Annotated in this window: 409 protein-coding genes, 3 tRNA genes, 3 rRNA genes, 1 other RNA gene and 2 riboswitches (2 of these 418 only partly in view); of the genes, 267 read left to right on the top strand and 149 right to left on the bottom strand. The window is 53.7% G+C overall.

The annotated features are described in order from the left end of the window. Together rbsK and rbsR are read left to right on the top strand one after the other, a co-directional pair. Positions 1–454, top strand: partial view of a ribokinase gene (rbsK, locus tag LQ901_RS13355; protein WP_039046380.1) — the 3' portion only. 488 nt of this gene lie to the left of the window's left edge; the window shows 454 of its 942 coding nt (coding positions 489–942); its start codon lies off the left edge, out of view; the stop codon is at positions 452–454. Positions 455–456: 2 nt separating this feature from the next. Continuing rightward, positions 457–1,464: a ribose operon transcriptional repressor RbsR gene (rbsR, locus tag LQ901_RS13350; RefSeq protein ID WP_039046381.1), complete on the top strand. Its 1,008-nt coding sequence runs from the start codon at positions 457–459 to the stop codon at positions 1,462–1,464. A gap of 111 nt (positions 1,465–1,575) precedes the next feature. On the opposite strand, the gene bcsC is transcribed toward rbsR, so the two are convergent. The 6 genes from bcsC to LQ901_RS13320 form a co-directional block, all read right to left on the bottom strand. Continuing rightward, positions 1,576–5,130 carry a cellulose synthase complex outer membrane protein BcsC gene (gene bcsC / locus LQ901_RS13345; protein WP_233672318.1) on the bottom strand — a complete coding sequence of 1,185 codons (3,555 nt, stop codon included), beginning with the start codon at positions 5,128–5,130 and terminating at the stop codon, positions 1,576–1,578. Next, positions 5,118–6,236 (bottom strand): cellulose synthase complex periplasmic endoglucanase BcsZ, encoded by a 1,119-nt coding sequence (gene bcsZ / locus LQ901_RS13340; protein ID WP_152136785.1) that lies wholly within the window; start codon positions 6,234–6,236, stop codon positions 5,118–5,120. The genes bcsC and bcsZ overlap by 13 nt, the downstream gene beginning before the upstream one ends. Before the next feature lie 15 nt (positions 6,237–6,251). Beyond that, the gene (bcsB, locus tag LQ901_RS13335; protein WP_230405890.1) at positions 6,252–8,600 is read right to left on the bottom strand and encodes a cellulose biosynthesis cyclic di-GMP-binding regulatory protein BcsB; all 2,349 of its coding nucleotides are present in this window, start codon (positions 8,598–8,600) and stop codon (positions 6,252–6,254) included. Further along, positions 8,597–11,227 carry a UDP-forming cellulose synthase catalytic subunit gene (gene bcsA / locus LQ901_RS13330; protein WP_064977044.1) on the bottom strand — a complete coding sequence of 877 codons (2,631 nt, stop codon included), beginning with the start codon at positions 11,225–11,227 and terminating at the stop codon, positions 8,597–8,599. The genes bcsB and bcsA overlap by 4 nt, the downstream gene beginning before the upstream one ends. Then, positions 11,224–11,994, bottom strand: a complete 771-nt coding sequence (bcsQ, locus tag LQ901_RS13325) for a cellulose biosynthesis protein BcsQ (RefSeq protein ID WP_010862937.1) — start codon at positions 11,992–11,994, stop codon at positions 11,224–11,226. Before bcsQ ends, bcsA begins: the two co-directional genes overlap by 4 nt. A 249-nt stretch (positions 11,995–12,243) precedes the next feature. Next, positions 12,244–12,441 (bottom strand): hypothetical protein, encoded by a 198-nt coding sequence (locus LQ901_RS13320; RefSeq protein ID WP_010862936.1) that lies wholly within the window; start codon positions 12,439–12,441, stop codon positions 12,244–12,246. Between the two features lie 317 nt (positions 12,442–12,758). On the opposite strand from LQ901_RS13320, the gene bcsE reads away from it, so the two are divergent. The 3 genes from bcsE to bcsG are packed head-to-tail and all read left to right on the top strand — an operon-like array spanning position 12,759 to position 16,279. After that, positions 12,759–14,348 carry a cellulose biosynthesis protein BcsE gene (bcsE, locus tag LQ901_RS13315; protein ID WP_010862935.1) on the top strand — a complete coding sequence of 530 codons (1,590 nt, stop codon included), beginning with the start codon at positions 12,759–12,761 and terminating at the stop codon, positions 14,346–14,348. Then, positions 14,348–14,536 (top strand): cellulose biosynthesis protein BcsF, encoded by a 189-nt coding sequence (bcsF, locus tag LQ901_RS13310; RefSeq protein ID WP_010862934.1) that lies wholly within the window; start codon positions 14,348–14,350, stop codon positions 14,534–14,536. The genes bcsE and bcsF overlap by 1 nt, the downstream gene beginning before the upstream one ends. Positions 14,537–14,581: 45 nt before the next feature. Beyond that, entirely contained in the window at positions 14,582–16,279 is a 1,698-nt protein-coding gene (gene bcsG / locus LQ901_RS13305; protein ID WP_010862933.1) for a cellulose biosynthesis protein BcsG, read from the top strand. 125 nt (positions 16,280–16,404) lie between these two features. Here the strand turns inward: bcsG and LQ901_RS13300 are convergent, their stop codons facing one another. Continuing rightward, entirely contained in the window at positions 16,405–17,304 is a 900-nt protein-coding gene (locus LQ901_RS13300; protein ID WP_233672317.1) for a LysR family transcriptional regulator, read from the bottom strand. A gap of 103 nt (positions 17,305–17,407) precedes the next feature. On the opposite strand from LQ901_RS13300, the gene LQ901_RS13295 reads away from it, so the two are divergent. Further along, complete coding sequence (locus LQ901_RS13295; protein ID WP_064977047.1) at positions 17,408–18,010, top strand: short chain dehydrogenase; 603 nt, start codon at positions 17,408–17,410, stop codon at positions 18,008–18,010. A 20-nt stretch (positions 18,011–18,030) separates the two neighbouring features. On the opposite strand, the gene mdtD is transcribed toward LQ901_RS13295, so the two are convergent. Together mdtD and yegD are read right to left on the bottom strand one after the other, a co-directional pair. Further along, entirely contained in the window at positions 18,031–19,437 is a 1,407-nt protein-coding gene (mdtD, locus tag LQ901_RS13290) for a multidrug transporter subunit MdtD (RefSeq protein WP_047707378.1), read from the bottom strand. 337 nt (positions 19,438–19,774) lie between these two features. Beyond that, a complete protein-coding gene (yegD, locus tag LQ901_RS13285; RefSeq protein WP_064977048.1) occupies positions 19,775–21,130 on the bottom strand; it encodes a molecular chaperone in 1,356 nt (451 codons plus the stop codon). A gap of 283 nt (positions 21,131–21,413) precedes the next feature. Between yegD and fabV the strand changes: the two genes are divergently transcribed. Next, a complete protein-coding gene (gene fabV, locus LQ901_RS13280; RefSeq protein ID WP_064977049.1) occupies positions 21,414–22,574 on the top strand; it encodes an enoyl-ACP reductase FabV in 1,161 nt (386 codons plus the stop codon). A 132-nt stretch (positions 22,575–22,706) separates the two neighbouring features. On the opposite strand, the gene LQ901_RS13275 is transcribed toward fabV, so the two are convergent. The 3 genes from LQ901_RS13275 to mobA form a co-directional block, all read right to left on the bottom strand. Continuing rightward, complete coding sequence (locus LQ901_RS13275; protein WP_010862927.1) at positions 22,707–23,393, bottom strand: FadR/GntR family transcriptional regulator; 687 nt, start codon at positions 23,391–23,393, stop codon at positions 22,707–22,709. A gap of 111 nt (positions 23,394–23,504) precedes the next feature. Beyond that, positions 23,505–24,032 (bottom strand): molybdopterin-guanine dinucleotide biosynthesis protein MobB, encoded by a 528-nt coding sequence (mobB, locus tag LQ901_RS13270; protein ID WP_010862926.1) that lies wholly within the window; start codon positions 24,030–24,032, stop codon positions 23,505–23,507. Further along, complete coding sequence (gene mobA / locus LQ901_RS13265) at positions 24,029–24,619, bottom strand: molybdenum cofactor guanylyltransferase MobA (protein ID WP_064977050.1); 591 nt, start codon at positions 24,617–24,619, stop codon at positions 24,029–24,031. The genes mobB and mobA overlap by 4 nt, the downstream gene beginning before the upstream one ends. A gap of 236 nt (positions 24,620–24,855) precedes the next feature. Between mobA and LQ901_RS13260 the strand changes: the two genes are divergently transcribed. The 5 genes from LQ901_RS13260 to LQ901_RS13240 all read left to right on the top strand — a co-directional run bounded on the left by LQ901_RS13260 (position 24,856) and on the right by LQ901_RS13240 (position 29,603). Continuing rightward, complete coding sequence (locus LQ901_RS13260) at positions 24,856–25,125, top strand: YihD family protein (RefSeq protein WP_010862924.1); 270 nt, start codon at positions 24,856–24,858, stop codon at positions 25,123–25,125. A gap of 312 nt (positions 25,126–25,437) precedes the next feature. Beyond that, positions 25,438–26,877, top strand: a complete 1,440-nt coding sequence (gene ccoG, locus LQ901_RS13255) for a cytochrome c oxidase accessory protein CcoG (protein WP_064977051.1) — start codon at positions 25,438–25,440, stop codon at positions 26,875–26,877. 165 nt (positions 26,878–27,042) lie between these two features. Further along, positions 27,043–28,035, top strand: a complete 993-nt coding sequence (locus LQ901_RS13250) for a serine/threonine protein kinase (protein ID WP_152135440.1) — start codon at positions 27,043–27,045, stop codon at positions 28,033–28,035. Between the two features lie 124 nt (positions 28,036–28,159). Then, the gene (gene dsbA / locus LQ901_RS13245) at positions 28,160–28,783 is read left to right on the top strand and encodes a thiol:disulfide interchange protein DsbA (protein WP_152135439.1); all 624 of its coding nucleotides are present in this window, start codon (positions 28,160–28,162) and stop codon (positions 28,781–28,783) included. A gap of 190 nt (positions 28,784–28,973) precedes the next feature. Then, entirely contained in the window at positions 28,974–29,603 is a 630-nt protein-coding gene (locus tag LQ901_RS13240; protein ID WP_036769310.1) for a DsbA family protein, read from the top strand. A gap of 146 nt (positions 29,604–29,749) precedes the next feature. On the opposite strand, the gene hdfR is transcribed toward LQ901_RS13240, so the two are convergent. After that, on the bottom strand, positions 29,750–30,592 hold the full coding sequence (hdfR, locus tag LQ901_RS13235; protein ID WP_064977053.1) for an HTH-type transcriptional regulator HdfR: 843 nt from the start codon (positions 30,590–30,592) through the stop codon (positions 29,750–29,752). Positions 30,593–30,715: 123 nt separating this feature from the next. On the opposite strand from hdfR, the gene LQ901_RS13230 reads away from it, so the two are divergent. Continuing rightward, positions 30,716–31,054, top strand: a complete 339-nt coding sequence (locus LQ901_RS13230) for a DUF413 domain-containing protein (protein ID WP_010862918.1) — start codon at positions 30,716–30,718, stop codon at positions 31,052–31,054. Positions 31,055–31,103: 49 nt separating this feature from the next. On the opposite strand, the gene LQ901_RS13225 is transcribed toward LQ901_RS13230, so the two are convergent. Next, on the bottom strand, positions 31,104–32,654 hold the full coding sequence (locus LQ901_RS13225; protein WP_152136790.1) for a YifB family Mg chelatase-like AAA ATPase: 1,551 nt from the start codon (positions 32,652–32,654) through the stop codon (positions 31,104–31,106). 505 nt (positions 32,655–33,159) lie between these two features. Here LQ901_RS13225 and ilvG point away from each other — a divergent pair. The 5 genes from ilvG to ilvA all read left to right on the top strand — a co-directional run bounded on the left by ilvG (position 33,160) and on the right by ilvA (position 39,681). After that, positions 33,160–34,836: an acetolactate synthase 2 catalytic subunit gene (ilvG, locus tag LQ901_RS13220; RefSeq protein WP_152136791.1), complete on the top strand. Its 1,677-nt coding sequence runs from the start codon at positions 33,160–33,162 to the stop codon at positions 34,834–34,836. Further along, positions 34,836–35,159 carry an acetolactate synthase 2 small subunit gene (ilvM, locus tag LQ901_RS13215; RefSeq protein WP_230405891.1) on the top strand — a complete coding sequence of 108 codons (324 nt, stop codon included), beginning with the start codon at positions 34,836–34,838 and terminating at the stop codon, positions 35,157–35,159. The genes ilvG and ilvM overlap by 1 nt, the downstream gene beginning before the upstream one ends. A gap of 25 nt (positions 35,160–35,184) precedes the next feature. Further along, positions 35,185–36,114, top strand: a complete 930-nt coding sequence (locus LQ901_RS13210) for a branched-chain amino acid transaminase (protein WP_167550108.1) — start codon at positions 35,185–35,187, stop codon at positions 36,112–36,114. A 165-nt stretch (positions 36,115–36,279) separates the two neighbouring features. Then, entirely contained in the window at positions 36,280–38,130 is a 1,851-nt protein-coding gene (gene ilvD, locus LQ901_RS13205) for a dihydroxy-acid dehydratase (RefSeq protein ID WP_152138275.1), read from the top strand. Between the two features lie 3 nt (positions 38,131–38,133). After that, the gene (ilvA, locus tag LQ901_RS13200) at positions 38,134–39,681 is read left to right on the top strand and encodes a threonine ammonia-lyase, biosynthetic (RefSeq protein WP_233672316.1); all 1,548 of its coding nucleotides are present in this window, start codon (positions 38,134–38,136) and stop codon (positions 39,679–39,681) included. Between the two features lie 127 nt (positions 39,682–39,808). Here ilvA and ilvY read toward each other — a convergent pair whose 3' ends face one another. Continuing rightward, positions 39,809–40,696: an HTH-type transcriptional activator IlvY gene (gene ilvY / locus LQ901_RS13195; RefSeq protein ID WP_010862910.1), complete on the bottom strand. Its 888-nt coding sequence runs from the start codon at positions 40,694–40,696 to the stop codon at positions 39,809–39,811. 312 nt (positions 40,697–41,008) lie between these two features. Between ilvY and ilvC the strand changes: the two genes are divergently transcribed. Beyond that, entirely contained in the window at positions 41,009–42,487 is a 1,479-nt protein-coding gene (gene ilvC / locus LQ901_RS13190; protein WP_233672315.1) for a ketol-acid reductoisomerase, read from the top strand. A gap of 236 nt (positions 42,488–42,723) precedes the next feature. Beyond that, a riboswitch (FMN riboswitch) is annotated at positions 42,724–42,885 on the top strand. A 249-nt stretch (positions 42,886–43,134) separates the two neighbouring features. Next, complete coding sequence (ribB, locus tag LQ901_RS13185; RefSeq protein WP_010862908.1) at positions 43,135–43,785, top strand: 3,4-dihydroxy-2-butanone-4-phosphate synthase; 651 nt, start codon at positions 43,135–43,137, stop codon at positions 43,783–43,785. Between the two features lie 103 nt (positions 43,786–43,888). Here ribB and LQ901_RS13180 read toward each other — a convergent pair whose 3' ends face one another. From LQ901_RS13180 to LQ901_RS13155, 6 genes are all read right to left on the bottom strand, one after another. Continuing rightward, complete coding sequence (locus LQ901_RS13180) at positions 43,889–46,831, bottom strand: HD domain-containing phosphohydrolase (RefSeq protein WP_152135435.1); 2,943 nt, start codon at positions 46,829–46,831, stop codon at positions 43,889–43,891. 259 nt (positions 46,832–47,090) lie between these two features. After that, complete coding sequence (zupT, locus tag LQ901_RS13175; protein WP_010862906.1) at positions 47,091–47,894, bottom strand: zinc transporter ZupT; 804 nt, start codon at positions 47,892–47,894, stop codon at positions 47,091–47,093. A 271-nt stretch (positions 47,895–48,165) separates the two neighbouring features. Next, positions 48,166–48,438 (bottom strand): accessory factor UbiK family protein, encoded by a 273-nt coding sequence (locus LQ901_RS13170; protein ID WP_010862905.1) that lies wholly within the window; start codon positions 48,436–48,438, stop codon positions 48,166–48,168. A gap of 342 nt (positions 48,439–48,780) precedes the next feature. Beyond that, positions 48,781–51,903, bottom strand: a complete 3,123-nt coding sequence (locus LQ901_RS13165) for a multidrug efflux RND transporter permease subunit (protein WP_010862904.1) — start codon at positions 51,901–51,903, stop codon at positions 48,781–48,783. Positions 51,904–51,921: 18 nt separating this feature from the next. Then, positions 51,922–53,028, bottom strand: a complete 1,107-nt coding sequence (locus LQ901_RS13160) for an efflux RND transporter periplasmic adaptor subunit (protein WP_010862903.1) — start codon at positions 53,026–53,028, stop codon at positions 51,922–51,924. Positions 53,029–53,069: 41 nt separating this feature from the next. Continuing rightward, positions 53,070–53,648: a TetR/AcrR family transcriptional regulator gene (locus tag LQ901_RS13155; protein ID WP_010862902.1), complete on the bottom strand. Its 579-nt coding sequence runs from the start codon at positions 53,646–53,648 to the stop codon at positions 53,070–53,072. A gap of 258 nt (positions 53,649–53,906) precedes the next feature. Between LQ901_RS13155 and rep the strand changes: the two genes are divergently transcribed. Continuing rightward, the gene (rep, locus tag LQ901_RS13150) at positions 53,907–55,937 is read left to right on the top strand and encodes a DNA helicase Rep (RefSeq protein WP_010862901.1); all 2,031 of its coding nucleotides are present in this window, start codon (positions 53,907–53,909) and stop codon (positions 55,935–55,937) included. 153 nt (positions 55,938–56,090) lie between these two features. Here rep and rfaH read toward each other — a convergent pair whose 3' ends face one another. Together rfaH and LQ901_RS13140 are read right to left on the bottom strand one after the other, a co-directional pair. Further along, positions 56,091–56,567 carry a transcription/translation regulatory transformer protein RfaH gene (rfaH, locus tag LQ901_RS13145; RefSeq protein WP_152135434.1) on the bottom strand — a complete coding sequence of 159 codons (477 nt, stop codon included), beginning with the start codon at positions 56,565–56,567 and terminating at the stop codon, positions 56,091–56,093. Between the two features lie 285 nt (positions 56,568–56,852). Continuing rightward, a complete protein-coding gene (locus LQ901_RS13140) occupies positions 56,853–57,293 on the bottom strand; it encodes a cytochrome c5 family protein (RefSeq protein ID WP_218572292.1) in 441 nt (146 codons plus the stop codon). 550 nt (positions 57,294–57,843) lie between these two features. Here LQ901_RS13140 and LQ901_RS13135 point away from each other — a divergent pair. The 19 genes from LQ901_RS13135 (at position 57,844) to aqpZ (LQ901_RS13045) (ending at position 79,248) form a co-directional block, all read left to right on the top strand. Next, entirely contained in the window at positions 57,844–58,932 is a 1,089-nt protein-coding gene (locus LQ901_RS13135) for an LPS O-antigen chain length determinant protein WzzB (RefSeq protein WP_152135433.1), read from the top strand. A gap of 22 nt (positions 58,933–58,954) precedes the next feature. Further along, the gene (locus LQ901_RS13130; RefSeq protein WP_152135432.1) at positions 58,955–59,995 is read left to right on the top strand and encodes a Gfo/Idh/MocA family protein; all 1,041 of its coding nucleotides are present in this window, start codon (positions 58,955–58,957) and stop codon (positions 59,993–59,995) included. 21 nt (positions 59,996–60,016) lie between these two features. Then, positions 60,017–61,291, top strand: coding sequence for a Vi polysaccharide biosynthesis UDP-N-acetylglucosamine C-6 dehydrogenase TviB (gene tviB / locus LQ901_RS13125; RefSeq protein ID WP_152135431.1), 1,275 nt, complete (start codon positions 60,017–60,019; stop codon positions 61,289–61,291). An 81-nt stretch (positions 61,292–61,372) separates the two neighbouring features. Beyond that, on the top strand, positions 61,373–61,948 hold the full coding sequence (gene wbpD, locus LQ901_RS13120) for a UDP-2-acetamido-3-amino-2,3-dideoxy-D-glucuronate N-acetyltransferase (protein WP_152135430.1): 576 nt from the start codon (positions 61,373–61,375) through the stop codon (positions 61,946–61,948). A 23-nt stretch (positions 61,949–61,971) separates the two neighbouring features. Beyond that, entirely contained in the window at positions 61,972–63,048 is a 1,077-nt protein-coding gene (locus LQ901_RS13115; RefSeq protein WP_152135429.1) for a DegT/DnrJ/EryC1/StrS aminotransferase family protein, read from the top strand. 4 nt (positions 63,049–63,052) lie between these two features. Beyond that, positions 63,053–64,243, top strand: coding sequence for a hypothetical protein (locus LQ901_RS13110; protein WP_152135428.1), 1,191 nt, complete (start codon positions 63,053–63,055; stop codon positions 64,241–64,243). Next, the gene (locus LQ901_RS16920) at positions 64,240–66,087 is read left to right on the top strand and encodes an acyltransferase family protein (protein WP_218572293.1); all 1,848 of its coding nucleotides are present in this window, start codon (positions 64,240–64,242) and stop codon (positions 66,085–66,087) included. The genes LQ901_RS13110 and LQ901_RS16920 overlap by 4 nt, the downstream gene beginning before the upstream one ends. 187 nt (positions 66,088–66,274) lie before the next feature. Next, the gene (locus tag LQ901_RS13100; RefSeq protein ID WP_152135427.1) at positions 66,275–67,492 is read left to right on the top strand and encodes a lipopolysaccharide biosynthesis protein; all 1,218 of its coding nucleotides are present in this window, start codon (positions 66,275–66,277) and stop codon (positions 67,490–67,492) included. Positions 67,493–67,494: 2 nt separating this feature from the next. Next, a complete protein-coding gene (locus LQ901_RS13095) occupies positions 67,495–68,787 on the top strand; it encodes an O-antigen polymerase (RefSeq protein ID WP_152136792.1) in 1,293 nt (430 codons plus the stop codon). After that, entirely contained in the window at positions 68,777–69,412 is a 636-nt protein-coding gene (gene hisH / locus LQ901_RS13090; RefSeq protein ID WP_230405893.1) for an imidazole glycerol phosphate synthase subunit HisH, read from the top strand. The genes LQ901_RS13095 and hisH overlap by 11 nt, the downstream gene beginning before the upstream one ends. Continuing rightward, complete coding sequence (locus tag LQ901_RS13085; RefSeq protein WP_152136793.1) at positions 69,406–70,170, top strand: AglZ/HisF2 family acetamidino modification protein; 765 nt, start codon at positions 69,406–69,408, stop codon at positions 70,168–70,170. The genes hisH and LQ901_RS13085 overlap by 7 nt, the downstream gene beginning before the upstream one ends. Positions 70,171–70,176: 6 nt before the next feature. Then, positions 70,177–71,322, top strand: a complete 1,146-nt coding sequence (locus tag LQ901_RS13080; protein WP_152136794.1) for an N-acetyl sugar amidotransferase — start codon at positions 70,177–70,179, stop codon at positions 71,320–71,322. Further along, positions 71,303–72,418 (top strand): glycosyltransferase family 4 protein, encoded by a 1,116-nt coding sequence (locus tag LQ901_RS13075; RefSeq protein WP_152136795.1) that lies wholly within the window; start codon positions 71,303–71,305, stop codon positions 72,416–72,418. The genes LQ901_RS13080 and LQ901_RS13075 overlap by 20 nt, the downstream gene beginning before the upstream one ends. Positions 72,419–72,429: 11 nt before the next feature. Beyond that, the gene (gene wecB / locus LQ901_RS13070) at positions 72,430–73,491 is read left to right on the top strand and encodes a non-hydrolyzing UDP-N-acetylglucosamine 2-epimerase (protein ID WP_152136796.1); all 1,062 of its coding nucleotides are present in this window, start codon (positions 72,430–72,432) and stop codon (positions 73,489–73,491) included. Between the two features lie 28 nt (positions 73,492–73,519). Continuing rightward, a complete protein-coding gene (locus tag LQ901_RS13065) occupies positions 73,520–74,734 on the top strand; it encodes a glycosyltransferase family 4 protein (RefSeq protein ID WP_152136797.1) in 1,215 nt (404 codons plus the stop codon). Between the two features lies 1 nt (position 74,735). Continuing rightward, positions 74,736–75,887, top strand: a complete 1,152-nt coding sequence (locus tag LQ901_RS13060; protein WP_152135420.1) for a DegT/DnrJ/EryC1/StrS aminotransferase family protein — start codon at positions 74,736–74,738, stop codon at positions 75,885–75,887. A 16-nt stretch (positions 75,888–75,903) separates the two neighbouring features. After that, positions 75,904–76,494, top strand: coding sequence for a sugar transferase (locus LQ901_RS13055; protein ID WP_152135419.1), 591 nt, complete (start codon positions 75,904–75,906; stop codon positions 76,492–76,494). Between the two features lie 14 nt (positions 76,495–76,508). After that, on the top strand, positions 76,509–78,428 hold the full coding sequence (locus LQ901_RS13050) for a nucleoside-diphosphate sugar epimerase/dehydratase (protein WP_152135418.1): 1,920 nt from the start codon (positions 76,509–76,511) through the stop codon (positions 78,426–78,428). A 118-nt stretch (positions 78,429–78,546) separates the two neighbouring features. After that, positions 78,547–79,248, top strand: coding sequence for an aquaporin Z (aqpZ, locus tag LQ901_RS13045; RefSeq protein ID WP_010862878.1), 702 nt, complete (start codon positions 78,547–78,549; stop codon positions 79,246–79,248). A 312-nt stretch (positions 79,249–79,560) separates the two neighbouring features. On the opposite strand, the gene potE is transcribed toward aqpZ (LQ901_RS13045), so the two are convergent. Further along, positions 79,561–80,928 (bottom strand): putrescine-ornithine antiporter, encoded by a 1,368-nt coding sequence (gene potE, locus LQ901_RS13040; protein WP_010862877.1) that lies wholly within the window; start codon positions 80,926–80,928, stop codon positions 79,561–79,563. Between the two features lie 1,147 nt (positions 80,929–82,075). Here potE and aqpZ (LQ901_RS13035) point away from each other — a divergent pair. The 4 genes from aqpZ (LQ901_RS13035) to LQ901_RS13020 all read left to right on the top strand — a co-directional run bounded on the left by aqpZ (LQ901_RS13035) (position 82,076) and on the right by LQ901_RS13020 (position 88,417). Further along, positions 82,076–82,777 (top strand): aquaporin Z, encoded by a 702-nt coding sequence (gene aqpZ / locus LQ901_RS13035; RefSeq protein ID WP_152136798.1) that lies wholly within the window; start codon positions 82,076–82,078, stop codon positions 82,775–82,777. A 156-nt stretch (positions 82,778–82,933) separates the two neighbouring features. Continuing rightward, positions 82,934–83,485 carry a dTDP-4-dehydrorhamnose 3,5-epimerase gene (gene rfbC / locus LQ901_RS13030; protein WP_047709232.1) on the top strand — a complete coding sequence of 184 codons (552 nt, stop codon included), beginning with the start codon at positions 82,934–82,936 and terminating at the stop codon, positions 83,483–83,485. After that, positions 83,470–84,429, top strand: a complete 960-nt coding sequence (gene rfbD, locus LQ901_RS13025; RefSeq protein ID WP_152135416.1) for a dTDP-4-dehydrorhamnose reductase — start codon at positions 83,470–83,472, stop codon at positions 84,427–84,429. Before rfbC ends, rfbD begins: the two co-directional genes overlap by 16 nt. 172 nt (positions 84,430–84,601) lie before the next feature. Beyond that, positions 84,602–88,417 (top strand): DEAD/DEAH box helicase, encoded by a 3,816-nt coding sequence (locus tag LQ901_RS13020; RefSeq protein WP_178088304.1) that lies wholly within the window; start codon positions 84,602–84,604, stop codon positions 88,415–88,417. Between the two features lie 414 nt (positions 88,418–88,831). Here the strand turns inward: LQ901_RS13020 and LQ901_RS16780 are convergent, their stop codons facing one another. Beyond that, positions 88,832–88,960 (bottom strand): hypothetical protein, encoded by a 129-nt coding sequence (locus LQ901_RS16780; protein ID WP_255359295.1) that lies wholly within the window; start codon positions 88,958–88,960, stop codon positions 88,832–88,834. A gap of 317 nt (positions 88,961–89,277) precedes the next feature. Between LQ901_RS16780 and LQ901_RS13015 the strand changes: the two genes are divergently transcribed. Next, on the top strand, positions 89,278–90,618 hold the full coding sequence (locus LQ901_RS13015) for a GGDEF domain-containing protein (RefSeq protein WP_010862871.1): 1,341 nt from the start codon (positions 89,278–89,280) through the stop codon (positions 90,616–90,618). 14 nt (positions 90,619–90,632) lie between these two features. Here LQ901_RS13015 and asnC read toward each other — a convergent pair whose 3' ends face one another. Beyond that, complete coding sequence (gene asnC / locus LQ901_RS13010; RefSeq protein ID WP_010862870.1) at positions 90,633–91,094, bottom strand: transcriptional regulator AsnC; 462 nt, start codon at positions 91,092–91,094, stop codon at positions 90,633–90,635. Between the two features lie 181 nt (positions 91,095–91,275). On the opposite strand from asnC, the gene asnA reads away from it, so the two are divergent. After that, complete coding sequence (gene asnA, locus LQ901_RS13005; RefSeq protein WP_039046425.1) at positions 91,276–92,268, top strand: aspartate--ammonia ligase; 993 nt, start codon at positions 91,276–91,278, stop codon at positions 92,266–92,268. A gap of 260 nt (positions 92,269–92,528) precedes the next feature. Here the strand turns inward: asnA and gstA are convergent, their stop codons facing one another. Then, positions 92,529–93,134: a glutathione transferase GstA gene (gstA, locus tag LQ901_RS13000; protein ID WP_039046426.1), complete on the bottom strand. Its 606-nt coding sequence runs from the start codon at positions 93,132–93,134 to the stop codon at positions 92,529–92,531. 181 nt (positions 93,135–93,315) lie between these two features. Here gstA and LQ901_RS12995 point away from each other — a divergent pair. Then, positions 93,316–93,392: transfer RNA gene (locus LQ901_RS12995), tRNA-Pro, on the top strand. 393 nt (positions 93,393–93,785) lie between these two features. Further along, positions 93,786–95,078, top strand: coding sequence for a GGDEF domain-containing protein (locus tag LQ901_RS12990; protein ID WP_010862867.1), 1,293 nt, complete (start codon positions 93,786–93,788; stop codon positions 95,076–95,078). Positions 95,079–95,161: 83 nt separating this feature from the next. Here the strand turns inward: LQ901_RS12990 and cydX are convergent, their stop codons facing one another. Genes cydX through LQ901_RS12975 form a run of 3 tightly spaced genes read right to left on the bottom strand, consistent with a single transcriptional unit; the run spans position 95,162 to position 98,044 of the window. Beyond that, positions 95,162–95,275, bottom strand: coding sequence for a cytochrome bd-I oxidase subunit CydX (gene cydX, locus LQ901_RS12985; protein WP_010862866.1), 114 nt, complete (start codon positions 95,273–95,275; stop codon positions 95,162–95,164). 60 nt (positions 95,276–95,335) lie between these two features. After that, the gene (gene cydB, locus LQ901_RS12980) at positions 95,336–96,472 is read right to left on the bottom strand and encodes a cytochrome d ubiquinol oxidase subunit II (protein ID WP_233672314.1); all 1,137 of its coding nucleotides are present in this window, start codon (positions 96,470–96,472) and stop codon (positions 95,336–95,338) included. Positions 96,473–96,484: 12 nt separating this feature from the next. Continuing rightward, on the bottom strand, positions 96,485–98,044 hold the full coding sequence (locus tag LQ901_RS12975; RefSeq protein WP_039046428.1) for a cytochrome ubiquinol oxidase subunit I: 1,560 nt from the start codon (positions 98,042–98,044) through the stop codon (positions 96,485–96,487). Positions 98,045–98,528: 484 nt separating this feature from the next. Between LQ901_RS12975 and LQ901_RS12970 the strand changes: the two genes are divergently transcribed. The 5 genes from LQ901_RS12970 (at position 98,529) to LQ901_RS12950 (ending at position 106,378) form a co-directional block, all read left to right on the top strand. Continuing rightward, on the top strand, positions 98,529–99,908 hold the full coding sequence (locus LQ901_RS12970; protein ID WP_010862863.1) for a DASS family sodium-coupled anion symporter: 1,380 nt from the start codon (positions 98,529–98,531) through the stop codon (positions 99,906–99,908). A gap of 323 nt (positions 99,909–100,231) precedes the next feature. Further along, positions 100,232–101,608 carry a DASS family sodium-coupled anion symporter gene (locus LQ901_RS12965; protein ID WP_010862862.1) on the top strand — a complete coding sequence of 459 codons (1,377 nt, stop codon included), beginning with the start codon at positions 100,232–100,234 and terminating at the stop codon, positions 101,606–101,608. Positions 101,609–101,680: 72 nt separating this feature from the next. Further along, entirely contained in the window at positions 101,681–102,751 is a 1,071-nt protein-coding gene (locus LQ901_RS12960; RefSeq protein WP_233672313.1) for an FUSC family protein, read from the top strand. A 104-nt stretch (positions 102,752–102,855) separates the two neighbouring features. Beyond that, complete coding sequence (locus LQ901_RS12955; protein ID WP_178088301.1) at positions 102,856–103,413, top strand: OmpA family protein; 558 nt, start codon at positions 102,856–102,858, stop codon at positions 103,411–103,413. A 133-nt stretch (positions 103,414–103,546) separates the two neighbouring features. Further along, complete coding sequence (locus LQ901_RS12950) at positions 103,547–106,378, top strand: pitrilysin family protein (protein ID WP_233672312.1); 2,832 nt, start codon at positions 103,547–103,549, stop codon at positions 106,376–106,378. A 64-nt stretch (positions 106,379–106,442) separates the two neighbouring features. Here LQ901_RS12950 and LQ901_RS12945 read toward each other — a convergent pair whose 3' ends face one another. Continuing rightward, positions 106,443–106,913, bottom strand: coding sequence for a thioesterase family protein (locus tag LQ901_RS12945; protein WP_039046430.1), 471 nt, complete (start codon positions 106,911–106,913; stop codon positions 106,443–106,445). Between the two features lie 292 nt (positions 106,914–107,205). Here LQ901_RS12945 and pldA point away from each other — a divergent pair, with 292 nt between their 5' ends. Continuing rightward, on the top strand, positions 107,206–108,177 hold the full coding sequence (gene pldA, locus LQ901_RS12940) for a phospholipase A (protein WP_010862857.1): 972 nt from the start codon (positions 107,206–107,208) through the stop codon (positions 108,175–108,177). Between the two features lie 168 nt (positions 108,178–108,345). Next, positions 108,346–110,166 (top strand): ATP-dependent DNA helicase RecQ, encoded by a 1,821-nt coding sequence (recQ, locus tag LQ901_RS12935; protein ID WP_010862856.1) that lies wholly within the window; start codon positions 108,346–108,348, stop codon positions 110,164–110,166. A gap of 146 nt (positions 110,167–110,312) precedes the next feature. Here recQ and LQ901_RS12930 read toward each other — a convergent pair whose 3' ends face one another. The 5 genes from LQ901_RS12930 to LQ901_RS12910 form a co-directional block, all read right to left on the bottom strand. Then, positions 110,313–111,002: a pirin family protein gene (locus LQ901_RS12930; protein ID WP_010862855.1), complete on the bottom strand. Its 690-nt coding sequence runs from the start codon at positions 111,000–111,002 to the stop codon at positions 110,313–110,315. Positions 111,003–111,307: 305 nt separating this feature from the next. After that, positions 111,308–112,957, bottom strand: a complete 1,650-nt coding sequence (locus LQ901_RS12925) for a methyl-accepting chemotaxis protein (RefSeq protein ID WP_064977082.1) — start codon at positions 112,955–112,957, stop codon at positions 111,308–111,310. Positions 112,958–113,434: 477 nt separating this feature from the next. Next, positions 113,435–115,081, bottom strand: a complete 1,647-nt coding sequence (locus LQ901_RS12920; RefSeq protein ID WP_152135406.1) for a methyl-accepting chemotaxis protein — start codon at positions 115,079–115,081, stop codon at positions 113,435–113,437. Between the two features lie 502 nt (positions 115,082–115,583). Then, entirely contained in the window at positions 115,584–117,233 is a 1,650-nt protein-coding gene (locus LQ901_RS12915; protein ID WP_178088300.1) for a methyl-accepting chemotaxis protein, read from the bottom strand. A gap of 371 nt (positions 117,234–117,604) precedes the next feature. Then, the gene (locus LQ901_RS12910; RefSeq protein WP_010862851.1) at positions 117,605–119,251 is read right to left on the bottom strand and encodes a methyl-accepting chemotaxis protein; all 1,647 of its coding nucleotides are present in this window, start codon (positions 119,249–119,251) and stop codon (positions 117,605–117,607) included. A gap of 230 nt (positions 119,252–119,481) precedes the next feature. Between LQ901_RS12910 and LQ901_RS12905 the strand changes: the two genes are divergently transcribed. Next, positions 119,482–119,757: a DUF3630 family protein gene (locus tag LQ901_RS12905; RefSeq protein WP_233672311.1), complete on the top strand. Its 276-nt coding sequence runs from the start codon at positions 119,482–119,484 to the stop codon at positions 119,755–119,757. 133 nt (positions 119,758–119,890) lie between these two features. Continuing rightward, complete coding sequence (locus LQ901_RS12900) at positions 119,891–120,550, top strand: 7-cyano-7-deazaguanine/7-aminomethyl-7-deazaguanine transporter (RefSeq protein ID WP_010862849.1); 660 nt, start codon at positions 119,891–119,893, stop codon at positions 120,548–120,550. 86 nt (positions 120,551–120,636) lie between these two features. Here LQ901_RS12900 and LQ901_RS12895 read toward each other — a convergent pair whose 3' ends face one another. The 4 genes from LQ901_RS12895 to glpA all read right to left on the bottom strand — a co-directional run bounded on the left by LQ901_RS12895 (position 120,637) and on the right by glpA (position 125,677). Next, complete coding sequence (locus LQ901_RS12895) at positions 120,637–121,137, bottom strand: hypothetical protein (protein ID WP_010862848.1); 501 nt, start codon at positions 121,135–121,137, stop codon at positions 120,637–120,639. 387 nt (positions 121,138–121,524) lie between these two features. Further along, positions 121,525–122,724 (bottom strand): anaerobic glycerol-3-phosphate dehydrogenase subunit GlpC, encoded by a 1,200-nt coding sequence (gene glpC, locus LQ901_RS12890; protein ID WP_010862847.1) that lies wholly within the window; start codon positions 122,722–122,724, stop codon positions 121,525–121,527. After that, positions 122,721–124,004 carry a glycerol-3-phosphate dehydrogenase subunit GlpB gene (glpB, locus tag LQ901_RS12885; RefSeq protein ID WP_039046436.1) on the bottom strand — a complete coding sequence of 428 codons (1,284 nt, stop codon included), beginning with the start codon at positions 124,002–124,004 and terminating at the stop codon, positions 122,721–122,723. Before glpB ends, glpC begins: the two co-directional genes overlap by 4 nt. Continuing rightward, positions 124,001–125,677, bottom strand: a complete 1,677-nt coding sequence (glpA, locus tag LQ901_RS12880; protein WP_064977088.1) for an anaerobic glycerol-3-phosphate dehydrogenase subunit A — start codon at positions 125,675–125,677, stop codon at positions 124,001–124,003. Before glpA ends, glpB begins: the two co-directional genes overlap by 4 nt. 507 nt (positions 125,678–126,184) lie before the next feature. On the opposite strand from glpA, the gene glpT reads away from it, so the two are divergent. Together glpT and glpQ are read left to right on the top strand one after the other, a co-directional pair. Next, positions 126,185–127,531: a glycerol-3-phosphate transporter gene (glpT, locus tag LQ901_RS12875; RefSeq protein ID WP_064977089.1), complete on the top strand. Its 1,347-nt coding sequence runs from the start codon at positions 126,185–126,187 to the stop codon at positions 127,529–127,531. Between the two features lie 162 nt (positions 127,532–127,693). Next, positions 127,694–128,776, top strand: coding sequence for a glycerophosphodiester phosphodiesterase (gene glpQ / locus LQ901_RS12870; protein ID WP_010862843.1), 1,083 nt, complete (start codon positions 127,694–127,696; stop codon positions 128,774–128,776). A 144-nt stretch (positions 128,777–128,920) separates the two neighbouring features. Here glpQ and crcB read toward each other — a convergent pair whose 3' ends face one another. From crcB to LQ901_RS12850, 4 genes are all read right to left on the bottom strand, one after another. Beyond that, complete coding sequence (gene crcB / locus LQ901_RS12865; protein WP_010862842.1) at positions 128,921–129,319, bottom strand: fluoride efflux transporter CrcB; 399 nt, start codon at positions 129,317–129,319, stop codon at positions 128,921–128,923. A 222-nt stretch (positions 129,320–129,541) separates the two neighbouring features. Beyond that, positions 129,542–129,608, bottom strand: a riboswitch (Fluoride riboswitch). A 35-nt stretch (positions 129,609–129,643) separates the two neighbouring features. Continuing rightward, a complete protein-coding gene (yigL, locus tag LQ901_RS12860) occupies positions 129,644–130,441 on the bottom strand; it encodes a sugar/pyridoxal phosphate phosphatase YigL (protein ID WP_010862841.1) in 798 nt (265 codons plus the stop codon). A gap of 235 nt (positions 130,442–130,676) precedes the next feature. Next, entirely contained in the window at positions 130,677–131,696 is a 1,020-nt protein-coding gene (pldB, locus tag LQ901_RS12855; protein WP_178026471.1) for a lysophospholipase L2, read from the bottom strand. A 187-nt stretch (positions 131,697–131,883) separates the two neighbouring features. Further along, positions 131,884–132,441 carry a hypothetical protein gene (locus tag LQ901_RS12850; protein ID WP_133240570.1) on the bottom strand — a complete coding sequence of 186 codons (558 nt, stop codon included), beginning with the start codon at positions 132,439–132,441 and terminating at the stop codon, positions 131,884–131,886. Positions 132,442–132,862: 421 nt separating this feature from the next. Between LQ901_RS12850 and LQ901_RS12845 the strand changes: the two genes are divergently transcribed. Then, entirely contained in the window at positions 132,863–133,210 is a 348-nt protein-coding gene (locus tag LQ901_RS12845; protein ID WP_233672310.1) for a hypothetical protein, read from the top strand. 77 nt (positions 133,211–133,287) lie between these two features. On the opposite strand, the gene asd is transcribed toward LQ901_RS12845, so the two are convergent. Next, positions 133,288–134,400, bottom strand: a complete 1,113-nt coding sequence (asd, locus tag LQ901_RS12840; RefSeq protein ID WP_115148950.1) for an aspartate-semialdehyde dehydrogenase — start codon at positions 134,398–134,400, stop codon at positions 133,288–133,290. A gap of 305 nt (positions 134,401–134,705) precedes the next feature. Between asd and LQ901_RS12835 the strand changes: the two genes are divergently transcribed. Then, the gene (locus tag LQ901_RS12835) at positions 134,706–135,314 is read left to right on the top strand and encodes a YhgN family NAAT transporter (protein ID WP_010862836.1); all 609 of its coding nucleotides are present in this window, start codon (positions 134,706–134,708) and stop codon (positions 135,312–135,314) included. Positions 135,315–135,471: 157 nt separating this feature from the next. Here LQ901_RS12835 and LQ901_RS12830 read toward each other — a convergent pair whose 3' ends face one another. Next, entirely contained in the window at positions 135,472–135,789 is a 318-nt protein-coding gene (locus tag LQ901_RS12830; protein ID WP_233672309.1) for a DUF1145 domain-containing protein, read from the bottom strand. Next, positions 135,779–136,399, bottom strand: coding sequence for a 16S rRNA (guanine(966)-N(2))-methyltransferase (gene rsmD / locus LQ901_RS12825; RefSeq protein WP_036768684.1), 621 nt, complete (start codon positions 136,397–136,399; stop codon positions 135,779–135,781). The genes LQ901_RS12830 and rsmD overlap by 11 nt, the downstream gene beginning before the upstream one ends. Positions 136,400–136,482: 83 nt before the next feature. On the opposite strand from rsmD, the gene ftsY reads away from it, so the two are divergent. The 4 genes from ftsY (at position 136,483) to rpoH (ending at position 141,061) form a co-directional block, all read left to right on the top strand. After that, entirely contained in the window at positions 136,483–138,261 is a 1,779-nt protein-coding gene (ftsY, locus tag LQ901_RS12820) for a signal recognition particle-docking protein FtsY (RefSeq protein ID WP_233672308.1), read from the top strand. 3 nt (positions 138,262–138,264) lie between these two features. After that, positions 138,265–138,930, top strand: coding sequence for a cell division ATP-binding protein FtsE (ftsE, locus tag LQ901_RS12815; RefSeq protein WP_010862831.1), 666 nt, complete (start codon positions 138,265–138,267; stop codon positions 138,928–138,930). Further along, entirely contained in the window at positions 138,923–139,888 is a 966-nt protein-coding gene (gene ftsX / locus LQ901_RS12810) for a permease-like cell division protein FtsX (protein WP_225624445.1), read from the top strand. The genes ftsE and ftsX overlap by 8 nt, the downstream gene beginning before the upstream one ends. A gap of 321 nt (positions 139,889–140,209) precedes the next feature. Next, entirely contained in the window at positions 140,210–141,061 is an 852-nt protein-coding gene (rpoH, locus tag LQ901_RS12805) for an RNA polymerase sigma factor RpoH (RefSeq protein ID WP_039045956.1), read from the top strand. Between the two features lie 150 nt (positions 141,062–141,211). Here rpoH and panM read toward each other — a convergent pair whose 3' ends face one another. Further along, positions 141,212–141,610 (bottom strand): aspartate 1-decarboxylase autocleavage activator PanM, encoded by a 399-nt coding sequence (panM, locus tag LQ901_RS12800; protein ID WP_039045957.1) that lies wholly within the window; start codon positions 141,608–141,610, stop codon positions 141,212–141,214. A gap of 537 nt (positions 141,611–142,147) precedes the next feature. Here panM and LQ901_RS12795 point away from each other — a divergent pair. The 5 genes from LQ901_RS12795 (at position 142,148) to LQ901_RS12775 (ending at position 147,242) form a co-directional block, all read left to right on the top strand. Then, on the top strand, positions 142,148–143,269 hold the full coding sequence (locus tag LQ901_RS12795) for a branched-chain amino acid ABC transporter substrate-binding protein (protein ID WP_152135401.1): 1,122 nt from the start codon (positions 142,148–142,150) through the stop codon (positions 143,267–143,269). Between the two features lie 165 nt (positions 143,270–143,434). Further along, entirely contained in the window at positions 143,435–144,355 is a 921-nt protein-coding gene (gene livH, locus LQ901_RS12790) for a high-affinity branched-chain amino acid ABC transporter permease LivH (protein ID WP_039045958.1), read from the top strand. After that, on the top strand, positions 144,355–145,665 hold the full coding sequence (locus tag LQ901_RS12785) for a high-affinity branched-chain amino acid ABC transporter permease LivM (RefSeq protein ID WP_047707147.1): 1,311 nt from the start codon (positions 144,355–144,357) through the stop codon (positions 145,663–145,665). Before livH ends, LQ901_RS12785 begins: the two co-directional genes overlap by 1 nt. Then, entirely contained in the window at positions 145,662–146,426 is a 765-nt protein-coding gene (livG, locus tag LQ901_RS12780; protein WP_064977093.1) for a high-affinity branched-chain amino acid ABC transporter ATP-binding protein LivG, read from the top strand. Before LQ901_RS12785 ends, livG begins: the two co-directional genes overlap by 4 nt. A gap of 114 nt (positions 146,427–146,540) precedes the next feature. Further along, positions 146,541–147,242 carry an ATP-binding cassette domain-containing protein gene (locus tag LQ901_RS12775; protein ID WP_039045960.1) on the top strand — a complete coding sequence of 234 codons (702 nt, stop codon included), beginning with the start codon at positions 146,541–146,543 and terminating at the stop codon, positions 147,240–147,242. A gap of 131 nt (positions 147,243–147,373) precedes the next feature. Here the strand turns inward: LQ901_RS12775 and LQ901_RS12770 are convergent, their stop codons facing one another. Continuing rightward, positions 147,374–148,114, bottom strand: coding sequence for a YoaK family protein (locus tag LQ901_RS12770; protein ID WP_039045961.1), 741 nt, complete (start codon positions 148,112–148,114; stop codon positions 147,374–147,376). 393 nt (positions 148,115–148,507) lie between these two features. Between LQ901_RS12770 and glpE the strand changes: the two genes are divergently transcribed. The 4 genes from glpE (at position 148,508) to glpD (ending at position 152,503) form a co-directional block, all read left to right on the top strand. Next, a complete protein-coding gene (glpE, locus tag LQ901_RS12765) occupies positions 148,508–148,840 on the top strand; it encodes a thiosulfate sulfurtransferase GlpE (RefSeq protein WP_010862821.1) in 333 nt (110 codons plus the stop codon). A gap of 36 nt (positions 148,841–148,876) precedes the next feature. Continuing rightward, positions 148,877–149,716, top strand: a complete 840-nt coding sequence (gene glpG, locus LQ901_RS12760; RefSeq protein ID WP_039045962.1) for a rhomboid family intramembrane serine protease GlpG — start codon at positions 148,877–148,879, stop codon at positions 149,714–149,716. A gap of 60 nt (positions 149,717–149,776) precedes the next feature. Further along, entirely contained in the window at positions 149,777–150,535 is a 759-nt protein-coding gene (locus tag LQ901_RS12755) for a DeoR/GlpR family transcriptional regulator (protein WP_010862819.1), read from the top strand. A gap of 459 nt (positions 150,536–150,994) precedes the next feature. Beyond that, positions 150,995–152,503, top strand: a complete 1,509-nt coding sequence (gene glpD / locus LQ901_RS12750) for a glycerol-3-phosphate dehydrogenase (protein WP_064977094.1) — start codon at positions 150,995–150,997, stop codon at positions 152,501–152,503. A 222-nt stretch (positions 152,504–152,725) separates the two neighbouring features. Here glpD and LQ901_RS12745 read toward each other — a convergent pair whose 3' ends face one another. Beyond that, positions 152,726–153,148: a flagellar basal body-associated FliL family protein gene (locus LQ901_RS12745; protein ID WP_010862817.1), complete on the bottom strand. Its 423-nt coding sequence runs from the start codon at positions 153,146–153,148 to the stop codon at positions 152,726–152,728. 116 nt (positions 153,149–153,264) lie between these two features. Here LQ901_RS12745 and LQ901_RS12740 point away from each other — a divergent pair, with 116 nt between their 5' ends. Next, positions 153,265–153,858, top strand: coding sequence for a chorismate lyase (locus LQ901_RS12740; protein WP_064977095.1), 594 nt, complete (start codon positions 153,265–153,267; stop codon positions 153,856–153,858). After that, entirely contained in the window at positions 153,852–154,712 is an 861-nt protein-coding gene (gene ubiA / locus LQ901_RS12735) for a 4-hydroxybenzoate octaprenyltransferase (protein ID WP_010862815.1), read from the top strand. The genes LQ901_RS12740 and ubiA overlap by 7 nt, the downstream gene beginning before the upstream one ends. A 178-nt stretch (positions 154,713–154,890) precedes the next feature. On the opposite strand, the gene plsB is transcribed toward ubiA, so the two are convergent. Next, entirely contained in the window at positions 154,891–157,332 is a 2,442-nt protein-coding gene (gene plsB / locus LQ901_RS12730) for a glycerol-3-phosphate 1-O-acyltransferase PlsB (RefSeq protein WP_233672307.1), read from the bottom strand. A gap of 209 nt (positions 157,333–157,541) precedes the next feature. Between plsB and LQ901_RS12725 the strand changes: the two genes are divergently transcribed. The 3 genes from LQ901_RS12725 to dinF all read left to right on the top strand — a co-directional run bounded on the left by LQ901_RS12725 (position 157,542) and on the right by dinF (position 160,156). Then, a complete protein-coding gene (locus tag LQ901_RS12725) occupies positions 157,542–157,901 on the top strand; it encodes a diacylglycerol kinase (protein WP_010862813.1) in 360 nt (119 codons plus the stop codon). 72 nt (positions 157,902–157,973) lie between these two features. Further along, positions 157,974–158,600 (top strand): transcriptional repressor LexA, encoded by a 627-nt coding sequence (lexA, locus tag LQ901_RS12720; protein WP_010862812.1) that lies wholly within the window; start codon positions 157,974–157,976, stop codon positions 158,598–158,600. 221 nt (positions 158,601–158,821) lie between these two features. After that, positions 158,822–160,156, top strand: coding sequence for an MATE family efflux transporter DinF (gene dinF / locus LQ901_RS12715; RefSeq protein ID WP_256855455.1), 1,335 nt, complete (start codon positions 158,822–158,824; stop codon positions 160,154–160,156). Between the two features lie 80 nt (positions 160,157–160,236). Here the strand turns inward: dinF and nfuA are convergent, their stop codons facing one another. Beyond that, positions 160,237–160,815 (bottom strand): Fe-S biogenesis protein NfuA, encoded by a 579-nt coding sequence (nfuA, locus tag LQ901_RS12710; protein WP_010862810.1) that lies wholly within the window; start codon positions 160,813–160,815, stop codon positions 160,237–160,239. A gap of 72 nt (positions 160,816–160,887) precedes the next feature. After that, positions 160,888–161,625: a hypothetical protein gene (locus tag LQ901_RS12705; RefSeq protein WP_072038632.1), complete on the bottom strand. Its 738-nt coding sequence runs from the start codon at positions 161,623–161,625 to the stop codon at positions 160,888–160,890. A 78-nt stretch (positions 161,626–161,703) separates the two neighbouring features. Between LQ901_RS12705 and bioH the strand changes: the two genes are divergently transcribed. Both bioH and LQ901_RS12695 read left to right on the top strand, forming a co-directional pair. Continuing rightward, positions 161,704–162,483 (top strand): pimeloyl-ACP methyl ester esterase BioH, encoded by a 780-nt coding sequence (bioH, locus tag LQ901_RS12700; protein WP_233672306.1) that lies wholly within the window; start codon positions 161,704–161,706, stop codon positions 162,481–162,483. A gap of 29 nt (positions 162,484–162,512) precedes the next feature. Further along, complete coding sequence (locus LQ901_RS12695) at positions 162,513–162,947, top strand: hypothetical protein (protein WP_139800018.1); 435 nt, start codon at positions 162,513–162,515, stop codon at positions 162,945–162,947. A 122-nt stretch (positions 162,948–163,069) separates the two neighbouring features. On the opposite strand, the gene envZ is transcribed toward LQ901_RS12695, so the two are convergent. From envZ to greB, 3 genes are all read right to left on the bottom strand, one after another. Then, complete coding sequence (gene envZ, locus LQ901_RS12690; protein WP_010862806.1) at positions 163,070–164,440, bottom strand: two-component system sensor histidine kinase EnvZ; 1,371 nt, start codon at positions 164,438–164,440, stop codon at positions 163,070–163,072. Then, positions 164,440–165,159, bottom strand: coding sequence for a two-component system response regulator OmpR (ompR, locus tag LQ901_RS12685; protein ID WP_010862805.1), 720 nt, complete (start codon positions 165,157–165,159; stop codon positions 164,440–164,442). Before ompR ends, envZ begins: the two co-directional genes overlap by 1 nt. Before the next feature lie 160 nt (positions 165,160–165,319). After that, positions 165,320–165,802 (bottom strand): transcription elongation factor GreB, encoded by a 483-nt coding sequence (greB, locus tag LQ901_RS12680; protein ID WP_010862804.1) that lies wholly within the window; start codon positions 165,800–165,802, stop codon positions 165,320–165,322. Between the two features lie 154 nt (positions 165,803–165,956). On the opposite strand from greB, the gene LQ901_RS12675 reads away from it, so the two are divergent. Continuing rightward, the gene (locus tag LQ901_RS12675; RefSeq protein WP_233672305.1) at positions 165,957–168,323 is read left to right on the top strand and encodes a Tex family protein; all 2,367 of its coding nucleotides are present in this window, start codon (positions 165,957–165,959) and stop codon (positions 168,321–168,323) included. Between the two features lie 538 nt (positions 168,324–168,861). On the opposite strand, the gene pckA is transcribed toward LQ901_RS12675, so the two are convergent. The 3 genes from pckA to hslR all read right to left on the bottom strand — a co-directional run bounded on the left by pckA (position 168,862) and on the right by hslR (position 171,966). Next, entirely contained in the window at positions 168,862–170,490 is a 1,629-nt protein-coding gene (pckA, locus tag LQ901_RS12670) for a phosphoenolpyruvate carboxykinase (ATP) (RefSeq protein ID WP_233672304.1), read from the bottom strand. 148 nt (positions 170,491–170,638) lie between these two features. Beyond that, entirely contained in the window at positions 170,639–171,520 is an 882-nt protein-coding gene (gene hslO / locus LQ901_RS12665; protein WP_152135395.1) for an Hsp33 family molecular chaperone HslO, read from the bottom strand. Positions 171,521–171,549: 29 nt separating this feature from the next. After that, a complete protein-coding gene (hslR, locus tag LQ901_RS12660; RefSeq protein WP_010862799.1) occupies positions 171,550–171,966 on the bottom strand; it encodes a ribosome-associated heat shock protein Hsp15 in 417 nt (138 codons plus the stop codon). 455 nt (positions 171,967–172,421) lie between these two features. On the opposite strand from hslR, the gene gspC reads away from it, so the two are divergent. From gspC to gspM, 11 genes are read left to right on the top strand one after another with little or no spacing between them, the layout of a single operon-like run. Further along, positions 172,422–173,288 carry a type II secretion system protein GspC gene (gene gspC, locus LQ901_RS12655; protein ID WP_233672303.1) on the top strand — a complete coding sequence of 289 codons (867 nt, stop codon included), beginning with the start codon at positions 172,422–172,424 and terminating at the stop codon, positions 173,286–173,288. Positions 173,289–173,319: 31 nt separating this feature from the next. Continuing rightward, positions 173,320–175,371: a type II secretion system secretin GspD gene (gene gspD, locus LQ901_RS12650; RefSeq protein ID WP_152135393.1), complete on the top strand. Its 2,052-nt coding sequence runs from the start codon at positions 173,320–173,322 to the stop codon at positions 175,369–175,371. A 29-nt stretch (positions 175,372–175,400) separates the two neighbouring features. Then, positions 175,401–176,942, top strand: a complete 1,542-nt coding sequence (gspE, locus tag LQ901_RS12645) for a type II secretion system ATPase GspE (protein WP_152135470.1) — start codon at positions 175,401–175,403, stop codon at positions 176,940–176,942. Further along, positions 176,939–178,162 (top strand): type II secretion system inner membrane protein GspF, encoded by a 1,224-nt coding sequence (gspF, locus tag LQ901_RS12640; protein ID WP_152135392.1) that lies wholly within the window; start codon positions 176,939–176,941, stop codon positions 178,160–178,162. The genes gspE and gspF overlap by 4 nt, the downstream gene beginning before the upstream one ends. Before the next feature lie 50 nt (positions 178,163–178,212). Continuing rightward, entirely contained in the window at positions 178,213–178,671 is a 459-nt protein-coding gene (gene gspG, locus LQ901_RS12635) for a type II secretion system major pseudopilin GspG (protein ID WP_010862794.1), read from the top strand. Beyond that, positions 178,672–179,244: a type II secretion system minor pseudopilin GspH gene (gene gspH / locus LQ901_RS12630; RefSeq protein ID WP_233672302.1), complete on the top strand. Its 573-nt coding sequence runs from the start codon at positions 178,672–178,674 to the stop codon at positions 179,242–179,244. It begins immediately after the preceding gene. Further along, a complete protein-coding gene (gene gspI, locus LQ901_RS12625) occupies positions 179,241–179,681 on the top strand; it encodes a type II secretion system minor pseudopilin GspI (RefSeq protein WP_233672301.1) in 441 nt (146 codons plus the stop codon). The genes gspH and gspI overlap by 4 nt, the downstream gene beginning before the upstream one ends. Next, positions 179,678–180,400, top strand: a complete 723-nt coding sequence (gene gspJ, locus LQ901_RS12620; protein ID WP_233672300.1) for a type II secretion system minor pseudopilin GspJ — start codon at positions 179,678–179,680, stop codon at positions 180,398–180,400. The genes gspI and gspJ overlap by 4 nt, the downstream gene beginning before the upstream one ends. After that, positions 180,397–181,425, top strand: coding sequence for a type II secretion system minor pseudopilin GspK (gene gspK, locus LQ901_RS12615; protein ID WP_233672299.1), 1,029 nt, complete (start codon positions 180,397–180,399; stop codon positions 181,423–181,425). The genes gspJ and gspK overlap by 4 nt, the downstream gene beginning before the upstream one ends. After that, the gene (gspL, locus tag LQ901_RS12610) at positions 181,422–182,954 is read left to right on the top strand and encodes a type II secretion system protein GspL (RefSeq protein ID WP_233672298.1); all 1,533 of its coding nucleotides are present in this window, start codon (positions 181,422–181,424) and stop codon (positions 182,952–182,954) included. The genes gspK and gspL overlap by 4 nt, the downstream gene beginning before the upstream one ends. Before the next feature lie 49 nt (positions 182,955–183,003). Next, positions 183,004–183,513, top strand: a complete 510-nt coding sequence (gene gspM / locus LQ901_RS12605; RefSeq protein ID WP_010862787.1) for a type II secretion system protein GspM — start codon at positions 183,004–183,006, stop codon at positions 183,511–183,513. Positions 183,514–183,561: 48 nt separating this feature from the next. On the opposite strand, the gene yrfG is transcribed toward gspM, so the two are convergent. Continuing rightward, a complete protein-coding gene (gene yrfG / locus LQ901_RS12600) occupies positions 183,562–184,242 on the bottom strand; it encodes a GMP/IMP nucleotidase (RefSeq protein ID WP_047707130.1) in 681 nt (226 codons plus the stop codon). A 120-nt stretch (positions 184,243–184,362) separates the two neighbouring features. Here yrfG and nudE point away from each other — a divergent pair, with 120 nt between their 5' ends. The 3 genes from nudE (at position 184,363) to LQ901_RS12585 (ending at position 186,799) form a co-directional block, all read left to right on the top strand. Next, the gene (gene nudE / locus LQ901_RS12595) at positions 184,363–184,944 is read left to right on the top strand and encodes an ADP compounds hydrolase NudE (protein WP_233672297.1); all 582 of its coding nucleotides are present in this window, start codon (positions 184,363–184,365) and stop codon (positions 184,942–184,944) included. Between the two features lie 26 nt (positions 184,945–184,970). Then, on the top strand, positions 184,971–185,783 hold the full coding sequence (gene cysQ, locus LQ901_RS12590; protein WP_233672296.1) for a 3'(2'),5'-bisphosphate nucleotidase CysQ: 813 nt from the start codon (positions 184,971–184,973) through the stop codon (positions 185,781–185,783). 89 nt (positions 185,784–185,872) lie between these two features. Continuing rightward, complete coding sequence (locus tag LQ901_RS12585) at positions 185,873–186,799, top strand: patatin family protein (protein WP_010862783.1); 927 nt, start codon at positions 185,873–185,875, stop codon at positions 186,797–186,799. A gap of 139 nt (positions 186,800–186,938) precedes the next feature. Here LQ901_RS12585 and mrcA read toward each other — a convergent pair whose 3' ends face one another. Then, positions 186,939–189,503, bottom strand: a complete 2,565-nt coding sequence (gene mrcA, locus LQ901_RS12580) for a peptidoglycan glycosyltransferase/peptidoglycan DD-transpeptidase MrcA (protein WP_064977109.1) — start codon at positions 189,501–189,503, stop codon at positions 186,939–186,941. Positions 189,504–189,724: 221 nt separating this feature from the next. Here mrcA and pilM point away from each other — a divergent pair, with 221 nt between their 5' ends. From pilM to LQ901_RS12495, 17 genes are all read left to right on the top strand, one after another. Beyond that, positions 189,725–190,681: a type IV pilus biogenesis protein PilM gene (pilM, locus tag LQ901_RS12575; protein ID WP_084977960.1), complete on the top strand. Its 957-nt coding sequence runs from the start codon at positions 189,725–189,727 to the stop codon at positions 190,679–190,681. Beyond that, positions 190,681–191,250, top strand: a complete 570-nt coding sequence (locus LQ901_RS12570; RefSeq protein ID WP_152135384.1) for a PilN domain-containing protein — start codon at positions 190,681–190,683, stop codon at positions 191,248–191,250. The genes pilM and LQ901_RS12570 overlap by 1 nt, the downstream gene beginning before the upstream one ends. Further along, positions 191,247–191,852 (top strand): type 4a pilus biogenesis protein PilO, encoded by a 606-nt coding sequence (locus LQ901_RS12565; RefSeq protein WP_052181238.1) that lies wholly within the window; start codon positions 191,247–191,249, stop codon positions 191,850–191,852. Before LQ901_RS12570 ends, LQ901_RS12565 begins: the two co-directional genes overlap by 4 nt. Next, positions 191,849–192,400 (top strand): pilus assembly protein PilP, encoded by a 552-nt coding sequence (locus LQ901_RS12560; RefSeq protein WP_152109168.1) that lies wholly within the window; start codon positions 191,849–191,851, stop codon positions 192,398–192,400. Before LQ901_RS12565 ends, LQ901_RS12560 begins: the two co-directional genes overlap by 4 nt. A gap of 29 nt (positions 192,401–192,429) precedes the next feature. Beyond that, entirely contained in the window at positions 192,430–194,496 is a 2,067-nt protein-coding gene (locus LQ901_RS12555) for a type IV pilus secretin PilQ (RefSeq protein ID WP_010862777.1), read from the top strand. Positions 194,497–194,708: 212 nt separating this feature from the next. Next, positions 194,709–195,230: a shikimate kinase AroK gene (gene aroK / locus LQ901_RS12550; RefSeq protein WP_010862776.1), complete on the top strand. Its 522-nt coding sequence runs from the start codon at positions 194,709–194,711 to the stop codon at positions 195,228–195,230. A gap of 22 nt (positions 195,231–195,252) precedes the next feature. Further along, positions 195,253–196,338 (top strand): 3-dehydroquinate synthase, encoded by a 1,086-nt coding sequence (gene aroB / locus LQ901_RS12545; RefSeq protein ID WP_233672295.1) that lies wholly within the window; start codon positions 195,253–195,255, stop codon positions 196,336–196,338. Positions 196,339–196,348: 10 nt separating this feature from the next. Next, the gene (locus LQ901_RS12540; protein WP_233672294.1) at positions 196,349–198,031 is read left to right on the top strand and encodes an SPOR domain-containing protein; all 1,683 of its coding nucleotides are present in this window, start codon (positions 196,349–196,351) and stop codon (positions 198,029–198,031) included. Between the two features lie 74 nt (positions 198,032–198,105). Further along, entirely contained in the window at positions 198,106–198,939 is an 834-nt protein-coding gene (gene dam / locus LQ901_RS12535) for an adenine-specific DNA-methyltransferase (protein ID WP_010862771.1), read from the top strand. 67 nt (positions 198,940–199,006) lie between these two features. After that, entirely contained in the window at positions 199,007–199,678 is a 672-nt protein-coding gene (gene rpe / locus LQ901_RS12530; RefSeq protein WP_233672293.1) for a ribulose-phosphate 3-epimerase, read from the top strand. Then, on the top strand, positions 199,675–200,361 hold the full coding sequence (locus LQ901_RS12525; RefSeq protein WP_010862769.1) for a phosphoglycolate phosphatase: 687 nt from the start codon (positions 199,675–199,677) through the stop codon (positions 200,359–200,361). The genes rpe and LQ901_RS12525 overlap by 4 nt, the downstream gene beginning before the upstream one ends. Before the next feature lie 61 nt (positions 200,362–200,422). Continuing rightward, positions 200,423–201,445 (top strand): tryptophan--tRNA ligase, encoded by a 1,023-nt coding sequence (gene trpS / locus LQ901_RS12520; RefSeq protein ID WP_039045979.1) that lies wholly within the window; start codon positions 200,423–200,425, stop codon positions 201,443–201,445. Positions 201,446–202,307: 862 nt separating this feature from the next. Next, positions 202,308–203,939 carry an AAA family ATPase gene (locus tag LQ901_RS12515; protein ID WP_230403017.1) on the top strand — a complete coding sequence of 544 codons (1,632 nt, stop codon included), beginning with the start codon at positions 202,308–202,310 and terminating at the stop codon, positions 203,937–203,939. Then, positions 203,926–205,395 carry a VWA domain-containing protein gene (locus tag LQ901_RS12510; protein ID WP_233672292.1) on the top strand — a complete coding sequence of 490 codons (1,470 nt, stop codon included), beginning with the start codon at positions 203,926–203,928 and terminating at the stop codon, positions 205,393–205,395. The genes LQ901_RS12515 and LQ901_RS12510 overlap by 14 nt, the downstream gene beginning before the upstream one ends. A gap of 138 nt (positions 205,396–205,533) precedes the next feature. Then, positions 205,534–205,881: a YegP family protein gene (locus LQ901_RS12505; RefSeq protein WP_036769217.1), complete on the top strand. Its 348-nt coding sequence runs from the start codon at positions 205,534–205,536 to the stop codon at positions 205,879–205,881. 304 nt (positions 205,882–206,185) lie between these two features. Next, positions 206,186–206,791, top strand: coding sequence for a LysE family translocator (locus LQ901_RS12500; protein WP_084977966.1), 606 nt, complete (start codon positions 206,186–206,188; stop codon positions 206,789–206,791). Between the two features lie 387 nt (positions 206,792–207,178). Next, positions 207,179–208,753, top strand: coding sequence for a PAS domain-containing methyl-accepting chemotaxis protein (locus tag LQ901_RS12495; RefSeq protein WP_010862763.1), 1,575 nt, complete (start codon positions 207,179–207,181; stop codon positions 208,751–208,753). Positions 208,754–208,857: 104 nt separating this feature from the next. On the opposite strand, the gene tsgA is transcribed toward LQ901_RS12495, so the two are convergent. Further along, on the bottom strand, positions 208,858–210,036 hold the full coding sequence (gene tsgA / locus LQ901_RS12490; protein WP_233672291.1) for an MFS transporter TsgA: 1,179 nt from the start codon (positions 210,034–210,036) through the stop codon (positions 208,858–208,860). A 333-nt stretch (positions 210,037–210,369) separates the two neighbouring features. On the opposite strand from tsgA, the gene LQ901_RS12485 reads away from it, so the two are divergent. The 7 genes from LQ901_RS12485 (at position 210,370) to LQ901_RS12455 (ending at position 216,924) form a co-directional block, all read left to right on the top strand. Further along, positions 210,370–210,699 carry a glycine zipper family protein gene (locus tag LQ901_RS12485; RefSeq protein ID WP_081632834.1) on the top strand — a complete coding sequence of 110 codons (330 nt, stop codon included), beginning with the start codon at positions 210,370–210,372 and terminating at the stop codon, positions 210,697–210,699. Positions 210,700–210,732: 33 nt separating this feature from the next. Next, positions 210,733–211,059 carry a YmgD family protein gene (locus tag LQ901_RS12480; protein ID WP_233672290.1) on the top strand — a complete coding sequence of 109 codons (327 nt, stop codon included), beginning with the start codon at positions 210,733–210,735 and terminating at the stop codon, positions 211,057–211,059. 338 nt (positions 211,060–211,397) lie between these two features. Beyond that, positions 211,398–211,973 carry an aminodeoxychorismate synthase component II gene (locus tag LQ901_RS12475; RefSeq protein ID WP_047707105.1) on the top strand — a complete coding sequence of 192 codons (576 nt, stop codon included), beginning with the start codon at positions 211,398–211,400 and terminating at the stop codon, positions 211,971–211,973. A gap of 261 nt (positions 211,974–212,234) precedes the next feature. Then, a complete protein-coding gene (locus tag LQ901_RS12470; protein WP_255698411.1) occupies positions 212,235–213,545 on the top strand; it encodes an aspartate aminotransferase family protein in 1,311 nt (436 codons plus the stop codon). A 9-nt stretch (positions 213,546–213,554) separates the two neighbouring features. Continuing rightward, a complete protein-coding gene (gene astA, locus LQ901_RS12465) occupies positions 213,555–214,574 on the top strand; it encodes an arginine N-succinyltransferase (RefSeq protein ID WP_064977125.1) in 1,020 nt (339 codons plus the stop codon). A 30-nt stretch (positions 214,575–214,604) separates the two neighbouring features. Beyond that, the gene (gene astD / locus LQ901_RS12460; protein WP_233672289.1) at positions 214,605–216,068 is read left to right on the top strand and encodes a succinylglutamate-semialdehyde dehydrogenase; all 1,464 of its coding nucleotides are present in this window, start codon (positions 214,605–214,607) and stop codon (positions 216,066–216,068) included. A gap of 19 nt (positions 216,069–216,087) precedes the next feature. After that, complete coding sequence (locus LQ901_RS12455; protein WP_233672288.1) at positions 216,088–216,924, top strand: DUF1338 domain-containing protein; 837 nt, start codon at positions 216,088–216,090, stop codon at positions 216,922–216,924. Positions 216,925–217,002: 78 nt separating this feature from the next. Here LQ901_RS12455 and LQ901_RS12450 read toward each other — a convergent pair whose 3' ends face one another. From LQ901_RS12450 to LQ901_RS12425, 6 genes are all read right to left on the bottom strand, one after another. Continuing rightward, on the bottom strand, positions 217,003–219,057 hold the full coding sequence (locus LQ901_RS12450; protein ID WP_064977128.1) for an FUSC family membrane protein: 2,055 nt from the start codon (positions 219,055–219,057) through the stop codon (positions 217,003–217,005). 102 nt (positions 219,058–219,159) lie between these two features. Further along, positions 219,160–219,792 carry a cAMP-activated global transcriptional regulator CRP gene (gene crp, locus LQ901_RS12445; RefSeq protein WP_010862753.1) on the bottom strand — a complete coding sequence of 211 codons (633 nt, stop codon included), beginning with the start codon at positions 219,790–219,792 and terminating at the stop codon, positions 219,160–219,162. Positions 219,793–220,096: 304 nt separating this feature from the next. Further along, positions 220,097–220,978 (bottom strand): phosphoribulokinase, encoded by an 882-nt coding sequence (locus LQ901_RS12440; RefSeq protein WP_010862752.1) that lies wholly within the window; start codon positions 220,976–220,978, stop codon positions 220,097–220,099. Positions 220,979–221,019: 41 nt separating this feature from the next. Next, positions 221,020–221,238, bottom strand: coding sequence for a YheU family protein (locus LQ901_RS12435; RefSeq protein ID WP_010862751.1), 219 nt, complete (start codon positions 221,236–221,238; stop codon positions 221,020–221,022). A 63-nt stretch (positions 221,239–221,301) separates the two neighbouring features. Next, positions 221,302–222,309: a hydrolase gene (locus LQ901_RS12430; protein ID WP_233672287.1), complete on the bottom strand. Its 1,008-nt coding sequence runs from the start codon at positions 222,307–222,309 to the stop codon at positions 221,302–221,304. A 211-nt stretch (positions 222,310–222,520) separates the two neighbouring features. Beyond that, positions 222,521–224,452: an ABC transporter ATP-binding protein gene (locus LQ901_RS12425; protein WP_064977129.1), complete on the bottom strand. Its 1,932-nt coding sequence runs from the start codon at positions 224,450–224,452 to the stop codon at positions 222,521–222,523. Between the two features lie 117 nt (positions 224,453–224,569). On the opposite strand from LQ901_RS12425, the gene kefG reads away from it, so the two are divergent. The 4 genes from kefG to slyD all read left to right on the top strand — a co-directional run bounded on the left by kefG (position 224,570) and on the right by slyD (position 227,858). Continuing rightward, positions 224,570–225,166 carry a glutathione-regulated potassium-efflux system ancillary protein KefG gene (kefG, locus tag LQ901_RS12420; protein WP_010862748.1) on the top strand — a complete coding sequence of 199 codons (597 nt, stop codon included), beginning with the start codon at positions 224,570–224,572 and terminating at the stop codon, positions 225,164–225,166. Continuing rightward, positions 225,159–226,970 (top strand): glutathione-regulated potassium-efflux system protein KefB, encoded by a 1,812-nt coding sequence (gene kefB / locus LQ901_RS12415; protein WP_010862747.1) that lies wholly within the window; start codon positions 225,159–225,161, stop codon positions 226,968–226,970. Before kefG ends, kefB begins: the two co-directional genes overlap by 8 nt. Beyond that, the gene (locus tag LQ901_RS12410; RefSeq protein ID WP_010862746.1) at positions 226,963–227,163 is read left to right on the top strand and encodes a YheV family putative zinc ribbon protein; all 201 of its coding nucleotides are present in this window, start codon (positions 226,963–226,965) and stop codon (positions 227,161–227,163) included. Before kefB ends, LQ901_RS12410 begins: the two co-directional genes overlap by 8 nt. A gap of 86 nt (positions 227,164–227,249) precedes the next feature. Then, entirely contained in the window at positions 227,250–227,858 is a 609-nt protein-coding gene (gene slyD / locus LQ901_RS12405) for a peptidylprolyl isomerase (RefSeq protein ID WP_010862745.1), read from the top strand. A 193-nt stretch (positions 227,859–228,051) separates the two neighbouring features. Here slyD and LQ901_RS12400 read toward each other — a convergent pair whose 3' ends face one another. Continuing rightward, a complete protein-coding gene (locus LQ901_RS12400; RefSeq protein ID WP_010862744.1) occupies positions 228,052–228,273 on the bottom strand; it encodes a SlyX family protein in 222 nt (73 codons plus the stop codon). A gap of 287 nt (positions 228,274–228,560) precedes the next feature. Between LQ901_RS12400 and fkpA the strand changes: the two genes are divergently transcribed. From fkpA to rplQ, 37 genes are all read left to right on the top strand, one after another. Then, positions 228,561–229,337, top strand: a complete 777-nt coding sequence (fkpA, locus tag LQ901_RS12395) for an FKBP-type peptidyl-prolyl cis-trans isomerase (protein WP_010862743.1) — start codon at positions 228,561–228,563, stop codon at positions 229,335–229,337. 131 nt (positions 229,338–229,468) lie between these two features. Beyond that, entirely contained in the window at positions 229,469–230,191 is a 723-nt protein-coding gene (locus LQ901_RS12390; protein ID WP_010862742.1) for a transcriptional regulator, read from the top strand. Further along, entirely contained in the window at positions 230,166–230,588 is a 423-nt protein-coding gene (tusD, locus tag LQ901_RS12385) for a sulfurtransferase complex subunit TusD (protein ID WP_064978402.1), read from the top strand. The genes LQ901_RS12390 and tusD overlap by 26 nt, the downstream gene beginning before the upstream one ends. 22 nt (positions 230,589–230,610) lie before the next feature. After that, positions 230,611–230,970 (top strand): sulfurtransferase complex subunit TusC, encoded by a 360-nt coding sequence (tusC, locus tag LQ901_RS12380; RefSeq protein WP_064977132.1) that lies wholly within the window; start codon positions 230,611–230,613, stop codon positions 230,968–230,970. Between the two features lie 115 nt (positions 230,971–231,085). Next, a complete protein-coding gene (gene tusB / locus LQ901_RS12375; protein WP_152136818.1) occupies positions 231,086–231,376 on the top strand; it encodes a sulfurtransferase complex subunit TusB in 291 nt (96 codons plus the stop codon). A 198-nt stretch (positions 231,377–231,574) separates the two neighbouring features. Beyond that, positions 231,575–231,949, top strand: a complete 375-nt coding sequence (gene rpsL, locus LQ901_RS12370; RefSeq protein WP_010862737.1) for a 30S ribosomal protein S12 — start codon at positions 231,575–231,577, stop codon at positions 231,947–231,949. Positions 231,950–232,040: 91 nt separating this feature from the next. After that, a complete protein-coding gene (gene rpsG / locus LQ901_RS12365) occupies positions 232,041–232,511 on the top strand; it encodes a 30S ribosomal protein S7 (protein ID WP_010862736.1) in 471 nt (156 codons plus the stop codon). An 84-nt stretch (positions 232,512–232,595) separates the two neighbouring features. Beyond that, the gene (gene fusA, locus LQ901_RS12360; protein ID WP_010862735.1) at positions 232,596–234,710 is read left to right on the top strand and encodes an elongation factor G; all 2,115 of its coding nucleotides are present in this window, start codon (positions 232,596–232,598) and stop codon (positions 234,708–234,710) included. Between the two features lie 81 nt (positions 234,711–234,791). Further along, positions 234,792–235,976, top strand: coding sequence for an elongation factor Tu (gene tuf, locus LQ901_RS12355; protein WP_064977134.1), 1,185 nt, complete (start codon positions 234,792–234,794; stop codon positions 235,974–235,976). 328 nt (positions 235,977–236,304) lie between these two features. Next, on the top strand, positions 236,305–236,616 hold the full coding sequence (gene rpsJ / locus LQ901_RS12350; RefSeq protein ID WP_001181005.1) for a 30S ribosomal protein S10: 312 nt from the start codon (positions 236,305–236,307) through the stop codon (positions 236,614–236,616). Positions 236,617–236,647: 31 nt separating this feature from the next. Beyond that, positions 236,648–237,277, top strand: coding sequence for a 50S ribosomal protein L3 (rplC, locus tag LQ901_RS12345; protein ID WP_010862732.1), 630 nt, complete (start codon positions 236,648–236,650; stop codon positions 237,275–237,277). An 18-nt stretch (positions 237,278–237,295) separates the two neighbouring features. After that, positions 237,296–237,901 (top strand): 50S ribosomal protein L4, encoded by a 606-nt coding sequence (gene rplD / locus LQ901_RS12340; protein WP_010862731.1) that lies wholly within the window; start codon positions 237,296–237,298, stop codon positions 237,899–237,901. Further along, a complete protein-coding gene (gene rplW / locus LQ901_RS12335; RefSeq protein WP_010862730.1) occupies positions 237,898–238,200 on the top strand; it encodes a 50S ribosomal protein L23 in 303 nt (100 codons plus the stop codon). Before rplD ends, rplW begins: the two co-directional genes overlap by 4 nt. A 19-nt stretch (positions 238,201–238,219) precedes the next feature. Beyond that, positions 238,220–239,038 (top strand): 50S ribosomal protein L2, encoded by an 819-nt coding sequence (gene rplB, locus LQ901_RS12330; protein WP_010862729.1) that lies wholly within the window; start codon positions 238,220–238,222, stop codon positions 239,036–239,038. Between the two features lie 24 nt (positions 239,039–239,062). After that, positions 239,063–239,341, top strand: coding sequence for a 30S ribosomal protein S19 (gene rpsS / locus LQ901_RS12325; RefSeq protein WP_010862728.1), 279 nt, complete (start codon positions 239,063–239,065; stop codon positions 239,339–239,341). 10 nt (positions 239,342–239,351) lie between these two features. Further along, positions 239,352–239,684, top strand: a complete 333-nt coding sequence (gene rplV / locus LQ901_RS12320; protein ID WP_010862727.1) for a 50S ribosomal protein L22 — start codon at positions 239,352–239,354, stop codon at positions 239,682–239,684. A 17-nt stretch (positions 239,685–239,701) separates the two neighbouring features. Continuing rightward, a complete protein-coding gene (gene rpsC, locus LQ901_RS12315) occupies positions 239,702–240,403 on the top strand; it encodes a 30S ribosomal protein S3 (RefSeq protein ID WP_010862726.1) in 702 nt (233 codons plus the stop codon). Positions 240,404–240,414: 11 nt separating this feature from the next. Next, on the top strand, positions 240,415–240,825 hold the full coding sequence (gene rplP, locus LQ901_RS12310; RefSeq protein ID WP_010862725.1) for a 50S ribosomal protein L16: 411 nt from the start codon (positions 240,415–240,417) through the stop codon (positions 240,823–240,825). Next, a complete protein-coding gene (rpmC, locus tag LQ901_RS12305) occupies positions 240,825–241,016 on the top strand; it encodes a 50S ribosomal protein L29 (RefSeq protein WP_010862724.1) in 192 nt (63 codons plus the stop codon). The genes rplP and rpmC overlap by 1 nt, the downstream gene beginning before the upstream one ends. After that, positions 241,016–241,270, top strand: a complete 255-nt coding sequence (rpsQ, locus tag LQ901_RS12300) for a 30S ribosomal protein S17 (protein ID WP_010862723.1) — start codon at positions 241,016–241,018, stop codon at positions 241,268–241,270. The genes rpmC and rpsQ overlap by 1 nt, the downstream gene beginning before the upstream one ends. 205 nt (positions 241,271–241,475) lie before the next feature. After that, positions 241,476–241,847: a 50S ribosomal protein L14 gene (gene rplN / locus LQ901_RS12295; protein WP_010862722.1), complete on the top strand. Its 372-nt coding sequence runs from the start codon at positions 241,476–241,478 to the stop codon at positions 241,845–241,847. Positions 241,848–241,858: 11 nt separating this feature from the next. Next, positions 241,859–242,173, top strand: coding sequence for a 50S ribosomal protein L24 (gene rplX / locus LQ901_RS12290; RefSeq protein WP_010862721.1), 315 nt, complete (start codon positions 241,859–241,861; stop codon positions 242,171–242,173). 15 nt (positions 242,174–242,188) lie between these two features. Next, the gene (rplE, locus tag LQ901_RS12285; protein ID WP_010862720.1) at positions 242,189–242,728 is read left to right on the top strand and encodes a 50S ribosomal protein L5; all 540 of its coding nucleotides are present in this window, start codon (positions 242,189–242,191) and stop codon (positions 242,726–242,728) included. A gap of 12 nt (positions 242,729–242,740) precedes the next feature. Continuing rightward, complete coding sequence (gene rpsN, locus LQ901_RS12280; protein ID WP_010862719.1) at positions 242,741–243,046, top strand: 30S ribosomal protein S14; 306 nt, start codon at positions 242,741–242,743, stop codon at positions 243,044–243,046. Between the two features lie 34 nt (positions 243,047–243,080). Then, the gene (rpsH, locus tag LQ901_RS12275; protein ID WP_010862718.1) at positions 243,081–243,473 is read left to right on the top strand and encodes a 30S ribosomal protein S8; all 393 of its coding nucleotides are present in this window, start codon (positions 243,081–243,083) and stop codon (positions 243,471–243,473) included. A 17-nt stretch (positions 243,474–243,490) separates the two neighbouring features. Then, complete coding sequence (gene rplF / locus LQ901_RS12270) at positions 243,491–244,024, top strand: 50S ribosomal protein L6 (RefSeq protein ID WP_010862717.1); 534 nt, start codon at positions 243,491–243,493, stop codon at positions 244,022–244,024. A 9-nt stretch (positions 244,025–244,033) separates the two neighbouring features. Continuing rightward, complete coding sequence (gene rplR / locus LQ901_RS12265) at positions 244,034–244,387, top strand: 50S ribosomal protein L18 (RefSeq protein ID WP_010862716.1); 354 nt, start codon at positions 244,034–244,036, stop codon at positions 244,385–244,387. Positions 244,388–244,401: 14 nt separating this feature from the next. After that, positions 244,402–244,902 (top strand): 30S ribosomal protein S5, encoded by a 501-nt coding sequence (gene rpsE / locus LQ901_RS12260; RefSeq protein ID WP_010862715.1) that lies wholly within the window; start codon positions 244,402–244,404, stop codon positions 244,900–244,902. A 5-nt stretch (positions 244,903–244,907) separates the two neighbouring features. Next, positions 244,908–245,087: a 50S ribosomal protein L30 gene (gene rpmD / locus LQ901_RS12255; protein ID WP_010862714.1), complete on the top strand. Its 180-nt coding sequence runs from the start codon at positions 244,908–244,910 to the stop codon at positions 245,085–245,087. Between the two features lie 3 nt (positions 245,088–245,090). Next, entirely contained in the window at positions 245,091–245,525 is a 435-nt protein-coding gene (gene rplO / locus LQ901_RS12250) for a 50S ribosomal protein L15 (protein ID WP_010862713.1), read from the top strand. A gap of 7 nt (positions 245,526–245,532) precedes the next feature. Next, a complete protein-coding gene (secY, locus tag LQ901_RS12245; RefSeq protein ID WP_010862712.1) occupies positions 245,533–246,858 on the top strand; it encodes a preprotein translocase subunit SecY in 1,326 nt (441 codons plus the stop codon). Positions 246,859–246,894: 36 nt separating this feature from the next. Beyond that, complete coding sequence (rpmJ, locus tag LQ901_RS12240) at positions 246,895–247,008, top strand: 50S ribosomal protein L36 (protein WP_010862711.1); 114 nt, start codon at positions 246,895–246,897, stop codon at positions 247,006–247,008. 145 nt (positions 247,009–247,153) lie between these two features. Next, positions 247,154–247,510 carry a 30S ribosomal protein S13 gene (gene rpsM / locus LQ901_RS12235; RefSeq protein WP_010862710.1) on the top strand — a complete coding sequence of 119 codons (357 nt, stop codon included), beginning with the start codon at positions 247,154–247,156 and terminating at the stop codon, positions 247,508–247,510. A 13-nt stretch (positions 247,511–247,523) separates the two neighbouring features. Beyond that, the gene (rpsK, locus tag LQ901_RS12230) at positions 247,524–247,913 is read left to right on the top strand and encodes a 30S ribosomal protein S11 (protein WP_010862709.1); all 390 of its coding nucleotides are present in this window, start codon (positions 247,524–247,526) and stop codon (positions 247,911–247,913) included. A 32-nt stretch (positions 247,914–247,945) separates the two neighbouring features. Next, complete coding sequence (rpsD, locus tag LQ901_RS12225) at positions 247,946–248,566, top strand: 30S ribosomal protein S4 (RefSeq protein WP_010862708.1); 621 nt, start codon at positions 247,946–247,948, stop codon at positions 248,564–248,566. A gap of 25 nt (positions 248,567–248,591) precedes the next feature. Then, the gene (gene rpoA, locus LQ901_RS12220) at positions 248,592–249,581 is read left to right on the top strand and encodes a DNA-directed RNA polymerase subunit alpha (RefSeq protein WP_010862707.1); all 990 of its coding nucleotides are present in this window, start codon (positions 248,592–248,594) and stop codon (positions 249,579–249,581) included. A 40-nt stretch (positions 249,582–249,621) separates the two neighbouring features. Further along, positions 249,622–250,005 (top strand): 50S ribosomal protein L17, encoded by a 384-nt coding sequence (rplQ, locus tag LQ901_RS12215; protein ID WP_010862706.1) that lies wholly within the window; start codon positions 249,622–249,624, stop codon positions 250,003–250,005. Positions 250,006–250,104: 99 nt separating this feature from the next. Here the strand turns inward: rplQ and mscL are convergent, their stop codons facing one another. The 5 genes from mscL to def form a co-directional block, all read right to left on the bottom strand. Next, positions 250,105–250,515, bottom strand: coding sequence for a large-conductance mechanosensitive channel protein MscL (mscL, locus tag LQ901_RS12210; protein ID WP_064977135.1), 411 nt, complete (start codon positions 250,513–250,515; stop codon positions 250,105–250,107). A 184-nt stretch (positions 250,516–250,699) separates the two neighbouring features. Further along, positions 250,700–252,076 (bottom strand): Trk system potassium transporter TrkA, encoded by a 1,377-nt coding sequence (gene trkA, locus LQ901_RS12205; protein ID WP_233672286.1) that lies wholly within the window; start codon positions 252,074–252,076, stop codon positions 250,700–250,702. A 29-nt stretch (positions 252,077–252,105) separates the two neighbouring features. After that, complete coding sequence (gene rsmB / locus LQ901_RS12200; RefSeq protein ID WP_064978403.1) at positions 252,106–253,395, bottom strand: 16S rRNA (cytosine(967)-C(5))-methyltransferase RsmB; 1,290 nt, start codon at positions 253,393–253,395, stop codon at positions 252,106–252,108. 41 nt (positions 253,396–253,436) lie between these two features. After that, the gene (gene fmt, locus LQ901_RS12195) at positions 253,437–254,384 is read right to left on the bottom strand and encodes a methionyl-tRNA formyltransferase (protein ID WP_233672285.1); all 948 of its coding nucleotides are present in this window, start codon (positions 254,382–254,384) and stop codon (positions 253,437–253,439) included. A gap of 12 nt (positions 254,385–254,396) precedes the next feature. Continuing rightward, the gene (gene def / locus LQ901_RS12190) at positions 254,397–254,909 is read right to left on the bottom strand and encodes a peptide deformylase (protein WP_010862701.1); all 513 of its coding nucleotides are present in this window, start codon (positions 254,907–254,909) and stop codon (positions 254,397–254,399) included. Positions 254,910–255,024: 115 nt separating this feature from the next. On the opposite strand from def, the gene LQ901_RS12185 reads away from it, so the two are divergent. The 7 genes from LQ901_RS12185 to LQ901_RS12155 are packed head-to-tail and all read left to right on the top strand — an operon-like array spanning position 255,025 to position 259,906. Further along, positions 255,025–256,095 (top strand): LysM peptidoglycan-binding domain-containing protein, encoded by a 1,071-nt coding sequence (locus LQ901_RS12185; protein ID WP_010862700.1) that lies wholly within the window; start codon positions 255,025–255,027, stop codon positions 256,093–256,095. Beyond that, complete coding sequence (gene dprA, locus LQ901_RS12180; protein ID WP_064977137.1) at positions 256,079–257,209, top strand: DNA-processing protein DprA; 1,131 nt, start codon at positions 256,079–256,081, stop codon at positions 257,207–257,209. The genes LQ901_RS12185 and dprA overlap by 17 nt, the downstream gene beginning before the upstream one ends. After that, positions 257,181–257,657 (top strand): DUF494 family protein, encoded by a 477-nt coding sequence (locus LQ901_RS12175; protein WP_010862698.1) that lies wholly within the window; start codon positions 257,181–257,183, stop codon positions 257,655–257,657. Before dprA ends, LQ901_RS12175 begins: the two co-directional genes overlap by 29 nt. A gap of 2 nt (positions 257,658–257,659) precedes the next feature. Further along, positions 257,660–258,202, top strand: coding sequence for a topoisomerase DNA-binding C4 zinc finger domain-containing protein (locus LQ901_RS12170; RefSeq protein WP_233672284.1), 543 nt, complete (start codon positions 257,660–257,662; stop codon positions 258,200–258,202). Between the two features lie 16 nt (positions 258,203–258,218). Continuing rightward, positions 258,219–258,773, top strand: a complete 555-nt coding sequence (locus tag LQ901_RS12165; RefSeq protein ID WP_233672283.1) for a Sua5/YciO/YrdC/YwlC family protein — start codon at positions 258,219–258,221, stop codon at positions 258,771–258,773. A gap of 51 nt (positions 258,774–258,824) precedes the next feature. After that, on the top strand, positions 258,825–259,643 hold the full coding sequence (aroE, locus tag LQ901_RS12160; protein WP_233672282.1) for a shikimate dehydrogenase: 819 nt from the start codon (positions 258,825–258,827) through the stop codon (positions 259,641–259,643). Between the two features lie 2 nt (positions 259,644–259,645). Continuing rightward, positions 259,646–259,906 carry a DUF1488 domain-containing protein gene (locus LQ901_RS12155; RefSeq protein ID WP_039045909.1) on the top strand — a complete coding sequence of 87 codons (261 nt, stop codon included), beginning with the start codon at positions 259,646–259,648 and terminating at the stop codon, positions 259,904–259,906. Between the two features lie 11 nt (positions 259,907–259,917). Here the strand turns inward: LQ901_RS12155 and LQ901_RS12150 are convergent, their stop codons facing one another. Next, the gene (locus LQ901_RS12150) at positions 259,918–260,460 is read right to left on the bottom strand and encodes a gamma carbonic anhydrase family protein (RefSeq protein ID WP_010862693.1); all 543 of its coding nucleotides are present in this window, start codon (positions 260,458–260,460) and stop codon (positions 259,918–259,920) included. A 504-nt stretch (positions 260,461–260,964) separates the two neighbouring features. Between LQ901_RS12150 and LQ901_RS12145 the strand changes: the two genes are divergently transcribed. The 5 genes from LQ901_RS12145 to rrf all read left to right on the top strand — a co-directional run bounded on the left by LQ901_RS12145 (position 260,965) and on the right by rrf (position 266,126). After that, positions 260,965–262,506, top strand: a 16S ribosomal RNA gene (locus tag LQ901_RS12145). A 74-nt stretch (positions 262,507–262,580) separates the two neighbouring features. Beyond that, positions 262,581–262,657, top strand: a tRNA-Ile gene (locus LQ901_RS12140). A gap of 37 nt (positions 262,658–262,694) precedes the next feature. Next, a tRNA-Ala gene (locus LQ901_RS12135) sits at positions 262,695–262,770 on the top strand. Positions 262,771–262,965: 195 nt separating this feature from the next. Beyond that, positions 262,966–265,869: ribosomal RNA gene (locus LQ901_RS12130) — 23S ribosomal RNA — on the top strand. A gap of 141 nt (positions 265,870–266,010) precedes the next feature. Further along, a 5S ribosomal RNA gene (rrf, locus tag LQ901_RS12125) occupies positions 266,011–266,126 on the top strand. The 16S, 23S and 5S rRNA genes sit together here with 2 tRNA genes alongside, the layout of an rRNA operon. Positions 266,127–266,877: 751 nt before the next feature. Here the strand turns inward: rrf and fis are convergent. After that, positions 266,878–267,174 (bottom strand): DNA-binding transcriptional regulator Fis, encoded by a 297-nt coding sequence (gene fis, locus LQ901_RS12120; RefSeq protein WP_010862690.1) that lies wholly within the window; start codon positions 267,172–267,174, stop codon positions 266,878–266,880. A 24-nt stretch (positions 267,175–267,198) separates the two neighbouring features. Further along, the gene (gene dusB / locus LQ901_RS12115; RefSeq protein ID WP_010862689.1) at positions 267,199–268,164 is read right to left on the bottom strand and encodes a tRNA dihydrouridine synthase DusB; all 966 of its coding nucleotides are present in this window, start codon (positions 268,162–268,164) and stop codon (positions 267,199–267,201) included. A 254-nt stretch (positions 268,165–268,418) separates the two neighbouring features. Between dusB and LQ901_RS12110 the strand changes: the two genes are divergently transcribed. The 4 genes from LQ901_RS12110 to LQ901_RS12095 are packed head-to-tail and all read left to right on the top strand — an operon-like array spanning position 268,419 to position 273,188. Then, the gene (locus LQ901_RS12110) at positions 268,419–269,834 is read left to right on the top strand and encodes a TolC family protein (protein ID WP_167550111.1); all 1,416 of its coding nucleotides are present in this window, start codon (positions 268,419–268,421) and stop codon (positions 269,832–269,834) included. 17 nt (positions 269,835–269,851) lie between these two features. Further along, positions 269,852–270,835, top strand: a complete 984-nt coding sequence (locus LQ901_RS12105) for an HlyD family secretion protein (protein WP_036768664.1) — start codon at positions 269,852–269,854, stop codon at positions 270,833–270,835. Further along, positions 270,832–271,998 carry an ABC transporter permease gene (locus LQ901_RS12100; RefSeq protein ID WP_082935445.1) on the top strand — a complete coding sequence of 389 codons (1,167 nt, stop codon included), beginning with the start codon at positions 270,832–270,834 and terminating at the stop codon, positions 271,996–271,998. The genes LQ901_RS12105 and LQ901_RS12100 overlap by 4 nt, the downstream gene beginning before the upstream one ends. Continuing rightward, positions 271,995–273,188: an ABC transporter permease gene (locus LQ901_RS12095; protein WP_064977142.1), complete on the top strand. Its 1,194-nt coding sequence runs from the start codon at positions 271,995–271,997 to the stop codon at positions 273,186–273,188. The genes LQ901_RS12100 and LQ901_RS12095 overlap by 4 nt, the downstream gene beginning before the upstream one ends. 181 nt (positions 273,189–273,369) lie before the next feature. On the opposite strand, the gene prmA is transcribed toward LQ901_RS12095, so the two are convergent. The 7 genes from prmA to LQ901_RS12060 form a co-directional block, all read right to left on the bottom strand. Beyond that, positions 273,370–274,251 carry a 50S ribosomal protein L11 methyltransferase gene (gene prmA, locus LQ901_RS12090; RefSeq protein ID WP_047708710.1) on the bottom strand — a complete coding sequence of 294 codons (882 nt, stop codon included), beginning with the start codon at positions 274,249–274,251 and terminating at the stop codon, positions 273,370–273,372. A gap of 91 nt (positions 274,252–274,342) precedes the next feature. Next, on the bottom strand, positions 274,343–275,809 hold the full coding sequence (panF, locus tag LQ901_RS12085) for a sodium/pantothenate symporter (RefSeq protein WP_039046474.1): 1,467 nt from the start codon (positions 275,807–275,809) through the stop codon (positions 274,343–274,345). Continuing rightward, complete coding sequence (locus LQ901_RS12080; protein WP_010862682.1) at positions 275,799–276,044, bottom strand: YhdT family protein; 246 nt, start codon at positions 276,042–276,044, stop codon at positions 275,799–275,801. Before LQ901_RS12080 ends, panF begins: the two co-directional genes overlap by 11 nt. 116 nt (positions 276,045–276,160) lie before the next feature. Then, on the bottom strand, positions 276,161–277,504 hold the full coding sequence (gene accC, locus LQ901_RS12075; RefSeq protein WP_039046475.1) for an acetyl-CoA carboxylase biotin carboxylase subunit: 1,344 nt from the start codon (positions 277,502–277,504) through the stop codon (positions 276,161–276,163). Between the two features lie 12 nt (positions 277,505–277,516). Next, positions 277,517–277,972: an acetyl-CoA carboxylase biotin carboxyl carrier protein gene (gene accB, locus LQ901_RS12070; protein ID WP_047708707.1), complete on the bottom strand. Its 456-nt coding sequence runs from the start codon at positions 277,970–277,972 to the stop codon at positions 277,517–277,519. Between the two features lie 27 nt (positions 277,973–277,999). Beyond that, positions 278,000–278,443, bottom strand: coding sequence for a type II 3-dehydroquinate dehydratase (aroQ, locus tag LQ901_RS12065; protein ID WP_010862678.1), 444 nt, complete (start codon positions 278,441–278,443; stop codon positions 278,000–278,002). A 770-nt stretch (positions 278,444–279,213) separates the two neighbouring features. Beyond that, positions 279,214–280,212, bottom strand: a complete 999-nt coding sequence (locus LQ901_RS12060) for an MDR family oxidoreductase (protein WP_064977143.1) — start codon at positions 280,210–280,212, stop codon at positions 279,214–279,216. A gap of 527 nt (positions 280,213–280,739) precedes the next feature. Between LQ901_RS12060 and csrD the strand changes: the two genes are divergently transcribed. From csrD to tldD, 9 genes are all read left to right on the top strand, one after another. Next, on the top strand, positions 280,740–282,677 hold the full coding sequence (gene csrD / locus LQ901_RS12055; RefSeq protein WP_047708703.1) for an RNase E specificity factor CsrD: 1,938 nt from the start codon (positions 280,740–280,742) through the stop codon (positions 282,675–282,677). A gap of 206 nt (positions 282,678–282,883) precedes the next feature. Then, complete coding sequence (gene mreB / locus LQ901_RS12050; RefSeq protein WP_010862674.1) at positions 282,884–283,927, top strand: rod shape-determining protein MreB; 1,044 nt, start codon at positions 282,884–282,886, stop codon at positions 283,925–283,927. 65 nt (positions 283,928–283,992) lie between these two features. After that, positions 283,993–285,117, top strand: a complete 1,125-nt coding sequence (mreC, locus tag LQ901_RS12045) for a rod shape-determining protein MreC (protein WP_039046478.1) — start codon at positions 283,993–283,995, stop codon at positions 285,115–285,117. Continuing rightward, on the top strand, positions 285,114–285,602 hold the full coding sequence (mreD, locus tag LQ901_RS12040; RefSeq protein ID WP_010862672.1) for a rod shape-determining protein MreD: 489 nt from the start codon (positions 285,114–285,116) through the stop codon (positions 285,600–285,602). The genes mreC and mreD overlap by 4 nt, the downstream gene beginning before the upstream one ends. An 8-nt stretch (positions 285,603–285,610) precedes the next feature. Next, positions 285,611–286,174, top strand: a complete 564-nt coding sequence (locus LQ901_RS12035) for a nucleoside triphosphate pyrophosphatase (RefSeq protein ID WP_152136733.1) — start codon at positions 285,611–285,613, stop codon at positions 286,172–286,174. Positions 286,175–286,219: 45 nt separating this feature from the next. Next, the gene (rng, locus tag LQ901_RS12030; protein ID WP_010862670.1) at positions 286,220–287,689 is read left to right on the top strand and encodes a ribonuclease G; all 1,470 of its coding nucleotides are present in this window, start codon (positions 286,220–286,222) and stop codon (positions 287,687–287,689) included. Between the two features lie 11 nt (positions 287,690–287,700). Continuing rightward, a complete protein-coding gene (locus tag LQ901_RS12025) occupies positions 287,701–291,546 on the top strand; it encodes a YhdP family protein (RefSeq protein WP_178090324.1) in 3,846 nt (1,281 codons plus the stop codon). Then, positions 291,546–292,382: a carbon-nitrogen hydrolase family protein gene (locus LQ901_RS12020; RefSeq protein WP_152136735.1), complete on the top strand. Its 837-nt coding sequence runs from the start codon at positions 291,546–291,548 to the stop codon at positions 292,380–292,382. The genes LQ901_RS12025 and LQ901_RS12020 overlap by 1 nt, the downstream gene beginning before the upstream one ends. A 45-nt stretch (positions 292,383–292,427) precedes the next feature. Then, positions 292,428–293,873, top strand: a complete 1,446-nt coding sequence (gene tldD, locus LQ901_RS12015) for a metalloprotease TldD (RefSeq protein WP_064977147.1) — start codon at positions 292,428–292,430, stop codon at positions 293,871–293,873. 109 nt (positions 293,874–293,982) lie between these two features. Here the strand turns inward: tldD and yjgA are convergent, their stop codons facing one another. Beyond that, positions 293,983–294,534 carry a ribosome biogenesis factor YjgA gene (yjgA, locus tag LQ901_RS12010; protein ID WP_010862666.1) on the bottom strand — a complete coding sequence of 184 codons (552 nt, stop codon included), beginning with the start codon at positions 294,532–294,534 and terminating at the stop codon, positions 293,983–293,985. A gap of 131 nt (positions 294,535–294,665) precedes the next feature. On the opposite strand from yjgA, the gene pmbA reads away from it, so the two are divergent. The 3 genes from pmbA (at position 294,666) to LQ901_RS11995 (ending at position 297,277) form a co-directional block, all read left to right on the top strand. Continuing rightward, positions 294,666–296,006 carry a metalloprotease PmbA gene (gene pmbA, locus LQ901_RS12005; RefSeq protein WP_115149006.1) on the top strand — a complete coding sequence of 447 codons (1,341 nt, stop codon included), beginning with the start codon at positions 294,666–294,668 and terminating at the stop codon, positions 296,004–296,006. Between the two features lie 326 nt (positions 296,007–296,332). Further along, positions 296,333–296,746 (top strand): cytochrome b562, encoded by a 414-nt coding sequence (locus tag LQ901_RS12000; RefSeq protein WP_010862664.1) that lies wholly within the window; start codon positions 296,333–296,335, stop codon positions 296,744–296,746. 3 nt (positions 296,747–296,749) lie between these two features. Next, a complete protein-coding gene (locus LQ901_RS11995) occupies positions 296,750–297,277 on the top strand; it encodes a cytochrome b/b6 domain-containing protein (RefSeq protein ID WP_052181424.1) in 528 nt (175 codons plus the stop codon). A gap of 190 nt (positions 297,278–297,467) precedes the next feature. Here the strand turns inward: LQ901_RS11995 and rapZ are convergent, their stop codons facing one another. The 9 genes from rapZ to kdsD form a co-directional block, all read right to left on the bottom strand. Then, a complete protein-coding gene (gene rapZ, locus LQ901_RS11990) occupies positions 297,468–298,340 on the bottom strand; it encodes an RNase adapter RapZ (protein WP_010862662.1) in 873 nt (290 codons plus the stop codon). Positions 298,341–298,353: 13 nt separating this feature from the next. Beyond that, complete coding sequence (gene ptsN, locus LQ901_RS11985) at positions 298,354–298,800, bottom strand: PTS IIA-like nitrogen regulatory protein PtsN (RefSeq protein ID WP_010862661.1); 447 nt, start codon at positions 298,798–298,800, stop codon at positions 298,354–298,356. A 2-nt stretch (positions 298,801–298,802) separates the two neighbouring features. Next, on the bottom strand, positions 298,803–299,090 hold the full coding sequence (gene hpf / locus LQ901_RS11980; protein ID WP_039046483.1) for a ribosome hibernation promoting factor: 288 nt from the start codon (positions 299,088–299,090) through the stop codon (positions 298,803–298,805). Positions 299,091–299,115: 25 nt separating this feature from the next. Beyond that, positions 299,116–300,615, bottom strand: coding sequence for an RNA polymerase factor sigma-54 (gene rpoN / locus LQ901_RS11975; RefSeq protein ID WP_064977151.1), 1,500 nt, complete (start codon positions 300,613–300,615; stop codon positions 299,116–299,118). Positions 300,616–300,680: 65 nt separating this feature from the next. Continuing rightward, entirely contained in the window at positions 300,681–301,406 is a 726-nt protein-coding gene (gene lptB / locus LQ901_RS11970) for an LPS export ABC transporter ATP-binding protein (protein WP_010862658.1), read from the bottom strand. Further along, entirely contained in the window at positions 301,407–301,931 is a 525-nt protein-coding gene (lptA, locus tag LQ901_RS11965) for a lipopolysaccharide ABC transporter substrate-binding protein LptA (protein WP_010862657.1), read from the bottom strand. It abuts the gene before it with no gap. Next, positions 301,912–302,469, bottom strand: coding sequence for an LPS export ABC transporter periplasmic protein LptC (lptC, locus tag LQ901_RS11960; protein ID WP_047708692.1), 558 nt, complete (start codon positions 302,467–302,469; stop codon positions 301,912–301,914). Before lptC ends, lptA begins: the two co-directional genes overlap by 20 nt. Beyond that, a complete protein-coding gene (kdsC, locus tag LQ901_RS11955) occupies positions 302,466–303,017 on the bottom strand; it encodes a 3-deoxy-manno-octulosonate-8-phosphatase KdsC (RefSeq protein ID WP_233672281.1) in 552 nt (183 codons plus the stop codon). Before kdsC ends, lptC begins: the two co-directional genes overlap by 4 nt. Further along, positions 303,017–304,000, bottom strand: coding sequence for an arabinose-5-phosphate isomerase KdsD (gene kdsD, locus LQ901_RS11950; protein ID WP_106911418.1), 984 nt, complete (start codon positions 303,998–304,000; stop codon positions 303,017–303,019). The genes kdsC and kdsD overlap by 1 nt, the downstream gene beginning before the upstream one ends. Positions 304,001–304,281: 281 nt before the next feature. On the opposite strand from kdsD, the gene mlaF reads away from it, so the two are divergent. Genes mlaF through murA form a run of 7 tightly spaced genes read left to right on the top strand, consistent with a single transcriptional unit; the run spans position 304,282 to position 308,916 of the window. Continuing rightward, a complete protein-coding gene (mlaF, locus tag LQ901_RS11945; protein WP_010862653.1) occupies positions 304,282–305,085 on the top strand; it encodes a phospholipid ABC transporter ATP-binding protein MlaF in 804 nt (267 codons plus the stop codon). Further along, complete coding sequence (mlaE, locus tag LQ901_RS11940) at positions 305,085–305,867, top strand: lipid asymmetry maintenance ABC transporter permease subunit MlaE (protein ID WP_064977152.1); 783 nt, start codon at positions 305,085–305,087, stop codon at positions 305,865–305,867. The genes mlaF and mlaE overlap by 1 nt, the downstream gene beginning before the upstream one ends. A gap of 5 nt (positions 305,868–305,872) precedes the next feature. Then, positions 305,873–306,382, top strand: coding sequence for an outer membrane lipid asymmetry maintenance protein MlaD (mlaD, locus tag LQ901_RS11935; protein ID WP_233672280.1), 510 nt, complete (start codon positions 305,873–305,875; stop codon positions 306,380–306,382). A 33-nt stretch (positions 306,383–306,415) separates the two neighbouring features. Continuing rightward, positions 306,416–307,039, top strand: a complete 624-nt coding sequence (gene mlaC, locus LQ901_RS11930) for a phospholipid-binding protein MlaC (protein ID WP_010862650.1) — start codon at positions 306,416–306,418, stop codon at positions 307,037–307,039. Between the two features lie 10 nt (positions 307,040–307,049). Then, positions 307,050–307,367: a lipid asymmetry maintenance protein MlaB gene (locus tag LQ901_RS11925; RefSeq protein ID WP_010862649.1), complete on the top strand. Its 318-nt coding sequence runs from the start codon at positions 307,050–307,052 to the stop codon at positions 307,365–307,367. A 9-nt stretch (positions 307,368–307,376) separates the two neighbouring features. After that, complete coding sequence (gene ibaG / locus LQ901_RS11920; RefSeq protein ID WP_010862648.1) at positions 307,377–307,634, top strand: BolA family iron metabolism protein IbaG; 258 nt, start codon at positions 307,377–307,379, stop codon at positions 307,632–307,634. A gap of 19 nt (positions 307,635–307,653) precedes the next feature. Then, a complete protein-coding gene (gene murA / locus LQ901_RS11915; RefSeq protein ID WP_010862647.1) occupies positions 307,654–308,916 on the top strand; it encodes a UDP-N-acetylglucosamine 1-carboxyvinyltransferase in 1,263 nt (420 codons plus the stop codon). Positions 308,917–309,050: 134 nt separating this feature from the next. Here the strand turns inward: murA and degS are convergent, their stop codons facing one another. The 3 genes from degS to zapG form a co-directional block, all read right to left on the bottom strand. After that, positions 309,051–310,115 carry an outer membrane-stress sensor serine endopeptidase DegS gene (gene degS, locus LQ901_RS11910; RefSeq protein ID WP_047708688.1) on the bottom strand — a complete coding sequence of 355 codons (1,065 nt, stop codon included), beginning with the start codon at positions 310,113–310,115 and terminating at the stop codon, positions 309,051–309,053. 75 nt (positions 310,116–310,190) lie between these two features. Next, positions 310,191–311,555, bottom strand: a complete 1,365-nt coding sequence (locus tag LQ901_RS11905; protein WP_064977154.1) for a Do family serine endopeptidase — start codon at positions 311,553–311,555, stop codon at positions 310,191–310,193. A gap of 79 nt (positions 311,556–311,634) precedes the next feature. Beyond that, positions 311,635–312,027, bottom strand: a complete 393-nt coding sequence (zapG, locus tag LQ901_RS11900; protein ID WP_152136737.1) for a Z-ring associated protein ZapG — start codon at positions 312,025–312,027, stop codon at positions 311,635–311,637. 158 nt (positions 312,028–312,185) lie between these two features. Between zapG and zapE the strand changes: the two genes are divergently transcribed. From zapE to sspB, 8 genes are all read left to right on the top strand, one after another. Then, positions 312,186–313,328, top strand: coding sequence for a cell division protein ZapE (gene zapE / locus LQ901_RS11895; RefSeq protein ID WP_064977156.1), 1,143 nt, complete (start codon positions 312,186–312,188; stop codon positions 313,326–313,328). A gap of 204 nt (positions 313,329–313,532) precedes the next feature. Next, positions 313,533–313,961, top strand: coding sequence for a 50S ribosomal protein L13 (rplM, locus tag LQ901_RS11890; protein ID WP_010862642.1), 429 nt, complete (start codon positions 313,533–313,535; stop codon positions 313,959–313,961). 15 nt (positions 313,962–313,976) lie between these two features. Then, a complete protein-coding gene (gene rpsI, locus LQ901_RS11885; RefSeq protein ID WP_010862641.1) occupies positions 313,977–314,369 on the top strand; it encodes a 30S ribosomal protein S9 in 393 nt (130 codons plus the stop codon). A gap of 262 nt (positions 314,370–314,631) precedes the next feature. Further along, complete coding sequence (gene petA / locus LQ901_RS11880) at positions 314,632–315,228, top strand: ubiquinol-cytochrome c reductase iron-sulfur subunit (protein ID WP_152136142.1); 597 nt, start codon at positions 314,632–314,634, stop codon at positions 315,226–315,228. Beyond that, positions 315,229–316,443: a cytochrome bc complex cytochrome b subunit gene (locus LQ901_RS11875; protein WP_010862639.1), complete on the top strand. Its 1,215-nt coding sequence runs from the start codon at positions 315,229–315,231 to the stop codon at positions 316,441–316,443. It begins immediately after the preceding gene. Next, positions 316,440–317,180 carry a cytochrome c1 gene (locus LQ901_RS11870; protein WP_152136141.1) on the top strand — a complete coding sequence of 247 codons (741 nt, stop codon included), beginning with the start codon at positions 316,440–316,442 and terminating at the stop codon, positions 317,178–317,180. Before LQ901_RS11875 ends, LQ901_RS11870 begins: the two co-directional genes overlap by 4 nt. A 98-nt stretch (positions 317,181–317,278) precedes the next feature. Beyond that, on the top strand, positions 317,279–317,920 hold the full coding sequence (gene sspA / locus LQ901_RS11865) for a stringent starvation protein SspA (protein ID WP_010862637.1): 642 nt from the start codon (positions 317,279–317,281) through the stop codon (positions 317,918–317,920). 3 nt (positions 317,921–317,923) lie between these two features. Continuing rightward, positions 317,924–318,418, top strand: a complete 495-nt coding sequence (gene sspB / locus LQ901_RS11860) for a ClpXP protease specificity-enhancing factor (protein WP_010862636.1) — start codon at positions 317,924–317,926, stop codon at positions 318,416–318,418. A 194-nt stretch (positions 318,419–318,612) separates the two neighbouring features. Here the strand turns inward: sspB and dolP are convergent, their stop codons facing one another. From dolP to LQ901_RS11840, 4 genes are read right to left on the bottom strand one after another with little or no spacing between them, the layout of a single operon-like run. Continuing rightward, the gene (dolP, locus tag LQ901_RS11855) at positions 318,613–319,188 is read right to left on the bottom strand and encodes a division/outer membrane stress-associated lipid-binding lipoprotein (RefSeq protein WP_010862635.1); all 576 of its coding nucleotides are present in this window, start codon (positions 319,186–319,188) and stop codon (positions 318,613–318,615) included. Between the two features lie 27 nt (positions 319,189–319,215). Then, positions 319,216–319,806 carry a DnaA initiator-associating protein DiaA gene (diaA, locus tag LQ901_RS11850; protein WP_010862634.1) on the bottom strand — a complete coding sequence of 197 codons (591 nt, stop codon included), beginning with the start codon at positions 319,804–319,806 and terminating at the stop codon, positions 319,216–319,218. Positions 319,807–319,814: 8 nt separating this feature from the next. Further along, positions 319,815–320,180 carry a YraN family protein gene (locus LQ901_RS11845; protein WP_152136140.1) on the bottom strand — a complete coding sequence of 122 codons (366 nt, stop codon included), beginning with the start codon at positions 320,178–320,180 and terminating at the stop codon, positions 319,815–319,817. Continuing rightward, positions 320,177–322,114, bottom strand: coding sequence for a penicillin-binding protein activator (locus LQ901_RS11840; protein ID WP_084977220.1), 1,938 nt, complete (start codon positions 322,112–322,114; stop codon positions 320,177–320,179). Before LQ901_RS11840 ends, LQ901_RS11845 begins: the two co-directional genes overlap by 4 nt. Before the next feature lie 64 nt (positions 322,115–322,178). Between LQ901_RS11840 and rsmI the strand changes: the two genes are divergently transcribed. From rsmI to lpxC, 18 genes are all read left to right on the top strand, one after another. Further along, positions 322,179–323,045 (top strand): 16S rRNA (cytidine(1402)-2'-O)-methyltransferase, encoded by an 867-nt coding sequence (rsmI, locus tag LQ901_RS11835; protein WP_152136139.1) that lies wholly within the window; start codon positions 322,179–322,181, stop codon positions 323,043–323,045. Positions 323,046–323,099: 54 nt separating this feature from the next. Continuing rightward, an RNA gene (gene rnpB, locus LQ901_RS11830) (RNase P RNA component class A) lies at positions 323,100–323,476 on the top strand. Between the two features lie 247 nt (positions 323,477–323,723). Beyond that, entirely contained in the window at positions 323,724–324,182 is a 459-nt protein-coding gene (gene mraZ, locus LQ901_RS11825) for a division/cell wall cluster transcriptional repressor MraZ (protein WP_010862629.1), read from the top strand. A 2-nt stretch (positions 324,183–324,184) separates the two neighbouring features. Beyond that, on the top strand, positions 324,185–325,123 hold the full coding sequence (rsmH, locus tag LQ901_RS11820) for a 16S rRNA (cytosine(1402)-N(4))-methyltransferase RsmH (protein ID WP_064977158.1): 939 nt from the start codon (positions 324,185–324,187) through the stop codon (positions 325,121–325,123). Continuing rightward, on the top strand, positions 325,123–325,437 hold the full coding sequence (gene ftsL, locus LQ901_RS11815; protein WP_010862627.1) for a cell division protein FtsL: 315 nt from the start codon (positions 325,123–325,125) through the stop codon (positions 325,435–325,437). The genes rsmH and ftsL overlap by 1 nt, the downstream gene beginning before the upstream one ends. Continuing rightward, on the top strand, positions 325,437–327,203 hold the full coding sequence (gene ftsI / locus LQ901_RS11810; protein WP_039046498.1) for a peptidoglycan glycosyltransferase FtsI: 1,767 nt from the start codon (positions 325,437–325,439) through the stop codon (positions 327,201–327,203). The genes ftsL and ftsI overlap by 1 nt, the downstream gene beginning before the upstream one ends. Further along, entirely contained in the window at positions 327,190–328,677 is a 1,488-nt protein-coding gene (gene murE, locus LQ901_RS11805; protein ID WP_233672279.1) for a UDP-N-acetylmuramoyl-L-alanyl-D-glutamate--2,6-diaminopimelate ligase, read from the top strand. The genes ftsI and murE overlap by 14 nt, the downstream gene beginning before the upstream one ends. Beyond that, entirely contained in the window at positions 328,674–330,050 is a 1,377-nt protein-coding gene (gene murF, locus LQ901_RS11800) for a UDP-N-acetylmuramoyl-tripeptide--D-alanyl-D-alanine ligase (protein ID WP_064977160.1), read from the top strand. The genes murE and murF overlap by 4 nt, the downstream gene beginning before the upstream one ends. Further along, positions 330,044–331,126 (top strand): phospho-N-acetylmuramoyl-pentapeptide-transferase, encoded by a 1,083-nt coding sequence (gene mraY / locus LQ901_RS11795; RefSeq protein WP_233672278.1) that lies wholly within the window; start codon positions 330,044–330,046, stop codon positions 331,124–331,126. The genes murF and mraY overlap by 7 nt, the downstream gene beginning before the upstream one ends. Before the next feature lie 12 nt (positions 331,127–331,138). Then, positions 331,139–332,449: a UDP-N-acetylmuramoyl-L-alanine--D-glutamate ligase gene (murD, locus tag LQ901_RS11790; protein WP_233672277.1), complete on the top strand. Its 1,311-nt coding sequence runs from the start codon at positions 331,139–331,141 to the stop codon at positions 332,447–332,449. Next, positions 332,446–333,642 carry a cell division protein FtsW gene (gene ftsW / locus LQ901_RS11785; protein WP_010862621.1) on the top strand — a complete coding sequence of 399 codons (1,197 nt, stop codon included), beginning with the start codon at positions 332,446–332,448 and terminating at the stop codon, positions 333,640–333,642. Before murD ends, ftsW begins: the two co-directional genes overlap by 4 nt. Next, positions 333,639–334,706 carry an undecaprenyldiphospho-muramoylpentapeptide beta-N-acetylglucosaminyltransferase gene (gene murG, locus LQ901_RS11780; RefSeq protein ID WP_233672276.1) on the top strand — a complete coding sequence of 356 codons (1,068 nt, stop codon included), beginning with the start codon at positions 333,639–333,641 and terminating at the stop codon, positions 334,704–334,706. The genes ftsW and murG overlap by 4 nt, the downstream gene beginning before the upstream one ends. 8 nt (positions 334,707–334,714) lie before the next feature. Continuing rightward, a complete protein-coding gene (murC, locus tag LQ901_RS11775; protein ID WP_233672396.1) occupies positions 334,715–336,175 on the top strand; it encodes a UDP-N-acetylmuramate--L-alanine ligase in 1,461 nt (486 codons plus the stop codon). Continuing rightward, positions 336,168–337,079: a D-alanine--D-alanine ligase gene (locus LQ901_RS11770; RefSeq protein ID WP_233672275.1), complete on the top strand. Its 912-nt coding sequence runs from the start codon at positions 336,168–336,170 to the stop codon at positions 337,077–337,079. The genes murC and LQ901_RS11770 overlap by 8 nt, the downstream gene beginning before the upstream one ends. Position 337,080: 1 nt before the next feature. After that, the gene (locus LQ901_RS11765; RefSeq protein WP_010862617.1) at positions 337,081–337,929 is read left to right on the top strand and encodes a cell division protein FtsQ/DivIB; all 849 of its coding nucleotides are present in this window, start codon (positions 337,081–337,083) and stop codon (positions 337,927–337,929) included. A gap of 3 nt (positions 337,930–337,932) precedes the next feature. Beyond that, the gene (gene ftsA / locus LQ901_RS11760; protein ID WP_010862616.1) at positions 337,933–339,189 is read left to right on the top strand and encodes a cell division protein FtsA; all 1,257 of its coding nucleotides are present in this window, start codon (positions 337,933–337,935) and stop codon (positions 339,187–339,189) included. Positions 339,190–339,228: 39 nt separating this feature from the next. After that, positions 339,229–340,398 (top strand): cell division protein FtsZ, encoded by a 1,170-nt coding sequence (gene ftsZ / locus LQ901_RS11755; protein WP_010862615.1) that lies wholly within the window; start codon positions 339,229–339,231, stop codon positions 340,396–340,398. Between the two features lie 149 nt (positions 340,399–340,547). Next, positions 340,548–341,465 carry a UDP-3-O-acyl-N-acetylglucosamine deacetylase gene (gene lpxC, locus LQ901_RS11750; RefSeq protein ID WP_010862614.1) on the top strand — a complete coding sequence of 306 codons (918 nt, stop codon included), beginning with the start codon at positions 340,548–340,550 and terminating at the stop codon, positions 341,463–341,465. A gap of 112 nt (positions 341,466–341,577) precedes the next feature. Here lpxC and LQ901_RS11745 read toward each other — a convergent pair whose 3' ends face one another. After that, positions 341,578–342,066: a DUF721 domain-containing protein gene (locus LQ901_RS11745; protein WP_152106028.1), complete on the bottom strand. Its 489-nt coding sequence runs from the start codon at positions 342,064–342,066 to the stop codon at positions 341,578–341,580. 85 nt (positions 342,067–342,151) lie between these two features. On the opposite strand from LQ901_RS11745, the gene LQ901_RS11740 reads away from it, so the two are divergent. From LQ901_RS11740 to mutT, 3 genes are all read left to right on the top strand, one after another. Then, the gene (locus LQ901_RS11740) at positions 342,152–342,742 is read left to right on the top strand and encodes a hypothetical protein (RefSeq protein ID WP_152136134.1); all 591 of its coding nucleotides are present in this window, start codon (positions 342,152–342,154) and stop codon (positions 342,740–342,742) included. 109 nt (positions 342,743–342,851) lie between these two features. Further along, the gene (gene secA / locus LQ901_RS11735) at positions 342,852–345,560 is read left to right on the top strand and encodes a preprotein translocase subunit SecA (RefSeq protein ID WP_010862611.1); all 2,709 of its coding nucleotides are present in this window, start codon (positions 342,852–342,854) and stop codon (positions 345,558–345,560) included. A gap of 113 nt (positions 345,561–345,673) precedes the next feature. Beyond that, positions 345,674–346,108, top strand: coding sequence for an 8-oxo-dGTP diphosphatase MutT (gene mutT / locus LQ901_RS11730; protein ID WP_010862610.1), 435 nt, complete (start codon positions 345,674–345,676; stop codon positions 346,106–346,108). An 80-nt stretch (positions 346,109–346,188) separates the two neighbouring features. Here mutT and yacG read toward each other — a convergent pair whose 3' ends face one another. The 4 genes from yacG to LQ901_RS11710 all read right to left on the bottom strand — a co-directional run bounded on the left by yacG (position 346,189) and on the right by LQ901_RS11710 (position 349,144). Then, positions 346,189–346,380: a DNA gyrase inhibitor YacG gene (gene yacG / locus LQ901_RS11725; RefSeq protein WP_039046505.1), complete on the bottom strand. Its 192-nt coding sequence runs from the start codon at positions 346,378–346,380 to the stop codon at positions 346,189–346,191. A 184-nt stretch (positions 346,381–346,564) separates the two neighbouring features. After that, a complete protein-coding gene (zapD, locus tag LQ901_RS11720) occupies positions 346,565–347,317 on the bottom strand; it encodes a cell division protein ZapD (protein WP_064977165.1) in 753 nt (250 codons plus the stop codon). Between the two features lie 380 nt (positions 347,318–347,697). Next, a complete protein-coding gene (coaE, locus tag LQ901_RS11715; RefSeq protein WP_152136133.1) occupies positions 347,698–348,306 on the bottom strand; it encodes a dephospho-CoA kinase in 609 nt (202 codons plus the stop codon). A gap of 1 nt (position 348,307) precedes the next feature. Then, positions 348,308–349,144 carry an A24 family peptidase gene (locus tag LQ901_RS11710; protein WP_233672274.1) on the bottom strand — a complete coding sequence of 279 codons (837 nt, stop codon included), beginning with the start codon at positions 349,142–349,144 and terminating at the stop codon, positions 348,308–348,310. A 287-nt stretch (positions 349,145–349,431) separates the two neighbouring features. On the opposite strand from LQ901_RS11710, the gene LQ901_RS11705 reads away from it, so the two are divergent. Then, positions 349,432–350,472: a GMP reductase gene (locus tag LQ901_RS11705; protein ID WP_233672273.1), complete on the top strand. Its 1,041-nt coding sequence runs from the start codon at positions 349,432–349,434 to the stop codon at positions 350,470–350,472. Between the two features lie 267 nt (positions 350,473–350,739). Continuing rightward, positions 350,740–351,294, top strand: coding sequence for a YbhB/YbcL family Raf kinase inhibitor-like protein (locus tag LQ901_RS11700; protein WP_207541928.1), 555 nt, complete (start codon positions 350,740–350,742; stop codon positions 351,292–351,294). A gap of 74 nt (positions 351,295–351,368) precedes the next feature. Here LQ901_RS11700 and LQ901_RS11695 read toward each other — a convergent pair whose 3' ends face one another. The 4 genes from LQ901_RS11695 to nadC form a co-directional block, all read right to left on the bottom strand. Next, positions 351,369–352,604: a type II secretion system F family protein gene (locus LQ901_RS11695; protein ID WP_064977168.1), complete on the bottom strand. Its 1,236-nt coding sequence runs from the start codon at positions 352,602–352,604 to the stop codon at positions 351,369–351,371. Between the two features lies 1 nt (position 352,605). Next, positions 352,606–354,111 (bottom strand): type IV-A pilus assembly ATPase PilB, encoded by a 1,506-nt coding sequence (pilB, locus tag LQ901_RS11690; RefSeq protein WP_233672272.1) that lies wholly within the window; start codon positions 354,109–354,111, stop codon positions 352,606–352,608. A 55-nt stretch (positions 354,112–354,166) separates the two neighbouring features. Then, complete coding sequence (locus tag LQ901_RS11685; RefSeq protein WP_115150269.1) at positions 354,167–354,601, bottom strand: pilin; 435 nt, start codon at positions 354,599–354,601, stop codon at positions 354,167–354,169. 771 nt (positions 354,602–355,372) lie between these two features. After that, positions 355,373–356,299: a carboxylating nicotinate-nucleotide diphosphorylase gene (gene nadC, locus LQ901_RS11675; RefSeq protein ID WP_233672271.1), complete on the bottom strand. Its 927-nt coding sequence runs from the start codon at positions 356,297–356,299 to the stop codon at positions 355,373–355,375. Positions 356,300–356,747: 448 nt separating this feature from the next. Between nadC and ampD the strand changes: the two genes are divergently transcribed. The 6 genes from ampD to lpdA all read left to right on the top strand — a co-directional run bounded on the left by ampD (position 356,748) and on the right by lpdA (position 366,147). Beyond that, the gene (gene ampD, locus LQ901_RS11670) at positions 356,748–357,353 is read left to right on the top strand and encodes a 1,6-anhydro-N-acetylmuramyl-L-alanine amidase AmpD (protein ID WP_233672270.1); all 606 of its coding nucleotides are present in this window, start codon (positions 356,748–356,750) and stop codon (positions 357,351–357,353) included. Positions 357,354–357,553: 200 nt separating this feature from the next. Next, entirely contained in the window at positions 357,554–358,396 is an 843-nt protein-coding gene (gene ampE / locus LQ901_RS11665) for a beta-lactamase regulator AmpE (protein WP_010862598.1), read from the top strand. A 688-nt stretch (positions 358,397–359,084) separates the two neighbouring features. Continuing rightward, positions 359,085–359,849, top strand: coding sequence for a pyruvate dehydrogenase complex transcriptional repressor PdhR (pdhR, locus tag LQ901_RS11660; RefSeq protein ID WP_010862597.1), 765 nt, complete (start codon positions 359,085–359,087; stop codon positions 359,847–359,849). A gap of 129 nt (positions 359,850–359,978) precedes the next feature. Continuing rightward, positions 359,979–362,636 (top strand): pyruvate dehydrogenase (acetyl-transferring), homodimeric type, encoded by a 2,658-nt coding sequence (gene aceE, locus LQ901_RS11655; RefSeq protein WP_233672269.1) that lies wholly within the window; start codon positions 359,979–359,981, stop codon positions 362,634–362,636. 12 nt (positions 362,637–362,648) lie between these two features. Next, on the top strand, positions 362,649–364,550 hold the full coding sequence (gene aceF, locus LQ901_RS11650) for a pyruvate dehydrogenase complex dihydrolipoyllysine-residue acetyltransferase (RefSeq protein ID WP_152136128.1): 1,902 nt from the start codon (positions 362,649–362,651) through the stop codon (positions 364,548–364,550). Between the two features lie 172 nt (positions 364,551–364,722). Then, positions 364,723–366,147 carry a dihydrolipoyl dehydrogenase gene (lpdA, locus tag LQ901_RS11645; protein ID WP_010862594.1) on the top strand — a complete coding sequence of 475 codons (1,425 nt, stop codon included), beginning with the start codon at positions 364,723–364,725 and terminating at the stop codon, positions 366,145–366,147. Positions 366,148–366,500: 353 nt separating this feature from the next. Here lpdA and LQ901_RS11640 read toward each other — a convergent pair whose 3' ends face one another. The 6 genes from LQ901_RS11640 to nudF all read right to left on the bottom strand — a co-directional run bounded on the left by LQ901_RS11640 (position 366,501) and on the right by nudF (position 375,367). Continuing rightward, positions 366,501–368,429: a methyl-accepting chemotaxis protein gene (locus tag LQ901_RS11640; RefSeq protein WP_106911392.1), complete on the bottom strand. Its 1,929-nt coding sequence runs from the start codon at positions 368,427–368,429 to the stop codon at positions 366,501–366,503. A gap of 286 nt (positions 368,430–368,715) precedes the next feature. Next, entirely contained in the window at positions 368,716–371,016 is a 2,301-nt protein-coding gene (gene parC, locus LQ901_RS11635; RefSeq protein ID WP_152106041.1) for a DNA topoisomerase IV subunit A, read from the bottom strand. 22 nt (positions 371,017–371,038) lie between these two features. Next, positions 371,039–372,928, bottom strand: a complete 1,890-nt coding sequence (gene parE / locus LQ901_RS11630) for a DNA topoisomerase IV subunit B (RefSeq protein ID WP_039046518.1) — start codon at positions 372,926–372,928, stop codon at positions 371,039–371,041. Positions 372,929–372,985: 57 nt separating this feature from the next. Then, positions 372,986–373,573, bottom strand: a complete 588-nt coding sequence (gene yqiA / locus LQ901_RS11625) for an esterase YqiA (protein ID WP_152136126.1) — start codon at positions 373,571–373,573, stop codon at positions 372,986–372,988. Further along, on the bottom strand, positions 373,573–374,412 hold the full coding sequence (gene cpdA, locus LQ901_RS11620) for a 3',5'-cyclic-AMP phosphodiesterase (protein ID WP_064977175.1): 840 nt from the start codon (positions 374,410–374,412) through the stop codon (positions 373,573–373,575). Before cpdA ends, yqiA begins: the two co-directional genes overlap by 1 nt. A 298-nt stretch (positions 374,413–374,710) precedes the next feature. Beyond that, a complete protein-coding gene (nudF, locus tag LQ901_RS11615; RefSeq protein WP_052181361.1) occupies positions 374,711–375,367 on the bottom strand; it encodes an ADP-ribose diphosphatase in 657 nt (218 codons plus the stop codon). A gap of 227 nt (positions 375,368–375,594) precedes the next feature. Between nudF and tolC the strand changes: the two genes are divergently transcribed. The 10 genes from tolC to hpt all read left to right on the top strand — a co-directional run bounded on the left by tolC (position 375,595) and on the right by hpt (position 392,086). Further along, positions 375,595–376,932: an outer membrane channel protein TolC gene (gene tolC, locus LQ901_RS11610; RefSeq protein WP_052181360.1), complete on the top strand. Its 1,338-nt coding sequence runs from the start codon at positions 375,595–375,597 to the stop codon at positions 376,930–376,932. 373 nt (positions 376,933–377,305) lie between these two features. Continuing rightward, the gene (locus LQ901_RS11605) at positions 377,306–379,570 is read left to right on the top strand and encodes a patatin-like phospholipase family protein (protein WP_178090325.1); all 2,265 of its coding nucleotides are present in this window, start codon (positions 377,306–377,308) and stop codon (positions 379,568–379,570) included. Between the two features lie 242 nt (positions 379,571–379,812). Beyond that, entirely contained in the window at positions 379,813–382,410 is a 2,598-nt protein-coding gene (acnB, locus tag LQ901_RS11600; protein WP_152136744.1) for a bifunctional aconitate hydratase 2/2-methylisocitrate dehydratase, read from the top strand. Between the two features lie 333 nt (positions 382,411–382,743). Then, the gene (locus LQ901_RS11595; protein ID WP_152106044.1) at positions 382,744–383,106 is read left to right on the top strand and encodes a YacL family protein; all 363 of its coding nucleotides are present in this window, start codon (positions 382,744–382,746) and stop codon (positions 383,104–383,106) included. Between the two features lie 471 nt (positions 383,107–383,577). Continuing rightward, a complete protein-coding gene (cueO, locus tag LQ901_RS11590) occupies positions 383,578–385,314 on the top strand; it encodes a multicopper oxidase CueO (protein ID WP_152136746.1) in 1,737 nt (578 codons plus the stop codon). 261 nt (positions 385,315–385,575) lie between these two features. Beyond that, on the top strand, positions 385,576–386,595 hold the full coding sequence (locus LQ901_RS11585) for a Fe(3+) ABC transporter substrate-binding protein (RefSeq protein ID WP_152136747.1): 1,020 nt from the start codon (positions 385,576–385,578) through the stop codon (positions 386,593–386,595). 119 nt (positions 386,596–386,714) lie between these two features. Beyond that, positions 386,715–388,346: an iron ABC transporter permease gene (locus tag LQ901_RS11580; RefSeq protein WP_039046745.1), complete on the top strand. Its 1,632-nt coding sequence runs from the start codon at positions 386,715–386,717 to the stop codon at positions 388,344–388,346. 1 nt (position 388,347) lies between these two features. Further along, positions 388,348–389,382, top strand: coding sequence for an ABC transporter ATP-binding protein (locus LQ901_RS11575; RefSeq protein WP_233672268.1), 1,035 nt, complete (start codon positions 388,348–388,350; stop codon positions 389,380–389,382). A gap of 791 nt (positions 389,383–390,173) precedes the next feature. After that, the gene (ompA, locus tag LQ901_RS11570; RefSeq protein WP_039046747.1) at positions 390,174–391,244 is read left to right on the top strand and encodes a porin OmpA; all 1,071 of its coding nucleotides are present in this window, start codon (positions 390,174–390,176) and stop codon (positions 391,242–391,244) included. Positions 391,245–391,555: 311 nt separating this feature from the next. After that, complete coding sequence (gene hpt / locus LQ901_RS11565) at positions 391,556–392,086, top strand: hypoxanthine phosphoribosyltransferase (RefSeq protein ID WP_010862577.1); 531 nt, start codon at positions 391,556–391,558, stop codon at positions 392,084–392,086. A 110-nt stretch (positions 392,087–392,196) separates the two neighbouring features. Here the strand turns inward: hpt and can are convergent, their stop codons facing one another. Further along, a complete protein-coding gene (gene can, locus LQ901_RS11560) occupies positions 392,197–392,871 on the bottom strand; it encodes a carbonate dehydratase (protein ID WP_010862576.1) in 675 nt (224 codons plus the stop codon). A 128-nt stretch (positions 392,872–392,999) separates the two neighbouring features. Between can and LQ901_RS11555 the strand changes: the two genes are divergently transcribed. Next, the gene (locus LQ901_RS11555) at positions 393,000–393,965 is read left to right on the top strand and encodes an ABC transporter ATP-binding protein (RefSeq protein WP_152136122.1); all 966 of its coding nucleotides are present in this window, start codon (positions 393,000–393,002) and stop codon (positions 393,963–393,965) included. After that, positions 393,962–394,732, top strand: a complete 771-nt coding sequence (locus LQ901_RS11550) for an ABC transporter permease (protein ID WP_039045939.1) — start codon at positions 393,962–393,964, stop codon at positions 394,730–394,732. The genes LQ901_RS11555 and LQ901_RS11550 overlap by 4 nt, the downstream gene beginning before the upstream one ends. 156 nt (positions 394,733–394,888) lie before the next feature. Here LQ901_RS11550 and LQ901_RS11545 read toward each other — a convergent pair whose 3' ends face one another. The 7 genes from LQ901_RS11545 to gluQRS form a co-directional block, all read right to left on the bottom strand. Beyond that, complete coding sequence (locus tag LQ901_RS11545; RefSeq protein WP_233672267.1) at positions 394,889–396,331, bottom strand: diguanylate cyclase; 1,443 nt, start codon at positions 396,329–396,331, stop codon at positions 394,889–394,891. A gap of 406 nt (positions 396,332–396,737) precedes the next feature. Beyond that, the gene (gene panD / locus LQ901_RS11540; protein ID WP_010862571.1) at positions 396,738–397,118 is read right to left on the bottom strand and encodes an aspartate 1-decarboxylase; all 381 of its coding nucleotides are present in this window, start codon (positions 397,116–397,118) and stop codon (positions 396,738–396,740) included. Positions 397,119–397,266: 148 nt separating this feature from the next. Continuing rightward, complete coding sequence (gene panC, locus LQ901_RS11535) at positions 397,267–398,121, bottom strand: pantoate--beta-alanine ligase (protein WP_152113347.1); 855 nt, start codon at positions 398,119–398,121, stop codon at positions 397,267–397,269. A 91-nt stretch (positions 398,122–398,212) separates the two neighbouring features. Beyond that, positions 398,213–399,007 (bottom strand): 3-methyl-2-oxobutanoate hydroxymethyltransferase, encoded by a 795-nt coding sequence (gene panB, locus LQ901_RS11530; RefSeq protein WP_010862569.1) that lies wholly within the window; start codon positions 399,005–399,007, stop codon positions 398,213–398,215. A gap of 89 nt (positions 399,008–399,096) precedes the next feature. Next, complete coding sequence (gene folK / locus LQ901_RS11525) at positions 399,097–399,585, bottom strand: 2-amino-4-hydroxy-6-hydroxymethyldihydropteridine diphosphokinase (protein ID WP_233672266.1); 489 nt, start codon at positions 399,583–399,585, stop codon at positions 399,097–399,099. Further along, positions 399,582–401,012, bottom strand: a complete 1,431-nt coding sequence (gene pcnB / locus LQ901_RS11520; RefSeq protein WP_233672395.1) for a polynucleotide adenylyltransferase PcnB — start codon at positions 401,010–401,012, stop codon at positions 399,582–399,584. Before pcnB ends, folK (LQ901_RS11525) begins: the two co-directional genes overlap by 4 nt. A 249-nt stretch (positions 401,013–401,261) precedes the next feature. Continuing rightward, a complete protein-coding gene (gluQRS, locus tag LQ901_RS11515; protein ID WP_233672265.1) occupies positions 401,262–402,149 on the bottom strand; it encodes a tRNA glutamyl-Q(34) synthetase GluQRS in 888 nt (295 codons plus the stop codon). A gap of 10 nt (positions 402,150–402,159) precedes the next feature. Between gluQRS and LQ901_RS16775 the strand changes: the two genes are divergently transcribed. Continuing rightward, the gene (locus LQ901_RS16775; protein WP_255698384.1) at positions 402,160–402,282 is read left to right on the top strand and encodes a hypothetical protein; all 123 of its coding nucleotides are present in this window, start codon (positions 402,160–402,162) and stop codon (positions 402,280–402,282) included. 78 nt (positions 402,283–402,360) lie between these two features. Here LQ901_RS16775 and dksA read toward each other — a convergent pair whose 3' ends face one another. The 3 genes from dksA to thpR all read right to left on the bottom strand — a co-directional run bounded on the left by dksA (position 402,361) and on the right by thpR (position 404,183). Further along, a complete protein-coding gene (gene dksA / locus LQ901_RS11510; RefSeq protein ID WP_010862565.1) occupies positions 402,361–402,813 on the bottom strand; it encodes an RNA polymerase-binding protein DksA in 453 nt (150 codons plus the stop codon). Positions 402,814–402,943: 130 nt separating this feature from the next. Continuing rightward, a complete protein-coding gene (gene sfsA, locus LQ901_RS11505) occupies positions 402,944–403,648 on the bottom strand; it encodes a DNA/RNA nuclease SfsA (RefSeq protein ID WP_152136119.1) in 705 nt (234 codons plus the stop codon). After that, entirely contained in the window at positions 403,638–404,183 is a 546-nt protein-coding gene (thpR, locus tag LQ901_RS11500) for an RNA 2',3'-cyclic phosphodiesterase (protein WP_010862563.1), read from the bottom strand. Before thpR ends, sfsA begins: the two co-directional genes overlap by 11 nt. 190 nt (positions 404,184–404,373) lie before the next feature. Between thpR and hrpB the strand changes: the two genes are divergently transcribed. Beyond that, complete coding sequence (hrpB, locus tag LQ901_RS11495) at positions 404,374–406,839, top strand: ATP-dependent helicase HrpB (RefSeq protein WP_230406989.1); 2,466 nt, start codon at positions 404,374–404,376, stop codon at positions 406,837–406,839. A gap of 275 nt (positions 406,840–407,114) precedes the next feature. Continuing rightward, positions 407,115–409,628, top strand: coding sequence for a bifunctional glycosyl transferase/transpeptidase (gene mrcB, locus LQ901_RS11490; protein WP_084977259.1), 2,514 nt, complete (start codon positions 407,115–407,117; stop codon positions 409,626–409,628). 124 nt (positions 409,629–409,752) lie between these two features. Here the strand turns inward: mrcB and hemL are convergent, their stop codons facing one another. Continuing rightward, positions 409,753–411,039: a glutamate-1-semialdehyde 2,1-aminomutase gene (gene hemL / locus LQ901_RS11485; RefSeq protein ID WP_047708752.1), complete on the bottom strand. Its 1,287-nt coding sequence runs from the start codon at positions 411,037–411,039 to the stop codon at positions 409,753–409,755. A 238-nt stretch (positions 411,040–411,277) separates the two neighbouring features. Between hemL and clcA the strand changes: the two genes are divergently transcribed. From clcA to tyrS, 3 genes are all read left to right on the top strand, one after another. Then, positions 411,278–412,747, top strand: coding sequence for a H(+)/Cl(-) exchange transporter ClcA (gene clcA / locus LQ901_RS11480; protein WP_084977261.1), 1,470 nt, complete (start codon positions 411,278–411,280; stop codon positions 412,745–412,747). A gap of 105 nt (positions 412,748–412,852) precedes the next feature. Further along, positions 412,853–413,197 carry an iron-sulfur cluster insertion protein ErpA gene (gene erpA / locus LQ901_RS11475; protein ID WP_010862558.1) on the top strand — a complete coding sequence of 115 codons (345 nt, stop codon included), beginning with the start codon at positions 412,853–412,855 and terminating at the stop codon, positions 413,195–413,197. Positions 413,198–413,412: 215 nt separating this feature from the next. Beyond that, positions 413,413–414,615, top strand: coding sequence for a tyrosine--tRNA ligase (tyrS, locus tag LQ901_RS11470; RefSeq protein WP_039045931.1), 1,203 nt, complete (start codon positions 413,413–413,415; stop codon positions 414,613–414,615). A 153-nt stretch (positions 414,616–414,768) separates the two neighbouring features. On the opposite strand, the gene rpoD is transcribed toward tyrS, so the two are convergent. The 3 genes from rpoD to rpsU form a co-directional block, all read right to left on the bottom strand. Then, positions 414,769–416,616, bottom strand: coding sequence for an RNA polymerase sigma factor RpoD (gene rpoD / locus LQ901_RS11465; protein ID WP_010862556.1), 1,848 nt, complete (start codon positions 416,614–416,616; stop codon positions 414,769–414,771). Positions 416,617–416,712: 96 nt separating this feature from the next. Then, positions 416,713–418,470, bottom strand: coding sequence for a DNA primase (dnaG, locus tag LQ901_RS11460; RefSeq protein WP_233672264.1), 1,758 nt, complete (start codon positions 418,468–418,470; stop codon positions 416,713–416,715). 260 nt (positions 418,471–418,730) lie between these two features. Further along, positions 418,731–418,946 (bottom strand): 30S ribosomal protein S21, encoded by a 216-nt coding sequence (gene rpsU, locus LQ901_RS11455; RefSeq protein WP_010862554.1) that lies wholly within the window; start codon positions 418,944–418,946, stop codon positions 418,731–418,733. 183 nt (positions 418,947–419,129) lie between these two features. Between rpsU and tsaD the strand changes: the two genes are divergently transcribed. Then, entirely contained in the window at positions 419,130–420,149 is a 1,020-nt protein-coding gene (gene tsaD / locus LQ901_RS11450; protein WP_039045929.1) for a tRNA (adenosine(37)-N6)-threonylcarbamoyltransferase complex transferase subunit TsaD, read from the top strand. A gap of 251 nt (positions 420,150–420,400) precedes the next feature. Here the strand turns inward: tsaD and plsY are convergent, their stop codons facing one another. After that, positions 420,401–421,015, bottom strand: a complete 615-nt coding sequence (gene plsY / locus LQ901_RS11445) for a glycerol-3-phosphate 1-O-acyltransferase PlsY (protein ID WP_010862551.1) — start codon at positions 421,013–421,015, stop codon at positions 420,401–420,403. A 124-nt stretch (positions 421,016–421,139) separates the two neighbouring features. Here plsY and folB point away from each other — a divergent pair, with 124 nt between their 5' ends. The 3 genes from folB (at position 421,140) to bacA (ending at position 422,984) form a co-directional block, all read left to right on the top strand. After that, positions 421,140–421,496 (top strand): bifunctional dihydroneopterin aldolase/7,8-dihydroneopterin epimerase, encoded by a 357-nt coding sequence (gene folB / locus LQ901_RS11440; RefSeq protein WP_010862550.1) that lies wholly within the window; start codon positions 421,140–421,142, stop codon positions 421,494–421,496. After that, positions 421,496–422,050 carry a 2-amino-4-hydroxy-6-hydroxymethyldihydropteridine diphosphokinase gene (gene folK, locus LQ901_RS11435; protein ID WP_064977191.1) on the top strand — a complete coding sequence of 185 codons (555 nt, stop codon included), beginning with the start codon at positions 421,496–421,498 and terminating at the stop codon, positions 422,048–422,050. The genes folB and folK (LQ901_RS11435) overlap by 1 nt, the downstream gene beginning before the upstream one ends. A gap of 127 nt (positions 422,051–422,177) precedes the next feature. Next, positions 422,178–422,984 (top strand): undecaprenyl-diphosphate phosphatase, encoded by an 807-nt coding sequence (gene bacA, locus LQ901_RS11430; RefSeq protein WP_010862548.1) that lies wholly within the window; start codon positions 422,178–422,180, stop codon positions 422,982–422,984. A gap of 95 nt (positions 422,985–423,079) precedes the next feature. On the opposite strand, the gene LQ901_RS11425 is transcribed toward bacA, so the two are convergent. After that, positions 423,080–424,315: a multifunctional CCA addition/repair protein gene (locus LQ901_RS11425; protein ID WP_152136117.1), complete on the bottom strand. Its 1,236-nt coding sequence runs from the start codon at positions 424,313–424,315 to the stop codon at positions 423,080–423,082. A gap of 181 nt (positions 424,316–424,496) precedes the next feature. Here LQ901_RS11425 and LQ901_RS11420 point away from each other — a divergent pair, with 181 nt between their 5' ends. Then, positions 424,497–426,311 carry an ExeA family protein gene (locus LQ901_RS11420; RefSeq protein ID WP_152136754.1) on the top strand — a complete coding sequence of 605 codons (1,815 nt, stop codon included), beginning with the start codon at positions 424,497–424,499 and terminating at the stop codon, positions 426,309–426,311. After that, on the top strand, positions 426,311–427,411 hold the full coding sequence (locus tag LQ901_RS11415; RefSeq protein ID WP_152136115.1) for a general secretion pathway protein GspB: 1,101 nt from the start codon (positions 426,311–426,313) through the stop codon (positions 427,409–427,411). Before LQ901_RS11420 ends, LQ901_RS11415 begins: the two co-directional genes overlap by 1 nt. Before the next feature lie 178 nt (positions 427,412–427,589). Here LQ901_RS11415 and LQ901_RS11410 read toward each other — a convergent pair whose 3' ends face one another. The 3 genes from LQ901_RS11410 to LQ901_RS11400 form a co-directional block, all read right to left on the bottom strand. Continuing rightward, positions 427,590–428,210: a TIGR04211 family SH3 domain-containing protein gene (locus tag LQ901_RS11410; protein ID WP_152136114.1), complete on the bottom strand. Its 621-nt coding sequence runs from the start codon at positions 428,208–428,210 to the stop codon at positions 427,590–427,592. A 173-nt stretch (positions 428,211–428,383) separates the two neighbouring features. After that, complete coding sequence (locus LQ901_RS11405) at positions 428,384–429,649, bottom strand: inorganic phosphate transporter (protein WP_010862543.1); 1,266 nt, start codon at positions 429,647–429,649, stop codon at positions 428,384–428,386. A gap of 23 nt (positions 429,650–429,672) precedes the next feature. Next, complete coding sequence (locus LQ901_RS11400) at positions 429,673–430,353, bottom strand: TIGR00153 family protein (protein WP_010862542.1); 681 nt, start codon at positions 430,351–430,353, stop codon at positions 429,673–429,675. Positions 430,354–430,524: 171 nt separating this feature from the next. Between LQ901_RS11400 and LQ901_RS11395 the strand changes: the two genes are divergently transcribed. Further along, positions 430,525–432,057 carry an inorganic triphosphatase gene (locus LQ901_RS11395; RefSeq protein ID WP_233672263.1) on the top strand — a complete coding sequence of 511 codons (1,533 nt, stop codon included), beginning with the start codon at positions 430,525–430,527 and terminating at the stop codon, positions 432,055–432,057. A gap of 23 nt (positions 432,058–432,080) precedes the next feature. On the opposite strand, the gene LQ901_RS11390 is transcribed toward LQ901_RS11395, so the two are convergent. Continuing rightward, positions 432,081–432,305 carry a YbdD/YjiX family protein gene (locus LQ901_RS11390; RefSeq protein ID WP_052181438.1) on the bottom strand — a complete coding sequence of 75 codons (225 nt, stop codon included), beginning with the start codon at positions 432,303–432,305 and terminating at the stop codon, positions 432,081–432,083. Between the two features lie 119 nt (positions 432,306–432,424). Continuing rightward, a complete protein-coding gene (locus tag LQ901_RS11385; protein ID WP_152136756.1) occupies positions 432,425–434,482 on the bottom strand; it encodes a carbon starvation CstA family protein in 2,058 nt (685 codons plus the stop codon). 462 nt (positions 434,483–434,944) lie between these two features. Between LQ901_RS11385 and LQ901_RS11380 the strand changes: the two genes are divergently transcribed. Continuing rightward, a complete protein-coding gene (locus LQ901_RS11380) occupies positions 434,945–436,465 on the top strand; it encodes a methyl-accepting chemotaxis protein (RefSeq protein ID WP_233672262.1) in 1,521 nt (506 codons plus the stop codon). 201 nt (positions 436,466–436,666) lie between these two features. Continuing rightward, positions 436,667–439,594 carry a bifunctional [glutamate--ammonia ligase]-adenylyl-L-tyrosine phosphorylase/[glutamate--ammonia-ligase] adenylyltransferase gene (glnE, locus tag LQ901_RS11375; RefSeq protein ID WP_233672261.1) on the top strand — a complete coding sequence of 976 codons (2,928 nt, stop codon included), beginning with the start codon at positions 436,667–436,669 and terminating at the stop codon, positions 439,592–439,594. 160 nt (positions 439,595–439,754) lie between these two features. Here the strand turns inward: glnE and LQ901_RS11370 are convergent, their stop codons facing one another. Then, on the bottom strand, positions 439,755–440,672 hold the full coding sequence (locus tag LQ901_RS11370; RefSeq protein ID WP_010862536.1) for a Kdo(2)-lipid IV(A) acyltransferase: 918 nt from the start codon (positions 440,670–440,672) through the stop codon (positions 439,755–439,757). Positions 440,673–440,799: 127 nt separating this feature from the next. Here LQ901_RS11370 and hldE point away from each other — a divergent pair, with 127 nt between their 5' ends. Both hldE and yjeH read left to right on the top strand, forming a co-directional pair. Continuing rightward, positions 440,800–442,230, top strand: coding sequence for a bifunctional D-glycero-beta-D-manno-heptose-7-phosphate kinase/D-glycero-beta-D-manno-heptose 1-phosphate adenylyltransferase HldE (hldE, locus tag LQ901_RS11365; RefSeq protein WP_152136757.1), 1,431 nt, complete (start codon positions 440,800–440,802; stop codon positions 442,228–442,230). 163 nt (positions 442,231–442,393) lie between these two features. Then, positions 442,394–443,653, top strand: a complete 1,260-nt coding sequence (gene yjeH, locus LQ901_RS11360) for an L-methionine/branched-chain amino acid transporter (protein ID WP_152136758.1) — start codon at positions 442,394–442,396, stop codon at positions 443,651–443,653. Positions 443,654–443,711: 58 nt separating this feature from the next. Here the strand turns inward: yjeH and LQ901_RS11355 are convergent, their stop codons facing one another. Next, positions 443,712–444,602 carry a LysR family transcriptional regulator gene (locus tag LQ901_RS11355; RefSeq protein WP_010862533.1) on the bottom strand — a complete coding sequence of 297 codons (891 nt, stop codon included), beginning with the start codon at positions 444,600–444,602 and terminating at the stop codon, positions 443,712–443,714. 735 nt (positions 444,603–445,337) lie between these two features. On the opposite strand from LQ901_RS11355, the gene LQ901_RS11350 reads away from it, so the two are divergent. Together LQ901_RS11350 and ftsP are read left to right on the top strand one after the other, a co-directional pair. Beyond that, positions 445,338–446,078: a 1-acylglycerol-3-phosphate O-acyltransferase gene (locus tag LQ901_RS11350; protein WP_152136759.1), complete on the top strand. Its 741-nt coding sequence runs from the start codon at positions 445,338–445,340 to the stop codon at positions 446,076–446,078. A gap of 132 nt (positions 446,079–446,210) precedes the next feature. Continuing rightward, the gene (gene ftsP, locus LQ901_RS11345) at positions 446,211–447,632 is read left to right on the top strand and encodes a cell division protein FtsP (RefSeq protein WP_152136760.1); all 1,422 of its coding nucleotides are present in this window, start codon (positions 446,211–446,213) and stop codon (positions 447,630–447,632) included. Positions 447,633–447,745: 113 nt separating this feature from the next. Here the strand turns inward: ftsP and LQ901_RS11340 are convergent, their stop codons facing one another. The 5 genes from LQ901_RS11340 to argF all read right to left on the bottom strand — a co-directional run bounded on the left by LQ901_RS11340 (position 447,746) and on the right by argF (position 452,775). Next, positions 447,746–449,365 carry a methyl-accepting chemotaxis protein gene (locus LQ901_RS11340; RefSeq protein ID WP_152136110.1) on the bottom strand — a complete coding sequence of 540 codons (1,620 nt, stop codon included), beginning with the start codon at positions 449,363–449,365 and terminating at the stop codon, positions 447,746–447,748. Between the two features lie 153 nt (positions 449,366–449,518). Further along, on the bottom strand, positions 449,519–449,908 hold the full coding sequence (gene ridA, locus LQ901_RS11335) for a 2-iminobutanoate/2-iminopropanoate deaminase (RefSeq protein ID WP_010862529.1): 390 nt from the start codon (positions 449,906–449,908) through the stop codon (positions 449,519–449,521). A gap of 133 nt (positions 449,909–450,041) precedes the next feature. Continuing rightward, positions 450,042–450,506: an aspartate carbamoyltransferase regulatory subunit gene (gene pyrI, locus LQ901_RS11330; RefSeq protein WP_010862528.1), complete on the bottom strand. Its 465-nt coding sequence runs from the start codon at positions 450,504–450,506 to the stop codon at positions 450,042–450,044. A gap of 10 nt (positions 450,507–450,516) precedes the next feature. Beyond that, complete coding sequence (gene pyrB / locus LQ901_RS11325) at positions 450,517–451,455, bottom strand: aspartate carbamoyltransferase (RefSeq protein WP_010862527.1); 939 nt, start codon at positions 451,453–451,455, stop codon at positions 450,517–450,519. Between the two features lie 315 nt (positions 451,456–451,770). Beyond that, positions 451,771–452,775: an ornithine carbamoyltransferase gene (gene argF, locus LQ901_RS11320; protein WP_010862526.1), complete on the bottom strand. Its 1,005-nt coding sequence runs from the start codon at positions 452,773–452,775 to the stop codon at positions 451,771–451,773. Positions 452,776–452,961: 186 nt separating this feature from the next. Here argF and rraB point away from each other — a divergent pair, with 186 nt between their 5' ends. Further along, positions 452,962–453,393, top strand: a complete 432-nt coding sequence (gene rraB, locus LQ901_RS11315; RefSeq protein WP_010862525.1) for a ribonuclease E inhibitor RraB — start codon at positions 452,962–452,964, stop codon at positions 453,391–453,393. 213 nt (positions 453,394–453,606) lie between these two features. Here rraB and LQ901_RS11310 read toward each other — a convergent pair whose 3' ends face one another. From LQ901_RS11310 to pepA, 3 genes are all read right to left on the bottom strand, one after another. Then, the gene (locus tag LQ901_RS11310; protein WP_047708791.1) at positions 453,607–456,462 is read right to left on the bottom strand and encodes a valine--tRNA ligase; all 2,856 of its coding nucleotides are present in this window, start codon (positions 456,460–456,462) and stop codon (positions 453,607–453,609) included. Positions 456,463–456,475: 13 nt separating this feature from the next. Continuing rightward, the gene (locus tag LQ901_RS11305) at positions 456,476–456,946 is read right to left on the bottom strand and encodes a DNA polymerase III subunit chi (protein WP_036769146.1); all 471 of its coding nucleotides are present in this window, start codon (positions 456,944–456,946) and stop codon (positions 456,476–456,478) included. Between the two features lie 70 nt (positions 456,947–457,016). Beyond that, entirely contained in the window at positions 457,017–458,525 is a 1,509-nt protein-coding gene (pepA, locus tag LQ901_RS11300; RefSeq protein WP_010862522.1) for a leucyl aminopeptidase, read from the bottom strand. A 249-nt stretch (positions 458,526–458,774) separates the two neighbouring features. On the opposite strand from pepA, the gene lptF reads away from it, so the two are divergent. Together lptF and lptG are read left to right on the top strand one after the other, a co-directional pair. Further along, positions 458,775–459,875, top strand: a complete 1,101-nt coding sequence (lptF, locus tag LQ901_RS11295; RefSeq protein ID WP_152113386.1) for an LPS export ABC transporter permease LptF — start codon at positions 458,775–458,777, stop codon at positions 459,873–459,875. After that, the gene (gene lptG / locus LQ901_RS11290; RefSeq protein ID WP_010862520.1) at positions 459,872–460,939 is read left to right on the top strand and encodes an LPS export ABC transporter permease LptG; all 1,068 of its coding nucleotides are present in this window, start codon (positions 459,872–459,874) and stop codon (positions 460,937–460,939) included. Before lptF ends, lptG begins: the two co-directional genes overlap by 4 nt. A gap of 80 nt (positions 460,940–461,019) precedes the next feature. Here lptG and LQ901_RS11285 read toward each other — a convergent pair whose 3' ends face one another. Then, positions 461,020–461,373, bottom strand: partial view of an RDD family protein gene (locus LQ901_RS11285; RefSeq protein ID WP_082935452.1) — the 3' portion only. Its footprint extends 156 nt past the window's final position; only the last 354 of its 510 coding nucleotides appear in the window; its start codon lies beyond the right edge, outside the window; it ends in the stop codon at positions 461,020–461,022.

The raw sequence follows: 461,373 nt of genomic DNA, 5'->3' as shown, positions 1-461,373 counted from the left end.
TTTAAACCCCGCGCCGGCCCATGCGCTGCCAGATAGCCTGTTGGCGCAGGTGGATATCATTACTCCGAACGAAACCGAAGCCGAATGCTTGACCGGCATCAAGATTGATTCGGATGCCGATGCGGCGCGCGCCGCTGCCATGCTGCACGGCAAAGGGATCCGTACCGTACTGATCACCTTAGGCGCGCGTGGGGTGTGGTTTAGCGAGCAAGATAATGCGGGCGTGCTGATCCCCGGATTCCGCGTGCAGGCGCTGGATACCACCGCCGCCGGCGATACCTTTAATGCCGCGTTTGTGACTGCCATGCTGGAGCAAAAACCGCTGGCCGCTGCGATCCGTTTTGCCCATGCGGCCGCCGCGCTGTCGGTGACCCGTTTTGGCGCCCAGCCTTCGATCCCGTGGCGCAATGAAACCGATTACTTCTTGCAACAGCAACCGACTACGGCGCTGTAATTATGGCGACCATGAAGGATGTTGCCCGTCTGGCGGGCGTTTCAACCTCCACCGTCTCGCATGTGATTAATAACAGTCGCTTTGTGAGTGATGAGATCCGTGCGCGGATCATGGCGGCGGTGGAAACGTTGAATTATTCCCCGTCGGCACTGGCGCGCAGCCTGAAGGTCAATCAAACCCGCACCATCGGGATGCTGGTGACCACCAGTAATAACCCGTTTTTTGCCGAAGTAGTCCGTGGCGTCGAGCAGACTTGCTACGAGCGCGGCTACAATCTGGTGCTGTGCAATACCGCCGGCGATCCAAAGCGGATGAGCCACAGTCTGGATATGCTGCTGCAAAAGCGGGTCGATGGCTTGCTGATGATGTGCAGCGAATCGCGGGTGGATGTCTCGGATGTGTTTCGTCGCCATCCGGCCATTCCAATGGTGGTGATGGATTGGGGTCCGCTCGGTATCGCCGCCGATTTGATTCAGGATAACTCCGAATACGGTGGCTATCTGGCCACCCGCTACCTGCTCGCGCAGGGCCATCGCCGGATTGGCATTATCACTGGGCCTTTGGATAAGCAGCCATCACAAGGGCGCTTACAGGGTTATCGCCGTGCGCTGCAAGAAGCCGGTGTTACCGAATCGGCGCAGTATTTGGCCGAGGGCGATTTTGATTTCGATGGCGGCATCAAGGGCATGCGGCAGTTGCTGGCCTGTGAGCCACGTCCGACCGCGGTGTTTGCCGGTAACGATGTGATGGCGGTGGGCGCTTATCAGGTGTTGCATCAGGCGGGATTACGTATTCCGCAGGACATGTCGGTACTCGGTTACGATGATATTGAGCTGGCTCGTTATTTGGCCCCAGCGCTGTCGACCATACATCAACCGAAAGAAGATTTGGGGCAATTGGCGGTCGATACCTTGCTGGCGCGCATTGATGATCGCAGTAAACCGGCGGACATCTTGTTGCTGGAGCCGAGTTTGGTGATCCGCGAGTCGGTAGCCGCGCTCAGCGAATAACCGCATGGCGCTTCCGCTGCGTTAAACCAATCAGATTTACCACAAGAAGGCCATCCTTTGGGATGGCCTTCTTGTTTTTTCGCGTCTGGCGCTCGTCGCTAAATCAGTGCATTAGTCAAAGTCAGCGTATGGCACCAGCGGCTCCGGTGGCAATAACAGATCGCCACTCCAACCATCAAAGCTGTAACGCAGATAGACCAGCGCATGGTTTGGCGTGTAGGTATCGGATTTTTCCAGATCAAACGCCGCACCGACAAACCAGTTGGGGGTCAGGCGATGCTCTACCAGCATACGGGCACGATAGCCAAAACCCGGCTCGCCACCGGGGCCGTAAATGGGATTGATAAACGTGTCGCCACTGCGATTGACCGCCTCTTGCTGTAAATCAGGGCGGTTCGGGTAGTAAGGCCCACCGTCGGATTTCGGCCATGAGTAGCCGACCGAGGCTTCCATATGTAACGACCAATCTTGCCAGCGCTGACTGTAGCTGACCGGCAGCGACAGTGACACATAACGCTGCGGACTGTAGTAACCGCCTTGGCCGAAGGTATAACCGCTCAAGTCTTTGTCGAACGTCCAATACATGGCGTTGGTGCCGACCCGCAGTCGCCGATGCGGCTCATCAATCACACGATGGTAGACGCCGCCCATCACGCGCAGCCGCGTGTTGTCCTCGACATTCTCGCCGGTCAGTTGATGATATTGCAGGCTGCTCCACGCGCCATAGGCTCCGCCTTGGTCGGCGCTCAAGCCCAGTTTGACCCCGGTTGCGCGCACGCCGCCCCAGACCTCGCCTGTATTTGGATCGACCGTGCCGGCATAGGCTAACAGCGAGTTACTCAGTGGTCGACGTGATAGCACGGCGGACCAGCCCAATTTGCCCAAATCGCCTTCGGTACGGATGCCTCCGACCCAGTCTGTGACCTCAAAGCCCAGCGGGGTTACCCCCAGATCGCCTTCCCAGCGCTCGCCGCGCCAGCCGACCGCTAATGCAGTGCCATTGGCGGTCTGTTGTTCAGAGCCATATTGGCAATTTGGTGTGCACAGCAAGGCGCTGCCAAAATCGGAGGCATCGCGCAGATTGCTTAAATCAATCCGTCCGGCATCCATATGCACTTGATCGACGCGGAAAAACAGGCGGCCGTCTTGCAGCGGAATAGCGGTTTCCAGCATTACGTTGCCGGCTGTCAGATCGGAGGTACCGGCAGTGCCGTTACTGCCCCAGCGATCGTATTCAAGCGTAACGGTGGGGTCTTGTTGGCGATACAGGCTCTCGGCATCGCTGCGGATACTGCGTTGCAGCCAATCATCCTGGGCATTGACGCGCGTTTGTTGGGTGTACGCCACATCATCCTGCCCGTCACCCAGCTTGGCGAGCTGCATGGCGCGACGGTAATCTTGTTTGGCTTGTTGCGGATTGCCGGTTTGCCGCTCTAAACGGGCGGCATCGCGGAATAGGCGGGGATCGCTGGCCTGCGCGGTCAGCAGTGGTCGCAGTTGCGTTTTGGCTTTTTCCGGCTCGCCCAGCTCAGCCCATAATACCGCGCGGCGGCGTTGTAACTCTGGGGTTTGGGCGGTACCTCGTGCCGGCTCGGCTTCAAACTGGGTCAGGGCGGTTCGCGCTTGGGTGGTTTTCCCTTGAGCAAGATCCAGCTCAATCAGGCTCAGGCGTGCATCGGCATTTTGCGGCTCCAGTAGCAGCGCCTGCGCATAATAGCGGCGTGCGCTGTCCCATTGACCGGCTTGCTGCGCCCAATCGCCCAACGTCAGTGGGATTGCGGCCTGAGTTGGATAGGTTTTTTGCTGCATCTGTAGATAGGCGATCGCGGTTTTGTCTTGGCCGCGGTTTTTCATCGCCCGAGCATTATCCATCACCGCACCGAACTCCAGCCGCGCCGCCAGCTCTTGCATGCGGTTATCCCACTGTTTTTCTGGGATGCTGCGCAGCTGACGCACTGCCGCTTGCTCTTGGCCTTGGCCGGCTAAAAACAGGCTATATGCGTAGATCAGATCCGGGTTGCGTGGCGTGCGTTTCAACAAGGGGGCAAAGGTTGCCTCCGGTTGAGGCTGTCCGAGTTGGGCGCGTAATTTGGCTAAGCGGTAAGTGAGCCAAATATCATCTGGGCGGATTTTCTGTGCCCGCGCCAGTTTGCTTTCGGCTTGTGCCAGCTGATTTTGTCCCGATAAGGTTTCGGCTTCTTGCTGTAGCGTTTCTGCTTGCTGTTGCAGTTTTTCGGCCTCTTTTTGCAACCGATCGGCTTCAATTTGCTGCAAATCACTGGCAAATAGCTTGCGCTGCGCCGGCGAGAGGCCCGCGATCAAGGCTTTAGCTTGTTGTGGATTTTTCTCCAGCTGCAGATTGATGCGCTTACGTAAAGCGCTGTCATTATCTGGGAAGCGGCGCTGAATCTCTTGGTAGGCGCGATCGGCCTCAGTAATTTGTCCGCGTTTGGCGGCCAGATCGGCCAAGCCAAGGCTGGCATACGGGTCATTCGGCTCAATCGGCAGTGCCGTACGATAGGCTTGTTCGGCTTGCGCCCATTGACCTTTTTCCAGCGCCTGATCGCCGGTTTGGATTAGACCCCAATAACGGGCGGTATTGATCAGCGCAGTCCATTTGGCCGCATCGTCGGCGGAGGGGTCATTTTTCTGCGCTTGTTCAAACAAGGCCAACGCTTCGCTATGCCGGCTTTGACGCAGACGTAACCGACCCAACTCGCCCAGTAACTCCGGATCATTTGGGTAGCCTTGCAGCGCGCGGCGCAGCTCTTGCTCTATTTGCGCATAATCTTGGCTGTTAGCCGCCATCTTTTGGTTGGCGCGCTGTTTGGCCTGAAAGGCGGGATTACTGAGCGTGGCCTGTAAGGTTTGGTAAGCGCTGTGCGCTTCGGCGCTGGCATTCGGGTAGAGCTGTAAATAGCGCTGCCACAAGGCGGCGGTTTGGTTGCTCACCGGCAGGCGTTGCAGTTGATCGTACCAAAGTTGGCCTGCATTGTTACGCTCTTGCGCATCATTACTAAGGCGCGTGAGCAGCGCAAAACCGGCTTCGGAGTCGGCTTGCTCGCTAAACAGCTGGCGTGCATAGGCCAGAGCCAGTTGGCCGTTGTCTGGATTTTGGCGGCTGAGCTTGGCAATCGCTTGGCGTGCTTGTGCTTGGCTGTCGGGAAGCTGGCTTTTGACTTGCCAGTATTCGAGCGCCAATTGCGGGGTGGGGAATGCGCCGCCGAGTAGTTTATCGTACAGCTCAATGGCTTGCTGATAACGACCGGCACGGGCAAACAAGCGCGCCTGTTGTAACTGCGCTTTGCCTTGCGGCTGCACCAGCGCGTAGGCGCGTTGCGATTGTAGATAGGCCTCAGATTGTGGCGCCAGTGCGCGTAAACGCTCTAACGTTGTGGCGGCTTGCTCCGTTTGGTTTTGGCGCAGTTCAAAGCGCAGCTGCGCGGCTAAGACCTCGGGATTATTAGGCGCAATTTTGCGCAGTCGTTCGAGAGCGTCTTGAACCAGATCGTCGCGGTTAGTCGCTTCTCCCAAGGCTACCTGACTGAGCAGCCACTGGGTCGGCGAGGCAGCTTGCTGCGCCGCCAGTACCGGTGGGCTGGTCAGTAGCGCTGGCGTCAACGAGACGGCCAGCAGGGAGTAAAGCAGCGGTTTTATTCCTGACATGAAGAACTACCTTGTAAAATCAATTCTCCTTGCGGGGAGAAACGATAACGTCCGTCCAGCCATCCCTGTCCGAACAGTGTTAAGACCGTATTGTAATAGGCATCCGCAGCGGGAGGCTGTTGCTCCACCCGCTGTTGCTGGCGCTGTAAAGCGCTTGGATCAGATTGCCGACTCAGCAGGGGCAGCAATGCCGCGGAAAAGCCGACCGGACCGTCACCATTAACCTGCAAGGTGCGGGTATTGATGCTTTCTGGCGGCAAGGGATGCTGCTGCAGATAGTCCGCCATCGGGGCAAAGTGCTGTTGTAAGGCCTGCGCCTGCGGGTTTTGCGGGTCGAGCATCCCCACCCACAGATAGACCCGAATGGCATCATAGCTGCCAGTCCAGCCACTGCCGCTTTTCTCTTGCCAGGCACCGGCGGTGGTCCAATTAATCCAGTTGGGGGCAAAGCCGCGCGGCGCACTTTCTTGCAGTAAACGCTGGGTGGCGGTACGCATTGCTGGCCACACTTGATGCGGATACTGCGCGGCTAAACGGTCGATGATAAAGGGGGGCAGATAGCTGGGGTTTAGCGTCCAGCTGTCATCGTGGTGAAAACCATGGGCGCCCGGTAGTAGCATTGGGCCAAGCTGGGGCAACGTCGCCACTTCGTGGCGGATAATCTGCTGCAACAGCAGGGCACTGCGGCTTTGGTAGTCGCGAATTTTCCACAGCCGTCCGGCTTCGCTTAAGGTATACGCAATCCACAGATCCGAGTCCGCCGCCGAGTTGCTGTCCAGCACCTCGCCTTGGCCGGTTTTGTTTAAGCCCCATAACCATGCGGGTAGATGGCTGGCCAGATCGCCGCGCGCCAGATGGGTTTCGGTCCAGCGCAACAGACGGCGAAAAGTGGGCTGATCGCCCGCCACCAAGGCAAAGAACAGCGCGTACGATTGCCCTTCGGAGGTGGTGATCAGGCGCGGGTCACTGCGATCAATGACCCGCCCTTGCGGGTCAATGAAGTTGCGCTTGAACGCTTCCCATGCCGGCCATGTGCAGCTGGCACGGACGCTCGTACTGCTGAGCAGTAACATCAGCAGCAGTGCCGCAGTGCGTCGGTATCTCATGGCCGTGCCTGCTCCTTATTTGTGCTGGTCATCCAAACGACGACGGGTCACCCAGCGCATGGTATTCCACAGGGCGATACTCACCAGCACCACCGCGACGGCCGCGATCAGCGCCAGTAACAACGGGTAGGAGGAGAGGTGATACCACACCAGCATCCACCATGGCAGTTGACCGACGTAGTACAACTCGCCAACCCGCTCGCTGTTAATTTGCCCATCTCGGAAGACCACCACCGAGCCGCTCATGGCACTGACTTTACCCGAATCATTCAGCCCTTGCGTGATCAGCGCCAGATTTTCGCTGTTGGACGCCAGCATCGCCACCACGCTGCGCTGGGTGCCAAACGGCGACTCAAAACCGATCATCGCCGCGATATTACCTTCTGAGCGAGTATCCACTCGGCTGGCCGCCTTCACATTCGGGTTCGGCTCTTTGGCTGGCGTGGGGTTGATTTCTCGTACCTGACGCAGCGGTTGGTTAAGCCAAGCGCGGGTTTGTTCAATCAGACCACTGTGATCTTTTTGCAGTAATGGATCGCCGGACGCCAACTGACCAATCAGCAAGAGATCTTTATTGGCTTCTTTGGCTTGCTGCCAGTCATCGGTGATGCTGACTTGCACCGCCGGATAACCGGTCGAGGCGCCCATCTTACCCATCACACTGAGCAGTAATCCCAGTTCGGATGGGGTGGGTTGGGCTGGCATCAACACCAGCGTCTGTGACAAGTCGGCCAAGCGCGTAAACGGATAGCCAACATTGGCAAAGGCGCGTAAATCCGGCATGGCGATATAGTGGTGATAGCCACTGAAATCGATGGTGGAACTTGGCTCAATCGCCGCATGCACATTGGGCGTGATGTTGGTGACGCACATGCCCTGTGGGCCGCCATTGGTGTAGGAGCCAAAGGCAAAATCAAAGCGCAGTTGGTTACGTGAACCAATTTTCAGGGCGGGGATCAGCACATCGCTATCACGGCTGAACATATCCGTCAGAATAGGCAAGCGTAGGCGCTCGGAGCTGCCGCCTTGGCCAGAGTCACGCAGTAAAAACGCCTGCACGAACTGATCATTGATGCTGACGTTTAGCCGTGAGCTATCCATGGTGACCGGTGGCGTGTAGCGGTATTGCAAGTTAAGCGGAATACCGGGGCTGCGCCACGTAAACAGATCTGGCGGCACATTCATGGTCAGGGTGATGGGGTTTGGCGTCAGTCCGGAGACCTGCAACTGCTGCGGATAATCCATCAGCTCGCTGAACGGAATGGGGCGGTCGGTACGCACCCAGTTCGGGGCGTCATACGGCTGGCGTGGCAGCAGGGTTTTCACCTCCGTAATGGTGGTGGACTGACCCCGCAGTAAGGTGGTGCCAAGAGAAATGCCTTGTGCGGCAGTAAGCAGATCGGCGTCATCACGACCGAGTACCAGCAGCAGTTTGATATACGGTTTTTGTGGATGGCTGATGATTTCCACGGTCGGCGCTTCAACCGGCGGGTAATCGCGCAGGAAATCCGGACGCTGACTGTTGGTGGCAAACACAATCGCATTTTGCTCTGGCAACTGATTCAGGCTGACGGGGAAGGTCTGTCCGCGCCATTTAGACTGTGCGCCAAACCACGAGGCCAAGGCGGACGCCGCTTGTTGGGTGACAGTGGACGGCATGCTGGCAAACACAAACGGTAATTGCAGCGGGTTGACATCGCGGGCGTCAAAAAACGGCTCAGGGAACAGTGATAAATCATTGCTCAGTGCCACAGTTTGCACGTTCAGATCCAAGCGACTTTTCCGGCTCAAATCCGCCCACAGCACATTGTTGAGCGGGTCTTCGCACGGCGCATTGTAATGGCCGATCAGCTCAAAACGAACGGTGTTGAAATCTTTGATAAAGCGTGGATTGAGGCTGACCACATGGTCCACCTCTTTACCCATCTGCTCTTGCTGAATGGGGATCACCTGCATCAGCTCATCGTTCATGTACACCTTAATCTGCGACATGATCGGTAGCATGGCCGGTGACGGAGTAAAAATCAGATGTAACTTGGCATCTGTCACTATCTGATCGCTGCGTACGCCAAAATCCATTTGAATGGTTTTAAGCGCATTACGCAGTTCAAGGATCCCGCTTGGCAACAGCTGATTAAAGCTCAGGCTCAAGTTCGTCACCGGCGCCTGCTCGCTATTTTCGCTGCTGTTTGGGCTATTAGCGTTGGCCGCACTTGGCGTGGCCGTGGTGGCCTGCGGGGTGCCGGAAGTCGATACGGCCGGCGCCGGCGTATCACCAATGTATTCTTGCGCTGCGCACAGCTCAGGGAGCCCCCCGATCATAGCGAGCGCCAGCAACAGGGTATTACGTGAGAGTGCCATCATAATTCAGCTTCTTGCTTAGAGTTAACGGGATCCGCCACCAGTGTCATTGCCGGCGTTCTGGGTATAAATGAGCTAAACCATTCCGTCAGCCATACCGTCAGACGGATCAGCCAAGCGATCGCCCGTGGTGCTTGCTTGGCCATTTGTTTGTACCCGCGCAGCCCTACCGCGAAGATATCTTGGATACTGCGCATCGGTTGATCTTGCTGATAGCTTTCTTGCCACATCGCCCAAGTGTCGGCACGGGCAAAGGTGCATTGCACAAAGTTAATGTGTGACTGCAAATCCATGTGTTCGAGCTGGATCCCGACAAAGTTATTGCGCTGGTTACACACCTTGGCGCGGAACATAAACTCTTGCGTACCGCGTTTGAGCATCAAGGTCATCGGCTCATTGCTATCAAAGGCTTGCGGATGATCCAATTCCAGTCCCACCCCGCCATCAGAGTAATCCACCATCATGCAAGGAAAGGCGTGCCCGGTTTTGCGATACAGCACTGCCGGCAAGCGGATCTGCACGCGGTGCGTTTTCCGCACCTGTTTCACCTCTGAGGCCACCGCCACAGCGCCGCCTAATAACAGCAGGTTATACAAGGTCCACAGCAAACTGATCACCACGGTTATCGCTTCATCGGCGGGGCCCCAAATCAGGCGATAGCCAGCAAACAGTACGCCGAGGAAATTCAGCATAGCGAGCACTAAAAATGGCTTGGAGATATCCCAATCAAAATATTGCTCGTCGATCAGACCGCCTTTGGCGGTAACGTTAAAGGAGCCTTTGCGGGGGTTGAACAACGCCACCGTGGTTGGGCGAGCGATATACCACGACAGCACGGTTTCGTAGATCTCACTCCAAAACGAGTAGCGGTATTTTCCTTGGATCCGCGAGTTGGTCATGCTGGCGTGCGTCATGTGTGGGATTACGTACAGCATAATCATCACCGCTGGGGCATAGATGATGTAAGAGTGGAAAATCAAAAACGCCAACGGGGCGGTCAGGTACACCAACCGCGGGACTCCGGACAAAAAGTGCAGCATGGCATTGGTGTAGCACAAGCGCTGTGCCCAAGATAATCCTTTTCCAAACAATGGGTTATCGAGGCGAAAGATCTGCACCATACCACGCGCCCAGCGGATCCGTTGGCCGACGTGCGCCGATAAACTTTCGGTCGCCAGCCCTGCCGCTTGGGGAATGCGAATGTAGGCCGAGCGATAACCGTGGCGATGCAGTCGCAAAGAGGTGTGCGCATCTTCGGTCACGGTTTCGACAGCAAAGCCGCCAATCTCCTCCAACGCGGTGCGACGCAACACGGCGCAGGAGCCACAGAAGAAGGTCGCATCCCAAGTGTCATTACCGTCTTGCACCAAGCCGTAGAACAGGGTGTTCTCGTTCGGGGTTTTGCGGAAGTTGCCCAAGTTACGCTCAAACGGATCGGGCGAGAAAAAGTGATGCGGAGTTTGCATCATCGCCATATGCGGGTCTTTGACGAACCAGCCGAGCGTCATCTGCAAGAATGAGCGGGTCGGGATGTGGTCGCAGTCAAACACGGTGACGAATTCGCCATGGGTTTTCTTCAGTGCCGCATTCAGGTTACCGGCTTTGGCGTGGAAATTGTTATCCCGGATCAGGTAGTGGACGCCCACTTCTCTGGCAAAGTCAGCCAGATAGCTACGCCGGCCATCATCCAGAATATAGATGTTGAGCTTCTCTTGCGGCCAATCTAGGCCCAGTGCGGCGTAGACCGTCGGGCGGATCACCGACAAATCTTCGTTATAGGTGGGGATGTAGATATCCACGCTCGGCCACAGCTTCGGATCTGACGGCAGCGGATAGGGGCTGCGGTGCAGTGGCCAGATAGTCTGGAAATAGCCCAGCATCAGCACCAGCCAAGAGTAGGTTTCGGCTGCCAGCAGGCCAAGACCGAAGCTTAAATCCAGTGGGCTGTCCCAGTTCAAGGTTTGGGTATAGCGCCACCACAGGTAGCGACAGGAGATCACCACCGACAGCACAATCATCATCATGCTGGGAAAACGCCCCGGGACATTGCGGATCAGCAGAGCCAGCACCCACAAAATCACCACAAAGGTCAGCTGAGCCAGCATGCCGAACGGCTCGGTGATACACAAAATAGCCAAGACCAGCGCCAGCACTAAGATGCCCCACTGCCAGAGTGCGGCCAATTTACTGCGTGCTTGGTGCCAAGGGCCGGTTTGCGTCATCGGCTGCACCCACGGGTGGCTGTGAAATGGAAAGGTATTCAGGGCGTGATACAGGCGCTGACGTCCACGGCGCAGCAGGGCAAACAGGCGCGCTGATGCCGCGCTCAGGCGCAGGGTGGCTGCAGGGCGCGCACTACGCGCACCGCGCAGCAGTAACCACAGGGTTTGCAGCAGTAGGCGTAACGGATCGGCAAAGCGGTAGCTGCGTTGCAGCTGCGGATACAGTTGCCGCCGATTTTGTCGCAGCCAGCACCAGGCGGGGGCTTCTAAACGCAGCACACACCACAGCAGTAACCACCCGGCGGTAATCAGTAGCGCGGGGATCGCCCGCCAATGGCGGTGGGTGCGCTGATAATAGTCACGAATAGCGGCCGCAGGGCCGGGTTGCAGGAGCAGATGGCCACTCATGATCCCTGCTCCACTCTTTTTTTGCACCAAGTCGCTAGCGACAGAAAATCCTGAGCGGCCAGCGATTGCGGAGCAAAGTCGGTGATCAGCTGTTTGGTGGCTAGCGCTTCGCGGATCGCTTCATCTTGGTGGATAGCGCCCGGTACCAGCTTATTGCCTAAGGTGGTCTGCCACAGTTGCCAGATATCGCGCGACAGCTGGGGATAGGTATGGTGACGATTGACGAGCCAATAGTGATGATCCAGCGCCGCGGCGTCAGGCGTCACCTGCTGTTGCGTAAGCATCTCGGCTGGATGGGCGGCGCTATACATCAGTGCATGGCAGGCGGGATCCGCTTCGGTGACATGTAGCCATAAATCGGCGATGTCGTGCGCTTGCTGGGCAAAGGTGAGCGGATAGCGCGGAATATCGAGAATGATCCAAGTGCGCCGATCCAGCGCCAGACTGCTTACCGCCTGTTGTAGCCAAGTGGAGGGCAGCGTATCTAATGCTGCAAAGTTTGTGGGCCGACCAAATGGCAGTAGCAACAGATTCGGGTAGCCGGTGGCAAATGCCGCCTGATACCAAGGACGTTGCTCGGTGATAGCTTGCGCCCAACCGGTATTGATATGAAAACCTAATCCGACATGCTGACCCAGCAGATTATGCGGGCTTAAATCCCACAGTAATACCGGATAGTCCATTGCTTGCAGGGTGGCAGCCAGCCCTGCGGCGACGGTGGTTGTCCCGCATCCTCCACGGATCCCCTGAATAGCAATGACTGGCATGATTAACCGTTCCTTTTGCTAAATTGTATTGGCTGACTGTTTTTTTATTCTGCTGTGTTGTGGTTATATTGGTTTTTTATTTCTTTATTTTTATTTGCGTCGCGTTTTATCGCTGTGTCTCGTGAAATGTTATTCGTCTAAAATCGCATTATTTCTAAATGTATGTAACTTTGGGGGGCAACTAATTTTTTGGTTATAAGGGTTCGTCTTTGAAGAATAATTTATTACATCACGTTGGTATTAATACTTTCAGGCTGCAGCGGTATGTTCTGTATCTGGTTCTTTTGGCGTAACCAAACTTTGCGCCAACAGAGGCCAGCGATCGGTAATACCTTTAATCGCTTCTAAGTCTTTGACTTCGAGGTACTGTAACTGACTGATATGGTAGCAGTTAAGCAGGTTAGTTACGTCCTCACCGGTAGTGCTGTTCGTCAGATTCGTTTGCATCACTCATTCCTCAGACGCTGCCGGCACGCGAAAATCTATACACTGAAAGACTTTCTCGATAACACGGAGTGGTTAACGTCAACGGATAACCGCGAGTGGTTTAGGAAAAAAGAATTAAATCACTCCTCTTTCTATACTTTAGACAGAGATAACAAATACGCGATAACAAAATCAAATTTTGTAGCAGATTACCGTTATGTTCCTGTTATTACTGTTATGTTTATCATCATACGGTGAAAAATAAAACGCACATCTTTAAGACGACGTGTTCTATTATTATAGCACAGCCTAAACGCCATCATTGAGGGGCTAATAGAATGAGGAATAAGTTTCAGTTAGCCATTGACGCTTTGCCCGTGCATTTTACTCAGTTACGCGAGGGTGGCATTTATTGGCTGACGGTGGATGATGAAGCGGTCGCCGATCTGTTGCTGGTTTCCTTTATTCAAGGGTTGTTGCCGGATAGCCGTTATTTTCTCACCTCTTCACTGCCGATGACGGAGGCCTTACAGAGTGCGTTGCACCACCCGCAGGTGCGGGGTGAACTGTTTGCGTTGACCCAAGATCCACAAGGTGAGTGGCTACGTCGTTTACCGGCTGAGATGGAGTGGTTTGGTATCAGTAAAGCGGCGGATTTGCTGGTGGTACGTTACCGCTGTGATGGCTTGGAAAAAGACTCAGACGCGCAAGCGGCCCAGTTACTGCGCTTGGATCGTGCGCTGCAACAGTTTACGCATTGGGCCGAGCAGCAGGAACTGGCGGTATTGGTGATCGGCTCTGGTGCGCACAGCAGTCAGCAGCGCCAGTGGCTCAACCGAGGCAATAACTGGCTCAGTGGTTGTGTGCATTTGAGTCGTCAAGGCGAGCTGGTGGATTACGATCTGGCATATTGGCGCAACGAGATGGGCGTTACGTCCGGTATGCGTTTGATGCTATTGCAGCGGGATACGCAGCTGGTGCTGCATACCGAGCGGGGTAGCCTGAGCAGTGCCTCTTTGGCCGATGATGATGTGGTGTTGGCGATGCAAGAGGTGTTAGCCAATACCATCGCGCCGTCAGCACATTGGAAGCTGTTTCCCGACCGGCCACGTTTGATGGAGGCGGCGCTACAGGCAGTAAAAGCCACGGTGATTTTTGCGATCACGGAAAGCAGTCAAACCGAAGCGCTGGCCCGCGATATTTACCAGTTACGCACTGAGCGCGGTGCACGCTTGAAGATTGTGGTGCGTGAAGCGGCTAACTGCTTGCGTAATTTGGATGATCGGCTGTTTTTGAGTGCCGGAGCCAATATGGTGATGCCGTTTGCTTGTCATGTTTCACGTTTCATCGGTTTGCTGCAGATGGTGCAGGGGCAAGTTTATCCGCACATGATCCGGCCAGAGATTGATAGCTTGCTGGCGGCATCGCAGCCACAACGGCTGAAAGGATACCTGCCTGCGGCGGAATTTATTCGGCTACTGCAAGATGAAATGCGCCGTAGTTTGACCAGTGAAACGCGCGGGCTGATGTTAATTCTGACACCGGCCATGAGCTTGAGCATGACCGATGCCTTAGCCCAGTGTGAAATGCGCCGACAAGGCGATGTGCTGACCGTTGCCGATAATCATATCTATGTCTTTTTCTTTGCCTGTCGGCCCAATGATGCTGAGCGGGCGTTGCAAAATGCCTTTTATCTGCCGGTGAATACCTTATTTACCGAGTCGCAAGTGTTGTCGGTGCGCGAAGAGATACAAGAGGCGCTGGCTCGTTTGCAACAATTGCCGGAGCAGCCCGATTTTACCGCCGAGCTGACCGCGCGGGCGGGTGTGCGCGATCCGCAATTACAATCCAGTAAGGTAGAGATGACTGCGCTGGAGCGCAATCATGCTGCCGTGAAGCCCATAACCTTACCGATTAAGGCCATATAATGGATTTAGTGTCGTTCAGTCAGGTCACTTTGATCACGGCGATCATTGCCGGTCTGCTGGGGTTTTATCTGCGCCCGATTTGGCAAGTTGCCCAGCGGGTATTGCGCCATATGGTGCGGCGCCCTCGTTATAACAAGCGCCTGATGACGTTACGACCGTCTAGTTCACGTACTCCGACAGATCAGTAACCTGTCGGGGCAACTAAGGCTCACCGTGATTATCAAGGGATGACCATGAGCGATGTGACTCTCTCTCCGTTACCCCCAGCGCTGCGACATTGGCGCGGGCTCGGATTATGGAATTTCTACTTTATTACCAAGCTGGTGCTGTTCTGGCAGGGCTTGATCAACTTTCATCCGCTGTACAACTTGGCGCTGGCGGCATGGTTATTGTTCCCTGTGGCACCGCTGTGGCTGCATCGTGGGCGTCAGTTACTGGCCTTACCGTTTGCGGTGGCGCTGTTCTATTACGATTCGTGGTTGCCGCCCTTTAACCGCTTATTGGCACAATCGTCGGCGGTAGAGTCGTTCTCGACCGATTATATGCTGGAGCTGGCCGGGCGGTTTATTAACTGGAACTGGCTGGCCGGAGGCTTGACGCTGCTGGTGGTCTACCTGTTTTTAAGTCAGTTCATCCGTTTTTCGCTGCTGATCTTTAGCACTTTGGCGGTACTAACCCTGTGGCCGTATTTGCAGCCGTGGTGGAGCGTTGAAAAACCGCAACTGCAAGCACAGGCGGAGCAGGTTAGCCGCGGTGTCGATAAAGCGGTGAATCGCGCCGATAGTGATATCCGCAGTGCCGAGCAGGCGCTGGCGGCCACAGGCGCCCCGCCGAGTGATGAGGTACTTAATCGCACGCTGAGTGAGTTTTACCAGCAGCAAAGCCAACTGTTCACCAATTTCCCTGCTGCAGAGGCGCTTCAAGCGCCGTTTGATGTGTTGATCTTGAATATCTGCTCGCTGAGTTGGTCAGATATGCAGGCGGTTGGGTTGATGGAGCATCCATTATGGCAATCGATGGATGTGGTGTTTGATGAGTTCAACTCCGCCTCGACCTACAGTGGGCCAGCGATGATCCGTTTGCTGCGCGCTAGCTGTGGTCAGCAGACCAATGCTGATCTGTTCGCGCAGGCTGATCCACGTTGTTACCTGTTTGATAATCTGCAGAAAATTGGGTTTAGCGAAGCTTGGGCGATGAACCATGATGGGCATTTTGGTGATTTTGTTGCCGAAGCGCGGAAATTTGGTGGATTGGCGACGGAGCCTATGTCCTTGACCAATATGTCGCCGGTGATGACTTCATTTGATGGGTCACCAATCTATCGCGATTTGACGGTGTTGGATAACTGGTGGCAGCAGCGTCTGCAGTCAGATAAACCGCGCGAGGTGCTGTATTACAACACCATCACCTTGCACGATGGCAATCGCACCATCGATAACCGCGGCCAAACCAGCCGCGCCGACTATAAGCAGAACCTGACCCGTCTGTTTGATGATCTGCAAGCCTTTATCCAGAAGCTGGAGCAATCCGGTCGACCGGTGATGGTGGTGATTGTGCCTGAGCATGGTGCCGCCTTGACCGGTGATCTGATGCAGATATCGGGAATGCGGGAAATCCCGAGCCCATCGATTGTGCATGTCCCTGTCGGGGTTAAGTTAGTGAATGCCAAATCGCGCGTCAGCCAATCGCCGATGCACGTGACGCAGCCCTCCAGTTATCTGGCCATTTCGCAGCTGGTGGCTGATTTAGCCAATGGCCAAGCGTTCAGTCAGGACAACGTGGATGTGCGTGCTTTGGTGCAAGCATTGCCGCAGACGGTGCCTGTGGTGGCTGCGAACGAAGGCAGTGTGATGTTGCGTTATCAGGGCAAAGAGTACCTGACGTTGGATCGCAAAACCTGGACCCTCTATCCGCAGCAACCGAGCCGTTAAGCTCATTGGTTTCTGCTAGGGGTCAACTCGGGTTTAATAAGACGCCCGTGTGTTTTTCCACCAGAAAGTGGCAGAACACACGGGCGTTTGTTTATCTTTCCTCTGCGTTTCGGCAGCGCTAGCGCTTAGAGCAAATATTGCGGGTGAGCCTGAAACCATTGCTGCAGAATTTCGCTGAAAATCTGAATTTTTCGCGGCACATTGGGCTGCGCCACATGCAGTAAATACAGCGGATGTACACTGGTCTGCCAATCATCGAGTAGAGTGACCAGCTCGCCACGTTGTAGAGCTGGCGCGGCAATCAGGAGCGGACATTTAGCGATCCCGACATCGGCCATCGCCAATTGCAGCAAACTGCTGTACTGATTGGCGCGTAAACGGCCGTTCAACGTCAGGCTCACCGCCTGTGCACCTTGGCGAAAATGCCATTGCTCCCAAGCAGGATTATCACCTTGTAAGAAACAGTGCTCGGGCGGCAGTTGCTGTGGGCTGGCCGGTCGGCCATAACGCGTGAGCCAGCGCGGGCTGACCACGACCACATCGCGTAAGTGCCCAAGTAAGCGCGCACTGAGGTTCGCTGGCGGCGAAGGGGTCGCGCGTAGCGCGATGTCGTGTTCTTCGGCGATTAGGTCTAACGGTCGGTTAGTAAAATTCAGTGCCACCGTGACCTGCGGACAGCGCGTGGTAAATGCTTGCATGACCGGTCCAATCAACTGATCGCCCAGGCTGGCTGGGCAGGTAAAACGTAAATGGCCGCTCTCTTCCTGCGTCAGTGCCGTGATCTCCTGCTCGGCCGCACGTAAATCGGCAAAAATCTGCTCGGCCTGTTGGTATAGCTGATGTCCGGCCTCGGTGAGATGCTGGCGACGTGTTGTGCGCTGCAGCAAACGTGTCTGCAGTGCACGCTCGAGGGCGCTGACATGCCGGCTTAGCATCCCTTTACTGCAGTCATAACTCTCGGCGGCAGCCGAAAATCCACCGGCCTGTACCACGCGATAAAAACTTTGCAGATGGGTCAGATCCATCTATTGGTGCTCCTAGGGAAACAATGCGTTCATTGTAGTCGCTTTTTCTTTATGGGCAGCGGTCTAGACTGAAAGGACACCCATTGTGGAGGCGGGAGTGAATATGAAGGTAGTGATTATTGGCGCCAGTGGCACCATCGGCCGTGCAGTACAGCAATTATTGCTGCAACAGCAGCATGAGGTGATCGGCGTGCGCCATCAAGGCGGCGAGTGGACGGTGGATATGACCGATGCGGACAGTATTGCGCAGTTGTTTGCGAGGGTCGGTCACTTTGATGCCTTGGTGGTGGCCAGTGGCGCGGTGGCGTTTAATAGCTTAAGCGCCATGAGTACGGCCGAGTGGCAGGTCGGCTTGAACAGTAAATTACTTGGCCAAATTCACCTGACGCAGGCGGCGCTGCCGTGGCTCAATGAAGGGGGCTCAATTACGCTGATCAGCGGCATTTTAAGCTCGGAGCCGATTGCCGGTGGGATCAGCGCGAGTGTGGTCAATGGTGCGGTGGAGCATTTTGTGCGGGCGGCCGCCTGTGAAATGCCGCGCCGGATCCGGATTAATGCTGTTAGCCCGAGCGTGGTGACCGAGTCGTTGGCGCAATATGGCGCCTTCTTCCCTGGCTTTGAGGCGGTGGATGCGGCGCGCGTGGCCAAGGCGTATTACAAAGCCTTGGCCGGCATTCAAAACGGCCAGATTTTTCGGGTGGAGTAACTCTGTGCTGAACGAAGCGTTTACTCTTCCATCACGTTAATGACCGGCTCTTGGCGACGGTGCATATTGGCACCGTCGTCTTTTTTCAGCAGTAAGAAGACCAAGCCAGACAGCAAGGTGATCAGCGCCACCGTCAGATAGGTGTGGTGGAAGGCCGATTGCAGTGACAGACCGCTGTCTTTAAATAACGAGAGGATAGACGCGCCACTGGCAATACCGAAACTGATGGCCAGTTGCTGCGCCACGCTGAGAACGGCGTTGCCGCTACTGGCGTTCTGATCGGACAGATTACTCAGCGCCAAGGTATTCATCGAAGTCAGTTGTACTGACATCAGCATCCCGAACAGGAACAGCACCGGCATCAATAGCCACAGCGCGTGATGTTCATGATAGAACGAGAGTGCGGCGATACAAGCGGCAATCAGCAAGGTGCTGAGCAGCAGCGTGCGGCGGTAACTAAACCGGCGCAGCAAACGGGTGATAAACGGCTTGGACAAGATAGCGGCCAGCGCAATCGGCGCCATCATCCAACCGGAGACTTCGGCGCTGTAACCGAGGCTGACTTGCAGCATCAGGGGCAGCAAAAAGGGGATCCCGCCAGTGCCGAGACGGGAAAACAGGTTACCGCAAATCCCGATACTAAAGGTGCGGATCCGGAACAGCTTCAAATCAATCAGTGGCGTAGCGTAGCGTTTAGCATGGCCAATATAGCCGAGCAGCAGCAGCAGCCCCGTGGCGCTGGTCAGGTAGGCTTGCCAGCGTGCATGGCTGCGCTCACCCAGCATCTCTAATCCCAACGTGATCAGCACTAGCCCCAGACCAAACAGTAAAAAGCCGCGCCAGTCCATGCGATGCGTTTGCATGGTGACATTCGGCATGTGGCGGTTGGCATACCATAAGCCGACCAGACCTATCGGCAGGTTAATCAGGAAAATCCAGTGCCACGAGGTGTAGGTGACCAGCCAGCCGCCGAGCAGTGGGCCGAGCACCGGGCCGATGAGCCCCGGCATGGTGACAAAATTGAGCACCGGTAGCAGTTGATCGCGTGGGTAGGCGCGGATCAGCGCTAAACGCGCGACTGGCATCATCATGGCGCCGCCGATCCCTTGGAAAATTCGTGAGGCGATCAGCATGCTGAGATTGGCTGACATGGCGCAGCTTAATGAACCCAGCGTGAACAGCACCACTGCAATTTGGAATACCCGTTTGGTGCCGAAGCGATCGGCCATCCAGCCACTGAGTGGGATCAGCAGAGCCACGGTCAGGGTATAACTGATGATGGCCGATTGCATGGCAATCGGTGAGCGCTGCAAGCTGGCCGCCATGGCGGGCAGGGCGGTGTTGAGGATAGTGGCGTCGAGCGTCTGCATGAAAAGCGCCATTGCCGCAATCCACGGTAATCCTGCCATACTTCTGGGGGCTGTCATGCCGAATCCTCATTCTTCCACTGCTTAACAGCAGAATTAGACCGGATTTTGGTCAAAAGAGAAAGGGCGAATGTGCTTTGCAGGGAAAGTTGGCATTTTCTGCCACTTGAGGAATGTCGGTGCGCGATCCTGTCAGCACACCGGTTATCCCGCGTTAAGCGGTAACCAGCGTGCGAATCACGCAGTCAGCATATTCAGTGCGAAGTGTGTATACCTTCCTACTTGAAGCTGCAGCGGTGTTGGCTACGTTCGTTCACCCCAATCACATAGTTTGCCTATGTTCATGGGATTCACTCACTTGCCGCCTACCTGCAACTTCTCGTTGTTTGGGTATATGTTAGCCGCGAAACAGAATATTGGCCCAACGGGTAAGACCGGCGGTGACCGAGCCAAAATCATCACCACTGACCAGCGGGATGCCCGGTAACTGCTGTTGCAACAACGCGCGCAGCAGTGGCGAGCGAGCGCTGCCTCCGGTTAAATACACCACATCCGGCATACCGCCGCCGCAGGTTAACGCTTCATGGACCAGCTCGCTGATTTTTTGCAGCGGTTGGCTGATGGCCTCTTCCAGATCGCTCACCTGCAGTTCGCAGGCGAGCGCTGGAGCGATAAAGTCTAAGTTAGCCTGACAGCTTGCTTGCTGCGACAGTGCAATTTTGCTCTCTTCGGCGCAGCGCACCAGACGGTAACCGAGACGCTGACGATAAACTTTGAGCAGACGCTCGAATACCGCCGGCTCGGCGGCATCATGCAGCAAATTACGCAGCACCTGACCGTTGGCACTGCCATAAAAGTCGGCCTGTGCGGGCACATTGTTGATGGCGATGGCGTTCCAGAACGGTAAGGTCGGCAAGGCAATACCGTTACTTAAGTTGCCTCCCAGCCCCAGATGCGGCATCAGGCGATGAAAGGCCAAGGCGATATCCAGATCGTTACCGCCAATGCGGCAACCGCTGTGACCGAGCAGGCTTTGCTGGCGATCGGCGCGTGGATGCCACTGCGGCCCCATCAGCAGCAGTGAGCAGTCGGTGGTTCCGCCGCCGATATCCGCCACCAGCACGCGCTGTTCGTGCTGTAAGGTGGCTTCAAAGTCCAGTCCGGCGGCGACCGGTTCAAACTGAAACTCGACCCGCTGCCAACCGGCGCGGCGCGCGGCGCGCAGCAAAATCCCTTCCGCTTGCTGGTTGGCTTGCTCGCCACCGGTGCCTTGGAAGTTTACCGGTCGGCCAATCACCACCTCGGTCAGCGATTGCTGTAGCTGTTGCTCGGCTTGCTGGCGGATGTGATACATCATGGCGCACACCAAATCCTCAAACAGCGCCACTTGTAGCGGTTTTAAGCCGTTGGCACCGAGAAACGATTTGGGGGATTTTACGAAATAGACTTCGTCTGGCTCGCGCATGTATTGGCTCAGCGCCTGCTGACCAAAGCTTAAGCAACCCGGCGTAACCTGAATATCTTCTTCGCGATTACTGCTGATGGCCGAGCGCAGCAATTGGGTGCTGGCCGGGCCATCTGCCGGCACTTGCCAGTGGCGGTACAGATACTCACTGACCGCTTCGCGACTCGGCGCGCACAGCATCGACGGCAAATAAGGCGAGTCATTTTCCAGTGTCAGTAGCCGTGGGCCGTGCTCGGTCATATACCCCATGGAACAGTTGGCGGTACCATAGTCAAATCCGATATACATCTAGCCTACTCCTGACAGCGGGAAAAAAGGGGGCAGACTGTAGCGCACTTTGCCGCGTACGCCAAGGTGCTTGCGCCTAACCAAGCGTGCGCCCTTGAGGTGAAAAAAGCAGCAGAACATGCTATTGCTAACGCTAGGCATACGGTGTTGGGTGAGCCGTTCATCAGGAGCCACATTAACGTAGTCATCAGTAGCAATGCCATCGGCATCAACGATGCGTCGTGCTGCGCACGAGGGCAAGAGTGCCCCTGCGTGACGTGACGCTGCGGCAAAGAGAGGCAACATGATCGAACCAAGCATTCAGGGCGTGATTGCCCGTAACAGCCATCCGGCCGGGTGTGCTGCGTTTTTGCGCAGTTGGGCCGCCCGCTGTACGGCTCCGAACTCAAACTCGGCCTTATCGGCTGGCCCGCGTGTGTTAGTGCTGGGCGCATCATCGGGTTACGGTTTAGCACTGCGCACGGTGTTGCTGCAAGAATATGCCGCGCGCACCTTAGGCGTGGCTTATGAGCGTGGGCCATCGGGGCAGTACAGCGGCTCGGCCGGTTGGCATTTAAGTGCCGCGTTTGCCGAGTTGGCTGCTGAGCAAGGTTTGCCGGGTGAGACGTTGATGCTGGATGCATTTGCGCCGGCCAGTCGGCAGACGGTGATTGAGACTATCCGGCGTGATTTTGGTCAGGTGGATCTGGTGGTGTACAGCTTGGCCGCCGGTCAGCGCACGGTAGATGGGCGTAAAGTGCGTTCGGCCATCAAACCGGCGGGCGCGCCTTATCAAGGCTATCAGCTGGATCTGGCGACCGATAAACTGCAACCGGTAACTCTTGAGCCGGCCAGCAGCCAAGAGATGGCGGATACCGTGACCGTGATGGGCGGTGAGGATTGGCAGCAGTGGATGACGGCGTTGCAAGAGGCTGGCGTGTTGGCCCCCGGCGCACGTAGCGTGGCCTTTTCCTATATTGGCCCAGCCAGTACATGGCCGTTATACCGTGATGGCACCTTAGGGCAGGCGAAAGCGGATTTGCATCAGCGGGCGCAGCAGATTAATGCCCAATTACAAACGCTGGATGGCGGCGCGTGGGTGGTCGTAGCGAAAGCCTTGGTCACCAAAGCCAGTATCTTTATCCCGGGGATGGCGCCGTATTTGATGGCCCTGTATGCGGTGATGAAAGAGCAAGGCGTGCATGAGGATTGTTTGGATCAAATGCAGCGCTTATGTCACAGCCAACTATTTGCCGAGCAGGTACATACCGACAGTGACCAGCTGATTCGCCTCGATGACTGGGAGTTGGCTGAGCCTGTACAGCAGGCGGTCGATGCGCGTTTAGCCTTGTTAAATCCCGATAATTTCATGCAGTACGGCGATTATCAGGGCGTAAAACAGGAATTTTTGGCGATGAATGGATTTGGCATCGCGGGGGTAGATTATTCTGACGAAGGTGCTTAACTGCGCGAGCTAAGCTGAAGATTGGTGCGCTACCCCCAAGTCGACACTTGGTTCGGTAGCGCATCATCTATACGGTGCAAAAACGCGATACAAAACGTGCGCACTAACCAGAGTAGTGCGGCAGCGTTTTACTTATTCGTCGTGCTCGATCAGCGCGGTAACCGCCGCGGAGGCTGCATCGGGATCCGAACGCAAAATGGCATCGATAATGGCCTGATGACGCTCCAGTTTGACCACCGAGTCACGGGTCACGGTACGGAAATAAACCTGGAATACTGCTTTGAACAGGTTACCGAACGGCGTCAGGAACGGGTTGCCACTGGCAAAATAGATCATCTGGTGGAATTGGGTATCCACTTCAATCCAACGATCTTTATCAAAGCACTCGTCCAGCGCGCGCATTTCGCCCATCAGCAACGAGAGCTGATGACGGTCTTCCGGTGACGCATATTGCGCGGCCATCGCTGCCGCTTTTGGCTCCAGCATAATCCGCAGTAGCTGAAAGTCGTCGACCAATTTTTGCTTGTCGTCCTGCTCTGCCCACCAGGTCAGGAGATCCTGATCCAGGAAGTTCCAGTTACGACGAGGCATGACCCGGGTTCCGATCCGCGGGCGTGGTAACAACATGCCTTTTGCGGCCAGCATTTTCACAGCCTCACGGACTGCGGTACGGCTTACCCCGTACATTTCACCTAATTCCATTTCGCCCGGCAAAATTGCGCCGGGGGCGATTTGACCTGCCAAAATCTGACGTCCGATACTTTCTGCCAACTGATATGACAGATTACGCTGGGCCGCTTTTTGATGGTGGTGATTCATTTGTCCTCCCAACCGAATGCGGTGGTGTTGTTATAAGAGCCGCCGGCCCATTGTTCGACGGTAATTTTATCTATATTAGTAGGATGAAACATTATGAAATAGTGCGAAATACTATGAAATGGAGTGCTTATTTTGTAACAGCCAGCGGGCGATAAAATCGACAAACTGCTGTGGCTGATTCAGATCCAGTTGCGGTACCGAGACCGGCTGTGGCTCATCAGAGCCGAGCGCAATCACCTGCGCATCCAGCAAACTGGCCAGCGGACGGTTTACCTCCTGTCGGTAAAGAGCGATTTTGGGGATCGGTTCGTGTTTAAAGCCTTCGACCAACACCAGATCGGTGCGCGTGGGGTCTAACTGACGGCACAGAAAGTCCAAACTGGCCGCGGGCTCGCGCTCGGGCGGCGTTTCGGTCATCAAAGCCCAGCGTTGATCGCACACCACAATGGTTTGTTCCGCACCGGCTTTACGCAGCTCGAAGCTGTCTTTGCCGGGGGTGTCGACATCCACATCGTGGTGGGTGTGCTTGATGAGTGCTGGACGGATCCCCTGTTGGCGTAGCAGAGGCAGCAGCGCTTTGAGCAAGGTGGTTTTCCCGCTGCCGCTGTAACCCACAATTCCCAAGATCGGCAACGTCATTCCAACTTCTCCAATTCAGACTCTATCATCATACAATTATAGGGCGTATTTACGTTAACGAAAGCCGCCGCCTGATCGGAAAAGTCAACTGTTACCGCATGTTGCTGCTGGAAGAAGGCCATCAACCGGCGCTCACCTTGTTGCAAACTGGCACTGATAGCCGGCAGCAAGCGCTGGTGTAACAGCGCAAACACCGGATGTGCTCGCTCACCATCGTGGGCAATGGCACAACTGGCATCCCCTATCTGCTGGGCGAAGCGCGCGACCAGATCGCGTGGCAAAAGTGGGCTATCACAGGGCACACAGACCACATACTCTGTCGTACAGTGTTGTAAGGCGGTGAGCATACCGGCCAAGGGGCCAGGAAAATCAGGGGTGCTATCGGGATAAACAGGAAAACCACTTTCTGCATAACTATGCAAATTGCGATTGGCGATAATGTGTAGGCTGCTGACCTGCGGTTGCAGGCGTTGCACGGCATACCAGTATAAAGGATGACCGGCGACCTGACGTAATCCCTTATCGTCGCCGTCCATGCGTGTAGCTCGGCCTCCGGCCAGAATGGCACCGCTAATCACTGTGTTCACTGCCACCTTCTTTGCTCGCTGAATTCCGGCTTCATTTTAGCGCTGCTTTCCAGAATTGAAATATTCAGATACATAATAATTGCATTATCTTTAGCTGCATATAGCGGCAGTTTCACTGCAGAAAGTTGCATTTTAGCCCCAGATCTTGTGCTGTGACGGTAAACCCTGCTATTTTTCAGGGATAATAATGCACATACGGCACCCCAGGGTGCGGGAAAACAGAAGGTAAACCTGCAATGAAATGCCATCGCGTAAATGAATTGATTGAACTGCTGCATCCGGCCTGGCAAAAAGAGCCCGATCTGAACCTGATTGCCTTTTTACAAAAACTGGCGCAGGAAGCGGGTTTTACCGGTGATTTCAACGATCTGACCGATGATGTGTTGATCTATCACCTGAAAATGCGTGAGGCCGATAAAGCCGCGCCAATCCCAGGTCTGGCCAAAGATTACGAAGATGACTTCAAAACCGCGCTGCTGCGTGCACGTGGGATCATCAAAGACTGATCGCAGGCGAGCGCCCCGCTTGGCCGTGGGTTAGCGTAACGCAAATCAATGCAAAACGTCACGTATAGCGCGTGGCGTTTTTTTATGGCCAAAATATGGTTTGCTGGTGATGAGTGCGTCTCGGTAGCCCTTTTTGCCTTGATGTAAGCAAAGTGATAATAAAAAGTTGCGTTATGTGGGGCGCAGCTGCGTTATACTGGGCGCGAATTTGTGGAGTATTAGCGCAGGTATCGATTCAGGCGGAACCCAGCCGAACGAGGGAAGCATCTGCGCCTAGCCAGCCGGTGGCGGAGCAAGCGAGGGAGAGCGGGAATGCAGCCAGATCCGCAGCAAAAATCGACCATTCCGGTCAAGAATGTCAACACGGATATTAACACCTCGGACAGTCCTTCTGGGTTGAAGTATTTTGACCCGAGTCAGCGCCTGTATGTTCGCGCCGTCAGCGGAACTTATCAGCGTCTACGTCGTTACGGTGGTTGGGTGTTGATGCTGCTGTTTTTCCTGCTGCCGTGGTTACCTTACCAAGGGCGACAAGCGATTTTGCTGGATGTGGAGCAGCAACAGTTTCACTTTTTTGCCACCACCTTGTTTCCACAAGATCTCACCTTGCTGGCTTGGTTACTGATCATTGCCGCTTTTGCCCTGTTTTTTATTACCACCTTTTTAGGCCGCGTCTGGTGCGGGTATTTGTGCCCGCAAACGGTGTGGACGTTCATTTTTATCTGGTTTGAAGAGCGTTTTGAAGGCACTGCCAACCAGCGTCGAGCATTGGATAAAGCCCCGCGTAGCGCCAATAAAATTCTGCGTAAAACCGCCACGCATCTGTGCTGGCTGGGGTTTTCCCTGCTGACGGCATTGGCGTTTGTCAGCTACTTTGTGCCAGCGAAAGCACTGTACAGCGAATTTTTCCGCGCCGCCTCTGGCGGGTGGACGGTCTTTTGGGTGCTGTTTTTTACCGCCTGCACTTACGCCAATGCCGGTTGGATGCGTTCTATCATGTGTACGCACATGTGCCCGTACGCCCGTTTTCAATCAGCGATGTTCGATCGCGATACCTTTATCGTGGCCTACGACAGCGCGCGCGGAGAGCCGCGTGGGCCGCGGCGGCGCAAAGTTGATCCGGCGAGCTTAGGCCTAGGCGCCTGTATCGATTGCGATCTGTGCGTGCAGGTATGCCCGACCGGCATCGATATTCGCCAAGGCTTGCAGTATGAGTGCATCAACTGCGGGGCGTGTATCGATGCCTGCGATCAAACCATGCAGCAGATGGGCTATGCACCGGGACTAATCAGCTATACCACCGAGCACAAGCTGGCCGGCCACAAAACCCGCTTACTGCGACCGAAACTGCTGGGCTATGGGTTGGTACTGGTGGTGATGATCGGGCTCTTTAGTGCCAATTTACTGCGCTTACAACCGGCCAATTTAGAGGTGCTGCGCGATCGTAATCAGCTGTATCGCATTAACAACGAAGGCGCGATTGAAAATACCTTTATCCTCAAGCTGCAAAATAAAACCCAGCAACCGGTGACGTACCAGTTAGCGGTGCAAGGGCTGCCGACTGATGTGCAGTGGTTGGGGCCACAGAAAGTGCAAGTGGCGCCTGGTGAGGTGGATACCATTCCGCTGACGTTGGCCGTACCTGAAGGCGCGGCGTTATCTGCGGTGCAGCCGATCCGCTTTAGTGCTACTGCCGTCAACGGCAACGGCGCCGCAGTGAGTGCGGAGAGTCGCTTTTTTAGCGAGCGTTAATTTGGGTACTCAATAGCACTTAACTGGTGTGAAGTGCCGCGTCTTATAGCAGGGCAGCGCGGGATAGGCGCAATTGGCAATTGATCAATGAATGTTGCCGCCTGCGCTGCGCCGGCTGATTCTGCTATGCTGTGCTCTACTTGATGATGATGGTACAGGCCGACCATGACTGAGCACAGCAGCGCATTTGCTTTTCAAACACTCTCTCCCGATCTGATTATGGATGCCCTAGAGGCGGTCGGGATCCGTGTCGATTCCGGTTTGTTGGCTCTTAACAGCTATGAAAACCGCGTGTACCAGTTACTGGATGAAGACCGGCGCCGGTACGTGGTGAAATTTTATCGTCCACAGCGCTGGAGTGCGGCGCAGATCCGCGAAGAGCATGCGTTTGCCTGTGAGCTGGCCGCCGCCGAGATCCCGGTGGTAGCGCCACTGACCCTGCAAGGCGATACCCTGCATCAGCACGAGGGTTTTTGGTTTGCGGTATTCCCGAGTGTCGGCGGACGCCAGTATGAAGTGGACAATCTGGAGCAGCTGGAGTGGGTGGGGCGCTTTATGGGCCGTCTGCACCAGCAGGGGCAAAAGCAGCTGTTTAACGCCCGGCCGACGCTGGGGCTGGATGAATACCTGTATCAGCCGCGCGATTTTTTACAACAATCCGATTTTATTCCGGCCGAATTACGTCCGGTGTTCTTTGCCGATCTGAATATGCTGATCAACGAAATCGAGCAGCACTGGTATAGCGATTGGCAGCCACTGCGCCTGCACGGTGATTGTCATCCGGGCAATATTTTGTGGCGCGATGGCCCGCTGTTTGTCGATTTGGATGACGCGCGCAATGGCCCAGCGGTGCAGGATTTATGGATGTTGCTTAACGGTGAGCGGCATGAGCGTTTGATGCAGCTGGATATTCTGCTGGAAAGTTATGGCGAATTTTGTGATTTTACTGCGCGGGAATTGCAACTGATCGAGCCTTTGCGTGGTCTGAGGATGGTGCATTACATGGCGTGGCTGGCTCGGCGCTGGGAAGACCCAGCATTTCCGCGCAGCTTTCCATGGTTTGCTGAGCCGCGTTATTGGGAGCAGCAGATCTTGGCCTGTAAAGAGCAGATCGCCGCGTTGCGCGAACCGCCATTGCAATTGATGCCAATGTATTAAGGCGCGTTTCTTGCGCGCTTCAACCGGCATCGTTTGGGTTTAGAGAGAGGCGTGGGTGGCAACCCGTGTGGGTCTGCCTAGCACCATCAGCGTGTTTTTATTGTTTATTTTAAAGGATGTGGAAATGAAGAAGATTTGGCTGACGTTAGCGGGATTGTTGCTGGCGACTCAAGTGGCTGCCGCCGAGTTTACTGAGGGTAAACAGTATGTGGCTTTGGAGCGTCCGGCTACTGCCAGACCGGAAGCCATTGAGTTTTTCTCCTTCTACTGCCCAGCGTGTTTTGCGTTTGAAAATACGTTCCATATTCCGCAGATGATCCGCTCTGAAATGCCGACAGATGGCCAGTTCAAGCAATACCACGTTGATTTTCTGGGCCCATTGGGTAAAGACCTGAGCCAAGCGTGGGCGGTGGCCAATGTGTTGGGTGTGGAGCAGAAAGTAGCACCGGTGCTGTTTGAAGGGATCCAGAAAACCCGTAGCATCAAAACGCCAGCCGATATCCGCGCCGCGTTTGAAAAAATCGGTGTGAAAGGTGATGAGTATGATGCCGCGCTGAGCAGCTTCATGGTGAGCTCGTTTGTCGCGCAGCAGGCCAAAGCAGCGCAGGACTTCCAAGTAGAAGGCGTGCCATCTATCTACATTAACGGCAAATTCCGCATCGAACCTCGCGGTTTTGACGCGAAAAACAATGATCAATTTGTGCAGCAGTACGGCGCGTTAGTTAAATTCCTGCTGCTACAAAAGTAAGTTTGAGCGTCTGGTTGCCGTGGTAACCGAGCACAATCGTAAAGCGCGTCCAGCACTCGTGGTGGGCGCGTTTTTCTTTACATAACTTTTCTTATCTCGCCCTTGCTGGCGCCAGTCCGCCCCCGTAAAGTACTTTCCGTGATTCATATCCTTTGTTGTGGGAGTGTAAATAATGAAGATGAAAGTAGGGATGCTGGTGGCAACGTTATTATTGGCGGCTCCCGCATTCAGCCCAGCACTGCAGGCTGCGGAATTCACCGATGGCAAGCAGTACACCACCTTTGATAAACCGGCCACCGCCAAGCCACAAGCACTAGAGTTTTTCTCGTTTTATTGTCCGCATTGTTACGCGTTTGAGTATGATTATGGCCTGCCGGCTAAGATCGAATCAGCGCTGCCAAAAGACGGTGAATTTATCCAATATCACGTCGATTTTTTAGGGCCGTTAGGGCCGGATTTGACCCGCGCGTGGGCGGTGGCGATGGCGCTGGGGGTAGAAAAGCAGATCCAACCGGTGCTGTTTAACGGGATCCAGAAAACCCGCACCATCAACAGCGTGGCCGATATCCGCAATGCCTTTTTGCAAATCGGGGTAAGTGCACAAGAGTATGACTCGGCGCTGAACAGTTTCATGGTCAACGCGCTGGTCGCCAAGCAACAGCAAGCGGCGCAAGCCTATGAGCTGCGCGGTGTGCCGACCGTGATCATTGATGGCAAATACCAGATTAACATGGGCGGCTTGCCGGCGGATTCTACCGAGCAGTTTATCCAAAGCTACGATGGCGTAGTGAAATTCCTGCTGCAACAGCCGCGCGCCTAAGCTCTGCTATGTAAAAACCGCAATGTAAAAACAGCGATGTAAACGCAAGGGCGTTGGTCAGTGACTCGCGCGGAGGGTGAGAGGCGTGGTCTGTGTCTCACCCTCGAGCTGTTTTCGGCGCTGTTGTGTGCAGTCTATGTTAGCCCTCAGATCAATGAGGGAAACACTGGCGTTTGCAGCAATTCCCGTAGGCGCGCATCGTGTGGGCTATTGGCTGGCCACAGTGCATGCAGGGTAAAGACTTGCGGTGGGAAATCGGCTTGTACACGCCACTGCGCCGGTAGTTGGCTTGCCGCCAGCTGATCGGGGATAAAGGCACAGCCCGGCTGATGATGCAGATGCTGCAAGGTTTGCAGCAACGACTCGCTTTGTAGCCGAGGTGGATGATCCGGCGCAAACCACACCGCTTGTTGCTGGATAAACGCGTTGCCCCAGTCGATGCGGCAATATTGCTCAGGTCGCAGCCGTACCCCACTCGGCAGGTTAGTGCCTAATTGTAACCGGATTTCACCGCAGGCGAGGGCGTTAATCTCTTCGCTGCGCGGCAGATCGAGGCTGAAGGCCAAATCACACTCTTGTTCGGCTAACTGACGGCTCACGGAGCGGGAGCTGCTGATCAGGGTGCGCAGCGGCTGCTGTGGGTGTTGTTCGCTGAGCCGGCCCAGCCAGTCGGTCAATCCCGCTTCCCACAGGCAGGCCGGCGCACTGAGGCGCAGCGGCTGGCCTTGCTGCGGCGATTCGGTCACTTCCTGCCGAGCCTGTTGCCAGGTTTGCAGCAGGGTGCGGGCATACGGCACCAAGCGCTCGCCTGCCGCGGTGAGCTGGATGTTATGGCGATGACGATTGAATAACACCACCCCCAACTGACTCTCTAGCTGGCGGATCCGAAAGCTCACGGCGGACTGGGTCAGGTACAGGGATTCAGCGGCTTTACCGAAGTGCCGGGTTTTACTCACGGCAATAAAGGTTTTCAGTAATTCGGTATCCACGTCCCATCTCCAAAAAAACTCATCATAACGATAAAAATATTTTGTTTTACAGCGGCGTCAAGCCTCACTAATACTCCGCGCCATAAACCACACGACCATGATACTTTAGGAGCGTGTCTCATTATGGCGGAAAGCTTTGTAACAACACGTCGCTTCTTCGATAATAAGCATTATCCGCGTGGTTTCGCCCGTCATGGCGATTTCACCATCAAGGAAGCACAGATTCTCGAGCGTCTGGGTGCCGCTTTCGATGAGCTGGACTCTGGCAAGCGCCAGCCGGCCACGGAAGAAGAGCAACTGTTCGTGGCGGTATGCCACGGCGAGCGTTCAGCAGCAACGGAAAATGAAAAGGTTTGGATCAAGTACCGTGACAATACGCGGCGTCCGAAGCGTTTTCATACCCTGTCTGGCGGTAAGCCGCAGGCCGATGCAGCGGAAGACTACACCGACAGCGATGAGTAAAACAACCGGCGCCTGATGGCGCCGTTTTTTTTGCCGTACATTGGCGCACTTACTCTGGCTCTGGCGTCGATTGGCCATTGGCGACGCGGCCAAGGTGCTGTAAGACGCGATCCATGGCGCGATAGCCGAGGGCTTCGGCCAGATGCTGGCGCTGCAAATGCGGCTCGGCGGCCAAATCAGCCAGTGTGCGCGCCACTTTCAAGATCCGGTGATAGGCACGCACCGACAATCCGAGTCGACACAAGGTTTGCTCTAAAAACAGCGCATCTTGGCTGTTTAAATGGCAATCTTGCTCCACTTCACGGCTACCCAGTTCGGCATTGAGTTTACCACGCCGCGCCAGTTGCCGCTCGCGACAGCGCAGGATGCGCTCTCGAACCTCGGCACTGCTCTCGCCGCGCTGCGGCGTCCCACTCAAACTGCCTTGTGGCAGCAGTGGCACTTCAATCGATAAATCAAACCTATCTAAAAACGGGCCGGATAAACGGCTTAAATAGCGCAGCACTTGTTGCGGTGAGCTGCGGTTATGCGTGCCTTGATAGTGGCCGCTTGGGCTGGGGTTCATGGCGGCAATCAGCTGAAAACGAGCGGGAAAACGCACTTTGGCTTGGGCGCGCGAGATAATGATCTCCCCGGATTCCAACGGCTCGCGCAGCGCATCGAGCACCTTGCGATCAAATTCCGGTAATTCATCCAAAAACAAAATCCCGTTATGGGCTAGCGAGATCTCACCCGGGCGCGGCAGGCTACCGCCACCGACCAAGGCCGCTTGCGAGGCGCTGTGGTGCGGGGCGCGAAACGGGCGCTGTTTCCAGTTACCGGCATGAATGTCTTGGTGCACTAACGAGCCAATCGCGGCAGTTTCCAGCGCTTGCGCGTCACTGAGCGGCGGTAACAAGTCACGCAGTCGGCTAGCGAGCATGGTTTTGCCGGTGCCCGGCGGGCCAAGTAGCAGCAAATTGTGTTGGCCGGCGGCGGCAATCTCCAACGCCCGTTTGGCTTGCTGTTGACCTATGATGTCCTGCAAATCGGCGCTAGATGGCGTTAGCGTGGCACTGGCTGCAAGTGGCGTTTGATGCGCTAGCGGCTGTTTGCCGTTTAAGTGCGCGCAGACTTGCGCCAGATTTTCCGCTACCAACGGTGCGGCATTGCCCACTAATCCCGCTTGAGTGGCATTGGCAGCCGGTAAAATCAGCTGTCGGCCGGCGCTATGGGCGGCCATCACCGCTGGGATCACGCCAGTAACGGCGCGCAATTCACCGGAGAGCGCTAACTCGCCAGTAAATTCATAGCGAGCCAGCGCACGGTCATCAATTTGCCCTGAGGCGGCCAGAATGCCGAGGGCGATCGGCAAGTCGAAACGGCCACCTTCCTTGGGCAGATCGGCGGGTGCCAAGTTAACGGTAATGCGCCGAGCGGGGAATTCCAGCCCGCTATTGAGCAGCGCACTGCGCACCCGATCGCGCGCCTCTTTGACCGAGGTTTCGGCCAGACCAACCAGCGTCAGCCCCGGCAAACCGGCGCTGATATGCACCTCGATGGTAACTGCCGGTGCCTGCACGCCGATGCTGGCGCGGCAGTGAATAATGGCCAGTGACATAGCGGTGGAGTGTTCCTTGTGATGAGCGCCTACGAGGGCAAAAAAAGAGCTTCATTTTTACCCTTAAAAATCAGTTTGTTATTCAGGCGCTTTTTAGATGCGCGAAGATTTTCGCAAAAATAAGTTGTCAAAAACTGAACAGCTGTGATACCTCTTTAATTGTGCAAAGCATGACCGGGCTCTCATTGCCGGAGGCGTGGTCAGCAGACAAACACAACAACTAAACACTATAAATCCGGGAAAGAATTCGACTTATGCAGTCTATCCGTGCCGTGCTAACCCTAATTATCGTCAACGTGGTGATTATTATCTCACCGCGCGGGGTCGCACTTGGCAAACGGCAGACTGACTAACAGACAGGCAAGCCGGAAAACGAGAAGCCCCCGCACCGAAAGGTCCGGGGGCTTTTTCGTACAGGAATACCGGTGGCCATATTCACAAGGAGTACAGAGCATGAGTGACACGCCAAGCATCCGTACCCGCCATGAGCAGATGAGGTAAAGCCATGACGGGATCGCAGCGAACGGGAGCCCAATGGGTGGTAGAGGCCTTGCGAGCGCAAGGGGTGGAGACAGTGTTCGGTTATCCGGGCGGTGCGATTATGCCGGTGTATGACGCCCTGTATGATGGCGGCGTCGAGCACCTGCTATGCCGTCATGAGCAAGGAGCGGCGATGGCGGCGATCGGTTATGCCCGGGCGAGCGGTCGCGTTGGGGTCTGTATCGCCACGTCTGGCCCGGGTGCCACCAATTTGATCACCGGTTTGGCCGATGCGTTGCTGGATTCGGTGCCGGTGGTGGCGATCACCGGTCAAGTGGCCAGCCCACTGATTGGCACCGATGCCTTTCAGGAAGTGGATGTGCTCGGTCTTTCTTTGGCTTGTACCAAGCACAGTTTTTTAGTGCGTCGTCCTGAGGAGCTGACCTCGGTACTGGCCGAAGCCTTCCGCGTGGCCAGCAGTGGCCGTCCGGGGCCGGTGTTGGTCGATATTCCCAAAGATATTCAACTGATGGCTATTCGTCCGCAGCCGTTGGCAGTGGCTGATGTGCCGCAGCCTAGTTGCCCGCCATCGGCACTGGCGCAGGCCCAGCAGTTGCTGCAAGCCGCGCAGCGCCCGATGCTGTATGTCGGTGGTGGCGTGGCCTTGGCCGGCGCGAGCGCGCAGCTGAACGCCTTACTGCGCCACAGCGCCATGCCGTCGGTGGCGACTCTGAAAGGCTTGGGCGCGGTCGATCCGCACCATCCCTACTACTTAGGCATGCTTGGCATGCACGGCAGTAAAGCGGCCAATCTGGCGGTGCAGCAGTGCGATTTGCTGCTGGTGGTCGGGGCACGTTTTGATGACCGGGTGACCGGCAAGTTGGACACCTTTGCCCCTGACGCCAAGGTGATCCATCTGGATATCGACAGCGCCGAATTTGGCAAATTGCGCCGTCCCGATGTGGCATTACACGGCGATCTGCGGGCGTTACTGCCAGCCCTCAGTGCGGCACTGACCGCGCCGCTTAGCATCGCGCCGTGGTTGGCGCAGATTGATGCGCTCAATGCCGAGCATGCGTGGGATTATGCCGCGGCAGAGCACGGTGAGCGCATTGATGCTCCGGCGCTGCTGCGCACGCTGTCACAGCGCCGTCCGCGCACCAGCGTGGTGACCACCGATGTGGGCCAACACCAGATGTGGGTCGCTCAACATATGCAGTTTACTTCTCCGCACGATCTGCTGACCTCCGCCGGTCTGGGCACGATGGGCTTTGGGTTACCGGCAGCGGTGGGCGCGCAGATGGCGCGGCCACAAGATTGCGTGATCTGCGTTTCCGGCGATGGCTCGTTCATGATGAACGTGCAAGAGCTCGGCACCCTTAAGCGCCGGCGTCTGCCGGTAAAAATCGTACTGCTGGATAACCAGCGCCTGGGCATGGTGCGGCAGTGGCAATCGCTGTTTTTTGCTGGCCGCTTCAGCGAAACCGATTTATCGGATAACCCCGATTTCCTGACGTTAGCATCGGCGTTTGGCATCCCAGGTCAGCAAATCTGGCGCCAAGATCAAGTGGCCGATGCGCTGGAAACCATGCTGGCAAGCCCAGGCCCTTATCTGCTGCATGTACGGATTAACGAACAGGACAACGTCTGGCCACTGGTTCCACCGGGCGCCGGAAATGACACTATGCTGGAGGCGCTGTGATGACATCCCCAATTAGCCATACCCAGGCAAACCACAATGCGATGCACACGTTGGTGGTCGATGCGCGTTTTTGTCCGGAAGTGGCCGAGCGTGTATTACGTGTAACACGGCATCGCGGTTTTCAGGTCTGGGCCATGAATATGGTGCTGGCAGACGCCGCGGATCGTGTCAATATTGAGCTTACGGTCTGCAGTGAGCGGCCGGTGGAGCAGTTATCCGCCCAGCTGGGTAAATTGATTGATGTCGCCAGTGTCTGTCTGCGGGCTGTACAGTCTGACAGTAACGGTATGTTGGCCGCCCCCCACCCGATGATCCGTGCCTGAAGCACGGCCAAGCGACAAGGATGAAATGATGAGCAAGAAAGCAGATTTTATTTGGTTTAACGGTGAGATGGTGCCTTGGGCTGAGGCCAAAGTACACGTATTGTCCCACGCTATGCACTATGGCACGTCGGTGTTTGAGGGGATCCGCTGCTACAACACGCCAAAAGGCCCGGTGGTCTTCCGTCACCGTGAGCACATGCAGCGCCTGCTGGACTCCGCCAAAATCTACCGTTTCCCGATCCCTTATTCGTTAGAGCAGCTGATGGAGGCATGCCGCGCCACCTTGCGCGACAACCATCTGGAGAGTGCCTACATTCGTCCGTTGGCCTTTATCGGTGATGTGGGATTAGGGGTCAATCCACCACCGGGCTATCAGTGTGACTTGATCATCGCCGCTTTCCCGTGGGGCGCCTATCTGGGCGAAGAAGCGCTGCAACAAGGGGTGGATGCGATGGTGTCGTCGTGGAATCGCGCTGCACCCAACACCATTCCGACCGCGGCCAAAGCTGGCGGTAACTATCTGTCTTCCTTGCTGGTGGGTAGCGAAGCGCGCCGTCACGGTTACGCCGAAGGCATTGCGCTGGATGTGCGCGGCTATGTTTCGGAAGGGGCGGGTGAGAACCTGTTTGTGATTAAAAACAACGTGATTTACACCCCGCCATCGACTTGCGCCTCACTGCCGGGGATCACTCGCGATGCGATCACCACCTTGGCGCGCGATCTGGGCTACGAAGTACGCGAAGAAGTGATTGCCCGCGAAGCACTGTATCTGGCCGATGAAGTGTTTATGACCGGCACCGCCGCGGAAATCACCCCGGTGCGCAGCATTGATGGTATCGAAGTCGGTATTGGCCGCCGCGGTCCTGTGACCGAGCGTTTGCAACAGGCGTTCTTCGGGCTGTTCAGTGGCGAAACCGAAGACAAGTGGGGCTGGTTGGATCCGGTGAATCCGTAAGTCTGACTATTTGTACACGCAGATCGGCACGAGTAACAGCATAAGCTTTGCGGCGGCCTGATGGCCGTCGTGATACTGCAGTCGATGCAGTAGATACAGTGCCGTCGATACCGTTTTTCTACGGCGCGCGCGAAGCGCCGCCGTCTCAACACAGGGATGATTTTCATGGCGAAGTACCGCTCCGCAACCACCACGCATGGCCGTAATATGGCGGGCGCACGCGCACTGTGGCGTGCCACCGGCATGCAAGAAAGTGATTTTGGTAAGCCGATTATTGCGGTGGTGAACTCCTTTACCCAGTTTGTGCCGGGCCATGTGCACCTGCGTGATTTAGGCGCGTTGGTTGCTGGTGAAATTGAAGCGGCGGGCGGGGTCGCCAAAGAGTTCAACACCATCGCGGTGGATGATGGGATCGCCATGGGCCACGGCGGTATGTTGTATTCCCTGCCATCGCGAGAGTTAATTGCCGATTCGGTCGAGTATATGGTGAACGCCCACTGCGCCGATGCCATGGTGTGTATCTCCAACTGCGACAAAATCACCCCCGGAATGCTGATGGCTGCGCTGCGTCTCAATATCCCGGTGATCTTTGTCTCCGGCGGCCCGATGGAAGCCGGTAAAACCAAACTCTCGGATCAAATCATCAAGCTGGATCTGGTCGATGCCATGATCCAAGGCGCCGATCCCAAGGTTTCCGATGAACAAAGCCAACAGGTCGAGCGCTCGGCCTGTCCAACCTGCGGCTCTTGCTCGGGCATGTTTACCGCCAACTCCATGAACTGCCTGACCGAAGCCTTAGGCTTGAGCTTACCCGGCAACGGTTCACTGTTGGCGACCCACGCCGATCGCCGTGAGCTGTTCGTGCAAGCTGGCCAGCGCATTGTGAGTTTGACTAAGCAATATTATGAACAGGACGATGCGCGCGTACTGCCACGTAGCATTGCCAGTAAGGCGGCGTTTGAAAACGCCATGGTGCTGGATATCGCCATGGGCGGCTCTACCAACACCGTATTGCACCTGTTAGCGGCGGCGCAGGAAGCGGAGGTCGATTTTGGTATGGATGATATCGACCGCTTATCACGCCAAGTGCCGCACCTGTGTAAAGTCGCGCCAAGCACCCAGAAATATCACATGGAAGACGTCCACCGCGCGGGTGGCGTGATGGGGATTCTTGGTGAACTTGACCGTGCTGGTTTGCTCAATCGCGAAGTGCGCAATGTGCTGCAACTGAATTTAACCGATACGCTGGCGCGCTACGACATCATGCAAACGGACGATCCGGCGGTGCGCGAGATGTTCCGCGCTGGCCCAGCCGGTATTCGCACCACGCGCGCCTTTTCCCAAGCCTGCCGCTGGCCAACGCTGGATGACGATCGCGAGCAGGGCTGTATCCGCCGCCGCGAACATGCGTACAGCCAAGATGGCGGGTTGGCGGTGTTGTCCGGCAATCTGGCGCAAAACGGCTGCATCGTCAAAACCGCTGGGGTAGAGGCGGAGAATTTACTGTTCCGTGGTCCGGCGCGGGTATTTGAAAGCCAAGATAGCGCGGTGGAGGCGATTTTGGGCGGTCAGATCAACGCCGGTGATGTGGTGCTGATCCGCTACGAAGGGCCAAAGGGCGGACCGGGAATGCAAGAGATGCTGTACCCAACCAGTTACCTCAAATCGATGGGATTGGGCAAAGCGTGCGCCCTGATCACCGATGGCCGTTTTTCGGGCGGCACATCTGGGTTGTCGATTGGTCACGTGTCGCCAGAAGCGGCCAGCGGTGGGGTGATTGCGCTGGTGGAAGAAGGCGATCTGATTGCCATTGATATCCCACAGCGCAGCATCGTGCTGGAAGTGGATGAGGCAACGTTGGCCGCCCGAGCTGCGGCCATGCAGGCGCGCGGTAAGCTGGCGTGGAAGCCGGTCGATCGTCAGCGTCCAGTATCACTGGCGCTGCGCGCCTACGCCAGCTTGGCCACCAGTGCCGATCGCGGCGCGGTGCGCGATCGCAGCAAGCTAGAGGAGTAACCCATGTCGCAAGCGGATTTTCTCAGCGCGCAGCCACAAGCGTTAGAGTACCTACGCGCGGTGGTGCAAGCGCCGGTGTATGAGGTTGCGCAGGTTACCCCGTTGCAGGCGATGGATAAGCTCTCGGCGCGCCTCGGTAACTGTGTGCTGGTCAAACGCGAAGATCGCCAGCCGGTGCACAGCTTTAAGCTGCGTGGGGCGCACGCCATGATTGCCACGTTGTCGCCAGCACAAAAAGCCGCTGGGGTGGTCGCCGCCTCGGCCGGTAACCATGCCCAAGGGGTAGCGCTGTCCGCCAGTCGCCAAGGCTTGAAAGCCTTGATTGTGATGCCGCGAACTACCCCAGATATCAAGGTGGAGGCAGTGCGCGGTTTTGGCGCTGAGGTATTGCTGCACGGCGATAACTTCGATGAAGCCAAGGCCAAGGCGATTGCCTTGGCGCACGAACAAGGGCTGACCTTTATCCCTCCGTTTGACCATCCGGCGGTGATCGCCGGGCAAGGCACGTTGGCGCTGGAGTTATTACAGCAAGACGTGCATCTGGATCGGGTGTTTGTGCCGGTCGGTGGTGGCGGTTTGGCGGCGGGTATGGCGGTGGTTATCAAGCAGTTGATGCCGCAAGTCAAAGTGATCGGCGTTGAATCGGAAGACGCTGCCTGTTTGCAGGCGGCATTAGAAGCCGGTGCGCCGGTGGATCTGGCGCGAGTTGGTATGTTTGCCGATGGCGTGGCGGTGAAGCGCATCGGCGACGAAACCTTCCGCCTGTGTCAGCACTATCTGGATGACGTGGTGACGGTGGATAACGATGCCATCTGTGCGGCGATGAAAGATTTGTTTGACGATGTGCGCGCAGTTTCTGAGCCTTCTGGCGCCTTATCGCTGGCCGGACTAAAAAAATATGTCCAGCTGCACGGCATCCAAGGTGAGCGGTTGGCGCATGTGTTGTCTGGCGCCAACCTCAATTTCCATGGTCTGCGTTATGTTTCCGAGCGCTGTGAGCTGGGCGAGCAACGCGAAGCCTTGCTGGCGGTGACTATTCCTGAGCGCAAAGGCAGCTTCCTGCAATTTTGTCAGTTGCTGGGCGGGCGTTCGGTCACCGAGTTTAACTACCGCTATGCCGATCCGGACAACGCCAGCATTCTGGTCGGGGTGCGCTTGACCCGTGGCATCAGTGAGCGGCAAGAGATTGTCAGCGAGCTGCGCGCGGGGGGCTATGACACCCTTGATTTATCCGATGACGAGCTGGCCAAACTGCATGTGCGTTACATGGTGGGTGGCCGTCCGGCGCAGGCCTTGAGTGAGCGGTTGTACAGCGTGGAGTTTCCTGAGTGTCCGGGGGCGTTGCTGCGCTTTTTGCAGATGCTGGGTACGCGCTGGAATATCACCTTATTCCATTATCGTAACCACGGCGCCGATTACGGTCGGGTACTGGCCGCCTTTGCCTTGCCGCCAGATGAGCAGTCAGCGTTTGACCGTCATCTGCAAGAGCTCGGTTATGTGGCCCATGATGAGACCGATAACCCGGCGTTTCGTTATTTTCTTGCCCGTTAACGGCGTTATTGCGCACTTAACCACCAAAATTGCCACTCAGAGCCATCCCTATTAGGGATGGCTTTTATTTTTGCTGTGGTGCGGTTGGGGTTTTCTTATGATCAGTGGTACGCGAGGCGGATGGGGATTATGGCGCGCTGACCGTATCCCAAAACGCGGCTAATAGCGGCTCATGTAAGCGTTTTTTCTGCGCGCAGACCCCCAGATCAAACGGCACAAAATCCAGCGATTCCACTTCCAATTTGGCCACCCGATCACGTACCGGGCTGTTTTCCACCACCACGGTGGGAATGGCGGCCACCCCACAACCGAGCGCCACCATCGACACTATGGCTTCATGGCCGGCGACGGTCGCATATATGTGCGGATGTGTGACATGTCGGCGGCGCAGCCACTGTTCGATACGTCGCCGCGCTGGGCCGTGCTCCGGCAAGATAAACGGCACCTGTGCCCACGGCACCGGCTGTTGTAAGACTTGTTGGCGCACCTGACAGGCCATGGCGGGGATCACCAGCGCCAGCGGAATTTCGCCAAGCGAGACAAACGCCGCCGAGGCCGGTAGCGGCTCGGGGCGGGCGGCGATCGCCAAATCTGCCGCATCTTGCAACACGCGCCCCACCGCATCGGCCGCATCGCCGGTGCTGAGTTTGATCTCCACTTTCGGGTAACGCAGGCGAAAGCGGTCCAAAATGGCCGGCAAGTGGCTGTAGGCGGCGGTCACCGAGCAAAACAGACGCAGCTCCCCTTGCAGATCATCGGCTTGTGGGCGCAGCTGATGTTGTAGCTGCTGCCAATTGAGCAAGGTCTGCTCGGCAAAGTGGCGCAGCTGACGGCCGGCATCGGTCAGGGTGACGCTGCGGTTATCGCGCACAAACAACGGTTGCCCGGCTTCCTCTTCTAAGCGCTGAATTTGGCGCGATAAGGTGGAGGGGCTGACATGGCAAGCTTGGGCGCTGCGGCCAAAATGGCAGCTGTCGGCCAGATGCAAAAACAGTTTCAAATCACGCAGTTCCATCTGCCACTCTCCATAGGATTAGCGCTGTAGGCCGCGCAGGGAGCGCGGGTATTGGCCGCATCCATTACGTTGCAAATAATGCAATACCATATTCGGAATATATCAATTTAAGCAACGACAATCTTCGCCTAGTATCAGATTAACGCCACCGATTGCTTACGCAGGCTTTACATCGTTAACCCTGCGGCAACAGCCATCGGCGCCGGTCACAGTGGCCGGAGAATGGAATTGATGCTTACCCGAAAGCCTTAGCGCGGCGCTGCTTGCCGACCTACATGCAGTGCCACGGACCTGAATCACGGAGAGTTTGTCATGGCTAACTATTTTAATACCTTGAATTTACGCCAGCAGCTGGCGCAACTGGGCAAATGCCGCTTTATGGCGCGCGATGAGTTTGCGGCCGGTGCCGAGTACCTGAAAGGCAAGAAAGTGGTGATTGTTGGCTGTGGCGCCCAAGGTCTGAATCAAGGCCTGAATATGCGCGATTCGGGTTTAGAGGTGGCGTATGCGCTGCGTGATGAAGCGATTGCGGAGCGCCGAGCGTCGTGGAAAAAAGCCACCGACAACGGTTTTGTGGTCGGCACCTATGCAGAGCTGATCCCGCAAGCCGATCTGGTGGTGAACCTGACCCCAGACAAACAGCACTCCGCGGTGGTGCAAACGGTAATGCCATTGATGAAGCAAGGCGCGGCCTTAGGTTACTCGCACGGCTTTAACATCGTGGAAGTGGGCGAGCAGATCCGTAAAGACATCACCGTGGTGATGGTGGCGCCGAAGTGCCCGGGTACTGAAGTGCGCGAAGAGTACAAACGCGGTTTTGGTGTGCCGACCCTGATTGCGGTGCACCCAGAAAACGATCCACAGCGCGAAGGCTTGGCGATTGCCAAAGCGTGGGCGGTGGCGACCGGTGGCGATCGCGCCGGGGTGCTGGAGTCCTCTTTTGTCGCCGAAGTGAAATCTGACCTGATGGGCGAGCAGACCATTTTGTGCGGCATGCTGCAGGCCGGTTCGTTATTGTGCTATGACCAGCTGGTGGCGGAAGGTACCGATCCGGCTTATGCCGGTAAGTTGGTCCAGTTCGGTTGGGAAACCATTACCGAAGCACTCAAGCAAGGCGGCATCACCTTGATGCTGGATCGTCTGTCGAATCCGGCCAAACTGCGCGCTTTTGCGCTGTCTGAGCAGATTAAGCAGATTTTGCGTCCGCTGTTTGAAAAACACATGGATGACATCATCAGCGGCGAGTTCTCTGCCGGCATGATGGCCGATTGGGCCGAAGATGATGTCAAACTGCTGACCTGGCGCGCCGAAACCGGTGACAGTGCATTTGAAAATGCGCCGGTCTATAGCGGTAAGATTGAAGAGCAAACCTACTTTGACCAAGGCACCGTGATGGTGGCGATGGTTAAAGCTGGGGTGGAATTGGCGTTTGAGACCATGGTGGCGTCCGGTATTTATCCAGAGTCAGCATACTATGAATCACTGCACGAGTTACCGCTGATTGCCAACACCATTGCCCGTAAGCGTCTGTATGAGATGAATGTGGTGATCTCCGATACCGCAGAATACGGTAACTACCTGTTTGCCAATGCCGCAGTGCCATTGCTGCGTGATCAGCTGATGCCAACGTTGCAACCAGGCGATCTGGGTCAGCCAGTGCCTGCCGCAGGAGTGGATAACGCCGCGCTGCGCGTGGTCAATGAAGCGATTCGTAACCACCCGATTGAGGTGATTGGTCAGATTCTGCGCGGTTATATGACCGACATGAAGAAAATCAGCGTGGCCGGTTAAGCGGCGCCCTGCACCATAACGTTTTCCGCTAAATCACATTAAGCAAACTGTTGCCCGGCTTTGGCCGGGCTTTTTTATACCCGTTCTACTTGCCGCTTACCTGCAATGACACGTGGTTTGGGTTTGTGCCGCTGATGAGGTGTGTTACTGGTTGCGGCCCCTTTTTTTCGTGATCGAACCCGCTTCTTGCGGCCAAGTGATTGCCGCCGCGCAGGCTTGGCGTTATGCTCGGGAGGTTAAATTCTCAGGGCGGGGTGTAAGTCCCCACCGGCGGTATCTGTCTTATGTCAGCGGCATAACGGCAGCAGCCCGCGAGCGCCTGCCATACCTTGGTAGGGTCAGCAGATCCGGTGAGAAGCCGGGGCCGACGGTTATAGTCCGGATAGAAGAGAGTGACGACACGCAACTACACTGCCGATGGCAGCTGGTTGTTATTGTCTGGTGATCGGCCAATCGGCTGCGCTTACTGGTCTGTATTTGGCTTTTGCTGTCGAATTGTGATGGTGAGAGGTGAAATACCGTGGTGGGCGGGCGGTAGATCGCGGGCGCCGTTTGGCGGTGCGCGTAGGGTCGATAACCTGTAACTCCCTCTTGTTGTGCCCTGATTCTGGTAATCCATAGTATTTGCATGAAGGACGTTTTTTACCATGAATCAGTCACTGCTTAGTGCTTTTGGCTCCCCGATTGAACGCGTTGAACAAGGTTTAGCGGCACTGCGTGCTGGCCGTGGTGTATTGGTGCTGGATGATGAAGATCGCGAGAACGAAGGCGATCTGATTTTTGCTGCCGAAACCATTACGCCAGAGCAAATGGCGCTTACGATTCGTCATGGCAGCGGCATTGTGTGCCTGTGTATCACCGAAGCGCGTCGCCGCCAGCTGGAGCTGCCGATGATGGTGGAAGTGAACTCTAGCCAGAATCAAACCGCCTTTACCGTGACCATTGAAGCGGCGCACGGTGTCACCACTGGCGTTTCAGCGCAAGATCGCGTGACCACGATTCGCGCGGCGATTGCTGATGATGCGCGTCCGTCAGATATTCATCGTCCAGGACACGTGTTTCCACTGCGCGCCCAAGATGGCGGCGTGTTGGCGCGTCGCGGTCATACCGAAGCGACTATCGATCTGATGCGTCTGGCCGGCTTTAAGCCGTATGGCGTTTTGTGTGAGCTGACCAACGATGATGGCAGCATGGCGCGCACGCCTGAGGTAATTGAATTTGCCCGCCAGCATCAGATGCCGGTACTGACCATCGAAGATCTGGTGGCTTACCGCGAAGCGTATCCATTTGCGGAGTAAAGCTTGGGCTTGGGGTTTGGGCGGGCCTGTTTGAGTCATCGCCTCGATAAAGGCCGGCATGTTGCCGGCCTTGTGCTGTTCGGTTTACCGGTGTCAGATGCGATTAGGCTGCATCATTGGCAGTCGGCATAAAGCGCTGAATATCCACCTCATCAATTTGCTCTGGGCGCATGTAACGGCGTGCGTACTCGTACCAAATCCCGCTACTGAGGAACAGGGCAAACAGCTGTGGATCCAGATGCTGACCTTGCACCATATTAGCCATAATACCGAGTGATTCACTCAAGGTTTTCCCTTTCTTATACGGTCTATCCACCGCGGTTAAGGCTTCAAACACATCGGCAATCGCCATCATGCGCGCGGTCAGGCTCATTTGCTCGCCGGTTAGGCGGCATGGATAGCCTTTACCATCCATGCGCTCATGGTGTCCGCCAGCAATTTCCGGTACATGCGACATGTTGCGCGGGAAGGGCAGGGTTTTCAGCATCACGATGGTTTGCACGATGTGCTCATTGATTTTGTAGCGCTCCTCATCGGTCAGCGTGCCACGGCGAACACTCAGGTTATACAGTTCACCACGGTTGTATAGGTAATGCGGCGCTTGCATATTAAAGCCATAGCCTTGTGGTAGCTGATCGCGCGCTTCGCGTGGGAACAGATGATCATCGCGGTCGGCCAGTAACGGCTCCCAAACCGGCAGTGTTGGCGCTGGGGTGCGATTTTTGCGTTGCAACTCTTCGTGGGATACGCCAATTCGGTCATCCAGCGTGCGCAGCCAGCGGCGCTCTGCTATCTGTTGCAGGCGCTGTAAATGCTCTTCCGACATAAACTCACCACCGATATTGCAGGTAGCGATAAAGCGAAAATCCTCATCCAATTGCACGATAGTAGTTTGGTATTGCTGCTCGACGGATGATGGGTCGAGGCCCTGTAATTGCTGCTCCAACGCGTGGATTTTGGCATCACGCTTCAGCACTTCAATGCGCATTCGGATCTCGTGCAGCCGATCGTAGATGGTCTCCAGCTTCGTGGCTTTATCCACCACAAATTCTGGTGTGGTGACTTTGCCGCAGTCATGCAGCCAACTGGCGATGTGCAGCTCTTCACGCTCATCGGCACTTAAGCTGAACTCGGCAAATGGGCCGGTTTTGGCTTCGACCGCCGCTTCGGCCAGCATTTCGGTCAGCTCTGGGACGCGCTGACAGTGGCCGCCGGTGTAGGCGCTCTTGGCATCAATGGCTCCTGCCATCAGCTGGATAAAGGCATCCAACAGGTTTTTTTGCTCTTGTAACAGACGCTGGGTTTCCACCGTCACCGACAGGTTACCGGCTAAGGCTTCCACCAGTTTGAGTTTAGCCGGTTCAATATGTTGATCGGCACTGAATGGGTTGACCAGTACCAGCAAGCCAATCAGTTGATCATTGCGATTGCGCATCGCGACCAGCACCGACTCCAACGGCCCAAGAGCTTTACTGAGCGCCAGCAGCTCCGGCGTGCTATCGGCTGAAATCTGATGCTGGTGCAGCATCGCGCCTTGTAAGGCTTGTTGCAGTAAGGCACTGGTGGTGTGGTTCAGGTGAATCGGCGGCAAGGCGCTGGCATCAAGCCGCTCTTCGCGCCATTGCCACAGGGCGGGGGTCAGGGTGGTGCAATCACGGTCGGGTAGGTAAATCACCCCGCCGGCCATGCCGACCAGATGGGTGGTTTCTTGCATTAAGCCGGCCAGCAAGGTAGTGAAGTTGCGCTCGGCGGCCAACGAGTTACCAATGCGCAAGAATTGCTGGATGGTGCTGCGCATCTTGTTCATGGTTTGTGCCAGCTCATCGATTTCCAGCACGATGGAGTTCACCGGTTTTTGGGTATCGAAGCTAAAGCGGCGAATTTGCTCGGCATTTTGTCGCAGCTGATTCAGTGGCTTGGCAATGCGGTAGGCAATCCACCACGTGATTGGCACCGAGGCCAGCAGAACCAGACAGGCAATCAGCGTGGATTGATTGCGCGTTTCGATCGCGCTGGCCAGCATCACATCGGCGGGGGTGGCAATGGCTAAACGGAACATTCCATGCGCGTTGTTGATTGGCAATAACGAGCCGAACCACGGTTGCTCGCGGTAGGTGAAGGTCAGATGCTGCTCTTGCTCACGCGGGAGATCTTGGCTCAGGCTCAAGAGCTCGGATAACGGTGGATTGGGGAAGGTCTCGACCGAGGCCATGCTGATTTGGCGCTCCGCATTCATGCGGATCACTTCCCGTGGGTCAAGGCTGGCGATGATAGTGTCTTGCGGGCTAATCAGCGCCATTTTACTGCCCGCTGGCAGCTTTTGGGCGCGCAATAAATCACTGAAGGTGCGCAGTGAAATATCGATCCCAATCACCGCGTGCTGATTTTTGGCGCGTCGGCTGAGGGTGGTACCGATTTCCCTTGATGAGGCAAACACATACATCGGTGACATGATTTGCTGATCCGTGTTCACGCTGGCTTGATACCAACCTCGCTCACGTGGATCGTACAGGTACTCGGGTTTATCGTCGTTACGCAGCAGATTGAGCTGGTCATCAAAATAGAGAAAGTTACGCCGAACTTGGCTCGGGTCTTGTTCGTTGTGATCGATGCTTTGCACTAACCAATCGGCATTGTGCGGAGCTTGCCAGTTGGCGCGATTAAGCGGAGTTAGGCGGCGCATCAGCAGCATATCGCCATCGGCATAACCGGCGTATACCGAGTTGGCGTAGGGGCTACTGCGTAAAATTTCGCGCAGGCGTGGCAGCGAGTCAAAACGCTGCTCTAGCGTCTGGTAGGTGGTGATCGGCATGGTGGTCAGCAGATTGACCGCAATCCCCATGGTTTGTGTACTCAGATCCAGCTCGGCGGCGGCATTATTCCCAATGTAGCCGTATTGGGTCCGGGCATTGTCGATATTGAGCTGGTTAGCGCGCCAGTAATTAAAGCCAATCAGCAGTGCGCCGACTAAGAACATCAGCAAGCTGAACAGGGTCGCAATCTGAATTTGCAGCGGGAAGCGCCGGTTACGCCAGAACGAGGTCATAGTTATCCGCCCTGATAATGATGCATCTGGTGGTCATGATAGCGGGTCGGCTTGCGGCAAGGTTGCTTGCGATGCCGGTCTTATTAAAAGAAATGTAGTCATAAATGGCCACTTGCGCCGCTTCTTTTTTAGCTGGCGCCGCGGGTGGCGAGCAGATAATAGCAAGTTATGAACGAATAATACTGAGGAGTATGTCAATGGCAGCCCAATGGCTGCCATGAGGAAGGGGATTTGGCTAGATTGTGGACGGTTTAACGGCTTACAGCAGGGCCAAACTAAATCCCATCACCGCCATACCACACAGAACGCCGTGGCTCGGGTTGGCTTCTGGTGCCAGATCTTTGGCCAGTGGCATCAGCTCATCCACGGATAATGCCACCATGATCCCCGCCACTGCCGCCATAATCAGCGCCATCAACACTGGCGAGATGATCGGGCCCAGCACTAAGGCGGCCAGCAAGCCACCGGCAATTTCGGCAATTCCGGATAAACCGGCCCAGAAAATTGCTTGGCGCTTAGAGCCGGTTGCGGCGTAGACCGGTGCGGCCACCGCCAGACCTTCTGGAATATTGTGAATCGCCACGGCCAGCGCGATCCCTAATCCTAGCTCCAAGTTGCTGCTGGCGGTGATGTAGGTGGCAATGCCTTCAGGGAAGTTGTGCAAGCTAATGCCGAGCGTCAGCAGCATAGCGGTGCGGCGCAGTTTTTTATCGGACATCACGCCTTGTTTGGCCGATGACAGCATCAGGTCATGGGCATGGTCGTGCGGCAACATACGGTCTAAGGCAAAGTAACCGAGCAGACCAGCAATAAAGGCCGCGTAACCGGCCAGCGCCGAGACACCGGGCGTGGTTAACGCCGCGGGCAGCATTTCCATCAGCGCAATCAGCAGCATGATCCCGGCGGCAAAACCCAAGGCAAAGCTTAATACGCGGTTCGAGGGTTTGCGACCAATCACCCCAGCCAGTGCACCGACAAACGTCGCGCCACCGGCCAGCAGTGTCAGTACCAAGGGGACTGTCTGGACGGAGGTAAACAGAGCGGGGAGAGTCAGTGTAGTCATCGGCGCGCCTCATGCTGCAATTGATACTTATTATCATTTATTGCAGTGTAGCGGGATTGCTGTTGAAAAGACAACCGGTGTGAAGAATAAAACTGATAGTTAAAACCGATTAATCGGGGGAATGGCAAGACAATAGCACCTCGATGAGGCGACGCTGGATAGCAGCCTACGGTAAATCGAGCTGATTTACCGTATGGCTGCGCGCGATGACAACGGCACTGTAACCGTAACGCAGAGCTACGCAGTGCGTGGGAGCTGCGTTAGGATTGTGTTAGTCGCGTGGCTCGGCTGGGGTCTCGCCGGCTTGACGCGCTTCCAGCTCAGTCAGACGGGCTTCCAGCTGCATCAGTTTTTCGCGGGTGCGCAGCAACACTTGGGTCTGCACATCAAATTCTTCGCGGTTAACCACATCCAGCTTGGCCAGTTGGGCTTGCAGAATTTGGCGGATCTTTTTCTCGGCTTCCTCGCCGAAATCGCGGATCCCCTTGGGCATAGATTCATGCACCTGACGGGCAATCTGCTCGATTTTTTTCGGATCAATCATCGTCATTCCTCCTGAGATAGGCTTCTATTGTACGGTAACTGAGGTGCGATAGGTAATGACTGCGCGCCATGGCAGTGATGATTCGCACGCTTTCGCAGGTTGCTTTGCGCAATCGCGCAAGATGGGGAGTAAGTGTCGCGGCGGTGGGTATAGAAGGATAGGTCTGCGGGAGAGAAGCGAAAAAACGACGGCCGAAAAAAAAGCCATCTTCTTATGAAGATGGCTTTAACGCATGACTCACAGGCTGCGCTGTCAGACCGTGCATCTCTGATGCATAGCAAGAAGTGATGAGTTAATCATCGACAACGCCCGTGGCCGCCGGCATAGACGGCCAGTGGGTGATTATTCCTGCGTACGGTTTTCGCGGTGGGCGGCACGCGCCTCATCCACACGCTGCAGTTTTTCCAGATCTTTATCTTCCACGAACACCGGCAGCGGTTTGTGCTGGCTTGCCAGGAAGGTGTAGATCACCGGCAGAACGAACAGGGTGAACAGCGTACCGATCGCCAGACCGGCCACGATTACGATCGCCATACTGAAACGCGCCGCAGCACCAGGACCGGCCGCATACAGCAGAGGGATCAGACCGGCAATCATCGCCGCGGTGGTCATCAGGATTGGACGCATCCGCACTTCGGCGGCCGCCATCACCGCATCCATCCGGTTGCGGCCATGCATCAACTGCTCTTCTTTGGCCACTTCACAGATCAGAATACCGTGCTTGGTAATCAGACCGATCAAGGTGATAAGGCCAACCTGCGAGTAGATGTTCATGGTGGCAAAGCCCCATGCCAAGGCCACCAAGGCACCACACACCGCCAACGGTACGGAAACCAGAATGACCAGCGGGTCTCGCACGGATTCAAACTGGATGGACAGTACCAAGAAGATCACCGCCAGAGCCAGACCAAAGGTACCCATCAGTGCATTACCTTCGGTAACGAACTGGCGTGATTCACCCATAAAGTTATAGCTATAACCTTGTGGCATGCTTTCGCTGGCTTGTGCTTCGATCCAGTTTACGGCGTCACCCATGGTCACACCCGGAGCCAGAACCGCACTCAAAGTGGCGGAGTTCATCTGGTTAAAGTGTGGCAGTGATGGTGGCGCTGAGGTCACGGTGATTTTCACCAAGTTGCTCAGGGGTACCGACTCACCGTCAGAGGCTTTCACATACAGCTGGTTCAGCAGATCCGGGTTCAGACGGTACTTACGCTCCATCTGTGGGATCACCTGATACGAACGGCCATACAGGTCGATACGGTTGATATAACCACCGGCCAGCATAGTGGACAGGGCATTACCGATATCCTGCATGGTCACGCCATAGGCACCGGCTTTATCCTTATCGATCTTGATGTTCAGGTTGGCGGAGTTGTAGTTCAGATCCATAGAGGAATACACGAACATACCGTTATGCTGAATTTTGCCCAGCATATCCGACGCAATCTGGAACAGGCTTTCAAAGCTGTTCGGCGTGGTGATCACGAACTGGAATGGCAGACCGCTGGATGCACCCGGCAGGGATGGCATCTGGAACGCGGTAATCGACATTGCCGGTACGTCTTTCACCAACTTGGTCACCCGGTTAGCAATTTCTTGCTGGCTGGCCGAGCGATCACTCCATGGCACCAAGGTCGCCAGACCCAGCGCTTGGTTGCTGGTTGGGATCCCGGAGAACAGCTGTGAGTATTGCACCTCAGGCTGCTCGGACAGGATTTTGTTTACCGGTGCCATGCTTTGCTGGATGAAGTCCAGGTTGGCATTCGATGGCGCGGTACCCATCAGCATCACGACGCCGTTATCTTCGTTCGGCGCCAGTTCACTTGGGATGAACTTGAACAACACCGGCAGCGAGATAAACACCAATACGGCAAACGCAATCACCACACTGCGGTGCTGCATGATAGCGCGTAGCGCATTCATGTAGCGGGCAGTCAGGTTTTCCAGCAGATGGTGAACGGTTTCCTCGAATTTGCTTGGCTTGTCATTGGCCTTCAGTACGTGCGCACACATCATCGGCGACAAGGTCAACGCAACGATACCCGACACAAATACTGCACCAGCCAACGTCAGGGCAAACTCTTTAAACAGAGAACCGGTCAAGCCACCCATCAGGGCAATTGGTGCATATACCGCACCCAGCGTCAGGGTCATCGAGATAACCGGCACCGCAATCTCACGAGTACCGATGATGGCGGCGCGGAACGGGGATTCGCCTTCCTTAATATGCCGGTCGACGTTTTCCAAGACCACGATGGCGTCATCCACCACCAGACCGATTGCCAGTACCATCGCCAGCAGCGTCATCAGGTTCAAGGTAAACCCGAACAGCTGCATCATCATGGCCACACCAATCAGTGACAGCGGGATGGTGACCACTGGGATCAGTACCGCACGCAGCGAGCCCAAGAACAAGGTGATCACCACCAGTACGATCACACCAGCTTCCACGATGGTTTTCACCACTTCGTGGATAGAGTCGTTAATCGCAATGGTGGAGTCGTACATGACGCGCATCTTGATGGTGCTCGGCATGTTACGTTCCATGTCCGGCAGCAGCTTCAGCACATCTTGCGCTACGGTGATCGGGTTGGCCGATGGTGCACCGTTAATCGCCAGTACTACCGCTTCTTTACCGTTGGCGCTCGCGCGGTACAAGTCAGAGCTCTTGTCCATGGTGACTTTCGCAATGTCCGACAGACGAATAACTTGTCCATCGTTGTTGCTGATCACCAAGTTTTGCATCGACTTAACGTCATTGACCTGAGTATCGGCGTTGCCGTTGTAATACACGAAGTAACCGTTGGACTGACCAGCGGCAGACTGGTAGTTGTTCGCAGACAGAACGCGGGCTAAATCACTACCGGTAATACCGAAGGCTGCCATCTTGGCTGGGTTTGGCCAGACACGCATGGCGTAATCCGAGCCCCCGTACAGGTCAACCTTGGCTACCCCGTTAACGGTGAACAGCATGGGTTTCACCACGCGGTTCAGGTAGTCGGTGATCTGACTGGAGTTGATGGCATCACTGGTAAAGCCGATATACAAAATACCGGTACTGGAGCCGGTGGAACTGGTAATGGTCGGATCCTGTGCCTCTTTTGGCATCTGGGATCGTACCGAGTTCACCTTGGCCAGAATATCGGCCATCGCCGCATCCGGATTGGTATTCAGCTTCATGTAAACGGTAATCACCGATGACCCCATCAAACTGCTGGAGGTCATGAAATCGATGTTATCCGCTTGCGCAATCGCCTGTTCCAACGGGGTGGTGATAAAACCTTGGATCAGGTCAGAACTGGCCCCGAAGTAGCTGGTGCTGACCGTGATCACGGTATTCGTCATTTCCGGATACTGACGCACCTGCATTTTAATGAGAGCTTGCAGGCCGAGCAGGGCGATCAGAAAACTGATCGACGCTGCCAGTACCGGCCTGCGGATAAATATGTCGGTAAAACGCATGCTTCCTTTTCTCCCGGATTAGAGCATCGGCGGCTGCGCTGGAACAACCAGCGGATCATCGTTCACAACATGCACTTTGCTGTCGTTACTCAGACGAACCTGACCGGTGGTCACCAGACGTTCACCGGCTTGCAACCCGTCCAGAATATGGACGCTGTCGCCGCGACGATCGCCGGCCTTCACCGTCAGCTGTGCGGCACGCAGTACGCCATCCTTTTCTTTCAGTACGTATACGGTTTCCCCGTACAGCGTGAAAGCAACCGCAGTCTGTGGGATCACGATCTGATCTTTCAGCGTTGGCAGAATGATTTTGGCTTGGGCAAACATACCGGAGCGCAGACGGCCGTCGTTGTTCGGGATGTCAGCTTGCACTTCAATCAGACCACTTTGTGCGGTAACTGCTGGCTCAATGGCGGTGATTTGGCCGCTAAATGGCACTTTTGGATAGGCGTCCACGTAGATATCGATCGGCTGACCGGTATGGATACGGGAAATTTCGGTCTGCGGTACGGTGAAACGCAGTTTCATCACCGACACATCTTCCAGACGCACAATGTTGGTGCCTGGCTGCAGATATTGACCGAGGTTAACATTACGGATCCCGACGATACCGCTGAACGGCGCGCGGATTTTGTAGTGAGCGATGGTCGCTTTCAGGCTGTCAATCTGAGCCAGCAGAGACTCATAGTTCGCTTTGGCCTCATCCAAGTTGGACTTCGACACGAACTTGGTCTTGGACAGCTCTAAATAACGCTGGTAAGTCGCACGTACCGCTGGCAGCTTAGCTTGTGACGCCTGCAGGTTAGCCACTTCCACACTGTCATCCAGCTGCACCAAAACCTGACCGGCTTGCACCTTGTCACCGGACTGGAAGTTAATCTGCTTGATCAGACCTGCTGTCTGGGTGGAGACGTTCACCCCTTGATTCGGATCGATAAAACCGATCGCTTCAATGGTTGGGGTCCAGTCGGTCGCTTTGACGTCAACCGCAGTCACCGGATAATCCGGCTCCGGACGATTGGCCAAAGCATTGGCAATCATGTGTTGTTTGAATATGTTAAAGCCAATGACGCTGCCCAGCAGCACGATCACCAGCAGTAACATCCCTGCGACCCATTTTTTCATCTTTTTTGATGCTCCGTATTAAAATACCGCTCAAGTTTGTTTTATTCGTTATCCGCTGCCGTCTGGCAGATAGACCGCCAGCTGGCCTGAATCGTGCGCTCTAGCATCGCATCATCCAGCTCGATGCCTGTAGCGTGTAACCGCTTGAAGAGGGAATAGGCCGTTTCCAGGCTTAAGGTCGACAGCACCTGCCTCGGTAAATCGAGAATTTGCTGGCTGGCTATCCCCTCTTCCAATAAGGCAAACCAGACCGCGTAGCGTTGCAGCTGCTCTTCCCACGCCGGTTGAGAAAAACCGGGTACGTTATCATACTGCTGCTGATTGTTGATTTGGTCCGGATATTGGTTACAAAAATTCCAGATATTTAACCATAACTGCCGATAACGGGCGAACAGTGAGCCACTGGTCGCCACATTGGCGCAGATCTTTTCGGCAATCCGATCCCGGATGGTGTTGCACAGTTGCACCAGCAAGTCTTCTTTGTCTTTAAAGTGACAATAAATGGTGCCGGTGGCTATTCCCGCTTCACGGGCTACTTTGTGCATCGACAACCCTTGAAACCCATGGGTTGCCAGGACCACCTCGGTGGCTTGCAAAATCTGTTGTCGAGTATCCAGCATCGTCCGCCAGCGTTATGATTTGTTACAGTTAAGGGAATCACTGAATGATCGTTCAGTGGCGATATTGTAAGCGTAATTTTGCGAGCTGCCAAACAAAACTGCATGCCTTGATATTGCAATTTGTGCGATCGCGGTCTGCCGAACGTGGTCGTTAGTTATAGCCTTTCATCCCCATCGGGGTGGTTTTTTGTTAGAATCGCCGACCGACTAAGAATAAGTTGGACTACGTTTGCAGCAGTTACGCGGAGAGCCGGAAAAATGCGTTTAAATCCCCGTCAGCAGGAAGCAGTTGAATTTGTCAGCGGACCCTGTCTGGTGCTGGCTGGCGCCGGCTCGGGAAAAACCCGCGTAATTACTAACAAAATTGCCCATCTGATCCGCGGATGCGGTTATCAGGCGCGCCACATTGTGGCGGTGACCTTTACCAACAAAGCCGCACGCGAGATGAAAGAGCGGGTAGCGCAGACGCTCGGTCGTGGTGAAACCAAAGGCTTGTTGGTATCCACCTTCCACTCTCTGGGCTTGGAAATCTTAAAGCGCGAATACAAGGCGCTGGGGCTGAAAGCCGGTTTTTCGCTGTTTGACGATCAAGACCAAATGGCGTTGCTCAAAGAGCTGACCGAAGACAGCCTCAAAGGTGATAAAGACCTCCTCAGCCAGCTGGTGCAAAAAATCTCCGGCTGGAAAAATGACATGATCTTGCCCGAGCAGGCCAAAGTGCGCGCCAAAGGTGAGCGCGATATCTTGTTTGCCCTGTGTTATGAGCAGTATGCACGCCAGCTACGCGCCTGCAATGTGCTGGATTTTGATGATCTGATTTTGCTGCCAACCTTATTATTGCGCACCCAAGAAGAGGTGCGAGAGCGTTGGCAAAATCGCATTCGCTATTTATTGGTGGATGAGTATCAAGATACCAACACCAGCCAGTACGAGCTGGTGAAATTGCTGGTCGGCGCGCGCGCCCGTTTCACCGTGGTAGGGGATGATGATCAGTCGATTTACTCATGGCGCGGTGCGCGTCCGCAGAATTTAACCTTACTGCGCCAAGATTTTCCGGCGTTGAAAGTGATCAAGCTAGAGCAGAACTACCGCTCCTCGCAGCGGATATTAAAATCGGCCAACATCCTGATTGCCAACAACCCGCATGAGTTTGAAAAACAGCTGTTCTCCGAGCTCGGCCCCGGTGAGATGCTGCGTGTGCTGCAGGCTAACAACGAAGAGCATGAGGCAGAGCGCGTGGTGGGTGAGATTATCGCACACCGTTTCTTGAACAAGACCCAATATAAAGACTACGCCATTTTGTACCGCGGTAATCACCAGTCGCGCACGCTGGAAAAGATGCTGATGCAAAACCGCATTCCGTACAAGATCTCTGGCGGCACCTCCTTCTTTGCCCGCGCTGAAATCAAAGACATCATGGCCTACTTGCGCCTGCTGATTAATCCTGATGATGACACTGCGTTCCTGCGCGTCGTGAATACCCCACGGCGTGAAATCGGTCCAGTGACCTTGGAAAAGCTCGGTACATGGGCGCACAGTCGTGGCAATAGCCTGTTTGCCGCCAGCTTTGATTTGGGATTGGAGCAGCATTTGCAGGGGCGTGGGCTGGAGGCTCTGCGGCAGTTTACGCGTTGGATCACCGAGATTGCCGATCGCGCCCAGCGTGGCGATCCGGTCGCCGCGCTGCGTGATTTGGTGCATGGCATCCATTATGAAAGCTGGCTCTACGAGACCTCCGCCAGTCCGAAAGCCGCTGAGATGCGCATGCGCAACGTCTCTACCCTGTTTGGCTGGGTGACCGAGATGCTGGAAGGGAAAGACGGCGAGGAGCCGATGACCATCAATCAGGTGGTGCAACGCCTCACCTTGCGCGACATGTTGGAGCGCGGCGAAGATGACGCCGAAGCTGATCAAGTGCAGTTAATGACGCTACACGCCTCGAAAGGACTGGAGTTTCCGCATGTCTTTTTAATTGGGATGGAAGAGGGGATCTTGCCGCACCAGACCAGTTTGGATGAAGACAATGTGGAAGAAGAACGCCGTTTGGCATATGTCGGGATCACCCGCGCCCAGAAGACCTTGACCTTTACCCTATGTAAAGAGCGCCGTCAGTACGGTGAGTTGTTGCGCCCAGAGCCGAGTCGCTTCTTGCACGAACTGCCACAAGATGATTTAGAGTGGGAAGTGCGCAAGGCGCCAGTCAGCGCCGAACAGCGTCAGCAGCGTGGCCGCCAAGGGGTGGCCGGATTACGCGAGATGTTGGCGCAGGCGAAAAAACGGCCAGAGTGATCTGGCTGCTATGGGCTTAGTGTTTACGCATATAAGTGTCTACTCATATAAGCGACTACAGAGATAAGTGCCTAAGTATTTAGGCGCTTATAAATGCGGAAGACACTCGCAACGGGCGTGCTCACTATGACATTGAAATGCCGGAACGCTGGATTATTTGACTCGGTGACGGGACGCCAACAGACGGTGATCTTGCAGTAATTGCAAAAAGCGGAGTGCACGAACTTCTCCATTGCTTTCACGCTCGATATCCACCAAGGCCTGTTGTAAGGCGGTACACATCGGCTGACTACAGACTTTACCTTCTTCCGGTAGTGCAACCAGCGGGTTGTAACGTCGCGCTAAATCGATCAGCACCTCATCCGGCACTCTCGCCAACGTTTCGCCAAAACGCACCAACCGCGCCACGCCGCGCGTAGCCTGCACTCGCGTGACACTCAACTGATCGGGATTAAAGTGCACAAACAGGTAATTGGCAAACAGCGCTTCGGCCTCTTCCTGCCATTGACCTCGACGCTGTTTTTTTACCGTCAGCATCGGACAAAAATAGCGGATATTTTGCAACTCCAAATGTTGCGCCGCCCGACTTTGCTGTCCGCGTTTACAATAAAGAAGATACCAAGCGTCCATAGATAGTTTTGTGATGAAAATAATGACTGCAGTATGCCACAGAGTGGATAGCCGGTCAGTCTTTGGGTGTGATGTAACAGTCAGTTTAATTAACGAGGTGCTGCACAAAGTATCGCTTGTGCAAAATACCGCCGGTGAATCGTCAGCTAGAGCCAGTTAAGTCAGAGTCATTTAGTGCAAACAATCATGATAGACATATAAAGGAGGCACCGAGGCCTCCTTTTATCTATTTACCCTATCTGCGCGGAATTGTTCTTTATATGCTGATAAACCGCGTCGTGCAGCTTATAACTCGCTGGTCATGTATTCGATCGCAGCTTTGATTTCATCATCACTACAATCGGTACAGGTTCCGCGTGCTGGCATCTGATTTAAACCGGCGATGGCATGTTTTTGCAGGGTATCGATACCTTGCTTCAGGCGTGGTGCCCACTGCGCAGCATCACGAAATTTTGGTGCGCCTAAGGCTCCGCTGCCATGACAGGCGATACAGGCGCCGTTATACACCTGCTCACCGGTACGCGGCCCGCTAGGTTTTGCGGTAGACGCAGTATCAGCTAGATACACCCCGCCGACCGGTTTGATGCGTTCGCTAATCGCATCATCCGACATATCCGCTGCGGCAGCCCAACAGGATACGCCGAGCAGCAGGGAGGTCAGCAGAGTTAACGCCGCCTGGCGAGGCTTAGCGCAGATAGACTTGGCACGCACAAAGACAGTGTTCACAGATTTTCTCCCTAAATAACCAGCGGCATCCTTTTATCCTGCTTTCATTCTTAATCGGTCTGAGCAGGGCTGTGAACCGCAGCGGTTGAATATTGACCACTCGGTTGTGTTGCCAGATTATAAGCTAATCGTAAATAAATTGAAGCAATTGCGCGGAGTTCTTTTTCGCAAGGCCGCTAGCGTGCGACAGCTTATACAGCCCAGCCTCACAGAATTTACAAACATAATGTTGTCTTTTGGCCGGCAGATTTGGCCTTACACAGGCATTGCTTTATAATCTGTACTCCAAATTCTGCGGGCTATCTGCCGGTTTGCAACAGGGAGGTGGGAGGCGTATCTTGGCGTCTCGGCCGGATCACAGGTTTTCTTCCCTCCTTATATTCTTTCCGTGTTGCATGCTGTCGCAGCAATGTCTTCATATTTTGCAGCGCTTTAGGAGCTGAAACCTAAGGGCGGTAGCGTGTTTGTTTGCATTCTACAGGCAAACAAAGTCTTACCTATTTTGCTGCTTATTTTATTTAACTCATTGATCGATAATGGACTAGCATCTATGTCAAAAGCAACCGAGCCGCAACAGACTCCCTACTTACTGCCGCAGGGCGCGTACCCTGTGTATATGCCAAAAGCTAATGATGAAATTGACTTGTTTGAGTTGATGGCAACGTTGTGGAAAAAGAAAGGGGTAATTTTACTGGTCACGTTTTTGACTACGACGATGGCTGCAGGTTATGCGTTTACCGCAAAAGAGCAGTGGACATCAGAAGCGATTGTTACTGTACCGAGTGCTGCGGCGGTGAGTAACTTATATGCAGGTTACCGTTTGTTAAGTCAAGACGATAAAGTCGTTCCTATTTCTGATATACAAAACTCGGTGTTCAAACGTTTTTTGGATGACAGTGCTTCTTACGATAATTTAGCTCGTTACTTGGCAGAGACAGCTTATTTTAAAGAGCTAGTGTCAGGTAAAACAGAAAAAGAAAAGATCCAACTACTGGATAATTGGGTTAAACAGATCACTATTCAGCCAGTGGATATAAATGTTGTAGACAAGGTGAGAGTGACTTTACCCGCAGACAATGCGTCTCAAGCACAGCAATTATTACGTCAATATCTGGTGCAAAGTAGCCAGCAGGCAGTACAACAAAGTTATGCTGATTTAGAACAACAAATCGCAGCCCAAAAAGCAAGCCTAGCCGATGCCATGATGGCATCCAGAAGCGTGGCTGAAGTGAGGCGTCAGACGGAAATTGCGGATATAGAATCTTCGCTCTTGATCGCAGAAAAAGCGGGAATTACAAAGCCAGAACTATCAGCAGGCATGGAGCTAAAACAAAATAATTTATTCTTACTCGGTAGTGGTCCGTTGTCAGCTATGTTACAAGGCATCAAGACACAGCCGTTAGTACTAAGCGATAAATACTATGAACAGCAAACGAATTTGTACAGTCTAGAAAAATACCAACCAAATAGTGAACAAGTCTTAGCTTTTAGTTATTTGAAAGCAGCATCAGACCCGGTGACGAAAGATAAACCTAAAAAAGCACTGATTTTGGTGTTGGGGGCGTTGCTGGGCGGTATATTTGGTATTGTTAGTGCATTTCTTATCAATGCTATCGAACAAAGAAAATTACATGGTTAATCGATAAATTAGTGAGTGTATTATGATTAAGGGTAGAAAGATAAAAATTGCCATCGTTGGTTGTGGCAGAATCTCCAAAAACCATTTTGGCTCCATTGAACAATTAGAAAATGAGTTTGAACTGGTTGCTGTTTGCGATAATAACCATTCAGTTCTTCAAGCGCATAAAGAGCAGTATAAAGTTCCCGGTTATTTATCATTAGACGAATTATTAGAAAAAGAAGCAGTCGATATAATTAGCTTATGTACACCAAGTGGATTGCATTCTAGGCAAGCAATTCGTGCCGCAAAATCGGGTGTACATGTCATTTCAGAAAAACCTATGGCAACCAAATGGGATGATGGGCTGGCTATGCTAAAAGCCTGTGATGATGCTGGTGTTCGACTTTTCGTGGTAAAACAAAACCGCAGAAATTCTACTTTACGACTACTAAAGCGAGCCGTATCAGAAAAGCGTTTTGGCAAGATCCATATGGTTCATGTCAATGTGTTTTGGACTAGGCCACAGGAGTATTATGACCGTGCAGCATGGTCTGGTACTTGGGATATGGATGGCGGAGCATTCATGAATCAAGCTACCCATTATGTTGACCTATTACATTGGTTGATTGGCCCGGTAGAAAAAGTGCATGCGATAACATCAACTCATCGAGATATTGATGTTGAAGATACTGGTGTAGTAAATATCAAGTGGCGTAATGGTGCGGTTGGGTCAATGGCCGTTACTATGTGCACTTACCCAAAAAATTATGAAGGCTCTATCACTATTTTAGGTGAGAAAGGTACTGTAAGAGTGGGTGGCGTTGCTGTCAATGAGATTCAAGATTGGATCTTTGACGAAGAAAAAGACTATGACAGCCAGATAACTGATGCCAATTATCAAACCACATCTGTATATGGGTTTGGCCATCCTCCATACTTTAAAAATGTGGCGGACGTATTAAGAGGAAAAGCTGAGCCTGAAACCGATGGACGTGAAGGCTTGAAATCTCTTGAGCTTCTCATTGCGACATATCGTTCTGCGCGCGATGGTAAAGAAATGGGTCTACCTCTTAATCTGTAATTAAAAAACTTGGATTTTAAAATGAATATCTCCGATTTAAAAATTGGTATCATTGGACTTGGTTATGTGGGTTTACCGTTAGCGGTAGAATTTGGAAAACACTTTCCTACAGTGGGTTTTGATATCAAGACAGAACGAGTTGCTGAACTGCGGGATGGTAAGGATTCGACTTTAGAATGTTCAAGTGAAGAGTTGGTTAGCGCACATTTTCTTGAATATACCAGCAATCTTGATGATATTAAACAATGTAACTTTTACATCGTCACAGTACCAACGCCGATTACTGATGAAAAAACGCCGGATTTAACGCCTCTACGCAAAGCTTCTGAGGGTCTGGCTAAAGTTATCAAGCGCGGCGACATTGTTGTGTTTGAATCAACCGTTTATCCAGGGGCTACAGAAGAAGTTTGCTTACCTATCATTGAAAAGTTATCAGGGCTTGTTTATAACAAAGACTTTTTTGCTGGTTACAGTCCTGAGCGTATTAACCCAGGTGATAAGGTAAATAGACTAACAACGATAATGAAGATTACTTCAGGCTCTACTCCTGAGGTTGCTGATATAGTTGATCATGTGTACAAAAAAATTATTACCGCGGGTACGCACAAGGCTTCATCTATCCGCGTAGCTGAAGCAGCAAAAGTGATCGAGAATACTCAGCGAGACTTAAATATTGCAGTCATCAATGAGTTTGCAAAAATATTTAACAAATTAGGCATTGATACCGAAGAGGTGCTTAAAGCTGCAGGCACTAAATGGAATTTCCTCCACTTCAAACCTGGTTTAGTTGGCGGTCACTGTATTAGTGTTGACCCATACTATTTGACTCATAAAGCACAAGAGGTAGGCTATCGACCAGAAGTGATTCTTGCAGGAAGAAGAATTAATGATGGTATGGGCGAGTATGTAGCCACTCAATTGGTGAAGAAATTATCTAGCAAGAAGATCCATATTGATGAGGCCAGAGTGTTAGTCATGGGGTTCACTTTTAAAGGTGACTGTCCTGATGTGAGAAATACTAAAATCATTGATATTATTCATGAGCTAAAAGAGTTCAACATGCATGTTGATGTGTTTGATGAGTGGGCATGCAAGAAAGATGTAAGACATGAGTATGGAATTGAGTTGATCGATTCGCTAGAAGAGAATACTTACGATGCAATTATTCTTGCTGTTGACCATAGCTCAACAAAGAATATGGGGGCATCAGCTATTCGCAAATTAGGTAAAGCGCAACATGTTATTTATGACGTGAAGTATGTGCTTCCTCTTGGTGAGTCAGATATTCGTCTGTGATTTTAAGTTAAACTTAACCTTTCTGACTAAGTTATAATTGGCAGAAAGGTTAATGTATTTAGAATGGTCAGGAATTATATAATGAATTATTACAGGCACGAGTCAGCTATTATTGACGATGGAGCGGACATTGGCGATGGTTGTCGAATCTGGCATTTTGCGCATGTTTGTAGCGGAGCAGTCATTGGCCGAGGTACATCGTTAGGCCAAAATGTATTTGTGGGCAACAAAGTCACGATTGGCGATCATTGTAAGATTCAAAATAACGTCTCAGTGTATGACAACGTGCATTTAGAGGAAGGCGTATTTTGTGGGCCAAGCATGGTATTTACCAATGTGTATAACCCGCGCTCACTAATTGAGCGTAAAGATCAGTATCGTGATACCTGGGTGAAAAAAGGTGCCACCCTAGGTGCTAACTGTACTATCGTGTGTGGAGTTACTATTGGTGAATATGCTTTTATTGGCGCGGGTGCAGTAATAAATAAAGATGTGCCTGCCTATGCTCTTATGGTAGGTGTGCCAGCTAAGCAAATTGGCTGGATGAGTGAATTTGGTGAACAGCTAGATTTACCTGTTGAAGGCCAAGCTAAAGCGATTTGCCATCATACTGGCGCAATATATCAGCTTAATGGTAAGCAATTACAGAAAGTTTAATTTCTCTTAAGTTCGGGGTTAAAATGCAATTTATTGATTTGGCAGCACAACAGGCTAGAATAAAGAATAAAATTGATGCAGCAATTCAAAAGGTATTACTGCATGGGGCGTATATTTTAGGTCCGGAGGTTGCTGAGCTAGAACAAAAGTTAGCTGACTTTACCGGAGCAAAGTATTGTATTAGCGTTGCCAATGGTACCGATGCACTACAAATAGCTCAAATGGCATTAGGTATTGGCCCTGGCGATGAGGTTATTACTCCGGGGTTTACCTATATAGCTACTGCAGAAACCGTAGCTTTACTTGGGGCAAAACCAGTGTATGTGGATGTTTGCCCAAAAACGTATAATTTAGACCCGGCTAAGTTAGAAGCTGCCATTACACCAAACACGAAAGCGATTATTCCTGTAAGTTTATATGGACAATGTGCAGATTTTGATGCAATTAACGCTATTGCTGCAAAACATGGTATTCCTGTAATTGAGGATGCGGCTCAGAGTTTCGGGGCGAGTTATAAAGGGAAAAAGTCTTGTAATTTAAGTACTATTGCATGTACGAGTTTTTTCCCAACCAAACCGCTGGGGTGTTATGGTGACGGTGGTGCTATTTTCACTAACGATGATGAATTGGCCCTTGTCATGCGCCAAATTGCCCGTCACGGACAAGATCGTCGTTATCATCATATTCGTGTGGGTGTCAATAGCCGGCTAGATACATTGCAAGCAGCTATTTTATTGCCGAAGCTTGAAATATTGGATGAAGAAATAGAACTGAGAAATCAAGTTGCCGATACTTATACTCGACTATTGAATGAGACTGGAACTAACACTACTCCATATATTAAAGATTATAATATATCTGCTTGGGCTCAATACACTATTCGTGTAAAAAACAGAGAACATGTTCAGAATAAGCTGAAAGACTCAGGTATTCCTACCGCTGTGCATTATCCAACTCCTTTGAATAAACAACCTGCCGTTGCTGATAGTAGCATTGATTTGCCAATAGGTGATGAAATTGCTCAAGAGGTCATGAGTCTACCTATGCATCCTTACATGAGTCGTGAGGAACTGGAGAAAATAGTTATTTCCATTAAGTAATATGATGACAAAAAATATTAATAATAGAATTGTCTGTGTTATCGTTTTTTTGATTACCTCTATTTTACTCTTTGCCATATTGAGTGGCAAAGAGTCAATTAAATATAAAACCGTATTGTTATCAAAAAATGGCAACTTTCTTTTTTACAATAACCCGGTTGGAGTTAAATATAAGGCTGGGTTTCTTGTATCTTATTTAAAACGAAATGGAGATGTTATACTGAAGTACATTGAAAATGGCAAGGTAATAAAAAAAATTGTTGTACATAGCTATAATGACATCATAAATAGTAATGTAGAAGGAGCCGATGATCATGCTGCCCCTGCAGTTATTTATGACAGTTTTAGAAATAGAGTGATGGTAGCAACCGCATATCATGGTCATCCTATGTATATTTATGTGGTTGATATAGATAAGGCTCTTGTTAGTCTTTTTTCAGAATGGAATGGATATTATACATATCCGAGATTTATCAAGTATGGGACTAATATAATTCTTACAGCAAGAAATCAAAATAAAAATTATGAAGGTGATTTTGTATATAGAAGTTCAAGTGATGGATTTAAAAATGAGCATGTCATAGCTCATTCAGGTAAAAATAGTGTTATATATGCCGGAACTCCAGACATAAAAAAAGATGACTTATATTTCACTTATTCAACACATAGCTATCTAGAGAAAAGGCTGATAGGGTTGAATATTTCTAGATACAATCTTAAGAATAATGAGACTATCAGTACTTGTGATTTATCACAGTATCTTGATAAAAATTATTTCTCTAATCGCCCGACAGGGTTGAAAATTGTAGGGAATGAGATTTTTTTTGGGACATCATACTTTTTATCACCAGTCTCCTATTCGTCAGCGGAAAGTGAAAATTATTCAGGGGTAAATACAGTGAAAGTATTTAAGGGGCGGCTGAATGATTGCGAGTCTATACATGTATTACATGTTAATGAAAATGTATCGATGCCTTATTATGATGTTGATGTGGCAATAAATAATAAAGGTAAGTATTTGTATTTTGACCAAGGGGAAGTAGTGTCAAATGATAGCTATTATGGATGTTTTAATCAAAATAATATGATGTATCCAAATTATGTAGATAATGTTGGCGTTTTTTATGCTACTATGAATGAAAGATATAGCATTCGGAACTTTAATAATTCTATTTATGGTTGTGTTAAGCAGTGAGCCACGCGATAAGTTTTAGACCTGACATTCAGGGGCTGAGAGCTATAGCAGTACTATCAGTGATAATTTTTCATTTAAACCCTGCTTGGTTACCGGGAGGGTTTATTGGTGTTGATATTTTTTTTGTGATATCCGGATTTTTAATTACAGGTATATTGTTACATAAAAAATCAGTTGCTGGCTCTAATCTTGTAGAGATATTAAAGTACTTTTATGTTAGCCGTTTTAAGCGAATTATACCAGTATACTTAGCTATGCTAATTGTTGTAGCAACAGTTTCAGCGGTAATGTTTATTCCCCAAGACTTTAGCGTCTTTACAAAAAGCTTGGAAAAGGCTATATGGCTAGATAGTAACAATTACTTTTCTAGTTTTGGCGATTACTTTGCACCTGCCAATTATGAACAGCCACTATTGCATACATGGTCATTGGCGGTAGAGATTCAGTTCTATTTATTGGCCCCACTTTTTATCTTGCTGCTTCCAGGGAATATATTGAGATGGGTACTTATAGGATTTGGATTAAGTTTAATTGCGCTGGCAGAATATCGGATGCGTGTGTGGGGAATAACGCAATCTACGTATTATAGTCTATATGCCAGATTACCAGAGTTCTTCTTGGGTTGTCTCGCCGCTCTATACATTAAAGATGTATCACTAGATAGCCGAATATCTTTTTATCTAAGTAAATTCGGTGCTATCTTAATCATTTTTTCCGCTATAGTTCAACCATTGTTGGGGCCATTTCCCGGAGTTCTTGCTTTATTGCCCGCTTTTGGCTCTGTATTATTACTTACTTACTCAGCACAAGGATGGATTGGTAACGTGCTTAGGCATAAAGCTTTAGTATGGATCGGAGCTTTGTCGTATTCACTTTACCTCTGGCATTGGCCAATTTTGGCTTTTATACGTTATTATACAGGATCTGAAATACTCAATTTTAATTATGCCCTGTTGTTTTTAATATTAACATTTACATTCTCTATTGTTTCTTATTATTCTATTGAGAACCATTTTAGAAAGGAGGTCTTTAACATAAAGGCTGGGTTTATTTTAATTTTAGTGGCGTGTTTTCTATTTTTACAAGTTGATAGAGTTAATGCGTTATTCACAAAAGAGAAATTGCCAAATAAATATCTTCAATATGCTGACTTGAATGCAATATGTCATGGGAAAATTGTTGGTGATTGTTTGCGCGGTGATATTAATAGCGATAAAGAAATTCTAGTTTTAGGCGATTCACATGCGGCTATGCTTAATGAGTTTTTTAAATACCTTGGCATGGAGTTAGGCGTAAAATTTAGAGTTATTACCGCAAGTAGTTGTGTTACCATCCCAGGGTTCGATTATCAGCGATTACCTGAGTGGGCTCAAAAATCGTGTTTAGATCAAATTCACAGTGCAGAAGAGTATATAAAAAATGCGAAGTTGATCTTTATTGCTGGTGCTTGGGATTACCAATTTAAAAGTAAAGCATTCTTGAGCTCAATGAATGATTTTTTATCTAAGGCTGACAAAGAAAACAAAAAAATTATTCTCATGGCTCAAGTTCCTCTTTTAAATTTAAATCCAATTCGGAGTCTTCGTTTTTATGATTTAGCGTTACCTATTAAGACAAGCATAAATAATAAATATATTCTAGCGAATGATACTTTGACGGCAATGACTAAAAATAAACATCACGTTAAGGTGTTTAATCTGTCTGGACAGAAGTTTTTTTCATGGGCGCCAATGTACAATGGTCAGTTAATTTACTTTGATAATAATCATCTAAATATGGTTGGTGCAAGACTATATGCTGAATATGCAGAGGATATTTTTAAGAAAGTAATAAGTGGTGATTAGAGTGATTTTTTATTGTGTTTGGTATACAAACACTGATTATTTGTCATGGTCTTGTTAATCCTCATATTCTAATATTATAGAGAGAGAGCTGGGCTGTGTGACGAATTGTTTTTCTATGAGCCCTTAAGCTTAAAAGTATCAATCTAATTTTAGAATTATATTCGTATGTGGATTTTGAAGGTGTGTGGTGAGAGCTTATTGGACGCAAGTGAGTGTTGTTTTTTCTGGCGCTTTAATGGCGCAGGTAATTCCTATATTTGGGACTTTATTTATCACAAGATTATACTCACCTAGTGAGTTTGGTGTTTATTCTTTGTGGTTATCAGTGGCCTCCACATTATCAGTGTTTTTGACTTTACGTTTTGAGGGGGCTTTAGCAATAGAAAATGAAGGTGATGAAAGACAGATCGCAATCGTTGGGATTTTAGTGAGTTCTTTGGTTTGTAGCCTCACTTTGATTGCAGTATTAGTTTTTATAAATGCTATACATTTAAATTTCCTATTTAAATATTCACGTGTGTTTTTATGGACTGTAATTCCTGGATCTTTTCTTTTAGCATTAAATACGGTTTGGCAAATTTGGCTCGCGGTTGATGGAGAATATAATAAGTTAAATGTAATTAGACTTTTCTCTGCCTCGCTTATCGTAATATTTCAAATATTGATGGGCATTACTATCCCTAACTCAAATTCACTTTTAATTAGTCATATTTCTGGACTGTTTATATCGTTTGTTATCCTTCTTAAAATAAAGCCTCTGAGTACAAAGGTTGATAAAGCATATTGGTATAAGGTGCGTTATTTTTTTTATAAGCGCAAGAAGTTCCCGATTTATTCACTACCCGCTGACTTTATAAATACATTTTCTTCTCAATTACCAGTATTAATAGTAACGAGTAGATTTGGCGCTGAGATTGGAGGCATCCTCGCACTAACTATGCGGATCCTTGGTGCTCCAATAGGCATTTTAGGAAAGGCTGTATTGGATGTATTTAGGCGCCATGCTGCAATGGAATATAGTCAAACAGGAAGTTGCAAAAAGATCTATCTTAAAACAATGAATATATTAAGTATAGGTGCGTTCTTCTTTGTATTAGGTGTTGTTTTTTTTGCTGAGAAATTTTTTACTCTTGCCTTTGGTCATGAATGGACTCTTGCGGGAACTTTTGCAATTTGGTTGTTGCCAATGTTTGGGCTACGATTTATTGCTAGTCCGCTTAGTTATACTCTATATATCACTGAGAAACTGCATATGGATTTGATCTGGCAAACTATTCTTTTTGTAGTTACCTTTATCCCTATTTATTATTTCTCTGGTTACGAGAATGCTATTGTATATTATGGGGTTAGCTATTCTGTAATGTATGTTTTTTATTTGATTATAACGTATCGAGCGGCTGGTTAAAGATGATTATATCTAAGAGGGGAAAAGTAATAACATCATTAATATTGATATTTTTTGGTGTTGTCTATTTATATGTATTCCTGCTTCAACCAGAAAACTCATATTTTGGATATAAAAAAATCAGCTTTGATGTTCGATATTTTCTGTGGGTTTTTATTTTTGGTGGGTTAACTCTTTTCTATGTGCCGAAGACATATGATCGGCCATCGTCATTTTTTGTTCTATTGCAAATCTTGCTCTGTGTAATGCCATTTGTGATACTTCCAGTTATTTACGGTGGAGATGTATGGGATTGGCAAAGTGTATTAATATATTTCGTTATATTTTTACCTATAGTAATTGTCACTTCAGTTAGCAGGGTTAAAGTTAATAAAACGCTAATATTTAATTTGAACTTGAAATTAAATTCAAAGTCAATGTTTTTTATTGTTTCGTTGTTTTGCCTATTTGTTATACTCCTCGCACTTTCCAATGCACCGTCCTCTGCTGGATTTAGTTTTGCTACATCTTATGTGAGACGATTAGAGGGGCGTGATTGTTATCCTGCTGGTAGCTTTATTGCTTATTCTATCTCAATAGTAATGAATGGATTGGCTCCTTTGTTGGCTTTTTGGGCTGGGTGTTATAGAGAAAAGTTTAAAGTCTTAATCCCAATAATTATTTGGTTATCTTTCTATTATCTGATTGGCATTAAATTTCCATTGTTTATGATAGTTCTATCGTATTTTTTTGGAGAGTTTTGTATGCGAGGTGAAAGTTTTCGTATCATTAATTTATTGATGGTTTCTTTACTTGCTTTGGTTTTTTTATCGTTTATAGAAAGTGTTTTTTCTGAATATTCATATGTTGCTGATTATCTTTTGCGGAGACCATTTACTCTCCCTTCATTTATTATATCAGCATTTCAACACTTTATAAGTGACGCATATAATCATAACGATTGGTTTTTATTTTCTGGTTATACAGGTGTTGGAGATGTTACTTTTTATGTCGGCGAGCATTTCTTAGGGCATGCTGGCATGAATGCAAATACAAATGCATTTCTTGTAGCATTAGCATCTGGAGGCGTGATTAAGTATGTAGTCACATGCTTAATTGTTTCTGTTTATTTCAAAGTTATTGATGAAGTTTACTTAAAACATAAAAAAAAATCCATGTTGTTTTGTGGATTTATCTACTCCCTGCTCTTAATGGAGCAGAGTGCTACAACAATATTTCTTTCGTCAGGCATTATGTTTGTATTTATTTTGTCCCTAATAACATCAGAGAATCGAGGTGCATATTTTGACAATTAAAATAATTGATTATGGCATGGGTAATTGTGGTTCAATCAAGAATATGCTACGTCATCTTGGTGTTGATTCTCACATAGTTTGTGACCCAGATGAAATGATAGATGCCTCGGCAATTATTCTTCCTGGCGTAGGCTCCTACGATCACGGGGTAAAGCATATTGCTCCATTTAAGACTATTTTAGAGAAAAAGGTTCTGCATGAGGGGACTCCTTTTTTAGGGATTTGCTTGGGAATGCAATTATTGCTTGAACGTAGTGAAGAAGGAAAACTTGCAGGCTTAGGTTGGATTAAGGGAGAAGTAAAGCGTTTTGATTTTGCATCGCTGAGAAGTGATGAGGGGAAGCTTGTTGTACCACATATGGGCTGGAACGAAGTTGTCCCTATGGGATCATCAAAGTTGATGTATCCTATGGATCAGAATTTAAATGACAGATTTTATTTTGTACACTCATATCACGCTATCCAGGTTCCAAAAGAGAATCAGATGGCACTTTGTAGTTATGGTTATGATTTTGTTTGTGCTATACAAGATAAAAATATCTATGGTGTGCAATTTCATCCGGAGAAAAGCCATAAATTTGGCAAGCACTTTTTCAAACAGTTTATAGAGTTATTCCAATGTTAAGGACGCGAGTTATTCCTGTTTTGCTGTTGCAGAATGGCGGCTTAGTTAAAGGTGAAAAATTCAAAAAACACAAATACGTGGGTGACCCTATTAATGCGGTGCGTATTTTTAATGAGAAAGAAGTGGATGAGTTAGCTTTTATTGATATATCTGTTGGCATCAATGGTAATGAACCAGACTATACATTGATAGAAGATATGGCATCAGAGGCTTTTATGCCAATTGCCTATGGTGGAGGTATTAAACGTCTTGATCAGGTTGAGAAGTTATTTCTCCTTGGTGTTGAAAAAGTAATTATAAACAGTGAATTCCATAATAATCCCGAGTTAGTTAAAGAATGTAGTAAGATCGCTGGTGCTCAAAGTATTGTCGTTGCGATTGACGTAAAAAAAAACCTGTTTGGTCGCTATGAAGTTTATACGCATAATGGCACTCACAAGACTGGTGTTTGCCCAGTCGAATATGCAAAAAAAGCACAGTTATATGGTGCGGGTGAAATTGTATTAACATCGATTGATCGTGAAGGCTCAGCTCAGGGACTGGATCTTGATTTAATTAAAAAGGTCACTGCAGCTGTGGAAATACCTGTGATTGTGCAAGGTGGTGTTGGTCATTTACAGCACATCAAACAGGCCGTCAAATATGCCGGTGCCTCTGCAGTTGCTGTGGGGTCTTTCTTTACTTTTCATGGTAAGCATAAAGCGGTATTACTGACTTATCCTGCTTATCAAGAACTCGAAAATTTATTTTTAGATTGAGGTTGTATGGTTGATTGTAATTACCAAATGTGTACTCGCTGTGTAATGGACACAACAGATTCTGAAATCACATTCGATGAGTTTGGCGTCTGTAATCATTGCCATGAATTCGATAATGTAACTAGTAAGCGCTGGTTTCCTAACGATGAAGGGAAAGCCAAATTAAATAAGATCTTCAATAAGATAAAGTCAGAACGTAAAGACTATGAGTACGACTGTATACTTGGCTTAAGTGGTGGTCTGGATAGTGCGTATCTTGCATTGGTAATGAAAGAGTACGGAATGCGGCCATTGGTTGTTCATGTCGATGCTGGCTGGAATAGTGAATTGGCTGTCTATAACATTGAAAAAATTGTTAAGTACTGTGGCTACGATTTGCATACCCATGTTATGAATTGGCCTGAAATACGCGATTTACAGTTAGCATACTTGAAAGCTGGTGTTGCGAATCAGGATGTTGTCCAAGATCATGCATTTTTTGCATCACTTTATCATTTTGCTGTCGATAAAAAAATTGACTATGTTATTAGTGGTGGCAATATCGCAACTGAAGCTGTTTTTCCTCAGAGTTGGCATCATGCGGCAATGGATGCTGTTAACCTTAAAGCGATTCATAAAAGGTTTGGTAAGCTGCCATTGAAAGATTATAAGGTGATCAACTTCTTACAGTATTATTTGTACTATCCTTTTATTAAAAAGATGAAGGCAGTACGGCCGCTTAATTATATGCCGTATTCAAAAGAGGTGGCTCTTGCGGAGTTGCAAGAAAAAGTAGGTTACAAACCTTATGGGCGAAAACATGGTGAGTCACGTTTCACCAAGTTTTTTCAGAATCACTATTTACCAACTAAATTTAATATGGATAAGCGTAAACCACACTTATCGAGTATGGTTTTATCCGGATTAATGACACGTGAGCAAGCAATAGATGAGTTAGCAAAACCACTCTATGATGAAAACGATCTTCGAGAGGATAAGCATTATATTGCTAAGAAGCTTGGTATTACTGTTGAACAGCTTGATGAATATGTTTCTTCACCTGGTCACGACTATTCAGAGTATCCCAACTGGGATTCTCGTTATGCATTTATGAAGCGTGTTCAATCTATTGTATCTAAGGTTGTAGGTCGTAATGTCACAAACTACTCGTAAAGTCGTTCACCTCACTTCCGTCCATACTCGCTTTGATACTCGCATTTTCCTCAAGGAATGCATTTCTCTTGCTAACAATGGCTATCCTATTTCTCTAGTCGTTGCTGACGGCGAGGGTGATGAAACTAAACATAATGTTTCTATCTATGATGTAGGTGCTTCCAAAGGCCGTTTAGATCGCATTCGTAATGCTCCTGGTCGTGTATTGGCTAAAGCGTTAGAGTTGGATGCAGATATTTATCAGCTGCATGATCCTGAATTGCTTCCTATTGGTGTCAAACTTAAAAAGTATGGCAAGGTGGTGATTTTTGATGCTCATGAAGATGTACCTAAGCAGTTGTTGGGTAAGCCGTACTTGAACAAGCCTGCCAAGTGGTTGCTGTCAAAAATTTTTGCCGTGTATGAGCGCATGGCTAGTCGTAAGTTGGATGCAGTGATTACGGCTACCCCTTATATCCGTGACAAATTCATCGCGATGGGTGTGCGTTCGGTAGATATCAACAACTATCCACTATTAGGTGAACTTTCCACAGGTGAGGTAGATTGGTCGCAGAAGAAATCACAGGTGGCGTATGTTGGTGGGCTTGGGCGAATTCGTGGCATACATGAAATGGTTCAAGCAATGGAGTTAACTATATCTGATGTCCATTTGGCAATGGGTGGGAGTTTTTCAGAAAGTAGTTTTGAACAAGCAGTTAAAGACGAAGCCGGATGGACTAAAACAGATCATCTTGGGTGGTTGGATCGTGCAGGAGTTAAACAAGTATTGAATGACTCCATTGCTGGCTTGGTTACTTTGCATCCAGTGATCAATTATCTCGATTCTTTGCCGGTTAAAATGTTTGAGTATATGGCTACTGGGTTGCCGGTTATTGCTTCGAACTTTCCTTTCTGGAAAGAAATTATTGAAGGGGATCAGTGTGGCTTGTGTGTTGACCCACTTGCTCCTCAAGCGATAGCAGAAGCGATTGACTACCTAGTTACTCATCCTATTGAGGCAGAGCAAATGGGTCGTAATGGTCAGAAAGCCGTGCAGGAAAAATACAACTGGGGTATTGAAGAACAGAAATTACTCCATTTTTACCAATCATTATAAGAAGTTATTTTATGCAAAGAATTCTCACTATAATTGGTGCACGCCCGCAATTTATCAAAGCCAGTGTTGTATCGAGAGCTATCGCTCAAACCTATGGCATTGAAGAAATTATGCTGCATACCGGTCAGCATTTTGATGCCAACATGTCGGATATCTTCTTTAATCAGTTGAATATTCCTCGCCCTGATATACAACTCGATATCCACGGTGGCAGCCACGGTGAAATGACCGGACGTATGCTGAAAGAAATTGAGCTTGCCTTGCTAACACACAAGCCAGATCGTGTCTTGGTTTATGGCGATACTAACTCAACACTAGCAGGCGCGCTTGCAGCTGCCAAGTTGCATATACCCGTGGCTCACGTTGAGGCAGGTTTGCGCAGCTTTAATATGCAGATGCCGGAAGAGATTAATCGTATCCTCACTGATCAAGTGAGTGATTTACTCTTTTGCCCAACTGATACTGCAGTAAAAAACCTACAAAATGAAGGCTTTGCAAACAAGCCAGTACAGGTGTTGCAAGTCGGTGACGTGATGCAGGATGCGGCGATTCTTTTTGCTGAAAAAGCCTCAGCCCCTGAGGGTAACTTACCTGATCAGTTTATTCTCGCAACCCTTCATCGGGCTGAAAATACTGATAACCCACAGCGTCTTGCCGCTATTGTTGCCGCCTTAAATGAACTACATTCAAGCCTTTCGTCCGTAGTGCTTCCTCTGCACCCTCGGACGCGTAAACTGATCGCAGAGCAGGGACTTGAATTGAATGTTCATCTAATAGATCCAGTCGGTTATTTTGAAATGGTCTGGCTATTAGATCACTGCCAGTTGGTGCTGACAGATAGCGGCGGTGTGCAGAAAGAAGCGTATTTCTTTGGCAAGGCCTGCGTAACTATGCGGGATCAAACCGAGTGGCGAGAGTTAGTTGAGTGTGGATTTAACGCATTAGTTGGAGCACAAGAAATTGCAATTATTGAAGCTGTTAAGTCAAATCTCGACAGGAAGATAGCTGATAATAGCGATCTCTATGGTGGTGGTAAGGCAGCTGAAAGAATAGTCGATAGGTTAGTGCGGTGATTGTCGTTTAAGATATGGTGTTGATCTTGTGAATATATTATATATTAACCATTATGCAGGAAGCCCTAAGCATGGGATGGAGTATAGACCCTATTATATGTCAAGGGAGTGGATAAAAGCAGGTAATAGAGTAAGGATTGTTGCTTCTGCATACTCCCATGTTAGAAGTGTTCAGCCGAATATTAATGGGTTAGAGAATGTTGATGGCGTTGAATACTATTGGGTTCCTGCTACCAAGTACTTTGAAAATGGAGTGCGGCGAGTATTAAATATCTTTTCTTTTTTATTTGTTTTTTTTGTACGTCTTAAATCTATTTTAAATGATTTTAAACCAGATGTAGTTATAGCATCGAGCACGTACCCTTTAGATATTTATTTGTCGCGCTTCATAGCAAAAAAATATAGTGCAAAGCTGATATTTGAAGTCCATGACTTATGGCCGTTATCTCCTATTGAATTGGGGGGGATGAGTAAAGATCATCCATTCATTAGGTTGTGTCAGCATGCGGAAAATTTTGCCTATAAACATGCGGATAGTGTTGTGTCAATGCTTCCCGTTGTTCACGAGCATATGGAGAAACATGGTCTTGATTTGAATAGGTTAACGGTCATACCAAATGGAGTTTCGTTGGTAGAGTGGGATTATAAAAAAAGCCTATTACGAGATGACATTAGAGAGTTTATTCTTAGCTCTAAGAACAATGGATATAGAATTTTGTGTTATGCGGGAGCTCATGGATTACCTAATGGTTTGGATTATTTGATTGATGCTGCAACGTTGGTATCAGATGAAAAAATAAGGATAATACTTGTTGGTGATGGATTAGACAAAGCCAGATTAGTTAATAAAGTTAAGAGCGGTGGTGTGGATAATGTGTTCTTCTTTCCTCCCATACCTAAAAATCAGATTCCTACATTGTTAGACTTGATTGATATTGCTTATATTGGTCTTCAATATCAACCTTTATTTCGATTTGGGATTAGCCCAAATAAAATGATGGATTATATGATGGCTGGGAAGCCTATAATAAGTGCAATAGATGCCGGAAACAATCCTGTGAAGGATGCTAATTGCGGGGTGTCTGTGTCTCCTGACCCTAATGCTATCGCAGATGGTATAGTTAAGTTGTTGAAATTGAGTAAAGCGGAATTGATGATTCTTGGTGCCAATGGGCATGATTATGTAACAAAGAATCACTCATACGATATTCTTGGTGATAAATTCATAAAGGTTATGAAATAGCATGAAATTCTTACCGTTTGCGCTACCTGAAATCGGTGATGATGAAATTTCAGAAGTGATTGATTCTTTACGCTCTGGTTGGATTACGACAGGACCTAAGACTAAGCAATTTGAGCAAGAATTTTCTAATTACTTGGGGGGGCAAGTTCAGTCATTAGCGGTTAACTCTGCTACGTCGGGCTTGCATTTAGCTCTTGAAGCTGTTGGCGTAAAGCCTGGAGACCAAGTTATTGTCCCATCATATACATTCACTGCTACTGCCGAGATTGTCAGGTATCTTGGCGCTGATCCTGTAATTGTTGATGTAGATCGTAAAACATTTAATATATCAGTTGATGCCATTGAGAAGGCTATTACTAATAAAACCAAGGCGATTATTCCAGTACACTTCGCTGGATTAGCTTGTGACATGGATTCAATCTTATCAATTGCTAAAAAATATGACCTAAAGGTTGTCGAGGATGCCGCTCATGCATTTCCTACAACATATAAAGGAAGTAAGATAGGAACGCTTGATTCAGATGCTACGGTTTTTAGTTTCTACGCCAATAAAACTATGACAACCGGCGAAGGCGGAATGGTTGTTTCAAAAAATAAAGATATAATTGAGCGTTGTAAGGTAATGCGCTTACATGGAATCAGTCGTGACGCTTTTGACCGGTACCAGTCTAAAACTCCTTCTTGGTTTTATGAGGTTGTAGCTCCAGGATTTAAATACAATATGCCTGATATCTGTGCGGCAATCGGTATTCATCAACTTAGAAAGATCGATGATTTTCAGAAAAAACGTCAACGAATGGCAAAAATTTACGATGATGCGTTAAAAGAATTGCCACTTGAATTGCCTGAATGGCCTACTAATGCTAATGATATTCATGCTTGGCATCTATATCCTATCCGCTTAAAACCTGATTCGGCTATTAATCGTGATGATTTTATTAAGAAGTTATCAGATCTTGGAATTGGTTGTTCTGTTCATTTTATACCGTTGCATAAGCAACCGGTTTGGCGTGATACATATAATTTGAACGCCAGTGACTTTCCAGTTTCTGAGGAGTGTTATTTAAATGAAATATCTATTCCTCTTTATACTAAAATGACGGTTCAAGATCAGTTATTCGTTATCGAATCGATTAGAAAACTATTTATTTAATGGTATTTCATATTAAATGAAGCGTGTTTTTGATGTTATCGTGGCAGGTTTAGGCCTGCTTTTTCTCTTCCCTGTTTTTATCATTGTGTCAATGTTAATTGTCGCTGATTCTAAAGGGAGTGTTTTTTTTAGGCAGCATAGAGTTGGGAGATTTGGGAAAGATTTTAGAATACATAAATTTAGAACGATGTTTATCGATTCAGAAAAAAAAGGACGAATAACAGTTGGTCAAGATGCTCGGGTAACCAGAGTTGGATGGTATTTACGGAAGTACAAAATTGATGAGCTGCCTCAATTGATAGATGTTCTTTCTGGAACAATGAGTTTGGTTGGCCCAAGACCGGAAGTTAGGGAGTTTATTGATGAGTATCCTGATGATATAAGGGAAAAAGTTTTATCGGTTAGGCCAGGGATAACTGATTTAGCATCTATAGAAATGGTAGATGAAAATGAGATTTTGTCTAGTTATGATGACCCTCGTAGGGCTTATATAGATATCATTCTTCCAATCAAGCAAAGATATTATTTAGATTATGTTGCTAACAATTCGGTAAAGTATGATTGTGTGATAATTTGGAAAACTATTATTAAGATTTTGTCGCGATAATAAGGTAGTGTAGGATGATTGATAGAATATTGGAGCTGCCAAGAGTTGTTAAGGGAGGTATCATCATCTGCATTGATGTAGTTATGGTGATGTTCTCATTTTGGTTGTCTTATTGGTTGAGGCTTGATGAGCAAACGGCTTTTTTTAGTGCACCAATGTGGTTTGCTGCAGCTATTCTTACCATATTTACCGTGTTTATATTTATCAGGATTGGGCTTTATCGGGCAGTCTTACGGTATGTTAGTGCAAAGATAATGTTGCTAATATCAGTTGGTATTTTGGCCTCAACGTTATCTCTTGTTGTTATATCATTTTCGCTATCCATAATGTTGCCGCGCACTGTTGTCGGAATTTATTTTTTGGTTTTACTTTTACTGACATCAGGCTCTAGATTGTTTTTTAGAATGATACTTAACTATGGAGTTAAGGGTAGTGCGCCTGTTTTGATTTATGGCGCAGGTGAATCTGGCCGACAATTATTGCCAGCATTAATGCAGGCAAAAGAATATTTTCCTGTGGCATTTGTGGATGATAATCCTCGCTTGCATAAGGCTGTCATTCATGGTGTAACAGTTTATCCCTCGGATAAACTGAGTTACCTAGTAGATCGCTATGGTATAAAGAAAATTCTTTTGGCGATGCCGAGCGTCAGTAAGTCACAAAGGCAGAAAGTGATTACTCGTTTAGAGCATCTACCGTGTGAAGTTCTCTCTATTCCGGGCATGGTCGATTTAGTCGAAGGTCGAGCACAAATCAGTAATCTAAAAAAAGTATCGATTGATGACTTGCTAGGCCGTGATCCAGTTGCTCCTGATGCCAAATTGATGGCGGAGAACATTACTGGGAAAGCAGTTATGGTCACAGGGGCGGGAGGCTCGATCGGCTCTGAGCTTTGTCGTCAAATTGTTCGATATAAGCCGGCCAAACTGGTTCTATTTGAGCTGTCTGAATATGCCCTCTACGTCATTGAGAAAGAGCTCTCGACGCTGTGTGATAAAGAAGGTTTGGATGTTCCAGTGATTCCGCTATTGGGCTCGGTGCAGCGTCAGAATCGCTTACAGATGGTGATGAAATCCTTTGGTATTCAAACGGTTTATCATGCGGCCGCTTATAAACATGTTCCTTTGGTTGAGCACAATGTGGTGGAAGGGGTGCGTAATAATGTGTTTGGTACCTTGTATTGCGCTGAGTCAGCGATCGAAAGTGGCGTTGAAACCTTTGTGTTGATTTCCACCGATAAAGCGGTGCGGCCGACCAACACTATGGGGACAACCAAGCGCCTGGCTGAGTTGGTATTGCAGGCGTTGTCTGCACGGCAAAGCAAAACCCGCTTTTGTATGGTGCGATTTGGTAATGTGCTGGGCTCCTCAGGCTCAGTCGTACCATTGTTTGAAAAGCAGATTGCCCAAGGTGGGCCAGTTACCCTGACTCATCGTGACATTATTCGCTATTTCATGACAATTCCGGAAGCATCACAGTTGGTGATCCAAGCGGGAGCGATGGGGCATGGTGGCGATGTCTTTGTCTTAGACATGGGCGATCCGGTCAAGATTTATGACTTAGCTAAGCGCATGATCCGCTTAAGTGGCTTGAGTGTCAGGGATGACAAAAATCCAGATGGCGATATTGCCATTGAAGTGACGGGATTGCGCCCAGGTGAGAAACTGTATGAAGAATTACTGATTGGTGATTCAGTTCAAGGTACCTCGCATCCACGAATCATGACGGCCAACGAAGTGATGCTGCCGTGGCAGGAGCTATCGTTCTTACTTAAAGAACTGGATCAAGCTTGTCATGACTTTGATCATGAGCGAATTCGTAGCTTGTTGTTACAAGCACCAGCGGCATTCAATCCAACTGATGATATTTGTGATCTGGTTTGGCAGCAGAAAAAATCGCTGTTATCACAAGCGAGCAATGTCATTCGCCTGTGATTGCTTAGATTTAACCTTTCACACCAATTCTTCACCTCTCTTACAAATCCCCGCTAGGCGGTACATCGTGACCGCCTTTACCCTGATGCCTGCTCTTTAACAAACAGGACATCAGTGTATGTTTAAACCTTTTAGCGCCGAATTTTTCGGTACTTTCTGGCTGGTTCTGGGTGGCTGTGGTAGCGCCTTGATCTCTGCTGCTTTCCCTCAGTTAGGCATTGGCTTTTTGGGCGTGGCGTTGGCTTTTGGTTTGACGGTAGTCACCATGGCTTATGCGGTCGGGCATATCTCCGGAGCGCATTTTAATCCCGCGGTGACCTTGGGTCTGTGGGCCGGTGGACGCTTCCCTGCAGCGCGCGTGTTACCTTACATCATCGCTCAGGTTATCGGCGGTATTGCCGCTGCGGCAGTGCTGTATGGTATCGCCAGCGGTAAGGCTGGGTTTGATGCGACAACCAGCGGCTTTGCAGCTAACGGCTATGGCATTCACTCACCAGGCGGTTATGCGTTAAGCGCCTGTATGCTGAGCGAGTTTGTCCTCAGTGCTTTTTTTGTCATCGTGATCCACGGGGCGACAGAAAAACGCGCTCCTGCGGGCTTTGCGCCACTGGCGATTGGTCTGACGCTGACCATAATCCATCTGGTGAGCATCCCTGTCACCAATACCTCAGTTAACCCAGCGCGCAGTATCGCGGCGGCGGTTTTCCAAGGTACTTGGGCATTAGATCAGTTGTGGATGTTTTGCCTGATCCCATCATTAGGCGGAATTGCCGGTGGTCTGATTTACCGCGCATTGCTGGCGCGTCCGGCTGAAGCATAAAACTGAGATAATCATTTAAAGAGGAAAGGTGTTGGAGTGATCCGGCGCCTTTCCTTTTTTTATGGCTTTTTTTGGGGATAGGTCAGGGGATATTGGTCAGATACAGAATGGATGTGTCAGTCGGCAACCTAGACATCGACACAAAAAAAGGCGGCATAAATGCCGCCTGAATTGGCTACAGAATATCGTATAAACGATGTCTGTGATCACAAAGATAAAATAGCATCAACAAAAAAACGGCAATTCGGTGTGTGTTACGAAGCCATGCAGACGGCACTTAAATGGACGGTAACTGCATGGCTTTTTTTTAGCTTATTTGAACGGGTAAGTAATATAACCGCGTTCCATTTTTTCTTGTTTTACATCGTAATCGCTTGGTACGTCATTCGCAGCGATGAAGCCGTAGAAGATGTAACCCAGCAGAGTCAGGATAGAGCCGTAGAACACGGCAGTCTGACCACAAGCGTACACACCGTAGATACTGTAGATGGCAGCGAAAGCACCCACTACCGCACCAATCTTCCATTGGCTGGCACTGACGTGGTTTTTACGCAGCATAACAAACAGACCAGTTTGAGACAGTACGTATGGCACCATGTTGATGAACACAGACAGGTTCAGCAGGGTGTTGAACTGTTGTACGGTGTTCGGCGAAATACTCATGGTTGCCAGCAGCAACTCCAGCACCAGCATGATCAGCATACCGGCGATAGGTGCGTTGTATTTGTTCATTTTGCCGAAGATGCTTGGGAACAGCTTCATTTGTGCTGCCGCCCAAGATACTTGCGCGTTAGTGAACTGCCAAGCCAGCAGAGAACCGATACAGGCGATGATGGCCAGAGCACAAATCACTTGGCCCACAAACGGTGTGAACATCATGCTGAATACTAGACCGAACGGCGCACTGGATTTCGCCAGTTCAGCGTTAGGCACGATACCCTGAATTACGGTAGTTGAAGCGATGTACACGATAGCCACGGAAACGGTCGCCAGCATAACGGCCAGTGGTACGGTTTTTTCTGGGTTACGAACGGCGCCGGAGTTAGCACCTGCAGTTTCAATCCCCAAGAAGGCCCACAGAGTCAGAGCGATACCGGAAGAGATCCCGTCCATAGTGCCAACGTGGTGTGGGTTCCAGCCGGCGGCGAACAGTTCCGGTTTGAACCAGAACCAACCGATGATGGACAGACCTACCACAGGAATGATGATCCCCCATACAGTTACGCTGGAAATACCACCGGTGTATTTAGGACCCCAGAAGTTAGCTACCATGGTCAACACCAGAACGCCCACGACACCCCAGAAGGCGTGTACTGCAGATTCAGATAACCATGGGAAGAAAGGTTTCATGTAGCCAACCGCAGATACGGCAATCGCCACCGCACTGATGACCAAGCAAATATAATAGGTATAAGACGCGATGAAGAAGGAGGACTTACCGTGCGCTTCTTGTGAGTAGGCAGACATACCGCCATCACGGTGACAGAACATACCGCATTTTGCGTAAGTGTAAGCGATACACAGCGCACCCACGGTAGTGACCAGCCAGGAGAGCATGGTAATACCACCTGTACCGGCGAGGTTAGCCGGCAGCATGATAATACCGGAGCCCATCATGTTTACTGTTACCAGTACAGTGAGGCCCATAAGCCCCATTTTGTTATCATCTGAAGATGCCATAAAATTTATCTCTTTATTCGATAAACTTAATATTTATTCATCCAAAGTCACTAAAATGTGCACAAGATGTGCATAACTGAGGATGAGGAACCCTTATTTGTTGCTGCAGCGAAAACCCACACCAAGGATGTTAATAAATGAGATAACGGCGCAGGAATAATACCGTCATTGCATTTATGTTTTTGCTGAGAATAAGGCCATTAATGTTGATGCGTGAATAAACATTTCTGGCTCGATATACATCCCGGATATGAGTTGGTTTATTTTTTAACACAGCTGCATAGGGAAGAAAATAAAGGTCGAGAAAATCGGATTGTGCCTTGTGTCGCGTAATTATTTATGAATTTATGAATAATCAGTAATCCTGACGAAAAGTCGTTATTGTATGTGATCATCTTTAAATGTAATTTCACGCAACCAGATGTTTCTTTCCTTGCGCCGCCAGCGCTTTGTTTTATGTGTTGAAATAATCTTTTCTGTAACTGCGCGTAATTTATCCTTTCCTCTCTTTATTTTGTGTATTTCGTTGTACATAAGTGGTGTTTATTTATGCATGCCATTTATTGATGGTTTATTGCTGCGTACTGAATGAAGTGTAACTTGGTAGAAAAAGAAGGCTGAATGTTTATTGCCTCCTGTTTCAAGTTATGACAATGAATGCTCTATTTGTACAGTTAACTTTACGTCATTTGATAATGTCATTTACTGTGCCAGCGTAATTTTATTAATGGCGTGCTGTCGGAGAATTTGGTTTTCGGCGCCTTAATAAAATATTCCGCGATCAATATCACAAATAGCATTTTCATTAGGAAATTAAATATCAATTTTCTGCGGATAGGCTGGGCGCACTATTGAGCGATAAAACGCTGTGAAAATAGCGATTGGCAGCATTGCGTTGCCTGTATTTATCTCGTTTGCCGGATTTTTATGCATTTGAGTGCGCAGCCGCCGTGGCGCCCATACATGCTCTATCTTTTACTGTGGGGTCTCACATATTCCACCGTTATTACATGTGATGGCTATTACTCGTTGTGCTGGCGTGTTGGCGAGCGGATGCAGAGCGTGGCAGGTAGAGCCGGTCGACGAGTGGCGTTGGTGGATATGGGCCTAGAGGGGTTGACTCAATGCTTATTTAAGAGGGATGGCGATGAAAAAACCGTTAACGGCAGAGTTCTTCGGAACATTCTGGTTGGTCTTTGGGGGTTGTGGGAGCGCAATTTTGGCGGCTGCGTTTCCCGAATTAGGAATAGGATTTTTGGGGGTGGCATTCGCGTTTGGTTTGACCGTTGTCACCATGGCTTATGCGGTGGGCCATATTTCCGGTGGCCATTTTAACCCCGCAGTGACGATCGGCCTGTGTGCCGGAGGGCGTTTTCCGGCCTCTCGGGTATTGCCGTATATCATTGTGCAAATCGCAGGCGGCATAGCGGCCGCGGCAGTGCTGTATGTGATTGCTAGCGGTAAGGCCGGCTTTGATGCCACCACCAGTGGTTTTGCTGCTAATGGCTATGGTGAGCACTCCCCAGGTGGCTATACCTTAGCCGCCGCCATGACGGTTGAGTTTGTGCTGACGCTGTTTTTCCTGTTAGTGATCCACGGCTCAACTGATAAACGCGCACCGGCGGGATTTGCGCCATTGGCGATTGGCTTGGCGCTGACCTTGATCCACTTGATTAGCGTGCCGGTGACTAACACTTCGGTTAACCCTGCGCGCAGTATTGGCGTCGCGCTGTTCCAAGGAACATGGGCGCTGGAGCAGTTATGGGTCTTTTGCTTAATCCCAGTAGTAGGTGGGATTGCCGGCGGCGTGCTGTACCGGCTCTTACTGGAAACGCCTGACGGGAAATAACAGCGCGCGGAGTGCGGTGAGAGTGATATTTGGTTGTATCTTTCCCAAACGAGCTATCCAAGACAAGCCATGCAGTGAACGATTGCATGGCTTTTTCTTTTATACTGGTAAGCGTTAGATGCCAATGCACTGTTATTCGTATGCTTGGAGTACCGCATGCAAGTTAAGCCCGGCCGATTATCCGGTCTATTCCATATCTATCCGCAGGTCTACCGCGATGAGCGCGGTTATTTTCTGGAAGTGTTCGAAAAGCGCCGTTATCAGACGTTACTGGGGATCACTGACGAATTTGTGCAGGATAATCGTTCCTATTCGGCAGCCGGCGTGATCCGTGGTCTGCATTTTCAACAACACTATCCGCAAGGAAAATTGATCCGGGTGGTCAGTGGCGCAGTGTTTGATGTGGCGGTGGATTTGCGCGCCGATTCGGCAACCTTTGGCCAGTGGGAGAGTGTGGTGCTGTCGGCCGATGATCAGGCGCAGCTTTGGATCCCGCCGGGCTTTGCGCATGGCTTTGCCGTACTTTCGCCGCAGGGGGCGGAAGTGGAATACAAATGCACGGGCTATTATCACGCTGGCGATGAACGCTGTTTGCGCTGGGATGATCCGGCGTTACAGATCCCGTGGCCCGTTGAAACGCCAATCTTATCGGAAAAAGACCAACAGGGTCTGACGCTGGAGGCGTTACGCGCATGCGGGTGTTGCTGACCGGAAAAAATGGCCAGCTTGGGCAGGTACTTTGCGCTGCCGCTCCTGCTGAATGGGAGCTGTTGGCCTGCGATCGGCAAACGTTGGATATTACCCATCCTGAGCAAGTACAGCAGTGTGTCCGGCAGTGGCGACCGGATCTGATCATCAATGCTGCCGCTTTTACGCAGGTGGATGCAGCCGAGAGTGCGCAGCACGCCGCGTGGCAGGCCAATGTGGCGGGGCCGGCCCTGTTGGCGCGTGCCGCTCGTGACGTTGGCGCGACTTTACTGCATTTTTCGACCGACTATGTGTTTGCTGGCCAAAACGCAGTAAGCCTCGAGTTGGCAAATGACGTGGCCGAGGTATTTAACGAAACTGATACCCCGCAGCCCATCAATTATTACGGTTACAGTAAATGGCAGGGTGAGCTGCAGGTGCTAGATATCTTGCCGCAGGCTAGGGTGATTCGCACCGCGTGGTTATTCAGCCCATGTGGCCGTAATTTTGTGCGCACGATGCTGCATCTGGCGCTACGTCAGCCGGTTCTGCGCATCGTTAATGATCAACGAGGTTGTCCGACTAGCGCATTGCAGTTAGCCCGCTTTCTGCCCGCACTGACAGCGCCGTCTTTGCCGGGGGGGATTTATCATCTGGCCGGCTCGCCCACGGTCAGTTGGTTTGAATTTGCCGAAGCAATTTTTTGCTGTGCGCTGGCATGTGGCTGGCCGGCTGCGCGTTTACCTCGAATTGAGCCCATAGCATCAGCTGCGTTTGCTCAAGCAGCGCCGAGACCGTCCAGTAGCATATTGTGTAGCGAGCGCTCGCGGGCGGCGCTGTGTGCTCAATTACCGGCAGAGGACGCTGCCTCACTGACATTGGATTGGCGTCTGTCTCTGCCTGAGGTAGTACGCACCTTGCTGCGTAGCGATCCTGAACTGCAAGCGGTCTGTGCCTCGAGTTGATGGCCCACATCATGGATGTGAGGCAAGTTGAGCACACGTGATACCGCCTAATGGCTCGTCATTCCCTTTCTTTTATTATGGTTTTTGACACTGCACCAATAGCAACACTTGAACCGAACCGGCTATCTGAGGCATCCTGATGAGTGTTTTTGGCGTAACCTCAGGATGTCGGATGTCTTTATTACTTCACCCTTTGCATATTGAAGTGCTGTGTCAGCTGTCGGCCAGTTTCAGTTTACCGGTCGCGGCGTTGGCCCAACGGGTGGAGTCGCATTTTCCCTGGCTGCCCTCATCGTTACTGGAAGACGTGCTGACCGCCTTGCAGCAAGCCGAGCTGTTGGAGTGCGAAGGCAGCGAGTCAGAGCGCCACTATCTGTTAAGCCCGAACGGGGGGTGGGCGCTGCTGCGTTTATTGCAACGCGGTGAGCTGACTCTCGCCCGTTTACCCAGCAGTAACGATCCCTTGATGCAAGCGTGGCAGGCACTATTGCAGGCCGCACTCACCCCAGCGGCGGCATTGCCGTTATGTGATGCCGATAGCGGCTATTGGCTCGATATGCTGGCGGATGCCGAGTGGTTGTGGGCTGGTATTGGCTATCTTCCCGCGGAGTGGATCGCACCGTTTGCGCGTTATGCCTTGTTGCGCCAGATCCGCACCCAGTGTGAGCCGAATTTTTGGCAGCAGGCGCAAGCTGTGCTGGATACGCAGGGGTTAACGGCCTTGTATCAAGGCTGGACCGGGTGTGCGTTTTTATGTTCAGCCGGCACGTTACCGGCCAACCATTGGCTGCATCGCATTGCCCGCAGTGCGCCAGCCCAGCGCCAGTTGCCATCCGAGCAAGAGTTGCCGGTGGATGCGGTCTTCTCTCGTCTACTGGCGGCGCTATTGCTGCCAGCAGAGCGCGGTACTGCCGCTTTGACCCAGATCCAGCAACAGCTGCGAGCGGTAGAAAATTGGCCGGCGGCACACTACTGCGCGCGCCTGTTGGCCGCCGATGCCGACAGTGCTGACCGTCTGCTGGAGCTGCAGGGAGAGGAGCCACCACGCTGGGGCGATCTGCTCTTGTTTGCGCTGCGTGCCGTGCAGCAAGGCGCAGGCCCTGATGAACAGCGCCGCCAGCGCAGCGTGTTTGCCCATATCATGCGTTATCCGCCGCGCGCACCACTGATTGCGTTAACTCAAGCCTTATTACGGGCGTTGGCCGGAGAGCCGGCGACCTATTCACTCTTCAATTCACTGTTCCCTGACGGTTTACGTCGTCCGGTGGCGCCGGTGCCGGAGTTGTCTGAACCGACATTAGCGGACGAGATGGCCACCAATAGCAGCGCCGATGAGCGGGTGGTGTGGATCTTAGCGCCGAAAACCAAGCAGCTGACTGCGCGCATTCAAAAACGTGGCAAGAAGGGTTGGACCAAAGGGCGACAGGTCAGCATCTACAATCTGCGCTTAGAAGCCGAGCGTTTGCTGGATGAAGACGACCTGCGCGTCTATCGCGCCACTAACCCGCAAGAGCACTATTTTTATCGTGATGTGCTGGTGGATGAGCCGCTGCTGCAAGCGCTGAGTCGACATCCTCGGGTCTTATTGCCGGAGGGCGAGCGCCTGATTTTGTTGCCGCTGCAGCCTTTGGTGCGTTTGTTACCCGCGCAAGAAGGCGACGGAGTGCGTTGCCTGCTCAATCCGCGTTTGGCGGTGGAAGCCGGAACGCTGCGCCAAGTGGCGGCTACGGTATGGCAGTTTTATCAGTTGCCGGCGCCGTTAGTGCCGTTGTTGCGCTCATTGCAGCGCACCCCGAGTGATTTACCGCCGAGCGCGGTGGCATCCTTGCAGACATTGATTACCCGCTGGCCGCAGCAACCGTGGTACAGCGAGCATCCGCAATTACAGGGCAATGTGCAGGTCTCCGAGTGGTTGCCGACCCCATATCTGTGGCTGAACTGGAGCGGCGATACGCTGGAAATCCAGCTGACTACCCAGCCAGAGCAAGAGTGGCCGCATCCGCTTCCGCCTGGGCAAGGTGAAGCGTGGATCATGGATCCGCAAGATCATCTGCATTGGCTACGTCGTGATCTGGCGGCCGAACTGGCGCAAGCGCAGGTTTGGCAGCAGTTGTTCGCGACCGGTCAGCATAGCCATGGCGGCAGTGGCGAGCCGCCAACGCGCTGGCGCTGGCAAGGGGCCGAAGCAATTGCCATGTTGCACACTTTGCAGTCATGCCCAGAGCGGCACAGTGCGCGTTTGCTGTGGCACAAGGAAAGTCCGCGTGCCTATCGGGTCGATACCGACGATCTTAAGTTACGGGTCAATGACCGTGAGCAGTGGTTTGCCCTCGACGGTGAGCTGCAGCTGGAAGAGCTGAAACTGGCCTCACTGGATCAGCTACTGCGCCATGAGCCGCAAGCCTATATCACCTTGGATGACGGGCAAATTTTGTTGCTGACTGCTCGTTTGCAGCAGCAGTTGGCAACCTTGCGCCATTTGGTGGCGGCGGATCAAAGCTTTACCCAACAACTGGCCTTCCCGTTGCAGCAGTTACTGCAGCAGCAAGCGGTGCCGGGCGATCCACACTGGCAGGCGTTGACCGAACGCTGGCAGCAGCCGGTGGCGATTGCGCCAGATTTATTAGCGCCGCTGCGCGCCTATCAATGCGAAGGGGTACGCTGGTTGGCGCACCTGAGCGAACACGGCTTTGGCGCTTGTCTGGCCGATGACATGGGCCTTGGTAAAACGGTGCAGGCGCTAACGTTGCTGCGTTTACGGCGGCAACAAGGTCCAGCGCTGGTGGTGGTGCCGAAATCGGTCTTGCACAACTGGGCCTGCGAAGTGCAGCGCTTCGCCCCTGAGCTGGTGTTGCATGATGTGGAGCAAAGCGAAGATCGCCAGCAGCTGATTGCCAACGCGGGCGCTGGGGAAGTGATTATCATCAGTTATGGCTTGCTGGCGCGTTGTGCCAGTTGGCTCAGTGCGCGTGATTGGGCCACCGTGATTCTGGATGAAGCCCAGCAGATTAAAAACGCCAATACCCAGCGTGCGCGCTCGCTGTTCCGTTTGCGCGCGCAAGCGCGGATTGCCCTCAGTGGCACGCCCGTGGAAAACGACTTAACCGAACTGTGGAGTCTGTTCGCTTTTATTAACCCTGGGCTACTCGGCAGCAAAGCACAGTTTATGCGCCAATATGCTTCGGCCGTGCGTGACAGCGATAGCTTGCAACGTCTGCGCGCGCTGGTTTCGCCGTTTATTTTACGCCGCACTAAGCGTCAGGTGCTGACCGAACTGCCGGAGAAAACAGAAATCACCCACAGCGTAAGCTTAAGTGAGCAAGAGCGGGCGCTGTATGAACAGGCGCGTAATCAGACCTTACGGGAGCTGGCGGCAGAGCCTGAGCGTGGCGCGGGGATGACCTTGCTTTCTGGGCTGACGCGTTTGCGACAAATTTGCTGCCATCCGCAACTGTCATTCCCTGATTACCAAGGCAGTGCCAGTAAGCTGGAGGAAACCCTGTTGCTGGTGGAGGAAGCGCTGGCCGGCCAGCATCGGGTCCTGATTTTCAGCCAGTTCGTTGGTTTGCTGACGTTACTGCGCCATGAGTTAGAGGCGCGCGGCTTGGGGTACAGTTATCTGGATGGACGCAGTTCATCCACCGCCCGTCAGCAAGCGGTGGCCGATTTCAAACAAGGGAAGCACCCGTTATTCCTGATCAGCTTGAAAGCTGGCGGTACCGGTTTGAACCTGACCGAGGCCGATACGGTGATCCATCTGGATCCGTGGTGGAATCCGGCGGTCGAAGATCAGGCCAGCGATCGGGCGCACCGTATGGGGCAAACCCAGCCAGTCACGGTGTATCGCTTGGTCGCAGAAGATACGATCGAAGAGAAAATTGTTGCGCTGCACGCCGAAAAACGCGAGTTGGCAGACAAGGTGCTCAGTGGTCAGTCACAAGTTGATAAGCTCGATAGCGAGTTGTTGTATCAGCTGTTGACGGAATAGTTAGCCAATAAACTTGCCACGCAAGGAGGCGTGGTGATGCGGATGTCGCGCATGTACGTTGAGTGTAAGAATTGTCGTGTAAGTATCGTGTGGGTATTGGCATGCGGCAGGAAAGCAGGAAGCCAAGAAAAATAACGCAGAAAAAGAAAAGGAGGTTACTGTTACGTCCTATGTAACCTCAGAGAAACCTATCCCTGTACCGGCTTCTGTCCGGTGATGGTCAAATCCGGTTGCGGCACGCAATACTTCTGGCGTGATAGTGCAAACCGGTTACTTACAGGCGCATGCCTGCTCGTGATGACGTCTTGCTTGCCCTGATCGGGCATAACATCTGATGCTATTTTTTGCTGTGTTGCTGTGTTGCTGTGTTGCTGTGTTGCTGTGTTGCTGTGTAATGTCGACCAGACGCTGAGATTACAGCGCTTGAGCATTACGGATGTGCCAGTAAGCACGGGCTTTGCTAAATGCACGAGATACCAGAGCGATAGTGGCTTGTTGCTTCTGAGTACGGATAGCGCGTTGACGGATAATAGACAGTGTCATGATGATGCTCCTTTGTGTGATTCGCCTCTCGTTTCGGCTTAAAAACATCCTAGCTGAAACGTTACAGCCTTGCAAGAGTGTGATCGCATTAACACTAAAAAAATTTTGCGCTGTACTTTTGTCAGACCAAGGGAAAACGGTTTGGGTGTGCAAGGGCAGAAGGGGCGGTGGATTTATGTCATACTAAAACACGATAGGCTGTCATCAGCCCGGCTGATAATGCATGGCCGCGAAAACAGCGGGTGCATGATGACCGCTCACGGTGGTGTGGCGCTTGCCGCTCACCGTCGTGCCAACACTAACCGTGTGATATTAGGATGAACGATAAAAAACGCCTGCTCTGGTTGAGCTACAGTTTTGTACTGATCAGCCTGCTGGTCACGCTATTCTTTTTTTTGCATGCCCAGAGTCGCTATCTGCAGTATAAAACGTTACTGCTCAATGAAATCAACGCGGTGTTTCTCGACAGTTACGCCCAGTTGCGTAACCTCTATGTGGCTTATAACAATGTGCCGTTCTTACCGGCCAATGAGCTGCTCATGCGCAATAAGCAGTTTGCGCACATCAAATTTATCCCGCTACCGAATGCTGACTTACAAACATTACGGGCGCCAGATATCTTTGCCAATTTGCAGCAAATTAAGCAAAACCTCGATTTTATTACCCATAACCATTTGGCCACCTTGGGGTTGATCCAGTATGCGCGGGACTATGTGATCGTCACGCCTTATCGTCCGTACCATGATTTGCTGTTTTCGCGCCAAGCCGATCAAGCACTGCAGCAGATGAGTCGCATCGATCCTACTTGGCAACAGCGGCCGTACGATGCCGGTGATTTTCGCGGTTGTCGGGTGTATATCACCACGCCTTATCGGGAAAATTACTCGGGATTAAAATTGGTCAGCATGCTGATGCCGCTGTATACCGAGGGCAAGCTACAAGCGGTGGCGATTGCTGATATTCGGTCGATGATTTTCCGCCATATTACCGCCAGCTTTAACCAGCAGCACAACACCCAATTTTTTCTCAATGATGCCAATACGCCGGACAGTTTTTTGCTCCCGTGCTCGCAGCAGCGCATCAATATTGCTTACAGCAAGCTGTCGTTATTGTCGGCCAGTGATTTGCTGATTGCGCTCGCCAGCGCCAGCACGTTGGTGCTGCTGCTGGCATGGGTGCTGCGGGTGAAAAATAAAATTTATCGCGATGAGCTGACGGGGCTGCATAATCGTTATTACGTCAACGATCACCTGCGCCGCTTACCCAGTGGCTTTAGCGTGTTGGTGCTAGATGTGGACAACTTCAAGCAGGTCAATGATCGACATGGGCATGCAATTGGCGATCAGGTACTGCAGACCATTGCGCAGGTGCTGCAAAACCTCACCCGTGATGATGATATTGTCGCGCGTTGGGGCGGTGAGGAGTTTTTACTGCTGCTGATGACCGATCGCGAAGATACGGTACGCCATCGTGCCGAATTGATCCGGCGCACCATTGCCGATGAGTCGGCGCTGACCGGCTTGCCGGTTACGGTGTCGATCGGGGTGTGTATCGCGCGGGCGCAGGCGTTTGAGACCGCCTTTAAACTGGCCGATGACTGCTTGTATGAGTCCAAGCGTAATGGCAAAAATCAGGTCACGGTCAGCCATTTATTCTGACCGTGCCCTGCAGCTTATGGGCGAACGTCACGCAAGATCGGATTTTGCAGGGAAATTAGGGTTTCGGTGGACTGGATCTCATCGATATTTTGAATTTTGTTCACCAGCACATGCTGCAATTCATCAATCGAGCGGGTCATCACTTTGATGAAGATGCTGTAATTACCGGTGGTGTAGTAGGCTTCCACCACCTCTTCCAGCTCGCGCAGTTTATCCAGCGCGGAGGGGTAATCTTTGGCGCTCTTCAAATTGATGCCGATAAAGCAGCACACGTCATAACCGAGGCGCTTGGCGCTGACCTGCACGCGGGTGCCCTCGATAATGCCGGCTTGTTTCATCTTCTCGACGCGCACGTGGATCGTCCCGGCGCTGACGGCAAAGCGTTTGCCCAATTCGGCGTAAGGAGTACGCGCATTTTCCATCAGCGCGCTCAAAATCGATTTATCCAGATTATCGATCCGATAATTCTCGTGCATTTTTTATCCCTGATATTGGTTAATCATTAATATACAGCAGCATATTTTGTTGATATCTGTATGGCAAGGCTATTTTTATTGATGATTATTGAATTTGCTGTGCGTTTTATTGAAGAATCATCTACAGAGATGACGGGTTACCGTCGATAAGATTAAACAAGAATGTACGGGGCCTTGCACGATGAACAAGTCATTTATCCAACGTCAGCAGCAAATCAGTTTTGTGAAAGATTTCTTCTCCCGCCAGCTGGCCCATCAGTTAGGTCTGGTGGAAGTGCAGGGCCCGATTTTAAGTCAGGTGGGCGACGGTATTCAGGATAACCTGTCCGGTAGCGAGCAAGCGGTGCAGGTGAAGGTTAAAACTTTGCCGCAGGCGCAGTTTGAAGTGGTGCACTCGCTGGCCAAGTGGAAGCGTCACACGCTGGGCCGTTACGGTTTTGCCGCTGGTGAAGGGCTGTATACCCACATGAAAGCGCTGCGTCCGGACGAAGATCGTCTGTCGGCTATCCACTCGGTGTATGTGGATCAGTGGGATTGGGAGCGCGTGATGGCTGACGGTGAGCGCACTCCAGCCTATCTGCAGCAGACGGTTCGCAAGATTTATCAGGCCATCTGCCTGACTGAAAAAGCGGTGTGCGCCGAGTATGGTTTGACGCCGTTCCTGCCTGCTGACATTCATTTCATGCACAGCGAGCAATTACTGCAGCGCTACCCAACTTTGAGCGCCAAAGAGCGTGAGCGTGCGATTGCTAAAGAGCTGGGCGCCGTGTTCCTGATGGGTATTGGCGGCACCTTGTCTGACGGTCAGGCCCATGATTGCCGCGCCCCTGATTACGATGATTGGAGCTCGGCGGGTGTGGATGGCTTGGCCGGTTTGAACGGTGACATTCTGGTGTGGAACCCGGTGCTGGATGATGTGCTGGAGCTGTCATCGATGGGTATTCGTGTCGATGCTGACGCTCTGCGTCGTCAGGTAGCACTGACTGGGGATGAGGATCGCTTGCAACAAGCGTGGCACCAGAGTCTGCTGGCCGGTCATATGCCACAGACCATCGGTGGCGGGATTGGGCAATCACGTCTGACCATGCTGCTGCTGCAACGTCCGCACATTGGTCAGGTACAGTGTGGCGTGTGGGCGCCAGAGCTGCATCAGCAAATCGAAGGTCTGCTGTAAGTTCGCGTGAGTTTGCACAAGTTCGGCCGTCGGTAACGTTCGGTGTTGTACGGTGCGAAGGCTTCGGTGGAAGTGGAAAAGTAAGCAATGACGCGGTCAGTAAACAAGAGATCGCGGCAAAAGTTGTTGGGTAATGGGTAATTTTATCGCTGCTAGACAGGCGATCGGGAAACCCACCGTAGTGAGCCGTTCACTGCGGTGGGTCTTTTTTTGCCTGTCGTTCAGGGCGTTGGGCGTAAGCGCCACATCGATCTCCGGTGTTACAGCAAGCCTTCAGCCTGTAAGGTGGCTTGTACCGCAGGGCGCGCCTGAATACGGCTTAAGTACGCTTGTACTTGCGGGTAGGGCGCGAGATCGATATGCAGCCACTTGGCCCAGCCTAAAATGGTGAACAGGTAGGCGTCGGCAATGCTAAAGGCATCGCCACACGCGTACGGCGCGTCAGTCAGTTGCTGATTGAGGCCCTCAAGCTGACCGGCGATCCGCTGTAAGACCTGCTGGCGATAATCTGCCGGCATGGCAGGATTAAACAGGCCGCCCCAGCCTTTATGCAGCTCGGTGGCGATAAAGTTCAGCACTTCCAGTAGATGGTAGTGAGCGCGGGTGCCGGGCGCGGGCTGCAATCCGGCCTCTGGGCATTGATCGGCTAAGTACTGCACAATGGCTACCCCTTCGGTCAAGATGCTGCCGTCATCCAGTTGCAGGGTCGGCACCTGTCCTTTGGGGTTGATGAGGCGAAAATCGCTGCCGTGTTCGGTTTGCTTGGTTTTCAGGTCCACTTTTTCTAGGGTGTGGGCCAAACCTAACTCGTTAAGCACGATATGTGGAGAGAGCGAGCAGGCGCCCGGGGTGTAAAACAGTTTCATGTGACAGCTCCTTACGTGAGCGAACCGGTCGGGTTGATGGCCGGTGCGCGTCCAAAATGGCGGGTGGTGCCGGTAAATCACACAAAAAGAACAATAATGCAGCGAACGCGCGCTGGCTAGCGGAAAAAGTGCGAGAAAGTGATTGACGACCGGCGGGCAGGTGATTAATATGCGCGGCATTCGGTGAGTAGCGCAGTCCGGTAGCGCAACTGGTTTGGGACCAGTGGGTCGGAGGTTCGAATCCTCTCTCACCGACCAGAATTCTTGAAAACCCAGCCTTATGGCTGGGTTTTTTGCATTGGTGTTTTTGTATTGTTTTTTTGTATTGGAGTTTTGGCCCCTATCCTTCCTCGGTCTCATTGTTCTTTTCTCTTGGGCTTCCTGCCTGTTCGTTTTTCTTCCTGCCGCTATCTGGCATCTCTTCTCATGGCTAGATTTTAGGTTTCGGTGCGGAATGGTGATTCTGATGCAGTGCATCGGTTGCCATATACCTATCTTGTTTGTAGGCTTTTCTCGACAGATAACCCCAATAATCAGACATATAACTGCGTGTTTGTTCCATTTAATCCTTTTTAAGCAATGCTAAACTTCGCTGTCGTAGATCTAATTTATAAAAAGAACATACCAAGAGTAATGAGAGAGCGCTGGTTAATGGTGTGGCAGAATGCCGCGGCCAAGTTTTTTACTGCCCTGTTGCTGCTGACAGTTGCGGCGGTGGCGTTATACCCGGTGTTTGCCCATCGGGTGATCCGCATTGATGGCTTGAGTGCCGACAGTGTTGAACCGATAGATGATCGGGTGCGCGGTGGCACTTCTGAAGCGGTGGTGACGGTAGACAAAAATGGCCGGATTAATCTTGATTGTCAGCTAACCAAAGCGTACCGCTGGCCGTATTGTGAGGCATCACTGCTGGTGGCGGAGCCGGAGTCAGGGTTGGATTTGTCTAAGTTTGAGCGGATCCGCATTGCGCTGCGCTCGTCTGGTGAAGAGCCGCAGTTCTGGCGTTTGTACCTGCGTAATTACGATCCGGCCTATTCGCGCTGCGATGAGCCATTATCGCATAAGGTTAACGAGCTGATTGTGCGTCCTGCCGATACCGGCAATATGGTGGATGTACCGATGAGTGCGTTTCAGGTCGCCAGCTGGTGGATCAACGATTTTAAAGTGCCGGTACAACAAGCGTTGCCGCAATTTGATCGGGTCTTTCAGCTGGAGTTTGCCTCTAGCGAGGTGATGCCGGCTGGTGAGCATCGCTTGCAGGTGGATTATGTGGAGTTTCACGGCAAGTGGATTTCGCAAGAGCATTATTATCTGCTGATCATCGCGGTGTGGGTAGTGAGCATGCTGACCTATTTGTCGCTGATGCACGTGCAGATGCGCGCTCAGCTGCGCAGTGCTCGCCAGCGCCAGCAGCAGCTGTCAGAGCTGAACCTGATGCTGAAGCTGCGTAATGAAGAGGTGGAGTATCAGGCCAAATACGATCCGCTGACTGGGGCATTGAATCGCTACGGCGCACGCGCCTTGATGCTGGATATGTGGCGGCCGACCAAGGCCGAAACGGAAGGCGCGATGATTTTGCTGGATATCGACCACTTCAAGCGCATCAATGACACCTATGGCCATTTGGTCGGGGATGAAGTGTTGCAGCATCTGGCGCATCGTTGTCGCAGTCTAATCCCCGCCAATTGCCGTTTGGTGCGTTGGGGCGGAGAAGAGTTTATGTTGCTGTGCCCTGATATGACCTTGTACCGCGCGCAATATGTGGCTGAGCAGTTGCGCAGTGAGTTTGAGCAGACGATTTGGCCGCTCAATATTGCGGTGACCGCCTCGTTTGGGGTGGTGGAGTTGGGCGTGGGTGAGAATATGGCTGATACCATCTGCCGCGCCGATGTCGCCTTGTATCAGGCCAAGCAAAACGGGCGCAATTGTGTCTGCTTGGGCTAGCGCCGCGGCATGATGCACCACGTGATGCATAAAAAGCCCCGCCGATAGGTGGGGCTTTTTAGTGGGCGGATGTCCGTGGTGATTTACTGCGCCTGCGGCGGCTCAGGCGGTAGGTGGGTATTTTCCAACCAGACACCGAGGATGATTGCGCAGGCACAGGCCAGTAAAATGGCCAAAAACCATGCCAGATACCACATATTTGGCTACCTCTTCAGATGGTGTGGAGCGCGGCGGTTAATGCCAGCGCTCCCACGCGTTTAATACAGTTGATGATCATGTTGCTCGATGAAGTCAGCATGTAAGCGACCGAACATCTTGTAGTAGCACCATCCGGTGTACAGCAGCACGATCGGCAAGAAAATCGCCACGATAATCAGCATGATCTCCAGCGTTTCATGGCTGGATGTGCCATCCCACAAGGTCAGACTGGCGACCGGATTGAGGCTCGATGGCATCACAAACGGGAACAGGGTAAATCCCGCCGTGAGGATCACCCCAGCCTGAGTCAGCGAGGCGGTCAAAAAGGCCCAGCCAGACCAGCGGCGCGCACTGGTGAGCAAGGTCAGCAGCGACATCACGACCGCCAGTAGCGGGAAGACCAACATCCACGGATGCGTGATAAAGTTATTGGCCCACGCCCCCGGCATCACCGCGACGCTTTTCAGCAGCGGGTTAGACGGGCCATTGGGGTCTGCATGCAACAGCAGATAGCCCGGGATCCCCTCCATCAACCAGTAACCGGCCAGCAAGAAGCAGCACAGTAGCAGCCAGCCACTGCTGCGCGTGATCATGCGCGCACGCAGGTGCAGCACGCCGCCAGTTTTGAGCTGCAAATAGCAGCTGCCTTGCAGCAAGATCATGCACAGGCTGAGCAGGCCACACAGCAGGGAAAACGGATTGAGCAGCGCCCAAAAGGTGCCTTGGTAGCTGATATGCAGATTGTTATCTAAGGTAAACGGCACCCCTTGCAGCAGGTTACCGAACACCACACCGAACAGTATGGCCGGTACCGCGCTGCCGATAAACAGACCCCAATCCCACAGGTTACGCCAGCGGGCATCGGCAATTTTGCCGCGATAATCAAAGGCCAGCGGCCGGAAAAACAGGGCGCTGAGCAAGATGATCATGGCAGCATAAAAACCGGAGAACGCTGCGGCGTACACCAAAGGCCACGCGGCAAACAGCGCGCCGCCAGCTAAGATCAGCCATACCTGATTGCCTTCCCAGTGTGGGCCGACGCTGTTGAGTAAAATGCGTTTTTCGGTATCGTTAGCGGCAATAAATGGCAGCAGCGTACCGACCCCCATATCAAAGCCGTCGCTGACGGCAAAACCAATTAAGATCACGCCGATGATCAGCCACCAGATCAGGCGCAGAGTCTCGTAATCAAACATAGTCATCTCTCCTTAGGCCTGTGGACGGCTGGCTTGCTCCAGCGCATAGCGACCGGTGTGCAAACTGCTGGGGCCCAAGCGGGCGTATTTGATCATCAGGTAGACTTCAGCGATGAGGAACAGGGTGTACAGACCGCAAATCAACAAGATCGAGAACCATAACTGGCCGGCGGTTAACGCTGAGTTAGCGGCGGCAGTGGGTAAGACATCTTGAATCGCCCATGGTTGACGGCCAAATTCGGTCATGAACCAACCGGCCTCGATGCTAAACCACGGCAGCGGCAAGCTGTACAGACAAACGCGCAGTAGCCGTGGGGAGTCGGCCACTTTGCCGCGTACGGTTTGGATAATCGCCGCCAGCATCACCAACGCAATCAACATGCCGCAGCCAATCATGATGCGGAAACTCCAGAACACCGGAGCCACTTCGGGGATGCTGCCTTTCATGGCTGCTTGGTACTGTTCTGTGGTGACGTGTGTCATATCTGGCGCATACTGTTTCAGCAGCAGGCCAAAGCCCAAATCGGCTTTCACTTTGTCGAACGCGGCTTGGGTTTGTGCGTTGTTTTGGCCTTGATTGATTTGCTGGAGCAGTAAATAGGCTTCGCGGCCGCGCTCTAAGCGTGGCAAGGTCTCGTTCATCAGTGGAACCAGCCCAGGCACCGGTTTATCTAACGAGTGGGTGGCTAAAATCCCTAATAAGGCTGGGATCTTGATGGCAAAATCATTTTTTTGTGCGTCTTGGTTCGGCCAAGCGACTAAGTGAAACGGTGCCGGTGCTGGTGAGGTTTGCCATTCGCCTTCCATTGCTGCCAGTTTTACCGGCTGCACTTTGGCCACTTCAAACGCTGAGCTGTCACCCAGTTGAATCGCACCGAGGATCGACAGCATGCCAAAGCAGGCCGCGACCGAAAACGAGCGCAAGGCAAAGCCGCGATCACGACCGCGCAGCAGGTAATAGGCGCTGATCGCCATCACGAACATCGCGCCGGCCACATAACCGGCGGTGACGGTATGGACAAATTTGACCTGACTGACTGGGTTAAACACCAGATCGCTAAAACTGACCATCTCCATGCGCATGGTCTGGAAGTTGAAGCTGGCACCGGTGGGATACTGCATCCAGCCGTTGGCGTTTAAGATCCACAGCGCCGAGATATTGGAGCCGAAGGCCACCAACCAGGTGGCGAGCAGGTGCTGGTATTTATTCAGCCGCTCCCAGCCAAAGAAAAACATGCCGACAAAGGTGGATTCGAGGAAGAAGGCCATCAGGGCTTCCATCGCCAGCGGCGCGCCGAAAATATCCCCCACATAGTGTGAGTAATATGACCAGTTGGTCCCGAATTGGAACTCCATGGTCAGGCCGGTGGCGACACCAAGCGCAAAGTTAATCCCGAACAGCTTGCCCCAGAACTGGGTCATATCGCGGTAGACGGTTTTGCCGGTGACCACATACAAGCTTTCCATGATCACCAGCAAAAACGACAACCCGAGGGTTAAGGGTACAAATATAAAGTGATAGAGCGCGGTCAGGGCAAACTGTAGCCGCGATAGATCAACAACATCCCACATGTTGACTCCTTTCAGAACACCTGCCTGTGACACGCATAAACGTGACAAGCCATCAATGAGAACGCAAAACAGCGAGCGGGGCGCTAACCAGTTGGGCGTTACCCAGTACCGGCTCACTGATGCGCAATCACTGGCAACAGGCGTCCCTTGCGGTAGGGTAGAGCGTTGGCGGAGAAAACATAGTGTCGGGATACCGCTTGCGGTTGTTATTAACGGGTTGTTTCTTTTTTGGGTAAACGCTCATAGGTACTACAAAATGCTACCTACTAATTTAGTGGCGCGATTTCTGCTGTCTTTTAGTGGAAAAGGTCGCCTAACTATTCGTTTCAGCTCTCATCATTGGCATTAAAGTGAATAGTTAACGTTTAAATCAATTTATCCATTGTTGTGTTGCGGTTATCGTTTGGTGAAATTGATGCGCCTCGGAGGTTGTGTCTGTTGCTTAACTGCGGGGTTATTGATCCCCAACAAGAAAGGATGATTTATGAGCGAGCTGTCTGTCTCTCCTTCACCCGCGTCTGGTGGTATCAGTCGTAGCAGTGTGATTTTGGCAGCGGATATTCTGCTGCTGGGATTGCTGTTGGCGTTTTTACCGTTTGAGCCGGCGGCCAACAAAGGGTTGGCGCTGATGATTTTTATCGGTGTGCTGTGGCTGACCGAAGCCTTGCACGTCACCCTGACCGCGCTGCTGGTGCCGATTATGGCGGTGGTGCTGGGGCTGCTGGAAGCGCCTAAAGCGCTGTCGATGTTTGCTGATCCGATTATTTTCCTGTTCTTCGGCGGTTTTGCCTTGGCCACTGCGCTGCACATTCAGGGCATTGACCGTCTGCTGGCCAATCAGCTGCTGCTGGCGGCACGCGGCCGAATGGGCGTGGCGGTAATGATGCTGTTTGGGGTGTCGGCGGGGTTGTCAATGTGGATCAGTAACACTGCCACGGCCGCCATGATGCTGCCACTGGCCCTGGGGGTACTGGCACAGCTCGATAGCGAAAAAGACCACCGTACCTTCGTGTTTGTGCTGCTCGGCATTGCTTATAGCTGCAGTATTGGCGGCTTGGGCACCTTGGTGGGTAGCCCACCAAACGCGATCGCAGCGGCCCAATTAGGCTTAGATTTTGCCGGTTGGATGAAATTCGGGATCCCAGTGATGCTGGTCACCATGCCGCTGATGATTGGGCTACTTTATCTGCTGCTGCGCCCGAACTTACGCCATACCTTTAAGGTGGAAGTGGAAACCTTGAGTTGGACGCGCCCGCGTCTGCTGGCTCTGGCGATTTTTGCCCTGACCGTGGTGTGCTGGATTTTCAGTACCCAGATCAGTGCTGCGCTGGGGGGCGTGAAGCAGTTTGACTCGCTGGTGGCGTTAAGTGCCGCAGTGTTGATTGGTGCCTGTGGGGTGGCTAATTGGCAGCAGATCCAGAAAAACACCGAGTGGGGCGTGCTGATGCTGTTTGGTGGCGGCCTGACCTTGAGTGCGGTGTTAAAAGAGTCAGGGGCTAGCGTGGTGATGGCCAATGGCATGGCCGATCTGTTTGGCGCCGGTCACTGGTTCATCATCATTCTGGCGGTGGCCGCGTTTATCATCTTCCTGACCGAATTTACCTCCAACACCGCCAGTGCGGCGCTGTTAGTACCGGTATTTGCGACTGTGGCTGAAGCGCTCGGCATGCCGTCGGCCCTGCTGACGCTGGTGATCGGCATGGGGGCGTCGTGCGCCTTTATGTTGCCGGTGGCCACTCCGCCCAACGCGATTGTGTTTGGTACGGGGCAAATTCGCCAAAGCGAGATGGTGCGCGTGGGGATTTGGCTTAACTTGCTGTGCGTCGGTATCGTGACGCTGTTTGCTTGGTTTGTGTGGCGTTAAGCGCCTCTGCCATGCGCTTTAGGCGCTAAGCCGCATCCTGTCACTACGGCAACAATTGCAAACACGGCAACCTCGCGGCTGGAATTTAACCCGCGGGGTTTAAAACAGCCGAATGTTAGAAATGGCTATGCTTGCATAGCCATATTCTTTTTAAGGTCTAAAACGCTTCAGCTCTCAGATTGATAATATGTAGCATATTTGACTAGTTGTCCTCTGGCTGAATGTTTTTATTTGGTTATCTTTGTGTGAAATCAAGGTGTGTTTGTGGGTGACCCTACATGCATACCGGCCGCAGGTCGTATTTTCACAGGGAGTTTTACCATATGGCCGATGTTCCTCTCACTCCGGCGCTGGGCGCAGGTGTTAGCCGCAATGGCGTCATTATCCTGCTGGATATGGCGCTGTTTGCTTTATTACTCAACGTATTACCGTTTAGCCCCGATGCCAACAAAGGCTTGGCGCTGATGGTCTTTATCGGCGTGCTGTGGCTGACCGAAGCACTGCATGTCACCTTAACCGCGCTGCTGGTGCCGCTGGTTGCTGTCGGCCTTGGCTTGTTGGATGCGCCTAAAGCGCTCTCTTCGTTTGCCGATCCGATTATTTTCCTGTTCTTCGGCGGCTTTGCGCTGGCGACCGCGCTGCATATTCAAGGTCTAGATCGCCTGATCGCCAATCGTCTGATGGTACTGGCGCGCGGCAAGATGTCGACCGCGGTGCTGCTGCTGTTTGGGGTTACCGCAGCGCTTTCGATGTGGATCAGTAACACCGCCACTGCGGCGATGATGCTGCCACTGGCGCTGGGGATCCTGAGCAAATTGGATAAGGAAAAAGACAGCCGTACTTTCGTATTCGTGCTGCTGGGGGTGGCTTATAGCGCCAGTATCGGCGGTCTGGGTACCTTGGTAGGCAGCCCACCAAACGCGATCGCCGCAGCTCAATTGGGATTGGATTTTGCCGGTTGGATGAAGTTTGGTCTGCCAGTGATGCTGGTGACCATGCCGGTGATGATGGCGGTGCTGTATCTGGTACTGCGCCCGAACCTCAAGCATGTGGTCAGCATCGAAACGGAAACTATGGTGTGGACACCGTCGCGCATGATCACCTTGAGCATCTTTGCGGTGACGGTAGTGTGCTGGATCTTCAGTAGCCAAATCAGTGCAGCACTCGGTGGGATCAAGCAATTTGACTCACTGGTGGCGTTAAGTGCCGCGGTGCTGATTGGTGCAACCGGCGTGGCCAATTGGCAGCAAATTCAGAAAAACACCGAGTGGGGTGTGCTGATGCTGTTCGGTGGCGGTCTGACCTTAAGTGCGGTGCTGAAAGACTCAGGTGCCAGCTTGGTGATGGCCAACGGCATGGCGGATATCTTCGGTGCCAGCCACTGGTTCATCATTATCTTAGCCGTGGCCGCGTTTATCATCTTCCTGACCGAATTTACCTCGAATACCGCCAGTGCGGCGCTGCTGGTACCGGTGTTTGCGACCGTGGCTGAGGCCTTAGGCATGCCGCCGTTGCTGCTGACCTTGGTGATCGGGATGGGCGCATCGTTTGCCTTCATGCTGCCAGTGGCCACACCGCCGAATGCGATTGTGTTTGGTACCGGTTTGGTGCGCCAACGCGACATGATCCGCGTGGGTTGGTGGCTGAACTTAGTGTGCATTCTGGTTATCAGTTTGTTCGCTTGGTTTGTGTGGCTGTAATCACATTTTTCTGTTCTCATGCAAGGAGCCTGCTAAAATGCAGGCTCTCTTTTTTGCTGCGTGGTTCTTCCCGTGCGTTTAGTTGATCGCGAATTTATCTTTCGCCACTATCGAGCCTATCATGCGCTGCGTGTCGGTTCGGCCTTCCTGCTGACCTTAATCCTGTTGCATTACGCGCCGCTCGGCCATAGCCCGTGGGTACTGGTCACCCTGTTGGTGGTGATGAGTAACATTCCCTACATGGGGGGGGTGTGGCAAAAGGGCTGGCACCGCATTCTTGGCACCTTGATTGGTGCTGCCGCCGGTCTGATTAGCATCAAAATGCAGTTGATTGCACCGTGGGCGGCATGGGCGTGGATGAGTCTGGTGGCAACGGCCTGTGGCTATTATGGCCTCGGCAAACGCCCGTATGTGGCGATGCTGTGTGGGATCACGTTGGCCATGATTGGCTGGGGCGGAATGGCCGGTGAGCAAGAAGCCTTATGGCGTGCCGCCGATGTGTTGATCGGCACCGTGCTGGCGATCTTCTTTAGCAGTATCTTCCCGCAGCACGCGTCACGCCGCTGGCAATTACTGCTGAGCGATAACCTCAAAGCGATGGCGCAACTGTATCAAGTGCACCGCTCGGAAGCGCTGTTACAGTCACTCGACAGCGAACAAGCCATTAAAACCATCTATAACCGCCATCTTTCGATGCGGCCTCTGTTGGCTCCAGCCTCGCGCGAGCACTTCTTGCCGCTGGAAACCCTCAACGAAATTCAAAACTTGCTGCGTCTGATGCTCAGTACCTTAGAGCTGCTGGTCGGCACCCACCAAGCTTATTCTGATGCGCAAATCCATTGGGAATTGCCGAAACTGAAAGCCGAACAAATGCAGCTGGCGCGGGCGATGAACGCGCAGGCGATGCGTTTGCGCGGTCAAGATGCATCGCGCCCGGATAGCGGCATGTTCGAAACCTTTGTCCAAGCTGGCGTGGTACCGCTGCGCGAAGCCGGGCGTTTGCCACTCAGTCCGTTTGGTTATCTGTGGCTCAATCGGGAGCTGGCGCGTCAATTTACCCGTTTACAGGGTTTATTGCTGCAGGCCGAGCCGCCGCGTAAGCGGGGTGCGAAAATGCCCACCACCGAGACCGACAGCGAGTAAACGCGTGGTATAGCCTACGGTCGTGGCATTGCGTATTGGGTACTTTCGCTCGCATAATAGACAGATGCGGATAATCACCGCGCGGTTGGATGCAGGAGAAGGATATGATGCCATTGCTACGAACTGGGTCACGCAGATGGTGGTTGGGCTGTGTCATGAGCACCTTGGTGGCGCTACCGGTGAGCCGCGCGCTGGCGGATGTTCCGGTGCTGTTTCAGGTCCACGAGGAAGTGATCTCACGCGGTTATCAGATGCCGATTGCTGGCCCCTATCCGGCGCAGGTGATCCCCGCGGATTGCGAGCAGTATTTGCAACATAACCAGTTTGATGTGCTGGGGGTCGATCCGGTGCATTTTGCCTTTAATCGCAGCGAGCTTAATCCGCGCGATCAGGCGATCGTGCGCTGTGTGGCGCGCGTGATGCAGCAAAGCGATCTGCGTGTGGGCTTGGTCGGGCATACCGACAGCATAGGCAGCGCCGCCTTTAACCAAGGCCTTGGCATGCGTCGTTCGCAATCGACCGCCCGCAGTTTGCTGAATAACAGTGCGCCCGCATCGCAAATTGGCCCACTGCGCAGTGCTGGGGAAAGTGAGCCGGTCGCCACCAACAGCACCGCCGCTGGACGTGCGCAGAACCGACGTGTTCAGTTTGTCATTGAGTAAGTGGCGCGCGGGTCATTACGCGCGTATCACTGCTTAATTACTAACGCAGAGTATTACTTATATTGTTATCGCCAAGCTTGTGATGGCTGCTCGTGTGTGGGTCGCCATCGGCTGATTATCAGGATGAGAAAACATGGTACAGGGATATGTAAGGCGCCACCTTGCGCGTGGTATGGCGCGCGTGATGGCGTGGCTGGCGGTGGCGCTGATGCTGGTGGCCACGCAGGTGGCGGCCGAGGCGTTGCAACCGGATCCGGCTTGGCTGGAAGGGCGACTGGACAACGGCCTGCATTGGCAGATCTTAAATACCCCACAGCGGCCGAACGATCGCATCGAGTTGCGCTTGCTGGTGCGTACCGGCTCGCTACAAGAGCGCCCTGAGCAGGCCGGTTATGCCCATTTCCTTGAACACATGGCCTTTAACGGCACCGCCCGTTTCCCTGAGCAAGCCATTCGCGATCTCTGGCAGCAAGCTGGGTTGACCTTTGGCGATGACCTCAATGCCTCCACTGAATATGACAACACCCTGTACCGCATCAGTTTACCGGCCGATAAGCCGCAGTTGCTGACATCGGCCCTGACTTGGCTCAGTGATGTGGCGGGCGGCCTAAGTTTGCAGCCGGCGCAAGTGTCGGCGGAGCGCGGGGTAATTTTGGGCGAGAGCCTGACCCGCGATAAGAATCAACGTTCGGCTCATCAGCAGTGGTGGGATTACCAAATCAAAGGCTCCGCGCTGGCCAAGCACGATCCGATTGGTGAAGCCGAGGTGATCAACAGTGCTACCCGTGAGCGTCTACAGGCTTTTTACCGTCAGTGGTACACCCCAGATGCGATGACGCTTTTGATCAGCGGCAATGTGGATGCGCGCAAGGTCAGTAGCGAAGTGGCGCAGTTGTTTGCCCCTCTGCAGGGCAAGCGTAGCGTGGCTGTGCCGCCGGCCGTACTGCCGCCACTGGCGGCCAGCCCACTGCAAATCAGCGCGCACAAGCAATTGAACAACCAACTGCTGTTGGTGTGGGACAGCGCGTGGCAGCCGCCACAAGACAGTGCCGCGTTAGATGCGTTGTGGCTGGGGGATTTTGTGCGCGGCTTGATCCGCCAGCGTCTGAGCGATGCCATCAGTCAGCACGGCAGTCAGCCGATCAGTTTAACCTTGGGCTGCAGTGTGCGTTATGCGCGCGAGTCGTGCGCACTGAGCGTGGAAAGCGATGCCGAGCAGCGGCAAAAGTGGTTGCAATTTGTGGCCACCGAGTTGGCTCGCTTGCGTCAGCACGGGGTGTTACCTAGCGAGCTGACCTTAGCGCATCGCTTGGCCAATGACGATCTCAACCGCTTTTACGAGCAATACGCCCGCATGACCAGCGGCGATTTTATTAATCAGCGTCTGTTTGCTCTCGAATCGGGGGCGCCAGATCTGGGACCGGAGCAGTATCGCCGTTTACGCGCCACCTTCTTGCAAAACTTAAGTTTAGAGCGGGTGAATCAAGAGCTGCAGCGCCAGCTGGCGATCGAGCCGGTCTTGGTGCTGATGCAACCGCACAGTGAAGCGGCGCAATCCGCTGATAGCCTGATGCAGGCCTGGCGCTTTTTGTCCGCACAGCCGCAAGCGCCGTTGAGTCGCAGCGAGTCTGGTGCCGCCGCCGCGCAGCAAATGCTGGCTACGCCAGCACAGATCGGCCAAATCACCGAACAGCAAAGCTGGCCGCAGTGGAAACTGAGTCGCGCGTTGCTGAGTAACGGCTTATCGGTGCTGGTCCGCCAAGACCCGCAAGCTAAAGACCGCATTTATTTGCGTTTACGCTCGCGTGGCGGTGTGCGTTCACTGCCGGTGGAGCTGCTGCCTGCCAGTCAATTGCTCGGCGTGTGGGGCGCGCACGGTGTTGGGCCGTTGGATCGCACCCAAACGCAGCAGTTTATGGATGTGAACCGTTTGGACATGTGGCCACTGCTCACCCTCAGCCAGCATGGGTTGGGCGGTTCGTCGGATGTTGAACATCTCGATGCTTGGTTGGCGATGGCGCGCCAGAGCTTACTGGCGCCGAAGCTGGATAATCAGGTGCTGGACGATGTGCGCACTCAGCAAGCCAGTCAGTTGACCCAGTATCTGGCCACCGCGCAAGGGCGTTTTAATCAGGCGCTGGATCAGCATCTGTTCCCGCATAACCGCTATGCCGAGTTACCAACGCCAGCGCAGCTCAAGCAAGTTTCACTGAAACAGCTGCAGGCGCTGCACCAGATCTTTATCTCGACGATGCAAGATGCCGAGCTGGTCGTGGTGGGGGATGTGGATCCGGCCAAGGTGTTTGCGCTGGCCGCGCGTTATTTAGGCGGCATTGATTTGGGCGGTGAGCCGGAGTGGGCGCGTTATCCGTTCTTATTGCGCCAGAGTAAACCGCTGCTGCGGCAAGACAACCCAGAAGATCGCACTTTGGTTATCGAGTCGCGCTTGTCAGTGCCGGCGATGCAAGATGATTTAGCCCACCGCTTGGCGCACGACATGCTGCTGCGTATTTTGCAGCAACGTCTGGAGAATCAACTGCGCGAAGCCTTGGGGCTTACTTATGGTGTGGCGGTAGACATGGATTATCCCAGCACCGACATGCAGCTGAATCTGCTACAAATCCGGGTGCTGGTGGCACCGGATAAGCAAGAAGACGCGCAAGAGGCGATAGCCGAGCAGCTGGCTTTGCTGCTGGATAAAGGGATCAGCGAACAAGAGTTCACGCAGGCGCGCGGCCAAGTGGCGACCTCGTTGCAAGATATCTGGCGGCAACCTGCTGCTACGGTGGAGCTGCTCAGTCAGTACCGCTTAGCCGGTTATCCGTTAGAGGAGGTGATGGACGTCAATCAGGTACTCAATGGCATTACCGAGCAGACGGTGCGCGATCTGATGCTGCATTACCTGCGTGCGCCGGGCCAGCTAAGTGCGGTGTTCGCGCCGCCGGTGGCCGCCAAGTCAAAATGATCATGCGCCTGAGCGCAGAGAGAGAAGACCGGTAGGGGCGAGCAGGCTCTCGCCCCTGCGGGCATCATCCCACCAGATAGGTGCCGGTCCCGAACGCGATATGGGTGCCGTGCTCGTTGTGCAGCTCCATACGGGTGACCGCCACTTTGTTACCGGCGCGGATCAGGTGGCCGGTAGCGATCAGCATCTGGCCACGGCCGGGGCGCAGGTAGTCGATACGCAAATCGATGGTACCGACTTTACCGAGGCGCTCGGCCAGCAGCGCCTCGGTCAGCTGCTCACCTTGGGTCAAGGCGGAGGTGGCGGCTAAGATGCCGCCGACCACATCCAAAATGGCGGCGGTTACGCCGCCGTGCAAGATCCGGTGGTGCGGATTGCCAATCAGCTCATCGCGCATCGGGACGCGGATCTCAACTAAATCTGCATCATTTTGTGTCAGCTGCATATCCAGCAGGCGGTTAAAGGGCATGTCCTGCATGAAGATCTGGCCGATAAAATCCCGCGCTTGAGCCACAGAAAGGTAGGGGGATGGCATACAGGCTCCTTATCCATAAGCGGTAATCGCCATTAATGTGATTAAACTGTTGCGTTAGTGTTTTTACTTTAAATCAGCGCTGATGAAAAAACACGCACAATGCGTCAGGCCGCCCACACTTTTTGCGACACATTTTTGCTCACACAAAAGTGCTTGATATTGCTAACAGCGGCAGCGGATTCCTTGTTAGGATGCGCGCACAATAAGCAGATACCTACCGGCAACCTGACCGCGGACAGGGCCGGCAACAAGCTCAATAAAGGCAGAAGGCAGAACCTAAAGAGGAGTAATTATGTCAGGTATGCGGGGATGGCTGAGTGCAGGACTGGTACTGAGCAGTGCGTTAGGCAGTGCCAGTGTGCTGGCTCAGGAAACGGATTTAGACGCTGGCACAGCGGTGCCGGCCAGTGAAGCAACGGCGAGTGAGTCAGCAACGAGCGCGGCGAGTCGGCCCAATTATGCCGGTCGGATTGCAAATTTGCTGGAGCGCCATGACACGCCATTTTTGCTGATCCCGTATGACACCAATTACATCCTGTACACTTATACCGATCGTCTCAACAAAGACATGTATGCCAACCGTGGCTACGATGCGGACGACCTGCGTAAAGACAACATCAAATTCCAGCTCAGCTTTGCCTTCCCGATTTGGCGGGGCGCGTTTGGTCATAACTCGGTGATTGCCGCGGCCTATACCCAAAAATCGGTCTGGCAAGCGACGAATTTCTCGATTTCCGCACCGTTCTTGGAAACCAACTACGAGCCGCGCATCTTTACCGCGTGGAGCACCGATTACAATCTGGCCGGCTGGAGCTTTAAAGAGCTGGAGTTCGGTTTCGTGCACCAGTCGAATGGTCGTGGCTACGATTATTTCGATGAGCAGGACGAAAAGCGCGACACCTCACGCAGCTGGAACCGCATTTATGCGCGCGTCATGGCGCAGCGCGGTAACTGGATGGTTGATTTAGAGCCGTGGGTGCGGGTGGACTCGGATAAAAACGATGACAACCCCGATATCGTCGATTACCTCGGCCACTATCGTCTACAAGTGGGCTATAAAGCCGGCGACAGCGTTTACAGCATGGAAGGGCGCTACAACTGGGATTCCGACAAAGGCAGCGTACAGCTAGGCTGGAGCTATCCACTGACGCCAAGCGTGCGCTTCTACACCCAGCTGTTCACCGGTTACGGTCAAACCATGATTGATTACAACTACCGCCAGACCTCGTTCGGGATTGGCGTGATGTTGAATGACATCATGTAAGTGGGTCAGCGTAACAAGCCTCACTCACTGGCTTGCCGACGTTACTGCATGCCGTATATCCGGTGCGTCGGCGGCGCGCAATGTGCTCACGCCGCGATCAGATAGCGACAAACGGCGGCAGTGTTTTTACAATACCGCCTTTGTGTTCTCTTGAGATAGGATGGCGGCGTGTCAGTGGCGGAAGTTTCTCCAGCTCCTTCAGCGGCCGCGCAGGTTCTGCGCGACGTGTTCGGTTATCAGTCGTTCCGGCCTGGGCAGGCGGCGATCATCGAACGGGCGCTGCACGGCCGTGACAATCTGGTCATCATGCCGACCGGTGGCGGTAAATCGCTGTGTTATCAGGTGCCGGCGCTGTTATTGCCCGGTCTGACCTTGGTGATTTCTCCGCTCATCTCGCTGATGAAAGATCAGGTCGACCAATTGCGCGCCAATGGCGTGGCTGCCGCCTGTCTGAATTCCACCTTAAGCCGCGAAGAGCAACTGCAAGTGATGCAAGATGCGCGTAGCGGCGTGCTCAAATTGCTGTATGTCTCGCCGGAGCGCTTGTTAACCGGTGGCTTGCAACAGCAGTTGGCGCAGTGGCCGCTCTCGTTATTGGCGGTGGATGAGGCGCACTGTATCTCGCAGTGGGGACACGATTTTCGCCCAGAATACCGTGCACTCGGCGAGATCAAACAGCGTTTCCCACAGCTGCCTGTGATGGCGCTGACTGCCACAGCCGATGACACCACCCGCCAAGATATCGTGCGCCATCTGGCGCTCACCGATTACGATCTGCATCTGGGCAGCTTTGACCGTCCCAATATTCGCTACACGCTGGTGGAAAAATTTAAACCGGCCGAGCAGCTGCTGCGCTATGTGCAAGAGCAGCGCGGCAAAAGCGGCATTATCTACTGTAATAGCCGCACCAAGGTGGAAGACACCGCCCAGCGTCTGAAAGCCCGTGGCTTGAGCGCTGCGGCGTATCACGCCGGATTAACTACCGAGCGGCGCAGTGATGTGCAAGAAGCTTTTCAGCGCGATGATTTACAGATAGTGGTCGCCACGGTGGCGTTCGGCATGGGGATCAACAAGCCGAACGTGCGATTTGTGGTGCACTTTGATATTCCGCGCAACATCGAGTCCTACTATCAAGAAACGGGCCGTGCTGGCCGTGATGGTTTGCCGGCCGAAGCAGTATTGTTCTTCGACCCGGCGGATATGGTGTGGCTGCGCCGGATGCTGGAAGAAAAAGAGCCCGGGCCGGTGCGGGATGTGGAAACCCACAAGCTCAATGCCATGGGCGCATTTGCCGAGGCGCAAACGTGCCGCCGTCTGGTGCTGCTCAACTATTTTGGCGAGAGCCGCCAAGAGCCGTGCGGTAACTGCGATATCTGCCTTGATCCGCCCAAGCGTTATGATGGCTTGGAGGATGCGCAAAAGGCGCTGTCGTGCATTTATCGGGTCGGTCAGCGCTTTGGTTTGGGCTACGTGGTGGAAGTGCTGCGCGGGGCGCAGAGTCAGCGGATCCGCGATCATGGCCATGACAAGCTTTCGGTATACGGAGTCGGGCGCGACCATAGCCATGAACATTGGGTCAGTGTGCTGCGCCAACTGATCCACTTAGGTTTTGTCACCCAGAATATCGCTCTGCACTCCGCCTTACAGCTGACCGAAGCGGCCAGACCGTTGCTGCGCGGGGAAGTCAGTTTGCAATTGGCGCAGCCACGCGTCACCTTAGGCAAACTGCGTAGCAGCGCCAAGACACTGTTGAGCCATTATGATCGTCAACTGTTTGCCAAGCTGCGTAAGCTGCGCAAATCCATCGCTGATGAAGAAGGGATCCCGCCGTATGTGGTGTTTAACGATGCCACTTTGCAGGAGATGGCGGAGCAAATGCCCACTACCGCACGCGACATGTTGAGCGTTAACGGTGTTGGCCAGCGTAAACTGGAGCGCTTTGGCTCACCGTTCTTGCACCTGATCCGCGAGCATATTGATACCGAATAGTAATAATCGAATTGTGTGCTCTCGATGCAGGTAGACATAAAAAAGCCAAGCATCATGCTTGGCTTTTAAGAGCATAGCTCGACGGTTACAGGCATGCCGGTCGAGCAACGCCATCGAATTAGTGCTCGCTAATCCGCGTCCGCGTATTAAGGCAAATCAAACAGCAGGAATTCGCTGTCACTGTCGGCGCTGATGTGCAGCAGATTTTCTTCCCACAGCGCTAACCCATCACTGTTTTCCAACTGCTCACCATTGACGGTTAAGCTACCACTGACCAGTTGCAGCCATAAACGGCGATTATCCAACAGCGTGTAAGTCGCTTGCTCACCTTGCTGGAGCATCCAGCGCCACAGCTGCATGTCTTGAAACACCTGCAATGAGCCATCGCGCGCATCCGGTGACAAGATCAATTGCGGCCCTGATTGTGGCTCAAAACGGCGCTGGGCATAGCGCGGCTCCAGCCCTTTTTGCTGCGGCAGGATCCAGATCTGGAACAGGTGCAGCAGTTCATCATTGCTCGGGTTGTATTCGGAGTGGCGAATACCGGTCCCCGCGCTCATGATTTGGAATTCCCCCGCTTGCACCTCAGTGGCATTGCCCATGCTGTCTTTATGGGCGACGCGACCTTGGCGGACGTAGGTCAGAATTTCCATGTCTTTGTGCGGGTGAGTCGGAAAGCCGCAGCCTTCATCAATAAAATCTTCGTTAATCACCCGCAGGGCCGAAAAGCCCATGTAGCTGGGGTCAAAGTAATCAGCAAAAGAGAAGCTGTGCCAGGTATCTAGCCAGCCGTGATTGGCATGACCGCGTTGCTCGCTTTTTCTCAGATGTAACATACACACCTCCCGGACTTGATGGGATCAGTGTAGTCCGCTGCAGCATGAAAAAAAGCGCAAAAAACGCACAAAACCTTTCGATTATTACGAATATTCGAATTTTACGCCTCGCCGAGCCAAGCGCGCATCCATGCTGGGAAACCTTTCCGTGCCAGGGACCGTACGCGAGGTAAAAAGGGGATGGCGGGTAACGGCAGAGATAAAAAAGGCCACCCAGTATGCCTGGATGGCCTGTTGCTCTATTGCGCGCTATTTACTTAGCGTCCCGCTCTGGGTGTGGTACCGCCCTGAGAGGATGCCGAGGCTTACAGGGCGAAGCGATTGGTCATCTGCTGCAGATGTACCGCTAACTGGCTCAGCTCAGCACAAGCTTGCGCCGTTTGGTTAGCGCCTTGCGCCACTTCATCCGAGGCATTGTGAATATTCACGATGCTGCGGTTCAGCTCTTCGGTCACCGAGTTTTGCTCTTCGGTGGCGCTGGCAATCTGGGTGTTCATGTCGGAAATCCGGATCACCGCCTGATTGATCTGCTCGATAGTGGCACCGGCATTGCGCGCCTGCTCAACGCTGGTTTGCATCTGCTGACGGCTGATCTGCATTGCTTGACCGGCTTCGGCAGCCCGTGATTGCAGCACTTCGATGATCTTGTTGATTTCAGCAGTTGAGTCTTGGGTGCGCTGCGCCAAGGTACGCACTTCATCGGCGACCACTGCAAAGCCACGACCTTGCTCACCGGCACGCGCAGCTTCAATAGCGGCGTTCAGCGCCAGCAAGTTGGTTTGGTCAGCAATGTTGCGGATCACGTCCAACACCACGCTGATGCTGGCACTGTCTTGCTCCAGTTGCTGTACCACTTGGCCAGAATGTTCGATTTCTTGCGCCACCGCTTCAATGCTGTGGATCGCGCTGTGCACCACTTTGCTACCAGAGCCAGAAGACTCGGAGGCATCGTGCGCCGCTGAGGCGGCATCGGTGGTGTTACGGGACACTTCCATCACGGTGGATTGCATCTCGTTCATCGCCGTTGCCAGCTGCGACACTTCGCTTTGCTGCTGCTGCATACCGTGTGACGACTGCTCGGCAATCGCGCTCACTTCTTCCACCGCAGTGCTCAGCTGCGATACTGAGGAGGTGATTTCGTTCACCAGCTGGTGCAGACCTTCTTTCATCTGGCGAATCGCTTTGGCTAACTGACCGATTTCATCGTTGGCCATTTTGCCGGAGTCCAGATAGTCACACAGTGCGCCACGTGCCAAGTTACCGCCAGCAATCTGTTTGGCTTGATCAACCAGCAACAGCAGTGGATCGCGAATTTGACGCGTCAGGATGTTAGCGAAAACCACCACCAGAACAATCGCCACCGCGATGCAGATGAAGATGCTCAGTTTGGCTGAACTAAACACATTTTCCGCCATCTGACGGCCTTCAACCGCATAGGCTTGGTTGATGTTCATCAGCTCGGTGGTTTGGGTATTCAGCTTCTGATAAGCAGGGATCCCTTGGGTCAGGAAGAAGTGGCGTGCTTGTTGAACCTCGCCACGGTTTAACATATCCATCACCTGACGGTGCAGACCCAGATAGGCCAACCATTCATTTTTAATGTTGTTATAGGTCTGACGTTCGTGGTCACTGTAGACCAGCGGGCCATATTCGGTCAGCGCACCATCAACTTGAGACGGCAGATTTTGCAGCACTCGCTGATATTCGGCATTGCGGCTTGGATCGTCATTGACCAAGAACATGCCCAATTCATAGCGGCGGAAATTACCCACTTCATCACTGATTCGGGCTGCCACGCGGATACTTGGCATGACATTGTCAGTCAAATCCAGTGATTCAGCATTCAGCCGAGTGAACTGCAGTAAGGAAAACAGGCCGATACCGATAATCAGCAGACATAACAGCGAGAACGCCGCAGTCAGCTTTTTGCCGATGGAAAGATGCTTAAATAACATATCACTATTCTCGTTTAGCAGAGGTGAGCGATCAGAAAGAGGTTCCGTAACGGTCGGAGAGAACCTCCGGCCGGTGCGATAAAAGATACGTTTATCCTTGTATACCGATTAGTAGCGGCCGCTGGCGGACAGAATTAAGCCAAAAGATATAAATAAATATGTCATTCTCGACACACTTTCGGACGAATAGTCACTAATGCATTGATTTATAATAGAAATGAATAAAAGTGTAATGGTAAAAATTTCTTTCCGTATACCTTGCACTATTATTGGTATCGTGGATTACATGACGAGTGGTTTTTTATTGGCGGCGGGTTATTGATGGCAGAGAAGTACGCTTTTTGCTGCCTAGGTATCTAGAGTGTACTGTGGGTTTGGTCATTCGATGCGATTAACACATCGCCATCAATAAAGCGCGGGTTGCCCAATGAAGGGCAACCCGCGCTTAATCACCGTTAACGTATCGGGAGTGCGTGCTTACACGGCAAAGCGGTTAGTCACTTGCTGCAAGTGAATCGCCAGTTGGCTGAGTTCGGCACAGGCTTGCGCAGTTTGGTTAGCGCCTTGCGCCACTTCATCGGAGGCATTGTGAATGGTCACAATGCTGCGATTGAGTTCATCGGTCACTGAGCTTTGCTGCTCGGTGGCACTGGCAATCTGCGTGTTCATATCAGAAATGCGCACCACCGCTTGGTTAATTTGCTCGATGGTAGCACCGGCATTGCGCGCTTGCTCAACACTGGTGTGCATTTGTTGACGGCTTACCTGCATCGCTTGACCCGCTTCGGCGGCACGCGATTGCAGCACCTCGATAATCTTATGGATCTCGGCGGTGGAATCTTGGGTGCGCTGTGCCAGTGTGCGCACTTCATCGGCCACCACGGCAAAGCCGCGACCTTGTTCACCGGCACGCGCAGCTTCAATGGCGGCGTTCAGCGCCAGCAAGTTGGTTTGGTCGGCAATATTGCGGATCACATCCAGCACCACGCTGATGCTGGCACTGTCTTGCTCCAGTTGCTGCACCACTTGGCCGGAGTGCTCGATTTCACCGGCTACACGCTCGATACTGCCGATGGCATCCTGTACCACTTTGCTGCCGGAGTCCGAGGCATCAGAGGCTTGCTGGGCGGCGCTGGCGGCATCGGTGGTATTGCGCGACACTTCCTGTACGGTGGATTGCATCTCGTTCATCGCCGTGGCCAGCTGCGAAACCTCTGATTGCTGCTGTTGCATACCGTGTGACGATTGCTCGGCAATGGCGCTCACTTCTTCCACCGCGGTGCTGAGCTGGGAAACCGAGGAGGAAATCTCGCTCACCAAACCACTCAAATTGTCTTTCATCTCGCGAATGGCAAAGGCCAACTGACCGATTTCATCTTGTGATGCTTTGCCGGCGTCGAGGAAATTACACAGCGCACCACGCTGCAAATCACCGCGGGCAATTTGATGGGCTTGTTCCAAAATCACTAATAATGGATCGCGGATCTGACGGGTTAACACTGTCGCCAGTAATATCACCAGGCCGATGGCCACCAATAGCGCAATGCCGACGTTCAGTTTTACCATCGAATAAATAGAAAGTGCAGAGGTGCGATTTTCCACACTGTAATCACGGTTAATTTTCATCAAGTTGGCGATTAAATCATCCAGCTCAAAAATGGTCGAACTACCGGAGGTCAATAATATTTGCTTGGCTTGATTGGTATCGCCTGCATGCAATGCGGAAATAAACTGATTGTGGATGTTCAGATATTGCGCCCATTTATTGGTGACGCGCTGATAAGCCTCTTGATCATCGGCACCTGATACATAGCTGGCGTATTTTTGCAACTCATTACTGGCATCTTGTTTCAGCTCCAGCAATTTATTCAGATACTCTTGACGGTTTGCGTCATTAATAACCAGTAAATAGCCCAGTTCGTAACGACGAAAGTCGCTAATCAGGATCGATGCTTCTGACACTAGCATCAGACTAGGTACTGTATTATCAGTCACTTCCAACGTTTCGGCGTTCATGCGTTGAAACAGTGTCAGTGATAAGCCCCCAATCCCGATAATAATCAGACAGAGCAAGGAAAAGGATAAGAACAGCTTTTTACCGATATTTAAGTCACGTAATGACATTGATTGCTCCAGCATAACGGCAGTGATATCGCATCAGAAATTGAATTTAACCGCATGCTCCATTGCTAGTTTCAAACATGATGCGTCAGGTCTATTTTCGATAATGTATTCAGAGAGAATCTATCGGATAGAAAAAAAGAATATTAAATGTGATCTGTGTCATTGGGATAAAAAACAGCCAAATATGCAGTGATTGGCAATTAAACCGCACGCAATGCAAAAAATAACGTTGTCGACTAAATTGTGCGACAAATATAAATATATCTCACTGTCATATTTACTTTGTTTTGTGTTTTTGCCGTGGCGATGGATTTATTGTGCGATATTCAATTAACTATCTGGTTCGATGTGCTTAATTAAGTGATTGTGGTGGTGTTTATGTCTAACTTTAACCTGTGACTTGATATAAGTGGTTATATCGAGAAATGTATCTGGCCGGCAGCGCTGGCTTGGATAGCCAGCGCCACGGTGTAGAGATGCGTGCTAAAGTGAAGAGCGCGCCTTATAGACTAAATCGAGCGATCGTGTGCTGTAGATTGTTCGCCAGTTGATTGAGCTCACCACAGGCCTGCGCGGTCTGGTTGGCACCTTGTGCCACCTCATCAGAGGCATTGTGGATGTTAACAATGCTGCGGTTGAGCTCATCGGTCACGGAGTTTTGCTGCTCGGTGGCGCTGGCAATTTGGGTATTCATATCGGAAATGCGTATCACCGCATCATTAATTTGTTCAATGGTGGCGCCGGCGTTGCGCGCTTGCTCGACACTGGTATGCATTTGTTGACGACTTAACTGCATGGCTTGACCAGCTTCTGCGGCACGTGATTGCAGTACCTCGATAATTTTGTTGATCTCAGCGGTCGAGTCTTGGGTGCGCTGTGCCAGCGTGCGTACTTCATCGGCTACCACGGCAAAACCACGCCCTTGTTCGCCAGCCCGCGCTGCCTCAATGGCCGCATTCAGTGCCAGTAAGTTAGTTTGATCGGCAATATTGCGGATCACATCCAGAACCATGCTGATGCTGGCGCTGTCTTGCTCCAGTTGATGCACCACTTGACCTGAGTGTTCAATTTCACTGGCGACCCGCTCAATACTGCCAATGGCATCTTGCACCACTTTGCTTCCACTGCCAGAGGAGGCCGAGGCCACTTGCGCTGCGGATGCCGCTTCGGTGGTGTTACGTGACACTTCTTGCACCGTGGATTGCATCTCGTTCATGGCGGTGGCCAATTGTGATACTTCCGACTGTTGCTGCTGCATGCCGTGCGCCGATTGTTCGGCGATAGCACTCACTTCCTCGACGGCAGCACTGAGTTGCGATACCGAGGAGGTGATTTCATTGACCAGAGTATACAGCCCCTCTTTCATCTGCCGGATCGCCAGCGCCAGTTGCCCCGTTTCATCGCGAGAGAGTTTACCGGAGTCGATATAGTCGCACAGCGCAGAGCGGCCAAGCTGCCCGTTAGCAATCAGGCGAGCCTGACTTACTAGCAGCAACAGTGGATCGCGGATTTGCCGCGTCAGCAGGGTGGCAAAGAACACCACCATGACCACGGAGAGCGCAATGCTGATAGCAATACTGACTTTCGAGGCACTGAAGATATTGTCTACATCTTGGCGTGCATTGTTGGCAAAGGTCTGATTAATATTGATTAAATCTTGTACGTGTGCGGTGAGTTGTCTGAATAGGCTGCGGCTTTGGTCGACCAAAATATAACGCGCTTGCTGCAAATCACCGCGCTCGATAGCGTCCATCATCTGACGATGCAGACCTTGATAGGCTAACCACTCATTTTTGATGTTGTTATAGATCTGGCGCTCCTGCTCGCTTTCCAGCAACGGCGCAAATTGGGCAATGGCATCATCAATTTGGGCGGGAATGGCGTCTAACAGCTTCTGATAGTCAGCCTTCATGGTTGGGTTATCGTAGACCACGATGATCCCCATTTCATTACGGCGCAATCGGCTGATGTGGCTATCGATAGTGGCCGCCTGAGTGATGCTCGGGATCACCTGTTCGGCCAGATGCTGTGAACCACCGTTTAAGCGGCTGAATTGCAACAGCGAGAACAGGCCGATGCCGATGATTAACAAACACAATAAAGAAAATGCGGAGGTCAGCTTTTTGCCGATGGAAAGGTGCTTCAATAACATACCATTATTCTCATTTAGCAAGTTTAAGCGGTCAGGAATAAGGCGCCGCAACGACAACATCCCAATGGTGCAACTTAATATATGTATCTTTTTGTATATATTTATTAATAACGGCTGCAACTGGGCAAAATTAAAGCAAAAAAGAAAATTTAGTGTGACAATTCGGCGTATATACCGTTGCGTTTAGATTAACTGATTGATTTTAAATGAATGATAAATAGACAGTGCCAGAGAGGAAAAAGAATAAAAAAGTGGTATTGGGGGAAGGAAAAAGCGAAGGGATATATCACTGGCCGCCATATTCTCAATGACGGTCAGTGTAAGCAGTATCTTATACGCCGACTGATGTCGGCGCGATATGAAGGGGGAATTTATACCGCGAAACGATTGGTGACCTGTTGCAGGTGAATGGCCAGCTGGCTCAGCTCCGCGCAGGCTTGCGCAGTCTGATTCGCGCCTTGCGCCACTTCATCGGAAGCATTGTGGATAGTGACAATGCTGCGATTGAGCTCATCGGTCACCGAGTTCTGCTGCTCGGTGGCGCTGGCAATTTGGGTATTCATATCCGAAATACGTACCACTGCGTGGTTAATTTGGGCGATGGTGGCCCCAGCATTGCGCGCTTGCTCGACACTGGTGTGCATCTGCTGGCGACTGATCTGCATCGCTTGACCGGCTTCAGCGGCGCGTGATTGCAGCACTTCGATGATCTTGTTGATCTCCGCGGTCGAGTCTTGGGTGCGCTGTGCCAGCGTGCGGACTTCATCGGCCACCACGGCAAAGCCGCGACCTTGCTCACCAGCGCGCGCCGCTTCAATCGCTGCGTTCAGTGCCAGCAGGTTAGTTTGGTCGGCAATGTTGCGGATCACATCCAGCACTACACTGATGCTGGCACTGTCTTGTTCCAGCTGCTGAACCACTTGGCCGGAGTGTTCGATTTCACTGGCGACACGTTCGATACTGCCAATCGCATCCTGCACCACTTTACTGCCGGAATCTGAGGCATTGGAGGCTTGATGGGCGGCACTGGCGGCATCGGTAGTATTGCGGGAGACTTCTTGCACGGTGGATTGCATCTCGTTCATTGCCGTGGCCAGCTGCGAGACTTCCGATTGCTGCTGTTGCATGCCATGAGAAGATTGTTCGGCAATGGCACTCACTTCTTCTACCGCAGTGCTGAGCTGAGAAACGGAGGAGGAGATTTCATTGACCAGATGTCCCAAGCCTTCTTTCATATCGCGAATAGCAAAGGCGACTTGGCCAATCTCATCGCGTGCCGCTTGGCCAGATGCCAGATAATCACACAGCACGCCGCGTTGCAGGTTACCGTTAGAGATTTGTTTGGCTTGATCTAGGATAGTCAGGAGAGGGTCGCGAATTTGGCGGGTTAGAACGCGGGCTAATACAGTAACGAGCGCAATGGCAATCAGAATACTGATGGAGACATACAGCTGCACCGAGGAGTAAATTTGTACAGCTTTGGTGCGACTTTCATTGGCGTATTGTTTATTAATTTTGATCAGTGCATTGATGGAATTATTTAGCTCGGAAAATTGTGTCATGCCCTGATTGAGTAAAATCTGCTCAGCTTGCGCTAAATTACCATTTTGCAGATTATTCATTACGTCCTGATTGATATCTAGATAGCGCTGCCACTGAATTTTTACGTTCTGAAACATCTGCTTATCTTCCGCACTGAACGCATACGGTGCGTATTTTTCCAGCTCGGAGTCCACTTGTGCACGCAGTGCGTTAATTTTATCGAAGTATTGGTTTTTTTGGGGATTATCTAATACGAGTTGATAACCTAATTGGTAACGGCGAAAGCTGCTAACGGCTTCACTGGTTTGAGAAACGATCATGATGCCGGGAACGATATTATCGGTTACGTCCAACGTCTGTTCATTCATGCGGCTAAACAAAGTGAGTGATAAAGCACCAATACCGATAATAACCAAGCCGAGTAGCGAGAAAGATAAAAACAGCTTTTTACCAATATTCAGGTCACGGAATGACATTTTTGTCTCCAGGAGAAAGCCTACGCCGCCACGACGGGGCGTTAAAAAACCATAACACAAGGTGATTTGTGCTGGAGGTATAGCGTAATAGCAGAACAGATATATCGGACAAATGTCCGAAAAATTTAATTTCTTCGACTATTTATTGCGGATTCATGAATAATCTGCTGATGTTTATATTGTCGCTTAACGCATAATTCACAGCCGTAATTGGAAATTTTTGAATCGATATGGAAAATTACTCAATAACTATTCCCGTGCCGGGGCTCAATTTTGATAATTTCGCCGAGCGGGCGCAGCCGGTGATTTCTCGGTTGGAGCTGCAGGTATTAGAGCGTCAATGTGATGCCGATTTGCACACTTGGCGGGTTGAATTTGAGGGTACCTCTTTGCTGCTGCGTGGCGATCATTATACCGAGTGCTTGTGGCTAGAAGCGCAGAATGAAGAGGGCGGCGACGTCTTAGCCTTTTTGGCGCAGATCCTCGCGGATGAGCGCACGTTTTGAGCTGACAAGCCCAGATGAGACGGTTATAATTTCACCTTACGCCTGTGGCTGCGTGCCGATAAACGCAGCGAATCAACAGGCTGGGTATGTATTTGGGTTCCCTCACCCCAACCAACAAAAAGGTGCACAATCAATGTCATCCTTCTCTCCTGCCCAGCAGCGTAATGCGCTGATCTGGCTGGTGCTGTTCCACGTATTTATCATTGCCTCCAGTAACTATCTGGTGCAATTGCCGATCTCCATTTTTGGTTTTCATACCACGTGGGGCGCGTTCTCATTCCCGTTTATCTTCTTGGCGACTGACCTGACGGTGCGGATTTATGGTGCCTCGTTGGCGCGGCGGATTATTCTGGCGGTCATGGCGCCTGCGCTGCTGATCTCGTATGTGGTGTCGGTACTGTTTTTTAACGGCGAATTTCAGGGCTTCAATGCGCTGGGCGATTTCAACTTGTTTGTCGCACGTATTGCGGTGGCCAGCTTTATGGCCTATTTGCTCGGCCAGATCTTGGATATCAATGTCTTTAACCGTCTGCGCCAGATGAAGGCGTGGTGGGTGGCACCAACGGCCTCGACGCTGTTTGGCAATGTTAGCGATACGGTCTCATTCTTCTTTATCGCCTTTTACAAAAGTCCCGATCCGTTCATGGCGCAGCACTGGGTGGAAATTGCCACTGTGGATTACTGCTTTAAGCTCATCATCAGCTTGGGGCTGTTCTTGCCTGCTTACGGGGTATTGTTGAATGTGCTGCTCAAACGCCTGACGCGTACCGAGCAGACCACCGCGCTGGCCTGATGGGTTAAGTCAGCAAGCGATAAAAAGAACGGGCAGCTGAGGGGCTGCCCGTTTTTATTTGGCTTTTGTAGATGCTGCGCGCTTGCTTATTGATTTAAGTATTGCAGCAGTTCGCTTTCCAGCACGCCGCGTGATACGCACACGGGGGTGACGGATGGCGCGGCGATCCGGCTGCCATCGCTATCGATGTAGTCGACGCGGCTGGTGCCTTTTAGGTTCACGTTGGCCGCGCTCTTATCCCCATTGGGGGTGATGATCAGATTCAGCTTCACATCTGGGTTGGCAATTGCCACTTTGCTACCACCGTTACCGCAATCCAGATATTTGAGGCCATCCACATAGTCTGCTTGGGTGACTGACAGCAAACCGGCGGCGCGATCTTGGTTGGTGGCGGCCAGATTGTGCTCTTTCAGCCAACGCTCGGCACGCGCCCAAGTCAGATCATAGGGCTTAGCTATCTCGCCATTGCTGGTGATCGCAACGGGAGTGGGTGGGGTGTATTGATAGTCCGCTGATTGCTGAGGCTGATTGCTGGCACATCCTGCCAGAACGACAGACATCACCGCCATTGCCGCATACTTTTTCATTACCATTCCTTGTATCACTGGTTTGGATATTTTGTTGTTATGAGAGGCTGGCTACCGGGCACTGAAGCGAAAACCGGCAGCGTAGTGCGCGGCATTTTACTGCTTTTGTAAGGCAAATCACGCAGATTTTACTGCCGACATTAAAAAAGATGATTTGCAGGGAAAAGGCCGGTTTTAGCAGAGAAAAAACGCTGTTTGGCACAGAAAAAGGGAATACAGAGCAAAAAGAGCCGGACCCGGAAAGGGCAGTGGTGTCCGGCCTCAGACAGGTAACTATGACCTAAGCACACAAGGATAAGTCCCAGCCGCAGAGCGGCTGGGGGGATGACACGGTTTACTTACACCAACGCGCTTGACCCGACTTGATCAGGCAAGGGCGCGTTAGCATTACGCCAACGCCTGCGCCAGCACAGTGATGGGGTGTTCGCAGCGTTTGCTGGTCGACATCTCAATCTGCCATTTACAGGTTTCGCAATCGGAGACCACAAAATCGACCCCGCTTTCCTCAATTTGACGGAACAGCGGCGCGCCGATGGCTTGCGAGGTATCGTAGTTCTCGCTCTTGAAGCCGTAGGTACCGGCGATCCCGCAGCACTGCGAGTCGAGCATGATGAGCTCGAGACCCGGAATGCGTTGTAGCAGATCCAGCGTATACGGTACCCAGCCCATTTTTTCCATATGACAAGGCGTGTGGTACGCCACGCGCAGCGGGGTGTGCTTGAGCTTAAGCTCACGCCCAGCACTCAGCTCACGGTATAAAAAGCGGGTCACCAGATCGATATGGCTGCGCACCTTGCTGTTATCTACTCCCAGAATATGCGGATACTCATCGCGCAGGGTAAACGTACAGGTAGACGAGGTAGCAATCACCGGCAGACCTTTTTCGGTTACCGCGGTTTCTAAATGGCGCACGTTGAAGGCGGCCTGCTTTTTCGCTTTGTCGGTAAAACCGTTGGCAATCAGTGGCACACCACAGCATTTTTCCCGATCCAGCAACTGCACACCAATTCCCATGGCGTTAAACACACGGATTAAATCTTTGCCCAGCTGTGGGTGGTTGTAGTTGACGTAGCAGCCGTGGAAATAGGCCACTTGTTCAGCAAACTGCTTTTGGCTGTCGGCGTGCTTGCGATACCAGTTACGGAAAGTGCCGTGTGAGTATTTCGGCAGTTCACGACGATGGTCGACCTTCAGCGCCGTATCCAGCAATTTACGCACCGGCTTTAAACCGGTGGTCAGGTTAACGATCGGCGCGAACGGGGTCGACAGCGTCCCCATCAGATCGGTGTGACTTAAAATCGCATCGCGCAGAGTTGGTTTTTTATGGCTGTACTGAGCGCGTGCGCGCTGGATGATGTCACCGATTTTCACATCCGACGGACACCCGACTTCGCAGCGCTTGCAGTTGGTGCAGTATTTCAGCGCGTCATCGTACAGCGCCGGATCTTTGAGGCGCAGACGTTCGCCATCCGGCCCCGCTTGTTTTGGCCCCGGATAGGCCGGATTGACTTTGGCCACCGGACACAAGGTGGTACAGGCGGTACATTTAATGCAGCTTTCAAAGCTCGAGTCGTGTGTCTGGCTCATGCGGTTTCCTCCTGCTGTTGCAGGATCTGTTCAGCGACATGCAGGGCGGTCGTCACCGAGACTCCCGCGCCGCAGCCTTGATAAATCGGATCATAGCCACCTAGCACTGCGCCGATGGCATACACATTGTGCAGCGTTTGGCCGTCTTTACGCACCCGCAGGCGGTTATCGACGCTGACACCAAACTGTAAGAATGGCTGGCTGGTCAGGAAGCGCTCTTCGCTCCACTCGGCGCGTGGGCCGGTTTCAATCACATCCAGCCCGAAAACCGGCTCACGGATCCGATCAAACTCTGCCACCAGACCATTACTGAAAAAGCTGCCGCTGGCCAGCACCACATCGCGCGCCTCGACCGGAATTTCTTCATGGTTGCGGGTATACAGGGCGGTCACACGCTGATTTTCGATGCGGGCGGACTGCACCTGATCGCCATTCATAAACAGGCCACCGAGCTGCTGGAAGCGGCGCTTGAGGGCTTGTTGTAAGCGGATCCCCAGCACCGATGGTGGCAGGGTTGGCAGTTCCAGCAGTTGCAGGCCGGTGAGGCGCTCTAATTCGCTACGCAGGCGGGTGTTCTCTAATCCTAATACCGCCGGCAGGATCACGGTCGTGGCACCTTGCGCGGCGCGTTTTAGCTCGGCGGCCAATGGCGCTAAGTCGGTCAGCTGTTCCAGTACGCGCGCCACGTTAACCGAGCGAAACTCACTGGGATTACGACGCAGCTGATCCAGCTGTGGTAGGGTCAACTGGCCGGTTAGGATCTGGCAGCCCTGATAGGCCGGGTATTGTTGCAAGGTGGCGGCCGCCATTTCCGGTTGGAAATCATGGAAGCCTTCGATACCAATCAGCGCTAAGGCTCCGCTTTGCGCCGGCAGCGGCAGGGGTTGTACCGGTACACTCAGTGGGGATAACCACGTTGGACGCAAACTGCCGAGCGGGGTCATGCGCAGATGGTTGTGCTGAGCCTCGCCTTGCATCTCGATATTGCTGGCTTGCAGCAGCTGCATAAAGTGCGCGACATGGCGCGTCATGGCGGCGCTGCCCATGCGGGTATACGGATGCTGCGGCGCTTGGGTGGTCAGCTGATCGAGCGCTTGCAGTGGCGCGGCCACCGCCGTGCCATCCGGCAGGCGACTGAGCAGATCCAGTGAGCCGGATGAGAAATTCAGCGCACACTGACCGGCGCTGATAATGGTGCAGCGCTGACCGCTGGCGGCCAGCTGAATACCGCAGGTCAGGCCGGCCAAACCGGCTCCGATGATGGCAACATCAAACTTCATTGCGGCTCTCCCTGTGGCAGTGTGTTGCTGTGTGGCGATTCGGTGTCAGGCAGGCTAGGTGGAATGTCATCGAGTCCACACAGACCTTGATACACCCAGCTGGTAAATTCAGATTCGCGCAGCGCATCGCCCCACGCAATCGGGCGGATCCCTTTCCAGCGCTCTTCGAGGAAGCTTTGCAGCTGGGCGGTGGATTGCTGCGCGGTGGTGGCCTTGAAACGGGCCATGGCACCGGCGGCGCGACAGGCGCACAGTTCCCCCTGACAAGGGCCCATGCCGACCCGTGTCCGACGACGCAGGTCAATTAAGTTATTCACCTTCAGCTCGTTAACGGCATAGCGCACTTCGGCGGCGGTCACCGCTTCACATTCGCACACCAGTGAGCTGTCGGTGCGATCTTCGGCAGCAAAGCGTGGTGCGCGATCGCCGTGGCGGTACACTGCCGAGCCGCGTAGTGGCGCTGGTAGGCTGAACAGTTTGGCGTGGGTATCTTCGGTGCGCTCTTCTGAGCCCGGTAATGGTTTTTCGGCCGTGGTACAGGTGGCGCTGTGATTGAGTTTTCGGCACACCAGATCCGAGGCCCATTCGGCCATCAAACGGTAGGTCATCAGCTTGCCGCCGGTGATGGTGACAAAGCCTTCCAAACCATCGCGCTCGGCGTGATCCAGCAGCACAATACCGCGGCTGACGTTACGACCGGACGGATCATTGTCGCTAGCAACCAGCGGACGCACCCCGGCATAGGCGCGCAGAATACGAGTACGGCCCATCACTGGGGCCAGTTTTTCCCCTTCGCGGATCAGAATATCCACTTCTTCTGGCGTTACGCGCATATCGTCGATGCGATCATATGGCACGCGGCTGGAAGTGGTGCCAATTAAGGAGATGGTATCGCCCGGTACCAAAATATCGGCATCGGCCGGTTTACGGCAGCGGTTGATCACGCGGTTATTGATGCGATGCCCCATGATCAACAGCGCACCTTTGGCCGGGAACATGCGAATGCTCAGATCCGCGTATTCGGCAATGCGCTGACCCCAGATCCCGCCGGCGTTCACCACGATCGCCGCATACACTTCCACCACCTGATGCGTTTGATGGTTGAAAGCGCGCACGCCAATCACGCGATCGCCTTCGCGGATCAGCCCGACCACTTCGCAATAAGTCAGCACCTGAGTGCCGTTTTCCCGCGCATCCAGCATGTTGGCGGCGGTCAGACGAAACGGGTCGACGGTGCCATCCGGTACGGTCACTGCACCGAGCAGCGCTGGGTTCACCGACGGCTCTAAGCGGATCGCCTCTTGCGGCGAAATTGCTTTGGCATCAATGCCTGCGGTTTGGCAGGCGCGGATAAAGCCGTCCTGAAACGCCAAGTCATCTTCTGGCAGGGTGATAAACAGGCCGCCAGTCGGTTCGATACAGTGGCGAGCAATCTTCTTTAAGATCTTGTTTTCACTGATACATTCACGGGCCGATTCTTCGTCAGTCACCGCATAACGGGCACCACTGTGCAGCAGGCCGTGGTTACGTCCGGTCGCGCCGGTAGCAATGTCATCGCGCTCTAACAGAACGCAGCGCAGGCCGCGCAGGGCACAGTCGCGGGCGACACCAGCACCGGTGGCGCCGCCGCCGATAATCGCGACATCAGTTTCGATTCGGGTTGCGCTATTCATAGGGTCAGGGTTCTCGCAGGTCAGCGGTTTGGCAACGAGGTACGCCGGTGCGACTGCGGGTAATTAGAAGAGGAAAGTCAGTCGCATGCAGGCGTTCAGTTCATGCGCGGAGTATCGCAATTTCGCCGTTTGAAATGTTTGATATAGACCATAAATGAGCAAAAACGAAATCAAAATGAGCGTTAATTAATGCTAATTTGTGATTTCAATCACCATTTGTCACATTTATATACAGTGTAAATCATGCCAATGCGCGGATGAAAATGGCGCGAACGAAAAAGATATGTTCGTAACTGATTTATTTTAAACGAAAAATTAATAATAAATATGACGAATTGTGTTTTGACTCACACCATTTACGAAACATAGTCACTATTATTGCGCTCGTTTACGAACTGCCAATAGGGTCACCTCTGTTCCTTTTACGGCATTCGCCGCGTAATCGTTTTCGGTTTCGCAAACCCATTACTACAAAATAACAGCCACAGACATATCGAGGATCCGAATATGTTGAGTATTTTCCGTCCTGCGGCGCATCGTGCCCGACTGCCGGAAGTGCAGATCGATAGCACGTATAAGCGTCTGCGCTGGCAGATCTTTGCCGGTATTTTCTTCGGCTATGCCGGTTATTATCTCGTCCGTAAAAACTTCTCACTGGCCATGCCGTATCTGGTGGAACAAGGGTTCTCGCGTGGGGATCTGGGTTTTGCTATGTCCGGTGTGGCTATCGCCTACGGCCTGTCTAAGTTCCTGATGGGTGCGGTATCTGACCGCTCCAACCCGCGGGTGTTCCTGACCGCGGGTTTGCTGCTGTCGGCGGCGATTTTCTTCATCATGGGCTTTATGCCATGGGCCACGTCCAGCATCGCCATCATGTTTGTCCTGCTGTTCTTAAATGGCTGGGTACAAGGCATGGGTTGGCCTCCTTGCGGCCGTACTATGGTGCACTGGTGGTCACAGAAAGAGCGTGGCGGCATCGTGTCCATCTGGAACTGTGCCCACAACGTGGGTGGCGGCATGATTGGTCCACTGTTCATTCTGGGCATGGGCTGGTTCAATGATTGGCGCTCAGCGTTCTATGTACCGGCTGCGGCGGCGGTGGGGGTGGCAATTTTCGCTTACCTGACCATGCGTGATACACCACAGTCTTGTGGTTTGCCGCCAATCGAAGAGTACAAGGATGACTATCCAGAAGATTACAGCGCCAAGAACGAAGTGGAGCTGACGGCTAAAGAGATCTTCACCAAGTACATTCTGCCGAACAAACTGCTGTGGTATATCGCCTTTGCTAACGTATTCGTCTATCTGCTGCGCTATGGCGTACTGGACTGGGCGCCGACTTATCTGAAAGAAGTGAAGCACTTCTCAGTGGATAAATCCTCATGGGCTTACTTCTTCTACGAGTGGGCGGGGATCCCGGGCACCTTGGTGTGTGGTTGGATGTCGGACAAAGTGTTCAAAGGTAACCGTGGTGCCACCGGCGTGTTCTTCATGGTACTGGTTGCGCTGGCGACTACTGTGTACTGGCTGAACCCACCAGGTAACCCAATGGTGGATATGGCGTCTCTGGTGGCGATCGGCTTCCTGATTTACGGCCCAGTGATGCTGATTGGTCTGCATGCGCTGGAGCTGGCTCCGAAGAAAGCGGCAGGTACCGCGGCGGGCTTTACCGGCCTGTTCGGTTACCTCGGTGGCTCAGTTGCGGCGAACGCCGTGGTGGGTTACACCGTAGACCACTTTGGTTGGGATGGCGGCTTCATGTTGCTGATCGGCTCTTGTGTGGCGGCGGTGATCTTGCTGGCGCTGACCATGATCCATCACAACAAAGCACAAGAAGAGAAGGCGAACGCTTAAGCGAGCCTAATCGGATAGTGGTGCAAATGCACCGCATTGAGCAATCAGTAACAATACGGCGGATTGTGACAGCAATCCGCCGAATAAAAATAAAACTGCAATAAAAATAACATGTTACATCTTTACCTTACCCTACACTGATAAAACCAAAGAGCGATAATGATGAACAAGACTCTGCTTGCACTGATGACCAGTGCCGTATTGGTGGCACCGGTATTTGCCCAGACCGGGGATAAAATTGTCGTCGCGCACCGTGGTGCCAGTGGTTATTTGCCGGAGCATACCCTGCCGGCTAAAGCCATGGCGCATGCGATGGGTGCCGATTATTTGGAGCAAGATGTGGTGATGACTAAGGACAATCAGCTGATCGTCCTGCATGACCATTATCTGGATCGCGTGACTGACGTGGCCAAGAAATTCCCAGGCCGTGCGCGCGCCGATGGCCGTTACTACGCCATTGATTTCACCTTGCCGGAAATTCGCCAACTTTCGTTTACCGAAGAGTTTGTGCTGGATAAAGATGGCAAGATGAGCCAGAAATTCCCGAATCGTTTCCCAATGTGGAAGAGCGATTTTCGCATTCATACGCTGGCCGAAGAGATCGAAATGATCCAAGGCATGAACCACTCCACCGGTAAAAACGTGGGGATTTATGTCGAGACCAAAGCGCCGTGGTTCCATAAAACCGAAGGCAAAGACATCTCCGTGGCGGTACTGGAAACCCTGAAAAAGTACGGCTACACCAAGAAAGATGACAAAGTTTTCCTGCAAAGCTTTGACGCGCCAGATCTGCAGCGGGTACACGATGAGCTGCTGCCGAAGATGGGGATGGATATCAAGCTGGTACAGCTGATCACCCTGACCGATGACAAAGAAACCATGGTCATCAACAAAGATGGCACCCTGACCAACTACAGCTACGACTGGATGTTCGAGCCGGGCGCGATGGCCAAGATTGCCAAGTATGCTGATGGCGTCGGCCCATGGTATCCGATGGTGGTAGAAGAGAGCTCCACCCCGGGCAACATCAAGACCACCATCATGGTCAAAGAAGCCCATGCCAACGGTCTGGTGGTGCATCCGTACACCTTCCGTCAAGACGCCGGTAAGGTACCGCCGTATGCTAAGAACCTGACGGATATGCTGGATATCTTCTACAACACCGCCGATGTCGATGGCGTGTTCACCGACTTCCCAGACGTTGCGGTAGAGTTCTTGCGTAACCAGAAAGCCGCCGCCAAATAAGCGCGGTCAGTGAATCTGGCGCCCCCTCCAGATTCACTGTTTCACTGACGAAGCCTCTGACATTGCTTCATGCAAAAAGCCACTCATGGTGCCGCTGATGGTATCGGGTGGCTTTTTTATTTGGGGGCTCCCGATGCCAGTGACTTACTGCGGCCACAACAAGCGGGTTAGGCTCATACCGGCCACGGTCATCAGCAGCGAGCCGCCTAAGTGCAAGGTGATCCCACCGAGTACCCACAGGGTATGGCCTTTTTGCAGCGAGGTGATCATCTCGGCGGAAAAGCTGGAGAAGGTGGTGAGGCCACCGAGAAAACCGGTGATGATAAACAGGCGCAAATGCGGTGATAGATGCGGCATACGCAAAAAGACTTCCACCGCAATCCCAATCAAAAATCCACCGAGCAGGTTCACCAGCAGGGTACCGGGTGGCAGATGGGGTAAGAGGGTATTGAGCTTGCTGCTGACCCACCAGCGCAAAGAGGCACCAAAAGCGGCGCCGCCACTGACGGCAAGCAACGAGCTGAGTAGGGATGTTTCGGACATACTGGCGATCCTGAACGTCATGCCGGCAATCCTGCCGGCGTAAATAACCACGCCGAGTGCACATTCGGCGTTAGCTACGCACGAATAATGCACACTGGCGACAATCACTCCCGATTGCAACAGGGGTCGACAGGGTGACGTAAGCCGAGTCTTGCGAACCGATTTTCGCGCAATTCGCTCAGGGATAACATGCACATGCCCGCCTTCCTGTTACAGATCAGGAATCTAGCAGGCATCATCAGACGGGAAACCCGACGGTTAAGGGAGGAATGCCATCTCCACGATGGCATTCAGTGTATACCGGGGTTTAGCGTGGAAACAAGATCAGGCGATAAACATGCGGCGCAGATAGTGCGCGACGGCCTCATCGGCATTATCGCCAATCACTTCTGCATCCGGCAGGGCATCTTTCAGGCGCTGATGCGCGTTTTGCATCACGCAGCCTTTGCCGACCATGCTCAGCATCTCTAAGTCATTCATGCCATCGCCAAACGCGATGCAGTCCGCCAGCGTCATCCCTTTGAGGGGCAGCACTTGCTCCAGCGCATGGCCTTTTGACACGCCGCCGGCCATCACTTCCAAGCACTCTGGCAGTGAGAAGCTGACATTGACCTTGTCGCCAAAGCGGGCGTTGATCGCCTCTTCCATCGGCAGCAGGGTTTCATGCGCGCCCAGATAAAAGACCTTGGCTACGCCATCACAATCGACCAGCTGCATGTTGCTGATATTGCAATGGAAGCCGGTTTCATCGTGGAATTCGGCCAGCCAATCGACTTCCCGATCGATGTGCCATTCGTCTTCACGGTAGACGTTGGTGATGATGTCAGGGTGATTGTGGGCCAGCGTCATCAGATCATGGGCAATTTCCGGCGCCAGATCGTGTTTGAACACCAGATCACCGGCGGTATTGTGTACCCGAGCACCATTGGAGGTCACCATGTAAGCATCAATCCCCAGATTTTCGCGGATCTTCGCCACATCTACGTGATGGCGACCGGTGGCGAAAATAAAGCGGATCCCTTGCTCGGTTAACATACGCAGGGTATCGGCGGTAAAAGGGGAGACCCGGTGATCCGGTGTCAGCAGGGTTCCGTCCAGATCGGAGGCTACAACTCGGTACATAAATCACACACTCTGATAGCAGAAAGGAGAAAGCACAGTATACCTGCTGCACGCAGCCAGTCTGTTAATCTGACAAATTTCATCCTGTAAGGTGATCTGGCTCACCAAAAGCCATGACATCCCGTTAGGTGAGAATGTTGGTGTGTGCAGGGTTAAGAGATAAACGACGTGCCGCTTATCGACACGTCGTCAGTAGCCTACCGTTTTGCTCTGTTGAGGCGCGAGTCAGCCTACATCAGTAGCGCGCAAAAAAGGCCAAAATTTGGCGCAAGGCTTGGGTGCGCAGCGGGTCTTGCTCAAACAGCAGCTCGTGGCGCGCGCCATCAATCACGTATGGCTGATTGCCTTCGCACGGGTGACCCGCCTGTGCCATCGCGGTACAAAAACGTCGGTGCGCCTCGTTATCGACCACCGAATCTTGGCCGCCTTGTAGCAGCAGCAGTGGGGTGGTCAGCTCGGGGGCGTGGGTGATGGCATCTTCACCGGCCTGCATCCCTTCGCGGATCCAGTGCAAGGTTGGGCCACCGAGTTGCACGTTCGGATTGGCGGCATACAGCTCACGGAACCACTGATAACGCGGCTCACTGTGGGTCAGATCGTTATTGGCAAACGGCGTGGCTTTGTACGGCCCGGTGCCTGGCGCATAACTTTCTGCCCAGCTATCTACCCATTCGGCCACACCGGTAATGCTGCGCGTTAGCCAGTGCGGCAGTGGTAAGGCGATCCCCAGCATCGGGGCGGACAGTGCCGCGGCAGTAAAATCTTGTGGATAGGTTTCCAGATAACCGGCTGAGACTGCGCCGCCCATCGAGTGCGCCAGCAAGAAGGCTTGTTGGTAGCCTTGCCCAGCAATCAGGGTTTGATAGACCTGTTTCATGTCGCGCTGATAGTCGGAGAAATCGGCCACATAGCCTTTATGCCTATCTGGGAGCATTCGGCCCGACAGCCCTTGGCCGCGATGATCGAACATCACCACATCATAGCCTTGCTGGAACAGATCGTAGGCCAGCTCCTGATACTTGAGGAAACTCTCCAGTCGTCCGTTGACCACCATGATCACCTGCTGGTGCTGCGGTGAGTGAAAACGGATGGTTTGTAGCGGCAGGCCATCGGTGCTGGTCAGGGTCTGTTGTTGCCCTTGCTGCCAAAACGGTGTCACCTGTTGCTGCATAAACTCGGGGTAGTTCGCTTCACGCGGCGCCGGCGAAAAGGATGATGGCTCGGCGACCGGCGCGGCCTGTAATACTGCGCTCATGATAAGAGATCCCAGATAAACTAAATGGCGTTTCATGTGGCATGACTCCCAGCTCGGAGAGCATGATGATAACAGAAGGCGCTCAGAGTAGTAGACGGTGCGCACTGCCGCAGCCCAATTCTACCCGTCGACCCGCTTACGGGCGGCGTAACGCGAACAGGGTACCGCGCCGGCGGTTCGGCGTCGGTCAGCGCTCGATGCGCAAAGAGGAGGACTCAAAGTCCGATTGCAGCGTCATGCTAGCCTGATTGGCGGTTTGCATTAGCTCGCGCAGCGCCATGGTATCCGGTAAATGTGCGTCTTTCAGCCAACCGGCATTGCCTCGCAGGGTAAATTGAATTCTGGGCGCATCCAATTGGCCGCTGACTTCCCCGTTGGCATGTAAACTGATTTCATCGAAGGTGCACACCGCTGTCACCGTTTGGCAGTGGACGATCCGAATCCGGTTATCCAGCGCCGATTGCTCGAGGGCGTTGACCTGATACAGCTGATCTTCAATCACAATGGCCACTTGCTGAAATGGGTAGTGCTCTTGTTGCCAGACTCCCAGCTCGCCTCCTGATTCAAAACTGCTGGCATTGGGGTCGAAGAAAATGGTGGCGTTGAAAGTGGCTCCGCGCGGATGGTTGAGGAACGGGGTGGCTAAGGTGCCTTTAAAGTCGAGGCTGGCGGCGCCTGCCGGGAGCAGCGCACTCAGACAGTAAAGAACCAGAGCAGAAAAATAACGGCATCTGGTCATTGGCATGCGGTTCACTCTCACAGTCAGTAGGGACACAGTGAACGCGGAATAGGAATGACGGCCCAACGCATACTGCGCGTTGGCTTGGTTGTCACTCTTCTTCGGCGTCACAGAGGGTTATCGTTGTGATTTTTCTATTGATTGTAACAAAGGGCTGCTCTGCAGACCGAACAAACAGCCTGTAACGTTACCTCGCTCTCAAATTGAAAATGTTAATGAATTGTTTTCAGGCTGCGCGATGCGTTTCATCATCTTTTCTCGCACCGCTTTCTCGTATGGCTTGGGATGTCGCGGCCACGGGATAACCGTTGCACAGCAGCTTACAAATCAGTCACACTAGAGAAAAATCGGTGCGCTTAACGTGGGAAGCTGAGTGGCTTAGTTGCGCCGTTCGCCGCGTTAGCAGTCAGGCAACAAGGAGGATGGCATGGGACAAATAGATCGGGTAGTCAAAGCCACCCGGCGTCTGGAGCGCTTGCTGCGCCAGCATTTTCATGCCGAAGGACGCGGATTACATGAGTTGATCACCTCATGCGACGATCGCTTACCGGAAGCGGCGGCGCGTAAATTGCGTTTTATCGCCACGGTGCGTAATCGCTTGATGCATGAAGATGGCTATCGCTTGGAGGATGAGCGCGATTTTTTCGGCGCGTGTCGCGAATGTGAGCAGTTACTTACTCCGCGCGCGCCACGGTTGATGTGGCTGCTGGCAGCCATTTTGGTGCTCGGCGTCACCTTGCTGTTTTTGCTGTTAGGCTGGTTTTGGCCGGTGTAACCGTCCGGCGTACAGCCAGTACCGGACGGTATTGCGTGCATCGGTTGCAGCGATGACTGCGGTCGTGCTTAGGTGCTTTAGGCGCTTAGCAGCAGACGCAGCATGCGGCGTAGCGGCTCGGCCGCGCCCCACAGCAGCTGGTCACCCACGGTGAAGGCCGACAGATAATCAGGCCCCATATTCAGCTTACGCAGACGGCCTACCGGTACTGACAGAGTGCCGGTCACGCAGGCTGGCGTTAGCTCTTGCATGGTGATTTCACGCTGGTTCGGGATCACTTTGACCCAATCATTGTGGGTCGCCAACAGCTGTTCGATGCTGGTTAAGCTGACATCACGCTTGAGCTTCAAGGTGAAGGCTTGGCTGTGGCAGCGCAGCGCGCCAACACGTACACACAGGCCATCGACCGGAATCGGTTGGCCGTCGATGCCCAAAATCTTGTTGGTTTCCGCCTGACCTTTCCACTCTTCACGGCTCTGGCCGTTATCCAGTTGTTTGTCGATCCACGGGATCAAACTGCCGGCCAGCGGCACGCCAAAGTTATCCACCGGCAGACTGCCATCACGGGTTTTGGCGGTAACTTTGCGTTCGATATCCAAAATGGCGGAGGCCGGATCGGCCAGTTCGCTGGCCACGGTCTGTTGCAGCATGCCCATTTGGGTCAGCAGCTCACGCATGTGGCGTGCACCACCGCCAGAGGCGGCTTGATAGGTGGCCACCGACACCCACTCCACCAGATCTTCAGCAAACAGGCCACCGAGCGCCATCAGCATCAAACTCACGGTACAGTTACCGCCGACAAAGGTCTTGATGCCTTGCTCCAGACCGCGCTGGATCACTTGCTGGTTGACTGGGTCGAGAATGATGATGGCTTCGTCTTGCATGCGCAGGCTAGAGGCCGCATCAATCCAGTACCCCTGCCAGCCGCTGGCGCGTAATTTCGGGTAGATCTCGTTGGTGTAATCACCGCCTTGGCAGGTGATAATAATGTCCAGCGCCCGCAGGGCATCCAGATCATAGGCATCTTGCAGCACGCCCGTTTTCCCGCCGACCATCGGCGCCGCTTGACCGGCTTGCGAGGTGGTGAAAAACACCGGGTTAATCAGAGCGAAATCCTGTTCTTCCTGCATGCGCTGCATCAGCACGGAGCCGACCATGCCACGCCATCCAACGAGTCCTACATTTTTCATCACGCGATCATCCTAAGCTGAGTGAGTGAAAGTCCGAAAATGTGCCGGCCGTATTGCCGGAGCACCTCTTTCACCTTACCGATTGCATAAGCCGGTGCAACCCCTGAAGGCGGCTTTTTACCGCTTTCAATTAATAACACAAAGAAAGTGGGATTTATCCGCTATTTATTGCTGGGAAAATGTGCATTTAAGCCATAAATGACCGGTTAAAGCCATGCGCGCTGCCCCTTGCATATGGAGCTTTACCACGGCCACTGGGTATACTTGCCGTTTGACTACACGGCCAACAGGCAGGAAAAGGCACGATGGAAATGATGTCAGCAGCGGTGCTGTTGTTTCTGATTATGGATCCTTTGGGAAATTTACCGGTATTTATGTCGGTATTGCGGCATTTGGAGCCAAAACGTAGACGTTTTGTCTTGTTGCGCGAGCTGCTGATTGCGTTGCTGGTGATGATGCTGTTCTTGTTTGCTGGCGATCACCTGCTGTCATTCCTGAATGTCCGCGAAGAAACCGTGTCGATTTCCGGCGGTATTATTCTGTTCTTGATTGCGATCCGTATGATTTTCCCTAAGCCCGGTGGCGTGACCGGATTAAAGCCGGGTGAAGAGCCGTTTTTGGTGCCGTTGGCGATCCCGCTGGTGGCTGGTCCGTCAGTGTTGGCGGCTTTGCTGCTGCTGGCAAAGCAGCATCCGGGGGAAAACATGACCTTGGTGCTGGCGCTGTTGCTTTCGTGGGGCTTGAGCGTGCTGATTTTGCTGTCGTCAGAAGTGCTGAATCGCTGGCTGGGAACCAAAGGCTTGGATGCGATGGAGCGTCTGATGGGGCTGATCTTGGTGATGATCTCCACCCAAATGTTCCTCGACGGCATTGCGCGCTATTTCCACTTGCCGCTGCCGGGTGTGAACCGCTAAGGCCGCGCTGACAAGGTACGTTATCCGGCTCTAAGTGATTCGAGATAGAGTCGATTGCAGGATGACGCCCTACGGCGTCATCCATCCCAGCCATTCTCACTGATGCTTAGCTTTGGCTCTGCGCTTGTTTGCTAAACTGTCTTACTATGGTGCTCGGCTATTGTTGCTGGCGCGGTAGCGTTGCGTCAGAAGGCGCTGCGCTTGGTCTAGCATCTTGCTCCAAACGGCGACGCAGTGGGATCAGCTCCAGTACCCCAAACAGCATCACGCGCAGACTGCCCGCACGTCCCAGCGGACGGCTTTTCCCCAGCAGGGTGCGCGCCAACAGCAATTGCAGCGTATGCATCACCAAGGTCAGCCCCAGCAGCAGATACAGCAGAGCGCTCAGGGTTTTCGGTGACAGCGAGTGCACCAGATTAGTCAGCAGCAGCCCCCACACTACCAGCATCAAGGCGCGCCCGAGATTAAGCCACATCGTCAGCCTCCGCAGGTGCCTCTTCCGTGCCACGAATATACAAGCGATAGGCCACTTGGCCGGCAGTTTTCTCGCGGTGTAAGCGCCAGTTGTGCGGCACGGGCAGGTCGCCGGCCTCTAATTCGGCCTCGACATAGATATAAGCCCCTGCGCTGAGCCAATTATTTTGCTCTAACAGGCGACAGCAATCGTGCAGCATGCCACGGCGAAAAGGCGGATCGATAAACACTACATCAAACGGCTGCCCCGGTTGAGCCAGATACTGCAGACTGTCGGTCTGAATCACCTTGGCTTGCTCGGATTTCAATAATTGCACGTTTTTTCGCAGCTGTTCGGCTACATTGCGCTCATATTCCAGCATAATGACTTCACTGGCATAGCGGGACAGCGCTTCTAACCCCAGCGCTCCGCTACCGGTAAAGCAATCGAGGCAGCGCGCCCCATGCAGCACCGGCGCCAGCCAGTTAAAGACGGTTTCCCGTACCCTGTCGGTGGTTGGGCGCAGGCCCGGACTGTCTGGGACGGGCAGTTTGCGTCCACGCCACTGTCCGCTGATAATCCGGATTTGACCGGTAGGATTTTTTGCTGTTGTCGGAGATCGTCTAGCCATACAATTTTTTGACCGCCAGGAAAGTGGTAAACTACGGGGTTCATTCAAGATTACATTCTAATTGCGCAGGGTCGTATTGCGAAATGACTAAAGAAAAGAAACGTGGATTTTGGTCGTGGCTGGGATTGGGCCGTAATAAAGAGCAGGAGTCTGTCGACGAACAGGCCACTGCGGATACGTCTGCTTCCCCAACCGAGGCCGTGACCTCGCCAGTCGAAGACCATCAAGCTCAGGCCCCTGCGCAGTCGTCGGCTGATTCGTCTGTGGCCGCTGCGGTGGTTGCAGAAAGCGCGGCTAACGCGCCGGCGCCAGTTGACAGTCAGCCTGTGGTGGCTACGCCTGTTACTGAACAGCCTGAACAGCCTGAACAGCCTGAACAGCCTGAACAGCCTGAACAGCCTGAACAGCCTGAACAGCCTCATGTTGAGCCGGAAGCCGATACTACGCCAGCGCCGCTGGCGGCAGAGGTGAGTGAACCGGTTGTCACTCACGCGCCAGAAATGGTTAGTGAGCCGGTTGCTGCTGTGATTGAGAGCGTTACTCTGCCTGCAGAGCCAGAGCCAGAGCCAGAGCCAGAGCCAGAGCCAGAGCCAGAGCCAGAGCCAGAGCCAGAGCCAGAGCCAGAGCCAGAGCCAGAGCCAGAGCCAGAGCCAGAGCCAGAGCCAGAGCCAGAGCCAGAGCCAGAGCCAGAGCCAGAGCCAGAGCCAGAGCCAGAGCCAGAGCCAGAGCCAGAGCCAGAGCCAGAGCCAGAGCCAGAAATTCCGCCGGTTGTGGCCGCGGTCGCGCCGGCACACACTGCAGAAGCAGAAGCAGAAGCAGAAGCAGAAGCAGAAGCAGAAGCAGAAGCAGAAGCAGAAGCAGAAGCAGAAGCAGAAGCAGAAGCAGAAGCAGAAGCAGAAGCAGAAGCAGACGAGCAGCCGCAAGAGCAAGAAAAGCCAACCAAAGAGGGCTTCTTTGCGCGCTTGAAGCGTAGCCTGCTGAAAACCAAACAGAATATCGGTACCGGCTTCTTTGGCCTGTTCCGTGGCAAGAAAATTGATGATGACCTGTTTGAAGAGCTGGAAGAGCAACTGCTGATTGCCGATGTTGGGGTGAGCACCACTTCGAAAATTATCGGTAATCTGACCCAGCATGCCAGTCGCAAACAGCTGCGTGACGCCGAAGCTCTGTACGGGCTGCTGAAAGAAGAGATGTCCGACATCCTGACGCCGGTCGAAGCGCCGTTGCAGGTGGAAGGCCATACGCCGTACGTGATCCTGATGGTGGGCGTGAACGGTGTGGGTAAAACCACCACCATCGGTAAGTTGGCGCGTCAGTTCCAGTCGGAAGGCAAATCGGTGATGTTGGCGGCGGGGGATACCTTCCGTGCCGCGGCAGTTGAGCAGCTGCAAGTGTGGGGCCAGCGTAACAAGATCCCGGTGATTGCCCAGCATACCGGTGCTGATTCTGCTTCGGTTATCTATGACGCTATTCAGGCGGCCAAAGCGCGCGGCGTGGATGTGCTGATCGCTGATACTGCCGGCCGTTTGCAGAATAAGAGTCACCTGATGGAAGAGCTGAAGAAGATCGTCCGGGTGATGAAGAAGATTGATGAGAATGCGCCGCATGAAATCATGCTGACGCTGGATGCCGGTACCGGTCAGAACGCGATTAGCCAAGCCAAGTTGTTCCAAGAAGCGGTTGGCTTAACCGGTATCACCCTGACCAAACTGGATGGCACCGCCAAAGGCGGCGTGATCTTTGCGATTGCCGATCAGTTTGGCATCCCAATCCGTTATATCGGGGTGGGTGAAGGCATCGAAGATTTGCGTCCGTTCCATGCCAAAGACTTTATCGAGGCACTGTTTGCCCGGGAGGAGTAAAGGATGATCCGTTTCCAGCAGGTCAGTAAAGCCTATCTTGGCGGCCGTCAGGCATTGCAGGGGGTCTCGTTCCACCTGCAACCCGGCGAGATGGCATTTTTAACCGGACATTCCGGGGCGGGGAAAAGTACCCTGCTCAAGCTGATCTGCGGGATCGAACGGCCAAGCGACGGCCAGATCTGGTTTGACGGCCATGAAATTTCGCACCTCAAACACCGTGAGGTGCCGTTCTTGCGCCGTCATATCGGCATGATCTTCCAAGATCACCGTCTGCTGATGGATCGTACCATCTACGAAAACGTCGCTTTACCGCTGGTGATCACCGGCAACAGTGCCGATGAGATTAAGCGTCGCGTGTCTGCGGCGCTGGATAAAGTCGGGCTGCTGGATAAAGCGCGCTGCCTGCCGATCCAGCTTTCGGGCGGTGAGCAGCAGCGGGTGGGGATTGCCCGCGCCGTGGTGAACAAGCCGGCGCTGCTGCTGGCCGACGAACCGACTGGTAATTTGGACGACGCCTTGTCGGCCAGCATTTTGCGGCTGTTTGAAGAGTTCAATCGGGTCGGCGTGACGGTGTTGATGGCTACTCACGATACCCAGCTGATTGCCAGCAAGCCGTATCGCCTGCTGACCTTGGAACAGGGACGACTGAAGGAGACACCTCGTGGCTAAAGCAGCACTGAAGAAAAGCTCAGATCCGCGTCCAACTCGCAGCCGTGGCAGTTTGCGCGAACAGTGGCGACATGCCTGGCACAACTGTCTGCAAGATTTACTGCTGCAGCCGGTGGCGACGTTTCTGACGGTTCTGGTGATCGCCATTGCGCTGACCTTGCCCGGAGTGTGTTACCTGGGCTGGAAAAATGCCTCGTTAGCCGCTGACCAGTGGTATCCGGAGCCGGAAATTACCGTGTACCTGCAAAAGACGCTGACCGACCCACAAGCGCAAGCGGTGGCCGATCAGCTGCGTCAATTGCCGGGTGCCAGCAAGCTGACCTATTTATCACGCGCCGATAGCCTCAATGAGTTTCGTCAGTGGTCTGGTTTTAGTGACGCACTGGATATGCTCAATGACAACCCGCTACCGGCCGTCGCCATCATTCGGCCACAAGGCGAGTTTGCCAGCGAGCCGGGCTTGAGCACCTTGCGCGATAAGCTGGCGGCGCAACAAGGGGTCAGTGAAGCCAAATTGGATAACACCTGGCTGGATCGCTTGACTGCTTTGACCGAGCTGGTGGCACAAGCGGCGCTGTGGATGGCCACGTTGATGCTGTGCGCGGTATTTTTAATCATCGGTAACAGTGTGCGTCTGAATATTTTCAATCGCCGCGACAGTATTGAAGTGATGAAGCTGATTGGGGCGACTGATGGCTTTATTCTGCGTCCGTTTTTATACGGTGGCGCACTACTCGGGTTGGCCGGTGGGCTGCTGGCGTGGCTGCTGGACAGCATTATCATCTGGCGCTTGCAGTTGCAGGTCGACAAAGTGATGCAGGTGTTTGGCACCAGCTTTACCCTGCGCGGGCCGGGGCTGGAAGAGGTGCTGTTGCTGCTGATTGTCTCGGGCATGATTGGCTGGTGCGCCGCATGGTTAGCGACCGTGCGCCATTTACGCGAGTTTGCGCCTAAGTAAAAAAACTGTTTCGCCTTTGGGAACTCGTAAGCGATTGCGCAGTCCAATAAAAGGTCTGTTTTGCGGCCAGCATCACGCTGGCAGCGCAACAAAAGCGTATCGGTGACAGATACACTTGGTTAAGATTCACCCTTTGCCCTCTGGGTAAAGTGCGCTACATTACTGACGGTCGATAGCCACAGCATGTCTGTCCTATCGGCCGCGTTTTTAGGCAGTCTGATTGCCGTAGGTTTAGGTTCATATCCGACTGTTTGAGGACTTTGCCCTTAGCGGCAGTCCGCCTAGCAATACCTGTAATACCGATCTCAACGAGAGGACTTAATGACACAAGATATGCAATCCATGACCCTGGTTCCGCAAGGCAGTCTGGAAAGTTACATCCGGAACGCCAACGCTTTTCCAATGCTGAGTGCAGAGGAAGAGAAGGAGCTGGCCGAGCGGCTGCATTATCATGGTGATATTCAGGCCGCGAAAAAGTTGATCCTGTCGCACCTGCGCTTCGTTATTCACGTAGCCCGCAATTATGCCGGTTACGGTCTGCCGCAGGCGGATTTGATTCAGGAAGGCAACATCGGCCTGATGAAAGCCGTGCGCCGCTTTAACCCTGAGGTCGGGGTTCGGTTGGTCTCCTTTGCTGTGCACTGGATCAAAGCTGAAATTCACGAATATGTGCTGCGTAACTGGCGCATCGTGAAAGTCGCCACCACCAAAGCACAGCGTAAGCTGTTCTTTAACCTGCGTAAAACTAAGCAACGCCTCGGCTGGTTCAATTTTGATGAAGTCGACATGGTGGCCCGTGAACTTGGGGTTACGGCGGAAGATGTGCGTGAAATGGAATCGCGCATGGCGGCGCAGGATATGGCGTTCGATTTAGGGCCGGAAGATGAAAGCCGCGAGACACCGCAGGCACCGGTACTCTATTTGGAAGATAAATCGTCAGATTTTGCCAACGGGATCGAAGAAGATAACTGGGAATCTCACGCCGCCGACAAACTGGCCGATGCGATGAGTCTGCTGGATGAGCGTAGCCAGCACATTATTCGAGCACGTTGGTTAGATGAACCGAAAGCGACCTTGCAGGAGCTGGCGGATCACTATCAAGTGTCTGCCGAGCGCGTGCGCCAACTGGAAAAAAACGCCCTGAAAAAACTCAAAGGGGCGATCGAAGTTTAATATCCCGCGTTTAATATCGTGCGTAGAGTCACTGCGCGACCTGAATAGAAAAAGCCGGCAGATTGCCGGCTTTTTGCTGTCGGTTGGACGGGCTCAGTTAATCGCGAGCACGCTGTTTTATCGCGCCAATCCCATCATCACGATGGCTAGTTAAGCCGTCATCGGACACCAGCTGTTGGCATCACGGGCTTGCCATCCGCAGGCATGCAAAAACGCCGTCAGCTCGGTAGGGGCTTCGGCGGTACGCACATCCATTTCCCACACGCTGATTTCCGGCACTAACAGCGGCGTTTGCTCCAGCAGATAGCGCCCCACGCCACGGCGGCGGGTGACTGGGCGCACCTGTAATTGCTGGATCTGACCGCGATGACCATCGCGGGTGACCCACAATCCGGCCAGTAGATGATCGTTAAAACGCGCCACCAGCAAAATCTCGGCATTGGCCAAGCGCTGCTGCAGCTGGGTGGCACTTTGTTGTGGCCAAATTTTCAGTAAATCGGCCATCTCTGCGGCGCTCGGCTGCGCCAGCCGTTCAATTGTCAGTTTCATCTCTTACATCCTGTCAGTGACTGAGCCGTTGCCTACTGGGCAGTTATCGTGCGCCAGTGTACTCCAGAGCGGCTGGGGGATCAGCTGTAAAAAATATGCCACACATTGTAAATAAAAGGTTACTTATTGCTGCGGCTTATGCCGCGTGCCACAAAAAGTCTGAAATATGTGACTGGCTCGCGTCAGCTGGCTATGCAATTCGGTTCCCCGCGTGATCAGGGAAAAAATAAACCTCGGTTGTCGACACTTTTTCTGTGCCGATAAATGTCCTGATTGGTTGGATTTTCCTGAAATGAAACGAGTGTTTGTTTTTTGAGCGTGGAGAAAACATCTGGATTTTTGCTTGCGCTACAGACAAAACGAAATCTTATGCTGCAGGTTCTGGGGTTGAGTGGCGAATAAATGCGCTTGTATCGCAACTCACAGTGATGTTAAAAGGTTGTGTGTCGGGCTGTGATTTTACGTATGCCGTGCGTTATCGGCCTGTCATCGCAGAAGAACAGGAAGTCCTTAGAATAATTACAGGCAGGAATCATCATGGTAATCAATAAATGGAATAAAACCGCTGGGTTTATCGCGCTCAGCAGTGCCCTGGCCCTGTACTCAGCTGCCAGCATGGCCGGAGAAGTCAAAATCGGGATTGCCGGTCCGATTTCCGGTCCAGTAGCCCAGTACGGTGATATGCAATTTACCGGAGGCCGGATCGCCGCCGAATTGCTCAATCAGACCGGTGGGATCAACGGCGACAAGATTGTCGCGGTGGAATATGACGATGCCTGTGATCCTAAGCAAGCGGTCGCGGTAGCCAACAAAGTGGTGAATGACGGCGTGAAGTTTGTCATCGGACACCTGTGCTCGGCCTCGACCCAACCGGCGTCTGATGTGTATCAGGATGAAGGAGTACTGATGGTCACGCCGGCCTCTACCAGCCCGGAGATCACGGCGCAAGGCTATGATCTGGTGCTGCGCACCATTGGTCTGGATTCTGACCAAGGTCCAACCGCTGCCAAATACATCATCAACCAGGTTAAACCGCAGCGCGTGGCGGTGATCCACGACAAACAGCAGTATGGCGAAGGCATTGCCACCAGCGTGAAAAAAGGGCTGGAAGGCGCGGGGATCCCGGTTGTGGCCTTTGAAGGTGTGACCTCTGGCGACAAAGATTTCTCTGCCTTGCTGGCCAAACTCAAGCAGCAAAATGTCGATTTTGTTTACTACGGCGGTTACCACCCAGAGCTGGGGCTGTTACTGCGCCAAGCGCAAGCGGCAGGTCTGAAAGCGCGCTTTATGGGTCCAGAAGGGGTGGGTAACAAGGAGATCTCCAGCATTGCCGGCCCGGCTTCCGAAGGGTTGCTGGTAACGTTGCCGAAGAAATACGACCAAGACCCAGCGAACCAGCCGATTGTTGACGCGCTGAAGGCCAAGAAGTGGGACAGCACCGGCCCGTTCGTGTGGACGACCTATGCTGCGATGCAAGCGATCAGTGAAGGCATCAAACGTGCCGGTAGCACAGAGCCTGAAGCGGTGGCTAAAGCGCTGCGCAGTGCGCCAGTGAATACCGTGATGGGCCCGCTGACGTGGGATGAAAAAGGCGACCTGAAAGGCTTCGAGTTCGGGGTGTTTGAGTGGCACGCAGACGGCACCTCTAGTGCGAAATAAAGGGTGATATCCGTTGGCAGTCACCCGTGCGGGTGACTGCCCGTGTCAGCGGCCCGTATAGGCGGGCGGCGGCGAACAGGGAACAAGTTCCGCAAAACGACAATACCGATCGGTGTTTAGCATGGCGAGTGGCCATGTACTGAGCGGAAAGATAAGGAACGTCGTATGTCCGAGCAATTTTTCTATTTTGTACAACAGCTGCTGAACGGCCTGACCATCGGCAGTACCTATGCCTTGATCGCCATCGGGTACACCATGGTGTACGGCATCATCGGCATGATCAACTTTGCCCATGGTGAGGTGTACATGATTGGCAGCTATATCGCTTTTTTGGTGATTGGCTTGCTGATGATGTTAGGGATTGACTCCAGTGTGCTGCTGATTGGCGCCGCCTTCTTGGTGGCGATCGTGATCACCAGCGCCTACGGCTGGAGTATCGAGCGGGTCGCCTACCGACCGGTGCGCCATTCCAAACGTTTGATCGCGCTCATTTCGGCTATCGGGATGTCGATTTTCCTGCAAAACTATGTCCGTCTGGCGCAAGGCTCGCGTAGCCTGACTATCCCGCATCTGCTACCGGGCAATTGGGAGCTGGGTGGTAGCGGCCAGATGACCCTCAGTTACATGCAAGTGCTGATCTGGGTCGTCACCTTGGTCAGTATGTTAGCCCTCAGTCAGTTTATCCGTCACTCGCGCATGGGGCGAGCTTGCCGCGCCTGCGCGGAAGACATCAAGATGACCAACTTGCTCGGTATCGATACCAATCAGGTGATTGCGCTGACCTTTGTTATTGGCGCGGCGATGGCGGCGGTGGCCGGTGTGCTGCTGGGCACCTACTACGGGGTCGTCAACCCGTATGTCGGCTTTATGGCTGGGCTGAAAGCCTTTACCGCGGCGGTGTTGGGCGGCATTGGCAGTATTCCGGGCGCCATGCTGGGTGGTTTGCTGCTCGGCGTGGTGGAAGCGTTGACCGCCGGTTATATCAGCACCGAATACAAAGATGTGATGGCGTTTGCGTTACTGATCAGCGTGTTGCTGTTTATGCCGAGCGGCATTTTAGGGCGGCCTGAAGTGGAGAAGGTGTAATGAAACGGACGTTCATGCATGCACTGTTATCGGCCGGCATGTTAGTGGTGCTGACTTTTATGCTGATGGGCCTGCGCCTGACCAACGAAGGTGGGCAAGTGATCGTCAGTGGCGCGGAGCCGGCGCAAGTGCGCTGGATTTTTCTCGGTGCGGCGCTGGTTTTTGTGGTGCAGTTACTGCGCCCGTGGTTGAGCGGCTATTGGCAGCGAGCCAAGCAGCGCCTGCCGGTGGTGGAGTTACCGGCGCTGGATCTGAGCCGGCATCCGCAACGTTCACGCTTTTGGTTGCTGCTGGTGTTGGGGCTGGCGCTGCTGTTCCCATTTTTGGTGTCACGTAGCGCCGTGGATATCGCCACTTTAACCTTGATTTACGTGATGCTGGGCTTAGGCCTGAACGTGGTGGTGGGATTGGCGGGCTTACTCGATCTGGGGTATGTCGGTTTTTACGCGGTGGGCGCCTATAGCTACGCTTTGCTGAACAGCTATCTGGGTTTTAGCTTCTGGGAAGCCTTGCCGATTGCCGGTTTGCTGGCGGCACTGTTTGGTTTTTTGCTGGGATTTCCGGTGCTGCGGTTACGCGGTGATTATCTGGCGATTGTGACACTCGGCTTTGGCGAGATCATCCGGATTTTGCTGCTGAACTTAACGGAGATCACCGGCGGCCCGAATGGGATCGGCCAGATCCCGAAGCCTACTTTGTTCGGTTTGGAGTTTAACCGCACGGTAAAAGATGGCGGCTGGGAGACGTTCCATCAGTTTTTTGGCTTGCCTTACAGCGGTGACAGCAAAGTGATCTTCTTGTATCTGATGGCGCTGTTGCTGGTGTTGCTGACGTTGCTGGTGGTGTATCGCTTACTGCGTATGCCGTTGGGGCGGGCGTGGGAAGCGCTGCGCGAAGATGAGATTGCTTGCCGTTCTCTGGGGCTGAATCCCACCATTATCAAACTGACTGCCTTTACCATTGGTGCCACCTTTGCCGGTTTTGCGGGCAGTTTTTTTGCCGCGCGGCAAGGCTTTATCAGTCCGGAGTCCTTCACCTTTATCGAGTCGGCCATCATTTTGGCGATTGTGGTGTTAGGTGGCATGGGCTCCCAAGTGGGGGTGATTTTGGCTGCGGTGGTGATGACCGTATTGCCAGAGTTAGCGCGTCAGTTTGATGAGTACCGGATGCTGCTGTTTGGATTGATGATGGTGCTGATGATGGTGTGGCGACCACAAGGCTTATTGCCGATGCAGCGTCCGCATCTGTCACTGCCCGATTCTCCCGAAGAGCCGCAGGCGGCGTCGCGCGCAGTAGGAGAGCAAGCATGAGTGCATTATTACAAGTCACGGATTTGAGCATGCGCTTTGGTGGCCTGCTGGCGGTGAACGGCGTGGCCTTGGAGCTGCATCCCGGTGAGATTATCTCGGTCATCGGCCCAAACGGGGCCGGTAAGACCACCATCTTTAACTGTTTGACCGGTTTTTATCGCCCCTCTGGTGGGCAGATTTTACTGCAAGGAACGCCGATTCAACATTTGCCGGGGCATCAAATTGCCCGCTTGGGCGTGGTGCGCACTTTCCAGCACGTGCGGCTGTTTAAAGAGATGACGGCGGTGGAAAACCTGTTGGTGGCGCAGCATCGTCATCTGCATACCGGTTTATTCGGCGGCCTGTTTAAAACCCGTGCCTTTCGCGCGGCGGAAGCGCAGGCGCTGGCCACGGCTGAATATTGGCTGCAAAAAATCGGCCTGACGGAGCATGCTAACCGCATGGCCGGTAATCTGGCTTATGGCCAGCAGCGTTTGCTGGAGATTGCCCGCTGTATGGTGACGCGGCCAAAAGTGTTGATGCTGGATGAGCCGGCGGCCGGTTTAAACCCGAAAGAGACCGAAGCGCTGGATGCCTTGATCCTCGATTTGCGCGCGAACCATGATGTGGCGATTTTGTTGATTGAGCACGACATGAAGTTGGTGATGGGGATCTCCGATCGCATCTATGTGGTCAATCAGGGCACCCCGCTGGCAAGCGGCACCCCTGCGCAGATCCGGCATCATCCAGATGTGATCCGCGCCTATCTGGGGGAAGCATGATGCGGCGAGGAGAGCAAAAACCGCGCCTCACGCAGTGCACATGGTTAAACTGTGAGCCAAGAAGTGCGCCGAGAAGAATGCTAAGAAGAACAAAAAGCCCCACAAGGAGGATGTATGCTGGAGCTGCGTAATGTCTGTGCCCATTATGGAAAGATCCAAGCCCTGCACGATATCAGTATGCACATCAATCAAGGCGAGATTGTGAGCCTGATTGGCGCCAATGGTGCGGGAAAAACCACGCTGTTGGGCGCAATTTGTGGCGAGCCTGCGGCCAGTGGTGGCCAAATTTTGCTGGAAGGCACCGATATCAGTGGCTGGCCGACCGCGCAAATCATGCGTTCGTCCTTGGCGATTGTGCCGGAAGGACGGCGGGTATTTGCGCGGCTTACGGTGGAAGAGAATTTGGCGATGGGCGGCTTTTATACGGCCAAAGAGGATTACCGGCGGATTTTGGCTCACGTATACGAGCTGTTCCCGCGTTTGTATGAGCGGCGCGAACAACGTGCGGGCACCATGTCCGGCGGTGAGCAGCAAATGTTGGCGATTGGGCGTGCGCTGATGGCTAAACCGCGGCTGTTATTGCTCGATGAGCCCTCGTTAGGTCTGGCACCGATTATCATCCAGCAGATTTTCAGCATTATCGAGCAGCTGCGCCGCGAAGGGATGACTATCTTCTTGGTAGAGCAAAATGCCAATCAGGCGCTCAAGTTATCCGATCGCGGTTATGTGCTGGAAAATGGGCATGTGGTACTCAGCGGCACTGGCGCGGAATTGCTGGCGAACCCGGCCGTGTGTGAAGCTTATCTGGGGGCGTGAGGCCATCGGCGCGAAGAGATATCTATCGGTTCAAAGAGATACAGCGTATTTAGAAAGAAAAAAGCCGTCGCATTGCGACGGCTTTGTTGTCTGTTTTTTATCTGCTTTTATGTCTCGGCGCCGTATCCCAGTTAAGGTAAATCACGCTGCGCCACATCGGTATCTGAACGGTGACGGTTGATGTGGGCGAAGGTGTATTCCTTGTAGCTTAAAAACAGCATCAAGGCACACGGTAAAATCAGGCACAAGAAACGGTCTTGGGCAAAGCCATAGGCGGCCACAGTAATCCCCAAAATGAAACTGACCACTGACCAGAACAGACTCCACAGCAAGGCTTGCTCTTCGCGTCGGCTTTGGCCGCAATAAGGCTCGCTGGTGGCAAAAAACTCGGTCAGACGGATGGTCAGCTGGATCAAATTCCCAGTCGCGGTCGCGGTACCAATGCGATGACGCAGCATCAAGCGCGAAATCGCACAGTGGATCCCCATGGCTGTCACCCCCAGCAAGCTGGTCAGCAAGAGCCAGAAATTATCGCTGTCCGGCTCGGCCTTGAGAGTGTGGCCGCAAATCATAAATAAAAACAGCAATACGGTTTCCGCCATATACCAGCGCGCTTTATAAAAAATACTGTGCTGATTTTGGCGGGTGAAACTGTAGGTCACCACCGCCATCGCCAGCATAAAGCAAACTACTGCGCTGACGGCCAGCCACAAGGTGGTTGCCAATGGGGCGCTGGCGACGATCAAGCTCTGGATAATACTGGATGTGAACAGACCGCTTAAGCCGATAAAACCGACGGTATCGATATAACCGGCAATCCACGACAACAGCACGGGCTCTAGCAGGAAGGGTTCCTTACGGGGGAATTCCATAGAAGCACCTCGATACTCCGTATGCAAGGGATGACATGACCGACAACGCGGTCGTCACCAATAATTGGGATTAACAAACCACTGTGGTACCCGCTCTACGTGAAGCTGCTTGAACTGTGCCGCCTGTGATTATACGAACAGTAGTTTTACACAGTAACTTTACGTAGCGAGGGTAATGCGTAGTGTTCAGGCTAGCGGGAGTGACCCAATAGCGCTGTGATTACATTAGCGTTTTTCACATGTACAAGGGTTAAAACTTGTAATCATTCTTGAGAGTCCACACAGTTCATCGGGTTGGTGCTAAGCCCGAATCCGGTACAATGCGGCGATAGCGGATAATCCTATTTGCTCCGGCCAAACGTTGGCCGTCGGTGGTGGTTTACAGAGGTGAGCATGACGCAATTTCAGTTTATTTCGGTCGAACAGGCGCTACAAAAGTTGCAGGCTGAGCAGGCGGTTTTGGTCGATATTCGCGATCCACAAAGTTTTGCCGCTGCCCATGCGCCACAGGCATTTCACCTGACCAATCAATCCTTGCTACCTTTTATGCAACAGACTGATTTTGCGATGCCGGTGATTGTGATGTGTTATCACGGCAACAGCAGTCAGGGCGCAGCACAATATCTTGTTAATCAGGGCTTTGATGAGGTATACAGTCTCAATGGCGGCTTTGAAGCCTGGCGTAAAGTGGCGCCAGTGGTGAGCGATCCGCTTCAGCCAGAATAACCGGACGTCGTTCCGGTTTGTTACGGGAACGTCTTTATGCTGTTTTTAATTCATCTGCCTAACCCGCGTCTGGCGCAGGCTTACATTGATTATATGGCCACGCGCGGCGTGCGCATTGAGCTGCGTCCAGAGCCGGAAGGGTATGCTCTGTATGTGCTCGATCCGGCGCAGGAAAGTCTAGCGCAGCAGGAGCTGGCGGCTTTCTTGCACAATCCGGATGCTCCGCAGTATCAAGATGCCAGCTGGCAGCGTGCTGATACCGCCACCGCTAGCCGCTTTCACTATCCGGCATTCTCTTATCTGCAGGCGCTGAAAGTGGGGGCGGGGCCTTTTACGCTGGCCATCATGCTGGTGTGCGTGTTGGTGTACGTGGCCGGGTGGCTGGTAGGTGAGCCGACGGTGTTTAGCTGGCTCGGCTTTGCCCGCACACCGGAGCAATACTGGCAATTATGGCGTTTGTTCACTCACGCTTTTTTACATTTTTCCTTGCTGCATATCAGCTTTAACTTGTTGTGGTGGTGGGATCTGGGCGGCCCGTTAGAGAAAAAACTGGGCTCCGGTAAGTTGGTGCAGCTATTCATGTTTTCGGCCTTGCTGTCGGGCGTGGGGCAAGCGTGGGTCAGCGGTGTGTACTTTGGTGGTTTGTCAGGCGTGGTGTATGCGCTGGTCGGTTACCTGTGGGTCAGTGGCGAGCGCGCGCCGGAGCGCGGCGTCAGTATTCCGCGTCCGCTGGTGGCCTTTATGCTGGTCTGGCTGGTACTAGGATGGTTTAATCTGTTCGGCTTATCCGTGGCCAATACGGCGCATATCATCGGATTACTGAGCGGCTGCGCGCTGGCATTCTGGGATTGCCATGCATACCGCCGTGCACATTAAAATCAGAACCGCACGGTTTCTTATAAAAAGATAAACGCAAACAAACGCGTAGGAGAGCAGGTGAAACAGACGCAAAGACACGAAGCGATCGTGGAGTTGGTGCGCGAACACGGCTATGTGAGCACCGAAGATCTGGTGGCGCACTTTTCTGTCAGCCCCCAGACTATCCGTCGCGATTTAAATGATTTGGCGGCCAGCAATGTGATCCGCCGCCATCACGGTGGTGCGGCGTTGCCGTCCAGCTCGGTGAATACCGCTTATCATGACCGCAAAGGGATGTGTTCAGAGGAAAAATCTCGTATTGCGCAAGCGGTGGCTGAGTTGATCCCCGATGGGGCGACTTTGTTTATTGATATCGGTACCACCCCTGAAGCGGTGGCGCATGCTCTGCTAAATCACCGCGATCTGCGCATCGTCACCAATAACCTGAATGTCGCGACATTGCTGACCGGCAAAGAAGATTTCAAAGTGATTTTGGCCGGTGGTGAAGTGCGTAACCGTGATGGCGGGATTGTCGGCGAAGCGACGCTCGATTTTATCTCTCAGTTCCGTTTGGATTTTGGCATTCTGGGGATCTCCGGCATTGATCTGGATGGCTCGCTGCTGGAGTTCGACTATCACGAAGTGCGCACCAAAAATGCCATTATTGCCAACTCGCGCTGCGTGATCTTGGTGACTGACCACTCCAAATTTGGCCGCAGTGCGATGGTCAATCTGGGCGGAATTGATAAAGTCGATTACCTGTTTACCGATCAAGTGCCGCCTCCGCAGCTGAAAAAAGTGCTCGATGACAGTGATGTGAATCTGGTGCTTTGCTAACGAACACTTTCCTTTACGAACATTTTTAATCTGTTCTCTCAATCCGGCTCCTTCGGGCCGGATTTTTTATTTCTGCGCGACTCGCAGTCTCCCTACGTTTAGGTGCATTGCTTAGGCTCATTGCTTAAGCACATGGCCAACGATCAAACTCGGCGGCTAAGTTGGAGAATAAATTCCCCTGTACGCGCTGCGCGCTATCTCGCTGTTCAGATTACACTTATTGGATAGGCGGTCACGAAATTACGCGTCATAACTAGGTACCGCGCTGCTGAATCGTGCCCCGCCTGACGTTACTGCATAGCAGAGGATAGCGGCATAGTTGCGGTTTAATGCCGTCAGTGAAAAACCCTTATCTTTATACGGTTGTTTTGTTTTTGTTATCTTATTGCTGCGCGCGATATTTTCGCATACACTCATTTTTGCGTGATAACGAACATTTGAGGCTGTGGTATGAGTGCAATGGAAATCAACGATCTGATGGTAGTCGGCGGTGGGATTAATGGCGCCGGTATTGCGGCGGATGCAGCAGGACGCGGCTTATCGGTGGTGTTATGCGAGGCGGCAGATCTGGCCGGTGCCACGTCGTCAGCCAGCTCTAAGTTGATCCATGGCGGCCTGCGCTATCTGGAGCACTACGAGTTTCGTTTGGTGGGCGAAGCGCTGGCCGAGCGCGAAGTGCTGCTGAAAATGGCTCCGCATCTGGCATTTCCGATGCGTTTTCGTCTGCCGCACCAGCCTCATTTGCGTCCGGCGTGGATGATCCGCGCGGGCCTGTTTTTATATGACCATCTGGGCAAGCGCACCACGCTGCCGGGCAGCTGCGGTATTCGTTTTGCGGCGCAAGATGGTTTGCAGCCCGATTTACGGCGCGGTTTTGAATATTCCGACTGCTGGGTGGATGATGCGCGTCTGGTGGTGGCTAATGCCCGTCAGGTGGTGGAAAAAGGCGGTCAGGTGCTGACCCGCACCGCGGTTGTGAGCGCGAAGCGTGAGAATGGCTTGTGGCGGGTGGAGACTGAGCAACGCGGTCCGCACGCCAGTGGTGAACGCCGCGTGTGGTGGGCGCGTGCACTGGTGAATGCTACCGGCCCGTGGGTAAAACAGTTCTTTGATGACAGCTTGCAGGCGGCCTCCCCGCGCAATATTCGGTTGATTAAAGGCAGCCACATCGTGGTGCCACGGGTGAATAGCGGCCCACAGGCTTATATCCTGCAAAACGAAGACCACCGGATTGTGTTTGTGATCCCGTGGCTGGATAAATTCTCGATCATTGGTACCACTGATGTGGAATACCACGGCGATCCACGCGCGGTGCAGATTGATGAAAGCGAAATCGACTACCTGCTCGGGGTCTATAACCGCCATTTCAGCGCGCCACTGCGCCGTGAGGATGTGCGCTGGCATTATGCCGGTGTACGTCCGTTGTGTGATGATGAGTCCGATTCACCGCAAGCAGTGACCCGTGATTACACGCTGGAATTGGCCGATTGGTCGGGCAAAGCGCCGTTGCTATCGGTGTTTGGCGGCAAGCTGACCACTTATCGTAAGCTGGCACAAGCGGCGATGCACCGGTTACAGCCGTACTTCCCAGAGATGGGGCCTGATTGGACGGCGCAGAGTGTATTGCCTGGTGGTGAGATGGGCATGGATCGTCGTCAGTATAGCGAAGCCTTGTGTCGCGATTATCCGTGGTTACCGGCTGACATGGCGTATCGCTATGCTTGCACCTATGGGGCGCGTAGCCGCCAGATTTTGCGTGGCGCGGAGTCATTGGAAGAGTTGGGGCAGCATTTTGGCCATGATCTGTATCAGGCCGAGATCCGTTACCTGCAAACGCAAGAGTGGGCGCAGACGGCAGAAGATATATTGTGGCGCCGTACCAAGCTGGGGATGTTCCTGACCGGTGAAGAGCAAGCGTACTTGGCCGAGTGGCTGGATAAGCAGGGCAAACTGTCTGCGGTGGCCTGAGCATAAGCGCCTAAGCATAAGCTTCTAAACATAAGTTTCTAAGCATAGCCTCTTATCTGTTCTTAGGCATTGGCGAAGTCCAAAAGAACGCCTGTGCCATGCGATAAGACTGCGCAAACAGGGTACACCAACGGGCGATGGCATTTTGCGCGATCGCCCGTTTTTATGTCAGCGCTTTACTGAGTGCAGATGTTATTAGTGCTAACCCGTGCGCAGCACGTCTTACTGATAGATATAGGTGGTAAACAGCACATCGAGCACCGGCTTTTCGCCCAGCTCTTTTTGCAGCAGCGCATTGACCTTCTCTAGACAGGCTTTGCGTGTTGCTTCCCGCAGATTCAGCGATTTAACCTGATTTTCATCCTGTGCACTCAAAATCCAGATCAGCGCATCACGGATTTGCGGCTCGTGCAGTGCTACCTTGTCTTTGGCCGCTTGATTGGCCACCATCAGACTGACGCTGACCCGTAAAAAGCCCAGTTGGCTACCGTTGGTCTGGTAGTTGGTCACAATATCATCGCCAAGTGGCAGATATTGGTAGGGAGAGGCCTGCGCCACCGCCGACTCTTCAGCGGCTTGTACCAGAGCCGGACCGAGCAACAAAGCAAAGCATAACGCGCGGATAATCTGAGCGGATTTGAACATGGCGTAACCTATCTGTGTACATCTGTTAACGGAAATCGTACCGTTAGCTGATAGAATAATGAAAAATAAAACGGCCGTCTTTGTGGCAGGCCGCTTAATCACGCACGACGATAATCATGAGTTTGCTGGCCACCACCTTTTCCCCTTGGGCGCGGGGTAATGCGCTAGAGGCAACATGGCAGTCTGCCGATCCGCATGCCCTCACACCGCAGCAGGCGGACTGGGTGCTGCATAACGGATCGATGACGCAGCATTTACGCCGTCATTGCCAACAATTGCAGGTTAAAATCGGCTTTCAGGGCATCGTCACTCTGGATCAGTTAGCGGCCGCCGAGCAGATTCCTTTACCGCCCGGCGAGTGCTCGCTCTGGTTGCGGGAAGTGATTTTGTGTGGCGATGGCGAGCCGTGGATTTATGCGCGCACCTTGATCCCATTATCGATGCTTGAGCATCAGGGGATGGATTTGCGGGCGATCGGTGAAACACCGATTGGCGAGTTGCTGTTTCGGGCGCCAGGGATTGAGCGCCGGGAATTACAGCACAGTTGGGTCTGCTTGCCTTTGGCGGTGGCTCAAGCGTTATCGTTATCTGCGCGCTCGCCGTTGTTGGCGCGCCGTTCCTCGTTGTGCCACGGGCCGCAGTATTTATCGGTGACGGAGGTTTTCTTACCGTCGGCACCGGTTTATCAAAGGGAGAGAAGCTCATGCTGAGGGAGAAACTGAGCGCTTACTGGCGTCTGATGCGAATGGACCGGCCGATCGGCACCTTATTGCTGCTGTGGCCGACCTTGTGGGCTTTATGGCTGGCCGCGCAAGGACAGCCGAACTGGCCAGTCTTGCTGGTGTTTGTGCTGGGCGTGGTGGTGATGCGCGCTGCCGGTTGTGTCATCAATGATTATGCCGATCGTCACTTTGATGGTCATGTGAAACGCACCGCGAACCGTCCGTTACCGAGTGGCGATGTGCGTCCGTCTGAAGCGCGCTGGCTGTTTGTGGCGCTGGTCGCTCTGGCGTTTGTCTTGGTCTTAACCCTGAATAGCCTGACCATCGTGCTCTCGTTGGTGGCGCTGGCATTGGCGGCGGTCTATCCGTTTATGAAGCGGTTTACCCACCTGCCACAGCTGGTGCTGGGGGTGGCATTTGGCTGGTCAATTCCGATGGCGTTTGCCGCGCAGATGAATCTGCTGCCCCTGAGTTGCTGGTTGCTGCTGCTGGCGAACATCTGCTGGACGGTGGCGTACGACACCCAATATGCGATGGTCGATCGGGATGATGATTTGCGCATTGGCATCAAATCCACTGCTATCTTGTTTGGCCGTTTTGATAAGTTGATTATCGGCTTGCTGCAGCTGGCGACCTTGTTATTGCTGGTCTTGGTTGGCGTTTTAAGTCAGCTGGGCAGCTTGTATTACTGGTCACTGTTGGCCTGTGCGGCGCTGTTTGTCTATCAGCAGCAGTTGCTTAAAGAGCGCGAGCGCGATGCCTGTTTTCAGGCCTTTTTGAATAATAACTATGTGGGGATGGTGCTGTTTTGCGGCATCGCCTCAAGTTATCTGCTGCATTGAGTCGGTTATCTTTGCCTCTTCGACGAGTGCCTTGAACTAAAAAAACAGAGCAAGCGCTCGGTGAGCGATATAAAAAAGGACGTCCCTTGGGACGTCCTTTTTTGTGGTGGCGAGATGGCCGAGTCATGGCCTCGTTAGGCCACTCGGTCACGCCACACTAGGCCAACACCCTGCGAGCTTATTCCGCCGCAGGCGTACTCAGACGCACACTGACAGCGCTGTCGATCGTCAGGCGCACTTCTGGCGATAACTGTGGGCTGAGCAGCGCATGCAGCGCGGCGACTTTATCGGTCACCACCTGCTGCTCGTTATCGATGCAGCCCAAGGTTTGCAGCGTGTTGACCAGCGCCGCAAACACCGCCTTGTCAAAGAACTCCGGCGCATTGATGCCGTGCAGTACTGACAGACGCTGTGCAATCAGCTGGCTTTCGCTTTCCAGCGCTTCGCGACTGATGTTGTGGTCAGTGTTTAGCAGTGCCAGCGTGATGGCGTAGCGTTGCAGTGCTTCACGCACTCCTGCAGCCAGCAGTTGCAGTGGACGGATGCGCGCGTTGTTAAGCAGCAATTCATCGCCATCGGCACAAATCAGTTGCTGGCGCAGCAGCTCGGCAATGATCTGCTCGGTCAGTGCTGGCAGCTCGGCGGCGTCATAGCGCATGAACAGCTCCGCTTGGATCAGCGAATACAAGCCGCTGACAGTGTTGTGAATGCGCTCGCGCGTCACGCGCTGCTGGCAAATCACCACACTGGCTACCAAGGCTGGCAACATCAGCATGTGCTGAATGTTGTTGCGATAATAGGTCATCAGCACCGCTTGTTTGCGATCCAGCAGCATGATGTCACCTAAGCTGTCGTGCTCGACTTGCAGCTTATCCAGCGTCATCACATGTGCCAGCATCTCTTCTGGCGTCTGATTCGGTACGGTACATTCGCTGGAGTACGGCACGTTTTTCAGCAGTTGCTGGTAGCACTCCAGCTGCTCTAACAGCTGCGCCCGCGTCAATGCACGCTGACGCGACGCCAGCAGCGCGGTGGCGGTCAAGTTCAGGGCATTGGCAGCGGCAGCGTTGTTGATATGCACCATGATCTGGTGGGCGATATCATTGACCGTTGGGGCCAGCCATTGAGGCCGTTGTGGTTCAATCGGATCGATTGCATCGCGCCACTGCGGCACGTTCTGGTTCAGGTACGGCACCAACGGGATTGGCTCACCGAAGTTCACATAACCTTGACCCAAATTGCGCAGTTTGCGCAGGGTGCGAATCACCTGCAGCAGGTTCTCTTTTTCCTTGGCCGCCCCGCGCAGTTCATTGGCATAGGTGCCGACTTCCATCACGTGCTCGTAACCGATATACACCGGCACGATCGAGATGGGGCGCTGCAAACCGCGCAGCATGGCTTGCAGGGTCATACTCAAGGTGCCGGTCTTCGGCTCCAGCAGACGACCGGTGCGCGAACGGCCACCTTCAATAAAGTATTCCACCGAATAACCGCGTGCAAAAAGCTCCGCCATATATTCACGAAATACCGTAGAATACAGTCTGTTGCCTTTGAAACTGCGGCGAATGAAAAAGGCACCGCCGCGGCGGAAAATTGGCCCAGCAGGGAAGAAGTTCAAGTTGATCCCAGCGGCAATGTGCGGCGGAACCAAACCTTGGTGATAGAGCACGTACGAGAGCAGCAGGTAGTCCATGTGGCTGCGGTGGCACGGCACGTACACAATCTCGTGTCCGTCTTGCGCCAGCTTACGGACTCGCTCGGCATGTTCCACATTGATGCCCTGATACAGGCGGTTCCACAGCCAGCCGAGGAAACGATCGCCAATCCGCACCAGCTCATACGAGAAGTTGGCGGCGATCTCTTCCATCATGCCGATGGCTTTTTGCTTGGCTTTCTCTGGCGAGATATTGCTATTGCTGACTTCGTCAGCCACCGCTTTTTCGATGGCCTTGGAGTGCAGCAGTTGGTTAAACAGCGCTTTGCGATCCGGCAAACGTGGGCCAGAAGCCGCTAAGCGCTGGCGCGAGAAGTGGATCCGCGCCACACGCGCCAGTTTCTGGGCGATGGTTTGGTCAGTACCGTGTTGGTCGGCCATGTAGCGCAGCGAAACGCAGTTAGAAAAACGCACGAAGCTGTCGCGACCGAGCCACAGCACGGCGAACAGTTTTTGAATGCCGTTGAGCAGGCGCAGTTGCGGTAATTCCATGCGGCCTTCATGGCCCGGCGCGCGGCCCCACAACACGGTAACTGGCACCATCTGTACATCCAGTTCAGGATCTTGGCGGTGCAGGTTCAGGTAGTCGTGGAATAAGGTGATCGACTCTTGCTTTGGCGCGCGGCTTTTGAACACCCGTGGGCGCTCGTCGATAAACACGTAGCTTGGCAGCGTCTTGCCGTTTAAGGTTTGCGGTGCCAAAGGATCAGGCAGATGCTGAGCCAGACAGTAGCGGCGCAGGGTCAGTAAATCAGTATCAGATTTGTACGGCAGCACATACAGGATCGGCCGTGCCGGATCGATGTGCAGCTCTTGGATCGGATCGGCCGGGATCAGCTTGCTTTTAACCAGCAATGACAGCGGCAGATCGAGAAATTTGTGATAAATACGCTTCCAACCGGACATGGTGGGGCCTCAACGTCAATACAACCGAGCAAGGATACCAGAAATCACTGGTAAGATCTGTTTGCACGCGTGATGTCCGTCTCTGGCGGCGCAATTGGCGACAGGATAGCCACGTGATCGGCGCTTTTCGCTAGGATTATTCCCGATAACAATATGCCCCACCGGATGGTGGTCAACGTAGCTTGTACAAGCATAGGATGAAAACCAAGATGCAGAAAAATACTGGCTTCAAACGCGTGTATAAGGCCGCCATTTATTCTTGGCAGGGATTTCGGCAGGCGTTTCAGTACGAGGCGGCGTTTCGGCAAGAGGTGTTTTTGGCGCTGATCCTCATTCCGGTGACCTTCTTTCTGCCGGTAACCGCAATCGAGCGGGTGTTGATGATCATGGTGGTGGCGTTGGTGCTGATCGCCGAGTTGCTCAATAGCGCGGTAGAAGCGGTGGTGGATCGGATTGGTGATGAATACCATGAGCTGGCCGGGCGCGCTAAAGATATGGGTTCGGCGGCGGTTTTCGTGGCGTTAGTGCTGGTACCGCTGGTGTGGGGAATTATTCTTTGGCCTTGGTGATTGCGGGGTTTTCAACCGCCCGAGTCCTGTATATACTGCCAGTATGACTGTATAAACAGACAGGATAAGACGATGAAGCCACTGACCGAACGACAGCAACAGGTTTACGATCTGATCCGTGATCATATCGAGCAAACGGGCATGCCGCCGACTCGGGCTGAAATTGCCCGTGATCTGGGTTTTCGCTCGCCGAACGCGGCAGAAGAACACCTGAAAGCGCTGGCGCGTAAGGGTGCCATTGAAATAGTGGCGGGCGCATCGCGCGGGATCCGTCTGTTAGCGGAACTGGCAGAAGAAGAGGCCGCCAATGATGGCTTGCCACTGATTGGCCGTGTGGCTGCCGGTGAGCCGATTTTGGCGCAGCAACATGTGGAAGGCCATTATCAGGTCGATCCGGCCATGTTCAAGCCCAGTGCTGATTTCCTGCTGCGCGTTAATGGTATGTCGATGAAAAATATCGGCATCCTCGATGGTGATTTGCTGGCCGTGCATAAAACGCAAGATGTGCGTAATGGTCAAGTCGTGGTCGCGCGGGTGGAAGATGATGTCACCGTGAAGCGCTTAGAGCGACGTGGCAATGAAGTGCTGCTGCATGCCGAGAACGAAGAGTTCGCTCCGATTGTCGTGGACTTGCGCACCCAGTCATTGACCATTGAAGGTCTGGCGGTGGGCGTGATCCGCAATAGCGATTGGATGTGATAGCGCCACTTACAGGCGAAGCGATAATCGCGTGCATAACAGTGATATGCTAAAAACCCGCTACGGCGGGTTTTTTTATGTGTCCAAGAACCTGGATACTGCGTTTTTGGGGTTGGGCGTAATGGCTCAGCCTGTGGGGATTAAAGTTGGTGCATAAAATTTTGCGGTATCCCGAGCCGCGCCTTGATTGATGATGTATGGATGGTTAATAGGTACCTGTTGTGGTGACGTTCTCTTGGTTTTCTGCGGTCGATCGGCGCTTGTGGCAATTAGCACTGCCGATGATCTTGTCTAATATCACCGTACCTTTACTGGGGTTGGTGGATACCGCCGTTATGGGGCATCTGGATAATGCGGTATATCTGTCGGCGGTGGCGGTTGGCAGCATGGTGATCACCTTTATCACCATGATGTTCAATTTCCTACGTATGAGCACCACCGGCATGACCGCGCAGGCCTACGGCGCGAATAACCAAACGGCGATCGCGCGAGCGTTGCTGCAACCGCTGTTGTTGGGGTTACTGATTGGTCTGGGTTTATGGCTGCTGCGTACTCCGCTCACCGCGTGGGGTTTGCAGCTCAGCGGCGCACAAGGTGAGTTGGCACAGCAGGCGCACAGTTATCTTGCGATCCGTTTTTGGGCGGCGCCAGCGACCTTAGCCAATTTGGTTCTGCTGGGCTGGTTGCTCGGCATGCAGCACATGAAAGCGCCGGTCTTGTTGTTGGTGTGGGGCAATCTGCTCAACATTGTGCTGGATATCTATCTGGTATGGTATGCCGGTTGGCAAGTGCGCGGCGCGGCTTGGGCGAGCGTGTGCGCCGAGTACCTGACTTTGCTGCTGGGATTAGGGTTAGTGCGCTATTACCTGCGCCGAAGCGGCGTGAGTTTGCGTGCCGGTTGGCAGTGTTGGTCAGCTGGATTGCGCCGTTTATTGGGCTTAAACCGCGATATCTTTTTGCGCTCGTTGGTGCTGCAACTGTGCTTTGCTGCGTTTACGGTGCTGGGCACCCGTTTGGGCGCTGAGGTAGTGGCGGTCAATGCACTGCTGTTGAACTTCCTGACTTTCACTGCGTTTGCGCTGGACGGTTTTGCCTATGCGGTGGAAGCCTTAGCTGGACATGCCATTGGGGCGCGCAATACCCGCGAGCTGCAACTGATGTGGCGCGCCGCCTGTCGGCAGGCGTTGGCGGTCGCTTTGCTGTTTAGCAGCGCTTACCTGCTGTGCGGTACGTGGTTGATCGATATGCTGACCAGCTTGCCGGCACTGCGCGCGCAAGCGCGGGTGTTTTTACCTTGGCTGTGGTTGTTGCCGCTAGTGGGCATGGGCTGTTATTTGCTGGATGGCCTTTTTATCGGCGCGACGCGCGGACGCGAGATGCGTAACAGCATGCTAATTGCCGGAAGTGGTTATCTACTCACGGTTTGGCTGGCCTTGCCGCTGTGGGGCAATCACGGTTTGTGGCTGGCGCTGTTGGTGTTTTTGCTATTGCGTGGTGTGAGTTTGGAGTACTACCGTCGGCGGGTGTTACTGCCAGCGTTAGGCATGTCGGCCTGATAAAACTGGCAGATAACAGCCAGATAATAGCTAGATAAGATGAGTGCGCCCTGTTGGCGCACTCGATAGGCTTAACGGGATCAGTAGAACGAGTGATCGCCGCGCTGGTGCTCGGTGATGTCTTTCACGCCTTTGAGCTCGCCGTTAAACTGGGCCAGCAGCTCTTTTTCGATGCCTTCTTTCAAGGTGACATCAATCATCGAGCAGCCATTGCAACCGCCACCAAACTGGACAATAGCAAAGCCGTCAGCAGTAATTTCCACCAGTGACACCCGGCCACCGTGCGCCGCCAGTTGCGGGTTGACTTGCGACTGCAGCACATACTCAACGCGCTCAGCCAGTGGTGCATCGTCGGCCACTTTGCGCATCTTGGCATTCGGTGCCTTCAAGGTCAGCTGCGAGCCTAATTGGTCAGTGGTGAAGTCAATTTCGGCGTCTTCCAGATACGGGGCGCTCATGATATCGACGTAAGCGGAAAAACCGTCAAACTTCAGCTCGGTATCATTGATCTCCACGGCATCTGCCGGACAGTAGGAAACGCCGCACTCTGCATTCGGCGTGCCCGGATTAACAACAAAAACACGGATATTCGTGCCTTCAGCTTGTTGCGCTAGCAACTTGCTGAAATGCGCTTGTGCAGCATCAGTAATGCGGATCATGGCGGGTCCCAATAGTTGACTCATTTACTTGGTTAATCATCATACACCTTTTCATCGGCACTGAGTAGAGGCTTACTGTGTCCGACATAGACACCAGATCTGCACCTCGGCCGCGCCCTGTGCCAGCAGCATTTGGCTCAGTACCTGAATGGTCGCACCGGTGGTCACCACATCATCCAGCAAGGCAACCCGCAGTCCGGTTAGAGGACGCGTCACGGCATAACTGTGCTGGGCATTGGTCTGGCGCTCGGTGTGTCCCAACGTATGCTGGGCCTGACTTTCCTTATAACGTATCAGTACGTCTGAATCGAGCGGGATTTGCAGCCAGTGTGACAGCGGCTGGGCCAGAAGTGCTGTTTGGTTGAAACCTCGCCGCCATTGACGTTGGCGATGCAGCGGTACTGGCAGTAGCAAATCGGGCCATGGGCTGGGGCGTGTGCGGCGCTCGGCCAGTAAGGCCAACAACAATAATCGCGCCAGTGGGGTTGCCAGCCAGAATTGGCCGCGGTATTTAAAGCGGTGCAGTAGCTTATCGAGCGGCGCACAATAATCGCTGACGGCCACGAGCGAATGCCACGGAGGGGTTGTGTTTTGACAACGGTAACAGGGCCCATTGGCGGCGCTGCGCTGCAAACCACATTGTGGACAAGGCCAGCGCGTGCTGGGCAGATCGTGGTGACAGCGATAACAAATCGCATCCGCGGCACGAAACAGCGGCTGTTGGCATAACAAACAGGGCGCATTGAGCTGCAGCGGCAGACTCAAGCGCGGCCAGCGTAAGGTTGGCCAGGTAAACACAGGCTGGCGCATCACCGCGCTCCGGTTAGGTGCGTCCATGGCATTCATCGCATGGGCGCAGATTATCTCATCATCGAACGAGTGTAGAGCATGCAAGGACTATTCTGGCAGACACAAGGTACGGGAGCGCGCGATCTTGTGCTGTTGCACGGTTGGGGACTGAATAGCGCTGTTTGGCAGCCGTTGGTGGCGGAATTAGGTTCGCAATTTCGCCTGCATTTGGTGGACTTGCCCGGCTATGGCCGTAGTCAGGATTTCCCCGCCTTGAATCTGGCGCAGATGGCTGAGACCTTGCTGGCACACGCCCCGGAACAGGCGATTTGGCTTGGTTGGTCACTCGGCGGCTTGGTGGCCACGCAAGTGGCGCTGCAAGCGCCGCAACGGGTTAGCGGTTTAATCACCTTAGCGTCATCCCCCCGTTTTGTGGCTGAGCAAGGGTGGCGTGGTATCAAGCCGGCGGTACTGGCTGATTTTCGCCAGCAACTGGCCACCGATTATGCCAAGACGGTGAGTGGTTTTATGGCGCTGCAAACACTCGGTACGCGCAGTGCACGCCAAGACACCCGTTGGTTAAAAGAGGCGGTATTGGCACTTCCCGCACCGTCAACCGAGGTTCTGGCTAAAGGTCTGGATCTGCTGGCCGACACAGATCATAGGCCGTTACTGGCTGGCTTGAGTATGCCGGCGCTGCGCATTTATGGGCGGCTCGACGCACTGGTTCCACAGCAGGTGGTGGACGGTGTCAGTCGCTATTGGCCGCAGTCTCAGGCGCAGATCCTGACTGAATCGGCTCATGCACCTTTTATTGCGCAGCCGCGCGACTGTGCTGCTCTGATCGAGGCATTTTGCTCGTCCAGCCAGCCCGGATAACTGTTTTATAACCACGGAAGCATACGCAGGTGATGAATGTCAGCCCGACCCATCAGGCAGTTTCGGTTCTGCCCACCTCGGTGAACCCGCCGACTGAACAGGCAGGGCATGACAATCAGGTCCGTGAGCGTATCCCGCAGACGGCGCCCACCGAAGCGGCGCCGCATCAGCGTGGTATTGACCAGCATGATGAACAGGGCGAGTTACTGCCCTATGATCCCGATGGCCACGACGGGGAAGAGCATGCCACAGAGCCCGAGCCAGTATTGCTGGAGTCGGAAGGCGAAGCGTTGATTGAAGGGCAGTGGGAGACCAAAGAGGAGTGTCCGCTGTTCTATCCACCGTTTCCCAATGCCCTGACCGCGGTGAATCGTCAAATGGCGCTGCACGGCAAAGTGATTGTGTGCCGTTACTGGTATTCGGTGCATCCGCGCCCGAAAGCCACCTTTCGTACCAAAACCTAATTCGCTACCTATCTTGGCGCATCTACAGCGATAAACAGCAAAAAAAACCTCCCAACCTAACAATTAGGAAGGGAGGCGAGAGAGCGTGTTGCCCAGCGATCGGCTTACTGCCGTTAGCCGGTTTAACTGGTTTTCTTGGCGGATTGTACCGATTTGGTCATCGCATCTTGCTCATGCACGCGGGGCAGAGAAATACGCATCGACAAACCACCCAACGTAGCACTGCGACCGAGCGTAATGCTGCCGTGGTGGGCATCGATGATCCGTTTTAGGATGGATAAACCCAGTCCGGAGCCTTCGCTGCTACCGCGCGCTTCGTCGCCGCGCACGAAAGGCTGGAACAGTTTTTCCTGATCGGCTTCGGCAATCCCCGGGCCGTTATCTTCCACCTGAACCCAGACCCAACCTTTGTCATCCACACCACTGCTCATGCTGATCATGCCGTTACCATAGCGGATGGCGTTGGTCACGATATTGGCAATCGCGCGCTTAATCGAAAGCGGATGGATGTTGCACAGCAACACCTCGTGCGACAGATCGACATTAATCATGTGATCTTCAGTGCTTTCGGCAGTGGCCACTTCGCTAACCAAATGGTTCAGATCAAACGGCTCGGTCGGCATATCACCATTTTGCGCGCGCAAAAAGTCGATAAACTGGCCGATGATTTCGTTCGACTCATCAATGTCTTTATTGATGGACTCCGACAGATAATCATCCTCCGGACTCATCATCTCGGTCGCCAGACGGATGCGAGTCAGCGGGGTACGCAAGTCATGGCTAATCCCCGCCAGGATCAGGTTACGGTCTTGTGCCAGCGCTTTAATCCCACGGCTCATCACGTTGAATGAGTGGATCACCGAGCGCACTTCCGAGGCCCCTTGCTCCGGCAGCTCATCTGGGTATTCACCCCGACCCACGCGCAGCGCGGCTTTTTCCAGCTCCACTAACGGACGGTTTTGCAGGCGAATGAACACCCACGCACCGGCCAAGATCAGCAGGAAAATGGCAAAGATGTAACGGAACAGCGGTGCAAAGGCTTCTTGGCGCAGCTCAATCAGCGGAATACGCGACCACAGATCGCTGTCGGCATCGGTTGGGTCATGTAGCCAGAGTACGAAGAACTCGGAGCCGGTTTCCAGCCGCACATCCACCTGCTTATTAAACAGACGGCTGAACTCGCGATCTAAAAACGGATAATGACCGGCATTTGCCAGTCCCATTTTCATCGCTTCTTGTTCGGTGTACAGCTGAATATCCAGATCGGCCGCCAGCTCGTTACGCAGGATCTGTCGCACATGCGGAGAGGCCTGTTTATCGATTTTGGCAGCCAACTTGATTTCATAAGCCACCATCCGGTTAAACTGCGAGACGGTGGGACGAATGGCAAAGTTCATCACTGCCATGTAGGTGGTGAGCATGCAAATGAGCAGCAACACCACCATCATCAGCAGCGTGCGAGCGAAGGTGCTTCGCGGCAACAGTCTGAACATTATGCTTTATGGTCGTCCGGTACGAACACATAACCCAGGCCCCATACGGTCTGGATGTAGCGAGGACGAGCCGGATCTTCTTCCAGCATGCGACGCAGGCGGGAGATTTGTACGTCGATGGCACGCTCCATGGCGCTGTATTCACGGCCACGGGCCAGATTCATCAGCTTGTCACGGGACAGCGGTTCACGTGGGTGAGTCACCAGTGCTTTCAATACCGCGAACTCGCCGCTGGTCAGCAGCATCGCTTCGTCGCCGCGGAACATTTCACGGGTACCCAGATTCAGGCGGAATGGCCCGAATTCGATCACCGCTTCTTCTTGTGACGGCGCGCCTGGCAGCTCGGTGGTATGACGGCGCAAAATCGCACGCAGACGTGCCAGCAGCTCACGCGGGTTAAATGGTTTTGGCAGATAGTCATCCGCGCCTACTTCCAGACCCACGATGCGGTCAATTTCATCGCCCTTGGCGGTCAGCATGATGATCGGGATATTGTTATCCTGACTACGCAGACGACGGCAAATTGACAGACCATCTTCACCTGGCAGCATCAGATCCAGTACCATCAGATGGAAACTTTCCCGCACCAGTAAGCGATCCATTTGCTCAGCGTTAGCCACGCTGCGAACCACGAAACCTTGTTCAGTCAGGTAACGTTCCAGCAGGGCACGTAAGCGCATGTCATCATCGACCACGAGGATCTTGTGGTTTTCTTGCATAGTCATACTCCAAAAGGCTAGTTGATCACACGGGAATGCGGGAAAGCAGGGTGTGCGTCGTCATAAAACAATCACTTCCGTTATTGTATGCAAGTTCGCCAAATTCCCGTACCGGAAATTGTTACAAATTCCATCTAACTCCTGATGTTGAGAACGCTGGTTAAACCAGCGGCTGATAACTGATTTCCAGCACCAGATAACTGGCCACGCCGGACGGGGTCATCACTTCAATTTCATCATCCAGCGTTTTGCCGATTAAGGCGCGCGCTACCGGTGAGTTAATCGAGATCCAGTTTTTGGCTGGGTTAAACTCATCCGCGCCGACAATGCGGTACACCTTCTCTTCACCGGCATCATTTTCCAGTCGCACCCAAGCACCAAAGAACACTTTGCCCTCTTGTTGAGGACTTGGGTCGACGATTTTCAGTTCATCGAGGCGTTTACTCAGAAAGCGTACCCGGCGGTCAATTTCCCGTAACCGCTTTTTGCCATAGATGTATTCGGCGTTTTCCGAACGGTCGCCCATGGCCGCCGCTTCGGAAACCGCTTGGGTCACTTGCGGTCGTTCGACTTTCCACAGGTATTTGAGTTCTTGATCGAGGGCCATCCAGCCCTCACGGGTAATATAGTGTGCTTTTGCCATTACGATGGTGGTCTTATTCCGGATTCGTGAACTGTACAGGCGCGCAACCCTGATCTGGGCCGGTTTCTGCATACGGACAGCTGGTATTTTGCCACGCACAAACGTATAAAAGTCGGCTGTTACTCAAAATAATAGGATGAATCTGAGTCTGCCTATGAATACACCGATGAGCCATGTGATTGCCGGCGAGCTGAATGCCCGCCCGGAGCAGGTGACGGCAGCGATCCGGCTGCTGGATGAAGGGAATACGGTTCCTTTTATCGCCCGTTACCGTAAGGAAGTGACCGGCGGTCTGGACGATACCCAACTGCGTAATCTGGAAACCCGCCTGTTGTACCTGCGTGAACTGGATGATCGCCGTCAGAGCATTCTGAAATCAATTCGTGAGCAGGGCAAACTCAGTGAGGCGCTGGAGCAGTCTATTTTGGCTGCCGACAATAAAACCGAGCTGGAAGATCTGTACCTGCCGTACAAACCTAAACGCCGTACCCGTGGCCAGATTGCTATCGAAGCGGGGCTGGAGCCCTTGGCCGATCTGTTGTGGCAAGACCCACAGCAAGATCCAGAGCAAGCGGCGCAGGCGTATATCGATGCTGAAAAAGGCGTGGCTGACAGCAAAGCGGCGCTCGATGGTGCCCGTTATATCCTGATGGAGCGTTTTGCTGAAGATGCTGCCTTGCTGCACAAGATCCGCACGTATCTGTGGCAGAACGCCGATCTGGTGGCGCAAGTGGTGAGCGGCAAAGAAGAGGAAGGCGCCAAGTTTCGCGATTACTTTGCCCACCATGAACCGATTGCCAAGGTGCCGTCACACCGTGCGCTGGCGATGTTCCGTGGTCGCAACGAAGGCATTTTGCAACTGAGCTTGAATGCCGATCCGCAGCAAGACGAAGGCATTCGTCAAAGCTATTGTGAAACCCTGATTGCAGAGCACTATCAGGTGCGTTTGGGCACGGCGCCGGCTGACAGTTGGCGTCAAGGGGTCATCAACTGGGCGTGGCGGATCAAAATTCTGTTACATATGGAGACCGAGTTGATGGCCAGCGTGCGTGAGCAGGCGGAAGCGGAAGCTATCAATGTGTTCGCCCGTAACCTCAATGATTTGTTAATGGCCGCGCCAGCCGGTGCCAAAGCCACGATGGGTCTGGATCCGGGTTTGCGTACCGGGGTGAAAGTGGCGGTGGTAGATGCCACCGGTAAGCTGGTGGATACCGCAACCGTGTATCCGCACACCGGTCAGCAGGAAAAAGCGCTGCAAGTAGTAGCGGCACTGTGCCTGAAACATCAGGTGGCCTTGATTGCCATCGGTAATGGCACGGCGTCGCGGGAAACCGATCGTTTTACCGCCGAGATGCTGGCGCGTTACCCTGCGATCCACGCGCAGAAAGTCACTGTCAGTGAAGCCGGTGCGTCGGTGTATTCTGCCTCCGAGCTGGCGGCTCTGGAGTTTCCGGATCTGGATGTGTCACTGCGCGGCGCGGTGTCAATTGCGCGTCGTCTGCAAGATCCGTTGGCCGAGCTGGTGAAAATCGAGCCGAAAGCCATTGGTGTTGGCCAATATCAGCACGATGTTTCGCAAAGTCAGCTGGCGCGCCGTCTGGATGCGGTGGTGGAAGACTGTGTGAACGCCGTCGGCGTAGACTTGAACACCGCCTCAGTGGCACTGCTGACCCGAGTGGCCGGTTTGAGCAAAACGCTGGCGCAAAATGTGGTGGCATATCGTGACCAACATGGCCGCTTTGCCCGCCGCGCCCAGCTGTTGGATGTCCCGCGCTTAGGGCCGAAAGCCTTTGAGCAGTGCGCCGGCTTTTTGCGTATCAATGACGGGGAAAACCCACTGGATGCCTCTACGGTGCACCCTGAGTCCTACCCGCTGGTGGAGCGTATCTTGGCTGCCACCGGCTTGACCATCCGTGAGTTGATGGGGAATGGCGAGACGCTGCGCGGCGTGCAAGCTTCGCAGTTTACCGATGCACAATTTGGTCTACCGACGGTGACCGATATCCTGCGTGAGCTGGAAAAACCGGGTCGCGATCCGCGTCCGGAGTTTAAAACCGCCGTCTTTGCCGAGGGCATTGAAACGCTGGAAGACCTGTCGGCCGGTTTGGTTCTGGAAGGCACCGTCACCAACGTCACCAACTTCGGTGCGTTTGTCGATATCGGGGTGCATCAAGATGGCTTAGTGCACATCTCGTCGCTGTCGAACAAATTTGTGGAAGATCCACATACGGTGGTCAAAGCTGGCGATATCGTGAAGGTCAAAGTGCTGGAAGTTGACCTTGAGCGTCGCCGTATTGCCCTGACCATGCGTTTAGATGAGCAACCCGGTGAGAGCAACCGACGTAGTGCCCCGGCTTCGGCCGGTAACGGCCAGCCTGCGGAGCGCAATGCCCGTGGCGGTAATCGCGGCGTGAATCAGGGCAACCATCGCGCGCATAACGGTCGTGGTGGCGCGGGGAACAGTGCCGGTAATAGTGCCATGAGTGATGCTTTGGCGGCGGCGTTAGGGAAAAAACGCTAAGTTTGCCGTACGCTGTCATATGTTATGGCTGACGCCAAAATTGGCGTAAAGGCCAGAAAAAAACAACAGGGAGCTGCGGCTCCCTGTTGTGCGTTATAGGGCGGCTGGTGCGCGGTGTCGCGCGGTATGTGGTGGCCGTTCACCCGCAAGGTCGAGCGGAGAGGATGGGTGATCGGCAAAAAAAAACCGCTCAAGCCGAGCGGTGTTGTCCAACATACAAAATGAACTAGCCAATAGAACTGAATGGTATTACTGAAAGCTTACCGGTCTTGGATATCGTGTTTATCGATGCGAGCGAAGCACCAGAAGGCGACGATAAACAGAAGTGCCCAGGGCACGGCCAGCATAATTCCGATAATAAAATCTTGCATAAGCTGACTCCTTTTAACCTTCAACGTTCAGTGCTAAAGAGCATAAGCCAGAACTTTCGTTGATGATATTTGAATAAAGTTAACTTAACGTTCATTAAAAATGAATGAAGTTGCTGCAGCGAAAAAAAACGGGCCCGTAGGCCCGTTGGTGAGGAGGAGTCAGAACATTAGAGTTGAGGACCGGCAGCCACCAGCGCAGCACCTTCTGTGGTATCGGTGTACTTATCAAAGTTGGTGATAAAGCGCTGTGCCAGATCTTTGGCCTTGTGCTCCCACTCATTCACGTCTGCGTAGGTATCACGCGGGTCGAGAATGTTGCTGTCGGCACCTGGCAGCTCGGTTGGCATCTCCAGATCGAAAATTGGCAGATGCTGTGTTGGCATCGCTTCAATTGAACCATCCAAAATGGCATCGATAATGGCACGGGTATCCTTGATGGAGATCCGCTTACCAGTACCGTTCCAGCCGGTGTTGACCAGATAGGCTTGCGCGCCCGCTGCTTCCATACGCTTCACCAGCACTTCGGCATACTGCGTTGGGTGCAGTGTCAGGAAGGCCGCGCCGAAGCAGGCAGAGAAGGTTGGGGTTGGCTCGGTGATGCCCCGCTCAGTACCGGCCAGTTTGGCGGTAAAGCCAGACAGGAAGTGGTACTTGGTTTGCTCTGGGGTCAGCTTAGACACCGGTGGCAGCACGCCGAACGCATCCGCCGTCAGGAAGATCACCTTGTTAGCGTGTCCGGCTTTGGATACCGGCTTCACGATATTTTGGATGTGGTAAATCGGGTAGGAAACACGGGTGTTTTCGGTCTTCGAACCATCATCAAAGTCGATCGAGCCATCGGCACGCACGGTGACGTTTTCCAGCAGCGCATCGCGTTTGATGGCATGGAAAATGTCCGGCTCAGCTTCTTCCGACAGCTTGATGGTCTTGGCGTAGCAACCCCCTTCGAAGTTGAACACCCCATCGTTGTCCCAGCCGTGCTCGTCATCGCCAATCAGGCGACGCTTCGGATCGGTCGACAGCGTGGTTTTACCGGTACCGGACAGGCCGAAGAAGACCGCAACATCGCCTTTCTCACCCACGTTGGCTGAGCAGTGCATAGAAGCAATGCCTTGCAGCGGCAGCAGGTAGTTCATGACCGAGAACATGCCTTTCTTCATCTCGCCACCGTACCAAGTACCGCCAATCAGCTGGATACGTTCGGTCAGGTTAAACGCCACGAAGTTTTCTGAGTTCAGGCCTTGCTCTTTCCAATGTGGGTTGGTGCACTTGGCACCGTTCATCACGATGAAGTCCGGTGTGAAATCTTGCAGCTCTTCCGCGCTGGGGCGAATGAACATGTTTTTCACAAAGTGCGCCTGCCAGGCTACTTCGGTGATGATGCGGACTTTCAAACGGGTATCTGGGTTGGCACCGCAGAAGGCATCGACCACGAACAGGCGCTTGCCGGACAGTTGCTTGGTGACCAGACCTTTCAGGTCATGCCACACTTCCGGGGAAATCGCTTTGTTGTCGTTTTTGCCTTTGCCCTGATCCGCCCACCAGATGGTGTCGCGGGTGGTGTCATCACGGACAATGAATTTATCTTTCGGTGAGCGACCGGTAAAGATCCCGGTATCAACGGCAACAGCCCCCATATCGGTGACGACGCCACGCTCATAGCCGGACAGATCGGAACGGGTTTCTTCTTGGAATAGCAGTTCGTAGGACGGGTTGTAGACGATCTCACTGACATCCTTGATGCCGTAAGCGGCCAGATCTAAGGCGATTGGGCTTTCTACCTCTAATACGCTCATCTTTCAGCTCCTTTGTAATTGGATAAATCCTCATCAACTAATAACCATATTAGTGTTGTGCTTAATCGAGACAGCGAGCCTCTTCAAATTTTTGTTATTATTTCTGGGGAAAAACCAAAGAAAAGGCGGGAATGTTCCCGCCTTGTGATCAGTGTAGCTGATTAGATGAATTTATGTGTGATCCGTTTCGTAGTGCCTGAATATCCATCGCATCAAACCGATAATGTGCGCCGCAGTAGTCACAATGCATATCGATTTCGCCGTTTTCTGCGAGGATCTGCTCAATTTCTGCAGGATCAACAGTCAAAATGGCTGCGGCAGAACGTTCAGCTGAACAGGTACACTTGAAAACTACGTCTTGTGCCGGATAAACCGTTACTTCTTCTTGGTGATACAGACGATACAGCACTTCTTCGGCATCCAGCCCAAACAGCTCTTCGGCTTTGACCGTTGACGTCAGTTGGCTTAAATGCTCGAACTCTTCCGCTTGGCCTTTGTCGTCAGGCAATACCTGCAGCAACATACCACCAGCCACTGTTTGTGACTGGTACTCACCGGTCAGCAGGAACAGACGGGTTGGCAGCTGTTCGGATTGGGCGAAGTACGCTTCCAGACATTCGGCCAGCGTTTCACCCTCCAGTGCCACGATGCCCTGATAACGCTCACCTTGCTCTGGCGTAATGGTGATCACCAAGTGACCTTGGCCAATCATCTGATGCAGGCTCATGTCATCGCTGATCTCGCCTTGCAGACGCGCTACGCCACGCAGTTGTTGGTTGTTATCACCGTTGATCACCGCCAGTTTCAGCGGACCGTCACCTTGCAGTTGCACGGTAATGGTACCTTCAAACTTCAACGTCGCGGTCAGCAGGCTGGTCGCGACCAGCATCTCGCCCAGCAGCTTTTGCACCGGCTGCGGGTAAGTGTGGTTATCCAGCATCCGGCGGTAGGTTTCAGACACCCGTACCAGCTCACCGCGGACGGATACTTTATCAAACAGATAACGATGCAGTTGATCGTGATTATGCATAAGGCTCTCTCAGTGATAGTGAGCCGGGATTAGTCGGACTCACGGTATTTGAATCGGATCAGATCGCGCCGTTCTTTTTTATCCGGCCGGCGATCCGGATGCGGCATGGTCAGGGCATTGAGCTTACGAGCCAGCGTTTGCTGTTCACGCTTTTGCACACTTTCCGCCGTTTCCTGATACATCAATTGGGCGTCAGGCGCGCCGCGGCGCTGTTCGCTCAATTGCCGTATCACCACCGTCCTTTCATCCAGTCCCTGACGCAGGGTGAGGGTGGCACCCAGTTCCACCAGTTTGCTGGGTTTACTGCGTTGACCGTTGTAGTGCACTTTTCCGCCATCGATCATTTCGCGAGCCATCGCACGGGTTTTGTAAAACCGCGCGGCCCACAGCCATTTGTCGAGCCGGATCGACTTATTGCCCTCACAGGGGGCTGATTTTCCGCTCATGCGTTATCCTGCAGCAGCTGAAAACAACGTTGGAATTATCACACGTCTTGCGGCGTAAACCCAATTCTGTGTGGTTAGACTGGCGCTCTGTTAGTTAATGTGGAGGCGCTTTGGTCAGGATCAAGCGCGCAGCGAAAATTGATGGGGATTTCGCGCCGGATCACAGTAAAAACCACAACGTCAGATGTTAATTTTTAGTTACTCATGTTTAATGACGTGAGTAAGATAAACTTCAAGGATAGACCGCGTCACACCATGACGTAAATCGGGCAAAGATCGTGCGTGAGCGTGCGTCAACAAGGTGTGCGCAGTACCTGATTCACGCACAAGCAGCAAGGAGCGCAGCGGTGCAGCAGCTGACAACCTGGGTTCGCAGGCTACAAGCGCGCAGGCGACAATCTAAGCAGCCCTTAGGGTTGCCGCAGACCCGTGCTCCCAGCACCGGTGGGCATTGGATGCGCCGCGGGTTTGGCACCGATAAGCTCACGTTAGTGAGTCGCCTGTGTTGGCTTGGGGTGCTCGGCTATGCTTCGGTGTTGCTGTGGCGTATCGGCCAGCCACTGCCGACGGCGACGCCCCAGAGTGCCCCGTTTGCCGCCTCGGCGACCAAAAGTGCGCCCGCGGCCGCGCTGACGGAAGCGGATTTGGGCGTCATTTTCCAGCAGCAGTGGTTTGGCGCGCTAGCGAACAAACCGGTCACGCCGCCAGTGGTTGCAGCCCCGGCAGCGGTGACAAAATTGAGTTTTATTTTACGCGGCGTGGCACCGGCCAGCGATCCGGCGCGCAGTGTGGCGGTGATTGAAGCGCAAGGTCGCCAGGCCAGTTATATGCCGGGCGAGGCGATTGCTGGTTCAGCCGTGCGTCTGCTGAAAGTCGAAACCACGCAAGTATGGCTGGATAACGGCGGGGTGACGGAGCTACTGGTCTTGCCCGGTGAGCCCAGCAGCCCAGCGGCGTCAACCAAGAGCGCCGGAGTTGCGGTGAGCAAGCCCGCCGCCTCCACGGCGACGGACGCCAGTGAGTTGGCGGCGCTACGGGACGAAATAGCCCGAGAGCCGCAAAAGATATTTAGCTATATCCGGCTTAGTCCGGTACGCAAGGATAACGTGCTGGTCGGCTACCGGGTGTCCCCGGGGGTCAATCGACTGCTGTTTGAGCATACCGGATTAAAAGATAAAGACATTGCCGTAGCCCTGAATGGACTGGATCTGACCGACGATCAACAGGCCCAGCAGGCGCTGCGTGAATTACCGGATTTGACCAGCCTGACCCTGACGGTGGTTCGCGATCAAATCCGCTATGACATTCTGATTAGCCCGTAGTGTCACTGCGGCAGGCAGACAAGGATGAGGCATGAAACACAAGGTTGTGGGAAGCCGATGGTCGGCAGTCATGCGCCCAGCACTGGTGTTGCTGGCGGCATTGTGGTGGTTACCCGCCAGCGCCATTGAGGGTGACAACGAGTTTTCCGCCAACTTCAAAAATACCGACTTGGCCACCTTTATCGATACCGTGGCGCGTAACCTGAATAAAACCGTGATCACTGACCCCAGTGTGCAAGGGCAGGTCAACGTGCGCAGCACGGAGCTGCTGAATGAACGGCAGTACTATCAGCTGTTTCTCAATGTGCTGCAGGCCAACGGGTTTTCAGCGGTGGCGATGGATAACGGGGTGATCAAGGTGGTCAAATCCCGTGACGCCAAAACCGAACCCTTGCCGGTGGTGACCGACAACAGTAACCGCTTTGCTGGCGATGAGATGATCACGCGGGTGGTGCCGGTGCGTAATGTGTCGGTGCGCGAGTTGGCCCCCTTGCTACGCCAATTGATTGATAACGCCGGCTCCGGCAACGTGGTCAACTATGATCCGTCTAATGTGATCATGCTAACGGGCCGAGCCTCGGTAGTGAATCGGCTGGCCGACGTGATCCACCGGGTGGATCTGACCGGCAATAAAAGCAATGAAGTGGTGACGCTACAAAACGCGTCGGCACCCGAGATGGTGCGCGTTATTGACAGCCTCAATAAAATCAACGATCAAAACCAGCCCAGTACCCTCAAATCACAAGTGGTGGCCGATGAGCGCACCAACAGTGTAGTGATCAGCGGCGATCCTGCGGTGCGGGCGAACTTGCGCCGTCTGATTAACCAGTTGGATTCGGAAATCCAAAATACCGGCAACAGCCGGGTGTTCTACCTCAAATACAGCAAAGCCGACGATCTGGTGGAAGTGCTCAATCAGGTCAGTGGCAACCTCAAATCAGCTAAGGAAGCCCAGCAAGGGCAGGCCGCCGCCCGTGGTAATACGCTGGTGTCGATTGCCGCCAATAAAAATACCAATGCGCTGGTGGTGACCGCGCCGCCAGATATCATGCAGTCGCTGCAAAGCGTGATTGCTCAGCTGGATGTGCGCCGTGCGCAGGTGCATGTCGAGGCGCTGATTGTCGAAGTGGCGGAAGGGAACAACATCAATTTCGGCGTGCAGTGGGGCTCCAAAGATGCCGGTTTAGTGCAATTTGCCAACGGCAACCAGATCCCCATCGGGCCGTTAGCCGGTGCGCTGTATCAAGCCAAGCCAGAAAAAGGCTCCACCGTGGTGAGCGATAACGGCTCCACCACCGTAAACCCTGATAAAAAAGGCGATATCAGCGCCTTAACTGACCTGCTGGCTAGCTACAGCGGCGCAGCGATTGGGATCGTCAAAGGTGACTGGGCGGCCTTGGTGCAGGCGGTCAAAACGGATTCCAACTCCAATGTGCTGTCCACGCCAAGCATTACCACGCTGGATAACCAAGAAGCCTCGTTCATGGTTGGGCAAGATGTGCCGGTGCTGACCGGCTCCACCACCGGCTCCAATAACACCAATCCCTTTAATACCGTGGAGCGTAAAAAAGTCGGCACCATGCTGAAAGTTACACCGCAAATTAACGAAGGCAATGCGGTGCAGCTGACCATTGAGCAGGAGGTGTCGAAAGTTGAAGGGCAGACCAATTTGGATGTGGTGTTTGCCGAGCGCAAATTGAAAACCACGGTACTGGCCGATGATGGTGATCTGATTGTGCTTGGTGGCCTGATTGACGATCAAGGCGGAGAGAGTATCGCCAAAGTGCCATTGCTGGGCGATATTCCAGTGCTGGGGCACCTGTTTAAATCCACCGCCAACAAGAAAGAAAAACGCAACCTGATGATTTTTATCCGGCCAACCATTTTACGTGATGGGATGGCCGCCGATGGGGTTTCGCAGCGTAAATATAACTACATTCGCGCCGAGCAATTGTACCGCGCCGATCAGGGGATGAGCCTGATGCCGCAAACTCCGTTACCGGTGCTGCCGGAGTACGGTAAAGATCCACAGTTGCCGCCGGAAGTGCGCGCTTTCTTACTGGCGCGGGGGATCCCGTTGTGAGTCAGCCAGACAGTGCGCGTCGAGCCCTAATGGGCATCGGTGAAGCAAAGAGCGATGCGGAGTCAGTACTCGCTGAGCCGCTCGGCAGCGGATCACGTCGGCTGCCGTTCGCCTTTGCCCGTCGCTTTCAAGTGCTGGCCGAACAGCGCGAGGGCGCACTGTGGGTCTGTCACAGCCAGCCACTGACCTTAGCGGTGCTACAAGAGTTACGTCGCGTGCTGGGCGAGCCCTTTTTGACGGAAAAGGTGGCCGCTTCGCAGTTTGAAGCCTTACTCACCAGCGCCTATCAACGCGACTCCAGTGAAGCGCGCCAGCTGATGGAGGATATCAGCGCCGAGGGGGATTTTTATACCTTGGCCGAAGAGTTGCCGCAGACCGAAGATTTGCTGGCCAGCGAAGATGATGCGCCCATCATCAAGCTCATCAACGCCATGCTCGGGGAAGCCATCAAAGAAGGGGCATCGGATATCCATATCGAAACCTTCGAGAAGGCTTTGCTGATCCGTTTTCGGATTGATGGCGTGCTGCGTGAAGTACTGCGTCCCAGCCGCAAACTGGCTGCTTTACTGGTATCGCGGATTAAAGTGATGGCCAAGCTGGATATTGCCGAAAAGCGGGTGCCGCAAGATGGCCGCATTGCCTTATTGCTTGGCGGGCGAGCGGTGGATGTACGGGTATCAACCATGCCGTCGAATCATGGTGAGCGGGTGGTGCTGCGTTTGCTGGATAAAAACCAAGCGCGGCTGACCTTAAGCAGTCTGGGGATGGACAGCGCAATTCAAACGCGCTTTCGCCGCCTGATTTTCCGTCCCCACGGCATCTTGCTGGTCACCGGCCCGACCGGCTCCGGTAAAAGTACCACGCTGTACGCCGGTTTGCAGGAGCTCAACTGTGAAGAGCGCAATATCCTGACCGTGGAAGACCCGATTGAATATGCCATCGAGGGCATCGGTCAGACCCAAGTGAATCCGAAAGTCGAGATGACCTTTGCCCGTGGCCTGCGCGCCATTTTGCGTCAAGACCCGGATGTGGTGATGGTGGGCGAAATTCGCGATCTGGAAACCGCGCAGATTGCGGTGCAGGCCTCGCTGACCGGTCACTTGGTGCTCTCGACATTGCACACCAATACCGCTGTCGGTGCGGTAACGCGTCTGCGCGATATGGGCATCGAGCCTTTTTTGATTGCCTCCAGTTTGCTTGGCGTATTGGCGCAGCGCTTAGTGCGCACCTTGTGCCCGGCGTGCCGCGCACCGCACATAGCCACCGTCACGGAGCGTGAGTTGTTTGCCCCTTTACTCGGCGAACAAATGCCAGCTGAGCTGGTGTTATACCAAGCGGTGGGCTGCGAGCAGTGTAATCACAAAGGCTTTCGCGGACGGACCGGTATTCACGAATTGCTGGAAGCCGATGAAACGGTGCGCGACATGATCCACCGCGATTGCGGAGAGCAGGAGCTGGAAAAATATGTGCGCCGTTTCAGCCACGGGATCCGTGATGATGGCTTGCAAAAAGTGCTGGCGGGGATCACCACCCTGGACGAAGTGCTGCGGGTGACGCGGGAGGGCGGATGAGCGTCTTTCAGTATCAAGCGGTGAACTTACAGGGTAAACGCCACAAAGGATTGATTGAGGCCGACTCGGCGCGCCAAGCGCGGCAGCTGCTGCGCGAGCAAGGTTTGCTGGCCGAAAGCGTACATGAAACGCGCTCTGCAACCGACAATCCGGCTAGCGCTCATACCCTGCGTTGGCAGCGTGGGATCAGCGCATCGGAGTTGGCGTTGCTGACACGTCAATTGGCCACCTTGGTGCAAGCGGCGATGCCACTGGAAGAGTGTTTGCGCGCCGTGGCCGAACAGTGTGAGAAAAACCGCCTAAAAAGCCTGATGTTGGCAGTGCGCACCCAAGTGCTGGAAGGGCATACCTTAGCTGATGGTTTGCGCGCCTATCCACTTGTCTTTGATGAGCTGTTTTGTGCCATGGTGGCGGCCGGTGAAAAAGCCGGTCACTTGGATGCGGTGTTGAGTCGGCTGGCCGACTACACCGAGCAACGCCAGTACATGAAAGGCAAATTGCTGCAGGCGATGATCTACCCACTGGTGTTGACGGTGGTGGCCATTGGCGTGATTGCCATTTTGCTGGCCTCGGTGGTGCCGAAAGTGGTGGCGCAGTTTGATCATCTCGGGCAAGCCTTGCCAAACAGTACCCAACTGTTGATTGCGCTGAGTGACGGGGTACGCGATTACGGGCTGTGGCTGGTCGGGGCGCTGTTAGTGCTGGGCGTGTTGGTGCAGCGGTTGTTACGCCAACCGGCGCTGCGTTTGCGATGGGATAAGTTTTGGCTGCGTTTACCGCTGCTGGGCAAAGTCAGTCGCGGTCTGAATACCGCCCGGTTTGCCCGCACCTTGAGTATTTTGTCGTCCAGCAGTGTGCCGCTGCTGGAAGGAATGCAGATTGCTGCCAGTGTGGCGTCTAATCGCTATGTTCGCAGCCAGATTTTAACCGCCGCAGAACGGGTGCGGGAGGGCAGCAGTTTACGCGCGGCCCTCGGCAGTAGTGGCCTGTTTCCACCCATGATGTTGCACATGATTGCCTCTGGGGAGCGCAGTGGTGAGCTAGAGCCGATGCTGCTGCGCGCGGCAGATAATCAGGATCGGGAATTCGAAGCGCTGGTCACGTTGGCGCTCGGTATTTTTGAGCCGCTGCTGATTGTCAGCATGGCGGGGGTGGTGCTGTTTATTGTGGTGGCAATTTTGCAGCCAATGCTGCAGCTCAACAACATGGTCGGGCTGTAAAGAGCGTGGCTGTCAGTGGCGAGTCGAGTGATGAACAAGGAGTGTCAAGCATGCAACGAGTACGCGGTGGTCAGTCGCTAGCACGTGGTTTTACCTTGCTGGAAGTGATGGTGGTGATCGTGATCTTAGGGATCTTGGCCAGCTTAGTGGTGCCCAATTTACTCGGCAATAAAGAAAAAGCCGACCAACAAAAAGTGGTCACTGATTTGGTGGCGCTGGAAAACAGTCTGGATATGTACAAGTTGGATAACAGCGTGTACCCGAGCACCGAGCAGGGGCTGCAGGCGTTGGTCAGTAAACCAGCCGGGACTCCAGAGCCACGCAATTATCGCAATGGCGGTTATATCAAACGCTTGCCACAAGATCCGTGGGGCAATGAGTACCAGTATTTGAGCCCCGGCGAGCAAGGCGAAATTGATATTTACTCGTTAGGCGCCGATGGTCAGGAAGGCGGTGAAGGAACCGCTGCCGATATCGGTAACTGGAATCTGGGTGAGTATCAAAAGTAAATGCCGGCGCGCGGTTTTACCCTGCTGGAGCTGATGCTGGTGGTGTTTTTACTCGGCTTGACCGCCGGTGGCGTGTTGATGACCTTACCGCCATCAGTATCGGCACAGCCGGAGAAAGAAGCTGCTGAGCAGCTATTGCGCCAAATCCAGCAGGTGCAAGATGACGCGCTAATGAGTGGCCAGTTGTATGGCTTATACCTTGCCCCCGATGGTTATCAGTTTTTACGCCGACAGGCCGACCGCTGGCAACCACTCAGTGAGCCGGCGGCATTAGCTGGTCGACAAGCCCTGCCCACAGGGGTGCAACTACAGTGGCAGTTGGGCAGCGATCGCTGGCAACAGATGCAGCAACAAGAGATGGCGCTGTACCAAAACCGCCTCAGTTTGCATCAGATGCAGGTGTTGCAAGAGGACGCCGATAAAGCCTTGCAGCCACAAGTGTGGCTCGACAGTAGCGCCGATGTGGTGCCGTTACAGCTGGTGTTGCAAGGCGCGTCGCGTACTGCGCGTTGGTTGCTGGTGCGCGATGACAGCGGCCAGTGGCGGCTGCAAGCGGGCCGTGAGGGGGAATGATGCAAGCGAAGAGTCATTCGGGTATCTCTCATGCTAGGCACAATCATCCAGCTCAATCCAAACCCTCGCATGGATTTACTTTACTGGAAGTGCTGGTGGCGCTGGCCGTATTTGCTGGCGCAGCGCTGGCGGTGATGCAAGCGGGCAGCAGCAGTTTACGCAATCTGGCTATCTTGCAAGACAAAATGCTGGCCGGTTGGGTCGCGGAAAACCAGTTGGCTCTCTTGTCATTACTCCCGCCCGCCGAGCGTCAGCGCAGTCAGCGCGGCGAAACGCAAATGGCGAATCGCACTTGGTATTGGCGCAGTGAGTCGGTGCCGACCAGTGGCACGTCACTGACGGCGATTGAGATTCAGGTGAGTCGTCAGCCTCAAGGCAGTGCCGAGGCGGTGTTACGCCGCTATTTTGCCCGTCCGCGCACGGAGTCAGCGCTATGACGGTCAGCCAGCAGTACGCCCGCTGCAGTCGGCGGCGGCCACCTCTACGCCGAGCCAGCCAGCTGGGTTTTACTTTGCTGGAGTTGCTGGTCGCCATCGCGGTGTTTGCGTTACTGAGTTTAGGGATTTATCAGGTGGTTGATGGGGTACGCCGCGCCGATCAGACGAGCGCTGCGCTGACCGAGCGGATGAGCAGCATGCAGCGCGCGATGCAATTGCTGCACAACGACTTTACTCAAGTTGTGGCGCGCCGTCAGCGCAGTGATGGGTTAAGTCGCCCACCGTTACTGAGCGTTGGCGACGGGCTTTTACAATCACAAGGCGACGGCTGGCTGCTGATCCGCACAGGCGTTGCCAACCCGCAGATGCAACTGCCACGTGGACATCTTCAGCGCGTGGCTTATCGCTTGCTGGATGGGCAATTGCAACGTTTAAGCTGGCCTTTTGCTGACATGCCCGCAGACAGCGAGCCACAAATCCGCACCTTGCTCAGTGAGGTCGAAGGGCTGCAGCTGATGGTCTATCACGATGGCCAATGGCAGCGGCAGTGGCAAAATTCGGATGCGCTGCCCAGTGCGGTACGCCTGCGTTTAACGGTACGCGGCTGGGGAGAGTTGGAGCGCGTGTGGCTATTGCCCGCAGCACCTATTCTGCCGAGTGATAATGGTGTGCCAGAGGGCGGAACTAATGGCGGCAGTGAGAGTGGGAGCAATGGATGAGTGTGACAACGCCGCTCTTGCGCCGAGGCTCGCCGACTACCGGCATGGCGCTGATTTTAGTGTTGCTGATGCTGGCGGTGCTGAGCGTGTTAGCCACCGGCTTTACCTTGCGCTTGCAGCAGCAGATCCGCTATAGCGACAGTCGGCAACAGGCTACCCAAGCCTACTGGTACGCCTTGAGCGCCGAAGAGCAGGCCAGCGCGGAGTTGCAAGCGGCACTGGCCGATGATCCTCGGGCTAATTTGAGCCAAAGTTGGGCAGTGGGTGAGCGGGTGTATCCGGTTGGCGGTGGCGAGATCCGCATCGCTATTCGCGATCAGCAGGCCTGTTTTAATCTCAATGCGTTGGCCGGTATCAAAGCGCAAAGTAGTACTCAGGAGCGTCCTCATATTGCTCAACAATTGTTAGCGCTCCTAAGCGCCCTTAATACCGCTGAACAGCCGATTGATGGTTATCAGGCTGAACAGGTGGTCGACAGCCTCTGGGAATATGTGGATAGCGACAGTCAGCTGACTAGCCGTTATGGCGCCGAAGACAGTGAATATTTAGCGCGCGCGATCCCGTCACTGACCCCTAATAGCCTACTGGCGGATGACAGTGAACTGCGCACGGTGCAAGGCGTCGATGCGCCGTTGTACCGGCGTTTGCAGCCGTGGATCTGCGCGTTGCCACAAACGCGTTGGCAACTGAATGTGAATACCGTAATGCCCGAGCAAGCGCCGCTGCTGCAGGCGTTGCTAACGCCGTATCTGAGCGCCGAGCAGGCGCAAGCGCTGCTGGCCCGTCGACCGCTGGATGGTTGGCGTGATGCGGCCTCTTTTTGGGCTGAGCCGGAGTTGGCGGTGCTGGATGATACGGCGCGAGGTAAAGTGGCGCCACAGCTCGCGCTGACCAGTCGTTATTTTCTGTTAGATGGGCAAGTCACCGTGGGGCGGATCGCGCTGCGGGTCCGTAGCCTGCTGCAGCAAGATCCGGCGTCCGGACAATTTTATGTTCAACGCCATCAGTTCGGAGAGATGCAATGAGTGAGGTATTGCTGCTGCGCGTGATCCCCGGCGCATCGCCACGCTTGTGTTGGTGGCAAGCACAACCGACCGTGGGCGAGATCCGCGCTCGTGGCGAAAGTGCGTCTTTTGCCGCGTTAGCGGAGACGCAGCCGAGTTTGCTGGCTTTACCGCTGTGGTTATTGCTGCCGGGGCAGTGGTTTAGTGTCTGCGCTTGTCGTTTGCCGCCCGCGCGTGGTCGGCAACTAGCGCGTTTGTTACCGGCGTTGCTGGAAGATGAGTTGGCGCAGGATATTGAGACGCTGCATTTTTCTTTATTGCCGCGTCAGCACGACAGTGGGCATGTGGCGGTCATTGAACGCAGTGTGCTGCGTCAGTGGTATGAGGCCGCGATAACGAGCGGCTTTAATCTGCAAGCGCTGTGGCCTGACTGGCTGGCGTTGCCGAGCCCGTCTTCCACGCCCGAGCCCAATTTGGCAGCAATGTCGGCTGCAACGTTGGTATCAAGCAGCACAACGCTCCAGCATGCCTCTACTCCCGTGACTCTTACGGTTTTGAGTAGTCCCCATGGGCTATTGGCGCGCCGTTATGATCCGCAGCATCCCCACGATTGGCAAGGATGCAGTGCTGAACCCCTGCTGGTAGCGCCTTTTTTAACCGCGCTTAGCATGCTGTCTACGCCATCCTCATCAGGCTCTATTGTTTTGGACGTGGCCAAGGATGTGGAGGACTTAGCGGCAGCCTCTGCGCAGCGACCAGAAAATGTTATCGCGCGAGCTAAAGCGCCCGAAACAAAACCCGATGTGGCGCCGAAGGTTATCTGGTATGGCTTAGCGGCGAGCGCTGAGCAGCTATCGGCATTAGGGTTGCGTGGGCCATTGCCAAAGCAGGTAAATAACGATGAAGGCGCGTTGCTGCTACGTGGGGCGAGTGCATTACATCAGCTACAGCGTCATGGAATATTGGGCGGTGAGTTTGCACCGCGCAGTGCGCAGGTGCGCCAGTGGCGGCAATGGCGCAGTATCGCGGCGGCACTGGCGATGTTGGCGCTCTTGCTACTCGGTGAGCAAGGCGTGCGCTGGTGGCAGCTAACCCAAGCCGCGGATCAGGCCGCCACACAAGCCGAGCAGGCATACCGCGCGTTATTCCCGCAGCAGACGCGGCGCGTCAATATGCGCGCCCAGCTCAATGCCGTGCTGCGTCAGATGCGCGGCCAGCCGCCGCTGCAAGGGCTGGTACCCTATTTGCGCAAAGTGGCGTTGGCGCTGCAAGACCCGGCGCTGAGTCGCCAGCCGTTACAGGTGAAAAGTTTGCAATATCAACGCGATCAGCAAAGTTTGCGTTTGCAGGTGCAAGCGGCAGGGTTTGCGGAGTTGGAGCAGCTGCGCAGCGTCTTGGGGCGCTATTTTCAGGTGGAGCAAGGCGCGCTGAGTCGTGATGGTGCGGGAGTGGCTGGCAGCTTAGTGCTGCGCGATCGCGCGGTACAAAATCAATCGGCGGCCGCGGAGCGGCAAACGCGGGCTGAGCCGCGAATCTCAACGGCACAATAGCCTTGGCGCAGCGTATCGCGTGGCATAAACAGCAGGAGAGCGGGTGCATATGAAGGGATGGCGTAGCCGGTGGTCACAAGCTCAGCAGCGCTGGCAGCAATATTCTGCCCGTGAGCAACGTTTGCTGATGTTGGCGGCGGTGTCGCTGTTGGTTGGCGGATTGTACTGGGGGATTTGGCAGCCGTTGCAGCAGGCGATTAGTCGGCAAGAGACCCGTTTGCAGCAGCATCAGCAGCTGTTACGGCAATTGCAGGTCTCTGAAGCGGCGATCCGGCAGTGGCAACAGCAGCAGGCGGCGCCACAAACGCCGGTTGCAGGCGGCAGTTTGACTGAGCAGGTCAGCCGCAGTGCCGCCAGCTATTCGATTAGCGTGACGCGTATGCAGGCGCAAGATCGGCAAGTGCAACTGTGGGTGGCCGACTTGCCGTTTAACCAACTATTGAGCTGGCTGCTGCGCTTACGTTTGCAATACGGCATTGAGGTGGCGGCGCTGGATTTGTCGTTGGCGGGACAAGGCGGCGTGGTGCGGGTCGACCGGTTACAGCTGGCCTTGCCGTAACCGCCGTGCTGACTGTACCGCGCCATGATCAAGGGCTTGGCTCGCCGGTTAAGCGTTTTGCCCCAAAATGCCCGGTAGCAACGTGCGGTAATCGCGGATCCCCGGATGACGGGCAAAGCGGATGACATCTGCTGCTGAGTCTGGATTTTCCACTCCCAAGCAATAGCCAATGCCAAATTGGCGCGCGGCATCTAAAATCACTTCTGCATCATCAACAAACAAGGTTTGTGCCGGATCAAATTGCACGTCTTGTTGTACCTGCTGCCATAAGCGCTGATCTTCTTTCGGTACCCCATAGTGGTGGGTTGAGATCATGCCATCGAGGTATTCATCCAGCGCCGTATGCTCGACTTTAACCGCCAAACTGTAGGGATGCGCGTTAGTCAGCAAAATAGTACGGCGACCACTTTGGCGCAGCGCCTGTAAAAATGGCAGTGTATCTTCACGCAGGCGCGCGGTTGGCCCGTGTGCGGTGGTCATGGCGTAAATATCCAGCTGCAGCCGGTCACTCCAATAATCAAAGCAGTACCAGTTCATGGTATGGCGCACCGCATGGTATTCGGCGCGGATCAGAGCACGGGCTTGCTCCAACGGAATTGCGCGCGCAGCAGCCAGTGCTTGCGGCACTTGTTGCAGCCAAAATTCGCTGTCGAATTTCAGGTCTAGCAACGTACCGTCCATATCCAGCAGTACCGTTTCAATTTGGGACCAGGGAAGAGCAGGAGACATCAGAATTTCCTTGTAATCACGGCTTGCCGTGGTTGCCCTGCATGCGACACAATAATCGCAGCAGCAGGTTAACATCACAGCGACATGGCCACGCATAACCAATCAGGCGGTATAAAGTACATGTGCATTCAGGATGAACGCAAACAAAAACCGGCAATTTTGGCGGTGGAGTCGGTAGCGCGCTCGCGCTTGTTCCATGTGGAATCGGTCGCCTTGCGTTTTACCAATGGCGTTGAGCGAGTATACGAGCGGATGCGCCCGAATCAGCGCGAGTCGGTGATGATTGTCCCGGTGGTTGGCGATCAATTGCTGCTGATCAGCGAATACGCGGTGGGTGTGGAAGGCTATGAGTTGGGTTTCCCCAAAGGTTTGGTCGACCCCGGTGAAAGCGTGCTGGACGCCGCTAACCGTGAGCTGATGGAAGAGGCCGGTTTTGGTGCGCGTGAGCTGATGGTTTTAAAATCGGTGCGTATGGCACCGGCCTATTTTTCCAGCCACATGACCTTGGTACTGGCGCGCGATCTTTATCCACAGCGCTTAGAAGGCGATGAGCCGGAGCCCTTGGATCTGATTTACTGGCCGCTGAGCGAGATTGACCGCTTATTGGCTCATCCTGAATTTAATGAGGCCCGGGCGATGACCGCGCTGTTTATGGTGCGTGATTGGTTGCGCGCCGAAGCGCAGTCTGACGGCCAGCCGTAAACACTTTAACGCGTGAGGATCCCAGCATGACTCCACAGGCGCTGTTATCGCCGTTATTGGCGATAGCCGAAGAAGCGGGGCGACATATTGCCGCTATCTACCAACAGGGCAACATCAATCCGCAGCTCAAAGCTGATCACACTCCAGTGACCAACGCCGATTTGGCGGCGCATCGGTTGCTGTGTGAACGCTTGCAAGCCCTGACACCGCAGATCCCGGTGCTCTCCGAAGAAGATTGCCAGATTGCGCTGGCCGAGCGCGCCGCATGGCCGCGTTACTGGCTGATTGACCCATTAGATGGCACCCAAGAGTTCATCTACGGAAGCGGTGAGTTCTCCACCATGATTGCCTTGATGGACAACCATCAACCGGTGATGGGGGTGATTTATGCGCCGATGACCCAAATGTGGTATTACGCGGTACAAGGTCAGGGAGCCTATAAACGCGATCAGCACGGCCAAGAGACTCGGCTGCAGATCCGCGCCACCGCACCGGATAGCCACTGTTTGCGCGTCGCGGTGAGCCGCCGACAATCCTTACCGCGTTTGCAGCAGCAGTTAAATCCACAGTGGAATTATCAATTTGTTCCGTACGGTTCGAGCTCGCTGAAAAGCTGTATGGTGGCGGAAGGGCTGGTGGACTGCTATTTGCGCTTAGGCCCGACTGGCGAGTGGGATACCGCGGCAGCGCAGTGCATTTTGCTTGAAGCGGGCGGTGACCTGCGCGATTTGCATCTTGAGGCGCTGACTTACAATCGGCGTGACACGCTGGAAAACCCCGATTTCATCAGTTTTGGTAATCCTGCATTGCCGTGGAAAACCATTCTTACCAATTGCTGATAAGTGAATCAGAAGTGGCATAGCCGCTAAGCGGGTTCAACGTTACACTAAAACTCAGTCTTGATTAACTGGGTGATCGTGTTTGCATTATGGGAAAGCGTCTGCCGCTGAGTATCGGGTGTATTGAACCGCTGTCTATTGCACGGCCGGTTCGCTATGAAAAATTGGCGTTGGTGTGCGAAGGGGGCGGTCAGCGTGGAATTTTTACTGCCGGGGTGTTGGATGAGTTTCTCGGCGATAACTATTACCCGTTTGATCTGATCTTGGGCACCTCTGCCGGTGCGCAGAACGCCTCGGCCTATGTTCTCAATCAAGCCGGTTATGCCCGTAATGTGATCACCCGGTTTACCACTCAGAAGCGCTTTTTTAGCCCAGTGTCGTTCGCCACCGGCGGCCATATGCTGAATCTGGATTGGTTGATGGATTCGGTCGCGCAAATTTACCCACTGGCGTTGGATCGCGCCCAAGCGCGTTTGCAAGATCGCGAATTTCTGATGTGCGCCTCGCGCTACGATGACTTCCAGCCGGTGTACATGTCAGCCAGCGCCGATAATTGGCACGATGCGATGAAAGCGTCGTCGGCGATCCCCGGTTTATACCGTAACGGTGTGGATGTGGGGGGCGTACGCTATTGGGATGGTGGTGTCAGCGCGGCTATTCCGGTTGAAGAAGCTTATCGGCGTGGCGCCGATCTGATTGTGGTGATCCGCACTGTGCCTTCTGAGCCCTACTATACCTCGGAGTGGTTGAGCCGCTTTAGTAAGTGGTTGTCGCACAGTAAATTTCATCATATGGCGCAGATGGTCGAGCACCACGAGCACTGCTATAAGCAGACCCAACATTTTTTATTAAATCCGCCCGATAAGCTGCGCATTATCGAGATTTTCCCGCCCCATACCTTGGCCAGTAAAACCTTAGGTAGCAACCAGACCGAGCTGGATCACGACTATTGGATTGGCCGTCATTGTGGCCGTTACTTCCTGTCTGCGGTCGCACCTTGGCTAAAGCATGCTTAAGTTGCACGCATCTGACCTCAGTCAGCGCTAACACAGCCAACTGGGGACAATAAAAAAGGGCAGCGTAAGCTGCCCTTTTTTAGTGCTGTATCCGAGCCATGTGTTCTAAACGCGCCACCGATTAAGGTGGCGCGCACATTTAGAACAGCTCTTGCTGTGAGCCTGAACTGCTATCAAAGATAGTCGTTCCCACTTCATGGGTGGCTTTTTCAGTCGGTTCAGTGCCTGGGATGAAGTACTCGACGCGGCTGCGTCCGGTACCATCGGCCAGCTTACCGGTTTGCATATCGATAGGAATACTCAAAATGCCGTCCGGAATCTGCTTCGGCTGCTCAGGCACGCCGGCTAAGGTTGACTGCATGAAGCTATCCCATGCTGGCTGCGCTGATTTAGCGCCCCCTTCGTAGCCGGAGATCTGCTGGCCTTTCAGGTTCGGGTTCTGGGTGGTGCGACCCAGTGTCCGACGGTGATCGTCAAAGCCAATCCAGACGGAAGTCACGGTCTGCGGACCATAACCGGAATACCACGCATCTTTCGAGCTGTTGGTGGTACCGGTTTTACCTCCGATATCATGACGCTTAAGCAGACGCGCGGCACGCCAGCCGGTGCCTTGCCAGCCACCACCCGGTTCACCCCAAATCGCCGATTCCAGCGCATCGCGGATCAGGAACGCCAGTTGGGTGCTGATCACGTGTGGCGCATAGCCTTCGCTTTCCTCTTTCTTCTCCAGCAGTGGGGTATCCACATGCTCGATTTGTGGTGTTGGCACCACGCCATCTTGGGTTGGCAGATCTTCGGTCAGCGCATTGCCCAATACCGCCGCTTTTGGCGTTTCGCCATACACCACCGGAATGTTGCAGGTACCGGTGCAGGCGACCAGTGGTTTGGCTTCTTCCAGCAGTTTGCCGTTAGAGTCTTCAATCTTGCTGATGAAGTATGGCGTGATCAGATAACCACCGTTGGCAAATACCGAGTAACCGCGCGCCACTTCCAGCGGGGTAAACTCGGCCGCGCCCAGTGCCAGTGATTCATAGCGCGAGATGTTGGCGGGGTTAAAGCCAAAACGCTCTAAGAAATCGGCGGCAAAGTTAACGCCGATTGCGCGCAGTGCCCGCACCATCATCACGTTCTTCGACATCCCCAGACCCACGCGTAAACGCAATGGACCGTCATACACCGCAGGGGAGTTTTTTGGTCGCCAGTCACTGCCTGAGCCGGAGTCCCAACGGGTAATCGGCGCATCGTTGAGGATGGTCGCCAAGGACAGCCCTTTATCCAGCGCCGCGGCATAGATAAATGGCTTGATGTTAGAACCAATCTGACGGGTCGCTTGTGTAACCAGATTGAACTTACTCTGGTTGAAGCTAAAGCCGCCGACAATCGCTTTCACCGCACCATTTTCTGGATTGAGGGAGATCAGCGCCGAGTTCACATCCGGAATTTGGCCCAGCCACCACTGGTCGTTGACTTTGCGTACCCAGATTTGTTGGCCGGTTTTCAGCACATCGCGCGCATTTTTCGGTGATGCACCTTGGCGGGTATCACTGATAAACGGACGCGCCCACTTGATGCCATCCCAGCTTAAGGTAATGCTCTGGCCATCGGCCAGTACCACATTGGCGGACTTGTCCTGTACCGCGGTTACGGCAGCGGCTTGGAACGGGCCATAGGTCGGCAGCGCCTTGAGGCTGCTGACAATCTTGCTCAGATCCCACGCTGGCTCACTGCTGTTCCACAATTGATTGGCCGCACCGCGATAGCCGTGGCGCAGATCGTAATCAATCACGTTGTTTTGCAGTGCCTGCTCGGCCGCCAATTGGGTAGTGGAGTCCACCGTGGTAAAGACTTTGAAGCCTTCGGTGTAGGCATCTTCACCATAGCGGTTGACCATCTCTTGGCGCACCATTTCGGCCAGATACGGCGCGTGCAGCTCGATTTCAGCGCCATGGTAACTGGCTACAATCGGCTGGCTGATCGCTTCTTGGTACTGCTGTTGTGTGATGTAACGCTCTTCCAGCATCCGCGACAGCACCACGTTACGGCGCTGTTCGGCGCGGCTTAACGAGTACAGTGGGTTGAGGGTTGATGGCGCTTTCGGCAGACCGGCAATTACTGCCATCTCGCCTAAGCTCAACTGGCTGACATCTTTACCAAAATAGACTTGTGCCGCAGCCCCCACTCCGTACGAGCGGTAGCCGAGATAAATCTTATTCAGGTACAAATCCAGAATTTCATCTTTAGTCAGCAGCTGCTCGATCCGCAAGGCCAAGAAAACCTCTTTGACTTTACGCATCAAAGTTTTTTCCGGACTTAAGAAGAAGTTACGCGCTAACTGTTGCGTAATGGTGCTGGCGCCCTGTTTTGCATGACCGGCGGTTAAAGAAACAAAGGCAGCTCGCAAAATTCCAATCGGATCAATACCGTCGTGTTGATAAAAACGGCTGTCTTCTGTTGCAATGAAGGCATCCACCATCAGCGGTGGGATCTGTTGTAAGGTCAGCGGGATCCGGCGCTTTTCACCAAACTGCGAAATCAGTTTGCCATCGGCACTGTAAACCTGCATCGGGGTTTGCAAACGCACATCGCGCAGGGTTGTTACATCCGGCAATTGCGGTTTGACATAGACATATAAGCCGTACACCGAAGCTGCTCCCAAGAGGATGCAAGCCAGTGTAACGACCAAAAAATACTTTATGAGCTTCACCTGAGAATTCCCGCGACTAAAGCACCGAACGGTTTATAAACACTAAGTGCGTAGTATAAAGGCAAGCAATGAAAGGGTAACCCCTTTGCTGATTTTTTCTTCGCACTTTGGCGAATTGACTGATTTTTTTGAATTTTGAAGTTACATCTTTGACATGGTGTCTTTAAAGCCGGGCTTTACAGGGCGCCGTTAGCAGGCATCGCAAGGATGCAGGGAGAGACATGTTTGCACGCTCTGTCAGTGTAGGGTTAGACATTGCCAGCGATGCGGTGCGCGTGGTGTGGTGCCGTTCGCGCCGGCAGGGCTGGGAGTTACTGGGCTGGCACAGTATTAATGTGCCAGCCGGTACGTTTCAGGGCGATCGTTTGATCGCCCCTGACGCGTTACGTGACGTATTAAGTCAAATTCACAAAATTCTGCCGCGCCGTCTGGCGCGTTTATGCATTGCGCTGCCGGGGGCGGCGGTGATGCAAAAAACCTTAATGGTGGATGCCTTTTTAACCGAGCAGGAGCGCCTGTTTCGGGTCGAGGCTGAATTACCCTCATTATTCCCGCTACCGCCGCATGAGCTGGCTTTCGATTTTCGCGCTGAAGGGGCGGAAACCGCCAATGGCCGCTTAAAGCTGGTGGTCACCGCGGCACGTCGTGAGTTGATGAATGACTATCTGGCGGTGTTGCAAGGCGCGGGTTTACAAGCCGATATCGTCGATATCACGCCGCTGGCGCTGCGCCGTGCGCTGGAACAAGCGCAGGCGGCGCTACCGCCGGCACTGGAGCTAGAGCAGCAACTGCTGGTGCACTTGTCGGCGCGTAATCTGCTGGTGACCTCGGTCCCCGGCAGTCCGCTGTTTTTCCGCGATCAGCCGCTGAACATCCCGCAAAGCGAAGGCAATTCGGTGCCGCCGGCGCTGCTGCAAGAGCAGTGGTTGAGTGAAGTGACCCGTCAACTGGGGCTGATCCGTCAGATGTACCACTCCACCGGCCGACAATCCAGTGGCCTGCTGGTTAGCGGCCAACTGCGCGAAAGCGATACCCGCGTGTTGAGCACGCAACTGTCAGTGCCAGTACAGGGCTGGTCGCCGTTTGCTGGCTTATCGCTGGCGGTCAGCGTACCGCAGCAAGAGGATGCGTGGCCGTTTACCTTGGCCTGTGGTCTGGCGGTCTGGGAGGGTAACTGATGAAAGGAATCAACCTGTTACCTTGGCGTGAGTTGGAGCGGCAACAGCAACAGCAGCGCTTTGTCCGTCAGGTCGCCGTGTGGGGCGGTTTTTGGTTTTTGGTTTTGGCTGGGGTTTGGTTTGGCATTGATCAGCTCAATACCCATCAACAGTCGCGCTTGAGCCGTTTGCAATCGGAAATCCAGTTGTTGGATGCCAAATTGGCGGAGCTGCGCGACATCAAAGCCAAAGAAGAGCTGGTGAACAAGCGGATCACCGCCGTATCGGCACTGCAAAAGCAGCGCGATCAGGTTACCCGACTGTTTAACTTGCTGCCGTTGGTAGTGCCGACCGGGGTGTACATCGACAAAATCACCCTCAATGGCGAGCGGGTCGAAATTGCTGGGCGCAGTGAATCGAACGTGCGTTTGTCGTCGATGGTGCGGCAGGTGGAGTCATCGTATTGGCTGGATGGGGTGTCCATTGACGCCATTGTGGCCAATAAAAACGGCACCCAATTCGATGAGTTCAAGATGCGCTTCCAGTTGCTGGCCGACATGAAGCAGAAGCTCGGGGAGATCAAAGGATGAGCCAATGGAGTGAACTGGATTTAGACCAGATTGCCTACTGGCCACGCAAGATGCAGTGGGCCTTTGTCAGTATCGCGACCTTGGTGATCTTCGCACTGGCCGGTTGGTTTGTCCTGCTGCCGGGTTGGCAAGCCTATGAGGATGCGCAAGCTAAAGAGCAAGAGCTGCTGACGCAAATTCGTAGTAAAGCCAATCTGGCCGCTCAGTTACCGGCGGCCCGTGAGCGTTACCGTCAGCTTAGCAATCAACTGGCGACCTTGAGCCGTCAGCTGCCTTCGCAAGACGAACTGGCCTCGTTGCTGGACTCCATCACCATGGTGGGGACGCGTAACGGCATGCAGTTTGACCGCATTAACTGGATGAATCCGCAGCCGCAAGGGCTGTTGCAAGCGTTGCCGTTGCAACTGGAGCTGAAAGGCTCGTTTGGCGAGCTGGGGCAGTTTTCCAGTGATATCGCCTTGCTGCCGCGCATCATTACCTTGAGCGATCTGACCTTGGAGCGTAAGCAAGGTGAGCAGTTGGGTTTCTCGGTGCGCGCAACCACCTTCCGCCTGCTCAGCGCCGATGAGCTGAAGGCCCAGCAAGCGGAGGCGAAAAAATGAGACGGACTACCCCACGTTGGTCGCTGAGGGCCAGCGCTTTGCTGGGCTCACTGTTACTGCTGGCGGGCTGTGACTCGGGCGAGCAGCAAGATTTAGAAACGGTACTGCAAGACATTTACCAAGAAGTGCCGCAAGAGCGGATCAGCGCACCGAAAGCGCTGGAGCGGACTGGGCGTTTGCTGTTTGTGGCCGCGCCGCTACGCAATCCTTTTATGACGCCACAGATGGAAGTGGCCGGTGATCGCGGCTTTGATTGCGCGCAGCCGAATACCGAGCGCAAGAAAACCGCCCTGGAGCAGTACGGGCTGGAGAAACTGAAATTCCGAGGCGTGATTGGCGATAAAAGCCAGCTGTGGGCATTGGTGGAAACGCCCGATTCCGAGTTGGTGCGCATTGGTCCGGGGGATTTTCTCGGTTTGAACTGGGGAACCCTAGAAACCGTATCGCCGAATAAGATTGAGCTGCGTGAGATGGTCAGTGACGGACGGGGTTGCTGGCAGCAGCGGCAAGTGGCTATGACGCTGGATACTTCGCCTTTTGGCGCCTGATAAGCAGAGTGTGAAGACAGGATAAGAAGATGATGAAGGGAGCAGTGCGCAGTTTACGCTACTGGATGGTAGCCGGAGTCTGGTTCGGGTTGATGTCCCCGGCCTGGGCCGCCACACTGGAAGACGTCAAATTACGGCAAGAAGGCGATCGTTTAGCGGTAAGCATGATCTTCGATCAGCCGGTGGCTACCCCTGCGCAGCAGCGTGATACGCTGGCAAACACGCTGGCCCTGACGTTTTCGCAAGTGGATAAAAGCAAACTGGGTAATACCATTCGGGTGAATAACCCGATGTTGCGTGGCATTAACATCAAACCCTCCTCCAAAGGTACCAAGATTGGTTTTGATCTGGTGCGTCAGGAGCCGTTTGAGCTGCGCGCTGAAGGCAAAAGCTACATCTTGCTGCTCGGGCAAACCCGCTCGACGGAGCAAGTACAGCAAAATAACCCGATCCTCAAACCCACCGGCAGCAGCCTGCTATCGGTGGATTTTGTGCCCCGCGGTGACGGGCAGGCCGAGCTGACCTTAAACTTTGTCCAGCCGCCGGCTGATTTGGCAATTCGGCAAAGCAGTGGCCGTTTGGTGTTGGATTTACCGCGCACCACCGTGGCCGGTGATGCCTATAAGATGGATGTTAGCCGCCGTGGCACGCCAGTGAAAACCATTCGCAGCGAAGCCACCGGACAGAACACCCGCTTGTTACTGGATCTCAAAGGTCCGGTGGATTATGACCAGCAGCGCATTGGCTCGCAGGTGAAAGTGCAAATTCGTCGCGCTAACTCGGCGCGGGCGCAGGTGAATAATCCGGCCCAGTACAGCAAACCTATCTCTTTGAATTTCCAAAACGTTCCTATCCGTACTGTGCTGCAGGTGATTGCGGACTATAACCAGTTCAACTTGGTCACCACCGACAGCGTGCAAGGGGAGATCACCTTGCGTCTGGATAATGTGCCGTGGCAGCAAGCACTGGACATTATTCTGCGCGCCAAAGGTTTGGATAAGCGGATCGACGGCAATGTGCTGTTAGTGGCGCCGAGTGAAGTGCTGATTGAGCGCGAGCGCCGGGAGATGGAAGCGGACGCGCAGGTGAGCGAATTAAAACCGCTGCAAACTGAATACATCGATATCAACTTTGCCAAAGCCTCTGAAATTGCTGCCATGCTGACGGCACCTAATGGTCGCATGCTCTCTTCGCGCGGCTCGGTCTCGGTGGATGAGCGCACCAACACCTTGCTGGTCCGCGATATTGATACCGTGCTGGATACCGTGCGGCAGATGGTGGCTTCGCTCGACCGTCCGGTAAGTCAAATCCAGATTGAAGCGCGTATCGTGACCATCAACGACGAAAGCTTGGATGAGCTGGGCGTGCGCTGGGGCATGCTGATGGATACCGGTAATGGCGGCATGATTGGCGGCTCGGTGGAGGGTAACTTAGGCGCGATTGGCGCTTTGGATCAAAAACCGACCGTGGATGATTTCTTGAACGTCAACATGCCTGCCTCATCTGGCGCGGCCTCGATTGCGTTCCAGATTGCCAAAATCAACGGCAAGTTGTTGGATCTGGAGCTGTCGGCGCTGGAGCGAGAAAACAACGTGGAGATTGTGGCGAGCCCACGCTTGCTGACGGCGAATAAGAAACAAGCCAGTATCAAACAGGGTACGGAGCTGCCGTATGAAGTGGCCAGCTCCAGCGGTGCGTCCACTATCGAATTTAAAGATGCGGTGCTCGGTTTGGACGTTACCCCACAAATTACCCCGAACGGACAAATCATTCTGGATCTGAAGGTCAGCCAGAACTCGCCAGGCAAGGTATACAAGATTGGTCGCGGCGAAGCGGTGTCGGTTGATAAGCAAGAAGTCGAAACGCAAGTTTTGGTCGATGACGGGGAAACAGTTGTACTCGGCGGCGTATTCCAGCACACTACTATCAAAGGTGTAGATAAGGTGCCGGTACTGGGGGATATTCCTGTCATGGGACGGTTATTCCGTCGTGATATGGATAAAGCCGGAAAACGTGAGCTTGTGATTTTTGTTACCCCGCGCGTGGTTCAGCAGAACATGAACCGCCCGGTGAGCACTGATCCTATCAGTGGTTAACCCTCTCTCCTTGATGATGGCTTTCGAAAACTGCAGCAGCGGTTTTCGAAAGCATTGCCTTTATGCAGTTGCCAAACCGGCACGACTCTTGAGATAATTTTTAGTCTGATCTCGCACTACGTTCTTATGAGGATTCAGGTCATGTCTCGTCATCGCATTTTTTGACGGGGCGAGGTGTATTTAAACGTTGTTTTAAGCAAAAACCGAAAAACATGGCAGAGAAACGTAATATTTTCCTAATCGGGCCTATGGGCGCCGGTAAAAGTACTATCGGCAGATATCTGGCGCAGATGCTGAATATGGAATTTTTCGATTCCGATCAGGAAATCGAACGCCGCACTGGCGCCGATATCAGCTGGGTATTTGACGTTGAAGGCGAAGAAGGTTTTCGTGTTCGCGAAGAAAAAGTAATCAATGACCTGACGGAAAAGCAGGGGATCGTATTGGCCACCGGTGGTGGTTCCATTCAATCCCGCGAAACGCGCAACCGTCTGTCCGCGCGCGGAATCGTGGTTTATCTGGAAACAACCATCGAAAAACAGCTGGCTCGTACCCAGCGTGATAAGAAGCGGCCATTGCTGCAGGGCGATGTGGAGCCACGTGAAGTGCTGGAAGCACTGGCGGCCACGCGTAACCCGCAGTATGAAGAAATTGCCGACATCACTATTCGTACGGATGATCAGGGGGCCAAAGTGGTGGCCACACAGATCATCGAGATGCTGGAACAGCAGTAACTAACGTTAGGAAAGTTATGCCATGGAAAGGATCACCGTAGAATTGGCGGAACGTAGCTACCCTATCACGATTCAAGCCGGGCTGCTTTCGCACCCGGCTTCTTTTCATCCGCTGCGCGCGGGTGACAAAGTGATGGTGGTGACCAATACCACGCTAGAGCCTTTGTATCTGCAGACCGTGTGCCACAGCTTGCGCACGCTGGGTTGTCAGGTCGAGACGCTGGTGTTGCCCGATGGTGAGCAGTACAAAACCTTGACCATTTTGGATCAGGTTTTCTCTGTCTTGCTGGCCGGCAATCATGGCCGAGATACCACGTTGGTGGCGCTTGGCGGTGGTGTGATTGGCGATCTGACTGGTTTTGCGGCGGCCTGTTATCAGCGCGGGGTACGGTTTATCCAGATCCCGACCACGCTGTTGGCGCAGGTAGACTCTTCCGTTGGCGGAAAAACGGCGGTTAATCATCCGCTGGGTAAAAACATGATCGGGGCGTTTCACCAGCCGGTGTCGGTGGTGATGGATACCGATACCCTGCGTACCTTACCGGCGCGGGAGTTTGCGGCCGGTTTGGCGGAAGTGATCAAGTATGGTGTCATCATTGATGGCGCATTTTTTGCTTGGTTAGAGCAGCATCTGGAGCAGGTGCTGGCACTGGAGCCGCAGGCGGTGACCTATTGTCTGCGTCGCTGCTGTGAGCTGAAGGCGCAGGTGGTGGCGGCAGATGAAACCGAACAGGGGCAGCGCGCGTTGCTGAACCTGGGACACACCTTTGGTCACGCTATTGAAGCGGAGATGGGCTACGGCGTTTGGCTGCATGGCGAAGCGGTCGCGGCTGGAATGATGATGGCGATGGTCACGTCGCGTCATCTGGAGCTGGCCACTGATGCTGATGTAGCACGGCTACGCGCCTTGTTACAGCGCGCCGGTCTTCCTGTGCAAGGCCCCGCTGCCATGGCGGCAGACGCTTATCTGCCGCATATGTTGCGGGATAAGAAAGTGCTGGCGGGCACGCTGCGTCTGGTTTTACCACACGGGATCGGACAGGCCAGCGTCGTCAGCGGAACCGATCAACAGGTTGTTCTGGCAGCGATTGCCGAATGCCGGGGTTAAGTAGAATTCGATGGAAAACACACCCTCTCGTCTGTGGGTTGAGCTGGACTCGCAGACTCAAGTACTCTCACGCGTCCGTTTTCTGAGCCGCTTTGGCTCACCGTTTATTCATATCAGCGGACCAGAAGGGGCCGGAAAGAGCTTTTTGGCCCAACATCTGCTGGATGAGCAAGATCCCGAGCGGGTACGTTGTGCGCTGCTTGCCGGTCGTAAAGATCAGGCAGATACCTTGGTGCGCTCATTACTGGTACATCAACTGGTAGATCAAGCCGCTTACGATGATGCCACGCCGCTGGCCGAATTTTTGCCAGAGCTTGCCCGCGAAGGGCGTCGCGATCTGCTGATTATTGTCGATGATGCGCAGCTGTTGTCTGACGCCATGTTGATGGAGTTATGGCAACTGGCGGGTACCAGCCGTCAGGCCGGTAATCGTCGTTGTGCTGTGGTGCTGTTTGGCCCAGCCGAGGGGTTGGCTGAGCGCATCAAAGCGCTGCCGGCGCAGCAGGGTGTGGCGCAAATGACCATCGATGTGCCGCAGCTGACCCGCGCCGAAGCCTTGACCTTGATGAAGGCTGCTTTAGTCCGTGCGCAGCGTCCGGCGCAGGATGCAGAAGCGTTGCTGGGTACAGCATTGCGCCCAGGCGCGGTGCTGGCGGCGGCGGAAAAGCCGTTGTTACCAGAGCCTGAGCCCGATTTATTGCCTAAACCGCGGGCACAGCGCGCCAAAGAGTCTCGCTCACGCGTTGGCCTGATCAGCTTAGCTGTCTTGGTGCTGCTGGCACTGGGCGCCGGTACGTGGGTGTGGCTGTTAGAGCACTCCGCGCCTGCCAAATCCACCTTTACCCCAGGCGATCGCGCCGCATCCGTCTCCAGCCAGCCGTTAGGTGGCCAAAGCGATGCGTCAAGCGCGGAAAAAGTATTGCCGAAGGTCGATGGTGCGCCATTGGATCCGGTCCCAGACGTTAAAGGCCGTCTCAATAGCGGTGAGGTCGAGCCGATTCAGCAAAACGAACAAGTGCGCTTGACCGAGCAAAGTCCGGTGGCGCAAATCACTGCGCCAGCAGAGCCGGGCGAAACTACACAGGCCCAGATCCTGCCGCAAACTGGCAAGCGCGTGGTGTTACCGGGCAACGTGGTGGATGCGCTGGTGGCGGCTGAGCAGCAAGTTCAGCAAGCGGCCACCCCGACAGCGCCAGCCACTAACGCAAATGCCGCTGAGGAAGCCAAGCCGGCTGCGACCAGCACAAGTGATAGTGCTTCGACGGCGATCAGCCCTGAGCAAGCGGCGGCGGCCAAGCGTGCCGAGTCAGCGAAAGCCGACAACGCCAAAGCGACGGCAGCAAAAGAAACGGCTGCCAAGTCAGCCAGCAGCAAGCGTCGTCACAGCAGCCGCCTGAGCGGTGATACTGAACTGGAAAAAGCATCACCGAAGCACTATACCGTGCAGCTGTCGGGCTCCCATTCGCTCAAAGATGCGTGGCATTTTGTTGAGAAAAGTGGCTTGGCTTCCAAATTACGGGTGTATGAAACACGCCGTAATGGACGGGCTTGGTACGTGGTGATCATGGGCAATTATCCAACGGTAGCCCAAGCCAAGCAGGCGATTAACACCCTGCCAACGGCAATGAAAGCGGATCAACCGTGGGTGAAGTCATACCGCCAGGTGCAAACTGAACTGAAGCGGGCGCAATAACCCACTGCAGCGGCTAATTAAACTGAGTACAATTAGCCGCTTTAATGCAGTCTAGAAGTGGCAGAACACACAGCATGAAGAAGTACCGCGCGTTTCTCAAATGGGCCGGGGGCAAGTACAGCCTGGTTGATGAAATCCGCCGCCACTTACCGTCGGGGCAGTGTCTGATTGAGCCGTTTGTCGGCGCTGGCTCGGTATTTTTGAATACCGATTTTGAAGAGTATGTGCTGGCGGACATCAACAGCGATCTGATCAATCTCTACAATCTGGTCAAGCAGGATGTAGACAGCTTTATCGCCGATGCCCGTCAGTTGTTTACCCCCGAGCATAACTGCGCGGAAGCCTATTACCGCCTGCGCGATGAGTTTAATCAGACGGTTGATCCTTATCGTCGCGCGGTGATTTTTCTGTATATGAACCGGCATGGCTTTAATGGCCTGTGTCGTTACAACCTGAAAGGCGGTTTTAATGTGCCGTTCGGGTCGTACAAGAAACCCTATTTCCCAGAGCAAGAGCTGCGCTTTTTTGCGCACAAGGCGCAGCGCGCGACCTTTGTGTGTGAAAGTTATGCCCAGACTTTGGCGCGGGTAGATAAACACTGCGTGGTGTACTGCGATCCGCCGTATGCTCCGCTTTCGACCACCGCGAACTTTACCACGTACCACAGCAACGGCTTTTCGCTCGATGATCAGGCCACCTTGGCCGAGCTGGCCGATCAGATTGCAGCCCATCAGCGGGTGCCGGTTCTGATCTCCAATCACGATACGCCGTTGACGCGCCGCCTGTATCAAGGGGCGCAATTGAATGTGGTACAGGTTAAGCGCACCATTAGCCGTAATGGCGGTAGCCGCAATAAAGTCGGCGAGCTGTTGGCGCTGTTTACGTCCGGCGGACGTAAAGCGGGGTGACGGTGGGCGCAAATTGCGCTCATGGTGGTGGTGACCTTTTACGATTGATTTGCTGGAGAGCTGGAAGATGAAGGATTTCCTCATTGCGCCATCAATTTTATCGGCGGACTTCGCCCGTTTGGGGGAAGACGTAGCCAAGGTATTGGCGGCCGGTGCTGATGTGGTGCACTTTGATGTCATGGATAACCATTACGTGCCGAATCTGACGATTGGCCCGATGGTGTGTCAGGCTCTGCGCAACTTCGGCATTACTGCGCCGATTGATGTGCACCTGATGGTAAAACCGGTTGATCGCATCATCCCAGATTTTGCCAAAGCGGGCGCCACCTACATCACCTTCCATCCGGAAGCCTCTGAGCATGTCGATCGCACCTTGCAACTGATTAAAGATTGTGGCTGTAAAGCCGGTCTGGTGCTCAACCCAGCTACTTCGCTGAGCTATCTGGATTATGTGATGGATAAGCTGGATGTGATTTTGCTGATGTCGGTGAATCCAGGCTTTGGCGGTCAGTCGTTTATTCCCGCCACGCTGGATAAGCTGCGCGAAGTGCGTCGTCGCATTGATGCCAGTGGCCACGATATCCGCTTGGAGATCGATGGCGGGGTGAAAGTCGATAATATCCGTGACATAGCAGCGGCTGGCGCGGATATGTTTGTGGCCGGCTCGGCGATTTTCAGCCAGCCAGATTACGCGGCGGTGATTGCTCAGATGCGCGCGGAGCTGGAGTTGGCGGTATGATGCGTTTTTCCGGGGTGCGCAGCGTGGTCTTTGACCTCGATGGCACTCTGATTGACAGCGTACCGGATTTGGCGCTGGCGGTGGATCTGATGCTCGAAGAGCTGCAGTATCCGAAAGCCGGTGAAAATCGGGTGCGGGAATGGATTGGTAACGGGGCCGATATACTGGTGAAGCGGGCGTTGACGTGGGCGCAAGAGGGGTTTGTCCCTGAGCGTCAGCAACTGCGTGAAGCGCGCGCCTTGTTTGATAAGCATTACGCCGCCAATTTGACCGTCGGTAGCCGCTTGTATGCCGGGGTGCTGGACACCTTAGCACGCTTGCGTCAGCAAGGGCTGCCGCTGGGGATCGTGACCAACAAACCGAGTGCCTTTGTGCGCCCGCTGCTGGAAAAATTCGGCTTAAGCGATTATTTCAGTGTAGTGCTGGGCGGCGATGATGTGGTGGTACGTAAACCGCATCCGGCGGCACTGTATCTGGTTCTCGGCACACTGGGGCTGCGCCCTCAAGAATTACTGTTTGTCGGCGACTCAGAAAATGACATTAAAGCGGCCAAAGCGGCCGGTTGTCTGAGCGTTGGCCTCAGTTATGGATACAATTACGGCGAATCCATTGCATTGAGTGAGCCGGATTTGGTATTACATCAGTTTACCGGTTTATTACCGGCGCTAGGCATTGACCGCTGAGAGTCACCGGCTATCGCCGACGCGGATCAGGTTAGAGCATTGAATTTTAGGAAGAGTAGTGATGAGTGAACCCACTGTAAGCAAAAAACCGGTTGTATTAAGCGGCGTGCAGCCTTCCGGCGAACTGACCATCGGTAACTATATGGGTGCGCTGCGTCAGTGGGTGAAGATGCAGGATGAGTATGAGTGCCTGTTCTGTATCGTGGACTTGCACGCCATCACTGTTCGTCAAGATCCGGCCACCCTGCGCAAGGCAACCTTAGATACGCTGGCGCTGTATTTGGCCTGTGGTATCGACCCAGAAAAGAGCACCATCTTTGTTCAGTCACATGTGCCAGAGCATGCGCAGTTAGGTTGGGTGCTGAACTGCTACACCTATTTTGGTGAGCTGAGCCGCATGACCCAGTTCAAAGACAAATCCAGCCGTTATGCTGAGAACATTACCGCTGGTCTGTTTGATTATCCGGTGCTGATGGCGGCCGATATCCTGCTGTATCAAGCCGCACAAGTGCCGGTTGGTGAAGATCAGAAGCAGCATTTGGAGCTGAGCCGTGATGTGGCGCAGCGCTTTAATGCGCTGTACGGTGAGATTTTCCGCATCCCTGAGCCATTTATTCCAAAAGTGGGCGCGCGCGTGATGTCACTGCTCGAGCCGACCAAGAAGATGTCTAAGTCCGATGACAACCGCAATAACGTGGTTGGCCTGCTGGAAGATCCAAAGTCAGTCACCAAGAAAATCAAACGTGCGATGACCGACTCGGAAGAGCCGCCAGTGGTGCGTTACGACGTGGCACAAAAACCAGGGGTATCGAACCTGCTAGATATTCTGTCTGGCGTAACTGGCAAAACCATTGCCGAGCTGGAGCAGGAATTCGAAGGCAAAATGTACGGCCACTTGAAAGGCGCAGTAGCCGATGCGGTATCCGGGATGCTGACCGAGCTGCAAGAGCGCTTCCACGCTTATCGTGCTGACGAAGCGTATCTGGAGCAGGTGATGCGTGAGGGGGCGAAGAAAGCCTCTGCGCGCGCCGCCGAGACGTTGGCGAAAGTGTACGACGCCGTAGGTTTTGTCGCGCGCCCGTAATGGCGGAGCAATCATTCGCACTCATCAATTGCTCTCATCAAGCGCACTTCCACTTCGTGCGCGGGTGAGTGATAGAGCGTTTGATAGCGAACATTCATCCGCACAATGAATCAATGATGTAAGCCGGCCGGCGCGTTTCGCGTCTGGCCGTTTTTTTTTATCCTTCCTTATCACCTCGTCGAGTATGTTTTGTGCTCGGCTAATGTGTCTTCTGCGGATTGCGCACTCTTCGCTTGGGTCACACTCTAGTTTTTGAATGCCTCGTTTTTGCATAATCCCTGCATATTTTTTCAACGTTTGAGTGTGACGTTACACAAAATAACAATATGCGATGATGTGCATAAATATCGCTCTAGGGACTACATTTCATTAACGTGCGACAGCAAAGCTGCCGGAATAAAACGTGATTTTCTCGCGCAGGCTAGCTCAGCGCTGTTAATAAATGTCGCTGATTGTGTTGGTCTTTTATCTTTGGTGAAAATGAGTTGCAATCGGCTGTCATCAGATTGATTGACAAGATTTGGTCAAGTCACTAGGTTTAGGCATAACCTCACGAATAATAACCCTACCATGGGGCGTCGCCCTGTACGGCGTATCTTACGGTGCACCGAACAGAGCAGTACTACTGTAACGATACGATTACATATTTATTCATTATCAGTTATGGGGATGCCCATAACTGATAAGACCGTGCTTTGTGGCGATTGTTGTTTTGCCGCTTTTCACGCGGTCATTTTTCACTGTGTAACTTTTCACTTTGTAACAGGGGTATGTCGGTGCGCAGAGTGAGCACCGGCATCGTGCGGATCCCGCCGTGTGGAGAATTCTCCGTTAGCGGTGGGCGCAGAAGGAACAGTACGTGATGTTTTCAGCGCAACAAGGTGAACGTCTGAACAGCCGAGTCAGCCGTTTAAACCACCATCTGTGTGAGGGCGTGTACGAGCGCCAAAATGCCTTCAAACTCAGCCTGCTGGCCGCGTTATCCGGGGAGAGTATTTTCCTGCTCGGGCCTCCCGGGATCGGTAAAAGTCTGATCGCCCGCCGTTTGATGTGCGCCTTTAAAGAGGCCAGCACCTTTGAATACCTGATGACCCGCTTTTCCACCCCGGAAGAGGTGTTTGGGCCATTGTCGATTCAGGCGCTCAAAGAGCAAGGGCAGTATGTGCGTCTGACCGAGGGCTATCTGCCGTCTTCCCATATTGTGTTTCTGGATGAGATCTGGAAAGCCAGCCCCGCGATTTTGAATACCCTGCTGACCGTGCTGAACGAGCGCTTGTTTCGTAACGGTACCCAAACCCTGCGTTTGCCGATGCGTTTGTTGCTCACCGCTTCCAATGAATTGCCTGATCCACAAGGCGGATTAGACCCGTTTTACGATCGCATGTTGCTGCGGGTGTATGTCGGCAAGGTGGAGCAGAAAGACAATTTTCGCTCGATGGTGGTGGCGGCCGACGATGTGTATCGCGATCCAGTACCGCCGGAGCTGAAAATCTCGGAGCAGGAGTATCAGGAGTGGCAGCAACAGATCCCGCAGGTGCAGTTACCGGATCCGTGTTTTGAGAAAATTTATTTCATCAAAACGCGGCTGGAAGAAAAGCAGGCGTTAGCGCCGGAGCTGGATCTGTACATCTCCGATCGACGCTGGAAAAAAGCCATTTACTTGCTGCGTGCCTGTGCCTTTTTTAATGGTCGCAGTCAGATCACGCCGCCGGATTTATTGATTTTGGTGAATTGCCTGTGGCGGGATTTGCCGACCCGCGATTTTATCCGCGCTTTAATCGGTGAATATGCCCGTGAGGAAGCCTACGAGCAGCGCGAGCTGGCATTGCAAATCAGCCATTTGCAAGAGCAAGTGGCGCGTCAGCAAGAGGCGCGGCGCTTAGCGGTGCGTCCGGCGCTGAAAAAAAGCAGCGGTCTGCGGGGTGAGCGTTATCAGCTGGATCTGACCCATGCGGGGCAGTATCGGCACATGGCGCATAAAGGCTTGCTGCGGTTGATCCCGCTATTGCCTCAGGCGCAGCTCTCCACGCAGCCGGCCGAGGCGGCGTACCAGATTCTGGTCGACCCGCAGGAGTTACAAAAGCAGCTGCTGCGCGGCAGCGGCACCATTGCGGCCTTTGTGAATACCCAGACCAGCGTGCAGCACTTGAGCTTTGCTCTCGACAGTCGACAGCAGCTGGTGGTGCGCGATACCCGCAATCAAGATATTCCACTGGGCATCAGTGGGATCTGGCCGGTCAGCGCTCATACCGAGCAGGCGTGGCAACAAGAGCTGGATGAGCTGGCCAGCATGCAGCAAAAACTGTATCAGCAACTGATGCTGGCACGTAGTCAGTTTACCCACACCTTACCGCATCACTTTGCCGATCAGATTTTTATCGACCAAATTCAGGCCAGTCTTGATCAGCTCTTGCAGGAGCTGACCCAGTTGGCGCAGGAGCTGACGGCGCTGGAGACCTGCTATCAACGAGTGAAAGAGCATGCCTCTGCGTGACGACGAACTACAGCAAGGGGCGCTAGCGCAGGTCGCCAAGCGGGTTGCTGGCGCGGCGGAGCAACTTGAGCAAGGCGTGGCGCGCGCCACGCGTGGGCAAAGCAGTGGTCAAGGTGGCTGGCTGGGCGGATTGATGCAGCGTGAGGTTGAGCGCTGGAAGCAGCGGATGAGTCTGGTGATTGTGCATCAGCAGTTGTCGCAAACCGCGCTGCATACGCTGGGGCTGTTTCACAGCTACGAGACCATGGAGATGGGGGAGTTTCTGACCCATCTGGAGGCGCTGCGTTTACAAATTAAGGGTATCGCCCCGCTAGAGCAGGCGGTGAAACCTTTAGTACAGGCGATGAACAGCGCGCCGTCGCCGACGGAGCTGGAGTCGTTACGTCACGATTTTATGCAGCGCTGGCAACACTATCTGGATGAAGATGTGCTGGCCGAACAGCTACAGTGGCTGGATCAGGCGCGTGAAGAGCAGTTACAGCAATTGTACCGGCGCATGCAGGCCACCGAGCAGCTGTCGCAGCTGGTGCCACCGGGCGATGCGGAGCAGGCCGGACGTTTATGGGATATGGCCGATGCCAGCTTGAGTCAGCAAGAGATGCATGAGCTGGACGCTCTCGCGCGCTGGTTGGCGCGTCAGCCCGAGTTGCAACAGATTGCCGCGGAGCTTGGCCGACGCGCTGATGAGGAGCGGCGGCGCAAATTATTGCAGCAGGGAAGCAGTCCACGGCCTCAGCCCGATCCAGCGCCAGAAGAGGTGGCCGGGATCCGTTTCGGGCGCGATTTAGAGCGCCTGCTGACCACATCGGCGGTGATGTTGTCGGTGGATGAGCTGGAATACCTATTTTATAAACAACTGGCTGAAGGGCAGCTGCTGAGTTATCAGCTAGAAGGCTTGCAGTGGCAGAAAAGGCCCGCGCCACAGGCCACGCCGGCAGCGCGCGCACCGCAAGATTTGGTGGCCGGTGGCCCCTTTGTGGTGTGTGTGGATACGTCGGGCTCAATGGCCGGTTTTCCTGAGCGCTGCGCCAAAGCGCTGACGCTGGCCTTAATGCAGCAGGCGGTAGCGCAAAATCGTCATTGTCACGTGTTGATTTTCTCAACCCAAGTGGTGGGCTTCGAGCTGTGCGGTACTGAGGGGCTTAGTCAGGCGAAGGCGTTTCTATCCTATCGTTTCCTCGGTGGGACGGATTTAAACCGCTGTCTGTCACAAGCTATCGCGCGTTTGCAGCAACAGGCCTACCACAATGCCGATATCGTGGTGATTTCTGATTTTATCGCGCCCCGTTGTGGGCTGGAGATCCAGCAACAATTACCGCAGTTGGCGGCGGCGGGTAATCGGCTGCATGCGGTGGCCTTGTCGGCGCAAGGTAACCCGTCGTTACTGGCCCTGTTTGACTCGGTGTGGCAGCGCAGTGGTGGGGTCTATGGGCGTTTGTTACGCCGCCAGCGCTGAGTTTTTTCTGGCGGCGTAGCCTGCCAGCAATGACAGATAAAATAAAATTGTCCGCTTTGAGCTGCGCGGTCTATTTTTAATGAGACAGGCATTTGTGTGCGCTGCACACAGGCGGGGCAGGTATCACAGCGAGGCACGATTATGATTGGACATTTCGAACTGAAAAAAGCCAGCGATGGTCAGTTTATGTTTAATCTGAAAGCCAGTAATGGCGAAATTATTCTGACCAGCGAACGCTATACCACGAAGGCGGCGGCGCTAAATGGTATCGAGTCGGTGCAGAAAAATGCCACGGACGAGGCGCATTTTGAACTGAAAGTCGCCAGCTCCAATAAACCCTATTTTGTCCTCAAAGCACGTAACCATCAGGTGATCGGGCAAAGTCAGCTCTACTCTTCGGATGTCTCGGCACAAAACGGGATCCACTCGGTGATGAAAAATGGCGTCAGCACCGACATTCGCGATCTGACGGTTGTGGATAAATGAGTCGCTGGTAGCAGGTAAATAGGGGGGGGGGGAGAAGGCATCGCAGAGATACCGTCAGGCGCATAGCGTCGAAACTGAGTTTACGCCTGCTGTTCGCGCTGACGTGCATGATAACCGTGTGCATGATAGCCGCACTTCTATCACCCCACACCCCGAACAGGGTACACGGAGCACGGCAGGATGCCGTGGCGCTGATTTTGCGGTAAGGTAATTGGGTGTTAACAAGCGGCAGACCGGCGAGTCTGTCGTTTTGTTTTGGATTCTTTTGCCTGCCCACCATGGCAGCACATTCAGGGATGATGCAATGACCCTCACCGAATGGTTTTCACTGGCCTGTATTTTGATGTTGGGCGCGGTCAGCCCAGGGCCGAGCTTGGCGCTGGTGATCCGCAATACTTCACGCAGTGGGCCGATTACAGGTTTACTCACCGCGATCGGACATGGTGCCGGTGTGGCGCTGTATGCGCTGGCGACTGCTTTTTTCCTCGGCGCGTTGCTACACACTCATCCGCAAATGCTCTTGGTCATCAAAGGCATCGGCATTGTGTGTTTGCTATATTTTGCTTGGGGCGCGCTGCGCAGCCAAGGGATCAGCGGTTTGGAAAGCAATGCGAGTGGACCGCGCCGGAATGGTTTGCTGGATGGCTTTTTATTCTCGTTTACCAACCCTAAATTGATGCTGTTTTTTGTCGCGCTGTTCAGCCCGTTTTTGCAAGAGGGGTTTTCGGTGAGCGATAAACTGCTGATCACCACTACGGCGGGAGTGATTGATGGCGGCTGGTATGCGCTGGTGGTGTTACTGATCTCGCAGCCGCTGATTTTCCGCCAGTTGGTGCGAGCCGGTAAGTGGCTGGATCGCGCGATGGGCGTCGTGCTGCTGGTGGTGGCCGGTCGTTTACTGCTGCTGTAAAACCCACGTCATGCATGCAAACCGCGCGCAGCCGGCGGCTTTACTCAAGTTTTACACGGTGGTGGCCGCTATAGATATGTCTGATAAGTGGGTGGATGCTACCGCTAGCCTAAGCAAGGTGAGCTAATCGCGTAGGCTCATCTCTCGCCCTTTGTTATGCTTGTGGTTGCATACGCGTCCATTTGCTTGGTGGATGCTATCAGCCGCCGGAGCAAAACGCCGGAACAAAACAACGTTCCATGCGGTGTTATCGCAATGCATTTTGGGGTTCCACTTTTTTGTGTCACCTATTTAATCAAGTATTAACAATATCCCATTATATATTACTTCTATGCGCGCGCGGGTGCAGCGGCATACATCACAAAATGGGACTACAGCGGATCTTTTATGACGATACCACAAGGCTTTAGCGCCGGAGCGGCGACGGAAGTCGATTATGATGCCCGACTGAATCTGATTTCGACCACCACGCCGGATAGCCGGATCACCTATGCTAACCAGAATTTTTGTCAGGTAGCCGGTTATCAGCCTGAGGAGCTCGAGGGCCAGCCGCATAATATCGTTCGTCATCCGGATATGCCGAAACCGGCGTTTGCTCAGCTCTGGCAGTATATTCGTGCCGGTAAGAGCTGGATGGGGCTGGTTAAGAACCGTTGCCAAGATGGCGGCTTTTACTGGGTATCGGCCTTTGTTACCCCGATTCTCAATGCGCGTGGCGAGGTCATCGAGTATCAATCGGTGCGCAGTAAGCCCGATCGCGAAAGTGTGGCGCGCGCAGAAGCCCTGTATGCCGATTTGCGGCGTAATAAAACGCCACGCTTACGCCGTCTGGCGTTAATGGCAGGGTTGCCGGTCTTAACACTTGGCAGTGTGTTGTTGCAAGGTATTGCGCTATGGCAGCAGGGGCTATCCCTGACCGGTGGATTGGGCTTGCTGGGCTGTGGCTTGGCCGGCGCGGTGAGTGTGTATCTGGTGGGGCGGCTGCGCACTTTGCAGCAACTGGCGCAGAAGACCTATGACAACCCATTGATGGAAAAAGTGTACACCGGCCGCTTTGATGATTTTTCGGTGATTGAACTGGCCTTGAAGATGCGTCAGGCTGAGTTACGGGCGATTGTCGGGCGGGCGACCGAAACCTCTGGCCGCATTTTAACGGCCGCCGAGCAAGAGCTACAGAATAGCCAGCAGATTGAGTCCAACTTGCGTCAGCAAATGCTGGCGACTGAGCATGTGAGCGTGGCGATGGATCAGATGTCGTCCTCGATTCATGAAGTGGCGGAAAGCGCGGCGCTGGCGTCGAGCATCACCACCCAAGCACAGCAGATTTCGCGCGAAGGCCAGCAGAGCGTCGAAACCACCATCAATTCGGTGCATGCCTTGCATGAAGAGTTGGATAACTCCAAGCAAGTGATCCACGATTTGTCGCAAAGCAGTACCCAAATTGAAGGGATTTTGGATGTGATTGGCGCGATTGCCGATCAAACCAACTTGCTGGCGCTGAACGCGGCGATTGAAGCGGCGCGCGCCGGAGAAGCAGGGCGTGGTTTTGCTGTGGTTGCCGATGAGGTGCGCTCTTTAGCGCAGAAAACCCAGTCATCGACCGGCGAAATTCAGCAGATGATCACCCGCTTGCAGGCGATTGCGGCGCAGGCGGTGGAAGCGGTCGAGCGCGGGACGTCGTTGTCGGAGCAGTGCAATCAGCAAGCGGCGGAAACCGGTCATCGTTTGGTGCAAATTAACGAAGTGCTCAACCAAGTGACTGACAGCAGCCGACAGATTGCCGATGCGGTAGAAGAGCAGGCCAAGATGAATGATCAGATCTCGCACAACATCGAGAATATCAATCAGCTAACGGTGGCCACCGCTGGCAGCAGTGATCAATCGGTAGACAGCACGCGTCAGTTGGTCGCGCAGCTGGAAGCGATGCGCCGTTTGATGCTGCAATTTGAACGCGCGATTTAAGGTGTGATGCCTAAGCGTATTTGCCATGCAGAAACAAAAAAAACCGGCTAAGGCCGGTTTTTTTATGGGCAGACTTTTCTGCCGAGCGGTATATCGTCTAGCAGTTAGACGTGACCGTGGTTGCGGTGCTGAGTGAACATCGCCAGCAGTGCGGTCAGGACAAATACCGCCGCATACAGACCGTTGGCACTCCACAGCGCCACTTTCGGCCCATAGTGATGGATAATCGGGCTACTGACGACGAAAGTCAGCATAGTACCAACGGTGCCGCTGGTCAGGATGAAGTTCACCAGACGCGGTGAAGACACCTTGGTCTGCTGCGAACCCAGCGTGATCAGCGAGGTATAAATGGCGCTCGACACAAAGCCCAGAGCAATAATGCTGATATGCAGGTAGTGACCGCTGTTATCGCCAATGAACACATACATGGCGAGCGCAGCCAGCAGCGTCAGACCAAGCACCAGACGGTACAGGTCAAAAAAGCGCACGATCACACTGAAAATCCACATCCCAATCATGTAGGCCATCCAGAAACTACCGACCAGTGCGCCAGCTTTTTCCACGCTCATACTAAATTGGGTGCTGACATAATCTGGCAGCCAAGAGATGAAAATCATCTGACCGAGGATGTAGCACAGCGCAGCGGCGGCAATCACGAACACCCCAGTGCCCCAGCGTTCACTGCTAATGACCGCGTTGCCATCGCTGTCGTTTTTATGCAGCGGTGGGAATTCGGAGGTCATGGTCAGCAGGTAAATCGCCAGATACACCACGCCAATTAGCGCATATACCCAATACCACGCAGCGTGACTCGCCAGAATATAACCGGCCGCCACTGGGAAAATCATCCCCGCCATGCTGAAGAATGAGTCGGTGATCAGCAGCATCGAACCACGGCGACGGCCATGGTACAGCTGGGTGATCAGGAAAGTACCAATCGACATGGTAATACCGCTCACGACCCCGAGAATAAACATACACAGGGAGAACAGCATCAGCCCTTTGCTGAACATCAGGCCGACCACGCTAAACAGCATCAGTACGAAACCGATACTCAGTTGGCGTTTCAGCGAAATGATGTGGACTAGCCAGGCATTGAGGAAAATGGCTACCAGAATACCGGTATTGAGGAAGGTAAAGGTATTCCCCATGCTCGCCAGCGGAATATGAAAGAAGTCGGCAACCGAATTCATCACGATACCGGTGACAACGATTAAGGCACCGGTTAAACCGAATGACAGAAAACTGATCCAGGTTAACCGGAGGCGGTTCATTGTGCTCATCGCAAATTACCGTAATTGAAAAGAAGGAAAAATGAAAAGCGCGAAGTCTATGTGAAACGATTGCGCGATTTTGTGTTCTGGATCACTAAAATAGCATATTAAGTCCGACAAAAGCGCAGGAAACTGTGATCTGGAGGTATGCGACCTGTTTTTTTATCCCCTATGAGGGGCTAATGCCACGAAATGACAAAACAAGCGGTCTGCCACAGAGTATCGTGCCGAGCATAAGAAAACCTGCTCTGGGTAGTCAGTGTGACTAGCACAAGAGTAAGGATCACATTTCGGTGAACAGGAGAGATACACATGTTATCCCGTACTGGTGTTTCGCGTTTAATGATTGTTCTGCTGACGTCAGCTTCCCTGCTGTCTGCTCCAGCGGCACTGGCGGCTAACCGCCTGACCAAAGGCGCAATGGTTGGCGCTGCAGTAGGTCTGGTTTCTGGTCAGGGCGTGAATGGCGTGCTGAAAGGCGCAGCATTTGGTGCTGGTGTTGGTGCTATGACCGAAGACGGTAAAAAAGGTAAGAAAGCCCGTAAAGGCGCCAAAGTGGGCGCGATCGCGGGTGCCGCAGCAGGTCTGCTGTCTGGCAACGGTATTGAAGGTGCGCTGAAAGGTGCTGCCGTGGGTGGTGCTGGTGGCGCGATTCTGGGCCGCATTAACTGATTTTAGTTGTAAACAGATTACAGGATAAAAAAGATGAAAAAGGCAGTATTGTTTGCTCTGGCGGTTACCGCAGCTCCAGCCGTATGGGCGAATGCCGATGCAGGTTTGCCAGCCGATGTGTACATCACTTGTGCTGAAGCTGGTGCGATGGCAAAAGAGCACAGCCAAGATGTTGCTGATCTGGTGGCGATGATGGGTAACGCGAGCGTTGAAACCCGTAACCTGAAGATTGCCAAATCTGCCGACACTGACAAGAAAGTGATCGAGAACCTGAACTCGTTCTGCGCCAAAGATCCACAAATGCTGCTGATCACCGCGATGGATAACGCCATGCGTCAGCTGGCAGGCGAAAAACTGTAATCACTGCGTGTGTGCTTGCCGACTGATTTTGGTCGGCCGGGAGAGAAAAACGGGAGGCCAGTGGCTTCCCGTTTTGTTATCTGGGGTTTACGCCCACCGCGCAGCGATGGTTCGCCTAGCGCACGCGATCGCCGGTATATCTGGGTAAAGATGCGGGTATTGCGGTGGGTATCGATACCGGTAGCGGCGTAGTGGAGCATGGCGTGACCGCCCCCTTATCTGAAGTTTAGCGGCTGGGTTATCAGATTGATTTTCATCCGCAATCTGGGTATAACCGCAGCGACACGCCGCATTGCGCGGTTTTCTTCCGCTGTTTTTTGCCTCAGGCGCGAGTGTTTATGTTGCTGCTTATCGATAACTATGACTCTTTTACCTATAACCTGTACCAGTACTTTTGCGAGCTGGGCTGTGAGGTCATGGTACGCCGCAACGATAGCCTAACGCTGGCGGATATCGAGCAGCTTGCGCCGTCCCATTTGGTTATTTCCCCGGGGCCTTGCACGCCCGATCAGGCAGGGGTGTCGCTGGCGGCTATCCGCCATTTTGCGGAGCGTTTGCCGATCCTCGGTGTCTGCCTAGGTCATCAGGCGCTGGCGCAGGTGTTTGGCGGCAAGGTGGTACGGGCGCGGCAGGTGATGCATGGCAAAGTCTCGGCCATCCGGCATACCGGTTTAGGCGTCTTTGAGGGCTTGCCCGATCCGCTGTCGGTCACGCGTTATCACTCACTGGTGGTGGAGGCTGATTCACTGCCGGATTGTTTTGATATTACGGCTTGGAGTGAGCGTGATGGTCGCTTTGATGAAATCATGGGGATCCGACACCGCCATTTACCGCTGCAAGGGGTGCAGTTCCATCCCGAGAGCATCTTGAGCGAGCAAGGGCATAGCTTGCTGGCCAATTTTATCGCTGGCTAATTGCCCAGCGTTTTCCCTCTTTTCCTCTCATTTTTACTGACGTTAGCCGCATTTTATCGGCCATTCTGTTGCGCTTTGCCTCGATTTGCTGTGCCAGCGTATGCCGCGTGCGGCGCTATGATGCGCCAGCATAGGTCAGCGGTGATGAGTTGCGACAGAGAGGAAATGCGAGCCGGCACATAGGCAAAAGCGAAAAACTCGTGTTAACTTAATGTTAATGCGAGGCGCGTCGGCGCCGGACAGTCTGGCGAGGAGCGGCGTATGCGTGAAGACCCGGCAGTTTCAGATTCCCCGTTGTTATCCCCTCTAACAGCATTATCGCCCCGCGCGAGTGCTGTTAAGCGCGCCTGTTTTGATCAGCTGATGGTGCCGTGTTATGCGCCCGCGGCCTTTATTCCGGTACGTGGCCAAGGCTCACGGGTGTGGGATCAGCAGGGTAAAGAGTACATCGATTTTACCGGTGGCATTGCCGTGAATGCGCTCGGACATTGCCATCCGGCGCTGGTGGAAACCTTGCTGCAGCAGGGGCAAACCCTGTGGCACCTGAGCAATGTCTACACCAACGAGCCGGCACTGCAGCTGGCGCAGTATCTGGTGACGCACACTTTTGCCGGTAAAGTCTTTTTGGCCAATTCAGGGGCAGAAGCCAATGAGGCGGCGCTCAAACTGGCGCGCCGTTACGCCATCGACCATCACTCGCCGTATAAAACTCAGATTATCGCCTTTCGGCAGGCCTTTCATGGTCGCACCTTTTTTACCGTCAGTACCGGCGGGCAGCCGAAATACTCCGATGGTTTTGGCCCCAAACCGGCGGACATCATCCATGTGCCGTATAACGATCTGGCTGCGGTGCGCGCCGTGATCGGCGATCACACCTGCGCGGTGATGGTCGAGCCGGTGCAAGGGGAAGGCGGAGTCATTCCGGCCACGGAAGCGTTTTTAAGTGGGCTGCGTGAGCTGTGCGATCAGCATGACGCCCTGCTGATTTTCGATGAAGTGCAGACCGGCGTTGGCCGCTCCGGCAGTTTGTATGCCTACATGCAATATGGGGTGACGCCGGATATTCTCACCACCGCCAAAGCATTAGGCGGCGGCTTTCCGATCGGCGCTATGCTGACCACCAGTGAGTTTGCCTCCAGTTTGACGGTCGGCACCCATGGTTCGACCTATGGCGGTAATCCGTTAGCCTGTGCGGTGGCGCATACCGTGCTGCGCACCGTCAATACGCCGAGTGTGCAAGAGGGCGTGTTGCTGCGGGCGCGACAGTTTCATCAGCAGTTGCAGGCTATCAATCAGGAGTTCGGTCTGTTTCGCGAGATCCGTGGTTTAGGGCTGCTGATTGGCGCTGAGCTACAAGCGCCCTATATCGGGCAAGCGAAGGCCTTTTTAAATGCGGCCGCCGAAGAAGGGCTGATGCTGCTGATGGCCGGACCCGATGTCCTGCGCTTTGCGCCGTCATTGGTGATTGAGGAGCAGGATATTGAGTTGGGGATGGCACGCTTGCGGGCGGCGATTCGCCGCGTTTGTATGCCGACATCCGCGAGTAGCCAATCTGGCCTCAGTGCTGGGTGAGGAGGCGCTATGCTGGTCGTCCGTCCGGTTACCCGCGCCGATTTGGCGGCGTTGATGCAGTGTGCACAGGCCTCTGGCTTTGGCTTTACCTCATTGCCGGCTGATGAGGCGCGCCTGCTTGAGCGTATTACGCAGGCCGAGCAGGCATTTGCTGCTCATCCCACTGCGCCTGGGGAGTATGATTTTTTGTTTGTCGCCCAAGATACTGACACCGGTCAGGTGGTGGGTACTACGGCGATTGAGTCTTGTGTCGGTTTGGCGCACCCCTTTTACAGCTATCACCGCGCCAAGGCGGTGCATGTTTCGCGCGAGCTGAATGTCTACAAAACCGTAGAAACCTTAACCCTGTGCAATGATTACACCGGTGTCACCGAGCTGTGCACGCTGTTTTTGCTGCCGGCTTATCGCCACGGTCAGCATGGCAAATTGCTGTCAAAATGCCGCTTGCTGTTTATCGCCGAATTCGCCGCCTGTTTTGCCGAAACCGTGATTGCCGAGATGCGTGGGATTTCGGATGAACACGGCGATTCGCCGTTTTTCCAGTGGTTACGCACCCACTTTTTCGACATCGATTTCAGTACTGCCGATCGCCTCACTGGCACGGGAAACAAGCGCTTTATCGCTGAACTGATGCCGCGCCACCCGATTTATATCAACTTGCTCAGCCCTGAAGCGCAGGCGGTGATTGGGCAAGTGCATCCACAAACTCGACCGGCGTTGCAGTTACTGCTGGAAGAGGGCTTTCACCATCGCGGCTATGTCGACATCTTCGATGCCGGCCCGACCGTGGAGTGTGCGCGCAATGACATCCGTGCCGTACGGCACAGTCGGCGCATGAAAGCGTGCGTGATGGAAGATACCACCCGCGGCAGTTTGCACTTAATCAGTTCGACCCGTTTCCAGCGTTTTCGTGCCTGTTTGGGGATGGTTTCGGTGGATGAAGAGCTGCACGAGGCGCATATCAGCCACGAGAGCGCGCAGCTTTTGCAGATCAGTGACGGCGACCGCGTGCGGATTTTGCCGTTATAACGCGCACCACAGCGCATTCAAGGAGGCGTCATGTCCGGTTTATTGATTGATGGCCGCTGGTTACCGGGGGAAGGGGGCGTCCTGCATTCGTACAATCCGGCCAGTGGTGCGTTGCTGTGGCAAGGTGCTGCAGCCACCGAGGCGCAAGTGCAGGCCGCGCTCAAGGCGGCGCGCGCTGCATGGCCGGCGTGGCAGCAACTTAGCCCTGATGAGCGTTTTGTCTATCTGCAGAATTTTAATGAGCAGGTGTGTCAGCAAGAAAGCTGGTTGGCCGGCTTGATCAGCGCCGAAACCGGTAAACCGCTGTGGGAAAGTCGTAATGAGCTGGCCGCCATGTTGGGCAAAGCCGAGATCTCTTGGCGTGCTTACCAAACTCGCAGTGGTGAGTGGCAGCAGCCGATGGCGCAGGGGGTGTCGCATGTACGCCACCGCGCGCACGGGGTGATGGCGGTGTTTGGCCCGTACAATTTCCCCGGCCATCTGCCTAATGGGCATATCATGCCAGCGCTGCTGGCTGGGAATACGGTGGTGTTTAAACCCTCCGAGCTGACGCCGGCGACTGGCGAGGCGCTGGCATTGCTGTGGCAACAAAGCGGTCTACCGGATGGCGTAGTGAATCTGGTGCAAGGTGGCGTGTCGGTTGGCGCTGCGCTGGCGGCATCGCCGGAGCTTGATGGTCTGCTGTTTACCGGCAGTGCGCGTACCGGACGGTTGTTGGCGCAGCAATCGCTGGCGTTCCCGCAGCGCATTGTGGCGATGGAGCTCGGGGGGAATAACCCGCTGATCGTGCAGCAGGTGAGCGATCATAAAGCAGTGGTGCATGACATCCTGCTATCGGCCTTTCTGACCGCCGGCCAGCGCTGTACCTGTGCACGCCGCTTGCTTTTACCGATTGGTGATGAGGGCGATGCGCTACTACAGCGCTTAGTGCAGGCCACTCAGCAGTTACTGATCGGCGCGCCAGAGCAGCGCCCAGAGCCATTTTGTGGGCCGCTGATCAGCAATGCCGCGGCCGCGCAGATGCTGCAGGCGCAAGAGCAGCTACTGGCATTGGGCGCTAAAGCGTTGTTACCGTTGCAGCCGCTTGCATTAGGGCCGGCTTTTTTACGGCCAGGGATTTTGGATGTTAGCGCAGTGAGCGCGTTACCGGATGAAGAGTATTTTGGGCCTTTGTTACAAGTGCAGCGTTATCAGAACTTTGCGCAAGCGCTAGAGTGGGCCAATCAGACCCGTTACGGGCTAGCGGCGGGCTTGTTCAGTGATGATCCGGCGCTGTATCAGCAGTTTCGTACTCAGATCCGCGCCGGGATCGTCAACTGGAATCGTCCACTGACCGGCGCGTCGAGTGCTGCGCCTTTCGGTGGCTGTGGTGCGTCCGGTAACTATCGGCCCTCGGCACTGTATGCCGCCGATTACTGCGCCTATCCGGTTGCCTCGTTGGAATTGGAGCATGCCACCTTGCCGGCTCAACTTAGTCCCGGGTTAACACTCTGACAGGCAGAGGAGGATTAGCATGGGAAACTTCATTCTGGATAACCCCAGCACCGCGGGCAGTGACTTAGATGGTTTGTTACAGCGCTGGTGGCAAGACTATATTGCCATCACGCCGGTGGTGAGTGAGGTCAATCGCTTATTGGGCGAGGATGCGGCGCTGATTAATGACCATCTGGCGCTGCGCACCTTCAATCTACCGGCGACCGGTTTATCTCGGTTATTGCCGTTGTTCGATGCGCTCGGTTACAGCGTGGAAGGGCACTATCAGTTTGTCGAACGCAAGCTCACCGCTGTGCATCTGGAACACCTCGATCCGCGCCAACCGAAGATTTTCATCTCCCAGCTGGAAGTTGACCAACTCTCACCGTTGGCGCAGCAGTTGATTGCGGCGCTGGTGGCGCAATTACCGGAAAATATATTCGATAGCCCCCTCGGCTTGGCGGCCGGTCGGCTCTGGCAATTGTCGCTGGCGGATTACCAGTTGCTGCTGGCGGAGAGCGAGTATGCCGCGTGGCTGGCAGCATTCGGTTTTCGCGCTAATCACTTCACCTTATCGGTCAATGACCTGCAAGATTTTCATACCTTGCCGCAGTTTAATGCCTTACTTGAGCAACATGCGATTGCGCTGAATCAGCAAGGTGGGGTGATCAAAGGCTCACCAGCGCAGAAGCTGGAGCAGTCCGCCACGCTCGCCGATCCGGTGATGGTGCATTTTAGTGACCAACCCTGCGCCATTCCGGGCTGCTTTTATGAGTTTGCCCTGCGTTATCCGCAAGAAGATGGCACCTTGTTCCAAGGCTTTGTCGAAAGTTCGGCAACCAGCATCTTTAGCAGTACCGATACCCGCCAGCACTAACACTCGCTACCACACTAGCACGCTCTCACGCGATGCCATCATCGGCAGGCTCGCATGAGAGTGTGAGAGCGTTAGAAGTCACAGATGACGCGATGCAACCGCCATCCCCGACAAGGCATACATCTCACTTAAGTGCGATAAGATGCGATAGAAGTGATGATCGAGCGCGCTGTCTTCGGGCGGTAAGCTCGGTAGCGGCAAGCTTTGTAGGCTGTTATCCGCCAGCGGTGTGCGGTTAGCCAGTTGTTGCTGACAAGCTTGGATCGCAAACTCTAGCGCTTCACGGTAGGCCTGCAGATTGCCCTCGGCTTCGGTTGCGCCCTCACGAATCTCCACCGTCATGCTGTTGATATGCTCGATGAGCTGCTGGCTATGCGCTTGCCACAGCAGGATTTCTTTAAGGTACAGGCTGTTATAGCCAGGCTCTTGCAGCGCTTGTGCGTAAGAGTTGTGTAAATCCATCTGTGCTTGGTTGACCTTGATGCGCGACAAACTTAATTCAGCAGCACTGATGCTTTGGCGCTCCAGCATATGGATTAAGCGGTGCATGTGCTCGCCGACACTGTCCAGCAGCGCATTGGCATACTGTAGCAGACGGGTACTTTGCCATTGTGGCCACAGCAAGGTGGTACTAAGAAACGCCAGAACGCAGCCGAGCAGGGTATCTTCCATCCGCGCCACCAAAAATGCCGCGCTGTTGTGCGTCAGCAATTGCAGCAGACAAACCACCATCACGGTGAGCAGCACCACCGCCCAACCATAGTGATTGTGCACCAGTGAAAAGCCTATCAGGGTGCCGATAAACATAAACCCGAGCAGCCATGCTTGCGGCAGGTTCAGCAGTAGCACTCCGGTGCCGAGCACCAAGCCCAGTAATGTGCCGTACGCTCGGTGCTGAATGCGCACCTTGGTTGCGTTATAGCCGCTTTGCATCACCAGCACGATGGTCAGCAAGACCCAATACGAGCGTGGTAGCGAGAGCAAGGCTCCGATTTGCGCGCCAATGGCTAAGGTCACGCCACTGCGTGCCGCCATGCGCAGCGAAGAGGCATTCCAATTCAGGTAATTTTTGAGTGCAGTCAGCAGCGGCGGATCGGGGATGCGTGGGCACAGCTCGCGCTCGTAGGTCGGACGCAGGGTTTGCAGCAAGCGTGCCACTTGGCCGAAGTGATAGGCGCAAAAGTGCAGGACTTCGCTGTCAGGGTGCTGTGTTTGTAACCGCTGTAAGTCATTCAGGCCCGCCTGCATATCAAAGTCGGCGAGTCGGTCTGCGTACAGGATGCTGTCGGCAATGGCGCGCAGGCGCTGCACCATCATGCTGACATTGCCCAAGATCACCGCTTGTGCCTGACAGGCACAAATCTCATCGTGTACTCGCTGCGGTTGATTTAGGCTGCTGGTAATGTGCTCTTGCAGATCCAGTGCAGTTTGGTACAGACGTAGCATTTTCTGGCCACCAGGCCAGCTTTGCGCATCTAACTGATTCAATAATTGGCTGCTTTGCGATAGCAATTCCATCAGGTTTTGCTGTTTTTGCAGCAACACTAAGCTGGCTTGCTCTGGGTCAGTGGCATTCACTAATACCTGATATTTGCTGTCCAGATAATCGGCCAAGGCGCGGTAAGACTTGTTGAGCGTGTCGCGTAGCGGCACGAATTTCCACAGATGGATCCAGCAAAAAGTAAACAGACCAAACCAAGCCACGCCAATTAAAAATACCCCAGCGGCTTGCCAGAAAGGGAAGATTTTCAGCAGTGCTAAGGTCAAAATGCCGGCAGCTAAGCACGCGGGCATCAGCTTGGTATTTTGGCTGCTGATTTCCCGCACAACGCCATACACCAGTGCCAATAACAGTAAAATCAGCGGCTCCGGTAGCCCCAATTGCAGCAAACCACCGACAAACAAACTGGCGGAGGCAAAGATGGCGGCAACGGTGACCACGCGACGCAGATAGTGCTGTTGCGGTGCGTCTAAACCGGCGACCGTACAGCAAGGGACGGATAAAAATAGCAGCAGGCCATACATGACATTGCCGAGCGCCAGCGCGGTAAGCACTGGAATGGCGACAATCAACGTCTGTCGTAGGCCGAAGTTGAATTCAGGATGCAGAAGCAGGTGTTTTAACGATCTCATGAGCCGCTCTTGGCTGACATAAAAAACAGGCTGTTTCTGAGATCAAAGCACAAAAGGCGCTAAAAAGCGCCTTTTACCTGAAACCGGAAAAGTAACCGGAGATTAACGCGTGCCGTACACCACGATGGTTTTACCGTGGGCGGAGATCAGGTTCTGATCTTCCAGCATTTTCAGGATACGACCTACCGTTTCACGGGAGCAGCCAACAATCTGGCCGATCTCTTGACGGGTGATCTTGATTTGCATGCCGTCTGGGTGAGTCATCGCGTCTGGCTGTTTGGCCAGATTCAGCAGTGTCTGAGCGATACGACCAGTTACGTCCAAGAAGGCCAAGTTGCCCACTTTCTGCGAGGTGGTCTGCAGACGGGAAGCCATCTGGGCAGAAAGACGCATCAGGATATCCGGGTTAACCTGGATCAGCTGACGGAATTTCTTGTAAGAGATCTCGGCCACTTCGCAGGCACTCTTGGCACGTACCCAAGCAGTACGCTCCTGACCTTCCTCGAACAGTCCCAGTTCACCAATAAAATCACCCTGATTCAGATAGGACAGGATCATCTCCTTACCTTCTTCATCTTTAATCAGAACAGCGACGGAACCTTTGACGATGTAGTACAGCGTTTCTGCCTTTTCGCCTGCATGGATCAGCGTGCTCTTGGATGGGTATTTATGAATGTGACAATGAGACAAAAACCACTCAAGGGTAGGGTCTGTTTGCGGTTTACCAAGAACCATTTATATTTCCTCTACATAGTCGCTTGATACGACAGGACTAGCAATATTTCCCTGTGTAACGCAGCCCGACAATCTCTACGTTTTGTACACGTATTGTGACCTTAGCATATTGACTCGTGGGTTCTGCTGCAAGGCTACCTCTCATTGGGTAGCATTCTAGCGGCCTAATTTAATGATGCTCTGATTTTGATCCAGCCTGTGGCACACCGCACGTTTTTTATCATTAAATCCCACTAGCTGAGCGCGAAAAAGCCAACTCTTGTGACAAATTAGGCGAAATTGTCTGTCAAATGTGCAGGTTATTTCACGATTTTTGCGATTGCACAGATTGTGTTCGCAATAATTTGGCCACTGCAGGTGTCAAAATCAGATCCATCGCCAATTCCATTTTGCCCCCCGGTACTACTAGCGTGTTCATGCGTGAAATAAATGCCCCCTGAATCATCGCCAGCAGGTAGGGAAAATCGACCTGAAAATCTTCGCGAAAGTGGATCACCACAAAGCTCTCATCCATGCTGGGAATGCTGGTGGCGGCGAACGGGTTTGAGGTATCCACCGTCGGCACGCGTTGGAAGTTGATGTGGGTACGCGAAAACTGTGGGGTGATGAAGTTGATGTAGTCATCCATCGAGCGCACGATTGAGTGCATGACCGCTTCGCGCGAGTGGCCGCGTTCATGAATATCGCGCACCAGTTTTTGGATCCACTCCAGATTGACGATCGGCACCATGCCAATCAACAAATCCACATGCTGCGCCACATTGTGCTGCTCGGTGACCACCGCACCGTGCAAGCCTTCATAAAACAGCAGGTCAGAGTTTTCCGGTAACGGCTGCCAATCGGTAAAGGTGCCGGGTAGCTGGTTGTAAGGCACGGCTTCGTCGAAGGTGTGCAAGTATTTGCGTACCTCGCCATCGCCGGATTGCGCATAGCGGGCTAGGCAGGCCTCTAAGCGGCCAAAATCGTTGGCTTCCGGGCCAAAATAGCTGATATGCCGCCCTTGCTCGCGGGCGCGGCGCACCGCAGTATCCATTTCGGTGCGGGTATAGCGGTGAAAACTGTCCCCTTCGATGAAGGCGGCATTGAGCTGCATCTTTTTGAACATCTTGCGGAACACGCGGCTGGTGGTGGTCGTCCCCGCACCACTGGAGCCGGTGACCGCAATAATCGGATGTAACGCAGACATAAGCACTCCTTGCTCAGGTACGCAGCGGCATAAAACCGCGCTTAACCGTTAAATTCGTCGCGACGCATGATATTCAGGCTCTCATGCAATTCCGACCACACCAGCACCGCTTCACCGCTTTGCAGCTGGCGGCGTAGCTGTTCGGTCTTTTCGGCAAAACTCATCTCTTGCTGGCCGTAATCGGTGCCTTCACGCAGGACAAACGATTCCAGCAAATTGTTCAGGGTTTCCGGTTCAAGTTGTTGCCAAGGAATGATCATCGGTTCAATGGGCTCCAAGATAGATCGGCTGTCGTGCAGAGGTATTCCCGCAGAGGGCTAGCCTTATTCTAAATGAGGGCGCAGCCATTGGGGAATACGCTGCTCTAACCACATCTGTGGCTGCTGCCAAGTGCCACCGACAAACCCGACATGACCGCCATGCTCGGTCAGCTGATACTCAATATTGGCCGGCAGCGTGCCTTGCGGCGGGATCACCGCCTCGGTCATAAAGGGATCGTCTTTGGCATGTAGCATCAAGGTCGGCACGGTGATGTGTGCCAGTACCGGCAGGGCGCTGCAGCGCTGGTAGTAATCCTCGGCGCTGTCAAAGCCGTGTAGCGGGGCGGTCAGCAGATGGTCAAAATCGCGTAAGCGACGCAGCTGGCGGATCTCCGTTTGGCTCAGCGGTAAATCCACCCGCCGCAGCGTCATTTTGCGCAGCAGGTTGCTTTTCATTTTGCCCAGCAGGTACTGATGATAGATACGCGAAAAGCCCTGTTCGAGGCGACGCGAGCAGGGCTCGAGGGCAAACGGCGCCGAAACCGTGACCGCGGCTTGCAACAGGCTGTCCGTGCCATATTCGGCCAGATAGCGCGCCAGCATATTGCCACCGAGGGAAATACCGATGGCCGCTGTGTTCTGCTCGCCAAAATTGCGTTGTAGCCACTGCAACACGAAGCGGGCATCGGCGGTATCGCCTGAGTGATAGGCGCGCGCTAAACGATTGGGCTCACTGCCACAACCGCGAAAATGCATCAAAAGCCCCAGCCAGCCTGCATCGCGGATCGCTTGTAGCAGTCCGTGGGCATACGGGCTGTGGAAATTGCCCTCCAGACCGTGAAACAGCACCACGCGCGGTTTGTGTTTGGCGGTCAGCGGACTTTCGGTCCACGCCAGCTCGAGAAAATCGCCGTCCGGCGTCTCCAGCGTTTGCGTTATCGGGGTAAATTGTGGCTGGCGGCGCAGCAGGCGCGGCAACAGCGTTTGCAGGTGCGGGTTGTGCGCACCGCGTAAGGGATGAAAAGGCATGAAGGCGGCCGGCTCATGTGCCGCGCAGATCCTGGCAGACATAGGTGTCACATCAGCAATCCAATAAGAACGTAATCTACGTTGATACCGGATTTTGCGGCAAAAGGAAATGGGGGCGCGTTTATCCCTGAAATCTATCACTGCGCTATGAGGAAGGGGTAAAACGATGCACCCCCTGGGATACCGGCAGTGCGGCATCTCAGGGGCGATTCAGTGACGGACTAGGTTTCTTGGTGAACTTGCTTGCGTGAGCTTAACTTAACGTGTCAAAAGCCTGCTGCAGGTTTTCCAGTTCACTTTGGGCATCCAGCCACGCCATCTCGGTTTCTTCCAGCGCGTTTTTGGTGCTGACTTGCAATGACAACAGCTCCGTCATGCGCACTTTCTGACTGGCATCGTACAGCGCCGGATCGGCCAGCTGGGTTTCCACCTCTTGCAGCTTGCTGGTTAAGGTTTCCAACTCTTTTTCCAGTTTGGTCAGCTGACGGCGCAGTGGCTGGGTTTGCTGACGGAATTCCGCTTCGCGGCGCTTTTGCTCTTTACGGGCTTGTGCGCTGTTGGTGTTGTCTTTGTCGCCAGTGCTGCTGGTCGCAGGGCTGTCTTGTTGCTCACGCTTTTGCTCTTCGCTCAGCCAACGCTGGTAATCATCCAGATCGCCGCGGAACAGCTCGACCTGACCGTCATGCACCAGATAGAGATCGTCGGTGGTCGAGCGCAGCAGGTGACGGTCGTGCGAAACCACCACCATCGCGCCGTCGAAGTCGATCAGCGCTTCGGTCAGCGCTTGGCGCATGTCCAAATCCAAGTGGTTGGTCGGTTCATCCAGCAGCAGCAGGTTCGGGCGTTGCCACACAATAAGCGCCAGCACCAGACGGGCTTTCTCACCACCGGAGAACGGCGCCACCGGATCGGTGACTTTATCACCGCGAAAACCGAAGCCGCCGAGATAATCACGCAGCTGCTGTTCGGTTTCTCGCGGTGCTAAACGCGCCAGATGTACCAGCGGGCTTTCTTCTGGGTGCAGGGTTTCCAGCTGATGCTGGGCAAAGTAGCCGAGCTTGATGCCGCGCGACAGCTCAACCACCCCGTGTAGCGGCGCCAGCTCTCCGGCCAGCAGTTTAATCAGGGTCGATTTACCCGCGCCGTTGCGCCCCAGCAGACCGATACGCGAGCCGGGCACCAAGTTGAGCTTCACGGAGTTGAGGATAATCTTCTCGCCGTAGCCCGCGCTGACTTTTTCCATGCTCAAAATCGGATTCGGCAGACTCTCCGGCGCACGGAAGCTAAAGCGAAATGGGTTATCCACGTGCGCAGGGGCAATCAACTCCATACGCTCCAAGGCTTTCACTCGGCTTTGGGCTTGTTTAGCCTTGGAAGCCTTAGCTTTAAAGCGATCGATAAACGATTGCAGATGGGCTACTTTGGCTTGCTGGCTTTCATACAGCGATTGCTGCTGCGACAGTTTAGTCACCCGCTGCACTTCAAAGGAGCTGTAGTTACCGGTGTACTCATCGATGCGTTGCTGCTCGATGTGCAAAATCTTATCGACAATCGGATCGAGGAAATCGCGGTCGTGGGAAATCAGCACTAAGGTGCCGCGATAGCTGTTGAGCCATTTTTCCAGCCAGATCACGGCGTCCAGATCCAAGTGGTTGGTCGGTTCATCCAGCAGCAATAAGTCAGAGCGACACAGCAGGGCTTGCGCCAAGTTCAGGCGCATTCGCCAACCACCGGAGAAACTTTTCACCGGTTGCACATGCTGTTCAGACGAAAAACCTAAGCCATGCAGTAAGCTGGCAGCGCGGGAGCGAATCGACCACGCGCCAATAGCATCCAGTTTGCCGTGCAGTTCGGCAATCTTGTGCCCGTCATTGTCGTGGTTGGCGCAGTCTAATGCCTGTTCAAGTTGTCGGTACTCTCGGTCGCCATCTATGACATACTCAATAGCAGGCATATCCAGTGCCGGCGTTTCTTGATTCACCCAGGCCATCGCCCAGTGGGCGGGTACGGAGATGGAACCGGCATCGGTAGTAAGCTCGCCTTTAATCAAGGCAATCAGGGTAGATTTACCACAGCCGTTTTTTCCCACCAGGCCGACTTTCTGGCCGGGATTGATGGTAGCGCTGGCGTTATCCAGCAACATCTGATTGCCGCGGATTAACTGGATATTAGAAAATACGATCATTGCAGGTTGCCTTTGCGAGCGAGAGCTGATGCGAGAAATGCCAAAAAAACAGGCCTGCATGGTAACGGAAATTCAGGTCACTGACGACCTTCAGGTGACGCAAAGCAGGAGTAATGAATGCGCGAACGGAGCCTTTCCCCGACGCCACCCAACGTTTTATTGATTGTCGCCCACCCGGATCTGCAAGAATCGGTGGCGAACCGTGCACTGCTGGACGGTGCGGCGGCCTTGGATAATGTCACCGTACACGATTTGTACGCCCAGTATCCGGATTTCTTTATCGATGTGCAGCGCGAGCAGACGCTGCTGCGTGATTTCGATGTGATTGTGTTTTTGCATCCGTTGTATCTGTACAGCTGTCCGGCGCTCCTCAAAGAGTGGATGGATCGGGTGCTGGTCAAAGATTTTGCCCACGGTAAACAGGGCGATGCCTTGATGGGCAAGCACTGGCACTCGGTGATCACCATCGGCGGGCCGGCGCGTGCTTACAGCCGTACCGGCTATAACCGCTATCCGATTGAAGAGATTCTGCGCCCGTTCGAGTTGACGGCGGCCTTATGCCGAATGCAGTGGATAGCCCCGCAAGTGATCTACTGGGCGCGCCACTTGCAACCGCACGTGATGCAAACCCATGTCCATAATTTCCAGCAGTGGCTCACCGCCCCGCTGGCGATCGAATCTGAATCTGAGTTGGAGATCGAGTCTGATGTCTGAAACCGGCTCCATGCATGATGTAATTTTATTTTTGAGCGCGGCGGTGATTGCCGTGCCGTTGGCACGTAAAGCGGGGATCGGTGCGGTTCTCGGCTATTTGCTGGCCGGTATGGCCATTGGCCCTTGGGGCTTACGTCTGATTAATGATGTGGAGGCGGTACTGCATTTCTCCGAACTTGGGGTGGTGTTGCTGCTGTTTATCATCGGCTTGGAGTTAAATCCCGGCAAACTGTGGCAGATGCGGCGACCCATTTTCGGCCTCGGCGCGTTACAGGTGTTATTAACCGCCGGCTTATTGATGGGGCTGCTGCTGTTACTTGGCTTTAGCTGGCAAAGTGCCTTGATCAGTGGTCTGGGGCTGGCGATGTCCTCCACCGCTATGGGCTTGCAGTTGATGCGCGAGTACGGCATGACCCGTAACGATGGCGGGCAGTCGGGCTTTGCCATTTTGCTGTTTCAGGACATGGCGGTGGTGCCGGTGTTGGCCTTGATCCCCATGTTGGCGGTGGGCGCCAGTGACACCACGGACTGGTCGATGATTGCGATCCGGGTTGGTGGCGTGGCCGCGTTGCTGCTGGGCGGCCGCTATCTGCTGCGCCCATTGTTCCGCATGATTGCCAATACCGGTGTGCGTGAAGTCTTTACCGCTGCGGCGCTGCTGGTGGTGCTCGGTACCGCCTTTTTGATGCAGGCGATTGGCCTGTCGATGGCGCTGGGTACTTTCCTCGCCGGCGTGTTGTTGGCCGAGAGCGAGTTTCGTCACGAGCTGGAAATTGCCATCGAGCCATTTAAAGGGCTGTTGTTGGGGCTGTTTTTCATCTCGGTGGGTATGGCGGTCAACTTAGGCATTTTGCTCACCGATCCGCTGTGGGTGGCCTTGATGGTGCTGGTCTTGGTCAGCGTTAAAGCGGCGGTGCTGTTTTTGGTCAGTATCTTGTTCCGCTTGCGCCGGACCAGTCGCTTACAGTTGTCGGTGGTGCTCAGTCAGGGCGGGGAATTTGCTTTCGTGCTGTTCTCAGCCGCCGCTGCCAGCCGAGTGATCGACTCTCAGCAACTGGCGTTGCTGCTGGTGAGCGTGAGCTTGTCGATGATGACTACGCCGCTGCTGATGAAGCTGCTCGACCGCTGGTTGGCCAAGGCCCTCAACACCCAAACGGTCAGCGAAGAGCAACCGCATGTGGAGGATGATGAGCCGCAGGTGATCATCGTCGGTTTCGGTCGCTTTGGCCAAATTGTCGGTCGACTGTTGAGTGCTAACAAAGTGCGAATCACGGTATTGGAGCGCGACCCGAACCAAGTGTCGTTCTTGCGCCGCTACGGCTACAAAGTGTATTACGGCGATGCCACGCAATTGGAGCTGTTACGCGCTGCCGGTGCCGCACAGGCCGATTCCATCGTGATCGCCGCTGACGATCACGAAGCCAACATGCAGATTGTGCACCTGTGCCAAGAGCACTTCCCACAGTTGCAGATTTTGGCTCGTGCTCGTGGGCGGGTGGAGGCTCACGCACTGCTGAGCGCAGGCGTTACCTTATTTAGCCGCGAAACCTTCTCCAGCGCCTTGGAGTTAGGGAAAAAAGCGTTGGTGACCACCGGCATGCATCCGCACCGCGCCTACCGCGCGCAGCAGTATTTCAAACGCTTAGACATGCAGATGCTGCGTGACCTGATGCCACAGCATCAAGCGGGCGTGACCGAGATCTCGCGGGTCAAAGAAGCGCGGCGCGAACTGGATGATATTTTCGAGCGCGAGATGCAAAATGAAAGTCTGCGTCATCAAGGATGGGATGTTGAAGATGAATAAACGTCGGCGCTTTATCGCCGGAGCCGTGTGTCCGCACTGTCAGCAGCAGGACACCTTAGCTTTGTACCGAGAGCTGGAAACCGAAGTGGTCGAGTGCGTGCAATGCGGTCATCGCCAGACGCAAGCCGCCGCGCACATCGAACAGCACAAACGCCCAGACGAGCAAATAATCGGGGTTTTTCGCCCGGATTAACATTGTGAGGTTTCCGCGCACAGCCGATTTCCGCTACAATCGGCGCGCGAAAGATAATCCTTTTTCTACCGACGGCAGGAGTTGCCATGAAAATTGCTAAAGACGTGGTGGTCAGCCTGGCCTACCAAGTACGTACAGAAGATGGTGTGCTGGTGGACGAATCTCCGGTCAGCGCGCCGCTGGATTACCTGCATGGTAACGGCAACCTGATCACCGGCCTGGAAAATGCTCTGGAAGGCCGTGAAGCTGGCGCCAGCTTCGAAATTACCATTCCAGCTGAAGAAGCTTACGGTAACTATGACGACAACCTGGTTCAGCGCGTACCAAAAGACGTGTTCCTGGGTGTGGACGAAATCGAAGTTGGCATGCGCTTCCTGGCGGATACCGATCAAGGTCCAGTACCAGTAGAAGTAACCGAAGTGGGCGACGACTACGTTGTTGTTGACGGTAACCACATGCTGGCTGGCCAAGCACTGCACTTCGCGGTGGAAGTGGTTGCAGTACGTGAAGCGACTGCCGAAGAGCTGGAGCACGGTCACGTGCACGGCGCGCACTCACACGAAGGCGGCTGCTGCGGCGGTCACGGCCACGGTGAAGGCGAAGGCTGCTGCGGTGGTCACGGTCATGACCATGACCACGATCATGACCACGAAGGTGGTTGTGGTAACCACGGTGGTTGCGGTTGCAAGCACTGATAGCCGGTCGAGTGGTGGTGCGCGAGCATCGTCACACTCACTGAGCAACATCGAAAAGATAGCAAAAGGGCACCCTAGGGTGCCCTTTTTTATGGCGCGGCTTGCACAAAATGCGATTTTCATAAAACCCGACTTTCCCGAGACTATTTTCTCGAGATTAGTTTCTCGCAATTATGCCGAGATAGTGTCGAGATCAATAATGCGGCGGAGGCGTCTCTTCCGCCTGCGAAGCCACTGGCGAGGCTTGCACTTCCCGTAACTTGGTGACCGCAAAGCGTACTTGGGTACGCAATTTTTCCAGCTCAATTTGTTGCTGGATAATGACCTTATTCAGCTCTTCGATGGTCACTTCCTGAAATGCCTGACGGCTTTCCAGATGATCCAGCCGTGCCTGTAATGCTGCTAACTCGCTCATTCACGTGCCTCACACCCGTTGATGGCCGGTACTTAGGCACCGGCGGCCACAAAAACGCGATTAAACCCTATTTGAGGGAATTATCCAACCGCTGTGCGGTCAAATCTGCCGGTACAGTGCTGACAGACAAAGATCATCTACACTAAATAATTGTCGTCGCAATGAATTTATACAGATTGCTTTCGGACGCCCTGTGCAGTTTCGCCAATCGCGAGTATATTGATTACTACGCACATCTTTTACGCGTAAGGTATCGTGCGGGCACGTTGCCCGCCCATGGAGGAAGAATGAAACCAGCATTTAAATCATCGCTGATCGCGATGACACTCGCACTGTCTTTAGGCAGCGGCGCTGTGATGGCAGCCGGAGCACCGGCGGCAGAGCCAGCGAATGTGACTGCGCCAAAAGTGGCCGGTTTTGCGAATGAAGATCAGCAGGCAGCCTACGCAATCGGGGCTTCCATGGCGCGTTATGTTTCTGCCAACTTAGATGCGCAGAAAAACATCGGCATGAACCTGAGCCGCGAAGAAGTTCTGAAAGGGATGCAAGAAGCCTTTAACGGCAAATCCAAAATGAACGATACCGAAATCCAGCAAACCCTGCAGGCGCTGGATATGAAGATCAGCAAGCTGGCCCAAGCCAAAATGGCTGAGCAAGCGAAAGCAAACGCCGCTGCCGGTGACGCTTTCCGCGCTAAATTCGCCAAAGAAAAAGGCGTGAAGAGCCTCAAGAGCGGTCTGCTGTATCTGGTAGAGAAAGAAGGTACCGGAGCAACACCGAAAGCGACCGATACCGTAGTGGTTAACTACGTCGGCACCCTGATTGACGGTAAGAAATTCGACAGCTCTTACGATCGTAAAGAGCCGGTCACGTTCCCTCTGAACCGTGTGATCCCAGGCTGGACCGAAGGTCTGCAGCAAATCAAAGCGGGCGGTAAAATTAAGCTGGTGATCCCGCCAGAGCTGGCTTACGGTGCTGACGGTACCCCAGGCATTCCACCTAACTCCACACTGGTATTCGAAGTGGAACTGCTGAAAGTGGAAGCGCCAGCTGCGGCTAAATAAGCGCACTCGTCACATTTTCACGAGCAGACAAAAGCCGGCCTGAGTGTCGGCTTTTATTTTTCCGCGCCAGAATTGACCTTTCTGTTACAATCCATGAAAAGTTAACCTGCTGAAATCTATGCGAGATGGAAATGTCGAATGAGCTTATCTTAAATGATGTGCTGTCAGAGCACGATTTACTCGATCACCGGCCTTTCAGTGAGCAGGACCACGAGATCCTGAACTCCTACCATGCCGTGGTTGATGGTCTGGCTGCGCTGATTGGCTCACATTGCGAAATCGTCTTGCATTCGCTCGAAGATTTAAAGCACTCCGCGGTACGGATCGCCAACGGCGAAATCACCGGTCGCACCATCGGCTCACCTATCACCGATTTGGCCTTGCGTATGCTGCATGACATGGAAGATGCCAGCGTATCCCGCGCCTATTTCACCCGCGCCAAAGGCGGCGGGGCGCTGATGAAATCCATCACCATCGCGATCCGCAACCGTGAAAATCGGGTGATTGGTTTGTTGTGTATCAACATCAACTTAGATGCGCCGTTCTCGCAAGTGCTGAAAGCCTTTATGCCTGAAGAAGCGCGGGAAACGCCGTCTAACGTTAACTTCGCCAGCTCAGTTGATGAACTGGTGGCACAAACGCTGGAATTTACCATTGAGGAAGTGAACAACGATCGCAGTGTCTCCAACAACCTGAAGAACCGTCAGATTGTGTTGGCGCTGTATGAGAAAGGGATTTTTGACATCAAAGATGCCATCAACCAAGTGGCCGATCGCCTCAATATTTCCAAACACACCGTATACTTATATATCCGTCAGTTCAAAAATGATGACCTCAGTAGTGGCAGCGACTAATCCTCAACCGCTCAATTACGCCTTGTTGGTGACCGGCCCGGTGTATGGCCAACAAGCGGCGCTCAGTGCTTACCAATTTGCCGGAGCCTTGCTCGCGCGCGGCCATCGCATCAGTCAGGTTTTTTTCTACCGCGATGGGGTACTCAATGCCAACGCTCTGACGGCGCCGGCCAGTGATGAATTTCATCTGGTCAACGCATGGCGTGATCTTGCGGCCGCGCATGATATTGCGTTGAACGTCTGTGTCGCGGCGGCTTTGCGCCGTGGCGTGGTGGATGCCGCGCAAGCCGAACAAGAGCAACTGAGCGCGGCTAACTTACACCCAGCTTTTACCTTAGCGGGGTTGGGGGAACTGGCACAGGCCGCCTTGACCTGTGATCGCGTCGTGCAGTTTTAAGATCCCAAGAGAGTGCTTACCGATGAAGCGCATCGCATTTGTCTTTACCCATGCTCCACACGGCAGCGCTGCCGGACGGGAAGGGCTGGACGCCTTACTTGCCACCTCAGCGTTTAGCGAAGATCTGGGCGTCTTTTTTATCGGCGACGGCGTACTGCAACTGCTACCCGAGCAGCAACCGCAGCTGATCCTGAGTCGTGACTACATCGCCACCTTCGGCTTATTGCCGCTGTATGACATCACCCAGTGTTACGTCAATCTGCCGGATCTGCGCCGCCGCGGCTTGGACGCCCAATGCCCACTGCTGCTCAACCCACAGCGCCTAGAGCAAGATGAGTTGCTGCAGACCCTACAAGGTTTTGACACCATACTGACCTTTTGATGGCTGCCGCGCCACGGTGGCGGCGTGGTCCTGCACCGTGCTGCTGGCGCCCCATCGTGGCTGTTATTGTGTCCACCTCTGTCTTCACCTTGATCCGGATTCAAGGAGTGCCGTTATGCTGTACACCCTGTCAAGTTCACCGTTTGCCAGCCAAGCGTTGACAGACATCCTGCGTCTGGCCACTGCGCAAGACGCTCTGTTACTGTGGAGTGATGGCGTCCTCGCCGCACTTGCCGGCAGCGAGTTTGCGGAACCTCTGGCCGCCAGTCCGGTCAAAGTCTATGTTCTGCAGGCTGATGCGCAGGCGCGCGGTCTCGCAGAACGATTGCTGTCGCAGATACAAGTTATTGATTATTCAGGTTGGGTTGCGCTCACAGAGCAACATCCACAACAACTGGCGTACTGAATTGCCAGCGGCGTTGGTGATAAAATCAGCGTTTGCGGTACCCTGAATAGCCAAACTGCAGTACACTTGAAGCTTGCCTTAAATGCATATGTTGTATATTTCTTGACACCTTTAAGGCACGATCCTAGAATGCTGCGTCCCCATACTCTGGGGAGGATTTTTCACGTGTTTACGAAGTAAAACCAGGAGCTATATTTAATGGCAACTATTAACCAGCTGGTACGCAAACCGCGCACCCAGAACGTTGAAAAGAGCAACGTTCCAGCGCTGCAAGCGTGTCCGCAAAAGCGTGGCGTATGTACTCGCGTATATACCACCACTCCAAAAAAACCAAACTCCGCTCTGCGTAAAGTTTGCCGTGTTCGTCTGACTAACGGTTTTGAAGTTACCTCCTACATCGGCGGTGAAGGTCACAACCTGCAAGAGCACTCCGTAGTTCTGATCCGCGGTGGTCGTGTTAAAGACCTGCCAGGTGTGCGTTATCACACCGTTCGCGGCGCTCTGGACTGCGCTGGCGTTAAAGACCGTAAGCAATCTCGTTCCAAGTACGGTGTAAAACGTCCTAAGTCTTAATGGTTCTCCGTTAAGTAAGGCCAAACACCCATTTACAAATCAAAAACTCTTTGAGTTTTGGATAACCTGAAGTTTTAAACGGAGAATTCCTATGCCACGTCGTCGCGTGATTGGTCAACGTAAAATTCTGCCGGATCCAAAGTTCGGATCTGAGCTGTTGGCTAAATTCATCAACGTTGTGATGGTAGACGGTAAGAAGTCTACTGCTGAATCAATCGTATACACTGCACTGGACATCCTGGCTCAGCGCTCTGGCAAAGATCACCTGGTAGCTTTCGAAACTGCTCTGGAAAACATTCGTCCAGCAGTAGAAGTTAAAGCACGCCGTGTAGGTGGTTCTACTTACCAGGTGCCTGTAGAAGTACGTCCAGTACGTCGTAACGCGCTGGGCATGCGTTGGCTGGTTGAAGCTGCTCGTAAGCGCGGTGAAAAATCCATGGCTCAGCGTCTGGCGAACGAACTGTCTGATGCTGCAGACAACAAAGGTACTGCAGTTAAGAAACGTGAAGACGTTCACCGCATGGCTGAAGCCAACAAGGCGTTCGCTCACTATCGCTGGTAATACCGAAAAGTGCAGACTCTGTTGGGAGTCTGCACTTCCTATTTTCCGACAGAAGAACGCCCTTAGTTCATAGAGGAAGACATCGTGGCTCGTACTACTCCTATCGAGCGCTACCGTAATATCGGTATTAGTGCTCACATTGACGCCGGTAAAACTACTACTACCGAACGTATTCTGTTCTACACCGGTGTAAACCACAAAATCGGTGAAGTTCATGACGGCGCAGCCACCATGGACTGGATGGAACAGGAACAAGAGCGTGGTATTACCATCACCTCCGCTGCGACTACTGCATTCTGGTCAGGTATGGCTAAGCAGTATGAACCGCATCGCGTAAACATCATCGACACCCCAGGACACGTTGACTTCACCATCGAAGTAGAACGTTCTATGCGTGTACTGGACGGTGCAGTAATGGTTTACTGTGCGGTAGGTGGCGTTCAGCCACAGTCTGAGACCGTATGGCGTCAGGCTAACAAATACAAAGTACCTCGTATCGCGTTCGTTAACAAAATGGACCGTATGGGTGCTAACTTCCTGAAAGTTGTTGGTCAGATCAAAACCCGTCTGGGCGCGAACCCTGTTCCGCTGCAGCTGGCAATTGGTGCTGAAGAAGGCTTCACCGGTGTTATCGACCTGGTGAAAATGAAAGCCATCAACTGGAACGATGCAGACCAAGGCGTGACCTTCGAATACGAAGAGATCCCAGCTGACATGCAGGATCTGGCTGACGAATGGCACCAGAACCTGATCGAATCCGCTGCCGAAGCTTCTGAAGAGCTGATGGAGAAATACCTGGGTGGTGAAGAACTGACTGAAGAAGAGATCAAAAATGCTCTGCGTCAGCGCGTTCTGAACAACGAAATCATCCTGGTAACCTGTGGTTCTGCGTTCAAGAACAAAGGTGTTCAGGCGATGCTGGATGCGGTAGTTGACTACCTGCCATCCCCAGTTGACGTTCCTGCGATCAACGGCATCCTGGACGACGGTAAAGATACTCCGGCTGAGCGTCACGCAAGTGACAAAGAGCCGTTCGCTGCACTGGCGTTCAAAATCGCTACCGACCCATTCGTGGGTAACCTGACTTTCTTCCGCGTTTACTCTGGTGTGGTTAACTCCGGTGATACCATCCTGAACTCCGTGAAGTCAGCGCGTGAGCGTTTTGGTCGTATCGTACAGATGCACGCTAACAAGCGTGAAGAGATCAAAGAAGTTCGTGCGGGCGACATCGCTGCAGCTATCGGTCTGAAAGACGTGACCACTGGTGACACCCTGTGTGACCCAGATCACCCAATCATTCTGGAGCGTATGGAATTCCCTGAGCCGGTAATCTCCATCGCAGTTGAACCAAAAACCAAAGCTGACCAAGAAAAAATGGGTCTGGCTCTGGGCCGTCTGGCGAAAGAAGACCCGTCTTTCCGTGTATGGACTGACGAAGAGTCTGGCCAGACTATCATCGCCGGTATGGGTGAATTGCACCTGGACATCATCGTTGACCGTATGAAGCGTGAATTCAACGTTGAAGCGAATGTGGGTAAACCTCAGGTTGCTTACCGCGAAGCGATTCGTGCGAAAGTTACCGATGTTGAAGGTAAACACGCTAAGCAGTCTGGTGGTCGCGGTCAGTACGGTCACGTTGTGATCGACATGTACCCACTGGAGCCGGGCTCTAACCCGAAAGGTTACGAGTTCATCAACGACATCAAGGGTGGTGTAATTCCTGGCGAATACATCCCAGCCGTTGATAAAGGCATCCAGGAACAGCTGAAGTCTGGCCCTCTGGCTGGCTATCCAGTTGTTGACATGGGTGTTCGTCTGCACTTCGGTTCTTACCACGACGTTGACTCCTCTGAACTGGCGTTTAAACTGGCTGCGTCTCTTGCCTTTAAAGAAGGCTTTAAGAAAGCAAACCCAGTTCTGCTTGAACCAATCATGAAGGTTGAAGTAGAAACTCCGGAAGAGAACACCGGTGACGTTATCGGTGACTTGAGCCGTCGTCGCGGTTTGCTGCGTGGTCAGGAATCCGACGTAACTGGCGTTAAGATCCATGCTGAAGTTCCATTGTCTGAAATGTTCGGCTATGCAACTCAGCTGCGTTCTCTGACCAAAGGTCGTGCATCATACACTATGGAATTCCTGAAGTATGATGATGCGCCAAACAACGTTGCTCAGGCCGTTATTGAAGCCCGTGGTAAGTAATCCACAGGATTAAAACCCAGGTTTAAACCTAAGTCCCGTGCTCTCTCCTCAGGGGAGAGCACAATAGTAAGGAATATAGCCGTGTCTAAAGAAAAATTTGAACGTACTAAACCGCACGTTAACGTTGGTACTATCGGCCACGTTGACCACGGTAAAACTACCCTGACTGCAGCTATCACTACCGTACTGTCTAAAGTATACGGTGGTCAGGCTCGTGCATTCGATCAGATCGATAACGCGCCAGAAGAAAAAGCTCGTGGTATCACCATCAACACTTCTCACGTAGAGTACGACACCCCAACTCGTCACTACGCGCACGTTGACTGCCCAGGTCACGCCGACTACGTGAAGAACATGATCACTGGTGCTGCTCAGATGGACGGCGCTATCCTGGTAGTAGCTGCGACTGACGGCCCAATGCCTCAGACTCGTGAGCACATCCTGCTGGGTCGTCAGGTAGGCGTTCCTTACATCATCGTGTTCCTGAACAAGTGTGACATGGTTGATGACGAAGAGCTGCTGGAACTGGTAGAAATGGAAGTACGTGAGCTGCTGTCTCAGTACGACTTCCCAGGCGACGATACTCCAGTTGTTCGCGGTTCTGCACTGAAAGCGCTGGAAGGCGATGCTCAGTGGGAAGAGAAGATTGTTGAACTGGCAGGCTACCTGGACAGCTACATCCCTGAGCCAGAGCGTGCTATCGACAAGCCATTCCTGCTGCCAATCGAAGACGTATTCTCTATCTCCGGTCGTGGTACTGTAGTAACTGGTCGTGTAGAGCGCGGTATCATCAAAGTTGGTGAAGAAGTAGAAATCGTTGGTATCAAAGAGACTACCAAGACTACTTGTACCGGCGTTGAAATGTTCCGTAAGCTGCTGGACGAAGGTCGTGCGGGCGAGAACGTAGGTGTTCTGCTGCGTGGTACCAAGCGTGATGACGTAGAGCGTGGTCAGGTTCTGGCTAAGCCAGGCTCAATCAACCCACACACCAACTTTGTAGCAGAAGTTTATATTCTGTCCAAAGATGAAGGTGGTCGTCACACTCCATTCTTCAAAGGCTACCGTCCACAGTTCTACTTCCGTACAACTGACGTGACCGGTACCATCGAACTGCCAGAAGGCGTAGAGATGGTAATGCCAGGTGACAACATTCAAATGGTTGTTACCCTGATTGCACCAATCGCGATGGACGAAGGCTTGCGCTTCGCTATCCGTGAAGGTGGCCGTACTGTAGGTGCGGGCGTTGTTGCTAAGATCATCAAGTAATTGATGCTTTAAGCGCAATACCGGTAAAAGGACGCGAAAGCGTCCTTTTACTTTACTTGCGTGCAGCAAGATCATGAGTTTTACAGTGAAAGTGAACAAATCCTGATCACAGGGTTGCACTTCAGCTCAGATTGCGTATAATGCGCTGGCTTATCCGATTTGGCTAAGCTGAGTTTTAAAACTCATCGCCGGTAATTTCCACTAGTGGCCGGCAATACAACGTTCCCGATATGGGAACTACGAAAAAAGAAGCGAATCACACTTCCTCGTCAAGAACGAGTGATAGTGGGATTTTTATGTGCCTTAAGATTGTTGGAGCTCTGGTCTCATGCAGAACCAAAGAATCCGTATCCGCTTGAAAGCGTTCGATCACCGCTTGATCGATCAATCAACCGCGGAAATCGTCGAGACTGCTAAGCGCACTGGCGCTCAGGTTCGTGGCCCGATTCCGCTGCCGACCCGCAAAGAGCGCTTTACCGTACTGATTTCTCCGCACGTTAACAAAGACGCGCGTGACCAGTACGAAATCCGCACTCACAAGCGCTTGGTCGACATCGTCGAGCCAACTGAAAAAACCGTTGATGCTCTGATGCGTCTGGATCTGGCTGCCGGCGTTGACGTGCAGATCAGCCTGGGCTAATCAGGTCTTCGTACGATAAGAGGTTGATACAATGATTGGTTTAGTCGGACGTAAAGTGGGTATGACCCGCGTCTTCACTGAAGACGGCGTGTCCATCCCAGTTACCGTTATCGAAATCGAAGCCAACCGCGTTACCCAGGTTAAGACCCTGGAAAATGACGGCTACAGCGCGATTCAGGTTACTACTGGCAGCAAGAAAGCTAACCGTGTAACCAAGCCTGAAGCAGGTCATTTTGCTAAAGCTGGCGTTGAAGCTGGCCGCGGTAAGTGGGAGTTCCGTCTGGAAAGCGGTGAAGAATTCACTGTTGGCCAGGAAATTAACGTAGACATCTTCGCTGACGTGAAGAAAGTTGACGTTACCGGTACTTCCAAAGGTAAAGGCTTCGCAGGTGGTGTTAAGCGTTGGAACTTCCGCACTCAAGATGCGACTCACGGTAACTCCCTGTCTCACCGTGTTTTAGGTTCCATCGGTCAAAACCAAACTCCTGGTCGCGTGTTCAAAGGTAAAAAAATGACCGGTCACTTGGGTGACGAACGCGTAACAGTGCAGTCCCTGGAAGTTGTACGTGTTGATGCTGAGCGTAAACTGCTGCTGGTTAAAGGTGCAGTGCCTGGCGCAACTAACGGCGATCTGATCGTGAAACCGGCAGTTAAGGCGTAACGGCGGAGGAGTATAGGAATGGAATTGGTATTGAAAGACGCGCAAAGCGCGCTGACTGTTTCCGAGACTACCTTCGGTCGTGATTTCAACGAAGCTCTGGTTCACCAGGTTGTTGTTGCTTACGCTGCAGGTGCTCGTCAAGGTACCCGTGCTCAGAAAACTCGTGCTGAAGTTTCTGGCTCTGGTAAGAAACCATGGCGTCAAAAGGGCACTGGTCGTGCTCGTTCTGGTGACATCAAGAGCCCAATCTGGCGCTCTGGTGGCGTGACTTTTGCTGCTAAGCCGCAAGATCACAGCCAGAAAGTTAACAAGAAAATGTACCGCGGTGCGATGAAGAGCATCCTGTCCGAACTGGTTCGTCAGGAACGTCTGATCGTGGTTGAGAACTTCTCTGTAGAAGCTCCAAAAACCAAACTGCTGGCACAGAAACTGAAAGAGATGGCTCTGGAAGACGTGCTGATCATCACTGCTGAAGTTGATGAGAACCTGTTCCTGGCAGCTCGCAACCTGTTTAAGGTTGACGTTCGCGACGTAAACGGCATGGATCCAGTTAGCCTGATCGCGTTCGACAAGGTTGTAATGACCGCTGAGGCTGTTAAGCAAGTTGAGGAGATGCTGGCATGATCCGTGAAGAACGTCTGCTGAAAGTATTGCGTGCTCCGCACATCTCTGAAAAAGCGACTATGGCTGCTGAAACACAAAACACCATTGTGTTCAAAGTAGCAAAAGACGCCACCAAAGCTGAAATCAAAGCAGCTGTTGAAAAGCTGTTTGAAGTTGAAGTTAAAGACGTACGCACCCTGATCCTGAAGGGTAAAGTTAAGCGTCACGGTGCCCGCGTTGGTCGTCGTAGCGACTTGAAGAAAGCTTACGTCACCCTGAAAGAAGGCCAGAATCTGGACTTCGTTGGCGGCGCTGAGTAATTCGGAGGAGTAAAGAACAATGGCTATCGTTAAATGTAAGCCGACATCCCCGGGTCGTCGCCATGTAGTGAAAGTGGTTAACAACGAACTGCACAAAGGCAAGCCTTTTGCAGCTCTGTTGGACACCAAGTCTAAGACTGGTGGTCGTAACAACAACGGCCGCATCACTACTCGTCACATCGGTGGTGGTCATAAGCAACATTATCGTCTGGTTGACTTCAAGCGTAACAAAGATGGCATCCCAGCCACCATTGAGCGCCTGGAATACGACCCGAACCGTTCCGCGAACATCGCGCTGGTTCTGTATAAAGACGGTGAGCGTCGTTACATTCTGGCTCCAAAAGGCCTGAAAGCTGGCGACCAAATCCAATCTGGTGCTGATGCCGCAATCAAGGTAGGTAACTGCCTGCCAATGCGCAACATCCCAGTTGGTGCTACTGTTCACAACGTAGAAATGAAACCAGGTAAAGGCGGCCAGCTGGCTCGCTCTGCAGGTACTTACGTGCAAGTTGTTGCGCGTGATGGTGCCTACGTAACCCTGCGTCTGCGTTCTGGCGAAATGCGCAAAGTTCTGGCTGACTGCCGTGCAACTATCGGTGAAGTTGGTAACTCTGAGCACATGCTGCGCGTACTGGGTAAAGCCGGTGCAGCTCGCTGGCGTGGTGTTCGTCCTACCGTTCGCGGTACTGCGATGAACCCAGTAGATCACCCACACGGTGGTGGTGAGGGTCGTACATTTGGTAAGCACCCAGTAACTCCTTGGGGCGTTCCAACCAAAGGTAAGAAGACTCGCAGCAATAAGCGTACCGACAAGTACATCGTACGTCGCCGTAAGTAATTGACACGATTTAGAGGATAAGCCATGCCACGTTCTCTCAAGAAAGGTCCATTTATCGACCTGCACTTGCTGAAGAAGGTAGAGAAAGCGGTGGAAAGCGGGGATAAAAAACCAGTTAAGACCTGGTCCCGTCGTTCAATGATCATTCCTACAATGATCAATTTGACCATCGCCGTCCATAATGGTCGTCAGCATGTTCCAGTTTATGTTACCGATGAAATGGTTGGTCACAAGCTGGGCGAATTCGCTCCGACTCGTACTTATCGCGGCCACGCTGCCGATAAAAAGGCTAAGAAGCGTTAAGAGGTAAGAGATGGAAGCTATTGCTAAACACCGTTATGCTCGTACTTCCGCGCAGAAAGCTCGTCTGGTAGCTGACTTAGTTCGCGGTAAGAAAGTTGCTCTTGCACTGGAAATTCTGACCTACAGCAACAAAAAAGCTGCTGATCTGGTTAAGAAAGTGCTGGAGTCTGCCATTGCTAACGCCGAGCACAACGAAGGCGCTGATGTGGATGATCTGAAAATCTCCAAGATCTTCGTAGACGAAGGTCCAAGCATGAAGCGCATCATGCCACGTGCTAAAGGTCGTGCAGATCGCATCCTGAAGCGCACCAGCCACATCACTGTGGTTGTGTCTGATCGCTAAGATTCTGGAGAGTAGCAATGGGTCAGAAAGTACATCCTAATGGTATTCGCCTGGGTATTGTTAAGCCTTGGGACTCTACCTGGTTCGCCAATACCAAAGATTTCGCTGACAACTTAGACAGCGATTTTAAAGTTCGTCAGTACCTGTCAAAGGAACTGGCGAAAGCATCTGTTTCTCGCATTGTTATCGAGCGTCCAGCGAAGAGCATCCGTGTGACTATTCACACCGCTCGTCCTGGCGTAGTAATCGGTAAGAAAGGCGAAGATGTTGAGAAGCTGCGCAACGTAGTTGCCAAGATTGCAGGTGTTCCTGCTCAAATCAACATCGCTGAAGTTCGTAAGCCAGAACTGGACGCGAAACTGGTTGCAGAAAGCATCACTTCCCAGCTGGAACGTCGTGTAATGTTCCGTCGTGCTATGAAGCGCGCGGTACAGAACGCAATGCGTCTGGGTGCGAAAGGCATCAAAGTTGAAGTTAGCGGCCGTCTGGGCGGCGCAGAAATCGCGCGTACTGAATGGTACCGTGAAGGCCGTGTGCCATTGCACACCCTGCGTGCTGACATCGACTACAACACTGCTGAAGCTCACACTACTTACGGCGTAATCGGCGTGAAAGTGTGGATCTTCAAAGGTGAGATCCTGGGCGGTATGGCTGCTGTGCAACAACCGGAAAAACCGGCTGCACAACCTAAAAAGCAGCAGCGCAAAGCTCGTAAGTAAGGAGAATTGTGATGTTGCAACCAAAGCGTACCAAGTTCCGTAAGATCATGAAAGGCCGCAACCGCGGTCTGGCTGCGGGCACTGATGTAAGCTTCGGCACCTTCGGTCTGAAGGCTGTTGGTCGTGGTCGTCTGACTGCTCGTCAAATCGAAGCAGCTCGTCGTGCAATGACTCGTGCTGTTAAGCGTCAAGGTAAAATCTGGATCCGTGTGTTCCCAGACAAACCAATCACTGAGAAGCCGCTTGAAGTTCGTATGGGTAAGGGTAAAGGTAACGTTGAGTACTGGGTAGCCCCGATCCAACCTGGCAAGGTTCTGTACGAGATGGATGGCGTTTCTGAAGAGCTGGCTCGTGAAGCATTTAAGCTGGCTGCGGCTAAGCTGCCAATCAAGACCACCTTTGTAACTAAGACGGTGATGTGATGAAAGCACAAGAACTGCGTGAAAAGAGCGTTGAAGAGCTGAATGCTGAGCTGCTCAACCTGCTGCGTGAACAGTTCAACCTGCGCATGCAAGCAGCCACCGGTCAGCTGCAGCAGAATCATCTGCTGAAACAAGTGCGTCGTAACATCGCGCGTGTTAAAACTGTTCTGACTGAGAAGGCGGGTGCGTAATGACTGATAAAATCCGTACTCTGCAGGGTCGTGTAGTTAGCGACAAGATGGACAAGTCCATCGTTGTAGCTATCGAGCGCATGGTGAAGCACCCAATCTACGGTAAATTCATCAAGCGTACTACCAAGCTGCACGTGCATGACGAGAACAACGAGTGTGGCGCTGGCGATCTGGTAGAGATCCGCGAGTGTCGTCCACTGTCTAAGACCAAGTCTTGGACTCTGGTTCGCGTTGTAGAAAAAGCTGTACTGTAATTAAATCTTTACGATTTTACATACAAGCATAAAGAACCGGGTAAACGGCCCGATGGGGTCGTTTACTTTTTGTCTACCCATACTCAGTAAGCGGTGTTATAATGCGCCGCCCTAGGTAATGGGAAATCCTGACCCGAGATGGGTCCATGACAGCTCATTTATATGTCTTAGAGCTGTTAGTAGTTGACTTTAGCGGAGCACTAACATGATCCAAGAACAGACTATGCTGGACGTAGCCGACAACTCCGGTGCGCGCAGCGTAATGTGTATCAAGGTTCTGGGTGGCTCGCACCGTCGCTACGCTGGTGTCGGTGACATCATCAAGATCACCGTGAAGGAAGCAATTCCTCGCGGCAAGGTCAAGAAAGGTGATGTCCTGAAGGCGGTGGTGGTGCGCACCAAGAAGGGTGTTCGTCGCCAGGACGGATCTGTCGTTCGCTTCGACCGTAACGCTTGCGTTCTGTTGAACAACAACAGTGAGCAGCCGATCGGTACACGTATTTTCGGCCCAGTAACTCGTGAACTGCGTTCTGAAAAGTTCATGAAGATCATTTCTCTGGCACCCGAAGTACTGTAAGGAGCTGAACCATGGCTGCAAAAATCCGTCGTAACGATGAAGTTATCGTGCTGACTGGCAAAGATAAAGGTAAGCGCGGTAAAGTGACCAAGGTTTTGCCTACTGGCAAGCTGGTCGTTGAAGGTATCAACCTGGTTAAGAAGCACCAGAAGCCGGTTCCGGCAATGGGTGTAACCGGTGGCATCGTTGAAAAAGAAGCTGCAATCCAGCCTTCTAACGTTGCAATCTTCAACGCGGCTACCGGCAAGGCTGACCGTGTAGGCTTCCGATTTGAAGACGGCAAAAAAGTCCGTTTCTTTAAATCTAATGGCGAAACTATCAAGTAATTCTGGAGTAGTACGATGGCGAAACTGCATGATTACTACAAAGAGCAGGTAGTTGCGAAACTGCAAGAGCAGTTCGGCTACAAATCTGTCATGCAAGTCCCACGAGTCGAAAAGATTACCCTGAACATGGGTGTCGGTGAAGCTCTGGCTGATAAGAAGTTGTTGGATAATGCTGCGGCAGATCTGGCAGCGATCTCCGGTCAGAAACCACTGATCACTAAAGCTCGCAACTCTGTTGCTGGCTTTAAAATCCGTCAGGGTTATCCAATCGGCTGCAAAGTAACCCTGCGCGGTGAACGCATGTGGGAATTCTTTGAGCGTTTGATCAGCATTGCTGTTCCACGTATCCGTGACTTCCGTGGTTTGAACCCGAAGTCATTCGACGGTCGTGGCAACTACAGCATGGGTGTGCGTGAGCAAATCATCTTCCCTGAAATCGACTACGATAAAGTCGATCGTGTACGTGGTCTGGATATTACCATCACCACTACTGCGAAGAGCGATGATGAAGGCCGTGCACTGCTGGCTGCGTTTGACTTCCCATTCCGTAAGTAAGGTAGGGTTACTATGGCTAAGGAATCAATGATCGCACGTGAAGTAAAGCGTGCCGAATTGGTTGAGAAGTTCTTCGCTAAGCGTCAAGAACTGAAGGCAATCATCTCCGATGTAAATGCCTCTGACGAAGATCGTTGGGCAGCTGTGCTGAAACTGCAACAGATGCCACGTGATTCAAGTCCGATCCGTAAGCGTAACCGTTGCCGCCAAACTGGTCGTCCACACGGTTTCCTGCGTAAGTTCGGTCTGAGCCGTATCAAGGTCCGCGAAACCGCTATGCGCGGTGAAATTCCGGGTCTGAAAAAGGCTAGCTGGTAATTTACCACTATTTGAATCACGGGAGTAAAGACAGATGAGCATGCAAGATCCGATCGCGGATATGCTGACCCGTATCCGTAACGGTCAGGCAGCGAAGAAATTTGCGATCACTATGCCTTCTTCCAAGCTGAAAGTGGCAATTGCCAACGTGCTGAAAGAAGAAGGCTACATCGAAGATTTCAAAGTTGAAGGCGACGCGAAGCCAGTTCTGGAAATCACCCTGCGTTATTTCCAGGGCAATCCAGTTGTTGAGAGCATTCAGCGTGTAAGCCGCCCTGGCCTGCGTATCTACAAAAAGAAAGATGTGCTGCCAAAAGTTATGGGTGGTTTAGGTATCGCCGTAATCTCCACGTCTAAAGGTGTGATGACTGATCGAGCCGCGCGTCAAGCGGGTCTCGGCGGTGAGATCATCTGCTACGTAGCCTAATTAGGGGGTAGGAAAGAATGTCTCGTGTTGCTAAAGCACCAGTGGTCATTCCTGCCGGCGTAGAGGTGAAACTCAACGGTCAGGTTATTACCCTGAAAGGCAAGAATGGCGAGCTGACTCGTACTATTCATCATGGCGTAGAAGTTAACTTTGCTGACAACGCAATCACTTTCGCTCCACGCGAAGGTGTTGCGGGTGCTAACGCGCAGTCTGGTACTGCTCGTGCACTGGTTAACAATATGCTGGTAGGTGTTACCGAAGGCTTCCAGAAGAAGCTGCAGCTGGTAGGTGTTGGTTACCGTGCGGCGCTGAAGGGCAATGCAATTGCTCTGAGCTTAGGTTATTCACACCCAATTGAGCACCAACTGCCTGCTGGCGTTACTGCTGAATGCCCAACTCAGACCGAAATCGTTCTGAAGGGTTCTGACAAGCAAGTGATTGGCCAAGTTGCAGCTGACCTGCGTGCTTACCGCCGTCCTGAGCCTTACAAAGGTAAAGGTGTACGTTACGCTGACGAAGTCGTGCGTATCAAAGAGGCTAAGAAGAAGTAAGGTAACACTATGGATAAGAAAGCAGCTCGTATCCGTCGTGCGACCCGCGCACGTCGCAATATTAAAGAACTGGGTGCGACTCGCCTGGTGGTTCACCGTACTCCGCGTCACATCTACGCGCAAGTTATCGCAGCTAACGGTTCAGAAGTTCTGGCCGCTGCTTCAACTGTAGAAAAAGCGATTGCTGAGCAAGTGAAGTACACCGGTAATAAAGATGCCGCAGCCGCTGTCGGTAAAGCTGTTGCTGAACGCGCTCTGGAAAAAGGCGTTAAAGCAGTTGCTTTTGACCGTTCCGGTTTCAAGTATCACGGCCGTGTCCAAGCGCTGGCAGATGCTGCCCGCGAAGCTGGCCTTCAGTTCTAAGGTAGAGGTGTAAGATGGCTAACATCGAAAAACAAGCTGGTGAACTGCAGGAAAAGCTGATCGCGGTAAACCGTGTATCTAAGACCGTTAAAGGTGGTCGTATTTTCTCTTTCACCGCTCTGACAGTAGTGGGTGATGGTAACGGCCGCGTAGGTTTTGGTTACGGTAAAGCCCGTGAAGTTCCAGCAGCGATCCAAAAAGCGATGGAGAAAGCCCGTCGCAGCATGGTGAGCGTTGCGCTGAACAGCGGTACTCTGCAGCACCCAATTAAAGGTGCTCACACAGGTTCTCGCGTTTTCATGCAACCGGCATCTGAAGGTACCGGTATCATCGCTGGCGGTGCTATGCGTGCTGTACTGGAAGTGGCAGGCGTTCGTAACGTTCTGTCCAAAGCGTACGGCTCTACTAACCCGATCAACGTGGTACGCGCTACCATCGACGCTCTGGCTAACATGAAGTCTCCTGAGATGGTCGCTGCTAAACGTGGCAAATCCGTTGAAGAAATTCTGGGGTAATGACCATGGCTAAGACTATCAAAGTAACTCAGACTCGTAGCTCCATCGGCCGTCTGCCGAAGCACAAAGCTACCCTGCGTGGCCTGGGCCTGCGTCGCATGAATCACACTGTTGAACTGATCGACACTCCGGCAGTTCGCGGTATGATTAATCAAGTATCCTACATGATCAAGGTTGAGGAGTAACAGATGCGTTTGAATACTCTTTCTCCGGCTGAAGGCGCTAAGCAATCAGCTAAGCGTGTAGGTCGCGGTATTGGTTCTGGCTTGGGTAAAACCGGTGGCCGCGGCCACAAAGGCCAGAAATCCCGCTCCGGCGGTGGTGTACGTCGCGGTTTCGAAGGCGGTCAAATGCCTTTGTATCGTCGTCTGCCTAAGTTCGGTTTCACTTCTCTGAAAGCAGCTGTTACAGCCGAAGTTCGTCTGTCTGAGCTGGCTAAAGTTGAAGGCGATCAGATCGATCTGAACGCACTGAAAGCGGCAAACATCATCACTAAAGACATGGAATTCGCTAAGATTGTTCTGTCTGGTGACGTAACTCGCGCTGTAACCGTACGTGGCCTGCGTGTCACTAAAGGTGCACGTGCAGCTATTGAAGCCGCTGGCGGTAAAATCGAGGAATAATTAACAGATGGCTAAACAACCAGGATTTGATTTTCGAGGTGCTCAGGGCGGGCTGACAGAACTGAAGCGTCGCTTACTGTTTCTGTTGGGTGCGATTATCGTATTCCGTGCTGGCTCCTACGTGCCAATTCCTGGTATTGATGCCTCTGTTCTTGCGACCTTGTTTGAACAGCAGAAGGGCACCATCATCGAGATGTTTAACATGTTCTCCGGTGGTGCTCTTCAGCGTGCGTCGATCTTTGCTCTGGGCATTATGCCGTACATTTCGGCATCCATTATTGTTCAGCTGTTAACGGTGGTGTACCCACCGCTGGCAGAGTTGAAGAAAGAAGGGGAAGCGGGGCGTCGTAAGATTAGCCACTATACCCGTTACGGCACGCTGGTTTTAGGTACATTCCAAGCAATCGGTATTGCAACTGGCTTACCAAGTATGATTCCAGGTCTCGTACATAATCCGGGCTTTGGTTTCTATTTTACAGCGGTTGTAAGTTTGGTTACCGGCACCATGTTCTTGATGTGGTTAGGTGAGCAAATTACTGAGCGCGGTATCGGTAACGGTATCTCCATGATTATCTTCGCAGGTATCGTGGCGGGATTACCTTCTGCTATCGGACATACGTTTGAACAGGCGCGTCAAGGCGAACTGCATGTACTTCTGCTGTTGTTGATTGCCGCCATTGTTTTTGCAGTTACGTATTTTGTTGTATTTGTTGAGCGCGGTCAGCGTAGAATTGTTGTAAACTATGCCAAGCGTCAACAAGGTCGTCGTGTATTCGCGGCACAAAGTACACACCTGCCACTGAAAGTGAATATGGCTGGGGTTATTCCTGCTATCTTTGCTTCCAGTATTATCCTTTTCCCCGCTACGCTTGCGCAGTGGTTCAGTCAAGGATCAGGTATGACATGGCTGTCTGACATTGCATTAGCATTGCAACCGGGTCGCCCGTTACATGCTATGTTATATGCAGCTGCAATCATCTTCTTCTGCTTCTTCTATACCGCGTTGGTGTTTAACCCGCGTGAGACAGCAGATAATCTGAAGAAGTCAGGTGCGTTCGTGCCAGGGATCCGTCCGGGTGAACAAACCGCGAAGTACATTGATAAAGTGATGACTCGTCTGACATTAGCAGGCGCTTTATATATCACCTTTATCTGCTTGATACCTGAGTTCATGATGGTAGCGTGGAACGTGCGTTTCTACTTCGGTGGTACATCGTTGTTGATCGTCGTTGTTGTTATCATGGATTTTATGGCTCAAGTACAGACCCATCTGATGTCTCATCAGTATGAGTCCGCTCTGAAGAAAGCCAACCTGAAAGGGATTGGTCGTTAATCGACAGAGCACCACCAAAGGTTGCGGAGAGTAGAAATGAAAGTTCGTGCTTCCGTTAAGAAGCTGTGCCGTAACTGCAAAATCATCAAGCGCAACGGTGTTGTGCGTGTGATTTGCAGCGAGCCAAAGCATAAACAGCGTCAAGGCTGATTTACTGCATATTTTTCTTGCAAAGTAACGGCCGGCTGGCTAAATTAGCCAGCCGACCTTTTGTGTGAAGTTGGTATGGTCATTTGGGTATCCTGAAAACGGGCTTTTCAGATTGGCCTACCAGTATATAAATTTAGGAGTGCATATGGCCCGTATTGCAGGCATTAACATTCCTGATCATAAGCATGCTGTAATTGCTCTGACTGCAATTTATGGCGTCGGCAAGACCCGCTCTCAAGCCATCCTGGCTGCTGTGGGTATTGCTGAAAGCACTAAGATCAGTGAGCTGTCTGAAGAACAAATCGATAAGCTGCGTGACGAAGTTGCCAAGTACACCGTTGAAGGTGACCTGCGTCGTGAAGTGACCCTGAGCATCAAGCGTCTGATGGACCTTGGCTGCTACCGTGGTCTGCGTCATCGTCGTGGTCTCCCAGTTCGCGGTCAGCGTACTAAGACCAACGCGCGTACCCGTAAGGGCCCGCGTAAACCGATCAAAAAATAATCGGGGTTAGAAAATGGCTAAAGCTCCAGTTCGTGCACGTAAGCGTGTAAGAAAACAAGTTTCTGACGGTGTGGCTCATGTCCATGCGTCTTTCAACAACACCATTGTGACTATCACTGACCGCCAAGGCAATGCTCTGGGTTGGGCAACTGCCGGTGGTTCAGGTTTCCGTGGTTCTCGTAAGTCTACTCCATTTGCTGCTCAGGTTGCTGCAGAGCGCTGTGCTGAGATGGTTAAAGACTACGGTCTGAAGAACCTGGAAGTTATGGTTAAGGGCCCAGGCCCAGGTCGTGAGTCTTCCATTCGCGCGCTGAACGCGGCTGGTTTCCGCATCACTAACATTACTGATGTGACTCCGATTCCTCACAACGGTTGTCGTCCGCCGAAGAAACGCCGCGTATAACTCGACGTTTCTAGGATTGTTGGAGAAAGAAAATGGCAAGATATCTGGGCCCTAAGCTCAAGCTGAGCCGTCGTGAAGGTACTGACCTGTTCCTGAAATCAGGCGTACGTGCGATTGACTCTAAGTGTAAAATTGACACCGCTCCTGGTCAGCACGGTGCGCGCAAGCCACGTCTGTCTGACTACGGTGTTCAGTTACGTGAAAAGCAGAAAGTACGTCGTATCTACGGTGTGCTGGAGCGTCAGTTCCGTAACTACTACAAAACCGCCGCTCGCCTGAAAGGCAACACTGGTGAAAACCTGTTGGTGCTGTTGGAAGGCCGTTTAGATAACGTAGTTTACCGCATGGGTTTCGGTGCCACTCGCGCTGAATCACGTCAGTTGGTAAGCCACAAGGCGATCATGGTTAATGGTAAAGTCGTTAACGTTCCTTCTTTCCAAGTTTCTGTGAATGACGTAATCAGCATTCGCGAGAAATCTAAGAAGCAGGCTCGTATCAAGGCAGCGATGGAGCTGGCTGAGCAGCGCGAAAAAGCAGCATGGCTGGAAGTAGACGCTGCGAAGATGGAAGGTGTGTTCAAGCGCATTCCTGAGCGCTCCGATCTGTCTGCGGACATTAACGAACACCTGATCGTCGAGCTTTACTCCAAGTAAGGCTTAGCAGCAAAGAGAGGACACAATGCAGGGTTCTGTGACAGAGTTTCTTAAACCGCGCCTGGTAGATATCGAGCAAATCAGTTCGACGCATGCCAAGGTCACCCTTGAACCACTTGAGCGTGGCTTTGGCCATACTCTGGGTAACGCACTGCGCCGCATTCTGCTTTCGTCTATGCCGGGTTGCGCGGTGACTGAGGTTGAAATTGATGGTGTACTGCATGAGTACAGCACCAAAGAAGGTGTACAGGAAGATATCCTGGAAATCCTGCTCAACCTGAAAGGGCTCGCGGTCAAGGTTCAGGGTAAAGATGAAGTCATTCTGACTCTGAATAAATCTGGTATCGGCCCTGTAACCGCAGCCGACATCATCCATGACGGTGATGTTGAGATCGTGAATCCGCAGCACGTAATCTGCCATCTGACTGATGAAGACGCCGCTATCAGCATGCGTATCAAAGTTCAGCGTGGTCGTGGTTATGTGCCGGCTTCCGCTCGTATTCATACTGAAGAAGACGAGCGTCCGATCGGTCGTTTGCTGGTCGATGCCTGTTTCAGCCCGGTAGAGCGCATTGCATACAATGTAGAAGCTGCCCGTGTTGAACAGCGTACCGATCTGGACAAGCTGGTTATCGAGATGGAAACCAACGGTACTATTGATCCTGAAGAAGCGATCCGTCGTGCCGCGACCATCCTGGCTGAACAGCTGGAAGCTTTCGTTGACTTGCGTGATGTTCGTCAGCCGGAAGTGAAAGAAGAGAAGCCGGAATTCGATCCAATTCTGCTGCGTCCTGTCGACGATCTGGAATTGACTGTCCGCTCTGCTAACTGCCTGAAGGCAGAAGCTATCCACTACATCGGTGATTTGGTACAGCGTACAGAAGTTGAACTGCTGAAGACGCCAAACCTTGGTAAGAAGTCTCTGACTGAGATCAAGGACGTTCTGGCATCTCGCGGTCTGTCTCTGGGTATGCGCCTGGAAAACTGGCCTCCGGCAAGCATTGCTGATGAGTAACCAGATCACAGGTTAAGGTTTTTCTGAGAAGGATAAGGTCATGCGCCATCGTAAGAGTGGTCGTCAACTGAACCGTAACAGCAGCCATCGTCAGGCTATGTTCCGCAACATGGCCAGCTCTCTGGTTCGTCACGAAGTAATCAAGACGACCCTGCCTAAGGCAAAAGAGCTGCGTCGCGTAGTTGAGCCGCTGATCACCCTTGCCAAGACCGACAGCGTTGCAAACCGTCGTCTGGCATTCGCTCGCACTCGTGATAACGAGATCGTTGCGAAACTGTTTAATGAATTGGGCCCACGTTTTGTGAACCGTGCTGGCGGATACACTCGTATCCTGAAGTGTGGTTTCCGTGCGGGTGACAACGCGCCGATGGCTTACATCGAGCTGGTTGACCGTGCTCCAGTTGCAGAAGCTGCAGCTGAGTAATCACGCCAAATTAAAAAAGCCGGGTTTATCCCGGCTTTTTTATTGTCTTTTTTCCACTCCCCTGCTTCCCTTCCTACATGCTTATTTACTGCTTACTTGTCACTTGTCGTTTTGCTGCTTAAGTAAATCACGAATTTCGGTCAGTAACTTTTCTTCTGCACTGGGTTCAGGCGTTGGCGCAGGTACGGCTTCTTCTTTACGTTTGAGTCGATTCAACGCTTTTACGGCGACAAAAATGGCAAATGCGATGATGGTGAAATCGAACAGTTGCTGGATGAACATGCCGTAGTTGAGCGTGAGCGCTGGCGCTGCTGCGGTGGCTTCACGCAGTTCGAGATGGAATTGACGAAAATCGACTCCACCAATCACCAATCCCAATACGGGCATGATGATATCGCCGACCAGTGAAGAGACAATTTTGCCAAACGCCGCACCGATAATCACACCGACGGCTAAGTCCACCACATTGCCACGCATGGCAAATTCACGAAATTCTTTTAAAAAGCTCATGATCCCAATCCTTTTGTACTTTGCTTGTATACCGGCGGGTACGCCACGTTGCTGATAGGGGTAACGATAAACACAACATTATGTGAATATAGCCTGTACCCTAACTTTGTGTGACATTTCAGGCAAATAAAAAAGCAGAATAAATTCTGCTTTTTTGGGGAGAGATGGTGGTGAGCTGAGGAGCTTACAAGAAGAACGGGCTCGGCTGGAACAGACGTTCAACGTCGGGCACGTGCTTTTTATCAGTCAGGAACATTACCACGTGGTCGCCCTGTTCGATGACGGTATCATCGTGGGCAATCATCACACTGTCGCCACGGACAATCGCACCGATGGTGGTACCGCTTGGCAGACGAATTTCACCAATTGCGCGCCCGACCACTTTCGAGGTGGACTCGTCACCGTGGGCAATGGCTTCGATGGCTTCGGCTGCACCACGTCGAAGTGAGGACACACTTACGATGTCGGCCTTGCGTACGTGGGTTAACAGTGCGGAAATGGTGGCTTGCTGCGGCGAAATCGCCACATCAATCACGCCGCCTTGCACCAGATCCACATAGGCTGAGCGCTGGATCAGCACCATGGCTTTTTTGGCGCCCAGTCGCTTGGCTAGCATTGCCGACATGATGTTGGCTTCATCATCGTTAGTGATAGCGATGAACACATCGACTTGCTCAATATGCTCTTCGTTGAGCAGCTCCTGATCGGAGGCATCACCACAAAATACGATGGTGTCGTGCAGCATTTCAGCCAGCTCGGCAGCGCGCTCAGGGTTACGCTCAATGAGCTTGATGCTGTAGTTTTGCTCCAGCTCCTTGGCCAACCCGGCCCCGATATTCCCGCCACCGACAATCATTAGTCGCTTATACGGTTTTTCTAACCGTTGTAATTCACTCATGATCGCGCGGATATGGTGTGTTGCCGCGACAAAGAACACTTCATCATCGGCTTCGATGATGGTGGTGCCCTGTGGTTTGATCGGACGACCTTGGCGGAAGATTGCTGCGACGCGGGTATCGATGTGTGGCATATGCTCACGCAGCGCCGATAAGGCATTTCCGACCAACGGCCCACCATAGTAGGCTTTCACCGCGACCAAACTGACTTTATCTTCGGCGAAGTTCACCACTTGCAGTGCGCCTGGGTATTCGATCAATTTGCGGATGTAGTCGGTGACCAGTTGCTCTGGTGTGATCAAGTAATCGATCGGCACCGCTTCATTGGTGAACAGACGACCTTGCTCTTTGATGTACTCTGGCGCGCGGATCCGGGCGATCCGATTTGGGGTGTTGAACAGCGAATAGGCTACCTGACAGGCGATCATGTTGGTTTCATCGGAGTTGGTGACCGCAACCAGCATGTCGGTATCTTGCGCGCCGGCTTCACGCAGTACGCGCGGATGTGCGCCGTGGCCGAGCACGACGCGCAGGTCAAACTTATCCTGTAACTGGCGTAGACGCTCTGGATCCTGATCGACGATCGTGATGTCGTTATTTTCACCCACCAGATTTTCGGCCAGTGTGCCGCCGACTTGGCCGGCGCCGAGGATAATAATCTTCATTGCATCGTATCCGTTTGACTGATCTGAGGTTAGGCTGTTTTTCTTAGTTTGGCATAGAAAAAGCCATCGCCGCGTTGGCTATCCGGTAATAGCTGCCAGTCTGGCTGCGCATCCTTACCTAGAGGGATCAATTCTGCATCCTTTGTGCGTTGCAGGAAAGCCTCAATCTGCAAATGGTTTTCTTCTGGCAGCACCGAGCAGGTGGCATATACCAAGATGCCGCCCGGTTTGAGCAGATCCCAGGTGGCATCGAAGATCTCTTTTTGCAGCTCGGTGAGCACGTCGATATCGGCGGCACGACGGAGCCATTTGATATCAGGATGACGGCGGATCACGCCGGTTGCCGAGCACGGCGCATCCAATAAGATGCGGTCAAATTGCCCTTCTGGCCACCATTGGCGCGGCTGCCGGCCATCACCACAAATCAATGTCGCCTGTTGACCTAATCGCTCAAGGTTTTCCGCAACACGATTCAGACGCGTTTGTTCGACATCTACCGCTACGACCTGCGCGTGTGGTGCCATTTCCAGAATATGGGTTGTTTTCCCACCCGGCGCAGCGCACACATCCAATATCAGTTCGCCGTTTTGCGGCTCCAGCAGTAATGCGGCGTGCTGGGCGGACAAATCTTGTACGGTGACCCAACCATCGGCAAAACCCGGTAGACGGGTAACAGCAACCGGTGCATGCAACAAGATGGCATCTGGGTGTTCAGCACTGAGTTCAGCGTCGATCTGCTGCTCGGCTAACAGCGCCAAATAGTCTGCGGCGCTGTGGTGTTGGCGGTTGACCCGCAGCCACATCGGCGGTTTTTGGTTGTTATTGTCGAGGATGTGACTCCACTGTTCGGGATAGGCGTTTTGTAGACGCTTGACCAGCCACTGTGGATGCAGGTGACTTGGGGCAGATTTTTGATCTGCCAGTGCCAAAATAGCATCTTGTTCACGTTGGAAACGGCGCAGCACGCCATTGACCAAGGCGCGGAAGGCTGGGCGCTTTAAGGCGACCACGGCATTAACTGATTCGCCGACCGCGGCATGTGGCGGGATACGGGTATACAGCAGCTGGTACAGACCAACCAGCAGCAGCTGATGGATAATGCGTTGTTTGCCGCTGAGCGGTTTTTCCAGCAGCTGTTGTAGACAAGCTTCCAGACGCGGTAATACCCGCAAGGTGCCAAAACAGATTTCTTGTAGGAGACCCGCATCCCGTTCAGCAATTTTGTGCTGCGCTTTGGGCAGCGCACTGCTGAGCGATTGGCCTTGCTCCAGCACTTGGTAAAGGATATCGGCGGCGACGGCGCGTACGTTTGTTTTCATGATTATCAAAAAAGCCGGCATCGCCGGCTTATCAGTTAGGGTTAGCTAAGGACGGTGCCTGGTTCAAACCATTCCCGTCGAGAATTGAGCAGGTCTTGCACTGGCATCGGTTTTTTACCGGCCGGCTGCAAGACGGTCAGGTTCAACACGCCCTCTGCGGTGGCAATTTGAATGCCCTGCTTGTCGGCGTGCAACACGGTGCCCGGCGTCGCGTTTTGCTGGTGTGGCAGCACGTTGGCTTGCCAAACTTTAATGGTTTGCCCAGCGACGTCAAAATAGCTCATCGGCCATGGATTAAAGGCGCGAATGCAGCGTTCACTGAAATCAGCCGGTTGCTGCCAATCGAGGCGACCTTCTTCTTTGCTGAGTTTTTCAGCGTAAGTAACCAGTGCTTCGTCTTGCACTTGCGGCTGGGCGCGACCTTCGGCCAATTGGGCCAAGGTGGTCAGCAGGGCATCAGGACCCAGATCCGCCAGTTTTTGGTACAAGCTGGCACTGGTGTCTTGCGCAGTAATTGGGCAAGCGACCTTATGCAGCATATCGCCGGTATCCAGACCGATATCCATCTGCATGATGGTGATGCCGGTTTCGCTATCACCGGCCCACAGTGAGCGCTGGATAGGCGCTGCGCCTCGCCAGCGTGGCAGCAAGGAGCCGTGTACGTTGATGCAACCTAAACGCGGCAGATCCAGCACCACTTTGGGCAGGATTAAGCCATAGGCTACCACCACCATCACATCGGCATTCAGTGCGGCCAGCTCTTGTTGGTACTCTTCTTTGCGCAGTGTGGGCGGCTGGAATACCGGAATGGCGTGTTGTTCGGCCAGTACTTTGACCGGACTTGGGGTGAGTTTTTTTCCGCGACCAGCTGGGCGATCCGGCTGGGTGTAGACGCCGACGACCTGATGCTCAGAAGCGAGCAGCGCGTCAAGATGACGCGCTGCAAAATCAGGGGTACCGGCAAAGACAATACGTAATGCTTGGCTCAAAAGGTAACTCCGTTAAGCTTGACGACGGGCCTGTTTATCCATCTTTTCAATCTTCTGTCGGATGCGCTGACGTTTGAGCGGTGACAGGTAATCGACAAACAGTTTGCCTTCGAGGTGATCCATTTCATGTTGAATACAGATCGCCAGCAGATCATCTGCTTCCAGCTCGAAAGGCTGCCCTTCATAGTTAAGAGCACGGATCCGGACTTGTTCGGCCCGGGCAATCAGTGCCCGCGAACCTGGGACTGACAGGCATCCTTCCTCGATTCCGGTATCCCCTGATTTTTCAATCAGCTCCGGATTGATCAGAACCAAACGCTCATTGCGGTTTTCGGACACATCAATGACAACGATCCGTTGGTGTATGTTCACTTGTGTAGCTGCCAGTCCGATACCTTCTTCTTCATACATGGTATCAAACATATCGTCTACGATACGCTGGATGTCAGCATTCACTTCAGCAACCGGCGCCGCTTTGGTGCGCAGCCGCTCGTCGGGAAAATGTAATACCTGCAATACTGCCATAAGAGTCTTGGAGCTGTACCTTGATTTCTAAACCGATGATCGGTGACATTCTAGACATTTTCACCGGTGATTGACAGCATTTGGTCGTCGACCACCATCTGAAAGGTAAAATGCCGTGAAGTTTCGTTGGCTATCTCTGCTGTTGCTCGTGCCTTGGCTGAGTATAAGTGCTCCTCAGCTCAAAGATAACTATCCGCAAGAATATATCGTGAGGAAGGGCGATACGCTATGGGATATTGCCGGCCGGTTTCTGACTCAGCCGTGGCGTTGGCCGGAGATCTGGCAGAAGAACCAGCAAATTGCCGATCCGCATTGGATCTTTCCGGGCGATCGTTTGTATCTGCATTGGGTGAATGGCAAACCGGTGCTGAGTAAAGATCCGCACGTGGGCAGTGGTGCGGCCTATGGCGTCAGCCCGATCCCGACGTTGGATGTGGGGCGTTTGCTCACTTACCTTAATCAAGAGCAAATTGCCGATCAGCAGGCACTGAAAGAGTGGCCGAAGGTGATTGGTAATAATGATGGGCAGCGGCGCATGACCGGCGGTCGGCCTTTGTATGTCGATGGCCTGTTGGTGAGTGGTGAGCGTTATGCGGTGTTCCGTCCACAAGAAACTATTCGCGATAGCAATCGGCAGACTCTCGGTGTGCGCATGAGCCGAGTGGCGACGATTGAAGTGTCCGAGAGTGGGCCAGTCAGTACCGCCTTGGTGGTGGGCGATCCGCTGTTGGAGATTGCGCCGGGCGATGTGGTGGTGCCGGAGTTGCAGTCTGATTCTTACTCGCTGCGCATGGGTTTGCAGCCGAGCAGCGCCATTAAAGGTGAAATCTTAGATACCTCCAGCGGCAGTAACTGGATGGTGCCGCGTGATGTGGTGACGCTGAATATCGGCAAAACCCAAGGTGTGCGTCAGGGCGATGTGTTTTTAGTCAAAGCACCGGGCTTGGAGACGGTGAAAACACGTGAAGGGCGTAAACTGGCGCAAGATGCGACCACCGGCCAGCGTTGGTTAGATCGCAATAATGAGCGTCTACCGGGTGAATGGGTTGGTCAAGTGGTGGTGTTTCAGGTGACGGACAAACTGAGTCTGGGCTTACTGATGTCACTGCAAGAGCCGACCCGACTGGGCGCACAAGTGATTAGCCCGCGTTACGCCGATAGTTTACATCATGCCAGCGCCGGTTGAGTGTTGGTTACGCTTGTACAGCGTGCCGGGCATCGGTCCGGTACGCCTGAAACAATGGTTAAGCCGCTGTTCTTTGGCGCAACTGGCAGCAAACTCGGTTGATGACTGGCGCCGCCTCGGTTGGAGCGAGCGCCAGTGTGCGTTTTGGCAGCAAGAATCTCTACAATGGGTCGCGCACGCTTTAGCGTGGCGTGATGCGTCATCGTCCCATCATATTTTAACGCCGGACTCTCCTGCGTACCCACCTTTATTACAGCAACTCCCGGATGCGCCTGTGGTCTTATTTATACAAGGCTCGCCGGAGGTTTTGTTGCGTCCACAATTGGCGATGGTGGGCAGTCGAGATTGCACTCCGTATGGTAAACAGTGGGGACATTATTTCGCGGCCGAATTAGCGCGCAGTGGCATGGTGATCACCAGCGGTTTGGCGTTGGGCATCGATGCTTGTTGCCATCAGGCAGCATTGGAGGTGTCAGGGCTGACGGTGGCCGTATTGGGCAGCGGTTTGCAAAAACTCTACCCGCGTCAGCACCAACGCTTAGCGCAGCAGATTGTGGCGCAGCAAGGGGCGCTGGTGTCGGAGTTTTTTCCGTGGCAGGCGGCGCGACCAGAGCATTTCCCGCGTCGCAACCGCATTATCAGTGGATTGGCGGTTGGCTTATTGGTGGTGGAGGCCACGGAAGGCAGCGGTTCGTTGATTTCGGCGCGTTATGCATTAGAGCAAGGGCGCGAGGTGTTTGCTTTACCGGGTGCCATTGGTAGCGGGGCCAGTCGTGGTTGCCATCAGCTGATCCGGCAAGGCGCTTGGTTGGTGGAGTCGCCAGCCGATATCCAAGAGCAGCTCGGCAGTCTGCTCTGTTGGGTAAATGAACAGCAAACAGAATTAATTGCATCTACCGAGGCTCAGCAATTGCCATTTGCCAAGCTGTTAGCTACCGTAACGGAAGAAGTTACACCTGTAGATGTTGTCGCCGAACGTGCCGGCCAACCTGTTGCCGAAGTTCTGATCCAGTTACTGGAGTTAGAGCTGGCCGGTTGGATCGCAGCAGTACCTGGCGGCTATGTCCGGATAAGGAGGACAGGCCATGTTCGACGTATTGATGTACCTATTTGAAACTTATGTCCACACGGAGCAAGAAATCCAAGTGGATCAGGAAGCCCTGTCCGATGAGTTGACGCGGGCCGGTTTTCATCCGGAAGAAATTAACAAGGCGCTGATCTGGCTTGAGAAGCTGGCAGCTCTGCAGGAAAGTGATGTAACGCCGTATCTGCTGGCGCAAGCGCCGGATACTATCCGTATCTACACCGATGAAGAGATGAATCGTCTGGATGTCGAGTGTCGGGGCTTTTTGCTGTTTTTAGAACAGATTGAAGTCTTGGATACCGACACCCGCGAGATGGTCATCGACCGGGTGATGGAGCTAGAGGCCGGTGAGCTGGAGCTCGAAGATCTGAAGTGGGTGGTACTGATGGTGCTGTTTAATGTGCCAGGGCATGAAGCGGCCTATGAAAAGATGGAAACTATCCTGTTTGAAGCCAAAGGCGAAGGGATGCAGCACTGAATATGAGTAAGACCCCGTTATTTCAGGCGCATTCGCAGTCGGATGTGTGTCCGGAGTGCGGCGCGGCCCTGCAAATCCGTCAAGGTAAGCAGGGCCTCTTTTTAGGCTGTAGCGCCTATCCGGCTTGTGATTATTTGCGCCCACTGCAGCAGCGTGATGGCCACATCATTAAAGTGCTGGAAGGCCAACCTTGTCCTGTTTGCCAAGCGGACTTGGTGTTGCGCCAAGGTCGCTATGGGATGTTTGTGGGCTGCTCCGCTTATCCGCAGTGTGACTATACCCAAGCATTAGATGCCCCAGCGCAAACGGCGGCGGCATGCCCGCAATGTCACTCAGGGCAGCTGTTGCAACGCTTATCGCGTTATGGCAAAACGTTCTACGCCTGCGATCGTTATCCGGCCTGTCAGTTTGCCGTCAATTACAAACCGATTAACCGCGAATGCCCACACTGCCATTATCCGTTGTTGCTGGAGCGCAAAACGGCGCACGGTGTACGTCTGCAATGCGCGAATAAGCAGTGCGGACGCTGGATTGATCACGACTAATTTCCGGAAGATTCCCATGAGCTCATTAGAACACTGTGTGGCAGCCCTGCGTCAGGGGGAGGTCATTGCTTATCCCACCGAAGCGGTCTTTGGCGTGGGCTGTGATCCGGATAATCAGCTGGCCGTTGAACGGTTGTTAGCACTGAAACAGCGGCCGGTGGAAAAAGGCTTGATCCTCATTGCTTCTGACTATGTCCAATTACAGCCATATGTGGATGACAGCCTGCTCTCTGCTGAGTGTCTGGCGCGGATTTTACATAGCTGGCCAGGGCCGGTGACATGGGTGATGCCGGCTAAGTCGTCAGTACCGCGTTGGCTGACGGGTCAGTTTGATTCAATAGCGGTGCGGGTCTCCGATCACCCAGATGTGCGCCGTTTGTGCCAGACATTTGGTAAACCGCTGACCTCAACCAGTGCCAATTTGACCGGCTTGCCTCCTTGCCGTTTAGAACAAGAGGTGGTGGCGCAATTTGGCTCCCAGCTGGCGGTGTTATCCGGGCTGGTGGGGGGACGAGAGAACCCGTCTGAAATTCGGGATGCGCAAACCGGCGCTGTGTTGCGCCCGAGTTGATTGCTGCTTGTTGTATTTTGTCATCCATTCCTGCTACGGAGCCTGAATGCCATGGATCATTATGCTGTTATTGGTCATCCGATAAACCACAGTCGTTCGCCATTGATCCATCGGCTCTTTGCCGAGCAGACTGGGCAGGACATCTGCTATGAGGCATTGCTCGGTCCGTTAGAAGGCTGTGATGATTTTATTCGCCAGTTTTTTCGCCAGCACGGGCGAGGCTGTAATATCACAGTGCCGTTCAAAGAGTTGGCCTACCAGCTCGCCGAACATAAAACTCCGCGCGCGCAGTTGGCCGGAGCGGTGAATACCTTGCGTTTGAATGACGATGGCTCGCTGTTGGGGGATAACACCGATGGCGCTGGCTTGGTGGAAGATTTACGTCGGTTACAGTTTCCGTTGCAAGGGGCGCGCATCTTGTTGCTGGGTGCTGGTGGCGCGGCACGTGGCGCGCTACATCCTTTACTTGAGCAACACCCCGCCTCGCTGACCATTGCCAATCGCACGTTGGCGCGGGCGCAAGCGCTGGTGGCGATGAGTGTGGAGAGGGGCGTTACGGTCAGCGCAGCAGACTATGCCCGCTTAGTCGATGCGGACTTCGATCTGATCATCAATGCAACCGCCAGCGGTATTCAGGGCGATGTTCCTCCGCTTGCCGCCAGCGTGATCGGGGCGCAGACCGCCTGCTATGACATGTATTACAGCCGTGAACTGACGCCATTCTTAGCTTTCGCGGCAGCAGCTGGGGCGCAGCAACTGGCCGATGGCATTGGCATGCTGGTGGGGCAGGCGGCACATGCCTTTTATTTATGGCGTGGTATCATGCCGGAGATTCTCCCGGTTATTACGCAGTTACGTCAGAGAGTATAAGCATGAATCAAGCAATCCTATTTCCAGAGCTGGAGCGCTGGAGTGATGAGTTGCAGCAAGTGGTCTTTCCGGCCATGGTGCAGGGAATGCGGATTGAGTGTCGAATTGGTTTACACGCCTTAGGTGTGCGAGCAGGTTGCTTCGTTGCCCCTGAACAGGCGCTAGCGATTTTCCGTCAATGGCGCTGGGATATTGAAGAGGAAGCCGAAGAGGCCATCAGACAAGATGCGTTTGATGACCTCGGAATGATCCATTTGCAGTAAGCACACGTAAATCATTGTGCTTGTTCGGCCAGATACTCGTTTTTGAGATGTAGATAGTTATCTGCTGATTGTTGTAACGAGGCGCGCTCTTCTGCGGTCAGTAAACGCGCCTGACGTACCGGATTACCCAGATACAGATAACCACTTTCCAGATGCTTGTGTGGCGGAACCAAACCACCGGCGCCAATGATCACTTCATCTTCAATCACTGCACCATCAAGAATAATTGCGCCCATGCCAATCAGAACCCGATTACCAACTGTGCAACCGTGCAGCACCGCTTTATGGCCGATGGTCACGTCATCGCCCAGATACAGCGGTAGACCGGCTGGGTTATCGCTGGTCTTACGGGTTACGTGCAGAACACTACCGTCTTGGATGTTGGTCCGATTACCGACAGTGATATAGTTCACATCACCGCGGATCACCACGCTAGGCCAGATGCTGACATCATCACCGAGCGTAACATGGCCGATAATGACGCAACTTTCATCCAGCATGACCCGTTGGCCAATTTCCGGTGTTTTGCCTTTATAAGGACGCAATACCGTCATAAATTAAAACCTTTCTTATTCATGTGATTAATCTACGGTTAGTCTACGGTGTTCAGCGGTCGGTACAATCAGCACAGAATAAAAAAGGTGGAAACTACAGATTCCATCACGATCGTCCGACAGTACGCAGGATCTTACGTAAGGCCGAAGATCCTCGCAAAGAATAAAAAGTAATCACTCGATCGCATTGTGCGAATTTTTGCTTGCCAGAATGAAATCACGCCCTATAATGCGACCCCACTGACACGGCAGCAGTGATGCAAATCACAGTGGTCGGTGGTCAACGAAACAACGCAGTTGAGCATGATAAAAAATGCTTGACGGCACAACAGGAAAGCGGAATAATTCGCGTCCTGTCGCTACTTCGGTAGCGAAACGCTCTTTAAAAAGTTAATCAGACAATCTGTGTGGGCACTCGTTTGAGAATGCTGATATCCAAAAAGATATTAAGTTAAACGAGTGACTGAACAATTTATTTGCCAGTTTATTCGAGCGACAAACTTTAAATTGAAGAGTTTGATCATGGCTCAGATTGAACGCTGGCGGCAGGCCTAACACATGCAAGTCGAGCGGTAACACAGAGGAGCTTGCTCCTTGGGTGACGAGCGGCGGACGGGTGAGTAATGCCTGGGGATCTGCCCGATAGAGGGGGATAACTACGGGAAACTGTAGCTAATACCGCATAACGTCTACGGACCAAAGTGGGGGCTCTTCGGACCTCATGCTATCGGATGAACCCAGGTGGGATTAGCTAGTTGGTGAGGTAATGGCTCACCAAGGCGACGATCTCTAACTGGTTTGAGAGAATGACCAGTCACACTGGAACTGAGACACGGTCCAGACTCCTACGGGAGGCAGCAGTGGGGAATATTGCACAATGGGCGCAAGCCTGATGCAGCCATGCCGCGTGTGTGAAGAAGGCCTTCGGGTTGTAAAGCACTTTCAGCGGGGAGGAAGGGTCACTAGTTAATACCTAGTGGCATTGACGTTACTCGCAGAAGAAGCACCGGCTAACTCCGTGCCAGCAGCCGCGGTAATACGGAGGGTGCAAGCGTTAATCGGAATTACTGGGCGTAAAGCGCACGCAGGCGGTTTGTTAAGTCAGATGTGAAATCCCCGAGCTCAACTTGGGAACTGCATTTGAAACTGGCAAGCTAGAGTCTTGTAGAGGGGGGTAGAATTCCAGGTGTAGCGGTGAAATGCGTAGAGATCTGGAGGAATACCGGTGGCGAAGGCGGCCCCCTGGACAAAGACTGACGCTCAGGTGCGAAAGCGTGGGGAGCAAACAGGATTAGATACCCTGGTAGTCCACGCTGTAAACGATGTCGATTTGGAGGTTGTGCCCTTGAGGCGTGGCTTCCGGAGCTAACGCGTTAAATCGACCGCCTGGGGAGTACGGCCGCAAGGTTAAAACTCAAATGAATTGACGGGGGCCCGCACAAGCGGTGGAGCATGTGGTTTAATTCGATGCAACGCGAAGAACCTTACCTACTCTTGACATCCAGAGAACTTTCCAGAGATGGATTGGTGCCTTCGGGAACTCTGAGACAGGTGCTGCATGGCTGTCGTCAGCTCGTGTTGTGAAATGTTGGGTTAAGTCCCGCAACGAGCGCAACCCTTATCCTTTGTTGCCAGCGATTCGGTCGGGAACTCAAAGGAGACTGCCGGTGATAAACCGGAGGAAGGTGGGGATGACGTCAAGTCATCATGGCCCTTACGAGTAGGGCTACACACGTGCTACAATGGCATATACAAAGGGCGGCAAGCTAGCGATAGTGAGCGAATCCCATAAAGTATGTCGTAGTCCGGATTGGAGTCTGCAACTCGACTCCATGAAGTCGGAATCGCTAGTAATCGCGGATCAGAATGCCGCGGTGAATACGTTCCCGGGCCTTGTACACACCGCCCGTCACACCATGGGAGTGGGTTGCAAAAGAAGTAGGTAGCTTAACCTTCGGGAGGGCGCTTACCACTTTGTGATTCATGACTGGGGTGAAGTCGTAACAAGGTAACCGTAGGGGAACCTGCGGTTGGATCACCTCCTTACCTGAGATATTCGGCGCTTAAGCTGAGTGTTCACACAGATTGTTTGGTTAATAAATACGAGCGACACTTACGATGGGTCTGTAGCTCAGGTGGTTAGAGCGCACCCCTGATAAGGGTGAGGTCGGTGGTTCGAGTCCACTCAGACCCACCACTTCTTGTACAAGAAAGTGGAAAGTAAGAAAAACGTCGGGGCTATAGCTCAGCTGGGAGAGCGCCTGCTTTGCACGCAGGAGGTCAGCGGTTCGATCCCGCTTAGCTCCACCATATCGCAAAATGAATTGAAATCAACAGTTTATTTTGCGATATGGTCATTGTGACGTAAGTCATTCTCGACATGCTCTTTAAAAATTTGAAAACAAGCTGAAAAATAACTGAAGTTCTTGAGAACAAGCGACTTGAGAAACTGGCAACGACCAGTTTAGTGACTGACATTCAGCCCGACATTATTTTGGGTTGTATGGTTAAGTGACTAAGCGTACACGGTGGATGCCTTGGCAGTCAGAGGCGATGAAGGACGTGCTACCCTGCGAAAAGGGTTGGTGAGCTGGGATGGAGCGCTATAGCCAACCATGTCCGAATGGGGAAACCCACCTAAGATAACTTAGGTATCGTTAAGTGAATCCATAGCTTAACGAGGCGAACCGGGAGAACTGAAACATCTAAGTACCCCGAGGAAAAGAAATCAACCGAGATTCCGTTAGTAGCGGCGAGCGAACGCGGAGCAGCCCAGAGTCTGAATCAGTGGATGCGTTAGTGGAACGGATTGGAAAGTCCGGCGATACAGGGTGATAGCCCCGTACACGAAGACGCATTGCTGTGAGCTCGATGAGTAGGACGGGACACGTGGTATCCTGTTTGAAGATGGGGGGACCATCCTCCAAGGCTAAATACTCCTGACTGACCGATAGCGAACCAGTACCGTGAGGGAAAGGCGAAAAGAACCCCTGTGAGGGGAGTGAAATAGAACCTGAAACCGTGTACGTACAAGCAGTGGGAGCACCTTCGTGGTGTGACTGCGTACCTTTTGTATAATGGGTCAGCGACTTACATTTTGTAGCGAGGTTAACCGAATAGGGGAGCCGTAGGGAAACCGAGTCTTAATAGGGCGAATTAGTTGCAAGGTGTAGACCCGAAACCCGGTGATCTAGCCATGGGCAGGTTGAAGGTTGGGTAACACTAACTGGAGGACCGAACCGACTAATGTTGAAAAATTAGCGGATGACTTGTGGCTGGGGGTGAAAGGCCAATCAAACCGGGAGATAGCTGGTTCTCCCCGAAAGCTATTTAGGTAGCGCCTCGGACGAACACCTACGGGGGTAGAGCACTGTTAAGGCTAGGGGGTCATCCCGACTTACCAACCCTTTGCAAACTCCGAATACCGTAGAGTGCTATCCGGGAGACACACGGCGGGTGCTAACGTCCGTCGTGAAGAGGGAAACAACCCAGACCGCCAGCTAAGGTCCCAAAGTCATGGTTAAGTGGGAAACGATGTGGGAAGGCTTAGACAGCTAGGATGTTGGCTTAGAAGCAGCCATCATTTAAAGAAAGCGTAATAGCTCACTAGTCGAGTCGGCCTGCGCGGAAGATGTAACGGGGCTAAACCATGCACCGAAGCTGCGGCAATGACATTTAGGTGTTATTGGGTAGGGGAGCGTTCTGTAAGCGGTTGAAGGTGTACTGTGAGGTATGCTGGACGTATCAGAAGTGCGAATGCTGACATAAGTAACGATAAAGCGGGTGAAAAGCCCGCTCGCCGGAAGACCAAGGGTTCCTGTTCAACGTTAATCGGAGCAGGGTGAGTCGACCCCTAAGGCGAGGCTGAAAAGCGTAGTCGATGGGAAACGGGTTAATATTCCCGTACTTGTGGTAACTGCGAAGGGGGGACGGAGAAAGTTAGGCTATCCGGGCGACGGTTGTCCCGGTTTAAGCGTGAAGGTGGAGAGACTAGGCAAATCCGGTCTTTCATTAACACTGAGGCGTGATGACGAAGCACTACGGTGCTGAAGTAGCTGATACTACGCTTCCAGGAAAAGCCTCTAAGCATCAGGTTACCAGAAATCGTACCCCAAACCGACACAGGTGGTCAGGTAGAGAATACTCAGGCGCTTGAGAGAACTCGGGTGAAGGAACTAGGCAAAATGGTGCCGTAACTTCGGGAGAAGGCACGCTGATGGTAGGTGAAGTCCCTCGCGGATGGAGCTGAAATCAGTCGAAGATACCAGCTGGCTGCAACTGTTTATTAAAAACACAGCACTGTGCAAACACGAAAGTGGACGTATACGGTGTGACGCCTGCCCGGTGCCGGAAGGTTAATTGATGGGGTTAGCGAAAGCGAAGCTCTTGATCGAAGCCCCGGTAAACGGCGGCCGTAACTATAACGGTCCTAAGGTAGCGAAATTCCTTGTCGGGTAAGTTCCGACCTGCACGAATGGCGTAATGATGGCCAGGCTGTCTCCACCCGAGACTCAGTGAAATTGAAATCGCTGTGAAGATGCAGTGTACCCGCGGCAAGACGGAAAGACCCCGTGAACCTTTACTATAGCTTGACACTGAACATTGAGCCTTGATGTGTAGGATAGGTGGGAGGCATTGAAACGTGAACGCCAGTTTGCGTGGAGCCGACCTTGAAATACCACCCTTTAATGTTTGATGTTCTAACGTTGTCCCGTAATCCGGGATACGGACAGTGTCTGGTGGGTAGTTTGACTGGGGCGGTCTCCTCCTAAAGAGTAACGGAGGAGCACGAAGGTTAGCTAAGCATGGTCGGACATCATGCGGTTAGTGCAAAGGCAGAAGCTAGCTTAACTGCGAGACGGACAGGTCGAGCAGATACGAAAGTAGGTCTTAGTGATCCGGTGGTTCTGAATGGAAGGGCCATCGCTCAACGGATAAAAGGTACTCCGGGGATAACAGGCTGATACCGCCCAAGAGTTCATATCGACGGCGGTGTTTGGCACCTCGATGTCGGCTCATCACATCCTGGGGCTGAAGTTGGTCCCAAGGGTATGGCTGTTCGCCATTTAAAGTGGTACGCGAGCTGGGTTTAGAACGTCGTGAGACAGTTCGGTCCCTATCTGTCGTGGGCGTTGGATGATTGAGGGGGGCTGCTCCTAGTACGAGAGGACCGGAGTGGACGCATCTCTGGTGTTCCGGTTGTCACGCCAGTGGCATTGCCGGGTAGCTAAATGCGGAAGAGATAAGCGCTGAAAGCATCTAAGCGCGAAACTTGCCCCGAGATGAGTCATCCCTGAGGCTTAAAGCCTCCTAAAGGGTTGTTGGAGACTACGACGTAGATAGGCAGGGTGTGTAAGCGTAGCGATACGTTGAGCTAACCTGTACTAATTGCCCGTGAGGCTTAACCATACAACGCCAAAGTGATGTTGGATGAATGAAGTCACAGTTACTTGTTCAAAGAACAACATATCAGTTATACAGCTTGTTTTTAGATTTTAACTCTGGCGCGAGACACAACAAGATGTGTACGCGATAGAGAAACAGAATTTGCCTGGCGGCGATAGCGCGGTGGTCCCACCTGACCCCATGCCGAACTCAGAAGTGAAACGCCGTAGCGCCGATGGTAGTGTGGGGTCTCCCCATGCGAGAGTAGGGAACTGCCAGGCATCAAATAAGTGAAAAGCCCATCCGCTAGGATGGGCTTTTTGCGTTTGGGGTTTTGGGGTTTTAATGTCATTAAGGTTTTATCTTCTCTTCTTCTTTCCCTGCGTTATCCCCTGTTTGCCTTTTTATCTCAGTTTTCGCTCATTCTCTTCTCTTTGTTCTCGTTTTCGAGTGAGCTAAATGGCGGGTTGGTGTGGGCGCAGACCTGCGGTCAGAACCGCAGACGCCAGCGCATCAGGCGCTATGTGGCCTTGCCGTTGGAAATGTGCTGATGAGTGATTTATGCAGTGTTAAGTAGGCTGTGCTGTTGTTTGCGGTGCTTGGTGTTTCCCGGTATTGTTCTTATCTCTTATCTCTTATCTCTTATCTCTTATCTCTTATCTCTTATCTCTTATCTCTTATCTCTTATCTCTTATCTCTTATCTTGGTATCCCTTTTAGAGGGTTTTGTGGCTGATCTTGGTGCATGCGAATCAGACGAGGTGCAGGTTATACCTCGGGTAGACATAGCAATTATGAATGAGAGGTGTGAGCCGTAAAGTACATCAATAAACGCATGGGAAAGGCGCTGTGGCGGGTGTTTGTCTGTTGGAATATAAAGTGCTGCGTAGTGAATCGGAAGGCGTGTATTGGCGTGCTTGAGCGTGTGTGATGATGGGGCAATGGCGAGGCAAAGAAGAGGGAATGTAGGAATAAAATAAAAGCCACCTGAAAGGCGGCTTTTATTCGTAAACTATAGGATAGAGGAGTCCTATTAGTTCATACCGTATTTCTTCAGCTTCTTGCGCAGAGTGCCACGGTTGATACCCATCATCAGTGCTGCACGGGTTTGGTTGCCGCGAGTGTACTGCATGACCATATCGAGAAGAGGCTGTTCAACTTCAGCCAGTACTAATTCGTACAGCTCATTAACGTCTTGGCCGTTTAACTGAGCGAAGTAGTTCTTCAGCGACTGTTTTACGGAGTCACGCAGTGGTTTGTGAGTGACCTGATCCTGAGCATTAATAGTAGCAACAGTCAGTACGTCAGAATTAACGCGTTGTTCGAACATGGTTCTTTCAGCTCTTTTTTATTTTTACGCAAGATTATCAAAATAAGCATCTAACGCTTCCAGCTGTTCGCTGGCATCCTCTATCGCGTTAAATGCACGCCGAAACTGGTCGTCGGGCGCATGTGCCTGTAAATACCAGGAAACATGCTTGCGGGCGATCCGATATCCTTTGCCGTGACCGTAAAAGTCATGCAGTGCTCGGATATGCCCGAGGAGTAACTGCCGAACCTCAGTCAGTGAGGGTGGCGGTAACTCTTCCCCCGTTTCCAGATAGTGCTGGATTTCCCGAAAGATCCAGGGTCTTCCCTGAGCGGCACGGCCTATCATCAGTGCGTCGGCACCGGTGTAGTCCAGAACCTCTCTGGCTTTGTGCGGGTCGGTAATATCGCCATTGGCAATCACCGGAATGGAAACCGCTTGTTTGACTGTCCGGATACTGTGGTATTCGGCATGGCCGTTAAACAGACATGCACGGGTTCGACCGTGTATGGCTAAGGCCTGTATGCCGCATTGTTCCGCGATCTGGGCAATCTGAACACAGTTACGGTTGTCCGTGTCCCATCCAGTACGAATTTTTAGGGTTACTGGCACATCCACCGCGTTCACGACGGCTTTTAAGATGCGCTCAACCAGCTCAGGATGTTGCAAGAGAGCGGAGCCCGCTAACTTACGGTTAATCTTCTTTGCTGGGCACCCCATATTGATATCGATGATCTGAGCGCCGTATTGCACATTCGCTTTGGCTGCTCCTGCCATATCGTCAGGATCAGACCCCGCGATTTGTACACTGCGGATCCCAGGTTCATCAGTATGTACCATGCGCAGGCGCGACTTATCAGTATGCCATACCTCCGGATTGGAGGACATCATCTCTGATACAGCCATGCCGGCACCCATCTCATGACAGAGCATCCGAAATGGTCGGTCAGTAATCCCGGCCATTGGCGCTACAATCAGACGATTTTTAAGTTGATAAGGGCCGATACGCATTGACTGGAAGGTAACCATACTGTGCCTGTAAGGGCGCGTATATTACGCATTTTTTTAGCTGGAGGAAAGGCCAAACTTTGAACACTTTGCTGAACTTTTATAGTCAAGGTTTTTTTTACTGTAAACGCGCCTAGCCGCTGCTGAAAAAATGCGCATAATTAGACGAGACGCAGGATTGGAGCATTTGCTCTAGTGTGCTAACTCATTACAATGGACGACAAAATACACTAAGGATTACAACGAGTATGCGGTTAATGCACTGGAAACGGAAGTTGTCAGCCCTGTCACTGGCAGTTTCTTTGTTACCTGTGGCCTCGGGGGTGGCGGCAGCACCTTTGAATTTTGATCAGGCTTGGCAGACTCTGCAGCAGGTCAATGACGGCTTAAAAGCAGAGATGAGCGCGGCTGAGCGAGCACAAAAAATGGCGCAAGCGTCGGATGGGCTGAATTTGCCGAAGGTCGATTTGAATGCGCAGGTCACTCGGTTAAGTGATCCGCTGTCGATGGATTTAAAAGAGATCCAGCCGTTTCCAACCTTGGCTCCCAAGCTGGATCAATTGCTCGGAGGGTTGGTTTCCAGTGGCTTACTGAGTCCTGAGGCGGTCGCTAAACTTAAAAGTATCCCTACCGAAACCGATTTATCGAACCAAACGGTGAAAACCGCAGGGGTTAATGCGCTGTGGGTGATTTACTCCGGTGGCCGCATTAGCGCCGCGCAAAGCGCCGCCTATGCGCAAGCCTCGGAAGCGCAGCAGCAGTTTGCGTTAAAGCGCTTGCAGGCGTTTTCCGATTTGACCCGCTTCTATTATGGCGTGACGCTGGCGCAAAACGTCTACCAGACCCGTACCCAAGTGGCGCATGCATTGGCGCAGCATCTGATGCACGCGCAAAAGCTCGAACAGCATGGCCAGATAGCGAAGGTTGAACGTCTGTCGGCACAGGTGGCGTACGATCGCGCTAAGGTAGAGGCAGAAAATGCCCGTCGTGAACTGGAAATCGCGCAGTTGGTTTTGGATGAGTTGCTGCATCAAAACGATGTACAGCCTAGCTCGCCACTGGTTACCAAGCTGACCCTGCCGTCACTCTCTACGCTGGTACGTGATGCGCTGAATGCGAACCCCGCGATGTCACTGCTGGATGCTAAAGATAAGCAAGCACAAAGCTTGGAAAAAGCCGAGCGTGGTCGTTATCTGCCGAATGTGGCGGCATTTGGTAACTATAACCTGTATCACGATGACAGCATTCTGGGCGAGCGCGCCCCTGATTGGATGGTCGGCGTGGGAGTCAGCGTGCCGCTGGTTGATAACAGTGGACGTAATGATTTGCTGGCTGCCGCACACATGGCGCGCAAAGAGGTGGGCTATCGCCGCGCCGAGTTGCAGCGCCAATTAAAGGTAGGGGTTGAGCAAGCGTACCGCGAGCTGGAGCAGGCGAAGACCGAATACGATTCCCTACAATCGAGTCAGGCATTGGCCAAAGAGAACTTCTTGCTGCGCAGTAAAGCCTTTGAGCAAGGGCTGGCGACCTCTTTAGATGTGGTGGATGCGCGTATGACCGAAGCGGCCATTGATACCCAGCGATTAGCTGCCAGTTATCGGATGACCAATGCGTTGGCCAAATTGCTGACCTTAACCGGTCAACCGGATGCATTTAACCGCTACCAGCGGTAACAGTTTTAGGTGATGGGATGAACAAGAAAATGAAAACCGCGGCAGTGGTTGCCGCCGCGGGTGTGGCTGCAGCGCTGGTGATTACCTATTTTGCAGCCTATTCCTCGCACAGTGAATTGATGCAAGGGCAGATTGAAGCGCAGCAGTATTTTGTATCGGCCAAGGTGCCGGGGCGCATTGAGCAAGTGCTGGTGCAAAAAGGGCAAAACGTAAAGGTCGGCGATCGGATTTTTGTTCTATCGACGCCAGAGTTGGATGCCAAATTAAATCAGGCGAAAGCCGGTGAAGCGGCGGCAGGGGCGGTTAAACAGGAAGTGGATAACGGCGCGCGTACCCAGCAGATTGCAGCAGCCAAAGATGTGTGGATGAAAGCCAAAGCGGCGGCCATGTTGGCCGAGAAAACCTATCAGCGCGTGAATGCGTTGTACCGTGATGGTGTGATGGCAGAGCAAAAGCGCGATGAAGCCAAAACCGGATGGGAAGCGGCCAAATACACTGAGCAGGCGGCCTTCCAGCAATATCAGCTGGCGGTAGAGGGCTCACGTAAGGGTGAGAAACTGGCGGCGGCTGAGAAAGAAAAAATGGCCGCCGCCGCCGTACAAGAAGTGCAGGCCTATCTGACGGATGCGGAGCTGACCGCATATCACGATGGCGTGGTGGATCAGGTATTGTTGCATCCGGGCGAGCTGGCCCCGGCCGGATTCCCTGTGGTAACGCTGGTGGATTTGCAAGATGCGTGGGCACTGTTTCAAGTGCGGGAAGATAAGCTGGCTCAGTTCAAGCAAGGGAGCGAGTTTGACGTGCGTATTCCGGCGTTAGACCCAGACAAAACTTTCCGCTTCAAAGTCACCTATATCAATGTGATGGGCGATTATGCCACGTGGCGTACCACCCAACCGGGACGCGGCTATGACATGCGCACCTTCCAGATTGAAATGCGTCCGGTGGCGCCGATTGACGGGCTGCGCGTTGGGATGAGTGTGCTGCTGGAGGCCAAGTGAAACCGGGCATCTGGTTAACGGCCCAGCGTGAATGGCAACGCATTCGACAAGACCGCTGGGTTTTCGCGCTGACGGTCTGGCTGCCGCCGCTGTTTTTTGTCCTGATATGGGGGATTTTCCATGTGGGGATCCCGCAAGATTTGCCGATTGCGGTGTTGGATCAGGATCACAGCCCGCTATCGCGCGATTTGACGCGGCGTTTAGATGCCGCGCCTTCGTTGCAGGTGGCGTATCAGGCCGATGATTTGGCGCAAGGTATGCATTTGGTGCGTAGCGGCAAAGCCTATGCACTGGTGGTTTTACCCTATCGTTTGGATACGGACGTCAAATTACACTTAAGCCCGAGCGTGATGGGTTATTACAACAGCCAATATGTGCTGATTGGTAAGGTGATCAATACCGCCTTGCAAACCACCATCGTCACCAAGGCGACCGAGCTTAATGCTCAGATCCACGTCGCGCGCGGGAAAAACCCTTATCAGGCGATTGGGCAGGCGTTGCCTCTGCGCAATCAGCTGACGCCGCTGTATAACATCGGGCTTAACTATGTGCCGTTTTTAGTGACGGCCGTGGTTCCGGCGCTGTGGCAGATTTTCCTGATCACCGTGGTGATTGCGGCATTGGGCTTAGAGCTGCGCGACAGTAATGGCCGCGCATGGCTGCAAAGTGCGGATGGCTGTTTGGGCGCGGCGTTGGCGGGGAAAATGCTGCCGTATGGCTTGTGGTTTGCGTTACATGGCGCGCTGTTTTTATGGGGGATGGATGTCCTGCTCGGTTGGCGTATTGCTGGCAGTATCCCGCTGCTTTTGCTGGCGCAGTGGCTGACCATTGGCGCGTATGTGGCGATGGGCACCTTGCTGTACTGTACCAGCTTTCATTATGGCCGCGCAGCCAGTGCGGGGGCGGCATATACCGCGCCGGCGTTTGCCTTCATGGGGATCACCTTCCCGTTGGCGGATATGCCGGGCTTTGCCCGTTTTTGGTCGGATATTATTCCGATCTCCCACTATATGCAGGTGCAGATCCAGCAGATGAATTATGCCGCCAGTTGGCGTATCTCGTGGCAGGCGATGCTGCCATTGTTGGCTTTCTGGCTGATGATCCCGCCAGCTTTATGGTTGTTGCGGGTGAAGCTGCGTAAAACCGGAGGTATGCCGGTATGAACCTCAAACAGGTATGGTGGCAAGAGCTGCTGGCGCTGGGAAAAAACAGCGCCATCTTGATGACGGTATTTGCTGGATTGCTGTTCTATTCGGTGCTCTATCCGCTGCCGTACTCACAGCAAGTGGTGACGCATATGCCGGTGGCGGTGTGGGACAACGATCACTCGCCATTGAGTCGCGAGTTTATTCGCCGCGTAGAGTCGACCCCGCAAGTCACGGTCAGCGCAGTGGTGACTTCGCGCCAAGAAGCCGATGCCCTGATGCAGCAAGGCGAGGTGCATGGTTTGCTGGTGCTGCCTTTGCATTTTGAGCGCGATGTACTTCTGGGGAAAAGTCCGGTAGTGGCGGTGGAAGGGGATGCCAGTTATTTTCTGATTTACTCTTCTATTGCGGAGGCAATCGCCAAAGTCAGTGGCACCTTGGGCGCGCAGGTGAAAGTGACCAAGGAGTTATCGCAAGGTACCCCGTATTTGGGCGCGCTCAGTACCGCGCTGCCGCTGCAATCGGATACGCAGGCCCTGTTTAACCCAACCATTGGCTATGTGGCGTATGTGGTACCGGCGGTGTTTGTGCTGATTTTGCACCAAACCTTGCTGATTGCTGCCGGGATCCAAACTGCCGAGTGTAAAGAGCGTACCTTGGGCGGAGAGCGTGGTTACTGGCTACAGGCCTCGCCGTGGACGGTGCTGGTGGCGCGCGGTTTGGTGTTTGTGCCCTTGTATCTGCTGGCGGCGATGTATTATCTCGGCGGATGTTTTGAGCATTACAACATCGTTCGGCAAGCCAACCCGTGGTTGCTCTTGTTGTTGTGCACCCTGCTGTTTTGGACCACTTACTGCTTTGCGGTGATGCTGACCTTTTTCATGACGCGGCGTGAAACCCCGACACAAGCGGTGCTGATTTCATCGCTGCCGATTGTGTTTACTGCTGGTTTTGTCTGGCCGTCGATGGCGATCCCGTGGCCAATTTTGTGGCTGGCGCGCACTATCCCAGGGGTGAACGGTATCGAGCTGATGGTCAAATACAACCAGATGGGCGCGTCACTGACTGAAGTGGGCGGGCCGTTGTGGCGCTTGCTGGCTCAAGCGGTGCTGTACACCGTCTTGGCTTGGTGGGTGCTGCGACATAGCCAAGCGTTAGCCGCTAACGAGAAGGCGGCTAGCAGCAAGATCAGCGCAGTTAAAGGCTAACTGAGCGGGATGCTGAGGGTTCTCCACATCAGTGCTCTCGATATGGCATACAGCGCGTTATAGAAGCCGGAAAGGTTAACGTAGATATAAACGGCGCAGAAAGAAAAGTAGCAAGAAAAAAGGGCATCCATGCGGATGCCCTTTTTGTTTACGCTTTCGTTAAGCGCAATCGCTCACTGAATTAGCGCGCGATACCGGTAATGCGGCACCACTCTTCGCGCTCGGCGATAGGATCGAGCACAAACTTCTCGCGGTACGCATCAGCCACCGATTCGGCTTGCGATTCCAAAATACCGGACAGACCCAGATGGCCACCGGATTTTGGCAGTACGCTGATCAGCGGTGCCAGCTCGCGCAGTGGGCCGGCCAGAATGTTGGCCACCACCACATCACCCAGTAAATCTTGTGGCTGATCTTTTGGCAGATACAGCTCCAGACGGTCAGACACGCCGTTACGCTCAGCGTTATCACGGCTGGCGGTGATGGCTTGGGGATCGATATCGATACCCACGGCGCGCGCAGCGCCCAGCTTCAGTGCGGCAATGGCCAGAATGCCGGAGCCACAACCAAAGTCGACCACCGTTTTGCCCACCAGATCCAGACCGTCTAACCACTCCAGACACAAGGCGGTGGTTGGGTGGGTACCGGTACCGAACGCCAGACCTGGGTCTAACATCACGTTTACCGCCTCAGGCTCCGGCACTTCACGCCAGCTTGGGCAGATCCACAGACGCTGACCAAAGCGCATTGGGTGGAAGTTATCCATCCACTCACGCTCCCAGTCTTTATCTTCCAGCTGCTCGATTTTGTGCACAAAATCGTTACCCAGCAGTGGTGATTGCTGCAGCTGCGCTATGACGGCGGCCATATCGGTTTCGGCGTCATACAGCGCCATCACGTCGGTGTCACCCCACAGGCGAGTTTCACCTGGCAGCGGTTCAAATACTGGGGTGTCGTGTGAGTCCATGAAGGTGATGGAGACAGAGCCGCTTTCCATCAGTACATCGCCGATAGCTTCGGCTTGGGCACCGGTGGTGTTCAGTTTCAGTTGGATCCAAGGCATGATAAACACTCAGTCAGTAAAAGGGCGCGGCCACGCCGCGCTCTGTTGTCAGTCAGATTGCCGCTAAATATAGCACGCGGCAGGGGGAGTTTCAGGCTTCGCTGCTGGGCAGTGGCAACGCCGGCTCGCTCGCCGGTTGGTGGCGCTCACCGAATTTATTGCCAATTAAGAAGGCCAACAGCCCAATCAGCAAGGTTGGTACAATGGCGTGCAGGCCGAGCGGCTTCATACCATAGATGTTGAGCAGCAGGTAGCTGCTACCGCCACACAGCATCGAGCTTAACGCGCCCCATGCGTTGGCGCGCTCCCAGTACAAACCCAGCACCAGCGGCCATAAGAACACCGCTTGCAGACCACCAAAGGCCATCAAGTTCAACCAGATGATCATCTCCGGCGGTTGCCATGCGGCCAGAATCAACAGCACACCCAAAATCAACGTGCTCAACGTCGACAGGCGTGAGATCCGCTTTTCATTGTGCTCATCTTGCGGACGTAGACGCAGATACAGATCTTTGACCAAGGTGGCGGAAGATTGGATCAGCTGCGCATCGATGGTGGACATGATGGCGGCCATCGGCGCGGCCAAGAAAATCCCTGCCGCCAGTGGGGGCAGCACTTGGATCATCAAAGTCGGGATCACCTGATCGGGAATGGCCAAATCGGGCAGAACCGCGCGACCGAGCGCACCGGTTAGGTGCATGCCGAGCATCAAGACGGCCACAATCAAGGTGCTGACAATCATGCCAAAATGCAGCGCTTTGCTGTCTTTGTAGGCCATGCAGCGCACCGCTGTGTGCGGCAAGCCAATGACGCCAAAGCAAACCAGCACCCAGAACGAGGCCATAAACGGCAGATCTAGCATGCCATCAGGGCCACGCGCGCTGAGCAAATCTGGATCGATATCGTGCAGGGTGTGAATGGCGGCCGGCAGACCACCGGCGGCATGGATCACCGCAAACAGCAGGATCAAGGTGCCGACCATCATCACGATGCCTTGCAGAGCATCAGTCATTGCTACCGCTCGAAAACCACCGAACATGGTGTACAGACCCACGGTCAGACCAAAAATCAGCAAGCCATCCAGATACGGAATGCCCACCGCAGTCTGCAACAGACGTGCACCGCCGATAAACTGCACGGTCATCGCGGCAAAAAAGGCGATCAACATGCTGGCGCACGAGACCCACACCACGGTGCGGTTGCGGTAACGGGCGTACAGCAGATCGTTGAGAGTCAGGGCATTGTAACGGCGCGATAAAATCGCGAATTTTTTCCCTAGCACCCCCAGCGATAGCCACGCCGCAGGCAGTTGGATCATTGCCAGCAGCACCCAGCCTAAACCGTACTTGTACGCCGCACCTGGTCCGCCGATAAACGAACTGGCGCTGGTGTAAGTGGCGGTGAGCGTCATGGCCAGCAAAAAGCCGCCCATTGAGCGGTTGCCGACATAGTACTCGTTCAGGAAGCTGCCTTTGCCGCGCTTGTAATAGGCGTAGATGGCGACCACAAACACCAAGGCCAAATAGCCGACCAGTGGCAGTAAAATCTCACTTTTCATCATCGCTCTCCAGTGAGATGTCGCGGTATACGTATTTGACCATCAGTGCACACAGGAAAATAAAAACCAGCGGCAGCAGCAGGCAGGCTAGCTCGAACCAGCGAGGCAAGCCGGTGAAACCGGTGCTGCTGTCCGGCAAGTAGGCGGCAACCGCCCAGCAAACCAGATAGGCCAGCGTCAGCCAGAAGGCCCAGCGCGCTTCACGGTGCGCCTGTTTGAAACGGTGATCATGCATGATCCGCCACGTCCCCCTTACAGCCAGAACAGAAAAAAGGCGGCAATTGTAGCGCAGATCCGGCAGAGGATAAAAAAAAAGCCAGCGCGAGGCTGGCTTGATGTGCAAACTGCGGCTTACTGCAGGCCGAGTTTCTTTTCCAGATAGTGGATATTGGTGCCACCTTGCTGGAAGTTTGGATCATCCATGATCTGCTCTTGCAGAGGGATGTTGGTTTTGATCCCATCAATAATGGTTTCGGACAGCGCATTACGCATGCGAGCAATGGCCACGTCACGGGTTTCGCCGTAGGTGATCAGTTTGCCGATCATGGAGTCGTAATGTGGCGGTACGGTATAACCACTGTAGATGTGAGATTCCCAGCGCACGCCGAAACCACCCGGTGAGTGGAAATGGGTGATCTTGCCCGGTGATGGCAGGAAAGTCTCCGGATCTTCGGCGTTGATACGGCACTCGATGGCGTGGCCACGAACCTGTACATCGCTTTGCTTGATAGACAGTGGCATGCCGGCAGCAATGCGCAGCTGCTCTTTGATCAAGTCGATACCAGTGATCATCTCGGTCACTGGGTGCTCTACCTGAATACGGGTGTTCATCTCGATAAAGTAGAACTCACCGTTTTCATACAGGAACTCAAACGTGCCCGCGCCGCGGTAGCCGATTTCGATACAGGCGTTGGTACAACGCTCACCGATATGGCGACGCATTTCCGGGGTAATGCCCGGTGCTGGCGCTTCTTCTACCACTTTCTGGTGGCGGCGCTGCATAGAGCAGTCACGCTCGGCCAGATAAATGGCATGACCTTGGCCATCGGCCAGTACCTGGATCTCGATATGACGAGGATTTTCCAGATACTTTTCCATGTAGACCATGTCATTGTTGAACGCCGCTTTGGCTTCAGCACGGGTCATGGTGATGGATTGCGCCAGCTCTTTTTCGCTGCGCACCACACGCATACCACGGCCACCGCCGCCGCCGGAGGCTTTCACGATGATTGGATAGCCGATGCGCTTGGCAATCGCCTTGTTTTTTTCCATATCATCGCCCAGCGGACCGTCAGAGCCCGGTACGCAAGGCACGCCCGCCGCTTTCATCGCGGTGATGGCGGACACTTTGTCCCCCATCAGACGGATGGTTTCTGCGCGTGGACCGATAAAGATAAAGCCGGAGTTCTCGACTTGTTCGGCAAAATCGGCGTTTTCAGACAGGAAGCCGTAACCTGGGTGGATGGCCACTGCGCCGGTAATTTCTGCCGCCGCAATGATCGCTGGGATGTTCAGGTAGCTTTTAGTGGATGGCGCCGGACCGATACATACGGTTTCGTCGGCCAGTCGCACATGCTTCAGCTCACGATCCGCGGTAGAGTGTACCGCGACAGTCTTAATTCCCAGCTCTTTACAGGCACGCAAAATACGCAGTGCAATTTCACCGCGGTTTGCGATAACAACTTTATCCAGCATGGTTATTCCCCGTTATTCGATGATAACCAGCGGCTCATCAAACTCTACTGGCTGGCCGTTTTCCAGCAGGATGGCTTTCACCACACCGGCTTTGTCGGCTTCAATCTGGTTCATCATTTTCATGGCTTCGACGATGCACAGTGGATCGCCAACGGATACGGTTTGACCCACTTCCACGAAGGCTTTCGCATCAGGGCTTGGGGTGCGGTAGAACGTACCCACCATAGGGGAGCGCACGATATGGCCAGTCATGGCTTCGCTCGCCGGCTTCACGTCAGCTGGCGCTGCAGCGGCAGCGGGGGCAGCAGCGACCGCAGCCGCAGGGGCTTGGGCAACATACTGCACGGCTGGTGCCGCGGTCATGACACGGCTGATACGAACCGACTCTTCACCTTCTGAAATTTCCAGCTCAGAAATACCAGATTCTTCAACCAGTTCGATCAGTTTTTTAATTTTACGAATATCCATTAGCGTGGTTCCGTAGAGTTGTTAGTTTTATGACAGACGGCGCAGTGCCGCCTGTAGAGCAAATTCATACCCGTCAGCACCCAGACCACAGATCACCCCGACGGCAACATCCGACAGATACGAGTGATGGCGGAACGGCTCACGGGCATGGACGTTCGATAAGTGAATTTCAATAAACGGAATGCCGACCCCAAGCAGTGCATCACGCAGTGCCACACTGGTGTGGGTGAAGGCGGCCGGATTAATCAGGATAAAATCACACTGGCCATAGGCCTGATGGATAGTGGTGATTAATTCCGCTTCCGAATTGGATTGAAAATGGGTCAGTTCGACGCCGGCGGCCTCGGCCTGAGCTGTCAAGCGGGCAATAATCTGGGGCAGAGTCTGTGAGCCGTAGTGTTTTGGCTCGCGCAGACCGAGCAAGTTCAGATTCGGACCATTGAGGACCAGAATGCGAAGATTTTGCGCCATTATGCTGACTTCTCCGGCGAACGTGAGGCTATAAAGGGAAAATACCCTGATTTGCTTTGTTATACCAGCGATGCGGTTTAAGAAAGCCAATCTATCACAAGGATTTTGATCATTATAATGATATCGGCTCAGTTGGCAGCAAAATACTGGTCTTATCAGCGAAGATGCGCTCAATGAAATTAGAGTCCAAACTCTAAAAAGCATCCTCAAGGCACGGCTGGCGCGGTCAGGGCCGGTAGACAGTTTGACGGGGTGAAGGGCGATAACATAGCAGGAAATGGGGCGGAAAACGTGCGGATCACGCCAATATCGACACTTGGCAACGGCAACACGGCGCTCAGTACGCCACCGAAGAAAGAGGAACGCGTGAAGGGAACAGCTCTGGGGGAAACGGAAAAAACCAAGAGAAAGCGTCCTACGCCCAAGACCGTAATAACGCGCACAGCACAAAAGCAGAACAAACGATGTGGCCAACAGTGACAGAAAAAAGATAAAAAAAAGGAGGCAAAGAATGCCTCCAGAAAAAACTAAACTGACCTAATGAGAATTATTGTAAGTATTTCTCTTGGTCGGGTGTTGATGTAGCGCAAGTTACGGAGCAAAAAAACAACATTCCCGGAGTGATGCGCACAACTGGCCACTTCAGGGTATGTTTTGATGTTTTTTTACTACAAACGCCCCCTTGCGTAGGTTTAACCTGATATCTATGCCATACACGTTATGCACGCTATGCGTGCCGTGTTGATTACTTACATTTGCTAAATCGCGATTTAGACAGACGGTGCATCAGTCGTCAGGCGAACCAAGGTGCGGCCAGTGACCTGATTATCCAGCAGGCGTGCGGCATACTCCGGCGCTTGGGCTAGCGTGATCTCTTGCGCGGCCTGTTGATAGAAGCTCTCTGGCAGCAAGGTCGCCAGACGTGACCACGCCTGTTGGCGCACGGCATACGGCGCTTGTACCGAATCGACCCCTTGCAGGCGCACGTTCCGCAGAATAAACGGCATCACGGTGGTCGGCAGGCCTGCGCCGCCGGCCAGACCGCAAGCCGCGACTGTGCCGCCATAGGTGGTTTGCGCCAGCACGTTGGCCAGCATCTGGCCACCCACGGTGTCGATAGCGCCTGCCCAGTGCTGTTTATCCAGCGGACGGCCTGGCTCACTCAGGGCTGCGCGCTCGATAATACGGCTGGCGCCCAGCGCTTGCAGGTAGGCATGATTTTCCGCGCGGCCGGTTACGGCGGCTACGCGATAGCCTAATTGGCTAAGCAGCGAGACCGCAACACTGCCCACGCCGCCACCGGCGCCAGTGACTAGCACTTCGCCTTGCTCTGGGGTGACGCCGCCGGCTTCCAGCGCCATCACACACAACATAGCGGTTAAACCGGCAGTACCAATAATCATGCTCTGGCGCTGGCTCAAACCCGCCGGCAGCGGTAGCAGCCAGTCTGCATTCACGCGCGCTTGTTCGGCCAGACCGCCAAAGTAGGTTTCGCCCACGCCCCAGCCGGTCAGGATCACCGCATCGCCAGCCTGATAACGTGGATCGGCAGATTCCAGCACCGTACCGGCAAAATCAATGCCGGGGATCATCGGAAATTGTCGGATGATCTTACCGCGCCCCGTGATCGCCAGTGCATCTTTGTAGTTCAGTCCCGACCACTGCACGGCCACCGTGACATTGTTTTCCGGTAATTGCTGTGGCGAGATTTCACGGACGTTAGCGAGGGTGTGTTGATCGGCGGATTGTTCGAGAATGAGGGCTTGCATGATGCTCTCCTTGGGCAGTACCGGATAATAAAGAAAAAATCAGATGACAAAATAAAGCGTAAACAAAATCAAATATGTGCGCTGATGCCGCAGTGTAAGCCTAGAGAAAAGCTATTATTTACTGCACAATATTGGGAAGTTTGGCGATTTTAGTGCTCGCAGCCGCAAATGCGGTGTTTTTGATGATACGCGGCCATCGTCAGTAAATTACCTGTTAACGCGCCATTTGTCATATATTCCTGCCCGGAGTTCGATGCCATAGTCCGAACGCCGCCGCAGCCATATTGCCATGCTTGCATGACGGCCCCACGACGGCTCATTATTTATTGGTATGCGGGCAAGCTTTGAGGCAAGGCGCATGTACTGGTGTTATGACTGGATTCGGCTTACGTAGCCGGTTTGGTCGAGCGAAGGCCTGCTAGCAAGGCCATCGAGTAGCGCCATATAGACACCGCGCCGGTATCAATACGGATATCACAGACCCGAAGTACCAATCTGCGTGCTCAACTGATGGGATAACAACAAGGATGCGTTTTACCACCCGATTTGTGGCGTTTGTCACGTCATTTGTAGGGCTGGCGATGGTAGTGATGCTGATTGGCGGCACACTGGGTTTTCGTCAGCTGGCCGAAGATCAGGTCTCTCACCGCTGGCTGACCGTGGTGACGGTGATCGATCAGGCGCTGCAAAAAGATGAGCCAAACAAGCTCGATGACTGGCTACCGCCGATTTTGGCGGCGGCAGAAGTGCAGACGCTGACGATCCGCAATGCCGCCCGCGAGATTTATCACTATCAAGCACCAAAAAATGTCGAAATCAACGACAAAATGCTGGTGCATTATCAGTATCCGTTACTGCTCAATCCGGGCGATCAGGTGCAGATTAGCGCCGTTGATCCGCTGCTGCGCTACACCTATTCCATCACCTCGATGTCTTCGATTTCACTGGCTTCTGGTCTGGTGATCATTGGTTTGATCTTTGGTCTCAACTGGTTGCGTGAACAGTTGCTGGGGGCCGAGATGCTCGAAGATCGCGCGCGATTGATCTTGAAAAAAGGCATTGAAGATATTCCGCAGCGTGACCCGCGCGAATGGCCGCAATCGGCCAGTGTGGTGCTAGATCGGCTAATGAGCGAGCTGCATGATGCGCGGCAAGAGCGTAGCCGTTTCGATACCTTTATTCGTTCGCATACCTTTTTGGATCAGCTGACCGGGGTGTCGAACCGGATGTTCTTTGATAATCAGCTGTCGGCTTTACTGGATGAGCCGGAAAGTCATGGCTGCGTGATGGTGATCCGGTTGGCGGATATCGATGTCCTGCGCCATGACATGGGCGACAAGGTCGCCGATGCCCTGATTCAGGATCTGGTTTCGCAACTGTCGACCTTTGTGCTGCGTGTACCAAATGGCCTATTGGCGCGTTATTTCGATGGTGATTTTGCCGCCTTGCTGCCGCAGTTGGGGATTAAGGAAGCCGGGCATCTGGCCGAACAAATTCTGAAGATGACTCAGCAATTACCGCTGCCTTCCGGTATTGATGCCAGTGCCTTTGTGTTTATCGGTTTGGTCAGCTTTAGACAAAATGACATTCTGGAGAATGTCATGGATGAAGCGGAGATGGCAGTGCGTTCGGCGTCACTGCAAGGCAGCAATAGCTGGTTTGCCAGCAGCAAAGAGCGGCCAGACGATGCACCAGTGCGTGGTTCGGTTCGTTGGCGCACGCTGCTGGAAAATGCCCTTAATAAAAAAGAGCTGTATCCATTTACCCAAGCGATCTTAAGTCGCGATGGAGTTACGGAACAGGTTGAAATGTTTATTCGGATTAAAGACGAACAGGGCAACTGGTTACGCTCGGTTGAATTTATGCCGATGGTCAAGCAGTTAGGTTTAGCTGAGCGATTTGATCGCGAAATTATGTTGATGGCAATCCGTTTGCTAGAGAAAATACCGGGGCATGAGGGGATCGCGGTCAATTTAACCGTGGACGCATTACTGCGTAAATCTTTTCAGTATTGGTTACGGGATCTGCTGATGCAGCAGCCAAGAAATATCCGGCAGCGATTATTTTTGGAACTTGCAGAGGCAGATCTGTGTCAACACATCGACAGATTGCGTACACTGGCCCGTTTCCTCAAAGGAATGGATTGTAAATTGGTGGTCGTGCAGGCTGGGCTGACGGTAGTAAATACTTTTTATATCAAACTGCTGCAGATTGATATTATCAAGTTACACCCGAGTCTGGTGCATAATATTGATCAGCGTCCGGAAAACCAATTATTTGTACGTAGCCTGATTGGTGCGTGTGCAGGAACCACCGCGCGTTTGTATGCCGTTGGTGTACAATCCACGCAGGAATGGACAAAATTACGAAAATTAGGGGTCTATGCCGGTCAGGGCACATTGTTTGCGCCGGTAAAACCTGTCACTCAGCGTCGACAGTTATCCTTTCGTCGTCCCCGGGCCTGATTCGCGTGGTGTTGTCACCTTGAGTGCGAGCTGACACGCGCTGATGTCTTGTGTTGCAGAGAAATTTAAAAAATACGTGGTGAGAATAACGTCTTTATTCCCATCAGAATTGCGTTGCCAGCCTTATAGCGCCTTGAGCGGGGCGATAGGGGTTGGTAGAGTAGCCCGAGTTTTCCGGGCAGAGTTTTCAGGATTGGCCGTTAGTTATGTTTAAAAAGTTTCGTGGCATGTTTTCCAATGACTTGTCCATCGATTTGGGTACCGCAAACACCCTGATCTATGTGAAAGGACAAGGCATTGTTCTGAATGAACCTTCCGTGGTGGCGATCCGTCAGGATCGTTCCGGTTCATCCAAGAGTGTGGCAGCGGTCGGGCATGAAGCCAAACAGATGTTGGGCCGTACTCCGGGCAACATCGCGGCCATCCGTCCGATGAAAGATGGTGTGATTGCAGACTTCTTCGTGACTGAGAAGATGCTGCAGCACTTCATCAAACAAGTGCACAGCAACAGCATGATGCGTCCGAGCCCACGCGTTCTGGTGTGTGTGCCTGTGGGTGCGACGCAAGTTGAGCGTCGTGCAATCCGTGAGTCCGCACTGGGTGCTGGCGCGCGTGAAGTGTTCCTGATTGAAGAGCCAATGGCTGCGGCGATCGGTGCAGGTCTGCCGGTATCGGAAGCGACCGGCTCCATGGTGATCGATATCGGTGGTGGTACTACCGAAGTCGCGGTGATCTCCTTGAACGGCGTGGTGTACTCCTCGTCTGTGCGTATCGGTGGTGACCGTTTCGATGAAGCCATCATCAACTATGTGCGCCGTAACTACGGCTCGCTGATTGGTGAAGCGACGGCTGAACGCATCAAGCACGAAATCGGCTCGGCCTATCCGGGCGACGAAGTGCGTGAAATCGAAGTGCGTGGCCGTAACTTGGCCGAAGGGGTACCGCGTAGCTTTACCCTGAACTCCAACGAAATTCTGGAAGCACTGCAAGAGCCGTTGACCGGTATCGTGTCGGCGGTGATGGTGGCACTGGAGCAGTGTCCGCCAGAGCTGGCTTCTGACATTTCCGAGCGCGGCATGGTGCTGACCGGTGGTGGTGCACTGCTGCGTAACTTGGAGCGCTTGCTGACCGAAGAAACCGGTATTCCGGTGGTGGTCGCCGAAGATCCGCTGACCTGTGTGGCTCGCGGTGGCGGTAAAGCGCTGGAAATGATCGATATGCACGGCGGCGATCTGTTCAGCGAAGATTGAGCCGAATGATCGGGTGACGGCGTTTGCGTCGTCACCCTCTGCATACCGAGGGTTAGAACAACATTATGAAGCCGATTTTTGGCCGTGGCCCATCCCTGCAATTGCGTCTGTTTCTGGCCGTGGTCACTTCTGTTAGCTTGCTGATCATGGACAGTCGGCTGATTACTTTCAACAGTGTACGATCGTCATTAGACACGCTGATAAGCCCGCTGCACTATCTCGCCAATTCCCCGCGTCAGTTGCTGGATTCCGCCTCCGAGCGTTTAGAAAGTCAGGATCGTTTAATTCTGGAAAACCGTGCTTTGCGTCAGGAGTTACTGACTAAAAACAGTGATTTGTTGATGCTCGAGCAGCTTAAACATGAAAATGACCGGTTACGTGAGTTGCTTGGTTCGCCGCTGCGTAGCGACGAGCGCAAGATGGTGGCGCAGGTACTGACCGCCGATACAGATCCTTACACCCATCAGGTGGTGATCGATAAGGGATCGGATCAGGGCGTGTACATTGGCCAACCGGTGATCAGTGATAAAGGGGTGGTTGGACAGGTGATTTCGGTCGGCAAGGTGTCGAGCCGAGTGCTGCTGATTTCCGATGCGACCCATGCGATTCCGGTGCAGGTACTGCGTAACGATATCCGCGTGATTGCCAGCGGTACTGGACGCCGTGACGAGTTGCAACTGGAGCATATTCCAAGCTCTACCGATATTCGCCCTGGTGACATGTTAGTTACATCTGGGCTTGGCGGCCGTTTCCCTGAAGGGTATCCGGTCGGCATTATCAAATCGTTTGATGTTGATAGCCAAAACGCGTTTGCCGTGGTGTCGGTAACGCCGACCGCCCAATTGGAGCGTTTGCGTTATCTGCTGCTGCTGTGGCCGAACAAGAGTGAGACCACGCCGCCACCAACCGCCGATGAAGTGCGCGAAGCGGCACGTGAGCGGATCCCGGATGCACTGCCGCCGCTGGAAACCACGCCGGATGCCGAAGGCGCCGTGCCTGCGGGTGCTACGCCTACGAGTACCGCGCCTGCCAGTGCCAAACCAGCCGGTGCTGCGGCTAGCGGTAATGGCGCGGCTAAGCCTTCGGCCTCGACTGCGCCGGCGGCGAAACCGGCCGCTAACAAGCCGAGCGCGACACGTACACCGGCCACGCCGCCTGCCGCCAAACCGGTTCAGGGAGCAAGACAGTGAGTTTTTATCGAGCCCGTGGACGAGTCATGATTGCTCTGTCCTTTTTGATTGCGCTGGTGCTGCAGATGATGCCGTGGCCGGTGGAGCTGGATGCACTGCGTCCCTCATGGCTGGCCTTGGTGCTGATTTACTGGGTGGTGGCGTTGCCGCACCGGGTGAATGTCGGCACCGCCTTTGTCATCGGGATCATCTGGGATCTGGCGCAGGGCGCCACGCTGGGGGTACATGCGTTGGCGCTGTCCCTGCTGGCGTATGTGGTGGCATTCAATTTTCAGTTATTACGTAATTTGGCACTCTGGCAACAAGGGGTGGTGGTGCTGGTGTTATCGCTGGCCTGCAAACTGATCGTCTTTTGGGCTGAGTTTTTGGTCTCAACGGTGCAGTTCCACCCCGATATGCTGTGGGGCAGTTTGATCAGCGGTCTGTTGTGGCCATGGCTGTTTTTGCTGCTGCGTAAAGTACGACGCCAGTTTGCCATCCGTTAAGGACGGGTATGATTTATTTAGCATCCACTTCCCCGCGTCGGCGTGAGCTGCTGGCCTTGCTGGACGCGGAGTTTACCGTTTTACCGATCAATGTACCGGAAATTTACGATCCGTCAGAATCACCGCAGCAATATGTGTTACGGTTAGCGCAGGATAAGGCCCTGGCCGGGGTGAGTGTGGCACCGCAGGATCATCCGGTGGTGGCTGCCGATACCATTGTGGTATTAGACGGGCAGGTACTGGAAAAGCCGCGTGATGAAGCGCATGCCGCTACCATGTTGCAAGCGCTGTCTGGGCGTACTCATCAGGTGTTTACCGCCGTGGCAGTGGCCGATCGCCAGCAGATGCATTGCGATTGCGTGGTCACGGATGTGACCTTCCGCCCGTTAACGGCGGTGGATATTGCTCACTATATTCAGTCTGGTGAACCGGCGGATAAAGCCGGTGCCTATGGCATTCAGGGTGCAGGTGGCCGTTTCGTGGCGCACCTGTCAGGCAGTTACCATGCTGTGATGGGCTTACCCTTAATGGAAACCGATCAGCTGCTGGCTCGTTTTACCCGAACCGCGTAAACGGCAGGGTGCGCCGGCAGAACAGAGAAGAGTTGAGGAATTACCATGACGGCTGAGCTATTAATCAACGTTACTCCGAGTGAAACCCGGATCGCGATGGTCGAGGGCGGGGTATTACAGGAAGTCCATATTGAGCGCGAGGCCAAACGCGGGATCGTCGGCAATATTTATAAGGGAAAAGTCAGCCGGGTATTGCCGGGGATGCAAGCCGCTTTTGTCGATATTGGTCTGGAAAAGGCCGCGTTCTTGCACGCTTCTGACATCGTTCCGCATACCGAGTGCGTAGCGGACACCGAGCAACAACAGTTTCGCGTGCGCGATATTGCCGAGTTGGTGCGCCAAGGGCAAGACATCATGGTGCAGGTGGTTAAAGATCCGCTTGGCACCAAAGGGGCGCGCTTGACCACGGATATCACGCTGCCTTCACGCTATCTGGTGTTTATGCCAGGGGCGAGCCATGTCGGCGTATCTCAGCGGATCGAGAGCGAAGTTGAGCGCGAGCGTTTGAAAAGCATTGTGTCGCAGCAGTGCGACGAGCTGGGTGGTTTTATTATTCGCACCGCCGCCGAAGGCGTGGGCGAAGCGGAGCTGGCGCAAGATGCGGCGTTTTTAAAGCGTCTGTGGAGTAAAGTGCTGCAGCGTAAAACCCGTCAGGGCAGTCGAACCACCTTGTACGGTGAGTTGGCGATTGGTCAGCGCATTTTGCGCGACTTTGTCGGTACTGAATTAGCGCGTATTCGTGTCGATTCGCGACAGATGTTTGAAGTGCTGACCGAATTTACCCGCGAATATGTGCCAGAGCTGACGGACAAGTTCGAGCTGTATACCGGTCGCCAACCGATTTTCGACCTGTTTGATATCGAAAATGAGATCCAGCGGGTGCTGGATCGGAAAGTGGAGCTCAAATCGGGCGGTTATTTGATTATCGACCAGACCGAAGCGATGACCACCATCGATATCAACACGGGCGCCTTTGTTGGGCATCGCAATTTAGAAGAGACTATCTTCAACACCAACATCGAAGCGACTCAAGCTATCGCTCGTCAGCTGCGCCTGCGTAATTTAGGCGGCATCATCATTATCGATTTTATCGATATGCTGAGTGAAGAGCACCGTCGGCGCGTACTGCACTCGCTAGAGCAAGCGCTGGGCAAAGATCGGGTTAAAACCAACATCAACGGGTTTACCCAGTTGGGGCTGGTGGAAATGACACGTAAGCGCACCCGCGAGAGCTTAGAGCACGTGTTGTGTGGCGAATGCCCGACCTGCCAAGGGCGTGGTACGGTCAAGACCGTAGAAAGTGTCTGTTATGAGATCCTGCGCGAAATCGTGCGGGTGCATCATGCCTATGACGCCGATCAGTTTTTGGTGTATGCCTCGGCGGCAGTGGCGGATGCGCTACGCGGCGAGGAGTCGCATGCACTGGCCGAGCTGGAGCTGTTCATCGGAAAACAGGTTAAAATTCAAACTGAACCGCTCTATCAACAAGAGCAGTTTGATGTCGTCATGATGTGACGGAGCCGATTGTGGGGCAATCACCGCGCGTAGCCTGGGGGCTACGTATTTTCGCCGGAATTCTGGTGCTGATTGCCCTGCTAATCAGCGGATTACGTCTGGCCTTACCGCACCTGAATCAGTGGCGTGAGCCGCTGCTGACTCAGGTGCGCAGTTGGACCGGCGTACCGCTGGATATCGGTATGCTGCAAGGACGCTGGCTGGCGGCCGGTCCACAGCTAACGCTGGAAAATGTCACCTTAAACCTGCCGAAATTGCAGGTTCAGGTTGCCCGTGTCGAAGGGCGGCTCAATCTCTGGCAATCCTTACTGCAGCGTCGCTGGCAGTTTTCCTCCCTGATTTTTTCTGGTGTCCGCCTGGACAGCCGCTATCCGTGGCGTGCCAGCGAACCGGCCGGTAATGATAATGATCGGCAAGCGCTGCGGCGGCTGGATGAGCTGGTGTTCGACCAACTCAGTCAATTTGAGCTGAAAGATAGCCAATTTCGTTTCATCACGCCCTCCGGTGAACCTTTACAGCTGACCGTCAACCGACTGGGTTGGCATAACGGCCAGCGTCGCCATCAGGCGCAAGGCAGTATTGCGTTGGCGGGCGGTGGGCAAAATTACGGCGCGCTGGATCTGCGTTTTGATCTTTATGATGGTGTGCATCGTTTAGAGCGTGGGCAGATTTATCTGCACGGTGAGCAGCTGGATCTGACGCCGTGGTTGACGCAGCGTGGCGCTCGTTTGAGCGGTTTGCAATCAGCGCAGCTGAGTGTCAGCGCGTGGCTGACGATTGCTGACAACCGCATGCAACAAGGCTTGTTGCAGCTGGAAAATGGCCGCAGTCTTTGGGGGCAGGGGAGCGATACTCACAGCCTGAGCTTTCGCCGTTTGCAGGTACAGTTACAGCGCACCGATGACCTCCTGACGGCGCGAGTGCCGCAGCTGGCACTGCAAACCGATCAACAACCTTGGCCGCTCAGCGCATTGCAAGCGACCTATCAACAAGATCAGCTGCAGATCCAAAGCTCTGCCTTGGATCTGGCCTTGATCTCTCCATTGTTACCTGCGGCAGTACCGGAGATCCCGGCGTTGCGGGTGTTGCAACAAATGCAGCCGCACGGGGAGCTCAGCGCTCTCAACCTCACGTTACCGCTGACCAAACTGGAAAACACCACGCTAAACGCCCGTTTTGCCCATGTGGGGATCCGCGGCGGCGAGCAGTGGCCCGCACTGACCGATGTCACCGGTAATCTGCAAGGCTCGTTAGCGGCGGCACGTTTACAGGTACGCGCTGGCTCACACAGTGTTTTGACCTATCCGCAGCAGTTCCCTGAGCCGATTACACTGGCCGGCAGTGAAGTGGACTTGCAGGCCACCTTTGGCGAACAAGGCTGGCAGCTGCGCAGTGAGCGGGTGGATTTACGTTCACCGTATTTGCAGTTTAATGGCCGTTTTCGCTTAGATTGGCCGCGGGCGCAAGCGCCATGGCTGGGCATTTTGGGCGGTATTAATTTGAATCAGGCGGCGCAGGCGTGGCGTTATTATCCTCGAGGGCTGATGGGCAATGCGCTGACCGATTACCTAACTCCGACGCTACAAGCCGGCCATGTGCAGGGCGCGACCTTGGTGTGGTCTGGCGATCCGCTGCAATTTCCTTATCAGGGCAATGATGGGGTGTTTCAGGTGGCGGTGCCGGTACGACAGGCCGTATTCCAGTTTGACCCTAACTGGTTGCCGCTGCGCGATTTGGATCTCGACTTGCTGTTTGAAGACGATCGCTTGTTGATGCACAGCACGCAAGCGCGTTTGGGCGCGGCGCGCGCAACCCGCATAGAGGCCAGCATTGATCCACTGCATGCCGATGCCAACTTGAAAATTGATGCCAGCGTACAAGGACGCGCGCCGGAGGTGCAATATTATCTGACGCATTCCCCACTGCGTGACTCGGTGGGCGCGGCGCTGCAAGAGATCCAACTGCAAGGGCCGGTGAAAGGAGCGTTACAGCTGTCGATTCCGCTGTCTGGCGCACAGGCCGATGCCAAAGGCCGAGTGTGGTTAGACAATAACGCCCTGCGCTTGAAATCGTTGGATTTGGTATTGTCGGGGATCAAAGGTGATTTTCGCTTTGATAACGGTAATCTGCGTAGTCAGCCGTTGCAGGCTCGCTTGTGGCAGCAACCGGTCACGCTCGATTTCACCACTCGCCAGCAACAGCAAAATTACACTATTGATGTCGGCCTGAAAGGCAATTGGCAGGTCAGCCAACTGCCGCAGGCGTGGAACACTCCACTGTGGCAACAACTGAGTGGCCGCCTGCCTTGGCAAGGCAAAGTCGCGGTGCAATTGCCGGCGAGCGGTGGGGCCCGTTATCAGGTGAATTTGGACGGCGGGCTCGGCGCCGTACGCAGCCGCTTACCAGCTCCGCTGGATAGTGCCGCTTGGCAGGGGCAACGTTGGCAGGCGACGGCCAAAGGCGATCTGAAACGCTTTACCGTACAGGCGAACTGGGGGGCGTTAGCGCGCTTCCAAGGCGCTTGGCAAGTGGGGGCGCAGGCTAGCTTGCAGCGTGCATGGTTGGATGTGGGGCCGGTGAATTCGAAGCCGCGTCCGGCTGGCGCTATGGTGCTGACCGCCAACTTACCGAGCCTGAATTTGGATGCGTGGCAAGACATGCTGGTGCCGGCAGTGAGTAATTTAAGTCGCAGTACCCCAACGCCTGCCGGCTGGTTAGGTTATCTGCCCGACTATCTGCAGCTGGATACCGGTACGCTGCAGCTCGGTGGTCAGCGCTGGGATAACCTAGCGCTCAATGGCCGCTTGCAAGGTGACAGTTATCAGCTCAAGGCGTTAGGTCAGCAAATTCGCGGCACTGCAACGCTGCATCGTCAGGCGCCGTGGCGCATTGATCTGGCCTACCTCAATTGGCGCTCACCGAATTCCAGTGCTGTCTCTAGCCCGGCGTTAGGTAACGAAGCTAGCCGCCCGATATCGGCGACGAGTAACCGTTCCAGCTCATCGTCAGCGGCGCAAACTACCGATTTTCGCCGTTGGCCAGCGCTGCGCCTGCGGTGTAATGATTGCCAGATTGATGGTCAGGCGTTCAAGCGGGTGCAGGCCGACCTGACTCCATCGGCACAGGCGTTGACCCTCAGCAATGGCTTGATTGATACCGGCCTTGGCACCTTAACTTTCGATGGTGCATGGCGTGGCGGACGTGGGCAAGCAGTACTCACGACCGTCGGTGGCCGGTTGCAAACTCCGAATCTGGCAGCATTGCTGACCCACTTTGGTGTGGCCACTTCACTGCGTGATACGCCAACCGATCTGACGTTTACCCTGCGCTGGCCGGGAGCGCCGTGGCAGCTGGATTTATCCCAGCTCGGTGGCTCGTTGTCGCTAAAAGCGCGCAAAGGGATGATCTCTGAAGTTGGAGGCCGAACCGGACAGGTTCTGCGGTTAGTGAGTACTGACTCGTTGCTGCGTAAGCTGCGGCTGGACTTCAGTGATGCGTTTGAAGAAGGTTTCTTTTACGACAAGATAACCGGCACGGCATCGATTACCCGCGGTATACTGCGTACCGATAACCTGTTGATTGACGGCTTGCTGGCCGATATCGCCTTGCGCGGAGATATGAATTTATACCGTCGCACCATTAACATGGATGCCGTGATAGCGCCTGAACTGGGCGCCGGTTTGTCGGTGGCCACGGCCTTTATGGTCAATCCGGTGGTGGGACTCGCGGTATTTGCCGCCTCGCAAGCCTTGTCACCGTTGTGGAGCAAGCTTTCCCTGCTGCGCTATCATATTGAAGGTAGCATGGATAATCCGCAGGTTCAGGAAACGCAGCGTATAGAAAAAGGAGATTTCTGATGGATGCTCGCAGACCGAATATCGCCCTTTTGCAGTTATGCAGCGGAGCTGATGTGCAGCTGAATTTGCTGCAAATTGAAGGGCAATTGCGCCAACTGGATGCCAGCGTGCAGCTGGTAGTGTTGCCGGAAAATGCGTTGTTATTTGCCGATGCGGTGGCCTACCGTGGCTGGGCGGAGCGCGAAGGTGAAGGTCGGTTACAAGAAACGCTGGCCACGTTGGCACGTCGTTATGGCAAGTGGTTACTGGTTGGCTCGATGCCGCTGTATCACCGTACCGATGACCAGCGTTTGACCAGCAGCTGTCTGCTGTTTGATGCCAGCGGCCAGATCCGCGCGCGTTACGATAAAATCCACCTGTTTGATGTGGAAGTGGCTGACTCGCAAGGACACTATTGCGAGTCGCAAACTTACTGCGGCGGACAGCAAGTGGTGGTGGTGGACTCACCGGTTGGCCGTTTGGGGTTATCCATCTGTTATGATTTACGTTTCCCCGGCTTGTATCAGCAGCTACGCCAGCAGGGCGCTGAAATTGTGGTGGTGCCTGCGGCCTTTACCACAGTAACCGGTGAAGCGCACTGGGAAGTGCTGCTGCGCGCACGGGCAATCGAAAACCAATGCTGGGTGGTGGCGGCGGCGCAAGTGGGTGGGCACTCACCTAAGCGCCACACCTGGGGACACAGCATGGTGGTGGACCCCTGGGGCAGCGTAGTGGCAGAGCAGCCCGATCGGATCGCCCCGTTACAAGCTTGCGTGGATGTATCTGCGCTTCCTATACTGCGCAATCAAATGCCGGTCTTACAGCATAACCGGTTTGATGCACAATTTTTGAAGTGATGGGCTGCTATGGCGCATCACAGGATTAGATAAAGAGTACCCCCGATGAGTCTGAACGCTGTCAGTGAGCAGTTACTATCCCCGACCGGTCTTGATATTTCTGATCTCGAGACAACGTTGAGTCTGCTGGCCGAGCGCCATGTGGATTACGCCGACCTCTATTTTCAGTCCAGTTACCACGAAGCGTGGGTGCTGGAAGATCGCATTATTAAAGACGCCTCGTACAACATCGATAAAGGGGTGGGTGTGCGCGCGGTCAGCGGTGAAAAGACCGGTTTTGCGTATGCCGATCAGATCACCCGTCATAGCCTGCAGCAAAGTGCGCTGGCCGCTCGTGGCATTGCCGCCGCAGGGCAATCGGGTGTATGTCGCCCGTTGATGGCGCAAAACGCCAGCGGGATTTATCTGCCAGTCGATCCGCTCGGTAGCTTGTCGCGGGAAGATAAAATTGCCCTGTTGCATCAGGTCGATAAAGCGGCGCGTGCCGCTGATCCGCGCGTGACTGAAGTGACCGCCAGCTTAACCGGCGTTTACGAAGAAGTGCTGGTGGCCGCCACCGATGGCACGCTGGCGGCGGATATTCGTCCGCTGGTGCGTTTGTCAGTCAGTGTGCTGGTGGAAGACGATGGCTTGCGCGAACGCGGTTCTGCCGGTGGTGGCGCGCGTACCGGCTATGCCTATTTCCAAGCTGAAGAAAATGGCGAAATTCGTGCCGAAGCCTTTGCCCGTGAAGCGGTGCGTCAGGCGTTGGTGAACCTGCACGCCACGCCAGCGCCTGCCGGTACCATGCCGGTGGTGTTAGGGGCTGGTTGGCCGGGCGTGTTGTTGCATGAAGCGGTTGGTCATGGTCTGGAAGGTGATTTTAACCGTAAGGAAGCGTCGGTGTTCTCCGGGCGTATCGGTGAGCAGGTGACCTCGCCGCTGTGTACCATTGTCGATGACGGCACGTTGGCTCATCGCCGCGGTTCATTGAATATCGATGATGAAGGAGTACCGGGTCAGTACAACGTGCTGATTGAAAACGGTATTCTGAAAGGCTACATGCAAGATAAGCTCAACGCGCGCCTGATGGGCGTGGCGCCAACCGGTAATGGTCGCCGTGAGTCGTATGCGCACCTGCCGATGCCGCGTATGACCAATACCTACATGTTGGCCGGTCAACACACACCGCAAGAGATTATCAGCAGTGTGGAATATGGCCTGTACGCGCCTAACTTTGGTGGCGGTCAGGTGGATATCACCTCTGGTAAGTTCGTATTCTCCGCTTCCGAAGCCTATCTGATTGAAAACGGTCAGATTACTCGTCCGGTCAAAGGCGCGACCTTGGTTGGTTCTGGTATCGAAGCGATGCAGCAGGTGTCGATGGTGGGTAACGATCTGGCGCTGGATAAGGGCGTTGGGGTATGCGGTAAAGAAGGGCAAAGCGTGCCGGTGGGCGTTGGTCAGCCAACCCTGAAGCTGGATGCGATGACCGTGGGCGGTACCGCCTAAGTTAAGTGTGCGCGTTAGGTGCGTGGTAGCGGTGTCTGCCTAGAGACCGCTACCGGGTTACTGTCCTTGTAACCTGCGGTAGACGTTTTTATCGCTAGCAACAGAGCGCTTATTCGCCAGACTCCTCGCTCTCGCGCTGCTCGGCCAGCTCTTTCAGATACTGGAAGATTTCGCGATATGCTTTTGGCGGCTTGTTGTCGGCTTTTTCTTTCAGGGCACTGCGCACCAGATTACGCAAATGCTGACGGTCAGCTTGCGGATAATCGTGCAATACCATCGCCAGCGCATCATCGCCTTTTTCCAGCAGTTGATCGCGAATACGCTCAAACTTGTGGAACAGGGCAATTTGCTGATTATGCTTGTTTTTCATCTTGTCGAGTGCAGTGACAATCGGCGTCACATCCCGTGAGCGCAGCATTTTACCGATGAACTGTACCTGACGGCGCAAGCCTTCCTTGCTGATTTTTTGTGCCAGCTCGATTTCAGCGCGCAGCTCATCATCCAGCGGTACGCGGTTCAGCGCCTGACGACCCAGAGCAATCAACTCTTGTCCCAAGGCTTTGAGGGCTTCAGCATCGCGTTTGATTTCGCTCTTACTGACCCAGATGATCTCTTCTTCTTCCTCATCCTGCCAGTGCAGGTCATCATTACGTTTTCTCATTGCGAGTACTCACGGCATGTCAATTTAATTGCTGATTCTATCAGGTTAGTGCGATGGCTGCGAAATTGCTGCCTATTCCTGATATGCTTGCATGAGAAGAATGTTCAATTTAAGCATGGCAGACAGAATTTATGGATGCAGTGACTCAGGTAACCAAACAGCGTCAAGAGCTGGAAAATGCGGTGGCACGTGCGCTGGAGCTGGCCGCAACCGCAAGCGATGCCGCGGAAGTGGCGATCACCAAGACCACCGGGATCAGTGTCAGCACCCGTTTGGGTGACGTTGAGAACGTTGAATTTAACAGTGATGGTGCCTTGGGGATCACGGTCTACCGGGGTCAGTGCAAAGGCAGCGCATCGACGACCGATCTGAGCGAGAGCGCGATCCGCCAGACGGTGGAAGCGGCGCTGGAAATTGCTCGTCATACCTCACCGGATCCGTATGCTGGGCCCGCGGATAAAGAGCTGATGGCCTTTGAGATCCCGGATCTTGATTTGTTCCATCCGATGCAAATAGATCCTGACCTGGCGGCGCGTTACGCCATTGAAGCGGAAAATACCGCGCTGGCGGCCGATGCGCGGATCACCAACAGTGATGGCGCGGCGTTTAACAGCCATTACGGCGTTAAAGTGTACGGTAACAGCCACGGTTTGCTGCACAGCTATCCGTCTAGCCGACATTCACTGTCATGCAGCATGATTGGTGAGCACAATGGCGAGATGGAGCGCGATTACAGCTATACCATCGCCCGTGATGCGGCCGATTTGATGAGCCCACAGTGGGTTGGCGAAGAGTGTGCGCGCCGTACCTTAAGCCGCTTGGGGGCGCGTAAAATTGCCACCACCCAAGCGCCGGTGCTGTTTAGCGCGGAAGTGGCCACCGGTTTGATTGGCCATCTGGTCGGCGCGATCAGCGGTGGCAATCTGTATCGTAAGTCATCGTTCTTATTAGATAAATTAGGTCATCAAATCCTGCCAGAGTGGTTCAACATTGTTGAACGTCCACATCTGCTCAAAGGGCTGGCATCGACGCCGTTTGATAGCGAAGGGGTGCGGACGCGTGATCTACAGATCATTGAGCAGGGCGTGTTGCAGACTTATTTGCTGACCAGCTATGCCGCGCGCAAGCTGGGTATGCAAACCACCGGTCATGCTGGCGGGATCCACAACTGGCAAGTGCAACACACCGGCCAAGATTTCACTCAGCTGCTGCGCCAGATGGACAGGGGTCTGTTGGTGACTGAGTTGATGGGCCAAGGCGTGAATGCGGTTACGGGCGACTACTCCCGTGGCGCGGCCGGTTTTTGGGTGGAAAATGGCGAGATCCAGTATCCGGTTTCCGAGATCACTATCGCTGGTAATCTCAAAGAAATGTTCACGAATATGGTGGCGGTTGGCAGTGATCTTGAGCTGCGCTCCAGCATCCAGACTGGTTCGATTTTGCTCGATACCATGAAGATTGCCGGTAGCTGATGCTGGCGATATTATCCTGTTAGTGTCTTCTAGTACCTATCGTCCGTGGCGGACGATAGGTGATTAGGGATAGTAGTTATTGCTTTAGCTTCTCTGTGTTTTCCTTCCTTTTCCCTTTTTCCCTTTTTTCTTTCTTTCCAGTCCTTTACCTAGGCAGTGCTTTTGCCATGATATTTTCCGCACTCGAGTTTCGCGCTCGTGTTGTGCGTTTTTTCAGCGTAGGAGAGTCTTGAGAGCAGGAAAAAGCATTTCCCCCACTTTGTGTGAGCCGATATACTCGTTTGTGTACAAAGTGTGTGTTTTTTGTAGAGCAAAAGGAGTGTGCAATGGCGAAACTATTAACCCTGATGGTCAGCGTGTGTCTGGCGGCAACCTTAGCGAGTGCTCCGCTGCGGGCGGAAGAAAAAATTGCCGATGTCGAGCAGGCAATGAAGATCATCGCGCGCAACTACCGGGCGATTAGCAAAAGTGATGATCCGGCGCTGCTGACGCGCGATCTGCAGGCGATCCGCTCTGCCGCGCAGCAAGCGCAGGGGATGATCCCAAACAAACCTAAAGGGATGACCGAACACAGCGAGGCGCACAAAACGTACCTGACAGGCTTGAGCAAACTTGAAGATCAAACCGATCAAGCGCTCGCGTTATTGGCTGACGGTAAGGTGCCTGAGGCGAAAAAAGTGATCGGCGAGATGAAAACCGTGCGCGATCATTACCATAAAGAACTGAAAGTGAAAGATTAACCGATGGCCGAGGCAAATAAACACCGCTTGCCAGCAGATCGTTGGGATGCGGTGGTGATTGCGACTCATTGGCTGGTGGCCGGCGGTTTTGTGTGTAACCGCCTGCTCAATGAGGCTGGCGGTGTGTGGCATGAACGTATCGGCCTGACGGTGGCGGGGTTAGTTTTATTGCGCTTGCTGTGGGGGCTAACGTTAGCTCGTGGGCCGGCTCGCTTAAGTCAGTTCTTACCGAGCTGGACGCGGGTTCGTCATCATGTAGCGCAGATCCGCTCCGGCGAGTTGCCCAATCAGTTGGAGCATAATCCGTTAGGCGCGCTGGCGATTTGGCTGTTTTGGTTAGGGCTACTGGCCGTGGCGGTCACTGGTTGGGGCCAAGATCAGAGCTGGGGCGATGCCTGGCCGTTAGCGGATATCCACGCGTGGTTGGTGGACGGGCTGACGGTGCTGGTGGTGGTACATGTGTTGGCGGTGATTTTGATGTCGCATCGCATGGGGCAGAATCTGTTACGACGAATGTTGCCGCTACCTTAAGCATTTACCGCATCTCGTTTGGTTATATAACCTTAGAGAGTGCTTATAACGGTAGCCTGTGGTGATCATGCAGTCGCCAAAAGAAAATACCCAAACAAAAAACAGCGGCTTTTGGCCGCTGTTTTTTTATTGAATGCGTGGGTGGAACGCCAGATGTGAGCAATCGCGCATGTTCGCCGTATTATGCGGGTTACGCTGGATTTTGGGCGTCTTTCGGCCGCTTTTCTAGTGTCCGGTGGCGCGATTGCACATTCTTGCCACGGGAGCGGAAATAGTCCGCCAGCTGCTCGGCAATATACACTGAGCGGTGCTTACCGCCGGTACAACCAATGGCCACCGTCAGGTAACTGCGGTTATTGGTTTCCAGCATCGGCAACCACTGTTCCAGATAGCTGCGCGTCTGGTAGATAAAGTTATGCACTTCGGTATGACGGGCTAAAAACGCCGCTACGGGCTTATCCAAACCGGTCATCGGACGCAGTTTGGGATCCCAGTGCGGGTTAGGCAAGAAACGCACATCAAACACGTAGTCAGCATCAATCGGAATGCCGTGCTTAAAGCCAAACGACTCAAACACCATGGTCAGTTCGCGTTCGCGTTTACCGAGCAGGCGCGAGCGCAGCATTTCGGCCAGCTCATGCACCGACATCTCGCTGGTATCAATCACCAAGTCAGCGCGTGAGCGCAGTGGCTCCAGCAGCTCATTTTCGGTATCGATAGCGCTTTCCAGTGACAGACTCTGGCTAGAGAGCGGGTGCAGACGACGTGTGTCGCTGTAGCGGCGGATCAGGGTATTGCGATCCGCATCTAAAAACAGAAGCTGCGGGACAAAACCTTCCGGCAGATCGTTCAGCGCTTTATCCAACTCCGCTGGGGAGTTGGGCAGGTTACGCACGTCGATACTGACCGCCGCCGAAGTTTGCCGGTCCATCAAGGAGCGGGCCAGTTCGGGCAGCAGCGTCACAGGAAGGTTATCGACACAGTAAAAACCCATATCTTCAATGGCCCGCAGGGCGACGGATTTTCCTGAACCTGAACGTCCGCTGACGATCATTAACACCATGATCGCGACTCCATTATTCCTCAGTCAATATCTGATACAGCTCTTCATCAGAAAGTGCTGTTCTTAAACGCCGGCAAACGCTCTTATCCGCGAGGCGCTTGGCCACGGCGGATAAGGTTTGCAGGTGTTGCTGGCACTGATCTTCGGGTACCAGCAGGGCAAACAGCAGATCGACCGGTTGATTGTCTACCGCGTCAAAGGGGATCGGCTGTTCGGTACGGATAAACACCGCCACCGTAGTGGTGCCTGGCTCCATTTTCCCGTGTGGAATAGCAATTCCATTACCGATACCGGTACTGCCCATTTTTTCGCGGGCCAGCATGGCTTCAAACAGGGTTTGCGGAGCGACAGTGAGCCGACTGGCGGCCAGCTCACTGATGATTTCCAGAGCACGTTTTTTGCTGGAGCAATGGACCGCACTACGGGTACAGTCCAGAGACAGCACTGAGCTAAGTTGCATAATTACTGCTTGTTTAATTTGTCTTTATGTTTAGTGAGCTGACGCGCAAGTTTGTCAATCAGCAGGTCAATGGCCGCGTACATAGTTTCATGCTCGGCGGAAGCATGCAGCTCGCCAGCATTCACATGGAGTGTCGCTTCGGCAATCTGAACGGTTTTTTCCACTGTCAGTACGACATGAACATTGTTGATATGTTCAAAAAAACGTTCCAGTTTACTGAATTTGTTGGTGACGTAGTCACGTAACGCTTCTGTAATTTCTACATTATGACCTGACAGATTAATTTGCATAAGCGTCTTCCTCATCCTGTTGTCTTTAAACCAAGCGTTTACGCTGATTCGACGGGGGTATCGCGAGTGATTCACGGTATTTGGCGATGGTTCGTCGCGCCACCATGATCCCCTGGTCTGCGAGCATTGAGGCGATTTTGCTATCGCTCAGCGGCTTCGCAGGATTTTCCGCCGCGACCATTTTCTTGACTAAGGCTCGAATGGCCGTGGATGAACATTCGCCACCATCTTCCGTGCTAACGTGGCTTGAAAAGAAATACTTAAGCTCAAAAATGCCGCGTGGGCTATGTAAATATTTTTGGGTTGTGACGCGTGATATGGTTGATTCGTGCATTTCCACCGTTTGGGCGACATCGGCCAGCACCATCGGCTTCATCGATTCTTCACCATACTCAAAGAAGTCTTGCTGATGATCGACAATACAGCGAGCCACTTTGAGTAAAGTATCATTACGGCTTTCCAGACTTTTGATCAACCACTTTGCATCTTGCAAGTTACTACGGATAAATTGCACGTCACTGCTGTTGCTGATTTGGCGTGACAAGGCCGCGTAGTGCTGGTTGATAGACAGGCGCGGCGTGGCATCGCCATTGAGCTCGACCACCCATTCACCGGCAATTTTGCGCACTGCCACATCGGGGATCACGTATTCGGTCTCGCTTTGCGAGATGCTGTGCCCTGGGCGTGGATTGAGGGTCTGGATCAAGGCGATCGCCGCTTTCAGATCGTCCTCTTTCAGGCGCGTTTCTCGCGTTAGGCTGCGAAAATCACGATTAGCCAGCAGATCGATATGTTCGCTGATAATCAGCCGCGCTTGCGGCAATGACGGCGTATCGGCAGCGAGCTGGTTTAACTGGATCAGCAGGCATTCACGTAAGTCGCGCGCCGCGGAGCCTATCGGGTCAAAGTGCTGGACGCGGGTCAGTACCGCTTGCACTTCGTCCAGTTCAATCTGCTCATTGCCAAGGCTGGCTAAGATGTCGTCTAAAGAGACGGTGAGGTAACCGGCATCGTCTACCGCATCGATGATGGCGATGGCAATGGCATGGTCGGTTTCACTTAAGCGCGACAATTCAGCCTGCCACAGCAGGTAATCTTGCAGGGTTTCGTTGGTTTCCCCTTGATACTGTGGGGTATCGCTGTCAGAGGTACTACCGGAGCCACCAGTAAGGTTATTTCCGGCGGTATAGAGATCATCCCAGGTCGCGTCCACCGGCAATTCCTGTGGCAGCTCCTGTTGTTCCAGTGCATCGCGGCTGTCTAGCAACGGCTCGGCGTCGGTGGCATCTTGATGCTCGGCGCTGGCAGATTGGCTCGGCGTTTCCGCCGTGTGGGCCAGCGCTTGAGCATCCAGTGGCATCTCTTCCAGATCGTCGGCCAGCTCTAGCAGAGGGTTGCTTTCCAGCGCCTGTTGGATCTCTTGCTGCAGCTCAAGCGTTGACAGTTGCAACAGACGGATCGCCTGTTGCAGTTGCGGTGTCATCGCTAATTGCTGACTCAGCTTGAGTTGTAAACTTGGCTTCATGCAACCTCGGTATCCGTACTTCCCGGCTAAGCCGGGAGCTCATCGCTTTTCAGTATGATATTACGTTATAAACGGAACTGGTCACCCAGATATACCCGTTTAACATGTTCATTTTCCAGAATCTCTGCCGGAGTCCCATGTGCGATCATATGTCCTTGACTTACGATGTAGGCATGCTCGCATACATCCAGCGTTTCCCGCACATTGTGGTCGGTGATCAGAACGCCCAGCCCGCTATCACGCAGGTGTTTAATGATGTTCTTAATATCGATAACCGAAATCGGGTCTACGCCGGCAAAAGGTTCATCCAGCAGGATAAATTTAGGATTGGCAGCCAGGGCGCGGGCAATTTCTACTCGGCGACGTTCACCGCCGGACAGTGCTTGCCCTAAGCTGTCACGGATGTGCTGGATATGGAACTCATCCAGCAGCTCTTCGGCGCGCGCTTCACGGCCTTGCTGATCCAGATCGCTACGGGTTTCCAGTACCGCCATCAGGTTGTTATACACCGTCAGGCGACGGAAGATAGACGCTTCCTGAGGCAGATAGCCAATGCCACGGCGAGCACGGGCATGCATCGGCAGTAAGCTGATATCATCGCCATCAATGCTGATGCTACCGTTATCACGGGCCACCAGACCGACCACCATGTAAAAGGTGGTGGTTTTACCGGCACCGTTAGGGCCGAGCAAACCGACAATTTCACCGGATTTGACGGTCAAACTGACGTCGACCACCACTTTGCGGCCTTTATAGCTTTTGGCCAGATTTTCTGCGCTCAGGACTGCCATTTAGTTGCTACTTTTCTTGTTGGAATTATTCAATTGTGACGGCTGCAATACGGTGACCACGCGCTGGCCTTTGTTGCTGAAGGCATCCATCTGTTGCTTTTGGATCAAGTAGGTAATGCGATCGGCTTTTACGCTGCTATCTAATTGTTTGAGCTCAGCATTTCCGATCAGTTCAACAAAGTCTTTACCCAAGTCGTAACGAATCTTATCGGCATGGCCTTCAACGGGCTTGCCGTTGTCCTGCATCTGATAAAACGTAGCCGGTTTACCGAAGCCTTCGATGATCTCTTTGCCTTTCTCATCTTTCGGGCGGATCACCACCACTTTATCGGCTTTCACATCAATCGTACCTTGGGTCAGCACCACGTTGCCGGTGAACACCACGGTATTGGTCGCCAGATCCAGCGATTGCTGCTCTGAGTTGATGTTAATCGGCTGATCGGTATCCCCTTTGACCGCCAAGGCCGGCCGGCTCAGCGCCAGCAGCACACACACTGCCAGTAAGTTACGGTTTTTTAATTTCATAGTAGGATTTTACCTGTTCCTGCAGCTCGGCCGTGCGGTTACGTAGGTTACCGCGCATTTTCAGTCCGACTGAGGTGAAGTTGGCACCGTAAACGGTCACCTTGGTATCGGACGTAATATCCTGAGTGGTCAGATTAATCGTGGCCTGCGTGGTTTCCAGTTTTTCCAACTGGGAGTCCGGCGTCAGGCTGTTAACTTCGACATCGCCTTTCAGGTATAGCATTTTATCTTTGGTCAGCACGGCATCTTTGGCCTGTACCATCCAGATGGGTATTCCTTCTGCGGAATACAAGGTCATCAGCGGTTGGCTGAAATCGGTGTTCCCGTTTTCAGCATAATATTTAACCTTGGTGGAGACCAATTTATAGTGCAATTTCCCGGTCGGGTCGTAAACCACGGTCAGCATGTTGTTGCCCCAGAACGACGGATCGCCTTGCACTGGGGCGGGCACTGTCGGCTCATTACCACCATTGGTGGCCAGCCAGCCGAGCAATACCAACGCTATCGCGCCGAGGAACAGACTCCAGCGGATATTCATATAGAGTGCCCTTGCGCCTGTTCCAGCTTGCCCTGTGCCAGCAAGATCAGATCGCACAGTTCACGTACCGCGCCATGACCGCCACGCAAGTGGGTGGTGTAGTGAGCCCGCGGCAGCAGCATTGGGTGCGCATCGGCCACACAGACCGATAATCCCACTTGTTGCATTACCGGCCAGTCAATCAGGTCATCGCCGATATAGGCCACTTGTTCTGGACGCAGTTGCAACTTGGCCAGCAGGGCATTGAAGGCGATGATTTTATCTAGCTGCCCTTGGTACAGGTGGTTGATGCCCAAGGTTTTGGCGCGATCGGCCACCAGTTGTGAGGAGCGACCGGTGATGATGCCGACTTCGATATCCGAGGTCAGCAGGCAACGGATCCCGTAGCCATCACGCACGTGGAAGGCTTTGAGCTCTTCGCCTTGGTTGCCCATGTAAATCAGCCCGTCAGACAGTACACCGTCAACATCACAGATTAGCAGTTTAATCTGTGCCGCGCGCTCAACGACGCGGCGCTCAACGGCACCGTAACAGGTTTCTATCAGCATTATACCACTCCGGCCTTTAACAAATCGTGCATGTGGATCACCCCGACCAGGGTGTCATTGTGTGTGACCAACAGACAAGAGACGCTGCGCTGTTGCATCAGATTCAGGGCTTCGACCGCCAATGCGTCTGGCGAAATACGCAGTCCGCCCGGGGTCATGACATGTTGAATGATGATATTGTGCAGGTCATGGTGCAAATCGAACACTCGGCGCAGGTCACCGTCGGTGAAAATGCCCTGAATATGCATCATGTCGTCGCAGATTACTACCATACCCAGTTTTTTGCGCGAAATTTCCAGCACGGTATCGCGCAGACTGGCGTCTGGAGCAACATGCGGTAATTCATCGCCGGTGTGCATGATGTCTTGCACTTTGAGCAGCAGTTTACGCCCTAAAGCGCCGCCTGGGTGAGACAGGGCAAAGTCATCGGCGGTAAAGCCGCGTGCTTTGAGTAAGGCGACAGCCAGAGCATCGCCCATCACCAAGGTTGCGGTGGTGCTGGAAGTTGGCGCTAAGCCGAGTGGGCAGGCTTCTTGCGGGACATGGATGCACAGGTGCACATCGGCATTTTGCGCCATGCTGCTGTCTGGCTTGCCGGTCATGCAGATCATGCGGTTGCCAAGGCGTTTGATGACGGGGATCAAGGCCAGAATTTCATGAGCTTCACCGGAGTTGGAAATCGCCAGCACGACATCGTCTTTGCTCAGCATTCCCAGATCGCCATGGCTGGCTTCGCCTGGGTGGACAAAAAAAGCCGGCGTACCGGTACTGGCCAAGGTGGCGGCAATTTTACGGCCAATATGGCCGGATTTGCCCATTCCCATCACCACCACTTTACCGCTGGCGGCGTAGATCAGTTGGCACGCACGGGCAAAGTCATCATTAATATACTGCTCGAGCTGGGCAATACTGTCCCGTTCGGTGGCGACCACATGGCGTCCCCAGTGCTGAAAATCAAACGCGTTTGGCATAATTATTCTCATCGTTCCGTGTGATGCTGAACTGCGGTAGTAAGCCGAGCCAGCGCAGGCTGGCGGGCCGCGAAATTAAACCCTTCACCAACGAGGCGGCGGCCGACCGCATTAACTGAAAACCGCGCGCACAATCTATGGTTTAATATCGGTATCTGATTTTATGGTGCTAATTTTGACTGTCGCGGCGACAAAAGTAAAACGGCAAACCAAGCTCGGTTATTGAGATATGTATGGTTAATGCCTATTATGCCCGGCTACTTTATTATCGCTTTCAACCTATAGAGAATGTTATGACTCAGGCGGAAACGAACTTAGTCGAAGTTCGTCATATGAGCTTCTACCGGGGAGAACGTCCGATCTTTGAGGATATTAACCTCGTCGTGCCGCAAGGCAAAGTGACGGCGATCATGGGCCCGTCCGGGATCGGTAAAACCACGCTGCTGCGCTTGATCGCGGGTCAGTTGCAGCCCTCTGCGGGCGAGATCTGGTTTGATGGGGAGAATATCCCTGCGTTGTCGCGTCGCCGTTTATATGACGTGCGGAAAAAGATGAGCATGCTGTTTCAGTCCGGGGCGTTATTCACCGATCTGAACGTGTTTGAAAACGTGGCCTTTGCGCTACGCGAGCATACTCGTTTGCCAGAAGAGTTGCTGCGTCAAGTGGTGCTGATGAAGCTGGAGTCGGTTGGGCTGCGCGGCGCGGCGCAGTTGATGCCATCGGAGCTGTCCGGTGGGATGGCGCGGCGGGCGGCGTTGGCGCGGGCGATCGCGCTCGACCCACAGCTGATTATGTTTGATGAGCCGTTTGCTGGCCAAGACCCGATCAACATGGGCGTGCTGGTGACATTAATTCGTCAGCTCAATCAGTCACTGGGCCTCACCTGTATCGTGGTGTCGCATGATGTGCCGGAGGTGCTCAGCATTTCTGACTATGCTTACATCGTGGCAGAGCAGCATGTGATAGCGCAGGGATCCCCAGATACGCTGCGCGCGCATACCGATCCGCGGGTGCGTCAGTTCCTGGATGGTAAAGCCGACGGCCCCGTGCCGTTCCGCTTCCCGGCACAGGATTATCGTACGGAGTTATTCGGTTAATGGTGTTAGATTCTTTGGCTGCGCTCGGACGGCGTGGCATGCATGTATGTGGGGCGTTTGGCCGTGCCGGTTTGATGCTATTTGGCGCGCTAGTGGGGCGCCCGCAACCGGCTAAGCAATTCCCGCTGTTGCTGCGTCAGCTGTATAGCGTGGGCGTGCAATCGCTGCTGATTATTATCGTGTCTGGCCTTTTTATCGGGATGGTGCTGGCGCTGCAGGGCTACATCATTTTGGTGGATTTCGGCGCTGAAACCAGCCTTGGTCAGATGGTGGCGTTATCGTTGTTCCGTGAGCTTGGGCCGGTGGTTACGGCTCTGCTGTTTGCTGGCCGCGCGGGCTCGGCGCTAACGGCCGAAATTGGCTTGATGAAGGCCACCGAGCAGCTTTCTAGCTTGGAGATGATGGCGGTCGATCCGCTGCGCCGAGTGATTGCGCCGCGTTTTTGGGCCGGGGTGATCAGCATGCCAATTTTGTCGATGATTTTTGTCGCCGTTGGTATTTGGGGTGGCGGCGTGGTGGGTGTCGATTGGAAAGGCATCGATCACGGCAGCTTCTGGTCGGTGATGCAGTCATCGGTTAGCTGGTCGTACGATTTACTCAACGGCCTGTTAAAGAGCGTGGTGTTTGCCATTACGGTGACCTGGATTGCGCTCTTCAATGGTTATGATGCGGTGCCGACTTCGGAAGGTATCAGTCAGGCGACCACCCGTACTGTGGTACATGCTTCGTTAGCCGTATTGGCGTTAGATTTTGTGCTTACTGCACTGATGTTTGGGAATTGATCCACATGCAGCAGAATAAACGACAAGAAATCGGGGTAGGCATTTTCATGCTTATCGGTTTGGCCGCGCTGGTATTTTTAGCCTTAAAAGTGGCCGATATTAAATCGTTGGGCAATGAGCCGACCTATCGTCTGACCGCGACATTCGATAATATCGGCAGCCTTAAAGTGCGCTCACCGGTCAAAATTGGCGGTGTGGTGGTTGGACGGGTTACCAATATTACGTTGGATACCAAAACCTATCTGCCGAACGTCGAATTAGCGATCTTGAGCCGTTATAACGAAATTCCGGAAACCAGCTCGCTCTCTATTCGCACCGCCGGTTTATTGGGCGAACAGTATCTGTCGCTGATCCCAGGCTTTGTGGATACCGATACTGCGATGCTTAAAGATGGCGATCGTATCGAAGACACCAAGTCAGCCATGGTATTAGAAGACCTGATTGGTCAGTTTTTGTATAACAGCGGCAGCAACAGCTCCGGCTCCGGTAATACTTCCGGCGCGCACAGCGAATAATGCAGCAAAGAGCAATCTAAGAGGAGAACTCTGATGTGGAAACGATTTGTAATGCTGGCGATGTTGATCGTCGCGCCTTGGGTTCAAGCACAGGCTGCGGATGCCACTAATCCCTATACGCTGATGAATCAGGTGGCAGATGAACTGTTTGCCAATTTGAAGAGTGCACAGCCACAGATTAAGCAAAACCCGAATCTGCTCAAAGATATCGTGCGCAAAGATCTGATGCCGCATGTGCATGTGCGTTATGCCGGCTCATTAGTGCTGGGGCGTTATTTTAAAGAAGCCAGCGAAGCGCAGCGTACCGCTTACTTTGCGGCTTTCGAGCGTTATTTAGTGCAGTCTTATGCGCAAGTACTGACTTTGTACAGCAACCAGAAAGTACAAATTGAACCCGCTAAGCCATTGGGTGACAGCAACATCATCTCGATTCGGGTGGATGTGTTGGAGCCGGGCAAACCGGCTACCCGTTTGGATTTCAAATGGCGTAAAAACACCAAGACCGGTGAATGGCAAGCCTATGACATGATTGCCGAAGGCGTCAGCATGATCACCACCAAACAAGGTGAGTGGGCGGGCATTTTGCGCACCGGTGGTATTGAAGCCCTGACCAAGCAACTGGATCAGGCGGCCGCGACGCCGATTACCCTGAAATAAAGGCGGTAAGATGGCAGAACGTCTTCTCTGGCGCAGCGAGGCTGCGCCGCATTTCGCGTTGGAAGGTGAGCTAGATCGGGAAACCCTGCTTTCCCTCTGGCCACAACGCGAAAAACTGTTACCGGCGGGTGAGTCGGTACTCGACCTGAGCCGGTTGAGTCGGATAGACTCTGCCGGCCTTGCTTTTTTAATGACCCTGCTGGTGGACGCCGAGCGCCGTGGTAGCCAGTGCCGTTTGGTACAGGTTCCGCTGGCGATGCAAACGCTGATCAGCTTGTCCAACCTGACTGAGATAATGGCACCGTACATGCCATCCGGCACTAACTGAGAGCTTGCTATGGATACCAACGAGATTAAACAAGTATTGATGTCCGCTTTGGCACTGGATGACGCTTATGTCACCGGCGATGGCAGTCATTTCCAAGTGATTGCGGTCAGTGCCCAGTTTGCCGATATGAGCCGGGTCAAAAAACAACAAACCGTCTATGGCCCCTTAATGGACTACATTGCGGATAACCGCATTCATGCGCTGTCGATTAAGGCATTAACCCCTGATGAATGGCAGCGTGAGCGCAAATTCTTGCTGCCGAGCTAGCTGACTGAGAGCTGTCTGAATGGATAAATTTCGAGTAAAAGGGCCGACCCGCCTGAGCGGCGAGGTTAACATCTCTGGTGCCAAGAATGCGGCGCTGCCAATCCTGTTCGCGGCCCTGCTGGCCGAAGAGCCGGTAGAGATCCAAAACGTGCCTCACCTGCGTGACATTGACACCACCATGAAGCTGCTGCGTCAGCTGGGGGCGAAAGTCGAGCGTAATGGTTCGGTGCACGTTGATGCGAGCCAAGTAAACGAGTTTTGTGCACCGTACGATCTGGTGAAAACCATGCGAGCTTCTATTTGGGCATTAGGCCCATTGGTTGCGCGTTTCGGTCGTGGTCAGGTTTCTTTACCGGGCGGCTGCGCGATTGGTGCGCGTCCGGTGGATCTGCACATCGCGGGCTTGCAACAGCTGGGCGCGGAGATCCGTCTGGAAGAAGGCTATGTGAAAGCGTCGGTAAACGGTCGTCTGACCGGTGCCCATATCGTGATGGACAAAGTCAGCGTCGGTGCCACCGTGACCATCATGAGCGCTGCAACGCTGGCCACCGGTACCACAGTGATTGAAAACGCTGCGCGTGAGCCGGAAATTGTCGATACTGCTGATTTCCTCAATACCTTGGGTGCGAAAATCACCGGTGCGGGTACTGACCGCATCACTATCGAAGGGGTTGAGCGTCTGGGCGGCGGTGTACACCGCGTGGTGCCTGATCGCATTGAAACCGGTACCTTCTTAATTGCCGCGGCTATTTCTGGCGGTAAAGTGATCTGCCGTCATGCTAAGCCTGATACGCTGGATGCCGTGCTGGCCAAACTGCGTGAAGCTGGCGCTAAGATTGAAACTGGGGCTGATTGGATCAGCATCGATACCGAAGGCCGTCGCCTGAAAGCGGTGAACATCCGCACCGCGCCACACCCAGGTTTCCCGACCGACATGCAGGCACAGTTTACCTTGCTGAACATGGTCGCCGAAGGCACTGGCGTTATCACCGAAACTATCTTCGAAAACCGCTTTATGCACGTTCCTGAGCTGATGCGAATGGGCGCGCATGCCGAGATTGAAGGTAACACCGTGATTAGCCAAGGCGTTGAGACATTGAGCCCGGCGCAAGTGATGGCGACCGATCTGCGCGCGTCAGCCAGTTTAGTGCTGGCCGGTTGTATCGCCTCTGGGGTGACCGAGGTGGATCGGATTTATCACATTGACCGCGGCTATGAGCGCATCGAAGATAAATTGCGTGGTTTAGGCGCCAATATTGAGCGCGTGAAAGTCGACGCGTAATGACTGCGTCATGGCGTCGGGGGTTCAATACCGAGCCACTCAAAGCCAATAAAAAAGCCACCGCATGCGGTGGCTTTTTTTATGCTGTTGTTTTATGGCGTTTACGTTCGATGGCCGTGAGGGCTAGCGTGCGCTTAATGAATCGGGTACTCGGTGATGGTGACCGGTAAGGTCATCTCTTTACCGTCACGGATAATGCTCACTGGCACTTCTGAGCCGGGGCGGATTTCCGCAACCTGATCCATCACGCCCACGGCACTGACAGCCGGTTTGCCATCAATGGCCGTGACGATATCGCGCACATGCAAGCCGGCTTTGGCGCCGGGGCCATTTTCATCCAGTCCAGCAATCATGATGCCCTGAATGCGCTCCATGCTAAAGCTCTGGGTGGTCGAAGGCACAATTTCACGCCCTTGCACGCCGATATAGCCGCGGATCACCCGACCATCGCGGATCAGCTTATGCATGATTTTGGTGGCCAGCGCGACCGGAATGGCAAAACCAATCCCTTCGGCGGCCTCACCGGAGTTGCTCTTATCGAGGCTCAAGGTGTTAATGCCGACCAGCTCACCAAGGCTGTTGACCAACGCGCCGCCGGAGTTACCGCGGTTAATCGAGGCATCGGTCTGCAAAAAGTTTTGGCGGCCAAAGGTGCTCAAACCAATCCGACCGGTGGCACTGATAATGCCTTGGGTGATGGTTTGGCCGAGGTTGTAGGGGTTGCCTATCGCCAGCACCACATCGCCAATGCGTGCCGGACGCTCAGCATTCAGTGGAATTTGCGGCAAGTTAGTGGCATCGATTTTCAGCACCGCCAGATCGGTCATGGTATCGGAGCCCACTAACATGGCTTCATACACGCGGCCATCTTGTAAGGCGACAATGATTTGATCGGCGCTACTGATCACATGTTGGTTAGTCAGGATATAACCACGCGGATCCATGATAACCCCGGAGCCTAAGTTGCGGATCCCGAGGGTTTGATCTTGGGTATTTTGCCCCATACTGCGGTTATACACATTGACCACTGCTGGCGCGGCTGCGCGTACCGCCGAGTTAAAACTCATGGGCTCAGCACCCATCGAAAGATGCGGTGAGGGCAAGGGAATGGCACTTTTACGCAGCTCAGGATAGAGCCAGAGGATCAGCAGGGCAGCGAGCACACCCAGAACTATTGCTTTTAGCAGCTTTGCAACCATAGGGGCCGTGATGATGTCGTGTGAGATGAGGATAAGTGTCAGGATACCACGCGGGTATCCTGACACGGGAGGAGATTAACGCAGCAGAATATACAAAGAGGCATCGCCACGCTGAATATTCATGGCAATCACTGGCGGTTTGCTGTCCAGGATCTTACGCAGCTCGCCTAAGTTCTTCACTTGCTGACGGTTAATACCGATGATGATATCGCCATCTTGCAAGCCGATCCGCGCCGCTGGTGATCCTTTGGCCACTTTGGTGATCTGCACGCCGTGCGCATCGCCTTTGCTGTAATTCAGCAAATCAGCGCCTTCCAGACCCGGATACAGGTTAGACGCGTTGGTCTGCTCCTGATCGTTTTGCGCCAGTGTCACATTGGTATCAATGTTCTTACCGTCACGCATCAGTCCCAGTTTCACGGTCTTGCCCGCACCCATAGTGGCGATCTTAGCGCGCATTTCGGCAAAGCTAGTGATCGGTTGACCATCCATCGCCACAATTACGTCACCGGCTTTGATACCAGCTTTGGCCGCAGCTGAGTTCGGTACCACTTCGCTGACAAATGCACCTTTTTGCGCGTTAACGTCAAATGCTTGCGCCAGATCTGGGTTTAACTCACCGCCTTTGATCCCGAGCATGCCACGACGAACGCCGCCGAACTGGATGATCTGATCAACCAAGTTTTTGGCCATGGTGCTTGGAATGGCAAAGCCAATACCAACGTTACCGCCGCTTGGCGCTAAGATCGCGGTGTTAATCCCGATCAACTCACCGTTCAGGTTCAGCAGCGCGCCACCGGAGTTACCTTGGTTGATGGCCGCATCGGTCTGGATGAAGTTTTCAAAGTTCTCCAGATTCAGGCCAGTTCGGCCAAGCGCAGAAATAATCCCTGAGGTTACTGTCTGCCCTAAACCAAACGGGTTACCGACGGCCACGGCAAAGTCACCGACGCGCAGATTGTCAGAATTAGCAATCTTAATCGCAGTCAGATTTTTTGGATTTTCCACTTGCAGCAGCGCAATGTCAGACTGCTTGTCTGCACCAATCAGCTTGGCCTTCAGCTCACGGCCATCTTTCAGTTGTACGCTGATTTTATCCGCACCATTAATGACATGGTTGTTGGTGATGATATAGCCTTTGGCGGCATCAATAATCACCCCAGAGCCCAAACCACGAAACGGTTTCTGGCTGGATTGCTCGGTCGGAAAATCCGGTCCGAAGAAGAATTTGAATTCTTCTGGCAGACGTTGGCGTTGTACTTGAGTCCCTTCCACTGAAATACCGACCACGGCCGGCAGTACTTTTTCCAGCATCGGCGCCAGACTGGGTACTGCTTGTCCATCTACGGTAGCCGGTAGAGCGGCCAAGGCCGGCGCCGGACTCATGGATAAGCCTAAACTTAATGTTAAAGCACTCAGTAACAGCACGGGTTTTTTCATACACACACTCAATTAAAACGAAAACAGGGAAAAATACATACAATCGCTAGTATGACTGTCTGCTTCCAATTTAGTTCAATTAGTGACCTACGCTTTTTTTTCCGCTTAGCAAACCGGAGTGCTCATCGGAGTAATCCCGCGGCATGCTGATAGGCGCCTGATCGTTATCGGCTTCGGTCAGACGATAGCGAAATGGGTTATCTTGCTTTGGCTGCTCAGGCAGCAATTGATTGGAGGTCTTGGCCATGTGCTGGTACAGCTTGCGGTAATCGTTAGCCATGTTGTCCAGCAGCTCGGCGCTATGGGCAAAGTGATCGGTCAGCTCCTGACGGTACTGCTCCAATTCATACTTATTTTTTTCCAATTCGGATTGCATTTTCTTTTGCTTACGCAGATCCGTTTGGGTCAGACGGGCCAGTACAAAACCGGCAGCCAGGCCGAGGATAAAAATCAGCGCACTCATCCAAGTCATAATTACTCCTAGTGAAAACCGAGCTTAATCAGCAGGGTGGTAATGGTGTCACTATACCTGCTCTTACCTGCAGCGTGGTACTATAAGTGACATCTTTTAGTGTGACGGATAGCACGCTAAGGACTATAACCAAAATAAATCAGGAAGTGGTCAGACATATGGATGTGACTAAGCCCAGCGCCCTGTTTCAGCAGGCGCTTACTCGCCATCATTATCAGGCTGACAGTGCGCAATTGCAGGCCATAGCGGCACTGGATCGGCTTTTCATGCAGTTACAACAGCGTCAGCATCATCCGGTACACCCCGAGCGGATTTCGTGGCTGCGGCGCTGGTTACCGGGGCGCGGCCAGCACTCTGCACCGGCCGTCAATCGGCTGCGAGGGGTCTATTTATGGGGCGGTGTCGGGCGAGGTAAGACGTGGCTGATGGAAGTGTTCTATCAAGCGCTTCCCGGTGAACGTAAGCTGCGTCAGCATTTCCATCGCTTCATGTATGATTTACACCATGAGCTGACATTAAAAAAAGGCCAAGAAGACCCACTGCACAAAATTGCCCAAAGCTTAGCGGCGCGCTATGACGTTATTTGCTTTGATGAGTGCATGGTGACCGACATCACCGATGCCATGCTGCTGGGGCGTCTGTTTACCTATCTGTTTGCCGAAGGGGTAGTACTGGTTACCACTTCGAATGTCGCGCCGGATGATCTGTACCGTAACGGTCTGCAGCGTGCACGCTTTTTACCGGCCATCGCGCAAATTAAACAGCATTGCGAAGTTTTGAATGTGGATGCGGGGTTGGATTATCGCCTGCGTACCTTACAGCAAGCCTCCATTTATCACTGGCCACTTAGCCATACCGCCAGCGCGCAGATGCAACAGTGCTTTACGCAGTTGACTGGAGAAAGCGCGCCAGTTGGTGAGCACTCACTGCATGTGCTGCACATTCATCATCGTCCACTGTCGGTGTTGGCGGCGCAGGCTGGCGTGGTGATGGTGGAATTTGCCGAACTGTGTCAAAAAGCGCGCAGTCCGGCTGATTATATTGAGCTAGCGCACCAGTTTCATACCGTGCTATTGGTCAATGTGCGTACGATGAATAGCGAGCAAGAAGATACCGCGCGCCGATTTTTAGCGTTGGTCGATGAATTTTATGCACATCGCGTAAAATTAATTATTTCGGCAGAAACAGCGCAAAATCAGCTCTATCAGGGAAATTTATTAACTTTTGAGTACCAACGATGCTATTCCCGCTTGCAGGAGATGCAGAGCTTAGATTATCTTGCGCAGCCTCATGGGGTTTAACTGGCAAAGTGATGTAAAAAATAGTCGATTTTATCGGCGCTCTTCACTATAATCCTCCGACCCCACGTTACATTGGTAGTCCCCGCCAATACGGTGCTAGCAAACGCAACTCGAAGGGGTTGTTGTGCAGCATGTGAGCGTGAATCTTCATCATTCCCGACGTTGATTCACCGGGTGTAACTTTTTTATTGGGTAAGCTATTTCATGAAAACTTTTGTAGCTAAACCAGAAACCGTTAAGCGCGACTGGTATGTAGTAGACGCAAACGGCAAGACTCTGGGTCGTCTGGCGACCGAGCTGGCTCGTCGTCTGCGCGGCAAGCACAAGGCGGAATACACTCCGCACGTTGATACTGGTGATTACATCATCGTTCTGAACGCTGACAAAGTTGCCGTAACTGGTAACAAGCGTTCTGATAAGATCTATTACCGTCACAGCGGTTATGTAGGTGGCATGAAGTCCGCTACCTTCGAAGAAATGATCGCCAAGCATCCAGAGCGCGTGATCGAAATCGCTGTTAAGGGCATGCTGCCAAAAGGTCCTCTGGGCCGTGCCATGTTCCGTAAGCTGAAAGTGTACGCTGGCGCTGAGCACAACCACGCAGCACAGCAACCACAAGTTCTGGACATCTAATACGGGATCAAGGCAATGGCAGAGAATCAATACTACGGCACTGGCCGTCGCAAAAGCTCTTCCGCACGCGTCTTTATCAAGCCGGGTAGCGGTAAAATCGTAATCAACCAGCGTAGTCTGGATCAGTACTTCGGCCGTCCAACTGCCCGCATGGTAGTTCGTCAGCCGCTGGAACTGGTTGAGATGAGCGAGAAGCTGGACCTGTACATCACCGTAGTTGGTGGTGGTATTTCTGGTCAAGCGGGCGCCATCCGTCACGGTATCACCCGTGCTCTGATGCAATACGACGAGACTCTTCGTCCTGCTCTGCGTGCAGCTGGCTTCGTTACACGTGACGCTCGTCGCGTTGAACGTAAGAAAGTGGGTCTGCGCAAAGCACGTCGTCGTCCACAGTTCTCCAAGCGTTAATCCATACTGCTTCGGCAGTTACGATTATCCTCAAAAAGCTCGACTTCGGTCGGGCTTTTTTGTATCCATAAATGTTGCCAAAAGGTTTTAATAACTTGTCAAAAAGTGTTGTTTTTCTTATTATCTGCCTGACTTTTGCAATTATGAGAAACACATGCTAGTCGATTGTTAAAATCAGGCCGGCAGCGTTTCTTCATCAGGCAGCAATGATACCGCAGGGATAGATAACAATAACCAAGCGGGAGCGATGGGAGATAGAGGGATGAACAATGCGCCTGTAAACAGCAGTCGCCGGCGTTTTCTTACCGTGGCCACGGGCGTTGTCGGTGGTGTCGGTGCGGTTTTTGCGGCAGTCCCCTTCATCAAATCCTGGAATCCCAGTGCTAAGGCTAAAGCGGCTGGCGCACCGGTACAGGTCGATATCAGTAAACTGGAAGAAGGTCAGCTGATTCGGGTGGAATGGCGCGGTAAGCCAGTATGGCTGGTTCGTCGCCCGCAGGCTGTACTGCAAGGGCTGGCCAGCCATGATGGCAAACTGCGCGATCCGGCGTCCGCCGAACCTCAGCAACCTGACTATGCACAAAATGCGTACCGCTCGGTAAAACCGGATATTTTTGTCGCGGTGGGGATCTGTACGCACTTAGGCTGTTCACCGAGTTATGTGCCGGAGGGATTTGGCGTACAGGTGGAAGGGGTGCAGTCCGGCTTTTTGTGCCCGTGCCACGGCTCGAAATTTGATATGGCCGGACGGGTCTTTCAGGGCGTCCCCGCGCCACTGAATCTGATGATCCCGCCGTATAAGTTTGTGGATGACAACACCATCCTCATTGGCGTAGATGACAATGGAGTGGCTGCGTAAATGAATAAGTTGCTCGACTGGATCAACGCGCGGATCCCGCTCACCGCCACTTATAACAAGCATGTGGGTGAGTATCCGGCGCCGAAAAACTTCAACTTCTGGTACTTCTTCGGCTCACTGGCGATGTTGGTATTGGTCAATCAGATTATCACTGGGATCTGGCTGACCATGAACTACAACCCGTCGGCCGAAGGGGCGTTTGCCTCCATTGAATACATCATGCGTGATGTGGAATATGGCTGGCTGCTGCGTTACATGCACTCTACCGGGGCCTCATTTTTCTTTATCGTGGTCTATCTACACATGTTCCGCGGCCTGATTTATGGCTCCTACCAAAAGCCACGTGAGCTGCTGTGGATCTTTGGCATGCTACTGTTTTTGGTGCTGATGGCGGAAGCCTTCATGGGCTATCTGTTGCCGTGGGGCCAGATGTCGTTCTGGGGCGCGCAGGTGATCATTTCGCTGTTCGGTGCGATCCCAGGGATCGGCGATGCGCTAACTTTGTGGATCCGCGGTGATTACGTGATCTCGGGCGTGACCTTGAACCGCTTTTTTGCGCTGCACGTGATAGCGCTGCCTTTGGTACTGGTGCTGTTGGTGTTCCTGCACATCGTGGCGCTGCATGAGGTGGGGTCGAACAACCCTGATGGTATTGAGATCAAGAAAAACAAAGATGAAAACGGCTGGCCAAAAGACGCCATTCCTTTCCATCCGTACTACACCGTCAAAGATATTATGGGTGTTGCTGGCTTCTTGTTCTTCTTTTGCTACGTGATTTTCTTCAACCCAGAGATGGGGGGTTATTTCCTTGAGCCGCCTAACTTTGAAGCTGCTAACGGCCTGAAAACGCCTCCGCACATTGCGCCAGTGTGGTACTTCACCCCGTTCTACGCCATCTTGCGGGCGATCCCCGATAAATTATTAGGGGTCGTGATGATGGGGCTGTCGATTGCGGTGCTGTTCTTGCTGCCGTGGATCGATCGCGGCAAGGTGCGTTCATTCCGTTACCGCAGCCGTTTCCATACCCTGAATATCGGGATGTTTGTGATTAGTTTTATCGCTCTTGGCATTCTCGGTACGTTACCGGCGACACCGCTGTATACCCTGTTATCGCAGATTTTTACCCTGTGTTATTTCATGTTCTTTGTCTTGCTGTTCTTCTACAGCAAAAATGAACGGACTAAACCGCTGCCAGAACGGGTGACTTTCAAATGAAAACATGGATTGTGATGTGTCTGGCCTTATTCTGCGCGGCTCCGCTCTCGGCGGCGGAGACCGGTGTGGCGTTAATGCGGGCCAATAATGATTTAACCGATAAAGCCTCGCTACAAAATGGCGCGCGCCTGTTTATGAATTATTGCGCGGGGTGTCACTCCACCAAATATCAGCGTTATGAACGGGTCGCGACCGACTTGGGGATCCCGCCGGAGCTGATGAAGCAAAACCTGATCTTTGATAATCAGGCCAAAATCGGCGATCTGATGACCAATGCCATGCCGGAGAAAAATGCCGCCGGTTGGTTTGGTGCGCCGCCACCGGATTTGACCTTGGAAGCGCGTTTACGTAGCCCCGATTGGATTTATACCTATTTGCATTCGTTCTATGCTGACCCGGCTCGGCCATTTGGGGTGAATAACACCTTGTTCCCGAACGTGGGAATGCCGCATGTACTGGAAGAGCTGCAAGGGATGCCGGAAGCGGTGGTCGAGATGCATGAAGTGGGCGGTCAACCGCACGCGGTGGTGATTGGTACTAAGATCGTACGCCAAGGCGAAATGAACGCCGAAGAGTATGATCAAGCGGTGCGGGATATTACCAATTTCTTGGAATATTCCGGCGAACCCATGAAGCAACAGCGTAAGCAAATTGGCTACTGGGTGTTTGCATTTTTGGTGGTATTTTTTATCCTCGCCTACTTGCTGAAAAAGGAATACTGGCGCGACGTACACTAATTATGCGAAACTGGTGCCTGTTTTTCGGTTTATCCGATCGGCATGGGGGCTTGAGCCCCCTTTTGCCGTTTGTGTATTTGAGTTAAGTGGAGGGTTGAATGGCTATCGCAGCTAACAAACGCTCGGTGATGACGCTATTTTCTGGTGCAACCGATATTTTCAGTCATCAAGTTCGCATTGTTCTGGCCGAGAAAGGCGTGAGCGTGGAAATTGAGCAGGTTGATGCCGAGCATCTGCCGGAAGACTTGCTGGATCTGAATCCGTACAACTCCGTACCGACACTGGTTGATCGTGAATTGGTGCTGTATAACGCACGCATCATCATGGAATACCTGGACGAGCGCTTCCCGCATCCTCCACTGATGCCGGTTTACCCGGTAGCGCGTGGCCAGAGCCGTCAGATGATGTACCGTATCGAACAAGATTGGTACAGTCTGCTGGACAAGATTGAGCAGGGAACTCCGGTGGAAGCTGACGCAGCGCGTAAGCAACTGCGTGAAGAGCTGCTGGCAATTGCGCCGGTGTTCAATGAATTCCCATACTTCATGAGCGAAGAGTTCAGTCTGGTGGATTGTTATCTGGCTCCGCTGTTGTGGCGTTTGCCGGTACTGGGTATCGACCTGATTGGTCCGGGTTCAAAAGAAATTAAAGGCTATATGACTCGCGTTTTCGAACGTGATGCGTTTTTGGCCGCCCTGACCGAGTCTGAGCGTGAGATGCGTTTGCACGGTAAGGTGTAACTGATGGAGTTAACCCAGATGAAACCTCGCCGACCGTATCTGGTTCGTGCGTATTATGACTGGCTGCTGGACAATAATTTAACCCCGCATCTGGTGGTGGACGCCATGTTGCCGGGAGTACAGGTGCCGATGGACTTTGTCCGTGATGGGCAGATCGTACTGAACATTGCTCCGCGGGCGGTAGGAAATCTGGAACTGGGCAACGACGCTATTCGCTTCAATGCCCGTTTTGGCGGTATTCCGCAACAAGTCGATGTGCCGATGGCGGCTGTTCTGGCGCTGTATGCGCGTGAAAACGGCGCTGGCACACTGTTTGAGCCGGAAGTTGCCTATGATCTTCCGGATGAAGACGAGTTTGCGGCGGCGGCAGAAGAAGAAGCGTCGGCCAATGCCGAGCCGAATCTGGTGCTGGTCGAAGAGCTGGCCGGTGATGATAACGGGCCAGATGATGAGCCGCCACGTCCGCGTGGTCGTCCGACTCTACGCGTAGTGAAATAACCTAACCCACTGCGTGATAAACCGAAACCGTCCGGTGCCGGTTGTGCGGTGTTATCTGCGCATGCAACAATAAATCCGGACAATAAAAAATGCAGCCTAATGGGCTGCATTTTTTTTAGGTCGGCGCACTTACGTTAACTTAATTGGCTCGTGCTTAATGAATTTGCGCTTAATTCACTTGTACTTAATTCACCTTAATTCACATAGTCGAACACTTTCACTACCCGCTTCACGCCACTGACGTTACGGGCAATATTGGTGGCCGCGTCGGCTTCTGCGCGGGTCAGTTTACCAATCAGGAACACTTCCCCGTTTTCGGTGGTGACCTTCACATTGCTGGCTTTGACCTTGTCACTGCCGAGCAGTTGTGAGCGCACTTTGGTGGTGATCCACGTATCGTTAGAGATGGTGCCGAAGCTGATCGGCTTACCAACACGGATCTCGTTATACACTGCCGTTACCCCTTGAACACCGGCCGCAATCTGGCCGGCGTGTTTGGCCAGCTCCGCGGTTGGCGTTTCGCCGACTAACAGTACGCGGCCTTCATAGGCCGTGGGCAGTACGCGGGCTTCTTTTTTCAACTGGGCATCTTTGCTCAGGGCATCGCCGACGCGCAGCTCCAGTGTTTCATCGTCAATCTGGCCGCCGACACTGCGTGGATCGGTGGCCACTTTGCCGGCCACTGCCGCGCCGCCGACGATAACGGCGCCGACACAACCTTGCAAGGCAAAGGCCAGCAGTACAATGGCCAGTTTAGCGGTGATGCGCATGGAGGCTCTCCTTGAAATGGGCTGAAATTAATCGTCCTGATGTGGGAACAAGGTCCGGTCAATCAGATCGCACAGGCAGTTCAGGGTCAACATATGCATCTCCTGAATGCGAGACTGGCGGTGGGACGGAATGCGGATCTCCACATCCTGCTCACCCAATAAACCGGCCAGAATACCTCCGTCATAGCCGGTCAGGGCAATGATGGTCATATCACGGGTGACCGCAGCTTCCACCGCTTTGACGATATCTTTGCTGTTCCCCTTGGTGGAGATGGCCAGCAGAATATCGCCGTTTTGACCTAACGCGCGCACTTGCTTGGAGTAGATCTCGGTTTGCAAGTCATCATTGCCAATGGCGGTCAGCATGATGCTGTCCGCCGTCAGGGCAATCGCCGGCAAGCTTGGACGCTCGGTTTCATAGCGATTCACCAGACATGCGGTAAAGTGCTGGGCATTGGCCGCCGAGGCACCATTGCCGCAGCAGAGAATTTTATTGCCGTTTAACAGGCACTGCGCCATCACCAGAGCGGCGCGGGCAATGGCATCTGGCAGAGCTTCAGCCGCGGCTATTTGGGTTTGAATGCTTTCGGTAAAGCAGGCTTTGATTTGTTCTAACATAGTGTCTGTTAATGGTAGTGTAAGATGTTCTGATACCAGCTAATACGGGCATCCGGCCCATCAAATGCCACAATATCAAAGCGGCAATTGGCGGTATCGATACTTTGTCCGCGTTGATGCAACCAAACTGACGCGCTGTGATACAAGCGACGTTGTTTGCTTGGCGTGACGCTGTCGACGGCAGAGCCTAAATGAGCATGGCGACGGTAGCGGACTTCGACGAAAACCCAATCATACCCATCAAGCATGATCAGATCCAATTCACCGCCGCGCAGCGTGACGTTGGCGGCGATGAATTGCAGCCCCTGCTGTTCGAGATACAGGCGCGCACGTTGTTCAAACTGCGCGCCTAAAGCCCGGCGGGAGAGGCTCACTGAGCCAGAGGATCGGCCACGGTGGTGGCCGCAGGAGGCGTGGTGCTATCGAGCGGCGCGTTCACCGGCAGTTCACCGGTTGGTGCATTGGCGGCGGCGTTAGGATCGACACTCATCGATACTGGCAGCAGCCCTCCGTTCTGATAGCGCAGCCAGTTCAGCTGACGGTGCACGGTGCAGTTTTCACTGGCACTGAGCAGACCGGTCTGACCGGCAACCTGATAGCCACTGACCTGACGTAGCTCATTGAAGTGGCTGGCCAGGGTCCAAGCATCCATCCCCATCGCGTACAAGCGGGACAGCGAGTAGTCCGGATTGCTCCAGATCTGGCTGACGCGCTGCGCGGCCGGTGAGTTTGGAATGGTCAGCATTGGGATATCGCTGAATTGCACGCCATCCATCTCCAGACGAAAATCTGGGCCATTACCGGCCTGATTGCTGCGTGAGCTGGTGTACAGAGCCGGACGCTGCTGACCGCTTAGCAGTGAGGCATCGATAAACGGCTTGAGCAGTGACAGCTCATCAGGGGTAGTGACCAGATAGATAGCATCGATGGCGCCGCGGTTGGCATCAGCGCTTAAGGATACTCCCAGCACTTGGCGCAGGATGTCAGCTTTGCCTTGGCTACGCAGGCTTTGGTTGATGCTCTGGCGCAGCGCGACGGTATCACCAAAATATTGCACGGTCGGCTCACTGCCGCTCAGCTGTTGCCACTGACGACGAAACGCATTGGCGACGCGCTGGCCAAACGGATTACCCGGTACCAGTACCAGCGGGGTGCGTTGGCCTTGATCCCAGATATGCTGCGCCGCATCGGCGGCTTCATCTTCTGGCGACAGGGCGTAGTAGCAGATGCTGTTGTTGGCGGGTGGGTTTTCCGGTTGGTTGAGTGCCAGCACCGACATATCGGCCGGTAATTGCATTTTCAGCAGCTCATCGACCCGGTTTTTCAGCAGTGGACCGACCAAGGTTCGCACCCCTTCTTGCTGGGCTTGCTGAATGATGGCCGGCAGCGGTTTGCTGGCGGTGTCGTACACTTGTACGCGGGTATTCGGGTTACGACTGCTGTCATCCAGCATCCCAGCCATGAAGCCTTGGCGAATGGCATCGCCCAGTGCTTGGTTTTGGCCGCTGACTGGCAGCAACAGACCGATGGCATCCATGGTGGAAGCCGGTAGCGTCAGGTATTGGTTAAGCTGAGTCGGTAAAGTCAGCGCGGCTGGATGTTTCGGGAAGCGCGCTTTCCAATCGGCAATACCGGCTTTCAGTTGTGGCAGGTTATAGCGGTTTTCCTGATACACCCGCGCCAAGTCGAGCCAACCGAGCAAAATGGTTTCTTGCGGGCTGATCACCGCTTGTGCCAGTTCGCTGGCCGGTGCCTGACTTAGCACTTGCCAAGTTTGGTCTAGATTGGCCTGCTTTTGCTCTGGGCTGGTGAGGTACTCGGAAAGTGCGATATGATCACGCACGGATTCAATGATATTTCCTTTGGCGTCATCCACGGCGATACGCGTCTGGTAATAGCGCATCTTTTGCAGTGGCGTCAGCATGGCCACATTCAGCTCCGCCAAGTATTTGCTGGCGGCGGGCATGTTGTTTTTGGCCACGTCCAGCTCAGCACGTAACAGCAGCATTTCATGGCGCTGTACATCGCTTAGCGGCTCTTGTACCGCAGTTAAGGTTTGTTCGGCTTGTGGCAGGTTCTTCTCTTTGAGCAGCGCCTGTACCGCCAACAACTGCCACGTGGCTTTATCTTTCGCGCTGCTGGTGGCAGCTTGCTGCAGATAATAGGCCGACGAAGCCAATTGCTCGATACCCGGCACATTGCCAGAGCCTGATTGTTGTGGCGCTTGACAGGCTGCCAGAGCAAAGGCCATGAAAAGCGGTAAAATTACGCGTCTTGCATTGACGCCGGAGCATAAAGAGGGAAGCATGGGCATTCCAGTCACGTTTCTTCCTAGAGACGGTTAATCTTAAATCGGCAATGAAGTCTATACAATGAAAGCTACCGAACAATCTTTCATCACTCCGGCAACTCTGTACATAGTTCCCACGCCAATTGGTAACTTAGAAGACATTACTCAACGGGCACTGAATGTATTACAGCAGGTCGATCTTATTGCCGCTGAAGATACCCGTCATAGTGGATTATTGTTACAACATTTTGGCATACAAGCGCGCTTTTTTGCTCTGCATGATCATAATGAGCAACAAAAAGCGGAAGTGCTGGTGGAAAAACTGAGCCAAGGCCACAGTATTGCACTGATTTCCGATGCCGGTACGCCGCTGATCAGTGATCCCGGTTTCCATCTGGTGCGTCGTTGCCGTGAAGCGGGGGTGAAAGTGGTGCCGCTGCCAGGGCCGTGCGCGGCAATTGCGGCATTGAGCGCCTCGGGAATTGCCTCCGATCGTTTTTGTTTTGAAGGCTTTTTGCCGGCGAAGACCAAAGGGCGTCAGGATACGCTGCGTGCCGTTGTGGAAGAGCCGCGCACGTTGATTTTCTACGAATCGACCCACCGTCTGCTCGATAGTCTGCAAGATATGGTCACCGTGCTGGGCGCCGAGCGTTATGTGGTGCTGGCGCGGGAACTAACCAAAACTTGGGAAACCATCCATGGTGCACCGGTTGGTGAATTGCTAGCTTGGGTGCAAGAGGATGAAGTGCGTCGCCGTGGTGAGATGGTGCTAATTGTGGAAGGCGCGAAACCGGCCGAAGAGGATGCGTTGTCAGCAGCGGTGATCAAGACCTTGACCTTGTTGGCGCAAGAGTTACCGCTGAAAAAAGCGGCGGCGTTAACCGCTGAGATCCACGGGGTGAAGAAAAATGCTCTGTACCGTTACGGGCTGGATTACTTGAGTGAGTGATTTCAGTGCGCTTTACACTGGCGCTGTGATCGCTTTCTCGTTATAATCCGCCGCGGAGTTGGCCAGACAGTCGCCGCTTCGTGGTCGTCCCCTCGGGGAGACACACGGGGGGGAGGAAAGTCCGGGCTCCATAGGGCAGGGTGCCAGGTAACGCCTGGGCGGCGCAAGCCGACGACTAGTGCAACAGAGAGCAAACCGCCGATGGCCTGTGTTTCACAGGATCAGGTAAGGGTGAAAGGGTGCGGTAAGAGCGCACCGCGCGACTGGTAACAGTTCGTGGCACGGTAAACTCCACCCGGAGCAAGACCAAATAGGGGTTCATTGGTGCGGCCCGCATTGAACCCGGGTAGGTTGCTTGAGCCAGTGCGCGAGTGCTGGCCTAGAGGAATGACTGTCCACGACAGAACCCGGCTTACCGGCCGACTCCCTCATTTCGAGAAAAAGCCACGTCTTTGACGTGGCTTTTTTCCTTTTTGGACTGAGTACGCCGCTTCTTATATTTATCTCGGATTCAGTTGCACGGATAAGCATATGAATTTTCTGATTTCCCCGAAAAATGGCGGCTAATCTGTGCTGCATCACGCTTGACAAGCTTTTTCCCCCCTCCGTAAACTTGCATTTGTGGGAATTTATGGGTTTTTGTGGTGAATTTTGGGTTGCAGGGGATACAAAACGACCATGTTTCGTGGTGCCCTGTCCTTAAGCCTCGACAGCAAAGGACGCTTGGCGATACCAACCCGCTACCGGGATCACTTACTGAATGAATGTCTGGGACAGTTAATCTGTACCATCGACATCCATCAGCCCTGTCTGCTGCTTTATCCATTACCACAGTGGGAATTTATTGAGCAAAAACTGGCCGGTTTATCCAGCATGGTGCCAGAAGAGCGGCGTATTCAGCGTTTGTTGCTGGGGCATGCCGCCGAGTGCGAGATGGACAGCGCAGGACGAATTTTATTGCCAGCCACCTTGCGCAGTTATGCCCAGTTGCACAAAGAGCTGATGCTGGTCGGCCAGCTTAATAAATTTGAGATTTGGGATGCAGATGCATGGCAGCAGCAAATCCAACTTGATATTCAGGCGGAGCAGACCGGCCCTTCAGTGCTGTCTGCCCGATTACAGGATCTATTTTTATAATTATGTCAGAACAAACTTCCCATATTACCGTCCTGCTGCATGAGGCCGTGGGCGGTCTTGCTATTCGCCCGGATGGTATCTATATCGATGGTACTTTCGGTCGTGGCGGACACTCTCGCCTGATCCTGTCCCAACTTGGCCCACAAGGGCGTCTGATTGCGATTGACCGTGATCCGCAGGCGATTGCTGAAGCGGCCACCATCGACGATCCGCGCTTTCAAATCGTGCATGGCCCGTTCTCGAATGTGCAGCAGTATGTCGAAGAGCTGGGTTTGACCGGCAAAATTGACGGCTTCTTGCTGGATCTGGGCGTCTCGTCACCGCAATTGGATGATGCCGAGCGTGGTTTTAGCTTCATGCGTGATGGCCCACTGGATATGCGTATGGATCCGAGCAGTGGTTTTTCTGCCGCCGAGTGGCTGCAAAAAGCCGAAGCCGAAGACATTGCGTGGGTGCTGAAAACTTTCGGTGAAGAGCGCTTTGCTAAGCGCATTGCACGCGCGATTGTTGAGCGCAATCAGAGCGAGCCGATGACCCGCACCCGTGAGCTGGCTGAGCTGGTTGCGGCTGCTAGCCCAGTGAAAGAGAAGCACAAGCATCCGGCGACCCGTACCTTCCAAGCGATTCGTATCTATATCAATAGCGAATTGGAAGAGATTGAGCGTGCGCTGGATGCCTCGTTGACCATTTTAGCGCCGGGTGGCCGCTTATCCGTGATCAGCTTCCACTCGCTGGAAGACCGAATTGTGAAGCGCTTTATCCGTCGTCAGAGTAAAGGCCCTGAAATTCCTGATGGCCTGCCATTGACCGAAGCGCAGCTGGCCGGTGGGAAGAAAATGCTGACCATCGGTAAAGCGATTAAGCCGTCAGAGGAAGAGATTGAGCAAAATGCACGCTCGCGCAGCTCGGTATTGCGTGTGGCGGAACGGATGGCTGACTGATGAGCACCGAACGTCACTCACTGACTTCAATTATTGCGGAGGACTTGCTGCGGTTTGGCAAGATCCCGCTGTTGTTGCTGATCCTGGTGCTGCTCTCTGCGCTGGCGGTGGTGTTGAGTACTCACCGCACCCGCTTGCTGATTGTGGAGCGTGAGCACTTGATGTTAGAGCGGGATGCTCTGGATATTGAATGGCGTAACCTGATTCTGGAAGAAAATGCGCTCGGCGATCACAGCCGAGTAGAACGGATTGCCACCGAAAAACTGCAGATGCAGCGGGTTTCTCCGGCACAGGAAAAAATGGTTAAACAATAATGGCGAAACCGATCCGAACGTCGAAAAATAAACGCCCGGAAGAGAAGAACGATTCCAGTTTTATTCGCTGGCGCTATGTGCTGGTGGGTGGGGTGATGGCAATGGCGCTGGTCGGCCTGTTGCTGCGTGCGGCATGGATCCAAGTGGTCAATCCTGATCGCTTGATCCGCGAAGGGGATATGCGCTCTTTGCGGGTGCAGTCCGTCAGTACGCCGCGCGGCATGATCACGGATCGGGCTGGGCGTCCGCTGGCGGTGAGTGTGCCGGTGGATGCGGTGTGGGCCGATCCGAAAGAGATTGCCGATACCGCGTCACTGGAAAGACACGAACGCTGGAATGCGCTGGCCGATGCGGTTGGTATTCCACTGGATAAGTTAACTTCACGGGTAAAAAGCAACCCGAACTCCCGTTTTATCTATCTGGCACGCCAGATTAGCCCTTCTTTAGCGACTTACATTCGCGAACTGAAAATCCCCGGAATTTATCTTAAGCAGGAATCACGCCGTTTTTATCCGAGCGGTGAGGTGAGTGCGCACATCATTGGCTTTACCAATATCGATGGTAAGGGCATTGAAGGGGTAGAGAAGAGCTTTGATACCTGGCTGACCGGTGAGCCGGGTAAGCGGGTGGTGCGTAAAGACCGCTTTGGTCGTGTGGTCGAGAATATCTCGGCGGTGGAAAGCCGCGCCGCGCATGATTTGTCGCTCAGTATTGATGAGCGCTTGCAGGCGATGGCCTACCGTGAGCTGAAAAATGCGGTGACCTTCAACAAGGCTGAGTCCGGCTCTATCGTACTGTTAGATGTACAGACCGGTGAAGTGTTAGCGATGGCCAACTTGCCGTCATATAACCCGAATAACCGTGCCCAGATTGACAGCGCTCATTACCGTAACCGCGCGATCACCGATACTTTCGAGCCGGGCTCGACCGTGAAACCGTTAGTGGTGCTGACCGCGCTGGATCGCAAAGTGGTAAAAGAAAATGCGGTGCTCAACACCATGCCGTTTTACGTGAACGGCCATCGGGTGCGCGATACCGTGGTGTATCCAGAGTTGACGCTGACCGGCGTGCTGCAAAAATCCAGTAACGTGGGGGTATCCCACTTGGCGCTGGCGATGCCAGAAACCGCGCTGCCAGAAACGTACAGCAAGTTCGGTTTTGGCCAACCAACCAATCTGGGTTTGGTCGGGGAAAGTAGCGGCATGATGTTGCAGAAAAGCCGTTGGGCGGACATTGAACGCGCAACCTTCTCGTTTGGTTATGGTCTGATGGTAACGCCACTGCAACTGGCGCGCGCCTATGCCACCCTAGGCAGTTTCGGTGTGTATCGTCCGCTGTCGATCACCAAAGTGGATCCGCCAGTAGAAGGCACACGGGTGTTCTCAGAAGAGCTGACCCGTAAAGTGGTGCACATGATGGAAGCGGTGGCCTTGCCGGGCGGTGGTGGTCGTCGTGCGGCGGTGGATGGTTATCGCATCGCGGTGAAAACCGGTACGGCGAAAAAAATTGGTCCAAACGGCAAGTATGTCGATAAGTATATTGCCTATACCGCAGGGGTGGCTCCGGCCAGTAATCCGCGGTTAGCGCTGGTGGTGGTCATCAACGAACCACAGGCCGGCCAGTATTACGGTGGTGCGGTGTCTGCCCCGGTATTTTCCGCCATTATGGGCGGGGCACTGCGCATTCTGAACATCCAACCTGATGCTTTGCCGTCAGAAGATGAAGTTGTGCTTAATAGGAGTGGGAACGCCCGTGTCAACACATGATTTGCGCTCGTTGTTAGCGCCTTGGGTAAAAGATGCTCCGGCGCGAGCGTTACGGGAAATGACGCTAGACAGTCGTACGGCCGCGGCCGGCGATCTGTTTATTGCGGTTCTGGGACACAAGACCGATGGCCGTCGTTATATCGCGCAGGCCGTCGCGCAGGGTGTCGCGGCCGTGATTGCGGAAGCCGAAGGGGAAGCGTCAGACGGTTGTATCCGTGAAGTGCACGGCGTACCGGTGGTGTACTTAATCCAGCTTAACCGCAAGCTGTCGGCATTGGCCGGCCGCTTTTATCATCAGCCGAGCGAACAATTAAAATTAATCGGCATTACCGGCACCAATGGCAAAACCACCACCACGCAACTGGTAGCACAGTGGGCGCAATTGCTGGGTGAAACTGCGGCAGTGATGGGCACAGTGGGCAATGGCCTGCTGGGTAAGGTGATCCCCACCGAGAACACCACTGGCTCTGCGGTGGATGTGCAGCATGTGCTGTCGGATATCCGCGCGCAGGGTGCCACGGTAGCGGCGATGGAAGTCTCTTCCCACGGCTTGGTGCAAGACCGAGTAGCGGCGCTGCAATTTGCCGCAGCCGTGTTTACCAATCTTAGCCGCGATCACCTCGATTACCACGGCACCATGGAGAACTATGCCGAAGCCAAGTGGCGTTTGTTCTCCACTCACCAGTTTGGGCAGGCCATTATCAACGCCGATGATGCCATTGGCCGTGAGTGGTTAACGCGTCTGCCGCACGCGGTGGCGGTCAGCATGCAGCCGACATTGCCGCTGGCGTGGGATGGCCGTTTCCTGTGTGTCACCGAGGTGGCATATCACCCACAAGGCGCGCGTATTGCGTTTCGCTCAAGCTGGGGCGATGGACAAATTGACAGCCCACTGATGGGCGCGTTTAACGTGAGTAACCTGACGCTGGCATTAGCCACGTTACTGGCGTTGGACTATCCGCTGGCAGATTTGCTGCGTAGCGCCGCGCACCTGCAACCGGTCTGTGGTCGGATGGAAGTGTTCAGCGCGCCGGGCCGTCCAACCGTATTGGTGGACTACGCCCACACTCCAGATGCGTTGGAAAAAGCGCTGGAAGCGGCGCGCCTGCACTGCCATGGTCAGCTGTGGTGTGTGTTTGGCTGTGGTGGCGATCGAGACCGCGGTAAGCGTCCATTGATGGGCGCGCTGGCCGAGCAGTTGGCCGATCGCGTGGTGATCACCGATGACAATCCGCGCACTGAAGATCCGCAGGCGATCGTGGCCGATATTTTGGCCGGTCTGGTGGCCCCGGGCGTGGCGCAGGTGATTGCTGGTCGCGCCGAGGCGGTCACCGCCGCGGTGATGAATGCCGCGCCGAATGACGTCGTACTGCTGGCCGGTAAAGGTCATGAGGATTACCAAATTGTCGGTCAGCGCAAGCTGGACTACTCCGATCGTGAAACCGCAGCCCGTCTGCTAGGAGTGGTGGCATGATTGCCCTGTCGTTAGAACAATTGGCGCAGGTTGTCGGCGGTAAGCTGCTGGCCAGCGCACCAGAGGCGCAGCGCGCTATCGGTGAGGTGACTACCGATACGCGTAAAGTGACGGCCGGTGCGCTGTTTATCGCCCTGCGCGGTGAGCGCTTTGATGCCCATGATTTTGCCGCGCAAGCGCAAGAGCAGGGCGCGGCGGCATTGCTGGTTGAACGCGAGTTACCGCTGGCGGTCGCACAAATTGTGGTGGCTGATACCCGCTTGGCGTTAGGTCAGCTAGGCCATTGGGTACGCACTCAGTGCCGAGCGCGCGTGGTTGCCATGACCGGTTCATCGGGCAAAACCACCGTAAAAGAGATGACGGCAGCGATTTTGGCGCAGCGCGGTAACGTGCTGTATACCGCGGGTAACTTTAATAACGATATCGGTGTGCCACTGACACTGCTGCGCCTGACCAGCGAGCATGATTATGCGGTGATGGAATTGGGCGCTAACCATATCGGTGAAATTGCCTACACCACGGCACTGGTGCAACCCGAGGCTGCGCTGGTGAATAACGTGATGGCGGCGCATCTGGAGGGCTTTGGCTCACTGGCGGGCGTGCGGCAGGCGAAAGGCGAGATTTACCAAGGCTTGAGCGAGACAGGAACCGCAATCGTCAATCTGGATATCGATGAGCATCAGAGCTGGCAACCGGCGTTGCAGGGTAAAACCGTGCGTACCTGGTCGATGCGCCAGCCGGCGGATTACACCGCCAGCGACATTCGCTGTGCGCGTGGGCTGACGACCTTTACCTTGCACACCCCTGAGGGTGAGCAGGCGATCGCGCTGCCTTATCCGGGGCTGCACAATGTGTCTAATGCGTTAGCCGCTGCGGCGCTGAGTCTTGCTGTAGGCGCATCATTATCTGACGTGGCCGCGGGGTTAGCCTCGCTTCAGCCGGTGAAAGGGCGTTTATACCCATTGGCGCTAACACCATCGCTGTTGGTCTGGGATGATACCTACAACGCCAATGTCGGTTCAATGAAGGCGGGGATTGCGGTATTAGCGCAGCATGCAGGGCTGCGGATTTTGATTGCCGGTGATATGGGCGAGCTCGGTGATGAGAGCGCCGAATGTCATCAGGCGGTCGGTGACGCGGCGCGTGATGCCGGTATCGATCAGGTCTTCACTGTCGGCGTGCTGAGCCAAGCGATCAGTGCACCAAGTCAAGGGCAGCATTTCAGTGATAAAGCCGCGTTGCTGGCGGTATTGCTGCCGTATGTCGCTCAACAATTACAACAAGATGCCAATATCACCCTATTGGTGAAAGGTTCGCGCAGCGCAGCTATGGAAGATGTCGTGCGGGCGCTGCAGGAGACGTTTACATGTTAGTTTGGTTAGCGGAATTGCTGGTGAAGTATTACAGCGGATTCCATGTGTTTTCTTATCTTACCCTTCGTGCCATTGTCAGTTTGCTGACCGCCTTGGCCATTACCTTGTGGATGGGGCCGCACCTGATTGCGTGGCTGCAAAAATTGCAGATTGGCCAAGTGGTGCGTAATGACGGCCCGGAGTCGCATTTTAGTAAGCGCGGTACCCCGACCATGGGCGGTTTGATGATCCTGACCTCTATCAGCATTTCGGTGCTGCTGTGGGCCAATCTGAGCAACCCGTATGTGTGGTGTGTGCTGTTTGTCCTTCTGGGCTATGGTGCGGTAGGTTTTGTCGATGATTACCGCAAGGTAGTACGTAAGAACACCAAAGGGCTGATTGCTCGCTGGAAATACTTCTGGCAGTCGGTGATTGCGTTGATTGTGGCGTTTGCACTGTACGCGACTGGTAAAGATACCGCTGCTACTCAGCTGGTGGTGCCATTTTTCAAAGACATCATGCCGCAACTGGGCTTGCTGTACATCCTGCTGACTTACTTTGTGGTGGTGGGAACCAGTAACGCCGTTAACTTGACCGATGGTTTGGATGGCTTGGCTATCATGCCGACCGTATTCGTGGCCGCAGGTTTAGCGTTGGTGGCTTGGGCGACCGGTAACGTGAATTTTGCCGAATACCTGCATATCCCGTACATCCGACACAGTGGTGAGCTGGTGGTGGTATGTACCGCGATTGTGGGTGCCGGACTGGGCTTTTTGTGGTTCAACACCTACCCAGCCCAAGTTTTCATGGGCGATGTCGGTTCATTGGCGCTGGGCGGGGCGCTCGGGATCATCGCCGTGCTGCTGCGCCAAGAGTTCCTGCTGCTGATCATGGGCGGCGTGTTTGTGATGGAAACCTTGTCAGTTATTTTGCAAGTGGGCTCGTTCAAATTGCGTGGCCAGCGGATTTTCCGCATGGCGCCAATTCATCACCACTATGAACTGAAAGGCTGGCCGGAGCCGCGTGTGATCGTGCGCTTTTGGATCATCTCGCTGATGCTGGTTCTGATTGGACTGGCTACCTTGAAAATTCGCTAAGGATTGTCTGTCATGGCGTGCTATGCGGGTAAAAATATCGTCATTATCGGGCTGGGGAGTACCGGCCTGTCCTGCGTGGATTTTTTCATGCAACAGGGTGTAGTGCCGCGGGTGATGGATACCCGCAGCCAACCGGCGGGGCAAGATCGTTTGCCTGACGGCGTTGAGCTGCATACCGGCAGTTTGAACAGTGAGTGGCTGCTGGCCGCCGATCTGATTGTGGCCAGCCCAGGAATTGCGCTGGCGCGCCCTGAACTGCAAGCGGCGATCCGCGCCGGTGTGGAAGTGGTTGGCGATATCGAACTGTTCTGCCGCGATGCCTGTGCACCGATCGTAGCCATTACCGGCTCGAACGGTAAAAGTACTGTCACGAGCTTGGTGGGTGAGATGGCGCGCTGCGCCGGCTTGCGCGTCGGCGTGGGCGGTAATATCGGTATTCCGGCTCTGTCACTGCTGAATGATGACTATGACTTGTATGTGCTGGAGTTATCCAGTTTCCAGTTGGAAACGACCTCGAGCCTGCACGCCAAAGCGGCCACGGTGTTGAATGTCACCGAAGATCATATGGATCGCTATCAAGGTATGGACGACTACCGCGCGGCTAAATTGCGTGTCTATCAAGGCGCCAAGACGTGCGTGGTGAATGCCGAGGATCCGTTAACGCTGCCGCAGCAACCAACCGCAGAAGTCGTCAGCTTTGCGCCGTCGCACGGCGATTACTGTCTGGGTGAGCATTTGGGTGAGACCTGGCTGATTGCCGGCGGTTTCCCGGTCATGCCGGTGGCGCGTATGAAGCTGGTTGGCCGTCATAACCAGGCCAACGCCTTGGCGGCGCTGGCGCTTGCTGATGCCGCGGGTATTAGCCGTCATGGCTCTGTGTTGGCGCTGGAAAACTTTACTGGCTTGGATCATCGCTTCCAGTTGGCGCATGAGTCTGCCGGTGTGCGTTGGATTAATGACTCCAAAGCCACCAATGTAGGCAGTACTGAAGCGGCACTCAATGGCTTGCAAGTCGCTGGGCGTTTGTTCTTGCTGCTGGGCGGCGATGGTAAAGGCGCTGATTTCAGTTCACTACAACCGTTGCTGCAAGATAGCCATATCTACCTGTACTGCTTTGGCCGTGACGGCGCGCAATTGGCTGCGCTGAAAGAGGGCGCCGTGCTGACCGATACCATGGAGCAGGCGATGCGCCTGATTCAGCCGCAAGTGGCGGCGGGTGACATGGTTCTGCTGTCACCGGCATGTGCCAGTTTGGATCAGTTCAAAAACTTCGAAGTACGTGGTCATGAGTTTACCCGTCTGGCACGGGAGCTGGCGGGATGAGAGGCTTTAACCTGTTCGGTCGCCTCAGTAACTGGGTGACCGGAACATGGGAAAACGACGATCCGGGCGTGCAGCTGTATGACCGGACGCTGTTCTGGCTGGCGATTGGCTTGGCAGTGATCGGTTTTATCATGGTGACCTCGGCATCGATGCCGGTGGGGCAGCGCTTGGCTGACGACCCGTTTTTGTTCGCCAAACGTCATTTGCTGTATCTGGTATTAGCCTTCGGCTTGGCGCTGGTCACCTTGCGTATACCGATGAGTATGTGGCAGCAGCTGGGGGTACCACTCTTGCTGCTGTCGATTGCCATGCTGATCGTGGTACTGGGGGTGGGTAGCTCGGTTAACGGGGCATCGCGCTGGCTGGCGCTGGGTCCGATCCGTATTCAGCCGGCGGAGCTGACGAAGCTGTCGCTATTTTGTTACCTGTCTGGCTATCTGGTGCGTAAAGGCGATGAGGTGCGCGGTAGTCGTATCGGGTTCTTAAAACCGATGGGCGTGATGCTGCTGCTGGCCATGCTGCTGCTGTTACAGCCTGACTTAGGTACCGTGGTGGTGTTGTTCGTCACCACCCTCGGCATGCTGTTTTTGGCCGGTGCACCGCTGTGGCAGTTCATTGCCTTGATTATCACCGGCATCATGGCGGTGGTGGTGCTGATTTTGGCTGAGCCATACCGAATTCGACGCGTTACCTCCTTCCTCGACCCGTGGCAAGATCCGTATGGCAGTGGCTATCAGCTTAGTCAGTCATTGATGGCGTTTGGCCGCGGTGATTTTTGGGGACAGGGGCTCGGTAACTCGATTCAGAAGTTGGAGTACTTACCAGAAGCGCATACTGACTTTGTTTTTTCGATTATCGGCGAAGAACTCGGTTATGTCGGTGTGGTTCTCATCCTGTTAATGGTATTCTTGCTCGCTTTCCGTGCGTTGGCCATTGGCCGGCGTGCATTAGAAGCCGAACTGCGTTTTTCCGGCTTTTTGGCCTGTGCTATCGGGATCTGGTTTAGCTTTCAGGCGTTGGTTAACGTCGGGGCGGCCGCCGGTATGCTGCCGACCAAAGGGCTGACGCTGCCGTTGATCAGTTACGGCGGCTCCAGTTTGCTGATTATGTCCACCGCAGTGGTAATTTTATTGCGCATTGACCATGAGACTCGTCTGGCCAAGGCGCAGGCACATGTAAGAGGAAGCCGATGAAGGCGAAGCGTTTGCTGGTGATGGCCGGTGGTACTGGAGGACACGTGTTCCCGGGGCTGGCCGTAGCACATCAGCTGATGGAACAGGGTTGGCTGGTACGCTGGCTGGGCACGGCGGATCGTATGGAAGCGGATCTGGTGCCAAAACACGGCATCGAAATCGACTTTATCCAGATCTCCGGTTTACGCGGTAAAGGCTGGCGTGCTCAGTTGGGCGCGCCGCTGCGCATTTGGCGTGCGATTCGCCAAGCGCGCCAGATTATGCGCGATTACCAGCCGGATGTGGTGTTGGGCATGGGTGGTTATGTCTCTGGCCCTGGCGGCGTTGCCGCTTGGCTGCAAGGCATTCCGGTGGTACTGCATGAGCAAAATGCCATTGCCGGCCTGACTAACCGCTGGTTATCACGTATTGCCGCCAAAGTGCTGCAAGCCTTCCCGGGCGCGTTTGCCAAGGCCCCGGTGGTTGGCAATCCGGTACGCCAAGATGTGCTGGCGTTACCTGAGCCAGCGCAGCGTATGAAAGAGCGTAGCGGGCCGCTGCGCGTATTGGTTGTGGGTGGCAGTCAAGGGGCGCGTGTCTTAAACCGCACCCTGCCTGCGGTGGCCGCCGCGCTGGGTGACCAAATCACCTTGTGGCATCAAGTCGGCAAAGGTGCGTTACCGGAAGTGGAGCAGGCTTATCAGGCTGCGGGCGCTACCGGGCACAAGATCACTGAATTTATTGATGACATGGCAGATGCCTATCAGTGGGCGGATGTCGTCATTTGCCGCTCTGGTGCTCTGACCGTGTCTGAACTGGCCGCCGCTGGGGTTCCAGCGATTTTTGTTCCCTTCCAGCATAAAGACCGTCAGCAATACCTGAATGGTTTAACGCTGGAGAAGGCCGGAGCTGCTTACATTATTGAACAAGACCAGCTGACGGTGGAACGTCTGGAAGCGCAACTGTTGCTGTTAAACCGGCCGCAGTTACTGGCCATGGCGCAGCATGCGCGAGCCGCCGCGATTCCAGATGCAACTGATCGGGTTGCCGCTGTTATTCAAGCGCTGGCAGACAAGAGAACATGATGAACTCTATACAGACTCAAAAATTGGCGAAATTGCGCACCATGGTGCCGGAGATGCGCCGGGTGAGCCGCATTCACTTTGTCGGCATTGGTGGCGCAGGCATGGGCGGTATTGCCGAAGTCTTGGCCAATGAAGGCTACCAAATCAGTGGCTCGGATCTGGCGGAAAATGCCGTGACCGAACGTCTGCGTGCGCTTGGTGCCGAGATTTTCCTGCAGCACGCCGCGCAGAACGTAACCGATGCCAGTGTGGTGGTGGTATCAACCGCCATCAAAGCGGAGAACCCTGAGGTGATGGCGGCACGTGAAGCGCGTATTCCGGTGATCCGCCGTGCCGAGATGCTGGCCGAGCTGATGCGTTTTCGTCATGGCGTAGCCATTGCCGGTACCCACGGTAAAACCACTACTACCGCGTTGGTCTCCAGCATTTTTGCCGAAGCCGGTCGCGATCCGACCTTCGTCAATGGCGGTTTAGTGAAAGCCACTGGAACTAACGCGCGCTTAGGGGCAAGCCGTTATCTGATTGCGGAAGCGGATGAGAGCGATGCCTCTTTCTTGCATCTGCAGCCGATGGTGGCGGTGGTCACTAACATCGAAGCCGATCACATGGATACCTACAAAGGCAGCTTTGAGAATCTCAAGCAGACCTTTGTCGATTTCCTGCATAATTTGCCGTTTTACGGTCTGGCGGTGATGTGTATCGACGATCCGGTGGTACGCGAATTACTGCCATGTATTGGACGTCATGTCGTGACCTATGGCTTCAGTGATGACGCGGATGTGCAAATTTGTGACTATCGTCAACAAGGCGCACAGGGTCATTTCGTTATCTGCCGTAAGGGTTATGCGCCGTTACAGGTTAAACTTAATATGCCGGGTCGTCATAACGCCCTGAATGCCGCCGCGGCGATTGCCGTTGCGAGCGAAGATGGCATCGAAGATCTGGCGATTGTTCGCGCACTTGAAAGTTTTCAGGGAACAGGCCGTCGTTTCGACTGTCTAGGTGAGTTCAAGGTAGGCGATGGTGACGTGATGCTGGTGGATGACTATGGTCACCATCCAAGCGAAGTGGATGTCACCATCAAAGCCGCCCGTGCCGGTTGGGCCGATCGTCGTCTGGTGATGATTTTCCAACCGCACCGCTACACGCGGACACGTGATTTGTACGAAGATTTTGCCAGTGTACTGTCACAGGTTGACGTATTACTGATGCTGGATGTCTATGCCGCCGGAGAAAATCCGATCGAAGGGGCTGACAGCCGCGCATTATGTCGTACAATCCGCGCGCGGGGTCAGGTTGATCCGATTTTTGTACCGGAACAGTCACAGTTACCGACGATTTTAAGCCAGGTGCTCAAAGGCGGGGATCTGGTTTTGGCTCAGGGAGCCGGGGATATTGGCAAAGTGGCCCGTCAGTTAGCGGCCATGCGGTTACAGCCGCAACAAGTGCAAGAGGACAATCATGACTGAGAAAGTCGCAGTATTGCTGGGCGGAACCTCCGCGGAACGTGAAGTCTCCCTGAACTCAGGTGCTGCCGTTGTGGCAGGTCTGCGTGAAGCCGGCTTTGATGCTCATCCGATTGATACCCGGGAGATCAGCGTGGCTGATTTGCCGGTACAGGGATTTAGCCGCGCGTTTATCGCTCTGCACGGTCGCGGCGGTGAAGATGGCTCCATGCAGGGGATGCTGGAGCAAATAGGTTTGCCATACACCGGTAGCGGTGTGCTGGCTTCGGCGCTGGCGATGGACAAGATGCGTACCAAGCTGATCTGGCAAGCGCTGGGCCTGCCGTTGGCCGCGTATGAAACTGTCACATTTGGCCAGTTGGAGGATGCGCGTCTCACCGCTATAATCGCGCGCCTTGGGCTGCCGCTGATGGTCAAACCCTCGCTGGAAGGCTCCAGTGTAGGCATGAGCAAAGTGACCCGCGCCGAAGAGTTGCGTCCGGCGCTGGAAAAAGCGTTTGAGCATGACAGCACCGTGTTGGTTGAGCAGTGGCTGAGCGGTCCTGAGTATACTGTTGCGATTGTCGGCGATCAGGTGTTGCCATCCATCCGTATTCAAGCCGCCGGCACCTTTTATGACTATCAGGCCAAATACCTGTCCGATGAGACCGGCTATTTCTGCCCGAGCGGTCTGAATGCCGAGCAAGAGCAACACATCGCGGCACTGGCGAAAACCGCCTATGACGCACTGGGTTGCCGTGGCTGGGGCCGTGTGGATGTGATGATGGATGGTCAGGGCGAATTCAAACTGCTGGAAGTGAATACCGCACCGGGCATGACCAGTCACAGCTTAGTGCCGATGGCAGCACGTCAGGCTGGGATGAGCTTTTCGCAATTAGTGGCTAAAATTATCGGACTGGCTGTCTAATATGGCGCAGGCTTCCATTATTTCGCGGACACCAGAGGCGGCGCAGCGGCGTCGCTCTTCACAGCGAACCGTCGCCTCGTTTTTGGGTGGTTTGTTGTTCTTTCTGCTGGTAGCCGGGTATGGTGCGAAGGGATTGTGGTCAGCCATTGATTGGTTACAAGACGGCCAGCGGTTACCGCTGTCACGGTTGGTGATCACCGGACAGCGTGAGTTTACCACCGACGATGATATCCGGCGCGCCATCTTATCCATGGGGCCGCTGGGCAGCTTTATGACGCAGGATGCGCGTAGCATCCAACAGCAATTGATGCTGATGCCGTGGATCTCGCAGGTGTCAGTACGTAAAGAATGGCCAGATGTTTTGCGGATTAATCTGGCCGAATATGTACCGGTTGCACGCTGGAATGATATGCAATTGGTTGATAATCAAGGTAAATCATTCAGCGCTCCGTTAGACCGTATGGCCAGCCGGCAATTGCCGCTGTTATATGGGCCGGAAGGCTCTGAAAAAGAAGTGTTGGATGCGTGGCACAGCATGGAAAAGCTCATGCAAGAGAACGGATTTCACCTTACAATGCTGGCATTGAGTCCGCGCCATTCCTGGCAGGCCGGGCTGGATGGCGATATCCGGCTGGAGCTAGGACGAGGCAACCGGATGGAGCGCCTTAAGCGGTTTATTGAGCTTTATCCGCTGCTGCAACAGCAAACGGATAAACGGATCAGTTATGTTGATTTGCGTTACGACACCGGTCTTGCGGTAGGTTGGGCACCGTTATTGGTGCCGGCACCGGCGCAGGGCGGTAAAGCAAATCCGGTAACAACAAATCAAGCGAATACTAAGTCAGGTTAAAAAATGACCAAGGCGACGGACAGAAAACTGGTTGTTGGATTAGAGATCGGGACCTTTAAAGTCTCTGCCCTTGTGGGAGAGGTACTTCCTGATGGAATGCTGAATATTATCGGTGTAGGCAGCAGCACATCACGCGGTATGGATAAAGGCGGCGTAAACGACCTTGAGTCTGTCGTAAAGTCCGTACAACGTGCGGTGGATCAGGCTGAACTGATGGCGGATTGTCAGATATCTTCTGTCTATCTGGCTCTATCAGGAAAGCATATTAGCTGCCAGAATGAAATGGGGATTGTCCCGATTTCTGATGAAGAAGTTTCGCAGGACGATGTGGATAATGTTATTCACACAGCGAAATCGGTAAAAACTAAGGAAGAGCACCGCATCCTGCATGTTATTCCTCAAGAGTATGCCATAGATTATCAGGAAGGGATTAAAAACCCAGTTGGGCTGTCCGGTGTGCGGATGCAGGCCAAGGTTCACCTGATCACCTGCCATAACGATATGGCAAAGAATATTGTCAAAGCCGTAGAGCGCTGTGGCCTGAAAGTTGACCAGCTAATTTTTGCCGGTCTGGCTTCCAGCTATGCGGTGTTGACCGAAGATGAACGCGAGTTGGGTGTGTGTGTGGTTGATATCGGTGGTGGCACCATGGATATCGCTGTCTACACCGGCGGTGCGCTGCGTCATACCAAAGTTATTCCGTATGCGGGTAACGTGGTCACCAGCGATATCGCTTACGCGTTTGGTACTCCGCCGACGGATGCCGAAGCCATTAAAGTGCGTTATGGCTGCGCGCTCGGTTCGTTGGTTAGCCGAGAAGAAACGGTGGAAGTGCCGAGCGTGGGTGGTCGTCCACCACGCAGCCTACAGCGCCAAACATTGGCCGAAGTGATTGAGCCTCGGTATTCCGAGTTGCTGAATTTGGTCAATGAAGAGTTGCAAGAGTTACAAGAACAGCTTCGGCAGCAGGGGGTTAAACACCACTTGGCGGCCGGTATTGTACTAACCGGCGGTGCAGCGCAGATGGAAGGGCTGGCTGAATGTGCAGAGCGTGTATTTCATACACAGGTCCGGATTGGACAGCCGTTAAACTTAACCGGTTTAACGGACTATGCACAGGCTCCTTACTACTCAACGGTAGTGGGATTGCTGCACTACGGCAAAGAATCACAAATGAATGAGGAAGCCGAGACTGAAAAACAACGCTCAGTCGGCGGCATGCTAAAGCGCCTCAATGGTTGGCTGAAACGGGAATTCTGATTTAGACCTGCTGCGGACAGGCACAAAACGGAGAGGGTTATGTTTGAACCAATGGCAATGATTAATGATGCGGTGATAAAGGTCATCGGCGTCGGTGGCGGCGGTGGTAACGCCGTCGAGCACATGGTGCGTGAAAATATCGAAGGTGTTGAGTTCTTTGCGGTCAACACCGACGCACAGGCCCTGCGTAAAACCGCAGTAGGCCAAACTATCCAGATTGGTGGCGGGATCACCAAAGGTCTGGGCGCTGGGGCTAACCCAGAAGTCGGTCGCGGCGCGGCGGAAGAAGATCGTGAAGCACTGCGCAATGCGCTGGAAGGCTCCGATATGGTCTTTATCGCAGCCGGTATGGGCGGCGGTACCGGTACTGGTGCGGCGCCAGTGGTGGCAGAGCTGGCCAAAGAGCTGGGCATTTTGACCGTAGCGGTGGTGACTAAGCCATTTAGCTTTGAAGGCAAAAAGCGTATGGCCTTTGCCGACCAAGGGATCACCGAGCTGTCTAAGCACGTTGACTCCTTGATCACGATTCCAAACGACAAGCTGCTGAAAGTGCTGGGGCGCGGTATTTCGCTGCTGGATGCATTTGGTGCGGCTAACGACGTACTGAAAGGTGCGGTGCAGGGTATTGCCGAGCTGATCACCCGTCCGGGTCTGATGAACGTTGACTTTGCTGACGTGCGTACCGTGATGTCCGAAATGGGTTATGCCATGATGGGCTCCGGTGTGGCTTCCGGTGAAGATCGTGCAGAAGAAGCCGCTGAGATGGCAATTTCCAGCCCACTGCTGGAAGACATCGACTTGGCTGGCGCGCGTGGTGTGCTGGTTAACATCACCGCGGGCTTTGACCTGCGTCTGGACGAGTTTGAGACGGTCGGTAATACCATCCGTGCGTTTGCTTCTGACAACGCGACTGTGGTGATCGGTACCTCTTTGGATCCGGATATGGCCGACGAGCTGCGTGTGACCGTGGTGGCGACCGGTATCGGTGTTGAGCGTAAGCCTGACATCACTCTGGTGAGCAACAAGCATAACCCTCAGCATCAGCACCAACAAACGATGCAAGACCGTTATGCGGCACACAACATGACGCCAATCCAGCAGGAACCAAAACCAGCCAAAGTGGTCAATGAACCTGTGGCGGCGGTGCAGCCAGCGAAAGAGCCAGACTATTTGGACATTCCGGCCTTCCTGCGCAAGCAAGCCGATTAAGAAAGCAACAATTTGGAATCTCCGTCACTTGTGTTAACATGTCTGACTACTAAGTTGTAAGACTTTTATACCGAAAGCGAATACGCCCGGATAAGAGTAGAGTTAGTAGTCAGATGACATGAGTTTGTTACGCAGACGAGATAGACAAGATGATCAAACAACGGACCTTAAAACGCAGTATTGAAGCTACCGGGCTCGGTTTACATACCGGCCGTAAGGTAACGCTGACCCTGCGCCCGGCACCGGCCAACACCGGGGTCATCTATCGTCGCACTGACTTGAATCCTCCGGTTGATTTTCCGGCTGATGCGAAATCCGTGCGTGATACCATGCTCTGTACGTGTCTGGTCAACGACGATGATGTGCGGATCTCTACCGTTGAGCACTTAAATGCGGCTCTGGCGGGTCTGGGTATCGATAACATCATCATTGATGTGGATGCGCCTGAAATCCCAATTATGGATGGTAGCGCCAGCCCATTCGTGTACCTGCTGTTAGATGCTGGTATCGAAGAGCTGAATGTCGCCAAGAAATTCGTGCGCATCAAAGAAACCGTGCGCGTGGAAGACGGTGACAAGTGGGCGGAGTTTGTGCCATTCAACGGATTTAAGATCGACTTCACCATCGACTTTAATCATCCGGCGATCGATGCGGGTGCTCAACGTTATCGTCTGGATTTCTCTGCCGATAACTTTATCAGCCAAATCAGCCGTGCACGTACCTTTGGCTTTATGCGGGATATCGAATACCTGCAATCCAAGGGCCTGTGCTTAGGTGGCAGCTTCAACTGCGCCATCGTGCTAGATGAGTATCGCGTGCTGAACGAAGATGGCTTGCGTTACGATGACGAGTTTGTGAAACACAAGATCCTCGACTCAATCGGCGATCTGTACATGTGTGGTCACACCATCATCGGTGAATTCCGGGCTTATAAATCCGGTCACGCACTGAACAACAAGCTGTTGCAGGCGATGCTGGCGAAAGAAAGCGCATGGGAATATGTGACCTTCGCAAACGAAGCGCAAGTTCCAGTGACTTTTGCTGCACCATCACTGGTTTACGCATAAACGTAGGCTAGTTAGCGACCGGTTATTTAGCAACAAGTTGTTCGGCAACAAAGTTATTCAACGAGTAGTACCCAGCAGTGCCATCGGGTGCAACGCTCAGCGGCGTGAGCCGTTATTCTTGGTCTGCACTGGTCTCCTCTCCGGCCAGTGCAGCCAGTTTCTCCAGTTTTTCCCGCAATGCTTTTGGACTGTGACTGGCTAGCACACGCAGATGCTCGGCAGTTTGCGGACTGATTGTTCTTTTTTTATCCGTCTGGTAGTGACTTTGTGCAGTCTCCCGCACAGATGTGGCGGAAACTGCCAGCGCGGGATTGATTCGATGTTCAATTGTTACTAACGTTGGCAGGGTATTTTGGCGCAATGCGCTGATTAATGCCGGTGTTTGATAGCGTAAACGTAAAGCAAAGCTGGCATTTGCGATTTCAAGGATTAAAATGCCTTGGCGGAAGTTAGCAACTCGACAATGTGGTTGCAGTTCGCGCGGCAGCAAGGCACGTACTGCCTGATTGAGCTGCAACAATGCTGTGGCCCGTTGTTGTACATTGTGCAACTGGGAATCGCCGAGCAAAGTATCAATGGATTGTGGCCGGTGATCACGCATAGTAAATAATACCGTACAGGTTAGATTCCGTTGAAATTCCGGGTAGTGTTGTGAATAACAGGCCCGCAGACTAGAGACAGGGTGAATGTCGATTCTGATTCGTTGTGTACAATTTGGCCGTCGCCATCTGTGGCCGCACCTATTATTAGGTGTGGTAGCCGCGGGTGTCAGCTCTGCCAGTACAGTAAACGAAGCTCGCCCTGAGAGTCCAGCGAATCCAGCCATCAGCCGCAGTGCGCAACCGGCACTGGCCAATAGCGCGATGCGTCTGCGCAATGAATTAATTGCACCCTCTACGCCACACGTTGCGCTGCGTGTGTCTATTACACAACCGGAGCAGGCCAGCGTTCAAGACTGGCGTCCTGTGTCTGGCTTTTTTGCCCGCTTAGCTAAGATTTTAGCACCCCATACCCCACACGCTGGCCCGTATGCTGGCGTTTGGTGGCCCGAGGCGGCCACCGAGCTTAACGTTGAGCCTGAGTTGGTGCTGGATACGCCACCTCTGCTACAACCTACGTATAGCGTCTTACTCTCTGCGGCGTTGCGCCTTGCGCAGCCTTGGCCGCATCTTGATCCGCAGCGGGATGTGATCCCGACTGCGTTCACCGCTTATCTGCCGTCACGCTGGTTAGCACAAGTTCAGGGGATCCGCGCCGGCCCGTTGCGTTTGGCGTAAAGGCACGCGGCCCGCGCCGCACTGTCGCCACATACCTAGCGGGATGTTTGGTTTATGCCGGATGCACCGGAAAGCCACGGATTGACTCTGAATAAAGATGTAACCTGTTATGTTGACTAAAGTTCTGACTAAAATTTTTGGTAGCCGCAACGAACGTACTCTGCGCCGTCTGCGTAAAGTGGTTCAGCAGATTAACGCACTGGAAGAAAGCTTTGCTGCGCTCAGCGATGACGAGCTGAAAGCGAAAACCCCGGAGTTTCGTGCGCGCCTCGAGAAAGGCGAAGCGCTGGACTCGTTGATCCCAGAAACCTTTGCCACCGTACGTGAAGCCAGTAAGCGGGTCTTCGGTATGCGTCACTTTGACGTCCAGATGATCGGCGGTATGGTGCTCAATGGCCGTAACGTGGCAGAGATGCGTACCGGTGAAGGTAAAACCCTGACCGCGACCCTGCCTGCGTACCTGAACGCGCTGACTGGCCGTGGCGTGCACGTGATCACCGTGAACGACTACTTGGCCCGTCGTGACGCCGAAACCAACCGTCCGCTGTTTGAGTTCTTGGGCCTGACGGTCGGCATTAACCTGCCGGGCATGCCGGCACCGGCGAAGCGTGAAGCGTACGCAGCTGACATCACCTACGGTACCAACAACGAATTCGGTTTTGACTACCTGCGTGACAACATGGCGTTCAGTCCGGAAGAGCGCGTACAGCGTCCGCTGTACTATGCGATTGTCGATGAAGTGGACTCCATTTTGATCGATGAAGCGCGTACGCCGCTGATCATCTCCGGTCCAGCGGAAGACAGCTCTGAGCTGTACATCAAGGTCAACAAGCTGATCCCGCGTCTGGTACAGCAGGAAAAAGAAGACAGCGAAGAGTTCCAAGGCGACGGCGATTTCAGCGTAGACGAAAAAGCGCGTCAAGCGCACCTAACCGAACGCGGTCAGGTGAAAGTCGAAGAGCTGATGATTGAAGCTAAGCTGATGAAAGAGGGCGATTCCCTGTATTCACCGGCCAATATCTCGTTGCTGCATCACATCAACGCCGCTTTGCGTGCGCACGCGCTGTTTGAACGCGATGTCGATTACATCGTGAAAGATGGCGAAGTGGTGATCGTCGATGAGCACACCGGCCGTACCATGCCGGGCCGTCGTTGGTCCGATGGTCTGCATCAGGCGGTTGAAGCCAAAGAAGGCGTGCAGATCCAAAACGAAAACCAGACACTGGCCTCGATCACCTTCCAGAACTACTTCCGTCTGTACGAGAAGCTGGGCGGGATGACCGGTACGGCAGATACCGAAGCGTTCGAATTCCAACAGATTTATCATCTGGACACCGTGGTTATCCCAACCAACCGTCCGATGGTGCGTAAGGACATGGCCGATCTGGTGTACATGACCGAGCGCGAAAAATTCAATGCCATCATCGATGACATCAAAGCGCAAGTAGCGGCTGGGCGTCCAACGCTGGTTGGTACAGTGTCGATTGAAAAATCAGAAGAGCTGTCTAAGGCGCTGAAAAAAGCGGGCATTCCACACCAAGTACTGAACGCCAAGTTCCACGCCTCAGAAGCGGATATCGTGGCACAAGCCGGTAAGCCGGGTGCGGTAACCATCGCCACTAACATGGCCGGTCGTGGTACCGATATTCTGCTGGGCGGTAGCTGGAAGGCCGACGCTGCGGCGCTGGAAAATCCAACTGACGAGCAAATCGCTGCGCTGAAAGCCCGTTGGGATGAGCTGCATGAGCAAGTCATCGCCGCCGGTGGTTTGCATATTATTGGTACTGAGCGCCATGAATCTCGCCGTATCGATAACCAGCTGCGTGGCCGTTCTGGTCGTCAGGGTGACCCGGGTTCTTCCCGTTTCTACCTGTCGATGGAAGACAGCTTGATGCGTATTTTTGCCTCGGATCGCGTCAGCAACATGATGAAGAAATTGGGCATGCAAGAAGGTGAAGCCATCGAGCACCCATGGGTCAGCAAGGCGATTGAAAACGCTCAGCGTAAAGTGGAAGCACGTAACTTCGATATCCGTAAGCAGCTGCTGGAATTCGATGACGTGGCTAACGACCAGCGTAAGGCGATTTACGAACAGCGTAACGAGCTGCTGGATGCGCAAGAGATCGGGGCATCCATTGAAGGGATCCGCGCTGACGTATTTAACGCGGTGATTGACGAGTACATTCCACCACAATCTCTGGAAGAGATGTGGGATGTTGCAGGTCTGGAAAACCGTCTGGCGAATGACTTTGACCTGCATCTGCCAATTGCGAAATGGCTGGATGAAGACAACAACCTGCACGAAGAAACTCTGCGTGAGCAGGTGATTGCCGAGGCCGAAAAGCAGTATCGCTTGAAAGAAGAAGTGGTCGGCGAGCCAATGATGCGCCATTTCGAAAAAGGGGTGATGCTGCAAACGCTGGATACCTTGTGGAAAGAGCACTTGGCGGCGATGGATTACCTGCGTCAGGGTATTCACCTGCGTGGTTATGCGCAGAAGAACCCGAAACAGGAATACAAGCGCGAATCGTTTGAGATGTTCACTGATATGCTGGAAAACCTGAAGCTGGATGTGATCAGCACCTTGAGTAAGGTGCGTGTGCGCATGCCAGAAGAGGTTGAGCAGGTGGAAGCGCAGCGCCGCGCTGAAGCGGAGCGTATCGCCCAAAAGCAAAAGTACAGCCATGACGAGGCGGATGAGCAAGGTGAAACCGGTGGTACCGTCGTACGCGGTGAGCGTAAGGTCGGCCGTAATGAACCATGCCCATGTGGCTCGGGTAAAAAATACAAACAGTGTCACGGCGTGTTGCAAGGCTAAGCCGGACAGGATACAAAAAGGGCATTACGGCAGTAATGCCCTTTTTTGTGGCTGTACTTTGATGACCAGTATTTTATGGCCAGTATTTTTAAGACAGTTCTAGCGGAGGCAGAGTGAAAAAACGGGTTCAGGTTGCCGTGGGAATTATTCGTAATGCGCAGCGGGAAGTGTTTTTGACCCAGCGTGGCGCAGATTCTCATCTGGCAGGCTTTTGGGAGTTTCCGGGCGGTAAGATTGAAGCGGGTGAGTGTGCCGAAGATGCGCTACGGCGCGAGCTGGATGAAGAGATTGGCATTGAGGTGCAAGAGGCGCGTTTGCTCGATAGCCTGAGCTTCGAGTTTGCCGATCGGCATGTGCACTTGTACTTTTTCCTGATTGAACGCTATCAGGGCCAGCCGTATGGCCGCGAAGGGCAGCATTCGGCATGGGTGCCTCAGCATACCTTAACGCCCGAGATGTTTCCGGAGGCTAATGCGCCAGTGATCCGTACTCTGCTGGAGCAGGCTCGCGTCGAAGCTCAAGCTCAAGCGCCTTTGCGTGCCGAATAAGCGGTCAAGCAACAGTAACGCAATGATAAAACAGTGATAAAACCGCGATAAAAAACCGGCCAAGGGGCCGGTTGTGTACATTATTCTTGTTCGCTCCAGCTTTCGCCGTCAGACAGATCGTCAGGGCCAGGAATGCGTTTTTCCTCATCGGCCCATTCGCCCAGATCGATTAACTGACAGCGCTTGCTGCAAAACGGACGGAACGCAGATGCCGCGCTCCACTCGACATCCTGTCCGCATGTAGGACAGGCAACTACCAAAGGTTTGCTCATTATCAGGCTCTCTCGTCAGACCGGACAGGCGATATATACCCTTTCTACATGAAGCTACAGCGGTGTTGGCTACGTTCGCTCACCCCAATCACATCGTTTGCCTATGCGCATGGGGATTCACTCACTTGCCGCCTAGCTGCAACTTCACGTTGTTTGGCTATAACGTTCGGCTGTCCGAGTATTATCAGCAGCAGGCCAGTTCAAAGGCTAACTGGGCCGGTACTTCACCGTGTTCACTGTCGAGTGGCAGGAAGCGGATCGCATAGCGGCTCTTATGGCCGGAGACTTGCGGGTACACCATATCATCGAGCTGCAGCCGCAGACGCAGCATTTCCGCATCGCCACCGTTGTCTTGGAAAAAGCCGCCATTCGCCGCGCACGGGTGAAATGGCGCAATTTGCCGTACTAACGTCAGCACCATCCGCAGTGCATTACGCAGTGGCGACAAGGTTTCCATCCACACCAAAGCTTGGCGTGCTTGCTCGCTGTGCGGCAGATGCAGCCACAGGTGCAAGGTCGGCAGATCAAAGCTGCAGCAGCCGCCGGGAATACTCAGGCGCTGGCGAATAGGGCTGATGAAGCGGTCTTCGCGTAGCGCTTGACCCAAACGTGGCGCGGCCAGCAAATCGCTGTAGTGCTGTTTGAGCTGGGCGCGCAAATCTTGCAGCAGGCTTAAATCAACACCCGGTGAATCAATAAATTGGGCCAGTTTCTGCTGTTGGCGCTCCAGATCCTTTAACAGATCGGTGCGCACTTCTCCGCGATCTAATACTTCCAACAGATCGGCAATGGTACGGAAAAAAACCATCGCCTGCGCGGTATCGCTCAGGTGCTGGTTATCATCCAGCTGTTGCAGCAGATATTCAATGCGTAACCAGGCTCGCATCTTCTCATTCAGGGGATGTTCAAAAATCACTGAACGGGTTGAGTCATTCATCATGGGTCTGATTCATCGAAAAGAGAGTATTACGATAACAGAATATAGGCACGGCGAAAGGGCAAATTATCTCCACTCCTTTAGCCGGCTGTATTGCTGCAAATATGGGGGAAGTTTAAAACCAATTGTGAGCGGAGGGTATTGTTTTATGCATTCCCATTATCTTGCCGCTCTTGCTGTGCGCTATAAGCTGAACTATGTACTAAATAATTGAGAGCGGCGTGTTAGAAGGAAATATTAAGCGGGCAAACTCACGCGCGGATCATCGCTATTTAAACCAGCCGTGATGATGGGGAGGGATATTGTTTTTGTCTGTATAGGTAGTCTGTACTCGAGTGTCAGTGCATACGCGCCAGTTAATACCCCTCCGTGAGCACGGGTCAGGTACGTTTAGCGGCGGCTAGCTGTAGATAGTGTTGATGCAGGCGTGCGACTTGCGCACTGAGTTGGCTCGGGTCGCCATCGTTATTGATCACATCATCCGCTACCGCCAGACGCTGTTCGCGTGTGGCTTGTGCTCGCAGAATTTGCTCAACTTGTGCGATAGGGACCTGATCGCGGTGATGAGTTCGCTGGATCTGCGTTTGTGGGCTGACATCCACCACCAATACGCGATCGGCTTCGGTATAGAGTTGATTTTCGACTAACAGCGGTACTACCCACAACACATATTCGGAGCGTGCGGCGGCCAGTGCTTGACGCATTGCCTGACCTATTAACGGATGCAACAGTGCATTCAGCCACTGCTTTTCCTCTGGCTTAGCAAAAATACGCGCACGCAGCGCGGCGCGATCCAACGCGCCGTCACTTTGCAGCACATCGGTACCAAAATGGGCGCGGATCGCGGCCAGCGCCGGCGTTCCCGGCTCGACAACGTGGCGGGCAATCACATCGGCATCCACTTGCTCAATACCGTATGGGGTAAACAAATTGGCGACAGTACTTTTGCCACTGCCAATCCCACCGGTAATGGCGACCACATAGCTCACATTAATATCCCATCAGTGCAAAATAGTGAGCGTATATGGTGTCACTAAACAGCAGGCTGATCCAGCCACCCAAGGCCAGCCATGGGCCAAATGGGATAGCCTGCTGCGTCTTACGCGCAATCACGGCATATACCAGCCCACACACCGAGGCGAGCAGGGCAATCAGCAGCAGTTGGGTCGGGCCACTCCAGGCGCATAGCGCGGCCATCAAGACAAAATCACCGCGCCCCATGCCTTCTTTGCCGGTCAGCAATTTGAATATCCAAAACAGGCTCCACAGGCTCAAATAGCCCACCGCGGCGCCCAATACCGCATCATGCAGGGATAACAGCGAGTAACCACCCCATGCCAGTAATAAACCGGCCCATAACAGCGGTTGGGTGAGGCTGTCGGGCAACCACATTCTATCTAAGTCAATCATGCTGGCGGTGATCAGCACCGCACCAAACAGCGCACATGCGACGCTCCAGATCTGTAACCCCCACAGCGCGACAGGCAGAGCAAAAACCAGTGCGGTGAGCAGTTCGATGGCCGGATAGCGTTTACTGATCGGAGCCTGACAATGACGGCAACGACCGCGCAGCGCCAGCCACGACAGCACAGGCAGGTTATCAAACCAGCGCACCGGATGTTGGCAGTGTGGGCAGTGAGATCCGGGCAGGATCAAATCAAAGCGCGGTGCATCGGCCGGTGGAGTGAGTTCGGGGAATTGTTCGGCACATTCAAGGTGCCAGCGCCGCTCCAACATCTGTGGATAGCGGTAGATCACGACATTGAGAAAGCTGCCGATCAGCAAGCCAAAGAGCGCCGCAAAGGCAATGAGCAGGGTTCCGTCCAATGGATAATCCAGACTGTCTGTCACTGACAGGAATTTGAATAAATTTTATCGATTTTACAGGAAAAAAAAGAAAAATCGCAGTCTTGCCGAACGCTGAGTATCGCGTATGATGTGGTATTGGAGTGTCCGCTCCACGTACCATGCGAAACACAGTAGCAAAACTGCAATTTATTGCATGGTGATTATTGTCCGATAATCACAGCAATATAACGACTATCTCCGACTGCCTGAGGATCGGCTAAAATCTGCAGCGGCCGGAAATACAGAAGAAAAGGATTACTTATTTAATGCGTATCGAAGAAGACCTGAAGCTTGGCTTCAAAGATGTTCTGATCCGTCCGAAGCGCTCTACATTGAAGAGCCGTTCAGAGGTTACATTGGATCGGAATTTTACGTTCAAGCATGCGGGTTGTCAATGGTCTGGCGTACCTATTATCGCCGCCAATATGGATACCGTAGGCACCTTCGGCATTGCTGCTGCGCTGGCGGGCTTTGAAATGCTCACCGCAGTCCACAAACACTACACCACCGCGCAGTGGGCCGCCTTTGTGGCTGCACAGCCGGCTGAGGTGTTGAAGTATGTGATGGTGTCGAGTGGTACCTCCGATCAAGACTTCATCAAACTGCAAGAAGTGCTGGCGCTGAGCGAAGCATTGAACTTCATTTGTATCGATGTGGCTAACGGTTACTCCGAGCATTTCGTGGCGTATGTGCAAAAAGTGCGTGCAGCGTTCCCGAACAAGGTGATTTGTGCCGGTAACGTGGTCACAGGTGAGATGGTCGAAGAGTTGATCCTCTCCGGTGCGGACATCGTGAAAGTGGGCATTGGCCCAGGTTCGGTGTGCACCACGCGCGTGAAAACCGGTGTCGGCTATCCACAGCTGTCGGCCGTGATTGAGTGTGCGGATGCCGCGCACGGTCTGGGTGGCCAGATTGTCAGCGATGGCGGCTGTACTTGCCCGGGTGATGTGGCGAAAGCCTTCGGTGGCGGCGCAGATTTTGTCATGCTGGGCGGCATGCTGGCGGCGCACCAAGAGTGTGAAGGACGCTTGCTGGAGCAAGATGGTCAGACATTCATGCAGTTTTACGGCATGAGTTCCGATACCGCAATGAACCGCCATGTTGGTGGCGTAGCGCAATACCGCGCCTCAGAAGGTAAAACTGTTCTGCTGCCATTCCGTGGTCCGGTGGAAAATACTGTGCGTGATGTGTTGGGCGGCCTGCGTTCGGCCTGTACCTATGTGGGGGCAGCCCGCTTAAAAGAGCTGACCAAACGCACCACTTTTATCCGTGTGGCTGAGCAGGAAAACCGTGTATTTAACGGTTAATCTCTCAACATAAGATAGTAAAAAATCCCGCGTATCCTTAGGAGCGCGGGATTTTTTTATCCCTGTGATGCGTGATGAGCGATGTAGGTGCGCCGGTGTTGGCTATGCGTGTGTTATCGATGTGCTATCGCGATTGCTGAGCGATGCGGTAACTAAGTTGTACATGCTGTGGTTGAGTATGTTGTGACCAAGTATTGCTCGCAGTGGATCTTGCTAAGTGGTCGACTATGCTTAATGAGATTTTTACTTTTAAAGCGAGTGGCAGGTATGTTTACGAAAAAAGCAATAGCGTGTCTGATGGTTGTGGGCGGCCTGAGTATGAGTGCGCAAGCGATGGACTTGAGCAGTCCAACGGTGGAAAACGGTAAGACCTTACAAAATGCGCAGATCTTTAATGGTTGGGGTTGTACCGGTAAAAACGAATCACCCGCGCTGAAATGGAGTGATATCCCACAAGGCACTAAGAGTTTTGCCGTGACCATGTACGATCCGGATGCGCCGACTGGCAGTGGCTGGTGGCACTGGGTGATGGTCGATATTCCTGCGGATGTGCATAGTCTGCCAGAAAATGTTGGTATGAAAGACAGCAAAGATTTGCCGAAAGGGGCGATCCAGCTGCGTAATGATTTTGGCTATGACGGCTTTGGCGGTGCATGCCCTCCGGCAGGCGCTCAACCGCATAACTATCAGATCACCGTTTATGCGCTGAATGTGCCGAAACTGGATATTCCAGCCAACGCGTCACCGGCTTATGCGGGCTTTTTTATCCTGCAACACAAGATTGGTGAAGCGCGTTTGACTGCGCCGACGAATGCGCGTTAATCCTGCGGCCCTAAACAAACATCCACCCGTTAGGGTGGATGTGATGATGAAGATAGGGGGATTGCATGAGCGATTTATCCAATCACGCTGCCCATATTGAATATTGGCAAGTACATGGCAACCACCAGTGAGCCGACGATCCCGCCGATAATTACCATAATGAACGGCTCTAATAAGCTCGACAGTGCATCAACCATATCATCCACTTCTTGCTCGTAAATACTGGCGATTTTATCCAGCATCCCATCGAGCGAACCGGACTCTTCACCGATCATCACCATCTGCGTAGTGATAGCGGGGAACAGTTGCTGTTTTTGCATCGCCAAGTGAATGGGAATGCCTTGCTCCGCTTCTTTGCGTACCGCCAAAATGGCATTGCGGTAAACCAAATTACCGGAGGCGCCCGAGGCGGAAAGTAGGCCACTTAAGAGCGGCACACCGGCGGAGAAGGTCACCGACAGGGTACGCGAAAATCGGGCGACCGAAGCTTTGTGCAGCATTTCACCGATCACCGGCATTTTTAGCATCACGGCATCTTGCTTCATGCGCACTTTCTCGGAGCTGCGATAGGCACGGCGATAGAGATAAAAGGCCAGCACAATGCCGGCGGCGACATAGCCACCTTGTTCACGTAACAAGATAGAAAGATTGAGCACCATCTGAGTAAATGCCGGTAACTCAGAGCCAAAACCGTGATAAAGCTGTTCAAATTGCGGGATGACAAACAGCAGCATTAGCACAGAGACTCCGATGGCTACCAACATGACCATGGAGGGATAGAAGAGTGCTTTTTTGATTTTAGATTTCAACGCTTCCATTTTTTCGCGGTGGGTGGCGATCCTGTCCATCACCAGATCCAAGCGGCCGGTGACTTCACCGGTACTGACTAGATCGCAAAAGAGATCATCAAAGATCAGCGGATATTTACGCAGTGATTGCGAAATAGGGGTACCGCTTTCGACATCGGCGGCGATCCCGTTGATCAAACGGCGCATACTGGGTTTAGCATGGCTTTCGCCAATTAAACGCAGTGCCTGTAGCACCGGAACGCCAGCAAACAGCATGGTGGAAAGTTGCCGACTGAAAAAGGCAATATCCGAGGGCTTTATGCGGTCTTTGAGCTTGGCAAATACCGATTGTGAGACTTTCTTCGCTTCAATGCGGCTAAAGCCACGGCTCATCAGGATCACTTTTAGCTCATCCAATGAGCTGGCATCTAATTCGCCTGACGTCTCTTGGCCCTGCCGATTTACGGCCTTCCATTTATAGGCATATTGCTTGCGAACTTTCGGCTGAGTCAGTGCAGACATCTTACACTCCTGTTACGCGCTCGATTTCTTCCAATGAGGTGATCCCCTCAACCACTTTGGCACAGCCGGCTTGACGCAAGGTCAGCATGCCCTGTTGGCAGGCAATAGCGGTGAGCTCAGGGGCGTGAGCGCCGCGCAAAATGGCATCGGTCAGCTGGCCAGACATCGGCATCATTTCGTAAATACCGGTACGCCCTTTGTAGCCACTGCTGCAGTGATCGCAGCCTTCTTTGTGGGCGCGGTAAATGGTGATCCCATCCGGTTGTAGCGGGGTGAACTCACGGGTTTGTTGTTCGGCATAGCTCAAGGTGATGGCTTCACGGCAATGCGGGCATAAACGTCGCGCCAACCGCTGAGCAATGATCAGATTCACCGAGGAGGCGATGTTATAAGCCGGTACACCCATATTCGATAGGCGGGTTAAGGTTTCGGCGGCTGAGTTGGTGTGCAGCGTGGAGAGTACCAAGTGGCCGGTTTGTGCCGCTTTTACCGCAATTTCGGCGGTTTCCAGATCTCGAATCTCCCCCACCATTACCACGTCAGGGTCTTGGCGCAAAAAGGCGCGCAGTGCGCTGGCGAAAGTCAGGCCGGCGCGGGTGTTAATCTGAGTTTGGTTGACACCGCTTAAGTTGATTTCTACCGGATCTTCAGCCGTTGAGATATTGCGCTCAGGGGTATTCAGGCGAGATAAGCCGGTATACAAGGTGACGGTTTTACCGCTTCCGGTTGGGCCAGTAACCAGAATCAACCCCTGCGGACGTGCTAGGGCATTGATGTATAGCTGCTGGTCACGGGTGGTAAAGCCGAGTTGCTCGATATCCAAGCGGGCGGCGGAGGAGTCGAGAATCCGCAGTACCACCTTTTCGCCAAATAGGGTGGGCAAGGTAGATACCCGTAAATCAATGGTAGTGCCTTCGCTCAGTTTAAGCTTGATGCGCCCATCTTGTGGTACGCGGCGTTCGGCGATGTCCAGCCGGCTCATAATTTTTAGGCGAGCGGCGAGGCGCTGGGCCAGTTTTTGTGGCGGCGCGGTGATTTCTTGTAACACGCCATCAACACGAAAACGTACCCGATAGGTTTTCTCGTAGGGCTCAAAGTGAATGTCGGAGGCTTTCACGCGCACTGCGCGGCTGAGCATCTGATTAATAAAACGCACAATGGGCGCTTCATCTTGTTCATCGGCTACTTCGGCGGTCTCGGTGCTGCGGCTATCACCGTCGAGCTCATCAAGCTCGCCCAAGGTTTCGCTGTCGGCAGCGGTGACAATATCGTCGACCTTTTGGCCGGTCAGCTCTTCAATACGGGCATACAGCTCTTTTTTATCGGCCTGTACTAATTCGATATTTTTACCGGTGGCAAAGCGAAACGCATCGGCGGCTTTGTAATTGTTAATATCGGTGATAGATAAATAGAGAGTATTGTCGTCTTCTTGTAGGGGAAGGGCTTTATATTCGATAAGGAGGAAAAAAAGATGTTGATATTTATCAGTAATGGTTTTGTTATTCATCGTTCCCTCGTGAATATTCTATGGCGGAATGTCCGCCATAGAATAAAAATCATTTTTAACCTTTAGGGTTAGCGCAGCCTGTAATAAATTCGCTGTTTGTAACGGTTGTTTTACAGACCCATGCGCCGTTACTATCTTTAGTCAATGTAATTTCTTCTCCGCTAACGCCAGCCGTAGCTCCTGCTTCAAAAGTGAATTTTAATCCACCGCCTGCTTTTGTTGTTGCATTCATATTTTCAATAGTAATAGTGCCGTTAGATTGAGTTTCAGTTGAGCCTAGAGCACCAGCATCAGCAGGGTCTGTCCCCTTTTCATAAATATACATATCATATGGGGTTTTCAGAGCGGCTATTTGGGAAAGGCCAGCAGAAAACTGCGCTTTACCTACATAATTTTTGTAGGCTGGAATGGCCACTGCGGCTAATACACCAATAATCGCCACCACAATCATCAATTCAATCAGGGTAAAACCCTTGTTCACTGCTTTCATCTTGTTCTCTCCTAACCTCACACTCCGCAATCCGTATTTGCGGAAATCCATAAGCCACGCCCGTTTCCTTATAGAAAAACGTATCCGTGGTTTCCCATCATCCGGCCGCTAAGCTTTGCTTGATGCCGTTTGGTCAGGCACCGCTTTTTTAAGGTAGTTAGCCGGTAATGTTGAGAGTCGGCAGGACAACGAGCAGCAGACCCTCAAGGCTATTGTGCTGACAGCATGAGGGGGTTTGCAAAGCCGGCTTGGTGAGTTGGAAAATGAATCACAAAGATTTATGTATGAGAGATGAGAGGTGCTAGCGAGAGCGAGCAGTGGCTGCAATAAATTTCACATGCTTTGCAGGTTGGCGAATGGTACGTTTTTCCACATTAGGCTTACGGCTATTTCGCTTGATGGTGCTATTTAGACTGTACCTATGCTCGATGTGCTTATTCGCTATTTTTATTAATATTATTTCCCCGGAATAATTCCCTATGAGTGAATATGCGTATTAATTAGACTTTATGAGTGAGAGTTAAATTAGCACGCGGCTGAATTTAATAAAAGCCTCTTCTATTTAATGGATGTTGATTGGTTTTATAATTTTTTTGGATGCAATTGGTTATAGAAAATGATTAGCGAAAGCACGTTGATGCTACAGGAAAACTCTAGGCGTTATTGATAATAGCGAGGGAAAGAACAACCCCATAATTAGCGTATTGTGTTGTGCAGGTGTGCTAATTATGGGGAGATATTGATTGGTACGCCTTCTTAATTCGCTACTGTTTACTGCTCACTAAAGCGCAGTGACAGATCCAGTGCGCGGACATGCTTAGTGAGCGCGCCGACAGAAATAAAATCCACACCAGTGGCGGCAATATCAGCCAACGATTCTAGCGTTACATTGCCGGACACTTCCAATTGCACGCGACCGGCGGTGAGAGCCACGGCATCACGCATTAGCGGCAGGGTAAAGTTATCCAGCATGATGATATCGGCACCGGCTTGGATGGCGGCATCCAACTCAGGCAGGCTTTCGACTTCCACTTCTACCGGCACATCGTGCTGCAGGGTACGTTGGGCGAGGGCATGTGCTTGGTCTACCGCCTGCTTAACGCCGCCGGCGGCAATGATATGGTTTTCCTTGATCAGGAAGGCATCATACAGGCCGATACGGTGATTGACGCCGCCACCACACTGTACCGCGTATTTTTGCGCGCTGCGCAGGCCCGGTAAGGTTTTGCGTGTATCCAGCAAGCGGGTGTGAGTGCCGGCGAGTTGCTCGACATAACGGCGGGTTACACTGGCCGTGCCAGACAAGGTCTGGATAAAGTTGAGCATGGTGCGCTCGGCGGTCAGGATCTGGCGCGCATTACCGGTGAGCTCCAGCAGCAGCTGATTGGGCTGCAGGCTATCACCATCTTGCACTTTCCAGTGCAGTTGGATCGGATCGGGGTGTCCTGCGCTCAACTGACGGCACACTTCATCCGCCCAGCGTTGACCACAAAACACACCGGCTTCACGGGTGATCAGGCGGGCGGTGGCTGAGGTGGTGGCCGGCAGTAACGCAGCGGTGAGATCGGCATCGGCTACGGGGTGATCGCTGCCGAGATCTTCTTGCAGTGCGGCCCGTACGCGAGACGGGATATCCTTATTGAGCTGTTCTTGCAGCATCAGACGGCGTTGCTCGGCATTATGAATGCGACGCGGCATGGGTTAACTCCACTTTAAATCCTGTTGAAGATGGTAACGTACTGCGTGTATTTTCGCATCCGTCATGTAACAAACTCTGCGCTGCGCACGGCTGAAGCGGTTTTGGTTGTCTTTGGGGTGTAAGACGAAGCGGCATGGCTATTGCTTAAATGGCTATTGCTTCAATATCAGTGCAGTTATCTGCTTAAGCATAGCTGCAGCAAGGTTAACTCTCGGCGACGTGAAGCGATGCTGTTAATTCAGGCGATTAATTGCAGTACTGAATTTATGCTAGGTATTAGAGGCTAGGCACCAGAAGCTATGAATTCATCGTGGGCTTTTTATAATGCTAACAGCATGCAGAGGGATGCGGGTTATGTTTGTGTTATGTTCGAATAACGCAGCAAGCTTACTGTTCAACTGGATTCAAAAACGCGATACAAAACAGAACAACGAAAGGAACGAGGTGATGACGGCAACACAGCAACCGGCCTTACAGTTGCAGGATAACTGGTTGAACGGCGCGAGGGTGCGTCACTGCCCGTCACCCCATTGCGATGCGAGGGCGGCAGACGAGCCGGTATCGTTGCTGGTGGTGCACAATATCAGTTTACCGCCTGGTCAGTTTGGCGGGCCGTACATTGATCAGCTGTTTTGCGGCACTTTGCCGCCAGACGAACATCCGTATTTTGCCGATATTTATCAGCTACGGGTGTCGGCGCACTGTTTGATCCGGCGTGATGGTGAGATTGTTCAGTATGTCCCGTTTAATCAGCGGGCATGGCATGCGGGGGTCTCTGAGTATGCGGGGCGGCCACGCTGTAATGATTATTCGGTGGGCATTGAGTTAGAAGGCACTGACGACACACCGTACAGCGATGCGCAATACCAGCGTTTAGTGACACTGACGGCGTTGTTGCTAGACACTTATCCGGCCATGGCAACACCAGAGGGGACTCTGAGGATCACCGGCCACAGCGATATTGCGCCGGGGCGCAAAACCGATCCGGGCCCAGCCTTTGATTGGGATAATTTTTATGCGCGGTTTGCCGTAGTTCGTGGCGAGTCGCATTAACCGAATATACCCTTCTTACGCCAAGTCGCTTGGGTATATACCCAAACAACGTGAAGTTGCAGATAGGCGGCAAGTGAGTGAATCCCCATGAGCATAGGTAAACTATGTGATTGGGGTGAACGAACGTAGCCAACACCGCTGCAGCTTCAAGTAGGAAGGGTATACAACGCAATACAATGCAATAAAGGAGTGCCGTGGGCATGAAGCTATTTAGCTTGCTGTTAATTCTGGCGTGGGAGCGTCTGTTTAAAACCGGCGAGCGCTGGCAACTGGATCACTGGTTGCAAGGGCTGTGGCCGAAAATTCGTCGCCCTTCGTTGGTGACCAGTTTTGCGCTGTGGCTGGGCGTGGTGGTGGTGACGTTGCTTTATTTGTGGCTGATCCGTGGGCATCTGTTTGGCTTACTGACGCTACTGAGCTGGATTGCGCTGGGGTTATTGTGCATTGGGGCGGGATATAAACGGCGTCGTTATCATGCTTTTTTGACGGCGGCACGCCGTGGTGATAACGAAGCGGCCAGTTTAGCCGCCGAGCAATTGGCGCGTATTCACGGTTTACCGGGGCAGGATGAGAAATCGCTGCTGATTGGGGTGCAAAGTGCACTGCTGTGGACCAACTTTCGCTACTACATGGCGCCTGCGTTCTGGTTTGTGGTCGGCGGGCCGGCCATTATGCTCGGGTATACCGCGCTGCGGGCCTATCAAAGCTGGTTGGCGGAGCATGAAGATCCGTTGCTGCGAGCGCAGTCTGGGGTAGATCATCTGTTGGGCTGGCTGGATTGGATCCCGGTGCGACTTTGTTCGCTGGCCTATGTGTTTGCGGGCAGTGGCGAGAAGGCGCTGCCGGCGTGGATGGTGTCGGTGATGGATTGGCATACTCCGGCGCATCGGGTGCTCGCCGAGATTGGTCGCTTTGCTTTGAGTCCACAAGATTGTGATTCGTGGGAGTTGATGGCGCAAAATGCGGTTGCGCTGGCGCGTAAGGCGGCGTTGTGGCTGGTGATTGCGCTGGCAGTACTGACCATTTATGGCCTGTTGCTGTAACGAGGCTCACATGCTGTCATGCTGCGTTTTAGTGTGAAGTGCCATCGGGCATACGCGATGCATTGAGTTGATAGGCCGTCCAGTGATGGGCGGCCTGTTTCTTTTGGTCAAGCCTATAGTGGTCAAGCCTGTGTGGCAGGCTTTCTGTCTTCTGTCTTCTGTCTTCTGTCTTCTGTCTTCTGTCTTCTGTCTTCTGTCTTCTGTCTTCTGTCTTCTGTCTGTCTTTTTGTTAATGCGTTTTTCTGGATGCAAAAAGACGGCATTTTTATTTATTCCTATCTCTTCCCCGCTAAAGGTGACATTTGAGCAGCGAGTGTACGGTTTGTGCTGCGGTTATGTACGTGCTCGAGAGGTCAATTCCCTGAGAGCGATAAGCTCAAAACACGTATTTTTCGCTAATAAGGCCGATTATTCCCGTCAGTTATAAAGCTGACTCGTTACAGCTTTGGCAAAGCGTTTAAAACGACAAACGTTAAATGGTCTGACCAATTTAAGTATGACAAATGTTATGTTAGCTGAAGCGTTTTTGTTACCATTGGCGGCATAATATGATTCAGATCAATTTTCGTCTGGACACATTTTGGGGATTCTGGTAATTTTTATCGCACCGTAAAATTGGTAATACCAATTGACAGTCGGCGAAATTGATCCCAACGTAGCAGGCAGTTCAATTCAAATGGATGTTTGCATGGCCTACAGCAAAATTCGTCAGCCAAAGCTGTCTGATGTGATTGAACAGCAGCTGGAACGCCTGATATTGGAAGGAACATTACGCCCGGGGCAGAAGCTGCCACCGGAGCGAGAACTGGCGGTTCAGTTTGATGTTTCGCGCCCGTCATTACGTGAAGCTATTCAGCGCCTTGAGGCAAAAGGGTTACTCCTGCGCCGTCAGGGCGGCGGCACTTTTGTGCAGCAACAACTCTGGCACAGTTTCAGTGATCCGCTCAGTGAGTTGTTATCTTCCCACCCGGAGTCACAGTTCGATTTGTTAGAGACGCGTCATGCGCTCGAAGGCGTGTCGGCCTATTACGCGGCACTGCGTGGTACGGATGCGGATTTTGCGCGCGTACGCGAGAGTCAGCAGGCGATTGTGGCGGCGCAAGCCAAAGATGATCCGGCGGCCGAAGCCGATGCGGTGATGCAGTATCTGGTGGTGGTGAGTGAGGCGTCCCATAACGTGGTGTTATTACACCTGGTGCGCTGCTTAGCTCCGCTGCTGGAGCAGAATGTAAAACAGAATTTTGAGCTGCTGTATGCCCGGCGTGAAAAGCTGGCGCAGGTCAGCAGCCACCGAGCTGAAATTGTGGACGCAATTTTGGCTCGTCAGCCGGAGGCGGCACGCGAAGCATCGCACCGTCATTTGGCCTTTATTGAGGAAACTTTGCTGGAACTTAGCCGTGAACACAGCCGTCAAGAACGGTCGTTGCGGCGGCTGCAGCAACGCAGGGATTGACCGGTAAACATATGCCGGCGAAAGCAGACCGAGAAGAAGGCGTTTTTCCGTCAGGTAACCCATACAGGGTCGCGGAAAGGCTTCCAGATTGAACAAAATTGACCGAACAAGCAGATAAGGAAGAACACCATGTCAGACATGATGAAAAATGACGTGGATCCGATCGAAACCAGCGACTGGTTGCAGGCTCTCGAATCGGTAATTCGCGAAGAAGGTGTTGAGCGTGCCCAGTTCCTGATCGATCAGATCATGGATAAAGCACGTGTAAACGGTGTGTCACTGCCAAGTGGTATCCACACTGATTACATCAATACCATTCCGGCGTCTGAACAACCGGCTTATCCGGGCAATCATGAGCTGGAGCGTCGTATCCGTTCCGCGATCCGCTGGAACGCCATCATGACTGTACTGCGTGCCTCCAAAAAAGACCTGGATCTGGGTGGCCACATGGCGTCCTTCCAGTCTTCTGCCACCATCTATGATGTGGCATTCAACCATTTCTTCCGTGCGCGTAACGAGCAAGATGGCGGCGATCTGGTGTTCTTCCAGGGTCACATCTCTCCGGGGATCTACGCCCGTGCGTTCATTGAAGGCCGCTTGACTGAAGAGCAGCTGAACAACTTCCGTCAGGAAGTGGATGGCAAAGGCGTTTCTTCTTATCCGCACCCGAAACTGATGCCTGAGTTCTGGCAGTTCCCGACCGTATCAATGGGCTTGGGTCCAATCAATGCGATTTATCAGGCGCGCTTCCTGAAGTATCTGAACGATCGCGGTCTGAAGAATACCACTGAGCAAACCGTATATGCCTTCTTGGGCGACGGTGAGATGGATGAGCCAGAATCCAAAGGTGCACTGACTTTCGCGGCCCGTGAGAAGTTGGACAACCTGTGCTACGTGATCAACTGTAACCTGCAGCGTCTGGATGGCCCAGTGGTCGGTAACGGTAAGATCGTACAAGAGCTGGAAGGTCTGTTCCGCGGCGCTGGCTGGGAAGTGATCAAGGTTATCTGGGGTAGCAAGTGGGATGAACTGCTGAAGAAAGATACCTCCGGTAAACTGCTGCAGCTGATGAACGAAACTGTTGACGGTGACTATCAGACCCTGAAGTCCAAAGACGGTGCTTATGTGCGTGAGCACTTCTTTAACAAGTACCCAGAAACGGCGGCACTGGTTAAAGACATGACCGACGACGAAATCTGGGCGCTGAACCGTGGTGGTCACGATCCAGAGAAAGTCTTCGCAGCATTCCAGAAAGCCAAGCAGACCAAAGGTAAGCCAGTGGTTATTCTGGCCAAGACCATCAAAGGTTACGGCATGGGCGATGCGGCAGAAGGCAAGAACATTGCTCACTCCGTGAAGAAACTGGATATGGACAGCGTGAAGCAGTTCCGTGACCGTTTCAACATCAACCTGAGCGATGAAGAAACCGAGAAGCTGCCATACATCAAGTTCCCAGAAGGCTCGGAAGAGTACAACTACCTGCACGGCCGTCGTCAGGCGCTGAAAGGTTATGTACCAACCCGTCTGCCGAAGTTCACCCAAGAGCTGGCTATTCCAGCTCTGGATGAATTCAAAGCACTGCTGGGCGAGCAGGCGCGTGATATCTCTACCACCATGGCGTTTGTGCGTGCACTGAATGTGCTGCTGAAAGACAAAGGGATTGGCCAGCATATCGTGCCAATCATTGCCGACGAAGCACGTACTTTCGGTATGGAAGGTCTGTTCCGTCAAGTGGGTATCTACAACCCGCAGGGTCAGAACTACACCCCGCAGGATCGCGAAGTTGTTTCTTACTACAAAGAAGACAAAGCCGGTCAGGTTCTGCAAGAAGGTATTAACGAACTGGGCGCAGGCTCTTCTTGGCTGGCGGCGGCAACGTCTTACAGCACCAACGATGTGCCAATGATCCCGTTCTACATCTACTACTCCATGTTTGGTTTCCAACGTATCGGCGATCTGTGCTGGGCGGCGGGTGACCAACAAGCGCGTGGTTTCTTGGTCGGCGGTACCTCAGGCCGCACCACTCTGAACGGTGAAGGTCTGCAGCACGAAGATGGTCACAGCCATATTCAAGCACTGACTATCCCTAACTGTGTGGCTTATGACCCTGCCTACGCTTACGAGCTGGCCGTGATCATGCAAGACGGCGTGCGCCGCATGTATGGTGAGCAGGAGAACGTGTTCTACTACCTGACTACCATGAACGAAAACTACCATCAGCCAGCCATGCCAGAAGGTGCTGAAGAAGGGATCCGTAAGGGTATCTACAAGCTGGAAACCGTGGCCGGTAATAAGGCGAAGGTTCAGCTGATGGGCTCTGGCGCTATCCTGCGTCATGTGCGTGAAGCGGCGCAGATCCTGTCTGCCGACTACGGCGTGGGCTCTGACGTGTACAGCGTGACCTCGTTCACCGAAGTGGCACGTGAAGGCCAAGATTGTGACCGTTGGAACATGCTGCATCCAGAAGCGCAGCCGCGCGTACCGTTCGTGACTGCTGTGATGAACGATGCACCAGCGATTGCTGCAACTGACTACATGAAGCTGTTTGCTGAGCAGATCCGTGCGTTCGTGCCAGCTAGCAGCTACCGCGTACTGGGTACTGACGGTTTCGGCCGCTCTGACAGCCGCGAAAACCTGCGCCGTCACTTCGAAGTGGATGCCCACTACGTGGTGGTTGCAGCGCTGACTGAACTGGCTAACCGTGGCGAAATCGCTAAGTCAGTGGTCGCCGAGGCTATCGCTAAGTTCGGTATCGATGCCGATAAAGTTAACCCGCTGTACGCATAAGAGGCACCTGTCATGAGTATTGAGATTTTTGTTCCGGATATCGGTGCGGATGAAGTTGAAGTTACCGAAATTCTGGTGAGCGTCGGCGATAAAGTGGAAGCCGAGCAATCCCTGATCACCGTGGAGGGCGATAAGGCCTCCATGGAAGTACCAGCCTCAGCGGGCGGTATTGTGAAAGAAATTAAAGTGCAGGTAGGCAGCAAAGTGTCTACTGGCTCACTGATTATGGTATTCGAGCAAGAAGGGGCGGCAGCCGCCCCGGTTGCCGCGCAAGCGGCGCCAGCGCCAGCTCCAGCTGCTGCACCGGCGGCGGCAGCACTGAAAGAAGTGTGCGTACCGGATATCGGTAGTGATGAAGTCGAAGTGACTGAAATCATGGTTGCCGTGGGCGACAGCGTGAGCGAAGAGCAATCTCTGCTGACCGTGGAAGGCGATAAAGCGTCCATGGAAGTGCCTGCACCGTTTGCCGGTGTGGTTAAAGAGATCAAAGTGCAAGCGGGTAGCAAAGTCTCTACTGGCTCCCTGATCATGGTGTTTGAAGTGGCGGGTGCCGCTCCAGCACAAGCGGCGGCTCCAGTAGCTGCTGCTGCGCCAGTTGCCGCTCCTGCGGCCAGCGCGGCGAAAGACGTTAACGTGCCGGATATCGGTGGTGACGAAGTGGAAGTCACCGAGATCATGGTTGCGGTTGGCGATAAAGTTGAAGCTGAGCAATCGCTGATCACCGTAGAAGGTGACAAGGCTTCGATGGAAGTGCCTGCGCCGTTTGCCGGAGTGGTTAAAGAGATCAAAGTTCAAGCGGGTAGCAAAGTGTCTACCGGCTCTCTGATCATGGTGTTTGAAGTGGCCGGTGCTGCTCCGGCTGTAGCAGTAGCCAGCGCGCCAGTCGCCAGTGCAGCACCTGCGCCAGCCGCGGTGAAAGCCGAAGCGCCAGCTGCCGCTGCTAAGCCAGCCGCTGCGGCTGAGTTTGCAGAAAACGATGCTTATGCTCACGCAACCCCAGTGGTACGCCGTTTGGCGCGTGAGTTCGGGGTTAACCTGGGCAAAGTGAAAGGGACTGGCCGTAAGGGTCGGATCCTGAAAGAAGACGTACAAGACTACGTGAAAGATGCGCTTAAGCGTCTGGAATCCGGTCAGGCTGCCTCGTCGGCGGCGATGAGCGGTGGCGCGGGTCTGGGTCTGCTGCCATGGCCGAAAGTGGACTTCAGCAAGTTCGGTGAAGTGGAAGAAGTTGAGCTGGGTCGGATCCAGAAGATCTCCGGCGCTAACCTGCACCGTAACTGGGTGATGATCCCGCACGTAACGCAGTGGGACGACGCGGATATCACCGAACTGGAAGCTTTCCGTAAGCAGCAAAATGCTGAACTGGAGCGCGCTAAGGCTGATCTGAAGATCACCCCGCTGGTGTTTATCCTCAAAGCAGTAGGCAAAGCCTTAGAAGTGATGCCGCGCTTTAACAGCTCACTGTCTGAAGATGGTCAGAAGCTGACGCTGAAGAAATACATCAACATCGGTGTTGCGGTGGATACGCCAAACGGTCTGGTAGTGCCAGTGGTACGTGATGTGAACAAGAAGAGCATCACCGAGTTGTCACGTGACCTGATGGAAATCTCCAAGAAGGCGCGTGCTGGCAAGCTGACTGCATCTGATATGCAGGGCGGTTGCTTCACTATCTCTAGCCTGGGCGGTATTGGCGGTACAGCCTTCACCCCAATTGTGAATGCGCCGGAAGTGGCCATTCTGGGTGTGTCCAAGTCTGAGATGAAGCCGAAGTGGAACGGCAAAGAGTTCGCACCACGTCTGATGCTGCCTCTGTCACTGTCTTACGATCACCGCGTGATCGATGGCGCTGACGGTGCCCGCTTCATCACATTCCTGAACAACGCGCTGTCTGACATCCGCCGTCTGGTGATGTAAGACAGATCCGGTGCGGTTTCGGCTTAAGCTGTGACCGCACCGACGAATAAGGCACAACGGGTGCAACATTGTTTGCGAGATTTTAACAAGGTTGTAAAATCGTGGCGCGGTGAACCTCCGGTTGTGCGCGCTGTACCCGGTTCAGGAAGAAAAAGATTATAACGAGGTCATGATGAGCAAAGAAATCAAAGCCCAGGTAGTGGTTCTGGGTGCCGGCCCGGCAGGTTATTCCGCAGCATTCCGCTGCGCGGATCTGGGTCTGGACACAGTGATCGTCGAGCGTTATTCCACACTGGGTGGTGTCTGTCTGAACGTGGGTTGTATCCCATCCAAGGCACTGCTGCACGTTGCCAAGGTGATTGAAGAGGCCAAATCACTGGCCGAGCACGGGATCGTGTTTGGTGAGCCAAGCACCGACATCAACAAGATCCGTCTGTGGAAAGAAAAAGTTATCAGCCAACTGACTGGCGGTCTGGCCGGTATGGCGAAGATGCGTAAAGTGCAGGTGGTGAATGGTCTGGGTAAATTTACCGGTCCAAACAGCATTGCCGTGGAAGGCGCCGATGGCGTGACCACCGTGAACTTCGACAATGCCATCATTGCTGCCGGTTCGCGTCCAATTCAGCTGCCATTTATTCCGCACGAAGATCCACGTATTTGGGACTCAACCGATGCGCTGGAGCTGAAAGAAGTACCTAAGCGCCTGCTGGTGATGGGCGGCGGTATTATCGGTCTGGAAATGGGTACCGTGTACCATGCGCTGGGTTCAGAGATTGACGTGGTCGAGATGTTCGATCAGGTGATCCCGGCTGCCGATAAAGACATCGTGAAAGTGTTCACCAAGAAGATCAGCAAGAAGTTTAACTTGATGCTGGAAACCAAGGTGACTGCGGTGGAAGCCCGTGAAGACGGTATTTACGTAAGCATGGAAGGCAAGAAAGCGCCTGCCGAAGCGCAGCGTTATGACGCCGTGCTGGTGGCCATCGGTCGTGTGCCTAACGGTAAGCAACTGGATGCCGGTCTGGCAGGCGTTGAAGTCGATGAGCGTGGCTTTATCCGTACCGATAAGCAGATGCGCACCAACGTTCCGCACATTTATGCGATCGGTGACATCGTGGGTCAGCCAATGCTGGCACACAAAGGGGTACACGAAGGTCACGTCGCAGCCGAAGTGATTGCCGGTAAGAAACATTACTTCGATCCGAAAGTGATCCCATCTATCGCCTATACCGATCCGGAAGTGGCGTGGGTAGGTAAGACTGAGAAAGAGTGTCAGGCCGAAGGTCTGAAGTACGAAACCGCGACCTTCCCATGGGCTGCGTCCGGTCGTGCGATCGCCTCTGACTGCGCTGACGGTATGACTAAGCTGATTTTCGACAAAGAAACGCACCGTATTCTGGGTGGCGCAATTGTCGGGACTAACGGTGGTGAACTGTTGGGTGAAATCGGTCTGGCTATCGAGATGGGTTGTGATGCCGAAGATATCGCGCTGACCATCCACGCGCACCCGACGCTGCATGAATCTGTTGGTCTGGCGGCAGAAGTGTTTGAAGGCTCGATTACCGACCTGCCAAACCCGAAAGCCAAGAAAAAGTAAGCCAACACAAAGTCAATGTGGTTATCGGCGGTGCTGAGTGAGCAGTGTTAGTGTGATAGGTATGCTTGGTGTGATTGATGTGCTCGGTGTGGCTAGCTTAGTGTGTAAGTGATGCTACATCGGTTGTGATGCGAGAAAAGGAAGGGATCAGGCGGCAGCATAGCCACCGGTTCAGCAGTTAAGACGCCTGCAAGCAAACTGTACGTAAGAAAGTCGCAAAGCAAGAAATGCACGCTACAAAGAAATAAGCACTAAGCACTAAGCACTAAGCAATGCTCACTGGGTGCCGTGAACATGAGAGCCAATAAAAAGCCGGTCCTGAATTTTCAGGGCCGGCTTTTTTGTGCATGCTGTTATACGCGAAACGCGCTGACCAGCTGCTCCAGTTGTTGTGACAGACTGCGTAAGCCGGCCGCTTGCTCTGACAGCAGTTCGGCTGTTCCGGCATTTTGCTCGGTCAACTGATTGATGCTATCCAGATTCTGGTTGATATCTTGTACTACCGTTGACTGCTCTTCGGTGGCGGCGGCCACTTGCGTGTTCATGTCACTGAGCTGGGCAATGCGTGCCGCGATGTCATTTAAGCTGTGCTGCACCTCTTCGGCTGATTGTACGCCATGCAAACTGCGCTCATGGCTGCGACTGCTGGCCTGTACCGCGTGCTGGGCTTCTTGTTGCAGTCGGTCGATCATGCTTTGGATCTCGGCGGTCGAATCCGATGTGCGGCTGGCCAGTTTGCGCACCTCTTCGGCCACTACCGCAAAGCCGCGCCCTTGTTCACCGGCGCGCGCCGCTTCAATAGCGGCATTCAGCGCCAGCAAGTTGGTTTGATCGGAGATGCCGCGAATGGTGTCCAAAATGGTGCCGATACTTTCGGTCTGACCGGCCAAGGTGGTGATCACGCTGCCCATGTTTTGCATGTCGTCGGCCAGATTCTGGATAGTCTGCTTGGTATTGCCGACTATGGTTAAGCCTTGCTCCGAGGCGTGCTCCGCACCTTGGGTGGCATCGGCAGCCACTGAGGCATTACCGGCAATCTCTTGTACGGTGGCACCCATCTGATTAATGGCGGTGACCACCATCAGGGTTTTATCGCGCTGGGCATGGCTGTCGAGACGCGAACGTTCAGACTCTTCGGCGACTTTTTCGGCGCTGGTACGCAGCGCATTGGCGGTATCGGCCACCGCTTGTAGTGAGTGCTGGATTTTATCGGCAAAACGGTTAAAGCCACGCGCCAGCTGCGCCAGCTCATCTTGGCCTTGCGCCGGTAAGCGACGTTGCAGATCGCCGCTGCCATCGCCGAGCTCGGTAAACAGACGCGCCGATTCACTGAGCGGTTGTAGCAAACGGTGAGTGACCAAGGCGGCAATCAGCAGCATCACAATCCCGCCGCCAATGCCCCAACTCAGCAGTTGCCATAATAATTGCTGTAGCGAGGCGAACACTTCGGCCTGTGGCACTTCGGCCACCAGATACCAGTTCAGTGCTGGGATCAGGGTACTGACCACCAGTACCGGAACTCCGTTACGGCTCGATTCCTGCACGCTGGTGTGCTGTGGATTAAGCAGCGTGGCGCTGTTGCCCTGATACAGCTGAGTCAGCGGCGTCATGTCTTTTACGCTGTTATCCGGATGCAGGCGAACATTACCGCTGCCATCGGTCAGGAACACAAAGCCGCTGTCTTTGATTTTGATGGCGCGCAGACGGGCAATCACGGCATCCAACGGTTGCGCCAGACCGGACATTCCGCGGCCATTGGTTTGTTGGTAGTTGACGAACAGTTTTAGATTGCCGTTGGCCTCGCGATAGATGCTGTTATCCCAAGTGCGGCCACTGTCGCGATACGGGAAGTACCAACCATCTTGCTGTGGGTTGAGCACGCGCAGGAAACCATCTTGATTCCAGAAGCGATTACTTTGCCGGTCGACAAAGGTGGTGGTGGTCAGGTTGAACTGCTGTTTGACCTGATTGAGCAGGGCAATCAGTTGTGGCTCTTGCTCGGCAGGAAAACCTTGGGCGGCAAAATTGAGTAAGAACGGGTTTTCCGCGATTTGGCGAGTGGCCTGTTTCAGGGTTTCAAATTCGCCGTTTAAGGCATTACGCTCGCCTTCGAGCAAGGCCGGGAGATACTCGTCTAACTGCTGGTGGCGGATCAAAGCCTCCGCGGAACGATAGCCGAGCGTACCGGCAATCAAGTTGCTCAGTAAAATGAACAGGCTGACGCTGAGGAGAATTTTTTGTCTGAGAGTAAAGCGGCGTAAAAAGGCAGTAATCGACATCATCTATCCGATCCTTGCAAGGCGAGAGGGGCTCAGCCATGCCTATCGGCAAGTGTGGATATGACTGTAGTAGAATGTGATGTAAATTGAATATCCATCACAATCTTGCAGTGATTACACATACAAATGCAGTGAATGTCACTCTTTTGTAAATGGTATGCGCGATGAAAAGCGCGCGGTCGCAACTATAAAAAAGCCCCATCACGAAAAAATCGCAACGGGGCGGTGTCTCTTTAGCGAGCGCCATCAGGGGATATCGACGGTGAGTGTTAACCGCCGTACCCGTGATTTACTCTTCGCTGTCACCAGTGCTGGTTAAGGTCACCGGCTCTTGCACTTCAATCAGGTCGACTTTTTGCAGACCGCGTGGCAGCAAGGTGCCTTTACGGCCGCGCTCGGCGCGGAATTTGCTCAAATCATCAGGCTTGATGGTCAGCTTACGTTTACCCACATGCAAGGTCACACTGGCTTGGGCTGAAATCAAGCGCAGATGCAGCAGCAACTCTTCGCGTGCCGCCGCGCGCGCAGATGGAATGGTGACTATCTTGTTGCCTTTACCTTTGGACAGCTGTGGCAGATCCGCGACCGGAAACAGCAGCATGCGCCCTTCCGAGGTGATGGCCATCAGCAGGTCATCGTCACGGGTGACGTTCAGTGGCGGCAGCACCTTGGCGTTATCCGGCAGATTGAGCAGTGCCTTACCGGCGCGGTTACGCGCCACCAGATCGGCGAAGGTACAGATGAAACCGTAACCGGCGTCAGAGGCCAGCAGCAGTTTCTGGTTGTCCTCTTCCATCAACACCTGCTCGATGACCGCGCCAGGAGGCGGCGTCAATTTGCCGGTCAGCGGCTCGCCCTGACCACGGGCCGATGGCAAGGTGATCGGATCGAGTGCATAACTGCGTCCGGTGGAGTCGATAAAGACCACCGGTTGGTTGCTCTTACCACGGGCAAACCCGCGGTAGGCATCGCCAGCTTTGTAGCTTAAGCCCGCGGCATCCACATCATGGCCTTTGGCGCAGCGCACCCAGCCCATTTCGGACAACACCACGGTCACTGGCTCGGCTGGGGTCAGGTCACGCTCGGTCAGTGCTTTGGCTTCGCTACGCTCAACCAGCGGCGAGCGACGTGTATCGCCAAAGCTGTCGGCATCGGCCTGCAGCTCTTTTTTCATCAAGGTGTTCAGACGACGCTCGGAGCCCAGCAGAGCTTCCAGTTGCTGACGCTCTTTTTCCAACTCAGCTTGTTCAGCGCGAATACGCACTTCTTCCAGCTTGGCCAAGTGACGCAGTTTCAGCTCTAAAATGGCTTCGGCTTGGGTTTCGGTGATGCCAAAGCGCGCCACCAATACCGCTTTCGGTTCGTCTTGCGTACGGATGATATCGATCACTTCATCGATATTGAGGAACGCGACCAGCAAGCCTTCCAGAATGTGCAAACGCTTGAGCACTTTTTCCAGACGGTGCTGCAGACGGCGACGAATGGTATCGCGACGGAAAGTCAGCCACTCGTTCAAAATAGTGACTAAGCCTTTAACCGCCGGACGGCCATCGAGGCCCAGCATGTTGAGGTTCACCCGGTAGCTCTTTTCCAGATCGGTAGAGGCAAACAGGTGGTTCATCAGCATGTCGACATCAACGCGGCTGGATTTCGGCACAATCACCAAACGGGTTGGGTTTTCGTGATCCGACTCATCGCGCAGGTCATCGACCATCGGCAGCTTCTTGGCGCGCATTTGCGCGGCGATCTGCTCCAGCACTTTCGCCCCAGAGCACTGATGTGGCAGGGCGGTGATGATGATTTCGCCGTCCTCTTTTTTCCACAGTGCGCGCATGCGAATCGAGCCGCGACCGGTCTGGTAGATTTTTTTGATGTCACTTTGTGGGGTGATGATTTCCGCTTCGGTCGGGTAATCCGGACCTTGGACGTGCGTCATCAGTTCTTCGAGCGTGGCATCCGGCTTATCAATCAGTAACGAGACTGCGCCGACAATTTCGCGCACGTTGTGTGGCGGAATATCGGTGGCCATCCCCACCGCAATACCGGTAGTGCCGTTCAGCAAAATGTGCGGCAGACGAGCTGGCAGCCATTTAGGCTCTGGCAAGGTGCCATCGAAGTTCGGCTGGAAGTCGACCGTGCCTTGGCCAAGTTCGCCGAGCAGCACGTCGGCCATTTTAGACAGGCGTGATTCGGTGTAACGCATGGCGGCGAAGGATTTAGGATCATCCGGCGCCCCCCAGTTGCCCTGACCGTCGATCAGCGGGTAGCGGTAGGAGAACGGCTGCGCCATTAGCACCATGGCTTCATAGCAGGCGCTGTCACCGTGCGGGTGGTATTTACCCAGCACGTCACCCACGGTACGGGCGGATTTTTTGTACTTGGCAGCCGCATTCAGCCCCAGTTCGGACATGGAGTACACAATCCGGCGCTGTACCGGCTTGAGGCCATCGCCGATAAACGGCAAGGCACGATCCATGATCACGTACATGGAGTAGTTGAGGTAGGCATTTTCGGTAAACACGCGCAGCGACTGGCGTTCGGTGCCGTCGTTGTCATCGCGCTCGATGCCGCCCTGAGTCAAATCTGTCATCGGGTGTTCCTGTGTACGTTAATCAGGCTTCAATGTCCGCCAGATCGCCCTTGCTTTGCAGCCAGTGGCGGCGGTCTTCCGAACGTTTTTTCGCCAGCAGCATGTCCATGATGTCGAGCGTTTGCTGCAGATCATCGATGGTCAGTTGCACCAAGCGGCGGGTGTTCGGATCCATGGTGGTTTCGCGCAGCTGCAGCGGGTTCATCTCACCCAGACCTTTGAAGCGCTGTACGTTGGGTTTACCTTTTTTCTTTTTCAGGCGCTCAAGAATGCCGTTCTTCTCGTCTTCGTCGAGGGCGTAGTGCACTTCTTTGCCTAGATCGATACGAAACAGCGGTGGCATTGCCACATACACGTGTCCTTGCTCGACCAAGGTGCGGAAATGGCGCACGAACAACGCGCACAGCAAGGTGGCGATGTGCAGGCCGTCGGAGTCGGCATCGGCGAGGATACAGACTTTCCCGTAGCGCAGCTGGCTTAAATCATCGCTGTCTGGATCGATACCAATCGCCACTGAAATGTCGTGCACTTCTTGCGAGGCCAGCACTTCATCGGAGGAGACTTCCCAGGTATTGAGGATCTTACCGCGTAGCGGCATCACTGCCTGAAATTCGCGATCGCGCGCCTGTTTGGTTGAGCCGCCCGCGGAGTCACCCTCGACCAAAAAGAGTTCGGTCTTACTCAAATCTTGTGACGAGCAGTCGGCCAGTTTACCGGGCAGCGCTGGGCCGGAGGTGAGCTTTTTACGCACCACTTTCTTGGCGGCGCGCATCCGGCGCTGGGCGCTGTTAATCGCTAGCTCGGCCAGTTGCTCGGCGTATTGCACGTTCTGGTTCAGCCACAGGCTAAATGCATCTTTAACCACCCCAGAGACAAAGGCCGCGCTTTGGCGTGACGACAGGCGCTCTTTGGTTTGGCCGGCAAACTGCGGATCTTGCATTTTCAGTGACAAGACATAGGCGCAGCGATCCCAGATATCTTCAGGGGACAGCTTCACGCCGCGCGGCAGCAGATTACGGAATTCGCAAAACTCGCGCATCGCATCCAGCAGACCTTGGCGCAGGCCGTTAACGTGGGTGCCGCCTTGGGCGGTGGGGATCAAGTTAACGTAACTTTCGCCAATCAGCTCGCCGCCTTCAGGCAGCCAGACTACCGCCCAATCGGCGGCTTCGGTATCGGTCGACACCGCACCGGTAAACGGCGCTTCGGGCAGGGTGACAAACTCTTTGACCGCATCAATCAGGTAATCATTCAGGCCGTCTTGATACAGCCAGCGCTGTTCGGTGTTGTTGACCTTATCGGTAAAGACGATTTCCAGCCCCGGACAGAGCACGGCTTTGGCTTTCAGCAGGTGGGTCAGACGACTGACCGAGAACTTGGCCGAATCAAAATAGCTGGCAGTCGGCCAGAAGTGCACACTCGTACCACTGGTACGGCGGCCACAGGTGCCGATCACGGTCAGATCTTGGATTTTTTCGCCGTCCGCAAAGACGATCGAATAGATCTGGCCATCGCGCTTAACGGTAACTTCAACCCGGCTCGACAAGGCGTTGACCACAGAGATCCCCACCCCGTGCAGACCGCCGGAGAACTGGTAGTTTTTGTTGGAGAATTTCCCGCCGGCGTGCAGGCGACATAGGATCAATTCGACCCCTGAGACACCTTCTTCCGGGTGGATATCTACCGGCATACCGCGACCGTTATCAATGACTTCAAGTGACTGATCGGCGTGCAAAATGACATCGATACGGGTGGCATGCCCGGCCAGCGCTTCATCCACGCTGTTGTCGATCACTTCCTGCCCGAGGTGGTTCGGACGCGTCGTATCGGTGTACATACCGGGCCGGCGACGCACCGGCTCAAGGCCACTGAGAACTTCAATGGCATCGGCGTTATAACTGGACTGGGTCATGGTATGTATATATTTACAGGTATTTGGGCATTATGGTCGTCAGGCGGCCATAAAAAGTCAAGGCGTGGTTAGCCCGAGAAAGGCAATTATGGCAGCAAAATGGCGTGAAAAACCAGTAAAGGCGTGATTGCCACCCGGCTCTACGGTTGCGCGGCTGTGCGCGAAGTAATCGACCGCTTGTCGGTAATCCAGTACTTCATCGCCAGTTTGCTGTAACAGCCAGAGTAATTGTGGCTGTGCTAGGGTCGGAAGGTGCAAATCCAGCAGCTGCTGCATGTGCTCCGGCCCCAGAATGTAGTCTTCGCCGGTGTACGGGTTGTGGTTCGGGCCGAGAAAGTTTTGTAATAGCTCAAACGGGCGTACCGCAGGGTTAATCACGACCCCACGCAGGCCATAGCGCTGCGACAAGTAAGTGACGTAATAACCGCCGAGTGACGAGCCAATCAAGGCCGGCGTTTCTCCCGCAGCCTGACAGTCTTCAATCAGCGCACACACCTTGGCCATCGCGGCTTGCGGGGAATACGGCAGGGCGGGGATGTGCATCTGTACCTGCGGATGCGCGTCGGCCAGCCAGTCTCGCAATTCGGTGGCTTTGGCCGAGCCGCTCGAGCCATTAAAGCCGTGCAGGTAAATCAGGGTCGCCATCAATACCCCTCCGATTCCATATCTGGGCTAAAGCGTTGGTCGGTTAGACGGTGGACTTGCGTTTCGACGCGGCCATCCGGCAACAGATCTAGATAACGCCAGCCCGGTGTGAGCTGATCGAGGGTAAAATTGGTGCAGTGTGCCTTGAACTGAATGCAGGTGGACGGCGTTGCCAGCAAGCGGCGGCCATTCCAGTTCAGATCCATCTCTTGGTGGATGTGACCACACAACACCACTTTGGCCTGAGGACGGCTGCTGAGCACCTCATCCAGCACGTGGCTGTTACGTAGGCTGTGCTGATCCAACCACGTACAACCCGAAGGCAGTGGATGGTGGTGCAGCAAGATGGCGGCATGGCGCTCAGGATGCGCATCAAGGCGCGCAGCTAGCCAGTTCAGCTGGTAATCACTCAGCTCGCCATGCGGGACACCCAGCACCTGACTGTCGAGCAGAATCAGTTGCCAGTGATCGCCAAGCAGCACCTGTTTGGAAGGCTGGATCCCTTTACCGCGCAGGCCATCGACCATTGCTGGCTGAAAATCGTGGTTTCCGGGCAGCCAGACGCACGGACTGCCCAGACGGCTGATGCCATCGGCAAAGCGGTCATAGGCTTCCAGCGAATGGTCTTGCGCCAAATCGCCAGTCGCGACAATCAGATCGACCGGTTGCTGTTCGGCAATTTGCTGCTCGGCAACAATGGCATCCAGTACCGCATGGTAGCTTTGCAGGGTGTTAATCCCCAGCAGGGCTCCCTCTTCGTCGGCAAACAGATGCGTATCTGTGATTTGCAAGAGTCGAACCCGCTCAGTTGCAACCGGCGGTTGAAACAGGCTTTCCAAGTGCTTTCCTTCGTATTGTGGGTGTTGTAGTCACTTATTTATGCGGTGCCTGATCTATTCGGCGTCTGATGCGCCTTGGATGCTGGACGTTACTGGCCGAGCATCGGGATACGCATAGGCAATAGGCACCGTGAATGGTGATATGCAGTTTATCTGATAATTTGAATTATTTCGGTGCATTTTATGGATCAGTGATGGATCCCCAAATGAAATTATCAGAATTGCTGCACGGCACACATTTCTTCTTTGTCATGTTTTCGGCGCTGCGTTTTGCCGCTTTGTGCGCTGTCTACCGGGGTTACTTCACGTTTAACCAGCGTTTTCGTAGTGCATCACCATGCAACGCCAGCCATTGCAGAGCAATAATGGTGGCGGCGTTATCAATGCGTCCGCGCTCCATCAGCATCATGGCCGTTTGGCGGTCAACCACGTGCACTTTGATATCTTCGTGCTCGTCTGCCAGCCCATGCAGCGTGCCGGATTCGGGCGCGACCACTTCGCCGACAAACAACGATAAGCGCTCACTGCTGCCACCGGGGCTGGCCAGATAGCTTAGCATTGGCTCGCAGCGTTGTACGGTCAGTCCAGCCTCTTCTTGCGCTTCACGGCGCACCACTTGCTCCGGGCTTTCTCCCGGATCGATAATCCCCGCCACTAACTCCAGTAACCACGGGCTAGCGCTGGTTTCCAGCGCGGCAATCCGCAACTGTTCGACCAACACGATTTTATCTTGTTTCGGGTCATACGCTAATAAGGCGGCAGCATGTCCGCGTTCAAAAATTTCTCGGCTCACTTCGCCGCTCATCCCACCAGCAAATAAGCGATGGCGAAAACGGTAACGGGTGAGGCGGAAAAAACCGTTATACAGCGGTTGCTTGTCCACCATCTGAATGTCAGCTTCGGTAAAGTCAGTTGGCAGCAAGTCAGACGGGGTGTTACGCTTCAAAGATACCATGGTCAAAAATTGTCCTTAAACACTGCAGCTATGTCGTACGGTTAAAGTAACGTACTGAAACTAAAGGGATGCGTGGATGGTTTTCCTTTTTTTTTCGCTAAATCTTTAATCAATATGGCACGGAAAACCTATTCCTCGGCAGAGACTTTGATACACTAGTGCGCAGTTTGACGGTTACTGATCATACAACAATGCGTCAGAGAAAATTATTGGAACAAGGAATAGCTATGAAGAAGATTCTGCCCATCCTGATCGGATTGAGCATCGGTAGTATCAGCATGTCAAGTTATGCAGATTCCTTACTGGATATCTACCAGCAAGCCAAAACGAATGATCCGGTGCTGCGTAAAGCAGCGGCAGACCGTGATGGCGTGGTCGAGCAGATTAATCAGGCGCGTGCCAGTCTGTTACCACAATTGAATGCTACCGGTACTGCTGATTACAGCCGCAGCAATTTCAACACGGTGAATGAGCAGAATCAGACCGCCGCTAAATTGAACCTGACTCAGTCTTTATATGACCGCGCCAATTGGGTACGTCTGACTCAGTCTGAGAAACGTGCTAGCCAAGCCGAAGTGAATTACTCTGCAGCACAGCAGAATCTGATTTTACGTGTGGCGAATGCCTATTTCGGTGTGCTGCGTGCGCAGGATAATCTGACCGTAATTCTGGCCGAGAAAAAAGCCGTATTCCGCCAGTTAGAGCAGACTAAACAGCGTTTCGACGTGGGTTTGGTAGCGATCACTGACGTGCAAGATGCACAGGCTCAGTACGACCAAGTGCGTGCGAGCCAGATCACCGCGCAAAACGATCTGGACAACAGTCTGGAAAACCTGCGTGAAATCACCGGTAACCTGCCAAGCCAGATCAACATTCTGGATACCAAGCAGTTCAGCACCGATATGCCGCTGAAAATTGATCAGCTGATGAAAGAAGCCGATGCCAAGAACTTGAACTTGATGTCTGCCCGTTTGGGTCAAGAGCTGTCACGTGAAGGTGTGCGTTTGGCTTCCTCCGGTCACCTGCCGACCTTAGGATTACAAGGCTCCGTGGGCGTGTCCGATACCAACGTGACATCAGGCCCAACGCCATCCACCAACGGTGATTCGACCTCGGTGGGCGTGGTGCTGTCTATCCCTATCTACAGCGGTGGCCGCACCAGCTCTGAAGTACGTCAGGCCGAATACGGCTTTATCAGCTCGAGCGAAGCGCTGGAGCAAGCGTACCGTGAGATCCAGAAAAACGTCCGTGCGGCGCACAACAACATTGTGGCGTCCATCAGCTCCATTAAAGCGAACGAGCAAGCCGTGGTCTCTGCCAAGAGCGCCTTGGATGCCACCGAAGCGGGCTATGAAGTGGGTACCCGTACCATCGTTGATGTGTTGAACAGCACCCGTAGCCTGTATAACACCAACCGTCAGCTGGCGAATGCCCGTTACGATTACCTGATTAACACCCTGAATCTGCAGGGCGCGGTCGGTGTGTTGAATGAAAACAACATTCTGGTACTGAACAAGGTACTGAACACGCCATCACCAATTATCCCAGAAGAGTCTATCCAGTAAGTGAGCGTTAGCCGGCGTGTTTACAGGCCGGTGTACTGACGTTAACCGGATACTTCTCGGTACATTCTCGGTAAATGAGTGCCAGTCTGTTATTGCTAGCAGGCTGGCATTTTTTATTGGCATTTTTCGTTGGAAATGGATGATTTTTATACAGTGTGGTTATGCTTACGCCAAGTTATGGTATAGCTAAGTTATGCTAGTGCTCGGCCGTCATGCTGGGGTCGTCGGTGACCTGCGGCGTGTTACGGCTTTGAACGAACCGTTAATGGCACTTTATCTCTCTCGCATCTCTTGGTGAGCGCTTTGCTGAGTTTTTACTGCGCTGATGAGAGGCGAAGCAGTGCTCACTTTTAGATTGGAAACGGATTTTCTCATGTTACAAGCGTTAAGGCGTGTTACCGGTTTTGTGGCGGTGCTGGGGCTGCTGTGGGTGTGGTCGGCACCTTTATTGGCTCGGGAAACCATTGGCGTGGTGTTATCCGGCGGCGGGGCTCGCGGCGCGGCGCATATTGGCGTGCTGCGTGAGCTAGAACGGCTGCAGATCCCCATCGATTACATTGCCGGTACCAGCTTTGGCGCTTATATCGCTGGCCTCTATGCCATGGGCATGAGCGCGGATGAAATTGAAGTGCTGGTGCAGCGCATTGACTGGCGGCAAGGCTTTGTCGATAAGGTGGATCGCTCGGAGCGCCCGATTCGTAGCAAGCAGCGCGAAGATGTGTTTCAGCTGCGGCCAAATATCGGTTTTGATGGGCTAACCCTGAAATCGCCTAAAGGCTTGGTGCAAGGCCAGTCGATGGCGGTTTTGCTACGCGATTCGGTAAAAAATCTGCCAGTGATCAATGACTTTGACCGCTTGCCTATCCCGTATCGCGCGGTGGCGACCGATATCGAGTCGGTGACCGAAGTGGTGATGGCGCACGGTCACCTGCCGACCGTGATGCAAGCCAGTATGTCGGTGCCGGGAGCATTGCCACCGGTGCGCTATGAAGGGCATCTGCTGGTGGATGGTGGGGTGGTCAATAACCTGCCGGTCAGCGTGGCACGGGCGATGGGCGCCGATGTGGTGATTGCCGTTGATATCGGTGCCGATTTGGCAAAAGCCGAGCAGCTGGATAATGCCTTGTCGATCATGAACCAGTTGTCGACCTTTATGGTGCGCAAGAATACCGCCGAGCAGGCAGCGCTGCTGGGTAAACGCGATGTGTTGCTGCGCCCGAATGTCAGTGATATGTCGATGGCCGCCTTCGATCGCATGCCGGAGATTATCGCGCGCGGTGAGAATTCAGCGCGCGGCGCCGAGCGCGATCTGGCCCGTTACAGTGCCAGCCCGGAAGTGTACGCCGCGTACCAGAAACGCAAGCAAGCACTGCGAAAACACCTGACGTATCTGCAATCGGGTACCAAGATTGATGATATCGTCATCGTCAACCAAAGCCGCTTTGATGAACACCTGATCCGCAGCAAACTGGCTTTAACCCCAGGCATGAGCCTAAGCGATGCCGAGATGGAAGCTCGGGTGCGGCGTCTGCATGCGCTGGGAAATTTTGAACGGGTGGATTACCAGCTGGAAAAACGCGGGGTGCGTCAGGTGCTGGTGGTGAAGGTGCGCGAGAAAACGTGGGGGCCGAACTACTTAGATTTTCGTTTTGCCTTGGAAGACACCCTGTCGGGCAATACCAGTATTCAGCTAGGCGGCGGAGCCACCTTTACTGGCCTGAGCCGTTATGGTGCGGAAGCGCGCTTGGAGGGGGTACTCGGTTCAGATAAGTGGTTCAAGGCCGAACTATATGCGCCTATCGTGCCGAATCAGCGCTATTTCACCTATTGGCGCGCGCAAGTCGACCGCTTTGATCGCAATCTCTATTTTGCCTCTGACAGTAACAATGTGCTGGTGAACCGTTATGTGGTGAACTGGGGCGAAGTGGCGTTCGGCTGGCAGCCATTACCGTGGCAACAGACACTGCTGGGGATGCGTTACGTCGATGGCAAGATCACCCCGCAAATCTTCAAACAAGCGGGATTGGAAGGGCAAAACGTCGGTCCGTATCTGGGCGTGAACTACGATACCTTGGATAACATCGCCTTCCCGCGCAGTGGGGTGAAGATGGACTTGGATCTGGCCTACCTGCAATCACGTTTGCATACCCAAGGCGGCGATGAGACCTTCTATTCACGCACCGCGTTTACCGACGTCAATATGGATCTGGTGACTGCCACTGGGTGGGGACGACATGCCTTGATCGGCAAGTTCTCTGGTGGCGCGTTGATCTCCGACGATCCGTTAGCCGGTTTGTTGCGACCAAAAGACATGGGCGGCTTCTTACGCTTATCCGGCTTTGAACACAATCAGCTCTCTGGCCAATACGCCACATTTGGCGCGCTGATTTATCAGTATCGCTGGCGTGATAACGATTTTGGTTTGTTCCGCGCGCCGCTCTACTTTGGTATGTCGGTGGAGCATGGTCGGGTGTGGGATAAGTCCAGCTCGCTGTTTGATCGGGCCTATCAGGAGCCGGTGTGGGCCAGTAGCGTGTTCACCGGGATCGACTCCCCGATTGGGCCGATTTATTTTGCCTATGGGCAGGCCGAAGGCGGACACCATGCGGTCTATTTCACGATTGGTCGCTCATTGTAAGTCTCACTGAGGTTGCGGTTTTACCGGTAAATGTGAGCTGAAAGGAGGCAATCGGCTATGCCGTTATTGAACACAACAACTGTGTAACATTTGTTTTAAGTTCAGGCGGAATTCTGCTAGTCTGAGGCTCCGAGAAGGGACTTTCTGTAACCCAAAAAGTGATACGCGAACAGACAAGGACAGGGGCGTCGGCAATCCGGCAAGCTCCGACAATCAGGACATACAAAGAAGAGGAATTCGTCGTGCTAGAAGCGTACCGTCAACACGTAGCTGAGCGCGCTGCCGAAGGTGTGGTAGCCAAACCCCTGGATGCCGCACAGGCTGCGGCTTTGGTCGAATTGCTGAAAGCCCCGCCAGTGGGTGAGGAAGCATTTTTGCTTGATCTGCTGGCCAATCGTATTCCGCCGGGTGTGGATGAAGCGGCCTATGTGAAGGCCGGTTTTCTGGCGGCAGTGGCGCGTGGTGACGCGCATTCCCCGATTGTCAGCGCAGAATATGCCACGGAACTGCTGGGTACCATGCAAGGTGGTTACAACATCCAGCCATTGATTGATCTGCTCGATGATGCGCGTTTGGCGCCGATTGCGGCCAAAGCCCTGTCGCAAACCCTGCTGATGTTCGACAGCTTCTATGATGTGGAAGACAAAGCCAAAGCTGGCAATGATTTCGCGCGTCAGGTGATCCGTTCATGGGCTGAGGCCGAGTGGTATCTGTCACGCCCGGCGGTGGCCGACAAGATGACCGTTACCGTATTTAAAGTCAGCGGTGAAACCAATACCGATGATTTATCCCCTGCGCCTGATGCATGGTCGCGCCCAGATATCCCTCTGCATGCCTTGGCGATGCTGAAAAACCCACGTGATGGAATTGACCCTGATCAGCCCGGCAGCATTGGCCCGATCAAGCAGCTGGACGCGTTAAAACAAAAAGGTTTCCCTCTGGCCTATGTGGGCGATGTGGTCGGTACCGGCTCTTCACGTAAATCGGCCACTAACTCTGTGCTGTGGTTCATGGGCGATGATATTCCGTTTGTACCGAACAAGCGGGGCGGCGGTGTGGTGCTGGGCAGCAAAATTGCCCCGATTTTCTTTAACACCATGGAAGATGCGGGCGCACTGCCGATCGAAGTGGATGTGAGCTTGCTCAAGATGGGCGATGTGATCGACATTTTCCCGTATTTGGGTGAGATCCGCCGTCACGACAGTGGCGAGCTGGTGGCGCGTTTTAGTCTGAAAACCGATGTGCTGTTGGATGAAGTGCGTGCCGGTGGCCGTATTCCGCTGATTATCGGCCGTGGCCTGACTGCCAAAGCCCGCGAATCGCTAGGTCTGCCGGCCAGTGACGTGTTTAAAACCCCAGCGGCGGCGCCGGATACCGGCAAAGGTTATACGCTGGCGCAAAAGATGGTGGGTAAAGCCTGCGGCGTGGCGGGCGTGCGTCCAGGGACCTATTGTGAGCCGAAGATGACCTCGGTGGGTTCACAAGATACCACCGGCCCGATGACCCGCGATGAGCTGAAAGACTTGGCTTGCTTGGGTTTTTCCGCCGATCTGACTATGCAGTCATTCTGCCATACCGCCGCCTATCCAAAGCCGGTGGATGTGCAAACGCATCATACGCTGCCTGATTTCATCATGAATCGGGGCGGTGTGGCGCTGCGTCCTGGTGATGGCGTGATTCACTCTTGGCTGAACCGCATGTTGCTGCCGGATACCGTGGGGACTGGCGGTGACTCGCACACCCGCTTCCCTATTGGTATTTCTTTCCCTGCTGGCTCTGGTCTGGTGGCGTTTGCTGCGGCCACCGGTGTGATGCCGCTGGATATGCCTGAATCAGTACTGGTGCGTTTTCGCGGTGAGATGCAACCGGGGATCACCTTGCGCGATCTGGTGCATGCCATCCCGTACTATGCCATTCAGCAAGGTCTGCTGACGGTGGAGAAACAGGGCAAGAAGAACATCTTCTCGGGCCGGATTTTGGAGATCGAAGGGCTGTCGCAGCTGAAAGTGGAGCAAGCCTTTGAGCTGGCCGATGCCTCTGCCGAGCGCTCTGCTGCCGGTTGTACCATCAAGCTGGATAAAGAGCCGATCATCGAGTACCTGAACTCCAATATCGTGCTGCTGAAGTGGATGATTGCTGAAGGTTATGGCGATCGTCGTACGCTGGAGCGCCGTATTCAGGGCATGGAAGAGTGGTTGGCCGATCCGAAACTGATGTCAGCGGATGCCGATGCGGAGTACAGCGCGGTGATCGACATCGATCTGAACGCGATTCGTGAGCCGATTTTGTGCGCGCCGAACGATCCGGATGATGCGCGTCTGCTGTCGAGCGTAGCCGGTGACAAGATTGATGAGGTGTTCATTGGCTCGTGCATGACCAACATCGGTCACTTCCGCGCCGCCGGTAAGATGCTAGACAAGTTCAAAGGCCAGATCCCGACCCGTTTGTGGATTGCGCCGCCGACCAAGATGGATGCTGCGCAGCTGACCGAAGAGGGCTACTACGGCGTGTATGGCCGCTCTGGGGCGCGCATTGAGATCCCAGGTTGCTCGCTGTGCATGGGTAACCAAGCGCGCGTGCGTGATGGGGCAACCGTGGTGTCGACTTCAACCCGTAACTTCCCGAACCGTTTGGGGACCGGCGCGAACGTTTACTTGGCCTCTGCCGAGCTGGCGGCGCTGTCAGCGGTACTGGGGCGGATCCCGAGTGTCGATGAGTATCTGGCGGCCATGCGTGAAGTGGATGCGACTGCCGCAGACACCTATCGCTACCTGAACTTTAACCACTTGCCGGAATATACCGCAAAAGCTAATGCGGTGATTTTCCAGACGGCGGTGTAAGTGAGCGGATGCTGCCGTTAGCCAAGGTGAATCTGGATTAATCAGCGTTCACCGAGGTTAATAAGGTTAATGTAGCCAGTGAATTTAGCGCGTTAATAACGGGAGGCCATACGGTCTCCCGTTTTTTTATGCTTGGCTTTTTTCGGCGTGTCTTTTAGGGCTCGGGTTTTTCGCTACGGCTTGGCTATCACCGGTTTGGCGATGACGGGTTTTGTGATATCGGGTTTTTTATGAGATGCGTTGGCGCAGCCAGTGGGGCGCGGTAGGATAGTGCATATGACATGAGGTAACGCCGCAACAACCGCGGCAGTAGTAGCAAAGTGCGGAGGCGGTATGGATTATGAATTTCGACGTGATTTGATGGGCGCGGTGAAAGCCGAGTTTTCCATGGGGCACGAAGCGGTCGGGCGTTGGTTGAACGATGAAGTGGCCGGTGATCAAGACAAAATAGCCACTGTGCTGGCCGGTATCGACAGTGTGCGTGGCTCGGAGCGGCAATGGCAGTTAGTCGGACGTGAGTTTACGTTGCTGATGGACGGCGAAGAGGTGATGGTGCGCGCCAATGTGATGAATTTTTCCAGTGACCAGCTGGAAGATGATTTGCAGTACTACGATGAAGAGAGCCTGAGCCTGTGCGGTTTGGAGGATTTCGAGCAAGCGCTGCTGGCCTATCGTCAGTTTTTAACGGAGCGCTAATTAGGCTGGCGCTGCACGCGCCCAGTTTATACCCTTTCTACTTGAAGCTGCAGCGGTGTTGGCTACGTTCGTTCACCCCAATCACATAGCTTGCCTATGTTCATGGGGATTCAATCACTTGCCGCCTACCTGCAACTCCAAGTCGTTTGGGTATAGCCGAACGAGATATATGATGCCGCAAAGGTGAACGGAATTGACCGTTTTCCCTTGCGGCTTTTTTCGGCCTCAATAGGCTGTCTTCTGTCTTCTGTCTTCTGTCTTCTGTCTTCTGTCTTCTGTCTTCTGTCTTCTGTCTTCTGTCTTCTGTCTTTTTCTTGGTGAGCTTTCGCTTGGGCGCGTAACCACAGTATAAGCAAGTTGTGGCATAGTTGTGGCGTTGATGTAAATAGTGCTTGACCTTCCGCCTGCTGGAAGCTTTAGCCTGCATGTACGCAACGCGGAGTGAACCGTGGATAAACAACAGGAGCGGCTATGCAGCGCAGAGACTTTCTAAAACTGGCCTCTATCGTGGGCCTCAGCAGCAGTTGGAGTGGCATGGTGTGGGCCAAATTGGGCATTCCCTCGCGTGCTTTACCTGTCCCCCCGCTGGTCGTGGCCGATGCAGAGCAGCCGGTGGCGCTGAACTTACAAACCGGCACCAGTTATTGGCATGCCGGATTACCGACCCCGACGTGGGGCATCAATGGCCCGTTTCTGGGGCCAGCACTGCAGTTACAGCGCGGTCAGCGCACCGCCATCAAGGTGATTAATCAGCTACCGGAAGCGACCACCATTCACTGGCACGGGCTGGAGATCCCCGGCGATCAAGATGGCGGCCCACATAAGATGATCGCTCCGGGAGCGAGCTGGACGGCGCAGCTGACGCTGGATCAACCTGCAGCGACCTGTTGGTTCCACCCGCATCCGCATCAAGTGACCGGACGTCATGTCGCCATGGGGCTGGCCGGTTTATTACTGCTGGAAGATGACGAGAGCCGCCGGTTGGCGCTCCCTAAACAGTGGGGTGTGGATGACATTCCGCTGATCTTGCAAGATCGCCGTTTGCAGGCCGATGGGCAGATAGATTATCAGCTGGATGTGATGAGTGCGGCGGTCGGGTGGTTTGGTGACGTGATGCTGACCAATGGCGCGGTGTACCCACAGCATCGAGCACCGAAGGGATGGCTGCGTTTGCGGCTGTTAAACGGTGCCAATGCGCGCAGCATGAAATTAGCCTGCAGTGACGGTCAACCGTTACAGGTGATTGCCAGCGACGGCGGCTTTTTGGCTGCACCGGTTGCTGTACCAGAGCTGGAGTTGCTACCCGGTGAGCGTTTTGAAGTGCTGGTATCGACCCACAACGGCAAGCCGTTCGACTTGTTGCTGTTGCCCGTCGGTCAGATGGGGATGACCTTAGCGCCGTTTGATAAGCCGCTACCGGTACTGCAAATCCAGCCGAGCGAACAAACGGGCGTGACCGATTTACCGGCCAGCTTAGTGGCATTACCGGCGTTAGTGACGCCATTGCCAGCGGTGACACAAACCTTGCACCTGAGTATGGATCCGGAGCTCGACCGGTTAGGGATGCAGGCGCTGATGGATAAATACGGCTCGGCGGCGATGGGCTCGATGACTGGCGGGCATGCTATGCATGCCATGCACGGCATGCCGAGTGCACCGGCGGCCAGCGCCGCGAAAACGGTCAGTGATCCGCATGCCGGTCACGGCGCTAGCCCTGCTCACGCTGCCCCTAGCAAGGCGGCGGGTGAGAGTGTCAGTGATGAGGGCGCGATGAGTATGCCGGCCATGGCGCATGGTGGACATGCCGGCCATGATATGGCCGCTGGGCAGCATGATATGAACGCGGCCAGCTCAAAGCCAGATATCCTGCACGGTAATCGGATCAACGGCCAGACTTTCTCGATGACGACTCCGGCATTTCATGTCCCGCAGGGGCAGTGGCAGCGCTGGATCATCTCCGGTAAAGGCGACATGATGCTGCATCCGTTCCATGTGCATGGCTGTCGTTTTCGCATTCTGCGCGAAAATGGGCAGACGCCACCGCTGCATCGTCAGGGCTGGAAGGATATCGTGCGTGTCGAGGGCGATGAGAGCGAAATTTTGGTGCAGTTTCGTTTCCCGGCGGGTCAAGCTCATCCTTACATGGCGCATTGTCATCTGCTGGAGCACGAAGATACCGGCATGATGCTGTCTTTTACCGTGGGTTAACGCCTCAATGAGCCAGTAACTCTGCGATGTGAGTGTGATAAATGCGAGAGAAACAGCCGGTAGTTTTCTGACCGGCTGTTTTTTTTATGTGCAGAGTCGGAAAGGGGGATGACAGGCGACGGCGAATCCGTATAATCAATCGAAATGATAGTTGTTATCACTCGTGTTACTTGAATTGAACGGACTGTCAGACGGCATACCCGCCTTCGGCATCAGCATACTCCAACGATAGCTCACATAACGATAGGGATAAAAGAACAGATGAAGCGTACGTTTAGCTCTCTGGCATTACTGGCTGCCACCTTGGTTTCCGGCACTACGCTGGCCGCTGACAATGAAGTGAATGTGTATTCTTATCGTCAACCGTATCTGATTGAGCCGATGCTCAAAGAATTCACCAAAGAGACCGGCATCAAGGTCAACATGGTGTACGCCGAAAAAGGCTTGGTGGAGCGTCTTAAGCGTGAAGGTGAGTTGAGCCCTGCGGATGTGGTGCTGACCGTGGATATCAGCCGCGTGATGGAAGTGGTGAGTGCTGGTTTGGCGCAGCCACTGCAAGATGCGGTGCTGGAGAAAAATATCCCCGCGCAATACCGTGACTCTGATGGCCGCTGGTTTGCGCTGACCCTGCGTGCGCGAGCCATTTACTCCTCGAAAGATCGCGTAGGTCCTTTGCCGCTGAGCTTTACCTATGCGGATCTGGCCGATCCGAAGTACAAGGGTAAAGTGTGTGTGCGCTCCGGTAAAAACGCCTACAATGTTTCTCTGGTGGCCTCGATGATTGCCCATCAAGGGGTAGAGAAAACCCGTGCGTGGCTGGAAGGCGTGAAGGCTAACTTGGCGCAAAAACCACAAGGTGGCGATCGCGATCAGGTGAAAGCCATTAAAGAAGGCGTGTGCGATCTGGCGCTGGGTAACAGCTATTACTTAGGTAAGATGCTGGAAGATGACAAGCAAAAGGCGTGGGCTGAATCGGCGATCATTAACTTCCCGAACCAGCAGGCTGATGGTACGCACGTGAATATCAGTGGTGTGGTGCTGACCAAGTATGCACCAAACAAAGATAACGCAATCAAACTGATGGAGTTCCTGAGCGGCGATACTGCGCAGCACATGTACGCGGAAGTGAACTATGAATACCCTGTGAAAGCTGATGTAGCACCATCGGAGCTGGTGGCGTCATGGGGCACCTTCAAGGCAGATAAGCTGCCACTGGAGACCATCGCCAATAACTACAATCAGGCTCTGCAGCTGATTGATGAAGTGAAGTTCGATCTGTAAGTCGATTGACGGTGTTGTACACCGACAGGCAGACATTGATGCACAGGGACAGGGAGAGTTTCTCCGCTGTCCCTGTTGTCGTTGCTGCGCCGGCACAGACCTGATGATGAAGTTGTATCATGCGTAAACCGAAAAATCTGGGCTGGAGCCTTGCCGCATGGCTGTGCGGGCTCTTGCTGGTCGTTCCGATTGCGGCCATTTTCTTTGAGGCGTCGTCGCCTTCCGGTGAGCTGTTTGGTCACCTGTGGGACAGCGTACTGAGCAGTTATTTGACCAACTCGCTGCTACTGGTGGCAGGCACGGTGGGCTTGAGCTTATTGCTCGGCTTACCGGCGGCTTGGCTGATGGCGATGTACCGCTTTCCGGGCCAAAAAGTGTTGCAGTGGGCGCTCTGTTTGCCGCTGGCGCTACCCGGTTATTTGGTGGCCTATCTGTATACCGATTTGCTGGACTTTTCCGGGCCGGTGCAGGGCAGTTTACGCGCCTTGTTTGGCTGGCAGACGCTGCAAGATTACTGGTTTCCTCCGATCCGCACCTTAGGCGGCGCCTGCCTGATTTTGGCGCTGGTGCTCTATCCGTATATTTATCTGCTGACCCGCACTGCCTTAATGGAGCAATCATCGACATTGCTGCAATCGGCGCGTTTGCTGCGAGCCTCGCCGTGGCAGGTATTGTGGCGGGTGTGTTTGCCGCTGGCGCGTCCGGCGATCGCCGTGGGGGCATCGCTGGTGGCGATGGAGACCTTGGGCGATTTTGGTACCGTGGCCTATTTTGCGGTGCCGACCTTAACCACCGCGGTGTATGACACTTGGCTGGGCTATGGCGATCTCAGTGCGGCGTCTAAAATCGCGGCGCTGATGCTGCTAGCAGTGTTTGTGCTGGTCAGTTTAGAGCGTTACAGCCGGCGGCGTCAGCGCGTCTATCAAAAGCATATGGGGCGTGAAGCGCATGAATTGACGCCGCTGCAAGGTTGGCGCTCTGCCGGTGCGCAGCTGTATTGCTGGACGCTGGTACTGTTGGCGTTTGGTCTGCCGGTCGGTAAATTACTGTATTGGGTGATGCTCTATTTTGAGCAGTCGTGGACGGCGCAGTTTTTAACGTACAGTTGGCACAGTCTGAGTGTGTCTTTGTTGGCATCCGGCCTGACCTTGTTGGTGGCGCTGCTACTGAATTTCTATCACCGTTTACAGCCGCGCAATTACAGCAGCGTGCCGATGCGTTTGGCCTCTTTGGGTTATGCGGTGCCGGGCACCGTGCTGGCGATTGGTTTGTTGATCCCGCTGACTGGCGCCGATCACGGGTTGAATGCGCTGGCTAAGTCGTTGGGGTTGCCGCTGCCGGGGTTGGTGTTCAGTGGCTCGTTACTGGCACTGGTGTTTGCCTACAGTGTGCGTTTCTCGGCGATGGCGGTCGGTGGAGTGGAGAGCACCTTGGCCAAGGTGTCGCCGTCGCTGGATATGGTGAGTCGTACGCTGGGCAGCCGTCCGCTGTCGATGTTGCGGCGGGTGCATCTGCCGTTGCTGCGTCGCGGGTTATTGACCGCGGCGATGATGGTGTTTATCGAAAGCATGAAAGAGCTGAATGCCTCTTTACTGCTGCGGCCATTTAACTTTGATACGCTGGCCACCCATGTCTTTACCTTTACCTCCGATGAACAGCTGGAGCTGGCGGCGTTGCCGGCGCTGGTACTGGTGCTGGTGGGTCTGTTGCCGGTGATTTGGTTGAACTTGTCGTTACAGCGGAAGTCCTGATATGTATGCGTTATCTGCTACCGACCTGACCTGCCGTTATGAAGGCAAGGCGGTGTTGCAAAATCTGTCACTGCATGTGGCACCGAATGAAATTCTCTGTCTGCTTGGCAGCAGTGGTTGCGGTAAAACCACTTTGCTTAAAGCGATTGCTGGCTTGTTGCCGCTCAGTGATGGCGAGATCTTGATTGCCGGTGACAGTATGAGCCGTGCGGGGATGACGGTTGCGCCAGAGCACCGCCATCTGGGCATGATCTTTCAAGACTACGCGCTGTTTCCGCACTTAACCGTGGAGCAAAATGTTGGCTTTGGTTTGCATGGGCAACCGAAAGCGCAGATCCGCGCGGCGGTCGCGGAGATGCTGGCGTTGGTGCGGCTAGATGGGCTGGAAAAGCGTTTTCCGCACGAGCTCTCCGGTGGCCAACAGCAGCGGGTGGCAATCGCGCGGGCGCTGGCCTGCAAGCCGGCGTTGCTGTTGCTGGATGAGCCGTTTTCCAACATCGATACGCAGGTACGTTTTGCCATGATTGAGGAGATCCGCCGGATCTTAAAAAATCGTGGAGTGGCGGCCATTTTCGTTACCCACAGCAAAGAAGAGGCCTTTGCCTTTTCCGATCGCATGGCGGTGATGAACGAAGGGCGCATTGCGCAAATTGGTGAGCCATCGGCTCTGTACCATCAGCCGCACAGTCGCTTTGTGGCTGATTTCCTCGGCTCGGCCAATTATCTGGTTGCCACGGTGGGCGAGGATAAGCAGACGCTGGATACCCTGCTGGGGCGCTTTACCTTCCCTGAAGTATTGCCGTTTGCCGCCGGTAGTGAGGTGGAGTGGATGCTGCGTCCGCAGCAGATGCAGCTGCGTGCAGATCCGAAGGGTGAAGCGGTGGTGATCAGTCGCCAGTTCCTCGGTAGCATCAGCTGTTATCATGTCGAGCTGGCGGGGGTGTGTTTGATGATCCACGCCAATACGCCATTGCTGCCGGGTGAGCGTGTGCATCTGGCGGTGGATTGCCAAGTGCCGGTGTTGTTTGCTCGTTAAGGTGCCCGTCAGTCAGTAGGCGCAAGAGAGAGTCTCTTTTCGGTTAGCTACGGTTAATCGGGAAGAGGCTTGTTGTGTTGCCATGTGCTGGTTTGTTTTTTCTTCTCTTCTCTTCTCTTCTTTGCTTTTCCCTTCTGAGCTTTTCCTGCTGGCCGTTCTCTTGGCCTTGGTTCTCTTGAGGAGATCGCAGGGAAAAAAGCATAACTCTGGCGATTAAGTTAGACCGTTTTTAGCCAAGAAAATTGATGATTATTTATGCGCGAACGTAACCAAATATAGGCGCTTAATCGGCAGATTTGACCGGTGATGTTCGACATATTCTGTTACCGCTTTCACTGCCATTTACATCTAGGGATGCAACTAACCGTGAGCGAACATGAACAGCGGTAACCGGTTGTAAGGTGGCGGTGCAATTGGCTTACGCAGTACGTCATCGGTGGCGCTGTTTCTAGCGGGTAACGGTATCTTTCTGTGATCAGTTTTTTCATCCCAATGAGGTTTTAAGCTGGGTAGAACTGATTGAGCGATAAACACTTTTTTACGCAATGCGCCAGCGTCAGGCTAGCATCAGCCAGTGCGCTGAGTAGACTGCCTAATCAAGACGTGCTGCCTAAAACAGCCATCGTATTTGGGATGCGAGTGGTGTTTTATGTCGGTCACGCCGCGAACTTAGACTCAGGCAAGCATTGTTTATTTGGCAGGCAGAGTCACGTGACTAGCGTGATGTGTGTAACTGCAAAACAGGCCTGATAAATCAATTTTTTGCCTTCAGAATGATAACGAGGCGCGCAATGAAAAAAACAGTAATCGCTCTGGCTCTGGCCGGCATGGCATTCGCCGCATCTACACAAGCAGCTCCTCAATCTGGTACTTGGTACACTGGTGCCAAACTGGGTTGGACTCAGTACTACAGCCTGTCTGACGACAGCAACATGACCGTAACCGACACCAAGAAAAACAACGTGGGTGGCGGTATCTTCGGGGGCTACCAGTTTAATCCATGGTTAGCTGCTGAATTGGGTTATGACTACATGGGTAACATGCGTGTGCATACCCTGCATGACGGCGACGGCCGCTTCAGCAGCCAAGGTATTCAACTGACCGGTAAACTGAGCTATCCGCTGCCAATTTGGAACAACAGCATGGATATCTATACCCGTCTGGGGATCATGGGCTATCGTGCTGATATGCGTAATCTGGATAACACCCACTTTGATCACAACGGTGACAAGTACGGTGTAGCGCCAGTGGCGGCATTGGGTGCCGAATACGCCTTTAACGATCACTGGTCTGGCCGTATGGAATACCAGTGGGTAGGTAAAATGGGTAAAGAGTCCGATACCGGTATGAAAGCCGATAACGGCATGCTGAGCCTGGGTGTTGCGTATCACTTCGGTGAAGCTGCGCCAGTGCCAGCCCCAATCCCAGCTCCGGCGCCAGAAGTGGAAACCAAGCATTTCACACTGACTTCTGACGTGCTGTTCAACTTCAACAAAGCCACTTTGAAAGCCGAAGGTCAGCAAGCACTGCAAAAACTGTATAGCCAAATCGGTGACATGGGTCTGACTAATCAGAGCATGATTGTGATTGGTTATACTGACCGTATCGGCTCTGACGCTTACAACATGAAGCTGTCTAAAGAGCGTGCGCAGTCTGTAGCCGACTATCTGGAACAACTGGGCGCACCAGCGAACATGATTAGCGTGGAAGGCCGCGGTAAAGCGGATCCAGTAACCGGCACTAAATGTGACGGGATCCATAACCGTAACGCGCTGATTGCTTGCTTGGCTCCCGATCGTCGTGTAGACATCGAAGTTCAAGGTACTAAAGCGCAAGTGGTTGACGTACAACAGGCGCAATAAGCGTACGTTGAAACTCTCTGTGTAACACCAGTTATCATCAATCTAAAAATCCTCGTCTGGCCTTGGCCGACGGGGATTTTTTGATGGTGCCGGACGGGAGGTAGGTGCGAGAGCGGCAGTCGACCGGAGTCTCTGGTATACTTGCGCGGTCCGGAGTGGCGTGCTGTGTGTCCGCACGGGGCGTCAGTCAGCCCGGTCACGCTCTTAAACCGGTTGGCGTGCGGCGGAACTGTCTTGCGGTGGAACTGCTCGCGGTGGAACCATGCGCGGCAACCTCAATAACGTTATTGAAAATCAACTGGATAAAATCAATGAAACATACCGTTGAAGTCATGATCTCCGAGCAGGAAGTCAAAAACCGGATTGCTGAACTGGGTGCCCAAATCACGGCACATTATCAGGGTAGCAATGACTTGGTGTTAATCGGCCTGCTGCGCGGCTCATTCATGTTCATGGCGGATCTGGCGCGCAGTATCGATCTGCCGCAAGAAGTCGACTTCATGACTGCATCCAGCTATGGCAACAGCATGAACAGCAACCGTGATGTGCGGATCCTGAAAGATCTGGATGATGACATCAACGGTAAAGATGTGCTGATTGTCGAAGATATCATTGATACCGGTTATACCCTGAGCAAGGTGCGTGAGATTTTAAGTCTGCGTAGCCCGAAATCCTTGGCTATCTGTACGCTGCTGGATAAACCAGAGCGCCGCGAAGTTGAGGTGCCGGTGGAGTGGGTTGGCTTTACCATCCCTGATGAGTTTGTGGTGGGTTACGGCATCGATTATGCGCAAAAATACCGTAATCTGTCGTACATCGGCAAAGTGGTTCCGCAAGAGTAAGCCTGCGAATGCCAGAAATTTCAGCTTGCTGATGTTCGTTTGTTAATGTCAGCTTGCTAATCAGCGCCTACGGGCGCTGATTGATTATTACTCTTAGATTTAAGCGCGCTTTATTCTTGCTCGGTCGGCAGCACTTGGTGTTGCTGAATAAAGGTCGCCATCGCGCTGCGATAATTCATCTCTAACGTCTCACGGCTGGTAGCGCTGACTTTCAGATCGCGCAGCAGACCGTCTTGCATCCCGTAAACCCAGCCATGCAGCATCACGTTCTGGTCGCGCTTCCACGCCGATTGGATGATGGTGGAGTTACCGAGGTTATACACCTGCTCAATCACGTTCAGTTCACTTAACATATCACCGCGCTGATCATGCGGGATCTTGCCCAGCAGATGGCTATGCTTGTACCAAATATCGCGGATATGCAGCAGCCAGTTGTTGATAAGGCCCAGTTCAGGGTTATCGATCGCCGCTTGTACCCCACCACAGCTGTAGTGACCGCAGATGATGATGTGCTCAACTTGCAGCACGTCTACGGCGTATTGCACGACCGACAGGCAGTTAAGATCGGTATGGATCACCAGATTGGCCACGTTACGGTGCACAAACAGTTCACCCGGAGCCATTCCGGTTAAGCGTTCGGCCGGCACGCGGCTATCGGAGCAACCAATCCACAAATAACGCGGCTTTTGGGTCTGGGCCAACCGTTCAAAGTAGGACGGGTCTTCGTTGCTGATATTTTCGGACCAGATCCGGTTATTGTGCATCAGGCGTTCGATGTTGTGCATTGGTGGCGTCCCTGTTAAGTCAGCGTGTCTTGCGTATAATAAAGCTTTGCCAATATAAGGTAACTGACGGGAAAAACAAACGTTAACTGTTACCAAATACCGCACGGTGAATCAGGAGCACAGAGCATATGTATGCGCTGGAAATAAAAGGCTTAACCAAAACCTACAGCAACGGGGTGCAGGCACTGCGTGGCATTGATTTACAAGTGCAAGCTGGGGATTTTTATGCCTTACTCGGCCCTAATGGCGCGGGTAAATCGACCACCATCGGCATCATCAGTTCTCTGGTGAACAAAACGGCCGGTAAGGTGAGTGTGTTTGGTCATGATATCGATACCGATCTGGTTAATGCCAAACGCCAACAAGGTTTGGTGCCGCAGGAGTTTAATTTCAACCCGTTTGAAACGGTGTTGCAGATAGTGGTGAATCAGGCCGGTTATTACGGCATCACGCGCCAAGAGGCATTGGTACGCGCCGAAAAATACCTGACCCAACTGGATTTATGGGAAAAGCGCGATAGCCGCGCACGGATGCTCTCTGGCGGGATGAAGCGCCGCTTGATGATTGCGCGCGCTTTGATGCATGAGCCGAAACTGTTGATTCTGGATGAACCGACGGCGGGGGTGGACATCGAGTTGCGTCGTTCGATGTGGAGTTTTCTGCAAGAGCTTAATGCGCAGGGCACTACCATCATTTTGACGACTCACTATCTGGAAGAAGCCGAGATGCTGTGCCGTAATATCGGCATTATTCAAGGTGGCGAGCTGATTGAAAACACGTCGATGAAATCGCTGCTGGCGAAGCTGGAGAACGAGACCTTTATCTTGGATCTGGCGCCGCACAGCCCACTCCCTAATCTGACCGGTTATCAGGCAACGCTCTTGGATACCAATACCTTGGAAGTGGTGGTCGCGCGCGAGCAAGGGCTAAACGGCATTTTCTCTCAGCTAAGTCAGCAAGGTATCCGTGTACTGAGTATGCGTAACAAAGCCAACCGCTTGGAAGAGCTGTTTGTCACGCTGGTTCGCGGTGAGCAAGAGGGAGAGACGGCGGTATCTGACGCGGCGGCTACACAAGAGGAAGAGCAGGCATGATGCGTTTATATTGGGTTGCGCTGCAAAGTATCTGGATTAAAGAGATCACCCGCTTTATGCGGATTTGGGTGCAGACGCTGGTGCCGCCAGTAATCACTATGTCGCTCTATTTTGTGATTTTCGGCAACTTGATTGGCTCGCGCATTGGCGACATGCATGGGTTCACCTACATGCAGTTTATCGTGCCGGGGCTGATCATGATGTCGGTGATCACCAACTCGTACTCCAACGTAGCCTCGTCGTTTTTTAGCTCCAAGTTTCAGCGCAACGTGGAAGAGCTGCTGGTGGCACCTGTGCCGACCCATGTGATTATCTGGGGTTATGTCGGTGGTGGTGTGGCGCGCGGTTTGTGTGTCGGTGCGATGGTGACTGCGGTGTCACTGTTCTTCATTCCGCTGGAAGTGCAGCATTGGTGGGTGGTGGTAACTACGTTACTGCTGACGTCTATCGTGTTTGCCCTTGGTGGTCTGATTAACGCGGTGTACGCTCGTACCTTTGATGACATCAGCATCATTCCGACCTTTGTACTGACCCCATTGACCTATCTGGGCGGCGTCTTTTACTCCCTGACCTTGCTGCCACCGTTCTGGCAAGGGGTATCGCGCTTAAACCCGATTGTGTACATGATCAGTGGTTTTCGTGAGGGCTTTCTCGGCATTTCCGACGTCGGTTTACCGATGACCTTCGGCGTGCTGCTGATGTTCGTGCTGGGGCTGTATGCCTTTGCGTGGCATCTGATTTCCCGTGGCGTGGGGTTGCGCAGCTAATGTCGCTAATGTAACTAATTTAGCGCAATGCATGGCGAGCTTTGAGCCGTACGCGCTTAACTTGCCAAGATGGGGATATTTCCTTTTCAATCCCGCCCGACAGGCATGCCTGCGGCGGGATTTTTTGTGCTCAGCGATGGTGTATCTGATGCTGCGTTAAGCCAGCATCGGACAACTGACGACCTGATTGCGCCCTTGCTGTTTGGCGCGATACATCGCCTGATCGGCGCGATTCAATGCCGATGACAGGCTCTCTGCTGTGTGATTAGCGACAATCCCGATACTGACGGTTACCGGCTCGCCGTGGGCAAAGGGATGTAAAGCGATCTGCTGGCATAACCGTTTAGCTTGCTGCTCAATGTGCTGCAACGGGTAACTGTGCAATGCGATAATAAATTCTTCCCCACCCCAGCGAGCAATCATTGCGATATCAGGCATATGTTTACGCAATAACGTGGCAATAGTGGCTAGCACCTGATCGCCGCTATGATGACCAAAGTGATCATTTATTTTCTTGAAATGATCGATATCGATAAACAGCAAGCATAACTTCCCAGCCGTCGCGTGATATTGCGGCCAGAGCGTTTCGAGATGCTTTTGTGCCCAACCACGGTTATAGAGTTGGGTGAGCGGATCTTCACTGGCCAGCTTGGCGGTGCGGCGCAGCGCATGTTTGAGTGCTTGGGTTTTGTGGTTGATGCGCCATTGCATCAAGGTACGGTTAGCCAAGTTCTCTTCTTGCATCTGGCCGAGCATCAGCAGAGGCAAACCAATCGAGATAATCAAAATCGCCCAGTAGGCTAAGCGGTGACTATCAACGGATAGCGCATGAAACAGCAGATTGTGTGAAGACAGGGTGAGCCCTTGCAAACCGAGCAGAAAGACGCAGGCGGTAGCACCTAGATAGCGAAACTGCAGGACCAGCCACACTGAACAAACAAAGATCAGCACACTGAAAATAGGGTGATAAATAGCCAGTAAGAGTGGGAAAGGTAGCAGCAGCCAAGCGCTGTAGTGCACCCATTTTACCTGCAGTCCTCGGTATTGTTGCAGCATCAGGGTATACAGCAAGGGAACTAATAAGAACATCCCTAGCGTGTTATTTAATCCTTGGGTCAAGATATAGCATAGCCAGTTAAGCTCGCTATCAGAGGCGGTCAGTTGACGGCGTTGAGCGATGAACACTACGCCTTGTAACGCGGCACCGATAAAAGGCACGGTGCAGCACATCCACGTAAAACGCAGCAACATCGGTTGGCTCCAACGCGCCCAGATTTTGCCTGGGATGCGCCAGATCCGAAAGCCAAGCCACGCTTCGAAACAGTCAATCAGACTGGCCAGTATGCTGGATACGAGACTATTGCCAAGTTCGGTCAGCCCTTCACTCAATGAGCCAATATCTTGCACATTAAATTGCAGATACAGGATTTGTTGATCGGTGCTCAGTAGCGAGTAATACCCGTTGACGGCAAATGAGGCGCAAAAAATCCAAGGTAAGGCTCGCTTGCCGTAGCGGCAATACATCAATAGACCGATACCGGCTGGTAACCACAACAGTGCCAAGCTTTTGGGTGCCAGCTCCGTTAACTGTATGCTCAAGTAGCCAAAGCCAATATAACTGATCGCCCAGGCAAGCAGAGCCAGACATGAAGAACGTGCTAGACGGTGCATAAATAATAAAGGTGATAACCCAAAAGGAGTATTTTACATTACAGGGCGTCCGTTTCAGAGTTTTGCTTTAATTTATATCACTTATTTATAGTTTCATTGTGTTAATTGATTATATTCTGGCTATTAACGCTTTATGGTGGTGATTTTACAGGTTTTTATTTTGTGGTTTTTGTTGGTGATGATCACGAGCGGTAATAAAATGGTTGTGAATAGTTAACCGGTGATTAAGAAATTATATGCAGTGCAGTAATAAGGGAAGATGGTGCGGTATCAAGATTGATGACGCGCATCCGGAATACCGGATACGCGTAGGAGATCGGGCTTAGTGCGGCGCTTAGGCTACCTGAACGGGGATAGCGCGAGCTTGGCGTTTCAGATTATTGTGTTCATCGAAGTAGGCGACCATCGGCTTATGCCGACGTGCTTCTTCATCGCTGACTTGCACATAAGCGCAGATGATCAGCAAATCACCGACACTGGCTTTGTGCGCTGCCGCGCCGTTGACCGAGATAATTTTCGAGCCGCGTTCGGCGGCAATCGCGTACGTTGAGAAACGCTCACCATTGGTCACGTTGTACAGATCAATGGCTTCATATTCTAAAATTCCGGCCGCCTCCAGAAAATCCACATCGATGGCGCAGGAGCCTTCATAATGCAGATCGGCTTGGGTTACGGTGACCCGGTGAAGTTTGCCGCGCAGCATGGTTCGTTGCATAACTTTCAATCCTTTGTACGACTGACTCGCTGTACTGAATTTGTTGAAGTACAGGTGACGGCAGCATTTGCCAGCTCCTGTACCGCACTGTACGAGACGGCAAAGGGCGCGGTATCGTACAGCTTTTAACCAGCACACTATTCCCTAATCAGGGGTGAATGTCTACTACCATATTGTCGATCAGGCGCGCTTTGCCCAGCCATGCCGCCATCAGTAATACGGCCTGTTGGCTAGTCGCATCCAGCGGTTGCAAGCTGTGTGCATCGCGGATAAAGAGTTCATCGGCGCGTAATCCGGCTGCGGCCAGCGCTTCTTTGCCGTCCGCGATGATTTGCTCATAGGCCATCGGCTGCTGTTGCAGTGCGCTGGCCATTTGTTGCATCACGCGATACAACGCGGGAGCTTGTGCTCGCTCTTCTGCGCTCAGGTAGCCATTGCGTGAACTTAAGGCCAGGCCATCGGCAGCACGCACAGTCGGTACACCGACAATCTCAATATCAAAGGCCAGATCAGCCACCATTTGCCGGATCAGCGCCAGCTGTTGGTAATCTTTTTGCCCGAAGCAGGCCACATCCGGTTGCACTAAGTGGAACAGGGTGCTGACGACGGTTGCGACACCGCGAAAGTGTCCCGGACGGCAAGCGCCTTCCAGAATGCTGGAAATGGCCGGGACATCGACAATCGCCTGATTGTGCATTCCGCGTGGGTAAATGGCATTGGCATCGGGGGTAAACACCGCGTGAACCCCAACCGCGCGCAGTTTGGCGCAGTCTTGCTCGAGGGTGCGTGGGTAGTTGGCCAGATCGTTGGCATTATCAAATTGCAGTGGATTGACGAAGATGCTGGCAATCACCACATCGGCGCGCGCTGCCGCTTCGCGCATCAAGGTCAGGTGACCGTCGTGCAAGTTGCCCATGGTCGGAACGAAGGCAATGCGCTGGCCGCTACTTTTTAGGCGGCGAATTTCACGACGTAAAATCAGGGGCGTTTCAATGATCAGCATGCTGTACTCCTTCACCTCGGGGAGCGGCGTGAAACCTGATGCTCCCCGAAGCCTTTGCGTGTTAAGCCCGATGTGTCCGAACGGGGAAATCTTAGTTGAAGGTGTGTTCGGCGGCAGGGAATAAACTTTGCTCGACTTCACTGACGTACTGGCGGATCGCTTGGCGGATATCACCGGTTTCAGCCAGATAGTTTTTGGAGAATTTCGGCATGTAGTTGGCGGAAATTCCCAGTGCATCGTGCATTACTAGGATTTGGCCATCGGTACTGACACCGGCCCCGATGCCAATCACCGGAATCAGCAAACGGCGGGTGATCTCTTCGGCCAAGGCGGCCGGAACGCACTCCAGTACCAGCATTTGGGCACCGGCTTGTTGCAAGGTTAATGCATCGTGCAGGATTTGCTCGGCAGCTTCGGCATTGCGCCCTTGCACCTTGTAGCCACCAATCAGGTTGACCGATTGTGGGGTGAGGCCTAAATGGGCACAAACCGGTACGGCGCGCTCGGTTAACATCCGAATGGTGTCACTTAACCAGCTACCACCTTCCAGTTTGACCATGTTAGCGCCGGCTTGCATCAGGCGTGCAGCATTGTGACAGGCTTGTTCGGGGGTGGCATAACTCATGAATGGCATGTCGGCCAGCAGCAGACACTCTGGCGCGCCGCGCCGTACGCAGCGGGTGTGGTAGGCAATTTCATCAACGGTGACCGGCAGGGTGTCGTCCTGTCCTTGCAGCACCATACCGAGTGAATCGCCGACCAGCATCACGGGGACGCCTTGCTCGGTGAACAGTTTGGCAAAGCTGGCATCATAAGCGGTAATGGAAGCGAACTTGCGCCCTTCCTGCTTCCACTGACGCAGGTGGGTGAGTGTGATCTTACTCATGCAGACCCTTCTTCTGTTGTGTGAACATCATTGTTCAAGTTTCTCATGCGCATGTGTATGGGCATGGGGTTGACGCTGGCGGCGTCAAATTAGGCGTCCTGCCAGCGCTCCAGATTATTGCTTGCCACCTGACTGACCCAGTGTTGCAGCGTGCTGCCATCTGGCAACACCAACGCGGGGGCGATTTCCGCCAACGGATAGAGCACAAACTCACGCGTGCGCATGCCGTAATGGGGAATGATCAAGTTGGGGTGATCTATCTGCTGATCACCGTACAGTAAAATATCCAGATCCAAGGTACGCGGGCCCCAACGTTCGGCTTTGCGTACTCGGCCTTGTTGTAACTCAATTTGCTGCGTGGCGTCCAGCAGTGCCAGTGGCGTCAGCGTGGTATCCAGCGCCGCCACGGCATTGATGTAATCCGGCTGATCTTGCGGCCCCATCGGTTTGCTGCGATACAACCCAGAGACCGCTACCAGACGACTGTCTGGTAGCGCAGCTAACGCGCGGATCGCCGCGCGCGCTTGTTGCACCGGCTCGACTAAATTACTGCCGATCGCGATGTAGGTACGGATCATTCGACGGCCTTTTTCGCGGCCGGACGACGGCGACGGAAATGCGGACGACGTGGACGACGCGGTTTATCGCTGCTGTTACCGCCTTCACGGCCCAGATCGCGCATCAGATCATTGCGCTGATCGCCGTTGCTGGCTTGGAAATCGGCCCACCACTGCACCAGGGTTTGCAATTCGCGACCTTCCAGACCGGCGCGCAGCTCCAGCAGATCAAAACCGGCGCGGAATTTCGGATGCTCCAGCAAGCGCAGCGCTTTTTTACCCTGACGGCGTGGCAGACGCAGTTGCAGCATCCAGATATCACGGATCAAGGTGGTCAAACGGCGCGGAATGGCCAGTGTTTTGCACTGCTCATCCAAAATGTCATTCATGGCCAGCATGAAGGCATCGTAGTAAGTCAGGCCGCTTTCGTGCGCAATTTCGTGCGCGCGCTCAGCCAGTGGGTACCACAGCATGGTCGCGAATAAGAAGGCAGGGTTAACACGCTTACCTTCTTGAATGCGCACATCGGTATTGTGCAGCACGCGCTCCAGCATTCGCTCTAGCTGGCTGTCTTCGTGCTGGGTGAAACCGGCGGCGATGGTCGGGAACAGTTGCTGGAACAGGTTATATTGGCGCAGCAATTTATAGGTTTGCAGACCATAACCGGCTTGCAGCAGTTTGAGGGATTCTTCAAACAGGCGCGCCGGCGGAATGCTGTGCAGCAGGTAGGCCAGTTCTGGAATCGGATCGGCCGTTTCTGGAGTCAGCGTCATCTCGAGTTTGACCGCAAAGCGGATCGCGCGCAGCATCCGCACCGGATCTTCGCGGTAGCGAGTTTGCGGATCGCCAATCAAGCGCAGGACGCGGTTGTGCAAGTCTTCCACGCCATTGGCGTAGTCACGAATGCTGAAATCGGCGATGTTGTAGTACAGGCCATTGACAGTAAAGTCGCGGCGCTGCGCATCTTCATCAATGTTGCCGTACACGTTGTCGCGCAGCAGCATGCCGCCATCGGATTGGGTGGATTGCTGCGGTTGCAGATCGTCTTCCGCTTCTTCGTGGCTATGATGGCCGCGGAAGGTCGCCACTTCGATCACCTCTTCGCCAAACAGCACGTGAGCTAGCCGGAAACGGCGGCCAACCAGTCGGCAGTTTCGGAACAGGCGACGGACTTGTTCAGGGGTGGCATTGGTGGAAACGTCAAAATCCTTCGGATGTTTGCCGAGCAGCAGATCGCGCACCCCGCCGCCAACCAGATAGGCTTCATAACCGGCTTTATGCAGGCGATACAATACCTTCAGCGCATTTTCACTGATGTCTTTGCGGGAGATTCCGTGGTGCTCGCGCGGAATAATGATAGGACCTGTCTGGGTGGCTGGGGTCTCAGCCGTCGGAGTGTCTGACTGTCCGAGCACTTTACGACAGAAATTGGCTACGCGTGTAAAAATGGTACACCTCACAAGGGTTATACCGCGCACCGGATCGGCTCCACGCTCTGGTGGGAGCAACTGATCTCTCCGTGCTGCGGCAACGCAAAAAACCGTACAGGCCGCGATCATGGCGGCTACGGTCAGTAATTGTGGCTAATAATAACGCAGCCCCCGCCAATTGAGAATGGCGGAGAGCGCGGCTTTTACCGCACCGGTCGGGATGATGAGGCAAAATGGCCACGATTTAGGTCTTTTCTGGCGCTCTTTTTAGGGATGCAGTGGCGGGATCTCGCTATGGCGACGCGGGATGCGCTGCAAATCCCAATGCGTGATGGCCCATTGCAGCAGTTCATCGATGTTGCCTTGCTGCCAATCCGTCGGCACGACTTGACCTAAAAATTGCAGCGCCCGTGCCAGATGTGGCAAAGGATTCGCCGGATCGATAGCGGTCGCGTGGTTTTGCTTGGACAGCTTGCTGCCATCGGCATTGACTACTAACGGCAGATGCAGAAAATCCGGCACCGGTGCGTTTAAACGCTGATACAGGGCGATTTGGCGTACCGTTGGCTCCAGTAAATCGGCACCGCGCACAATTTCGGTCATACCTTGGTGAATATCATCAATCACCACCGCCAGATTATAGGCGAACAGCCCATCGCGGCGGCGGATAATAAAGTCCTCTTCGGCCAGTGCGGTGGGCACGCTAACCTCACCAAAGAGCTGGTCGGTAAATCGGTACACCGGTTGATGCTGGTAGAGGCGTAGAGCCGCATCCTTGGCGTCATAACCTAAATCACGGCAGTGGCCGTTGTAGCCGTCACCCATCGCTTGGCGTTGCTGGCGTGAGCAGCGACAGTAATAGGCATCCCCTTGCTGCAGTAGGGTGTCGATCACCGCTTGATAGGCGACATGGCGCTGCGATTGGTAGACAATCGGGCCATCCCAATACAGGTGATAGGCTTCGAGGGTGCGGATAATGCGCTCACTGGCGCCAGCGACTTCGCGCGGCGGATCGATATCTTCGATACGCAGTTGCCACACCCCTTGGCGGTGGCGGGCCTGTAAGAAGCTGCCGAGGGCGGCAACTAAAGAGCCGAAATGCAGATCACCGGACGGCGACGGAGCAAAGCGGCCGACATAACGCAGTTCATTCATGGTGGTCGTGATGACAGATAAGGCAGTCGGTATGCGCATTATCCTAATACAATTCTGCGCGGCTGAGTATGGCGGATGGTCGCCGGCATGGCGCTATAACGGCACCGATCGCAATAAAGGCTACGCGCAATAAAGACTGCGCAATAAAGACAGCGCAATAAAAGACAAAAGGGAGCCTTGGCTCCCTTCTGGTTTGGCGTATTGACGGTAATTAACCGGCCATCTGCTTTTCGCGGATCTCGGCCAGTGTCTTACAGTCGATGCACAGATCAGCGGTCGGACGAGCTTCAAGGCGGCGGATCCCGATTTCAACGCCGCAGGACTCGCAGAAACCGAAATCATCTTCTTCGATCTTCAGCAGAGTCTTCTCGATCTTCTTGATCAGCTTACGCTCACGATCACGGTTACGCAGTTCCAGGCTGAACTCTTCTTCCTGTGCCGCCCGGTCAACCGGGTCTGGGAAGTTAGCTGCTTCATCCTGCATATGGGTAACTGTGCGATCGACCTCAACCCTGAGCTGATTACGCCATGCCTCAAGAATCTTTCTGAAATGCGCAAGCTGAGCGTCATTCATGTACTCCTCGCCCGGTTTTTCCTGGTAAGGATCGACACCGGCGATGGCAAGAATGCCCAGAGACGATTTCCTGATTTGGCCTTCTGGCATGCTGCTTCTCCTAAATTCGCGCTACCCACCCCCTGTGGGGGGTAAAAATTAGGCCGCTATAAATAGCAGAAGGATACCGGTATGGCAATTCTTCGCATCCATGCTGTGAAGATAAGCGCAATTTACCGGCTCATTCCGCCCACGATAGCGGCGTATTAAGCACCATGCCTTGCGCCGAGAGGGTTGCTTGATAGCAAATCACCTCGACGCCCTGCTGTACTGCCGCGGTCAACATCCGAGCATAATCCGGGTCAATATGCCGGGCAGCACGTACCTGTGTGATCCCGCTGTGCAAGACGGCGAAGAACAGCACAGCCCGTTTTCCCTGTTGAGCCATTTGCGTCAGTTCGCGAAGGTGCTTTTGTCCGCGAACCGTAACGGCATCGGGAAAGTATCCACACTGTTGTTGCAGTAAGGTGACAGACTTCACTTCAATATAGCAGTCAGCGCGTTTTGGATCGCTTAGCAGCAGATCTATTCTGCTGTTTTCCTCACCGTAACGCACTTCCCGTGCAATTTGTGTATAGCCCGCCAGCTCCGAAATACGATTGGCGCGCAAGGCTTCTTCCACCAAGGCGTTGGCGCGCAGTGTATTTACGCAGATCCAGTCGCCCGCGGCGGTTTCGGTGAGCTCCCAGCTATGCCGGTATTTACGCTTCGGATTTTCGGAGGCGGAGTACCATACCCGATCTCCGGGCGTTGCGCACCCTGTCATTGCACCGGTATTGGCGCAATGCAACGTCATTGTGTTTCCGTCCGACATTTCAATGTCAGCCAGAAAGCGTTTGTAACGGCGAATTAAGCGGCCGCATTCCAAAGGGGGATCAAACTGCATGGGGAGCACCCAATGACCAGCGTTGCAGTTCTGTATAACGGCTACCACGCGGTGTAAGTTCTGAACAATACAGAGAAAAATGGCTAAAGCTGACTGACCAGCCCGGCGTTTGTGACGGCAGGATCAGCGGATGATGGGCGCGTCGAAACAAGGTGATATGTGGGCTAAACGGGGTCGCCGGTTGCGGCAAACCGCAGCGCACCGCGGCGGCGCGCAGTGCCGAGGCCAGCGCCAATAGCGGCCGTGGGCTATACCGAGGGCCGAGCCAGATAATGCCGGCTTTCGGCCAGTGACCGAGGTTATCCAGCGTCAGACTAAAGGGCTGATTTTGCAGCCGCTCGGCAATGCGGCACACACTATCGCGCTGTGCCGGTCGGGTATCGCCGAGAAAGGCCAGTGTCAGATGCAGCTGGGTGGCCGGCGTAGGGCGCGCCGGACGCTGAACATCAAAGGTCTGGTTGCGCCAATGCACAATATTGCGCGCCAACGTCGGCTGTAGGGTCAACGTAAAGAAAAGGCGCTGGGTGCTGCTCACGGGCATCTCTTTATATAACAAAATAGTCTCGGTTGACGGTCATTTCAGGTTATTTACGCGCAGGTCTACCTGTCTCGCATTTTGCGCATCAGAGTACAGGTTGCAAGGGGTTTGCTACAATGCGCCGGCCTGATTTTTACGACGACAGCTTGGCTTTGTGTGTTGAGCTGGTTTGCCTGGTGTATGAGTTATGACCATGACTGCTCCTGATTTACCGATCTGCGTTGTGATCCCTGACGTACTGGCTGCATTGCAGCAGCATCCGGCGGTATTGCTTAGCGCGCCGCCTGGCGCGGGCAAGTCGACCTATTTGCCGCTGACGCTGCTGGAGCAGCCGTGGCTGAGCGGAACGATTTTACTGCTGGAGCCGCGCCGCTTAGCTGCGCGCAGTATCGCCGAGCGTTTGAGCAGTCAGCTCGGTGAGCGCTGCGGACAAACCGTGGGCTATCGGATGCGTGCCGAAGCCAAGGTCAGTGCCATGACGCGCTTGGAAGTGGTGACAGAAGGCGTATTAACTCGCCGCTTGCAGCAAGACCCCGAGTTGAACGGGGTGAGCCTGATTATTTTTGATGAATTTCATGAGCGCAGTGTGCAAGCTGAGCTGGCGTTGGCCTTGGCGCTGGATGTGCAAGAAGGGCTGCGTGATGACCTGCGCCTGCTGGTGATGTCGGCCACCTTAGATGATCAGGGGCTGCGCAATTTGCTGCCTGATGCGCCGTTGGTCAGCTCTGCGGGGCGCGCCCATCCGGTCACGGTGTTGCATCAACCTTATCCGCCGCATCAAGCGCTGGAAGAGGCGGTCAGCCTGGCGGTGTGTCAGCTGTTAGCGCAGGAATCGGGCTCGGCGTTGGTGTTTTTACCCGGCATGGGCGAGATAGAGCGCGTCAGTCGCCGTCTCGAGGGGCGCTTGCCGCCGGATACACAGGTGTGTCCGCTGTATGGTGCACTCACCTTGGCCGAGCAGCAACGGGCAATTGCGCCCGCACCCAGTGGGCAGCGCAAAGTGGTGCTGGCGACCAATTTGGCAGAAACCAGTTTGACTATCGAAGGTGTGCGCTTGGTGATCGATAGCGGCACCGAGCGACTGGCCAGTTTTGACCCGCGTAGCGGTCTGACCCGTTTGCAAACCACGCGAATCGCCAAGGCATCGATGACCCAGCGCGCAGGGCGTGCAGGGCGTACCGAGCCGGGCGTGTGTCTGCGCCTGTACAGCAGCGAACAAGCCGAACGCGCCGCCGAGTTTACGCCGCCGGAGCTGTGCCGCAGCGATTTAAGCGCCATTTGGCTGGAATTGCTGCAGTGGGGCTGCAGCTCATGGCAGTCGCTACGCTTTATTGATTACCCTCCGGTTGCCCATCAGGCCGCCGCAGAAACCTTGCTGCGCCGTTTACAGGCCACCGATGAGTCAGGGCGCCTCACCGCCCGTGGCCGCGAGCTGGCGGCGTTAGGCTGCGATCCCCGCCACGGAGTGCTGCTGCTCAGCGGTCGGGAGCGCGGCGAAGCGGCATTAGCGGCGCGTTTGGTGGCGCTATTGGAAGAGCCGCCGCGCACTCAAGTGACGCCCGATCCGGATCGCCTCACCGCACGTCAGCGCCAGCGCGCCGAAACGCTGTTGGGGCGCTTAACGCCGAATGCGGCGCGCGCTACCGAAAACAACACGTACAGCGCACCGGATTTGATTGCCGAGCTGTTGGCCAGCGCGTATCCGGATCGCATTGGCGTGGCGCGCAGCCATGATGGCCGTTTTCAGTTATCTGGCGGTAACGGCGCCTTTATTGAGGCCGACAGCCCACTGGCCGCTCAGCGTGCGTTGGTCGTACCGAGTCTGATTTTGGGCGCGTCGAGTCGTGAGGCGCGGATCTTGCTCGCTTGGCCGGTAAGCTCATTGGAGGCACTGGCGGCGCAATTGCCTCAGTTGGTCAGTGAGCAGATGGCGCTGGAGTGGGATGAGGCGCGCGGTACCTTGCGCGCTTTGCGCCGTCGCCGTTTAGGGGCACTGACCTTGAGCGAGCAGCCGATGAGCGCGCCTGAGCCGGCGCAAATGCGCCAAGCGCTGCTGGATTGGGTCGCCGAGCAAGGCTTAGCGGTGCTGAATTGGGATGAATCCGCGGTGCAGTTACGTGCGCGCTTACAGTGCGCCGCACGCTGGTTACCGGAGCTGCCGTGGCCGTCGGTGGAGGATGAGGCGCTGCTCGCGTCCCTGGATAGCTGGTTAGGGCCACAGCTTGAGGGCGTGCGTGATGTGCGCGGTTTACGCCAGTTGGATCTGAGCGCGGCGCTGAATAATCTGCTCGATTGGCAGCAGCGCCAGCGTTTAGAGCAACTGCTACCGGTGTGTTATACCGTGCCGACTGGCTCGCGCATCGCGATCCGCTATGCGCCGGATGCCGATCCGGTGCTGGCGGTGCGTCTGCAAGAGGTGTTTGGCGAGTCGGCATCTCCGCGTATTGCCGATGGCCGTGTGGCGTTGGTGTTGGAGTTATTGTCACCGGCGCGTCGCCCGCTGCAGATCACCCGCGATCTGCAGGCTTTCTGGCAAGGGGCGTATAAAGAAGTACAAAAAGAGATGAAGGGGCGTTATCCCAAGCATGTGTGGCCGGACGATCCAGCCAATACCCAAGCTACTCGTGCCACGAAACGGCACTGGCAGGGCTAATAAGGGCGCGGCTGGAGAAGGCGAGCGTGTGCAAGCAAGGAAGGCGACCTTCACGCTTTCAGTACGCCGCCTTAGCAAGGGCGCATGCATGCTGTGACCTCGTCCTCTGCATGGGGTGAAAGAGCGAGCACTGCTGCCTGATTCAACGTTATAATCGCGCCTTTTAATGCCGTTAGTCGTTAATGGCTGTATCGGTGTGACACCGCATTTGTTCAGGCCGCGTTTGCCGGCCTGTTAGAGATGACTCGTGCAAGCAGGAGAAACCGGCAGGGATCATGCGTTACGACGACCAGGATGAAGATCGTGCTCCGATTGGACGCCGCCAGAAACCGGCGCGCAATAACCGCGCGCCGGCACGGCGTTCGCCCGCACATAACCGGAAGAATGAACAGGATGATGATGAGTGGTATGACGATCCTGACCGCGACTTGCCCGATGATGAGCAGGACGAGGAGGCGTATGACGACGACTATGACGACGATCATGATGAGCTCGCCGATGATGATGCGGAGGAGCAACTGATGGCGCGTCGTCCGTCGTGGAAACGGCGCTTGTTGAGCCTTGGGCTGAAGCTGGCGCTGGTCGGGATTGCGGTGATGGCGCTGTGGGGCATCTATCTGGATGGCAAAATTCGCGATCGGATGGATGGTCAGGTGTGGCAGCTACCGGCCTCGGTGTATAGCCGGATCATCAACTTGCAACCGGGTGAGCCGTATTCGCTCAAGATGATGAGCGAAGCGCTGGAAGGGATGCAATACCGTCCAGTGAATGCGTTGCGCCGTCCTGGTGACATGGTGGTGGGTAAGAGCAGCATCGACATTTTCCGTCGTCCGTTTGATTTTCCGGATGGCCCTGAGCCGCAGATGCGCTTGCGTTTGAGCTTTGCCAATAATCAATTGGTGAGCATGCGCGATCTGGACAGCAACGAGCAGATGCAAATGCTGCGGATCGATCCGAAGCTGATCGCCATGTTGCAGTCGCCGCATAACGAGCAGCGTCTGTTTACGCCGCGCGAAGGTTTCCCTGATTTGCTCATCGAAACCTTGCTGTTAACCGAAGATCGCGACTTTTATCAGCACGATGGCATCAATCCACTCGCCATTGGCCGCGCGATTTGGGTCAACTTGCTGGCCGGTCGCACCGTGCAGGGCGGCAGTACCATTACCCAGCAGTTGGCGAAAAACCTGTTTTTGACCAATCAGCGCTCGTTAATCCGTAAGGCGCGTGAAGCCTATATGGCGGTGCTGATTGACTATCGCTACAGCAAAGAGCGCATTCTGGAAACCTACCTGAATGAGGTCTATCTGGGGCAAAACGGCAACGATCAAATTCACGGATTTGCGCTGGCTAGCCTGTTCTATTTTGGTCGGCCGGTGAATGAACTGACCACCGATCAGCAGGCGCTGTTGGTGGGGATGGTCAAAGGGCCGTCCTATTACAACCCGTGGCGCTACCCTGAGCGCGCCATTGAGCGCCGCAATGTGGTGCTGAAAGTGATGCAGGAGCAGCAGGTCATTGACCAAGAGCTGTATGACCTGTTGAGTAAGCGTCCGCTGGGGATCCAAGCGCGTGGGGTGGTAACGGCTAGCCAGCCGGCGTATATGCAGGTGATGCGCCAAGAGCTGCGTCAGGCGCTCGGCGATAAGTCAGAGAAACTCTCTGGCATGCGCATTTTCACCACGCTAGATCCGGCAGTGCAAAACGCGGCGGAAAAAGCGGTGCAAGACGGCATTCCAGCGCTGCTCAGTCAGCGTCATCTGAAGCAGTTGGAAACGGCCATGGTGGTTACTGACCGCTACAGCGGGGAGATCCGCGCCATGATTGGCGGCGCGCAAACCCGCTATGCCGGCTTTAACCGTGCTTTACAAGCGCGGCGTCCGATTGGTTCGTTGATCAAGCCGCCGGTGTACATGACCGCGCTGACCATGCCAGATCGCTTCCGCCTGAATACGCCGCTGTCGGATAATCCATTGTCGATGCGTATGCCAAATGGCCAGCTGTGGCAGCCGAAAAACTACGATCGTAAATACCGTGGATCAGTAACTTTGCTGACGGCGCTCAGTAACTCCCTCAACGTGCCAACGGTGAACCTAGGCATGCAAGTGGGCTTAGATACCATCGCCACTGAGCTGACCAAGATGGGCATCGATAATCAGTACATCCCGCGTTTACCGGCGATGTTGCTGGGCGCTATCAGCTTAACGCCGATGGAAGTGACCCAGATGTACCAGACACTGGCCAGTGGCGGTCAGTATGTGCCGATGTCGACCTTGCGAACCGTGCTGGATGAGAACGGTCAGCCGCTGTACGAAAGTCTGCCGCAGGCGCAAAGCGTAGTGCCAACACAGGCTGCTGATTTGGCGCTGTACGGTATGCAGCAGGTGGTGGCGTCGGGTACTGCGCGCTCACTGAATAAGAGTTTTAACGCCGGATTGGCCGGTAAAACCGGTACTACCAATGAGCTGCGTGACAGCTGGTATGTTGGGGTAGATGGTAAGAACGTGGTGACGGTGTGGGTTGGCCGAGATGATAACGGCGAAGCTAAGCTTACCGGTGCTAATGGTGCCTTGACCTTGTATCGCCGCTATCTGGAAGCGTTGCCGCCGATGCCTCTGGTGCTGAAAATGCCACCGGGGATCGCGTGGATTGGCGTGACACCGTCCGGTCAGTTCGATTGCGGCGCGCCGCAAAAACTGCCGGTGTGGACGAGCGATCCGGATCAGTTCTGTGCGCCACCGAATCCGGTGGATCAAATGGGAAGCTGGCTGCAGAACGTGTTGGGCTTGTAAGCCGCACAACAGTTGGGCAGTTAACTGTCTGCGGTAAAAAAAGCCCCGTCATCGACGGGGCTTTTTATTGCTATGGCGAAACGACTTCAAAACCGCCAGCATTTTAGCTTCGGCTGGAGTCTCTTCAGTCTTGCAGACGCGCAAAGCAGCGCTCGGCGGCGGCCACGGTGGCATCGATATCCGCTTCGCTGTGTGCCAGCGACATAAAGCCGGCTTCAAAGGCCGATGGTGCCAGATACTGGCCTTCATCCAGCATCAGGTGGAAGAAGCGCTTGAAGCGCTCGGCATCACAGGCAACTACTTCTTGATAGCAGGTGACCTGCGGCGCATCGGTGAAGAACAGGCCAAACATGCCGCCAACCTGATTCACCACCAGGCCGATATTCTGGCGCTTAGCCGCGGCGCGCAGGCCATCGGCCAGACGCTCGGTCAGGGCGGTCAAACGCGCTGATTGGCCAGATTCTGCCAGTGTAGTCAGGCAGGCATAACCGGCGGCCATCGCAATTGGGTTACCGGACAGCGTACCGGCCTGATACACCGGACCGGTTGGTGCGATGTGCGCCATGACATCACGACGGCCACCAAAGGCACCGACTGGCATGCCGCCGCCGATGATCTTGCCCAGACAGGTCAGATCCGGCGTCACGCCATAGTGCGCCTGTGCGCCGCCGAGGGCGACACGAAAACCGGTCATCACCTCGTCAATAATCAGCAATGCGCCATACTGATCACACAGGCGACGCAGCCCCGGCAGGAAATCCGGTTGTGGCGGGATACAGTTCATGTTGCCCGCTACCGGCTCGACGATGATACAGGCGATGTCATTCGGATAAGCGCGGAACGCTTCTTCGACGGAGCTCAGATCGTTATACGTGCAGGTCAGGGTATGTTTGGCAAAATCCGCCGGTACACCCGGTGAGTTAGGCTGGCCCAGTGTCAGTGCGCCGGAGCCGGCTTTCACCAGCAGGGAGTCGGCATGACCGTGATAGCAGCCTTCGAACTTAATTATTTTGTCACGATTTGTGAAACCGCGCGCTAAGCGGATAGCACTCATGGTAGCCTCTGTGCCTGAGCTGACCATGCGGATCATTTCCATGGACGGCACCAGTCGGGTCACCAGTTCGGCCATTACCACTTCCATCTCGGTCGGTGCGCCGAAGCTTAATCCGCGCTCAGCGGCTTCAATCACCGCCTGACGGATAGCAGGATGGTTATGTCCCAGCACCATCGGCCCCCAAGAGCCGACGTAGTCAGTGTACTGTTTGCCATCCACATCAAACAGATACGCGCCATCAGCGCGGGCAATAAACAGCGGGCTGCCGCCGACACCATTGAAGGCGCGGACCGGTGAGTTGACGCCGCCGGGGATGGTTTTTTGCGCTTGGGCAAACAAGGTTGCAGATTTGGTCATACGGCTATCCTGAATGTCTGTGACCGCACCGTGTCTATGATCTGGGCCCGTACCACGTTGCTGAGCCGGCCAACTTGGAGGCAGCGCACTTGGTGAGCACAATCGTCTGTGATGACACAGAGACAGGTGCATAAAACAGCTATAGTAATCGAAATGTAAGTACGCAGCGATCTGCCTGACAGACGGCTGCGGTGTTGTGAATTCTCTTCATATTAAGCGAATTAGGATCGTTTGTTCTATGAGTGCTTCAAGTAACGAGACGTCATCTGCAGCGGAGAGCACAAATCAGCCCGCTGCGCAGCAGCCTTCCACGCCTCTTTCCTCTGCCGGTCACGGCGGGTTAATTCGTCGTCTGGCCGAGCAGGATAAAACCCCGGTGTTGGTGCTGATCCTGTGTGCCTTGGTCGGCCTGTTGGCCGGCGGGGTCGGGGTCGCTTTCGATCGGATGGTGAGCCGAGTCAAATTTGAGCGGGTCGATGCGCTGACCTTTATGGCCGATTATCAGGTGTTGGTGTGGATCGGGGTCTTTTTACTGTCGGCTCTGCTGGCGGCCTTCGGTTATTTTCTTGTGCACCGCTTTGCGCCAGAAGCAGCAGGCTCCGGTATTCAAGAGATTGAAGGGGCGATGGATGGCCTGCGTCCGGTACGCTGGTGGCGGGTATTGCCGGTCAAATTCTTCGGTGGCCTCGGCACCCTCGGCTCTGGGATGGTGCTGGGTCGTGAAGGCCCGACCGTGCAGATGGGCGGTGCGGTCGCGCAGATGATTGCCGATCTGTTCCGTCTCGGTAAAAACCCCGAAATTCGCAATACTTTACTGGCGGCCGGTGCTGCGGGCGGTTTGACCGCCGCGTTTAACGCCCCGCTGGCTGGCGTACTGTTCGTGATTGAAGAGATGCGCCCGCAGTTTCGTTACAGCCTGATCTCGATTAAAGGCATTTTCCTGAGCGTTATCATGGCCTGCTTGATGGTGCGCTTTTTCACCGGTCAGGTACCGGAGCTGCCGGTCGGATCGCTCGGGTTTGCGCCGCTCAACTCCCTGTGGCTGTATCTGGTTCTCGGCATGCTGTTCGGCGTATTTGGCGTGCTGTTCAACCGCATGGTGTTCTGGAGCCAAGATAGATTCGCTGCCTTGCACGGCGGCCAGCGCAAGAAGTTTGTGCTGATTGGTGCGGTGATTGGGGGGATCTGTGGTCTGTTGGCACTGCTGGTACCGGAAGTGTCAGGGGATGGCATGTCACTGGTGCTGATTGCCGCTAAGGGCAACTTCACTATCACCGCCTTGCTGCTGATTTTCTTTGCACGGGTGATCACCACCTTAATGTGTTTCTGCTCTGGCGCGCCGGGCGGTATTTTTGCCCCAAGTCTGGCTATCGGCACCTTGTTTGGTACCGCGTTCGGTACGCTGGCCACAATGTTGTTCCCGCAATATAACTTGGAGATTGCCACTTTCTCGATTGCAGGGATGGGCGCACTGTTTGCCGCTACCGTGCGGGCACCACTGACGGGGCTGGTATTGGTGCTGGAGATGACCGAAAACTACCAGTTAATTTTACCGATGCTGATCACCGTGCTGGGGGCCACACTGTTAGCACAAGCATTGGGTGGTCGTCCGCTGTATACTGTGCTTTTGGAGCGCACCTTGCAAAAGCAGGCGCAGCAACAAGCTGCCGCTGCCCAAGCTGCGGCGTCCCCAAGCCAGTCCGTTTGATACAGACAATCGGTCGGGGCTATTCACCGGGCAGAGCGTTCAATACTTGAACGATTTAGTCAGGTATTGGATAATAGCCCCGCTTCTGATTGCGGAGACCAAAGAATGAGCGAAGTACCGGCGTTGCCGTTGGAATTTACTGATGCCGCGGCAAACAAAGTGAAGGCACTGATTGCCGAGGAAGAAAACCCGAACCTGAAACTGCGGGTGTATATCACCGGTGGGGGTTGCAGCGGTTTCCAGTATGGTTTTACCTTTGATGAAACCGTGAATGACGGCGACATGCTGATCGAAAAAAGCGGTGTGGCGCTGGTGGTTGACCCAATGAGCCTGCAATATCTGGTCGGTGGTGAAGTCGATTATACCGAAGGCCTAGAAGGTTCGCGTTTCGTGGTGCAAAACCCGAATGCCAAGAGCACCTGCGGCTGCGGCTCCTCATTCAGTATCTAAGTGACCCACTGAATCTCTGATGTCCCCGCCGCTGGCGGGGATTTTTTTGCCTGCGGTTCACATCTTGTCTGCAGCTTGTTTACACCCGATGCCGGTGTAAACCTGCGGCGGCAGAATAATCGGCAAGATTGCGGCCTAAGCGGTTTGCCTTGCCGATTGAATCCAGTAGTATGGCAAATTCATGATTAATATTTTCGCGTATCTAGGAGAGCGCAATGGTGCGTATTGAAGAAGCACTGGCGGTAATTAAACGCGGTGTGGAAGACCTGTTGCCGGAAGATGAACTCATCGCCAAATTAAAAGAAGGGCGTCCGCTGCGTGTAAAACTGGGTGCTGACCCGACTGCGCCGGATATCCATCTGGGTCACACCGTGATCCTGACCAAGCTGCGTCAGTTCCAGGACTTGGGCCATGAGGTTATTTTCCTGATTGGTGACTTTACCGGTATGGTGGGGGATCCGTCAGGTAAAAATACCACCCGTCCGCCACTGACCAAAGAGCAGGTCATGGCTAACGCCGAGACCTATAAAGAGCAGGTGTTCAAAGTTCTGGACCCCGCCAAGACTCGTATCGAATTTAACTCCAGCTGGTTGGGCGAGATGGGTGCCGAAGGCATGATCCGTTTGGCTTCTCGTCAGACCGTGGCGCGGATGCTGGAGCGTGACGACTTTAAAAAGCGTTTCCATGATCACCAGTCTATCGCCATTCACGAGTTCATGTACCCGCTGCTGCAAGGTTATGACTCAGTCGCGCTGGAAGCGGACGTTGAGCTCGGTGGTACTGACCAGCGTTTCAACCTGCTGATGGGCCGTGAGCTGCAAAAAGAGTACGGACAAAAGCCGCAAATCGTCATCACCATGCCACTGCTGGTGGGTCTGGACGGCGAGAAGAAGATGTCCAAGTCGGCACACAACTACATCGGGATCAGCGAAGCACCGTCCGAAATGTTCGGTAAAGTGATGTCTATCTCTGATGATCTGATGTGGGATTGGTATGTGCTGCTCTCTTTCCGCCCACTGGCTGAAATCGAAGATTTCAAAGCCCGCGTGGCGGCAGGCACACTGAACCCGCGTGACGTGAAAGTGTGGCTGGCCAAAGAGATCATCGCTCGTTTCCACTCACAAGCGGATGCGGATGCGGCGGAGCAAGAGTTCATCAATCGCTTCCAAAAAGGCGCGATGCCAGATGAAATGCCAGAGCTGACTTTGGATGCCGGTAGCGAAGGCATTGCCATTGCGAACCTGCTGAAAGACGCGGATCTGGTGGCCTCAACGTCCGAAGCGCTGCGTATGATCAAGCAAGGTGGCGTGAAGATTGATGGCGAGAAAGTCGACGACGCCAAACTGACCCTGAGCGCAGGCAGCACTGCCGTGTATCAGGTGGGTAAGCGTAAGTTTGCGCGCGTGACGCTCAAATAAGCTCGCTATTGGCGTTGGTGCTGTTGAGGTGCAGCTCTTTGTTGCGGATACCGAAACAGCACAAATAGAACGACGCCGATAAAGACGTTGATTAAAGAAAAAGCCCGTCATTGACGGGCTTTTTTATTGCTTTGCGTGACGCGACTGACGATGTTATTCGTCGAGGAAGCTACGCAGCACTTCCGAGCGGCTCGGATGGCGCAGTTTGCGCAGTGCCTTGGCTTCAATCTGACGGATACGCTCACGCGTTACGTCAAACTGCTTACCTACCTCTTCCAGCGTGTGGTCGGTGTTCATATCGATACCGAAACGCATACGCAGCACTTTGGCTTCACGCGCCGTCAGACCTTCCAGCACATCGCGAGTGGCGTTGCGCAGGCTTTCTGAGGTGGCCGAATCCAATGGCAGCTCGAGGGTAGTATCCTCGATGAAATCACCCAGATGCGAATCTTCATCATCCCCGATTGGGGTTTCCATGGAGATTGGCTCTTTGGCAATCTTCAGCACTTTGCGGATCTTGTCTTCTGGCATCATCATGCGCTCAGCCAGCTCTTCAGGGCTCGGCTCACGACCCATCTCTTGCAGCATCTGCCGTGAAATACGGTTCAGCTTGTTGATGGTTTCGATCATGTGCACCGGAATACGGATGGTGCGCGCCTGATCCGCGATAGAGCGGGTGATAGCCTGACGGATCCACCAAGTCGCATAGGTCGAGAACTTATAACCACGGCGGTATTCAAACTTATCCACCGCTTTCATCAGACCGATGTTACCTTCTTGGATCAGATCCAAGAACTGCAGGCCGCGGTTGGTGTATTTCTTGGCAATCGAAATAACCAGACGCAGGTTCGCTTCAACCATCTCTTTCTTCGCACGGCGCGCTTTCGCTTCACCGATAGACATCCGACGGTTGATATCTTTTACCTGCTCGATAGTCAGACCGGTTTCTTCTTCGATCTGACGCATCTTTTGCAGGCAACGCTGCACTTCTTCATTAACTTCACTTAAACGCATTGACCACGGTTTACCGGCGGCCAGTGCTTTTTCCATCCACTGTGGATTGGTTTCATTACCTGAGAACAAAGTGACGAAGTTTTTCTTCGGCATTTTGCACTGTTCCACACACAGTTTCATGATGATGCGTTCCTGAGTACGGACACGCTCCATCATGGAACGCATTGCGTTTACCAGATGGTCAAATTGCTTTGGAACCAGACGGAACTGCTTGAAGACTTCAGACAGCTTCTGAATTTCTTCGTTGGTAACCGGATGGTTACGACCGTTAGCTTTGATCGCTAAACGGGTAACTTCATACTGATCGCGCAGTTCAGTGAACTTCTCGCGCGCCAGCTCCGGATCGATGGTGCCGTCGTCGTCGGAAGAATCATCACTCTCTTCTTCCTCTTCGTCGTCATCCAGATCCTCATCCGCCAGATGCTCTTCAGACAGCTCAGAGCCGACGTGGGTCGCCGTAGGTGCCATATCTTCTTCGGCATTCGGGTCGACAAAGCCGGTGATCAGGTCAGACAAACGGGAGGTGCCCGCTTCGACGCGATCATATTGCTCCAGAAGATAGGTAATCGCTTCTGGATACTCTGCAACAGAGCACTGTACTTGGTTGATACCGTCTTCAATACGTTTGGCGATATCGATCTCACCCTCACGGGTAAGCAGTTCTACGGTGCCCATTTCGCGCATGTACATGCGCACCGGGTCCGTGGTTCGTCCGATCTCAGATTCCACGCTGGACAGCACTTGCGCAGCAGCTTCTGCTGCGTCGTCATCCGCGAGGTTTTCTGCCAGCATCAGGTCATCGGCATCGGGTGCTTCTTCCAGCACCTGAATACCCATGTCGTTGATCATCTGGATAATGTCTTCGATTTGATCGGAGTCGACCATATCTTCCGGCAGGTGGTCATTGACCTCGGCATAGGTCAGGTAGCCTTGCTCTTTACCCTTGGTAACAAGAAGCTTAAGCTGCGACTGCGGGTTTTGCTCCATAAGACGATATCCACACTTCAAGGTCTGAAAGAAGAAACTAGTACGCTGCGGCGTAAACCGCCAAGTATAACAGTTGGGCGTTTTTTCTACTAGCTACTAGCCATTGCCCGGTTTGGCTGTAGTGATTAGCAGGGCAAGTTCCCTGCGCTCGTCGGCACTTAAGCCGTGTGTTCGGTCTTTTGCGATCAGCTGGTTCATACGTTGCTCCACTAATTGGCTGTAGAGGTGATCCAGCGTGTTCAAAAATTCGTCGGCCACATTCTCATCAGTGATCATGTGGTTCCACATGGCCAACATTTCAAGTTGTTGACCTTCTTTTGTTCCGCGCCAATGTTCTAATAACTGGCCCGTGGTCAGCCCAGGCTGCGCCTGACAGGCTTGTACCAGCCGAATAAACAGCGGTAAGCCAGGAATATCCAGCTGCTCTAACCCGGCTAGCGAAGGCACTTGGCTGGCCAGCGCTGGGTTTTGCACCAGTAAACCAATTAACACGCGCATCGGTGTACGTTTAATCTGTGGGGCTGGGGTTACTCGCTCTTGCTGCGCTTTGGGCAGCAACCGCTCTAACTGGTTTTCATCCAAAATGCCGAGCTTTTGGCCCAAAATATTGCGCAGATACAAGCGCAAGGTATCGCCGGGCACTTTATCAATCAGCGGAATGGCCAGTGTGCTGAGTTTGGCTTTCCCGTCACGGCTGCTCAAGTCCACCTGTTGCAGCAGGGTTTCAAATAAAAACTCAGACAGCGGCAGCGCGTGTCCGATACGCTGTTCGAAGGCCTGTTTACCTTCCTGACGAATCAGTGTATCAGGATCTTCCCCGTCCGGCAGGAACATAAATTTGAGCTGCTTGCCATCATTGAGGAAAGGCAGGGCAGTTTCCAGTGCTCGCCATGCCGCATCACGACCGGCATTATCTCCATCATAGCAGCAGATAACGTTATCGGTACTGCGCAGCAATAATTGAATATGTTCTGCTGTGGTGGAGGTGCCAAGTGAGGCGACGGCGTAGTTAATATCAAACTGCGCCAGCGCCACCACATCCATATACCCTTCGACCACCAATAAGTGATCTGGTTTCGGATTGGTTTGCTGCGCTTCATAAAGGCCATACAGTTCGCGACCTTTATGGAAAATCACCGTTTCCGGTGAGTTGAGGTATTTCGGTGTGCCATTGCCGATGATGCGGCCACCAAACCCGATGACCCGCCCACGCCGGTCACGGATGGGAAACATCACCCGCTCGCGAAAGCGGTCATAGGTGCGTTGGCTCTCTTCATTGTGAACCAAGAGACCTGCATCCGACAACATTTGTTGTTGCGCCGGATTGTTGCCACCAAAACGGCGCAACACGTTATCCCAGCCATCTGGCGCAAAGCCGATACCGAAGCGATGAATCACTTCGGCCGACAGGCCGCGTTGGGTCAGGTATTGCTGGGCTTTGGCCGATTTCGGCTGTACCAGTTGTTCACGGTAATAGGCCGCCACTTGCCCCATTAATTCATGCAGGCTGCGGCGCTCTTTACGATCTTGCGTCGGTTGACTATGGCTACCGGTTTCGCGCGGGATTTCTAATCCGTGCTGACTGGCGAGCTCTTCTACCGCTTCCACAAATTCCAGACGATCAAAGTCCATCAGAAATCCGATGGCGTTGCCATGCGCGCCACAACCGAAGCAGTGATAAAACTGTTTCTCGGCACTGACGGTAAACGATGGCGTTTTCTCGTTATGGAACGGACAGCAGGCATGGTAGTTCTTACCCTGCTTTTTGAGTTTCACACGGGCATCAACCAGATCGACAATGTCAGTCCGGGCCAGGAGATCATCAATAAATGCGCGGGGGATTTGACCTGCCATGACACCTCATGATTGGTTAGTCAGACGAAGCAAGTTCATAAACGAGCAAAAGCCGCGCGTTCCTTGCGGAATGCACGGCCTGTGCTGTAACAGAAGTCTGTTAGCGGCTGTCTGTCCGGAGAAAACTCCGCGCGAACGGCAGGAACTGCAGCAGACAGCTGGTTGTCAGTGAGAAATTCGCCTCTGATAAATCAGTACCGAACTCCGCTGACGTGCCCGAAGGCGGTGTACTGAAACGTGAGTTTCAGCACACAAAAGCATCAGTACAGACGAGTGCGGCGTGCGTTTTCACGAGCCAGCTTCTTCGCGTGACGCTTAACAGCAGATGCTTTAGCGCGCTTACGCTCAGTAGTTGGTTTTTCGTAGAACTCGCGACGGCGAACTTCAGACAGGATACCTGCCTTTTCGCATGAACGCTTGAAACGACGCAGAGCTACGTCGAACGGCTCGTTTTCACGTACTTTGATTACCGGCATATGCCTCTCACCTCAAAGGAAATTGGGTTAATCTGCTGACTATCAATTCGCCAGCTTGACTAAAAATGGTGCGGAATTTTAATCCGAAGATATAGGGATTGTAAAGCGCTACCGTGTTCTGCTGGCGTGATTTTAGTGTGCAGGATAACATATCAGGCTTTCCACGTCAGCCTGAGGCCACTTATGCGCATTCTAGGAATTGAAACCTCCTGTGACGAGACCGGTGTTGCAATTTACGACGACAATGCCGGGCTGTTGGCTAACCAATTGTATAGCCAGATAAAATTACATGCTGATTACGGCGGGGTGGTTCCGGAGCTGGCCTCACGCGATCACGTAAAAAAAACCGTTCCCCTGATTCAGGCCGCACTGAAAGAGGCCGGATTGACGCCGAGTGATATTGATGGCGTCGCCTATACCGCCGGTCCTGGGCTGGTCGGCGCGCTGTTAGTCGGCGCGACCGTCGGCCGCTCGTTGGCCATGGCGTGGGGCGTACCAGCAGTGGCGGTACACCACATGGAAGGCCATCTGCTGGCACCGATGCTGGAAGACAATCCGCCACCGTTCCCGTTCGTGGCACTGCTGGTTTCCGGTGGTCACACCCAGTTGATCCGCGTTGATGGCGTTGGCCGGTATCAGCTTTTAGGCGAGTCGATTGACGATGCGGCTGGGGAGGCGTTTGATAAAACAGCCAAATTGATGGGACTGGATTATCCGGGCGGTCCGCTGTTGGCCAAGCTGGCTGAGCAAGGCACGCCGGGACGTTTTGTGTTCCCGCGCCCGATGACCGATCGTCCGGGGTTGGATTTTAGTTTTTCTGGTCTGAAAACTTTCGCCGCGAACACCATCCACAAAGAGGGCAATGATCCGCAAACCCGCGCCGATATTGCCCATGCGTTCCAACAAGCGGTGGTGGATACTCTGGCGATTAAGTGTCGACGCGCGCTGAAAGAGACCGGCTTTAAACGTCTGGTGATTGCCGGTGGCGTGAGCGCCAACCAAGAGTTGCGCCGTCAGCTGGCGGAGATGATGCAGAGCATCGGTGGTGAGGTGTATTACCCGCGTACCGCGTTTTGTACCGATAACGGTGCCATGATTGCTTATGCCGGTATGCTGCGCTTGAAAAACAAAGAGTTTCAGGACTTGTCGGTCTCCGCGCGTCCGCGCTGGCCGATGAATGAGTTAAAGCCGTTAGCCGAGTGATCGGCGAGTTAGGCATCAATCAGTCACGGGCTTTATTTTATCGCCAATGTCGGCATGTTCGTGGTCGTTAAACGACGATCTGCCGATGTTCGCGACAGCGGACCAATGTGCATTTCATGCGTATTGGTCCGTAATTAGCCGCGAGACGGATGGCCAAAGTGGCGCGGCATAAGCGGCCTGAAAACCGCTGTTTATTGCGGTGATAGTTTATTGCGCTGATGTCTGCGTGGCGGGTTACTGTTCACTGACGATTACTCTTCGCGCTCCCGAGGGCGACGAAACTTTTGCCAGATTTTCGGCTCTTGGCCGCGCCATAAGCGCTCTAGATTTTCGTGGTGGCGCAGCAAAATCAGGCACGAGAGCATGGCCACAGGAAAGGTGAACTCAGGGCGGAACCACCATACGTACAACGGCGCGAGCAGCGCGGTAATCACTGCGGCCAGGGATGAATAGCCGGTCAGCAGCAAGGTGATCAGCCAAGTGCCGCTGAGTAAGCCGGTGATATCCCAACTGATGGGGGCAATTGCCCCAAACGCCGTAGCGACGCCTTTGCCGCCTTGAAAGTGAAAGAAGATCGGGTAGATGTGTCCGAGACAGGCGGCGATCGCGATGATCCCCAGTACCGGTGGGGCGAGATCCAGTTTATAGGCCAGCCACACCGGTAAGCCGCCTTTGGCGACATCAGCAATCAGAACGGCGAGGGCGGCAAAGCGGCCACCGAGGCGCAATACGTTAGTGGCGCCCGGATTACCGGAGCCGGTTTCGCGTGGGTCAGGCAGGCCTGCCAGCCGGCAAATCAGAATTGCGCTGGAAATGGAGCCAAGCAGATACGCGCAAATGATCATGCCAAGTGCGATAGCGCTCATGGCGGCCTCCTCAGAATCCGGAATTATTGACGCAGTGGCTATCGGAGCGTGCCGATTCCATTGATAATACGCAAATTAGGCTGTTTGGGGTATCCGACCTCTCTTTTTTATGGATAGCAACGTGATGGATATCGTATTTATCGACCAGTTGAACGTCATCACTACCATCGGGGTGTATGACTGGGAACAGACCATTAAGCAGAAATTAGTGCTCGATATCGAAATGGCATGGAATAACCGTCCGGCCGGTGAAAGCGATGACGTTGCGTTCTGTCTGGATTATGCTGCGGTCAGTGAAGCGGTCACCACCTTTATCGAACAAGGGCGCTTTGCGCTGGTTGAGCGGGTGGCCGAAGAGGTCGCGGCGATGCTGATGTCTCGGTTTGGGATCCGCTGGTTACGTCTACGAGTGGCGAAACCGGGGGCGGTGGCCAATGCCCGCCAAGTCGGGGTGATTATCGAGCGCGGAGAGCGAGCCTGATGGTGGAGCTGTTCATCGGGATTGGCAGTAACACCGAGCGCGAAAAACACCTCAACGCTGGGGTGGCAGAGTTACAGCAAATCTTTGCCGAGGTGGAACTTTCCCCCGTTTATGAAGCCGAAGCTGTGGGTGTTTGTAGCGGAAACTATTACAATCTGGTCGCCCGTTGTAAAACGGCGCGCACAGTGTGTGAAGTGAGTGCTGCATTGCAGGCGATTGAGCAGCGTTGGGGACGACGCGATCCACAGTATGCTGGCTGCTGCACGCTGGACTTGGACTTGTTGCTGTATGGCCGACTCTGTCAGAGCGATAAGCCACATTTGCCGCGTCCGGATATCCTGCAGTATGCCTTTGTGTTACGCCCGCTGGCCGATTTGGCCCCGGACGTGACTCATCCGCAAAACGGGCTCTCCTTCGCGACCTTGTGGCAGCGTTTTAATGATCCGGCACAGCGTTTATGGCCGGTGAGCTTTGCGTGGCAAGACGTGAACCGCGCTAGTTTGCATACTTGTGCGGTAGTGGATGTCAGCGTTTGCTGCCATACCGATGCGTAACACCGATTTGTAATATCGCGTAAGGGTCACTGACGGCCTGCTGAGGATGACTTTGCTCGGCTTAGGTGATCGGTTTTCATGTTTATACATTGATTTTTGTTGTTTATTTTCGCAGGTAGGCGTGTTCATGACCGAGTTGCTGATTGCTTTCATCCTAGGTGTGGTTGAAGGCTTGACCGAATTTTTACCCGTATCTTCCACCGGCCATTTGATCTTAGTCGGTCACTTATTGGGCTTTGAAGGCCCGAAAGCGGCGACCTTTGAGATCATTATCCAGCTCGGCTCTATTTTAGCGGTGGTGGTGGTGTTCTGGCGGCGGATGTTTGGCCTGATCGGGATCCACTTTGGTGAAAAGCCACAGCAAAGCGGTGGCCACCTGACGTTATTGCACATCATTCTGGGGATGTTGCCGGCGGTGGTGATTGGTTTGCTGGTGCATGATTGGATTAAAGCCAATCTGTTTGGCCCGCAAACCGTGATGTATGCCTTGGTGGTCGGCGGTGTTCTGCTGTTGGTAGCGGAGTACTTTAAGCCGAAAACTACTGCGCACAATATTGATGAGATCAGCTACAAGCAGGCTTTTGGCATCGGTCTGTTCCAGTGTCTGGCGCTGTGGCCGGGCTTCTCACGCTCCGGCTCTACCATCTCGGGTGGTTTGCTGTTGGGGGTGGGCCGTCATGCGGCGGCGGAATACTCCTTTATTCTGGCAGTACCGATGATGCTGGGCGCCAGTGGTTTAGATCTGCTGAAAAGCTGGAGCATTCTGAGTCTGTCTGACTTGCCGATGTTCGCGGTTGGCTTTATCACCGCATTTGTGGTGGCGATGATTGCGATCAAAACCTTTTTGGCGGCGATTAAGCGTATTTCGTTCGTGCCGTTTGCCATCTATCGCTTTATTTTGGCCGCGATGGTGTATTGGGTCGTGATTGGTTAATTCTAATCAGATGCTCGATAGATAACGAAAAAAACCGGCCTTGTGCCGGTTTTTTTATTGCGGAGCCCTAGAAAGGTCGGTGGTGAGCCAACGCATTATTCTGGCTGCGGATAGACCTCTTTGGCGGCAGCGATCAATTGTTGGCGCTGTTGCTGCACCGCATGTTTGATTTCCGGCCCACGTAGCCCTTGCGCGACGATGGCTTTGACATCCACGCTCAAGGCCGCTTGATACAGCGTTTGCAGGTAAGCGGCTTGTGGATAGGCACGCTGTTCAAAGCCCAAGCGGCCACAAAAGTCGGCTTGGGCGGCCTCTAAAGCCCACTGTAGGCGTTCGGGCCGACGCCAGACATCCAACTGGTCAAAGATTTTCAACACTGTTTCCGGTCGCAAGTCAAAGGCATTGTGTAGGTTGCCGTGGGTTTGCGCGACTAAAATGGCCGCCTCTTGATGGCTGGCCGGCACTTTTAAACGGCGGCAAAATTCGCGGATCAGCGGTACCCCTTTTTCGCCATGCCCGTGATGGCTTGGCCAGAATTGTGGCGGCGTTAAGGCTTTGCCAAAGTCATGGCACAGCACGGAAAAACGCACTTCGGGGCCATAAGCGCGCTGAGCGGCTTGCTGTAAAGCCATCAGGGTGTGGATGCCGCTGTCAATTTCTGGGTGCCACTTCTCGGGCGCCGGAACCCCAAACAGATTATCCAGCTCCGGGAATAACACCGTCAGCGCGCCGCAAGCACGTAATACGGCAAAGTAGACATCCGGCGCGGCGCTATTCAGGGCTTTCTCGGTCTCTTTCCACACTCGCTCGGCGGTGAGATGCGTCAGCTCGCCACTGGCACTGATTTGCTGCATCAGCGCCAGTGTTTCTGGTGCGACACGAAAGCCAAGGTGGGCAAACCGAGCGGCAAAACGCGCCACCCGCAATACGCGTAGCGGATCTTCACTGAAAGCGGGGGAGACATGACGCAGCCAGCGATCGCGCAGATCCTGTTGGCCACCGTAAGGATCAGTGAGCGAGCCATCTTCTGCTTGTGCGATCGCGTTGATGGTCAGATCGCGGCGCAGTAAATCTTGTTCGAGCGTCACATCGGGCGCGGCGTGGCAGACAAAGCCGGTATAGCCTTGGCCTTGCTTGCGTTCGGTACGTGCGAGCGCATACTCCTCATGGGTGCGCGGATGTAAAAATACCGGAAAATCACGGCCGACTTGCTGATAGCCCTGCGCGAGCAGCTGCTCAGGCGTTGCGCCAACCACTACCCAGTCGCGCTCGGTGACGTTCAGCCCTAACAATTGATCCCGTACTGCGCCACCCACCAGATATGTCTGCACCCTGTCTCCTTAACACCGCGTCGATGAGATTATTGCTGTGCAGTATACCGGATTATGCGCCAACATGCCGGTCAGTGCGCGGTTTGCGGGCCAGATCCGCGCAGAGGATGGTAATCGCAGCGCTTTCCGGTAAGCTGTGTTGACAGGATGTGACAACCGGCCGCAGCACAAGGAGTAGGCCATGTATCAGGCTTTTTTCGGGCTTCGTGAAGCTCCGTTTGCGTTGGTGCCCGATCCGCGTTTTTTGTACCTGAGCGAGCGTTATCGTGAAGCCTTGGTGCATCTGTTTTACGGTTTGCGTGATGGCGGTGGCTTTGTGTTGCTCTCCGGTGAGGTGGGCACCGGTAAAACGTTGGCGGCGCGTACCATGCTGGAGCATACCGATCCGCAGTGTCAGTTGGCTTTGATCCTCAATCCGCTGTTAACCCCACAAGAGCTGCTACTGGCGATTGCCACTGAGCTCGGCGCCCATGTGCCGGCGATGGCATCCTTAGCCCAGCTTACCGAAGTACTGCATCACCATTTTTTGCACAATCATGCCGCTGGGCGCAAAACCATCGTGTTGGTGGATGAGGCGCAGCATTTGTCGCCGGCGGCGCTGGAGCAATTGCGGCTACTGACCAATTTGGAAACTGGCCAAACCAAGCTGCTACAGGTGATTTTAATCGGTCAGCCCGAGTTGGCTACGATGTTGGATTTACCGGTGTTGCGTCAATTGGCGCAGCGCATCACGGCGCGCTATCACCTGACGTCGCTGGGTTATGACGAAAGTCTGCACTATTTGCAGCATCGCTGGCAGGTGGCGGCTGGCCAAGGTTGGCCCTTTAGTCGCGCAGCAGGTTATGCCTTGTACCGTTGCAGTGGCGGGATCCCGCGTTGCCTGAATTTGCTGGCGGAGCGCTGCTTGATGCGCGCTTACGGCCACCAGCAACAGCAAATTGGCTGGCGCTGCGTACTCGGTGCGTGGCGCGAGTTGCGGGGGCAGCATACACTTCGGTTGCCACGGTTGTGGTTTTCCTCTTGGCTGTCTACCCGTCATTCTTCAGCGAATACTGGGAATGCGATGCTGTCGGCGCCCATCACAATAGCGCTCGGTGCGGGGGCGATTTATCTGCTGGCAGTATGGCAGCCCAGCTGGTTTGGGCTTACCCCAATGCCAACATCCACACCGCAGGTAACGGCTACAGCATTATCCACTGCGGCGCCTGTAGCGAGCGTACCGAATCTGAGCGCATTGCCTCCGGCTTCAGAGCTTAGTGCGCCTAGCGTATCAAGCCTACCAAGCGCTGCGGTCGGCGAGTCGTCGGAGACTCTTTCGGGTGTGCGCACCATTGCGTCGACGCCGCAGCAGGCGTTGGCGGTGCTGTTTCAGGTGTGGGGCTATCAGCTACCTAGTGGGCAGGCTGATTGCCATGCCGCTAGCGCGTTAGCGCTGCGTTGCTATCAGGGAACGGCCAGCTTAGCGCGTCTGGCGGCGTTGAATCATCCGGCGGTGTTATCGCTGCAAGAGCAGCAACAAAATTATGCCGCGGTGCTATACCGTTTGACCGCCCAAGATGCGGAGCTATTGGTGGGAGAGAGCCGATGGCGGGTGTCTCGCTCATGGCTGGAAGCGCACTGGAATGGGGAGTTTACCCTGTTGTGGCGACCGCCGGAGCCCTCGAGCCAGCGTGTGATCCGTCGTGGCGACCAAGGCGCCTTAGTGCAGTGGTTAGCGAGCCGCTTACCGCCACCGGATAGTCATAGTGATGTGGCGGCGAACCAAAGTACCGCTTCGGTAGCACAGAATATCCGCTTTGATGCTGAGCTCGAGCAACGGTTGCGTCAGTTCCAGCAACTGCAAGGCTTACCGGCCGATGCGATGGCTGGCCCGCTGACGCAGATCGCGCTCAGTGCGGGTAATGGTGGCCCCTTGTTAGCGCAGGTGGCGAGTGGCCCACTTAATGAGAATGTCAGTGAACCGCCGCGTGCGCCGCTTGTGAAGGAGAACGGATAATGTCGACCATTTTGACGGCGTTGCGCCGCGCCGAGCAAGAGCGGCGACGCCAACCGACCGGTGAACCGTTGTTACCGACCCTCCCCGGCGGTCCGCTATTAACCGCGGATTCCGCCGCATCCGCCGCATTGGCGCAGCGACAGCGCCATTATCAGCGCCTTAGCTTGCGGTTATTGCTGTTACTGCTTGGGGCGAGCGGGATGTGGCTTGGCTTACGTTATGGTATCGGGCCAGATATTCGCACGCCGCAGGTATCAACCTCATCGGTGTCTAGCATTGAGCCGCGAATACCGACGATTGAAAATACCCATGCGCAGCCCGCATCAGCGCCAACAGTATCCACATTACCGAAGGCCGAGGATCATCTAGTTCAGCCGCAGGTATTAAGCTTTCCGCGTCTGGAAACGGAGCGTATTAGCGCTGAGCAGTTAGCGTCGGCGTTATCGCCAGAACGCGAGAGCTGGGCATTACCACCGCCGATTGCCGGTATCGCACTGGATGATAACTTGATCACGGCCGCCGATATTTTACCGACGCCACCGTTACCGACCGATCCGGTGCGCCGACCGCCTGCAGCCAATAGTGACGCCTCTGCGTTAGCGGTATCGGAGGAGGCAAGCCGTGGGCTAGCGGATACCGATACTGCGCTGACGCCACCGGACAAACTGGATTTGCGTGGCGTGTCACCGGAGTTGGCGCAAGCGTTTCGCGCCGCCTTACAGGATAAATCCAGCTCTGTTACTTCGTTCGCAGGTAGATCGGGTATCGCCATGCCGGTCACTCGGCCAGAAATAACCGCACCGACGTCACCAACCGCCTCGACCAAGAAGGATGTTAGCGCCAAGACATTGCCGCAGTTACGTCATTTGCCGGCGGCGCGGCGTGCGTTGATCCCATCACTGCGTTTTGAAGTGCACAATTATGTGTCGGCACCGGACAAACGCTGGGTGCGGATTAACGGACAGGTCTATCGCAGTGGCGCGCAGTTAGCTAAAGGCGTGCAGTTGCTGCGCATTGAGCCTGAGCAAATTGTGTTGGCGGTGAAAGGGCAGCAGGCTGCGTTGCCGGCCTTGCAGGATTGGCCGGGTAGTCGCGGCTGAGGGAACGACTGTTGTATGCCGCGATGAGAGGCGTAGAGCTGGTGGTGCTGCAGATAGTCTGGTGTGATGAGCGCAAAAATGAACAACGCCGGCGCATATTGTTATGTGCCGGCGTTGCTATTGCGTTTATCTGCTTCAGCGTGTTTGCGGCTAGCGCGCACGTTGGCATCGGCGCAAATTAGCGCATCCAGCGGTCTTTACGACGCCGAGTTGGGATCAGATGCGGTAGCAGCAGCCCCAGCAGCAGACCGGCACCGGCAACGCCGCCACCATAGATAAACCAGCGCATCAGGATCTCACGCTTTTCCGCATCCAGATGATTATTCAGGGTCTGCATCTTGTCTTTGGCCTGTTGCAGCTCGGCTTTCAGACGTTCGTTTTCCCCTTGCAGCGTAGCCATATCGCTATCACTGCGACTGACTTTGGCTTGCATATCACGGGTACGTTGCTGCCAATCGGCATCAATAGTGCTGAGCTTCGCGGTCAGCTCTTTAACTTGCGCTTCCAGCTCAGGGACGCGAACACGCAAACTTGGCGTGGCGCTGAGCTGATTTTCTGGTAGCCACACCTGGCGGCCTTTGCTGTCAGTCACCTGCGCAAAGCCAGTGGCGGAATTCACGCTATCGAGCGTGACGGCATCGCCTGCATTCAGGGTGCCCAAAATTCGGTATTGCGTGCTCGGGCCGGAGTGCACATACGCCTGCAGCTCATCAGAGACATAACGGGTCTGATTGGCATAGGCGGGAAGTGTTAATGCTGCAACCAGCAGGGCGGCAATTTTGGTGCTTAATTTGGACATAATGTCGGTATTTCTGCGCATTCTGGTTCATGTTCGGGAAGGGTGCATAGTAGAAGGTTTGCGCACCGGACGCAAATAAGCGGCACCCGTATCGGGTGCCGCAGCAGACTTTTGTGCGTCTGACGACAATTATGCGAAATCGTTACACGCGCAGTGCCTCGCAAAAAATGCGATTAGGCGAAAATAGCGCGGAACAGATAGAAGAAGATAATCGACAGGAAAGCACCGGCTGGCAGTGTGATGATCCACGATGCCACGATATTACGCACGACACCCAGGTTCAACGCCGCGATACCACGGGCAAAACCGACACCCAATACCGCGCCCACCAGCGTTTGTGTGGTGGAGATAGGCAGGCCAGTACCGGAAGCGATAACCACGGTGGTGGCGGTTGCAAACTGCGCCGCAAAACCACGGCTTGGGGTCAGGTCAGTAATACCGGTACCTACGGTGGCCATTACTTTATGCCCCAGCAGCGCCAGACCAATCACGATACCTACCGCGCCCAATGGCAAGATCCACCAAGCAATAGGTGAGGAGTTGTGCAGTTCACCACCGCTGCTGACCACGGCCACGATCGCCGACAATGGGCCAATCGCGTTTGCCACATCGTTGGAGCCGTGGGCAAAAGCCATCGCACACGCGGTGATCACCATCAGCACGCTAAACACGCGCTCAACACCGGCAAAACCATTTTCAGATTCGGCTTTGGCGGCGAATTTTTTGCTGCTGATGTACAGGTAGCCACCAATCATTACCACCAGCCCGCCAATTACCGACAGCTGCAGGGTTTCGGCATCGGTCAGATCCAGACCAACGTGCTTCAGACCTTTTTTGATGGTAACCAAGAAAATTACCAGCGCAGTCAGGAACATGTAGACCGGACCATAGCGCTTAGCGTTTTTCATTGGGGTTTCGGTATCAAAAATCAGGCGCTGGGCGCTGATAAAAATACCGTAGGCCAGAATACCGGCAATCAGTGGCGTGATCAGCCAGCTGCCGACGATCCCTTTTACACTGCCCCAATCCACAGAGTGTGGACCGACTGAAACGCAGGCAAAACCGATGATAGCACCGATAATCGAGTGGGTGGTGGAGACCGGCCAACCCATGACGGATGCCACAATCAGCCAGGTTCCGGCGGCCAGCAAGGCTGACATCATCCCGAACACCAAGGTTTGTGGTTCATGGGTAAACAGTGAGGTTTCGATGATCCCGTTACGGATAGTCTGGGTCACTTCACCACCGGCCAGATAGGCGCCGGCAAACTCAAAGACCATGGCTATTAAAATAGCCTGCTTGACGGTGACGGCCTTGGCACCTACTGAGGTGCCCATGGCATTTGCTACGTCATTGGCGCCGATCCCGATGGCCATTAACAGACCAAGAAAAACCGCGACCAGCACAATGAGCGAGCCGTGTTGTGCCAAAATTTCCATTGAAGTACCTATTTTTTGCTACGTTATGAGCGAGCCAGCATCAGTTCCAGGCGAGCGCCCACGCGCAGTGCCTGATCAGCCAAATCACCCACCCATTCCAGAGTTTTGTACAGGAACACCACATCAATCGGATTGAATTGATCTTCCAGCGTCAAAAGCGTCTGACGTAGCAGGATCTGGAGGTGGTCTGTATCATCTTCGATGTGATCCAACTCCGTGATCATGTTTTCCACCAGCGCAACTTCACGGCCTTTAAAGCCAGTTTCCAACAGACCATCCATTTCATTGATGACCCGATTGGATTGCGCGGTTGCATCCAAGCAGCGTTGCAGATAGTTCATGAAAGCCGGGTGCATTTCATCGGGGATGCGCAGATGGCGGCCGATGACGCGTCCGGAAATATCTTTAGCACGGTTGGCAAGCTTGTCTTGCTGAGTCAGCAATTCCAGCATGTCAGTACGGTCAACCGGTAAGAATAACCCGCGTGGGAGCTTCAGTCGGATCTCACGTTTTAATGTATCCGCCTGTTTTTCCAACTGGGAGATTTCTTCCCGGATCTTATTGGCCTGTTCCCAATCATTTCGGGCAGTAGCTTCAAAAAAAGGCACCAGCTGTAAACAGCATTCGTGCACCTTATCCGAGTGCTTACCCAAAGGTTTGATGGGTGACTTGGCAAAGAGACCTAAAATAGTATTAACTGGCATAACCAATGTACCTATTGTTGGCGATTAATTTGCGCAACAGTTGTCAGAGGATGCGCATGTTATCGTATGTGACCGCAGACTTCACCCGCTTGAAGTCAAATAACCGCACATTTCTGCTGCTCCGGCTGCAAAAAATAGCCCGTTAAGTGTGACAAATTCTGGTTTTTCGTTATGAATACTGAGATTGAGTTAAAGTTTATTGTCGACCCAGCGATGAAACCGGCACTGTATCGCCTGTTGCAGGATTGGCAGACCAGCGAGCACCGTACCCGCCACCTGATCAATACCTATTATGATACGCCAGCGCAAAATTTGCGTCAGGCAAGAATGGGATTACGGGTGCGCACCATTGGCGAGCAACATGTCCAGACCCTGAAAACCGATGGCACTGTAGTTGCCGGTTTACATCAGCGCCCAGAGTTTAATGTCCCGTTGACTGCGCCGAGCCCAGAGTTAGCCCGTTTTAGTGAGGCTGGCCATGACATCAGTTGGCCGACACAGTGGGATCTGACGGCGATCCAAGACAGCTTACAGCCGCTGTTTAACACGGATTTTGAGCGTGAGCAGTGGCTGGTTACTGCCGCAGATGGCAGCCAAATTGAGCTGGCTTGGGATCAGGGCAGCATTACTGCTGGCGAGCGTCAAACCCCCATTAGTGAAATTGAACTGGAGCTGGTGAGCGGCGATGCGAACGCCTTGTTTACCCTAGCACAGGCTCTGTGTGCGCTCGGCGGCCTGCGGCAAGGGCAAGACAGTAAAGCCGCGCGTGGCTATCGCTTGGCTGCCGGTGAGTCAGAGCCGCGCTGCCCACGTCTGCCGGCGTTTACCTTGCAGCGCAAAATGACGCTGGAGCAGGCATTTGTGCAAGTGCTATCTGGCTTACTTGGCCACTGGCAGCGTGCCGAAGCGGATATCGCGCGTCTTGATGAGCTGGGTGCTGCTTTGGCGGTGCGGGCATTACAGGCCATGCGTGATGATCTGACCTTTATCCGTCAGTGGCTGACGTTGTTTGGCCGTTATATTCCACGCAAAGCCAGCGCCGGTTTACGCCAAGAGATGCAGTGGCTGGAAGAGCAATTGGCCGGCAGTGCTCGTTGGTTGTGGTTGGATCAGAGCGTGCCGGAGGGGCGTCGCGAGCAGTTGCAGGCGCAAACTGGCCCGTTCCCACTGGCGCATTATCAGCAGTTACTGTTGAGCCCGCGTTATGCTGCGCTGTTGCTGGCCTTTAACCACTGGTTGGCGTTCAGGGCTTGGCAGCGCTTTACCGATGATGCTGGGCAAAAAGCGCTGGCCGCGCCAGTGAAGCGTTTTGCCGATACCCAGCTGGGACGACATTGGTCAGAGATGAAGAGCCGATTGGGAGGCCGACATCCACTGAGCGTACGCCAATATCTGGATCAGGCGCCGGTAGTGCAGCGTTTTAACGAAGTGGCACTGGCTTTTGCGGCGCTCTATCCGCAGGATGAGGCCCAGTTTTTTATGGCCGAGGTGCAACGCTTTGGCGCGCAGCTCGCCAGCCTACAGGCACGGGAAACCGAGCGCCGTTTACTGGCGGTGAGCATGGCGACAGTCGATGAAGCGGAAACCTCGCCGGTGTGGTTGGCAAACAGTGTGACGGCGTTGGAGCAAGAGCAAGCCGAATTGGCCGCGACATTGGAAGCTGCGCGACCCACGCTGCTCAGCGCCGCCGGTTATTGGTTCTGATCGCTACTAGGTCCGATGCTGAGTTAGCACGGGCATTTACTGAGCTTGCCTTTTTTACCCGGATAACGAGCATCAATGCAGGCGCGATGAAAATCCGCCTCGCTCAATACCGGTAGCTCCGGATGCTGCTCACGCATGTGGGCGGCATAACGGGCATAGTCAGGAATGCCGACCATTAAGCGAGCCGTTTCGGCCATCCGTTGGTAAATCGCCTGTATTTTTACCCGCGGTATGGATATCTGGCGCATCGTGTTCTCCTTAACTTGCATCGCTCTTGTAACGTGAATCAGAGATGGGCTGAACACGCCCACCTCTGATTCTGAGTCGCTGCTCACTCTCGTTTTCGCATCACTCAGAATGCGCTTTTTTATGACGCATCATGTTGAAATTGAGCCGGCGTTTCTTTGGCGCTCGGGTGGGGCAGGCGCATGGCTTGCAATGATGCGCGTACGCCGAAGAACAGCATCGCCAGTACCACACTGATAAAGAGCGCGCTCAGGGCGCTGTTCACGTAATCATTGAAAATGACCTGTTGCATCTGCTCTAACGTTTTGGCCGGGGCCAGTACGGTGCCACTGGCGGCGGCTTGATTGAATTTCTCAGCATGGGCCAGAAAACCAATTTTTGGATTCTCACTGAAGATCTTCAGCCAGCCGGCGTACAAGGTCGTGGTCAGTACCCACACGCAAGGCAGGGCCGTGATCCACGCAAAACGCAGTTTTTTCATCTTGATCAAGACGGTGGTACACAAAATTAACGCCATGCCCGCCAGCATCTGGTTGGCGATGCCAAACAGTGGCCACAGGGTATTGATGCCACCCAGCGGATCAATCACGCCTTGATACAAGAAGTAACCCCAGCCGCTCACCGCCAGCGTAGTGGCTAGCAGGTTGGCCGGCAGAGAATCGGTATTTCCCAGCGGTTTGAAAAAGGTGCCCAGCAAATCTTGGATCATAAAACGGCAAACGCGGGTACCGGCATCAATGGTGGTCAGAATAAACAGCGCTTCGAACAAGATGGCAAAGTGATACCAGAACGCCATCATGCCCGCGCCACCAAACACCTGCGACAGAATATGCGCCATGCCCACCGCCAGCGTAGGTGCGCCACCGGTGCGCGACAAAATAGTCTGCTCACCCACATCCTTCGCCATTTGGCTCAGCATTTCTGGCGTGACCACAAAGCCCCACTGACTGATCGCCGCCGCCGCTTCTTGCGGTGTGGTACCAATCAGCGCCGCAGGTGAGTTCATGGCAAAATAGACGCCCGGCTCCAGCACACAGGCTGCAATCAGCGCCATCATGGCGACAAAGGATTCCATCAACATCGCACCATAGCCAATGGCGCGCGCATGGGTTTCATTTTCCAGCATTTTCGGTGTTGTGCCGGAGGAGACCAGCGAGTGGAAACCGGAGATTGCACCACAGGCGATGGTGATAAACAGGAACGGGAATAGGTTACCGGCAAATACTGGCCCGCTGCCGTCAATAAAACGGGTGACGGACGGCATTTGCATGTCGGGTGCCACCACTATGATGCCTAATGCCAGCCCGACAATGGTGCCGATTTTGAGGAAGGTAGACAGGTAATCACGCGGCGCCAACAGCAACCACACCGGCAATACCGAGGCGATAAAACCGTAGATGATCAATGACCAAGCCAGGGCCTTACCATCTAGGGTAAACCAGCTGGCAAAGCTGCTTTGGGCGACATCTTCACCGTACACAATCGCCAGCATTAACAGCACAAAACCAATCAGTGAGATTTCGGCAATTTTCCCGGGGCGAATATAACGCATGTAAACGCCCATGAAGACCGCCAGTGGGATGGTTGCAGCAATGGTGAAGCTGCCCCACGGGCTGCCAACCAGCGCTTTCACCACCACCAGCGCCAGTACCGCCAGCAAAATCACCATGATCATTAAGATCCCAATCGAGGCAATGACCCCGCCCACTGGGCCTAATTCGGCTTTGATGATCTCTCCAAGCGATTTACCGTCGCGCCGGGTGGAGATAAACAGCACGATAAAATCTTGTACTGCGCCAGCAAACATTACGCCGACCAAAATCCACAAAGTACCGGGTAAATAGCCCATTTGCGCGGCCAGGACCGGTCCGACTAACGGGCCGGCGCCGGCAATGGCGGCAAAGTGGTGGCCGAACAGCACCCATTTGTTGGTCGGGACATAATCCAACCCATCATTGTGTCGCGCAGCGGGCGTCAGGCGCTGGCCATTTAACTCCAACACCTTATTGGCAATAAAGCGGCTGTAAAAGCGGTAGGCAATCAGGTAGCAAGAGACCGCTGCGGTGATCAGCCAAATCGCATTGATACTTTCCCCGCGGTGCAGGGCTAAGGTGCCAAAAGCGGCGGCACCGGCCAGTGCGATCAGGAGCCACAGCCCCCATTCCTTGAGTGTGCGCATGATTTCATCCTTGTGTCTGGGAAAACCGCTCCCGCGTTCGTTGGTGATGAGGCGCGCCGCGGTAATGGGGAACGGGAATTGTTTCGATTTTGTAAATGCCCACCGGCAAACGCAAGGGGTATGGGTGAAATCGACGATGGCGCTGCTGCACCGGTACTTGGTGGTGTTCCCGACTGCTTAGTGGGATAAGTGGAGCTGCCTTATCAGGCAAAATGTGTTATACGTCTGGTTTTTATGCTGACAAAACTGGTGGTAGTGTTTGCGCTGAAGTAAAGTTACTGTTGCTTTTGTGATGCAGGTAGATACACCGAACGCACTGCAGCGCTTTGCGCAGGGGTTTTGTGATCTGTCACCGATTTTACGGGATTGCTGATCGGGGGATCGCAATGGATGCCGATACCCCTAACAGACGATCACCATTGCCGTGATTGATTGATATCAAAAAGGGATGCTATGGACGCAATGCAATTTCATTTCTGGGAGAAATGGCTGGTCAATGTACGGTTATTACCAAAAGCCGTGTTGCTAATGGTATTCAGTACGGTGCTCCTGACCGGTAAGCAGTGGTGGGATGCCGATACGTTGCGTCAGCATCTGTTGAGTACGGCGCAAACGCAGGCCGAGCAGCAGGCGCAGTCGGTGGCCAGCTTGCTCACTCAAGCGGCGACTGGCTCGCAAGCGACCTTGGTGCAGCAGTTGCAGCAAGCGGGAGTCTCTGTGTATGCGGTATCGCCGGATAAGCAGCTGCTAGGGCATCCGCAGCTCAAGCGTTATGAAGAGTGGAATAGCGGCGCGGGCATGTCGGGCTGGAGTGATGAAGGCGAGCAGCGCTATTTTCGCGCACACTCCGGGGATTGGTTGGCGGCGGTAGCGTTAGATAGAAACAGCGCGGATCAGGCCTATCAGGATTTTATCTGGCGTAGCGTGTGGCAAACGGTGGTGATGATCGTGATGTTTATCGTCCTGCTGGTGGGCGCGGTCCGTATGATGCATCGTCAGTTAAGTTATCTGAAAAACGGCATTGAAGCGCTGGCGGCCAAAAACTTAGCGGTGCCAGTACTGATGCCGTGCAAAGATGAATTTGGCGATATGGCGCGGGCGCTGGAGCAGACGCGGCAAAATCTGCGTGGCATCGTGACGGTACAAAATAATACCGCGCAAGAGCTGTCGGCGGTGGCGGAAGTGATGTCGCTGGCCATGCGTGAAACCGGTGAGTCGACACAAGAAGAGTTTGCCGAAATCGATCAGCTGGCTTCAGCCATGAGTGAAATGAGCTCAACTGTGCAGGATGTGGCGCAAAATACCGAACTGGCGTCGCAATCGACCGCTGAAAGTGCCGAGCAGGCCAAGCAAGGCGCGGTGTTTGTCGGCAAGACCACCGAGGTTATCCGTCAGCTGTCGTCTGATATTCGTGAGTCGGCCTTGGCAGTGAACCAAGTGGAAGAGCAAGTGGGCTCGATTGGTTCGGTTGTTTCGACTATTCGCGGTATTTCCGAGCAGACGAACTTGCTGGCGCTGAATGCGGCCATTGAAGCGGCACGCGCCGGTGAGCAAGGGCGTGGTTTTGCGGTAGTCGCCGATGAAGTGCGTCAACTGGCGCAGCGCACGCAAAATGCCACGGTCGAAATTCAAGAGATGATCTCGCAATTGCAAAATAGCGCGCAACAAGCGGTGACCTTGATGGAGCAAAGCGTGCTGGAAGCTGCCGAAGGTACGGAACAAATTGAGCGTGCCGGTAGCGAATTTACCCGTATTGAGTCCAGTGTTCTGCGCATTAATGAGATGAATTTCCAAATTGCATCGGCAGCACAGCAGCAAAGCTCGGTGGCGCAGGAGATGAGCCACAACCTGACCAATGTCCGTGAGCTGATTTCGGCCTCGGTGACCGTGATTGGGGAGTTGACTGAAACAGCCGAAGCGATGCAGCAGCAAGCCAGCAAGCTGCAGGCCGAAATTGGAGAGTTCCGTCTCGAAGCCGGTTGATGTTGCGCTCGTGTGAGGTAGTGTGTGAGGTCGCGTTTAGCCATACCGGTACGACATCCCAGCAACACAAGGAGCCCCGTTAACGACGGGGCTTTTTTTATGCATGCCATTTTTATTGGTACTTTTTGATTGGCAGCAGGTGAGTAACCCCGATATCTTAACGGTTCACTGTGGCTGATTTTTAACGGACCGGATGCCGTCATGACTGATCATCTTTCTCCCTCCCTGAATGCCGCCGCCGATCAGGCGTGGCAGCGCTTAGCCGAGCAAGCGCCTGACGCGTTGCAACTGTGGCAGACCGCTTCGCATCGCCCGCTGCTGCGCCGCGCCTTGGCGCTATCAGAGTTTATCGCCGATACCTTATTGCGCCAGCCAACGCTGTTACATGAGCTGTATCATCAGCCGCCGGCCTATGGCCGCGAGCAGGAGTATGCGGCCTTGCTGCAACAGCAGTTGCAAGCAGTCAGTGATGAGGCGGGGTTGATGCAGGCTCTGCGCCGTTTTCGTCATGCCGAGTTGGTGCGTATTGCTTGGTTGCAAATCCACGGTCAGCCGGATCTGATGCCACCTGAGGATGCTGCGCTGACAGAGCAGACCTTGCGCCAGCTCAGTGCGTTAGCGGAGAGTTTGATCGTGGGCGCGCGCGATTGGTTGTATCAGTCTTGCTGTCGTGAATGGGGCACGCCCGTGAATGCCGACGGGAAAGCGCAGCCGCTGCTGATTTTAGGGATGGGGAAGTTAGGCGGCGCGGAGCTTAATTTCTCCTCCGACATTGATCTGATTTTGGCTTATCCAGAAAACGGGCAGACCAGTGGTGGGCGGCGGGCATTGGATAACGCGCAGTTTTTTACTCGTCTCGGGCAAAGGCTGATTAAAGCCTTGGACCAACCTACGGTTGACGGCTTTGTCTATCGGGTTGATATGCGTTTGCGCCCGTTTGGCGAGAGTGGGCCGCTGGTGATGAGCTATCCGGCGCTGGAAGATTATTATCAGGAGCAGGGGCGCGACTGGGAGCGCTACGCCATGATCAAAGCGCGGGTGATGGGCGATGACAGTGGCGAATATGCCGCAGAGCTTAAGCAGATGCTGCGCCCGTTTGTGTTTCGCCGGTATATCGATTTTAGCGTGATCCAATCACTGCGCACCATGAAGGGGATGATTGCCCGCGAGGTACGCCGTCGTGGGCTGGTGGATAACATCAAGCTCGGTGCCGGCGGGATCCGTGAGATCGAGTTTATTGCGCAGGTGTTTCAGTTGATCCGCGGCGGACGTGAGCCGAGCTTACAGGGCCGCTCGTTGCTGCCAACCTTACAGGCCATCGGTCAGTTGGGGCTGTTACAACCGAGTGAGGTCGATGGGCTGTGTCAGGCGTATCTCTATTTGCGCCGGCTGGAAAATGGCTTGCAGGCGATCCGCGATGAGCAAACCCAAACCTTGCCGTCTGCGGCGCTGGATCAAGCGCGCTTGTGCGACCTGATGCAGGCTGCACAGTGGTCGGCGTTACAAGATACGCTTGAGCACCATATGCAGGCGGTGCGAGCAGTCTTTGCTCACCTGATTGGGGAAGAGGAAGACAGTGCCAGCGAAGAGCCACAGCTTCAGCTATATCAAGATTTGTGGTTAGGGCGCTTATCGGCGGAAGAGAGTTTACGGCTTTGTCCGGCCAGTCCTGATGAAGAGGTGGCGGGCGCAAAATTGCTGCGAGTGGTGGAAGATTTTCACCGCGAAGTGGATAAACGCACGTTGGGGCCGCGTGGTCGCGAGGTGTTGAACCGCTTGATGCCACGTTTGTTATCGGCCTGCCTTAGCCATCCACACGCGGCACTGTTATTGCCGCGTATCATTCACTTGATGAGTCGCATTGTTACTCGCACCACTTATCTGGAGTTGCTGGCGGAGCACCCAACGGTGTTAACGCACCTGCTGACCCTGTGCACCGCGTCACCGTGGGTGGCTGAGCAGTTAGCGCTGTATCCATTGTTGCTGGATGAATTGCTCGACCCGCAGACGCTTTACCATCCCTTACCGTTGACACAATACCGTGATGAGCTGCGTCAGTATCTGTTGCGTGTACCGGAAGAGGATGAAGAGCAACAGATGGAGGCGCTGCGTCAATTTAAGCAGGCACATCTGCTGCGTATTGCTGCCGCTGATATTGTGGGGGCATTGCCGCTGATGAAAGTCAGCGATCACCTCACTTATCTGGCTGAGGCCATTATTGATGCGGTAGTGCGTCAGGCGTGGCGACAAATGACGGCGCGCTATGGTGAGCCGCAGCATCTGGCTGAGCGTGGCGGTCAGGGCTTTGCCGTTCTGGGATATGGCAAGTTAGGCGGCTGGGAGCTTGGCTACGGCTCGGATTTGGATCTGGTGTTTTTGATTGATTGCCCACCGGAGGTGGTCACCAGTGGTGAGCGCAGTATTGATGGCCGCCAATTCTATCTGCGTCTTGCACAGCGCATCATGCATCTGTTTGCCACGCGTACCAGCAGTGGCGTGCTGTATGAGGTGGATACCCGTTTGCGCCCTTCGGGGGCGGCCGGATTGTTGGTCAGCTCGTTAGAAGCCTTTGCCGATTATCAGGCGCAAGAAGCCTGGACGTGGGAGCATCAAGCGTTGGTACGGGCGCGTATGGTGTATGGCGACCCGATGTTGCAAGCGGCCTTTGCCGAGATCCGGCACGGCATTTTGTGCAAAGAGCGCCCCGCCGAAGCATTGCGCCAAGAGGTGTTGGCGATGCGCCAGAAGATGCAGGCGCATCACACTCACGGTGAGCGTTCGCACAGTGAAAACTCGTTTGATTTGAAAGCCGATGCGGGGGGAATCACCGATATTGAGTTTATCGCTCAGTATCTGGTGCTGCGTTTTGCCGCATTGCAGCCGGCGATCACCGAGTGGTCGGATAATGTGCGTATTTTTGAATTGCTGCAACGTTATGAGCTGATGTCGGCAGCGGAAGCGCAGCAATTAACCGCCTGTTATTGTTTGCTGCGCGATGAAAACCATCGCTTGGCATTACAGCAATTGCCAGGGAAGGTGAGTGCGACCCAGTTTACCGAAGAGCGTGAGCAGGTGATGCGCAGCTGGCATGTCTGGTTGGAAACACCGGTTAGCGTGCTGGCTGATTGAGTTTTTGTTCGCAGGTTGATGAATCAACGAGTAAATTGATGCGCACATAAAAGTGCATCTTCAAAATAACCAAAGCGCCGCACTGCGGCGCTGTTTACCTGAGTCTCACGAAGAGCAAAGCGTATCGTGAGACTCAGGTAATAAGACACTAAGAGACTTTTCAATACAAAGAGGATTCGCCTTCTGGGCGGGTCTTAAAGCGGCGATGCAGCCACATGTATTGCCCTGGTGCGCGCAAGATCTCTTTTTCGACCACCCGATTCATAAAGGCCGCCGCGGCAACCTCATCATCCATCGGGAAGCCTTGGATAGCTGGGGAGATCACTAAGCGGTAACCACTGCCATCTTTATTGCGGATCGGTGCAAAGGCCACTAATGCTGGATCGGCGGCTTGCATCAGAATACTGGTGCCGGTGGTGGTCGCCGCTTTATCGACCGCAAAGAGCGGGACAAAGACGCTGCGGCGTGGGCCGTAGTCATGATCGGGGGCATACCAAATAATCTCACCGGCACGCAGGGCGCGGATCATCCCTTTTACGTCTTTACGATCAATCATGTACTTGTTGGAGCGCAGACGGCCCCAGGTTTGCAGCCAGTCCATCAGCGGATTATCGTTTGGTCGGTAGACGCCCACACCAGGGTTATACATACCAAAAACGCGCGCTCCGAGCTCTAGGGTTAGGAAGTGCACGCCAATGAGCAGCACACCGCGTTGTTCCGCTTGTGCTTGACGCATGTGCTCCAAGCCTTCCACTTGGAAGATTTTTTTCACCCGCCAGTCTGGCCAAAACCAAGCCATGCCGGTTTCCATCACCGCCATCCCTGTGGATTCAAAGTTTTCTTGCAGAATTTGGGCGCGCGCCTCTCGGCTCATATCTGGAAAGCACAGCTCAAGATTACGTTCGGCAATTTTTACCCGACGCTTACCAATGCGCATAAACAGCCGCCCCAGTGTGAACCCGATCCGACGAATCAAAGGATAAGGCAGCAGCGTGACCAGATATAAAGCCGCGATCCCTAGCCAAGTCAGCCAGTAGCGCGGATGAAAATATGCTGTACGAAATTGAGCTTGAACCATGATGAACTTCACATTAGCTGGGCAGACGTCTTAGTTTACCTGCAACAGCGCCGCCTTGCATGTGTGTTATGCCGCCCTGTGGTACACTCTGCCAGAATTTCTTTTTTTGCTGTGTGTGGAGCAAACCATGAATGTGACTCTGCCTGATTATTCCCGCGCTGGGGTTCTGGTGGTTGGGGATATCATGCTGGATCGTTACTGGCACGGACCGACCAGCCGGATTTCACCGGAAGCGCCGGTACCGGTGGTCAAGGTCGAACAGATTGAAGAACGTCCGGGCGGTGCGGCTAACGTGGCGATGAACATTGCCTCACTCGGTGCGCGCTCGTGTCTGGTTGGTCTGACGGGCCAAGATGATGCGGCGCAAGCGCTGACACAGGCCCTACAGGCGGTGGAGGTGGAGTGTGATTTCGTCTCAGTGCCTACCCATCCGACGATCACCAAGCTGCGCGTGTTGTCACGCAATCAGCAACTGCTGCGTCTGGACTTCGAAGAAGGGTTCGACAACGTGGCGCCGCAGCCATTGTTAGACCGTATTACCCACGCATTGCCACGCGTTGGCGCGCTGGTGTTATCGGATTATGCCAAGGGTGCGCTGAGCGCAGTACAGGCGATGATCCAGCTGGCACGTAGCGCCGGTGTACCGGTACTGATTGATCCGAAAGGTAATGATTTCGAGCGCTATCGTGGTGCGACCTTATTGACGCCAAATCTGTCCGAGTTTGAAGCGGTGGTCGGGCGCTGTAAGTCTGAAGAAGAGCTGGTGGAGCGCGGCATGGCGCTGCTACATCGCTTTGATTTAGATGCCTTATTAGTCACCCGCTCTGAAAACGGCATGACGTTGCTGCGTGAAGGTCATGCGCCACTGCATCTGCCAACGCAGGCGCAGGAAGTGTATGACGTGACCGGTGCCGGCGATACCGTGATTGGTACCTTGGCCGCCACGTTGGCGGCAGGCAAGTCATTGGACGAAGCCTGTTTCTTGGCCAATGCTGCCGCAGGTGTGGTGGTGGGCAAACTGGGTACCTCGACAGTGTCACCGCTGGAGCTGGAAAACGCAGTGCGTGGCCGTAGCAATACCGGTTTTGGCGTGATGAGCGAAGCTGAGCTTAAGCTGATGATGCAGCAAGCGCGTCGCCGCGGCGAGAAAGTGGTGATGACCAATGGCTGCTTTGACATTCTGCATGCCGGCCATGTCTCGTATCTGGAAAATGCCCGTAAGCTGGGTGATCGGCTGATTGTTGCGGTGAACAGCGATGAGTCAGTGAAACGCTTGAAAGGCGAAAGCCGTCCGGTGAATCCGTTGTCGCAGCGTATGGCGGTGTTGGCCGGTCTCGGCGCAGTTGACTGGGTGGTACCGTTTGAAGAAGACACGCCGCAGCGTCTGATTGCGTCTTTATTACCGGATTTGCTGGTGAAAGGCGGTGATTATCAGGTGCATGAGATTGCCGGTGGCGCAGAAGTGATTGCCGCGGGTGGTCAGGTCAAAGTGTTGAACTTTGAAGATGGTTGCTCGACCAGCAACATTATTGCGGCGATCCGCGACGGACGCGGCTGAGGCGTACAAGCATCACTGTAGCTAGGCAGGTTCTGAGCCTGACTATGTCTTGATGTTATGCCAAAAAGACGATGAAAACAGGCGATTATTTCGCCTGTTTTTTTTTGCCCCATGCTAGCTTATTCCAAGCGTATTTAGGGCTGTCGGGCAAGGAAGGGCCGCAATGTCAGGGTTAAAACAAGAACTCGGGTTATTACAGGGGATAGGACTGTTATCCACGTCGTTGCTGGGAACCGGCATTTTCGCTATTCCGGCCTTGGCGGCGGTGATTGCTGGTCAAAGCGCTTTGTGGGTGTGGCCACTGCTGATTGCGTTAGTGTTTCCGGTGGCGATCGGTTTTGCGGCCTTAGGCCGTCATTATCCTCATGCTGGCGGCGCTGCGCATTTTGTGGAACAAGCCTTTGGCAAGCGCATGGGGCGAGCCACGGCGTGGCTCTTCTTATCTGTGATCCCCGCAGGTTTACCCGCGGCGCTGCAGATTGCGGCCGGTTTTTGGCAGGCGGCCTTTGGTTGGGGCTCTGGCTTGGCCATGCTCGTGCAGCTGGCGACGTTGCTGCTGATCCTTGGCCTTGGGTTGCGCAGTGCGGGCTCATCGGCCAATGTGCAAACCCTGATAGCGTTGCTGATCATCTGTTTGGTGCTGGTGATCGCTTATGCGGGGCGCTTATGGCAGGCCCCGAGCCTGCCGCAATGGCCGGCGGCCTTGACCTTGGGACAGGCACTGGCAGTGATGTTCTGGTGTTTTGTCGGGATCGAAGCGTTTGCCCATTTGGGCTCGGAGTTTCGCCTGCCGGAGCGCGATTTTCCGCGTGCCTTGTTGTGTGGTTTGCTGGTGGCGGGCAGCATCTATTGGCTGTGTACCTTGGCGGTGCTGCACTTTTCTGCCTATGGTAGCCAGTTGCCAGCGTCCGCCTCGATTCCGTCGATTGTGGGTGGGCTGTTTGGCCCACGAGCGCAGCGGATTGCTTGCTTGATTGGTTATCTGGCCTGTTTTGCCAGTATCAATATCTATCTGCAAAGCTTTGCTCGCCTGATTTGGGCACAAGCAGCACAGTGGCGTCCGAGTAGCCGTTTAGCGCGCTTATCGCGCCGTCAGGTACCGGCCAATGCGCTAACCTTGGTGGTGGGCTTATGTGCGCTATCGGCATTGGCATTGCAGGGGCTTGGGGTGTCATTATCTGAGCTGATCATCTATGCCAACGGGATTTTCGTACTGATTTACTTGCTATCCATGCTGGCTGGCGTGGTGTTATTGCAAGGTTGGGTGCGTTGGGCTGCGTTGCTGGGCGCGGGACTGTGCGTGCTGATGCTGCTGGCTATCGGTTGGCACAGTGGTTATGCCTTAGCGATGTTGGCGCTGTTATATGCCTTGGCGTGCTATTGCCAGCGCCGAAGTGAACGCTCACTGATACAGGCCGGTTAACCGGCCTGTTAGTCGCTTAAATGATGCGGCTATCGAGCCGCATCGGTGTGCGATGAATTTAGCAGCAGCAAGGTGTCAGCAGGGAATTAATCAGATTTTGCAGCACGATATCTTGGCTCTGTCCGCCGTGGTAATAAATCCAAATCGGTTGCCGTTCATACACATCGGCTAAGCGTCGCCAAATGAGCGGAGTGTCCGGTTGCAGCTGCATGGCGGTGGCCGGTAAGACCGTTAGTCCTAGACGGCTGTTGACCGCCGCCAAGATAGCGGTGATTTGGCTTAAGGTGGCGGTAATTTTCAGTGCGATATCTTGCTCACTGGCCAGATTCAGTAACGTACTGTGGGTAATGTGCGGTTCTGGCAATAAAATCAGGTGCTGGTCGCGCAGCTGCTGCACACAAATTTCTTTGTGGGTAGCCAGTGGGTGTGAGGGAGGCAGCACCACCATCAGTTCATCATCGCAAAACGGTTGTTTTTCAATATTCGGTGGTAGCGCCGGATCGGCCTGCCCAATCACCATATCCAGCTTATGTTCGGTCAGTTCAGCCAACAGATGAGCGACCGGCGCTTCGGTAATGGTCATGCTGAGCGCTGGTTGGCTGAGGGTATAACGCAGCAGGTTATTGATCACCGGTTCAACCGATTGAACCATGCCGATACGAATTTGTTGCTGATTGCCTCCGTGATAATGACGAACGCTTTTTTCCAGCGCGTCGGCATCGCGGATTAATTGGCTGACTTGTGGGTAGATATGTTCGGCAAATTCGGTGGGCAACATATGTGATTGACGTCGCTCAAATAATGCGATGCCGTAATGCTGCTCCAGTTTAATCAATTGTTGAGATAATGCCGATTGGGTAATAAACGCTTTATTCGCGGCTTTACTGAGATTTTGTTCTTGATACACCAGACTAAAATAATACAGTTGCTTTAAATCAGTTAGCCGCATACATCCCTCGGAGTAACATGAATCTGGATGAGATAAAATCCTGACTCAGTCTATAACACAAATATCGGGCTCAAAAGGGTATAACGGCGCATAAAAAGCACATCACAGTGTAATCAAAGATAAAATATGGACTCCCAGTGAACCATCTTGTTAACAAAGAAAAATTCACCCACAGCTTACAGATGAACTTCGCTAAATATGAAATAAATGGCGAAAATGCTAACAAAATAGGGTGTTGCCGTGTAAATATTGTCACCCAGTAAAAATATGCAGTTTTGCTGGGTGATTATGAATTTTCTCGATTTATCTCCCAGTATGCCGAGGGAATAATTTAATCATTGCGCTGAGCAGGTTAACTATTTTATTACGCATTCACGCTGAATATAAATACACCTACGCTATCGTCTGGTATCGAAATAATGGCAAAGACTGGGGCGCCGAATTAAGGCAGCGAGGCTGAGCGAGAGAATCGAGATAACGAGCCTGATGGTGCGCGGATGGATGATTCGGTTCTCAATGCTTAGATCTCGGCGATGTTCACTGCGTTGTATTGCGAACTCTATGTCACGAACTTTGACTCATGTATTAGCGGGCTGCGTGGCGAGGGTGACCACGGTTTATCTGTCACTTCGGTAGAGCATAAAGCGCGGGCGCGCAAGCAAAACTCTGCAGTTGAGCGATGAGTTTTTTGCTGAAGTGGTTATACTAGCGCACAGCTGTAAGCCTGAGGTGATTATGCTAGTTGTAGTTCGCGCCATTATTGTATTGCTGTATGCGTTGCTGCTGTGTATCGGTGGCAGTCTATATTGTTTGTTTAGCCCACGTAATCCACGTCATGTGTATACGTTCGCCCATCTGTTTAGCAAATTAGATCGGGTCATGGGGCTGAAAGTTGAGCGTCGTTTCCCGCAAGGGTTCGAGCAGTTCGGTGACAGCGTGTATATCGCCAATCACCAGAATAATTACGACATGGTGACTGTCTCGGGCATGGTGTTGCCGCGTACGGTGACTGTGGGTAAAAAGAGCCTGCTGTGGATCCCGTTCTTTGGTCAACTGTACTGGCTCACCGGTAATATTCTGATTGATCGAAATAACCGTAGTAAGGCGCATGACACCATTTCTCAGGTGGTGGACAAAATCAAAGAGCGCAATATTTCGGTATGGATGTTCCCAGAAGGAACCCGTAGCCGTGGCCGTGGTTTGTTGCCATTTAAAACCGGGGCTTTCCATGCGGCGATTGCTGCCGGTGTGCCGGTGGTGATTGTGTGTGCCTCTGAGCAGCACAACAAAGTGAATCTGAACCGTTGGAATAACGGGCATGTGATCGTTGAGATGTTGCCTCCAATCGATACCACCGGTTACACCCGTGAAAATGTGCGTGAGCTGGCGGCGCTGTGTCATCAGATGGCGGCCGATAAAATTGCGCAGTTGAATGTCGAAGTGGCCGAGCGCGAACGTCAAGATCGCGCGGCATAAGTCGTATCCAGCCGGCCTTGGCAGGCTATCGTGGTTTGTTCATGCGCGCCGGCTCCTCGGTTCGTCGCTAGCGCGGGCTGGTGATGGGACCGCTGAGGGCTGGCGCGGGATCATTTTGTTTTCGGAGATATCATGGCTCTCAGTCGTCGACGTTTTTTACAGCTGACCGGAGCATCTGTATGTGCCGGGGCTGTCTATCCGGCACTGAAACTGGAGGCGGCAACCGGGCCGTCTCAGCCATTACCCATCCCTCCTTTGTTGGAGTATCGGCATGGGCGGCCATTATTTCTGACCCTACAGGGAACGCATTGGGCGTTTAGTCAAAATGCGGCGCCGGTGTCGGTGTGGGGAGTAAACGGCCGCTATTTGGGGCCGACCGTGCGGGTGAAGCGCGGTGACAACGTGAAGCTGATTTACAGCAACCGTCTGGATGAAGCGGTTTCCATGCGAGTGCAGGGGCTGCGGGTGCCGGGGGTGTTGGATGGTGGACCGGCGTGGTTGATGAAGCCGCGCAAAGAGTGGGCGCCGATTTTACCGGTGCGCCAAGCTGCCTCTACCTGTTGGTACCATGCGGATACCCAAGGCAAGATGGCCGAGCATGTGTATCGGGGCTTGGCGGGCCTGTGGCTGGTTGATGATGAAAACACCCGCGACTTGCGTTTGCCGAAGCACTATGGCGTTGATGATATTCCGCTGATTTTACAAGATAAGCGCTTTAATCCGTTTGGTGAGCCGAAGTATGAAGCGGCGCCGGGCGGTTTTATCGGTAACACCTTGCTGATCAATGGCGTGCAAGATCCGTTCATCAATGTGTCACGTGGCTGGGTGCGTTTGCGTCTGGTGAATGCCTCGAATGCCCGTCGTCTGCTGCTACAGATGAGTGATGCGCGTTCGATGTATGTAATTGCCGGTGACGTGGGTTTGCTCAATGCGCCGGTGGAGGTCAAGCAGTTCAGCCTGGCTCCCGGTGAGCGCCGTGAGATTCTGATCGACATGAGCAATGGCGATGAAGTGACCCTCACAGCCGGTGAGTCGGCGGGGTTGGTGGATCGCATCAAGGGCTTGTTTGAGGACTCCAGTATTTTGGTCTCCTCACAAGTGTTGACCTTGCGCCCAGAAGGCTTGTTGCCGCTGATGACGGATAAGCTACCGGCGCGCTTGCCGGCAGAGGAAGGGGGCGTCAGTAATATCGAGCGTACCCGAACCCTGCGTCTGGGCGATGTGGCCAGTCCTGGCATCAATGGTGCGGTCTGGAATGAAGGTCGGGTTGATATCGATACTCGTTTTGCGGCCAGTGAGCGTTGGATTGTGCATGCGTTAACTCCGCAGCCATTTACGTTGCATGGCGCTATGTTCCGGATCCAGTCGGTGAACGGTCAGCCACCGAAAGCCGAAGATGCCGGTTGGAAAGATACCGTCTGGGTCGACAGCGAAGTGGAGCTGATCGTGCGCTTTGATCAAACAGCTGGCGCTGATCATCCGTTCCGTTATCACAGTGGCATTTTGGAAATGGCCGATCGTGGCACCATGGGGCAATTTACCGTTAACCCATAATCCACACTCATCGACCGATACAACAAGCATAAAAAAGCGACCGCATGCGAGGCATGACGGTCGCTTTTTTGTATCGCTATGAATTCCTTGTGTAATTCATGAGCCGTGTCGCATCACACCTGAAAGCGCTTGATCAGGCCAGACAGTACGTCGGACTCATGATAAATCGCCTCGGCTTGTACTGCCGTCTCGCCGGAGACCTGCAGAATTTGCCCGGAGGAGTCGGCCACAGCACGAATATCTTGGCGGATACTCTGGCTGGCTTGTACTTGCTCTTGCAGGATTTGACGGGTGCTTTCCACCATATCGGCAGCGGTGCTGATTTCAGCGCGAATTTGGGTGATGCAGCTGCCGCCGTCTTGCGCTTGTACGATCCCGCGGTGCAAATCGTCGACCATGGTGTCCATACGCCCTTTGGCATTCAGGCTGCTGGCCTGAACTTGCTTAATGGTGTCATGGATTTCGCGAGTCGCGACACTGGTGCGCTCGGCCAGCTTACGCACCTCATCGGCTACCACCGCAAAGCCGCGCCCCTGTTCACCGGCACGCGCCGCTTCGATGGCCGCATTCAGCGCCAGCAAGTTCGTCTGCTCGGCTACATCACTGATCACCGCCACAATCGCCGAGATGTTGTTGACCTGATCGGCCAGCTCATCGATCCGTTGCTGCGTCTCGCCCACATCGCGTTCAATATCGGTCAGGCGACCAACTGCCGCGAAGATGGTCTTGTGGCCATTATCCGATTGCAGACAGGCTTGCTCACTTTGCTGGCGCGCTTGTTGGGTTTGCTCGGCGGCATAGCGGGTTTGCTCGCTAAATTGATGCGCAGTGGCGGCAATACGGTTGGTGGCATCGCGCTCTTGCTCAATCAGCTGGGTGCTGTGCTCGGTATTACTGACAATCGAGCGGCTGTGCTCATGCAGGTGCGCGACACTTTGCTGCAGCTGTTGCACCACATCATGCAGCGATTGGCGCATGCGCAGCACCGAGGCGTGAATACTGACATCATCACGATTTGGTTGGGTATGGTGTTGGCTCAGATCGCCATTGGCGACCGCTTGCACCAGCTGTTTCACATCAGCCGGCTCACCGCCTAAGTCATTCAGCAGACCCCAGATCATGCGGCTGATAATCAGCCCGGTAAGGGTGGCAATCAGAAGACAAATACCCAACTGCCAACCGGCGTTGGACCAAAATCGCTGGTTAACTTCAGCCTCGCTGATCCCGGTGCCGACCACCCAATTCCAGCGGGGGGTTTGCTGGGCGACCGACAGCAAATCCACCACCTGATTGTTACGCTTCGACGTCCAGTGGTATTCGGTATATTGGCCGTGATTGGCGCGCAAGGCATTTTGCAAAATTGCGCCGACGCTGTTGCCACTGGCGTCTTTAAAATCGTGGAAGCTGGTGCCGTGCAGCTGTGGTTCGAGCGGTGTCGCGACGAAGTTCAGCTTCTCATCGGCCACATAGACATATTCACTGTCATGATATTTGTTGGCACGTAATAAGTCCGTGGCAATTGCCTTGGCTTGCTGTTCAGGCAATTGGCCGCTGGCCGCCATCTGCTCAAGCTCAGTAATTGTGGAGAGCGTGCTTTTCATCAATTGTTGAATACGAGCCCGATTATCCTGATCGCTGGCTGCCCGCATTGCTAATAACCCGATCAGGGAAATACCGACCATGGCGATCAGAAGTCCACCAATCAACAACCATCCTTTGTGTTTTAATTTCATGTGCGCTGGATCTCAGACAAAGACAATGACAGAGATCGCTATTATCGCATGTCTGCTACAGAGGATAGGTGGCTTGTTTTGCGAGATGAAACAAGTTTTAGAAAGGATTTGGTGTGCCACAGACAGGACCAAGGGTCCTGTCTGTATAAGAAATCAACCGCGACGCACAGCGATGGCTTCGATTTCGATTTTGACGTCTTTTGGCAGACGCGCCACTTCCACGCAAGAGCGTGCTGGGAATGGTGCATTGTGTTCGGTAAAGAAGGCTTCGTACTCGGCGTTAACGGCCGCGAAGTCATTCAGATCTTTGACAAACACGGTAGTTTTCACGATATCGGCAACACGCAGGCTAGCGGCTTCAACGATAGCACGGACGTTTTCCAGAGATTGACGGGCTTGAGCTACCACGTCTTCTGCGATTTCACCGGTAGCCGGGTTCACTGGGATTTGACCGGAGGTGATCACCATGCTGCCAAGATCGACGCCTTGAACATAAGGACCGATGGCGGCAGGGGCTTTTGCGGTGCTGATCACATGACTCATAACGCTTCCTTTTATTCGGTTTAAAAAGAGTTCGTTAGGATTATAAAGCCTGTGCAACAGGAAACACAGTGAGCCGTGCCAAAGGCTGACACGGCAATTGTAAGCTAAATCGAGTCAGTTGATGGCGAGTCGATTACAGCTGCTCAGTAACCACTTCACTATCAAACACTTTTTCACAGTATTTGCACTTTAATAGCACCTGTTGGGCTTTTTTGCGCACCCAAAAACCAGAGCTAACCGGCTCGCTGTGGCTGATACAGTTACTGTTCGGGCAGTTCAGCACATGCTCGATGTACTCCGGCAGCTCCAGATGCCGTTTTTGCACCACCTGATAGTTTTCAATCTGGTTTACGGTGGCATCTGGCGCATAGATAGCCAACTGGTTAGCTTGCTCGCCAGTTAAGAACACATTTTCAATCTTGATCAGATCTTTTTGTCCCAGAGCGGCGGAGGGCAGGTTTAAACCCACGGTGATTCGCTGGCGTGTTTCGCTGAACTTAAACAGGCTCAAAATCTTGATGCCGATGGTGGCCGGAATATGGTCGATCACGGTGCCGTTTTTGATGGCTTCAACCTGCAGTTTATTTTCACGTTCCATGCTCAGCTCCTTAGGCCAGATTCAGTTCAGGATTCAGTACCAATGCCAGCAGTGCCTGACGGGCATACACGCCGTTATCGGCTTGCTGGAAATAGTAGGCGTAGGGGGTGGTGTCCACGTCCACGGTGATCTCATCGATACGTGGCAGTGGGTGCAAAATTTTCAAGTTCGGGCGCGCATCGCTCAGTGCCGCAGCGGTGAGGACAAACTGCGATTTCAAGTTGGCATATTCAGATGGGTCAAAACGCTCTTTCTGTACCCGCGTCATGTACAGAATATCTACCTGCGGGATCACCTCTTCCATCGAAGTATGCAGGCTGTAGGTGATGCCTTTGCTGTCTAGCTCTTCGAGGATGTAATCCGGCATCGCTAGGGCATCTGGGGCGATAAAATAGAAACGGTTGCCGTTGAATTTGGCCAAGGCTTGAGTCAGTGAGTGCACGGTGCGGCCATATTTCAGATCGCCGACCATGGCAATGCTGATGTTGTCCAAGCGGCCTTGGGTTTCACGCAGGGTGAACAGATCCAGTAAGGTTTGGCTTGGGTGCTGGTTAGCGCCGTCACCGGCGTTGAAAACCGGAACGCCGTTGGAGAACTCGGAAGCCAAGCGCGCGGCACCTTCTTGTGGATGGCGCATCACAATGGCATCCACATAGTTGCTGATCACGCGAATCGAGTCGGCCAGCGTCTCGCCTTTTTTACCCAGCGACGTGTTGCTGCCGTCAGCAAAACCAATCACTTTACCGCCCAAGCGCTGAATGGCGGTTTCGAACGACAAACGGGTGCGGGTCGAGGCTTCAAAAAAGCAGCTGGCGACTACCTTATGTTGCAGTAACGTTGGCTGTGGCGTGGCTTTCAGGCGAGCGGCGGTATCCACCACCAGCTCCAACTCGGCACGGCTGAACTCCGGAATGGAGATGATGTTTTTGCGGTATAAGGGATTGGCCATGGTGCGCTCCTCTGCAGCCTGACGGGGTATGGACGAAAAAAAAGCCCCTGCAATTGAGGGGCTTTTTCTTGTAATAACGAAAGTGCCTGTACTGGACCTTCACGGCGGATCAAAAAACCACGAACGGCCGCGAAGTGGGCGGCATGTCGGCGCAATGTAACGTTTGCGTGACGCATTCGCAATGATCCTGACCAGCTGACAGACAAATTGTCGCGCATTATACGCAAAAACGCGGTCGCTGCAATATTCACCTTGCGGCCGGAGATCGCCAACAGTGCGCACGGTGGTAAATGACCGTGCGCACTCGACAATCGATTACGCGCCGAGTGTGGCCACCATCACAGCTTTGATGGTGTGCATCCGGTTTTCTGCTTCATCAAACACAATCGAATAGGGGGATTCAAACACCTCATGGGTGACTTCCAACCCTTGCATGCCGTATTTGGCGCTTACCTCGCGGCCGATTTCGGTTTGATCGTCATGGTAGGCCGGTAAGCAGTGCATGAATTTCACCTGTGGATTACCGGTTTGGCGGATCACGTCCATGTTAATCTGATATGGCTTCATCAGGGCAATCCGCTCGGCCCACGCACTTTCTGGCTCGCCCATGGAGACCCACACATCGGTATACAGGAAATCCACGCCCTGCACGCCTTCGGCGACGTTATCGGTTAAGGTCAGCTTGGCACCGGTGGTAGCGGCAATGGCTTGGCACTGTGCAACCAGTGACTCTTCCGGCCAAAAGGCTTTCGGGCCGACCAAACGCAGATCTAATCCCATCAGCGCCGCGCCTTCTAACAGCGAGTTCCCCATGTTATTACGGGCATCGCCGAGATACGCCAGCTTCATCTGGTTTAACGGTTTGCCTTGTCCATGCTCGAGCATGGTCAGGAAATCGGCTAAGATCTGCGTGGGGTGAAACTCATCAGTTAGGCCATTCCAGACCGGCACACCGGCATAGCGCGCCAACTCTTCGACCCGCGCTTGACCAAAGCCCCGATATTGAATGCCGTCATACATCCGTCCGAGAACTCGCGCCGTGTCGGCCATTGACTCTTTACAGCCGATTTGTGAACCAGATGGGCCTAAGTAGGTAACGTGTGCGCCCTGATCATGGGCCGCCACTTCAAAGGCACAGCGGGTACGGGTAGAGGTCTTTTCAAAGATCAGCGCAATGTTTTTTCCCTGTAAGCGAGGTCGCTCATAACCGCCGTATTTGGCCTTTTTCAGCTCACTGGCCAGCTCAATTAAGTGCTGGATCTCTTTGCTGGTGAAATCGGTGAGTTTTAATACGTTCCGGTTACGCAGGTTAAAAGCCATATGTCCGTCCTTGTTTGCATATCTATCTTTTGTTTGTGGTTAATATCGACTATTTATTCAATCTATTTGAGTTTTTATTTGTTTTCAAGTGTTGTGTTTAATTTATAAGCAATGGAAGTATCGGTGGTGAGGCGCGGCAGGGTGTGGGACAATGAAAACCGAATTACTTAACTCTCTGGAGGCCTTATGGCAGACCGTGAATTTCTGGAAGCACAGCAGGAAGAGACTCGCCTGATCATTGATGAACTGCTGGAAGATGGTAGCGATCCTGATGCGCTGTATACCATTGAGCACCATTTGTCCGCAGAGCGTTTTGAGGAGCTGGAAAAGGCGGCCGTTGAAGCGTTCAAGCTGAGCTATGAAGTGACGGATGCTGAAGAGCTGGAAGTCGAAGACGGCTCCGTGCTGGTATGCTGTGACGTCGTCAGCGAAATCCCGCTGAAAGCCGAGCTGATCGATGCGCAAGTTGAGCAGTTGGTGAAGCTGGCAGAGAAATTTGGCATCAACTACGACGGTTGGGGCACCTACTTTGAAGATCCGGACGGCGAAGAAGAGGAAGATGATGAATTCTTCGACGACGAGGATGACGAAGAAGAAGACGCGCCAACGCGCCACTGATTCTGATGGATGTCGTTAGGCGGGCAAGGCCAACGGCCATAGCCACTAACAGGATAAAAACCGGGCTTGCGGCCCGGTTTTTTTATGTCTGCTGACGGCCGAATTATTGGCGCGGGCATGTGGCGCATAAAAAAAGCCCGTCGCGGGCGACGGGCTTGAATACAGTTAAGTACGCGCAGTACTTAGGTGTAGATTGCGATTACAGATCCGCAATTACAGAGAGGCAATCACACCTTGCTGCTCTTCGAGCTTGCGCTTGGCTTCGGCATAACCGGCCAGCTTCTCACGCTCTTTGGCAATGACCGCTTCTGGCGCACGTGCCACAAAGCCTTCGTTACCCAGCTTGCTTTCGATGCGAGCAACTTCGCCGTTCACTTTCTCGATCTCTTTAGCCAGACGCGCCAGCTCAGCATCCTTATCAATCAGACCGGCCATTGGGATCAGCAGTTCAGCCTGACCGACCAGTTTGGTCACGGATACTGGGCCCTTGTCGCCATCGGCCAGCAGTGTGATGTTGTCCAGACGCGCCAGACTCTGGATGAAGGTGCGGTTTTCTTCCACGCGGCGCTGCTCTTGCGCGTTGGTATTACGCAGCAGGATCTCCAGCGGCTTGCTTGGTGCGATGTTCATTTCAGCACGGATGTTACGTACCGCAATGATCAATTGCTTGATCCACTCCAGATCTTCCATCGCGGCAGCATCGGTCGCTTCTGGCTGATATTCTGGGAATGGCTGCAGCATGATGGTATCGCCCTGCACGCCAGCCAGTACTTTCACGCGCTGCCAAATCTCTTCCGTGATAAACGGAATGATTGGATGAGCCAGACGCAGCAGACCTTCCAGCACCTGAATCAGGGTGTGGCGGGTACCACGCAGTTCAGCATCGCTACCGCTGTTCATCACCGGCTTAGTCAGCTCCAGATACCAGTCACAGAACTGGTTCCAAGTGAACTCGTACAAAATACCGGCCGCGATATCGAAGCGGTAGTTGTCTAGAGCCTCACGGAATGCTTTCACGGTGTTGTTGAATTCACCCAAGATCCAGCGGTCTGCCAGTGACAGAACCATCTCGCCGCCGTTTAGGCCGCAATCTTGATCTTCGGTGTTCATCAGTACGAAACGGCTGGCGTTCCACAGCTTATTACAGAAGTTACGGTAACCTTCCAGACGCTTCATATCCCAGTTGATGTCACGGCCAGTAGAGGCCAGTGCCGCCAAGGTGAAACGCAGGGCGTCAGTACCGTGTGCTTCGATGCCGTTCGGGAACTGCTTCTGGGTACTCTTGCCAATTTTCTCAGCCAGCTGCGGCTGCATCATGTTACCGGTGCGTTTTTCCAGCAGATCTTCCAGTGAGATGCCGTCAATCATATCCAGCGGGTCAATCACGTTACCCTTGGATTTCGACATCTTCTGACCTTGCTCGTCACGGATCAAACCGGTGACGTACACAGTCTTGAATGGCACTTGTGGCTTGCCATCTTCGTCTTTGATGAAGTGCATGGTCATCATGATCATGCGCGCCACCCAGAAGAAGATGATGTCAAAACCGGTCATCAACACGTCGGTTGGATGGAAGGTTTTCAGCGCTTCGGTGTTTTCTGGCCAGCCCAGTGTGGAGAAGGTCCACAGTGCTGACGAGAACCAAGTATCCAGCACGTCATCGTCTTGGCGCAGAACAATCACGTTGTCCAGCTTGTACTTGCTGCGCACTTCTTCTTCGGTACGGCCTACATACACGTTACCGGCGTTGTCATACCAGGCCGGAATGCGGTGACCCCACCACAGTTGACGCGAAATACACCAGTCTTGGATATCACGCATCCACGCAAAGTACATGTTTTCGTACTGCTTAGGCACGAATTGGATATCGCCGTTCTCAACTGCTTCAATGGCGGTTTTTGCCAGTGGTGCAACACGCACATACCACTGGTCAGTCAGCATCGGCTCGATCACCACGCCGCCACGGTCACCGTATGGAATGGTCAGATCGTGTGGCTTGATCTCTTCCAGCAGACCCAGCTCTTCAAATTCGGCCACCACGGCTTTACGCGCCGCGAAACGCTCCATACCACGGTACTTGGCAGGCAGCTCGGTGCTGTAAGCGGTGCTTGGCTCGCCATTGGTATTGAACACTTCGGCTTCATCACGGATATCCGCATTGAAGGTCAAAATGTTGATCATTGGCAGGTTGTGACGTTTACCGACTTCATAGTCGTTAAAGTCGTGCGCCGGAGTGATCTTCACGCAGCCGGTGCCTTTTTCCATATCGGCGTGCTCGTCACCCACGATTGGGATACGACGGCCGACGATTGGCAAAATAATCTCTTTGCCGATCAGATCTTTGTAGCGAGGATCTTCTGGGTTCACCGCCACACCGGTATCACCCAGCATGGTTTCTGGACGGGTAGTCGCGACCACGATGTAGTCTTTACCGTCCGCGGTTTTCACGCCATCAGCCAGCGGATAGCGGAAGTGCCACATGGAGCCTTTGCTCTCTTTGTTTTCCACTTCCAGATCGGAGATCGCGGTGTGCAGTTTTGGATCCCAGTTCACCAGACGCTTGCCGCGGTAGATCAGGTCATCTTCGTACAGGCGCACGAACACTTCCTTCACCGCATTGGACAGGCCTTCATCCATGGTGAAACGTTCACGATCCCAATCGACAGAGTTACCCAGACGGCGCATCTGCTTACAGATAGTGCCACCGGACTCGGCTTTCCATTCCCAGATCTTGTCGATAAAGGCATCCCGGCCATAGTCATGACGGGTCTTGCCTTCTTCAGCGGCAATCTTGCGCTCAACCACCATCTGAGTCGCGATCCCCGCATGGTCGGTCCCCACCTGCCACAGGGTGTTTTTACCCTGCATACGCTGGTAACGGGTCAGAGCATCCATCATGGTCTGCTGGAACGCGTGGCCCATGTGCAGGCTGCCGGTGACATTCGGCGGCGGGATCATGATGCAGTAGCTTTCCTGACGGGTATCACCATGCGGCTTAAAGTAGCCATTTTCTTCCCAAGCCTGATACAGAGCTTGTTCGATGGCGTTCGGGTTGTAGGTTTTTTCCATGGTCATCTTAAGGCTAATTCGTTGATGGCGTAATGCCGAGATCTTGGGTTGTCAGCTGGAAGCCGGCCTGTCGGTAAGCCTTATAGCGCTCACGCGCCTGCTGTTTCAGCGTCTCTTCGCAGGGGACGAAGTCTATCACCTGAAGGAAAGCAGAAGCAAAGTCGGCAACATCTGGTAATAAGGATATCAGTAAATCGCGCCGTGACGCGCTACGTTTTTCTGGCCAGGCAATTTCTACCGGTGAGCCATAGTGCGGCCCTTCGCCGGCCAGATTATGCGGCACAAACTGCTGCGGATCGAATTGCCACAACGCCTCATCTACCGCAAAGGCCTCTGTCTGTGACGCGCAGGCGATCAACACCCGTTGTCCGCGTCGCCAAGCATCCGCAGCTAAACGACAGGCATGATAGGCCTGGGCGCTTAATCCTGCCGGCAATTCGCCGTCGGCGCTCGCGGGCAGAAGATAAAAAGTGGCTTGTTTCATCATAATATAAACGGGGGCTGCCGCCCCCGGTAATGGTTACTCGTAATCCGTGTAGTGGCCGCAGGGCTGCTTACTCTTCGATGCTAACGCCAGCGCGGTTCAGCAGGAATTGCGTCAGCAGCGGTACCGGACGACCAGTTGCACCTTTGCTCTTGCCGGAACGCCATGCGGTGCCGGCAATGTCTAAGTGCGCCCAGTAATACTTCTTGGTGAAACGCGACAAGAAGCAACCGGCAGTGATCGCACCCGCTGGACGGCCTCCGATGTTGGCCATATCAGCAAAGTTGGACTCCAACTGCTCCTGATACTCATCACCCAGTGGCAGACGCCAAGCGCGATCGCCTGCTTGCTCGGAGGCGCTCAGCAGATCGTTGGCCAGCGGGTTATGGTTCGACAGCAAGCCACTGATGTGGTGACCAAGGGCAATCACACAGGCTCCGGTTAAGGTGGCCACGTCAATCACCAGCTCAGGGTCGAAGCGTTCAGCATAGGTAAGTGTATCACATAACACCAAGCGGCCTTCGGCGTCGGTATTCAACACCTCGACCGTTTGGCCGGACATGGTGGTCAGGATATCGCCCGGGCGATAAGCGCGGCCATCTGGCATGTTTTCGCAGCCGGCCAGAATGCCCACCACGTTGAGCGGCAATTGCAGTTCAGCGACGGCGCGCATCACGCCGAACACGGTCGCGGCGCCGCACATGTCGTATTTCATCTCATCCATGCCGTCAGACGGCTTGATGGAAATACCACCGGAGTCAAAGGTCAGCCCTTTACCGATCAGCACAATCGGCTTGTCGTCTGGGTTCGCGGCGCCCTTATACTCGATAACCGACATCAGGGATTCATTTTGCGAGCCCTGACCAACCGCCAGATAGGCATTCATGCCCAGATCTTTCATCTGCTGCTCGCCAATCACGCGGGTGGTGACCGGTGAGAACTCATCGGCCAATTGGCGCGCATGAGAAGCCAGATAGGCCGGATTGCAAATATTCGGCGGCATATTGCCCAGATCTTTGGCAATTTTGAGGCCAGAGGCCACGGCCAGACCATGTTGAATGGCCTTTTCGCCTACCGAAAGCTCACGGCGGGTCGGCACGTTAAATACCAGCTTGCGCAGTGGGCGACGCGGTTCAACCTTGATGCTCTTCATCTGATCAAAGGTGTACAGCGCTTCTTTGGCCGATTCCACCGCTTGGCGCACTTTCCAGTAGGTGTTGCGTCCGCGCACATGCAGTTCGGTCAGGAAACACACCGCTTCCATCGAGCCGGTTTCATTCAAGGTGTTGATGGTTTTTTGAATGATTTGCTTAAACTGGCGCTCATCCAGCTCGCGCTCTTTACCGCAGCCGACCAGTAAGACGCGCTCGGAGAGAATGTTGGGAACCTGATGTAAAAGCAGCATCTGGCCTGGCTTGCCTTCCAGATCGCCGCGACGCAATAATGAACTAATATAACCATCACTGATCTTATCCAGTTGCTCGGCGATCGGTGACAGACGGCGTGGCTCGAAGACACCAACAACAATGCAGGCGCTGCGCTGCTTTTCAGGGCTGCCGCTTTTTACACTAAACTCCATGCAGTCTCCTAAAGACAAAGGATGTGCTTTTCTGGATAATGGCGGGTTCATGAGAAAACTCAGTGAGGTAGATCGCCTTCACCAGATGAATGCGTTAATCTATTTACAGAATTATTAACAGCGCTCAGGCCGATGCGGAACAAACGATATTCCGCGCTTTTATCCAGCCAAAGCTCTGAAAAATGGCCTATTAGCCAAAAAACTATAGATATTCACTCAAAAAGACAAGTTTTCATAGGCGTAAAGAGCGTGATCATTATTAGATATCTGGTACGGGAAGTGCTGAAAAGCCAGATCGCCATCTTGTTTGTCCTGATGCTGATCTTCTTCTGCCAGAAGTTAGTCCGAGTTTTATCCTCCGCGGTGGAAGGCGATTTGCCGGCCAACCTCGTGATGTCGGTGTTGGGCTTAGGCCTGCCTTACATGGCGCAGTTGATGCTGCCATTGAGCCTATTTGTTGGTTTACTGTTTACTTACGGTCGCTTATACGCCGAAAGTGAAATGACCGTTATGTTCGCCTGCGGGATGGGCAAACGCACCTTGCTGCGCGCCGCCGCATGGTTGGCATTGCTGACTTCCATTTTAGCTGCGGGTAACGTGCTTTGGTTGAGTCCTCTGTCGGCGAAAACCGAAGCGCAAGTGATCAGCGAAGCGAAAGCCAACCCTGGGCTTGCCGCTTTGGTAGCTGGTCAATTCCAAAGCTCGCCCGATGGCAGTTCGGTGATTTTTGTCAATCGCTTGGAAGGTAACCAGCTGCAAGATGTGTTCGTGGCCCAGCTGCGTCCACGCGGTGAGAGCAGCCGTCCGTCGGTCGTGGTGTCTACTTCCGGTGAAGTAGAGAAAGCCAAAAATGGCGATCAAATGCTGACGCTGGATAACGGCGTACGTTATGAAGGCACGGCTTTCTTGCGCGATTTTCGGATCACGCACTTTGATACCTACAACGCCGTGATTGGTCATCAGGATGTTGAAGCCGACAGTGGCGATTGGGAGCAAATGCCAACGGCTGCGCTGTGGAAGGAAAATAACTCTCATGCCCGTGCCGAGTTGCACTGGCGGTTGACCCTGATTGTGGCGGTACCTATTTTGGCGCTGCTGGTGATCCCGCTGTCGGCGGTGAATCCGCGTCAAGGGCGGTTTGCGAATGTGGTGCCAGCACTGCTGTTGTATCTCATCTACTTCTTGCTGCAAAGTGCGCTGAAATCAGCGCTGGATAATGGGCGGATGGATTCGGCGGTCTGGATCTGGGTAACCAATGGTGGCTTCTTGCTGCTGGGGATTATCTTGAACATGTGGGACAGCATCCCAATGCGTCGTCTGCGGGCTCAATTGAAAGGAGCGCAGGCATGATGCGGATTTTTGATTGGTACATTGGCCGGACGATTTTTGGCACCATCATGATGACCTTGGCCACCTTGGTGGGCCTGTCTGGGATCATCAAATTTGTCGAACAGCTCAAGAAAGTTGGTGAAGGTACCTACGGTGTCTGGGATGCGGGTCTATTCACCTTACTCACAGTTCCGGCAGACATCAGTGTCTTTTTCCCGATGGCGGCGCTGTTGGGCGCATTGTTAGGGTTGGGAATGCTGGCCAGTCGCAGTGAGCTGGTGGTGATGGAAGCGGCCGGTTTTACCCGCTTACAGATTGCAATGGCGGTGATGAAAACGGCCATTCCGCTGGTGATCCTGACCATGGCGCTTGGCGAGTGGGGTGCGCCGTGGGGTGATCAACTGGCGCGTAATCTGCGCGCACAAGCCATCTACGGCGGCTCGATGTTGGCTAAATCCGGTGGCCTGTGGGCCAAAGATGGCGATGACTTTATCTATATTGAGCGGATTGTCAGCCAGCAAGAGCTCAGTGGCGTAAACATCTACAAATTCAATCCGCAGCACCAGCTGCAATCAGTGTTGTATGCCAATAGCGCGAACTACACCGATTCAGGTTGGAAACTGCACCAGATTGATGAAGCGGTGATTGGTGAAAAAGCGGTAACCGGTGAGCAGCGCTTCTCGGCCGACTGGAAAACCAGCCTGAGTCCCGACAAGCTGAGCGTAGTGACCATTAAGCCTGAATCGCTGTCTATTAGTGGGCTGTGGCAGTACATTCATTATCTGAAGCAAACCGGGCAAGAAACCGGGCGTTATGAGCTGGCGTTGTGGCGCAAAGTTCTGCAGCCGGTGACGGTCGGTGTCATGATGTTGTTGGCCTTGTCGTTCATTTTCGGCCCACTGCGTAGTGTGACCATGGGCGCGCGGGTATTGACCGGGATCTGTTTTGGTTTCGTCTTTTATGTTGCCGATCAGATTTTTGGCCCACTCAGCTTGGTGTACCACGTGCCGGCGGTGATTGGCGCCGCATTCCCGAGTGTCTTGTTCCTCGGTTTGAGTTGGTATTTGCTGACGCGCCGCCGCTGATATTGCATCTATCTCTGTCAGTAATAACGCCGGGCTTGCCCGGCGTTATTGTTTTTAGAATGAGGGAAGATGAGTTGCGTTTATTCTTCGGTGGCATTCTTGTTGACAACATTCGTTTTAGGGCGAACAGGAAGCACCACCATCTCGCTATCAGACATATAATCTTGAAACGCGCGCAGATTACCGCGATCAAAGATAACCAGCAGATTTCCTAGCCCTACCGTTGCTGTTGTCAAACGCACCAGACATTGAGTCACCGTGAGATTATGGCCATCAAGCTGTTGTACCCGTAAACGCCACGCTTTCATGCCCAGCGTTTGGCCGGCTTTATGCCAGAACCAAACATAGAATGCACAAAAGCAGCCCAGCAGATAAAACGCATACCATGCTTGGCTATCCAGATACGCGGCAACATCCACTGCATCGCCTAACGA

The sequence above is a fragment of the Plesiomonas sp. PI-19 genome (genome assembly GCF_021368255.1).
In the GTDB taxonomy this organism is placed as follows: domain Bacteria; phylum Pseudomonadota; class Gammaproteobacteria; order Enterobacterales; family CAMTGL01; genus Plesiomonas; species Plesiomonas shigelloides.
Note: the sequence above shows the minus strand (reverse complement) of the source record. Positions and strands in the feature narration are given on the sequence as shown.

Excerpts from the sequence above, each read along its gene's own strand:
- rbsR (WP_039046381.1), top strand. The coding sequence starts at position 457 with ATGGCGACCATGAAGGATGTTGCCCGTCTGGCGGGCGTTTCAACCTCC.
- bcsC (WP_233672318.1), bottom strand. The coding sequence starts at position 5,130 with ATGTCAGGAATAAAACCGCTGCTTTACTCCCTGCTGGCCGTCTCGTTG.
- bcsZ (WP_152136785.1), bottom strand. The coding sequence starts at position 6,236 with ATGAGATACCGACGCACTGCGGCACTGCTGCTGATGTTACTGCTCAGC.
- bcsB (WP_230405890.1), bottom strand. The coding sequence starts at position 8,600 with ATGATGGCACTCTCACGTAATACCCTGTTGCTGGCGCTCGCTATGATC.
- bcsA (WP_064977044.1), bottom strand. The coding sequence starts at position 11,227 with ATGAGTGGCCATCTGCTCCTGCAACCCGGCCCTGCGGCCGCTATTCGT.
- bcsQ (WP_010862937.1), bottom strand. The coding sequence starts at position 11,994 with ATGCCAGTCATTGCTATTCAGGGGATCCGTGGAGGATGCGGGACAACC.
- LQ901_RS13320 (WP_010862936.1), bottom strand. The coding sequence starts at position 12,441 with ATGCAAACGAATCTGACGAACAGCACTACCGGTGAGGACGTAACTAAC.
- bcsE (WP_010862935.1), top strand. The coding sequence starts at position 12,759 with ATGAGGAATAAGTTTCAGTTAGCCATTGACGCTTTGCCCGTGCATTTT.
- bcsF (WP_010862934.1), top strand. The coding sequence starts at position 14,348 with ATGGATTTAGTGTCGTTCAGTCAGGTCACTTTGATCACGGCGATCATT.
- bcsG (WP_010862933.1), top strand. The coding sequence starts at position 14,582 with ATGAGCGATGTGACTCTCTCTCCGTTACCCCCAGCGCTGCGACATTGG.
- LQ901_RS13300 (WP_233672317.1), bottom strand. The coding sequence starts at position 17,304 with ATGGATCTGACCCATCTGCAAAGTTTTTATCGCGTGGTACAGGCCGGT.
- LQ901_RS13295 (WP_064977047.1), top strand. The coding sequence starts at position 17,408 with ATGAAGGTAGTGATTATTGGCGCCAGTGGCACCATCGGCCGTGCAGTA.
- mdtD (WP_047707378.1), bottom strand. The coding sequence starts at position 19,437 with ATGACAGCCCCCAGAAGTATGGCAGGATTACCGTGGATTGCGGCAATG.
- yegD (WP_064977048.1), bottom strand. The coding sequence starts at position 21,130 with ATGTATATCGGATTTGACTATGGTACCGCCAACTGTTCCATGGGGTAT.
- fabV (WP_064977049.1), top strand. The coding sequence starts at position 21,414 with ATGATCGAACCAAGCATTCAGGGCGTGATTGCCCGTAACAGCCATCCG.
- LQ901_RS13275 (WP_010862927.1), bottom strand. The coding sequence starts at position 23,393 with ATGAATCACCACCATCAAAAAGCGGCCCAGCGTAATCTGTCATATCAG.
- mobB (WP_010862926.1), bottom strand. The coding sequence starts at position 24,032 with ATGACGTTGCCGATCTTGGGAATTGTGGGTTACAGCGGCAGCGGGAAA.
- LQ901_RS13260 (WP_010862924.1), top strand. The coding sequence starts at position 24,856 with ATGAAATGCCATCGCGTAAATGAATTGATTGAACTGCTGCATCCGGCC.
- ccoG (WP_064977051.1), top strand. The coding sequence starts at position 25,438 with ATGCAGCCAGATCCGCAGCAAAAATCGACCATTCCGGTCAAGAATGTC.
- LQ901_RS13250 (WP_152135440.1), top strand. The coding sequence starts at position 27,043 with ATGACTGAGCACAGCAGCGCATTTGCTTTTCAAACACTCTCTCCCGAT.
- dsbA (WP_152135439.1), top strand. The coding sequence starts at position 28,160 with ATGAAGAAGATTTGGCTGACGTTAGCGGGATTGTTGCTGGCGACTCAA.
- LQ901_RS13240 (WP_036769310.1), top strand. The coding sequence starts at position 28,974 with ATGCTGGTGGCAACGTTATTATTGGCGGCTCCCGCATTCAGCCCAGCA.
- LQ901_RS13230 (WP_010862918.1), top strand. The coding sequence starts at position 30,716 with ATGGCGGAAAGCTTTGTAACAACACGTCGCTTCTTCGATAATAAGCAT.
- LQ901_RS13225 (WP_152136790.1), bottom strand. The coding sequence starts at position 32,654 with ATGTCACTGGCCATTATTCACTGCCGCGCCAGCATCGGCGTGCAGGCA.
- ilvG (WP_152136791.1), top strand. The coding sequence starts at position 33,160 with ATGACGGGATCGCAGCGAACGGGAGCCCAATGGGTGGTAGAGGCCTTG.
- ilvM (WP_230405891.1), top strand. The coding sequence starts at position 34,836 with ATGACATCCCCAATTAGCCATACCCAGGCAAACCACAATGCGATGCAC.
- LQ901_RS13210 (WP_167550108.1), top strand. The coding sequence starts at position 35,185 with ATGATGAGCAAGAAAGCAGATTTTATTTGGTTTAACGGTGAGATGGTG.
- ilvD (WP_152138275.1), top strand. The coding sequence starts at position 36,280 with ATGGCGAAGTACCGCTCCGCAACCACCACGCATGGCCGTAATATGGCG.
- ilvA (WP_233672316.1), top strand. The coding sequence starts at position 38,134 with ATGTCGCAAGCGGATTTTCTCAGCGCGCAGCCACAAGCGTTAGAGTAC.
- ilvY (WP_010862910.1), bottom strand. The coding sequence starts at position 40,696 with ATGGAACTGCGTGATTTGAAACTGTTTTTGCATCTGGCCGACAGCTGC.
- ilvC (WP_233672315.1), top strand. The coding sequence starts at position 41,009 with ATGGCTAACTATTTTAATACCTTGAATTTACGCCAGCAGCTGGCGCAA.
- ribB (WP_010862908.1), top strand. The coding sequence starts at position 43,135 with ATGAATCAGTCACTGCTTAGTGCTTTTGGCTCCCCGATTGAACGCGTT.
- LQ901_RS13180 (WP_152135435.1), bottom strand. The coding sequence starts at position 46,831 with ATGACCTCGTTCTGGCGTAACCGGCGCTTCCCGCTGCAAATTCAGATT.
- zupT (WP_010862906.1), bottom strand. The coding sequence starts at position 47,894 with ATGACTACACTGACTCTCCCCGCTCTGTTTACCTCCGTCCAGACAGTC.
- LQ901_RS13170 (WP_010862905.1), bottom strand. The coding sequence starts at position 48,438 with ATGATTGATCCGAAAAAAATCGAGCAGATTGCCCGTCAGGTGCATGAA.
- LQ901_RS13165 (WP_010862904.1), bottom strand. The coding sequence starts at position 51,903 with ATGCGTTTTACCGACATATTTATCCGCAGGCCGGTACTGGCAGCGTCG.
- LQ901_RS13160 (WP_010862903.1), bottom strand. The coding sequence starts at position 53,028 with ATGAAAAAATGGGTCGCAGGGATGTTACTGCTGGTGATCGTGCTGCTG.
- LQ901_RS13155 (WP_010862902.1), bottom strand. The coding sequence starts at position 53,648 with ATGCTGGATACTCGACAACAGATTTTGCAAGCCACCGAGGTGGTCCTG.
- rep (WP_010862901.1), top strand. The coding sequence starts at position 53,907 with ATGCGTTTAAATCCCCGTCAGCAGGAAGCAGTTGAATTTGTCAGCGGA.
- rfaH (WP_152135434.1), bottom strand. The coding sequence starts at position 56,567 with ATGGACGCTTGGTATCTTCTTTATTGTAAACGCGGACAGCAAAGTCGG.
- LQ901_RS13135 (WP_152135433.1), top strand. The coding sequence starts at position 57,844 with ATGTCAAAAGCAACCGAGCCGCAACAGACTCCCTACTTACTGCCGCAG.
- LQ901_RS13130 (WP_152135432.1), top strand. The coding sequence starts at position 58,955 with ATGATTAAGGGTAGAAAGATAAAAATTGCCATCGTTGGTTGTGGCAGA.
- tviB (WP_152135431.1), top strand. The coding sequence starts at position 60,017 with ATGAATATCTCCGATTTAAAAATTGGTATCATTGGACTTGGTTATGTG.
- wbpD (WP_152135430.1), top strand. The coding sequence starts at position 61,373 with ATGAATTATTACAGGCACGAGTCAGCTATTATTGACGATGGAGCGGAC.
- LQ901_RS13115 (WP_152135429.1), top strand. The coding sequence starts at position 61,972 with ATGCAATTTATTGATTTGGCAGCACAACAGGCTAGAATAAAGAATAAA.
- LQ901_RS13110 (WP_152135428.1), top strand. The coding sequence starts at position 63,053 with ATGACAAAAAATATTAATAATAGAATTGTCTGTGTTATCGTTTTTTTG.
- LQ901_RS13095 (WP_152136792.1), top strand. The coding sequence starts at position 67,495 with ATGATTATATCTAAGAGGGGAAAAGTAATAACATCATTAATATTGATA.
- LQ901_RS13085 (WP_152136793.1), top strand. The coding sequence starts at position 69,406 with ATGTTAAGGACGCGAGTTATTCCTGTTTTGCTGTTGCAGAATGGCGGC.
- LQ901_RS13080 (WP_152136794.1), top strand. The coding sequence starts at position 70,177 with ATGGTTGATTGTAATTACCAAATGTGTACTCGCTGTGTAATGGACACA.
- LQ901_RS13075 (WP_152136795.1), top strand. The coding sequence starts at position 71,303 with ATGTCACAAACTACTCGTAAAGTCGTTCACCTCACTTCCGTCCATACT.
- wecB (WP_152136796.1), top strand. The coding sequence starts at position 72,430 with ATGCAAAGAATTCTCACTATAATTGGTGCACGCCCGCAATTTATCAAA.
- LQ901_RS13060 (WP_152135420.1), top strand. The coding sequence starts at position 74,736 with ATGAAATTCTTACCGTTTGCGCTACCTGAAATCGGTGATGATGAAATT.
- LQ901_RS13055 (WP_152135419.1), top strand. The coding sequence starts at position 75,904 with ATGAAGCGTGTTTTTGATGTTATCGTGGCAGGTTTAGGCCTGCTTTTT.
- LQ901_RS13050 (WP_152135418.1), top strand. The coding sequence starts at position 76,509 with ATGATTGATAGAATATTGGAGCTGCCAAGAGTTGTTAAGGGAGGTATC.
- aqpZ (WP_010862878.1), top strand. The coding sequence starts at position 78,547 with ATGTTTAAACCTTTTAGCGCCGAATTTTTCGGTACTTTCTGGCTGGTT.
- potE (WP_010862877.1), bottom strand. The coding sequence starts at position 80,928 with ATGGCATCTTCAGATGATAACAAAATGGGGCTTATGGGCCTCACTGTA.
- aqpZ (WP_152136798.1), top strand. The coding sequence starts at position 82,076 with ATGAAAAAACCGTTAACGGCAGAGTTCTTCGGAACATTCTGGTTGGTC.
- rfbC (WP_047709232.1), top strand. The coding sequence starts at position 82,934 with ATGCAAGTTAAGCCCGGCCGATTATCCGGTCTATTCCATATCTATCCG.
- rfbD (WP_152135416.1), top strand. The coding sequence starts at position 83,470 with ATGCGGGTGTTGCTGACCGGAAAAAATGGCCAGCTTGGGCAGGTACTT.
- LQ901_RS13020 (WP_178088304.1), top strand. The coding sequence starts at position 84,602 with ATGTCTTTATTACTTCACCCTTTGCATATTGAAGTGCTGTGTCAGCTG.
- LQ901_RS16780 (WP_255359295.1), bottom strand. The coding sequence starts at position 88,960 with ATGACACTGTCTATTATCCGTCAACGCGCTATCCGTACTCAGAAGCAA.
- LQ901_RS13015 (WP_010862871.1), top strand. The coding sequence starts at position 89,278 with ATGAACGATAAAAAACGCCTGCTCTGGTTGAGCTACAGTTTTGTACTG.
- asnC (WP_010862870.1), bottom strand. The coding sequence starts at position 91,094 with ATGCACGAGAATTATCGGATCGATAATCTGGATAAATCGATTTTGAGC.
- asnA (WP_039046425.1), top strand. The coding sequence starts at position 91,276 with ATGAACAAGTCATTTATCCAACGTCAGCAGCAAATCAGTTTTGTGAAA.
- gstA (WP_039046426.1), bottom strand. The coding sequence starts at position 93,134 with ATGAAACTGTTTTACACCCCGGGCGCCTGCTCGCTCTCTCCACATATC.
- LQ901_RS12990 (WP_010862867.1), top strand. The coding sequence starts at position 93,786 with ATGGTGTGGCAGAATGCCGCGGCCAAGTTTTTTACTGCCCTGTTGCTG.
- cydX (WP_010862866.1), bottom strand. The coding sequence starts at position 95,275 with ATGTGGTATCTGGCATGGTTTTTGGCCATTTTACTGGCCTGTGCCTGC.
- cydB (WP_233672314.1), bottom strand. The coding sequence starts at position 96,472 with ATGTTTGATTACGAGACTCTGCGCCTGATCTGGTGGCTGATCATCGGC.
- LQ901_RS12975 (WP_039046428.1), bottom strand. The coding sequence starts at position 98,044 with ATGTGGGATGTTGTTGATCTATCGCGGCTACAGTTTGCCCTGACCGCG.
- LQ901_RS12970 (WP_010862863.1), top strand. The coding sequence starts at position 98,529 with ATGAGCGAGCTGTCTGTCTCTCCTTCACCCGCGTCTGGTGGTATCAGT.
- LQ901_RS12965 (WP_010862862.1), top strand. The coding sequence starts at position 100,232 with ATGGCCGATGTTCCTCTCACTCCGGCGCTGGGCGCAGGTGTTAGCCGC.
- LQ901_RS12955 (WP_178088301.1), top strand. The coding sequence starts at position 102,856 with ATGATGCCATTGCTACGAACTGGGTCACGCAGATGGTGGTTGGGCTGT.
- LQ901_RS12950 (WP_233672312.1), top strand. The coding sequence starts at position 103,547 with ATGGTACAGGGATATGTAAGGCGCCACCTTGCGCGTGGTATGGCGCGC.
- LQ901_RS12945 (WP_039046430.1), bottom strand. The coding sequence starts at position 106,913 with ATGCCATCCCCCTACCTTTCTGTGGCTCAAGCGCGGGATTTTATCGGC.
- pldA (WP_010862857.1), top strand. The coding sequence starts at position 107,206 with ATGTCAGGTATGCGGGGATGGCTGAGTGCAGGACTGGTACTGAGCAGT.
- LQ901_RS12930 (WP_010862855.1), bottom strand. The coding sequence starts at position 111,002 with ATGTTACATCTGAGAAAAAGCGAGCAACGCGGTCATGCCAATCACGGC.
- LQ901_RS12925 (WP_064977082.1), bottom strand. The coding sequence starts at position 112,957 with ATGTTATTTAAGCATCTTTCCATCGGCAAAAAGCTGACTGCGGCGTTC.
- LQ901_RS12920 (WP_152135406.1), bottom strand. The coding sequence starts at position 115,081 with ATGTCATTACGTGACTTAAATATCGGTAAAAAGCTGTTCTTATCCTTT.
- LQ901_RS12915 (WP_178088300.1), bottom strand. The coding sequence starts at position 117,233 with ATGTTATTGAAGCACCTTTCCATCGGCAAAAAGCTGACCTCCGCATTT.
- LQ901_RS12910 (WP_010862851.1), bottom strand. The coding sequence starts at position 119,251 with ATGTCATTCCGTGACCTGAATATTGGTAAAAAGCTGTTTTTATCTTTC.
- LQ901_RS12905 (WP_233672311.1), top strand. The coding sequence starts at position 119,482 with ATGGAAAATTACTCAATAACTATTCCCGTGCCGGGGCTCAATTTTGAT.
- LQ901_RS12900 (WP_010862849.1), top strand. The coding sequence starts at position 119,891 with ATGTCATCCTTCTCTCCTGCCCAGCAGCGTAATGCGCTGATCTGGCTG.
- LQ901_RS12895 (WP_010862848.1), bottom strand. The coding sequence starts at position 121,137 with ATGAAAAAGTATGCGGCAATGGCGGTGATGTCTGTCGTTCTGGCAGGA.
- glpC (WP_010862847.1), bottom strand. The coding sequence starts at position 122,724 with ATGAGCCAGACACACGACTCGAGCTTTGAAAGCTGCATTAAATGTACC.
- glpB (WP_039046436.1), bottom strand. The coding sequence starts at position 124,004 with ATGAAGTTTGATGTTGCCATCATCGGAGCCGGTTTGGCCGGCCTGACC.
- glpA (WP_064977088.1), bottom strand. The coding sequence starts at position 125,677 with ATGAATAGCGCAACCCGAATCGAAACTGATGTCGCGATTATCGGCGGC.
- glpT (WP_064977089.1), top strand. The coding sequence starts at position 126,185 with ATGTTGAGTATTTTCCGTCCTGCGGCGCATCGTGCCCGACTGCCGGAA.
- glpQ (WP_010862843.1), top strand. The coding sequence starts at position 127,694 with ATGAACAAGACTCTGCTTGCACTGATGACCAGTGCCGTATTGGTGGCA.
- crcB (WP_010862842.1), bottom strand. The coding sequence starts at position 129,319 with ATGTCCGAAACATCCCTACTCAGCTCGTTGCTTGCCGTCAGTGGCGGC.
- yigL (WP_010862841.1), bottom strand. The coding sequence starts at position 130,441 with ATGTACCGAGTTGTAGCCTCCGATCTGGACGGAACCCTGCTGACACCG.
- pldB (WP_178026471.1), bottom strand. The coding sequence starts at position 131,696 with ATGAGCGCAGTATTACAGGCCGCGCCGGTCGCCGAGCCATCATCCTTT.
- LQ901_RS12850 (WP_133240570.1), bottom strand. The coding sequence starts at position 132,441 with ATGCCAATGACCAGATGCCGTTATTTTTCTGCTCTGGTTCTTTACTGT.
- LQ901_RS12845 (WP_233672310.1), top strand. The coding sequence starts at position 132,863 with ATGGGACAAATAGATCGGGTAGTCAAAGCCACCCGGCGTCTGGAGCGC.
- asd (WP_115148950.1), bottom strand. The coding sequence starts at position 134,400 with ATGAAAAATGTAGGACTCGTTGGATGGCGTGGCATGGTCGGCTCCGTG.
- LQ901_RS12835 (WP_010862836.1), top strand. The coding sequence starts at position 134,706 with ATGGAAATGATGTCAGCAGCGGTGCTGTTGTTTCTGATTATGGATCCT.
- LQ901_RS12830 (WP_233672309.1), bottom strand. The coding sequence starts at position 135,789 with ATGTGGCTTAATCTCGGGCGCGCCTTGATGCTGGTAGTGTGGGGGCTG.
- rsmD (WP_036768684.1), bottom strand. The coding sequence starts at position 136,399 with ATGGCTAGACGATCTCCGACAACAGCAAAAAATCCTACCGGTCAAATC.
- ftsY (WP_233672308.1), top strand. The coding sequence starts at position 136,483 with ATGACTAAAGAAAAGAAACGTGGATTTTGGTCGTGGCTGGGATTGGGC.
- ftsE (WP_010862831.1), top strand. The coding sequence starts at position 138,265 with ATGATCCGTTTCCAGCAGGTCAGTAAAGCCTATCTTGGCGGCCGTCAG.
- rpoH (WP_039045956.1), top strand. The coding sequence starts at position 140,210 with ATGACACAAGATATGCAATCCATGACCCTGGTTCCGCAAGGCAGTCTG.
- panM (WP_039045957.1), bottom strand. The coding sequence starts at position 141,610 with ATGAAACTGACAATTGAACGGCTGGCGCAGCCGAGCGCCGCAGAGATG.
- LQ901_RS12795 (WP_152135401.1), top strand. The coding sequence starts at position 142,148 with ATGGTAATCAATAAATGGAATAAAACCGCTGGGTTTATCGCGCTCAGC.
- livH (WP_039045958.1), top strand. The coding sequence starts at position 143,435 with ATGTCCGAGCAATTTTTCTATTTTGTACAACAGCTGCTGAACGGCCTG.
- LQ901_RS12785 (WP_047707147.1), top strand. The coding sequence starts at position 144,355 with ATGAAACGGACGTTCATGCATGCACTGTTATCGGCCGGCATGTTAGTG.
- livG (WP_064977093.1), top strand. The coding sequence starts at position 145,662 with ATGAGTGCATTATTACAAGTCACGGATTTGAGCATGCGCTTTGGTGGC.
- LQ901_RS12775 (WP_039045960.1), top strand. The coding sequence starts at position 146,541 with ATGCTGGAGCTGCGTAATGTCTGTGCCCATTATGGAAAGATCCAAGCC.
- LQ901_RS12770 (WP_039045961.1), bottom strand. The coding sequence starts at position 148,114 with ATGGAATTCCCCCGTAAGGAACCCTTCCTGCTAGAGCCCGTGCTGTTG.
- glpE (WP_010862821.1), top strand. The coding sequence starts at position 148,508 with ATGACGCAATTTCAGTTTATTTCGGTCGAACAGGCGCTACAAAAGTTG.
- glpG (WP_039045962.1), top strand. The coding sequence starts at position 148,877 with ATGCTGTTTTTAATTCATCTGCCTAACCCGCGTCTGGCGCAGGCTTAC.
- glpD (WP_064977094.1), top strand. The coding sequence starts at position 150,995 with ATGGAAATCAACGATCTGATGGTAGTCGGCGGTGGGATTAATGGCGCC.
- LQ901_RS12745 (WP_010862817.1), bottom strand. The coding sequence starts at position 153,148 with ATGTTCAAATCCGCTCAGATTATCCGCGCGTTATGCTTTGCTTTGTTG.
- LQ901_RS12740 (WP_064977095.1), top strand. The coding sequence starts at position 153,265 with ATGAGTTTGCTGGCCACCACCTTTTCCCCTTGGGCGCGGGGTAATGCG.
- ubiA (WP_010862815.1), top strand. The coding sequence starts at position 153,852 with ATGCTGAGGGAGAAACTGAGCGCTTACTGGCGTCTGATGCGAATGGAC.
- plsB (WP_233672307.1), bottom strand. The coding sequence starts at position 157,332 with ATGTCCGGTTGGAAGCGTATTTATCACAAATTTCTCGATCTGCCGCTG.
- LQ901_RS12725 (WP_010862813.1), top strand. The coding sequence starts at position 157,542 with ATGCAGAAAAATACTGGCTTCAAACGCGTGTATAAGGCCGCCATTTAT.
- lexA (WP_010862812.1), top strand. The coding sequence starts at position 157,974 with ATGAAGCCACTGACCGAACGACAGCAACAGGTTTACGATCTGATCCGT.
- nfuA (WP_010862810.1), bottom strand. The coding sequence starts at position 160,815 with ATGATCCGCATTACTGATGCTGCACAAGCGCATTTCAGCAAGTTGCTA.
- LQ901_RS12705 (WP_072038632.1), bottom strand. The coding sequence starts at position 161,625 with ATGCGCCAGCCTGTGTTTACCTGGCCAACCTTACGCTGGCCGCGCTTG.
- bioH (WP_233672306.1), top strand. The coding sequence starts at position 161,704 with ATGCAAGGACTATTCTGGCAGACACAAGGTACGGGAGCGCGCGATCTT.
- envZ (WP_010862806.1), bottom strand. The coding sequence starts at position 164,440 with ATGTTCAGACTGTTGCCGCGAAGCACCTTCGCTCGCACGCTGCTGATG.
- ompR (WP_010862805.1), bottom strand. The coding sequence starts at position 165,159 with ATGCAAGAAAACCACAAGATCCTCGTGGTCGATGATGACATGCGCTTA.
- greB (WP_010862804.1), bottom strand. The coding sequence starts at position 165,802 with ATGGCAAAAGCACACTATATTACCCGTGAGGGCTGGATGGCCCTCGAT.
- LQ901_RS12675 (WP_233672305.1), top strand. The coding sequence starts at position 165,957 with ATGAATACACCGATGAGCCATGTGATTGCCGGCGAGCTGAATGCCCGC.
- pckA (WP_233672304.1), bottom strand. The coding sequence starts at position 170,490 with ATGAGCGTATTAGAGGTAGAAAGCCCAATCGCCTTAGATCTGGCCGCT.
- hslO (WP_152135395.1), bottom strand. The coding sequence starts at position 171,520 with ATGCATAATCACGATCAACTGCATCGTTATCTGTTTGATAAAGTATCC.
- hslR (WP_010862799.1), bottom strand. The coding sequence starts at position 171,966 with ATGAGCGGAAAATCAGCCCCCTGTGAGGGCAATAAGTCGATCCGGCTC.
- gspC (WP_233672303.1), top strand. The coding sequence starts at position 172,422 with ATGCGCCGCGGGTTTGGCACCGATAAGCTCACGTTAGTGAGTCGCCTG.
- gspD (WP_152135393.1), top strand. The coding sequence starts at position 173,320 with ATGAAACACAAGGTTGTGGGAAGCCGATGGTCGGCAGTCATGCGCCCA.
- gspE (WP_152135470.1), top strand. The coding sequence starts at position 175,401 with ATGGGCATCGGTGAAGCAAAGAGCGATGCGGAGTCAGTACTCGCTGAG.
- gspF (WP_152135392.1), top strand. The coding sequence starts at position 176,939 with ATGAGCGTCTTTCAGTATCAAGCGGTGAACTTACAGGGTAAACGCCAC.
- gspG (WP_010862794.1), top strand. The coding sequence starts at position 178,213 with ATGCAACGAGTACGCGGTGGTCAGTCGCTAGCACGTGGTTTTACCTTG.
- gspH (WP_233672302.1), top strand. The coding sequence starts at position 178,672 with ATGCCGGCGCGCGGTTTTACCCTGCTGGAGCTGATGCTGGTGGTGTTT.
- gspI (WP_233672301.1), top strand. The coding sequence starts at position 179,241 with ATGATGCAAGCGAAGAGTCATTCGGGTATCTCTCATGCTAGGCACAAT.
- gspJ (WP_233672300.1), top strand. The coding sequence starts at position 179,678 with ATGACGGTCAGCCAGCAGTACGCCCGCTGCAGTCGGCGGCGGCCACCT.
- gspK (WP_233672299.1), top strand. The coding sequence starts at position 180,397 with ATGAGTGTGACAACGCCGCTCTTGCGCCGAGGCTCGCCGACTACCGGC.
- gspL (WP_233672298.1), top strand. The coding sequence starts at position 181,422 with ATGAGTGAGGTATTGCTGCTGCGCGTGATCCCCGGCGCATCGCCACGC.
- gspM (WP_010862787.1), top strand. The coding sequence starts at position 183,004 with ATGAAGGGATGGCGTAGCCGGTGGTCACAAGCTCAGCAGCGCTGGCAG.
- yrfG (WP_047707130.1), bottom strand. The coding sequence starts at position 184,242 with ATGTCTCCTGCTCTTCCCTGGTCCCAAATTGAAACGGTACTGCTGGAT.
- nudE (WP_233672297.1), top strand. The coding sequence starts at position 184,363 with ATGTGCATTCAGGATGAACGCAAACAAAAACCGGCAATTTTGGCGGTG.
- cysQ (WP_233672296.1), top strand. The coding sequence starts at position 184,971 with ATGACTCCACAGGCGCTGTTATCGCCGTTATTGGCGATAGCCGAAGAA.
- LQ901_RS12585 (WP_010862783.1), top strand. The coding sequence starts at position 185,873 with ATGGGAAAGCGTCTGCCGCTGAGTATCGGGTGTATTGAACCGCTGTCT.
- pilM (WP_084977960.1), top strand. The coding sequence starts at position 189,725 with ATGTTTGCACGCTCTGTCAGTGTAGGGTTAGACATTGCCAGCGATGCG.
- LQ901_RS12570 (WP_152135384.1), top strand. The coding sequence starts at position 190,681 with ATGAAAGGAATCAACCTGTTACCTTGGCGTGAGTTGGAGCGGCAACAG.
- LQ901_RS12565 (WP_052181238.1), top strand. The coding sequence starts at position 191,247 with ATGAGCCAATGGAGTGAACTGGATTTAGACCAGATTGCCTACTGGCCA.
- LQ901_RS12560 (WP_152109168.1), top strand. The coding sequence starts at position 191,849 with ATGAGACGGACTACCCCACGTTGGTCGCTGAGGGCCAGCGCTTTGCTG.
- LQ901_RS12555 (WP_010862777.1), top strand. The coding sequence starts at position 192,430 with ATGATGAAGGGAGCAGTGCGCAGTTTACGCTACTGGATGGTAGCCGGA.
- aroK (WP_010862776.1), top strand. The coding sequence starts at position 194,709 with ATGGCAGAGAAACGTAATATTTTCCTAATCGGGCCTATGGGCGCCGGT.
- aroB (WP_233672295.1), top strand. The coding sequence starts at position 195,253 with ATGGAAAGGATCACCGTAGAATTGGCGGAACGTAGCTACCCTATCACG.
- LQ901_RS12540 (WP_233672294.1), top strand. The coding sequence starts at position 196,349 with ATGGAAAACACACCCTCTCGTCTGTGGGTTGAGCTGGACTCGCAGACT.
- dam (WP_010862771.1), top strand. The coding sequence starts at position 198,106 with ATGAAGAAGTACCGCGCGTTTCTCAAATGGGCCGGGGGCAAGTACAGC.
- rpe (WP_233672293.1), top strand. The coding sequence starts at position 199,007 with ATGAAGGATTTCCTCATTGCGCCATCAATTTTATCGGCGGACTTCGCC.
- LQ901_RS12525 (WP_010862769.1), top strand. The coding sequence starts at position 199,675 with ATGATGCGTTTTTCCGGGGTGCGCAGCGTGGTCTTTGACCTCGATGGC.
- trpS (WP_039045979.1), top strand. The coding sequence starts at position 200,423 with ATGAGTGAACCCACTGTAAGCAAAAAACCGGTTGTATTAAGCGGCGTG.
- LQ901_RS12515 (WP_230403017.1), top strand. The coding sequence starts at position 202,308 with ATGTTTTCAGCGCAACAAGGTGAACGTCTGAACAGCCGAGTCAGCCGT.
- LQ901_RS12510 (WP_233672292.1), top strand. The coding sequence starts at position 203,926 with ATGCCTCTGCGTGACGACGAACTACAGCAAGGGGCGCTAGCGCAGGTC.
- LQ901_RS12500 (WP_084977966.1), top strand. The coding sequence starts at position 206,186 with ATGACCCTCACCGAATGGTTTTCACTGGCCTGTATTTTGATGTTGGGC.
- LQ901_RS12495 (WP_010862763.1), top strand. The coding sequence starts at position 207,179 with ATGACGATACCACAAGGCTTTAGCGCCGGAGCGGCGACGGAAGTCGAT.
- tsgA (WP_233672291.1), bottom strand. The coding sequence starts at position 210,036 with ATGAGCACAATGAACCGCCTCCGGTTAACCTGGATCAGTTTTCTGTCA.
- LQ901_RS12485 (WP_081632834.1), top strand. The coding sequence starts at position 210,370 with ATGATTGTTCTGCTGACGTCAGCTTCCCTGCTGTCTGCTCCAGCGGCA.
- LQ901_RS12480 (WP_233672290.1), top strand. The coding sequence starts at position 210,733 with ATGAAAAAGGCAGTATTGTTTGCTCTGGCGGTTACCGCAGCTCCAGCC.
- LQ901_RS12475 (WP_047707105.1), top strand. The coding sequence starts at position 211,398 with ATGTTGCTGCTTATCGATAACTATGACTCTTTTACCTATAACCTGTAC.
- LQ901_RS12470 (WP_255698411.1), top strand. The coding sequence starts at position 212,235 with ATGCGTGAAGACCCGGCAGTTTCAGATTCCCCGTTGTTATCCCCTCTA.
- astA (WP_064977125.1), top strand. The coding sequence starts at position 213,555 with ATGCTGGTCGTCCGTCCGGTTACCCGCGCCGATTTGGCGGCGTTGATG.
- astD (WP_233672289.1), top strand. The coding sequence starts at position 214,605 with ATGTCCGGTTTATTGATTGATGGCCGCTGGTTACCGGGGGAAGGGGGC.
- LQ901_RS12455 (WP_233672288.1), top strand. The coding sequence starts at position 216,088 with ATGGGAAACTTCATTCTGGATAACCCCAGCACCGCGGGCAGTGACTTA.
- LQ901_RS12450 (WP_064977128.1), bottom strand. The coding sequence starts at position 219,057 with ATGAGATCGTTAAAACACCTGCTTCTGCATCCTGAATTCAACTTCGGC.
- crp (WP_010862753.1), bottom strand. The coding sequence starts at position 219,792 with ATGGTTCTTGGTAAACCGCAAACAGACCCTACCCTTGAGTGGTTTTTG.
- LQ901_RS12440 (WP_010862752.1), bottom strand. The coding sequence starts at position 220,978 with ATGTCTGCGTTACATCCGATTATTGCGGTCACCGGCTCCAGTGGTGCG.
- LQ901_RS12435 (WP_010862751.1), bottom strand. The coding sequence starts at position 221,238 with ATGATCATTCCTTGGCAACAACTTGAACCGGAAACCCTGAACAATTTG.
- LQ901_RS12430 (WP_233672287.1), bottom strand. The coding sequence starts at position 222,309 with ATGTCTGCCAGGATCTGCGCGGCACATGAGCCGGCCGCCTTCATGCCT.
- LQ901_RS12425 (WP_064977129.1), bottom strand. The coding sequence starts at position 224,452 with ATGATCGTATTTTCTAATATCCAGTTAATCCGCGGCAATCAGATGTTG.
- kefG (WP_010862748.1), top strand. The coding sequence starts at position 224,570 with ATGCGCGAACGGAGCCTTTCCCCGACGCCACCCAACGTTTTATTGATT.
- kefB (WP_010862747.1), top strand. The coding sequence starts at position 225,159 with ATGTCTGAAACCGGCTCCATGCATGATGTAATTTTATTTTTGAGCGCG.
- LQ901_RS12410 (WP_010862746.1), top strand. The coding sequence starts at position 226,963 with ATGAATAAACGTCGGCGCTTTATCGCCGGAGCCGTGTGTCCGCACTGT.
- slyD (WP_010862745.1), top strand. The coding sequence starts at position 227,250 with ATGAAAATTGCTAAAGACGTGGTGGTCAGCCTGGCCTACCAAGTACGT.
- LQ901_RS12400 (WP_010862744.1), bottom strand. The coding sequence starts at position 228,273 with ATGAGCGAGTTAGCAGCATTACAGGCACGGCTGGATCATCTGGAAAGC.
- fkpA (WP_010862743.1), top strand. The coding sequence starts at position 228,561 with ATGAAACCAGCATTTAAATCATCGCTGATCGCGATGACACTCGCACTG.
- LQ901_RS12390 (WP_010862742.1), top strand. The coding sequence starts at position 229,469 with ATGTCGAATGAGCTTATCTTAAATGATGTGCTGTCAGAGCACGATTTA.
- tusD (WP_064978402.1), top strand. The coding sequence starts at position 230,166 with ATGACCTCAGTAGTGGCAGCGACTAATCCTCAACCGCTCAATTACGCC.
- tusC (WP_064977132.1), top strand. The coding sequence starts at position 230,611 with ATGAAGCGCATCGCATTTGTCTTTACCCATGCTCCACACGGCAGCGCT.
- tusB (WP_152136818.1), top strand. The coding sequence starts at position 231,086 with ATGCTGTACACCCTGTCAAGTTCACCGTTTGCCAGCCAAGCGTTGACA.
- rpsL (WP_010862737.1), top strand. The coding sequence starts at position 231,575 with ATGGCAACTATTAACCAGCTGGTACGCAAACCGCGCACCCAGAACGTT.
- rpsG (WP_010862736.1), top strand. The coding sequence starts at position 232,041 with ATGCCACGTCGTCGCGTGATTGGTCAACGTAAAATTCTGCCGGATCCA.
- rpsJ (WP_001181005.1), top strand. The coding sequence starts at position 236,305 with ATGCAGAACCAAAGAATCCGTATCCGCTTGAAAGCGTTCGATCACCGC.
- rplC (WP_010862732.1), top strand. The coding sequence starts at position 236,648 with ATGATTGGTTTAGTCGGACGTAAAGTGGGTATGACCCGCGTCTTCACT.
- rplD (WP_010862731.1), top strand. The coding sequence starts at position 237,296 with ATGGAATTGGTATTGAAAGACGCGCAAAGCGCGCTGACTGTTTCCGAG.
- rplW (WP_010862730.1), top strand. The coding sequence starts at position 237,898 with ATGATCCGTGAAGAACGTCTGCTGAAAGTATTGCGTGCTCCGCACATC.
- rplB (WP_010862729.1), top strand. The coding sequence starts at position 238,220 with ATGGCTATCGTTAAATGTAAGCCGACATCCCCGGGTCGTCGCCATGTA.
- rpsS (WP_010862728.1), top strand. The coding sequence starts at position 239,063 with ATGCCACGTTCTCTCAAGAAAGGTCCATTTATCGACCTGCACTTGCTG.
- rplV (WP_010862727.1), top strand. The coding sequence starts at position 239,352 with ATGGAAGCTATTGCTAAACACCGTTATGCTCGTACTTCCGCGCAGAAA.
- rpsC (WP_010862726.1), top strand. The coding sequence starts at position 239,702 with ATGGGTCAGAAAGTACATCCTAATGGTATTCGCCTGGGTATTGTTAAG.
- rplP (WP_010862725.1), top strand. The coding sequence starts at position 240,415 with ATGTTGCAACCAAAGCGTACCAAGTTCCGTAAGATCATGAAAGGCCGC.
- rpmC (WP_010862724.1), top strand. The coding sequence starts at position 240,825 with ATGAAAGCACAAGAACTGCGTGAAAAGAGCGTTGAAGAGCTGAATGCT.
- rpsQ (WP_010862723.1), top strand. The coding sequence starts at position 241,016 with ATGACTGATAAAATCCGTACTCTGCAGGGTCGTGTAGTTAGCGACAAG.
- rplN (WP_010862722.1), top strand. The coding sequence starts at position 241,476 with ATGATCCAAGAACAGACTATGCTGGACGTAGCCGACAACTCCGGTGCG.
- rplX (WP_010862721.1), top strand. The coding sequence starts at position 241,859 with ATGGCTGCAAAAATCCGTCGTAACGATGAAGTTATCGTGCTGACTGGC.
- rplE (WP_010862720.1), top strand. The coding sequence starts at position 242,189 with ATGGCGAAACTGCATGATTACTACAAAGAGCAGGTAGTTGCGAAACTG.
- rpsN (WP_010862719.1), top strand. The coding sequence starts at position 242,741 with ATGGCTAAGGAATCAATGATCGCACGTGAAGTAAAGCGTGCCGAATTG.
- rpsH (WP_010862718.1), top strand. The coding sequence starts at position 243,081 with ATGAGCATGCAAGATCCGATCGCGGATATGCTGACCCGTATCCGTAAC.
- rplF (WP_010862717.1), top strand. The coding sequence starts at position 243,491 with ATGTCTCGTGTTGCTAAAGCACCAGTGGTCATTCCTGCCGGCGTAGAG.
- rplR (WP_010862716.1), top strand. The coding sequence starts at position 244,034 with ATGGATAAGAAAGCAGCTCGTATCCGTCGTGCGACCCGCGCACGTCGC.
- rpsE (WP_010862715.1), top strand. The coding sequence starts at position 244,402 with ATGGCTAACATCGAAAAACAAGCTGGTGAACTGCAGGAAAAGCTGATC.
- rpmD (WP_010862714.1), top strand. The coding sequence starts at position 244,908 with ATGGCTAAGACTATCAAAGTAACTCAGACTCGTAGCTCCATCGGCCGT.
- rplO (WP_010862713.1), top strand. The coding sequence starts at position 245,091 with ATGCGTTTGAATACTCTTTCTCCGGCTGAAGGCGCTAAGCAATCAGCT.
- secY (WP_010862712.1), top strand. The coding sequence starts at position 245,533 with ATGGCTAAACAACCAGGATTTGATTTTCGAGGTGCTCAGGGCGGGCTG.
- rpmJ (WP_010862711.1), top strand. The coding sequence starts at position 246,895 with ATGAAAGTTCGTGCTTCCGTTAAGAAGCTGTGCCGTAACTGCAAAATC.
- rpsM (WP_010862710.1), top strand. The coding sequence starts at position 247,154 with ATGGCCCGTATTGCAGGCATTAACATTCCTGATCATAAGCATGCTGTA.
- rpsK (WP_010862709.1), top strand. The coding sequence starts at position 247,524 with ATGGCTAAAGCTCCAGTTCGTGCACGTAAGCGTGTAAGAAAACAAGTT.
- rpsD (WP_010862708.1), top strand. The coding sequence starts at position 247,946 with ATGGCAAGATATCTGGGCCCTAAGCTCAAGCTGAGCCGTCGTGAAGGT.
- rpoA (WP_010862707.1), top strand. The coding sequence starts at position 248,592 with ATGCAGGGTTCTGTGACAGAGTTTCTTAAACCGCGCCTGGTAGATATC.
- rplQ (WP_010862706.1), top strand. The coding sequence starts at position 249,622 with ATGCGCCATCGTAAGAGTGGTCGTCAACTGAACCGTAACAGCAGCCAT.
- mscL (WP_064977135.1), bottom strand. The coding sequence starts at position 250,515 with ATGAGCTTTTTAAAAGAATTTCGTGAATTTGCCATGCGTGGCAATGTG.
- trkA (WP_233672286.1), bottom strand. The coding sequence starts at position 252,076 with ATGAAGATTATTATCCTCGGCGCCGGCCAAGTCGGCGGCACACTGGCC.
- rsmB (WP_064978403.1), bottom strand. The coding sequence starts at position 253,395 with ATGAAAACAAACGTACGCGCCGTCGCCGCCGATATCCTTTACCAAGTG.
- def (WP_010862701.1), bottom strand. The coding sequence starts at position 254,909 with ATGGCAGTATTGCAGGTATTACATTTTCCCGACGAGCGGCTGCGCACC.
- dprA (WP_064977137.1), top strand. The coding sequence starts at position 256,079 with ATGCCAGCGCCGGTTGAGTGTTGGTTACGCTTGTACAGCGTGCCGGGC.
- LQ901_RS12175 (WP_010862698.1), top strand. The coding sequence starts at position 257,181 with ATGTTCGACGTATTGATGTACCTATTTGAAACTTATGTCCACACGGAG.
- LQ901_RS12170 (WP_233672284.1), top strand. The coding sequence starts at position 257,660 with ATGAGTAAGACCCCGTTATTTCAGGCGCATTCGCAGTCGGATGTGTGT.
- LQ901_RS12165 (WP_233672283.1), top strand. The coding sequence starts at position 258,219 with ATGAGCTCATTAGAACACTGTGTGGCAGCCCTGCGTCAGGGGGAGGTC.
- aroE (WP_233672282.1), top strand. The coding sequence starts at position 258,825 with ATGGATCATTATGCTGTTATTGGTCATCCGATAAACCACAGTCGTTCG.
- LQ901_RS12155 (WP_039045909.1), top strand. The coding sequence starts at position 259,646 with ATGAATCAAGCAATCCTATTTCCAGAGCTGGAGCGCTGGAGTGATGAG.
- LQ901_RS12150 (WP_010862693.1), bottom strand. The coding sequence starts at position 260,460 with ATGACGGTATTGCGTCCTTATAAAGGCAAAACACCGGAAATTGGCCAA.
- fis (WP_010862690.1), bottom strand. The coding sequence starts at position 267,174 with ATGTTCGAACAACGCGTTAATTCTGACGTACTGACTGTTGCTACTATT.
- dusB (WP_010862689.1), bottom strand. The coding sequence starts at position 268,164 with ATGCGTATCGGCCCTTATCAACTTAAAAATCGTCTGATTGTAGCGCCA.
- LQ901_RS12110 (WP_167550111.1), top strand. The coding sequence starts at position 268,419 with ATGCACTGGAAACGGAAGTTGTCAGCCCTGTCACTGGCAGTTTCTTTG.
- LQ901_RS12105 (WP_036768664.1), top strand. The coding sequence starts at position 269,852 with ATGAACAAGAAAATGAAAACCGCGGCAGTGGTTGCCGCCGCGGGTGTG.
- LQ901_RS12095 (WP_064977142.1), top strand. The coding sequence starts at position 271,995 with ATGAACCTCAAACAGGTATGGTGGCAAGAGCTGCTGGCGCTGGGAAAA.
- prmA (WP_047708710.1), bottom strand. The coding sequence starts at position 274,251 with ATGCCTTGGATCCAACTGAAACTGAACACCACCGGTGCCCAAGCCGAA.
- panF (WP_039046474.1), bottom strand. The coding sequence starts at position 275,809 with ATGAAAAGTGAGATTTTACTGCCACTGGTCGGCTATTTGGCCTTGGTG.
- LQ901_RS12080 (WP_010862682.1), bottom strand. The coding sequence starts at position 276,044 with ATGCATGATCACCGTTTCAAACAGGCGCACCGTGAAGCGCGCTGGGCC.
- accC (WP_039046475.1), bottom strand. The coding sequence starts at position 277,504 with ATGCTGGATAAAGTTGTTATCGCAAACCGCGGTGAAATTGCACTGCGT.
- accB (WP_047708707.1), bottom strand. The coding sequence starts at position 277,972 with ATGGATATTCGTAAAATTAAAAAACTGATCGAACTGGTTGAAGAATCT.
- aroQ (WP_010862678.1), bottom strand. The coding sequence starts at position 278,443 with ATGGCGCAAAATCTTCGCATTCTGGTCCTCAATGGTCCGAATCTGAAC.
- LQ901_RS12060 (WP_064977143.1), bottom strand. The coding sequence starts at position 280,212 with ATGCAAGCCCTCATTCTCGAACAATCCGCCGATCAACACACCCTCGCT.
- csrD (WP_047708703.1), top strand. The coding sequence starts at position 280,740 with ATGCGTTTTACCACCCGATTTGTGGCGTTTGTCACGTCATTTGTAGGG.
- mreB (WP_010862674.1), top strand. The coding sequence starts at position 282,884 with ATGTTTAAAAAGTTTCGTGGCATGTTTTCCAATGACTTGTCCATCGAT.
- mreC (WP_039046478.1), top strand. The coding sequence starts at position 283,993 with ATGAAGCCGATTTTTGGCCGTGGCCCATCCCTGCAATTGCGTCTGTTT.
- LQ901_RS12035 (WP_152136733.1), top strand. The coding sequence starts at position 285,611 with ATGATTTATTTAGCATCCACTTCCCCGCGTCGGCGTGAGCTGCTGGCC.
- rng (WP_010862670.1), top strand. The coding sequence starts at position 286,220 with ATGACGGCTGAGCTATTAATCAACGTTACTCCGAGTGAAACCCGGATC.
- LQ901_RS12020 (WP_152136735.1), top strand. The coding sequence starts at position 291,546 with ATGGATGCTCGCAGACCGAATATCGCCCTTTTGCAGTTATGCAGCGGA.
- tldD (WP_064977147.1), top strand. The coding sequence starts at position 292,428 with ATGAGTCTGAACGCTGTCAGTGAGCAGTTACTATCCCCGACCGGTCTT.
- yjgA (WP_010862666.1), bottom strand. The coding sequence starts at position 294,534 with ATGAGAAAACGTAATGATGACCTGCACTGGCAGGATGAGGAAGAAGAA.
- pmbA (WP_115149006.1), top strand. The coding sequence starts at position 294,666 with ATGGATGCAGTGACTCAGGTAACCAAACAGCGTCAAGAGCTGGAAAAT.
- LQ901_RS12000 (WP_010862664.1), top strand. The coding sequence starts at position 296,333 with ATGGCGAAACTATTAACCCTGATGGTCAGCGTGTGTCTGGCGGCAACC.
- LQ901_RS11995 (WP_052181424.1), top strand. The coding sequence starts at position 296,750 with ATGGCCGAGGCAAATAAACACCGCTTGCCAGCAGATCGTTGGGATGCG.
- rapZ (WP_010862662.1), bottom strand. The coding sequence starts at position 298,340 with ATGGTGTTAATGATCGTCAGCGGACGTTCAGGTTCAGGAAAATCCGTC.
- ptsN (WP_010862661.1), bottom strand. The coding sequence starts at position 298,800 with ATGCAACTTAGCTCAGTGCTGTCTCTGGACTGTACCCGTAGTGCGGTC.
- hpf (WP_039046483.1), bottom strand. The coding sequence starts at position 299,090 with ATGCAAATTAATCTGTCAGGTCATAATGTAGAAATTACAGAAGCGTTA.
- rpoN (WP_064977151.1), bottom strand. The coding sequence starts at position 300,615 with ATGAAGCCAAGTTTACAACTCAAGCTGAGTCAGCAATTAGCGATGACA.
- lptB (WP_010862658.1), bottom strand. The coding sequence starts at position 301,406 with ATGGCAGTCCTGAGCGCAGAAAATCTGGCCAAAAGCTATAAAGGCCGC.
- lptA (WP_010862657.1), bottom strand. The coding sequence starts at position 301,931 with ATGAAATTAAAAAACCGTAACTTACTGGCAGTGTGTGTGCTGCTGGCG.
- lptC (WP_047708692.1), bottom strand. The coding sequence starts at position 302,469 with ATGAATATCCGCTGGAGTCTGTTCCTCGGCGCGATAGCGTTGGTATTG.
- kdsC (WP_233672281.1), bottom strand. The coding sequence starts at position 303,017 with ATGCTGATAGAAACCTGTTACGGTGCCGTTGAGCGCCGCGTCGTTGAG.
- kdsD (WP_106911418.1), bottom strand. The coding sequence starts at position 304,000 with ATGAGAATAATTATGCCAAACGCGTTTGATTTTCAGCACTGGGGACGC.
- mlaF (WP_010862653.1), top strand. The coding sequence starts at position 304,282 with ATGACTCAGGCGGAAACGAACTTAGTCGAAGTTCGTCATATGAGCTTC.
- mlaE (WP_064977152.1), top strand. The coding sequence starts at position 305,085 with ATGGTGTTAGATTCTTTGGCTGCGCTCGGACGGCGTGGCATGCATGTA.
- mlaD (WP_233672280.1), top strand. The coding sequence starts at position 305,873 with ATGCAGCAGAATAAACGACAAGAAATCGGGGTAGGCATTTTCATGCTT.
- mlaC (WP_010862650.1), top strand. The coding sequence starts at position 306,416 with ATGTGGAAACGATTTGTAATGCTGGCGATGTTGATCGTCGCGCCTTGG.
- LQ901_RS11925 (WP_010862649.1), top strand. The coding sequence starts at position 307,050 with ATGGCAGAACGTCTTCTCTGGCGCAGCGAGGCTGCGCCGCATTTCGCG.
- ibaG (WP_010862648.1), top strand. The coding sequence starts at position 307,377 with ATGGATACCAACGAGATTAAACAAGTATTGATGTCCGCTTTGGCACTG.
- murA (WP_010862647.1), top strand. The coding sequence starts at position 307,654 with ATGGATAAATTTCGAGTAAAAGGGCCGACCCGCCTGAGCGGCGAGGTT.
- degS (WP_047708688.1), bottom strand. The coding sequence starts at position 310,115 with ATGGTTGCAAAGCTGCTAAAAGCAATAGTTCTGGGTGTGCTCGCTGCC.
- LQ901_RS11905 (WP_064977154.1), bottom strand. The coding sequence starts at position 311,555 with ATGAAAAAACCCGTGCTGTTACTGAGTGCTTTAACATTAAGTTTAGGC.
- zapG (WP_152136737.1), bottom strand. The coding sequence starts at position 312,027 with ATGACTTGGATGAGTGCGCTGATTTTTATCCTCGGCCTGGCTGCCGGT.
- zapE (WP_064977156.1), top strand. The coding sequence starts at position 312,186 with ATGGATGTGACTAAGCCCAGCGCCCTGTTTCAGCAGGCGCTTACTCGC.
- rplM (WP_010862642.1), top strand. The coding sequence starts at position 313,533 with ATGAAAACTTTTGTAGCTAAACCAGAAACCGTTAAGCGCGACTGGTAT.
- rpsI (WP_010862641.1), top strand. The coding sequence starts at position 313,977 with ATGGCAGAGAATCAATACTACGGCACTGGCCGTCGCAAAAGCTCTTCC.
- petA (WP_152136142.1), top strand. The coding sequence starts at position 314,632 with ATGAACAATGCGCCTGTAAACAGCAGTCGCCGGCGTTTTCTTACCGTG.
- LQ901_RS11875 (WP_010862639.1), top strand. The coding sequence starts at position 315,229 with ATGAATAAGTTGCTCGACTGGATCAACGCGCGGATCCCGCTCACCGCC.
- LQ901_RS11870 (WP_152136141.1), top strand. The coding sequence starts at position 316,440 with ATGAAAACATGGATTGTGATGTGTCTGGCCTTATTCTGCGCGGCTCCG.
- sspA (WP_010862637.1), top strand. The coding sequence starts at position 317,279 with ATGGCTATCGCAGCTAACAAACGCTCGGTGATGACGCTATTTTCTGGT.
- sspB (WP_010862636.1), top strand. The coding sequence starts at position 317,924 with ATGGAGTTAACCCAGATGAAACCTCGCCGACCGTATCTGGTTCGTGCG.
- dolP (WP_010862635.1), bottom strand. The coding sequence starts at position 319,188 with ATGCGCATCACCGCTAAACTGGCCATTGTACTGCTGGCCTTTGCCTTG.
- diaA (WP_010862634.1), bottom strand. The coding sequence starts at position 319,806 with ATGTTAGAACAAATCAAAGCCTGCTTTACCGAAAGCATTCAAACCCAA.
- LQ901_RS11840 (WP_084977220.1), bottom strand. The coding sequence starts at position 322,114 with ATGCTTCCCTCTTTATGCTCCGGCGTCAATGCAAGACGCGTAATTTTA.
- rsmI (WP_152136139.1), top strand. The coding sequence starts at position 322,179 with ATGAAAGCTACCGAACAATCTTTCATCACTCCGGCAACTCTGTACATA.
- mraZ (WP_010862629.1), top strand. The coding sequence starts at position 323,724 with ATGTTTCGTGGTGCCCTGTCCTTAAGCCTCGACAGCAAAGGACGCTTG.
- rsmH (WP_064977158.1), top strand. The coding sequence starts at position 324,185 with ATGTCAGAACAAACTTCCCATATTACCGTCCTGCTGCATGAGGCCGTG.
- ftsL (WP_010862627.1), top strand. The coding sequence starts at position 325,123 with ATGAGCACCGAACGTCACTCACTGACTTCAATTATTGCGGAGGACTTG.
- ftsI (WP_039046498.1), top strand. The coding sequence starts at position 325,437 with ATGGCGAAACCGATCCGAACGTCGAAAAATAAACGCCCGGAAGAGAAG.
- murF (WP_064977160.1), top strand. The coding sequence starts at position 328,674 with ATGATTGCCCTGTCGTTAGAACAATTGGCGCAGGTTGTCGGCGGTAAG.
- mraY (WP_233672278.1), top strand. The coding sequence starts at position 330,044 with ATGTTAGTTTGGTTAGCGGAATTGCTGGTGAAGTATTACAGCGGATTC.
- murD (WP_233672277.1), top strand. The coding sequence starts at position 331,139 with ATGGCGTGCTATGCGGGTAAAAATATCGTCATTATCGGGCTGGGGAGT.
- ftsW (WP_010862621.1), top strand. The coding sequence starts at position 332,446 with ATGAGAGGCTTTAACCTGTTCGGTCGCCTCAGTAACTGGGTGACCGGA.
- murG (WP_233672276.1), top strand. The coding sequence starts at position 333,639 with ATGAAGGCGAAGCGTTTGCTGGTGATGGCCGGTGGTACTGGAGGACAC.
- LQ901_RS11770 (WP_233672275.1), top strand. The coding sequence starts at position 336,168 with ATGACTGAGAAAGTCGCAGTATTGCTGGGCGGAACCTCCGCGGAACGT.
- LQ901_RS11765 (WP_010862617.1), top strand. The coding sequence starts at position 337,081 with ATGGCGCAGGCTTCCATTATTTCGCGGACACCAGAGGCGGCGCAGCGG.
- ftsA (WP_010862616.1), top strand. The coding sequence starts at position 337,933 with ATGACCAAGGCGACGGACAGAAAACTGGTTGTTGGATTAGAGATCGGG.
- ftsZ (WP_010862615.1), top strand. The coding sequence starts at position 339,229 with ATGTTTGAACCAATGGCAATGATTAATGATGCGGTGATAAAGGTCATC.
- lpxC (WP_010862614.1), top strand. The coding sequence starts at position 340,548 with ATGATCAAACAACGGACCTTAAAACGCAGTATTGAAGCTACCGGGCTC.
- LQ901_RS11745 (WP_152106028.1), bottom strand. The coding sequence starts at position 342,066 with ATGCGTGATCACCGGCCACAATCCATTGATACTTTGCTCGGCGATTCC.
- LQ901_RS11740 (WP_152136134.1), top strand. The coding sequence starts at position 342,152 with ATGTCGATTCTGATTCGTTGTGTACAATTTGGCCGTCGCCATCTGTGG.
- secA (WP_010862611.1), top strand. The coding sequence starts at position 342,852 with ATGTTGACTAAAGTTCTGACTAAAATTTTTGGTAGCCGCAACGAACGT.
- yacG (WP_039046505.1), bottom strand. The coding sequence starts at position 346,380 with ATGAGCAAACCTTTGGTAGTTGCCTGTCCTACATGCGGACAGGATGTC.
- zapD (WP_064977165.1), bottom strand. The coding sequence starts at position 347,317 with ATGAATGACTCAACCCGTTCAGTGATTTTTGAACATCCCCTGAATGAG.
- LQ901_RS11705 (WP_233672273.1), top strand. The coding sequence starts at position 349,432 with ATGCGTATCGAAGAAGACCTGAAGCTTGGCTTCAAAGATGTTCTGATC.
- LQ901_RS11700 (WP_207541928.1), top strand. The coding sequence starts at position 350,740 with ATGTTTACGAAAAAAGCAATAGCGTGTCTGATGGTTGTGGGCGGCCTG.
- LQ901_RS11695 (WP_064977168.1), bottom strand. The coding sequence starts at position 352,604 with ATGTCTGCACTGACTCAGCCGAAAGTTCGCAAGCAATATGCCTATAAA.
- pilB (WP_233672272.1), bottom strand. The coding sequence starts at position 354,111 with ATGAATAACAAAACCATTACTGATAAATATCAACATCTTTTTTTCCTC.
- LQ901_RS11685 (WP_115150269.1), bottom strand. The coding sequence starts at position 354,601 with ATGAAAGCAGTGAACAAGGGTTTTACCCTGATTGAATTGATGATTGTG.
- nadC (WP_233672271.1), bottom strand. The coding sequence starts at position 356,299 with ATGCCGCGTCGCATTCATAATGCCGAGCAACGCCGTCTGATGCTGCAA.
- ampD (WP_233672270.1), top strand. The coding sequence starts at position 356,748 with ATGACGGCAACACAGCAACCGGCCTTACAGTTGCAGGATAACTGGTTG.
- ampE (WP_010862598.1), top strand. The coding sequence starts at position 357,554 with ATGAAGCTATTTAGCTTGCTGTTAATTCTGGCGTGGGAGCGTCTGTTT.
- pdhR (WP_010862597.1), top strand. The coding sequence starts at position 359,085 with ATGGCCTACAGCAAAATTCGTCAGCCAAAGCTGTCTGATGTGATTGAA.
- aceE (WP_233672269.1), top strand. The coding sequence starts at position 359,979 with ATGTCAGACATGATGAAAAATGACGTGGATCCGATCGAAACCAGCGAC.
- aceF (WP_152136128.1), top strand. The coding sequence starts at position 362,649 with ATGAGTATTGAGATTTTTGTTCCGGATATCGGTGCGGATGAAGTTGAA.
- lpdA (WP_010862594.1), top strand. The coding sequence starts at position 364,723 with ATGAGCAAAGAAATCAAAGCCCAGGTAGTGGTTCTGGGTGCCGGCCCG.
- LQ901_RS11640 (WP_106911392.1), bottom strand. The coding sequence starts at position 368,429 with ATGATGTCGATTACTGCCTTTTTACGCCGCTTTACTCTCAGACAAAAA.
- parC (WP_152106041.1), bottom strand. The coding sequence starts at position 371,016 with ATGACAGATTTGACTCAGGGCGGCATCGAGCGCGATGACAACGACGGC.
- parE (WP_039046518.1), bottom strand. The coding sequence starts at position 372,928 with ATGACCCAGTCCAGTTATAACGCCGATGCCATTGAAGTTCTCAGTGGC.
- yqiA (WP_152136126.1), bottom strand. The coding sequence starts at position 373,573 with ATGGCGACCCTGATTTACCTGCACGGCTTTAATGGCTCGAGCGGCTCG.
- nudF (WP_052181361.1), bottom strand. The coding sequence starts at position 375,367 with ATGGTATCTTTGAAGCGTAACACCCCGTCTGACTTGCTGCCAACTGAC.
- tolC (WP_052181360.1), top strand. The coding sequence starts at position 375,595 with ATGAAGAAGATTCTGCCCATCCTGATCGGATTGAGCATCGGTAGTATC.
- LQ901_RS11605 (WP_178090325.1), top strand. The coding sequence starts at position 377,306 with ATGTTACAAGCGTTAAGGCGTGTTACCGGTTTTGTGGCGGTGCTGGGG.
- LQ901_RS11595 (WP_152106044.1), top strand. The coding sequence starts at position 382,744 with ATGGATTATGAATTTCGACGTGATTTGATGGGCGCGGTGAAAGCCGAG.
- cueO (WP_152136746.1), top strand. The coding sequence starts at position 383,578 with ATGCAGCGCAGAGACTTTCTAAAACTGGCCTCTATCGTGGGCCTCAGC.
- LQ901_RS11585 (WP_152136747.1), top strand. The coding sequence starts at position 385,576 with ATGAAGCGTACGTTTAGCTCTCTGGCATTACTGGCTGCCACCTTGGTT.
- LQ901_RS11580 (WP_039046745.1), top strand. The coding sequence starts at position 386,715 with ATGCGTAAACCGAAAAATCTGGGCTGGAGCCTTGCCGCATGGCTGTGC.
- LQ901_RS11575 (WP_233672268.1), top strand. The coding sequence starts at position 388,348 with ATGTATGCGTTATCTGCTACCGACCTGACCTGCCGTTATGAAGGCAAG.
- ompA (WP_039046747.1), top strand. The coding sequence starts at position 390,174 with ATGAAAAAAACAGTAATCGCTCTGGCTCTGGCCGGCATGGCATTCGCC.
- hpt (WP_010862577.1), top strand. The coding sequence starts at position 391,556 with ATGAAACATACCGTTGAAGTCATGATCTCCGAGCAGGAAGTCAAAAAC.
- can (WP_010862576.1), bottom strand. The coding sequence starts at position 392,871 with ATGCACAACATCGAACGCCTGATGCACAATAACCGGATCTGGTCCGAA.
- LQ901_RS11555 (WP_152136122.1), top strand. The coding sequence starts at position 393,000 with ATGTATGCGCTGGAAATAAAAGGCTTAACCAAAACCTACAGCAACGGG.
- LQ901_RS11550 (WP_039045939.1), top strand. The coding sequence starts at position 393,962 with ATGATGCGTTTATATTGGGTTGCGCTGCAAAGTATCTGGATTAAAGAG.
- panD (WP_010862571.1), bottom strand. The coding sequence starts at position 397,118 with ATGCAACGAACCATGCTGCGCGGCAAACTTCACCGGGTCACCGTAACC.
- panC (WP_152113347.1), bottom strand. The coding sequence starts at position 398,121 with ATGCTGATCATTGAAACGCCCCTGATTTTACGTCGTGAAATTCGCCGC.
- panB (WP_010862569.1), bottom strand. The coding sequence starts at position 399,007 with ATGAGTAAGATCACACTCACCCACCTGCGTCAGTGGAAGCAGGAAGGG.
- folK (WP_233672266.1), bottom strand. The coding sequence starts at position 399,585 with ATGATCCGTACCTACATCGCGATCGGCAGTAATTTAGTCGAGCCGGTG.
- gluQRS (WP_233672265.1), bottom strand. The coding sequence starts at position 402,149 with ATGAATGAACTGCGTTATGTCGGCCGCTTTGCTCCGTCGCCGTCCGGT.
- LQ901_RS16775 (WP_255698384.1), top strand. The coding sequence starts at position 402,160 with ATGACAGATAAGGCAGTCGGTATGCGCATTATCCTAATACAATTCTGC.
- dksA (WP_010862565.1), bottom strand. The coding sequence starts at position 402,813 with ATGCCAGAAGGCCAAATCAGGAAATCGTCTCTGGGCATTCTTGCCATC.
- sfsA (WP_152136119.1), bottom strand. The coding sequence starts at position 403,648 with ATGCAGTTTGATCCCCCTTTGGAATGCGGCCGCTTAATTCGCCGTTAC.
- hrpB (WP_230406989.1), top strand. The coding sequence starts at position 404,374 with ATGACCATGACTGCTCCTGATTTACCGATCTGCGTTGTGATCCCTGAC.
- mrcB (WP_084977259.1), top strand. The coding sequence starts at position 407,115 with ATGCGTTACGACGACCAGGATGAAGATCGTGCTCCGATTGGACGCCGC.
- hemL (WP_047708752.1), bottom strand. The coding sequence starts at position 411,039 with ATGACCAAATCTGCAACCTTGTTTGCCCAAGCGCAAAAAACCATCCCC.
- clcA (WP_084977261.1), top strand. The coding sequence starts at position 411,278 with ATGAGTGCTTCAAGTAACGAGACGTCATCTGCAGCGGAGAGCACAAAT.
- erpA (WP_010862558.1), top strand. The coding sequence starts at position 412,853 with ATGAGCGAAGTACCGGCGTTGCCGTTGGAATTTACTGATGCCGCGGCA.
- tyrS (WP_039045931.1), top strand. The coding sequence starts at position 413,413 with ATGGTGCGTATTGAAGAAGCACTGGCGGTAATTAAACGCGGTGTGGAA.
- rpoD (WP_010862556.1), bottom strand. The coding sequence starts at position 416,616 with ATGGAGCAAAACCCGCAGTCGCAGCTTAAGCTTCTTGTTACCAAGGGT.
- dnaG (WP_233672264.1), bottom strand. The coding sequence starts at position 418,470 with ATGGCAGGTCAAATCCCCCGCGCATTTATTGATGATCTCCTGGCCCGG.
- rpsU (WP_010862554.1), bottom strand. The coding sequence starts at position 418,946 with ATGCCGGTAATCAAAGTACGTGAAAACGAGCCGTTCGACGTAGCTCTG.
- tsaD (WP_039045929.1), top strand. The coding sequence starts at position 419,130 with ATGCGCATTCTAGGAATTGAAACCTCCTGTGACGAGACCGGTGTTGCA.
- plsY (WP_010862551.1), bottom strand. The coding sequence starts at position 421,015 with ATGAGCGCTATCGCACTTGGCATGATCATTTGCGCGTATCTGCTTGGC.
- folB (WP_010862550.1), top strand. The coding sequence starts at position 421,140 with ATGGATATCGTATTTATCGACCAGTTGAACGTCATCACTACCATCGGG.
- folK (WP_064977191.1), top strand. The coding sequence starts at position 421,496 with ATGGTGGAGCTGTTCATCGGGATTGGCAGTAACACCGAGCGCGAAAAA.
- bacA (WP_010862548.1), top strand. The coding sequence starts at position 422,178 with ATGACCGAGTTGCTGATTGCTTTCATCCTAGGTGTGGTTGAAGGCTTG.
- LQ901_RS11420 (WP_152136754.1), top strand. The coding sequence starts at position 424,497 with ATGTATCAGGCTTTTTTCGGGCTTCGTGAAGCTCCGTTTGCGTTGGTG.
- LQ901_RS11415 (WP_152136115.1), top strand. The coding sequence starts at position 426,311 with ATGTCGACCATTTTGACGGCGTTGCGCCGCGCCGAGCAAGAGCGGCGA.
- LQ901_RS11410 (WP_152136114.1), bottom strand. The coding sequence starts at position 428,210 with ATGTCCAAATTAAGCACCAAAATTGCCGCCCTGCTGGTTGCAGCATTA.
- LQ901_RS11405 (WP_010862543.1), bottom strand. The coding sequence starts at position 429,649 with ATGGAAATTTTGGCACAACACGGCTCGCTCATTGTGCTGGTCGCGGTT.
- LQ901_RS11400 (WP_010862542.1), bottom strand. The coding sequence starts at position 430,353 with ATGCCAGTTAATACTATTTTAGGTCTCTTTGCCAAGTCACCCATCAAA.
- LQ901_RS11395 (WP_233672263.1), top strand. The coding sequence starts at position 430,525 with ATGAATACTGAGATTGAGTTAAAGTTTATTGTCGACCCAGCGATGAAA.
- LQ901_RS11390 (WP_052181438.1), bottom strand. The coding sequence starts at position 432,305 with ATGCGCCAGATATCCATACCGCGGGTAAAAATACAGGCGATTTACCAA.
- LQ901_RS11385 (WP_152136756.1), bottom strand. The coding sequence starts at position 434,482 with ATGCGCACACTCAAGGAATGGGGGCTGTGGCTCCTGATCGCACTGGCC.
- LQ901_RS11380 (WP_233672262.1), top strand. The coding sequence starts at position 434,945 with ATGCAATTTCATTTCTGGGAGAAATGGCTGGTCAATGTACGGTTATTA.
- glnE (WP_233672261.1), top strand. The coding sequence starts at position 436,667 with ATGACTGATCATCTTTCTCCCTCCCTGAATGCCGCCGCCGATCAGGCG.
- LQ901_RS11370 (WP_010862536.1), bottom strand. The coding sequence starts at position 440,672 with ATGGTTCAAGCTCAATTTCGTACAGCATATTTTCATCCGCGCTACTGG.
- hldE (WP_152136757.1), top strand. The coding sequence starts at position 440,800 with ATGAATGTGACTCTGCCTGATTATTCCCGCGCTGGGGTTCTGGTGGTT.
- yjeH (WP_152136758.1), top strand. The coding sequence starts at position 442,394 with ATGTCAGGGTTAAAACAAGAACTCGGGTTATTACAGGGGATAGGACTG.
- LQ901_RS11355 (WP_010862533.1), bottom strand. The coding sequence starts at position 444,602 with ATGCGGCTAACTGATTTAAAGCAACTGTATTATTTTAGTCTGGTGTAT.
- LQ901_RS11350 (WP_152136759.1), top strand. The coding sequence starts at position 445,338 with ATGCTAGTTGTAGTTCGCGCCATTATTGTATTGCTGTATGCGTTGCTG.
- ftsP (WP_152136760.1), top strand. The coding sequence starts at position 446,211 with ATGGCTCTCAGTCGTCGACGTTTTTTACAGCTGACCGGAGCATCTGTA.
- LQ901_RS11340 (WP_152136110.1), bottom strand. The coding sequence starts at position 449,365 with ATGAAATTAAAACACAAAGGATGGTTGTTGATTGGTGGACTTCTGATC.
- ridA (WP_010862529.1), bottom strand. The coding sequence starts at position 449,908 with ATGAGTCATGTGATCAGCACCGCAAAAGCCCCTGCCGCCATCGGTCCT.
- pyrI (WP_010862528.1), bottom strand. The coding sequence starts at position 450,506 with ATGGAACGTGAAAATAAACTGCAGGTTGAAGCCATCAAAAACGGCACC.
- pyrB (WP_010862527.1), bottom strand. The coding sequence starts at position 451,455 with ATGGCCAATCCCTTATACCGCAAAAACATCATCTCCATTCCGGAGTTC.
- argF (WP_010862526.1), bottom strand. The coding sequence starts at position 452,775 with ATGGCTTTTAACCTGCGTAACCGGAACGTATTAAAACTCACCGATTTC.
- rraB (WP_010862525.1), top strand. The coding sequence starts at position 452,962 with ATGGCAGACCGTGAATTTCTGGAAGCACAGCAGGAAGAGACTCGCCTG.
- LQ901_RS11310 (WP_047708791.1), bottom strand. The coding sequence starts at position 456,462 with ATGGAAAAAACCTACAACCCGAACGCCATCGAACAAGCTCTGTATCAG.
- LQ901_RS11305 (WP_036769146.1), bottom strand. The coding sequence starts at position 456,946 with ATGAAACAAGCCACTTTTTATCTTCTGCCCGCGAGCGCCGACGGCGAA.
- pepA (WP_010862522.1), bottom strand. The coding sequence starts at position 458,525 with ATGGAGTTTAGTGTAAAAAGCGGCAGCCCTGAAAAGCAGCGCAGCGCC.
- lptG (WP_010862520.1), top strand. The coding sequence starts at position 459,872 with ATGATGCGGATTTTTGATTGGTACATTGGCCGGACGATTTTTGGCACC.